Below are 338,058 nucleotides of genomic sequence, written 5' to 3' on the forward strand. Positions count from 1 at the left end.
AGGAGGTGCTCAATACCGACACCGGGCTGTACGGCGGCGGTGACATCCGCAACACGGACCCGCTGAAGCCCGAGGCGGTGGCCTCCCACGGGCGGGCGTCGAGCATCCAGCTGACGCTGCCGCCGCTGGCGACCGTGTGGTTCAGGCCGGTCTGAACCACCCGCCGGGCCCGCGCGCTCGCACCCTCGGGGGCGGAGCCGCGGGCCCGTTCGCGTCCTACCCGGCCAGCCCTTCGGGCAGGTCGCCGGTGTGCACCAGACCCAGCGCCTGGGTGGCCCGGGTCAGCGCGACGTAGAGGTCGTTGGTGCCGCGCGGAGACCCCGAGACGATCGACTGCGGCTCGACGACGATCACCGTGTCGAACTCCAGGCCCTTCGCCTGGCGTGGCGTGATCAGCACGACCTCGCTGGTCAGATCGGGGGCGAGGCCGTGCCCGGCGCCCGGGAGACGGTCCAGCAGCGCGCCGTGCAGCTCGGCCGGCGCGATGACCGCGAGCCTGCCCTGCGCATGCCGCGCCCCGGCGACCGCCTCGGCGACCGCGTGCGGCAGGTCGTCGGTCCGCCGCGACCACGGGTGCACCCCGGTGGAACGGATCGAGCGAGGAGGCTCGAAGGCGGGGTCGCCGGCCTTCGAGCGCGCGGCGCTCAGGAACGCCGCCGCCCGGTCCATGATCTCTTCGGGGGTGCGGTAGTTGATGCCGAGCCGCACGTGCTCGTAGCGGTCCTCGACGTACGGGGCGAGCATCGCGTCCCAGTCGCCGACGCCACCCGGTTCGGCGGTCTGGGCCGGGTCGCCGACCAGCGTCATCGAGCGGGTCGGGGAGCGGCGCATCAGCAGCCGCCACACCATCGGGGAGAGCTCCTGCGCCTCGTCGACGATGATGTGGCCGAAGGCCCAGGTGCGGTCGGCGGCGGCGCGTTCGGCGGCGCTGCGGTAGTCCGCCTCCTCGTGGCGCTCGGCCATCCGCTCGGCGTCGATGATGTCGTGCGCGGCGAGGAGTTCGGACTCCTCGTCCTCGAACTCGTACGACTCCGAGCCCTGCGAGAGGTCGAGCACTCCCTGGGCGAAGGCGACCTGTTCCTGGCGGGCGGCCTCCGCGGCGGCGCGTGCGGCGGAGTCGTCCTCGCCGAGGAGCTCGGCGGCCTCGTCGAGCAGCGGGACATCCGCGGGTGTCCAGTCGCCGCCCTTGCGGCGGATCACTTCCGCGTCGGCGTCCGGCAGGTGCACCGGGTCGGACAGGAAGTCGGCCAGCAGTTCCTTCGGCGTGAGCTGCGGCCACAACTCGTCGATGGCGGCGTGCACTTCGGGGCTGGCGGCGATGGCCTTGCCGAGCTGGGCGAGGTCGTCGGGGCCCAGGAAGTTGGGCCCGCCGTAGGGGTCGGCGCCGAGCCGGTCGGCCAGTTGGGCGGTCAGCTCGTCGATGATCCGGAACGCGAAGCGCGGGCGGGCCAGGTTGTGCGGCAGCCCGGTGGCGCGGGCCGCCTCGCGCGCCACGTCCGCGATCGTCCAGTCGAGCAGCAGGTCGCCGTCGTCGTGGGCGATGGTGCGGGGCTCGCCGGGCTCCGGCGTGCGCTGGAGGTCCTGTACGAACGCGGCCAGCGCTCCGGCCATCTCCGTACGCCCCTTGACTGCGGCTGCCTCCGGGGTGTCCGTACCGGTGGCGGTCACCCCGGGGAAGAGCTCTCCCGGGGTGGCGAGCAGGACGCCCGTCTCGCCGAGCGAGGGCAGCACCTCGCCGATGTAGCCGAGGAAGGCCGGGTTGGGGCCGACGATCAGGACGGCCCGGCGGGCGAGCTGGTCCCGGTGCGCGTACAGCAGATAGGCGGCACGGTGCAGCGCGACCGCGGTCTTGCCGGTGCCGGGGCCGCCCTCGACGACGAGGACGCCGTGGTGCGGGGCGCGGATGATCTCGTCCTGTTCGGCCTGGATGGTCTGCACGATGTCGTGCATCCGGCCGGTGCGCGCGGAGTCCAGCGCCGCGAGCAGCACGGCGTCGGCGTCGGTCCCCTCGTGGCCGGTCCGCTCGGGGTCGGAAAGGTCGAGGATCTCGTCGTGGAGCGCGGTGACGGTGCGCCCCTGCGTGGTGAGGTGACGGCGGCGGCGCAGGCCCATCGGGGAATGCCCGGTCGCGAGATAGAAGGGGCGCGCGGCCCGCGCCCGCCAGTCGATCACCAGCGGGGTGCGTTCGTCGTTCTCGTCGGCCTCCTCGCGGATTCCGATGCGGCCGATGTGATGGCGGGTGCCGTCGGTGAAATCGATCCGCCCGAAGCAGAGCCCGGATTCCACCGAATTCAGCGCACTGAGCAGCCCGGACTGTTCGGCGACCAGCACATCGCGCTCGACGCGCGCCTGGAGCCCCTTGCCCACCTGGGCGAACGAGCCCTGGACGGCGGCTTCGGCACGCTCACGGAGCGCGTCCAGACGCTCGTAGAGCCGTGAGACGAATTGCTGTTCATGCTGCAATTCCTCGGTTGACAATTCAGCTCCTGACGCGGTACGGTGTCTACATAAGACTTCTTCATGGCTTTGTCATGCGCAAAGACATGAAGTGCTCAATATACGCGCCGCAATACCCCGGACGTCAATTCGTCCGGGGTATTTTTTGCGTTTCTGCCGGTCGGAGCGCCGCGGTCAGAGCACGTCGGCCAGTTCCTGGAGCAGCCGCCGCTTCGGCCGGGCGCCGACCATGGACTTCACCGGTTCGCCGTCCCGGAACACCATCAGGGTCGGCATCGAGAGCACCCCGTACCGGACCGTGACCTCCGGGTTCCTGTCCACGTCCAGCTGGACGATCCTGAGGCGGCCCGCCTCCTCCTCGGCGACGGCGCTCAGTACCGGTGCCAGTTGCCGGCACGGGCCGCACCACTCGGCGGTGAACTCCACCAGCACCGGGAGCCCGCCCCGCAGTACCTCCGTGTCGAAGTCGGCGTCCGTCACGACGTCGACACCCTCCGCATGGATCATCATCCCTCGTCCTCCCAGTCACTGCCGTCGGAAAGTTCACAGCGCGGCTCCGGGCCGCCCGGCAACTCCGCCTCGGCGCGCGCCAGTTCGGCCCCCACCTGGGTGCGGACGTCCTGGAGCCTGCCGATCAGCGCGTCCAGCTCGGAGAGCTTGCGCCGGTACACGTCGAGCGAGGCGGGGCACACGTCCCCGGCCGGGTGCCCGGCGCGCAGGCACTCCACGAACGGCCGCGTCTCCTCCAGGTCGAACCCGAAGTCCTGAAGGGTCCGGATCTGCTGGAGCAGACGCAGGTCGTCCTCGTCGTACGTGCGGTAGCCGTTCACCGCCCGGCGGGCGGGCAGCAACTCCCGTGACTCGTAATAACGCAGAGCCCGGGTGGTCATGCCCGCACGCTCCGCCAGCTCGCCGATTCGCATGTCCCCGACGGTAATCCTTGACGTCGGCGTCAAGGCAAGGAGGAGATGTCCCGCACCGCACCCCGCCGGCGCCGGGCCGCCGGCCGGTCGGTCGGCCGGGGCGTGCCGGACCGGGTCACACGGAGGTGCTCACCGGCTCCTCGGCCGGTACCGCCTCGGCCTGGCCCTCGGCCCGGTCCGTACGACGGCCGCGTCCCGGTACCAGGAGCGCCACCAGCACCGTGCCCACGCCGAGGACCACCGCGCCGACCAGACTGGTGTGCGCGACCGCGTCCGAGAAGGCGCCGTCGACCGCCTTCACCAGGGCCTGCGCCTGCTCGGGTCCCGCCTGGGCGCCGACCTTCTGCGCCACGGCGAGCCCGGCGCCCACCGAGTCCTGCGCGGTGCTCAGCGCGGCGGCCGGGAGCTTGCCGCCGACCGCGTCCGCGAGGTGCGAGGAGTACGCGCCGGACAGCACCGAGCCGAGTATCGCGATGCCCAGCGAGCCGCCGAGCTCGATCGAGGTGTCGTTGACCGCGCCGCCGACGCCCAGTTCGGACTCCGGGAACGCACCCATGATCGCGTCGGTGCACGGCGACAGGGCGAGCCCGATGGCCAGGCCGAGCAGGACCAGCGGCAGGACGAAGGCCCCGTACCCCGAAGCCGCGTCGATCCGGGTGAGCAGGGCCAGCGACGCGGTGCCGCCGACCATGCCCGCGGTGACCGTGACGCGCATGCCGAGCCGGGGGGTGAGGAATCCGGTCAGCGCCGAGCCGACGAAGACCGCGCCGGCCAGCGGCAGCATCCGTACGCCGGTCTCGAAGGCGTCGTACCCGAGGACGAACTGAAGGTGCTGGGTGAGGAAGTAGAAGGCCCCGAAGACCGCGAGGAAGAACAGCGCGACGGCGAGGTTGGACCCGGCGAATCCCCGGTCGAGGTAGCGCCGCACGTCCAGCACCGGGCGGGGGTGCCGCAGCTCCCACAGGACGAACGCGACGAACCCGACGCCCGCCACGACCGCGGCGGTGACGGCCTTGGCGCCCCAGCCGAAGTGCGGTCCCTCAATGATCATGTAGACGAGGGCGCCGACCGAGATCACCGAGAGCAGCCCGCCCACGTAGTCGATCCGGTCCTTGTGTCCGGCCTTCGACGGCGGCACGAGGACGAAGGCGCCGATGATCGCGAGCACCGCGATCGGCACGTTGATCAGGAACGTCGAGGCCCAGCCGTGGTGTTGCAGGAGTGCGCCCGCGACGAGCGGTCCGGCCGCGATGGCGAGCCCGGCGGTGGCCGTCCACAGGACGATCGCCTTGGCCCGCTCGGCGCGCGGGAAGCTCGCGGCGAGCAGCGAGAGCGTGGCAGGCATGATCATCGCCGCGCCGATGCCCATGACGGCGCGGGCCGCGATGACGCCGGTCGCACTGGCGACGAGGGATCCGGCGACGGCTCCCCCGCCGAAGACGACGAGCCCCAGGACGAGCGCCCCGCGCCGGCTGTACTTGTCGCCGATCGCACCGAGCAGCAGCATCAGGGCTGCGTACGGAACGGTGTAGCCGTCGATGACCCACTGCAGGTCGGAGCTGCTGAGCCCCAGGTCCTTGGTCATGTCGGGGGCGGCGACCGTCAGAGCGGTGTTCGCCATCACGATGATCAGCAGGCTCAGGCACAGCACCAGCAGCGCCCACCAGCGGCGCCGGTACGGCCCGTCCATCTCCGCGACCGGCTGCCTCACGATCAGATTCACAACGCTCCATCCTCTCCGCGACTTGCACACGATTGTGCAATTACACACTGCTGTGCAATTTAGCGCGCATCCCGGCGCGGTGCAAAATGGGACCCGTGACCTCCGGACGAGCAGACGCCAACCGCCGCCGCATCCTGGATGTGGCGCTCACCGAGCTGCTGCACGACCCGGACGCCTCGATGGACCAGATCGCCCGCGCGGCGGGCGTGGTGCGGCGCACGGTCTACGGGCACTTCCCCAGCCGGGAGGCGCTGATCGCCGCGCTCGTCGACAACGCGACGGCCGCCGTCGTCGAGGCGCACACCACCGGCCGCGCCGGAATCAGCGACCCGGCCGAGGCGCTGGCCCGCGCGATACTCGCGGTCTGGGAGATCGCCGACCGCTACCGGCTGCTGGTCGCGATGGCCCAGCGCAGCGTCACGATGGCGGGCATCACCCAGCGGCTGACCCCGGTCCGCGAGGACTGCGCAGCGCTGCTCCAACGCGGCCTGGACGAGGGGATGTTCACCTCACCGCTGCCTGCGGCGGCTCTCGCATACGTCCACGAGCAGGCGCTGTTCGGCCTGATGGAAGCGGTCAACGACGGCGCCCTCCCGGCGGCGGGCGCGGGGATCGCGGCGGCGTCGACGGCCCTGCTCTCGGCGGGCTTCCCCGCCGACCGCGCCGCCGCACTGCTCGCGGCGATCACGGACACCGTCGGGGCGCGCGGCTGAACACCCGCGCCCGGGGGCGGGAAGCGTTCGGGCTCAGCGCCGCGCCATGTAGAGCCCGAAGGCCTTGTGCAGCACCTTGTTGAGGGGGTAGTCCCACTCCCCGACGTACTCGGCGGCCTGACCGCCGGTGCCGACCTTGAACCGCAGCAGGCCGAGCAGATGGTTCCCCTCGTCGAGGGTGTCGGTGATGCCGCGGAAGTCGTAGACCGTGGAACCGAGTTCGTGCGCGTCGCGGATCATCTGCCACTGGATGGCGTTGTTGGGCTGCACCTCGCGCTTGCGGCTGGTGGAAGCACCGTAGGAGTACCAGGTGTGCCGGCCGACCGTGAGCATGGTGGCCGCGGCCAGCACCTCACCGTCGTGCTCGGCGAGGTAGAGACGCATCCGGTCGGGGTGCTCGGCGGACAGCGCCTGCCACATCCGCTGGAAGTACGCGAGCGGGCGCGGGAGGAACTGGTCGCGGGCGGCGGTCTCCGTGTACAGCTCGTAGAAGGCGGCCAGTTCGTCGTAGCCGCCCCGCATCACCTTCACCCCCGCCTTCTCCGCCTTCTTGACGTTGCGGCGCCACAACTGGTTGAAGCCGCGCTGGATCTCGTCGAGCGAACGGCCGCCGAGCTGCAACTGGAAGACATGGCGTGGCTGCCCGGCGGCGAAGCCCTCCTCGCCGCCCGCCCCGGCCTGCTGCCAGCCCATGCCCCGTAGCCGTACGGCGAGTTCGAGCGCTTCCGGGTTCTGATCGGTGGGCTCGACCTCGCTCAGCCGGTGGGCCCCCGGATCGGCGATGGCGTCCTTGACCACGGACGCGTCCCAGCGGCGGGCGACCACGGGCGGCCCCATCTTCACCGAGAAGGCACCCCGCGTCCGCAGATGAGCGAGCAGCGGGCGGAGCCACTCGTCGAGATCGGCGTCGTGCCAGTCGATGACCGGCCCCTCCGGCAGGTACGCCAGGTACCGCTTGATCCTCGGCAGCGGCCGGTAGAGCACCAGCGCCGCACCCACGATCCGGCCGCTTCCGTCCGTCCACCCCACGCTCTCGGCGCGCCAGTCGGGCTTCACGTCACCCCAGGACGGCACCTGCATATGGCTCGCCGAGGGCAGACCGCTGATGAACGCGAGGTGCTCGTCTCGGCCGATCGTCCTCAGTCGGAGGGTCATGCGGATGCTCCTGATCGATGGAGGTGATCCCCGCGCGGTGCCCCGCGCCCGGTCGTGGGGCAGCGTACGCGCGGACCCGCGCCGATCGGCCGAGGCGGGCGACGCGTCAGGCTGTCGGCACCCGTCCGGGCCCGGTGGGGCGGGCGCGGACGGGTGCCGGGGCCGTGCTTCAGGGCCGTACCTCCGGACCGTGCGTCAGGAACGGACGGCCGGCTCCTTGTCGCTCCCGCCCGGGAGCGGTGCCTCCTCGGCGGCGCTGCCGCCCGGTGCGGCACCGGCGTCCGCCGCGGCACCGGTGTCCGGTCCGGCGTCCTCGGCCGCGCCGTCGTCGATGAGGGTCGCCTCGTCGAACGGGATCCGGCCGGACAGCACCTCCGCCGCCCGTTCCTTGTCGATCTCCTTCGTCCAGGTGCCGACCAGGACCGTGGCCACCGCGTTCCCCGCGAAGTTCGTCATCGCGCGGGCCTCGCTCATGAAGCGGTCGATGCCCACGATCAGCCCGACCCCGTCGACCAGTTCGGGGCGGTGCGACTGGAGTCCGCCGGCCAGCGTGGCCAGCCCCGCACCCGTCACCCCCGCGGCACCCTTGGACGCGACGATCATGAAGAGCAGCAGCGAGATCTGCTCGCCGCCGCTGAGCGGCTTGTCCATCGCGTTGGCGACGAACAGCGAAGCCATCGTCAGATAGATCGCCGTGCCGTCGAGGTTGAAGGAGTAGCCGGTCGGGACCGTGATCCCGGCCACCGGCCTGCTCACCCCCAGGTGTTCCATCTTGGCGATCAGCCGTGCCAGCGCCGACTCCGAGGACGACGTGGAGAGGATCAGCAGGAACTCCCGGCCCAGGTACTTGAGCAGCAGGAAGATGTTCATGCCCGCGATCAGCCGCAGCAGCGTGCCGAGGACCAGGAAGACGAAGAGCGCGCAGGTCAGATAGAAACCGATCATGATCACGGCCAGCGACTTGAGCGCTGCCACGCCCGTCTCGCCGACCACGGCCGCCATCGCGCCGAACGCGCCCACCGGGGCCGCCCACATGATCATGGCGAGGATCCGGAACACCAGCCGCTGGATGTGCTCGATCCCGCGCAGCACCGGCCGGCCCGCCGGGCCGATCGCCTGCAGCGCGAAGCCGGTGAGCAGCGCGATCAACAGCGTCTGCAGCACCTCGCCCTGGGTGAAGGCGGAGATCATCGTGGTCGGGATGATCCCGATCAGGAAGTCCGCCGTCGACTCGCCGGCGCCCTGGGCCTGTGCGGCGCCCGCGTGCCGTACCGACTCGGTGAGGTGCAGCCCCGAACCCGGCTCCAGCAGATTGCCGACGAGCAGACCGATGGCGAGCGCCACCGTCGACATCACCAGGAAGTACCCGAGTGCCAGACCGCCGACGGCGCCGACCTTCGCGGCCTTGCGGACCGAGCCGACGCCCAGCACGATCGTGCAGAAGATGATCGGCGAAATCATCATCTTGATGAGATTGACGAACCCCGTGCCCAGCGGCTTGAGCTCGACGGCCACCCCTGGTGCGGCGAAGCCGACCATGATGCCGAGTACCACCGCGGCAATGACCGCGGCATACAGATAGTGCGTACGGTCCCGCTTCATTGCGGACACGCTGCCTCCTCGTCCACTTCCGATCCACGTCCCTGACCATCCCGGTGAATCTCCGCGACTCTCCACGAGCCTGTGATCCGGGTCACGGTTACGTGCATTTCGTTCACGGATTCAGCGGCGTGCAGACTGTCCGCCATGCACATACGCACCCCCCGGCCCCGCAGCCTCGCCGGCCAGCTCTTCGCGATGCAGGTCGTGCTGGTCTCGGTGATCGTCGCCGGGTGCGTGGTCTTCAGTTACGTCTCCGACCAGCGCCAGGCCCAGGCCGCGGCGCGGCGGCAGGCGACCGCGGCGGCGCGGGCGGTGGCGCTTTCCCCGTCGGTGCGGCGGGCCACCGTCGGCGACGATCCGACGGCGGTCCTCCAGCCGTACGCCGAGCAGGTGCGGCGCGCGACCGGGGTGGCCTTCGTGACGATCATGGACACCGACGGCATCCGCTGGACGCACCCCGACCCGGACCGGATCGGTGAGCACTACCTGGGTCACATCGCGGAGGCGCTGCACGGCCGGACGTACACCGAGACCTACACCGGCACGCTCGGCGCCTCGGTCCGGGTCGTCACCCCGGTCCGTGCGTACGGGGGCGGGGACGGAGGCGCGGCCGGGAACGGGGCCGACCGGCGGATCACCGGGCTGGTCAGCGCGGGCATCACCGTGGAGCGGATCGACGCCCAACTGCGGGACCAGGTGAGCGTGCTGCTCTGGTTCGCGGGGGCGGCGCTCGCGCTCGGCGGCATCGGGACGTACGTCATCAACGCGCGGCTGCGCCGCCACACCCACGGGATGAACCCCGCGGAGCTGAGCCGGATGTACGACTACCACCAGGCCACGCTGCACGCCGTACGGGAAGGGCTGCTGATGCTCGACAGCGGGCGGCGTATCGCGCTCATCAACGACGGCGGCCGGGAACTGCTGGGTCTCGACGCGCACGCGGTCGGCCGCAACGCCGCGGAGCTGGGGCTGCCCGCCCCGCTCACCGGCGCGCTGCTCGCCGACGGGCCGCGGGTCGACGAGGTGCATCTGACCGCCGACCGGGTCGTGGTCCTGAACAGCAGGCCGGTGTCCTCCGGGGAGCACCGCGGGACCGTCGTCACCTTGCGCGATCACACGGAACTCCAGGCACTGTCAGGCGAGTTGGACTCCGAGCGCGGGTTCACCCAGGCGCTGCGCGCACAGGCGCACGAGGCGGCGAACCGGCTCCACACGGTCGTCTCGCTGATCGAGCTGGGGCGCGTCGAGGAGGCCGTCGAGTTCGCCACCGGCGAGCTGGAACTGGCCCAGACCCTCACCGACCGGGTGGTGGGCGCCGTGGACGAGCCGGTGCTCGCCGCGCTGCTGCTCGGCAAGGCCGCGCAGGCCAACGAGCGCGGCGTCGAACTGGTGCTGGCCGACGACAGCGTCATCGACGAGGGGCTGCTGCCCGCCCGCGACCTCGTCACGATCCTCGGCAACCTCGTCGACAACGCGGTCGACGCCGCGCAGGGCAGCGAAGGCGCCCGGGTCACGGTCACGGTGCGCGCGGCCGGCGGTGAGCTGCTGATCCGGGTCCGCGACACCGGTCCGGGCCTCGGCACGGCGGAGGCCGAGGACATCTTCCGGCTCGGCTGGTCGACGAAGAGCGCGGGGCGCGGGCTCGGGCTCGCACTGGTCAGGCAGACGGTGCTGCGCGGTGGGGGTACGGTCACGGTCGCGGGCCCACCACGGGAGAGCGCCGCACCGGGGAGCGCCGCACCGGGCGGCGCCCCGTCACGCGGCGCGGAGTTCGTGGTCCGGCTGCCCGTCCGACAGGAGCTGACCACATGATCAAGGTGCTGGTCGTCGAGGACGACCGGGTGGCCGCGGACGCCCATGAGCTGTACGTGGGCCGCGTCCCCGGCTTCGAGGTGACGGGGAAGGCCCACTCCCGGGCGGAGGCCGTGCGCGTCCTGGACCGCACGCCGGTGGATCTGCTCCTGCTCGATCTGCACCTCCCCGACGGCCACGGCCTCCAGCTGGTCCGCTCGCTGCGCACCGCGCGGCACACCGCCGATGTCATCGCCGTCACCTCGGCGCGCGATCTGGCGGTGGTACGGGAAGGTGTCTCGCTCGGCGTCGTGCAGTACGTACTGAAGCCGTTCACCTTCGCCACCCTCCGCGACCGCCTCGTGCGGTACGCCGACTTCCGCGGCGCGGCGGCCGGTGAGGCGAGCGGCCAGGAGGAGGTCGACCGGGCCCTGGCCACCCTGCGCAGCCCCGAACCCGCCGCGCTCCCGAAGGGGTTGAGCGCCCCGACGCTGGAGGCGGTGACCCGTACCCTGCGGGCGGCGGCCGACGGGATCACCGCCACCGCCGCGGGCGAGGCGGTCGGCATCTCGCGGATCACCGCGCGCCGCTATCTGGAGCATCTGGTGGGCACGGGCCGGGCGTTGCGCCGGCCGCAGTACGGGCAGATCGGGCGCCCGGAGCTGCAGTACCGCTGGCTGAGCCGCCCGTAACGGCGCGTACCGGCCCCGATCCGCTCATGCCGACCGGGGCCGCAACAACGTTGTCATGCACGGGGATTGACCTTGGATTTGGGTCCGTCTTACGTTCGCCGGGCAGCCGCTGACCGCGGTCGCACCTGAGGAGGTCGTGCCCGTGCGCCCCACCGCCCCGCTCATCCTCGCCGCCGCAGCCACCGTCCTGGCGGCAGGCACGCTCACTGCTTGCGGCAGTGGTTCCGGCAGCAGTCCCGACACCGTGCGGATCGCGTACGAGCGGTCCACCAGCAACAAGGTCCGCATCATGGACAACTATCTGGAGTCGGTGAAGAAGGAGTTCGAGAAGGCCAACCCGGGCAAGAAGGTCGAGCTCCTGCCCATCCAGGCCGACGAGAACGCCTACTACACCAAGATCCAGCAGATGATGCGCTCCCCCAGGACCGCGCCCGATCTGGTCTACGAGGACACCTTCCTGATCAACTCGGACATCAAGAGCGGATATCTCGCGCCGATCGACACGTACCTGAAGAACTGGCCGAGTTGGCAGCACTTCGTCCCGACGGCCAAGGCCGCCGCGAAGGCGCAGGACGGGAAGACGTACGGCGTTCCCGACGGCACCGACACCCGCGGGATCTGGTTCAACAAGGACATCTTCCGCAAGGCCGGTCTGCCCACGGACTGGCAGCCGAAGAACTGGGCCGACATCCTCGACGCCGCGCGCACCATCAAGCAGAAGGTCCCCGGCACCGTTCCGCTCAACATCTACACCGGCAAGGGACCGGGCGAGGCCGCGGTCATGCAGGGCTTCGAGATGCTGCTGTACGGGACGGGCGCCGACCCGTTGTACGACGCGAAGCAGGGCAAGTGGGTCGCGGGCAGCAAGGGGTTCACGGACTCGCTGGCCTTCGTGAACACCGTCTTCGCGGAGAAGCTCGGGCTCGACAAGTCCGACGCGCTCGACCCGAACGCCATGACCAACGTACAGACCGACTGGGTGCCCAAGTCCAAGCTGGCCATCGACATCGACGGTTCCTTCGCCGGTCAGCAGTGGCTGCCGTCGGGCGGCAGCCCCTGGCCCGCGTGGTCGACGACGATGGGCCAGGCCGCGATGCCCACCCAGTACGGCCAGGCGCCCGGCAAGGTCTCCATGTCCGGCGGCTGGACCTGGTCCATCCCCGCCAAGTCCAAGAACGCGGACCTGGCCTGGAAGATGATCGAGCAGCTGCAGACCAGGAAGAACGCCGTGAAGTACACCATCGAGGGCGCGCAGATCGCGTGCCGCGACGATGTCGCCCAGGACCCGGCGTACCTGAAGTCCAGTCCGGGCGTGAAGTTCTTCACGAGCCTCGTCGAGTACACCCACTACCGGCCGGCGCTGCCCGCCTATCCGCAGGTCTCGTCCGCGATCGGCGAGGCGATGGAGTCCGTCACGACCGGTGACGCCGGTCCGCAGGCAGCGGCGAAGACCTACGACGAGCAGTTGAAGACGGCTGTCGGCGACGCGATCGTCCACCGGCCATGAGTACGCCGGCCACGGGTCCGCAGGCGACGAGTCCGCCGGTGGCGGTCCCGCAGGCGACGAGTCCGCCAGCAGTGGTCCCGCAGGGGTCGGCCGGCACGCTGCACCGGGGTGGCCCGCTGGGCTGGCTGCCGATCACCCCGGCCGTCGCACTGCTGCTCGTCTTCCTCGCGGGCCCCATCGGTTACTGCGTCTACATCGCTTTCACGAACATGCAGCTGACCGGCTCGTCGTCGACCGACTTCGTCGGTCTGGCGAACTTCCGGCGGGCCTTCGCCGACCCGGAGTTCCGCAACGCCGTCTGGCTGACGCTCGTCTTCACGGTCATCTCCTCGATCATCGGCCAGAACAGTCTCGGGCTGGCGCTGGCCACCCTGATGCGCCGCGCCTCCAGGCCCGTGCGCACCGTGACCGGCATCTTCGTGATCGCCGCCTGGGTGCTTCCGGAGATCGTCGCCGCGTTCCTGCTCTACGCCTTCTTCCGCCGCGAGGGCACCCTGAACGCCATCCTGGACCAGCTGCACCTGCCGTCCCAGAACTGGCTCTACAGCCTGCCCATCCTCGCCGTCTCCTTCGCCAACGTCTGGCGCGGCACCGCGTTCTCGATGCTCATCTACTCGGCGGCGCTCAACGAGATCCCGCAGGACATCACCGAGTCCGCCGAGCTGGACGGCGCGGGCGGGCTGCGCCGCTTCTGGCACATCACCCTGCCGATGATCCGCCGTTCCGTCGCCACCAACCTGATGCTCAACACCCTGCAGACACTGTCGGTGTTCGGGCTGATCTGGGCGATGACCCGCGGCGGCCCCGGCAACCGCAGCGAGACGCTGCCGGTCTTCATGTACGACCAGGCGTTCCTCAAGAGCTTCATCGGCTACGGCACCGCCGTCGCCCTGCTCCTGCTGCTGATCAGCTCGCTCTTCTCGGTCGTCTATCTGCGCCTGCTCAAGACGGAGGTGTGAGGTGTCCATGCGCCGCCGTACCACCGAACGCCTCGCCGTGGACGCCGCCCTGCTGGTGGTCGCCGCGGCCTTCGCCGTACCGCTGCTGTGGCTCGTCCTCTCCTCGGTCGACCCGCACGCCGGGCTGCGCGTCCGCCTCCCCGACAACCCCGGCCTGTCGAACTACTCGGACATCCTCACCGAGGACATCACCTTCCGGCCGATGCTCAACAGCCTGATCCTGTGCGGCGGCGCGACCGCGCTGACCGTCGCCTCGGCCGCGCTCGCCGCGTATCCGCTCTCCCGGTACCGCTCCCGGTTCAACCGGCCGTTCCTGCTGACGGTCCTGTTCACCACGTGTCTGCCGATCACCGCGATCATGGTCCCGGTCTACGCCCTGTTCGTGCAGACGGACCTGATCGACACCGTGTACGGCACCGCGCTCTTCCTCGCCACCTCCCAACTCCCCTTCGCCATCTGGCTGATGAAGAACTTCATGGACGGCGTCCCGATGGTCCTGGAGGAGGCGGCCCGGACGGACGGCGCGAGCGGGATGCAGACACTGCGGCGGATCGTGCTGCCGCTGATGGGGCCCGGCGTCATGGTCGTGACGATCTTCAGCTTCATCATGATGTGGGGGAACTTCTTCGTCCCCTTCATGCTGCTGCTCACCCCGGAGCAGCTGCCCGCCTCGGTCTCCGTCTACAACTTCTTCGGCAACCGCGGCGGCCAGGTGGCGTTCGGGGAGCTGGCCGCCTTCTCGATCGTCTACTCGACCCCGGTGGTCCTGCTGTATGTCCTCATCTCGCGCCGTCTCGGCAGTGGTTTCGCCCTGGGGGGTGCGGTCAAGGGCTGACGCGTAGGTTCCGACGAACCGTGGGACTGTGCGAACACACCGTAGGCGTGAGGGCACACCCGCCCCTATGGTGTGCCCGTGCACCAGACCCCGCCCTTCGACGCCCCCGCCGCACGCCGTCTGCGCGAGGCGCTGGGCATGGCGCCCGGCCATGTCGCCCACGGGCTGCGTGCCCAGTACGGCCTCCTCGTCACCCCGGATGTGGTGGCTGCCTGGGAGCGCGGCCTCCAGCACCCCACCTCGCGTGAACTGACCGCGCTGGCAGGCGTGTTGTGGTGTTCCGTCGGGGATCTGCTGGTCTCGGCGACCACACTGCGTGAGCACCGGCTGGCGCGCGGTACGGCGGCGGAGGACCTGGCGCGGCTGATCGGCATGGACACCTCCGCCTATCTCAAGATGGAGGAGTCGGGCCGGTGGCGCGGCAACGAACGCCAGACGGCCGCGCTCGCGGAGACGCTTGCCCTGACCCCGGCGGCCTTTCTGACCGCGACCGGCCGGGACGAGGAACTGGCCGGGCTGCTGCGGAGCGCGGTGACGACGCGCTGGCAGGCGTACGTACGCCCCACGGCCAAGCTCGTACCGCTGTCCCGGGCGCAGCTGGAGCCGGTGCTCGAACAGCTGCATTCCGACTACCAGGCGCAGATGGTGCGGACGCTCAACTGGGGGGCGGCCGGGTCGGGCGGGGACGAGGGGCGGGACTTCCTCGACTCCATCGTCGGGCGGTTCTGGACGCTGACGCCGGGCTGACCGGCGGTTCGCCCGGAACGACCCGGCGCGGGGCCCGGCTTCGGCCCCGCGCGCGGCGTTCTTCCCGGCGGTGTTCTTCCCGGCGCGGCGTTCTTCCCTGTGCGGGTTCTTCCCGGCGCGGCGGGATCAGTGCGCGGCGGGATCAGTGCGCAATCAATCGACGACAGCGGGATCAGAAGACGGACTCGGCCTCGTACATCCGGCTCGCGTCCACCGTCTTCAGATGCGTCACCGCGTCCGCCAGCGGGACCATCGCGATGTCCGTTCCGCGCAGCGCGGTCATGTTGCCGAAGTCGCCGCGGTGCACGGCCTCCACCGCGTGCCAGCCGAAGCGGGTCGCCAGGACGCGGTCGTACGCGGTGGGGGTGCCGCCGCGCTGGACGTGGCCGAGGATGACCGGCCGGGCCTCCTTGCCGAGGCGGCTCTCCAGCTCGATCGCGAGCCGGGTGCCGATACCGGCGAAGCGCTCGTGGCCGAACTTGTCGATGACGCCCTTCTCGTACGGCATCGAGCCCTCGGCCGGGTGCGCGCCCTCGGCGACACAGATGACCGCGAAGCGCTTCCGGCGGGAGAAGCGCTCCTCGACCATCTTCACCAGGTCGTCCACCTCGAAGCGCCGCTCGGGCAGACAGATGCCGTGTGCGCCGCCCGCCATGCCCGACTCCAGGGCGATCCAGCCCGCGTGCCGGCCCATGACCTCGACGACCATCACCCGCTGGTGCGACTCGGCGGTGGTCTTCAGCCGGTCGATCGCCTCGGTCGCGACACCGACGGCCGTGTCGAATCCGAAGGTGCGGTCGGTGCCGGAGATGTCGTTGTCGATGGTCTTCGGGACCCCGACGACCGGCATTCCGGCGTCGGAGAGCATCCGGGCGGCGGTGAGGGTGCCTTCGCCGCCGATGGGGATCAGGGCGTCGATGCCGTAGCGCCGGGTCAGCTCGGCGCAGTTCTCGGCGGCCTCGCGCAGCCGGTCGCGCTCCAGCCGGGCGGAGCCGAGGATCGTACCGCCGCGGGCGAGAATGCCGCTGACCGCGTTGAGGTCGAGGGGCCGGAAGTGACCGTCGAGCAGGCCCTTGAAGCCGTCCTCGAAGCCGATCACTTCGTCGTTGTGCCCGGCCACGGCGCGGTGCACGACCGACCGGATGACGGCGTTGAGGCCGGGACAGTCGCCGCCTGCGGTGAGGACTCCGATGCGCATCGCGCTGTTTCTCCTGCTCCTAGTGGTACCTGCGAGCCGTTCCGATTCTTCCACGGCCCCTCGCCGCGTCGCGCTGTCGGGCTCCTCGCGGTCACGGCCCCGTAGCTGCCGCGGTCCAGCCGCGGACAGGCGACGTAGCCAGGCCCGAGGGTACTGTCAAGAGGGCGCCCCCGGCCCCCCGGGCGACCCGACGACGTGACCCCGGCCCTGATCCGCCGGGCACGCCCGGGGCGCCGACATCCGAGAAAGAGGACGGAGAGCACGCGTGACGCGCAGCGTGTACGTGACCGGGATCGATCGCGGCGACGGCCGCCAGGTCATCGAGCTGGGGGTCATGGAGCTCCTCACCCGGCAGGTCGACCGGGTGGGTGTTTTCCGGCCACTGGTGCACGAAGGCCCCGACCGCATGTTCGAGCTGCTGCGGGCCCGCTACCGGCTGAGCCAGGACCCGGCGTCCGTGTACGGCATGGACTACCACGAGGCGACCGCCCTCCAGGCCGAGCACGGCACCGACGAACTCGTCTCGCGCCTGGTCGGCCGCTTCCACGAGGTGGCGCGGGCGTACGAGGTGGTGCTCGTCCTCGGTACGGACTTCTCCGGGACCCAGCTCCCCGACGAGCTGGCGCTGAACGCGCGGCTCGCGAACGAGTTCGGCGCCTCGGTGATCCCGGTCGTCGGCGGGAAGGGCCAGCCGGCCGAGTCCGTACGGTCGGAGACGCGCAACGCCTACCGGGCGTACGAGGTGCTCGGCTGCGACGTCATCACCATGGCCGTCAACCGGGTCGCCCCGGGTGACCGGGCGGCGCTCGCGGAGCAGCTGGACGCGCAGCTCCCGGTGCCGTGCCCGGTGCTGCCCGACGAACCGGCGCTGGCCGCGCCGACCGTCGCCCAGATCACCCACGCACTCGGCGGGACCGTGCTGCTCGGCGACGAGGCCGGGATGGCCAGGGACGCGCTGGACTTCGTGTTCGGCGGGGCGATGCTGCCGAACTTCCTGAACGCGCTGACCCCCGGCTGCCTGGTGGTGACCCCCGGCGACCGGGCGGACCTGGTGGTCGGCTCGCTCGCCGCGCACAGTGCGGGCACGCCGCCGATAGCCGGTGTCCTGCTCACCCTGGACGAACGTCCGGGAGCCCCGGTCCTCCGGCTCGCCGACCGGCTGGCGCCGGGCACCCCGGTGATCGCGGTGTCAGGCGGCTCGTTCCCGACCGCGGGCGAACTCTTCGCGCTGGAGGGCCGGATGACCGCGGCGACCCCGCGCAAGGCGGAGACCGCACTGGGCCTCTTCGAGCGCCATGTGGACACCGCGGAGCTGCTGAACCGGCTCTCGGTGTCGCGCAGCGGGCGGGTCACCCCGATGATGTTCGAGCACGAACTGCTGGAGCGGGCGCGCGCGGACCGCCGCCGGGTGGTGCTGCCCGAGGGCACGGAGGAGCGGGTGCTGCGCGCCGCCGACATCCTGCTGCGCCGCGGTGTCTGCGACCTGACGCTGCTCGGCGACCCGGACACGGTCCGCAGGAAGGCCGCCGACCTGGGCATCGATCTGACCCGGGCGGATGTCGTCGACCCGGTGACGTCCGAGCTGCGGGACCGGTTCGCCGAGGTGTACGCGAAGGCGCGCGCCCACAAGGGCGTCACCGTCGAGCTGGCGCACGACGTGGTCGCCGACGCCTCGTACTTCGGCACGCTGATGGTCCAGGAGGGACTGGCCGACGGCATGGTGTCGGGTGCGGTGCACTCGACGGCGGCCACCATCCGGCCCGCCTTCGAGATCATCAAGACGAGGGAGGACGCCTCGATCGTCTCGTCGGTGTTCTTCATGTGCCTGGCCGACAAGGTGCTCGTGTACGGCGACTGCGCGGTCAACCCCGACCCGGACGCCGAGCAGCTCGCGGACATCGCCGTCCAGGCGGCGGCCACCGCGGCCCAGTTCGGGGTGGAGCCGCGGATCGCGATGCTCTCGTACTCGACGGGCACCTCGGGGTCGGGCGCGGACGTCGACAAGGTGCGCCGGGCCACCGAGCTGGTGCGGGCGGCGCGGCCGGATCTGCTGATCGAGGGGCCCATCCAGTACGACGCGGCGGTGGAACCGACGGTCGCCGCCACCAAACTGCCGTGCTCGGCGGTCGCGGGGCAGGCCAGCGTGCTGATCTTCCCGGACCTCAACACCGGCAACAACACCTACAAGGCCGTGCAGCGTTCGGCCGGCGCGGTGGCCGTCGGGCCGGTGCTCCAGGGGCTGCGCAAACCGGTCAACGACCTCTCGCGCGGCGCGCTCGTCGAGGACATCGTCAACACCGTCGCGATCACCGCGATCCAGGCCCAGACCCAGACCCAGGTCCAGGAGGGCCCCGCATGACACCGACCGCCACCCGTGTCCTCGTCCTCAACTCCGGCTCCTCGTCGCTGAAGTACCAGCTGCTCGACATGGCGGACGGCGCCCGGCTGGCCGTGGGCCTGGTCGAGCGGATCGGCGAGCAGACGTCCCGGTTCCGGCACACCCGGCTAGGACAGGACCTGGTGGACGGCGCCGACACCCGTGAGCGGACCGGGCCCGTCCCCGACCACGCGGCGGCGCTGAAAGCCGTCGCGGAGGAGCTGGACGCCGACGGTCTCGGCCTGGACTCGCCCGAACTCGCGGCGATCGGCCACCGGGTGGTGCACGGCGGACTGAAGTTCACCGCGCCGACGGTGGTGGACGACGCGGTGCTCAAGGAGATCGAACGGCTGGTGCCGGTCGCCCCGCTGCACAACCCGGCGAACATCATCGGGATCCGTACGGCCCGGCAACTGCGCCCCGATCTCCCCCAGGTCGCCGTCTTCGACACCGCGTTCCACACGACGATGCCGGAGTACGCGGCCCGCTACGCCATCGACACGGAGACCGCGGACGCCCACCGCATCCGCCGCTACGGCTTCCACGGCACCTCGCACGCCTATGTCTCGCGCAGGACGGCGCAGTTGCTGGGCCGCACGCCGGAGGAGGTCAACGTGATCGTGCTGCACCTCGGCAACGGGGCCTCGGCCTCGGCGGTGGCCGGCGGCATCTGCGTGGACACCTCCATGGGGCTGACGCCGCTGGAGGGGCTGGTGATGGGGACCCGGTCCGGTGACCTCGATCCGGCGGTGATCTTCCATCTGTCGCGGGTCGCCGGAATGTCCGTCGACGAGATCGACGTACTGCTCAACCAGAAGAGCGGTCTGGTCGGGCTCTGCGGCGACAACGACATGCGCGAGATCGTGCGGCGCGTCGGCGAGGGCGACGGACGGGCCCGGCTCGCCTTCGAGATATACGTGCAGCGGCTGAAGAAATACCTGGGCGCGTACACGGCGGTCCTGGGCCGGGTGGACGCCGTCGCCTTCACCGCAGGGGTCGGCGAGAACTCGGCGCCGGTGCGCGAGGCCGCCGTCGCGGGCCTGGAAGGGCTGGGACTCGTGGTCGATCCCGAGCTCAACGCCGTACGTTCCGACGAACCCCGGCTGATCTCCCCGGGCACCTCGCGGGTGGCTGTCGCCGTGGTCCCCACGGACGAAGAACGTGAAATTGCACAACAGGTCTACGCCTTGGTGAACGGCTGACACCTGAGCGCCACACCGCCCATTTGTACTTTCCACCAGACGGAATATTCCGTAGCGAAACAAACCGATAGGATCCGCCTCATGCGCCGTTCCAAAATCGTCTGCACACTGGGCCCAGCCGTCGACTCCTATGAGCAGCTGAAAACGCTCATCGAGGCCGGCATGAATGTGGCCCGTCTGAATATGAGCCACGGGTCCCACGCGGAGCACGAGGAGCGGTACCACCGCGTCCGCAAGGCTTCGGAGGCCACCGGCCGCGCCGTGGGCGTGCTCGCCGACCTCCAGGGCCCCAAGATCCGCCTGGAGACCTTCGCCGAGGGCCCCGTCGAGCTGGTGCGTGGTGACGAGTTCACCATCACCGCCGACGACGTCCCCGGCGACAAGACCATCTGCGGCACGACCTACAAGGGTCTGCCGGGCGATGTCACCAAGGGCGACCCGATCCTGATCAACGACGGGAACGTCGAGCTGAAGGTGACCTCCGTGGAGGGCTCCGAGGTCAGGACCATCGTCATCGAGGGCGGTGTCATCTCCGACCACAAGGGCATCAACCTGCCCGGCGCGGCGGTGAACGTCCCGGCCCTGTCCGAGAAGGACATCGACGACCTGCGCTTCGCGCTGCGGATGGGCTGCGACCTGGTCGCGCTCTCCTTCGTGCGCGACGCCGGTGACGTCAACGACGTCCACAAGATCATGGACGAGGAGGGCCGCCGGGTCCCCGTCATCGCCAAGGTCGAGAAGCCGCAGGCCGTCGCCAACATGGAGGGCGTCGTCGCCGCCTTCGACGGCGTCATGGTGGCCCGTGGCGACCTGGCCGTCGAGTACCCGCTCGAAAAGGTCCCGATGGTGCAGAAGCGGCTCATCGAGCTCTGCCGCCGCAACGCCAAGCCGGTGATCGTCGCGACCCAGATGATGGAGTCGATGATCACCAACTCGCGCCCGACGCGCGCCGAGGCGTCCGACGTCGCCAACGCCATCCTGGACGGCGCCGACGCGGTCATGCTCTCCGCCGAGTCGAGTGTGGGCGCGTACCCGATCGAGACCGTCAAGACGATGTCGAAGATCGTGGTCGCGGCCGAGGAGGAGCTGCTCTCCAAGGGCCTCCAGCCGCTGGTGCCCGGCAAGAAGCCGCGCACCCAGGGCGGCTCGGTGGCCCGCGCGGCCTGTGAGATCGCGGACTTCCTGGACGCGAAGGCGCTGGTCGCCTTCACCCAGTCCGGAGACACCGCCCGCCGTCTCTCCCGCTACCGCACCTGCCAGCCGATCCTCGCCTTCACGACGGACGAGTCGACCCGCAGCCAGCTCGCGCTGAGCTGGGGCGTCGAGGCGCACGTGGTGCCGCACGTGGACAACACCGACGCGATGGTCGACCTGGTCGACGCCGAGGTGCTGAAGCTGAAGCGCTACAACGAGGGCGACCGGATGGTCATGACCGCCGGCTCGCCCCCCGGTGTCCCCGGCACCACGAACATGGTCCGGGTGCACCACCTGGGCGGCGAGGACAACCAGGGCTGACCGGACACCGGTCCGCTGACACGGCTGTGGCCCGTACCCCCCTTACGGCGGGTACGGGCCACAGCCGTGTCCGGGCTCACTCCGGGCCGGACGCACCGGCTCGCCGGTAGTACAGGAGGACGACACCGTTCCCGAAGGTCCGGGACTCCACGAGGTCGAGGCCGGCGGTGGCCCCCGCGTCCGGGAAGAGGCGCGTGCCGCCGCCGACGAGTACCGGGTGGACGTAGATGTGGAACTCGTCGATCAGCCCGTGCGCCATGAAGGACGCGGCGAGACGCGCACCGCCGAGGGACAGGTCGCCGCCGGGCCGGGCCTTGAGCGCCCGTACCTCCTCGGGCACCACCTCCCGGACCACCGTGGTGTTCCAGTCGGCCCGCTCCAGGGTTCTGGAGTACACGGTCTTGGGCATCCCGCGCCAGAGAGCGGCGAACTCCTTCACCGGCTCGGGACTCGCCGGGTCGGCGTCCGCGGTCGGCCAGAATCCGGCCATCAGCTCATGGGTCACCCGGCCGTGCAGGAATCCGCCCATCGTCGCGAGGTACGCGTTGATGTGGCGGTGCACCTCGTCGTCGACCCGGTGCCAGCTGATGTCACGGTCCGGCCCCTCGCTGTACCCGTCCAGGGACATCGACATCGTCAGGACGATCTTCCTCATCGCGGTCCTCGCCGAAAGCGTCGGGGCCGGGCTGCTCCGGCCCGTCATGGCGGGGAGGATACGCGGCCGGCCCCTGCTCCGTACGGATCCGCGGCCCCCGACGCGGCGCGGGCCCGGCGTCCCCTCCCCGGGTGGCACGGCCCGCGCAGAGGCCCAGGACGAGCGCCAGCCCCACGGCGATCAGATGCTCGCGGCCCGCGAGGTTCGGCTTGAGCAGCGACTGGACCACGATCAGTCCGCTGGTCGGCACGGCCAGGACCGGAGCGCGCCGGACCACCGCCAGGTACGCGAAGAGCCCGGCCACCGCGGCGGACGGCCCGGTGTCGAGCACATGCGCGGTCTCGGGCGGCAGCCCCAGCGGACCGTGGCCCAGCGCGATCATCGCCCGAGCGCCCAGCGTGCCCGCGAGGGACGTGACGCAGGCGATCACCAGGGTGCGGGTGCGGCCCAGGACCAGTTCGGCGAGCGCGAACGCGAGGAACAGCTTGGGCAGCCCCGCCCACACCGGCAGACCGGGATCGGCGAGCACCAGCGATCCGGGGGTACGCAGCAGCACCAGCGGGAGGGGCAGATCGGCCCGGACGTCGGCCACCAGCCGCACCAGCACCGCGCCGTCGGGCGTCCGTATCAGCTGGTGGACGACGACGACCGCGACCGTGGCGAGCAGCGCCAGGGAGATCCCGGACACCCCGCGGCGCCGCAGCTCCCGGAACGGCCCGACGGCCACCGCCTGCCACTCGGCCCGCAGCATCCGCCCCGGGTACGGGGTGAACCGCCCTGCCGCGGGGGCCTGTTGTACGCGGGGACCGGTGCGGCCGGCCTCGCCGGTGTCACGGCAGCCGTCGACAGCGCCCACTGCTCACTCCCCCACGCTCCACGCCCACCACCGGATCGTGTCCGGATGTACGGCCCCCGGCGATTCTGCCGCACGGCGGTTCGGAGGTCTCGGCCAGGCGGCGGAACCGTGGCCGGCCGGTGCGGTTCACACGGGCGGTGCGGTTCACGCGGGTGGTGCGCCCTGTCGACAGCTGTGGCCCGCACCCCGGTCGGGGGTGCGGGCCACAGCTGTTTCCGCGGCTCCCGGACGTATCTCCGGCGGCGGGTCAGGCGCCGGTGAAGTAGTTCTGGAGTCCGGGCACATGGAGCGTGCCGCCGAACTGGCCTGCCTGCTTCACGGTGACCTTCGTGAAGAACGCGAAGGGCACATTGATCGGCGGCGGGCTGTCGGGGCTGAACGTGATCGGGATGAGGCCGAAGAGGTTGCCCTTCAGCGACTCCGTGTACATCGTGACCTGGCCGTCACGGATGGTCGACGTCGAGCCCGTTGCCGCCTTGACGTGGCCGGTGGCCCCGTTGGGGGCGACGGTCGTCTGGTGCAGGTCCTTGATGTCCAGCGACGAAGCGGTGAACTTCAGCACCTTCTTGATCTTCCCGCTGCCGGTCCTGACCTCGACGATGCCCTTGTAGTCGAGCCCGTTGAGCGTGAGCATCGAACTGTTCAGCGTCCACGGGTCGTCGGGGAGGGCGGGGATGCCCTGCTCCAGATCGGCCGCGGCGAGCGCCTTGGGATCGGCGGTCGGGCACGGGTAGGACGGCTTGGCGCCGTCTGGGATGGCCGTGTCCTTCTTCGGGTCCAGGCCCTTGGCGTCCGCGGGCAGGTCCTTGACCGGCTTTCCGGCCTCGGCCGCCGCCTCGCGGATCTTCTCGGCGGTCTTGTCGGCCTCGGTCTTCGCGGCTGCCGTGGCCTCGTCGGCCTTCTTGGAGTCGGCGGTCTTCTTCTCGGCCGCCTTCTTGTCAGCGGCCTTCTTCTCGGCTGCCTTCTTCTCCGCCGCGGTCTGCCCGGAGGTCTTGGACGACGCGGAGGACGACGGGTCCGGGGACGGGCTCGCCGTGTCCTTGTCCGGGTTGAACAGCTTCTTGAGCGCGTCCCCCACACCCAGCGGGTCCAGCGGGTTCGTCGACTTCGTCGCGGTCGGCGACGGGCTCGACGAGGCAGCCGCCCGGTCCGAGGCGGCGGACGGTGAATCCGACGTCTTCTTCTCGGACTTCACGGAGTCGGTCGCGTCCGCCGCCGGGGTGGCCGACGGGGACGGCTGGGCCGACACGTCCGCGCTCTTGCCGTCCTTCTTGGCCTTGTCACCGGCCGTGTCGCCCGACGCACTGGCCGAGGGGCTCGGGGAGTCGGACGGCTTCGGGGAGTCCGACGGCTTCGCCGACTCGCTCGGCTCGTCGGAGCGGGAGACGCACGGACCGGCCGCGAACGGGATGTCGCCGTGGTCGTCGGCCATCGCCAGCTTGGGGGTGAGGCCCATCCCGACGAACACCGCGGTCGGCATCGCAGCCAGGGCTATCGCCTTGCTCGCGGGAATGTGCAGCTTCGTCAGCAACGATCTCCTGGGGGCCGCGTGACGGCCGCCTCTGCGCTCTCCGAGGTCATTGCGTTCGGTGGTACCCGGCTGCGCTTCGTCACCCCGCACGGTGCCTCCCACCGTTGGCATCCACTGTCGTGTTCTTGTCAGGTTCAACCGTCTGCTGCTCCGGGACGACGGCCTCCCGGTCGAAAGCGAACTCCCCTGCGGGAGCCGCGACTCCGGGTGCCGCTCCGTACGGCGTCCCGTCCGCGGAGCCGCCCTGGGCGGGCAGCGCCGGGTCGCCCTGCGGCCCCGCGGGAGCCCAGGAGAGCGAGAGGGCCCCACCGATCATCGACAGCAGGAAGCCGATGACGAAGCCGCCGATGTTCGCCACCGGGAGGGAGATCAGCGCCAGCAGGATCGCCGCTATCCCCGCGAACACCCTGACGATCCCGTGGAACCACATCGTCAGGCCGAGGGTGACCAGCAGCACCCCGATGATCAGTGATCCGGCTCCCGCGGTGGTGGACATCGCCAGCGTCATATTGCCGAGGTGCATATTGGCGTACGGGAAGTAGGCGATCGGCAGGCCACCCACCATCGTGAACAGGCCCGCCCAGAAGGGTCGGTTGCCCCGCCACGCGCGGAAGCGAAGCCGCCAGTAGGTGAAGTCGCGGGAACCCGAGGACTCGGCGCTCATGGAAAACAGCTCCCTGGTACCGGTGTTGCTCTGAGAAGTGGAGAGGTTCGGGCAGCCGGGGACCATGCGTCCCCGGCCACCCCGGGTGTGCTTAGTAGCACTCCGCCTTGCCGGACGTCAGGCCCAGCTTCAGGTTGCTGAGCTTGAACGTGCCGGCGGTGGTCGCCCACGCCTCCTGCTTCACGTTGGTCAGCGTCGCGCTCTTGGCGCGCTGCGCGAAGCCGTCCGGATCGACCTTCTTTTCCGTGCCGGGCTGGATGCCCGCTTCCTGCGCGGCCACACCGATGTCGAGGTGGTCGAAGGTCGCGTCGGCCTGGAGGCTCGCGATGTCGAGGTAGAGGTTGGTCGCCTCGACCGGCTTCTTGGGGTTCGTTCCGGCGGTCAGCCGGAGCGTGACGGTGCCGAGGCCGAACGGCAGGTTCGGCGTGACCACCGACTGGCACATGTTGGTGATCGTCGCACTGCTGAAGCCCGACACGGCCACCGCGTGAGCGTCGCCGCCCTTGCCGTCCGGGTTCCTGCCCGTCGCGACACTGCCGTACTGGACGAAGTCATGACCGACCAGACTGTCGGCGTGGACCTTGAACGACTGGCCGGACACGCTGAACGAAGCGGCGAGCGCACCCTGCGCGAGGCCTACGCCCACCGCAGCGGTGGCGACCACGCTCGGGACCATGACGATCGCGAACCGCTTCCATCTGGTTCCGCCACGTACCTGGGAACTCACTTAGTTTCCTCCTTCTCGGACGTACATCTCCGGACCGGGTTCGAAGCCCGTCCTGGGATGGGAGAAGTGCTACGTCCTCGGGAAGGAGAGCGCCCGTTTCACAAACGCGAACCGCGTCCGAAGCACCGGCGATCACCCCCGAGCGACAACCACTGGCCACGCGTTCGCGCAACCGCTGGACAGGCCCCGCCGGGTGGCGGGAACCCCCCTGTCCGCAGCCGGCGCCACTGTCGCCGACCGGCTCGGTGGGGACCCAAGTGGCCACGACGCGACCGGATGCCGCGCTGGTGCGCTATTGGACCGAGCGTGGCCGATCGTGGTGCATTCGCGGCTGTGACACAAGGGGTTCATTACCGGCTAGTAACGGCGGGATAACCGAACCGCGACCGGCCGATATCGCACAGGCACACAGGGTGGAGCCGACCCAGCCGCTACATGGGGCGGTAGACGCCCATAATCGGGCAGAAGGATGCACTGCATTTACTCCGAGTAACAGGCGGCCGCAATTGCCAAGTTTTGGCAAAGTGCGGCCGTCCGTTATCTCCGTGTCGCCAAATCGTCAGCCGGAACTCGCCCGCACCGCGCGCTTAGTGACTGTTCAGAGCAGCGTGGCTGTTCAGAACCGTGTGACCGTTCAAAACCGGGTGACCGTTCAGAACAGCACCCGCGCCAGCGCGGTACGCGCGGCCGTCACCCGCGGGTCGTCGGACCCGATCACCTCGAAGAGCTGGAGCAGATGGACACGCGCGGCCTCCCGGTCGTCACCCACCGTGCACCGCACGGCCGCGACCAACCGCCCGAAGGCGTCCTCGACATGACCGCCCACCAGATCCAGGTCGGCCGCGGCGATCTGCGCCGGCACATCGGCGGGCTTCTCCGCCGCCTCCGCGCGGACCTGCTGCGGGTCGAGCTTCTGCACCCGCGCGAGCAGTTCGGCCTGGGCGAGGCCGAGCGCGGCCTCCTCGTTGCCCGGGTCGTCCGAGAGGACGTTCTTGTACGCCTGGACGGCGCCGCCGAAGTCGTTCGCGTCCAGCGCCTGTACGGCGGCTTCGAGCAGCGCGTCGTAGGGGCCGGCCGGCACCTCCGCCGGTTCGGCGTCGGCCCCGGCGGGCGCGGCGTCGGGGTCGACGACGATCCCGGTGAGCCCGAAGCGCTCCTCGCCGACCTTGATCAACTGGTCGAGGGTCTCCCGGATCTGGGCCTCGGGGGCCGCGCCCTGGAAGAGCGGCAGCGCCTGACCGGCGACCACCGCGAAGACGGCCGGAATCCCCTGGATCCCGAACTGCTGCATCAGCATCTGGTTGGCGTCGACGTCGACCTTGGCGAGCAGGAAGCGGCCGTTGTACGCGACAGCCAGACGTTCGAGCAACGGGCCGAGCTGCTTGCACGGCTCGCACCACTCGGCCCAGAAGTCGATGACGACCGGGACCTCGGAGGAGCGCTGGATGACGTCGCGCTCGAAACCGGCTTCGTCGACGTCGATCACCAGCGAGGCGGGCGACACACCGGCGCTGCCGCCCTGCCTGGCGGTCTCGGCGCGCGCCTGTTCCGCTTTCTGCCGGGCCTCGCCGGCGGCCTTCACTGCGGCGAGGTCGACGACGCCGCTCATGGACATGTTCCTAGGCTGCATGCGTACATCCTCCCCCCTCCGCCGCCCGTTCAGGAAAGCTGTTGGCGTAATCCACCGTCGTACCGGCCGGGCCCGCCCGTACACCCCCCGCCGGATGCGGGGCGTACGGACAGACGCGGCCGTTCGGCCCGAGGAGGGGCCTGGGACAGGCGCAGGGTCCCCACCCTGGCGCCAGTGGCTTGTCACGTGGCTGTCGCTCTTTACGCTACGAGCCGTAGCGTAACTGGTCGGCGGCGATCAACGGGCGGGATTTCGCCGCCAGTTTCTCGTGATCTGACTCACGGCGCCGGAGCTACTGACCGGTATGGTCGCGGTCATGCCGATCAGCAAACCCACCCGAACGGGTCGCCCCCGCAGCACGGAAGCCGATGCCGCGATCCTCGTGGCGACGAGGGCCGCGCTGGTCGACCTCGGCTGGTCGAAGCTGACCATGGGCGATGTGGCCACCCGTGCCGGAGTGGCGAAGACGACGCTGTACCGGCGCTGGGCGAACAAGAACGAACTCGTCGTGGACGCGGTGGCGGTCCTCTTCGACGAGCTCGAACTGCCCGACCGGGGCAGCCTGACGGCCGATATCGAGGGCGTGGTGCTGCAGTTCGCGGCGCTCCTCGCCCGGCCCGAGACCAAGACCGCGCTGATGGCGGTGGTGGCCGAGTCGATCAGCGACGAGGCGCTGCGCGCCCGGATCCGCTCGGCGATCGTCGACCGGCAGAAACGGCTGGTGACGGTCGGCCGCGAGCGCGCCCAGGCGCGCGGTGAACTCCCCTACGAGGCCGACCCCGAGGCCTCGGCCCGGCACACCGACCTGATCTTCGACGTGGTCGCGGGCGCGGTGGTGCACCGGGCGCTGGTCAGCGCGGAGCCGGTGGACGGGGCGTGGGCACGCGAGTTCACCCTGCTGCTGTGCGTCGGGCTGAGCGCGACGCCCACGGCCCCGTAGGGCCCGTTCTGCGTGAGTTCCCCACTCAGACCTGGTAGCGGTCGGCCGCGAAGAGGTGAAGGTGCTCCGCGACCCACTCCGATGTCCGCTTCAGCCCCTCGGTCAGGGAGACTTCGGGCTGCCAGCCCGCCCAGGCGCGGGCGCGGGAGTTGTCCGAGAGCAGCCGCAGGACCTCGCTGCCGGACGGGCGCAGCCGGGCCGGGTCGACGACGACCTCGGCCGGTCGTCCGGAGGCCTCGATCAGGGCGTTCGCCAGGTCGCCGATCGATATCTCCTGCCCCGTACCCAGATTGACGCTCTCCCCCAGCGCGCGGTCGCAGCCGGCCAGTGCGAGGAAGCCTCGCGCCGTGTCCGTGACGTAGGTGAAGTCACGGGTCGGCGCGAGGGAGCCCAGCCTGATCTCACGTGCCCCGGAGTGCAGTTGGGCGAGGATCGTCGGGATCACGGCGCGCGCGGACTGGCGGGGGCCGTAGGTGTTGAAGGGACGCACCACGGTCACCGGGAGCTCGAACGCGTGCCAGTGCGAGAGCGCCATCATGTCCGCTCCGATCTTGGACGCGGAGTACGGGGACTGGGGCTGGAGCGGGTGCTGCTCGCTGATGGGGGCGGTGCGGGCGGTGCCGTACACCTCGCTCGTGGAGGTGTGGACGAGACGGCGCACGGAGTGGCGGCGGCAGGCCTCGGCGATGTTCTCGGTACCGACGACATTGGTCGCGACATACGCGCCAGGGGCGTCGTAGCTGTACGGAATGCCGATCAGCGCGGCCAGATGGAAGACGGTGTCACAGCCCGCGACGGCGTCGTCGACCCGCCCGGCGTCGCGGACGTCACCGGCCACCATCTCCACCTGCGGGGAGCCGAGGTGGTGGGCGAGGTTCCCCTTCTCGCCGTACGGCTTGTAGTGGACGAAGGCACGGACCTTCGCCCCCTGCTCCACCAGGAGATCGACAAGGGCCGAACCGATGAATCCCTCGGCGCCGGTGACGAGGACGGTGCGGTTCTGCCAGTTCACGCCCCCGGCCGGGTGGCTCCGGCTGCTGGGGTTCGTGCCGGTGGGGTTCATGCTGCTGCCGTTCGCGCTGCTGGGGTTCGTGTTCATGCGGGACGCTCCGTGTACGAGAGGACGGTGGCGGCCAGCAGGTCGGCCGCCCGTGCGTGGGTGGAGGGGTCGGCCGCGCCGCTCATCGCGGCGAGCCGGGCCGGGTCGGCGAGGAGCGGGCCCGCCAGCTCCGCGAGCCGTTCGGCGGTCGTCGCCGCGTCGGTGAGCAGCAGTCCGGCCCCGGCGTCGCAGAGGACGCGTGCGTTGTGGGTCTGGTGGTCGCCGGGTGCGTGCGGATACGGGACGAGGATCGCGGGCACCCCGGTGCTGGCCAGTTCGGCGACGGTCGCCGATCCGGCACGGCAGACGACCAGGTCGGCGGCGGCGTACGCGAGGTCCATCCGGTCGAGGTAGGGGACGGCGCGCGCGACCCGGTCGCCGCCCTCGTCGGCCAGCCGCGCCGTGGCGTCCGCCAGGGCGGCGGGCCCGGTCTTGATCAGCAGGTGGACGTCGGTACGGCTCTGCCACCGGGCCGCGAGGCCGACGGCCGCAGCGGTGAGCCGGGCCGCTCCGAGACTGCCGCCGTTCACCAGCAGCAGCCGCGCCCCGGCGGGGACGCCCAGCTCACGCCGGGCCTCGCCCCGCAGGGCCGCGCGGTCGAGGGTGGCGATCGGTGCGGCGATGGGCATGCCGACGGTCAGCGCGTTCTCGCCCCCGGCGAGACGGGCGCGGCTGCGGTCGAAGGCGACGGTGAGGTGCGGGGTGAGGCGGGCGGCGAACTGGTTGGCGCGGCCGGGCACCGCGTTGGACTCGTGGATCACGCTGGGCAGTCCGGCCATCCGCGCGCCGAGGACGACCGGCGCGCTGGGGTAGCCGCCCATCCCGACGGCGACCTGGGCGCGCTGCTCACGCAGGATGGTCCGGCACTGCATGCCGGACCTCAGCAGGGCGGCGGGCAGCAGATAGCGCCTGGCGCCCAGCGCGGGGTCGAACGGGATCATGTCGACGGTGTGGAGCCGGTACCCGGCGCCGGGTATGAGCGAGGTCTCGAGTCCGCGTTCGGTGCCGACGAACGAGATCACCGCGTCGGGTGCGGCGCGGCGCAGGGCGTCGGCCAGGGCGAGCCCGGGGTAGATGTGGCCGCCGGTGCCGCCCGCGCCGATCACGACGGAAGGTGGTGTGCGCATGGGGAGCACACTCGCGCCGCGGGGTAAGAAGGTTCTAAGAGCCGGGTTTGGCAGGCTTTGCTCCATGAACCCGCACCCGCACACGCATTCCGTGAGCACCCAGCAGCGAAAGATCCTGGTCGTCGACGACCAGCCCGAGGTGCGCGCGGCGGTCGAGGACGGCCTCGCGGTCGAGGGGTACGAGGTGCGGGGCGCGGCCGACGGCCTGGCAGCGCTCTCCACCGTCTCTTCCTGGCAGCCGGACGCGATCGTGCTGGACGTGATGATGCCGGTGCTCGACGGGCTCGGGGTCTGCCGTCAGCTGCGGGCCGTGGGCGACCGTACGCCCGTCCTGGTGCTGACCGCGCTGGACTCGGTGAGCGAGCGGGTGGACGGCCTGGAGGCAGGCGCGGACGACTATCTCGTGAAGCCCTTCGCCCTCGACGAACTCGTCGCCCGGGTGCGGGCGCTGCTGCGGCGGGCGGCCCCGGCGGAGGAGGACCGGGCCACGCTGTCGTACGCGGATCTCACCGTCGACCCGCAGACCCGCACCGGCCGCCGCTCCGAGCGCCCGATCGAATTCAGCCGGACCGAATTCGCCCTGCTCGAACTCCTGCTGCGCCACCCGGGGCAGGTCCTCACCCGCGAGCTGATCCTGGAGCGGGTCTGGGGGCAGGACTTCGGCCCGGACTCCAACTCCCTCGCGGTGTACGTCGGTTACCTCCGCCGCAAGCTGGAGGCGGCGGGCGAGCCCCGCCTGGTCCACACCGTGCACGGCGTCGGCTACCGGCTGGATCTGGCGTGAGCGCGCAGGACGCGGAACCGGTGGGAGGGCGCACCCCGCGCACCGCCCCCTCCCACCGGCTCGGCGCCCGCTGGCGCCGCCGCCGGCCGCTGCGCACCCGGCTGGCCCTGACCGCGTCCGCCGCGGTGGCCCTGGTGGCGCTCGGCATGTGTGCGGCGGCCTTCTTCGTGCAGCGGTACGAGCTCTACCACCAGCTGGACCTCAATCTGATCCAGTCGGCGGCCCTGGTCAGCGGCGGGCACACCGGTGGGCCGCCGGGTGTCGTGGCGGGCGAATGCCGCTACCTGGCCTCCCCGGCCTGTTCGCAGATCGTGCCGGCCGATCCGGCCGGTGACCCGTCGAAGCCGTACCTCCTGCCGGTCGCGCGGCCGGTGCGGGAGGTCGCCGCGGGCCGACGCGCTCCGTACTTCAGCAACATCACGCTGCAGGGGCGCCCCACCCGGATGCTCACCACCACCTTCGGCCACCGCGAGGCGGTGCAGGTCGCGCTCCGTTCCGACCCGGTGGAGCGGAGCGTACGGCGGACGGCCTGGCTGCTCGCCGCCGCCGGCGGGGTCGGTGTGCTCTTCGCCGCCGCCCTCGGCTACTGGGTGTCACGCACCGGCCTGGCACCGGTCGCGCGGCTCACCCGGGCCGCCGAGCGGATCGCGGCCACCCGCGATCCGCGCCACCGCATCGAGCTGCCCCCGGGGCCGGTGACACGGGAGGACGAGGTCACCCGGCTGGCCGCCACGTTCAACGCCATGCTGGGTGAGCTGGAACAGTCGGTCACCGCCCAGCGCCGACTGGTGGCGGACGCCTCCCACGAGCTGCGTACCCCGCTCACCGCGCTCCGCACGAACGCCGAACTCCTGTCCCGGGCGGACCGGTTGACCGACGCCCAGCGTGACAGGGCCGCCGCGGCCCTCGGGCGGCAGATCCATGAGGTCACGACGTTGGTGAACGATCTGATCGAGCTGGCCCGCGACGAGGAACCCGTCCCGCTCCTGGAGGCCGTCCGGCTGGCTCCGCTGGTCGAGCACGCCGCCACGGCGGCACGCGGCCACTGGCCCGGGGTCGCCTTCACGGTACGGATCCTGGCCGACCCGGTCGTTCCCGGTGTCCAGGCCCGGCTCTCCCGGCTGTTCGCCAACCTTCTCTCCAACGCGGCCAAGTTCTCCGAGCCGGGGGGCGAGGTCGAGCTGGTGCTCACGGCGGAGGAGCTGACCGTCCGCGATCACGGACCCGGGATCGCGGACGGAGACCTCCCGTACGTCTTCGACCGCTTCTACCGGGCGGAGGCGGCCCGCGCGCTCCCCGGATCGGGCCTGGGGCTGGCGATGGCCCGGCAGATCGCCCGCGCGCACGGGGCCGAACTCACGGCGGAGCGGGCGCCGGGCGGCGGGGCGCTGTTCCGGCTGGTGCTGCCCTGAGGCCGGCGGCCGAGGCGCGAACCCTCCGTGGCCGGTGTCAGGCGCGTCTACGGCGTGGTCACCGGGCGAGCCGCCCCAGCAGTGCCGAGGACACCAGGATGCTCACCAGCGCGGCCCCGGCCAACACGCCGAAGTCGAGACCCAGGTGCGAGGGTGTGCCCAGCAACAGACCTCTCAGGGCGTCGACCTGATAGCTCAGTGGATTGAACTTGCTCACCGCCTGGAGCCAGCCCGGCATGATCGCGACCGGGTAGAGGGCGTTGGAGGCGAAGAACAACGGCATCGTGATGGCCTGTCCGATACCCATCAGCCGGTCACGGGTCAGCACGATCCCGGCGATGGCCACCGACAGACAGGAGAAGAAGGCCGCACCCATGATCACCACGACCGCCACGCCCAGGAGCCGCAGCGGGTTCCAGGTGAGTCCGACGCCGAGCAGCGCGGCGATGACGATCACCACGACCGCCTGGATCAGCGCCTTCACCCCGGCGGCGAACGCCTTACCGGTGGTCAGCGCGGATCTCGGGGTCGGCGTGACCAGGAGTTTGGTGAGAATCCCGGCGTCCCGCTCCCAGATGATCTGAATGCCGTAGAAGATCGCGATGAACATCGCGGACTGGGCGATGATGCCCGGCGCGAGATAGTCGATGTACGGAATGCCGCCGGTCGGAATGGCCTTGATCCGGGTGAAGGTCTCACCGAAGATCAGCAGCCACAGGGCCGGCTGGATGGCCCTGGTGTACAGCTCGGTGCGGTCGTGGCGCAGTTTCTGCAGCTCGACCAGGCACATCGCGGCGACCCTGGCCGGGACCATCCGCCAGCCGGTGCGGGCCTTGGGCGGGACCAGGAGCAGTCCCGGCTCGCCCACCGGGGTGGGGTCAGCCGACCCGGGTGGCGGTGCGGCGCGTGGTGCGGACATCACGGAATTCGCCTCCCTGCTCGTCGAGACCGCTGCCTGCGACGTCCCGGAAGACGTCCTCCAGCGTCGGCGGACGGTCGCTGCCGCCCTCGGCGCGATTGCGCTCGCGAAGGGCGGACCTGAGCTCGTCGGGCGTACCGACGGCCCGTACCCGCCCGAGGTGCATCAGCGCGAGCCGGTCGCAGTACTGGTCGGCCTCGTCCATGTAGTGGGTGGTCACCAGCACGGTCATGCCGGTGGCTTTCCGTACGGCGTCGATGTGCTCCCACACGCTGGTCCTGGCGATCGGGTCGAGACCGATGGTCGGTTCGTCCAGAATCAGCAGCCGGGGAGCGCTGACCAGCGCCTGGGCGAGTTCGAGACGGCGGATCATGCCGCCGGAGTAGGTCTTGGCGAGCCGGTCGGCCGCGTCGGTCAGCCCGACGGCGGCCAGCACCTGCGCGACGCGCTCGGCCCGTTCCTTGCGGGAGACGTCGAAGACCCGGGCGAACAGGGTCACGTTCTCCCGCCCGGTGAGACCGGCGTCGGCGGAGAGCTGCTGCGGTACGTAACCGAGCAGCCGCCGGACCGCCATCCGCTCCTTCGCCGCGTCGCGCCCGAAGACCCGCACGCGGCCCGCCGGGACCGGCAGCAGGGTGGTGATGCAGCGGATCACGGTGGTCTTGCCCGCTCCGTTCGGCCCGAGCAGGCCGAAGACCTCACCGGCCTCGACCGACAGATCCACGTCGTCGACGGCTTTCGCCTCGCCGAAGCTGTACTCCAGACCGTTGCAGGCGACCGCGATGCCGTCGGCTGCCGGGTCGGTGTACTCCGTAGCACTCATGAGCCCTCCACCTCCTCGCGCAGGTTCCGGGTGAGGCTGCGCAGCGCCGGAAGCGCCGCGGCCAGTGCCGCCCGGTCCTCCTCGGACAGCCGGGCCACCTGGGCACGGACCAGTTCGCTGCGCCGCTCCTGCCAGTCACGCAGCCGTTCGCGGGCCGCGGGGGTCAGCAGCAGCCGCACCGAGCGGCGGTCGTCCGGGTCCCTCTCGCGGCGCAGGTACCCGACGTGGGTGAGCTGGTTCACCAGCGTGGAGACCGAATTCCCGGCCAGACACAGCTCCTTGGCCGCGGCCGAGACCCGGATACCGGGGCTGCCGGCGACCAGCCGCAGAAGCTCGGCCTGTGCGCCGCGCAGCGGCGGGGCACGCAGCTCCCGGCGCAACCGCCGCCGGATCAGCCGGTGAACACCGGCCAGGGCGTCGGCGAGCGAGTCGGGGAACTCTCCCGTGGCCATGAGCCCAATTTTAGCTCTGCCTCCGAGGTATTGCCCGGCGCGCCCGGTACCGCGTCCAGGACCCGGGCCCGGCGCCCGGGATCCAGACCGCTCAGAACCCGGGCGGCTCCGTGTACACCCCCCACTCGTCCCGCAGCACCCCGCAGATCTCGCCGAGCGTCGCCTCCACCCGGACCGCGGCCAGCATCGGCTCGATCATGTTCGAGCCGTCCCGGGCCGCTGCCAGCATGGCGTCCAGCGCGGACCGCACGCGGGTCTCGTCCCGGGCCGCCTTGCGGCCTGTCAGGTCCTCGACCTGGTCGCGTTCCACCTCGTGGCTGACCCGCAGGATCTCCAGGTCGCCCGTCACCGAGCCGTGCAGGCAGTTGACGCCGACGACCCGCTTGTCGCCCTTCTCCACCGAGCGCTGGTACTGGAAGGCCGACTCGGCGATCTCCCCGGTGAACCAGCCGTCCTCGATGCCGCGCAGGATCCCCGAGGTGACCGGCCCGATCGGGTGCTGCCCGTCGGGGTGCGCGCGCAGGCCGCGCTCCTTGATCTGCTCGAAGATCTTCTCGGCGTCGGCCTCGATGCGGTCGGTGAGCTGCTCGATGTACCAGGAACCGCCGAGCGGGTCGGCCACATTGGCGACGCCCGTCTCCTCCATCAGCACCTGCTGCGTGCGCAGGGCGATCTCCGCCGCCTGCTCGCTCGGCAGCGCGAGGGTCTCGTCCAGGGCGTTGGTGTGCAGGGAGTTGGTGCCGCCGAGGACCGCGGCCAGCGCCTCGACCGCGGTCCGTACGACGTTGTTGTACGGCTGCTGCGCGGTCAGCGACACACCGGCCGTCTGGGTGTGGAAACGGAGCCACTGCGCCTTGTCGGTCCGGGCGCCGTACACGTCCTTCATCCAGCGCGCCCAGATCCTGCGCGCCGCACGGAACTTGGCGATCTCCTCGAAGAAGTCGACGTGCGCGTCGAAGAAGAAGCTGAGGCCGGGCGCGAAGACGTCCACGTCCATGCCGCGGGAGAGGCCGAGCTCCACGTAGCCGAAGCCGTCGGCCAGGGTGTACGCCAGCTCCTGCGCGGCCGTCGCGCCCGCCTCGCGGATGTGGTAGCCGGAGACCGAGAGCGGCTTGTACGCGGGGATGGAGGCGGCGCAGTGCTCCATCAGGTCACCGATCAGGCGCAGATGCGGCTCGGGCTGGAAGAGCCACTCCTTCTGCGCGATGTACTCCTTGAAGATGTCCGTCTGGAGCGTGCCGTTGAGCACGGCCGGGTCGATGCCCTGGCGCTCGGCGGCGACCAGGTACATGCAGAAGACCGGGACGGCCGGGCCGCTGATCGTCATCGACGTGGTGACGTCGCCGAGCGGGATGTCCTGGAAGAGGACCTCCATGTCGGCGGCCGAGTCGATGGCGACCCCGCAGTGGCCGACCTCGCCGAGCGCCTTCGGCTCGTCGGAGTCTCGGCCCATCAGGGTCGGCATGTCGAAGGCGACCGAGAGGCCGCCGCCGCCGTTGGCGAGGATCGTCTTGTACCGCTCGTTGGTCTGCCGGGCGTTGCCGAAACCGGCGAACTGCCTGATGGTCCAGGTACGGCCGCGGTATCCGGTGGCGTGCAGACCCCGGGTGTAGGGGTACTCGCCCGGCCAGCCGATCCGCTCGAACCCCTCGTACGTGTCCCCGGGCCGGGGTCCGTACACCGGGTCCACCTGGTCACCGGAGAGCGTGGTGAAATCGGCGTCCCGCTTGCGGGCCTTGTCGTACCGGGCCTGCCAGCGGCGGCGGCCTTCTTCAACGGCGTGAGCGTCCATGCACTCGAATTTACTAGGACGTCCAAGTAAATGTCGACGGCAAACCGCCCGCGCATCGCACGGGCGGTGGGGGTTACGCCTTGGCCGCAGCCGGGACCGGCTCCCTGACCTGCGGTTCCAGCTCCTTGGAGATCTTGCGCTCGACAAAGAAAGCCGCGGTCGGAATCGTTCCCGCCAGCAGCACCCAGAGCTGCTTCGTCACCGGCCACTTGGCCTTGGAGCCCAGGTCGAAGGCGAAGACGAGGTACACGACGTACAGCCAGCCGTGCGCGATGCCGACGATGCTGACAAAGCCGGTCGCCCCGTCGATGTCCAGCAGGTACTTGGCGATGACGCCGAGGGTGAGCAGGACCAGCAGCACACCGGTGACATAGGCCATCACGCGGTAGCGGGTCAGCACGCTTCGTTTCATGGAGTCGAGCGTATCCGGACAGGGCGGGCGATCTTCGGCGGGGTTGCCGATCCCCCGACGGCCGCTCCCACCTGCCAGAACACGGCTCAGGAGTCCTCGAAATCCTCCGCGGCCACCCGCAGCGGCCTGAGCATCGCGAAGATCTCCGCGCACTCCTCCGCGTCGTAGGCGCGCAGCCCGAAGTCCATCTTCATCAGATCCGCGCTGGCCTCCTCGACGACCTCGCGGCCCTTGTCGGTGATGGAGGCCAGCGTGCCCCGCCCGTCGTTCGGGTTGGGGCGCTTGTCGACCAGGCCCGACTTCACCAGCCGGTCGACGGTGTTCGTCACCGAGGTGGGATGCACCATCAGCCGCTCACCGATCTTGGACATCGGCAGCTCTCCGGCCTTGGAGAAGGTGAGCAGGACGAGCGCCTCGTAGCGCGCGAAGGTCAGCCCGTACGGCTTGACGACCGCGTCGACCTCCGCGAGCAGGATCTGGTGCGCACGCATGATGGAGGTGATCGCGGCCATCGAGGGCACGGGTCCCCAGCGCTGCTGCCAGAGTTCGTCGGCGCGCGCGATGGGATCGAAGGCAAGACTGAGCGGCTTCGGCACGGCATCGACCCTACCGGCCGGTCATATGCCGGTCAGCCCTGTCTCGCCTTTCGGTCCGATCCGGAGGTAGGGACTAATCGGCGAGATGCCGCTCCACGGTTTCGACCTTGGAGGTCAGACCGTCCGTGACGCCCGGCCGGATGTCGGCCTTCAGTACGAGCGAGACCCGCGGCGCACGCGCCTCGACCGCGGCGACGGCGCGCTTCACGACGTCCATGACCTCGTCCCACTCGCCCTCGATCGAGGTGAACATCGCGTCCGTGCGGTTGGGGAGCCCCGACTCGCGTACGACGCGGACGGCGTCGGCGACGTACTCACCGACGTCCTCGCCCACACCCAGCGGGGAGACCGAGAAGGCGACGATCATGACGCCTCCACCACGCCTTCGCGGCGCGCGCGGGAGGCGATGATCGCGTTCTCGGCCTCGCGGCGCAGCTTGCGCTCGGCGAAGAAGCCGCCGGTCGGCAGCACCGAGAGGACGAAGTAGAGGGCGGCGGTCTTCGCGGGCCACTTGGTGCGGTTCCAGGCGTCCGCCCAGAAGATCACGTAGAGCACGAAGAGGATGCCGTGCACCATGCCCATCACCGGCACCGCGTTGAAGTCCGTCGTCCGCTTGAGCACGGAGCAGACGAGCAGCAGCAGGAAGGAGACGCCTTCGGGGGCGGATACCAGGCGGAGGCGGCGGATTGCGGATGCGGTCTTGATGTCCACGGAGGAAACCTTCAGCAGCGGGCGACGGGGGGCGTGATCACACGTACGCGTGATCTTGTGAAAGCACGCACAAACTCGGAACCATTGTGGCAGCCCCACATATCAGGGCTCTTTCAGGGTGCGTCCACACCCTGGGGACCCTGTTCGCCCTTGCCCCGGGCCGATACCGTCGTTCCTGTGGCTCAGTTCCGACTCCAAGGCAGCAGGATGCTCGCCGTCGACATGACAGGCGACGCCGTCAAAGCGAAGAACGGCTCGATGGTCGCCTACGACGGCCAGATGACCTTCAAGAAGATGACCGGCGGCGGTGAGGGCCTCCGCGGGATGGTGACCCGGCGGCTGACCGGTGAGCAGATGACCGTGATGGAGGTGCGTGGCAAGGGCACGTGCTACTTCGCGGACCGTGCCACCGAGATCAATCTCGTCGCGCTGCACGGCGAGAAGCTCCATGTCGAGGCGAGCAACCTCCTCTGCACGGACGCCGGGCTGCGCACCGGGACGACCTTCACCGGCCTGCGCGGCGCCTCCCAGGGCAACGGTCTGTTCACCACCACCGTCGAGGGGACCGGGCAGGCCGCGATCCTGTCGGACGGTCCGGCGGTCGTGCTGCGGGTGAGCCCCCAGTACCCGCTCCAGGTCGACCCCGGCGCGTACATCGCGCACACCGGCAGTCTCCGGCAGCACTTCCAGACGGGTGTCGGCTTCCGCACGTTCATGGGCGAGGGGTCCGGCGAGTCCTTCCAGATCCGCTTCGAGGGCGAGGGCCTGGTGTACGTGCAGCCCAGCGAGCGTTCCACCATCGGGGGCGACGTCTGATGCCGTTCGGTGAGATCAACTCGAAGATGGTCGAGGCGACGGTGGTCCCCGGCCAGAAGCTGTACTGCCAGCGCGGCGCGATGCTCGCGTACAAGGGCGACGTGACCTTCACCCCGAACATCCAGGGCGGGCAGGGCGGGGTGCTGTCCATGATCGGGCGGCGGGTGGCGAACGAGGCGACCCCGCTGATGACGGTCGAGGGGAACGGCACGGTGATGTTCGGTCACGGCGGCCACCACATCCAGCTGATCACCCTGGCCGGCGACACCCTGTACGTGGAGGCGGACCGGCTGCTGGCGTTCGACGGGTCGCTCAAGCAGGGCACGATGTTCATGGGCTCGCAGGGCGGGGTCATGGGGATGGTGCGCGGCCAGGTGGCCGGCCAGGGGCTCTTCACCACGACGCTGAAGGGCCACGGCGCGGTGGCGGTGATGGCACACGGCGGGGTCGTGGAGCTGCCGATCACGCCGCAGCGGCCGGTGCACGTCGATCCACAGGCGTACGTCGCCCACCACGGGGACGTACGCAACAAGCTCTCCGCGGCGCTCGGCTGGCGGGAGATGGTCGGCCGGGGCTCGGGCGAGGCGTTCCAGCTGGAGCTGTCGGGCAACGGCTCGGTGTACGTACAGGCCTCGGAGGAGAAGCTGTGACGGGACCCGTGGTCCACGACCCGTTGACGTTGCCCGCCAACGACAACGTCAACAACTACACCTTCTGCGTGGAGCTCAAGAGCAGTCAGTGGTTCCTGCAGAAGGGCAAGATGATCGCCTACTACGGGCGCATCGACTACAGCGGATTCGGTAACGGCCGCCTCGACCATCTGCTGCGCAGCAGCTTCCACTCGCCGATCCACGCCGCGGACTGGGTGGTGGCGGAGGGCTCGGGGAAGATGCTGCTCGCCGACCGGGCCTTCGATGTGAATTCGTACGACCTGGAGGACGGCAACCTCACGATCCGCTCGGGGAACCTGCTGGCCTTCGAGCCCTCGCTGGCCCTGAAGCAGTCGATCGTGCCGGGCTTCCTCACGCTGCTCGGCACGGGCACGTTCGTGGCCGCCTCGAACGGTCCCGTCGTCTTCATGGAGCCGCCGATCCGGGTGGACCCGCAGGCGCTGGTCGGCTGGGCGGACTGTCCGTCGCCGTGCCACCACTACGACCACGCCTACATGACAGGGGTGCTGGGCGGGATCAGATCGCTCACCGGTCTCGGCGGTACGTCCGGCGAGGAGCACCAGTTCGAGTTCGTGGGGGCCGGGACCGTGCTGCTCCAGTCGACCGAGGCGCTGCTGCCGGAGCAGCCGACCGGGCCGGTGCCGGACGAGCCCGGAATTCCTGGTGGACAAGGACCGCGTTCCGGCCAAAACAGCGCAGGATCGCGGTTTCCCGGCCAGGTCGGAGATCTTCAGCGCCGCTTCGGGCTGTGAGCGATAGTCTGCGGAGGGTGACGTCGAACACCTGAACCCCGACGCGTGTCATGCGTCACCCCCTCCCAGAATTGTCCAATATTCAACTTCTTAGGTAGAATTCTCATCATGGAGACCGAGACAGCCACCCCTTGGCTGAGCGATGCCGAGCAGTGCGCCTGGCGCACCTACCTGGACGTCAACAGGCTGCTGACGTATCAGCTGGAGAAGGACCTCCAGCCGTTCGGGCTGACCATGAACGACTACGAGATCCTGGTCAATCTCTCGGAGGCGGAGGACAAGCGGATGCGGATGAGCGATCTCGCCGCCGCCACCCTCCAGTCCAAGAGCCGCCTCTCGCACCAGATCACCCGCATGGAGAAGGCCGAACTGGTCCGCAGGGAGCACTGCGAGTCCGACCGGCGCGGGCTGTTCGCCGTCCTCACCGACCTCGGCGGCGAGACCATGCAGAAGGTCGCACCGCACCATGTCGCGTCGGTGCGCAACCACTTCGTCGGCCTGCTGACCCCCGAGGCGCTGGCCGACCTGCGTGAGTCGCTGACGCCGGTCGCGGATCAGCTCCGGGGACTCCGCAAGGCCTGAGCCGTCCGGACCGGGCCTATGCCGACGCGGGGAGCCGCAGCACGAAAGCGGCGCCGTCGCCGACCGTGAGCGTGCCACCGTGCCGGTGGGCCACGTCGCGGGCGATGGCAAGGCCGAGACCGGCACCACCGTCGTCCCGGGTCCGCGCGTCGTCGAGCCGTACGAACCGCTCGAAGATCCGCTCGCGCTCCGCGGCGGGCACCCCCGGGCCGTCGTCGGCCACCTCCGTGACGACATAGCCGGCCTCCGCACGCAGGGACACCGTGACCGCGGTACGGGCGTGCCGCTGCGCGTTGTCCAGCAGATTGCCGATCACCCGCGCCAACTGCCCGCGCGAGCCCGCCACTTCGAGTCCGTCAGGGGCGTGGACCGTCACCGGGACCCGCCCCGTGCGCCGCTGGGACACCTCCTCGCACACCAGCGCCCGCAGGTCGATCCTGCCCTCCCCCGGCCGTTCTCCCGCGTCCAGCCGCGCGAGCAGCAGCAGGTCGGCGGCGAGTTGCTGCAGCCGTACGGTGTCCGCGACCGCGCCGTCCACATCGAGCAACTCCGGGTGCGCGGAGCCGACTTCCAGCTGGGTGCGCAGACTCGCGATCGGGCTGCGCAGTTCGTGCGAGGCGTCCGCGACGAAGCGCCGCTGGCGGTCGACGGACGTCTCCAGTGCGGCGAGGGTCTCGTTGGTCGTACGGGCCAGCCGGGCGATCTCGTCGTGCGAACGGGGCTCGGGCACCCGGCGGGTCAGGTCCTCGGAGGCGGTGACCGCCGCCATCTCGCGCCGGATCCCCTCGACCGGGCGCAGCGCACGGCGGGTGACCAGCCAGGTGACGCCGGCGACGACGAGCAACAGGACCGGCAGGCCGACGAGCATCGCGTCGCGGACCGTGGTGACGGCGCTCTGCTCGGTGGCCAGGGGCGCGCCCGCGTACACCACGAGGGTCTCGTCACTGCCGTTGGTCACCTCCACCGCGGCGAAGCGGTAGTCGGCGGTGTCACCGTCGACGGTCGCCGTGCCGGAGCCGAAGTGCGTCCTGTCGCGGGAGACTTCGCCGCGGGGCGGGTCGTCGCTGCCGTGTCCGCTGTCGTGGTCGTCGTCGTGGTCGCCATCGTCGTCGTCCGCGGACGGCGCCCGCGGCCGTACCTCGGTGGTGGCCGTCCCGGTCACGGCGTCCAGATCGTCGCTGACCGCACGCACCCGGCCGTGCTCGGTCACCACCTGTACCGGGTTCTCGTCGGAGTCGGGCAGGTGGAGCTTGCCGTACGGAACGTCGAGGGCGACCTGCGAGGCGACGCCCTGGGCGGCCACCTCGGCCCGCAGATCGGTCTGTTCGGTGAGGTGGGAGCGCAGGACCAGCAGGACGGACAGCCCGGCGGCGACCAGTGCGACGGCGACGACGGCCGTCGCGCCGAGCGCGGCCTTCGCCCGTACCGAGCCGAAGAGCCGCCGCACCGGGTTGCGGGTCATCGGGGTGCGGGTCACCGGATCGCTGGTCACCGGATCGCGGGTCACCGGGACACCAGCCGGTACCCGGCGCCGCGTACCGTCTCGATGCGCCCGGCACCCAGCTTGCGGCGCAGCGCGCTGACGTACACCTCGACGATGTTCGGGTCGCCCTCGTAGGCGAAGTCCCAGACGTGCTCCAGGATCTCCGGCTTGCCGACCACTTCGCCCGCGCGCACGGCGAGCTGTTCCAGTACGGCGAACTCCTTGGCGGTGAGGGCGACTTCGTCGTCACCGCAGTGCACCCGGCGGGTGGCGGTGTCGATGCTCAGCTCCCCCGCGGTCAGCACGGGCGACGGGCGCCCGGCGGACCGGCGCCGGATCAGGGCCCTGATCCGGGCGACGAGGACGAGGTAGGAGAACGGCTTGGTGAGGTAGTCGTCGGCGCCGGTGTCCAGGCCCTCGGCCTCGTCGTACTCGCCGTCCTTGGCGGTGAGCATCAGGATGGGTACGTCGTTGCCCGCGGCCCGGAGCGCCGCGCAGACCCGGTAGCCGTTCATGCCGGGCAGCATGATGTCGAGAACGACCAGGTCGTACGGGATCTCACCGGCCCGGTACAGCCCTTCGAGCCCGTCGTGCACGACGTCCACGGCGAAGCCCTCGGCGGTGAGTCCCGCGGCCAGGGACCTCGCGAGCCGCTTCTCGTCCTCCACGATCAAAAGGCGCATGGGGACACCCTCGCAAATCCGACCTGAAGACTTCTTCAGGGGGCTTCAGGCTGCGTTCAGCCCCCTCCCGGCAGGTTGGTGACCGTCCGGCACCCGGACCGGGCCCACGTCGAGCACCGGACCGGGCCCACGTCGAGCACCACGTCGAGCACCAGGAGGAACCCTCATGAAGCGCAATATCGTCATCGCCGGAATCGCGGCGGCAGCGCTGGTCGCGGGCGGCACGGCCACGGCGGTCGCTCTGACCGGCGGCAGCGGTGGTTCTCCGGCGGCGGGCGCGGCCCCGTCCGTGACCGCGCCGGCGTCGGGCATCGCGCTGCGGTCCGGGTCCGGTTCCGGTTCCACGGGGCCGGTCTCCGTGGAACAGGTGATCCGGGCGGCACAGGCGCGCACCCCCGGCACGGTGACCTCCGCCGAACTGGACCACGGCCGCTGGGAGGTGGACCTGTACGGCAAGGACGGCACCTGGCACGAACTCCGCCTCGACCCGCGCTCCGGCAAGGTCACCTCCTCGCGCACCGACGACGGCGACCAGGACGACCGCAAGGGCGCCCCCGTCACCGCCGCCCGCGCGGCAGCGGCTGCCCGCGGAGCCGTAGCGGGCACGGTGACCTCCGTCGAGCTCGACAACGGCCGCTGGGAGGCCGAGGTGACGGCCACCGGCGGCGCGCGGCACGAGGTCTACGTCGACCTGGACACCGGCAAGGTCACGGCCGAGCACCTGCACCGGCACGAGCACGACGGCCACGAGGACGACCACCAGGACCGGGACGACGACTGATCCGCGACCGGCTCCACAGGGCCGGCCCGGCGGAGAGCAGTGCGGGGGCCGCCGCGAGCGCGAAGCAGAGCGCGAGCGGCAGCCTTCCGATCAGCATGCCGGCGGCGGCCGTGCCGCCCGAAGAGCCCGCGTTCACCGCGGTGTTGACCCAGGCGCCCGCCCGGGTCCGGGCGTTCGGGGCGGCGGTCTCGTCGGCGATCAGGTACGCGGTGGTCAGCGCGGGGGCGACGAACAGCCCGGCCAGGGCGACGGCCCCGCCCAGTACGTACAGATTCGGCGCCCATCCGGCCCCGGCCAGGGAGAGCCCCAGGGCCGCGGCGATGAGCGGGAGCCGCGTCCCGGCCGGGGACCGCCAGGTGACCGCCCCGTTGACCAGCCCGCCGACGGCGCTGCCCGCGGAGAGCGCGGCCAGCACCCAGGCGACAGCCCCGGGGCGGTCCTGGTGCCCGGCGAAGGCCACCACCAGCAGCTCCAGCCCGCCGAGCCCGAGGCCGACCGCGAGGGCCACCACGACCGGCTGTCCGGGCAGGCCCGCCCGGACGCGTACGGCGGGAGCCGCGTCGTCCGCACGCGGGGCGGGCGGGACGTGTGCGACCGGTGACGAGACGAGTGCGAGGGTCCCCGTCAGCACCAGCACGGCGCTGACGGCCACCCCGGCCGCCGCCGACGCGTACGCCACCAGAACCCCGACGAGCACCGGTCCGGTGACGAAGAGCAGCTCCTCGGCCACGCCGTCCAGGCTGTACGCGCGCTGCAACAGCTCACGTTCGGGAAGGAGTTGACGCCACAGGGTCCGCATCGTCGGTCCGAGCGGCGGCGTACCGGCTCCGGCGGTCGCGGTCAGCGCCACGATCACCGGTGTGGGCGTACCGGGGTGGCGGGTCACCGCGGCGAGTACGAGCAGCAGTGCCGCGTAACCGCAGGCCATGGGGGTGAGGGCACGGCGCGGCCCGTACCGGTCGATGAGGGCTGCGCGGGCGGGCGAGAGGAGGACGCTGGTCGCTCCGAAGAGCGCCATGGCGGTACCGGCGGCGCCGAAGGAGCCGGAGGCGCTCTTCACGGCGAGCAGCAGGGAGAGGGGGGCCGTCCCGTACGAGAGACGGCCGATCAGGGCGGCGCCGAAGGTACGGCGGGCGTGCGGGGCACGCAGGACAGCGGCGTAGGACAGCACGGGAGTTCCTCGGAGAGCGGGCACGACAGGGACCTGGGTCGGGTCGTCGCGGCCTACGCACGGGGGAGGAACATCCGGCCAAGGTAGCAGGGGCCGGGCGGCAACCGCGCGGCCCCGCCCGGGTCCCCGGACCTCAGCGCCCCGCCGTCACGCCCTCCACCAGCGCGTCCGCCGCCGCGTACGGGTCCAGTTCGCCCGCCACGATCCGCTCGGCCAGCGCGTCCAGCCGCCGGTCCCCCCGCAGGTCCCCGATCCGCTCACGGAGCGCCGTGACCGCGATCGTCTCGACCTCGTGCGCCGCCCGCGTACGCCTGCGGTCCTTGAGTACGCCGCGCTCCTCCATCCACGCCCGGTGCTTCTCCAGCGCCTCGACGACCTCGTCGATGCCCTCGCCCCGTGCGGCGACCGTCTTCACGATCGGCGGGCGCCAGTCGCCCGCGCCCCGGGACTCGCCCAGGCCCAGCATGTGGTTGAGCTCCCGGGCCGTGGCGTCCGCGCCGTCCCGGTCCGCCTTGTTGACCACGTACACGTCGCCGATCTCCAGGATCCCGGCCTTCGCCGCCTGGATCCCGTCGCCCATGCCGGGGGCCAGCAGCACCACGGAGGTGTCGGCCTGCGAGGCGATCTCCACCTCGGACTGGCCGACCCCGACCGTCTCCACGAGCACCACGTCGCACCCCGCCGCGTCCAGCACCCGGATCGCCTGCGGGGCCGACCAGGCGAGGCCGCCCAGGTGGCCGCGGGTGGCCATCGAGCGGATGTAGACGCCGGGGTCCGAAGCGTGCTCGGACATCCGGACGCGGTCGCCGAGCAGCGCGCCCCCGGAGAAGGGGGACGACGGGTCGACGGCGAGCACGCCGACCCGCTTGCCGGCCCGCCGGTACGCGGCGACCAGCGCCGACGTCGAAGTCGACTTGCCGACACCGGGCGATCCGGTGAGCCCGACCACGTACGCACCGCCGGTCAGCGGAGCGAGCCGGGCCATCACCTCGCGCAGCTGCGGGGACGCCCCCTCGACGAGGGAGATCAGCCGGGCCACGGCCCGGGGCCTGCCCGCTCGGGCCTGCTCGACCAGGGTGGGGACGTCCACGTCCACGTTCACAGCTCCGCTCAGTCGATTCCGTACCTGCCGCGTCCGGGAACTACTTGCCCGGTACGCGGACGATCAGGGCGTCGCCCTGCCCGCCGCCGCCGCACAGCGCCGCCGCACCGACCCCGCCGCCGCGCCGCTTCAGTTCCAGCGCGAGGTGCAGGACGACCCGGGCCCCGGACATCCCGATCGGGTGACCGAGGGCGATCGCGCCGCCGTTGACATTCACCCTTTCCGGGGAAACACCGAGGTCCTTCATCGACTGCACGGCGACCGCGGCGAACGCCTCGTTGATCTCGATGAGATCGAGGTCGCCGACCGTCAGGCCCTCCTTCTCCAGGGCGTGCTCGATGGCGTGGGACGGCTGGGACTGGAGCGAGTTGTCGGGACCCGCCACATTGCCGTGCGCGCCGATCTCGGCGATCCAGTCGAGACCCAGCTCCTCGGCCTTCGCCCGGCTCATCACCACGACCGCCGCCGCACCGTCGGAGATCTGCGAGGAGGTGCCCGCCGTGATGGTGCCGTCCTTGGTGAAGGCGGGGCGCAGCTTGGCCAGCGACTCCGCCGTGGTCTCCGCCCTGATGCCCTCGTCCTCGGCGAAGAGGACCGGGTCGCCCTTGCGCTGCGGGATCTCGACCGGCGTGATCTCCGCCGCGAAGATGCCGTTCTTCTGCGCGGCGGCGGCCCGCTGGTGGGAGGCCGCGGCGAACTCGTCCTGCGGGGCGCGGGCGATGCCCAGGCGGGTGTTGTGCTTCTCGGTGGACTCGCCCATGGGGATGGACTCGAAGGAGTCGGTGAGGCCGTCGTGGGCCATGGAGTCGAGCATCTCGATCGCACCGTACTTGTGGCCCTCACGGGACTTGGGAAGCAGGTGCGGCGCGTTCGTCATGGACTCCTGGCCGCCCGCCACGACCACGTCGAACTCTCCGGCGCGGATCAGCTGGTCGGCCAGCGCGATGGCGTCGAGCCCGGAGAGGCAGACCTTGTTGACGGTCAGCGCGGGGACGTTCATGGGGATGCCCGCCTTGACGGCGGCCTGGCGTGCCGGGATCTGCCCCGCCCCGGCCTGGAGCACCTGCCCCATGATCACGTACTGCACCTGGTCGCCGCCGATGCCGGCCCGTTCCAGGGCCGCCTTGATGGCGAATGCGCCCAGGTCGGCGCCCGAGAAGGACTTCAGCGAACCCAGGAGCCGGCCCATCGGGGTCCTGGCTCCGGCGACGATCACGGAGGTGTTGCTGTTCGTTCCAGACATGAGGCTCGGCCCCTTGGAAGAGAGAGTGAGGGTGAGTGAACGACGGTTTACTCGAATGTACTGAGCGGTCCCCCGCTCGTCACCGCTCTGCGGATGTGATCGCGCGCACGTTGCGTAACCATGTGTCGGCGCGCTGCACTGGGGGCATGCTGACGCGAATCGACCACATCGGGATCGCCTGTTTCGACCTCGACACGACTGTCGAGTTCTACCGGGCGACATACGGCTTCGAGGTGTTCCACACCGAGGTCAACGAGGAGCAGGGCGTCCGGGAAGCCATGCTCAAGATCAACGGTACGTCGGACGGCGGCGCTTCGTACCTCCAGCTCCTGGAGTCCGTGCGCGAGGACTCCGCGGTGGGCAAGTGGCTGGCGAAGAACGGCGAGGGCGTGCATCACATCGCCTTCGGCACCGCGGACGTGGACGGTGACTCCGAAGCCGTACGCGACAAGGGCGTCCGGGTCCTCTACGACGAGCCGCGGATCGGCTCGATGGGGTCCCGGATCACGTTCCTGCACCCCAAGGACTGTCATGGTGTGCTGACGGAACTGGTCACGTCCGCCGGGGCGGGCGGGCCGGATTCACCAGCTCCGAAGGAGCACTGACCTCCGGATACCCGGGCCGGTAGAGTGGGCGACTCCGGTCCGGGGCCGGATCGGGGCCTGTGACCCATGCCTCGTCGTTGATCTGACACCATTCCCCCGGGGGGCCGTCATGCACGGCGACGCGCTCGCGTACGGAAGAAGTGTTGCGATCAGGAGTGGGGTCTCCCCTGCTCGAACGAAGTTGAGAGCTTGGGGAAGGACGGGACCGCGCAGTGCGGGGCTACGAACGCCAGGAGAGCCACCGGGCTGAAGACGACCATCTCTCGCGGTTCGAGGCCGAGATGGACCGGCTGAAGACCGAGCGGGAGAAGGCCGTCCAGCACGCCGAGGACCTCGGTTACCAGGTCGAGGTCTTGCGCGCCAAGCTCCACGAGGCGCGCCGCAATCTGGCGTCCCGTCCTGCCTACGACCAGGCCGACATCGGTTACCAGGCCGACCAGTTGCTGCGGAACGCGCAGGTGCAGGCCGATCAACTGCGTACCGACGCCGAGCGCGAACTGCGCGACGCCCGCGCCCAGACGCAGCGCATCCTCCAGGAGCACGCCGAGCACCAGGCCAGGCTCCAGGCCGAGCTGCACAGCGAGGCGGTGACCCGCCGCCAGCGCCTCGACCAGGAGCTCGCCGAGCGCCGGCAGACCGTCGAGTCGCACGTCAACGAGAACGTGGCGTGGGCCGAGCAGTTGCGCGCCCGGACCGAGGCGCAGGCCCGCAGGCTCATGGACGAGTCGCGCGCCGAGGCCGAGCAGGCCCTGTCCGCCGCGCGTGCCGAGGCGACCCGGCTGGCCGACGAGGCCCGTCAGCGGCTGGGCTCCGAGGCGGAGTCGGCCCGCAGCGAGGCCGACACGATCCTGCGCCGGGCCCGCGCCGAGGCGGAGCGGCTGCTCAACGCCGCGTCCAGCCAGGCGCAGGAGGCCACCTCCCACGCCGAGCAGCTGCGTACGGCCACGACCGCCGAGTCCGACCAGGCCCGGCAGCAGGCCGCCGAGCTCAGCCGTGGCGCCGAGCAGCAGGTACAGGAGGCGGAGCGCGCGCTGCGCGAGGCGCGGACCGAGGCCGAGAAGGTGCTCACGGAGGCGAAGGAGTCCGCCGCCAAGCAGCTCACCTCCGCCGAATCGGTCAACGAGCAGCGCACCCGTACCGCGAAGGCCGAGATCGCCCGGCTGGTCGGTGAGGCCACCAAGGACGCCGAGGCGCTGAAGGCCGAGGCCGAACAGGCCCTGGAGGACGCCCGCGGCAAGGCCGAGCGGATGGTCGCCGAGGCCGGTGACAAGGCCCGTACGGCCGCCGCCGAGGACACCGCTGCCCAGCTGGCCAAGGCCGCCCGTACCGCCGAGGAGGTCCTCACCAAGGCCTCCGAGGACGCCCGGTCGACCACCAGGGCGGCGGCCGAGGAGGCCGAGCGGATCCGCCACGAGGCGGAGGCGGAGGCCGCGCGGCTCAGCGACGAGGCCGCCGAGTCCGCCGAGCAGCTCAAGGGTGCGGCCAAGGACGACACCAAGGAGTACCGCGCCAAGACCGTCGAGCTCCAGGAGGAGGCGCGCAGGCTGCGCGGCGAGGCCGAACAGCTGCGGTCCGACGCGGTCGCCGAGGGCGAGCGGATCCGCGGCGAGGCCCGCCGGGAGGCCGTCCAGCAGATCGAGGAGGCGGCCAGGACCGCCGAGGAGCTGCTGACCAAGGCGCAGGCCGACGCCGACGAGGTCCGGACCGGAGCCGACACCGAGTCCGAGCGGGTACGGACCGAGGCCGTCGAGCGCGCCACGACCCTGCGCAAGCAGGCCGAGGAGACGCTGGAGCGCGCCCGCGCCGAGGCCGAGCGGATGCGTACGGAGGCCGAGGAGCAGGCCGAGGAGAGCCGCGCCCGGTCCGAGGAGGCCGCCCGCGAACTCCGCGAGGAGAACGAACGCGGCATAGAGGCCCGCAGGGCCGACGCCGCCGATGAGCTGACCCGGCTGCACAGCGAGGCCGAGGAGCGGCTGAGCGGCGCCGGGGAGACGCTGACCGAGGCCCGCGCCGAGGCGGAGCGGCTCCGCAAGGAGACCACCGAGGAGGCCGACCGGCTGCGTACGGAGGCCGCCGAGCGGGTCCGCACGCTCCAGGCCCAGGCCGAGCAGGAGGCCGAGCGGCTGCGGGACGAGGCCGCGGCGGACGCCTCGCAGGCGCGCGCCGAGGGCGAGAACATCGCCGTACGGCTGCGCGGCGAGGCCACCGCGGAGGCCGAGCGCCTCAAGTCCGAGGCGCAGGACAGCGCCGACCGGGTGAGGGCCGAGGCAGCGGCAGCGGCCGAGCGGGTCGCCACCGAGGCGCAGGAGGCGCTCGCCGCCGCCCAGGATGAGGCCAACCGGCGTCGCCGGGAGGCCGACGAGACCCTGTCGAACGCCCGGAGCGAGGCGGAGCAGGAGCGGGTCCAGGCCCGCGGCCAGAGCGAGGAGCTGCTGGCTTCCGCCCGGAAGCGGGTGGAGGAGGCGCAGGCCGAGGCCACCCGGCTGGTCGAGGAGGCGGACCGCAGGGCGAGCGAGCTGGTGTCGGCCGCCGAGCAGACCGCTCAGCAGGTACGGGAGTCCGTCGCCGGGCTCCAGGACCAGGCCGAGCAGGAGATCGCCGGGCTGCGTTCGGCCGCCGAGCACGCGGCGGAGCGTACGCGGACGGAGGCGCAGGAGGAGGCGGACCGGGTCCGTTCCGACGCGTACGCCGAGCGGGAGCGCGCGTCCGAGGACGCCGCCCGGATCCGCGGCGTCGCCCAGGAGGAGTCCGAGGCCGCCAAGTCGCTTGCCGAGCGCACCGTCTCGGATGCGATCGCCGAGTCCGACAAGCTGCGTTCCGACACCGCCGAGTACGCCCAGCGGATGCGCACCGAGGCTTCGGACGCGGTGGCGTCCGCCGAGCAGGACGCGGCCCGTTCCCGTGCCGAGGCGCGCGAGGACGCCAACCGCATCCGCTCGGAAGCCGCGGCCCAGGCGGACCGTCTGATCGGCGAGGCTTCGGGCGAGTCGGAGCGGATGCGGGCCGAGGCGGCCGAGACGGTCGGCTCCGCCCAGCAGACCGCCGAGCGGATCAGGGCCGAGGCCGAGCGGGTCGGGGCCGAGGCTGCGGCAGCGGCCGAACAGCTGCGCGCCGAGGCCCAGTCGGAGTCCGACCGGGTGCTCGACGAGGCCCGCGAGACGGCGTCCAAGCGCCGGGCCGACGCGGCTTCGCAGGCCGACCAGTTGATGGCGAAGGCGCAGGAGGAGGCGCTGCGTACCGCCACCGAGGCCGAGGCCCAGGCCGACACGATGGTGGGTGCGGCCCGCCAGGAGGCCGACCGGATCACCGCCGAGGCGACGATCGAGGGCAACAGCCTGGTGGAGCGGTCCCGTACGGACGCCGATGAACTGCTCGTCGGCGCACGCCGGGACGCGACCGCCATAAGGGAACGTTCCGAGGAGCTGCGCGACCGCGTCACGGCCGAGATCGAGGAGCTGCACGAGCGGGCCCGCCGGGAGACCTCCGAGCAGATGAAGTCCGCGGGCGAGCGCGTCGACAATCTGCTGAAGGCCGCCGCCGATCAGCAGTCCGAGGCCGAGGAGAAGGCCAAGGAGCTGGTCGCGGACGCCGAGTCCGAGGCGGCCAAGGTCCGTATCGCGGCCGTCAAGCGCGCCGAGTCGCTCCTCAAGGAGGCCGAGCAGAAGAAGGCCGGCCTGATACGGGAGGCGGAGCAGATCAAGGCGGACGCCACCGCCGAGTCGGACCAGCTCGTCGAGGAAGCCACCCGCGAGCACGATGTGCTGATGCGCCGTCGGGCGGACATCCAGACGGAGATCTCCCGTGTGCAGGACGTACTCGAAGCGCTGGAGTCCTTCGAGGCGCCGACCGGGGGTGGCAAAGCAGCAGGCAGCGGCACCGGAGCGAGCGGTGTCAAGGCAGGTGCGGCAGCAGGCGGAACTCGTTCCGGTGGCAAGCCTTCTGATGGCTAGCCACTCAAAAGGCTGGACATTCTCCAGATCAAACAGGCATCTGCTCGATGACACGCCGCTCAGGCCCCTAGGATTCCCTCTATCACCTCACCGGTCTCATTCGACAGGAACCCCATGAGCGACACTTCCTCCCCATTCGGCTTCGAGCTCGTGCGGCGTGGTTACGACCGCGGTCAGGTGGATGACCGCATTACCAAGCTCGTCGCCGACCGTGACAGCGCTCTGGCACGGATCACCTCTCTGGAAAAGCGCATCGAGGAACTCCACCTCGAGACGCAGAACGCCCAGGCCCAGGTCAGCGACGCGGAGCCGTCGTACGCCGGTCTCGGCGCCCGCGTCGAGAAGATTCTCCGGCTGGCCGAGGAGGAGGCGAAGGACCTCCGTGAGGAGGCCCGTCGCGCGGCCGAGCAGCACCGCGAGCTCGCCGAGTCGGCCGCCCAGCAGGTGCGCAACGACGCCGAGTCGTTCGCCGCCGAGCGGAAGGCCAAGGCCGAGGACGAGGGCGTCCGGATCGTCGAGAAGGCGAAGAACGACGCCTCCACGCTGCGTTCCGAGGCGCAGAAGGACGCGCAGTCCAAGCGCGAGGAGGCCGACGCGCTCTTCGAGGAGACCCGCGCCAAGGCCGCCCAGGCCGCCGCGGACTTCGAGACGAACCTGGCCAAGCGCCGCGAGCAGTCGGAGCGGGACCTGGCGTCGCGTCAGGCCAAGGCCGAGAAGCGTCTGGCCGAGATCGAGCACCGCGCCGAGCAGCTCCGTCTGGAGGCGGAGAAGCTGCGTACGGACGCCGAGCGCCGCGCCCGTCAGACGGTGGAGACCGCTCAGCGCCAGGCCGAGGACATCGTGGCCGACGCGAACGCCAAGGCCGACCGGATCCGCAGCGAATCGGAGCGCGAGCTGGCGGCGCTCACCAACCGCCGCGACTCGATCAACGCCCAGCTGACCAACGTCCGCGAGATGCTGGCCACGCTGACCGGTGCCGCGGTGGCCGCGGCCGGTACGCCGGCCGACGACGAGCCGATCTCCCGTGGGGTCCCGGCTCAGCAGACCCGCTGACCGCGTCCGTACGTCGCCTCTCCCCCGGGGCTGCGTCCGTGCACGTCTGAGGGAATCCGTACACATGGCAAGCCCCCCGTCATTCCGGTGGCGGGGGGCTTGTCGTGCGCCTAGCGTGACCCTCATGCTGGCCCGGCCGGGGCCGCAGGGGCGGCCGGGGGTGACCTTCCCGACACGACGAGGCGGAACGCAGTGATCGAGCTCTCGGGGCTGACCAAACGCTACGGCGAGAAGACGGCCGTCGACCAACTGTCCTTCACGGTGCGGCCGGGCATCGTCACCGGCTTCCTCGGACCGAACGGCGCGGGCAAGTCCACCACGATGCGGATGGTCCTCGGCCTGGACAACCCGACGGCGGGGGACGTCCGGATCGACGGGAAGCACTACGCGGAGCTCAAGGACCCACTGAAGTACATCGGCGCCTTGCTCGACGCCAAGGCCATGCACGGCGGGCGCACCGCGTACAACCATCTGCTCTGTCTCGCGCAGAGCAACGGCATCCCGACGTCCCGCGTCGGCGAAGTGCTGGAGACCGTCGGCCTCGCCGCGGTGGCGAGGAAGCGCGCCAAGGGCTTCTCGCTCGGCATGGGCCAGCGGCTCGGCATCGCGGGGGCGCTGCTCGGGGATCCCGAGATCCTGATGTTCGACGAGCCGGTGAACGGCCTCGACCCCGAGGGCATCCACTGGATCCGCAATCTGATGAAGTCGCTCGCCGCGCAGGGCCGCACGATCTTCGTCTCCTCCCACCTGATGAGCGAGATGGCCCTCACCGCGGACCATCTGGTCGTCATCGGCCAGGGGCGGCTGATGGCCGACACCTCCATGGCCGACTTCATCGCGGAGAACTCCCGGTCGTACGTACGGCTGCGCTCCCCGCAGCAGGAACGGCTGCTGGACGTCCTGCACGACGCCGGGCACACGGCGGTCACGGCGGGCAACGGCTCCGTGGAAGTGGACGGAGCCACCGCGGCCGAGATCGGTGAACTGGCCGCGCGACACCAGCTCGTCCTGCACGAACTGAGTCCCCAGCAGGCTTCACTCGAAGAGGCGTTCATGCAGCTCACCGCGGAATCGGTGGAGTACCACGCACACGACGGCATGACTCCGGATCAGTCGCAGCAGTCGTCGCAGCAACCACCGGCACCGCAGGGGCCCCAGTGGGGCGACCAGCAGAGGGGGGCCTGACCATGGCAGCCGCCCAGGTGGTGAAGTCGGAGTGGACCAAGATCCGGTCCGTGCAGTCGACGGTGTGGACCCTGGCACTCGCGCTGGTGGTGACCGTCGCGTTCGGGGCGCTGATCAGCCTGGTGTCCAAGAACGAGTTCAGCAAGATGAACCAAGGGGACCAGCTGACCTTCGACCCGACGGCCGTGAGTTTCGTCGGCATCGGGCTGGGACAGCTGGCGCTGATCGTCTTCGGGGTGCTCGTGGTGTCCAACGAGTACAGCACCGGAATGATCAGGACCTCGCTGGCGGCCGTTCCGCAGCGCGGCACCTTCTACTTCAGCAAGCTCGCCGTGGCCACGGCGCTCGCCTTCGTCATCGCTCTGCTGACGAGTTTCGCCTCCTACTTCCTCGGCCAGGCGCTGCTCGGCGATCACCGTTCGCACATCGGTGACCCGGGTGTCCTGCGCGCGGTGATCGGCGCGGCGCTCTACATGACGCTGATCGCGCTCTTCTCGATGGGCGCCGCGTCGATGCTGCGCAGCCCGATGCTGTCGCTCGGCATCCTGATGCCGTTCTTCTTCCTGGTCTCCAACATCCTGGGGAGCGTCTCCGCCACCAAGAAGTACGGTCAGTACCTTCCTGACCAGGCAGGACGCAAGATCACGCAGGTGGTGTTCACCAATAACGACGCCTCGTACGGTCCCTGGGCCGGGCTCGGGATCATGGCCCTGTGGGTGATCGCCGCGGTGATCGGCGGCTACGCGCTGCTCAAGAAGCGGGACGCCTAGACCGGGACGCCTGGACCGTGTTCTGAAAGCCCCGCGGGCGGCTGCGAAAGATCACGCTTGGCCGGAACCGTCAAGGCCTGGATATCCTCCTCACTCATACGGGGGCGTTTGGCCGGAGACGGCCAGGCCCCGACGCCACGAGGACGTCGATGGGGCTGGAGAATGATCGAGGCAGTCGGCCTGACGAAGCGCTACGGTGCCAAGACAGCCGTGTACAACCTTTCCTTCCAGGTACGGCCGGGTACCGTGACGGGCTTCCTGGGGCCCAACGGATCCGGCAAGTCGACGACCATGCGCATGATCCTGGGGCTCGACCAGCCCACCTCCGGCCATGTCACGATCGGCGGCCACCCCTTCCGTGAACTGCCGAACGCCCCCCGGCAGGTCGGTGCGCTGCTCGACGCCAAGGCCGTGCACGGCGGGCGCAGCGCCCGCAGTCATCTGCTCTCGCTGGCGCAGCTCTCCGGGATCCCGGCGAGCCGGGTCGACGAGGTCCTGGGGGTGGTCGGCCTCCAGGATGTGGCCCGAAAGCGCTCCAAGGGCTTCTCGCTCGGCATGGGCCAGCGGCTCGGCATCGCCGCCGCGCTGCTCGGCGACCCGCAGGTGCTGCTCTTCGACGAGCCGGTCAACGGGCTCGACCCCGAGGGCATCCTGTGGGTCCGCAACCTCATGAAGTCCCTTGCGGCAGAGGGCCGTACGGTCTTCGTCTCGTCCCACCTGATGAGCGAGATGGCCCTCACCGCGGACCATCTGATCGTGATCGGCCGGGGGCAGCTGCTCTCGGACATGAGCGTCACGGACTTCATCTCGCACAACTCGGCGGACTTCGCCCGGGTGCGTACGCCCGAGGTCCCGCAGCGCGAGAAGCTGACCGCCGCGCTCACCGAGGCCGGCGGGCAGGTCATGCCGGAGCAGGACGGCGCGCTGCGGGTGACCGGGCTGCCGCTGCCGCGGATCAGCGACCTGGCGCACGACGCGGACGTACGGCTGTGGGAACTCTCCCCGCACCAGGCCTCGCTGGAGGAGGCGTACATGCGGATGACGCAGGGCGCCGTCGACTACCGCTCCACCGCGGACCAGCTCTCCGGTTTCCAGCAGCCCGGACACCCGGCGGCCGGACCGCCGGAGATGCCGCAGCAGGGCTGGTACGCCCCGCCGCCGCCCGGTCAGAACCCGTACGCCGCTCCCCCGGCCCCGGCGGCGCCCGCGGCGCCGCCCACAGCGCCCCCTGCCGCGGCTCCCGCGCCCGCTCCGGCCCCGAAGGACCTCCGATGACGATCCCCGCCCCCGCGCCGTACCAGCAGCCGCAGCAGGCCGGGCACTACGTCTCCCCCATCCCGGTGACCGACGCGCATCTCGGTCATGCCGTCGCGTCCGAGTGGACGAAGATCAGGTCGGTGCGCTCCACGATGTGGACGCTCGGCGTGATGTTCGTGCTGGTCTTCGGCATCGGGCTGCTGGCCGCGGTCGCCGTCCGGTCGAGCAGTGCCCCGATGAACAACACCCCGGTGCTCAGCATGGGCTTCTTCGGAGTCCTGCTCGGCTCCATGTGCGTGATCACGCTCGGGGTCCTGACGGTGGCCTCCGAGTACGGCACCGGAATGATCCGTACGACCCTGACCGCCTGCCCGAGCCGGGGGCGGGTGCTCACCGCGAAGGGCATCGTCTTCTTCCTGCTGTCCTTCGTGATCCTGCTGGTGACGACCACGCTGGTCGCGGTGATCCAGTACGCGCTGCTGAACGGGACGAGCAACTCGGCGCCGAGCGGCGGCGACTGGTTCCGCGCCACCGTGGGCGTCAGCCTCTACGTCGCACTGCTCGGGCTGCTGGCACTCGCTGTCGGCTCGCTGATCCGCCACTCCGCCGGCGCGATCACGGTCATGCTGGGACTGCTGCTGCTCCCGCTGGTACTGGCGCTGTTCATGTTCTCGGATTCCCTGGCGACCCTGCGCGAGAAGCTCTTCGAGTACTCGATCCCCAACCAGCTCAGCGCGTTCTACGACACCTCGGTCGCAAACTCGGGTCCTTCGGGCTGGGAGCCGCTGTGGATCCTGCTCGGGGTGACGGCTGTCGTGTACGGGGCGGCGCTCGCCGTGCTCAACCAGCGCGACGTCTGACCGCGGCCCGGAACGTCCGGCCGCCGGGCCGGTCAGTACCTGGGAGCGTTACGGGACCGCTGCACCCGCGAGGTGCGGCGGTCCTTCGCGTTCCAGCAGGCCTTGTGCCAGTGTCTGCGGTCCTCGACCCCGCCGTACTCGGGCCAGGCCACCACGTGCGGCACCCCGGAGGGGATCTCCTGGTCGCAGCCGGGGCAGCGGTAGCGCTTGCCCTGCGCGCTCGCGCCACTGACCATGCGGACCGACCACTCCTCGCCCTGCCAGGACTCGGTGGACTGCAGCCCGAAGCGGTCGGATCCCCCACCCCCGCTCACGGGCTCGCTCGGCTTCTCGCCCCCACGGGGACGGTTGCGGCGCGGGGACACGTAACACCTCACGGGGCAGACCGGACAGTTTCTCGGTTCTCCAGCCTACGGGCAGCGGAAAGGGACACCGGTCGTCCTCACCGTGAGAACGTGAAACCCCTGGGCCAGTGCTTACCGGAAAATCACAACAACTTTGCGAGCGGCCGTGCCTTTGGCACGTGTCAGGCGTTGTTGCCGGGTAAGGGGAGAGTCGCGTCGGCCGCAAGGAGGCAGAAGGCGATGCGTGTTGGGGCATTTGTACTGGCAGCCCAGTTTCCGGGGCAGGGCCAGGAAGAGGCACTGCACCGCGCGGTGCGATCCGCGGAGGTCGCCGAGGAATCCGGGCTCGATTCGGTCTGGCTGGCCGAACACCACTTCGTGCCGTACGGGGTGTGTCCGTCGGCGGTGACGCTGGCCGCACTGGTCCTCGGCCGCACCCGGCGGATCCGGGTGGGTACGGCGGTGAGCGTGCTGCCGACCACCCATCCCGTCGCACTCGGCGAACAGGCGGCACTGCTGCACGTCGCCTCCGGGGGCCGGTTCAGCCTCGGCGTGGGGCGCGGCGGGCCGTGGGTCGACCTGGAGGTGTTCGGCGCGGGCCTGGAGGCGTACGAGAGCGGCTTCCCGGAGTCGCTGGATCTGCTGCTGCGGTGGCTGCGCGAGGCCCGGGTCTCGGCGGACGGAAGCCGCTTCCGCTTCCGTGAAGTCCCGGTCGTACCAAGGCCGGATGAGCTGAGCTGCGGTGAGGTGCCGGGGCCGGAGGTCATCGTGGCCTGCACCTCACCGGCCAGTGTCCGGCTCGCCGCGGAGCGCGGGCTGCCGATGCTCCTCGGGATGCACTCGGACGACGAGCAGAAGGCCGAAATGATCGCGCTGTGGCGCAGCCACGCACGGGCGGCCGGGCTGTCGCCCGAGGTGATCGCGGACGCCGGACATGTGGCGGCCGGGGTGGCGCAGATCGCGGACCGCCGGGCCGAGGCCACCGAGACGCTGGTCAAGGCGATGCCGGGCTGGCTCAAGCAGGGGCTGGACGCGCATGTGACCGTCGACGGCAGGCACCGGGTCATGCGGGACCCCGTCGCGTACACGGAGATGCTCTGCGGCATCCACCCGGTGGGCCCTCCCCGCCTGGCTGCCGACCGGCTCGCGGCCACTGCGGAGAGGACCGGCATCACACGGTTCGCGATGCTGGTGGAGGGTTCGGGCGATGTCGCGGCCACCGAGGAGAACGTACGGCTCATCGGGGCCGAAGTCCTGCCGCAGCTCTGTTAGTTCGGCCGGCTCGGGGAATCGGGGCGCTGCCCCTCCGCATCCGTGGAACGGTCCGGATGCGGAGCGGCAGCACAAAGGTGTCAGCAGTCCCGAAGCTCGGGAGACTGGTTGAGCAGCTGGCCCCGGACCGAGGTGAAGCGGCTGAGCCGCTCGTCGACCGAGGAATCCAGCGGGAAGACCGCCACGCGATGGCAGTTCTGGAATGCCAGACGCACTCCGAAATGCCGCTGCAGCGACCCTCGAATGGCATCACTTGCGAGTGCGCGCAGCAGTTGGCCGCGTGCCTGCTCATTGGGGGGAGGCGTCTGGTTGTCGGCGAACTCGCCGCCGTCGACCTTCAGCTGGGCCACCAGAGAGCTGATCATCTCCCATGCGTAGGGCAGGGAGGTCCGGACGCAGTCGATGAAGTCGGCTTCATCGACCTCGCCTCGCTCGGCCTGTTCGAGTAGGGCCGGTGAGACGTCGAGCGACATGGGTTCTCCTCTCGCGACCCCGGCGGGCGGGGTCTTACGGGCAGGGAAAGGAGGACGGCGACGCAGAGTACACGCGCGACGACCTCCTGCATCCACGGTATGCGCGCCACCCCGCCCGCACCAGAAGAATGGGCACACAACCGGCCAATAACGAAGGGGGTTGTTCAGGGCGAATCGCGTACAACCACTGATGTCGAGTAGCGTTGCCGACCATGCGTCTCGTCATCGCCCGCTGCTCCGTCGACTACGCGGGCCGCCTCACCGCCCATCTGCCCTCAGCTCCGCGCCTGATCCTGGTCAAGGCCGACGGAAGCGTCTCGATCCATGCGGACGACCGGGCGTACAAGCCCCTCAACTGGATGTCCCCGCCCTGCACGGTGAAGGAGGGTGCGGGGGACGACGCCGGTGTGTGGACGGTCGTGAACAAGGCGGGCGAGAAGCTCATCATCACGATGGAGGAAGTCCTCCACGACTCCTCGCACGAGCTCGGGGTCGACCCCGGGCTCATCAAGGACGGGGTGGAGGCGCACCTCCAGGAACTCCTCGCGGACCGCATCGAAATCCTCGGCGAGGGCTACACGCTGATTCGGCGTGAATACATGACGGCGATCGGCCCCGTGGACATCCTCTGCCGCGACGCGGACGGCGCGACGGTGGCCGTCGAGCTCAAGAGGCGCGGCGACATCGACGGGGTGGAGCAGCTCACCCGTTACCTGGAACTGCTGAACCGGGACCCCCATCTGGCCCCGGTGAAGGGCGTGTTCGCGGCGCAGGAGATCAAGCCGCAGGCACGGGTGCTGGCCACGGACCGCGGGATCGGCTGTGTGGTGCTCGACTACGACGCGATGCGGGGCATCGAGGACGACAAACTCCGGCTGTTCTAGAGGCTGCCGGAGGCCGTCCTCCAGGGGCCGTCGAGAAAGTAGCGCGGTACGGGGAAGGGGCCCCGGTTCCGCAGGACGTCGGAGTCCTGCGGAACCGGGGCCCCTTTTGCTTCTGCTCCTGCTTTTGCTTCTGCTTCTGCTTCTGCTTCTGCTTCTGCTTCTGCTTCCGCTGCGTTCTGCCGCGGTGCGGTCAGCTCGACGCGGAGTCGCCCGGGACCGGACCCGTGGAGGTGGCGGCGAGGTCGGCCACCGGGGCGCTGTTGCTGTTCCCGGCCGTCCCGCCCTGTGACGCACCCGTCGACCCGCCGTCGGACGACGTGCCGCCGGTGTCGGTCGGATCGCCGCTCGGGCTGCCCGAGGTGCCACCGGTGTCGGTCGGGTCGCCGCTCGGGCTGCCGGACGTACCGCCGGTGCTCGTCGGACCGCCGCTCGGTGACGAGGGCTTGCCCCCGCCGGGGGTGGAGGGCTTCCCGCCGCCCGGCGTCGACGGCTTGCCGCCCGGTGTGGACGGCCCGTCCCCGGGTGAGGACGGGGTGTCCCCCGGCGACGACGCGCCGTCGGACGGGGTGGCGCTCGTACTGGGCTGTGCGCTGCCGCTGGCGCTGGGAGAGCCCGGGGCCGAGGGGGTGTCCGTCCCGCCGCCGGATGCCGGGGAGCCGCCCGTGGTGGTGTCCGTGGGCTCGTCGGCGGCCGTTCCGTCCTTGCCGGAGTCCTCGTCGACGGACTGTCCAGGCCGGGTGGTGCCGTTGTCCGGGTCGCTGTGGCCCGTCGCGCCCAGCGTCACCACGGTGCCGAGCACCCCGGCGAGCAGGACGCCCGCCCCGGCCGCGACCAGGTTGCGCCGGGCACCGCGCACGACCGTACGGCGCTTCCCGGGCGGGGTGGCTCCGGCGAGCTTCACCTGCGGGGTGATCAACGTGGCGTTCTCGTCCGCCGGTCCGGACGGCGACACCAGCGTGCCCTCCGCAGGGGTACCGCCGGTCGGCAGGTACGGCCTGGCGTATCCGGCTGCCGGGGTCTCCTCGCCGGCCGGAGCGCCGCCGGGCAGCCCCTGCGCCCCGGACCCACCGGACACTCCGGACACGCCGGGTACGAAGCCGCCGAGCGACGCGGCTCCGGTGCGGTCGGCGATCAGCGCGAGTGCCCTGCGCCCGGCGACCGTGCCCGCCTTGTCGGCCAGCGCACCGCGCATCGCGATGGACGCCTCCAGCTCGGCGCGAGCCCGGTCCACCTGCCCCGTGCAGAGCGCGAGAACGCCCAACTCATGGTGGAAATAGGCCTCTTCGGCGACCTCGCCGGAGAGCCTGGCCGCCTCCTGGCCGGTCCGCAGGGCGCGCTCCCAGGCACTCCAGTGCAGTCCGGCGGCGAACGCGGGCGCGGCGCTGCGGGCCAGCAGCACGGCGGCGCTGGGGTGTCCGGCCTCCGAGCCCGGTACGAGCGCGCTCATCGCCGCGAGTACGGCGTCGGCCTCCGCGACGGCCCGCTCGGGCCCCACCGAAGGGTGTCCGGCCCACCAGGCGTAGTGCTGGGCGACGGTCTGCGCCTGCCCCGCGCTCTCGTCGCCGTACCCCCCGGCCTCCAGCTGCTGTACGACACCGGCGGCCAGCCGGTAGTGCGATCCGGCCGGGGAGAGCAGACCGGACCGGGCCAGCTCGCCCAGGGCCGCGTCGGCGTGGGTGTCGCCCACCAGCGCCGGAAGGTGCGCCTGGTGCGGTACCTCACCGCCGAGCGCCACGGCGAAGCCCAGGGTGACACGCGCCGATTCGCTCAGCCCGTCGGCGAGCAGGGTCGCGGGAGCCGCACCCTCGCCGAGGGTGGGCAGGGGTATCTCCGGGGTGTCGTCCGGCCGGACACCGGCCGGGGCCGTGTCGGACGGCCGCCCCGGGAAGGAGCCGTACCCGTCGAGGGCTTCGAGGCCCTCGGGGTCCGCGCGCAGCAGATCACGCCGGCGCAGCAGCGCCCCCGCCTGTACGAAGCGCAGCGGCAGCCCCTCCGACTCGAACCACAGGTCGCCCGCCCAGTTGGCCTCCTCGTCGGTGAGCGGCCGTCCCACGGCGCGCCCCAGGAGGTCGAGCGAGGCACTGCGGCCGAGGCCGCCGAGGAGGACCTCCTCGACGTGCGACTCGACGAGCGGGCCGGGCACATCGGGGGTCGCCGCGAGCAGGAAGGCGCACTCGGGGGTGGCGTCGAGAAGTTCCTCCAGCGCGGCCCCGCCGAACTCCAGGTCGTCGAGGACGACGATCGCGCCGATCCCCCGGACCAGTGCGAGCAGTTCGGTGCGGTCGGGCCGGTGCAGCGGGGCGTGGTGAACGGCGGCGAAGAGGCTGTAGAGCAGGTCGGCCGGGGTGCGGTGGTAGCCGGAGAGCCGGATCACCCCGTCGGGCGCGAATCCGGTGCACTCGCGGGCGACGGCGTCGAGCAGCGACGTACGGCCCGAACCGGCGGTCCCTGTGAGGCGTACGGAACGTCCGCGGGCCAGCAGCCCTACCAGCTGCTCCTGTTCCTCCTGCCGCTCCAGCAGCGGAAGTTCGGGGCCGGCGGGTCCCGGCGGTACGGGCGGTCCCGCGGCCCGCGCGAGGTCGGCGCACTCCTCGGCGGTGCGCCGTCGCGGAGCGTCGGGGTGCTCCCCCGGCGGGCAGTGTTCGATCTCACTGCCGTCGACGGGGTTCACGGTGACCAGGAAGTCACCGGTGACGAGCTGGACGGTGCGCGCACGGGCAGGCGCCTGCGTGAGGTCCGGGACCGACCCGTCCCGCGGCGGCCGTGCCGCGCCGGGGCCGCCGCCCCGCGTACCGTAACGGTCGGATTCCTGGCCGTACTCTTCCGGTCCCCGGTTCATCGGGTCCATGGTGAAAGCCCCCCAGATGGCGTCGTGCGCGGTTGCCCTCCCGGCCTCGCACGCCACGCTGTCGCTTCTGGTCCGGTGCCTACCGCACGGGTTCGTCAATCAGCAGGCGACCGAACCCTAGACCGTGGGCCAGTATCCCTGACCACTCGGGGTGCCGGGCCGCCCCGGACGTCCCGGCTTCGTGAGGATTGCGCGAGGGAGTCCCCTTCACGCACTCGCCCCACCTTCGTCACACGCGCGGCAGCGATTCCGCGGCGATTCCACCCTCGATGGCCAGAATGCGGTGCAGCCGGGTCGCGACGAGGAGGCGCTGCATCTGCGGAGGCACCCCCCGGAGCACCAGCCGCCTGCCGCATCTGCCGGCCCGCCGGTGGGCGCCCATGATCACGCCCAGTCCGGTGGCGTCCCAGGAATCGAGCTCGGTCAGGTCCAGCACCAGATCGCCGACTCCGTCGTCGACCGCCGCGTGCAGGACCGTACGGGCGTCCGCCGCGCTGCGGACGTCGAGGCGGCCCCCGACGACCAGCTCGGCGTGGTCGCCCCTGATATGCATATGTGCTCCCCGAGAGTTCTCGGACTTCGTCACGTCTTTCACGTCTGTCACTGAACTGACTGCCCCGTCGGCACAGAAGTTGCCGTCCGTAAGCGAACCGATACCGAATTCACCCATGCGGGCGATCACCGAACAGTCTGTGCGGTTCAGTGCTTGTAGAACCCCTGCCCGCTCTTCCGCCCGATGTCACCCGCGTCGACCATTCGGCGCATCAGCTCGGGCGGTGCGAACTTCTCGTCCTGGGATTCCGTGTAGATATTGCTCGTCGCGTGCAGCAGGATGTCGACGCCCGTGAGATCCGCGGTGGCCAGGGGCCCCATGGCGTGCCCGAACCCCAGCTTGCAGGCGACGTCGATGTCCTCGGCGCTGGCCACGCCCGACTCGTACAGTTTGGCAGCCTCGACCACGAGGGCCGAGATGAGCCGGGTGGTGACGAAGCCCGCCACATCGCGGTTGACGACAATACAGGTCTTGCCGACCGACTCGGCGAACTCCCGTGCGGTGGCGAGGGTTTCGTCGCTCGTCTTGTAGCCGCGGACCAGTTCGCACAGCTGCATCATGGGAACCGGCGAGAAGAAGTGCGTACCGACGACCCGCTCCGGACGCTCCGTCACCGCCGCGATCTTGGTGATCGGGATGGCGGAGGTGTTGGAGGCGAGAACGGTGTCCTCCCGTACGAGCTTGTCCAGCGCCCGGAAGATCTCGTGCTTGACTTCGAGCTTCTCGAAGACCGCCTCGACGACGACATCCGCGTCGGCGACCGCGTCCAGATCGGTCGTCGTGGTGATGCGCGCGAGAGCCGCGTCGGCGTCGGCCTCCTCCAGCTTCCCCTTGGCGACGAATCGTGCGTACGAAGCCTTGATGGAATCGGTCCCCCGAGTCACCGCCGCATCGGTGACATCACGCAGAACGACGTCCCAACCCGCCTGGGCCGAGACCTGCGCAATTCCGGAACCCATGAGTCCGGCTCCGACGACAGCGAGCTTCCTGGCCAATTGGCACCCCTTAGACGGCTTCATACGAACGGCTCTGGGGCGGAGGCTATAGGCCCTGGGGCCCCTTGTGGTGGCGAAGAGATGCGCGTCACGTCTCAAATGACGGACATCACACCGCGGCGGCCCATCAGGCCTCACGCACCGCATAGTTGAGCACTTTTTCGCTCAGCAGTTCCTCCATCTCGTCGAGGAGGCCGAGCGCCTCACGTGACACCTCGTCGAGGCTCCGGCCCGCGATCGCCTCACGGCTGATGAAGCCGATCGCGCTGGGGCCGGCCTGGCTGAACGTCCTCTCCCACTTCGTCCCGTTCCGGTACCTCGTCGACGCGGTACGCAGTGCCTACCTCGGTCACTACGCGACAGAGCAGATGCGGTACGGAGTCCTGGTCGCCCTCGGTTTCGCGGCGCTCTCGGTGACAGTCGGCACACGTGTCTTCCGCAGGGCCGGAGCATAACTACGCTGGACCCATGGTCAATCTGACGCGCATCTACACCCGCACCGGCGACAAGGGCAGCACCGCGCTCGGCGACATGAGCCGCACCGCCAAGACCGATCTGCGGATCTCCGCGTACGCCGACGCCAACGAGGCGAACGCGGCCATCGGTACCGCCATCGCGCTCGGGCAGCTGTCCGAGGAGATCGTGAAGGTCCTCGTCCGCGTCCAGAACGATCTGTTCGACGTGGGCGCGGACCTCTGCACGCCGGTGGTCGAGAATCCGGAGTATCCGCCGCTGCGGGTGGAGCAGAGTTACGTCGACAAACTGGAGGCCGACTGCGACCGCTTCCTCGAAGACCTGGAGAAGCTGCGGAGCTTCATCCTCCCGGGCGGTACGCCGGGGGCGGCGCTGCTGCACCAGGCCTGCACCGTGGTGCGCCGGGCGGAGCGGTCCACGTGGGCGGCGCTGGAGGTGCACGGGGAGGTGATGAACCCGCTCACCGCGACCTATCTGAACCGGCTGTCGGATCTGCTCTTCATCCTGGCGCGCAGCGCGAACAAGGAGGTCGGGGACATCCTCTGGGTACCGGGCGGCGAGCGTTAGGGCCTACGGACCGGGAACCCCGGCGGGCGTGTTGGAATCACGCCATGTTGACTCGCCCCCCCGGACTCCGACCGGGGGGACCCCCGACCAACGAGCCTCTTCAATCACGCAACGTTGACTCGTTGACCGGGAGGCGCCGCCTCCAGCCAGGCGAGGAAGCCGGTCAGCGCGTCCTCGCTCATCGCCAGTTCCAGGCGCGTCCCCAGGTGCGAGCAGCGCAGCACGATCGCATCGGAGAGGAGCGCCAGCTCCTCCTCGCCCTCCGGCGTACGCCGGGAGACGACCTCGATGGCCTGGCGCTCCAGGATCCGGCGCGGGCGCGGGGCGTACGAGAACACGCGGAACCACATGATGCGGTCGCCGCTGTAGCGGGCCACCCCGTACACCCAGCCTTTGCCGGAGACATCCGGTTTCTCCGGGAGGTCCCAGCGCACACTGCAGTCGAAGGTGCCCCCGGACCGCTGGATCAGCCGCCGGCGCAGGCCGAAGACGAAGAGTCCCACCGCTACCAGTACGACGACCAGGCCACACACAAGCAGAGCGAGGATCATCTACACCGACCTCCTCGCCTCATGCCGTAACGGAACTGGTTATGCATCGCCTCAGCCGCGACCCGGTCCGGATCACTCCGGACGGGCCGCGGCTGAGGTCACATCTTTGGTGGGAGGCGTCAGTTCCCCGTCACCGCGCGCAGTCGGACGTCGGCGCGCCGCTCAGCGGCGGCGTCCTCCTCCGACTTCGCACTCTCCAGCGCACGCTCGGCGCGCTGGACATCGATTTCGTCCGCCAGCTCAGCGATCTCGGCCAGCAGCGAAAGCTTGTTGTCGGCGAACGAGATGAAACCGCCGTGCACAGCGGCAACGACCGTCCCACCCTCGCTCGTACGGATGGTCACCGGGCCAGATTCCAGCACACCGAGCAGCGGCTGGTGACCGGGCATGACGCCGATGTCGCCGGACGTGGTGCGCGCGACAACCAGTGTCGCCTCGCCGGACCAGACACTACGGTCCGCCGCGACCAGCTCGACGTGCAGCTCAGCAGCCAAGGGTGGCTCCTCGGGTCACCACCCGGCACTGCTGCCGGGTGTTGGGTCAAAGTCTAATGGGCGTGAGGAGAGGGACGGGACATGCCCGCCCCTCTCACACAAGTCGGATGACTCACACGAGTCGGACGACTCAGGAGACGCCGAGCTCCTTGGCGTTGGCCTTCAGGTCCTCGATGCCACCGCACATGAAGAACGCCTGCTCGGGGAAGTGGTCGTAGTCCCCGTCGCAGATCGCGTTGAACGCGGTGATCGACTCGTCGAGCGGAACGTCCGAACCGTCCACGCCGGTGAACTGCTTGGCGACGTGGGTGTTCTGCGACAGGAAGCGCTCGACGCGACGGGCACGGTGGACAACGAGCTTGTCCTCCTCGCCCAGCTCGTCGATACCGAGGATCGCGATGATGTCCTGGAGGTCCTTGTACTTCTGAAGGATTCCCTTGACGCGCATACCGGCGTCGTAGTGGTCCTTCGCGATGTAACGCGGGTCCAGGATCCGGGACGACGAGTCCAGCGGGTCGACCGCCGGGTAGATGCCCTTCTCCGAGATCGGACGCGACAGCACGGTCACCGCGTCCAGGTGGGCGAAGGTGGCCGCCGGCGCCGGGTCGGTGAGGTCGTCCGCGGGGATGTAGATCGCCTGCATCGACGTGATCGAGTGACCACGCGTCGAGGTGATGCGCTCCTGCAGCAGACCCATCTCGTCGGCCAGGTTCGGCTGGTAACCCACCGCGGACGGCATACGGCCGAGCAGCGTGGAGACCTCGGAACCGGCCTGGGTGTAACGGAAGATGTTGTCGATGAAGAAGAGCACGTCCTGCTTCTGCACATCGCGGAAGTACTCCGCCATGGTCAGACCGGCAAGCGCGACGCGGAGACGGGTGCCCGGGGGCTCGTCCATCTGACCGAAGACAAGCGCCGTCTTGTCGATGACGCCGGACTCGGCCATCTCCTCGATGAGGTCGTTGCCCTCACGGGTACGCTCACCGACGCCCGCGAACACCGACACACCGTCGTGGTTGTTGGCCACGCGGTAGATCATTTCCTGGATCAGAACGGTCTTGCCGACACCGGCACCGCCCATCAGGCCGATCTTTCCACCCTTGACGTACGGGGTGAGAAGGTCGATGACCTTGACGCCGGTCTCGAACATCTCGGTCTTCGACTCGAGCTGGTCGAAGGCCGGGGCCTTGCGGTGGATCGCCCAGCGCTCGGTGATCTCCGACTCGGCCTCGGGCTTGTTCAGGATCTCGCCGAGGGTGTTGAACACCTTGCCCTTGGTGACATCGCCGACCGGCACCGTGATGCCGTCGCCGGTGTCGGTGACCGGGGCCTGGCGGACCAGACCGTCGGTGGGCTGCATCGAGATCGCGCGGACCACGCCGTCACCCAGGTGCTGGGCGACTTCGAGGGTCAGCTTCTTGAGCTTGCCGTCCTCGGCCGGGTCAGCGACCTGGACGGTGAGGGCGTTGTAGATCTCCGGCATCGCGTCGACGGGGAATTCCACGTCGACGACCGGGCCGATGACCCGGGAGACACGCCCCGTGGCGGCGGCCGTCGCGGCGCTTTCGGTAGTCGTCGTCATTTACCTGTCACTCCCCGCGGTCGCGTCGGCCAGAGCGCTGGCGCCACCGACGATCTCGCTGATTTCCTGGGTGATTTCGGCCTGGCGGGCCGCGTTGGCAAGCCGGGTGAGGCTCTTGATGAGATCCCCGGCGTTGTCGGTCGCCGACTTCATCGCGCGGCGACGGGCGGCGTGCTCGGAAGCGGCCGACTGAAGCAGTGCGTTGTAGATACGGCTCTCGACGTAGCGCGGCAGCAGGGCGTCGAGGACGTCCTCCGCCGACGGCTCGAAGTCGAACAGCGGAAGGATCTCGTCCTTCGTGCCGCCCGTGGGTGTCTCGCCCTCAGCGGCCTTCTCCAGCGAGAGAGGCAGCATCCGGCTGTCGACCGCGTTCTGCGCGATCATCGACACGAATTCCGTGAAGACGATGTGCAGTTCGTCGACGCCACCCTCGGCCGTTTCCTTCTCGATGGACTCGATCAGGGGGGCCGCAACCCGCTTGGCGTCCGCGTAGGTCGGGCTGTCGGTGAACCCGGTCCACGACTCCGCGACCTTGCGCTCGCGGAAGCCGTAGTACGAGACACCCTTGCGGCCGACGATGTACGCGTCGACCTCCTTGCCCTCGCCGCGCAGCTGCTCGGTGAGCCGCTCCGCCGCCTTGATGGCGTTGGAGGAGTAGCCGCCGGCCAGACCGCGGTCGCTCGTGATGAGCAGAACCGCGGCGCGGACCGGGGACTCGGCCTCGGTGGTGAGCGGGTGCTTGGTCGTCGAGCCGGTCGCGACCGCGGTCACCGCACGGGTGAGCTCGGTCGCGTACGGCATCGATGCCGCCACCTTGCGCTGCGCCTTGACGATGCGCGAGGCGGCGATCATCTCCATCGCCTTGGTGATCTTCTTGGTCGCGGTGACGGATCGGATGCGACGCTTGTAGACCCGGAGCTGCGCTCCCATGAGTCAGGTCCCTTCCGTCGTCACTTGGAGACGTTGACGGCCGGCGCGTCCTCGCCCAGGAGCTTGCCGTCCGAGGTCTCGAACTGGCGCTTGAAGGCGGTGATCGCATCGGCGATCGAGGTCAGCGTGTCGTCCGACATCTTGGCGCCCTCGGCGATCGAGGTGAGGAGTTCCTTGCGCTCGCGGCGCAGGTACTCCAGCAGCTCGGACTCGAAGCGGCGGATGTCCTCGACCGGGACGTCGTCCATCTTGCCGGTGGTACCGGCGTAGATGGAGACGACCTGCTCCTCGACGGGAATCGGCTGGTACTGGCCCTGCTTCAGCAGCTCGACCATGCGCTTACCGCGCTCCAGGGAAGCCTTGGAAGCGGCGTCCAGGTCGGAACCGAAGGCGGCGAACGCCTCCAGCTCGCGGTACTGGGCGAGGTCGACACGGAGTCGGCCGGAGACCTGTCGCATGGCTTTGTGCTGCGCGGAGCCACCGACACGGGAGACCGAGATACCGACGTTCAGCGCGGGCCGCTGGCCGGCGTTGAACAGGTCGGACTCCAGGAAGCACTGACCGTCGGTGATGGAGATGACGTTGGTCGGGATGAACGCCGACACGTCGTTCGCCTTGGTCTCGACGATCGGGAGGCCGGTCATCGAACCCGCACCCATGTCGTCGGAGAGCTTGGCGCAGCGCTCCAGCAGACGCGAGTGGAGGTAGAAGACGTCGCCCGGGTAGGCCTCACGGCCCGGCGGACGGCGCAGCAGCAGCGAAACGGCGCGGTAGGCGTCGGCCTGCTTCGAGAGGTCGTCGAAGATGATCAGGACGTGCTTACCGGCGTACATCCAGTGCTGGCCGATGGCCGAACCGGTGTACGGCGCCAGGTACTTGAAGCCGGCCGGGTCGGAAGCCGGAGCAGCGACGATCGTCGTGTACTCCAGGGCGCCCGCCTCCTCCAGCGCACCGCGCACGGACGCGATGGTGGAGCCCTTCTGGCCGATGGCGACGTAGATGCAGCGGACCTGCTTCGACGGGTCGCCGGTGCGCCAGTTGTCGCGCTGGTTGATGATCGTGTCAACGGCCAGCGCGGTCTTGCCGGTCTGCCGGTCGCCGATGATCAGCTGACGCTGGCCACGGCCGATCGGCACCATCGCGTCGACGGCCTTGTAGCCGGTCTGCATCGGCTCGTGCACCGACTTGCGCACCATGACGCCGGGAGCCTGCAGCTCCAGCGCACGGCGGCCTTCGGTCTCGATGTCGCCGAGGCCGTCGATCGGGTTGCCGAGCGGGTCGACGACGCGGCCGAGGTAGCCCTCGCCGACACCGACCGCGAGCACCTCACCGGTGCGCTGCACCGGCTGGCCCTCCTCGATCCCGCTGAACTCGCCGAGAACGATCGCGCCGATCTCGCGCTCTTCAAGGTTCAGCGCAAGACCGAGCGTGCCGTCCTCGAACTTCAGCAGCTCGTTCGCCATGGCCGAGGGAAGACCCTCGACCTTCGCGATACCGTCGCCGGCCACGCTGACCGTACCGACCTCCTCGCGCGAGGCCGCGTCCGGCTTGTACGACTGGACAAACGTGTCCAGCGCGTCCCGGATCTCCTCCGGCCGGATCGTGAGCTCCGCCATCTGGGTTCCCTGCTCTCCTTGTTGGGCCCGAATCAATTACTTGTCGGCCCAACTCGGGCCGTTATCAATACTGTTGAGTTGGTAGCTGGCGCAGCCGGCTCAGCCGGCCATCCGCCGTGTCGCTTCGTCGAGGCGGTCCGCGATGGAGCCGTTGATGACTTCACCGCCGACCAGCACCTGGATTCCGCCGAGGACCGCGGGGTCCACGTCGAGGTTGAGGTGCATGCTGCGGCCGTACAGCCTGGCCAGTACATCGCCGAGGCGCTGCTTCTGACCGTCGCTGAGCGGCACCGCCGAGGTGATGACGGCGACCATGCGGTCCCTGCGCTCCGCGGCGAGCTGGGAGAGGGACTCCAGTCCCGCTTCCAGGCTACGTCCGCGCGGCTGGGACACCAGGCGCACGACCAGTCGCTCGGTGACCGCGTCGGCCTTGCCCCCGAGCAGGCTGCGGAGCAGCTCGCTCTTGGCGGCGGTGGAGGCCGTACGGTCGGTGAGTGCGGCGCGCAGTCCGGTGTTCGAGGCGACGATCCGGCCGAACCGGAACAGCTCGTCCTCCACACCGTCCAGCGTGCCCGCCCGCTGAGCCGCGGTGAGGTCGGCGGTGGCCGAGAGTTCCTCGACCGTGTCGACCAGGTCACGCGAGGAGGACCAGCGGGAACGGACCAGGCCGGCCACCAGGTCCGCGGTCTCGCCGCCCACCTGACCGCTCAGCAGCCGTCCGGCCAGCTGGGCCTTGGCCTCGGCGGGCTGTGACGGGTCGGTCAGGACCCGGCGCAGCGAGACCTCGCGGTCGAGCAGCGCGGTGACGGCAGCCAGCTCGGCGGCGAGCTTCGCCGCGTCGACGGACGTGTTGTCCGTCAGCGCGTCGAGACGCTCACGTGCTGCGGCCAGCGCCTCGCGGCTCGCGCCGTTCATCGAGCCGCCTCGGCCTTCGAAGCAGCCTCGTCGAGGCCGTCGAGGAACCGGTCGATCGTGCGGCTCTGCCGGGCGTGGTCCTCGAGGGACTCGCCGACGAGCTTGCCGGCCAGGTCGGTGGCGAGCTTGCCCACGTCCTGACGCAGCGACTGCGCGGCCTGCTTGCGGTCGGCCGCGAGCTGGGCGTGACCGGCAGCGATGATGTCCTCACGCTGACGCTGGCCCTCCGCACGCATCTCAACGATGAGTGCGGCACCCTGCTCCTGCGCCTCCTGGCGCAGCCGCGCGGCTTCGTGCCGGGCCTCGGCGAGCTGAGCCTTGTACTGCTCAAGCACGCTCTCGGCTTCGAGCTTGGCGGCATCGGCCTTTTCCATACCGCCTTCGATGGCCTCGCGGCGCTCGTCCAGAACCTTGTTGATGTTCGGGAGGAGCTTCTTGGCGAGGAAACCGAAGACGATGACAAAGGCGATGAAGCCGATGATGAGCTCAGGGATCGGCGGAATGAGCGGGTTTTCCGTCTCCGCCGCGAGCTGAACCAGAGGGTTCACGTCAGTGCCTTCCGTCTAATGGGCTGTTCGTGCCGAGGTCAGGCGCTCGGGTAGACGAACGGCATGACCAGACCGATCAGGGCGAGCGCCTCACAGAAGGCGAAGCCGAGGATCTGGTTCTGGCGGATCAGGCCGGCAGCCTCGGGCTGACGGGCGAGGGCCTGAGTACCGTTACCGAAGATGATGCCGACGCCGACGCCGGGGCCGATGGCTGCAAGGCCGTAACCGATGGAGCCGAGGTTGCCCTTGATTTCGACGCCAGCGGCGAGGGTCTGGAGAACAGACATGCCGGTTCTTCCTTCTCTTTCATGGACCGGTGGGGGATGGCCACCGGATGATTCATGGAGGTGGGGTACTCAGTGCTGCTCGGCAAGAGCGCCCTGGATGTAGCTGCAGGTCAGCAGGACGAACACATAGGCCTGGACAGCTTGGATGAAGAGCTCGAAAGCCGTCATCACGATGGTCATCACGAACGACACGCCTGCGTAGGCGATGCCGATCCCGTTCAGCAGGTACCAGCTGGCAATGGTGAACAGGAGCAGCAGCGTGTGGCCCGCGAACATGTTGGCGAACAGTCGGACCGCGTGCGTGAACGGCCGGACGAGCAGGTTCGAGAACAGCTCGATGGTCATCGACAGCGGCAGAACTCCGCCGAGGCTCTTGTCGTAGCCGGTGAAGTTCTTGAAGGCGCCGACAAATCCGTGCCTCTTGAACGTCAGGCTGACCCACAGCACGTAGACGATCGCGGCGAGCGCGGCCGGGTACGAGATGATCGCCGTCACGGGGAACTGCGCGAGCGGGATGATCGACCAGAGGTTCATCACCCAGACGAAGAAGAACAGCGAGACGATCAGCGGAACGTACTTCTCGCCCTCGCGCTTGCCGATGGTCTCGTACACGATTCCGCGGCGCACGAAGTCGTAGCCCGCCTCGGCCACCATCTGCAGCTTCCCGGGAACCACCTTCGGCTTACGGAAGGCGGCCCAGAAGAAGGCAACGATGACGAGCGTGCCGATCAGCGCCAACAGCATCGTCTTGTTGAAGTACAAGTTGCTGTCCCCGTCGCCCCAGATGGGCTTGAACAGGAACGAGTGCAGGCCGGGAGCCGGGAATCCACAACCGTCAAAGATGTGGCAGTCGGTCTCGAAGGCGAGCACCTGCGTCGGGTCAGCACTCACCGCGGGCTCCTTCAACATGGCGCATAGGTACGGCAACCTCGTTGTGTCGGCGCGGCGCACAGCCGCGGTTCGGCACTGGACTGGTGTTACGGATGTGGGGGCGGCAGGCTGGTTGTGAGCCTCGCGATGGTGCAGGCGTCAGCTCGGATGCCCGCGAGCGCAGTGCCGCAGTTGGAACCGGACGATAGCAGGATCCACAACGCCCGCTTATCCCGCCCCTACCCTTCACTTCGAGGACCCCGTCTTTTCGGGCTTGTGCCCGTCCGTGGAGTCCGGTTCGACGTAGAGGATCTTGGCCTTCATATGCGCGCGCGCCTGGGCAGCGATCCAGACAACGGTGGCGACAACCAGCGTGATGGCAAATGACTTCGGGTTGAACAACGTGGTGTTCTTGAACACCGCGACAAAGATGAAGAGCAGCAACAGCTGTGCGGTGTAGAGCATCAGCCCCATCGCCTGGAACAGATGCGGCAGGGACTTCGCGGTGCGATTCAGGACGACGAGTCCGATCCCCATGAAGAGCATCACGATCACCGTCGCAACGAGCGCACCGATCGCCCCCTTACCGCCCGCGACCACGCCGCTGACGACCGCGGCGATGACGCCGGCGGCAGCGGTGGGTACGGCGGTCTGGAGGAGTGTTCGGGCGTCATTGGACGGCATGGCGGCAGCTCCGCTTCGGGTGGGGGCAGGGTGTCGTCATGGACGAGCGTAGGCCCGGGTCCGAGAGTGGATCTCGGGCCAAAGGACCGTCGCACTACGGCCCTTCGGCTTCGTCGCCGGGTTTCGTGAACGGTATCACAAACTATTTGATGAGGTCTTTACCATGGGAGTGTGCTGCCCGTCACACATGAGAGTGACTCCGCGCGCCTGTGCAACACGATCGCCACTTTGCCTGGTATTGGCGCCTGTTGAGCGAAATGCTCAACGCGCCTCGGCGTCAGGTCCTGGCTTCACTGCGATCGGGAAGATGCACACGGTGGCCAATTGCTGTCGCCCCGTTGACGCCTGCCGGAACGGGCGCACTTCCGACCCCGTCGGCGAATCCGTCGGCATCGTCAATTCCGCCCGAAATGCCCGAATCCTGCGAGAGTTCGGCGTGCGCGGTCTCCGGTTCGGCCGCACCCTGACGCAGCCGTCGTAGCCGGTAACGCGGCGGTACGAAGCGCTGGGCCCACTGCGGAGCGCGCGGCGTGAAGCGGGGCAGCAGGAGCAACACCAGGCCCACCGCGCTCAGTCCCACGATCACCAGCAGGATCCAGGTGGACGCGGAACGCACCGAGTAGGCGACGGCGCCGAAGGCGAACAGGGCCGACCAGAAGTACATGATCAGCACTGCCCTGCTGTGCGAGTGGCCGATCTCCAGGAGCCGGTGGTGCAGGTGACCGCGGTCGGCGGCGAACGGCGACTGGCCGTTCCAGGTACGCCGGACGATCGCCATCACCAGGTCGGCGAACGGCACCGCGATGATCGTCAGGGGCATCAGCAGCGGGATGAAGACCGGGAGCATCGCATGGGTCGCCTCGCGCCCTCCGCCGAGGTTCAGGCTCATCGCGTCCGGGTCGACCTGACCGGTCACCGAGATCGCGCCGGCGGCCAGCACCAGCCCGATCATCATCGAGCCCGAGTCGCCCATGAAGATCCGGGCGGGGTGCATGTTGTGCGGCAGGAAGCCCAGGCACATCCCCATCAGCACGGCGGCGAAGAGGGTCGCCGGGGCGGCGGCCTCGATCCCGTACCCGTACCAGATCCGGTACGTGTACATGAAGAAGGCGGCGGCGGCGATGCAGACCATGCCGGCGGCCAGGCCGTCCAGGCCGTCCACGAAGTTCACCGCGTTGATGGTGATGACCACGAGCGCGACGGTCAGCAGCGTGCCCTGCCAGGAGGTCAGCCCGACCGTTCCGACGCCGGGAATCGGCAGCCACAGGATCGTCAGGCCCTGCATCACCATGACACCCGCGGCGATCATCTGGCCGCCGAGCTTGATCAGGGCGTCGATCTCGAACTTGTCGTCCAGGACGCCGATGAGCCAGATCAGGCCCGCGCCGGAGAGCAGCGCGCGTGGTTCGTTCGACAAGGTGAAGACGCTGCTGAGGTTCGTCAGATGGTCCGCGACGAGCAGACCCGCGCACAGACCGCCGAACATGGCGATGCCGCCGAGCCGCGGCGTCGGTTCCCGGTGCACGTCACGGGCACGGATCTCCGGCATCGCCCCGGCCATGATGGCGAACTTCCGCACCGGCCCGGTCAGGAGATACGTCACCGCGGCCGTGACGCAGAGCGTCAGCAGGTATTCACGCACGGGCTGCCCCACAGATATCGCTAGCCATCTCAGCCCCACACCTTAGCTTCGGCATGCATAGGGTTAAGGACACACGGGTACCAACGATGGTTGCACGGGTGCCTGTCTATCCCGAATTCGACGGAAACCTCCTGGCCAGTTCTCGGACTTCTTCACGGGTTCCCTGCTCTTCGCGCAACGCCTTCATGAACAGCGCCGCGATGTCGGCCATCTCCGGCGCCCCCATGCCCTGCGTGGTGACGGCGGCGGTGCCCAGCCGGATGCCCCGCCCATCACCGTAAGGCAGTGCGCAGGTGTCCAGGACCAGGCCCGCGGCTGCCAGGAGGCTGCGGGCCTGCTGCCCGCCGATGCCGAGCGGGGCCGGATCCGCCGTGATCAGGTGGGTGTCGGTCCCGCCGGTGGTGACCGCGAAGCCCTCCGCCGCGAGTCCGGCCGCGAGCACGCGCGCGTTCGCCACCACCTGGTGGGCGTAGGAGGCGAAGGCCGGCGTCGCTGCCTCGCCGAAGGCCACGGCCTTGGCCGCGATCGTGTGCATCTGCGCGCCGCCCTGGGTGAACGGGAAGACGGCCCGGTCGATCCGGTCGGCCAGGTCCGGGCCGCAGAGGATCATCCCGCCGCGCGGACCGCGCAGCACCTTGTGGGTGGTGGCGCAGACGACATCGGCGTACGGAACGGGACTGGGCGCCGCTCCCCCGGCGATCAGGCCCATCGGGTGGGCCGCGTCCGCGATCAGATAGGCGCCCGCCTCGTCGGCGATGGCGCGGAACGCCGCGTAGTCGGGGTGGCGCGGATACGAGATGGACCCGCAGACGATGGCCCGCGGCCGGTGCTGCTCGGCGAGGGCCCGCACCTGGTCGTAGTCGATCAGTCCGCTCTCGGCGTCCACCCCGTACCCGACGAAGTCGAACCAGCGGCCGGAGAAATTGGCGGGCGAACCGTGCGTGAGGTGCCCGCCGTGCGCCAGACCCATGGCGAGGACCGTGTCACCGGGGCGCAGAAGGGCCGCGTACGCCGCCAGGACGGCCGAGGACCCGGAGTGCGGCTGTACGTTCGCGTGTTCGGCTCCGAAGAGCGCTGTGGCCCGCTCACAGGCGATCCGCTCGGCGATGTCGACCATTTCGCAGCCGCCGTGGTGGCGGGCGCCCGGATAGCCCTCCGCGTACTTGTTGGACAGCGCGGAGCCGAGAGCCGCGAGGACGGCGGGTGAACTGAAGTTCTCCGCGGCGATCAGCTGGAGCGAGCCGGTCTGCCGCTCGGTCTCGCCGCTGATGACGTCGGCCATCTCCGGGTCCTGCGCGCGCAGGGCGTCGAAACCGGCGGAGTGGCGGGCTGTGGCGGTGACCGGCATCTTGGGGCTCCTCGGCGTCCCACCCAATGTAGGCCGGGCCGTACCGGGGCGCCCGCCGGACGGGGTCCGGCTCGTCCGGGCGTGCGCGGGCGGACCCGACGGGCCGCACCGCGGGGTCAGTGGGTCGCGGCCACACCCGTCAGCGCGGTCACCACCGGATCCAGCGCCTGGTTGATCTCGTCACCGATCGACCGGAAGAAGGTGATCGGCGCCCCGTACGGATCGTTGACCTCGTCCGCCTCGACCGTCGGCGCGAGCAGCCACCCGCGCAGCGCCGCGGCGGCCCGCACCAGGGCCCGCGCGCGCTCCACCACGCCCTCGTCGAGCGGGTCCGGCAGCGTCGCCGGGTCTATGGCCCGGACGAGACGGGTGAACTCCTTCAGGGTGAAGGTGCGCAGCCCCGCCGAGTGGCCCATCGAGATGACCTGGGCCCGGTGGTCACGGGTCGCGGTGAGCACCAGGTCGGCGCGGATCACGTGGTCGTCGAGCAGCTCGCGGCCGAGGAAGCCGTCGGCGTCCGCGCCGTAGTCCGACAGGACGGTCGCCGCGTTGGCCTCCATCGGGGCCCCCTCGTGGCCCCAGGTGCCCGCGCTCTCCACGATCAGGCCGCCGGTCAGCCGGGCGCCCAGCCGGTCGGCCAGGGCATGGCGGGTCAGCCGCTCGGTGATCGGCGAGCGGCAGACGTTGCCGGTGCTGACGTGGAGGATCCTGAACGTGCCGCCGGGGGCGACCGCGCCTATGCCACGCCCCTCAGGGGCTGTCAATTGGCCACCTCAAGGTCAGGTACCACCTTGCGGAGCTCCTCGGCGGAGAGTGCGCCCGCGCGCAGCAGGACCGGGATCCTGCCGGTGACGTCGACGATCGACGAGGGGATGTTGCCGGGGGTCGGGCCGCCGTCCAGGTACACGGAGACCGAGTCTCCGAGCATCTCCTGGGCCGCGTCGCAGTCCTCCGGCGCCGGGTGGCCGGTGAGGTTGGCGCTGGAGACGGCCATCGGGCCGACCTCCGTGAGCAGTTCGATGGCGACCGGGTGCAGCGGCATCCGTACGGCCACGGTGCCCCGAGTGTCGCCCAGGTCCCACTGGAGGGACGGCTGGTGCTTGGCGACGAGCGTGAGCGCGCCCGGCCAGAAGGCGTCGACGAGCTCCCAGGCCTGCTCGGAGAAGTCCGTGACGAGCCCGTGCAGGGTGTTCGGGGAGCCGATGAGGACAGGGGTGGGCATGTTGCGCCCGCGCCCCTTGGCGTCCAGCAGGTCCACCACGCCCTCGGAGCTGAAGGCGTCCGCCCCGATGCCGTACACGGTGTCCGTCGGGAGTACGACGAGCTCGCCCCGGCGGACGGCGGACGCTGCTTCACGCAGACCTGTGGTGCGGTCGGTCGCGTCGTTGGTGTCGTATCGCCGTGCCATTTAGCGAGCCTCCTCGTGCAAAGCCTGAAAAATCTGCTGTGGAACTGACCCGGCGGCCGTCACGGCAGGGCCTTGCGGGCTGTCGCGAAACGGGGCCGGTTGTTCAGGTCGGGGTGGTCGGCCGCGTCGGCCCAGCCCCGCTCCTCGGTGAAGATCCACGGGACCTGGCCGCCCTGGGTGTCGGCGTGCTCGATGACGACGACGCCGCCGGGCACGAGGAGACGGTGGGCGGTGCGCTCGATTCCGCGGATCGTGTCGAGGCCGTCCTCGCCGGAGAAGAGAGCCATCTCCGGGTCGTGGTCACGGGCCTCGGGGGCGACGTACTCCCACTCGGTGAGCGGGATGTACGGCGGGTTGGAGATGACCAGGTCCACCTGGCCGTCGAGCTCGGGGAGCGCGCTCAGGGCGTCGCCCTGGTGGACGGTGACCCTGGACCCCTCGGCGTTCTTCCGGGTCCAGTGCAGCGCGTCGTCGGACAGTTCCACGGCGTGCACCCGGGAGCGGGGCACCTCCTGGGCCATGGCCAGCGCGATGGCTCCGGAGCCCGTGCACAGGTCGACGATCAGCGGTTCGACCACGTCCATGGCGCGCACCGCGTCTATGGCCCACCCGACGACCGACTCGGTCTCCGGCCGGGGCACGAAGACACCGGGCCCGACCTGGAGTTCCAGGTAACGGAAGAAGGCGCGGCCGGTGATGTGCTGGAGCGGTTCCCGGGCCTCACGGCGGGCGATGGTCTCCCAGTAGCGGGCGTCGAAGTCCTCGTCCTTGACGTGGTGGAGCTCGCCCCGCTTGACGCCGTGCACGAAGGCGGCGAGCTCCTCGGCGTCGAAGCGCGGGGAGGGCACGCCGGCGTCGGCCAGCCGCTGGGTGGCCTGGGCCACCTCGGCAAGCAGCAGGTTCATGCGGTTCTCCAGTACGGGCCGGCTACTACTGGGCGGCGGCGAGCTTGGCCGCGGAGTCCGCGTCCACGCACGCCTGGATCACTGCGTCCAGGTCGCCGTCGAGCACCTGGTCCAAGTTGTACGCCTTGAAGCCGACACGGTGGTCGGAGATCCGGTTTTCCGGGAAGTTGTACGTCCGGATCTTCTCGGACCTGTCGACGGTGCGGACCTGGCTGCGCCGTACGTCGGAGGCTTCCCGTTCGGCGGCCTCCTGGGCCGCGGCGAGCAGCCTGGAACGCAGGATACGCATCGCCTGCTCCTTGTTCTGGAGCTGGCTCTTCTCGTTCTGGCAGGAGGCGACGACGCCGGTCGGCAGGTGCGTGATGCGGACCGCGGAGTCCGTGGTGTTGACCGACTGTCCGCCGGGCCCTGACGAGCGGTACACGTCGATGCGGAGGTCGTTGGGGTGGACCTCGACCTCGACCTCCTCGGCCTCGGGGGTGACGAGCACCCCGGCCGCCGAGGTGTGGATGCGGCCCTGCGACTCGGTGGAGGGCACCCGCTGCACGCGGTGCACGCCGCCCTCGTACTTCAGCCGCGCCCAGACGCCCTGGCCGGGCTCGGTCGCGCCGTTGCCGCCCTTGGTCTTCACCGCGACCTGGACGTCCTTGTAGCCGCCCAGTTCGGACTCGGTGGCGTCGATGATCTCGGTCTTCCAGCCGGCCCGCTCGGCGTAGCGCAGGTACATCCGCAGCAGGTCACCGGCGAACAGGGCCGACTCGTCGCCGCCCGCGCCCGCCTTGACCTCCAGGAGAACGTCCTTGTCGTCGCTGGGGTCGCGCGGCACCAGGAGCAGCCGGAGCTTCTCGGTGAGCGCCTCGCGCTGCTTGTCCAGCACCTTGACCTCGGCGGCGAACTCCGGGTCGTCGTAGGACAGTTCACGGGCCGTCTCGATGTCGTCCCCGGTCTGCTTCCAGGAACGGTACGTGGCGACGATCGGGGTCAGCTCGGCGTAGCGCTTGTTGAGCCTGCGCGCGTTGGCCTGGTCGGCGTGGACCGACGGGTCGGCGAGCTGTTCCTCAAGACCGGCGTGCTCGCCGATCAGTTCCTCGACCGCCTCGAACATCGGGGGTTTCCTGCTTTCGTACGTCAAAAAGGGCTGCGGCTGCTCCGGACGGCAAAAGCGCCGGTCCGGTCGCTCCGCGAAGGAGCGACCGAGGACCGGCGCAGTGGCTCGCTACTTGGCGTCGGAGCCGGCGGCCTTCTTGCCGAAGCGGGCCTCGAAGCGGGCCACACGGCCACCGGTGTCGAGGATCTTCTGCTTGCCCGTGTAGAACGGGTGGCACTCGGAGCAGACCTCGGCACGGATGGTGCCTTCGGCGAGGGTGCTGTGGGTGGTGAACGAGGCACCGCAGGTGCAGCTGACCTGGGTCTCGTGGTACTCGGGGTGGATGTCGCGCTTCAAGGTGGCTCCTAGTTTCGGGAGGGCGCCGGGTCGTGCGGACGGAATTGTCCGAACGTGAACCGGGGCCGACGTACCAGTCTGCCAGGACTGGCCCGTCCTTCAAAATTCCGGACAGTTGGCCAACCCCGGGCGGGCCGGATCTATTCCGGGGTGGGCCTCTACGAGCTGGTCACGACCTTGCCCGCCTCGCCCTGGTCGCCCGCGGAGCCCTTGGTCGCGGCGGCCGGAATGGGCCGGTCCTGCTTCAGCGCGGTCCACACCTGCTGCGCCTTCGCCTCCAGCGGGATCACCCGGTTGGGATCCGCCGGGTCGTACTCGACGGGCATCGTGACCATCTTCATGTCGCCCGCGCCGATGCCCTTGAGCCCGTTCGCGAAGCTCACCAGACTCTTGACGGAGTTGATGTCGGAGTCGGTGGTGACCGTCTTGGTGGCGGTGTCCGCGAGGTTGTAGAGCTTCGTGGGGCTGGTGAATACCCCGACGTGCTTGATCTGGTTGATCAGCGCCTTGATGAAGGCCTGCTGGAGCTGTATGCGGCCGAGGTCGCTGCCGTCGCCGACGCCGTGCCTGGTGCGTACGAGGCCGAGCGCGTCCTCGCCGTTGAGCGTGTGGGTGCCCGCCGCGAGGTGCAGGTGGCTCTTGTCGTCGTTGATCGCCTTGGTGGTGGTGACGGGCACACCGCCCAGGTCGTCGATGAGCTTCTGGAAGCCGGAGAAGTCGACCTCCAGATAGTGGTCCATCCGGATCCCGGACATCTTCTCGACGGTCTTCACCGCGCAGGCCGGACCCCCGCTCTCGTACGCCGTGTTGAACATGGCGTGCTGCGCGCCCGCGACCGTGCCGCCCTTGGAGTCGGTGCAGTCGGGCCGGTCCACGAGGGTGTCGCGGGGGATCGACACGACACTGGCCTTCTTGTGGCCCTGGTAGACGTGGACGACCATCGCGGTGTCCGAGCGGGCGCCGCCCTCGTCCTTGCCGTACTTGGAGTTCGCCCCCGCGCGGGAGTCGGAGCCGAGCACCAGGATGTCCATGGAGCCGTTGTCGACCTTGGCGGGGCGGTCGGTGCCGAGCTGGGCGTTGATGTCGACGCTCTTGAGGTTGCCGTCGAGCTTGAAGTAGAGGAAGCCCAGTCCGCCGCCGCCGAGTACGACGACTCCGGCGGCCACCCATGCCGTGATGGTCAGCGTCCTGCGCCGGGTGGATGCCCTCCTGCGGCGTTTGCCGCTGCCCCGTATTCGGCCCGCCTTCTGTGACTCGCCCATGTCCCCTCCAGCTTCTCGGTGGTCGCGCTACCCCCTGCCCCGAAGTTCAGGCAACGGTGTGTCATCACTTGGGAGACGACGTATCTCGCGAAAGCGTTGCACAACACCCTGTGACCTCAGCGTGCGCGGAAGTGACAGGGCGTAGTCGGGCAACTGCCGCAAAGCGGCCCTCACCTGGGGTTTTCGGCAGTACGGGGCGAACCCGGGACGACCGGCCCCGGTGCGCGGGCTGTGGCGAACGTCTCGGAGGCCGCCGATGCGGCCCGACGGGGCGGCGGAGCGGTGCCGGAGACGCGGCGGGGGAACGGAAAAGGGGTGTGAAAGCCGGACACCACTCCCACACACAACTGGCCCGCCCCGTCACTTCCGTGACGGGGCGGGCCAGTTGACAATCCGTGACGGAACGTCAGTCGTTGCCGCTCCCGGGCGTGGTCTTCGCGATCTGCATCAGGAACTCGGCGTTCGACTTGGTCTTCTTCATCTTGTCGAGCAGCAGCTCGATCGCCTGCTGCGAGTCGAGCGCGTGGAGCACCCGGCGCAGCTTCCAGACGATGGCGAGCTCCTCCGCGTTCAGGAGGATCTCTTCCTTACGCGTACCGGACGGGTCGACGTCCACCGCGGGGAAGATGCGCTTGTCGGCGAGCTTCCGGTCGAGCTTGAGCTCCATGTTGCCGGTGCCCTTGAACTCCTCGAAGATCACCTCGTCCATGCGCGAGCCGGTCTCGACCAGCGCGGTGGCGAGGATGGTCAGCGAGCCGCCGTCCTCGATGTTCCGCGCGGCACCGAAGAAGCGCTTCGGCGGGTAGAGGGCGGTCGAGTCGACACCACCGGAGAGGATGCGCCCGGAGGCCGGGGCCGCCAGGTTGTACGCACGGCCCAGGCGGGTGATCGAGTCGAGCAGCACGACCACGTCGTGACCCAGCTCCACGAGGCGCTTGGCGCGCTCGATGGCCAGCTCGGCGACGGTGGTGTGGTCCTCGGCCGGACGGTCGAAGGTCGAGGAGATGACCTCGCCCTTCACCGACCGCTGCATGTCGGTGACCTCTTCCGGACGCTCGTCGACGAGGACGACCATCAGGTGGCACTCGGGGTTGTTGACCGTGATCGCGTTGGCGATGGCCTGCATGATCATGGTCTTACCGGTCTTCGGCGGGGCCACGATCAGACCGCGCTGGCCCTTGCCGATCGGCGCGACGAGGTCGATGATCCGGGTCGTCAGCACACCCGGGTCGGTCTCCAGGCGGAGCCGGTCCTGCGGGTACAGCGGAGTCAGCTTCTGGAACTCCGGGCGCCCGCGGCCGGATTCGGCCGCCATGCCGTTCGCCGAGTCGAGGCGGACGAGCGCGTTGAACTTCTCGCGGCGCTCGCCGTCCTTGGGCTGGCGGACGGCGCCGGTGACGTGGTCACCCTTGCGCAGGCCGTTCTTACGGACCTGGGCGAGCGAGACGTACACGTCGTTCGGGCCCGGCAGGTAGCCGGAGGTCCGGATGAACGCGTAGTTGTCCAGGATGTCCAGGATGCCCGCGACGGGGATCAGGACGTCGTCGTCGGCGACCTGGGGCGCGTCACCGAACTCCTGGCGCTCGCCACGACGGCCGCGGCGGTCACGGTAGCGGCCACGGCGACCACGGCGGCCTCCGTCGAAGTCGTCGTCGTTCTCGTCGGCGCGCGGGCCGCTGCTCTGGTTGCCCTGGCGCTGCTGGCGCTGGCTGCCCTGCTGGTCGTCGCCCTTGCCACCGCGGTCGCGGCGGTCGCGCTGGCTGCCGCGCTCACCGCGCTCCTGACGGTCACCGCGGTCGCCGCGCTCCTGTCGGTCCCCGCGGTCCTGGCGGTCGCCGCGCTCCCGGCGGTCACCGCGCTGGCCACGGTCACGACGGCCTTCGGCGCTGTCGGTGGCGGCCTCGGCCGGAGCCTCGGTCTTCACGTCGGTGCCGGCGGAGTGCGTCTCCGCGGTGGCGTCCGTCTTCGGGGCCTTGGCCTCGGCGGCGGACGTCGTGGTCTCGGGGCTGCCCGCCTGGGCGGTGGCCCGACGGCGACGGCGCTCGCCGGCCGGCTGGTCGTCGCTGGCAGGCTGACCGGGGATGTCGATCTGCTGCTGGGCCGCGGACTTCTCGGCCGCCGCGGACTCGTCACCCGTACGGGACTTGGAGGTGGCACGGCGCTTCGGCTTGGTCTCGGCCGTCGACGCGCTGTCCGCGCTCTTGGCGGGCTTGGCGGCCTGGGCGCTCTTGGGCGCGGACGAACCGGCCTGCGCCTCCTTGATGACCTCGATCAGCTGGCTCTTGCGCATCCGTGCGGTGCCTTTGATACCGAGGCCGGACGCGACCTGCTGCAGCTCGGCCAGGACCATGCCGTCGAGGCCGGTGCCGGAGCGGCGGCGCCGTGCGGTGCTGCCGGTAGCAGCACCGGCGGCGGACGCGGCGTCGACATTGTTGTCGGCAGTCACGCCCATCAGATCGGTGGTGTCGCTCACGAAGGGTCCTTCCCTGGAGCGGGCGTCGGCCTGTCTGGCTCGGCGACCGGTTGTGCTGTCCGACTGCGGTTCTGGATCTTGACTGATCGCGAACCGACGCCGGGGCGGTGGTCCGCCGGGGTACGGCGGAGGGCAAGACGTGCTTGGGGTCCGGCAGAGGCCGGTTCCGGAGCGTGCTCGAAACTGCTCAGGCAGGCTGCTCAGGCAGTTGGGGAGGCTCCCGGAGGAAAAGGCGGTCCCTGATGGGGACACTGAGCACCGCGCCACAAAGGCGTCGAGTGCAGACTTGAGGTTAACACTACCGGATCCAACAAATATTCCCCCTCTCGTTCACCGGCAACCGGGCGCTCCTACGTACCCAGCGGTAGAACGCTCGCACCCGAGGCGTCGAGCGGCAGCCGGTTGGCCGCCCACCCTTCGCCCGCCAGCCGTGCGACCTTTTCGGCCGCACCGTTCTCGACCAGCGCGAGCACCGTGGGGCCCGCGCCGGAGATGACCGCGGGGACGCCGTCCGCCCGCAGTCGGTTGACCAGGGCCACGCTCTCGGGCATCGCCGGAGCACGGTACTCCTGGTGCAGTCGGTCCTCGGTCGCCGCGAACAGCAGCTCGGGGCGCCTGGTCAGCGCCTCCACGAGCAGAGCCGCGCGACCCGCGTTGGCAGCCGCGTCCACATGGGGGACGGCCCGCGGGAGGAGGCCCCGCGCGGTCTCGGTGAGCACCGGCCTGCTGGGGACGAAAACCACCGGAACGATGGAATCCGCAGGATCCATCCTGATGGCCCGCGCCGCTCCCCCGTCGGTCCAGGCGAGGGTGAAGCCGCCGAGCAGGCAGGCGGCCACGTTGTCGGGGTGGCCCTCGATCTCGGTGGCCAGTTCGAGCAGGGCCTCGTCGTCGAGCTTCTCGGCCCCGCCTATGGTCACGGCGCGGGCGGCGACGATGCCCGCGCAGATGGCGGCGGACGAGGAGCCGAGGCCGCGGCCGTGCGGGATGCGGTTGGCGCAGACGACCTCCAGGCCGCGCGGCTGCCCGCCGAGCAGGTCGAAGGCCGTACGCAGGGAGCGTACGAGCAGGTGGTTCTCGTCGCGCGGGAGCGTCTCGGCGCCCTCACCCGCGATGTCGACGTGCAGCCCGGTGTCGGCGACCCGGACGACCACGTCGTCGTACAGCCCCAGCGACAGGCCGAAGGCGTCGAAGCCCGGCCCGAGGTTGGCGCTGGTGGCGGGGGTGCGCACCCGGACGGCGGCGGCACGGAACGCGGGACCGGCCATCGCTCTGACGACTCTCCTTGTGAGACCGCGGCTCTGCTGTCGACCGCGAGGTTTTTACGGTGAATTCGGCTGTGTTTCCCGGGAGAACGCTCCCCCGGCGGCCCCTGGCCGGACGACCCTACGAGCACTGCGGGCATCACGACAACAACACCGCGGCACATTGCGGCGGGGTGGGTTGAGTACAGCTTATCGAAGGAAGGTTCTGTCGCGACATAGGGCGCACAGGAGGCGCACGATGCGTGTCGTATGCCTCCTATGCGCTCTCGGTTCCGAAAGGGCCGGAGAGAGACCGGAGATGAGCCTGTGAGAGCCCGGGGCACGAGCCCCGGAGCGCTACGGCACGAGGTCCGGGCACTCCGGGCGCAAGCACCGGAGCGCTACTGGACGAGGCCCAGGCGCTCGGCGGCCACCACGGCGTCCACCGGGACGGTGAACGGCTGCGGGGCTCCCGCGACCGCCCAGTCCGGGTCCTTCAGGCCGTTGCCGGTGACCGTGCAGACGATTTTCTGGCCGGGGTCGACCTTGCCCTCTTCGGCGGCCTTCAGCAGGCCCGCGACCGAGGCGGCCGACGCGGGTTCCACGAAGACGCCTTCCTGGGAGGCCAACAGCCGGTAGGCCGACAGGATCTGACGGTCGGTGACCTCGTCGATGAAACCGCCCGACTCGTCACGGGCGTCGAGGGCGAACTGCCAGGAGGCCGGGTTGCCGATCCGGATCGCCGTGGCGATGGTGGACGGGTCCTTGACGATCTCGCCGCGCACGATGGGCGCGGAGCCGGAGGCCTGGAAACCCCACATCCGGGGGGTGCGGGTGGCCGGCCCGTCCGCCGCGTACTCCCCGTAGCCCTTCCAGTACGCCGTGATGTTGCCGGCGTTGCCGACGGGCAGCACATGGATGTCCGGGGCGTCACCGAGGGCGTCGACGATCTCGAACGCGCCGGTCTTCTGCCCCTCGATACGGGACGGATTGACCGAATTGACCAGCGCCACCGGGTAGTTGTCGGAGAGCGAGCGGGCCAGCGTGAGGCAGTCGTCGAAGTTGCCGTCGACCTGGAGGATCCTGGCGCCGTGGACCAGCGCCTGACCCATCTTGCCGAGGGCGATCTTGCCCTGCGGCACCAGGACCGCACAGACCATTCCGGCCCGTACGGCGTAGGCGGCGGCCGAGGCCGAGGTGTTGCCGGTGGAGGCGCAGATGACGGCCTGCGCGCCCTGCTCCTTGGCGTGGGTGATCGCCATGGTCATACCGCGGTCCTTGAAGGACCCCGTGGGGTTGGCGCCCTCGACCTTGAGGTGCACCTCGCAGCCCGTGCGCTCGGAAAGAACCTGCGCGGGGACGAGCGGCGTACCGCCCTCACGGAGCGTGACGACGGGCGTCGTGCTCGTGACCGGGAGCCGGTCCCGGTACTCCTCGATGATGCCGCGCCACTGGTGGGTGCCCTTGGTGGTCATGGGTCCTTACTCCCCTTCAACACGCATGATGCTGGCGACACCGAGCACGGTGTCGAGCTTGCGCAGCGCCTCGACGGTCCCGGAGAGGGCGGCGTCGGGCGCGCGGTGGGTGACGACGACGAGGGACGCCTCGCCGCCTCCGCCCGCCCGTCGCCCGTCGGTACCCTGCTCGATGGCGACCTCGTCACCGCTGCCTGAATTCCGGCTCTGCTGGCGGACCGTGTCGATCGATACGCCCTGTTCGGCGAAGACCGTGGCGACCTGGGCGAGAACACCCGGTTTGTCGGCCACGTCGAGGCTCATGTGGTACCGCGTGACGACGTCGCCCATGGGGCTGACGGGCAGCCGGGTGTACGCGGATTCGCCGGGCCCGGTGGCCCCGTTGAGCTTGTTCCGGCAGACCGCCACGAGGTCGCCGAGGACCGCTGACGCGGTGGGCGAGCCGCCGGCGCCGGGACCGTAGAACATGAGCTGTCCGGCCGCCTCCGCCTCGACGAAGACCGCGTTGTACGCCTCACGGACGGAGGCCAGCGGGTGGCTGAGCGGGATCATCGCCGGGTGGACTCGGGCCGTGACGGACTTGCCGTCGGCGGCCCGCTCGCAGATGGCGAGGAGCTTGACGGTGCAGCCCATGCGCTTGGCGGACGCGATGTCGGCGGCGGTGACCTCGGTGAGGCCCTCGCGGTGCACGTCGTCCAGGCGCACCCGGGTGTGGAAGGCGATACCGGCGAGGATGGCGGCCTTGGCGGCGGCGTCGAAGCCCTCGACGTCGGCGGTGGGGTCGGCCTCGGCGTACCCGAGGGCCGTGGCCTCGTCGAGCGCCTCGGAGTACCCGGCGCCGGTGCTGTCCATCTTGTCGAGGATGAAGTTCGTGGTGCCGTTGACGATGCCGAGGACCCGGTTCACCTTGTCGCCCGCGAGCGATTCGCGCAGGGGGCGCACCAGCGGGATCGCACCGGCGACGGCGGCCTCGTAGTAGAGGTCCCGGCCGTGCTCCTGGGCCACCGCGTGCAGAGCGGCGCCGTCCTTGGCGAGCAGCGCCTTGTTGGCGGAGACGACGCTCGCGCCGTGCTCGAAGGCGGTGGTGATCAGCGCGCGGGCGGGCTCGATACCGCCGATGACCTCGATGACGACGTCGATGTCGCCCCGTTTGACCAGGGCCATCGCATCGGTGGTGATGAGGGAGGGGTCGACCCCCTCACGGACCTTGGAGGGGCGGCGGACCGCCACACCGGCGAGCTCGACGGGGGCACCGATGCGTGCCGCGAGGTCGTCGGCGTGCGTCGTCATGATGCGCGCCACCTCTGAGCCGACGACTCCACAGCCCAGCAGCGCCACCTTCAGCGGACGCGTACGCATCATCCGACCTCACTTCTCATACTTCTACGGTGTGGACCAGTCTCACTCACCGGACGGGAGTTTCTATCCCCCGTCCGGATCGTGAGACGACTATTTCACTACCCGACATCGAGGCGCAGGAGATCTTCCTCCGTCTCACGCCGGACGATCACCCGGGCCTCGCCGTCCCTGACGGCGACGACGGGCGGGCGCAGCGCGTGGTTGTAGTTGCTCGCCATGGAACGGCAGTACGCCCCGGTGGCGGGAACGGCGAGGAGGTCACCCGGCGCGAGGTCCGCGGGCAGGAACGCGTCCTTGACCAGGATGTCGCCGCTCTCGCAGTGCTTGCCGACCACGCGGACGAGCATCGGCTCGGCGGTCGACGTACGGGAGACGAGGGCGACGCTGTACTCGGCGTCGTAGAGGGCCGTACGGATGTTGTCGGACATGCCGCCGTCGACACTGACGTAGGTACGCAGCCCCTCCAGCGGCTTGATGGTGCCGACCTCGTACAGCGTGAAGGCGGTGGGTCCGACGATGGCGCGTCCCGGCTCGACCGAGATGCGCGGCGTGGTCAGTCCCGCCGACTCGCACTCCCGGGTGACGATCTCGCCGAGCGCCTTGGCGATCTCGTGCGGCTCGCGCGGGTCGTCCTCCGAGGTGTACGCGATGCCGAGGCCGCCGCCGAGGTCGATCTCGGGGAGCTCGACGCCGTGTTCGTCGCGCACCTCGGCGAGGAGCTGCACCACCCGGCGTGCGGAGACCTCGAAGCCCGCCATGTCGAAGATCTGCGACCCGATGTGCGAGTGGATACCGATGAGTTCGAGCCCGTCGAGCTTGAGCGCCCTGCGGACGGCCTCGGCGGCCTGCCCGTCGGCGAGCGCGATCCCGAACTTCTGGTCCTCGTGGGCGGTGGCGATGAACTCGTGGGTGTGCGCCTCGACGCCGACCGTCACCCGGATCTGTACCCGCTGGCGCTTGCCGCGGCTCTGCGCGATGTGCGCGACGCGGACGATCTCCTGGAAGGAGTCGAGCACGATGCGTCCGACGCCGGCGTCGACGGCCCGCTCGATCTCCTCGGTGGTCTTGTTGTTGCCGTGGAAGGCGATCCGCGCGGCGGGCATCCCGGCGGCCAGCGCGGTGGTCAGCTCGCCACCGGAGCAGACGTCGAGGTTCAGCCCCTCTTCCTGGAGCCACTTCACGACGGCGCGCGAGAGGAACGCCTTGCCCGCGTAGAAGACGTCCGCGTCCCGCCCGAAGGCGTCCGCCCAGGCCCGGCACCTGGCGCGGAAGTCGGCCTCGTCGAGGAAGTAGGCGGGGGTGCCGAACTCCTCGGCCAGCCGGGTCACTTCGATCCCGCCGACAGTGACGACGCCGTCCGCGTCGCGGCCGACCGTACGCGACCACACCTTCTCGTCCAGGGAGTTGAGGTCCTCGGCGGGGGCCGAGTAGTGCCCCTCGGTGTAGACGTCGGCGTGCCGGGGCCCGGCGGGGTGTGCGGAACGGCTCATCTCTTCGCTCTTTCAGATGTGTTCGGGTGCGCTGATGCCGAGCAGGGACAGGCCGCCTGCCAGCACCGTCCCGGCGGCTTCGGCGAGAGCGAGCCGGGATCGGTGGGCGGCCGAGGGTTTCTCGTCACCGACGGGCAGCACGCTGATGTGGAACTCCAGGAACGCGTCGGCGACCGTCACCAGATGCCGGGCGAGCCGGTGCGGCGCCCCGGCCTCGACCACGGCGGGGTAATCGGCCAGGGCCCCGAGGAGAGCGGACCGGCCGGGGGGCGGCGCGGTCGCGCACGCGGTTCCGGTCCCCGTCCCGCTGCCCTGTTCGCACGTGGGCGCGGGGCCGCCGTCCTGCGCGTACGCGGGCGCGAAACCGTCCTCCTCGTACGCGGGCTCCTCGTACGCGGGCTCCTCGTACGCGGGCTCCTCGTACGCGGGCGCGAAGCCGAGGTCGCGGGCGTTGCGCAGCAGCGCGCGGCTGCGGGCGTGCGCGTACTGCACCCGGAAGAGGGGGTTGCTCCCGCGCCGGACCAGCAGTCCGTCGCCACCGCCGACCAGGGCGTCCCAGCGGCCGGCGTCGGCCCCGAGGCGGGGGTCTGCGGGCGCGGCGCTCCGGAAGGCGGTGGGCGAGCCGCCGCCGTACCGCAGGCCCTGCTCCCGCACGGTCCGTACGACGGTGTCCGAGGTGTCGGGCGCCAGCGTGAAGTTCAGGAATCCCGGGCCGGTGATCTCGACGCACGCGATCCCGCGCGTACCGGCGATCCGCCCGCGCAGAGCCTCGGCGACCGCCCGGGGCGGCATCCCGGCCGGACCGGCCAGTTGGAGGGCCGCGCTGGTGGCGTAGTCCCCGCGCCCGCCGGGCCGGGGCCGTTCGATCTTGACCCGCTCGGGAACAACCACGCTCAGGGCACCCTCGTCCACCGCGCGGCGCACGGCGTGCGCGACGGTACGGGAGAGCTCTGCGGGAGTCACAGGACAAGCGTATGGGAGAAGGGGGGGCTCTCCGCGAACCGGTTTCGCCATCCGGTCAGCCGAGCGCGCTCCCGGCCCTTCCGGCAGGCCGGGATGCGCCCTGGGGACCGGCGCCGACCGGCCCGCGCGCCGGGGACCCGTCCCGCCGGATCCGCATCAGCTGCCCCACGAGCTGGATCAGCTCGGCGGGCTCGAACGGCTTGGACAGAAAGGCGTCGACCCCGGACGCGAGCCCGTTCTCCACCTCGTGGTTCGTGCACGCGCTGATGATCGCGAGCGGCAGCAGGCTCGTCCGCGGGTCGGAGCGCAGCCGGGCGGCGGTACTCAGCCCGTCCAGGCGCGGCATGACGACGTCCAGGGTGATCACGTCGGGGGCGACCCGGTGCACGATGTCCAGACATTCGACACCATCGGCCGCGGTCACGACCTCGAAGCCCTCCAGCTCGAGGTTGACCCTGATCAACTGGCGGATGACCTTGTTGTCATCGACAACAAGCACCCGGCCGTACGTGCCAGACACACCCCTGAGCGTAGAACCGCCGGCACCACCACGTCCGGGTTTTGCCCACTTCCGCCCGGCACGGGCAACCGGTGGCAGACCGGCGCGAGACCGGCGCGAGACCGGCGGGAGATCAACGGTCGTCCCGCCCGCGGAAATGCTGTTCATGGACACCCCCGCTGAGCTGGTAGGGTTCTACCCGTCGCCGCTCACAGCGGCGGTTCGCCCCCGTAGCTCAGGGGATAGAGCATCGGCCTCCGGAGCCGGGTGCGCAGGTTCGAATCCTGCCGGGGGCACCTTGCAAAAGGTGCCGAACAGGCCCTCTGATCAGGCATTACGCCAGATCGGGGGGTCTGTTGTCATGTGTGCGGCCGGATATCTCCGGAGCACCCCCAGGGACACCCGACAGGCCTCACGGGACAGATCCGGTATCACCTTCACCGAACCGGACCGATCGTCATGTACCGGCAGATATCGCCCCCTTGGGCGACGACACGGCGCCGCACGCACAGGCGTGGAGCTCCACCCGCACGGTATCGACTATCATTTTCAATAAGCGTTGAGGGGTCGACCCCGACCCCGGCACCGCCCATCCCTCCCGTCCCGCCCACCCGTCCGGCCTTCTCCGCACCCCCCGGTACAGGAAGGAACACACCATGCCGCGCGTCCTGTTGAAGATGCGCAAGGGCGCCCACGCGGTGATCCTCGCCCTCTCGAAACCCGCCCCCTGACCACACGGCACTTCTCACGTACGCACCGCAGCCCCATACGGTGGGCACCATCAACTCCCGCGTGCAGAGGAAGTGTTCGTCCCGGTGACACCACGCACAGATCCCGTCCGGCCCCTGCCCGAGCTGCTCCGGGAGCATGCCCGGCTCCGCGGCTCCACGATCGCCTTCCAGGATTCCTGTTCCCGGGTGACCTACGCGGAGTTGGAGCTGCGGACCGGGCGGCTGGCCGGGCATCTGGCCGGGCTCGGTCTGCGGCACGGTGAGCGGGCGGCGGTCCTTCTCGGTAACCGGGTCGAAGCCGTCGAGAGCCTGCTCGCGGTCACCAGGGCCGGCGCGGTGGGTGTACCGATGGACGCGCGGAGCACCGGGGCGGAACTGGCTCATCTGCTGGACGACAGCGGCGCCCGGGTGGTCTTCACCGACCGGGCCGGACTGGGCCTGCTGCGGCTGCTGTTACCTGAGCGCCCGCAGTTGACCATGGTGCTCGTCCAGGACACCGGGACGCCCGGCGGCGTACGGGACGAGGCCGGGGCGGCGGGTGACGGCGGCAGCGCGGCGGACACCGACGGCACGCTCCCGTACGAGTCCATGGCCACCACCGAACCGTCCGTTCCCGCTCCGGACGACCTCGGGCTCGACGAGGTGGCGTGGCTGCTCTACACCTCCGGTTCGACGGGCGCCCCCAAGGGCGTGCTGTCCACCCAGCGCAGCCGCCTGTCGTCGGTGGTGTCCGGCTTCGTCGGCGTCCTCGGCCTGTCCGCCGACGACCGCCTGCTGTGGCCGCTGCCCCTCCACCACGCCATGGGCCAGATCCTGTGCGTCATCGGGGTGACCGCGACCGGGGCCGGCGCTGTGCTCCTGCCGCGGTTCTCCGTGACGGACGTCCTGGGTGAACTGCGCCGGACGGACGCCCCGGTCACGTTGCTGGCCGGTGTGCCGACGACGTACGGAAAGCTCCTGGAAGCCGTACGCGGCGAAGGGCTGAAGGCGCCCGCACTGCGTGGCTGCGTCAGTGGCGGCGTGGCCGCACCGCCCGGTTTCCAGCGGGAGTTCGAGGAGATCTGCCGGGTGCCGTTCCTCGAGCACTACGGGAGCACCGAGGCGGGGCCCGTCACCATGACCGCAGCGGGTGTCGACCGGGCGGCCGGTTCGTGCGGGCAGGTACTGCCGGGCATGCGGGCGCGGATCGGCGACGGCAGCAACGACGGCGGAAGCGGGTTCGGCGGAGACAACGGCGGCGAGGCCCTGGGCGAAGGGGAGTTGTGGGTCAGCGGGCCCGGTGTCATGGCCGGGTACCACGGTCGGCCCGAGGACACCGACGAGGTCCTGCGCGACGGCTGGTACCGCACGGGTGACCTGGCCCGGATCGATGCCCGGGGCGATGTCACCATCACCGGCCGGGTCGACGAGCTGATCATCCGGGCCGGGGAGAACATCCACCCCTCCGAGGTGGAGGCGGTGCTGCTGGCGCAGCCTGGGGTCAAGGACGCCGCCGTGTCCGGCCGCCCGGACGGCGTGCTCGGTGAGGTGCCGGTCGCCCATCTCGTCCCGGAGAGACCCGGCGCGCTCGACAGGAGGGCGGTCCTCGCCGCCTGCCGGGAACACCTGTCGCCGTTCAAGGTCCCGGCCGCCCTGTACGAGGTGGACGTGATCCCGCGCACCGCCTCGGGGAAGGCCAAGCGGTACGCGCTCGCGGACCGGCCCGCGCGGCTCCTGGAGGCCGGGGTCTCCCCGGCGGCGGGGGCCGGTTCGGTGGATCTGGCCGCGCTGGTACGGACCGAGGTCGCCGCTGTACTGGGCTGCGCCGTCGACGAGGTGGAGCCGGGGACCGCGTTCCGCGACCTGGGGCTGGACTCGTTGACGTCGACGCTGCTGCGTGACCGCCTGGCGTCGGCGACCGGGCTCCCCCTGTCCGAGGCCGCCGCCTTCGACTTCCCCACCACGACGGAACTGGCCGCTCACCTCCGGGCACGGCTCTCCGGCGTGCCCGCGGACGCCGCGGCCACCCGCCCGGAGGGCGCGGACCCGGCCGACGACCCGGTGGTGATCGTCGGGATGGCCTGCCGCTTCCCGGGCGGTGTGGAGTCCCCGGAGGATCTGTGGCGGCTGGTCGACGAGGGCGTCGACGCCATCACCCCGTTCCCCGCCGACCGGGGGTGGGACCTGGACGGGCTGTACGACCCGGATCCCGGGCGGACGGGGCGGACATACGTACGCGAGGGCGGCTTCCTGTCCGGCGTGGACCGGTTCGATCCGGCCTTCTTCGGTATCTCGCCCCGCGAGGCCCTGGCGATGGATCCGCAGCACCGGCTGCTGCTCGAAGTCGCCTGGGAGGCCTTCGAGCACGCCGGGATCGATCCCGGCACGGTGCGCGGGACGCCCACCGGTGTGTACGCGGGGCTCATGTACAGCGACTACGCCAGCCGTTTCGTCCGCACACCGGAGCGGGTGGAGGGCTATCTCGCCATCGGCAGCGCGGGCAGCGTCGCGTCCGGCCGTATCGCCTACGCCCTGGGCCTGGAAGGGCCCGCGATGACCGTGGACACGGCGTGCTCGTCGTCGTTGGTGGCCCTGCACCTGGCGGTCCAGGCGCTGCGCAGGGGCGAGTGCTCGCTCGCGCTGGCCGGTGGCGTCACGGTGATGTCGGCGCCGCACTCCTTCGTCGAGTTCAGCAGGCAGCGCGCGCTGGCCCCCGACGGCCGCTGCAAGGCGTTCGGTGCGTCGGCGGACGGCACCGCGTGGGCCGAAGGCGCGGGAATGCTCCTGGTCACCCGGCTGTCGGAGGCGCGGCGGGCGGGCTACCGGGTGCTGGCCGTGGTCCGCGGCTCCGCGGTGAATCAGGACGGAGCGAGCAACGGCCTGACGGCGCCGCACGGACCGGCTCAGCAACGGGTGATCCGCCAGGCCCTGGCCGACGCGCGGCTGGCCCCCGCGGAGATCGACGCGGTGGAGGCGCACGGCACGGGTACCCGGCTCGGTGACGTCATCGAGGCGGAGGCGTTCCTCGCGGCCTACGGGCAGGACACGCGGGAGAACCCCCTGTGGCTGGGGTCGGTCAAGTCCAACTTCGGGCACACGCAGGCCGCGGCGGGGATGGCCGGGGTGATGAAGATGGTCCAGGCGATGGCGCACGGGGTGCTGCCCCGGACGCTGCACGCCGACGAGCCGACACCGCGGGTGGACTGGTCGTCGGGCACGCTGTCGCTGCTGACCCGGCCGATGCCGTGGCCCCGGACGGGCAGGCCACGGCGGGCAGGGGTGTCGTCCTTCGGGATCAGTGGGACCAACGCACACCTGGTACTTGAGCAGGCGCCTGCGGTACCCGACCAGTTCTCTCCGGTACTCGACCAGGCGTCTGCGGTACCTGCGCAGGCCGCGACGGTACGTGAGCGGGCCGCTGCGGCAGATCCGGGTGCCTCCGTTGCCTCGGGTGATCCGGACGCCCCGGACGTCCCGGGCACCCCGGACGTCCCGGACATCGGCTCCCCGGCCGCGCGGGAGGGAGCGGGAACAGCGGTGCCGTTCCCGGTGTCGGCGAGGAGCGCCCCGGGCCTCCTCGCTCAGGCCCGGCGGCTGCGCGCCGATGTGGCCGCGCGCCCCGGGACGAGCCTGCTGGACTTCGGGTTCTCCCTGGCCACGGCCCGCGCCGCCTTCGAGCACCGTGCGGTGGTGGTGGCCGCCGACCGCGACGAACTGCTCGCCTCCCTCGACGCGGTGGCCGAAGGACGGCACCGGCCGGGCGTGAGCACGAGCGGCCCGCGCCCGGCGGGCCAGGTGGTCTTCCTCTTCACCGGCCAGGGCAGTCAGCGCCTCGGCATGGGCCGGGAGCTGTACGGGGCCCATCCCGTCTTCGCCCGCTCCTTCGACGAGACCTGTGCACTGCTGGATCCGCTCCTGCCGAAGCCGCTGCGGGACCTGGTGTTCACCGAGGGAACAAGCAGTTCGGACGGACCGGACGGACCGGACGGACCGGACGGACCGGACGGACCGGAGAGGGGCGGGCTGCTCGATACGACGCTGTTCGCGCAGCCCGCGCTGTTCGCCCTGGAGGTGGCCCTGTTCCGGCTGCTGGAGTCCTGGGGTGTACGCCCCGACCTGGTGGCGGGGCACTCCGTCGGCGAGGTGGCGGCGGCCCACGCCGCCGGGATGCTGTCCCTGGCGGACGCCTGCACCCTGGTGGCGGCCCGCGGCCGTCTGATGGACGCGCTGCCCGCGGGTGGGGCGATGGCCGCGGTACGGGCCGACGAGGGCGAGATCGCCGCGCTCCTGGCGGGCCGGGAGCGGGAGGTGGAGATCGCGGCCGTGAACGGCCGCTCGGTGGTCGTCTCCGGTGACGAGCCGGCGGTACTGGACGTCCTCGCGCACTGGCGCGAACAGGGCCGCGAGACCAGGCGACTTCAGGTGAGCCATGCCTTCCACTCGGCGCGCATGGAGCCCATGCTCGACGCGTTCGCCGCGGTGGCGCGGGACATCACCTACTCGCGGCCGGGGATTCCGCTGGTGACCGCGGTGGCGGACCGGCTCGCCACGGACGGGGAACTGTGCGCGCCCGGCTACTGGGTGGACCACGTACGCCGCCCGGTCCGCTTCGCCGACACGGTGCGGTATCTGCGGGAGAAGGGCGCGACGCACTTCGTCGAACTCGGCCCGGACGGCGTGCTCACGGGCCTGGCACGCGACTGCCTCTCCGATACGCGCACCCCCGCGCACGGCCCCGCGCCCCTGGTCGTCCCGACGCTGCGCGGGTCCCGGCCGGAGGCCGAGGCGCTGCTCGCCACGGTGGCCGCGCTGCACGCGCACGGCGTGGATGTGGACTGGCGCGCGGTCTTCGCCGGACGCGGGGCGCAGCGTACGGCGTTGCCGCTGTACGCGTTCCAGCGCGGGCGCTACTGGCTCGACGCCGACCGGCCGGACGCCGCCACGGCGGAGCCGGAAGCCGCACCTCACCCGTTCCTGCGGTCCGCCACGGCGACGGCGGACGACGACGGGCTGCTGCTGAACGGCCTGCTGTCCCTGCGGGACCAGCCCTGGCTGGCCGACCACACGGTGCTGGACAGCGTGCTCCTGCCGGCAACAGCGTTCGTCGACATGGCGGTTCACGCAGGTGACCGGGTGGGAACCCCGGTGCTGGAGGAACTCACCCTGACGGCACCGCTGTCGCTGCCCGCCGACGAGACGGTCGAACTGCAGGTGAAGGTGGCGCGACCGGACGCGGGCGGGCGACGGGCGGTGGTGTTCCACGCACGGCCGCGCACGACCTCGTACGACGGGACGTGGAGCCGCCACGCCTCCGGGATCCTCGCGTCCGAGGACCCGCAGGAGCTGCCGGAGCCAGTGGCCACGCCGTCCGTGTGGCCGCCTGCGGGCGCCGTCCCGCTGCCGCTCGACGACGGATCCGGGACCGAGTCCAGGACCGGGTCCGGGTCCGGGTCCGGGTCCGAGTCCCGATCCGGGTCCGGGTCGCGGTCCGGCGTCGGACTCTACGACCGGTTCGCGCGCGGCGGGCTGCACTACGGACCGGCTTTCCAGGGCCTGCGGGCCGCCTGGCGGCTGGGCGCCGACATCCTCGCCGAGGTCTCGCTCCCGGAGGAGGAGCACGTCAACGCCGGTCTGTTCACCCTGCATCCGGCCCTGCTGGACGCGGCACTGCACGCCATGACACTCGACGGATCCGCACCGGGCGACGGCGACAGCGGCAGCGGCAGCGGCAGCAGCAGCGGCAGCAGCAGCGACAGCACGGCGGTGTCGCTGCCGTTCGCCTGGAGCGGTGTCCGGCTCCACGCGTCCGGTGCCCGCCGACTGCGGGTACGGGTGTCGCCGGGCGCGGAGAACGGAGCACGGCTGGAGCTGACCGACGGGACCGGTGCGCCCGTGGCCACCGTGCGGTCACTGGTCCTGCGACCGCTCCCCCGCGAACAGATGAGCGGCGTAGGCACGCCTCGTGACTGCCTGTTCCGCCTGGACTGGACGCGCCTGCCGGATTCCCCCGCCCCCGCGCCGGACGGACCGCCCGGGTGGGGTGTTCTGGGCGAGCCCGGCCCGTGGCTGCGCGACGCGTTCCTGCCGGCGGGCGTCCGGCCGACGGCGTACGCGGATCCCGCCTCGGCGGGCGCCGACGCACCGGCTGTCGTCGTCGCCTGTCCGCCGCTCACCGAGGCGGACGGGCAGGACCGGGCGTCGGCCGCGCACCGTACGGCCGGATGGGCGCTGCGGCTCGTGCAGGACTGGCTCGCCGAGGAGCGACTGGCGAACTCCCGTCTGGTGGTGCTCACTTCGGGCGCTCTCCACACAGGAGCGGAGGCAGACAGCGTCAACGGCTGCGCCAGCAGCGGCAGAGGCAGCGGTGCGGAGGATGCTGCTCTCACCTGTGCGCCGGTATGGGGACTGCTCCGCTCGGCGCAGACGGAGAACCCCGGCCGCTTCGCCCTGGTCGACATCGACGACCACCCGGCCTCCTCGGGGGTGTTGGCCCGGGTCCTGGCGAGCCCGGAGCCACAGTTGGCCGTGCGAGCCGGGGTCGCGTACGTACCGAGGCTGGTCCGTGCGTCCGGCATGGCGGAGGCCGACGAAGGTTCACGGCCCAGGCCCCGGCTGAACCCTGCGGGCACCGTCCTGATCACCGGGGGCTCCGGCTCCCTCGGCATGTCGTTCGCCCGCCATCTCGCGGTCGCACACGGCGTGCGTCACCTGCTGCTCGTCGGACGGCGCGGAGCGGATACGCCCGGCACCGGTGAACTTCGCGCGGAGCTGGCCGAGTTGGGTGTCGAGGTGACGGTAGCGGCGTGCGATGTCGCCGACCGCACGGCGCTCGCCGCGCTCCTCGCGGACGTACCGGAGGCGCACCCGCTGACCGGTGTGGTGCACACCGCGGGCGTGCTGGACGACGGGGTGATCCCGGCGCTCACCCCGGAGCGTCTGGACCGGGTGCTGCGGCCGAAGGTGGACGCGGCGCTGGCCCTGCACGAGTTGACCCGGGACAGCGACCTGGCCGTCTTCGCGCTGTTCTCCTCGGTGGCCGGGGTGTTCGGCTCCGGCGGCCAGGGCAACTACGCGGCGGCGAACGCGTACCTGGACGCGCTGGCACAGCACCGCAGGGATCTCGGCCTGCCCGCTGTCTCTCTCGCCTGGGGGCCGTGGCAGCAGAGCGGCGGTATGACCGCTGCCCTGCGCGACGCGGATCTGCGCCGGATGACCCGTTCCGGTTTCGTCCCGCTGCGGACCGAGGAGGGCCTCGCGCTCTTCGACGCCGCCGTCGACGGCCGGGACGCGGTCCTGGTGGCAGCCCGCATGAACCCGGAGGCCTCCGGGTCGGCCGGGGCGCCGCTGCGCGTGCCGGGTCGTGGGCCCGCCCGGCGGATCGCCGCGGCCGGCACGGAGTCCGCGCCCGCCGGAGGTGAATCCCTGCGGCAACGGCTGGCCGCCACGCCTGCGGGCGAACGCGGCGCACTGCTCCTGGCGGAGGTACGCACGGAAGCCGCCACGGCGCTCGGCCACGGCGCGGACCCGTCGGCAGTCGAACCGGACCGCCCGCTGGCCGAGTTGGGGCTCGACTCGCTGGCCGCCGTCGAGCTGCGCAACCGGCTCGCGACGGTGACGGGGCTCGCCCTGCCGGCCACGCTCCTCTTCGACTACCCCACGCCCCGTGAGGTCGCCGCCCACCTGGAGGAGCGCTGGTCCCGGACCACCCCGGAAACACCGGACGCCCCGGACCGGCCGTCCTCCGCCGCCTCCGCCGCCTCCAACACCTCCGCCACCGACTCGCTGTCCGCTCTCTTCCGTACGGCGTGCGCCCGTGGCAAGGCGTGGGAAGGCATCGCGCTGCTGACGATCGCCTCCCGGTTCCGTGCGGTGTTCGACAGCGCCGAAGCCCTCGGCGCGCCGCCCGCCCCCCTCACCGTCGCGACCGGCGGCGTCGGGCCACGTCTGATCTGCTTCCCGGCGCTCAGCGCGCTCTCCGGCCCGCACGAGTACATCCGCTTCGGGCGGGACCTCCAGGGCCTGCGGCCCGTTTCGGTGCTGCCGAATCCGGGGTTCCTGCCGGGTGAGGCGCTGCCCGGCACGCTGGACGCCTTCGTGGCGGTGCAGGCCGCCGCCGTACTCGCCTCCGCGGGCGACGAGCCGTTCGCCCTGCTGGGGCGCTCGGCCGGTGGATGGGTGGCACACGCGGTCGCCGAACGCCTGGAACACGCGGGCGTCCACCCGTCCGCCGTCGTCCTGGTCGACACCTTCCCGGGCGACAACCCCCGTGGCGGCCGGAGCGGCAGCGGCAGCCGTCACGGTGACGGTCCCGCACTCTCCCCGATGACCGTGCACATGCTCGACAAGGCCGCACGGTTCGCCCCGGCGGAGACCGACCGGCTCACCGCGATGGCCGGGTACCTGGACCTCTTCTCCGACTGGGAACCGAAGGCGCTCTCGGCCCCCACCCTCTTCGTCCGGGCCGGGGACGGTCTGCCCGGCGTCGAAGCGGCCGGGGCGTGGCGTCTGCCGCACGCCGAAGTCACGGTGCCCGGCGACCACTTCACCGTACTGGAGGACCACGCCCGTACAACCGCTCTCGCCGTCCACGACTGGCTCTCCGCCCGCCGCTGACCGCGCCGGGGGGCCTGTCACCGCCCGGGGGCCGGCAGCGGGTCAGCCCCGCTGCCACAGGGCCGGTACGTACGGCGGCTCCCAGCCCGGCATCGCCGTGTGGGCCCGGACGCAGCGGTACGTCACCGTGTCGTAGATGACCTGGTCGCCCGCCACGTAGGCAGTACCGGACGTCCAGGTGTCGGTGCCGCCGGGCGGAGGGCTGGTGGGGGGTGTGGTCGGCGGGGTGGTGGAGCCGTCGACGTAGCAGCCCAGCCATTGATGCGGCCCGGCTGGGCTGTCGTGCCGGTCAGGTGCTGCGGTCAGAGACGTCCGCACAACCCTCGGTGATAGCGGAGGTACTTCTGCTCGATGACGTGGTCGGCATGCCGCTTGAGTTGATAGTCGACGGCTCCTGTGGCGTTCCGCCTCACCGCCCAGTCCTCGTCGATGTAGATGGCGAGTCTGTCGAATTCGACGTGGTGATTGGGACAGAGGCACAGCAGGTTGGACAGTTGGTCGGGCCCGTTGTGGGGCCTCCCCAGCCCCCGGATGTGGGCCGCCTCGCTGTAGTGGCTGTACCTGGTCTCCACCCGGGATCCGCATACCTGGCATGCATGCTCGTACATCACCTTGATTTTTTCGACGAGGCGGGAATCCCTGTCGAGCTGCGTCGAGGTGCCCGAGCGACGGCGCACCGTCCCGTCGCCACGTCCTCCGTCAGGGAGTTCACCGCTGGCGCTCGCGTATCCGGCGAGCCCCACCCGCTCCAGCACTTCCTCCCGGTCGACATCACCGAGGTACTTGGAGCAGATCAGACCGACGGCATCGGCACGCGCCAACGAGCGGCGCAGGACCTTGGCCGCGTCCTTGTGGAGGCCGGCGCTCGCACGTGCTGCGGTCAGCTCGGACGGCGTTGGGGTGGCGTTCTGATCCTCCATCCCCTGGACATCCCACAGCCCACTGGAGCGCAGGTGCCAGAACGGGTACTCAGGGGTGACCCTCGACTCCGGGAGGCCGAAGTCACGTAGTAGCGGCCCCACTTCGTCGTGGAACGTCTGCCACTCGACCATGCGGTCCTGCTCCACGGCCAGCCGCCCTATGGCCCACAGCAGAGTGATCGGCTTGTGACGTGAAGGACGCCGGTCCTTGGTATGGGTCTTCAAGCTCGAGAGCGCATGGAACACGTCGTCCCGGCGCAGTGCCGTACCTCTGCCAGGAGACGGGGCGTTCCGCCCCGGACTTACCGGCGCCGACGGGTCGACCAAGTGCAGGAAGCGGGCCCGGTTCTCGGCGCTCACCAGGGTCAGTGAGCGCAGGACATCACCCAGCCCGAGCCCTTCAAAAAGGGGTTGTGCCGGTACGTCGAACTCGACTACATCCCCCAGCGCCATGATGTGTTCCCAGGTGCACTGCTTCTCGTCCACACCCCAAATGGCCTCCGCAAGGGCCTGGTTGTGGAAGAGACCGAGAATCCTCGCCCTGGCGACGAACTTCCGATCCGCGTAGAACAGCACCTCGTCGCCGACCCGGCGCCCGGCCACTGCGGTGGCTTTCTCGCTTTTCTTGGGTGCGGGAGGGGTAGCTCCCCAGAGCCGCGCCGGGCCTGCCGGGAAGAGCTCCTTCAGCGCTCGGGCGTCAGCGCCCAGAAAACGCTCGTAGTCCGTGAGTCGGATGCCTTTGCGTACGGAGTGGTCGAAGTGTTTCGGACCTCGCACGCGAGGCGTGCCTCTCGGCTGAAGCACCCACTGGACTCTTGTCGAGTCGTGGAGGGCGGCATCAGTGATGCCCGCTCCGTTCGATCCTTCGTCACCCGTATCGGAGACTCGCACATCGGTTCCTTTATTCACGACTGCCAGGGTAACCAAGGGGACTGACAACGGGTTTTGCAGAGCCGCTTCGGAGTCGGCCGTGTAGCTCCGGAACGGCCCAGCTCTGCTTCCATGACCTGCGCAGCCCCTCGCTCTGACACTGCCTCAGTCCGGCAACCGCAGTCGCACCCGTCGCTCGTTCCGCACACCCGGCACCGATCAGTTCAGTGCTTGGGACGCAGCCAGGCCTGTTTGCCCTGTGGAATCACCTGTGCCGCGTCCGTGTACCAAAGCCTGTTGTCGCCGTCGAACCTGGCTCTCACCAGGCGCTTCGCCTCGTCCTTCTCCTGGTAGGAAACGTTCAGGTAGAGCCGCCCCCAGACCGTGGCCCCCACCTCGACGCCTTCGGACGCCTCTGGATTGCCCTTCTTCGCATTGCCCGAATCCTGGTGCCGGGGCCCTCCGCCCTCGCCTCTGTATACGGGCCTTTCCCTGCGTGCCTGGTCCATGACACGTCGCGCCTGCGCACATGATTCGGCGTCCTCCAACCGCATCATGAGGTCGGTGGGCCCCAGGTTGCCCAGCAGGTTCAGCGACCCGTGCCAGAGGACGGTCTCGTCCACGATGAACACTTTTTCGTGCATGCGTTCGCGATACTCAACCGTGCAGCCCGCCAACCTGAGTTGATCCACCAGTCCGCGGTGACGCTCAACCACGGACTCCTCCCGCTGTTCCTCGGGCGACCGGGTGTGAATCACCACGCTCACACCGGCGGCCGCCTTCTCCGCCAGGAGCGCAAGCCATTTCTTCACTCGGGGCGCTGCCAGCAGGAACGTATAGATGTCGATGCTCTTCCTGGCACGTTCGATGTCCCAGCGCACCGCGCGATCGACCTGTTCGGCGGGGAAGAACGCAGGCCGGATAAGCTCCTCGTCCGGAAGTGCCGCGAGTTCGGCCGCACTTCTGATGGGGATGAGCTGGTCGACGGAGATGGCCTGAGCTCGCGACTCCAGGTGGTCGAGCATCGTCCGTGCCTCGCTCCGCTGCGGGAGTTTCTTGCGGAGAAATGCCACGTCAGCAAGGACGACGAGATGGTCTTGGGCCCGGCTCAGGGCGACGTTCAGCAAGCGGCACGTCTCGGAGCCCAGGCCGGTTCCCCGGTAGAAATGACCGGGATAGTCACCGGCTCCGGCCACGGTGTCGAGGATCACGACCGGTCGTTGGCTGCCCTGGAACCGGTGCACAGATTCCACCAGGCCGTCGTAGTCGGCGCCGAGCCGCTCGGTCAGGACCCGTTTGAGGCCGTTGACCTGGTCCTTGTACGGAGCGATAACTGCCAGGCGGTCGGTTGCTCGCCCGCCCGGCGGAACGTTCTCCGCCTTCCTCGGCGGCAGTACTTCGTCGTACTGGAGACCGCGCACGAGTTCGTGAACCGCGGCCTGATGGACGGGATTTGTCCTGTGGTTGGGGCCGGGAACGCAGTGCCCCGACGTGTCGATCAGGATGACCGGGGCATTGACGAGCGGGCTGAAGGGGATGCGGCTCGTGTTGTCCCGGCCGGTACGCAAGGGTGCGTCCGGGTAGGCCACGGCGTTGACGAGAGCGCAGATCGGCTCACGCATGCGGTACTGAGTACTGAGAGCGACGAGTCTCGGGTCCTGACGCACGGTTCCAGCGGTGGTGACCAGGCCAGCCGCACGGAAGGCGTCCGTGGCCGACCATCGGCGCGCGTGCGCCTTGTCCTCTTCGCTCGCGCCCCGGTCATCAGCAGCTTTGTTCACGGCCGGCAGCTGTCGGAAGTCGCCTGCCACCACCACGCGCTTCCCCGCCAGACCGGCCACGTACCAGGCCATCGGCAAATTGATCATGCCTGCCTCGTCGATCACCACGACATCTGTGCGTTCCAGCAAGGAGCGGGACTGAGCAGCTTTCGCGACGGTGGCTCCGAGTACCCGGCAGTTCGCTCGCACCGCGTCGGAGATACGCCGCAGTTCCTTCTCCGCCGCGTTGATCTGCTTCTGGAGGTCGTCGGTCCGTTCGGTGAGACCTCGCAGTGGCTCGACACCGTCGAGCTTCGCGGTCTGATCAGTGATGCCTGCTCCGATGCGGGCGATGTCCCGCGCGGCCTTGTCCTGTGCTGTCGTTGCCGCGTCCCTATTCTCACTGGCCTCGGCCGTCATCTGGTTGGCGGTCCGAAGATGAGTGAGTGCCGCATCGAGTTTGGCCTGTTTCTGGTCTGCGAAGAAGCCCGACGGCGTACCGATGCGGCGAATGCGCGACCCCATCGTGTTCGCGATCTCCTGGGCATCTCGCCATGCCTGGTCGGCCTTCTGTCGGGTCGTGCCCGCAGTTCCGTACGCTGTTCGGGCGGTGGCCAGGTCTTCCTGCAGGCTTCGCAGTCGCTCGTGGAGCGCGATGTCCGCACGCACCGTCGTCAAGGTGGAGGTGAGCTGAGTGAGCGTGCTCTGCAGATGGGCGGAGAGCCTGACTGCCACTTGTTCGGGGTCCACGTACGTGCCGTACCGCTCCCGGAGCGACTCGACATCGATGCCGCCCGCCCGCTGCACCAGACCGGTGTCGAAACCCTGCTCGCCGGAGAGCAGGTCGCAGATCCGTTCCAGCGCCTGATCGACAGCGACCTTGGTCGGCGCGAGGAAGAGCACGTTGAGCCCCTGGCGGCTGCACCCTTCCACAATGTGCGCGACCACATCCGTCTTTCCTGTTCCGGGCGGTCCCCACAGGAAGGTGATCTCACTGGCGAGGGCCTGTTCCACCGCCTGGCGCTGCCGCGGGTTGAGACGGAGCGAAGGCCAGTCGGCAACCCAGCGTCCCGGGTCGGCTTCACGCGCCACCTTCGGGCTCCCCTGGCCGGTGATCCATCCGGCGCTCTGCGGCCGTACCGGATGGTCGGCCTCGCCGACAGACGCGAGACGCTCCGCCAGCACCTGCCAGGTCTGGGAATCGTCCGCGCGCAGCTGTACCTGACCCGGCGTATGCCCCAGGTCCGCCTCGGTGACGAAACGAACCTTGTTGTCAGGGAGACGGGTGACCTCGGCCGGTGCCCAGGAACCTTTCGACCGGGAGTGCCGCACCAGCAGGGGCAGACCGTTCAGAGCCTCGGGCCAGCGCTTGAAGCTGAATTCGTACTCGTGCTGCAGCCCGGATACGGACAACCGGCGCCCCTCGCGCAGGGAGGCCTTCGGTTTGTTTCCCCCGTCGCTGCGCAGTTCCGCCGCGATCTCCAGCTGTGCAGCCCTCAGAAGTTCATCCACCGGCTTCGGACGCCCGGACCCTGCCATATCTGCTCCCCCGTACTCTCGCTGTCCCGCCATGGTCACCAAGGCCCGGACGGAGAGCATCATTTCCGGCCCCACCGAGTCCGGCCCCACCGAGTCCGGCTCCTCCGCGACGCAGTGGACCCCTCGTTTTCACTCGCCTCGGGACTCTACGATCGCGAATTACGGGAGGGCAATGAGTTCCCTCACCAGCTCACGGGCACCCGTGGAGAACCCGGTCACCCGCCAGGCAGTAAATGATCTTGATCGATTCCCTCCAGCCACCCCGAACCGATACGATCCAGGGGGAATTTCGACATTCAAATCGAACACGTGTCGGAATGTATGTAAGTCGGTTCGGGAGCAAAGTGGGGACGGCGTATGCGGGAGGGCCGCTGGGAAACGGTCACGGATTCCGAGTTCCCGCATGAGCGTCGTGGCCTCGAAGCCATCCGCACCGAGCTTCCGGACAACGATCCGTGGCGGGCCTGGTCGAACTTCACGTTCACCGCGAACTCCGGTCATGTCCGGGAGGTGGACCTACTGGTGGTCTCTCCCGGCGGCGTCTTCCTGATCGAGCTGAAGGACTGGCACGGTTCCCTGGAGTCCCGCAACGGTACGTGGCTGCAGACGCAGCCCAGGGGGCGGCAGGTCACGCACGGCAACCCTCTGCACCTGGCGAACAAGAAGGCGAAGGAGCTGGCCGGGCTGCTGGAGCCCGAGCTGAACGGTGAGCGGGTGTGGGTCTCGGAGGCGGTCTGTTTCACCGATTCCTCGCTGAAGGTCCGGCTCCCCCACCACGACCAGCACGGCGTCCACACCGTTCACCAGCTCATCGGGGCGCTGAAGGAGCCCCCGCAGTTCGAGCAGCGGCGGATCGACGCCCCACGGTCGCGGCGGATCGCGGCGGCGCTGGGCCGGGTCGGCATCGCGCGCAGTGACGCGGAGTACAAGGTCGGCCCGTATCTGCTGCACCGGAAGTCGTTCGACTCCGGGCCCACCTGGGCGGACTATCTGGCCCGGCACAGCGAGCTGCCCGAGGCTGCCAGGATTCGTGTCTATCTGCGCGAGCGCGGCTCGGATGCCGGGCTGCGGGCCTCCGTGGAGCACGCGGCCCGGCGTGAGGCCGCGGTGTTGCGGCACTTCCGCCACCCCGGTGTGGTGCAGCTCAAGCAGTACGACCCGTCGGGGCATTCCGCCGGCCCCGCGTTGATCTTCGACTACGACCCGAGAACGCTGCGGCTGGACGAGTACGTGGCGCAGTACGGGGAGAAGCTGGACATTCTCGGCCGGATGGCGCTCGTGCGTCAGCTGGCGGAGACGGTGCGTTCGGCGCACGGCAGGCGTATCTACCACCGGACCCTGGCCGCGCGTGCGATTCATCTGATGCCGCGCGGCCGTGGCGGAACAGCGGGTTCGGACAGTGAGGACGCGGGCTGGCTCAGCCCGTACGTGCAGATCTCCGACTGGCAGGTCGCCGTCCAGCGCGGTTCCGAGCACGGTGGCCGGAATGCCGGGGACAGGCTTGCCCCGACGTCGTTCTCGCGGGCCGGTGCGCACATCGCCGAGGGCGCGGACCCGTACCTCGCTCCCGAACTGACCGCGCTCAAGGCCGATCCGGTCGCCCTGGACGTGTACGGCCTCGGTGTACTGACCTACTTGCTGGCCACCGGTAAGGCACCCGCGGCCAGTCAGGCCGAACTGCTGGCCCGGTTCGAGGCGGGCGAGGGGCTGCGGCCGAGCGCGGTGGTCGACGGTCTTTCGGAGTACATCGATGAGCTGGTGCAGGCGGCGACCGCGTACAGCGTCTCCGACCGGCTGTCCTCGGTGGACGACTTCCTGGAAATGCTGGAGGTCGTCGAGGAGGAACTGACCGAACCGGCACCCGCCGAGCCGGCACCGGTGCCCGTCCCCGAGAAGAATCCGCTGGACGCGGTCGCGGGCGATGTCCTGGCAGGCCGCTGGGAGGTGAAGCGCCGGCTGGGTACGGGGTCGACGAGCCGTGCGTACCTGGTACAGGACCTGTCGGCCGGGCCGGAGGTCCGCTTCGCGAAGTCGCTCGCGGTGCTGAAGGTGGCGCTCTCCGGCAGCAGGGACGCGGTGCTGGCCCGCGAGGCCGAGGTCATGGGCCGGCTGCGGCCCGATTCGCGCATCATCCGGCTGGTCGAACCCACGCCGCAGCGCATCGGGGGCCGCACGGTCCTGGTCATGGAGTACGTGGGTGACGAGCGCGCGGCCGACGTCGGGCCCGCGGCCCCTGGTTCGACGAAGAACCGGCGGCGCGAGGAGACCGTGGCCCGTCAACTGCGCGAGTTCGGGCGTCTGTCGGTGGACCAGCTGGAGGCGTACGGGGACTACCTGTTCGGCGCGGTGGACTTCCTGGAGGGCGAGGGTGTCTGGCATCGCGACATCAAGCCGGACAACATCGCGATCCGTATCCGCCCGAACCGCACCCGTGAACTGGTGCTGATCGACTTCTCGCTCGCCGGATACCCGGTGCAGGAGACCGGGGCGGGCACGGACGGCTATCTGGACCCCTTCATCGGTACGCTCACGGACCGTTCGGTGTACGACGGGCACGCCGAGCGGTACGCCGTGGCGGCGACGCTCCATGAGATGGCCTCGCGCGAGTTGCCGGTGTGGGGTGACGGTCGGGTGTCGGCGCGCCAGACCGACCCGGTGCAGGAGCCGTATCCGAAGATCGCGGTGGATGCGTTCGATCCAGCGGTGAAGGACGGTCTGCTCGCCTTCTTCCGCAAGGCCCTGCACCGGGACGCGTCGCAGCGCTTCCGCGATCTCAAGCCGATGCGCGACGCCTGGAAGAAGATCTTCCTGGCGATGGACGAGGCAAAGCCTTCCTCGCGCCGCTCGCGCCACGCGGTCACGGCCGAGGTGGAAGCCGCGGCCCCGGCGGCGGATGCCACGATCGCGGATGCCGAGGAGGAGACCGCCGAACAGCAGCGCGACCGGCAGGCCGCCCAGGCGGACCGCTCGACCCCGGTGTCGGCCTCGGGGCTGAGCCCGGCGGCGGAGTCGTTCGTCTACGGGCTGCGCGTCAATACGGTCGGGGAGCTGCTCGACTACAGCCAGCGCCAGCTCGTGAACGCTCCGGGCCTCGGTGCGAAGACGCGCAAGGAGGTCCTGGGCCGGATCAAGGAGTGGCGCCAGCGGCTCGCCGAGCGCCCGGCCGCACCCCTCACCCCTGAGGGCCGCAAGGAGGCGAAGGCCGAACTCTCCGCCGCCGAGGCCGCGGTGGCGGGCGCGATGGCCGAGGCCGGTGGCGGGGGTTCGCTGCCGGAGCGTGCGCTGCGCAGCGTCAGCCTGGACGCCCTGGCCACCGTCTTCGTACCGGAGCTGAAGAAGGACGGGACGAACCGCAACGAGTGCGAGATGGTCCGGCTGCTGCTGCGCCTGCCCAACGACCACGGCGAGCTGCCCACCGAGGTCGGTGTCTGGCCGAAGCAGAAGGACGTCGCGGACGCGCTGGGCCTGTCGGCGGGCCGGATTCCGCAGATGCTGAAGACGCAGCGCACCCGCTGGAAGAAGCATCCGACGGTACGGGTACTGCGCGCCGAGATCCTGGAGCTGCTGCGCTCCCTGGGCCGCCTCGCGTCGGCCGCGGAGATCGCGGACGCCCTCGCGGTACGCCGCGGCACCCAGCTCCAGGAGCCCGAACAGCGCCGGGCGCTGGCCCTGGCCGCGGTCCGCGCGGTGGTGGAGGTCGAGCAACTCGTTCCGCAGGAGGGCGAATTCCGGCACATGCCGAACCGGGACGCGGCCGACGAGGGTATGAGTGCGGGACTGCTGGCTCTGGAGGTCGGCGAGGACGACGCCCCGCAGACTCCGTCCGCACCGGGTCTGCTGGACTACGCGCAGCGGCTGGGCCGGGTCGCGGACCGGTTGGCGAAGCTGGACACGCTGCCCACCGCGGCCACGGTTCTGACGGAACTCTCAGCGATCCCCACGCCGAGTGCGGTCGTGGAGTGGGACGAGCGCCGACTGGTGGAGGTCGCGGCGGCGGCGGCGCGGAACGCGGCGGCGACACCCCGGCTGGAGATCTACCCCCGGAACCTTCCGCTGGTCCGGGCCCTGCGGCTGACCCAGGCCGGGCTGGTCCGCATGATTCCCGGTGTGGCGGAGGCCGACCAGCCGGGGCTGACGGCCGCCGATGTGCACGAGCGGGTACGGGCCCGCTTCCCCGAACTGCTGAACAAGCAGGGCGGGCATGCGCTCCCGGTCAACGGCCCGCTGACGAAGGCGTTGCAGAAGGCCGGATTCGACCTGATCGAATCCACTCGCCGGCGCCCTCGCATCCTGCGGTACCTGCCGCGGCGGACGAACCTCGCGTCGAGTTTCCTCTCCTCGAACGGCAAACGGCAGGCGACCGGCACGATCGCCGCGCGCCGCTACTCCGACGATCCGCAGCTCGCGGGCGCGGTCGCGGCGGAGGAACGTCTGCTGTCCTCGGCCCGGCGGGACGGATTCCGGGTCCTGACGGTACGGACGGGTCTGGCCCACCATGCGGAACGGGAGTTGACGGGGGACCGCTTCGACGCCGGACCGGTGTCGGTGACCGAACTCTTCCTGGACGCCCTCCATCAGCTGGTCGACGCCCGGCCGAAGCCGACCTGGGAGACGATCCTGCGGGCGGATGTGGCACCAGCGGGCTCCAAGGGCGCGATGAAGTTCGCCGAGTACGCGCGCACGGCGTGGAGTTCGGTGGAACCTCGGGTGGGCAAGCTGCTGTCGGCTCCCGGGCCCCGGGCCCCGGTGCTTCTCACGGACGCCGGGGTGCTGGCCCGCTACGACGCGATGGGCATCCTGGAACGGCTGGCCGAACGGGCAAAGAACGGCGGACGGGGGCTGTGGCTGCTGTGCCCGCAGAGCGACCCGGCGCGCCCACCGCGGTTGGGTGCGACGACTGTGCCGTATCAGGCGGGGCTGGGTGAGTGGGTGGCCCTGCCGGACGCGTGGGCGTCGAACATCCACCGGGCCGACGAACTGGGCCTGGCGGGCGGGCGGAACGTGCTGACGACGATGAATGCGACTAGGGGAGAAAACCAGAAGTGATCGACCGCACGGCGTTGAAGACGGACCTGATCAAGCAGGTCAAGGCGGTCGAGGTGGACCTCGGCAAGCAGGTCGCGGACGGCGAGAAGCTGCTCAAGCCGCTGCGCACCGAGCACGGCAAGGCGAGCAAGGCGGTCCTTCCGCCGGACAAGGCCCCGAAGTGGGGGGCCTGGCTGGAGGACCGGCTGACCGAGCTTTCCGCGGATCGCGCCGACGCTGTTCGGGGGGCGGAGGCGGTCGCGGGCCGGTTGCGGGCGGAGTACGACGAGGCGCGGGGCCTGGGACGTACGGCAGCGACGTGGAACGCCTGGCTGGACGAGCGCGTCACGCAGGTCGCGGTGGCGTGGGTGCTGGGCACGGTGTTCGTCCGGTTCTGCGAGGACAACCGGCTGATCCCCGAGCCGTATCTCACGGGCGCGGAAGCCGAACGGCGCGACCTGGCGGAGGCGCGGTACGCCCAGTACGTGGAGGAGACCGAGGACCCGACGTACCGGGGCTGGCTGCTGCGTGCGTTCGAGGAACTCGGCGCGGGCCAAGCGGGCAAACTGCTGTTCCGCGAGGACCGCAATCCGCTGTACCAGATCCCGCTGTCGCACGACGGGGCTCGGGCGCTGGTGGAGTTCTGGCGGGAGCGGCGGGAGGGTGTTGTTGGCGAGGACGGTGCGGGTGGCGAGGCGGGTACGGACGGTGCAGACCGTACTGGCGGTGCGCCGGTCCTGGTCCACGACTTCACGGATCCGCTGAACGCGGACGGTACGGAGGGGTGGGACACCCGGTTCCTGGGCGACCTGTACCAGGACCTGTCGGAGGCGGCGCGGAAGACGTACGCGCTGCTCCAGACCCCGGAGTTCGTGGAGGAGTTCATCCTCGACCGGACGATGGACCCGGTGGTCCGCGAGATGGGCGGCCGGTTCAGCGAGTTGAAGATGATCGACCCGACGTGCGGGTCGGGGCACTTCGTGCTGGGCGCGTTCAGGAGGCTGGTACGGCTTTCGGCGGAACGCCACCCGGACCGCGACCTGCACGAGCGCGTGCGGGACGCGCTGAACTCGGTGCACGGCGTGGACATCAACCCGTTCGCGGTGGCCATCGCGCGGTTCCGGTTGCTGCTGGCGGCGATGGCTGCGGCGAATGTACGGACGCTGGCGGCGACACGGAGATATGACTGGCCGGTGCATTTGGCTGTGGGCGACTCACTGATTAAGAACCGTCAGCTCGAACTTGAGCTCGCCAAAGAAGATTCCGGGGACCCACTTGTGGAGTTTTCATACGCAACGGAGGACGTGCAGGAATATCCGAGGATTCTCGAACCCGGCCGGTATGACGTAGTGGTCGGAAATCCGCCCTACATCACGATCAAAGACAAAGAACTCAAGAAGGTCTACAAGGAACTCTATAAATCATCCACAAGACAATACCAACTAACCGTACCATTCGCCGAACGCTTCTTCGAGCTATCGAAAACCGGAACGAAAGATGGTCAAGGATACGGCAAAGTAGGACAGATTAGCTCCAATGGATTCATGAAGCGAGAATTCGGGAAGAAGCTAATTGAAGAATTTTTCGCACACAAAGTTGAGCTAGCAGAGATCATTGATACATCTGGTGCTTACATCCCCGGCCATGGGACGCCTACCGTCATCCTGATTGGCCAGAAGAATTCCTACTCCAAGTCGCCCACAGTTCGAACCGTGCTAGGCGTTCGCGGCGAGCCCGGAGTCCCAGAAGACCCCGCCTCAGGGTTCGTCTGGAGAGCGATCGTTGATCAAATTGATCGCCCAGATTCAGAAAGCACATGGGTATCCAGCACCGATACACCGCGAAGCAAACTATCGAAACACCCTTGGAGTATGTCTGGCGGCGGGGCTGCCGAACTTCGCGACCAGATCGAAAACTCAGAGAATTCTCGCCCCCTGAAGAGCGCGATCGCCGACTGGGGCAACATGCTCAACACACGCGAGGATGACGCCTACATCACAAGAGGGGCAGGGCAAAGAGGCGGGTTGCCTCAGCTCCTGACACGCCGCCTAGTCGAGGGATCCGAGATTCGCGACTGGGCCCCACAGAGAACCACCGAAACAATTTTCCCATACAATAATTCGGGAGGTCACCGCGAACTTTCAGAAGAGGAACTCAAGATTCTCTGGCAGTCGAAGAAGCTTCTGGATATCAGGAAGTCACTCTCCGGAACCCAACAGGAACGCGGACTCCCCTGGCACGAGTACTCCTCATTCACTCCAAAGCGCTACACTGCGAAAGAATCAATTGTCTTTACTCTGGTGTCAACCCATCCACATTTCCTGATTCGCCGCTCCAATGAAATTTACTCTCAAGCCGCTACCGTAATAAACCTTGACACTGAAGCAGGAATTAAACCACAGGATCTTCTCGGAGTATTGAATAGCTCCACTGCCTGTTTTTGGCTCAAGATGGTGAGCCACAGCAAGGGAACAGAAGGGCACCAGTCCGGTATCAAGACTGAACTCTGGGAACAGTTCTACGAGTTCACTGGAACCAAGCTTCAGCAGTTTCCCCTTCCCTCGGACTATCCTGCCGCACTTGGTACTGCACTGAACGCGCTTGCTCACGACCTCACACTCGTAAGTCCCTCAGCCCTGACAGCCTCAAGCAATAGCATCCCTGCTGCTGTGCCTCTCCGCGAGGCTCGTACCAAGTGGCACTCCACCCGTGCCCAGATGATCGCCCTTCAAGAGGAGCTGGACTGGCAGGTCTACTCCCTCTACAAGCTGCACGCTGAAGACCTTCTCACCCCCGAATCCGACGTCCCCGAACTTGCTCTCGGCGAGCGGGCCTTCGAGATTGTGCTGGCGCGACGAGTAGAGAAGGGTGAGGCATCCGGCGAGTGGTTCAAGCGGCACGGCTCCACTCCCATCACCGAGATTCCCGACCACTGGTCCGACGCCTACAAGGCCGTCGTCCAGAAGCGCATCGACGTCATCGAGACGTCCCGGGCCATCGGCATGGTGGAGCGCCCCGAGTACAAGCGCCGCTGGGCGACCGAGGGTTGGGACGTGCTCCAGGAGTGCGCCCTCAAGTCCTGGTTGCTCGACCGCATCGAGAACCGTGAGCTCTGGTTCCAGGACGGGCAGCCCACCCTCCTCACACGTACCCAGCTCACCAGCGCCCTCGCGCTCGACGAAGACTTCGCTTCCGTCGCCGATCTCTACGCCCCCCGCAAGGAGCTGGCGGCCGTCGTCGCCGAACTCCTCGCGGGTGAGCACGTGCCGTTCCTCCCCGTCCTCCGTTACAAGCCCACCGGGTTGAAGAAGCGCGCCGACTGGGAGCACGTCTGGGACCTTCAGCGGAAGGAGGACGCCGCTCCGGACGAACCGGCCAAGCGGAAGATCCGGGACGCCATCCCCGTACCGCCGAAGTACACCTCGGCCGACTTCCTCAAGCCGTCCTACTGGCGGGCACGCGGCAAGCTCGACGTGCCGAAGGAGCGGTTCATCTCCTACGCGACCGGCGCGATCTCCGGCGTCCCCGACCTGTTCGGCTGGGCCGGATGGGATCACCGGGAGCAGGCGCAGGCGCTGACCACGTACTTCACCAACGATGACAGCCTGTCCGCCGAGGAATTGGTGCCTCTCCTCGCGGGCCTCCTCGAACTCCAGCCCTGGCTCGGCCAGTGGCACAACGAGTTCGATCCGCTGTACAGCGGTACGCCCGCCGCCTTCTTCGCCGGTTACCGTTCCGCCCAGCAGGGCGAGCACGGGCTCACCGACGACGATCTGCGCGCCTGGCGCCCCGCCCCGGCTTCCCGTCGCGGTCGGCGCCCGGCAGGCGGCTGAGGAACTGGGTCTCCGCACAGACGGCGTGCGGGTCAGGTCAGCATGACCTGCACGTCGTACTGCGGAATCCAGTGGTTCCGGGTGACCAGCACCATCTCTTCGGCCTGTGCCTGCGCTATGAGTATCCGGTCGAAGAAGTCGGTATGGGCTATCTGCAGTCGGCCTGCCCGCACTCCGTGCGCGGCCGTGACGGGCAGGCCCCTGAACCGGAGATCACGCACCTGCTCGGCCAGGTCTCCGGGGCCCTCGAACCTGCCGAGGGACTGCTTGACGATGATCTCCCAGGGTGACACCGCGCTGACGTACACGGCAGGCTCGGTGTCCAGCAAGTCCTTGAGCGATGGGGTGAGTTGAGGCGAGTCGTCGAGCCACAACAGCACCACATGCGTATCGAGGAGAAGCCGCATCAGCGCATCCCGAAAGTGTCAGCCATCGAGATGTGCGGGGCGTCGAAGTCCACGGGGATACGGATGCGCCCCTGGAGCGAACCTCGTCCGGGCCGCTGCACCTTCGGTCGTGTGGACAGCGTCCTCACTACCGGCTCGCCGGCCCTGCTGATCACGACCACTTCACCGCCGACCATCTGCATCAGCGTCCCCAGGAATCGCGGCCCGGTGTGGTGGGCGCAGCGCCGACGGAACCTCTTCCACAGAGCCTTCACGACGGAATCACCGGACCGGCCGTGGGTTGAACCCGCTCCCCCGCGACCGTCGTTGCCCGTACGGTCATCGGCTCCGCAGCGGGCACGCGCAAGGCCGGGCCGCCGCTGTCCAGGACGATGACGACACTGAGCCCTCCCAGCGCATACCGTTCGCTCCGGACCGCGCGGATCGTGTGCCAGGCGCCCCAGGCGCGTACGCGCTGACCGGGCCGGGCATTTACTGCCGCGATCTCCACCACTGCGGGTGCAGGTTCGATACCGGGCGCCAGCAACTCCGCCCATACGGTCTTGCCGATATCGGCCCGGCGTTCGTCGACACCCCAGCGATGGGCCAGGGCCTCGACGAGCAGGAGTCCGCGCCCGCCCTTGTCCAGCTCACCCGGCTGCCGCACCTCCGGCCAGCCGGCCCCCGCGTCACTTACCTCCAGCCGCAGCAGCTCGCCCCTCCCCCTGCACTCGATGCGTACGCCGACCATGCGGTCGCCGGGCACGGGCACCCGTACCGCATTGGTCACCAGCTCCGAGAGCACCAACTCCGCTTCGTCTGCGGCGGCTTGACCGGCCCGCCACTCCCCGAGCTTGGCTCGTAGCACTGCCCGCGCCCTGGGAACGCTGCCGTGGCAGCGAGGAAGCCTGAACTTCGTTTCGTACGGTTCACCCATCTCAGCACCAGCCGATTCCGCGAGCAGACTGCGCCCCAACGTGGGAGTCAGTGCTCGCTCGTCAGTCATCGCACGCATTCCGTGCTTCTGAACGGACGCGACCACTCTCGGTTTTCACGTGAGTGCGGTACGTCACAGAAGCTAAAATGACCTCTCTGCCCGGCATCGTCAAGTCACCTGCCTGTCAATTGACAACGCAGATATCAATTGATCGAAAACAGCTCACTTCAGCCCATGGATGCCAACAACTGAACGGTCTGACCGGCCCGTTCGCAGCTCCAGAGGAAGCCATGTCCGGAAACAGCAGCACCTTGCTCATGTCCCGCGTCACCTTCGGCCGCACCCTGCGTCGCCTCCGTAACGAGGCGGGCCAGCTCACGCTCGCGGAGGTCGCCACGTCGCTCGCTTGCGATCTCTCGTTGATCAGCCGCATCGAGAACGGCAAACGAGTCTGTTCCCAGGCGCACTTCGCGCAGCTCATGGACCTTTACAAGGTGCCTGCCGCTCAGCGAGACGAACTCGCCGAACTGCACGCGGCCACACGAGAGCGGCGTCCGCCCTGGTGGTCCCCGTACAGCGACGCCATCAGCGCGCAGTACGAACGGTTCCTCGGATTCGAGGCAGCGGCATCAACCGTTCACGAATTTCAAGTCGGCATCCTGCCGGGCCTGTTGCAGACAGAGGCCTACGCACAGGCGGTGACCGGCGTGGGCTTCACCTCGCTCGGACCGGATCAGATCGAGGCACTTGTCGAGGTACGTGGTCTACGGCAACGGCACTGCCTGCTGGAAGCGGCGACACCGCTGGAGTGCCGCTATGTCATCACGCAAGCCGCCCTGGACTTCCAGGTAGGGGGCGAGCGCACACATCAGGAGCAGCTGGACTACCTGCTGGAGATCTCCACGCACGAGAACGTCGAACTCCGTGTCGTTCCCTACACGAAGGGCGAAGAGGCCGCTCAGATCGGCGCGTTCAGGATCCTGCAGTTCTCGGACGAGGACGTGCCCGACGTAGCCTTCGGCGAGTCGGTCGCTGGTAGTTTGACGATGGACGATCCCCGAGACCTGCGGCGCCTGCACCGCCTCTTCCGCAGCCTCATGGATGCGGCGCTCTCTCCGGACGAGAGCCGCGACATCATCGCACTCACCAGACACAAGGATGACTGAACTCATGGAGAAGGCAGACCTCTACTCGATCGACCCCTCCACACTCCCCTGGCAGAAGAGCAGCTTCACGGCCAACAACGGCGAATGCTTCGAGCTGGCACCCCTCCCCGGCGGTGGCGTCGCCGTCCGCGACTCGAAGAACCCGTCCGGCCCGCACCTCTGCTTCACCCCCGGCGAATGGCGCGCCTTCAAGTCGGGCATGACCGCCGGAGACTTCGACAACCTGTAGGCAGTGGTCTCTCGCCAGGGGCACCATGAACAGCGCACGCACCAGCACGTCGCTGAACCTCTCGGACCCGAGGCAGTGCACCAGCGCGTGCACGTAGACGCAGGCCAGGGCGAGTGCACCGAGGTGGCCACCGCATCCCCCTCCCTCGCCCCGACCGCCTGACGCACATTGACCGGCGAGCTGGGCTGAGCCGCCCGCGCCAGCAGTCCCGAGGCCGGGCGGGGGCTCGTGGCAGCGGCCTCCGGACAGTCCCTCGTACCATGCATGTCCGAGGGAAAGACGGATGGAACGGAAGCAGCAGACCTCATGGCCCCGAATGTGACCCACGCACCGCTCCTCCGCGACGTCATCGACATCAAGACGTCGATCTCCACCTCCGACTTCGTTCTGAAGCTCGCCGAGGCGGTCACCGAAGAAGGCGCGGCTCTCGCTCTGCGCGACTATGTCGTCACCGAGCGGCTGCTGGAGAACTTCGACGAGGCGCTCGGCCTGATCAAGGCGGCACTCGACGGGCACACCTCGAAGGCCGCGTATCTGCACGGTTCGTTCGGTTCCGGTAAGTCGCACTTCATGGCCGTGCTGCACGCTCTCCTGCGGGGGGACCCGGCGGCACGGAGCCGCAAGGACTTCGACTCCGTGCTCGGCAAGCACGGGTGGCTGGGCGGGGAGCGCAAGCGGTTCCTGCTGGTGCCGTACCACATGCTCGGGGCGAAGTCGCTGGAGCAGCGGGTGCTCGGCGGGTACGTCAGCCATGTCAGGAAACTGCATCCCGAGGCGACGACACCGCAGGTGTACCGGACCGACGCGCTCTTCGAGGACATCCGCTCGCACCGGCAGCGGATGGGCGACGAGAAGTTCATCGAGGGGCTCGCGGGTGCGGACACCGACAGCGTTTCCGCGGGCGACGATGACGACGACTGGGGCGATGCGTTCGCCTGGACGCCGGAGCTGCTGTCCACGGCGCTCGACGCCGAGGAGCTGGACGGCGGCGAGGTCGCGCTGGACCTGGTGAACCCGAGCACACCGGCCGAGCTGCGGGCCAAGCTGGTGCATGACGCGAGCAGCACCTGGTTCCCCGGATTCGCCCGGAACGCGGCCGAGGACGAACACGGTTTCATCTCGCTGGACGCCGGTCTCGCGGTCATCGCCGAACATGCGAAGTCGCTCGGCTACCACGGGCTGATCCTCTTCATGGACGAGCTGATCCTGTGGCTCGCCAACCGTGTGCACGACCAGAAGTTCGTCTCCCGCGAAGCGGACAAGATCACGAATTTCGTCGAGGGGGCCGACTCGCGGCGGGCCGTACCGATCGTGTCGTTCATCGCACGCCAGCGTGACCTGCGCGAACTGGTCGGTGAGGAGATCTCCGGGGCCGCCGAGGCCGCGATCCAGGACAGCCTGCGGCTCGCCTCCGGCCGTTTCGACACGATCACACTGGAGGACCGCAACCTTCCGCAGATCGCCCACGCGCGTCTTCTCAGGCCCAAGGACACCGAGGCCGCCGCGAAGCTGGACGCCGCCTTCACCAAGATCAAGCGGGTCGGGCCGCAGGTGTGGGACGTACTGCTGGGGTCGGACGAGGGGACGACGGGCGCGGACGAGGATTCGTTCCGGCTGACCTATCCGTTCACGCCCGCGTTCATGGACACCCTGGTGCACATTTCCTCTGCGCTCCAGCGTTCCCGGACCGGTCTGAAGCTCATGGGCCAGCTGCTGGCCACCCACCGCGACGACGCGACGCTGGAGAACCTGATCCCTCTCGGCGATCTGTACCCGGTGATCGCGGACGGCGGCGACAAGCCGTTCGTGGACAGCCTGAAGGTGGAGTTCCAGACCGCGGACAAGCTGTACCGCGCCAAACTGCGGCCGCATCTGCTGGCCACGTACGAGATCACCGAAGAGGACATCGAGCGCTACCGGCACCGGCGCGACTCGGTCACCGATCCGCAGCTCGCCGACCGGTGCAAGGGCTTCATCGCTGACGACCGGCTCATGTGCACCCTGTTGCTGTCCGCCCTGGCCCCGAGCGTGCCCGCGCTCCGGGACCTCACGATCCGGCGGCTCGGGGCGCTCAACCACGGTTCGGTGGTATCGCCGATCCCCGGGGCCGAGGTCGGTGTCATCAAGGCGAAGGTCGACGAGTGGGCGACGCGCTTCGCCGAGATCAAGGCGACCGGCACCGGTACCAACGCCGGTGTACGGCTCGAACTGGCCGGTGTGGACGTCGACTCCGTGATCGCCAACGCCGACGTCAACAACAGCGCGTCCAACCGCCGTGCCCTCGCCAAGCGCATGGTCGCCGAGGAGCTGGGGCTGTCGCTCCAGGAGCGGCTGGGCGCGGACGAGCTGCCGTTCGTCTGGCGCGGCTCGAACCGCACGGTGGAGATCGTCTTCGGCAATATCGCCGACACCGACCAGCTGGCCGACCACGAGTTCTCGCCCGGCCAGAACGGGCTGTGGCGGCTGGTCATCGACCTGCCCTACGACGAGGGTGTGCAGGGTCCCGTCGAAGACGCCAACCGGATGCGCGCACTGCGCGCACTGCCCGGTGTACCCCCTCGTACCGTCGCCTGGATTCCGACGCATCTGTCGGCCGCCCGGTTCAAGGACTTCCAGCGGCTGGTCGTCATCGAGTACACGCTCGCCGACCAGCACCGCTTCGACACCCTGTACGCCCGGCATCTCAACGCCGACAACCGGGCCCGCGCCAAGGTGCTCCTAGAAGGGCAGCGCGAGGCGCTCAAGAAGACGGTCAAGGCCGCGTTCAAGCAGGCGTACGGCTGCGCGGAGAAGAAGCCCGCCGATGTCGACGTGTCCTTCGAGGACCACTTCGAGCCGCTGCCCCACGTGAGCGAGGTGCGGGTGTCCGTCGGGATGACCCTGCATGCCGGGATCCGGCACATCGCGGACAAGCTGCTGGCGCACCAGTTCCCCGCCCATCCCGAACTGGACCCGCAGAACACCGGTACCGCCGTCCGCCCGGCCGAGGTCCGGACCGTCTTCGGACACATCAGGGCGGCCGCGGAAGCCGGGGACCGGCAGCCCGAGATCCCGGCCAAGGACCGTGCGGTGATGCAGCGCATCGCGGCTCCGCTCGGGCTCGGCCGGCAGAAGGAGGCGTACTTCAGGCTGTCCAGCCAGTGGGTGGACCACTTCAGGCTCCAGGCCAGCAACGAGGGCGGGCCCGGAGACCTGAGCGTCGTCCAGCTCACCGAGTGGCTGGACCGGCCCGAGCCGATGGGGCTCGATCCCCTCCTGGCCAACCTGGTCATCGCCTCCTACGCGGAGATGGACGACCGGGTGTGGGTGCAGGGCGGGGCGCTGCTGGACCCGGCGCCCGAGCCGTCGGCCGTCAAGCCGCAGTACGCGCTGCGCTCACAGCCGCTGCCGGACGAGGACGTCTGGCAGGAGGCCCTGCGGCGGTACTGGGACATGTTCGCGGAGCCGGCGCCGCCGACGCTCCGCCGTGGACGGATGGTCGGCCTCTTCGCGCGGCTGATCAGCCGCCAGGCCCATGCCCATCAGCCGCTCGTGGGCGCTCTCGTGCAGGAGCTGGAGAAGCGCTCCACCGCACTCGGTCTCGACGGGACGGACGAGAGCGGCAGGCTCGCGATCACCCGGCGCGCACGCGATCTGCTCGACGAACTGGTCGCTCTGGACCGTACGGCCGCGAGTGGTTCGGCCGGTGCCAAGCAGATCATCACGGCGTTCGCGGCGTTCGACCTCGGGGAGGTGTCGGCCACCCGGTACGGCGCCTGCGTCAAGCAGGCCAAGACCGTCACGACGGCGTTGGTCGGAGCGGCCTGGGACATGTTCAAACTCGCCCCGAAGTACGGGGCGCCGGGCCGGGCGGTGCTGGAGACGCTGCGGGGTCACGCACAGGCGGACCAGCACACCAGCAAGCTGGAAGAGGCGCTCCAGGACGCGCGGGACTCCATCGTGGCCGTCATCGACCGGAGCGACACGGAGCACACCCCGTCGCCGACACCGGCCGTCACGCCCGCGGTCGACCCGTTCAGCACGCCCGACGACGTCGACCTGAACACCGATGCGGACCGGCCCCCCGTGCCGACCACTCATCCGGCGTCGGACCGTGCCCCGAAGCGTTCGGGCGGTGGACGCACAACAGCTGCGCGGGCGATCGCCGAGCTCCAGGCGGAACTGGCCGGCCTGTCGGCAGCCGAGCCCGACGCGACGATCGAGATCAGCTGGCGAGTCGTGGAATGAGGCGTGTGAAGTGAGTACGGCGACGAGCGCGACCCCGGCCACGGCCGCCGCTACGAGCGCGGTGCGGCTCAACAGCGCCACGGTGAAGCAGTATCTGGCGTCGCAGTCCGGTCTCCAGTCGGGCAAGCGGCGGGTGGTGCTGCTGCGGGCCGAGCCGGTGTGGCACGGGCCTGCCGAACTGAGCTGGGGTGAGCCCTGGCGTGCGGTCGTCAGGAGCGCGCCGTCCCCGCTGGCCGTGCACGAACTGATCCTGGCGCATCAGAACGGGTCGGCCACGGCCCCCGAGGTGCTGGTGGTGCTGACCGACCGGGAAGAGGCGGAGCTCGGCCCCGATCTGCTGGCCAAGGTGCACAAGCAGCGCGTGAACGCGGTCAACACCTGGGACGTGGTCCGCGAGGCGTTCGGTGCGGTGGACACCGACAGCAGGCTCGACAAGGAGAACTGGGCCGCCGAGTCGCTCCTCGACGCCACACCGCCCGGCGGTTGGCCGCAGCTGTCCGGCGGCATACTGACACGGCGTAAATCCCTCACCGCTCTCGCCCTGCGCAGGCTGGGTATCGGCAGATACGACCCGGACCGCGACGCGCACCTCGCCTCCCCGGATTCCGCGGCCGGACCGGGCGGGGACACGGGCGGCGAGCCGGGGAGCTTCGTCACGGGTCCTGCCGGGAGCGGGGACGGACTCGACGTGCACACACTGCTGCGGTGGTCCATGGCGCCCGGCGGCCCGGACCGGCTGCTCGCCCTGCGTCCGGCCGAGCGGAACGGGCTGACGCGTTTCCTCGGCGAGGAGGACCAGACCGGGCTCGCCGGACAGGCGCTGCTCGCGCTGGTCGGCGCCGAGCACGGGCCCGACGCCGTGGCGTTCGGCCTCGTCTGCGCCGCTCTGTGGGGGCACGCCGATGCGACGGCGGACGCGGAGGACTACCGGGCCAGGGGGCGGGCCGAGCGCTGGTTCGGGGACGAGCCACCCGCGCGGGACAGGGCCCTGGATGCTCTTGCGGCCGCCTTCGGCCGGAGCTGCGAAAGCTTCGTCTCCGGGCTTCTGCTGACCGGGCGGACAGGGCAGGACGAGACGGCCGCAGCCGCGCGCCGGCACAGCGGCGCCGCGCTGGACCGGGCCGCGTCCCTCGTCCGGCAGTTCGGTGCGGAACGGGCAGCCAGGACAAGCCCCGTACTGATGGAGGGACTTGAGGCGAGGTTCGGCGACGTCGGGCGAGCGTTGACCGCGGGGAACGCCGGGGCGACAGCACGGGCCGTGAGCGCGCTCGGCGAGCATGGGCAAGCCGCGGATCCCGATGCCCGGACACGTATCTCGCGGGCGAAAATGGCTCAGCGGCTCAGTCAATGGCTTACGGACGGGCCTGGGGCGGACTGCGAGAACGTCGCGTCGGGCGTCAGCCGTCATGTCACCGAGACCGGCTGGGTCGATCTGGCCCTGGAGCACATCGAGGCGGGGGGCGACCCGGATGCCTCCCTGCGGGCCGCCTACGACACGCTGTGCACCTCGGTACGTGCCGAGCGCCGCGAGATCGACCGGCACTTCGCCCTGGCCCTCGCCACCTGGACGGCGAACGGCACGGATCCCGGCTCGATGCTCACGGTCGAGACCTTCCTGCCCACCGTGGTCGCACCCGTCGTGAAGGCCGGAGGACGGCGCGTCCTGCTGCTCGTCCTGGACGGTATGAGTGCGTCGATCGCCGCCGAACTGGGCGAGGAGCTGCGTGAGCACTGGGTCGAGTACGACCCGGTGCCCAAGGCCAAGGACGCCCCCCGACGCCGCGGCATGGCCGCTGCGTTGCCCACCGTCACCTCGGTGTCCCGGACCTCGCTCTTCGCCGCCCGGCTGATGGCAGGCACGCAGGCGGACGAGAAGCGGCTCTTCCCCGGCCACCGGTTCTGGGGCGGAGAGACCGTGGCGGTGTTCCACAAGGACGATCTGCGCGGCGAGAGCAGCGGCGACACCGTCGGCCCGGAGCTGCACGACGCGCTGGTCGGTGACCGTACGCATGTCGCGGTCGTGCTCAATACCATCGACGACCGTCTCGCCAAGGAGCAGAAGCTCGGGGACGGTGCCTGGAGGCTCGGTGAGATAGGGCGACTGCGTCAGCTGCTCCGCCTCGGCGCCGAACAGGGGCGTGCGGTGATCCTGGTCAGCGATCACGGCCATGTCATCGACCGGCACGGGGTGCGGATCGAGGCGTCGGGTGTGCAGTCGGCCCGGCACCGGAGCGCAGGGGAGGCCACCCTCCAGGAAACGGAGATCACGCTCTCGGGTCCGCGGGTCGTCGCACCGGAGTCCGGTGACAAGATCGTCGCTCTGTGGGACGCCGACTCGCGGTACACCGCTCAGAAGGCCGGGTACCACGGCGGGGCGGCTCTGGCCGAGTTCACCATTCCGGTGCTGGCCTTCCTGCCCTTCGGTGCCGAACCACCGCACGGCTGGCGGGAGCTGGGCAGCCAGCAGCCGCCGTGGTGGTCGCTCACTCCCCGGCAGGCAGAGCCGGTGCGCCCGGCCGCATCCGGCGGCGCCGCACCGAAGAAACCGTCCGGGCGGGCGAAGTCCGACGCCGTATTCGCCCGGAGCGACGAATCGCTCTTCGATGTGGTGCTGACACCCGCTGCCGAGGAACCCCGGGCGGACAGTGCGATGGTCTCCATCGAACTGCGATTGCCGGACGACGCCCTGGTCACCGCGCTGTTCACGTCCGAACTCTTCGAGACGCAGGTGACGGTGCTCGGCCGCAAACCGAATCTGGCACAGGTGGAGAAGGCCGTCCGGGCGCTGCTGGACGCGGGGGGCACACTGCCCGTGACCGCGCTCGCGCAGCGTGCGGGAGTACGCGCGAGTGGTGCGGACGGCTTCGGAGCGGTACTGCGGCAACTACTCAACTACGACAGCGCGCAGGTACTGGAGAACCTGCCTGACGGCCGGACGCTTCGGCTGGACAGGGAACTGCTGCGGGAACAGTTCGAGCTGGGATAGGCGCCGTGGGCCGGACTGCTGCCGTTCGACAGCAGTCCGGCCCACAGGGTGGCCTCAGGTGATCTGGCGCAACAGCCCGACGAATTCGCGCAGTTCACCGGACCGTTTCGCGCCCAGCGGCTCCGCCTCGAAGTGGGCGATGCTGTTGCGGATTTCACGCACCCGGTCGAGCTGGCGCACGAACTGCCCCCGGTCGACGCCCGGCCAGCCGAGCGCTGTCCAGTTGTCGTCCGAGAGGGCACGAAGCGCCGGATTCTGCTGATCACCGTCCAGCAGCTTCACATACCCGTTGAACATGAGATCAGTGATCAGGCCGGTCTTCATCCTTGCCGACGGCCCCTGTACGGCGCGGATGGCATCCTCGTCGAGCTTCGCGCCGAGGCACTTGCGGAGGCGTGACTCGATCTCCCCCACGACGAAGAACGGCCAGGCCGTCGTGCCGAACCGGTCGGTGATGTCGGCGGCTGTCACGATTCCGCACAACGTGCCGTTGTTGGCCCGCACCAGCAGAAAGTCGTCGTCACTGACGCGCGGCAGCAGGGAGAAGAAGTCGTGGCGCACATCGACGACCGGTACGTCGTCGACCATGGCCTCCGCCAGGACGGCGGCGGACGTGGTTTCGTACACCTTCGCCACCGAGCTCCAGGTGACGACGCCGTGCAGGGTCGACCCGCCTTCGATGACCGGGATCTGTGAGTACTTCTTCGTCCGCATGAGCCACGTCACCTCCGTGAGTGGCGTGTCCGGCGTCACGGAGAACAGGCCGCCCACCGCTGAAGGGATGTCCCCGATCCGCAGAGGCCGCGCCGGCAGCCCGCCCGAGGGCAGACCTTCGGCGTCCTCGGCTGTCTCGTCACCGGAGTCCTCGGCCGGCTCCTCGGAAGCGGCTTGCTGATACGGCACTATGTGGACGTCGGCGCCGTTGTTGCAGTTGCCGAAGTACGGCAGCGTGGCGAGGCCGACGTCCTTGAGTGCCTGTTCGACGCGCGGCACCGTCAGCTCGTTGCGCAGGCGCGTGCCGAAGAGCGCGAGCAGCTCAAGGACGGGAATCTGCCGACCCTTGAGCGCGAGGAGCTGCTCTTCCGTGGGATTCTGCGACATGGTCCCGCTCACCACTTCGACTCGTCGCGGAACACGGTCCGCTTGCCCATGGCTGCCCTGACCAGGTCACGGAGCTGCTTCGCCCGGTTCTCGTAGAAACGGACGAAGTCACCCTCCTGCAAAGCGTTCACGTCCACGAGGTGCGTGGCCACGACGTCCTCGAACCATTCGGCCCGCATGCCCGATTCCAGCGACAGCGTCTTGAGATAGGCGCCCGGCGCACCGGACATGCTCTTGCTGGCCCGGAGTGACATCGGGGTCTTGTTGACGATCGAGGTGGCGTACCGGGCCCAGGTGGGCTCGTTCCTGGCGATCCACGCCTTGGGGAAGATCAGCCGTACGTCAACCGCGTGCTCCACCAACTGCGCCGTTGTGAGTGGGCTGTCGGTGAAGTACCAGTCCACGGCACCCTGTTTGATCAGGAGTGCGTAGATCCCCTTGTAGGCGGCGCTGTTACGGGTCGTCAGCGTGTCCAGCCGGTCATCGAGGAAGGCCGCTTCGCTGACGGTGTCGGGCGCCGCTTCGTCCCCATCACCGACCCAGCCGATCAGCTGCTCGACGTCCCTGGTGAACCGGGTCTCCAGTGAACCGCCGTACATCTCACCGAGGACACCGCACCAGTACCACTGAGTGATCCGCTCGTCGGCAACCGGGGTGTCCGTCTCCGGGCCGATGAGCGCGCGCACAGCGGCCAGCGGAACCAACTGCGTGCGATAGGGCAGGTCTCCGGTCCGGACAATGGACTGACGCTCCAGGAACCCGCCCACCCACGCGAACGCGGCCGCGACCCGGGGCGCCAGCCTCCGGAAATCCGCGAGCGGAAGGTTGAGGAGATCCCGGCGCTTGCAGGACACGGACGTCCCCGCTCCTGCCCGCTTGGCTTCCCAGGTGCGGACCAGGGAGACTGCCTGGAGGAAGTCGCTGCTGCTCAGACCGTCCTCCGGACCGTCCTCCGGGCGGCCGAAGACCGGGTAGGCGGAGGTCAGTTCCTTCTTGATCCGCTGCCACTCGTCCGGCAGCCGGTAGTAGTCCCCGTGCTCCTTGACGTGTTCCTGGTTCCCCGCGTAGGTGGCGGTGAGCAGCTCGAAGACGTTCAGCGGCACACCGCCGGTGTTCACCCGCTCGAACACCGCACACACGGCATCGGTGGTCGTGGTGGCCGCGAGTTTGATCATCGGTACGTCGAACGACAGCATGTTGTGCAGGACCTGCGCCTGGAACTCGCCCCACAGTGGCCAGTTCTCGGGCCGGTCCCGCACGAACTCCTGCTGCCACTCGCTCACCCGATGGGTGTCGAAGACGAAATGGAGCGGGAAGTATCCGGCATCGCACTCCCCCTCGACGGTACTCAGGTCCAGCACGACTTTGCGGGCGAAGTCCCGCTTCAGCTTGCGGTCCTCGGGCACGGAGACAATCGCGTCGTCCCGGTCGGCGGGGGCACCGACAGCCTTGGCGATGTCGACGTAGTACCAGCACTTCAGGTCATTGCCGCGGGAATCGACTGTTTCGACGGGAGCATCGTGATGCAGTGCCTGGAAGAGCGAGGTCATCCGCTGCTGTCCGTCGAGCAGCAGCAGGCCCGGCATCTGTCCCTCGGCGGACTCGGCGCCCTTGAGCGTCCGCGATTTGAACTGGGAGGTGCCACCGGTATGCAGTGACATGACCACACCGAGCGGGTACTTCAGCGTCACTGTCGCGATCAGCGCCCTGATGCGCTCGTCGTCCCACTTCCACTCCCGCTGGAAGTCGGGCAATTGGAGGGCGCCGGACGCGACCTCCGTGAGTACGTCCTTCAGATTCGGATTGTCGAGCGCCACGCCGCTTCTTCCCCCACTCTGACCAGAACTGTGCACTGTGCATTTGACCGGCGGGTCGCCCAGGTGTCAATCAACGCCGGCACGACAGGGTCCGTAAGGGCATAATCCGGCCGATCCGCAGGAACTCCCCCTGGATGGGAGACTGAACGGGTGAGTACCGACAGACCCGAACGCATCGGCCCCGTCAGCGCAGCCCGGCGTCGCGATGTGATCGACGCCCTTCGGCGCGGCGCCGTTCCCGAGAGCGGCCTCGATCTGCTCGCGACCGGTCTGGCCCGATTCGAGCCGGCGCTGGACGCCGAACTCGACGCCGTGGCCTCCGGCGCCTCCGTGTTCAAGGCGGTACGGGGCGAGTACGGGTCCGGCAAGACCTTCTTCACCAGGTGGCTCGGCGAGCGCGCCAAGCGGCGCAACTTCGCTGTCGCCGAGATTCAGGTCTCGGAGACGGAGACCCCGCTGCACAAGCTGGAGACCGTCTACAGGCGCCTCACCGAGCGGCTGACCACCTCCGGCTTCCCCCCGAGCGCGCTGCGTCCGGTCGTGGACGCGTGGTTCTACGCGCTGGAGGAGGACTCGCTCGCCGCGGGCGCAGCGGAGGAGGACCTGACGGACGCCGTCGAGCGGCTCATGGCAGCCCGGCTCAGCGATGTGTCCCGGCACGCCCCCTCCTTCGCGACGGCCCTTCGGGGCTACCGGACCGCGCTCGCCTCGGGGGACGAAGCGACCGCCTCGGCGGTGATGGCCTGGCTGGGAGGTCAGCCCCATGTCGCTGCCGCGGCGCGCAGAACCGCCGGGGTCCGGGGCGACCTCGACCACTTCGGCGCGTTCGGCTTCCTTCAGGGGCTGTTGACGGTACTGCGCGACTCCGGACACAAGGGTCTCTTCGTCGTGCTGGACGAGGTGGAGACTCTCCAGCGGGTCCGTTCCGACGCACGCGACAAGGCGCTGAACGCACTGCGGCAGCTCATCGACGAGGTGCACTCAGGGCGCTTCCCCGGCCTGTATCTGCTGATCACAGGCACTCCGGCATTCTACGAAGGCCAGCAGGGTGTCCAGCGTCTCGCTCCCTTGGCGCAGCGTCTCGCCACCGACTTCACTACCGATCCGCGCTTCGACAACCCGCGCGCCGTGCAAGTCCGGCTGCCCGGGTTCACCCAGGACTCATTGGTGGGTCTGGGGATGACGATCCGCGATCTGTACGCGGACGGGGTCCGTGATCCCGGGCGCATCAGGAAGGTGGTGGACGACGCCTACATCGCCGAGTTGGCGGCTGCCGTCGGCGGGGCGCTCGGTGGCCGGGCGGGTGTCGCACCGCGGCTGTTCCTGAAGAAACTCGTCGGCGACGTGCTGGACCGGGTCGACCAGTTCGACGACTTCGATCCGCGTCAGCACTACGCACTCACGGTCAAGGCGGCGGAGATGAGCGAGGTCGAACGCAATGCGGCGGCCATCAGCCCTGACGAGATCGAACTGGACCTTCCATGACCGCGGCCCCCGATCCGGTGGATCTGCTGCACCCGGGGATCGTCCATCACGTCGTGAACACCCTGGGATGGCCAGGACTGCGTCCGCTCCAGGAGGAGGCCGTCACGCCGCTCACCGGCGGCTCGGACGCGCTGCTGCTGGCCCCCACTGCCGGAGGGAAGACCGAGGCCGCGTGCTTCGCCCTGCTCTCACGCATGGCCCACGAGAACTGGACCGGCACCTCTGTCCTCTATGTCTGCCCTCTCAAGGCCCTGCTGAACAACCTGCTGCCGCGGCTGGAGACGTACACCTCATGGCTCGGACGTACGGCAGCGCTGTGGCACGGAGACGTACCGCAGACCCGCCGCAAGCGCATCCTGCGGGAACGCCCGGACGTGCTGCTGACCACTCCGGAGTCGCTGGAGGCCATGCTGGTCAGCGCCAATGTCGACCACAAGGCATTCTTCTCCGGTCTGCGCACCATCGTCGTGGACGAGGTACACGCCTTCGCCGGGGACGACCGGGGATGGCACCTGCTCGCCGTACTGGAACGGCTGGAGCGCGTGGCCGGGCGGCCGGTCCAGCGGGTGGGCCTCTCGGCGACCGTGGGGAACCCGGAGCAGTTGCTCACCTGGCTGCGGGGGGCACGGGGCGGCTCGGCAGAGGGCAACCCGCGCGTGGTCGCTCCGCATCTGCGTACCCAGGCATTGCCGGCACCGCAGTCCCCTCCGCAGTCCTCTCTACAGTCCCCTTTGCAGTCCTCTCCGCAGGGAGACGTGCAGCTCGACTACGTGGGCTCGCTGGCCAATGCGGCCACGGTGGTCGCGGCCCTGCACAGAGGCGAGAAGCGTCTGGTGTTCTGCGAATCGCGCAAGCAGGTCGAAGAGCTCGGTGAGGCGCTACGCGCGAAGGGTGTCACAGCGTTCCTGTCCCACGCGTCGCTCTCGGCGGACGAGCGCCGACGCTCGGAGGAAGCCTTCGCGGAAGCGCGCGACTGCGTGATCGTTTCGACGAGCACCCTGGAACTCGGCATCGACGTGGGCGATCTCGACCGGGTCATCCAGATCGATGCCCCGGGGACCGTGGCTTCGTTCCTCCAGCGTCTCGGACGCACAGGACGGCGTCCGGGGTCGACGCGCAACTGTCTGTTCCTGGCACTTGACGATGCCGGTCTGTTGTCGGCTGCCGCTCTGCTGTTGCTCTGGTCACGCGGCTGGGTCGAGCCGGTCGTCCCGCCGCCCGAACCGCGGCACATCGTCGCTCAGCAGGTACTCGCGCTCTGCCTTCAGGAACACCGTGTCGGGGACCAGATGTGGCAGGACTGGTGGGGCGGGCTCGGACCGTTCGGCCCGTCCGCCGAGCCGCTCGTGCGCCATCTGATCGCGGAGGGCTATCTGAACCGGGACAGCGGGATGCTGTTCATCGGCCCGGAGGCCGAACGGCGTTTCGGTTACCGGCACTTCATGGATCTGACGGCCGTGTTCACCGCAGCCCCCGAGTTCACCGTCCTGTCGGGCCGAACCGAGATCGGTACAACTGATCCCGCACTGCTGACGGAGGAAATCGCCGGGCCACGGCGGCTGCTGCTCGCCGGACGCAGCTGGCAGGTCACCTACATCGACTGGTCGCGGCGACGCTGCTTCGTCGAGCCGGTGGACGGGGGAGGAAAGGCCCGATGGGGCGGGCTGGGACTGTCCCGTTCCGGCTCCCACGCGTTGACACGCGCCGCACGGGAGGTTCTCCTCGGCGAGACTCCTCCGGTCGGCTTCACCCGACGTGCGGACAGCGCCCTCGATCAGATCCGGGAGAAGGGGGCCGAACTGGTGCACCGTGACGCGTCGGTGATCCTTCGTGGTAGACGGGACACCAATGTGCGGTGGTGGACGTGGGCCGGGTACAAGGCCAATGCAACTCTGGCGGCGTCGCTCGGTTCTGTCGCCGATCCTCTGCAGCGCCCCGCGGACGCATACGTCCGACTCCGTGAGGACCTCACGCTTCAGGAGTGGAAGCGGGCCAGGTCCGATGCGGCGGAGCGACTGTGCCTTCCCTCGGTGGACCCCCGCGCACTCCATGGTCTGAAGTTCGGCGCGGCCCTGCCCTCCCGGATCGCCGAGGCAACACTCGCCTCGCGGCTGGCCGACCTCAGCGGTGCGTCCGAGGCGATTCACCACGCTGTCCGTTTCACTTTCGGCGGGCCGGAGTAGAGCGCGGCCCGTTCATCTCCTGGGCTTTGAAGGCCTCATGTCCCTGTGCGGCTGCCTCCCGTCGGCAGGCTGGTGAGGGCGTGCCCTACGCCGTCGGCCGCGCCATGACGATGCGGGTGATCTCCACCCGCGACTTGGCCCCGAGTTTGCGGTACGCGCGGGTGAGCGCCGCCTCCACGGTCTTCACGCTGAGGACGAGTCCGGCGGCGACCTCCCGGTTGGTGGCGCCCTGGGCGACGCGGGCGACCACGCTGCGCTCGGTCGACGTGAGCCGTTCCGTCCAGGCGCCCTCGGGGAGGAGGACCGCGCCGTTCTCCGCCCGGTCGCGCTCGGCGCGGGCCAGTGAGACCCACGCCCTGGCGTCCGCCCTGGTGAAGATCCGCAGGGCTTCCGCGAAGGCGGCGTGCGCTGCCGCGTCGTCTCCGGTACGGCGCAGGACCCGGCCCAGCGCCAGCCGGGTGCGGGCCTCCTCCAGGGGGTAGCGGGCGGCTCGGAGGCGTGCCGCCGCGTCCTCGAATCCGGCGGCGGCCAGGGCGAGTTCGCCGCGCGCCTCGTTGACGGCCGCGGCCGACCTGTCGAGCGTGGCGACGACCCCGGGCCGCCCGAGCCGCACGGCCTGGGCGCGGGCCCGGGTGATGACCGCCGTCGCCTCGTCCGTCGCACCACTGCGCGCCAGGGCTTCCGCGAGGTCGGCGTGCCAGCGCCGGGTCGCCGGGTCCTGCTGCCCCTGCGCCGTCTCCATCTCCCCCGTACGCCGGAGCAGTTCGGCCGCTCGGGCACTCTCGCCGCCGAACAGCAGGATCCGGCCCTCGGCGTGCAGGGCCCGGGGGAGGAAGAGCCGGTCGTCGTCGTCCTCGCTGTGCTGCCGGGCGGTCTCGGCCGCGGCGAGCGCCCGGCCGAGGGTTCCGCCCGCCGTCTCCGCGAGCGACACCGCATACCAGGCGGGCCCCTGGCTCAGCCCGGCCTGTTCGGCGATGCGCAGGCTCTGGCGGGCTACGGTCAGCGCCTGGCGGCAGCGACCGCGTTCGATCTCGACCTGGGCGAGGCCGATCAGGCACTGGCTCAGGCTCTCCGCCGAACCGCGCTGCCGCAGCGTGTACACCAGGGTGCGGAGTTCGGTTCTGGCCTCGTCCAACCGGTCGTGCACCAGGTGGAACCGGTGCTTGAGGTAGATCGGCCCGTTGTGGTGGGCCATGGCGTGCACGTCGTGGGGTGCGGTGAGCGCGGTGGCGAGGGTGGTCTCCGCCTCGGGCAGTCCCAGGAAGAGTTCGAGGGCCGCCTGCTGGGTCAGCGCGAGGAGTTCGGTCCGCCGGTCCCCCGCCTGTCCGGCGAGCCCGGCGGCGCGGACCGCGTAACCGTGCGCGCGGGCCGCCGAACCTCCGACCATCCACTCGCGCCAGCTCATCCGGTAGTGCAGCTGGGCCAGCAGCGCGGGGTCCCGGCCCGCGTCGTGCACCGCCGCGGGGAAGACGTCCGCGATCTCGGCCATCGCCTGACCGCAGGAGTCGACGACCACGTTCCAGGCGCGTACCCGGTCGGCGGGCCGGTCGGCGTCGCCCAGCACCTCGTAGGCGAGCTGCCGGGCGAAGTCGAAGTCCCCTGCCTCCAGCCCGTCCTCCGCGGCGGTGAGCCGCCGGTCGGTGTCGACGTGCGTCTCGTCGGTCGGGGTGCACCGCGCGGCCAGGCGGCCGAGCCGCGCCGCGGTTCCCGGCGCGCCCCGACGGCGCGCGGCGGTGGCGGCGTCGACGAGCCGGGCCGCCACCGCGGAGTCCGGGCCCGCCGTGAGCCGGCCGAGGTGGTGGGCGCGTTCGACCGGGTCGTCGGTCGCTTCGGCGAGGGCCCGGTGGGCGTCCGCCCGGAGTCCGTACGGGGTCTCCGCCTGCAGCACCATCGGTGTCAGCGGGTCCGGGAAGCTGATGAGGCCGTGGTCCGACGCCTGGAGGAGGCCGTGCCGTACGCAGGTGTCGATGTCGGCCGGGGCCTGCCGGCCGCCCGCGCGCATCAGCAGCTCCACGGTGGGGCGGGCGGCGGCGCTCGCGGTGACCAGCGTCTGCCGGGCGCTCGGCGGCAGGGCGGCGATCCGGTCGAGGACCGGTCGGCGCAGGGAGTCGGGGACGGGGAGCGGTTCGGTGGAGTCGGGCAGCGCTCCCCCGGCGAGCCTGACCCGCTCGGTGAGGGCGGAGCTGAGTTCCAGTACCGTACGGGGATTTCCGCCGCCGGCCTGGTGCAGGCGGGTGAGGAGCGGCTTCGGCCAGGGCGGTTCGTCGTGCCCGTCGAGCAGTTCGGCGACCTCGCGGGCGGTCATGGGCGGCATCGGCACCCTGCGCACCGGCTGCGGGCACCACTCCTGCGGGGCGTCGGCCTCGTACCGCTCCGCTGCGTCGTGTGCCGCGTACGCCTGGTACCCCTCGTACGACGGGGGTCCCGTCCGGGGTCCCGTACGCAGCGCGACCAGTACGGCCGGTCCGGGGCCGCCGCGTCCGGCGCCTGCTGCACATCCCGTACGTCCTGCATGTCCTGCACGTCCGGCGAGGAAGCCCAGGGTCTGCGCGGTAGGGGTATCGAGCCACTGTGCGTCGTCGACGGCCAGCAGGAGCGGGCGCTCGCCGCCCAGCAGCGTGAGGAGCTTGCGGACGGCGATGCGCAGGACGAGTGCGTCACGTCCGCTGGTCGGATCGATCCCTTCGGGCGGTGTGCGCCGTAACAGGGCCCCTTCGAGCACGGCCCTTTCGTGACTGCCGAGTTCGGCGAGTGTGCTGTCCGGGACACCGGCCAGCAGATCGATGAGGCCGAGGTAGGGGCTGTCCCGTTCGGACGGGGACGGCGAGCAGCTCAGTACCTGGTACCCGCAGGCGCTCAGCTCCGCCGAGAGCCGGGACACCACCGTCGTCCTGCCGATGCCCGCGGGCCCGGTGAGGAGAACGCCACCGCCACCGGCGAGGTGGGACCGGACGGCGTCGCAGAGGGCGTCCCGCCCGACGGCGGGACGGCGGCGGGGGGCGGTGCGGGGGGCGGTGCGGGGGCCCGCCGGGGCGCTGGGCCATGTGGTGGGTGATGCGGTGGGCGATGCGGTGGTCGGCTCGGTCGTCACAAGCCCCTCCGGACACAGCCTCGTTCACACGTCGACGCGGATCCTGAAGGCGTTCCCGATGGCCGACCGCCTGTCGACCGCCGCCTGCCATCCGTAACGCCGCGCTGAATCTAGGACCGCTCCGGACACAGGTCAATACCTTTGAAAATATTGGGAGTTGGGACCAGATATGCGTACCGGGCCGGTGGCGGGGAGGCCACCGGCCCGGCATCCGGTCATCCGGCGCCCGGTCACCCGGCATCCGGCATCCGGCATCCGGCATCCGGATATCTGCGTCAGCAGGCTCCCTGATCGCTCCAGACGGCCCAGGACCCCGGAGCGCCCGGTTCGGCGCCCGTCGAGTACCACTGCGAGGACCAGGTGTGGCCGTTGTACGAGACCTGGTCGCCAGGCGTGTAGCCGGTGGTCGCGTTCCAGGCGGGCAGGTTGCCGCAGCCGCCCGGCGGGGTGCCGCCGCCGCTGACGGTCCAGGTGAAGGCGGCCGAGCCGGTGGCGTTGTCGGTGTTCTTCGCCGTGACGGTCACGGACGCGGTGCCCGCGGTGGTCGGCGTACCGGTGATGCGGCCGGTGGTGGCGTCGATCGACAGCCCCGCGGGCAGGCCGGTCGCGCTGTAGGTGAGGGTCTCACCGCCGGGGTCGCTCGCCTGGATCTGCAGGGAGGCGGCGGTGCCCACGGTCCCGGTCTGGTTGCCCGGGTTGGTCACCGAGGGCGCGCCCGGCTGGCTGTTGCAGGTGCCGGGGACCGGGTCGGCGCCGGTGACGCTGACCGCGGCCCAGGCAGCGGCGATGGTGTTGTACTCGGTGCAGTGGGCGCCGTAGAGGTCGGCCGCCGCCTTCAGCGAGTCGATGCGGGCCTGGTGGTAGTTCTCGGCGCTGTTGGCGTAGGAGGCCAGCGCCTTGTACCAGATCTTGCCCGCCTTGTCGTTGCCGATGCCGGTGACCGTGGAGTTGTTGCAGGTCGGGCTGTTGCCGTAACCGTGATTGCCACTGCCGACGGCGGCGAGGAAGAACCAGTGGTTGAGCGGACCCATCGAATAGTGCGGGTCGAGGCTGCCGTTGCTGCTGTTCCAGCAGTCGGGCGACGAGCCGTCGAGCGAGGGCTGGTTCATCCAGCGCAGGGGCTGGTTGTCGCCGTTGATGTTGATGAGTTCACCCATGGTGTAATCGGGCGTGTCCACCGGGTTGTTGGCGTAGAACTCGACCAGGGTGCCGAAGATGTCGCTGGTGCCCTCGTTCATGCCGCCGGTCTCGCCGGTCTCGTCCCAGCCGGTGAGCGCGCCGCTCACGCCGTGGCTCATCTCGTGCCCTGCGACGTCGAGTTCGACCAGCGGGCGGGCGTTGCCCTGGCCGTCGCCGTACGTCATCTGGGTGCCGTCCCAGAAGGCGTTCACGTACGCGTTGCCGTAGTGGGTCTGCGAGGGGACGCCCCGGCCGTCACCGAAGATCCCGTTGCGGCCCTGGACGTTCTTGTAGTAGTCGAACGTCTTCGCCGCCCCGTAGTGGGCGTCGGTACCGGCGGAGGCAGGATCGCTGTTGGACCCGTTGCCGAAACTGCCGCTCGCACTGGTGAAGATGGAGCCGGTGCCGCCGGTCGCGTGGTTGAGGTTGGTCGTGTAGCCGTTGCCGTGCGACGGGTCCTGCATCGCGTAGCCGCTGCCGGACTGCGTGAGGTCGAGGGAGACCCGGCCGCTGTAGATCGACTGTCCGGTGCCCGCGACGGCGGGCCCGGCGGCGACCTTCGGAGCGGCGGTGGCCCTGGGGACGGCGGTGGCCGAGCGAACGGAGGCCGCCTCCCCCGGCGCCGCGAAGGTGTCCACCTCGTCACTGCTCCGTACGACCTTGCCGGACCGGGCGTCCACCAGGACGTGCAGCCGGCTCGGTGTCTGGTCCGGGCGGACGCCGCTGACGACGGTCTCCCAGACCAGGGTGGCGGCGCTGCCCTTCATCTGTACGGCGAGGTGCGGTGCGGAGACCGACGCGATACGGCCGTGGAAGGCGGCCTTCGACAGCTCGGCGGCGCGGGGTGCGGCCAGCCGGGGCGTGGTGGACACCGCGCCGGACGTCTGCGATCCGGCTGTCAGCGACTCGTACGTCCCGTCCTTCTTCAGGTGCACGATGACGTCGCCGCCGTAGGCCGGGAGCCCCTTGTACGTCCGGTCGAAACGGACGGCGGCGGAACCGTCGTGGTCGACCATCAGGTTCCGGACGGTGAAGACGTCCCCACCGGCCTTGTGCGCGGCCCCCGCGTGGGCCGTCAGCGCCTTCTTCGCGTCGTCCACGACACGGCTGCGAACGGCGGGCGACGGGTCGGCGGTGTACGGCGCCGCGGCGAAGGCCTTGGGCCCGGCCGACGACGGATGCGGGTGGGACACCGGGGCGGCCGTCGCGGCCGTCGCCGCGGGGAGGGCGATGGCGGAGGCGGACAGACAGGCCAGAGCGGCCGTCAGGAGTCTCGTGGTTCTTCGTATGTACATGGACCTGGGGTTCCTTTCACCTGGTGCAGGGGGCGCCGCTGAATCGCGGGGCGGTGAGGGAGGAGCGGGCACGTGCGGTCGTGCGGTCGACGCCGCTCGTGGGTGGAGCGGCGTCGACGCAGAGCATGGGGAACGGACGGGCACGGCCGGCAGGCACTGGGCGAATGGAGAGGGGTTTCCCTATCCCGGCAACCCGGCATCCCCGTATCCCGGCAACCTCGCATCCCGGCACCCTGGGTGTCCGGGCAACCTCATGTCCCGGCATCCCGGCAACCCTCGCTCCGACGGGCCGCACCGGGGGCTAGCCCTACCTGGAGCTGGGCGGTAGCAGGATCGTCCCGGGTAGCCGTATCCGGACATGCTTGGGCCCGGCGCATACCGCTGATGTCCCAACGATTCCACCGGAGTTCATTCGTGCATGAGCAGACATGGCAGAAGTCCCGTTCTCCCAAGGGGCGGGGCGGTCGGCTCGGAGCTGTGTCAGCCGCGGTGGCGGTGGCCGTCGGCGCCATGACGATGGCCGCCCTGGCGCCACCCGCGGCGGTTGCCGCCGCCCGGCCGGACAGCGTCCAGGTGGGCCTGAACGCGCTGGTGCACTCTGATGACCTGCCGGCCGCGCTGGCCAGTGTCAAGGACCGCGACGGCCGAACCCGTACCTACACCGCAGGGGTCGGCGACCTGGCCACCGGCGCGAAGGTGCCCAGGGACGGTCAGGTGCGGATCGGCAGCAACACCAAGACGTTCACCTCGGTGGTCGTGCTCCAACTGGTCGGTGAAGGGAAGATCCGCCTCGACGCCCCGGTCGACACCTATCTGCCCGGCCTCGTACGCGGGGAGGGGATCGACGGACGCCACATCACCGTCCGTCAGCTCCTGCAGCAGACCAGCGGACTTCCCAACTACTCCAACTACCTCGGGGAGGAGGTCCGTTACTTCGAACCCCGCGAGCTCCTCGACATCGCCCTCCAGCACAAGGCCGACTTCGCCCCCGGGGCGAAATGGGAGTACAGCAACACGAACTACGTGCTGGTCGGCCTGATCATCCAGAAGGTCACCGGCCACCCCCTCGCCGATAAGATGGACCAGCGCGTCATCAAGCGCATCGGGCTGCGCCACACCTACTTCCCGGCCCCCGGTGACGCGACCATCCGAGAGCCCCATCCCAAGGGCTACTACCAGGATTCAGCAGGCGCGCCACTGCTCGACGGCACCGAAATGGACCCCTCCTGGGCCTGGGCGGCCGGCCAGCTGATCTCCACCAACTCCGACCTCAACCGGTTCTTCACCGCGCTCCTGGCCGGCCGCCTCCTCCCGGCGGCCCAGCTCGCCCAGATGCGTACCACCGTCCCCGCCGGATACCCCTTTGCCTCCGGCGCCCGCTACGGGCTGGGGCTCGTGAGCACGCCACTGTCATGCGGCGGTGTCTACTGGGGCCACGGCGGTAGCACCACTGGATACGAGACCCGGGGCGGCGTCACCGGCGACGGCCGCGCCGCCAACGTCGCGGTGACCATCCAACCGACCGACGAGACAGTCATGAAGCGGGTCGAGAGCGTCGTGGACACGGCCCTGTGCCGCTGAACCGCACAACTGGTCGCCGCAGGAAAGTGAGAGGCCACCACCGTCTTTGCCCGGCCCTCCTGCGCCGGGCCGCCTCGGGGCACAGCGCGTGGATCAGACCGACATGACCTCTACGTCGTACTGCCGGATCCGGCGATCACGGGTGACCAGCACCATCCCTTCGGCCTGCGCCTGAGCGATCAGCATCCGGTCGAAGGGATCGGTGTGCACCAACGGCAGCCGCCCCGCCCGCACCCCGTGCTCAGCGGTGAGGGGCAGGCTCCCGAACGGGAGGTCGCGCACCTGCTCGGCCAGATCCACGGGGCCCACCAGACTGCCGAGCAACTGCTTGACGGTGATCTCCCACAGCGACGCGACGCTCACGTACACAGCAGGCTCACTGTCCACCAACTCCACCACTTCGGCGGACAATTCAGGTGAGTCACCCAGCCACCACAGCACCACCCGCGTGTCGAGCAACAGGCGCATCAGCGCATCCCGAGCGCGGCGGTCACCGAGGCGGCCGGCTCGTCGAAATCCGCAGAGATACGGATACACCCCTGCAGCGAGCCACGCCCCGCCCGCCGCACCTTCGGCCCCGGCGGCAGCGTCCGTACCACCGGCTTGCCTCCCTCGCTGATCAGCACCAGTTCGCCGCCGACGATCCGGTAGAGAACACCCGAGAAGTACGGCCGGGTGCGGCGCGGGCAGCGTCGGCGGAACCTCGTCCACAGCGCCTTCACGACGGGGTCACCGCCGCGATCTTCACGCCTACGGACGCGGGGTCGACGCCGGCCGCCAGCAGCTCCGCCCACACGGTCTTCCCGATCCCGGCCGGGCGCTCGTCCACACCCCACCGATGCGCCAGGCTCTCGACGAGCAGCAGCCCCCGCCCGCCCTTGTCCAGCTCACCGGGCTGCCGCACCTCAGGCCGCCCGGCTCCCGCATCGCTGACCTCCAGCCGCAGCAACTCGCCACTCCCCCGGCATTCGATGCGTACGCCGACCATCCGGTCGCCGGGCGCGGGGACGCGCAGGGCGTTGGTCACCAGCTCGGAGAGCACCAACTCGCCGTCCTCAACGGGAGCCTGGCTGGCCCGCCACTCGCCGAGTTTGGCGCGGAGGGCTGCGCGCGCTCGGGGCACGCTCTCGCGGCTGCGATCCAGCCTGTACCTGAATTCACGAACGTAGGAGTGCTCTGCCATGTCGCTCCCTACTGGCTGCCGACTCGATAGCAAGTCCCGGACGTCCACGTGACGTTGGGGAGTCCTTGCATCACTCAGCGTGCACGTACACTTCTCATTCGCGCAACGTTGAATGGATACTCGGCGTTCAATTCACCCGTTCGTGTCTCCTGAGGGCGGCGTCCGTCCGAGGCTGGTAGGGAGTGACGTATGCCATCTGTAAAGCCGTCCACTGTTCTGGGTCGCCAACTCGGCGACGAATTGCGACGCTTCCGCGATCGCGCAGGCCTCTCGACAGCCCAGGCAGCCGAAATCCTGGACTGCACCAAGGGAAAGATCAGCCGTATCGAGAACGGCCACGTCCCCGTCCGGACACCGGACCTGGTCGCCCTCATAGGGGCATACAACGTGGCAGAGCCAGAGGCCCGCGAGCGTCTGGCATCCCTGGCTCGCAGGGCCAACCGCCGCCGCCGTGAGGGCTGGTGGCATCAGTACGGTTCCGTACTCGCGGACACATATCGCGACTACATCGAGATGGAAACGATCTGCGACAGCATCAGGACGTTCCAAGTACAGCTGATCCCTGGACTTCTCCAGACGCCTGAGTACGGAAGAGCCGTGACCGTCGCTTCCCGTGCATGGCAGACGGCAGAGGAAGTCGACCAGTTCGTGAAGGTGCGACTGGCCCGCCAGGAGCGTCTGACCGGTGACGATCGTCTGGAGTTCTGGGCCGTGCTTGCGGAGGGCCTGCTCCACCAGCACGTCGGCGAGGGGACCGTGATGCATGATCAGTTGCAGCACTTGGCCGACGTCGCCGAGCAGCCCAACATCACTGTCCAAGTACTGCCGTTCTCACGTGGGGCGCACCCAGGTATGTTCGGTCCGTACCTACTGCTGAGCTTTCCGCGAGTGTCGGCGCTCGACCTCGTGCTGACCGAGACGCCAACCGGCAACATCTGGATGGAACGGGAGTCCGAAGTCGCCCGCTATCGCGAACTCTTCGACGACGCTCGCACGTCGGCGTTGCCGCCAACGGAGTCACTCAGCCTGATCCGACGCATCGCCAAGGAGCACAGACCATGAATCGGGATCGCCTCCCCCTGCCGGATCTCGCCGGGACTGCGTGGCATGTGAGCAGTTACAGCGGAGGGCAGGGAGAGTGCGTCGAGGTGGGCCACAACACTCCCCACCTCGTCCCGGTCCGCGACAGCAAGCGCCCCACCGGTCCCGTACTCACCTTCAGCCACGACGCCTGGCGCAGCTTCATCCACAGTCAGTCTTCCTGAGCCGACTGCCGCCGGATGCGGCCCCAGCCCTGGTCCCCCCGTCACCGTGGAGACGACGGCCGGGCCGCAGGGCGCCACGCGACCGGCCAGACAACGTCTCGCGCAACGGCCCCTGACACGCCGAGGCTGGCCCGAGCGCGTTCGACGAAGCGGCTCCGCGCATCCCGGAACTCCAGGTACGCCTGGTCCCAGTTCTGCTCCGTCTCCGTGGCAATGTCCCGAGCCAGGCATTCCAACCGCCACACGCAGTGGTCCAGCGTCTTGGACGCGGTGTTGGCCTCCGTGTCACCGAGCAGCCCGAGCGTCTCCGACAGCGCGGACCGGCGCGACTCCAACTCACGCAGTTCCAGCAGCACTTCGGGCGTAGGCTCCAGCGGTATGGGCCCGGACACCAGGCCACGGGCGGCGGCGATCATCTGATAGCGAGCCGCCAGCTCCTTGACGGCGTGAGCGTACTCGGCGTAGGCCGACAGGCGCTGCTCGTCCCACCGCACGGCCTGCTGTCTGCGCCACCTCGTCCGCTCGTTGACGCTGGTCACCAGGAACGACGTAGCAGCTCCCAGGGTGACACCCACTAGCGGAAGTATCTGGCCGGTCAGACTCATCACGGACCCCGATCACGTAGCGCGGAAACTACCCAGTGCCTTCCACGGCAACCGGGCAGCGCACACATGCCAGGGCGCGACCCCTGATGCGGAGTCCGCCGACAAGGAAAAATGGGCGCCGTGAATGACACAGTCGCGGTTGCCCTGATCACGTCCCTGTCCACGCTGAGCGCTGCGGGGCTGGCAGGTGTCGCCTCGGCATGGGTGGCCGGCAGGCAGTTACGGCACCAGAGTGCCCTGGCCCGTGAGGAACGGGCCGAGCGGCGAGCGGTCGACCATCGGGAGATGCGCCGTGACGTGTACGAGAAATTCTTGTCCCAGGCTGATGCGGCCTACCGTGTCCTGGACAACGGATGGTTCGCACTGCCGTTCACGGAGTTGCGCCGCTGGGAAGCGGGATTCGCTGCGCGCAGGGCGCTGGACGAGGCGTACATCCGGGTTCAGCTGGTGGGACCGGACGATGTCGCGGAGCGGGGCGCTGAAGTTCTCCGCAGCATAGGTGACGAGTTCCGGCTTCACGCGCGCATCGTGGACGGCAGCCCGGACGCGGCCGGCAACGCCGCCGACCTCGAACCTTCAGCTCGCTCAGGGGCGCTCCGCGCCCGGGTCGCCAGCAGCACGGAGTTCGTTACCGTGGCCCGGCGGGCGCTGGGAGGCGAGTTGTCGGCCACAAGGACTGAGCCGTCTACCGCCCCGGCTCACACCTCCTCGACCGAGGCCCCGGGGGTGTGGCCGTGAGCAGTTCGATGTCCTTCAGCCCCGCGCTCCGCAGCAGCGCAGCGGCAGATCGCGTGAGAGACCGAGTGACCCGGCTCCACCCGCGACCCGCACACCTCAGCCGTCATCACCAGTGCGGCGGCGCTTCAGCCGCGAGCCGAGGAGAAAGAGGCCTCCACCTGCGGCAAGGACGCCCGCGGCCAGCAGCATCACGTTCTTGGTGTCCTGGCCGGTGTTCGCGGTGGTGCCCCCTACCGTGCCGTTGTCGGACGTCGGTAGAGCTGACGTCCCGGTGGAGGACGTCCCGGTGGAGGACGAGCCGGTTGCGGTACCCGCGCCCGAAGTGCCGGGGGTGGGCGAACCGGGCGCCTTCCCGGTTCCCGTTCCCGACCCGGTTCCCGTTCCCGACCCGGTTCCCGTACCCGACCCGGACCCCGTCCCCGACCCGGACCCCGTCCCCGTACCCGTACCCGTAATCAGGAACGACGCCACGACGGACTGCTGGTGGGCATCGAGTTTGCACGTCGCTTCGACCGGGCCCAGGGGTTCGCCGTTCGCCTTCCGCCCGACGAGTTTCATGGTGAGGTCACCGACGGAGATCTTCACCTTGCCCGGCTTGTGGAACGTGCGGGAGGGGCTGGTGCCCTTCGCCGTGATGGCAAAGGCCCGGTTGGATTCGGGAAGGGAGACCTTGTTGATGCCGAAGTGCACGGGGACCTTGAAGTCGCCGTCCCGCGAGTGCAGTTCCGTCTTCGCGTCCACCGTGCCCTCAATGGACTTCAGGTCCCCGATGGCGAAGTGGATCAGGCGTGTCTCCTCCTTGGTCACCGTCGTCGTCGCGTCGAGGGTGAATACCGGGCTGGGCTTGCCGACCGCGACCGAATCCGGGATATCCGAGTGGATCTTCATCGGAACGGGCTGGTGGATCGGACCGTTCGAACATGTGTAGTCCAGTGTGAGTGAAACCGGGTGCGCGAAAGCGGTTCCGGCTCCGGATACTCCCACGATCCCGGCAACGAATCCCGCCGCCGTCGCTACCCCGAGCACCATCCTCGCTTTTGACCTTGCCGTGTGACGCCTGTGATTCATGAACTGTCCCCCAATCAATTGATCAGCGATGATTCTCATCGGTCAGCGCCTGCCGCATCTCCGTATTCAAGGCGACGCGCTTTCGGTTACCAACGGTTCCCGCTCGGCCGCGATCGGTGAATCCGACCGGCGGGAGGTACGACGCTCCTGGAAAGTGCGAGCCAGGTGGACTTCGAGTTGGGCGTGGCGGAATTGATAGACCGCACCGGCCTTGCGCAACACCCCTCGCTCGTGGGCGTCGTCCAGAAAGGCGACCACCGCCCAGGGCAGCCGCCCGGTCAGTGGCAACCACATGCGCGACAGAGCCACCCACTGCCCCCAAGCCGTGAAACTCAGCCCGTATCCGAGGCCGCCCCCGAACGCACCCTCGATTCCGAAGGTGAGCCCGGCCAGGAGCCCCACCACGGGTCCGGGCGCGAACTCGCCCACGGGCCCGGGCGAGCACCCGATAGCGATCCCGGCCGGAATCCCGAGCACCAGCAACCACACGAGCATGTAGACGAACGCGTTCTTGCGGTTCGTCCTCAACAGGTCCGAAGCGCTGATCGCGGATGACGTGTCTATAGGGGTTTCCAGCCAGGCCATGATCGCAAGCGCGAATCCGGCGCCGAATCCGAGTTCCGCCGGGAAAAGCAACGCACCCCGGAGCCCGCCGCTGAATCCGTCGTCGAACCCCAACGGCCCGATGACGAACCTGTCCAAGAGTTCCAGCACAACCGCAGACGGCACCCCGAACCCGAACCCCAGCACGAACCTGCGGACGATCTCGGAAGTATCCTGCCGGACCCCGCCGAAGAGCTGGATCCGCAGCGTCGACGGCTTGGACGCCGGACCCCTGGGCAGGAACCCGTAAACGAATCCGAAGACCAACCCGGCCACCAGTCCGTGCAGGAGCCAGACCAGGAGCCCCCGCTCGATCGCGAATCCGGGCCGGTGCTTCGTCCCGATCAGGTCCACGGGCAGGTTCCCGATTCCGGTCGATGCTCCCAGAGCCGTTCCGGCCAGGAACCCGACCACGAGCATGCGCGTCGAACGGCGTACAGCGGTGCCCAGTTGCCACCACGCGAGGTCATGGGTCTTGAGTTCAGCCAGGTGCGTGGCGAGGTAGCCGAGCCAGTACTGGGCACGTTCGGGGGTCCAGTGACGACGGCGGTGACGGGTACGCGTACGGCGGGAACCGTCCGCGTCGCTGTCGTCCGTCGGCTCGAGTTGGTAAGCGGCGGGGACGAACGCGGCCAGGAGATGATCCTGCAGGTCTTCGGGCGTTCGGAATTCCAGCAGTTTCCCGGGATCCTGTCCGGGAACGTCGCTGTAGATGGTGCGGGCCAGGGAGACCATCAACGGGGTACGGAGAACCTCGGCCAGGTTCGCCGTGCACGGGGAGGACGGCCGTTCGCGTAATCGCGCCAGGACGGCGTCCCATACGGTGCTGTCCGCGCCGCCTCCCCTGACCGGCCGACTGGCTCGGGTCAGGTAGTCGGCGTAGTCCTCGACGGTGAGACCCTCCAGTTCGACGACTGCGGCGGCGGTCAGCACATCAGACCGTTCGGGGCCGCTGACAGCCCTGTTGTATTCGTCGGGGCGGCTGGTGAGCAGCAGCGGCATGGTGGTGGCCTTGTTGAGCGCTTCGAGCGCCTTGCCGTGCAGGCCGTTGGGGATTTCGTCGAAACCGTCGAGAACGGGAAGGATCCTGTCCGTGTCGACCAGGACGCGGGCCAGGCTGCCTCCGTGCTCAGCCCGAGCCGCGAGGAAGGGGTGGTCGCGGATCAGCTGGGCGCACATCCAACCGCGCAGTGAAGTGACGGCCGGATCCCAGGAACCCAGGCTGAAGATCACCGGCACCCGGTCGCCGGGGGCGCGGGCGTCGAGCCAGTCGACGAGGAAGCGCAGGGTGAGGATCGACTTGCCCGCCCCGGCCTCACCCAGCACCACCAGTCGACAGGACGGAACGGAGAGGTACGCCTCGACGATCTGGTCGAGTTCGCCGTCCAGTGGGAGGGGCTGTGCAACCGCCCCGCGCGGGAGCTTGCGGATGCTGGCCCAGTGATCGAAGACATCCCGGTCTGTGCACCGGAAACGCAGGGGGAGCGGGAACGGGTCGTGCACCCGCCGTTGCTCCTCCTCCCTGCGCCATTGCCTGGACACCTCTCGGGCGAGGGCCTCGGCCGGGTCGTCATCAGCCGGCGGTGCCTGTACGGGTGGCGGTGGGAGCCGCGTGAGGTGGGCGGCACGGGTCGGCAGGCCGATCAGCTCGCTCAGTTCATCGATCTGAGCTCGGCTGAGGCGTCTGTACCAGCGTTGCACCCGGCTTGCCGTGAGCCTGCCCGGACCGTCGGTGGCGTGATGCAGGCTGACCACTCCGATCAGGTACCCGCTGCTCCACACCGCGGCTCCCGACATCCCTTCCCAGGGGGAGCGGCCCTCCGGATCGGACCCCGGAGCGCTTACGGAGATCTCCAGGGTGCCCTTGCGCAGGTCCGCCCACGGGGTGGTACTGCCCAGTGCATGGTGGGAATCCCGGTACTGCGTGATCCTGTTGAGCTCCGACGATCCGATTTCGAGACGGAGTTTGAATTTGGGAAATCCCAGCGATTCGCAATCCACGGGCTGGGTGATTCGGCCGAATCGCACCGGCGGGACCTCGGCGGCGTACAGCTCTCCGCTGCCCACGTCCCTTGCCATCCTGAGCACCGCGATATCGACTTCGGAGTCCTCCCACACCGGATCCGCTTCGGCGGACAACTCCGTCACGTCACCGTCCTCGGTGAGGAATCGCAGCGTGACCGAGACCGCGTCCCGCACGACATGGGCGGCCGTGAGCACCGTATCCCCGCTCACGCGGTAGCCCGATCCGCGCCACCCCTCGCCTCCGCGCCCGACGATGATGACCTGTACCACTCGCCGTACATCGAACCCGTCCGGCTCGTGCGCCCCGGTTGCGCCGCCGCCTGTGGCGCTCATTGCTCGTTCTCGTCGGCGCGGCCGGAGACGAACGGCGGGCTGTGCGACCCGGCGAGGGTGGGCTGCAGCGCCAGTTTGATCAGCTGCGTCGAGGTGCGGCTCGCCGTCGTGTCCGCACCGGATTCCACCACCCAGAACCGCACCTTCGCCTCCGCGTGACCGGCCCGCTCCACAGCGACCGACAATTCCAGCTCGATCGTCCCCAATTCGAAGCGCAGCGCCTCATCTTTCCCGGCGACGACCGCCTGTTCCAACTCCTCCCGCAGATCTCTGATCACACGCGCCAACTCGATCATCCATGCCCCCTACGCCGGTGCGCCGGTCGGTCACTGAAGAAAACTCTAGCCGCGCGGAGAGCCTGAACACATCCCTTCAGAAGGGTGGTTGACGGAAAAGGGATTACCGACCGGCGCGTTTTCCTGCTGTTGTTTCTGCTGTTGCCAGTGAGGCCTACTCGATGATCCGAATGCAGGGGCACATGCATTCGGCAGATGACTGGACTCCACGAGCGTTGCTGGACACCCCCGTCGACGCAGCCATGGATCGACTCAGCGCCGGGACGTGAGAGAGCCGGACCCGTATCGTCGGGTCCGGCTCTCTCACGCCAACTACCGCCGCTCGGACACCCGGTTGCCGGCCATCAGTTTTCCGGCCATCAGTTGGCGGCGATGAACTGCTTGGCAAGCGCCTCGCCGCTGGTCACCGCCGCGCTGTGGCTCTCGATCGGGCTGGCCTTGGAGTTCTTGAACAAGATGTACGTGACGCCCGAGTCGGCGCCGCCCGTCTCCGGGTCGGGGTCGATGCCGAGACCCTTGGCGGCGCTGTACGAGGCCTCGCCGATGATCTTGTTGGGGCCGGTGTCGCCCACGACCGCGTACTCGACCTGGTTGTTGTAGATGACGGCCACGACGCCGCCCCCCCTTGATGCCGTTCGCCGAGTAGTCCCAGATGCTGCTGGAGCTGGGCACGACGACGTACGGAAGCGCCGCCGCGTTCAGCGCCTTGCCGTCGGACTGGTGGAACGCCGTGTCGTCCTGGAACCACGGGTCGGTGTCGGCGCTGCACTGCGAGGTGATCTGGCCGTCGCAGTCGACATCCATGTCGGCCTTCCAGAAGACCGCGCCGTTCTTGCCGCAGACCGGCACGGTCGCGGAAGTCTCCTCATCGGTGCGGTACTTGCCGTTGGATATCTGCGAACAGCTGGTCACCTTGGCCAGCAGATCCGCGGCACTCACCGAACCCTCCTGGAGCTTCGCGGAGGAGGCAGCGGCCGTGTGGGGACTCGCGGCTGCGGGGAGGGCGGCGGCGAGCGGGGCCGCTGCGGTGACGAGGAGCGCGGCGAGAAGACGACGACGCATGGGGGGGGCTCCCTCTGTCAGGAAAGTTTCCTTACTGGGACATGACAAAGGTGCCGACCGCTCAGCGCCCCGTCAACCCCTCGTGCACCAGCAGGGCGCGAGCTCACTCGGGACAGCCCCTAGGCTGCAGGTCATGAACCCGGCCAGGACAAACGGTGTGACCGCCGAGCCGACCATCCTTGATGCCGTCGAGCTGGCTTCCGACCCGGAGCTGGCAGCCCGGTTCGCGGAGTCGGCCCACCGGATCCTGGCTGACCTGGTGCGCGGAGGGGCCGCGCTGGGCTGGGTGGACCCTCCGTCGCCCGCTGAGGTGGCAGAACTTCTCGCCGGTGTCGCCTCCACGGCACAGGTCGGGGACGCGGCTCTGCGCGCTGCTTACCTCGACCGCCGGCTTGTCGGGTTGGGGTACTGGCTCCGCTACGCCCGACCGACCCATCGGCCGCACGCAGATGTGGAGAAGATCGCGGTGGATGCCGCCGCTCATGGTCATGGCATCGGCCGGGCGCTGACCGCCGCCTTGATCTCCGACGCCCGGGAGGCGGGCATCGAGGTCCTCACCCTGGACGCCCGGGGTGACAACGTCCCGGCCCAACGCCTTTACCAGTCACTCGGCTTCACCGAATACGGCCGCCTTCCCGACTTCGTCGCCGTCGGCGAATCCCGCTTCGACAAGGTCTTCTACATGCTGGACTTCCGCCTGCAAGGCTGACGACTCCCAGGGCCCGGCGGCCACTCTTCGAGCCTGCCGTGAAGGTCTCTTCACGGCAGGCCTGCGACAGCGATCAGCCTGCTGACCGGTGACCGTCGAATCGCCGGACAGGTCCTACTGGGCCCCGGGCCGCTCCCCGCCCCGTCCCGCCGAAGTCGCTCCGTGTCCCCGACCAGGCGGGTGAGGCGCTTCGCCGTCCGGGGTGACCGGTTCGCTCAGGCCCAGGCCCGCGCCGCCGGAGACTCCGGCCAGTTCCGAGCCCAGTGACTCGGCCGGGGGCACCCGGTGCTTGCGGCCGACGTGGCCGGTCAGGAGGGAGGAGAGCGCCGCCACCAGGCAGGCCGCCACCGCGAACCAGAACGCGATGACCAGGCCCTGGTGGAACGGCCCGGAGATCAGGTGCGGGAAGAACTCCTTGCTGGTGAGGTGTTTCCCGCCGTCGGGTAGCTTCGTCAGATGGTCGCCGAGCAGCTGCTGGAGCGGGTTGTACCCCAGGAACGCGGCGAACAGCACGGCGATCGGCGGCAGTTGGGAGACCTGCGTGGCCTCGGAGTTGGGCACACCCTGGGACACCAGGCCGTCGTGCATCACGCTCGGCAGGGTGTCCGAGAGGCCCGCGATCATCAGGCTGAAGAAGATGCCGATGGAGAGCACCATGGCGGAGTTCTGGAAGGTCGCCGTCATTCCGGAGCCGACGCCCCGTGACTGCGCCGGGACCGCGTTCATGATCTCGGCCCGGTTGGGCGAGGCGAACAGGCCGGAACCCAGGCCGTTGACCAGGATGAGCAGCGCGAAGATCCAGTAGTGGAAGTCGGTCGGCAGGGTCATCAGGGCCAGGAAGCTCGCAGCGGTCAGCAGTGCGCCGCCGACGGTGAAGGGGCGGGCGCCCAGCCGGTCCGAGAGCCAGCCGGAGAGCGGCGCCGAGAGAAGGAAGCCGACAGTCAGCGGGATCATGTAGATCCCCGCCCACAGGGGGGTCTTCTCGAAGCTGTAGCCGTGCAGGGGCAGCCAGATGCCCTGGAGCCAGATGATCAGCATGAACTGGAGGCCGCCCCGGCCCAGCGCGGTCAGCAGGCTGGCGATGTTGCCGGCGGTGAAGGCCCGTACCCGGAAGAGGGAGAGCCGGAACAGCGGCTCGGCCACCTTCATCTCGATCCAGACGAACGCCCCGAGCACCACCGCGCCGCCGATCAGCGCGGTCAGCACCCAGGGGTTGGACCAGCCCATGGTGCTGGTGCCGTAGGGCTGGATGCCGTACGTGATGCCGACCAGCACCGAGATCAGGCCGAGGGCGAAGGTGATGTTGCCCCACCAGTCCATCCGCGCCCTGGCCCGCACGCCGGTGTCGTGCAGCTTGACGTAGGCCCAGATGGTACCGAAGACGCCGAAGGGCACCGATACGAGGAAGATCATCTTCCAGTTGACCGGGGCCAGCACCCCGCCGAGGATCAGCCCGAGGAACGAACCGGCAATGGCGGCAATGGAGTTGATGCCGAGCGCCGTGCCGCGCTGGTTGGCGGGGAACGCGTCGGTCAGGATCGCCGTCGAGTTGGCGAAGAGCAGTGCGCCGCCGACCCCCTGGGCGATACGCCAGCCGATCAGCCACAGCGCGCCCGCACTGCCCTGCAGCCAGGTCACCGAGAGCATGATCGAGCAGACGGTGAAGACCGCGAAGCCGAGGTTGTACATCCTGACCCGGCCGAACATGTCGCCGAGCCTGCCGAACGCCACCACGAGTACCGCGGTGACCACCATGAAGCCCATGAGCATCCACAGCAGATAGCTGGTGTTCGCGGAGTCGAGCGGGTCCAGATGGATTCCGCGGAAGATGTCCGGCAGCGCGATCAGCACGATCGACTGATTGATCATCACCATCAGTACACCGAGTGTGGTGTTGGACAGTGCGATCCATTTGTAGTGGTCCCCCGGCCCGTCGGAGGGGGGCGTCGTCTTCTCGGTTATTCGGCCGCTCCTGCCCACCATGCACGTTCCCCTCTGCATGCAGCCCGGCCCACTGACGCCGTCGGGCACGGGTCGTTAGTTGACGCAAGCAATCTAACTCTTGTAGGTGGCATCCACATTTCCCGCAGGCAGGATCACCGGCCAAGAGCGGGAGTGACCCGCACCAACGGCCCCTCCCGTCACCGGAGTCTCACGCCGCGGTGCGCCGGGGTCGTCGTGAACGCTCTACCGAAGCCGCACGTCAGGCGGCGCGGCATGTGGCGCGGCCCGAAAGCGGCCGGGGCGCGCGAACGGGGCGTACGAACACTCTGGCCCTAATACACACGTACGGATTGTGACTCACCTCACACGTGAGCGTTACTCCGTACCGCGTCACGCGGAGGCCCGCTTCTTCGCGGGCGTCCGCTTCGCGGCCGATTTCTTCGCGGTCGTCTTCTTCGCGGCCGTCTTCTTGGCCGCGCCACCGCCGCCGGTCGCCCGGCCCGAGGACGCCTTCTTCGCGGCAGGCTTCTTCGCCGCGGCCTTCCTCCCGGCAGCCTTCTTCCCGCCGGCTTTCTTCCTCCCTGCCGACCCCGTCGACCCGGACGACCCCGCCGACCCGGACGACCCCGCCGACCGCAGCTCCGTCACCTGCGCGTCCGCCCCGGAGTCCCCCTCCTCGCCGCGCGAGGACTTCGCCGCCCGCACGCTCTTCTCCAGCGCCGACATCAGATCGAGCACCTTGCCGACACCAGCCTCCGCGGTGGGCTGCGCGGACGCCTCCCCGCCGGACGTCTTCGAGGCGATCAGCTCCTCCACCGCCTCCCGGTAGTCGTCGTGCAGGGACTCCATCTCCACGTCGCCGAGGGTGTCCATCAGGGTGTCCGCCAGGTCGAGTTCGGCGTCCCGCACCGTGACCGACGCCTCCGGGGCGGCCCCTTCGTGCGAACGGATCTCGTCCGGCCAGAGCAGACCGTGCATCGCGATGGCGTCACCGACGACCCGCAGCATCCCCAGCCGCTCCCGCCCGCGCAGCGCGAACTTCGCGAGGGCGACCCGGCGGCTGCGCTTGAGCGCCTCGCGCAGCAGGATGTACGGCTTCGCCGCGGGTACGCCGTTCGCGACCAGGTAGTACGCCGCGTCCATCTGTAGCGGGTCGATCGAGTCCAGCGGCACGAACGCCACGATCTCGATCGTCTTCGCGGTCGGCAGCGGCAGCGCCGCGAGGTCCTCGTCGGTGATCGGGATGATCGAGCCGTCGGCGTCCTCGTACCCCTTGCCGATGTCGGCGGAGGTCAGCTCCTCCTCGTCCAGCTCGCAGACCTTGCGGTAGCGGATCCGGCCCCCGTCAGCCGTGTGGATCTGCCGGAACGAGACCGCGTGGTTCTCGGTGGCGTTCACCAGCTTGATCGGAATGCTGACCAGGCCGAAGGAGATGGCCCCGTTCCATATGGATCGCACGATGTCTCCCATTCGAGCGGTGGAGCAGCGGACCGGCGAGGGATTCGAACGTTTGCACGTTCATGAATCCGTTTTGTCATGCTTTGTGGGACTCTCATCGTATGTCCCCGATCACCGAGGTGGAGGGGCGACGGCTTCCGCTGACCCGCCTCGACAAGGTCCTGTACCCGTCCACGGGCACCACGAAGGGCGAGGTCCTGCACTACTGCGCGAGTACCGCGGGCGCCCTGCTCGCGCATCTGCACAACCGGCCGGTGTCGTTCCTGCGCTACCCGGACGGCCCCGACGGCCAGCTGTTCTTCACCAAGAACGTGCCGCCCGGAACACCCGGCTGGGTGCGGACCGCGGAGGTGCCGCGCTCCCGGTCCAGGGATGCGGAGCAGGTCCTCGTACAGGATCTGTCGAGCCTGATGTGGGCGGCGAATCTGGTGGTGGAATTCCATACCCCGCAGTGGCAGGCCGATTCCCCGGCCCGCGCCGACCGGCTGGTCCTCGATCTGGACCCCGGGCCCCCGGCCACCGCGATCGAGTGCTGCGCGGTGGCGCTGTGGCTGCGCGAGCGGGTGGCGGCCGACGGGCTGTCCCTGTACGCGAAGACCTCGGGCTCCAAGGGCCTGCATCTGCTCGCTCCGCTGGAGCCGACCCCGTCCGACGAGGTCTCGGCGTACGCCAAGGGGCTGGCCGTCGAGGCCGAGGCCGCGCTGCCCGGTCTGGCGCTCCACCGGATGACGCGGGCGCTGCGGCCCGGCAAGGTCTTCGTGGACCACAGTCAGAACGCGGCGGCGAAGACCACGGCGGCCCCCTACACCCTGCGGGCCCGGTCGCGGCCGACCGTCTCCGCTCCGGTGACCTGGGAGGAGGTCGAGGGGGCCGCGGACCCCGCCGACCTGGTCTTCCTGATCGGCGACATCGGCCCCCGGCTCCAGCGGTACGGGGATCTGCTCGGCCCGCTGATCAATCTCAACCGGGCCCGGCCCCTGCCCCGCCCGTAGGGCGTTTCGCCCGGATCGGACCGGGATGCGGCAGGCGCGTCCGGCCACCGGACATCGGGGGCGCCGGAGGGGCGGGAACCCGGCTACGGTGTACCGCAATTACCGACCAGGAGGGGACCAAACATGATCATTTTCGGTACCAGAGGCTATCTCTACCAGTTGGCGATAATGACGCTGGTGTGCGGACAGTGCGGCAATCCGTCGGCCCACACGCTCCGCAGGCGCGTCACCAAGTTCACGCTGTTCTTCGTCCCGCTGTTCCCCATCTCCAGCAAGTTCGCCACCCAGTGCACCTTCTGCGGTGTGGAGAACCGGGTGACCAAGGAGCAGGCCGACCAGCTGCTGGCCCAGACCCAGGGTCAGCCGCAGGGCCCGCAGCAGGGTTACAGCCAGCCCGCGCCGCAGCAGCAGGGGCAGAACCCTTACCAGCAGTGAGCCGAACTCCCCGTCACCGCGGGCGGCCCTGGCGCACCGTCACGCCGGGGCCGTCGGCGCCGCGCCCGCGCGCACGGGGAACCGGGCGCCGTCTGCACACCAGTGCCGGAGTTCACGGCGCCGCGCCCGCGCGCACGAAGAACCGAGACACGGGATGCGCACCGAGGCGCATGAGGTGCGCACCACGGCAGCGGATGCACCGCACCATAAGGCGCACTGTGACATTAGCGGACATAGCGTCAACGGCTTGCTACGTTTCCTGGCATGACCGCATCGACGGTGGACGCTCCCCCGCCGGAACTACGCCTGCCGAAGCGGCGGGGCGTCGAGCTCGTGCTGCTGATCGGCGCCGTCCTGATCTCCGTGTACGGATACATCGCCGTCGGGCTCGCCAAGCACGACGCGGTACCGGCCGATGCCGCGAACTACGGCGCGGGTCTCGGCCTGCTGGCCCTCGTCGCCCACCTCACCGTGCGTTTCCGGGCGCCGTACGCCGACCCGTTGCTGCTGCCGATCGCCGTTCTGCTCAACGGCATCGGCCTGGTCCTGATCTACCGCCTCGACCTGGAGACCCCCGGCGACGCCGCCGCACCCACCCAGCTGATCTGGTCCACGCTCGGGGTGGCGCTCTTCATCGCCTTCGTGTTCTTCCTGCGGGACCACCGGATCCTCCAGCGGTACGCGTACCTGTCGGTGGCCGTCGCGCTGGTGCTGATGATCATCCCGATCCTGTTCCCCGCGGTGAACGGCGCGAAGATCTGGATCCGGGTCGGCGGATTCTCCATCCAGCCGGGCGAGTTCGCGAAGATCCTGCTCGCGGTGTTCTTCGCCGCGTACCTCGCCGCGAACCGCAACGCCCTCTCGTACACCGGACGTAAGATCTGGAAGCTCCAGCTGCCCACCATGCGGGTGTTCGCGCCGATCCTCGCCATCTGGCTGATCAGCGTCGGGGTCCTCGTCCTGGAGCGCGACCTCGGTACCTCGCTGCTCTTCTTCGGGCTGTTCGTGATCATGCTGTACGTGGCGACCGGCCGGGGCAGCTGGATCGCCATCGGCATGGTGCTGGCCGCCTTCGGCGCGTTCGTCGTCGGCAATCTCGAACCCCACATCCGCAGCCGGGTCACCGACTGGCTGCACCCCTTCGCCTCGATCGACGCGGGCCACGGCGCCAATCAGCTCGCCCAGTCGCTGTTCTCCTTCGCGGCCGGCGGCATCCTCGGGACCGGGCTGGGCCTCGGCCACTCCATCCTCATCGGCTTCGCGGTCAAGTCGGACTTCATCCTGGCGACCGCGGGCGAGGAACTCGGCCTGGCCGGGCTCTCCGCGATCTTCCTGCTGTACGCGCTGGTGGTGGCCCGCGGCTACCGGGCGGGCCTCGCCCTGCGCGACACCTTCGGGCGGCTGCTCGCGATCGGTCTCTCCTCGATCCTGGCGATCCAGGTCTTCGTGATCGCGGGCGGGGTGATGGGGCTGATCCCGCTGACCGGTATGGCGATGCCCTTCCTCGCACAGGGCGGTTCGTCGCTGGTCACCAACTGGATCATCGTGGCGCTGCTCATCCGGATCAGCGACTCCGCACGCAGACCGCACCTCGACTACGTGGAGACCGGGCTCATCGCGCCGATCGTGGAGGACGAGTCATGATCCGCTACATCCGGCGGGCAGCCGCCTGCTGTCTGCTGCTCCTGGTGGCCCTGCTGGTCAACGCGGCCCGGGTGCAGGTCTTCCAGGCCGACTCGCTGGACAACAACCCGGCCAACCGCCGCCTGACCATTGCCCGTTACCAACAGCCGCGCGGCAACATCCTGGTCGGCGGCTCGTCCGTCACCGGGTCGAAGGACACCGGCCAGCAGCTGCGGTACGAGCGGACGTACCGGCAGGGCCCGCTGTACGCGCCGGTCACCGGCTACGCCTCGCAGACGTACGGCACGACCCTGATCGAGAACGCCGAGGACGGCATCCTCTCCGGCACCGACTCGATGCTCGCCCCCTTCCCGCTCTGGAACGAACTGACGCGCGCCCAGCAGCCGGGCGGCAACGTGGCCACCACCATCAAGGCCTCGATGCAGGAGGCCGCGTACAACGGGCTCGGCGGCAGGCGGGGTGCGGTCGCCGCCATCGAGCCCTCGACCGGCAAGATCCTGGCACTGGTCAGCAGCCCCTCGTACGATCCGGGGCTGCTGTCCGGCACCGGCCCGGCGGTCGCCGGCACCTGGTCCCGGCTGAACGGCCTCACCTCGCAGCCGATGCTCAACCGGGCCATCCGGCAGACGTATCCGCCCGGTTCGACCTTCAAGATCGTGACGGCCGCCGCGGCGCTCGACTCGGGCGTGGTCAGCGACATGAACGCGGACACCGACACCCCCGACCCGTACACCCTGCCCAACACCACGACGGTCCTCCCCAACGAGGCGAGCGGCTGCGGGAACGCGTCACTCGCGTACGCCATCGAGGTCTCCTGCAACACGGTGATGGCCAACCTCGGGGTGGAGGTCGGGCTGCACGGCATGGACGACGCGGTGGGCAACTTCGGCTTCAACGACAGCGGTGTGAAGATCCCCTCCGGGGTCGCCAGGAGCAACTTCGACACGGACATGAGCCGTGACCAGCTGGCGCTGTCCTCGATCGGGCAGTTCAACACCACGGCGACACCGTTGCAGATGGCGATGGTCTCCGCCGCGGTGGCGAACGGGGGGACCCTGATGTACCCGCACCTGGTGGACGAGACCCGGACCAAGGGCGGCCGGGTGGTCAGCCGTACCGGCCAGAAGTCCTACCGCCAGGCGATGAAGGCGTCCACGGCCGTCCAGTTGCAGCAGATGATGGTCGACGTGGTGACGCAGGGCACCGGATCCAACGCGGCGATCCAGGGCGCGACGGTCGGCGGCAAGACCGGCACCGCGCAGAACGGTGTCAACAACGCCGGTACGCCGTACGCCTGGTTCATCTCCTGGGCGAAGGCGGACGGCGCGAGCCGCCCCGCGGTGGCGGTGGCCGTGGTGGTCGAGGACGCCTCGGCCAATCGCGCGGACATCTCGGGCGGCGGGTTCGCCGCACCGATCGCACGGGCGGTCATGCAGGCGGCGCTGGGGCGTTGAGCGTACGGCGCGCCCCTTTTCGTCACGCGGGAAGCAGGACACAGGAAGCGGGACACGCCCTACGCCCCGGCCTTTTGGCGAAGCCGACATCGGACCGGTCCGCGCAGGCGACGAGGTAGAGCAGGACCAGGAACGGCATGAGCCGCCAGGTCACCGCCTTCATCGTGGTGCGTTCCACGGCGGTCTCCATGGGGCGTTCCTCATGGTTGTGACGATCCTCATTGATCCTGGTCCGCGCCTTGCAGGCACAGGCTGGACCGTATCGTGCTTTGATAGCACCATTAAAGAGCTGGCGGGAATTTCAGAAACGGTCACAGCCCGCCGACCACGGCTACCGCATCGAAGGGTTCACCTCATGGCACCGCAGCTGCGCAGTCGCGCCTGGTTCGGGGACGGCGGGAAGAACGGGTTCATCGCCCGCCACCATCTGCGGGCCATGGGACGCGGCGGCCACAACTTCGACGGCCGGCCGGTCGTCGGCATCTGCAACACCTTCTCCGAGCTGACGCCCTGCAACGGCCACCTCCAGATCATCGCCGACGCGGTGAAGCGCGGGGTGCTCCAGGCCGGCGGCTTCCCGCTGGAGTTCCCGGCGATGTCACTGGGCGAGCCGTTCCTGCGGCCGACGTCGATGCTCTACCGCAATCTCGCCGCGATGGAGATCGAGGAGCAGATCCGGGCCAACCCGCTCGACGCCGTCGTCCTGCTGACCGGCTGCGACAAGACGACCCCGGCCGCCCTCATGGGCGCGGCCAGCGCCGGAGTGCCCGCGATGGTCTTCACCGGCGGCCCGATGCTCAACGGCCGCTTCCAGGGCCGCGATGTCGGCTCGGGCACGGACATCTGGCGGATGACCGAGGAACTGCGGGCGGGGACGATCAGCCAGGAGGAGTTCACCGAGTTCGAGTCCTCGCTGAACCGGTCGGCCGGTCACTGCATGACCATGGGCACCGCCTCCACCATGGCCTGCCTCACCGAGGCCCTCGGCATGATGGTGCCCGGCGGCTCCGGACTGCCCGCGGTCGACGCCCGGCGCGGCACGCTCGCCGAGGAGACCGGCGCCCGCGCCGTGGAGCTGGCCACCAGCGATCTCACACCGCGACGGATCATGACCCGGGAGGCGTTCGAGAACGCCATCCGCATCAACGCGGCCATCGGCGGCTCGACCAACGCCGTGGTCCATCTGCTCGCCGTCGCGGGACGGCTGGGCGTGCCGCTCGCCCTCGACGACTTCGACCGGCTCGGCGCCGAACTGCCCCTGCTGGTCGACCTGATGCCCTCGGGCCGCTTCCTGATGGAGGAGTTCGCGTACGCGGGCGGGCTGCCCGCACTCGTCAACGATCTGCGCGAGTACCTCCACCGCGACACCGTCACCGTCACCGGCCGCTCGCTCCTGGAGAACTGCGCGGGTGTGGCGGTGTACGACCGCGAGGTCATCCGCCCCTTCGACAACCCGGTGCTGCCCGCGGGCAGCGGTACCGCCGTGCTCCGCGGCAACCTGGCTCCCGACGGAGCCGTCATCAAACAGTCCGCGGCAGCACCGCAGTTGCTCAGCCACACCGGGCCCGCGCTGGTCTTCGACTCCCTGGAGGAGTACCTCGCCGTCGCCGAGGACCCGGACCTCGACGTCACCGCCGAGACCGTCCTGGTGGTACGGAACACCGGCCCCCGCGGCTATCCCGGCATGCCCGAGGTGGGCAACCTCGCGCTTCCGAAGAAGCTGCTCGACGCGGGGGTGCGGGACATGGTCCGCATCTCCGACGCGCGGATGTCCGGGACCGCATTCGGTACCTGTGTGCTGCATGTGGCGCCCGAGGCGGCTGTCGGCGGGCCGCTCGCCCTCGTACGGACCGGGGACCAGGTCTGTCTCGACGTCCCCGGCCGTCGCCTGGACGTCCTGGTGGACGATGCCGAGCTGGAGCTGCGCCGGAGCGGCTGGACGGCGCCCGAGCCGCCTGTGGAGCGTGGCTGGACCTACCTGTACACCCAGCACGTGACGCAGGCCGACACCGGCGTCGACCTGGACTTCCTGGTCGGCTCGACCGATTCCACCCCGCCGCGCCAGGCCTTCTGAGGAGTCCGCCATGACCGACGTACCCACGACCGACCGGACCGGGCTGACCGGGCTGACCGGGCTGACCGGCAGGACTTACGCCGACCGCACCGAGACGCTGGTGCGCGGCGTCTCGCCCGTTCTCGAAGTGCCCTTCCACGACAACGGCGATCTCGACCCCGCGGGCTTCACCACCGTCGTCGACCGGGTGCTCGCCACCGGCGTCAGCTCGGTGATGTTCCCCGGATTCGCCGGTGAGTTCCACAAACTCGACGGCGCGGAGCGGGAGTTGCTCACCGGTCTGCTGCTCGACCGCACCCGGGAGCGGTCCGACGTCGCCGCTATCGTGTCGGTGCCCGACCACGCGACCCGGCACGCCGTGGCCCAGGCCCGGTCGGCGGCCGAGCGGGGCGCCGACGTGATCAACGTGCTGCCGCCGCACTTCCTCGGCCCGTCGCGCGACGCCGTACTGGCCCACGTACGGGCGGTGCTCGCCGCTGTCCATCCGCTGCCGGTCGTCGTGCAGTACGCCCCCGCGCAGACCGGTACCGCACTGGACGCCCCGACCCTGCGCCTGCTCGCCGCCGAACACCCCAATCTGCGCTGGGTCAAGGTCGAGTCGTCGCCGCCCGGCCGACTGATCGCCGCCCTCGCGGAGGGCGACCGGCCGCTGCCCGCGCTCGTCGGCCTCGCCGGGCTCCAACTGCCCGACGCCCTGCGGCGCGGCGCGGTCGGGGTCCAGCCGGGGTGTTCCTTCACCGAGCTGTACGTCGAGCTGTGGCGCCGCTGGGAATCGGGGGACGAGGACGGGGCTCTCGCGCTGCACACCCGGATGCTTCCCTACCTGTCGTACTGGATGCAGGGCGTGGAGCTGATCGTCGCCGCGGAGAAGGAGATCTCGGTACGCCGTGGCTGGTTCGGTTCGGCGCACTGCCGTGCGCCCGGTCACCGTCTCGACCACGAGGAACTGCGTCTGATCGACCGGTTCTGCGCCGAATTCACCGATCTGATACCGGAGTTGACGCGATGAACGGCCCGGACTGCCCCGGCGGTGCGGGCGGCCCCGACGGCGTGGGCGGCGTGGGCGGCCCCGCTCTCGTCACCTGTGGCGAGGCCATGTTGCTGATGCTGGCGGAGCCCGGCATTCCGCTGGAGCGGGCCACCGCCTTCCGCCGTTCGATCGCGGGCGCGGAGTCCAATGTCGCGGCGGGTCTCGCCAGGCTGGGACACCCGGTCCGCTGGCTCGGCCGGGTCGGCGACGATCCGGCCGGGCGGGCCGTGCTGGCCCAGCTGCGCGCTGACGGCGTGGACACCTCGTACGCGACGACCGATCCGGCCGCGCCCACCGGACTGCTGCTGCGCGACAGCCATCCGGCCCGAGCGATCGATGTGCAGTACCACCGGACGGGCTCCGCCGCCTCGCTGCTCACGCCGGACGAGCTGACACCGGAGATGCTCGGCGGCGCCGGGACCGTCCACCTCACCGGCATCACCCCGATGCTGTCGGACTCCGCCCACCACGCCACCCTGCGGCTGTTCGAGCTGGCGCACGAGGCGGGGGCCGCGGTCTCCTTCGACCCGAACGTGCGCCTGAAGCTCGGCACTCCCGCCCGGTGGCGCGAGGTCGTCGGCCCGCTCCTGGAACGGGCCGATCTGGTGCTGGCCGGCGAGGACGAGCTGGAGCTGCTCGGTGTGCCGGGTCCACCGCGGCTGCTCGCGGCCGGGGCGCGCACCGTGGTGGTCAAGCACCGGGACAAATCGGCCTCCTGCCATACGCGGGAGGCGAGTTGGCGGCAACCGCCCTTCCGGGTGCCGGTGACCGACCCGGTGGGCGCGGGGGACGCGTTCGCCGCGGGGTTCCTCTCCGGGGTGCTCCGCGCGGAGCCGTACGAGGTCTGTCTGCGCGAGGCGGCGGCCGTCGCCGCACTGGTCGTGCAGTGCGCCACGGACACCGACGGGCTCCCCGACCGGGCGGGGCTGGACCGGGCGCTCGCCGCGTTCACCGGCGGCGCCGAGACCGTCCACCGCTGACCACCCCACCCCGCCCCCTTCCTCCGAGGAGAGCAACGTCATGGACCACATGTACCGCTGGGAGACCGTCCGGGCCGTCACGGCTCAGCGCGTCTTCGGCATCGTCCGCACCCCCGGCCCCGAGAAGGCCGTCGTCGCGGCCGGCGCCGTACTGGACGCCGGGCTGCGGGCCGTGGAGATCGCCCTCACCACCCCGCGCGCACTGCGGGCGGTGGCGCAGCTGACCGAGCAGCGCCCCGGCGCACTGGTCGGAGCGGGCACCGTGCTCGACGGGGCCGCCGCGCGGGCGGCCGTGGAGGCGGGCGCCCGCTTCCTGGTCTCGCCGAGCCTCCACCCGGAGGTGATCCGTACCGGACACCGCTACGGCGTCCCCGTCTTCCCCGGTGTGAGCACCCCGACCGAAATGGTGCGGGCCCTGGAGGAGGGGGCCGACGCGCTGAAGCTCTTCCCCGCGTCGGCCGTGCCGCCGTCCTGGCTGCGCGATGTGCGGGCCGCCCTGCCCCAGGCTCCCGTGATACCCACGGGAGGTGTGACAATCGAGAACGCACCGGAGTGGATCGCGGCCGGCGCCGTCGCCTGCGGCATGGGCTCGGCGCTGACCTCGGGGGGCGCAGAGGCGGCGGGTGAGCGGGTGACCGCCCTGCTGGGCCGCCTCGCCGCAGCCCGCTGACCACGCCGGACCGGACGCATCGGCAGTCGCATCGGCAGACGGGGAACGACGTGGAGCTTCAGGGCCTGCACGGGCAGGTGGTCGACCGGATCGGCCAGTCGCTCGCGGCGGACGAGATCCGTGCGGGTGAGGTGCTGCGCCTGGAGGACGTACAGGAGCGGTACGGCGTCTCCCGCACCGTGGCCCGCGAGGCCGTACGGGTCCTGGAGTCGAAGCGGGTCGTCACCAGCCGCCCCCGCGTCGGCATCACCGTCCGGCCGCTGGCCGACTGGAACCTGTACGACCCCCAGGTCATCCGCTGGCGTCTGGCGTCCCCGCGCCGCGCGACACAACTGCGCGAACTGGCCGAACTGCGGGCCGCGGTGGAGCCCTCGGCTGCCGCGCTGGCCGCAACGGGCGCCGACGACGCGGCCAGGCGGGCCCTGAACGCGCACGCCCAGGCCATGGCGGGCGCGGCCCGCGCCGGGGACAGCCGGGCATTCATCGCCGCCGACGCGGCGTTCCACCGGGAACTGCTCACCGCGTCGGGCAACGGCATGTTCGCCCAGCTCTCCGAGGTCACCGAGGAGTTGCTGGTGGCCCGGCGCGATCTGCTGCTGATGCCCGACCAGGTGGACCTGGCGGCCGTGCGCAGGCACCAGGAAGTGGCCGACGCGATCGCCGAGGGACGCGCCGCCGACGCGGCCCTCGCCGTGGGCACGGTCGTGGACGCCGCCCGCAGCGAGGTCGAGAAGCTCCTGCACGGCAGCTCGGCCTGCGCCCTGGGCGGCTGACGGACGGGACGGGCGGGACGGGCGGGACCGGCGGCCCGGACGGGCCCTACGACCGCACCCGTTTCCTGCGGCTGCGCCCCTTTCTCGTGGCTGCACCTTTCCCGTGCCTGCACCTTTCCTACGACTGCGCGCCCTCCGCGATGGCTGACGTCACCTCCGCCACCCGTTCCGTCTCCTCCTGGGCGAACCGCTCCTGGTCGAGCCGCTCCGCTATCTCCTCGTCCTGGGTCATCAGCAGGTCCAGGTTGGAGTCGCCCATCTCGAAGACGCCCATGTCGAGATACGCCTTCTGCAGGCGCTCGCCCCACAGACCGATGTCCTTGACGCACGGCACTATCCGGCTGAACAGCAGCTGACGGAAGAGGTGCAGGAACTCGGACTGCTCGGAGAGCTCCTCGGCCTCCTTCTTCGGTATGCCGAAGTTCTCCAGGACCTCCACGCCGCGCAGCCGGTCGCGCATCAAGTAGCAGCCCTCGATGACGAATTCCTCGCGTTCGCGCAGCTCGGCGTCGGTCAGCTGCTTGTAGTAGTCGCGCAGGGCCATCCGCCCGAAGGCCACGTGCCGGGCCTCGTCCTGCATGACGTACGCCAGGATCTGCTTGGGCAGCGGCTTGTCCGTGGTGTCGCGGATCATGCCGAACGCGGCGAGCGCGAGGCCCTCGATGAGGACCTGCATGCCCAGGTACGGCATGTCCCAGCGGGAGTCGCGCAGGGTGTCGCCGAGCAGGGCCTGGAGGTTGTCGTTGACCGGGTAGAGCATCCCGAGCTTCTCGTGCAGGAAGCGGCCGTATATCTCGGCGTGCCGGGCCTCGTCCATGGTCTGGGTGGCCGAGTAGAACTTCGCGTCCAGGTCGGGCGCGGACTCCACGATCCGGGCGGCGCACACCATCGCGCCCTGTTCACCGTGCAGGAACTGGCTGAACTGCCAGGACGTGTAGTGCTTGCGCAGCTCGCCCCGGTCGCGGTCGGTCATCTTCGCCCAGTGCGGCGTGCCGTACAGCGTCAGCGCCTCGTCGGGGGTGCCGAGCGGATCGTAGGGGTCCACTTCCAGGGACCAGTCGATCCGCTTCGCGCCGTCCCACTGTTTGTCCTTGCCCTTCTGGTAGAGGGCGAGCAGGCGGTCGCGGCCGTCGTCGTACTCCCAGCTGAAGCGGGCCGAACCGGACGCGGGTATCTGCCAGTTGGGTTCGACGGGGCCGTTGGTGTAGAGCTCATGCGTCGACATACTTGGCAGGCTCACACGTTGGTAGACGCCGGGTCAACAAGTCGCGCACAAGGGATTGACTCACCTTACTGACAAGCCGTCTCATAAGAGATGACCACCGGTAACCCCAAGCGCGAGGTGCCCTCAGAGATGACCACAGCGACCGAACGCGAAGTGCTCCGCGACGCCCTCGGCCTGCTCAGGGACCGTGAACAGGTCGCCGAGCGGCTCCTCGAATCGTCCGCGAAGCACTCCTTCGACCCCGACAAGGAACTGGACTGGGAGGCACCGGTCGAGGACGGCAAGTGGTTCTGGCCGCCGGAGCTGGTCTCGCTCTACGACACCCCGCTCTGGCGCCGGATGTCCGAGGACCAGCGGATGGACCTCGCCCGGCACGAGGCGGCCTCGCTGGCCTCACTAGGCATCTGGTTCGAGATCATCCTGATGCAGCTGCTGGTCCGGCACATCTACGACAAGTCGGTGACCAGCAACCACGTCCGCTACGCGCTCACCGAGATAGCCGACGAGTGCCGGCACTCCATGATGTTCGCCCGGATGATCCAGAAGGGCGGCGCACCCTCGTACCCGGTCCCGCGGATGTACCACAACCTGGCGCGGGTCCTCAAGACCGTGTCCACCACGCCGGGTTCCTTCGCCGCGACCCTGCTGGGCGAGGAGATCCTCGACTACATGCAGCGACTCACCTTCCCCGACGAGCGGGTACAGACCCTGGTGCGCGGCGTGACCCGCATCCATGTGGTCGAGGAGGCGCGCCATGTCCGGTACGCCCGCGAGGAGTTGCGCCGCCAGATGGTCACGGCCCCGCGCTGGGAACAGCACTTCACCCGGGTCAGCTGCGGCGAGGCGGCCCGGGTCTTCTCCACCTGCTTCATCAACCCGCAGGTGTACACGAACGTCGGCCTGGACCGCCGCGAGGCCGTCACCCAGGTCAAGGCCAGCGGCCACCGCGCCGAGGTGATGCAGAGCGGCGCGAAGCGGCTGACCGACTTCCTGGACGACATCGGCGTACTCCAGGGGGTGGGCCGCAGGCTGTGGGTGAGTTCGGGGCTGCTGGCGGGGTAGGGGGCGCTGGGTACCGCTGACGTGAGGTCAATTTTCGGCCAATCTCATCCAGGATCCCACATCTTTTTCACAGGTCCCACACAGGTAATCCCCAGTGTCTGCCCCGGAGTTACGCGTCCTCGGAGATCTATCGGTTCGCTGACGCGTTCGAGTCAGCACCATGGTTGCCTCTTGTAGCACCCCGTTGGCCTGTGTCTATGGTGCGTGCCGCCCCTCGGCGGGGATCGCGACCACACCCCGCCGGTGGCGTTGACCGGACTGGCATGCCCGGGTGCCGCACAGCACCTACCGGCCCGCTGATTGCTCAGCGGGCCGTTCTGCTTCCCTTCGGCGTGCCCTTCGCCTTCAGAAGGGATCCTCCGATGCACCCAAGGCCACGGTTCCGCATGCCCGGATTTCGAAGATCCGGCATCCTGACCCCCGTCATCACGTCCGTGGCCGCCCTGGCCGTTCTCGGCGGGCCGGCCGTCCGGCCCGAGTTGACGGATCTCGGACGGGATGCCGCGTCGGCGAGTGACTCGTACGACTGGTACGAGGACACGGCTGCCGAGCAGTTGCGCCAGGACGAGTGCCTGATGGGCGATGTGCTGCGGCTGGGCGGGCCCTCCATGGCCCAGACCGCGCAGGGTGGCCTCAACCAGCCTGCGGACGCGCTCCATGCTCTGGCCAACCGGGAGTACTGGGAGAAGACCCCGCTTGCGGACGCGTACGCGGCGGACCGGGACGCGGCGAGCAAGGAGATGGACGCTCTCAGCGCTCTCCAGGATGGCTGGCAGAAGCCACTTTCAGGGCTGGAGAATCCGGCCGGCTTCACCAACGCCGACTTCCACTGGCCCCCGGGGTCGCCGGGTGACGGGAAGCAGGACTTCTACGATCAGACCGGTCTGGGCCAGTGGGTCGCCGACCGCTTCTGGAAGGACGAGGACGGCTTCTACGAGGACTCCACCCCTGCGGCTGACGGAAAGACCCTCAAGGCCGTTGACGCCGTGGGCACTCCGCTCTACGGGAAGAACCCCGACCCCACCGGTCTGTCACCGGACGAGTGGAACCGTGCCGTTGCCGAACATGACGCTTTCAAGTGGTTGCACGGATTCACGTCCGAGAACGCGGGTGCGGACAACGCTCGTATCTTTCTTGCGTCCGGCGGCTTCCCGCGCACGGCTCCGCAGCCGGGCACCGCGGAGTACCGGATCGCGGTCGAGGACCTGAAGACCCGGTTCGCCGGGTGCGCGTGGCGTGACCCGATCGATCCGGACAAGGTCCTCGGCGGCATCACGGCCACCGCAGCCACGGAGTGGCAGCAGGAGATCGCCTCCCAGCAGGTGCAGCGCAACCAGATCCTGGACGCGAACACCGGCGCCACAAAGGCTCTTGCTTCCGGGGCGAAGGCGCTGGGCGAGCTGCTGGGACACTCGTGGGCCGCCGACCATCTTGCCCGCTGGCAGGACTACTGGTCGCCGGGAGGTGCCGGTGGATCGGTGACGCGCCGGCAGTGATCGAGGTACACGCGGCCAAGGGCATGTGCCTGGACGTGCAGAGCGCCGCGAAGGCCGATGGCACCCCGGTCCAGGTGTACACGTGCAACGGGTCGGCAGCGCAGGAGTGGCAGGTCTACGGGGACGACCTGGGATTTCACCTGCGGAACGTGAACTCCATGAAGTGCCTCGACGTGAACGGAAACGCCGCGGTCAATGGCACGAAGATCCAGATCTGGGGCTGCCACAGCAATCCGGCGCAGACGTGGGAGTACAACCTTCGGGCCACCACGAGTCTGAAGAACGTGGGCACCGGCAAGTGCCTCGATCTGCACACGTTCGACAAGGGCCTCGACGCGCAGCTGTACACGTGCAACAACACCGCTGCGCAGCAGTTCGACATCAAGCCGTCCGGACACACCGGTGAGGTTCTGCCGAAGGCTCAGTTCGACAAGGCGGCGAAGGGCGTCGCGGACACCCAGGCAGGGGCGAAGAAGCAGCTCGCTCTCCTCAAGGAGCAGGCAGCGGCAGCGAAGAAGGCCGCCACCGACTCGGACGCCGCCGAGCAGGCGGCCTACGCCGTCGCCGACGCCAACGGCGCTCCTCGGGGCCGTGGTCTGCTGGTGGGCCAGCAGAAAGCGCAGGTCACCCAAGGGGCGTCTGCCGCCCTGGACGCGATGGTGAAGGCGGGCGAGACGGCCGAGGCCGCCACCCGCGCATCCGGTGGGGACAGTGAGACCGTCGCGCAGCGCGCGCTGGCTCAGGCCGCGCAGGTGAAGACGGAGTTCCGCAAGGAAGCGGCGCACAGCGCCGAGTTGCAGGCGAAGGCCGCAGCAGATGCGGCGAAGGTCCACCGCGACAACGCGAAGAAGGACAAGGAGGAGGCCGAGGCCAAGCTCGCCGAGTCCCTGAAGGCGGAGAGCGACGCCAAGACGGCTGCCGCTGACGCGCACGCGAAGCGGCTGGCCGCCGAGGCCGAGGAGCAGACGGCCAAGGCGGAGAAGGAGACGGCCGCCGCCAAGCAGGCCGAGGCCGCACAGCACAAGAAGAACGCCGAGGGCGAGGCGACCAAGGCGAAGGACGCCAAGGACAAGGCCGAAGCCTCCGAAGCCACTGCCGTCGCGAAGAAGAACGACGCGGTCGAAGCCCGCGACAATGCCAAGGCCAAGCGTGATGACGCGTGGGAGGCCGAGCAGAAGGCCGACGCGGTCCGCGCGAAGGCGGACGCGAAGGACGCCTACGCCGATTCTCTGGACTCGGGCGAGGCAGCAGATGCTGCCCGCAGTGCTGCCGATGACGCGGACAAGCACGCGGACGACGCCGAAGCAGCCGCAGGAAGGGCTCGTTCCGAGGCCGACGCCGCAACCACGGCAGCTGCGGACGCGGACGCCGCGGCCACCCGCGCCGAGGCGGCAGCCAAGCGTTCCCGCGCCGACGCGGACGGAGCGCAAGCGGCGAAGGTGAAGGCCGACGCCGCGGTCAAGACCGCGACCAGCGCCGCGGCCGACGCGATCGAGGCCGCCAAGCACGCCGCCTCCGAGGCGAAGACGGCAGTCGAACTCGCAGACGCCGCCGAAGCACAGGCCAAGACCGCCAAGTCCCATGCGGACACAGCGAACAAGGAGGCAGGCAAGGCGCTGGCGGCAGCGGCGAAAGCCGCCGGTTTCGCGCATGTCACCGCCCAGGCAGCCGAAGACGCCGGGAACGCAGCCGCGCAGGTCGCCGAACCCGCGAACGATGCCATCCAGCTCGGCTCCCCCTACATCACCACCGACTCGGCGGCAGGCCTGGTCGTACTGACCGGGCAGGCTTCCAAGACGATCGCCGAGCAGCAGAAGGCCGTCGCCGACGCCCACGCCAAGAACGCACAGGAGGCAGCGGCCACCGCCAAGGCCCTCGCCGACCAGGCGCAGGGTGACACCAAGGCCGCCTACCAGTCCGCCGCCAACGCCGCCGGGTATGCCGCTGACGCCCGCACGTATGCGAAGGATGCCCTCGGCTACGCCGCCGACGCCGCCAACGCCGCCGCCAAGGCCAGCGCGTCACTGGCCCGCACGGTCACCTACGACAACCAGGCCACCGCCGACGCAGCAGCGGCCGACAAGGCAGCAGGAGGCGCCGAAGGCTACGCCAAGGACGCCCGCGATTCCGCCGACGCCGCCGAACTCGACGCGTCCGCCGCGCGCTCCGCCGCCGCCCAGGCCGAACAGGATGCCAAGGACGCGCGTGCAGCGGCCGACCGAGCCGACACCGCAGCGACCGAAGCCGAACAGGCCGCGAAGGACGCCGACAAGTACGCCAAGGATGCGCAGGAATCAGCCGACCGGGCCGAAAAGGCCGAGAAGGCCAAGCAGATCGACACGGGCACCATCCCCGATACAGACGGCGGCTCCATCGGTAACACGTTCTACGTCATCGACCACATCGAGAAGGTCGGAGATCCGGAGGTCGTCAAGAAGACAGCCAGCTGCGACAACATTATCGACAAGCTCTTCTACAAGGGCGACTGCACGATCACCGCGAATATCCGGTACAAGGCGATACTCGATCTTTACCTGTGCACCGCACAGGACTTGGACGCGCAGAAGTTCACGTGCCCTTCCGGAGAGACGATCTATCTGGATCAGTTCCCGACCAAGGAACAGTCCCAGACGGTCACGCACACCATCACGATCGCGGAATACCAGGAGAACATCGACCCGGTCGACATCCTCTTCGGCAGCTGGATCAAGTGCGCCCAGCTCTTGCCCGGCGGTGCGAGCGGCAGTTGGAGCGGCTGCGCCTGGGCTTCTCTCGACGTCGCTTCGCTGTTCGCGGGCAAGATCCTCCGGCCCATCGCGGACGCAATCAGGGCGGCCGATGCCGCCGCCAGGACCGGCATCGGCTTCGCCGACGCCTACAACGGGCTACGCGCCCTCGGCCTGCCGAAAGACGCCATCGCAGGCGTCAGCAGGTCGGTGTTCCAGAGGCTGCGTTCCGCCTGTATGAAGGACAGCTTCCCCGCTGGAACGCGTGTGATGCTGGCCGGTGGAGCATCCAAGCCGATCGACATGATCAACCCCGGCGACCGTGTGCTCGCCACGGATCCGAACACCGGCATCACAGGCTCGGCGTCGGTCACGGCGACATTTTCTCATCCGGCAGACCGGCTCCTTCAGATCACGCTTGCCGATGGCGAACAGATCCTGACCACTCCGGGGCACCGGATGTATGTGCCGGGACACAATTGGGTCAAGGCATCCGGCCTGCACGCGGGCGACTTTCTGCGTACTACCTCCGGCGCCGGGGACGAGGTCACCGGAATTCGCCCGATAACCACACCGCAGACTGTGTGGGACTTGAGCGTCGCCGACCTGCATACCTTCTACGTACTCGCGGACAAGACCCCCGTACTCGTTCACAATATCAACTGCACAGATTACGCAAATATAGCGCCGAGCGGATTCGGAATCCTCGCCAGCATCGACGAAGAAGGATACGTATCAATGGCCGTCAACAAGGGGCCAGGCACACCGAGCGGAGGTGAAATGTTCAACGCCGCCCTCGCACATTTCGGCGACAAGGTGAAGGGTTTCAAGGCATACTGGCAGGACGGCGGAGCCCTCAGCGACAACCTGAACTCCTTCAATAAGGCAATTCAGGAGGGTGCATCGCTCGAAGAGGCGGCACTTCGAAATACTTTCTCAGGGAAGATGTGCCAGAAAGCAGGCTTCACCAATGTGGAAATCACTGAACTACGGGGAATGCCGGGTCATTACACCAGCGTAGGCGTGAAATTCCACTAGCGAACCAGCTCGCGCGTACGAGATGGTGTACGCACAGCGGGACAAGACAGACCAGAACGAAAATACAGGTGCGAAATGGACCAGCTAGAGAAAATTTCAGACGAACTGAAGGCAGCTCATGCCGAAGGGAAGAACCCTATAGAACTAGCACTACTTTCCAGAGGCAGGCTGGGTTCAGCGTTCGGCACCATCTCCTTCATTGCCTGCTTCCGGAGGGCTTTCGGCATTCCGCTGCCAGTCCTTCAGCGGGCGCAGGCATGGGAGCGGTTCGGGTGGGGTGAAGTGCACATTACTGACGAAGAATTCTCCGCGCTCCTCTCACCTTGGCTCACCGAACAGTGAGCTTTTTCAACCTTGCCGTACAACGCCCCCAGCGGAAGCGGGAGTCTAAATTCCCAGAATTAGGCTCCCCCTTTTTCGTGACGAGCACGCAAGTCACCTGGTCGGCCCCTTATTATCCCGGCATCGAGATTACGTCGAGGGGATTTTTGGAAAGTGCGCCAAGAAGGCCAGCCGGAGCATTTCCCCGCCCCCTGACATGCCAACAACAGGAAGAGAAGTAAAGGACGCATGACCGAGCACGGATTCGATCTGCCGCCGAAAGCTCCGCCGGATGTCATCGCCCAGCGCAACGCACTGGGCGAAGAAGCGTGCCGCACACTAGCCCAAGCCGGAATTCCTGTTTACCGGGGTGGCCACGAAGACGGGTCCGAAGAAAACGCTGGGGCGACGGTTCATGTGGATCCTTTCGTCACCGGCGGCGTGCTGGTGGAATGGCACACGGATACAGAACTGACAACTGCCGCTGTGAACTTTTTGGCGTGCGGAGTCGATCCTTCAGATCTGCCTTACGCGATTCGCCATTACGAAACCATGCGTGCATGCAGGACGCTCTTCTGGGAATCCTTACTTCGGCTGAATTCCAGGCTGAGAAGGCAGACAGGCACACCTACGGGACTGCGGTTTTCATAAAGAACTCCCGGCCCTGACCCAATTTGTCATGCCTCGCCGCGCGCCGTACTGGTAGCGGCGAGGCATGACGCGGTCACCGCCCGTCCTCCTCGCCCATGTACAGCCCGGCGAACGCCCTGGCGGCGGGCCCGGACTCCAGGAGCCGCCTGAGCCTGGCCCGTGCGGTGCCCGCCCGGAACCTGTCCCCGGACGACGCCCCGTGCAGCACCTCCGAGAGCCACTGTGAGAACTCCTGGTACTGCCAGACGCGCCGCAGGCACGCCTGCGAGTACCCCGCGACCCCGCTGTCACCGCCGCCCTCGCCGCCGCCGCTCCGGTCGCCGTCCCCCTGGTCTCCGCCCTCGCGCCCGCCGCCCCGGCCGTCCGCGATCAGCGCGTCCGCGAGCAGCAGTGCGTCGTGGATCGCGAGGTTCATGCCCTTCGCCGCGATCGGTGCGATCAGGTGCGCCGCATCGCCCGCGAGGTGGAGTCGGCCGTAGGACATCGGCTCCACCACGTAGTTGTGCATGTCCAGAACCACCTTCTCGACGAGCGGTCCCTCGGTGAGCGGCGGAGCCCCGGCCGCGCCGAGCCGGATGCGCAGCTCGTGCCAGACGCGCTCGTGCGGCCAGTCCTCCGGGGTGTCACCGGACGGCACCTGGAGGTAGTAGCGGGTGACTTCGGGGCCGCGGGCCATGTGGGCGCCGAACCCGCGCTCGTGGATGCCGAAGACCACACCGTCCGCCGAGGGCGGCGCCTGGGCCAGCAGTGCCAGCCAGGCGACCCCGTCGTCACGGCGGCTGACCGTGACTCCGCCCTCGGGTATCGCCGCCCGCGCGACCCCCCGCGCACCGTCGCAGCCCGCGACGTGGTCGCACGCGATTCGGTGCCGGGAGCCGGTCAGCGGATCGGTGTACGAGACCACCGGCCGGTCACCGCCGATGCCGTCCAGCCGCACATCACGGACGCCGAAGCGAGCGTCCCCCGCCCCCTTGTCCACGTACGAGGCGAGCAGATCAGTCACCAACTGCGGTTGCGGATAGACGAAATGGCGCCGCCCGGACAGCTCGGCCGTCCGCACGGCGTGCCGCTCCCCGTCGAACCGGAACTCGAACTCGCCCTGGGTAGTGGCATGTTCGAGTACTCGGTCGGCGAGGCCGTGCTCGGCGAGTGCCCGTACCGCCCACTCCTCCATGAACCCGGCGCGCGGACGGCGTTCGATGAACTCCCTGCTCTCCGCTTCCAGGAGCACACAGGCGACACCGCTGTCGCGCAGCCGGTTCGCCACCACGAGCCCGGCGGGCCCGGCTCCGATGACGACGACGGAGGTGTGGGTGAGAGCGGGGGGAGCCGTGGACACGTAGAGGGTTCCGTTCGGGTTCGGGGCGGAAGAGCGCCCGGGGGACACGGGAGGGCACGGGGGCTGAACTGCTGGTGATCATCCGCAGTATGGCGGCGGCCCGGCGGGCGCCGGCGCAGGGGCCCACGTTCGTTCCGCCAGGGAATGAGCCCCGATCGTTCGCGGGGGTCGGCAAGTTGCTCACTTCCCCAGCTGCCGGTCAGTCCCCTGGTGGCCGTGCCGGTGTCCCTGGATGCCACGACCGGAGCGGCGCCTCGGATACCTGAAAACCCCGGATGCTTGAAATGCCTCCTTCGAACTGCGAAGTCGACGGCATGTAAGCCTTTCGAAGCCACGGCATTCCGTTATCACTGGATGTGGGACAGATTCGCTCGTTCGGCAGACCCGTCGCGTCTTCCATCCGGTTGATGTGTGACTTTTTCTGTCTGCCGACCACTTGCTCACCAAGTCGGCGACTGCCTGGGCGCGTGTCCCCAGAAGAGAATGTTGCTGCTCGTGGCGTTGTGCGCTGTCCGGGTGAGCCCACCGTGCTTGTTCCCTGATTTACGTACCCGTGACGCCTAGGTTGTGACGCGGCGGAGTGCCTCAGGCACTCTCCGCCGCTATCCGTTCTCCGTCGCTATCCATTCTCCGTCGCTATTCACTCTCCGTGAAGGAGCGTCTCCGTGTCCAAGCACCCCTGCTGCGGCGTCCTGCGAGGTATCGCGATGCTCTTCACGGCATTCAGCAGCCACACCTTCACCTGACGTTCAAATAACCACCTGGGCGCTTCTCGCGGCCGCCCCCACTCCGTTCTGCGGTCACCCTTCAGGACACGGATTTCTGAACCGGACCCTCACTCGCCGCACCCGGCGCATTCCGACCCGCTTCGCAGAAAGGCATCAACGCGTGAACCTCGCTCCGAGAGAGATCGACAAGCTGCTCGTATACGTCGTCGCCAACCTGGCACACAAGCGCCAGGACCGCGGGCTGAAGCTCAACTACAGCGAAACCGTCGCCATCATCAGTGAAGCGGTGCTGGAGGCGGCGCGTGACGGGAAGACCGTTGCCGACTGCATGGAGCTGAGCAGGCACGTGCTCGGCGAGGACCAGGTCATGGACGGCGTGCGGGAGATGCTGCCGCTGCTGCAGATCGAGGCGACCTTCGATGACGGCAACAAGCTCGTCTCGTGCCACGATCCCGTCGGCGGCTGAGACGATGACGAAGCAGCACACGATCGCTGTCGTCGGTCACGAGAGCGACGACGGGCGCGGTCTGCGCGCGCTCCTCGTGCCGTCCGTGAGCACGGCAACCCCCGGCAGGGAGTTGTACCAGCGCGTCGCCGAGGCGCGCGGGCGCGGCGAGCAGGTGTGCGTGGTCCCCATGACGCTGGGGCGTGACCCCGAACTGGTCGCCGACGCGGCACGTACCTTGCGGTCCCTCTGCCCGGAAGACCGGAAAGCGACCGTTCTCGCCTCGTCCTTCGGTACGACCGGACATCTCATCGGCTGGCTCCGCGCCTCCGCCACGAAGGTGGCAACGGACACGGCACTGCTGGTCGTCGCGCCCACGGGCGACCCCTTCTCGGACGCTGAACTCTTCCGCGTGGCACGCCTCGTACGGCAGTACGCCAGGCACCGCACGGTGGAGGTCGCGCTGATCGGCGGCGATCCCGACCCGCGCGAGGGGCGGGCGCGCTGCGTGGCACTGGGCGCCGACGAGGTCGCGGTTCTCCTCGCCGGCTGGCCGGCCGTGCCCCCGGTCGACGACGCGCTGCCGCTGCTGACCCCCATCGCGCTCGCGGGAGTGCTCGCCAGTCGTGTCCACGAGGCCTGGCACCGTTTCGATCACGGCGACGACGGCGTCGAGCGCGGGCTGGCAGAGGCGCACGGCCACGGCTACGCCCACAGCCACGGCCCGGGTGACGACCACGACCATGGCGCGGGTGACGCCCACAGCCACGGTCCGGGAGAGCCCCATTCCCACGGTGCCGGGGTGTTTCGCTCCCCCAGTGCAGGAGAACCCCACTCCCACGGCGTGAGGCAGGCCCTTACCCACGGGCAGTCCCCCGGCACCGCGTTTCATGCCCATTCCCCGAGCGAGCGAACGAGCGAGTCCGCTCAGGCCCTGGCGCGCTGACTCGCTCGCCGCCTCTCCCTCTCCGGTCCCTCTTCGGGTCGGCGAGTCGCGCCGCTTGCCCCCATCCCAGTTCCCCACACTCCTAGGAGTCTGCGATGCCTCTTCCCGAGCGCTATATGTACGGCGAGGGAAAAATCGAGATCAACGCCGGCCGCCGCACCCTCAAGATGAGGGTGAGCAACACCGGTGACCGTGCCGTCCAGGTCGGTTCCCACTACCACTTCTTCGAGGTGAACTCGGCTCTCGACTTCGACCGGGACGCCACTCTCGGCATGCACCTCAACATCGCGGCCGGCACCTCCGTGCGCTTCGAGCCGGGCGGTACGCACGAGGTGGAGCTGTGCACCTTCGCGGGCACCGGACGCCTCACCGGTTTCAGCGGTCTGCTCAACGGCAGCGTCACCTCACATCCCGCCCGCGTTGCCGCCGTCGCCCGTGCCATGCAGCGCGGCTTCCGCGGAGCCGGCGAGGAATCGGCGAAGTCCAGCAAGAAGGGAAAAAACTGATATGCCCACGCTTTCCCGTAAGCAGTATGCGGAGCTCTTCGGTCCCACGGTCGGAGACCGGTTCCGCCTCGCGGACACCAATCTCGTGGTGGAGGTGGAGAAGGACTTCCGCGAGGGCATGTACGGCGACGAGATCGTCTACGGGGGCGGCAAGACGGCGCGCGACGGCATGGGAGCCAGTGCGCAGGCGACCGCGGCCCAGGGCGCGCTCGACCTCGTCATCACCAACGCCGTCGTGATGGACCCGATCCTCGGTGTGGTCAAGTGCGACATCGGTATCAAGGACGGCTTCATCGCCGGTATCGGCAGGGCGGGCAACCCGCAGACGCAGAAGAACGTGGACCCGCGGCTCGTCGTCGGTGCCGGCACCGAGGTCATCGCCGGCGAGCACCTGATCGCCACGGCCGGGGCGATGGACGCGCACGTCCACCTCATCTCCCCGCAGCAGTGCGAGCAGGCGCTCAGCAACGGCATCACGACCCTCTTCGGTGGCGGGACCGGGCCGACGGACGGCACCAACGGGACCACCTGCACACCGGGGCCCTTCCAGATCGCCCGGTTCCTGGAGGCCGCCGAGGGCCTGCCCGTCAACCTCGGCATCATGGGCAAGGGCAACGGCAGTCTCCCCGACGCTCTCGATGAGCAGATCGTGGCGGGTGCCGCTGCCCTCAAGGTCCACGAGGACTGGGGCGCCACCCCGGCTGTCATCGACAACGCCCTGACCGTCGCCGACCGGCACGACATCCAGGTCGCCATTCACACCGACACGCTCAACGAAGGTGGCTTCTTCGAGGACACCCGCTCCGCGTTCGACGGCCGCACCATCCATACCTTCCACAGTGAGGGCGCGGGTGGCGGCCACGCCCCCGACATCCTCCGGGTCACGGGCGAACCGAACATCCTGCCGTCCTCCACCAACCCGACGCTGCCGTACTGCAAGAACTCGGTGGACGAGTTGCTGGACATGGTCATGGTCTGTCACCACCTCAGCCACGGGATCCCGGAGGACGTCGCGTTCGCCGACAGCCGGGTCAGGGCGGAGACCATCGCGGCGGAGACCTTCCTGCACGACCAGGGCGTCATCAGCATGGTCTCCTCCGACTCCCAGGCGATGGGCCGTGTCGGCGAATCGGTCACCCGGACCTTCCAGATCGCGCACCTGTGCAAGGAGAAGCTGGGCGTTCTGGCCGAGGACACCGAGCGGAACGACAACCAGCGTGTGTTGCGCTATCTGGCCAAGGTCACCATCAACCCGGCCATCGCGTGCGGCATCTCCGACTACGTGGGCTCGCTCGAGACGGGCAAGCTCGCGGACATCGTGCTCTGGCCGATGCACTCCTTCGGAGCCAAGCCGAAGATGGTCATCAAGGGCGGCATCATCTCCTGGAGCCTGATGGGCGATCCCAACGCCTCGCTCCCGACCCCCCAACCGGTGTACTACCGGCCGATGTTCGGCCAGTCCGGGCGTGCCATGCAGTCCACGCACGTCACCTTCATGTCGCAGGCGGGTATCGCCGCCGGCGTCCCGGAGAAGCTCGGTCTGCAGCGACGCGTCCTGCCTGTGAGCAAGACACGCACCATCGGCAAGCACAACATGGTGCGCAACGATGTCGTGCCCGAGATCAAGGTGGATCCGGAAACGTACAAGGTGACCATGAACGGCCGGGTCGCCACCATCGATCCCGCCGAGAAGCTGCCGCTCAACAAGCTGTTCTTCCTGGCCTGATCCCATGTACAGCGAAGAGCAGAGCGCCGAGCAGCACCCCCTCCCGACGATCACCGAACACGCCCCGGACCTCGACCGATTGCTCGTCAGCCTCCAACTGACGGACTCGGCCTTCCCCAGCGGCTTCTACACGCTGTCGCACAGCCTGGAAGGTTTCGCACAGGCCGGACTCGTGACACCGGAGACCGTGGGGGCACTGCTGCACGACCTTCTGCGCAACGGCGTCGGTCCCTCCGACGCCACCGCGCTGGCCCTCGCCCACCGCGCGGCGCGGGCCGGCGCGTGGGAGGAGGTGAGCGCCGTGGACATGCGCCTCCATGCGACGAAACTCAACCGCGAGATGCGGCAGGCAGCGCAGCGCACGGGCCGTCAGCTCCTGGATCTCGCGGCCGAGATCTTCGGGGAACCCGGGATCGCTCAGTACCAGAAGACGGTGAGCGCGCGGCATGCGCCGGGGAACCAGGCCGTGGCGGCGGGAGTGGTGTACGCCTGCATCGGGGTGCCGGTGGGCCAGGCCGTCACCTCCGACCTCTTCGCCTTCTGCGCCAGTTTCGCGGGCGCGGCCCTGCGTCTGCGGCTCACCGACCACCGGCGTGCCCAGGTCCTGCTCCGCGACACGGCCCGCGTCATCCAGGAAGTGACCGAAGAGGCGCTGCGCCGTGAGCTGGCCGACCTCGGGGCGACCACCTTCCTCGCGGACGTCATGTCGGCCCGGCACGAACGCGCCGAGGCCCGTCTGTTCGCCACCTGATCCCTGTATCCGAACACCACCGAAGAGAGACAGCATGAGAGACAACGTTCTGCGCGTCGGTGTCGGAGGCCCGGTCGGCTCGGGCAAGACGGCCCTCATCGAAGCGCTCGTGCCGGTCCTGATTGCGCAGGGCCGGCAGCCGGCCGTGATCACGAACGACATCTACACCCAGGAGGACGCCGAACACGTCCGCCGTACTCTCGCGGGAGTACTGGACGCGGACCGGATCATCGGCGTGGAAACCGGTGCCTGCCCGCACACCGCGGTGCGCGACGACCCGACGATGAACCTTGCCGCCGGTGCGGAACTCCTGGAGCGGTTCCCCGACGTCGACGTCCTGTTCTACGAGAGCGGCGGCGACAACCTGACCCTCACGTTCAGCCCCGTGCTCGTCGACCTCTTCATCTTCGTCCTCGACACCGCCGAGGGCGAGAAGATGCCGCGCAAGCGAGGGCCGGGCATTACGGAGTCCGACCTGCTGGTCATCAACAAGATGGACATCGCCCAGTACGTACGTACCGATCTCACCGTCATGGAGTCGGACGCCCACCGGGTGCGGGGTGAGGGTCCCGTCGTCCTCACCGACTGCCTCACCGGCAAGGGCGTCGACGAGGTCGCGGCCTTCATCGACTCGCGCCGCGTCGCGCTGGTCTGAGATGAGGGCCACCGTGGACAGACTCAGTCCCGCGCACTACGAGCTGCCCAGGCTGCCGATGCCGTACCGAACGCTCTTCTCCGCGCCGGTGACCCTCGGGGCGGGGGCACCGGCGAAGGTCGGCATCCTCGACCTCGCCTTCGCGAGGCGGGGCGAGCGCACGGAGCTGGTACAGCGCTACCAGAAAGCGCCGCTGGAGATCATGCGACCGCTGTACGTGGACCCCGCCCTGCCGGGCATGGCCTTCACGTACGTGATGGCGACAGGCGGCGGGATCGCCCAGGCCGACCGCTACCGCCAGGACTTCCACTGCGGACCGGACACGCAGGCGCACTTCACCACGCAGGCGGCCACGAAGGTCTACCGCATGGAGGACAACTACGCGACGCAGGTCACCCATCTCAGCGCGGCCGACGGGGCGTACGTGGAGTACCTGCCCGACCCGATCATTCCCTTCCGCGGCGCACGCTTCCACCAGACGACGAGGCTGGAGGTGGCCGAACGGGCCACTGTCCTTTTCTCGGAGTCGATGGCGGCCGGCAGGCTCGCCCGGGGCGAGCGACACGCCTATACCGTCCTCTCCAGCGATCTGGAGATCCGGCGGCCGGACGGTACCCTGCTCGCCGTCGACACCCTGCGGCTCACACCGGGGGAAGGGGGCGGCGTCACCGGCCCTGCTGTCTTCAGCGGCCTCGATCACCTCTCGTCCCTCTTCGTGATCAGTGATCGCTGTCCGGCCCAGGAAATCGCCGACGTCCTCGACGCCGCCGTCGCCGGACTGCCCCACGGGGCGAGTGTGCTGCCGGGTGACTGCGGTGCCTGGCTCCGTATGCTCGGCAGCGATCAGCCGGAGATCACCCAGGCACTCCGCGCCGCCTGGGACGCCGTCCGCCGGCTGCTCACCGGGCACCCGGCACCTGACCTCCGCAAACCCTGAATTCCTCGCTGTGCGGAGGAGTCCCGCTCCTCGCTGTGTGGAGGAGTCCCGCCACCACGAGCCCGGCGGGTCCGGCTCCGGGGCACTTCGAAGGGTCGTGTGCGCAGTAGGGGCTACCCGCGTTCGGCGAACACGCTGATCAGCCGTTGAACATGGTGACCACACCGTGGGGTGCGTCGTCGCCGAAGAGCAGCTCGTGGAGGTCGTCGCCGTCGGCGGCGGCCTCGGCGCTGCGGGGGAAGAGGGCCTGCTCGTACGCGGTGAGCGCGGCCTCGACGTCATCGGGGTGCGCGGCGAGGGCCTTGCCGAGTTCGGCGCCGTCGTACATGGCCAGGTTGGCGCCTTCACCGTTCGGGGCCGCGAGGTGGGCGGCGTCGCCGAGCAGGGTCACCCCCGGCACCCGGTCCCACCGGTGGTCGTTGGGCAGGGCGTTGAGGATGCGCAGGACCGGTGCGGTCTCGCCGTCGGTGATCAGCGCGGTGAGCTCCGGCGCCCAGCCGTCGAACTCCTCCGCGATCCGCGCGGCAGCCGCCGCGGAATCAGTGAAATCGATACCGGCGAACCAGTCCTGCGGCCTGGAGAGCGCCACGTAGGTATGGAGGGTCCCACCGCTCTCCCGGTGGGCCTGGATCCCCTTGCCCGGCGCGAGCGCGAGCATCGCCCCGCCGCCGACCGCTTTCGCGGCGGCCGGGTGCCGGGTGTCGCTGTCGAACAGGTAGGTCTCGATGAACGACCTGCCGATGTACTCGGGGGTCGCGCCGGAGAGCAGCGGCCGGACCCGCGACCACGCGCCGTCCGCGCCGACCAGCAGGCTCGTGACGACAGTGGTGCCGTCGGCGAAGGTCACCTCGTGGCGGCTGCCGCCGAGAGCACGGACGCCGCTGACCTTGTGACCCCACCGGACAGTGCCGGCCGGGAGCGATTCGAGCAGGATCCGTCGCAGCTCGCCACGCAGCACCTCGGGGCGCCCACGCTCGCTGTCGTCGTCGAACAGAACCGTCCCGTCCGAGGCGAGGACCCGAGTCGCCTCGCGGCCCTCCAGCACGAGGCCGCGGAACTCGTCCGTCAAGCCTGCCGCCTGCAGAGCCGGCTGGCCGTTGTCCTCGTGGATGTCGAGCATCCCGCCCTGGGAGCGGGCGGTCGGAGAGACCTCCGCCTCGTAGACCGTCGCCGGGATGCCGTGGACGTGCAGGACGCGGGCCAGTACGAGTCCGCCGAGTCCGGCGCCGATGATCGTGACGTCAGTGGTCATGGTGGGTTCCTTGCCTGTCGTACGCCTGCCGGGCGGGCACCCGGCAGGCCCTCTCTGGAATGCCGTTCCAATACCAGCCTGGAACGGCATTCCAGAGATGTCAAGCTGGAACGGGGTTCCAGACATGTGTCAGGATGCGTACATGGCAACGAGGACGCGTCGCACGGAGCGACGGGAGGAACCGCTCTCCCGGGAGCGCATCGTCGAGGCCGCGATCGAGCTGCTCGACACGGCAGGCGAGGGCGGACTCACGTTCCGCGCACTGGCCGAGCGCCTCGCCACCGGCCCCGGTGCGATCTACTGGCACGTCACGGGCAAGACGGAACTCCTCAACGCCGCCACCGACGCCGCCATCGCAGGCACCGCGACCGCCGACACCGCCGACGCGACGCCACAGGAAGCGATCCGCGCCCTCGCGCTCGGCGTGTTCGACGCGATCGACGCCCACCCGTGGATCGGCACGCAGCTCGCCGGCGCCCCGTCGCAGGCACCGATGCTGCGGGTCTTCGAACACCTCGGACGCCAGGTCCAGGCGCTCGGAGTACCTCACACCGCCCAGTTCACCGCCGCGTCCGCGCTGCTGAGCTACATCCTCGGAGTGGGCGGACAGAACGCGGCCAACGCCCGCGGCTGCCCTCCGGACACGAACCGGACCGAGTTCCTCAACACCGTCTCGGCCGCCTGGGCAGACCTCGACCCCGACGAGTACGCGTTCACCCGGAACGTCGCGGACCAACTGCGCGATCACGACGACCGGGCGGAGTTCCTCGCCGGTATCGACCTCATCCTCACCGGAATCATCTCCCACCAGAGGCCGACCGGTCCGGCGCCGTCGTAGCCGGCCTCACGCAGCCTCGCCGGGCCCGCGTGAGGTTGTGATCAGTGTTCGCGTTCTGCCTTCCGGTCTCCCACGCTTGGAACGGCGGCTCGACCTGGCAAGTCGGGTCACAACAGCTTTGCCAAGATCTTTTGAAGTCAGCGTCCGGGCCATGGAACTCGTCCACGTCTTCGGTGTCATGCCGAGCTCAAGTGGGGTGGCCTGTTTCCCGTGCCGCAAAGGGCCGATTCCGTGCGTGTGACACAAGGTGATGAAGGAGATCCCTAGAGTGATCGACTTCGCACAGGGCGGAGTCATGACGAGGGAGTTCTCATGCGTATCGCTTCCACCGCACGACGGTTCCTGCTGGCAGGTGCGGGCGCGGCAGCAGCCCTCGCTCTGACCGCGGCGGCCCCGGCGTCCAGCGCCCCCAAGGAAAGTGGTCCTGACGACTGTTACTCGGGATGGGTGTGCTTCTGGCCGGAGGCCAACTTCGGCGGGCAGATGGAGGCGTACCAGAATCCGCAGATCCACTCCTGCGACAGCGTCCCCTCGGGCACGGTGCGCTCGATCGTGAACAGGGACAACCAGGACTGGACAGTCAGTCAGAGCTGGATCTGCAACGGCTACAGCAAGAAGGTCGCCTCCGGCGAGGTCAACCCCGATCTGGGTGACAGCTACGGCTACTGGAAGTAAGTAGTTCCGTGCCCAGCTCCGGCTGGGCACGGACGCCTGCCGTCCGTAGCTGATGATCTGCCGACTTTGTCGGTGGCGGGTTCGGCATGGTTACGGCAGCGGGATCAGCTCGCGGACGCGTACGCGACGAAATCCGCCCACGCGTCAGAGGCGAAGCCGAGCTGCGGCCCCGGCACGTTCTTGGAGTCGCGGACGTGGACCGCGCCGGGTGCGGAGGCGACCTCGACGCAGTCGTTGCCGTCGCCACTGCTGCTGTAGCTGCTCTTGACCCACATCAGCCCGGAAGCTCTTCCGGCTGAGGGCTTGACACTCATCTCTCTCCCAGCAGTTTCTCGATGAAGACTCGCGACAACCGAGGCGAGAGCGACTGGGCCCGGATCAAGCCGTACCGCATCTCAAGGATCTGGACCTCCTTGGGATCGGTGATCAGCCGACTGGTGAACTGAACCTCGTTGTGTCCCACAGCCGTTCCGTCGTTCAGCTTAAGCACTTGGTGCGAACCGCCCAGCCCCGCATGCTCCTCCGTCTCCGTCGGCATGACCTGGATCTCGACGTGCCGTAACGCGCTCAGTTCCAGCAGGTGTTCGAGCTGGCGCTCCAACACCATCTTGCCTCCGGTCGGACGCCGCAGCGTCGCCTCCTCCTGAACAAATGTCAGCAGAGGGGCCGGCCGTCGCTCGGAGATCGCCTGCCGGGCCATCCGCGCGGCAACCAGGCGTTCAACCTGTTCCTCGGAGAAGGCCGGACGTCGCTCCCCGTACAACGCGCGGGCGTACTCCTCGGTTTGCAGAAGGCCGTGCACAACGATGCCGGCGTACGCGCCCATTTCGGCCGTGTCACGGCCTTGGGGACCAACGGAACAGCCAGCATCGGTGAGATTGATCATGGTCGACCTGTCGTGATCCACTAGCACAAGCGATCCGTTTCGTGCGGGTGTTCGGGGAAAGATCCACGACTGCTCGTGGCCGGGTGGTTACGTCCGCCTCATGCCGGTGGAATTCTTGACTGACGAGCAGGCTGTTATCTGGACCTCTTGCGTTCGATAGGAGGCATGAGCTGGTCTTTTATGTGGCTGACAGTGTCATTCACCTCTCCGTAGAGTTGCAGCGCCACCGGAGCTGATCCAGCTGGCACCGCAGGAAAGGGAGGACCCGCCTACATGACCACCCCGCCGTCCGAGCGCACCCTCATCTACGCCGAAGACCTCAGGCCCGAGGACGTCCGCGCCTTGGAGACGTTCCTCAACGTCCAGTTGGGGCGGGTGTACGAGGAGGTCGGGGAGACCGGTGAGACGTCCTTCGCGATGCGGTCTCTGCTCATCCTGGTCTGCGACTCGGCCGAGCTCCTGTACACGCTCCTCGCGGTGGAGCGGCCACAGATGTGGCAGCGGGCCGCGATCGTGCGGGAGTGGCAGCGGCTACGCAGTACGGCCCATGAGTTCAACCACTGCGAGGGCTACGACCATGACCGTTGGTGGAACCAGGTACAGCACTTCGACGCCTCCGACGAGACCGCCGAACAGGACCGGATCCGCCGGTTCGCCGATGTCGGGCCGTACCCCGAGACCGGACATTAAACGCGTGGAGCGGGGATGCCTCGGCGAAGGTCGCGGAGCTGTCCGAGGGCCACGGCGAGTTCGTTGCGGAGCCGCTCGTTCTCCTCGTTCAGTTTCTGGTTCGCCTCCCGCAGTGCTCGCACCACTGTCTCGTGGGACTTGGTGGTGATGCGCTGGTGGTCGGGCAGGGCCGGTCGTCCCGTGGCGGGCTGCTTGATCGCGAGTTCTCGTAGCTTGGCCAGCAGTGGGGCCTGGGCGTCGTCATAGAGGAAGGTTCGGGAGACCCCGGCCCGTGCGGCGACGCCAGCGACGGTCACCGCTCCGCCGTCGCGTTCCAGGGCCCCCAGGACGGCTTGGACACGCTCGATGCAGTCCAAGCGGCGCTGCTGTGCGGCCTCGGCCAGGTGGGACGAGTTGTCAGCCCGCATCTGCTTCCCCCTTCGTCTCGACTGGGCCGCCGCGAAGGTCGTCTGGCGCCGGGGCGACTCCGTCGTTCTCCTGGTCGGTAATGCGCATGATGAGATGCTCGACTGCGGTGGCCAGCCGTGCGTTGACGTCGGCCGCGCGGGAACGGCCGCTGGCTGCGGCGTCAGCTTGCAGTTCGCGGGTGCGGGCGAGGGTGTCGCGGTGGATGGGCAGGAACTGCCGGTCGCTTTGGAAGTCGTCACAGAAGTAGCAGCCATCAGCTGCGGTCTTGGGGCAGGGGCGGGAGATGTGCCGTCCGCACCAGCCGCCGGCGACCGCGTGGAGGCGGCGGCCGATCTTCTCGGCGAGCCACTCGACGCCGGACAGGTCGCTGTCGCGGTGGATCTTGACGGCCTCGCCCTTGAGGTTGAAGCGGACCTCGTACTTCTCCTCGTACTCGCGGCGAAGCGTGTCGTCCGCGATGCGCGAGTAGTGCTCCTGCATCTGCCAGGAGGTGTGGCCCAGGACCTCGCGGATGGTACGCCCGGACACGCCCGCGTTCGCCATTCTGGTGCCCAGCGTGTGCCGGAACTGATGCCAGCTGACGGTGGCGGCGTCGCCGTTGGAGTCGATGAGGCGGATCCGCTTCAGCCAGGCGTCGAATCGGGTGTCCACGGTGCCGTAGGGCATCGGATATTTGCCGTCCGGGTTGCCGCTGACCTTGGGGAACAGCCACTGACAGGAGCCGCCGAACCGTTCCCGGACCCGGCCGTGCTGTTCCCGGATTGCGTCCACCACGACGCGGGAGGCGGGGATGGCCCGGAAGCTCTTGTCCTTGCTCTTGTAGTGGACCAGGGCCCAGCGGCCGGAGGGGGTCTTCTTCAGGCAGTCGGTCTTCAGGGTGAGTGCTTCGCTGATGCGCAGGCCCTCGTCGCGGCAGATCAGTACGAGTGCGCGTGTCTCGGGGTCGAGCAGGGCCAGGTTCTCCTCGGACTCGATCTGCTCCATCAGGTGCTCGTCGATGAAGTTGGCCTTCAGCCCGCGCGGCCGCGGGTATTCATCCCGGTGGATCCGGGCGTCGGCAGGCAGCGCGGGCTGCCAGTCGTAGCGGCGCCACGTTTCGAGCATGGTGGAAACCGTCGACAGCAAGCGGCTGCGACTGCCCGGGGACACGGGCTGGCCGAAGTACGGCCCCTTCTGCTCCACCGTCCTTCGGCCGACCCAGCCGATATAGGACTCCAGCAGCGGCCGGTCCACCACCGCAGGGTCGTTCTGCCGGTCGGGGCGGGCCTCCGCGATGAACCGGGAGAAGAGGACGAAGTCGTGGAGGTTGCGCGCGGCCGACCGCAGTTCCGTGCGCGCGAGCCGCAGCCGCAGGTAACGCTTGACCGTCTGCCTCAGCCAGGGCTGGGTGATGCCGGTGAAGTCCAGCGGAGCGACGCGCTGCCGCTCCTCGATGCTGTAGCCGAGCCGGTCCGGGCGCCACACGTCTCTGTCCCACTCCTCGGCGGGTCCATCGAGGTCACCGAGGGCCTCCAGCAGGTCGGTGAAGAGCTGCGGGACGGTGGTGTAGTTCAGCGACAGGCAACGCCAGTGTTGGGCCGGACGGTCCCGCACCGAGGAGACGCCTTCGTCGATGACGGTGTTGACCGCGCGGACCCAGGAGCTGAGGACCACCTTGGAGCGTCGCTGGTCGGTGCGGAGCTGGAGCAGGTACTGGAACTCCAGCGCAGCTAAAAGCGGCAGGCCCGCGACGGCGAAGCTGGGGACGTTGCGGAGCATCAACTCAGCGGGCAGCGTGGCCAGCGGAGGCCGCCCGACCTTCGTCCAGCGGTAGTGGTGCCCGTCGCACAAGCCGCTGCGGCTGATCTCGTAACCGCAGTCCGGGAAGCCGCACCTGCCAGCCGCCGGACGGGAGATTTCCGGCGCCGCGGCGGCGTACTCGCGGTCGCTGATCCGCCGACCCCGCGAATGCAGGCCGTTCAAGTCGGCCAGGTGCAGGTCACACAGGCCCGACAGGCCGCCGGAGTACCGGCATTCGCTGACCTGGCACGAGGCCACGTCCAGGCTCAGCCCGGCCGGCCAGTTCGCCGGCTCCGCGATCCACGCCTTTCGCTCGGGACGCCCGGCCTTCCGCCAGGCCGCGTCGTGCGCGGCGCACAACCCGCGCGAGGCGTTCTTCCGCAAGCAGGTGGTGATCACGCACGGGGTCGGGGCCAGGAAGTGCCCGGCGGGCGGCACGAAGTGCTCGACCCGGAACTCCGGCCGCACCACGCAAAGCAGAGCCGCGACCCGAGGATCCCCGGGGAACGGGACGACGGCGGCCAGGCGGCCGTCGGCGCTCACCACGCGCCCCTGAAGCCCACCCGGTCCAGCTCGTCGGCCAGGTCATCCGCGTCCAGGTGCCCGTAGGTGTCCGCCGTGGTGTGTACCGAGCGGTGCGTGAGCAACTCACTCGCCACCTCCAGCCGCACGCCCGCCCGCAGAAGTGCGGTCGCGTGAGTATGCCGGAACAGATGGGGGTGAAAGTCGACACCGGTGCGCCGCCGCAGCCGCTTGACCAGGCTCATCGCCGCCCAGTACCCCATCGGCGTTCCCACGGCGCCGTTCCACAGGTTCACGAACACGTGGTCGCAGTCCAGCTCGCCGTACTCGGCGAACAGGTAGTCCGTGTAGAGGTCGAGCAGTGTCTGCCGGACGGGGATCTCCTTCGGGTCTTGGCTCTTGCCGCGGGCCCGGTTGGCGTTGTCCTCCCGAGGCCGCAGCGTCAGCGTCCGCCGGTCCGTGTTGATGTCCTCGTGCCGCAGGCCCAGCGCCTGCCCGATCCGGCAGCCCGTTTCGAACATCAACGCCATCAGCAGCCGGTCCCTCAGCCGCTCGCACGCGTCGAGGATGCTCTGGACGTCGGTGTCCGTCAGCGTGGCCGGCCGCCGCTTGACCTGCTTCAGCCGCGTCGGCCGACCGGTGACCTGCCGCTCCGCAATACCGGCGAGGAACCCACCGTGGTCGCCGATCGACGTCGCCCGACGATGGGTCAGCTGCGCTCCCATGCCAATGCCACGGCGCGCGAGGAACTCGTAAAGCATGTAGACGCTGTTCAGCGCGCGATTCACCGTTGACGGCTCCCGGGCCGGGCCGTCAGCGTCCGCCGGTCGCAGCCGTCCCGGCTGGACCGGGCGCCGCAGCCACCCGGCGAATTGGTCCACCTGCTCCGGGGTCGCGGCCAGCGGATCGATGTCCAGAAGCCGGAGGAAGACCAGCCACGCCTTCAGGTCGAAGGCACGGGCCCGGAGCGTGTTCGGTGAGTGCTCCCGGTCGGTGCACAGCGCGAGGTAGTCGTCCACCGTCTCGACCACCCGTCCCTCGCCGTCCACGACGGTGTACGTCTCGCGGCGCATCCCGGACCCCACGACCCGTCGCACGTACATCCCGGCCCCTCCCCATCCACGGGCATCACGAATGGAGCAACGAGCGTCACGGACAACGGTCACGACACGGTGTCAGCCACAGGCGCAAGCACCCTGCCGGACGCCACGTCCCGTACGTCGCTGACGCTTCCGGACCGCGTACAGATAAAGGCTGAGGCGTACGGGAAGTTCGCCGAGGAGCCGACGAAGCCCGAGCTGGAACGCTTTTTCTTCCTGGATGACGTGGACCGGGATCTGATTGCGCTGCGGCGTACGCAGCATCACCAGCTCGGGTTCGCGCTGCAGATGTGCACGGTGCGGTACGTGGGCCTGTTCCTGGGCGAGGACCCGCTGGATGTGCCGTGGCCGGTGGTGGAGCACCTGGCCGAGCAGCTGGGGATCGAGGACGCGTCGTGTGTGAAGCGGTACACGGACCGGCGTCAGACGGTGTATGACCACGCGTGGGAGATACGTGAGGCGTACGGCTACCAACTGTACGAGGACCGCGCTCAGGGCCGGAAGTTCCGATCCTTTCTGCACGGGCGGGCGTGGACGGCGCACGCTGAGGGGCCGAAGGCCCTGTTCGATCATTCGGTGGGCTGGCTGCGACGCAACCGGGTGCTGCTGCCTGGGGTGAGCGTGCTGGCCCGGGAGGTCGCCGAGGTCCGCAGACTCGCGGAGGAACGGTTGCACGCCACGGTCGCCAAGGAGGTCCGGCGGGTGGACGCGGCGCTGCCCGGGGACCTGGTGGCCACGCTGAAGACGCCGGAGGGCAAGCGGTATTCGGAGCTGGAGCGGATGCGCCGGCCGCCGACGCGGACCACGGGCACCGCGATGAAGGGCGCGTTGCAGCGGGTCGAGGACATCGCCTCCTTCCAGCTGGGGCGGGTGAAGCTGGACAAGATCCCGCCGAACCGGCTCTCCGCGCTGGCGCGGTACGGACTGGGCACCAAGGCCCCGAAGCTGGAGCGGACCCCGGAGCCCAAGCGCACGGCGATGCTCACCGCGGTGATGCGCTACCTGGAGGCCAAGGCGATCGACGACGCCCTGGACCTGTTCGAGATCCTGATGGCGACGAGGCTGATCAGTACGGCGAAGCGGTCCAGCGAGAAGCAGCGCCTGTCGACCCTGCCGCAGTTGGAGAGTGCATCGCGGCTGGTGGCGAGGGCGGCGGCGGTGTTCATCGAGGAGCTGGAGCTCATCGAGCAGACCGGCTGCGATGTCGACGTGAGCGCGCTGTGGCGGGCCTTGGAGGAGGTCGCACCCCGGGCCGCGCTGTCCAGCGCGGCCACCGTGGTGGTGAGCCTGGTGCCTGAGGACGACAACACGGCGGAGACCGCGCTGCGGAGCGCGCTGGCGCTGCGCTACAACACCGTCAAGCCGTTCCTGTCCTTGCTGGGCGAGTCGAAGGCGATGGACGCTGCGCCCGGCGGCAGGCGGATTCTCACCGGAGTGCAGCGGCTCCCGGCGCTCTCGCGGAGAAAGGTGGTCGAGAAGCCGCTGCTGCCGCGCGAGGTCGACGACAAGCTGGTGCCGTCGCACTGGCGCAAGGCGGTGTACGCGAACGCGGACCTGCCGGAAGGGGCGGTGGACCGCGACGCGTACGTGGTCTGCGTGCTGGAACAGCTCTTCGGAGCCCTCAAGCGCCGCGACATCTTCGCTTCCCCCTCGCACCGCTGGTCCGACCCGCGCGCCCGCCTGCTCCAGGGCAAGGGGTGGGAGGCGGTGCGCGAGGACGTCCTGGCGGGCCTGAGCCTGGACGAGGACGCGGAGCAGCACCTTCGGGAACTGGTCGACGTGCTGGACGCTACGTGGAAGCAGATGGCTGAGCGGCTGGAGGAGGCCGGCGACGACGCGAAAATCAGCATCGAGGTGCAGCCCAACGGGCGGGCGAAGCTGAACGTGGAGAAGCTTCACGCGCTCGGTGAGCCGAAGTCGCTGAAGTGGCTGCGCGAGCGCGTCGAGAAGATGCTCCCGAAGATCGACTTGCCAGACCTGCTCTTTGAGGTGCACGCCTGGACCGGGTTCCTGGACGCCTTCGTGCACCTGGGCGACGGCAAGACCCGCATGAAGGACCTGCCGACCTCGATGGTCGCGCTGCTGGTCTCGGAGGCGTGCAACATCGGCATGACGCCGGTCATCAACCCGGGCTACGAGGCACTGACCCGGTCCCGGCTGGTCCACGTCGACCAGTACTACCTGCGCGCGGACACCATCGCCGCGGCGAACGCCGCCCTGATCGCAGCCCAGGCCTGGGTGCCGATCGTGCAGTTCTGGGGCAAGGGCCTGCTCGCCTCCGTCGACGGCCTGCGCTTCGTCGTCCCCACGCGGAGCATCAACGCCGCGCCCTCGCCGAAGTACTTCGCGAAGAAGAAGGGCATCACCTGGCTGAATGCGATCAATGACCAGGTGATCGGCATCGGGCAGATGGTGGTGCCCGGCACCCCGCGTGACTCCCTATTCATCCTGGACGCCCTGCTGAACCTGGACGGCGGGGTGAAGCCGGAGATGGTCGCCACCGACAACGCTTCTTACAGCGACATGGTGTTCGGCATCTTCAAGATGCTCGGCTACCGCTTCTCCCCGCGCTTCAAGGACCTGGAGGACCAGCGGTTCTGGAAGGCCCAGATGCCCGGCGCCGAGAACGCCGGTGGGTACGGGCCGCTGGAGGCCATCGCCCGCAACAAGGTGAACGTGAAGAAGGTGATCACGCACTGGCCGGACATGCTGCGGGTGGCCGGCTCCCTGGTCACCAACCAGGTGAGGGCCTACGACCTGCTGCGGATGTTCGGCCGCGAGGGCCACCCGGCCCCGCTCGGGCAGGCGTTCGCCGAGTACGGGCGGATCGCCAAGACCCTGCACCTGCTCGCCGTCGTCGACCCCATGGACGACACGTACCGGCGCCAGATGCACAAGCAGCTCACTGTCCAGGAGTCCCGCCACAACCTCGCCCGGAACATCTGCCACGGCAAGAAGGGCACCATCCACCAGGCGTACCGAGACGGGATGGAGGATCAGTTGGGCTCGCTGGGTCTTGTTTTGAACGCCGTGGTGCTCTGGACCACCAGGTACATCGACGCCGCCGTCGCCCAACTCCGCGCCGAGGGGCATGAGATCCGTGACGAGGACGTGGCCCGGCTATCCCCACTCAAGCACCGCAACCTCAACGTCCTGGGCCGCTACAGCTTCACCGCCTCCGTCCCGCGCGACGGGCTGCGGCCGCTGCGCGACCCGGATGCCGTCGATCTCGATGACGATGACGACGGCAACGACGAGTAACCCACGGCCGCCGCGCCTGCCGTGCTCGGCGGCCGTGCCTACAAGCTGGGCGGCGGCTGTCGTTGAGCACGGCATGGCTATGTGCGGTTCGAGGAAATCCACCAGTTATATGACGCACGAGCGGGCGATGGAGGCCCTGCACCTGCTTTCCGTCAGGGGGCAGCTGCACCTGGATGTGGAGCCCGGCCGAGCGACGGCCGGGCTGATCGAGATGTGTGACCTCCTCCACGGGCACCTACGAGGTCTGCGCGGGTCAGCGTGACTTGGGGAAGGCGGCGCGCAGTGCAGAGCCACGGATGATGAACGCGACTTGGATGATGGGCAGCATGCAGACGACCTGCATCACCGCGTACCACGGCGGGCAGACACCCGGGATCAGGTCGACACCGATGATCGCGATCGGCATGATCACGGCGAGGGCGCTCACGCGCTCGAAGGCCCGTCGGGATCCCCGGGAAGCGGAGACGGTCATCCTGTAGATCAGCACAGCGACTACAGGCAGCAGGACTGCCCGGACCCACATGAACGTGTTCACCATATGACCGCTGCTCGACACCACGATGACCGCCAGGAGGGCGACGGCGCTGAGCGCGCCGTAAACCTTGATGCTGCTCTTCGCCGTGTCGAAGGCTCGTCGGGTGTGGGGATGGTCGTGGTGGGCGGCCGAGGGCGGGGTGTGGATGTTGGATTCCATGCTCACCGACGCTACGAAGCGCTCGGTCGACGCGGTATCCGTCTGGACGCACGGGTAGGTGGGGATAGCCCTACTCCCCGGCTGGCCAGGGCGGTAGCGGGCTCCGCGCGGTGCACAGTGGAAGCATCGAACGGAAAGCGAAGGAAGAAACATGAGACAGCTGGGTTCGTGGCTGGCGCGCGCTGGCGTGGGGTTCGTACGGGCGTGCGTCGTGGCGGCCATCAGCATGCTGGTCCCGGCCTTGTGGGCAGCCGCCGTGGCGCTGGGGATCTGGTGGGGGGCGGGAAACCCGTGGTCGTGGGTCGCGCCGGTCGCGTTGGTGTGCGGGGGCACGCTCCCCCTGTCCCGCCCGGTCTGCCGGATGGTCCGCTTCCTCGTCACGAAGTGGACGGCCACCGTCATCCCCGCCGGATACCGGGAGGCCGGGCCGGTGACGCGGATGTCCACCGGGTACTGGTGGAACGGCTTCAGTTACGAGCGCACCCGCCGCGACGCCCTCTTGGATCAGAAGTGGCGGGTCCGGTGGAGGGATCCCGCCAACTGGCGCGATCTGAGGTTCACGGCGATTGCGCCGCTCACTGCGGGCGTGGTCGCGTCCCTTCCGCCGGCCGGGGTGGCCGTGGCGGTCCTCGGGCTCGGCCAGCCGGAGTCCGCCGCGCGCGTCGTCGGGGCGCTCGGCCTGGTTGTGGCCTTCGCTAGTGCCCCGTATGCCTGGCGGTGTGTCGAGCCAGTGGCCGTCCGCTTCCTACGCCCGTCACCCGCTATGGCGTTGGCGGACCGTGTGGACGAACTGAGCGCCCAGCGCGCGGATGCGACGGTCGCTCAGGCCGCCGAGATCCGCCGGATTGAGCGGGACTTGCACGACGGGGCGCAGGCCCGCCTGGTCGGGCTCGGGCTTTCTTTGGCGACTGCGGAGAAGCTGATGGAAACCGACCCTGACCAGGCCAGGACGCTGATGCGGGAAGCGCGGGCTGGTGCCACGGCGTCACTGACCGAGCTGCGCGAACTGGTTCAGGGAATCAACCCGCCCGTGCTGAACGACCGCGGGCTCGTCGATGCCGTTCGCGCTCTTGCCCTGGACAGCCCGCTCGAAGCGGCTGTCAGCGCCGACCTTCAGCTCCGCCTGGACCCACCGATCGAGTCTGCCCTGTACTTCGCCATCGCCGAACTGCTGACCAACGCGGTCAAGCACGCCCGTGCGACCCTGGCCCGGATCTCCATCACCCAGGACGACACCGGCATCGTCATCGATGTCGAAGACGACGGCCGCGGCGGAGTTGGCGTGCGAGCCGACGGCGGACTTGCGGGGCTGCGTCGCCGGCTCGCGGTCTTCGACGGCACCCTGGAGATCACCAGCCCGGCAGGCGGCCCGACCCGGGTGAGGATGATGGTGCCATGCGAATCGTAGTAGCCGAAGACCTCTACCTCCTGCGTGACGGAATGGTCCGCCTTATGGAGGCGTGCGGGCACCAGGTGGTGGCGACGGCAGCGACCGGACCCGAGACGCTTGAGGCACTGCTGACGTGGCGGCCGGACGTTGCCGTCATCGACGTCCGCATGCCGCCGACCCAGTCGGATGAGGGCCTGCGCGCTGCTCTTGCCGCCCGCAGCGAACTGCCCGGACTGCCGGTCCTCATCCTTTCCCAGTACGTCGAGCAGCTGTACGCCCGCGAACTCCTGGCCGACGGCGCCGGTGGCATTGGCTATTTCCTCAAAGAGAGCGTCTTCGACGCCGATCAGTTCATCGATGCCCTGGAACGCGTCGCCGGTGGCGGGACCGCCATGGATCCAGCCGTCATCGCCAAGTTGCTGTCCAGCGGGTCCTCGAACCGGCGACTCGAACGGCTCACCGAACGCGAACACTCCGTGCTCGGCCTCATGGCCGAGGGATTGTCCAATCAGGCCATCGGCCAGCGGCTCTTCCTCAGCGAAAGCGCCATCAGCAAATACACGACCTCCATGTTCGGCAAACTCGGCATCTCCGATGACGACACCAACAACCGCCGCGTCCTCGCCGTCCTCACCTACCTGAATAACCCCTGACGCCCCTCGGCTCCACCGCAGTCGGCGTTTCATAAGTGGTCCCCGTTTCAACACCGGACGCTGACGGCATCGCCGCAGGCCGGTTCGTTTCACGGGTCGTTTCCTTCCTCTTGACCTGTGAAACGTACTCCTGAAACGATCTCGGCGTGATCACCGATCCGTACCGGCTCGTCGAGTCGCACGCCTGCCCGATGTCCACCTGCCAGGCCCCGGCGGGCTCGCCCTGCCGCACCACCGCCGGCAAGGTCGCACTCAAGTACCACACCGCTCGCTTCCAGCTCGTCCCCGCCCTGCGGTCCGAACTGCACGTCGCCACCCCCGCCGTACGCCATCCCGGTTCCATCTGGACGGCCCTGCCGGTGCAGAAGCTCGCGGCGCCGACCGTGCCGATGGAGGTCCGCCTCGCGTACGCGCGGGTTTCCAGCCGGTCGCAGGAGATCCAGTCCCAGATCGACGTCCTCGAAGCCTCCGGCGTGCACCGGCTGTTCCAGGAGCAGATCAGCACTCGGGTCCGGGAGCGTCCCGAGATGAAGGCGGCCCTTGCGGCGGCCCGCGAGTACCGCTCACTGGGCGCGAAGGTCACGCTCGTGGTGCACGAGATGAAGCGGCTGGGCCGCGGAGCCCTGGAACTGCTGAAGGCCGCCGAGGAACTGCGGGACGCCGAGATCGAGCTGGAGTTCCTCACCGGCCCCCTCGCCGGGAGGCACGACCCGGCCGGCCACGGCGCCGCTCTGTTCGCCTTCTTCGCCGCCATGGCAGAGTCCGAGCGCGACTACATCCGCGATAAGACCCTCGAAGGCCAGGAGACCGCCCGCACGAAAGGCAAGGCCATCGGCGGTGTCAAGGTCTCCGACGAGGACATGCTCGCCACCGCTCTACGCCTTCGCGACGAGGAGTTGAGCCTGCGCGAGATCGCTTCCCGGCTGGTGATCCGCACCGGCAAGAAACGCGGGCAGCACCCTGCCCCGGCCACCGTCATGCGCATGCTGCGCGAGCACGACGAGCAGAAGGCCGCCGCCGCGCAGGGCGCGTGACTGGCCCCCCAGCCACCATGATCGTTCTCACCGATACTGACTGTTCTGTTGGTCCCCATGGCCGTGTCAGCCTCCAACTTCGCCAGGTCTCGAACCTTCTTCGGGTAGCGCGCCTCCACCAAGTCCTTCTTCATCGCTGCGAGTTTCCCGCCCGCCCGCAGCACCTCATCGGCCCGGTCCAGGAATTCCGGCTTGGGGATGCGCTTCCCGGCCTCCACCTTGTAGATCTGGTTCTCCCCGTACCCGATTGCTGTCCCCAACTCCGCCGCGCGCAGCCCCGCCGCCTCCCGCCAGAGCCGGATCTGCCGGCCGACTGCCGCGATCACCGCCCCCGATTCGTCCTCCAGGTCGACATCCTGATCGGCCCCGTCCCCCACGCACTCCCTGATGCTGTCCTCAGCCATACGCAACCCGCCTCCACCCGTACCAACGCCACTCGACTCCGTACCGGATGGACAGGCGCAGACAACCGCTGGACAGTCACTATCCGTACACGCGTCATTACTGTTCAGCGTAGACATGAACGGCCACGCTGAGTGACATGACGCAAGAACTCACCCGAACCGAACCCTCCGCTTCCACCCGGCAGTTCACCGTGCTGCTCTCCCCCACCCGCCGGGGCGCGCGGCTCGCGCGGCTGCTCGCCGCCGCGCATCTGGGGGCCTGGGGGCTGCCTTCGGAGTCGGCCGCGCACATCGTTGCCGAGCTGGCCACCAACGCCGCCGTCCATGGCCGAGTGCGGGGCAGGGACTTCCAGTTGAGCCTCGCCGTGCACGGCGACTCGCTGCTGCGGATCGAGCTGACCGACACCCGGGGCGACCGCCTCCCACCCACCGTGCCCGGCAGTACGGCCCGCCCCGCCGACGACGCCGAGTCCGGGCGGGGGCTGCTGATCGTCGAAGCGCTCGCCGACCGCTGGGGTGTGACCCCGGGCCCCGTGCCCCGCAAGGTGATCTGGGCGGAGATCGACCTCGCACGGTGACCGCCGCCACCGCGTCGCGGTCGTCCACGACCCGGTCAACCGCGACGCGGCGACGCGCGACATCAAAGACTCAAAGAAACGGGGAAATTACCTTCCCCACCCTGCCCGTCACCACTCTCACCCGCCGTCACTCACACGGGTGAATTTCGCCAATTCCGCTGGGTTTGGGACCGGTTGGCGGGCATATGCTCGCGGCGACCACCACCCAGACATGCGACGGCCCCCGGCCGGGACTGGCATCCCGAACGAGGGCCTGACCACCGAGGAAGCGGACCTTCCCGATGGATACCCAGCAGATTAGCGCTCCCCCGCGCACCCCGTCCCCCGTTCGCGGGCGTGCCACACCGGCATCCGGTGTCGTGCACATCAACTCCCACCACACCAGCCGCTACACGGTCGTCGGCAACCACCTCGCCCAGCACCGCGAGCTCTCGCTGCTGGCGATCGGGCTGGCCGTACACATCCAGTCGCTGCCCGCCGGAGCCAAGATCGGCATCAAGGCCCTGGCCGACCGCTACCCGGAGAGCGAGACCCGGATCGCCGCCGCGTTACGCGAACTTGAGGCACACGGTTACCTGGAACGCACCCGGGAACGCCTGCCGAGCGGGCGGGTCATCACCCGTACGGTTTCGTACAATCAGCCGGGCGCCGTCGCGCTCCCTCCGGTGGCGCCCAGCACGCGGCCCGCGCCCGGCCGCGCGGCCCGCCCGCAGGCGCCCATGCCCTCCGCCGCGCCGGAACCCGTACCGCCGCCGGAACCCCTGTCGCAGCCGGACCGAACCCCCGTGCCACGCAACCCCGTTCCCGCTCGCCCGTCGCTCCCCCAGCCACAGGCCCACGACCTGGAGCGCCATCGTGCGGCCATCGACCTGCTGGCCGGTCTGCGCCGCCACGACCCACGGCTGTTGCTCTCCGCGCACGACGTGCGCCGCCTCGCCCCGGCCGTCGCGGCCTGGCTGGAACGCGGCGTCGGGTCCGAGACCGTCAGCCATGCCCTCAGCACCGGCCTGCCCGACCCGCTGACCCGCCCAGCCGGACTTCTGGCCCACCGCCTCACCGAGCTTCTCCCACCACCGCTCCCTGCGGCCCCGGACTCCGTACAGCGCCCGGACCCGCTCCAGAACTGCGACCGCTGCGACCGCGCCTTCCGGGCCCCGGAGCCAGGCACGTGCCGCAGCTGTCGAACCGACGTGCGGCAATCCGCCGCATGAACCACGACCACCCGCACACACATGAACGGAACTACATGGTCAGCTCGCCCCATGAGGCAATGCACCGGGTCTTCCAGGAGTACCCGGGCCTCTTCTCCCGTGTCTCGGAGGTGTTAGGAGCCACCTTCCCGCCGCCCGTCTCCGCCACGGTCCTGCCCAACGACCTCACCGAAACCAACCCGCTCGAACGCCGGGTCGACACCCTTCTGCGTATCGAGACGGAGGAGGACGGGCCGTTCCTCCTCGCCGTCGAGGCCCAGGGCAAGAAGGACGTCGACAAGCCCGCCAGCTGGGCGTACTACTTCTCCTACCTGCTCAACAAGTACCGGCTGCCGACCACGCTGCTGGTCGTCTGCCAGGACCGTGCCACCGCCGAATGGGCCGCACGCCCGGTGCCCCTCGGCGCGCCCCAATGGCCCGTGCTCACGCTGCATCCACTCGTCGCGGGACCGCACAACATCCCGGTCATCACCGATGTCGCCGAGGCCCGCAAGGACCTGGCACTCGCTGTCCTCTCCGTCATCACACACGCCGGTGATCCGGACGTCGGTGCCATACTGAAATCGCTCTCCGGCGCGCTGCGGGACACCCCGGAGGCAATCGCCGCCCCCATCGTCGAACTCACCACACAAGGCCTGGGCAACCGTCCGGTCGCACAACAATGGAGGAACCTGGTGGCCGTGGACCTCTCTTTCTACACGTCATCCATCTCGGAAGAAATCCGGGACGAAGGCCGAGTCGAAGGCCGAGTCGAAGGCCTCCTGCTCATCCTGGAGGTGCGCGGCATCGCCGTCACCGACGAGATCCGCGAGAAGATCACCGGCTGCGGCGACCCCGAGCTCCTGCACCAGTGGCTCAACCGGGCCGCTACCGCAGCCACCGCAGAGGAGATCTTCACCGAGGACTAAGGGCTGGCCGGTCCGGTCGGCCGGTCCGCTGAGACCAGCCATGATGTGCTGATCAGTCGGACCGTGCCGTCCGCCGCCTCCTGGGCGCGCAGATGGTCCGTCAGGGCGCGGCGGGCGCGTGATCGCGTAGCCGCGTCGGCCTGCTCCATCAGGTGGCGGCCGGGGCCGGTGCCCAGGAGGAACTCCGCCGCATCCCCGGCGCCGTGTCCCCAAACTCCGTACGCCTGCGCCTGGTTGATGCGCACGTCGGTGAATCCGGCTGCGGCGAGCACCGCCCGGATACGGTCCGGGGCTGCCAGGGAGAACATGCCTGGCAGCCCCGGCCGTCCGAAGTCCCCGGTGGGCAGGATGTCGCGCAGCGACGCCATCGCCGTGACCCAGCCGTTGAGCGCGGCATCGGCCGGGCAGACGAACGTCAGGCGCCCGCCGGGCCGTAGTGCCCGGCCGACATTTCCGAAGGCCGCCTCGGGGTCGGCGAAGAACATCACCCCGTAGCGGCTGACCGCCGCGTCGAACGAGCCCTCCTCGAAGGGGTGCACCTGGGTGTCCCCCTGCACGAAGGATGCGTTCGTGATGCCCTCCAACTCCGCGCGGGCCCGCGCCTCGGCCAGCATCGGACCGGACAGGTCGAGGCCGAGCGCGTGGCCCCGGGGCACTCTGAGCGCCGCCAGGCGCGTGGTCTGCCCGGAGCCGCAGCCGAGGTCGAGGACCCGGTGGTCCCCGGTGATCCCGGCAGCATCGAGCAGCGGCTCGTCGAAGCCCTCGTTCACCGCGTTCCAGCGGTCCTGGTTACGGGCCCAGTGGGAGCCTTCCTGACCGTTCCATGCCTGCGCCTGCTCGGTGTTGACAACGTCCGACACGGGGTTCCCCTGGGGTGAATGACAGATAATGGGCGTGCGCCCAAACAGTATGGGCACATGCCCAAACGAGCAACCTCCTTGGCCAGTGCAGGGGTTGACGCAATCGACGGCAGCGGCATCGGAACGGAAGAGAGACCCCTATGTCCCCACGCGGAGTGACGACCCCGGACGTACGCGAGCGGCTGTTCGCTGCGGCCGAGCGTGTCGTGGAGCGGGACGGGCCAGGCGCACTCACCAGCCGGGCCGTCACCACCGAGGCCGACTGCGCCAAGGGGCTGTTGCATACGCACTTCGCGGGGCTCGACGCGTTCGTGGCCGAGCTCTGCCTCGACCGGTTCGCACGGACAGCCGCGAAGGCGCAAGCACTGTCGCAGCTCGCCGGGCAGGGCACGGTGGCGCGGAACCTCGACACCGTCGTCCTCGCGCTGTTCGACTCCGCCGGCCCGGCTCTCTCCGGCCTGGCCATGAGCCGAACCGTCACCGCGCGGCTGATCCGAGAGGCCCTGAAAGGCGGGGCGCCCGGCCTCACCGCGATCGAGGAGGCCATCACGTCGTATCTCGCGACCGAACAGAAGCTCGGCCGAGTCGCCGGGACCGTCGACCCGAACACCGTGGCCCTCGCCGTCGTCGGCACCGCCCACCATCTCCTGATGACCAGCTGGCCGGGCAGGCCCGACCCGCAGCCCCTCATGACGCGCCTGGTGGCCACGCTGGTGGACGGCCAAGGACTGTCGGGGTGATCCTCGACGGAGCCGCCACCGGACAGCGGCGGGGGCAGCTGCGGGGACGGCGGCGCCAGTATGGACAGCGCCCGCTCGTGGTGCCCGTGCCGGTCCGGGCGGCGATTACGCTGCGGGCATGACCCCCGCAGCGATCCCCGCGTACCGACGTCTCAGCGTCGAGGAGCGCCGAATACAGCTCCTCGACGCGGCCCTCTCGCTGTTCGCGCAGCGCGCGCCGGACGAGGTGTCGCTCGATGACGTGGCCGAGGCGGCCGGGGTCTCCCGGCCGCTGGTCTACCGGTACTTCCCCGGCGGCAAGCAGCAGTTGTACGAGAAGGCGTTGCGCTCCGCGGCGGACGAGCTGGAACTGTGTTTCGCCGAACCGCAGACCGGGCCGCTGACCGTACGGCTGGCCCGGGTGCTCGACCGCTATCTCACCTTCGTCGATCAGCACGATGCCGGGTTCTCCGCGCTGTTGCAGGGCGGGACCGTCGCCGAGACCTCCCGGACCGGGGCGATCGTGGACGAGGTGCGGCGGGCCGCGGCCGAACAGATCCTGGTCCACCTCGGGGTCACGGCGCCCGGTCCGCGGCTGCGCATGATGGTGCGGACCTGGATCGCCGCTGTCGAGGCCGCTTCGCTGATCTGGCTCGACGAGGAGAAACGGCCGCCGCTCGCCGAACTCCGCGGCTGGCTGATCGACCATCTCATCGCGCTGCTCGCCGCGACCGCGGCGACGGACCGCCAGACCGCGGAGGCCGTGCGGACGGCGCTGGCGGCGGAGAGACCCGACGGCGCGGCCGGGGTGCTGGCCCGTCGGCTGCTGCCCGTCGTGGGCGAGACCGCCCATCTGCTGACCGGGCCGACCGGCGGGGAGTCTGCCGCGTCCTGACGGCCCGGTATGCGTCGTCAGTCAGACTGGCCCGGTGAAGAGCGAAGAAACCCTGTTCGTGGGCGGCCCGCTGGACGGGCGCGTACTGCCGATCCTGCTGGGGCCGACCGGTCAGCCGCCGAAGGTGTACGAGGTCCCCGTCCCTGACGCGGCGGGCGGCCCGCCGACCGTGCTGGTCTACGTACGCACTCCGGCCGGGCACACCAAGCGGCTGGGGATCCAGCGCGGCTGGCGGTACGAGTACGCGCCCGAGGGGCGGCCCCGCACGCTGAAGTGGCCTTGGTCGAAACCACAGCCGAAGCCGCAGCCGCAGTCGCAGTCGCAGCAAGAGCCGGAGGCTGGGTCGAAGGGGCCGGCGGGGCCGGAACCGGAGCCCGGCACGAAACCTGACGCATAGCCAGGAACCGCGCCGGGGCTCCCCTGTCCGGGTGACCGTATTGCGCCGGGTCGACCACCTGTGAGGCGACAGCAGCCGCTTCGCCACATGCTCGTTCCGGGGCGGACGGACCGCCCCGGAAGCAGAGGTGATGTGGTGTCAGGCAGGCTGCTCCGATTCATCTGCACGACGGCGCTGGTCACGGTGATCGTCTCCGGGTCGTCGCCCGCGCTCGCCGACCCCGACGTGACCCGCGGCCCGCTGCCCGCGCCCCCGCCCCGGCCCGTAGCGGCCGACCCGGTCGGCACGGCCCGTCCCGCCGCCTCGGCCAGCCCCGACGCCTCCACCGCAGATCCGGCCACGGACCCGGTCGCAGATCCCGCCGCAGACCCCGCCGCAGATCCGGGCGCGCACCCCGCCGCGAACCCCGGTTCCCCCGACGGAGCCCCGCTCGCCCCCGGCGCCCCCGCCGATGCCGTACTGGGGCGGCTTCGCCGTCTCTACCAGCAGTCCGAGGCGGCCGGGCAGAAGTACCGGGCCACCGTGGACGCGCTCAAGCGCCAGCGGTCCGCCACCGTGAACGTCACCGCCGGTCTGGCGAAGGCACGGATCGAGCTCGCGCAGAGCCGCAACGCCGCGGGCCAACTGGCGCGAGAGCAGTACCAGGGCAGGTCCGGGCTCTCCCCGTACCTGAGTCTGCTGCTCGGCAACGACCCCCAGCAGGCACTCGACGAGAGTCACCAGCTGCAGCAGGCGTCCGCCGATCTGCTGGCGAAGGCGAAACGGCTCACGAGCGCCGAACACCACGCGGACACCCTCACCACCGCCTCACGCGCCGCACTGAACCGCCAACAGGCTCTCGCCGCCCGGCAGAAGAAGGAGTACGCCACGGCCGAGGCCCGGCTCCGGCAGGCGGAGGCGCTGCTCGCCACGCTCACCCCGGGCGAGGCCTCCGACGTGAAGGCACTGGACCAGGCGGACACCAGCGCGGCCCAGGACCAGTTGCTCACGTCGGGCGCGCTGAGCGGACCGCAGGCGGCGGCGTCGCAGCGGGGGCTGAAGGCGGTGCGGTACGCGCTCACCCAGGTCGGCAAGCCGTACCTCTGGGGTTCCACGGGCCCGGACTCCTTCGACTGTTCCGGGCTCACCTCGCAGGCCTGGGCCCACGCGGGCCACACCATCCCCCGCACCAGCCAGGAGCAGTGGCGGCAGCTGCGCAAGGTATCGCTGCGGGCCCTGCGCCCCGGCGACCTGATCGTCTACTTCCCGGGGGCCACCCATGTCGCGCTGTACATCGGCCACGGGCAGGTGGTCCAGGCGCCGCGCCCCGGCGCCGAGGTGAAGGTCTCGCCCCTCGCGTCGAATCCGGTACTGGGCGCGGTCCGCCCGGACGCCGGAGGTGATCCGGAGTCCGGGCGGCATGCCGGAACCGACGGTGGAGCCGGTACGGGAAGTGGGGCCGGTGCCGGTGCCGAAGGCCAGGCCGGGACCAGCGATCAGGCCGGGACCGGGAATCAGGCTCCGGAGACCTCGGCCAGGTAGGCGTTCGTCTTCTCCGGCTCGAAGAAGAAGTTCTCGAAGTCCGCGGGGTTGTTGAAGCCGTTCGCGAAGCGGTCGGCCACCGGCTGGAGCTGGCCCGCCGCGCCGATCAGGTTCAGTACGTGCTCCGGGGGGACGCCCAGCATGGCGTTCGTCCACTTGGTGACGTGCTTCGCCGTCTCCCAGTACTGGTCGAAGGTCTGCTGCATCCACGCCTCGTCGAAGGGCTGGTCGCCCCGGTCGACGATGGAGCCCAGGTAGGAAGCAGCGCACTTCGAGGCCGAGTTGGAGCCCTGGCCGGTGATCGGGTCGTTGGCGACGACCACGTCGGCGACGCCCAGGACCAGACCGCCGCCGGGCAGCCGGCCGATCGGGTTGCGGACGGTGGGGGCGTAACGGCCGGAGAGGGTGGCGCCCGCGTCGGTCAGTTCCACGCCGGTGGCGCGCGCGTACTCCCACGGCGTGAACTTCTGCATGAGCTCCAGCGTCAGCGCCAGGTGCTCGGAAGGGTCCTTGATGCCCTGGAAGGCGTCCAGCGGGCCGCCGGGTATGCCCTCCCAGAACAGGATGTCCGCGCGGCCGGAGTTGGTGAGGGTCGGCATCACGAACAGCTCGCCGACGCCCGGGACCAGGTTGCAGCGGACCGCGTCGAAGTCGGGGTGCTCGGGGCGGACGCCCATGCCGTGCACGTACGCCACCGCCAGCGCACGCTGCGGCGCGGTGAACGGCGAACGCGAGGCGTCCCGGCCGAACATCGAGACCAGCTCGCCCTTGCCCGCCGAGACCATCACCAGGTCGTACGTCCGGGCGAAGAAGTCCAGGTCGGAGACTGCCGCACCGTGGATCACCAACTGTCCACCGCGCTGCGCGAACGTCTCCATCCAGCCGGCCATCTTCACCCGCTGGTCGACCGACTGGGCGTAGCCGTCGAGCTTGCCCACCCAGTCGATGGCGCGGGAGGAGTCCGGGGCGGCCACGGAGACGCCGAGCCCTTCGATCTTCGGGGCCTGGGACTCCCAGAAGTTGAGCTGAAGGTCCCGCTCGTGCTGGAGCGCGGTATGGAACATGCACTGCGTGGACATGACCCGGCCGGAGCGGATCTCATCGGCGGTGCGGTTCGACATGAGAGTGACCTCGTAGCCCTGTGACTGAAGTCCGAGGGCCAGCTGGAGTCCGGACTGGCCGGCTCCCACGATGAGTATCTTCCGCATGGCGGGTTGTTCTCCTATTCGGGGGTGGTGTCGAGTGCGTGGCCCACCAGGGCCAGCAGAGACTCGACCACCGTATTCCTCTTCCGTGCGTCCATGATCAGCACGGGCACGTGCCGGGGAATCGTCAGCGCCTCGCGGACGTCCTGGGCCTCGAAGTCCGGTGTGCCCTCGAAGTGGTTGACCGACACGATGTACGGCAGCCCGCAGCTCTCGAAGTAGTCGAGAGCGGGGAAGCAGTCGGCGAGGCGGCGGGTGTCCGCCAGGACTATCGCGCCGATCGCGCCGCGCACCAGGTCGTCCCACATGAACCAGAAGCGCTGCTGGCCCGGGGTGCCGAAGACGTACAGCACGAGGTCGTCGTCGAGGGTCAGCCTGCCGAAGTCCATGGCGACCGTGGTGGTCGTCTTGTCCGGCGTGGCGCTGAGGTCGTCGGTCTCCTCGCTCGCCTGCGTCATCAGGGCTTCGGTCTGGAGCGGAGTGATCTCCGAGACCGCGGTCACGAAGGTCGTCTTGCCGACACCGAAGCCGCCCGCCACCACGATCTTGGTGGAGATGGGCGCCCGGGTGCGGTTGTTCTGCCAGGCCTGGACAGCCTCGTCGGCCTCGGCGGGGATCAGCGTCTCAGAGACGGCGGAGTCCACTCAGCACCCTTTCGAGCAAAGCGCGGTCGGGCTGGCCTTCGCCGTGCCCGGTTCCGTACACACGGATCTTTCCCTGGTCTGCGAGGTCGCTGAGCAGCACGCGCACGACCCCCAGCGGCATCTTCAGCAGTGCGGAGATCTCGGCGACGGTACGCATCCGCCGGCAGATCTCGACAATGGCCCGCATCTCCGGCATCAGACGCAGCGGGCCGTTGGCCAGCTCCGGACGCTCCGGGGGTGCTTCGATCGCGGCGACGAAGGTCTCCACGAAGAGGATGTGGCCGAATTTGGTACGGCCGCCGGTGAGCGAGTACGGGCGTACCCGCGCTGGGCGGCGGTCCGGGTTGCGGACCGGCAGTGCCGGGGTCACTGGGCGCTCTCCATCGATTTGCGCAGCTCGCTGCGGAGTTCGGGGGTGAGGACATGACCGGCGCGGCCGACGAAGAGTGCCATGTGGTAGGCCACGACGCTCATGTCGCAGTCCGGCGTGGCGTGCACTCCGAGGAGTGAGCCGTCGCTGACCGACATCACGAAGACGCTGCCCTCCTCCATGGCGACCATCGTCTGCTTGACGTTCCCGCCGTCCATCAGCTTCGCCGCACCGATGGTGAGGCTGCCGATGCCGGAGACGATGGTGGCGAGGTCGGCGGCGGATCCCTTGGGCCCGCTCTGCGTGACCTGTTCGGCCTTGACCGGGGTCTCCGGGTCCGAGGAGAGCAGGAGCAGTCCGTCGGACGAGACGACGGCGACGGAACGGAGCCCTGGCACCTCCTCGACGAGATTCTTCAACAGCCAGTGCAGGTTCCGGGCTTCACTGCTCAGTCCGAATGTGCTGGGCGCAGTCAACTACGTGCCTCCTCGACACTGTCCCCCGCGGCATCGGTACGTACAACGTCCGATCTCTGTTCCGAGATCTCGGTCTCGACGTCTTTGCGGCCGTTCTTCGCTCCTTGGTGGAAGCCGCCGAGCCTACTGCGCAGCGCTTCCGCGTCCACACCGCCGACACGTGGCCGGGGCGCGGTCGCCGCGGGCTTGGTGATCTTGGGGGTGCGCTTGGGCAGTCCCTTGTCGGTGATGCGTTCGGCGCCCTGCTCCGGGATACGGCCGGTCGCGGCGGGGTCCGGGGCGGGAGCCGGGGCGGGAGCCGGGTCCGGCTGCCGTACGGGCTCGGGCTGTTGTACGGGCGCGGGCTGCTGTACGGGCTCCGGCTCCGGTACGGGGTCGGGGCGCCGCATCGTGAAGGTCGGCTCGTCCACCGCGTCGGCCGTGCGCTCGTGCGCGTCGGCTCCTATGGCGTAACGCGACTTGGCCGGGATCGTGTTGGAGTTGGCCTCGGCGACCGAGCCCGGCTGGTGCAGCGCGGGCGTCGTCCCGGCGTTCGGCACGAACTGCGCCGGTGCGGTGGGAGGTTCGTCGGGCAGCAGCGCGCACGGCAGTACGACGACCGCGGCGACCCCGCCCTGCTTCTGCTCGCGCAGCTCGACCCGGACGCCGTGGCGCGCGGCCAGCAGGGAGGCCACCTGGAGGCCGAGTCCGGACTGCTCGTCGGCGGGCCTGCCGGGGCGCGGCGCGTCGGGGTCGGCGAGGAGCACGTTGAGTTCGTCGCGGCGGCCGGGCGACATGCCGATGCCCTCGTCCTGCACGGTGAGCATCACCTCGCCGTTCTCCAGGAGATAGCCGGAGAGCTGGACATGGGCCTCCGGCGGCGAGAACGCCGTGGCGTTCTCCAGGAGTTCGGCGACGAGGTGGCTGATGTCGTCGGCGGCGAAGCCCGCGACCTGGGAGTGCGGCGGCAGGGACCTGAACTCGACCCGTTCGTACCGCTCGATCTCACTGACCGCGGCGCGCAGCACGTCCACCAGCGGTACGGGACCGCCACCGTGGCCGTGGCTGTGCTCGGTGCCCGCGAGCACCAGCAGGTTCTCGGTGTGCCGGCGCAGCACGGTCGCCATGTGGTCGAGTTTGAAGAGGGTGGCGAGGGCCTCGGGGTCCTGCTCGCGTTCCTCCAGGCTCTCGATGACGGTGAGCTGACGCTCGACGAGTCCGAGGCTGCGCAGCGAGAGGTTGACGAAGGTCGACTGGACGGTGTGCCGCAGCCGGTCGAGCCGGGCGCTCACTTCGGCCGTCCGGGCCTCCAGCACGGCGCGCTCGGACTCGAACCGTTCCTGTCCGCCCAGCAGGTCGCGCTGGTCTCCGACGAGCCGTTCGGCGCGGGCGCCCGCAGTCAGCACCCTGCCGTGCAGGGCGTTGATGGACCGGACGACCTGGGCGAACTCGTCGTTGCGGCCGGTGAACCGGATCGGTTCCTCCGACTCGGGCGCTCCGGCGAGCCGCGCGGCGCCGATCCGCAGCACGGCGAGCGGCCGGGTGAGCGTACGGGCCACGGCGGCGCCGACCCCGATGGCGATCAGCAGGAGCACCCCGGCGAGGGCGATCCGGATCTCCAGTGCGGTCACCGCGTCGTCCCGCAGTGCGGCGAGGCGCTTGGCCTGCCGGTTGCCGAGCGAGGACTCGACGCCGCGCATCTGGTCGATGCGCGCGGTGAGCGCGGCACCGGCCTTGGCCGGATTGGTCTTGAGGTCGGACTCGGAGAGCTGCGGCTGGGCGGTGAGGCGCGTCAGATAGCCCTCGGCGGTGGTGACCTCGGAGCCGGAGACCGTACTGGCGAGCGTGTCGCGGGCGGCCGGGTCGGCGGCCTGGTCGAAGTCGGAGAGCGCGGCGAGTTCCCGGACCCTGGACTGCTGGGCGGCGGCGCTCAGGCCGTTGCGGGTACGGGCCTCTTCGCTGTCGGGAGCCGCGGGCTGCGGTACGTACTGGCCGCTCACCGGGTCGTACCTGGTGGTCCGTTCGCCCTGCGGGACGGCCAGCGCGGCGAGCAGCAGCCCGCGGGTCTGGCTCGCCTGCTCGACGGCGTGGCCGAGTTCGACCGGTGCCCGGGTGGCCGCTGCGGCCTCCGGCGGGGTCTGGTCGGCCAGTTGGTCGGAGATGTCCTGGAGTTTGTCGATCAGGTCGGTGTACGCCTTGTCGGCGTCCAGCGCGCTGCCCTTGCCGTTCAGCACGGTCCGGCGGAGGGAGGGGAGAGTGGCGAGGTCACGCCGGAGCGTGGCGGGGGCCGCCGCGCCGATCTCCTCGATCTCGTTGTCGACGCGGGTGGCCCGGTCGGCAGCGAGCTTGTCCTTCTTGGCCCGGCCGCCCGCGATGTAGACCGTGACGTCGTCGCGCTCGTCCGCCAGGGCGTGCCCCAGGGAGACCGTCTGTTGTTCCAGGTCGGCGAGGGTGACCAGGTGCTGGGCGTCCGTCAGTTCGGTCGACGCGGTGTACACAGCGGGGGCGCCGGCCGCCAGGACGGTGAGGCCGACCACGGCCACGCCCCCGAAAAGACGCCTGCGTACCCGGACCGTGCGCTCGACAGGCACGCCTTTGTTGCCCCGAAGCCGCTTGTTCTGCACCGGTGCTCGCAATCTTGACTCGTCCACGCATGAAGCCGAGGTGACGGCTGATCACCAGCATGCGCTTCCACCACTGGTACGGCTTCTGACCATTCCAGTGGATTTGGGAGGGGAGTGCGCATCGCCGGGTCGGCCACCCGAACGAGTGAACATCACCAGCGAGTTGGCGAACAACTCTGCGAGCGGTACGTACCGGTGGCATACGGAGTGCCGGTTGGAACTTCCGCACGGGCTTTGGCAGGATGCCCGCCCGCAGAGTCGCGGAGCCACACATTCCACCCCAAGCCCCCCGGAGACCCCCGTCCGGCGTGGCGGTCCGGGCCGGGAGGGCCGTCATTGTGCGGCTGTCGTGAAGGGCTCGGGCAGACTGCCGGTATGCGCATCGAACTCACTTCCACCGGGGGAAGCCCCGAACGCCCCAACGAGGACTGGACCGGTGTGGCCCTGCCTGCTTCGGGACAGGGCGGTGCGATCGTCCTGCTGGACGGAGTGACACCACCGGAGGGCGACGACGGATGTGTGCACGGCGTGCCCTGGTTCACGGCCCGGCTCGGCGGCGCACTGGTCGAACTGTCCGGTTCGCGGGGGGATATGAACCTGCGTGAGGTACTGGCGGAGGCGATCGTCCGTACCTCCGACGCCCATCGTCAAACCTGTGATCTTTCTCACGTTCGCACACCTCAGGCGACGGTCGTCCTGGCGCGCTGGTCCGCGGACACCGTGGAGCACCTGGTGCTCTCCGACTCGATCCTGCTGGTGGAGGACGTGAACGGCGCGGTGCGGGCGGTGCTGGACGACCGTCTCGACCGGCTGCCGCGCGAGGTCCTGGCGACCCATGCGACGGCCGACGCGGTACGGAACCAGGAGGGCGGCTTCTTCACCGCGGCGGCCGACCCCGCGGTGGTGGCGCGCGCGGTGACCGGCCGTACGCCGCTGGCGGAGGTACGGGCGCTGGCCGCGCTCAGTGACGGCGCGAGCCGCTGGGTGGAGGTCTTCGGGGAGGGCGACTGGAGCGACTGCTTCGGCGTCCTGCGCAAGGAGGGGCCGCAGGGACTCATCGACCGGGTGCGGGCACTGGAGTCCGCGGACGCCACGGACCGCACCTTCCTGAGGAACGGCAAGACCCATGACGACGCGTCCGCGCTGCTGCTGGAGCTCTGAGCGGCGAACTCCCGGGGAACGGGGGGCGTTCGGGAGATCCCGGCCACCCTCCCGCACCTCGCGGTGGGTACTTCACTCCTCCGAGCGGGCGTTGAAGTGACGGAGCAGCCGGGCCAGTTCGGCGACCTCCGCGCGGTCCCAGCCGTCCAGCTTGCGGACGTATTCGGCCCGGCGGGCGTCCCGGACCTGCCGGAGCCGGTCGCCCCCCTCGTCGGTGAGGCGGACCAGGAACGCCCGCCCGTCGTGGGGATCCTGCTCACGGGTGACCAGGCCCAGGTCTTCCAGGGCCCGGAGTTGACGGCTCATGGTCGCCCGGCCGACGCCGATGTAGGCGGCAAGATCGGTGGCGCGCTGCCCGCCCCATTCGTCCAGGCAGACCAGCAGCCCGTACGCGGCGGCCTCCAGATCGGGGTGGACTTCGCGCGACATCTCGCCGGACGCGGCCCTCGCGCGGCGCAGGAAGACGGTCAACTCCCGTTCCAGGGACAGGAATTCATGGTCCACACCATTCCCGGTGGAGACAGGGCGTTCACTTTCAGTACCGCTGTCGTGCACGTCAGCACCCCTCGCGAGCTTTCCCGTTCCTGAAACTTTCTTTCAGCGCCTGCCATTGCCGCAGCTCGGCCAGTATTTCGCAGGAGTAGACCAACGGCAGCACCCAGGCCCCCTTTCGCCGTGCGGGTCTACGTGCGTAGCGTCGTTGCTGACATGTTCACACCACGGCATGTCGGAAGAGTTCCCAGTTCCCCCCACCGAGCCTTTCGGAGGCACGAACATGCCCGTGCTCAGATCCGGGACGGCCCGACGCGGACGCATCGCCGCAGTCGGGATTCTTCTCACCTTCCTCACCTCGCTCGTCGCGCTGCCCGGTACGGCGTCCGCCGCGGCCATCCCCGCCCGCGGCACCGCCACCATGGGAATGGGTGTCGTCGACCACGACGGCCGGGGCGGCACTCCGCGCGCATCCCTCACCGCCACCCAGACCGAAGGCGTCGACGTCTCCGGGTACCAGGGCAACGTCGACTGGGCGACCCTGTGGAACAGCGGTGTGAGGTGGGCCTATACCAAGGCCACCGAGGGCAACTACTACACGAACCCCTCCTTCACCCAGCAGTACAACGGCTCGTACAACGTGGGGATGATCCGCGGCTCGTACCACTTCGCGACCCCCAACGACTCCAGCGGCGCCAACCAGGCGAACTACTTCGTCAGCCACGGCGGCGGCTGGTCCCGCGACGGCAAGACCCTGCCCGGCGTGCTGGACATCGAGTGGAATCCGTACGGCGACGCCTGCTACGGCCTGAGCGCGGCATCGATGGTCGCCTGGATCCACGACTTCGCCAACACCTACAAGTCGCTCACCGGGCGCGACGCGGTGATCTACACCGCCACCAGCTGGTGGACCCAGTGCACGGGCAACTCCGCGGCCTTCGGGTCCACGAACCCGCTGTGGATCGCCCGCTACGACTCCGCGCCGGGCACCCTGCCGGCGGGCTGGGGCTTCCAGACCATGTGGCAGTACACCTCCACCGGCCCGACGGTCGGTGACCACGACAAGTTCAACGGCGCGCTGGACCGGGTGCAGGCACTCGCCAACGGCTGACGTACGGAACGACGGACCCCCGGCGCGACACGGCGCCGGGGGTTGCGCGGGTCCGCCGCACGGGATTCCCTGCGGTCCCGCCCGTACGGGAGTCCGGACGGTCCGCCGTACGGGAGTTCCTACGCCCCGCCGTACGGGAGTCCCGGGCCCTACGGAAGCACCGAGTCCACGTAACCGCCGTCGACCCTGATCGCGCCGCCGGTGGTGGCCGAGGCGAGGGGTGAGCTGAGGTAGACGGCCATGTGCGCGACCTCCTCCGGCTCGATCAGCCGCTGGATGAGCGACTGCGGACGGTAGGTGCGCATGAACTCGCGCTGCGCCTCGTCCCACGGCAGTTCGGTACCGACCAGGTCGTGGATCAGGTCCTCGACACCACCGGTGTGGGTGGGGCCCACGATCACGGAGTTCACCGTCACGCCGGTGCCCGCCGCCTCCTTGGCGAAACCGCGGGAGACCGCCAGGAGCGCCGTCTTCGACATGCCGTAATGGATCATCTCGGCGGGAATGACGAGGGCGGAGTCGCTCGCGACGTTCAGGATCCGCCCCCAGGAGCGTTCCTTCATACCGGGCAGGTACGCGCGGATCATCCGCACCGCCGAGAGCACGTTCACCTCGAAGTACTCCCGCCATTCGGCGTCGCTGATGTCGAGAGCGGGGCGCGCGCCGAAGACGCCCAGGTTGTTGATGAGGATGTCCGTACGTGGCAGGGCCTCCAGGATCTGCCGGGTGCCCTCGTCCGTGGAGACGTCCCCCGGCGCCGCCATGAAGGCGGCGCCGGGGGCCCGGACGCTCAGCTGGGCCACGGCCTCACCGACCGACTCCCTGGTGCGGCCGTTGACGGCGACCCGCGCCCCGGCCCGTGCGAGCCCGGTCGCGACGGCCGCTCCGATGCCCCGGGTCGAGCCCGTGACCAGGGCGCTCTTCCCCTTGAGGTCAATCAGCACGGTGATCGTCCTTCCTGCGGCGGATCGTCCCGGTGGGGCCCCGGTGGAGGCCCCGGTGGAAGCTCATCCCAGTAGAGCACCGGGGCCGTCAGGCAGCAGCCGGAAGCCTCACCTCGGCCGGGGAGAGGGCGATCTCCAGGACCTGGCGGACATCCGTCACCGGGTGCACGTCCAGCCGGTCGAGCACCTCGGCCGGGACGTCGTCCAGATCCGCCTCGTTCCGCTTGGGGATCACCACGGTCGTGACGCCCGCCCGGTGCGCGGCCAGCAGCTTCTGCTTCAGACCGCCGATGGGCAGCACCCGGCCGGTCAGGGACACCTCGCCGGTCATGGCCACGTCCGTACGGACCTGCCTGCCGGAGAGCAGCGACGCGAGCGCCGTGGTCATCGTGATGCCCGCGCTCGGCCCGTCCTTGGGGACCGCGCCGGCCGGGAAGTGGATGTGCACCCCGCGGTCCTTCAGGTCCGCGACGGGCAGTTCCAGTTCCGCGCCGTGCGAGCGCAGGAAGGAGAGCGCGATCTGCGCCGACTCCTTCATGACGTCGCCGAGCTGACCGGTCAGGGTCAGCCCCGCCGCGCCCGTCTCCGGGTCGGCCAGCGACGCCTCGACGAAGAGCACGTCGCCGCCCGCGCCGGTGACGGCGAGACCGGTGGCCACGCCGGGCACCGCGGTACGCCGCTCGGCCGGGTCCTGGGCGGACTCGGGCACATGGTGCGGGCGTCCGATCAGGCGCCGCAGCTGCGCGTCGGTGACGGTGAGGGGCAGTTCCTGCTCGCCCGTCTCGTGCCGGGCCGCCACCTTCCGCAGCAGCCTCGCCACGGCCCGCTCCAGGTTCCGTACGCCCGCCTCCCGGGTGTACTCCCCCGCCAGCTTGCGCAGCGCCGAGTCGTCGAGGGTGACCTCGCCGGGCTCCAGGCCCGCGCGTTCCAGCTGCCGGGGCAGCAGGTGGTCACGGGCGATGACGACCTTCTCGTCCTCGGTGTACCCGTCCAGCGTGACCAGTTCCATCCGGTCGAGCAGCGCCTCGGGGATGGCCTCCAGGACATTCGCGGTGGCGAGGAAGACCACGTCGGAGAGGTCCAGCTCGACCTCCAGGTAGTGGTCGCGGAAGGTGTGGTTCTGCGCCGGGTCGAGGACTTCGAGCAGCGCCGCCGCCGGATCGCCGCGGAAGTCCGAGCCGACCTTGTCGATCTCGTCGAGCAGGACGACCGGGTTCATCGAACCGGCTTCCTTGATGGCGCGGACGACGCGTCCGGGCAGGGCGCCGACGTACGTACGCCGGTGTCCGCGGATCTCCGCCTCGTCCCGGACACCGCCGAGCGCGACCCGGACGAACTTCCGGCCCATCGCGTGCGCGACGCTCTCGCCGAGCGAGGTCTTCCCGACCCCCGGCGGGCCGACCAGGGCCAGTACCGCGCCACCGCGACGGCCGCCCACGACGCCCAGTCCCCGGTCGGCGCGGCGCTTGCGCACCGCCAGGTACTCGGTGATCCGTTCCTTCACGTCGTCCAGGCCGGAGTGTTCGGCGTCCAGGATCTGCCGGGCGCCGCTGATGTCGTAGGCGTCCTCGGTGCGCTCGTTCCAGGGCAGTTCGAGGACGGTGTCCAGCCAGGTCCGGATCCAGGAACCCTCGGGGCTCTGGTCGGAGGAGCGCTCCAGCTTCTCGACCTCCTTGAGCGCGGCCTCCCTGACGTGGCCGGGGAGGTCGGCGGCCTCGACACGGGTCCGGTAGTCGTCGGACTCGTCCTCGGCGTCGCCGTTCAGCTCGGAGAGCTCCTTGCGTACGGCTTCCAGCTGGCGCCGCAGCAGGAACTCGCGCTGCTGCTTGTCCACGCCCTCCTGGACGTCCTTGGCGATGGACTCGGCGACATCCTGCTCGGCGAGGTGCTCGCCGAGCCAGGTGACAGCGAGCTTCAGGCGGGCCACCGGGTCGGCGGTCTCCAGGAGCTCGATCTTCTGTTCCAGACTGAGGAAGGGTGAGTAGCCGGAGTTGTCGGCGAGGGCCGAGACGCCCTCGATCTGCTGGACCCGGTCCACCACCTGCCAGGCGCCGCGCTTCTTCAGCCAGCTGGTGGCGAGGGCCTTGTACTCCTTGATCAGCTCGGTGGCGGAGCCGGGCAGCGGATCGGGGTCGCTCTCGTCGGTCCGGATCCCCTCGACCCAGAGCGCGGCCCCGGGGCCGGTCGTCCCCGCACCGATCTGCACCCGGTCCCGGCCGCGGACCAGGGCGCCGGGGTCTCCGTCGGAGAGCCTGCCCACCTGTTCGACGGTGCCGAGGACGCCGGTGCTCGCGTACGTACCTTCGATCCGCGGAACGAGAAGGACCAGCGGCTTGTTGCCACCGGAGCGGGCGGGCGAAGCCTGTGCGGCTTCCACCGCGGCGCGTACGTCGGGGTCGGAAAGATCCAGCGGCACAACCATTCCGGGCAGCACGACCTCGTCGTCGAGCGGCAGCACGGGCAGGGTGAGCGGTGCGTACGTGGACTCAGTAGCCATGATCTCCCCTTAGGCAGTGAAGTTGAGCTATGCAGACTCAATGCCGTGGAGGGCGCTGGTGTTCCCCAGCGGCTGTTCGCTCTCAGCGATCGGGCCGGCGGGGCCGGGTGAACCAGCAGATGCGGCAGGGGTGCCGGGAGTGCCGGCAGACGCGACAGGGGTGCTGGGAGTGCCGGGTGGCGCCGTCCCGGCAGCCTCCGCGCCGGACACCTCTGTTCCGGCCGACCCGGCCCCGGCCGCCCTGATCCTGGCCGCCCGCCAGCGGCGCACCAGGGGCCAGGAGGCCACCCCGAAACAGAGCGCGAGCGGGTGGCCCCACGCGGTCAGCGGGTCGACGAAGGCCAGCAGCGCCTGGCCGAGCGTGAAGGCGACCACCGTCAGCAGGGACCAGCGCACCGCGGGGGCGAGCAGCCCGGCCAGCGCCCCCACGCTGGCCATCAGGCCGAAGCTGATGCCGTAGTCGAACCGGTGCAGCGAGGTGGCGGGCAGATGCCCGGCGGCCACCGATATGCCCACCGGGAGTTCCGTGGCCAGCGTGGTCAGGACGTGACCCGCCAGGAAGACGGCACCGGTACGCAGCGGGCCGATGCGGCGCTCCAGGGCCGTGAGCACGAAGAGGAAGCCGATCGCGGAGGTCGACAGCACCCCGCCGGCCACCCACAGCGCGCTGGTCACCAGGGAGAGCAGCGGGGTCCTGGCCAGATGTGCCATGTCGGTGCTGGAGCCGCGCAGCAGGGCGTCGACCGTGGCCGGGGGCGCGTACGCGGCGAAGAGCGAGGTGGCGAGCAGGACCAGGACGTAGCCGAAGGTGAACGGCGTCCCGGTGGGGGTGGGCAGCAGGCGCAGCAGACCGCGGGCCGTGACACCGGCCGTCGGTTCTGCCTGCCGTGTGTGGTGCACTGCTGTCTGTCCTGTCGGCCGTCGGTCCGTCCGTTCGCGCCCACTTGTCCCAACGCTGGGTCCCGGGAACAGTCTCCGGTCCCGGCTATGACCTGCGCCACACGAAGCAACCCCGGCACCACCCGCGGCGTCGGGGGCCCGACCCAGGAGGGGATCACCATCGAAGACGTACGCACTCTTGACCGGCGCGAGGGCCCGTACGGCGAAGTCGTCCTGCGGGAACGCGGTGAGCACTTCGAGATCATCGCCAACGGCTGTTTCCTGATGGACACCTCGGACGGCCGCTCGGAGCGGCTGCTGATCGATGCGGCACTGGATGCCCTGCCCGCCGGCCGCGCCAACCCCGCGCTGCTCATCGGCGGTCTCGGCGTGGGTTTCTCGCTCGCCCATGCCGCGGCCGACCCCCGGTGGGGACCGATCACCGTCGTCGAGCGCGAACAGGCCATCATCGACTGGCACGACCGTCATCTCGAAGGCCCCCTCACCCGGATCTCCGGCGCCGCACTGGCCGATCCGCGCACTGTGATCCTGCCCACCGATCTGGTCGCCCACATGCGCGAATCCGCGGCGGCATATGACGCCTTGTGTCTGGACATCGACAATGGCCCGGACTGGACGGTCACCGAGGACAACGAGGGGCTGTACACACCGAGCGGACTCGCGGCCTGCATGAACCGGCTCAAACCAGAAGGAATCCTTGCGGTCTGGTCCGCCCAGCCCTCGGCGAAATTCGAGGATGCCTTGTGGAATGCCGGATTCAGTGGGGTAAGAACCGAAGAGATCGCAGTTGCCCGGGGCGTGCCTGACGTGGTCCATCTCGCTGTTCGCCCTGCGTAGCCGGGATGGCGTCCGTGCATCTAGTCTGCTCACCGACACAGAGATGTGGACGCCGTATCTAAGAACGCCGTATCAGAACGCCGTATCAGAACGCAGACCAAGAGCGCACTTCCAGGGGCGGGCGATGGAGCAGACACACACCACCCACAACGGCGTCGCGGCTACCCCCGGCGCCCAGCGCCGGGTGCTGGTCGTCGAGGACGACCCGACAATCGTCGACGCCATTGCCGCCCGGCTGCGAGCCGAGGGTTTCCAGGTGCAGACGGCCACGGACGGCCCGGCCGCCGTGGACGCGGCACAGGGCTGGCAGCCGGATCTGATGGTCCTCGACGTGATGCTGCCGGGCTTCGACGGCCTTGAGGTCTGCCGTCGCGTCCAGGCGCAGCGGCCGGTGCCCGTACTGATGCTGACCGCGCGGGACGACGAGACCGACATGCTGGTCGGCCTCGGTGTCGGCGCCGACGACTACATGACCAAGCCGTTCTCGATGCGTGAGCTGGCGGCGCGGGTGCACGTCCTGCTGCGCCGGGTCGAGCGGGCGACGATCGCCGCCTCGACGCCGCGCAGCGGGATCCTCCGCCTCGGCGAGCTGGAGATCGACCACGCCCAGCGCCGGGTGCGGGTGCGCAACGACGACGTGCACCTGACGCCCACCGAGTTCGACCTGCTGGTCTGCCTGGCGAACACACCGCGCGCGGTCCTCTCCCGGGAGCAGCTGCTCGCCGAGGTGTGGGACTGGGCCGACGCGTCGGGCACCCGTACCGTCGACAGCCACATCAAGGCGCTGCGCCGGAAGATCGGCGCGGAGCGCATCCGTACGGTCCACGGCGTCGGCTACGCGCTGGAGACCCCGGCGCCATGAGCCGGACGCGGTTCCGCTGGGCCTGGAACCGGCAGCGGCCCCTCCCCGTATCGATCAAGGCCAAGCTCGGCACGCTCGTGGTGGTCTCGGTCTTCATCACCACCGGGCTGCTGCTGGTGGCCCTGCGCACCAAGACCGAGCTGCGTTTCATCACCGTCTTCTCGGTGATCGCCTCGATGCTGATCACCCAGTTCGTGGCGCACAGCCTGACCTCGCCGCTGGACGAGATGAACACGGTCGCGCGGTCGATCTCGCACGGCGACTACACGCGGCGGGTCAGCGGCGCGGACCGCAGGGACGAGCTGGGTGACCTGGCGTCGACCATCAACCGCATGGCCGAGGACCTGGAGGCCGTGGACCGGCACCGCAAGGAGCTGGTGGCGAATGTCTCCCATGAGCTGCGGACGCCGATCGCGGCGCTGCGGGCCGTGCTGGAGAACGTCGTGGACGGGGTCTCGGCCGCGGATCCCGAGACGATGCGTACCGCACTGAAACAGACCGAGCGGCTGGGCCGCCTCGTGGAGACGCTGCTCGACCTGTCCCGCCTGGACAACGGTGTCGTACCGCTGAAGGCGAGCCGCTTCGAGGTGTGGCCGTACCTCTCGGGCGTACTGAAGGAGGCGAACCTCGCCTCCGCGCACCGCAGGGGCACCTCGGGCTCCGGGGGCCAGCACAGCCGTACGGACGTCCATCTCCACCTGGACGTCTCGCCGCCCGAGCTGACCGCGCACGCGGACGCGGAGCGGCTGCACCAGGTGGTCGCCAACCTGATCGACAACGCGGTGAAGCACTCCCCGCCGCACGGCCGGGTCACGGTCCGCGCACGGCGCGGCCGGCAGCCGGAGTCGCTGGACCTGGAGGTCGTGGACGAGGGTCCCGGCATCCCCGAGCAGGAGCGGCACCGGGTGTTCGAGCGCTTCAACCGGGGTCGGGCGCCGTCCCCGCACGGTCCCGGCAGCGACGGCGGCACCGGACTGGGCCTGGCCATCGCGCGGTGGGCGGTGGATCTTCACGGCGGGCGGATCGGGGTGGCCGAATCATCCCGTGGTTGCCGAATTCGCGTCACTCTTCCGGGCGTATCCCGGACATCAGCTTGACGTAAGGTTCGAAGCGGAAGCGCGCGTTCTGTGAAGAAGCCGCGCGTGAGCAGGTCAGGGACTGCTGCCCAAGGGGCAGTGGCCGTGGAGCGTCGTACCCGAATGGCGCGGAACCACGCATGTTTCCCGCCAATTCCCTCCCCGAAACCAGCTTTCGAGTGTGACTTACGCGACGATGGCCCGCCCGGCCTGCACCTCCAGGCCAGGGAGGCGTAGCCTTTATTTCCGCTGTCCATCACCTTGTGAAGCGGAAGAGGGCGGTTGCCGCCGTGTCGTCTCAGTCCCCCAGTAACTCGAGCATCTCGACCGACCAAGAGGGGCAGGGTAAGAGCCCTGCTGACGCTTTTGGTCCCAATGAGTGGCTTGTCGACGAGATCTACCAGCAGTACCTCCAGGATCCGAATTCGGTTGACCGAGCCTGGTGGGACTTCTTCGCCGACTACAAGCCCGGCTCTGCCGGTGCTCCCACCGCGGGTGCGGAGCCGGTGAGCGCGAGCGCTCCCCATCAGTCCAGTGCGAACGGCCAGAGCGTCGCGCAGGGTGGCGCAGCCGCGGGGGCTGCGGCCACCAACGCCGCACCGGCCCCTGCCGCCGTCCAGGCGCCCGCCGCACAGCCCGTGGCTCCGGCCGCTCCGGCCGCTCAGCCCGCGCCTGTCGTCGCGAAGCCCGCAGCCACCGCTGCCGCGCCCGCCGTCCCGGCGGCGAAGCCCGCAGCCGCGAAGGCTCCCGCCGAGGCCGAGCCGGCCGTCGAGGCCCCCGCGGGCCCCGAGCTGGTGACGCTGCGTGGCCCGTCGGCCGCCGTGGCGAAGAACATGAACGCCTCGCTGGAGCTGCCGACGGCCACGTCCGTCCGCGCCGTCCCGGTGAAGCTGCTGTTCGACAACCGCATCGTCATCAACAACCACCTGAAGCGCGCGCGGGGCGGGAAGATCTCCTTCACCCACCTCATCGGCTTCGCGATGGTGCAGGCCCTCAAGGCCATGCCGTCGATGAACCACTCCTTCGCGGTGAAGGACGGCAAGCCGACGCTGGTCAAGCCGGCGCACGTGAACCTCGGCCTCGCCATCGACCTGGTGAAGCCGAACGGTGACCGCCAGCTCGTCGTCGCGGCGATCAAGAAGGCCGAGACCCTCGACTTCTTCGAGTTCTGGCAGGCGTACGAGGACATCGTCCGCCGCGCCCGCGCGAACAAGCTGACGATGGACGACTTCACCGGCGTCACCGCGTCGCTGACGAACCCCGGCGGCATCGGCACCGTCCACTCGGTGCCCCGCCTGATGCCCGGACAGGGCCTCATCATGGGCGTCGGCGCGATGGACTACCCGGCCGAGTTCCAGGGCACCTCGCAGGACACCCTGAACAAGCTGGGCATCTCGAAGGTCATGACGCTGACCTCGACGTACGACCACCGGGTCATCCAGGGCGCCGCCTCCGGTGAGTTCCTGCGGATCCTCGCCAACCTGCTGCTCGGCGAGAACGGCTTCTACGACGACCTCTTCGAGGCGCTGCGCATCCCGTACGAGCCGGTCCGCTGGCTCAAGGACATCGACGTCTCGCACGACAACGACGTCACGAAGGCCGCCCGTGTCTTCGAGCTGATCCACGCCTACCGGGTCCGCGGCCACGTCATGGCCGACACCGACCCGCTGGAGTACAAGCAGCGCAAGCACCCCGACCTCGACATCATCGAGCACGGCCTGACGCTCTGGGACCTGGAGCGGGAGTTCGCCGTCGGCGGGTTCGCGGGCAAGTCGATGATGAAGCTGCGCGACATCCTCGGTGTGCTGCGCGACTCGTACTGCCGCACCACGGGCGTCGAGTTCATGCACATCCAGGACCCGAAGCAGCGCAAGTGGATCCAGGACCGCATCGAGCGCGGCGCGCACGCCAAGCCCGAGCGCGAGGAGCAGCTGCGCATCCTGCGCCGGCTGAACTCCGCCGAGGCGTTCGAGACCTTCCTGCAGACCAAGTACGTCGGCCAGAAGCGCTTCTCGCTCGAAGGCGGCGAGTCCGTCATCCCGCTGCTCGACGCGGTCATCGACTCGGCTGCCGAGTCGCGCCTGGACGAGGTCGTCATCGGGATGGCCCACCGCGGCCGTCTCAACGTGCTGGCCAACATCGTCGGCAAGTCGTACGCGCAGATCTTCCGCGAGTTCGAGGGCAACCTCGACCCGAAGTCGATGCACGGCTCCGGCGACGTGAAGTACCACCTCGGTTCCGAGGGCACCTTCACCGGGCTCGACGGCGAGCAGATCAAGGTCTCGCTGGCCGCCAACCCCTCGCACCTGGAGACCGTCGACCCGGTCGTCGAGGGCATCGCGCGCGCCAAGCAGGACATCATCAACAAGGGCGGCACGGACTTCACCGTGCTGCCGGTGGCGCTGCACGGCGACGCGGCCTTCGCGGGCCAGGGCGTCGTCGCCGAGACGCTCAACATGTCGCAGCTGCGCGGCTACCGCACCGGCGGCACCGTGCACATCGTGATCAACAACCAGGTCGGCTTCACCGCCGCCCCGGAGTCGTCCCGCTCGTCGATGTACGCCACCGACGTGGCCCGCATGATCGAGGCGCCGATCTTCCACGTGAACGGCGACGACCCGGAGGCCGTGGTGCGCGTCGCGCGCCTCGCCTTCGAGTTCCGTCAGGCGTTCAACAAGGACGTCGTCATCGACCTCATCTGCTACCGCCGCCGCGGTCACAACGAGGCCGACAACCCCTCGTTCACGCAGCCGCTGATGTACGACCTGATCGACAAGAAGCGCTCGGTGCGCAAGCTCTACACCGAGTCCCTCATCGGTCGCGGCGACATCACGCTGGAAGAGGCCGAGCAGGCGCTGCAGGACTTCCAGGGCCAGCTGGAGAAGGTCTTCGCGGAGGTCCGCGAGGCCACCTCCGAGCCCGCCGAGGTCTCGGTTCCCGTCCCGCAGGCCGAGTTCCCGGTCGCCGTGGACACCGCGATCTCCCAGGAGGTCGTGAAGCGGATCGCCGAGTCCCAGGTCAACATCCCGGACCGGATCACCGTGCACCCGCGGCTGCTGCCGCAGGTGCAGCGCCGGGCCGCGATGATCGACGACGGAACGATCGACTGGGCGATGGGCGAGACCCTCGCCATCGGCTCGCTGCTCCTGGAGGGCACGCCGGTCCGGCTCTCCGGCCAGGACTCGCGCCGTGGCACCTTCGGCCAGCGGCACGCGGTCCTCATCGACCGCAAGACCGGCGAGGACTTCACCCCGCTGCTCTACCTCTCCGACGACCAGGCGCGTTACAACGTCTACGACTCGCTGCTCAGCGAGTACGCGGTGATGGGCTTCGAGTACGGCTACTCGCTGGCCCGCCCGGAGTCGCTGGTCATGTGGGAAGCGCAGTTCGGTGACTTCGTCAACGGCGCGCAGACGGTGGTGGACGAGTACATCTCGGCCGCCGAGCAGAAGTGGGGCCAGACGTCCGGCGTCACCCTGCTCCTCCCGCACGGCTACGAGGGCCAGGGCCCGGACCACTCGTCCGCCCGCCCGGAGCGCTTCCTCCAGCTGTGCGCGCAGAACAACATGACGGTCGCCATGCCGACGCTCCCGTCGAACTACTTCCACCTCCTGCGGTGGCAGGTGCACAACCCGCACCACAAGCCGCTGGTCGTCTTCACCCCGAAGTCGATGCTCCGCCTCAAGGCGGCGGCGTCGAAGGCGGAGGAGTTCACCACGGGCGGCTTCCGTCCGGTCATCGGGGACGACAGCGTCGACCCGAGCGCCGTGCGCAAGGTCGTCTTCACGGCCGGCAAGGTCTACTACGACCTGGACGCCGAGCGCACCAAGCGCGGCGTCACGGACACCGCGATCATCCGGCTGGAGCGCCTGTACCCGCTGCCGGGTGCCGAACTCCAGGCGGAGATCGCCAAGTTCCCGAACGCCGAGAAGTACCTCTGGGCGCAGGAGGAGCCGGCGAACCAGGGTGCGTGGCCGTTCATCGCGCTCAACCTGATCGACCACCTGGACCTGGCGGTCGGCGCCGACGTCCCGCACGGTGAGCGCCTGCGTCGCATCTCGCGACCGCACGGCTCGTCCCCCGCGGTCGGCTCCGCCAAGCGCCACCAGGCGGAGCAGGCCCAGCTGGTCGCCGAGGTCTTCGAGGCGTAGTCAGCAGGGACAGCGCAGTACGGAGGGCCCGGCCGCAGATGATGCGGCCGGGCCCTCCGGCGTTTCCTGCTCCGGGGCAGCCGCCCCGCGTGGTCAGAGCAGCTGGGGCTCGAAGTCCCAGTAGCGCTGCATCCCGTGCCGGATGCTCCGTACGTGCTGGTGGTCGCGGCCCAGCAGCGCGGTGATCCGCACCAGCGCGTCCGCCTGGAGCGCGTCGGCGCGCGCCTCGTCGCCGGTGGCCCGCAGATCCTGGGCCAGCGCCGCCGCGATCGTGCTGGTCAGCGGGTGCTGGGCGCCGAGCGTGCGGGTGGACCGCCGGAGCAGGTCCTCACCGAGCCGTACGGCGCCCTCGTCGTCCCCGATCCGGTGCCTGGCCGTCGCGGTGTTGAAGGCGACGCCCAGGGTCCACGGGTGGTCGGCGCCCACGGCCTCGGTCATGCGCTGGAGGGTCTGCTCGGCGAGCGCACCGGCCCCCTCGTGCTCGCCCGCGTCGCTGAGCAGCAGCACCAGATTGGCCCGGGTGCCCACCGCGTAGGGGTGGTCCTCCCCCAGCTGCACCGCGTACAGCGCGGCGGTGTCGTCGGCGAGGTCGTAGGCCGCGCGGATGTCACCGGTCTCGCGCAGCAGCATCGCGTAGTCCGCGCCCGCCCGCAGGGTGTCCGGGTGGCGGCGGCCCCGGCGGGCCGTCCGGCGTTTGCGGACGCTGAGCATCAGCTGCCTGGCCTGGAGGAGCTTGCCCTCGCGGCGCAGGCACAGGGCGAGGTTGTGGTCCGCGTTGAGGGTCTGGCCGTGGTTGCGGTCCAACTCCTGCCCGTGCAGCAGCGAGTTGTGCTCCTGGATCTCCAGGGCCTCCCGGTAGCGGCCGAGCAGCCGGAGCGTCCAGGCGGTGCGCAGCGCGGAGTGCAGGGTGAGCGGATTGCGTCCGCCGAGGAGCTCGACCCGGGCTGCCAGGATCTCCCGGTGCAGGTGCAGGGACTCCTCGTAGTGCCCCTGGAGCCCCATCACCTCGGCGAGGTTGTTCCGTACGGAGAGGGTGCGCGGCACCCAGGCGCTGCCCAGTGCCGTGGTGGCCTCGGCCGCGGCCTGTTCGAGGAGGGCGCGGGCCTCGTCGTAGCGGCCGAGTGCCATCAGCGTGCCGCCGAGGCCGTCCCTGGCCCGGATCACCTCGATCGGCTCGGCGTCCCCGTTGTCGGCGAGGCGGTCGAGCACCGCGCGTCCCACCGACTCGGCTTCGGTGTAACGCCCCAGCCTGCGCAGCATGTTGGCCTTCTGGTGGACGGCGACCAGGACGGACCTGCTGGTGGGTCCGGAGACCGGCTGCCAGTGCGCTATCGCCTCGTGGCTGAGGGAACGCCCGTCCTCGTACTCGCCGCGCATCCGCAGGTACTCGATGCAGTTGAGGACGAGGGTGCGGACGTCCTCGTCGGCGGATTCCAGGGCGCCGGATATCCGCAGGTGCGGGATCAGTTCGGCGTACCGGGCCCAGTTGCGGGACGACGTGGGGTCGCGCGGGTCGGCGGACACCAGGACCCGCAGGGCCGCTGCCGACAGCTCCGCGCGCTCGTCGGGGCCCTGGGTGTGCCGTACGAAGGAGTGGAAGAGCCGGTGCATCCGCAGGGTACCGACGGTGACGGCGTCCATCCGGGGCGACGAGTCGTACTCCAGCCGCATGGAGGTGACTTCGGAGAGCCGGCGCAGTGCCGAGTTCCAGCTGCTGGGTTCCGGGACGACGCGGTCCAGCGGCTTGGGCAGGTCGGCCGCGCGGGCCGCCTGCAGCAGCCGTACGGGCACGACGCCCGGGGAGAAGCAGGCGAGCAGGTTGAGCAGCTTCCACGCGCCGACGTCCTGGTCGTGCAGGCTGTTCAGGGTCTTGGCCCAGGCGACCTGGAAGGACTCGGGGTATTCCTTGGACGCCAGCAGGCCGAAGCGGTCGGGGTCGCCCTTCTTCAACTCCCGGATGTACTCCAGGACATCGACGGTCGGGTTGATGCCGAGCCAGGCCGCGGTCTGGTCGAGCAGCAGCGGCAGATCCTCCACGGCTTCGGCGAGCAGCCCGGCCTCGGACTCGGACAGCCGCCCGGAGCGGCGGCCCGCGAAGGTGATCGACTCCTCGCGCTCAAAGCGGTTCACCTGGACCAGTTCGGCCTCGGCGGACCATTCCTGTTGGCTGGTGGTGACCAGGACATGGCCGGGACCGTCCGGCAGCAGTGCCTGCACTTTGGCCGGATCTCCCGCACCGTCGAGCACGATCAGCCAGCTGTCGGCGGTGGCGCGGAGCCGTTCGACGGCTGCCGCGATGGACCGGTCGAGGTTGGCGCCGGTGGGGACCCCGAGGGCGTCGGCGAGTGCGCCGAACTGTTCGCGGGCGGTGCCCCGGCCGGTCGCGTCCACCCACCAGACGATGTCGTACTCGCCCTTGAACCGGTGGACGTACTCCAGCGCGATCTGGGTCTTGCCGATGCCGCCGGGTCCGCACAGGGCGAGGACGCCGCCCTCGGTCCGGCTCGCGGCGAGGTGGTCGTGCACCCGGTCGAGGATTTCGCCCCGGCCGGTGAAGCGGCGGTTGCGGCGCGGCACGTTCTGCACGCGCGGCGGGTTGTCGGGGAAGCGCGGCGGGCGGTCCAGGCTGACGGCCTGCGGGGCGACCGCGGTGATGCCCGCCGCCTCCAGGACCCGCCGCCGGGCGGCCTCGGCGCGGAGTCCGCGCAGCGCCACCGGGCCCAGGGCGATCAGGGCGTCGGGCAGCGGCCGGGTCGTGACACTGACCGCGGCGATGCGGTCGGGGTGGCGGCCGTGCACCTGACGGAGCGCGTCGCCCCAGGCCTCGTACCGCACCTCGGCGAACTTCTCGAACCAGTCGTCGATGACGAGCAGTATCCGGCCGGGGGCTTCCAGCAGCCCGGTGAGCGCGTCCTGCGACGGGCCCTGCCGGGCGGGGCTCCAGCGCACCGGGGCGGCGGCGCAGCCCGCTGCGTTGATCTGTCCCACGATCCAGTTGGCCCAGGGCTCGCTCTGCCCTGCGAAGACCACCGTGACGTGGGGAATGTGCTCCGCCATCGCCGTCCTCTCAGCCGATTGCGTCACTGCCGCGACACGTCCCACTCAAGTGTGGTCCGAAGTCGCCGTGTTGACGGCCAGTTGGCGCCACGATACGTCACGTGACGACATGTCTCAGCCGGTGGCCGATATGCCGGATGAGTCGTTCCAGATCGGGACAGTAGACACTGGGATGACGGAACCCGCTCCCGTCGGCGTACCGGTGGATGTAATTCCCGCCACCGCAGACCCGGAGCACCGGACAGCTCAGACAGTCCGCGGCCAGCGCGCCCGCGCCGAGTTGCCGGGCCACGATGCCCGGGTGGTCGAGGGCCGCGTCGAGGGGGTGGCTGAAGACGTCGAGACCGGTCGCGGGGGCGCCCTCGTAGGCGGACTTGAGCGCGTCGACCTGTTCGATCGCCCCGTCGGTGTCGATGACGACGACCGCCAGCGGGGCGAGCCCGACGGCCTCGGCGGCGGCGGGTTCGCCGAGCAGCAGGGCGATGATCGTGTGGAAGAGCCGGATGCGCGGCTGGCCGGGGCCGCCGTCCCACCAGCGGTCGAAGGCGGTGGCGAGCCAGTCGCCGTACGGGGTCGGCCCCGGCCGGTGCCGACCTGGGACGGCGGCCTGCTTCCCCGGCGCCTGCCTTCCCGGCGTCTGCGCGCCCGGCGTCTGCCTTCCCTGCGCCTGCGTACCCGGCGTCTGCTTGCCCGGTGGCGGCGCCGACCAATTGCCGTGCGGCAGCAGCAGATCGAGCCCCGGGGGCCGCAGCGCGCGCAGACTGTCGTAGACGGCCACCGGGTCGGCCGTGACATCGATGGTGCAGAGGATCCCGGCGTACGTGCCGGGGTGCGGGCACGCGGCGAGCAGCCGGGCCGCCCGGTGCGCGGCGGGCCAGGAGGGGCGGCCCGCGTGGTCGGCGCGGCGGGCGTTCTGTGCGGCGGTGCCGCCGTCCAGGGAGAGACCGACGCGGATCCGGGCGGCGGCCAGCGTGTTCAGGACGTCCGCGGTGAGCAGGGTGCCGTTCGTCTGGACGGTGGCGGTGACCTCGCAGTCGGCGGGCACCGCGTTCCGTACCGCGTCGGCGTACGCGACGACCGGTCCGGGGCCCGCGAGCAGGGGCTCACCGCCGTGCAGTTCGATCCGGATGTGCTTCAGGCCGTGCGTGCGGACGTGTTCGCCGATGCGGTCGGCGGTCCGCCGCACGGTGGCGTCGGCGGCGCGCTGCGGGCGCTCGCGCCAACTGCTGTCCTGGCCGCGGTAGATGTAGCAGTACGTGCAGGCGAGGTTGCACCGGCTGTGCACCTTGAGGACGAACTGCCGGAAGGGCACGGCCCGGTGGCCGGCGCCGCGGTCCCGGACGGCGCCGGTCGTGGCACATCCGGTCATGGCGCGTCCTCGTAGTAGGCGATCAGCGGCTCGTGCGGGTCGCGGCCCGCGATCTCGGCGAGTACGGCGGCCAGCACCGGATGGGCGCAGTCCGGTGGAACGGTCAGCGAGGGCAGTGGCGCCTCGGTGTCGGTGTCCCCGGTCACTGATCGCCCACCTCGGCCCACAGCCGGTCGACGGCGTCCCGGGCCCTGACCCAGAGCTCCCGGGCGGCAGTGTCGCCCGCGATCTCCGACGGCTCGGCCGCGTCCATCACATGGAGGGCGGTCTCGTACTCGCGGAGTGCCTCCACGGGACCGGCGAGTTCCTCCAGTACCGAGGCCCGCGCCAGCCGCGCCGCACCGGCCAGCGGCACGTCGTCCACCTCGGCGGCGTGCGCGTAGTGGTTGGCGGCCTGCTGGAGGTGGTCGGCGGTCCCGGTGTGCCGGGCGAGCTCGGCGGCGATGTCCCCCCGGTGCCGCCAGGCGCGGGAGGCGACGAGCGGATCGGTGGCGCCGCGGGCCGCCGCTCCGTAGGCCCATTCCGCTTCGTAGAGGTCGGCGAGCCGCCCCGACCTGGCATAGCGCGCCCCGTACGCCGAGCCGAGCAGCATCCGTCGGGCCGGCAGTTCCGCGTCGCCGTCGGGCGTCTCGTCGGCGGCCTCGCGGAGCCGGCGTACCGCGTCGTCGAAGTCGGCCGCCGCGCCGTCCCGTTCGGCCCGCTGCAACAGGGCTCTGCCGAGGCGGGTGAGCAGGGTGGCCGGTTCCGCCGGGCGCCCGACGGTCAGGGCGTCCCGCCAGTTCTCGATGGCGCCGTCCAGATGCCCCGGCTGCCCGGTGTCCGTGAAGCTCCGCCAGTACCGGTCGCCGAGGCGGCGGTGGCAGTCGTACCGGGTGGCGTCGTCGTCGGCCGCCCACAGGGCCGCGGTCAGCGCGTCGAGCACGGTCCGCCGCGGCACACCGTCTCCTTCCCGCTGCGCCTGCGGTCCTGTCCCCGCGGTCAGCTCGGCGAGTTCCAGTGCTCCGGCGGTCTTCAGCAGGATGTCGACGAGTTGGGCCCGGTCGTGGGCCGCCAGCTCCGCTCGCTGTAGGACCTGGCGGGCCCGTTCGGCGTGGTCGCGCACCGCGTCGTCGCCCTCGACGTGCCGGGCGAGGTCCAGCTCCAGGGTGCCGTGCAGCAGCCAGGTCTCGACGCCGGGCTCCGCCGCGGCCAGCCGTTCGGCGACCACCGCGGCCTCCCGCAGCAGGCCGGTCTCCACGGCCGTCGGGGTACGGGAGAGGCGGCGCAGCACCTCGATGTAGAGCCGGGCGACTGACGACCGGTCCCGCTGCGGGCCCTGTTCGGTGAGCCGCTGGAGGTGACGGCCCGCCAGGGACAGCAGCGCTCTCTCCGCCGTCCGGGCGTCGAAGTCCCGGGGGCCCTGCTCCGGGACCCGCTCCGGGTCCTCGCCCAGTACCTCCCGTGCCAGTGCGGGGTCCAGGGTGCCTTCGGCGGCGGCGAGTGCCATCGCGTACAGCACCGTGGGGAGCGCCAGCGCATCGGAGAACTCCACGGCCTGCCACGCGCTGCTGAGGTCCTCGTCCATCCGGCGCAGCTGCCAGCGGGCCAGGTACGCCGTCGCCTGTTCCTCCCGCAGCCCCCGCAGCCGGTCCGGGCGTCCCTCGCCGTGCACGGCCTCGGCCAGCAGCTCGATCGCGGCGTCCAGCTTGCGCCCGTCGCCGCCCGATGTGTACTGGCTCAGCAACTCCGTTGCCTGTCCTGCCAGTTGGTCCACGCCGGCGTGGGCGTCGAGCAACGGCGACCGGATCCCGGCGCTGCGGCGCCGCACGGTGTCGGCGGCGACCTCCGCGAAGACCCGCAGTCCCACCGGGATCTGCCCGCCGCCGACCGGCAGGGCCGCGCCCTCGCCGAGGGCGGCGGCGGCCACCGCGGGGAAGTTGCGGGCGCTGCGGCCGAAGCGCCGCTCGACGTAGCGCGAACTGTGCCGCAGCACCAGGCGCTCCTCGCCCCGGTCCAGGCGGGCCGCGAGCTCCACCCGTACCCCGTCGAAGAATTCGTAGTACGGCTCGTCCGACAGCTCGATGTCGGCCCGTTCGGCCCGGCGGACGATCCCGCCGAGCAGGACCTCGGCCAGCGCTTCGGGGCCGGTGCCCGCCAGCATGGTGTGCTGCACGAGCCGCATCACCGGCAGGACCAGGGGTACCGCCGTCAGATATTCGGCCAGCCGCTGGGCGTGCGGCGAGGCGGTGCGCCGGAAGGCCCTGACCCGTTCCTCGCCGCTGAGCCGGGCCGCCGCGCGTACCGGCGCCGCGGAGGGGCTGTGGTCACGGCGCACCCAGCCGGCCGCCGTCAGCAGGGAATGGCCCGTCGCGCCCGACGCCAGCCGGGCCCAGCCCTCCACCGAGTTTCGCCGCAGCGCGAGCACCGGTACCGGGCGCCCCGCACGGGCCGTGGCGGCAGCCGGTCCGCTGCTGAACTCCAGCCGCCCGAGCGGCCCTTCGTGCCGCTTCAGCACCCCGCCGTACGCGGGCAGATGGGTCCGGCGCCACAACCGCTGCGGCAGCGGCTGGACGACCGCCACCGGGGTGGACGCCGACCAGCGGTAGAGCAGGCGCTGGATGGCGCCGGAGCGCCACATGGGGCCCGCGCAGTCCGAGAGCAGCAGGATGATCCGGCGCCCGGTGGGGTCGCCGAGCTGGGCGGCGGCGCGCAGCGGGCCGCCGGGGTCGGGTCCTGCCGCGTAGCCGGTGCTGCCGTCGGGGCCCTGGTGCAGGTAGCGGACCTGGACGTCCTGGAACACCCCCGCGCCGGCGCAGGTCACGTTCAGCTCCTCCAGAGCGGTCTGCCAGGCGACGGTGGAGGTGGACACGTCCATCAGGAGCAGCAGCCGGGCCTTCTGCCGCCGGGCCGCGCGCAGCACCGGGATGATCAGGCCGGTGTCGGCGGCCCGGCCCGCGGTGGCCTCCTCGTCCAGCTGCCGCCGGGGCGGGCGGCCCGGCGACCGGTAGCGGCGCAGCGGGCGCAACGCCCGCTGGAGGGACTGCGGGTCGGGCAGCGCGGGCGCGGCGGGCGCCAGGACCGGCGTGGTCTCCAGGGTGGCGGGCGCGCCCTCCGGGTCCGGCATGGTCAGCAGCGTGGGCGGCGGCGCATCGGCGTACCGCGCCTCCAGGGGACCGGGGACGACAGGGTCCGGTCCGCGGACCGGGGTCTTCCGCGCGGGCTCCGGTGGCCGGGGCTGCTCCACGGGGGCGGGTCGGCCGGTGCGGGCCGCGAGCCAGAGGGCGTCGGCGAGTTCACGGGCGTCGCAGTCGAGACCGGTTGCCCGCAGCCCGGCGATCAGTGCGCCGAGCCGTGCGGTCCGGCCGTTCTCGTCTCCCCCCGCGGACACCACTGCTCACCTGGGCCCGTTGTCGAGAGGGCGCATCAGGAGGTCGGCGACGGACTCCTGGCCGGTGGTCTGCCGGACGAGATAGATCGCGTTGAGCAACTGGTCGGTGGGGCGCACCCCGCCGTCCGCCTCGGTTCTGACGAACTGGTCGACCAGGGCGATGTGTTCGTCGTACGCCCCGGCGCCGAAGTGTGCCTGCACCATGGCGGCGAGCCGCTCGTCCCGGGGTGCCTCCAGGTCGAGGTGGATACAGCGGCGCAGCAGCGGTGCGGGGAAGTCCCGTTCGCGGTTGCTGGTCATGACGACGACGGGAAAGGCCCGGCAGCGCACCCGGCCGCCGGTGACCGGCACGCGCAGCCCGTCGTCGGTCAGCACCTGGACGGTCTCCTGCCCGGGGCGGTCGGCGACCCGCTCCAGCTCGGGCAGGGTGAACTCGCCCTCCTCCAGCACGTTGAGCAGGTCGTTGGGGAGGTCGATGTCGCTCTTGTCCAGCTCGTCGATGAGCAGCACGCGGGGCCGGTCGGCGGCGAGCAGCGCGGTGCCGAGCGGGCCGAGCCGGAGGTAGCGGCCGATGTCTCCGGTCCCGGCAGCGCTTCCGTCCCCGCTTTCCCGGCCTTCGTGGCCTCCGAGGCTTTCCGGCCGGGCGATGCGGGACAGCTGGGCGTCCTGGAGGCGGCCGATCGCGTCGTAGGAGTAGAGGCCGTCGCGGAGTTCGGTACGGCTGACGACCGGCCACTGGAGGACCCGGCCGAGCCCGAGTTCGAACGCGAGGTCGTGGGCGAGCGTGCTCTTGCCCGAGCCGGGCTCGCCCGTGATCAGCAGCGGACGGCGCAGGTAGAGCGCGGCGTTGATGAGCCGCAGCGCCTCACTGCCCGGTACGGCGAGCGGCACGACCCGGTGGCCCAGCCGCCGCTGCGTCGCGGAGTCGGCCGGCGGTACGGCGTACGGGACGGGCGGGGCGTCGAAGGCCCGCCACGGCGGCGGCTCCGGCCGCCGGTCGATACGGGTCGGATCGGGGGCCCCTGTGCCGCGGTAGATGAACCAATCGCTCATCGGTGGTTCGCTCCTCATCGGCGACAGGCGTTCCGGAATATGTACCCGCCCGGCGGGCAATCAACTTCATTTTCCGGCCATTGGCAGGTCTTGATTCGGCAGGTCTTCATGGCGAGTCCAGGGTTTCCTCGTCGTCGGCGGGCAGCGAGCGCCCGGGATCGTCGTACAGCAGCACCAGCGATTCGGGCCAGTGGGTCTCCGGCCTCCGGGGGTCGATGTCCTCCCTCAGATGACGTATCCGGTCCGGGAGTTCGCAGGCCCGGTCCGTACGGTCGAGGAGCCCCTGCACCCGGCCGCGCAGTTCGGTGCAGCGTTCTTCGCAGCCGCGTCCGGTGTGCCCGTCGATGTCCCAGAGGGCGATGCCGTGACCGGCCCGCAGTGTCAGTTCCATCGCGGTGGCCCCCACCCCCCGGCTCGCGGGGCGGCAGAGCACCGGCACCGCGCCGGGGGTCAACCCCTCGTAGTATGCGGCTCGTTGGGTGGTGCCGGGTTCCGGGATCCGGGCCACCGTCAGGCGCTCCGCCCCGGCCACGGCCTGCCAGCGGATGTCCCGTTCGGCCTCCTCGCTCCACCGGCCGCGGCGCCCGAGGTCGCGCAGCACGAGGCGGCGCTGGGCGCCGAGGTGCGCGAGCTTGTTCAGACGGGCGGCGTCTTCGAGCTGCCAGCGGTGCACCGGGGTGTCGAAGCCGCCGAGCGGCAGGGCGATCTCCACGGGCAGCGGGTGGTCCGGATCGGGGTCGTGGGCGTGCAGCACCTCGTGGAGCGTGCGCCGGAGTGACTGGTGGTTGTGCCAGGCGGCGTCGACTCCCGGCGCCGCCTCCTCGTAGGCGCCGATCTGTTCGCTGCCGCCGTCCCCGGTGAAGAGGTGGATCGTCCAGTCGACGAGGGAGGCGTCGTCGTGCAGCGGGTCCATGACGACGGTGATGACCGGCCCTTCGCCGGGGCCCGGGTACGGCAGGACGGTGCGGCCCGGCTGTCCGGCGTCGGGCCACAGCTGCTCGGGCAGCCGCACCTCGGTGACCAGTTCGTGCTGGAACGGGTGGGCCACCTCCTCCAGCCTGTCGGTGATCCACTCGGACAGCTGTCCCGACTTGCCGCCGTACGCGTGCACGTACCGGGCCACGAGCTGGAGGTAGCGCAGGAAGACCAGGGCGCCGAGCGGCTCGTCGCCGTCGTAGAGCAGGCCGTAGCCGTCGCGCCAGCTCAGCAGCGCGTTCTTGGCCGGGGCCAGTTCGTTGCGGGCGGCCTTGTGGGCGACGGCGGCGATGGGGGCGCCGGTGGCGGGGGCGGGCAGCTCGGCGAGCAGGCCCAGCGCCTTGCGCCGGTCCCGCGGGGTCCAGCTCCCGGGCCCGAAGCCGGTCCCGGTGTCCCGCCGCCCGGTGCTCTCGCCGGACGACCACTGCCGGGAGATCCAGGTCTGGTGCCCCTTCCGGGCCGCGTGCCAGCTGTCGTGTCCGGCCATCACCTGCTGGTAGAGGCCGCCGAAGCCGCGCAGCGCGGCGGCGGCGATGGCGAGCCCGCCCTCCCGGTCCTTCCGGCGGGACTTGATCACCCCGACGACCTCGTTGGTGAGCGGATCGACCAGTGGCCCTCCGGAGACGCCCTTGGGGTACTCGGCTCCGGGGGCGATCACCAGTCCGTAGCCGCCGTCGTGCACGTTGATCTCGCCCTTGGCCTGGAAGGAGACGGCCCTGGTCCCGGTCCCGTCCGGGTCGCCCGGCCGGTAGCCGTGGACCAGGACGGTGCGCATCACCCGGGTGGCACGGTCGGTGAACCAGACGCATTCGTGCTCGATGTCCGGGTCGAGCAGCCGGACCAGCGCGAGGTCCCGCTCGACGGGGATCACCCGCCCCTCCCGCTCCATGAGCCGCCAGTCCGCGAGCTCCGCGTGGACGGAGATCCCGTCGTTGAAGCCGTCACCGCGGACATCCAGCTGCCCGCCGGGGCCTGCGGGCAGGTGACTGCGGACCACATGGGCGCAGGTCACCACCCAGCCGGGCGCGACGAAGAAGCCGCTGCCCCAGAAGTCCTTGCTCTCGCCGCCCACGGGCAGCAGCTGGACGGTCGCCGCCGCGGCGAGAGAGCTCACCACATGATCGGGGTCACTCATCGGCGGGATCCGCCGGGGGCTGGCCGTTCCGGGTCGTACCGCCCGGGGTCACGCCGCTCGGGGCCGTACCAGTCGGGTTCGCAGTGCTCTGCTCGGCCAGCTTCCAGGTGAGGGAGACCTGGAGCGACGCCTTCGCCTCCGCCCCCGCGAGGACCGAGATGACCTTGCCCTCCTTGACGCTGAACTCCAGGCCGAAGGTGACGGTGGCCTCGTCGGGCCGGGCGGCCCGCGCCGCGGCCAGCACCGAGTCACCGACTCCGCCGATCACCCGCTGGAGGTCGTCCACCCGGTTCTGCAGGATCTCCGCGACCCCGACGTCCTCGTACCCGTCGTCGTGCGCGCCGGACGGCGTCAGACGGGCGTGCACGACCGCACCTCCCGGAAGCACGATCTCCTGCACCTCGGCTGCCACAGCTCCCCCGTATCCCGGTGTACCCGCATCCCCGTGTACCCGTATCACCGTTCAAGTCGCCCTTGGACCGGGCCACTTGGATCACGACGAGGTTAATGGTCCGTACGGTTGCAGGCGACCCCGCGACCCGCCGCGAACCGGCCCGCGCGACTGCACATAATCTGGACACAGGACACCCGGCACCCCATCAGGAGCACCCCATGTACTTCACCGACCGCGGCATCGAGGAACTGGAGAAGCGGCGCGGCGAGGAGGAAGTCACCTTCGAGTGGCTGGCCGAGCAGCTGCGTACGTTCGTCGACCTCAACCCCGACTTCGAGGTGCCGGTCGAGCGGCTGGCGACCTGGCTGGCCCGGCTGGACGACGAGGACGACGAGGACGACGAGGACGCGTAGCGACGCGTAGCCCTGGACCGGCCGGTTCTTCCCCGGCCGGTACCGACCGCAGGCCCACATCCAAGGCTTCGGCCGGTGTCAGCCGCAGGCCCGTATCCGGGGCTTCGCCCCGTGTCAGCCGCGGGCCCGCATCCGGTCGTACGCGAGGCCCAGCGCGCCGTGCGCGAGCAGCAGCGCAGCCGCCGCCGTCCAGCCGCCGCTGCGGCGGCCGAGGCCCCACAGCGCCAGCGGGACACCCGCCGCGAGCTGGGCGGCACCGAGCGCGCGGGCCCTCGGGCCGCGGAGCCAGGGGCCGAGGGAACTCTCCTCGAAGACATCCAGTTCGGCCCGTACGGCGTCGCGCCAGCCCGACGACTCGATCGGCTCGGTGGCCGGGTGGATCCGGGCCACCGAACGCAGCCGGTCCACCGGGTCGCCGGGGGTGAGCCCGGTGGGCAGCACCAGCCCGGCCCGGCCCAGGACCGCCGTCAGACCGAGCAGTCGGGAGCGGGAGTCCGCCACCGCGTCCGGGAGAGTCAGTTCGGTCAGCGCCTGGAGGTCCAGTACGGGGTCGAGCCCGAGCCGTGCGCCGAACGTGCGCATCGCGTCGCTCTCACCCCCCGGCGTGCCGTCCGTGAGCCATACGTATCCGACGGGCCGCCGGAACCCGGACGCCAGGGTGAAGCCCGCCCGGTCGCCGTCCCACCACAGGGCGAGCACCGGCCAGCTGGAGGCGACCGCCAGTGCGGTGGCCCAGCCACCGGCCACCCGGTCGACGGGTTCCTGCCCGTGCAGCCAGGGCTTCCCCTCGGGGACGAGCACGCTCCACACCTCGCCCGCGGGGGCGAGGAGCAGGCGCTCGCGCAGCAGATGAGCCGCGGGACGTACGGCGGCGGGGTCGGCGCGGCAGAGCAGCAGGGCACCTGTGGCGTTCTCTGACATGGCCCCACGCTAGGACAGATCCACACGTTCCACCCGCGCGCTTGACTTCGAGAATCCGCGATATATCGTGTCTAGCAGAAGACGCGATATGTTGCGTCGTAGCCGACCCGGGAGGTCAGTTCCATGTCCGAGAGGTCAGTGGCAGAGCCGCAGAAGCTCACCTTCGACAGTCCCGTGACGGCACTGAACGTGCGCATCGTCAGTGGAACGGTCAACGTGGTGGGCACCGACGAGGCCGTACTGAACGAGCAGGGCGGTGCCCGCCTCGAAGTGTCCGAGATCGACGGCCCGCCGCTGATCGTGACGCAGGAGAACGGCACGCTGACCGTGGCCTACGAGGACCTGCCCTGGAAGAACTTCCTCAAGTGGCTCGACCGCAGAGGCTGGCACCGCAGCGCCGTCGTCTCGCTCACCGTCCCGTCGACGGCGAAGGTGGAGGTGGGCGTGGTCGGCGCGGGCGCCGTGGTCTCCGGGATCCAGGGGCGTACGGAAATCCGGGGCGTCACCGGCGACACCACCCTCGTCGGCCTCTCCGGCGCTGTCCGGGCCGAGACCGTCTCGGGGAACCTCGAAGCCCAGTCCGTCAGCGGCGAGCTGCGTTTCCACTCGGTCTCGGGGGACCTCACGGTGGTCGAGGGGACGGGTTCCTCCGTACGGGCGGACTCGGTCAGCGGGGACATGGTCATCGACCTCGACACGACCGGCAGGCCGACGGACATCAGCCTCAACACGGTCTCGGGCGAGGTCGCCGTCCGGCTGACCCACCCGACGGACGCGCAGGTCGACGCGAACACCACCAGTGGCGCCGTGTCGAGCGCCTTCGAAGACCTGCGGGTGAGCGGCCAGTGGGGCGCCAAGAAGATCACCGGCACTCTGGGCCGGGGAACCGGCAGACTCAGGGCGACCACGGTTTCCGGTGCCATCGCACTGCTGCGCAAGCCCGCCCCGGACGACGTCAACGAGAAGGTGCTCTGACATGGCCCCCGTCTTCGCCCACGGCCGACTCCGCCTCTACCTGCTGAAACTGCTGGACGAGGCGCCGCGCCACGGCTACGAGGTGATCCGGCTGCTGGAGGAACGGTTCCAGGGGCTGTACGCACCGAGCGCGGGCACCGTGTACCCGCGGCTCGCCAAGCTGGAGGCCGAGGGCCTGGTGACCCATGCCTCGGAGGGCGGCCGGAAGGTGTACTCGATCACCGACGCCGGCCGCGCCGAACTGGCGGGCCGCAGCGGTGAACTGGCCGACCTGGAGCTGGAGATCCGCGAGTCGGTCGCCGAACTCGCCGCGGAGATCCGCGCCGACGTCAGCGGCTCGGCGAGCGATCTGCGGCGGGAGATCCGGCAGGCCGCGCAGGAGGCGCGCGGGACGTCCGGCAAGGGCGGCGCGAAGGCCGGAGCCGGTGGCGGAGCCGGAGCCCGGCCCGGTAAGGCGTTCCCCGGCTTCCCCGAGGCGTCCGACTTCTTCGACGGCACCTGGGGCGACAAGGACGGCTGGCGCCAGGCCAAGGAGGAGTTCAAGCGCGCCAAGCAGGACTGGAAGGACCAGGCACGCCGGGCGAAGGACGAGTCCCGGCGCGCCCGCGAGGACGCCCAGCAGGCACGGCGCCAGGCCACGGAGGCCCAGGAGAAGGCGCGCGACCAGATGCAGCGGGTCGCCCAGCAGGTGCAGGAGCACTTCGCGCGGGGCGACTGGCCCGCCGGGGTCCGCGAGGGGCTCGCCGAGTTCACCAGGGAGATGAGCCGTTTCGGGCGGGGCGCCGAAGCGGGTACGGGCCCCGCGGACGAGCCGTCGGACGTCACCGTCGAGCGCGTGGACCTCGGCAAGGAGGACGCCGCGACGCCGCCCGAGCCCGAGTGGGCCCACGAGGAGCCTTCCGGAAATCCGGCCCGCGACCTGGACAGGCTGCTGGACCGCTTCCGCGACGACATCCGGGACGCGGCGCGCGATCACGGAGTGACGGACGATCAACTACGGGACGCACGAAGGCACTTGTCGTCGGCGGCGGCCCGCATCGGGGCGACCCTGCGAGCCCCGGAGAAGTAGGGCGACCCGCCGAAATCGAGCCCGGCCGGCGCTTGAGGCCACCGCGACACCAAGCACCGCACCACCCTGACGGGGCACTCACGCGGAGGCCGGTTCAAGCCCGGCCGGCGCTTGAGGTCACCCCCTGGCGCCGGGAGGGACCGCTCACCCCGTGACGGCCACCCCTCGGCGCCGGGAGGGACCGCTCACCCCGCAGTCGGGAGGGGCCGCTCACCCCGAGGGCACCTCCCCCAGCACCCGCTCCACCGCCCCGTACGACACCCCGCACCCGGCCAGCGCCTCCGCGACCGCCCCGCGCCGCCCCGTCAGCGCCAGTAGCAGGTGCTCGTCACCGAGCCGCCGGTCCCCGCGCCCCGCCGCGATCCGCAGGGCCGACCGCAGCACCTCGCGCGCCCCGGGTTCGAGCGGGCGGCGCAACGGCCTGGTCCGAGTGGCCCCGGCCGCCAACGCGCCCTCGCCGTGAGCCTCTTCGACACGTGCGACGATCGCGTCCACATCGACACCGAGCCCGGCCAGCGCCTCCAGATCGGCCTGCGACACCCCACCCCGCCGCCGGGTCTCCGCCAGTGCGCCCGACAGCTCGTCACGCCACCCCGCGGCGCCGAGGGACGTCAGCACGAAGGACCCCTTCGTGCCGCGCGCGTCGAGCAGCGCCATCAGCAGGTGCTCCTCGGTGATGGCGGACTCGCCCGCGCCGTCCGCGTACCCCACCGCACCGGTGACCACGTCCCGGGCGCCCTGCGTGAAGCGTTCGAACATCACTGCCTCCCGTGCTTCTTGTGGACCGCCTGCCTGCTGACACCCAGCTCGGTGGCAATCTCCTGCCACGACCAGCCCTGATTGCGGGCGCTGCGCACCTGAACGGATTCGAGCCGCTCCAGCAGCCGCCGCAGCGCGGCCACCGCCCGCAGCCCGACCCTCGGATCACTGTCGCTCGCCCGCTCGGCGAGATCCGTTGCATCGGTCATGGTGTCAACATAGGTTGACACCGGGAATCTGTCAACCATCGTTGACACGGCGCGTAGGAACACAGGGCTGCCCCGTCGCCACGCACAGGTCGGCACGGTCTTCCGAAGTGCTTCCGAGGCGGGCTCCGAGCCGCCTCTAGGATTGCGCGGTGAACGTCAACAGCATGCCGACCGCCGAGGTGCAGATCTCCCCGCGACTCGTGCGTCAGCTGCTGGCCGACCAGCACCCCGATCTCGCCGGGCACGACATCGAGGTGCTGGCCAACGGCTGGGACAACACGGTCTGCCGGCTCGGCGACGCCTACCTGGTGCGCCTCCCCCGGCGCGCGGCGTCCGCCGGACTCGCCCTGAACGAACAGCGCTGGCTGCCGGACCTGGCCGGGCACCTGCCGCTTCCCGTTCCCGCACCGGTACACATCGGGGTGCCGGGCCGCGGATATCCGTGGGCCTGGAGCGTAGTGCCGTTCCTGCCCGGGGAAGTCGCGGCCCGTACGCAGCCGGCCGATCCGGGGGCAGCGGCAGTCGCTCTGGGTGAATTCCTGGCGGCCCTGCACCTGCCGGCACCGGCGGATGCCCCCACCAACCCTTCGCGCGGGATCCCGCTCGCCGGCCGTACAGCCGGAGTGATGTCCCAACTGCCGCACCTGGACGACCCGTCGGAACGAGCCACCGCGATGCGCGTATGGGAGAGCGCCACCGCCACGCCCGCGTGGGGCGGCCCCCCGGTGTGGCTGCACGGCGACCTGCACCCCGCGAACATCCTGGTCGACCGCGGCCGGGTCGGGGCCGTGATCGACTTCGGCGACGTCACTGCGGGGGACCCCGCCACCGACCTGGCCGTGGCCTGGATGCTGCTGCCCACGCCGCAGCGCGCGGAGTTCCGGCGGGTGTACGGACGTGCCGACGACGGCACTTGGGCGCGGGCACGGGGGTGGGCGCTGGCCCTGGCCCTGGTCTTCCTGACCCACTCCGCCGACAACCCGCTGATGGCCGGAATCGGCCGCCGAGCCTTGGACGCGGTACTGGAAGAGGGCCGGGTATCACGGTGAGGCGTTGAGAGTTCCCAGTCCTCCCGGACGGCCCCAGGGCCTGCGCATCGTGAACGACCCGGTCCAGTACGAGGGAAGGGGACCAGCTCATCGTGGGCCGGGACGCGATGGCCGGACGCGGGTCGCCAGAGCGAGAACCGGACCTCCAAGTCGACCCGGGAACTAGGCTCTGGGCCATGTCCGAGCCATCCCCTGACCCTCGCCTTCGTGCCTTGGCCGACCAGCTTCAGCCAGGCCCCGTGAGGACGGTGGAAGTCGTCGGGTTCGACGGAGCGGATGTCCTGGTGAGCCTCACGGCCCCCGAAGGGGCGAACTCCGAGATCGGACGGATCCCCTCGCACGAGGTGTCGCTGCGCCGAGTGGAACACCCGTCAGCGATCTTCCAGGTGGGCCAGGAGATCGACGCCGAAGAGATCGGGCGTTGGGGCGGGGGCCAGCTCCTTCTCTCCGCCAGGGCATGCGAGATCCCGGCCTTGCGCTCCTTTCTGCTCTCGATCGAAGGGGGCCAGGTAGTCACCGGGACTGTTGCAGGGGTCCACAACTTCGGGGTCTTCGTACACGTCGATGGTGAGCCTGACGGGTTGTGCACCGGCTTCATCCGCCTGCCGGAGCTGACCTGGTCCCGGATCGACCACCCCTCGGAGGCCGTCGGGACAGGCCAACGGATCACCGCCGAGGTGATCATGCCTGAGACACGCTCAGGACAGGTCACGCTGTCACTGAAGGCCCTGCAGGAGGACCCGCTCGTTCGGCTTGCCGATCACGTCGGCCGACTCGTCACGGGGCCGATCACCAAGATCGTTTCCTTCGGTGTGTTCGTGGAACTTGCTCCAGACGTCGAGGGTTTCCTTCACCTCTCAGAACTCACCAATGAGCCGGTGGAGACGCCTGCCCACGTTGTCGGCGAAGGCGAACTGATCACGGTCGAGATCGCCGAGGTCGACCTTCGGCGTCACCGCGTGCGGCTGTGCGCCGCTGAAGGCCGGGGAACGTAGCCGCCTCCGGCGCCAGGACGAGGGCAGGCCGTCATCCCGCTGACGGCGCGCGGTGCGGCCCGCGGGATCGCGTTCGACCGCGACAGCAAGGGCCTGCCCAGCTGCTCCTCCCTACCAGCGCTCCATGGACTTTCACTGGTCCCGGTCGAACGGCGGCATCTCGATCCGCGCGATCGGCAACCCCAACTCCTCGAGCCGCTCAACGGCCCATGCCACGGCCTCCTCCAGATGAGACGCGGGCACCACGCACGGGAACCGAACGCCGCGCCGGTCCTCCTCCCAGCCGACCTGGCCACCGGCAAGGGCCTCCGCATGGTCGAAACGGTCGGACTGCTCTTGCGTCGGCACCTCCTGGGGATACAGAACGAACGGCCACTCACGCACAGTTGCTGTGCCGACTGGTGAATTCATTGATCTTCTTGCCCTCCGTGCCTGCATTCGCAGGTGTGCTCCACACCTTGGTACTGGCAGAGCACGGACAGCAGAGTACGTATCCCCACCGGTGCCCATTCTGGTCGCGCCTGACCTTCAGGCCAGCCTTCTCCGCCCGCCGCAACGCCGCTTCAACATCCGGCTTCGGATGCCGATCGCCCTTCATACGGTCATCACCACCATGGCTTCGCAACGAACGACAGGGCGATCGGACACGAACGCGAGGAGCAGTTATCGCAGAGCAGGCGATCTTCGAGGACTTATGCGCCTCTGGGCAGGGTCGGTGCATCGGCCAGGAGAGGCGTTGGATGACAAGCGAGATTGTGATCGCGCAGACCACCATCGACAACGAGAACCAGGCAAAGGCACTGGCCCGCAGCGCGGTTGAGCGCCGACTGGCGGCCTGCGCCCTTTCTCGCAGCGAGGCAGCCAGGCGGTGATCGGCGCCATGGGGCACAGCCCCGCAAGGGCCACTCGCTCCCCACTCACCGAGAACAAGCCGGTCCGCCCCCGCGTCACGGGCAGGTCAGCACGATCTTGCCGAACTGCTCGCCGGACGCCAGCTTCTCGAAGCCCTCGCGGGCCCGGTCCAGCGGCAGCACCTCGTCGATGACGGGCCGTACGCCGGTGGCCGCGCAGAAGGCGAGCAGGTCCTCCAACTCGTCCTTGGAGCCCATCGTCGAACCGACGACCCTGAGCTCCAGGAAGAAGATCCGGGTCAGTTCGGCGGAGGCCGGGTCCGAGCCGCTGGTGGCGCCCGAGATCACCAGGGTTCCGCCCGGTTTGAGCGACTTGACGGAGTGGGACCAGGTCGCGGCGCCGACCGTCTCGATGACGGCGTCCACCCGCTCCGGCAGCCGGGCACCGGGCTCGAAAGCGTCCACCGCGCCCAGTTCCACGGCCCGTTCGCGCCTGGCCGCGTCCCGGCTGGTGGCGTACACCCGCAGGCCCGCGGCCTTCCCGAGGACGACGGCCGCGGTCGCCACGCCACCGCCCGCTCCCTGCACGAGTACGGAGTCGCCGGGCCGCACCCCGGCGTTGGTGAAGAGCATGCGGTACGCCGTGAGCCAGGCGGTGGGCAGGCAGGCGGCCTGTTCGAAGGTCAGCTCCTTCGGCTTGCGGAGCACGTTCCACTCAGGGACGGTGACCTGTTCGGCGAAGGTCCCCTGGTACTTCTCGGTCAGGATGGACCGCTTCTCACCGGCTCCCACCCCGTACCCCGTCTGCCCCACGACGGAGTGCAGCACGACCTCGTTGCCGTCCTGGTCGATCCCGGCGGCGTCGCAGCCGAGGATCATCGGCAGCTTGTCCTCGGCGAGTCCCACCCCGCGCAGCGACCAGAGGTCGTGGTGGTTCAGGGAGGCGGCCCGGACGTCGACCGTCGTCCAGCCGGGGCGGGCCACGGGGGCCGGACGCTCCCCCAGCTCCAGGCCGTTGAGCGGGTGGGCACGGTCGATGCGGGCTGCGTAGGCGGCGAACATGGACCCGACCTTAGGGTCCGCCCGACCCCGGCGGAACCGGCCACGCGTGTGACCCGCGCCGCGTCCGACGGAGAAACGGCCCCCGCCCTGGGGCGGGAGGGCGGCGGGTGCGACGTGCGCCGCACCCGCCGGAGAGACCGGGGCCCGCGAACGGGCCCCGGATCCGTCAGCGCCTCGCCACACCCTCCGCGCGCGCCGCCGCGGCCACCGCGGCGGTGACCGCCGGGGCGACCCGCTCGTCGAACGGCGACGGAATCACGCACTCCGGGGTCAGCTCGTCGGCCACCACGGCGGCCAGCGCCTCGGCCGCGGCGAGCTTCATGCCCTCCGTGATCCGGGAGGCCCGCACCTGCAGCGCCCCGGCGAAGATGCCGGGGAACGCCAGCACGTTGTTGATCTGGTTCGGGAAGTCACTGCGCCCGGTGGCGACGACCGCCGCGTACTTGCTCGCGACCGTGGGATGGATCTCCGGGTTCGGGTTGGCCATCGCGAAGATGAACGCACCCTCGGCCATCGAGGCGACGGCCGGCTCGGGGACCGTACCGCCCGAGACCCCGATGAACACGTCCGCACCGGACATCGCCGTCTCCAGCGGGCCCGCCAGACCGGCCTTGTTCGTGAAGCCCGCGACCTCACGCTTGATGTCGGTCAGGTCCTCGCGGTCCGCCGAGACGATGCCTCTGCGGTCGCACACCGCGACATCGCCGATGCCCGCCTCGACGAGGATCCTCGCGATCGCGACACCCGCCGCGCCCGCGCCCGAGATGACCGCGCGCAGCTGGCCCAGCGAACGCCCGGTGAGCGTCGCCGCGTTGCGCAGGGCGGCCAGGGTGACGACGGCGGTGCCGTGCTGGTCGTCGTGGAAGACCGGAATGTCCAGCTGTTCCTGGAGCCTGCGTTCGATCTCGAAGCAGCGCGGCGCGGAGATGTCCTCCAGGTTGACGCCCCCGAAGGAGGGCGCGAGGCGCACCACGGTCTCGATGATCTCGTCGGTGTCGGTGGTCGCCAGCGCGATCGGAACGGCGTCGACACCGCCGAACTGCTTGAACAGGATGGCCTTCCCCTCCATCACGGGAAGGGACGCCTCCGGGCCGATGTCGCCGAGCCCCAGCACCGCGGTGCCGTCCGTCACGACCGCCACGACCTGCGACTTCCAGGTGTACTCGTGGACGAGTTCCGGGTTCTCGGCGATGGCGCTGCACACCTTCGCCACGCCGGGCGTGTACGCGAGGGACAGGTCGTCCCGGTCGCGCACCGGCACCGTGGCCTGAACGGCCATCTTGCCGCCGCGATGCAGCGCGAAGGCCGGATCGAAGGGCTCCTCGTCGTGCGAGGAAGAGGTGTAGCTGTCGCTGCGAGGATTGATGATCTCCGCTGCCATTGGTTGTGACCCCTTAAGTCTTCATCAGTTGAGGGTGGCCACTCCTGGTTGAGGAGGGGTGGGCGGGCACCGCGTACGTGCCCCGCGCCGGCCGGTTGGCCCGCCGGGCGGGGGGAGGTACATACGCGCGGGCGCGCCGCACACGCGCCCTGAGCCCCGGATGAGGGGTGTAACCGTCTGTTCTACCGGATGGACCGCACCACGGACGAGTCCAAATCGACTCGGTGACGTGACTCATAGCGGGATATTCGGGCCCGTCGTCCGGGTGCCACGAACGGGGTCCACGCGTCGGCGCGGCCGGAGATTCTCCGGCGGAAGGTGCGCGTTCCAGCAGATGGTCCGGTGCTGTCGTACCGGCCAATGAGGGAACGGGGGTGACCCGTTACCCGATTTTGACATGCCCAGCCACCTGAACGGACCAGTTGGGCTGGCAAGATGCCGTAACCACATGGTCGCGACTCCCCGTCAACGTGGGGTCGCGGCTCCTGCATCGGTATCCACGATCCGCCGGAGGACCCTCGCCATGACCGCACGCTCCACGCGCCGCACGACCGCAATGAAGTCCCGGACGGCCGCGGTCGGCGCCATCGCGGTCGCCGGCGCCCTGCTGCTGACCGGCTGCGGCGACCAGACCAAGAACGACGCGCCCAAGGGCTCGGAGACGGTCAAGGGCGGCGGCGCGCCGCTCGGCCAGCTGCTGCCGCAGGACATCAAGGCGAAGGGCGTCGTCAAGGTCGGCTCCGACATCGCTTACGCACCCGTCGAGTTCAAGGACAGCTCGGGCAAGGTCGCGGGCATCGACCCGGACCTGGGCGCGGCGCTCGGCAAGCAGCTCGGGGTGAAGTTCGAGTTCGAGAACGGCACGTTCGACACGCTGGTGACCGGTCTGCGCGCCAAGCGCTACGACGTCGCGATGTCCGCGATGACCGACACCAAGGACCGGCAGAACGGCATCTCGGACGGCAAGAAGGTCGGTGAGGGCGTCGACTTCGTCGACTACTACTCCGCCGGTGTCTCGATCTACACGCAGAAGGGCAAGGACGAGGGCATCAAGTCCTGGGCGGACCTCTGCGGCAAGACGATCGTCATGGAGCGCGGCACGGTCTCCCACGATCTCGCCAAGGCCCAGGCGAAGAAGTGTCCGGCCGGCAAGAAGCTGACCATCCAGCCGTTCGACGACGACCAGCAGGCCCAGACCCGGCTGCGCTCGGGCGGCGCCGACGCCGGTTCCGCCGACTCCCCCATCGCCGCGTACGCGGTGAAGACCTCGGGCGGCGGCAAGGACTTCCAGATCGTCGGCCCCACGGTCCAGGCCGCTCCGTACGGCATCGCCGTCGCCAAGGGCAACGACCAGCTCACCAAGGCGATCCAGCAGGCGATGGACGCCATCATCAAGAGCGGTGAGTACGACAAGATCCTGGCCAAGTGGGGTGCCGAGCAGGGCGCGGTCACCTCTGCCAAGATCAACGGCGGATCCTGACCGGACACCGGCGCTGAGAGGTATCACCCATGACTGCTGACATGGAAAAGGTGGGCCCCGTCGACGCGCGGCCCGCCGGACCCCCGGAGGCCATCAGGGCCATCCCGGTCCGGCACTACGGGAGGTACGTCGCCGCGGTCGTCGCCATCGCCGTGCTCGTGGCGATCGTCTACGCGTTCTCCCAGGGAAAGATCAACTGGTCGGCGATCCCCGACTTCTTCTTCGACCACCGGATCATCCACGGTGTCGGCCAGACCCTGCTGCTCACCGTGCTCTCCATGGCGATCGGCATCGTCGGCGGCATCGTGCTGGCCGTGATGCGGCTGTCCAAGAACCCGGTGACCTCGTCGATCTCGTGGTTCTACATCTGGTTCTTCCGGGGCACCCCGGTCCTCGTCCAGCTGATGGTCTGGTTCAACCTGGGCCTGGTCTTCGAGTACATCAACCTCGGCCCGATCTACAAGGACTACTGGTCGAGCTTCATGACGCCGCTGCTGACGGCGCTGCTCGGGCTGGGGCTGAACGAGGCCGCGTACATGGCGGAGATCTGCCGGGCGGGCCTGCTCGCGGTCGACGAGGGCCAGACCGAGGCGGCGCACGCACTCGGCATGAGCCACGCCAGGACGCTGCGCCGGATCGTCGTCCCGCAGGCGATGCGCGTCATCGTGCCGCCGACGGGCAACGAGGTCATCAACATGCTGAAGACCACCTCGCTGGTCGCGGCGGTGCAGTTCTACGAACTGCTGCGCACCGCCCAGGACATCGGGCAGACGTCCGGGGCCGCGGTCGAGATGCTGTTCCTGGCCGCCGCCTGGTACCTGGTGCTGACGACGGTGTTCTCCATCGGTCAGTTCTATCTGGAGCGGTACTACGCACGCGGCTCCAGCCGCAGCCTGCCACTGACCCCGTTGCAGCGGATCAAGGCGAATCTGGGGTCGTTCAGCAACCGCTCGGGGGTGTCCGCATGACGGCGATGGTGAAGGCCGAAGGCGTCCACAAGTCCTTCGGAGCCGCGCACATCCTCAAGGGGATCGACCTGGAGGTCGCCCCGCGGGAGGTCTTCTGTCTGATCGGCCCGTCCGGTTCGGGGAAGTCGACGTTCCTGCGGTGCATCAACCACCTGGAGAAGGTCAACGCCGGGCGGCTGTACGTCGACGGGGACCTGGTGGGCTACCGCCAGAAGGGCGGGAAACTCTACGAGTTGAAGGACAGCGAGGTCGCCCTGAAGCGCCGGGACATCGGCATGGTCTTCCAGCGCTTCAACCTCTTCCCGCACATGACGGCCATCGAGAACGTCATGGAGGCACCGGTCCAGGTGCGCGGTGAGGCGAAGGCGGTGGCGCGGGCCCGTGCGGAGCGGCTGCTCGACCGGGTCGGGCTGTCCGACAAGGCGGCGAGCTATCCGACCCAGCTCTCCGGCGGCCAGCAGCAGCGGGTGGCGATCGCCCGCGCGCTGGCGATGGAGCCGAAGCTGATGCTCTTCGACGAGCCGACGTCGGCGCTCGACCCGGAGCTGGTGGGTGACGTCCTGGACGTCATGCGCGGACTGGCCGAGGACGGCATGACGATGATCGTCGTGACGCACGAGATGGGCTTCGCCCGCGAGGTGGGTGACGCGCTGGTCTTCATGGACGACGGCGTGGTCGTCGAGTCGGGCCACCCACGGGACGTCCTGACCAACCCCCAGCACGACCGGACGAAGTCGTTCCTGTCGAAGGTGCTGTAGCCGCGGTCACGGGGAGGGGCGGTACGGCCCGTACCGCCCCTCCCCGTGCCGCCCGGCTACTCCGGCGCGAGCTCCTTCCGCGCGAGCTCCTTCCGCAGGAGCTACTTCCGCGCGAGCTATTTCAGCGCGAGCAGCAGCGTGTCCGAGGGCGAGGCCCAGACGGGCCGCGCCTCGCCGAACCCGGCCTCGCGCAGGGTCCGCGCGTGCCACCGCGCCGACGGCTGGTCGCCGTCCGCGTGCTCGCCGTAGATCTCGAACCGTTCCGCGGTCGGCCCGGCGAGGGCCGGGTCCTCGGCCGCGAGCGCCCACCAGGCGGCCCAGTCGACCGCGCCGGACGCCTTGGCACGTTCCATGGCCACATGGCGCCGGGACCGTTCGGCCTCGTTGATCCGCGGGGTCTCGTCGTCGATCATGTGGTCGGCGTTCATGAAGACCCCGCCGTCCCTGACCAGGCCGCCGAGCTGCCCGTACAGCGCGGCGAGCGGCTCGCTGTGCAGCCAGTGCAGCGCGGTGGCCGTCAGCACCGCGTCGTAACTCCGGTGCGGCAGCCGGTCCACCCAGCCGGGGTCCTTCAGATCGGCGGTGACGAACGTGACGCGCGCGTCACCGGCGAAGTACCCCTCGGCGATCGTGAGCAGGGCCGGGTCGAGATCGACGCCGGTACTGGTCGCTCCCGGGAACCGCTTGAGCAGCCGGTCCGTGATACTTCCCGTACCGCATGCCAGATCGAGTACGCGCGGTTCGGGGCCCACCAGGGCCTCGACCATGTCCAGCATGACCCTGAACCGTTCCTCGCGGTCCGGCATGTACCACTCCTGCTGACGGTCCCAGCTCGCCTGCCAGGACCGCCAGTCCGTACCCGTCACGTCCGTCGTCATGTCCGTCACCGTCTCCGTCACTCTCCCCGGCATCGTCATCGCCGTCGTTTCCGCCGTCGTTTCCGCCAGCGCCTTCCACCTGGTCCGCGCCAGAGGGAAAGCACCCGTACGTAATACCCTCGAAGTCGTAGCAGTCATTACGTCAGCTGCGCTCGACCTTAGACCGCCCCCGTAAGGACTACAAGTGGAACTGGCCTATTACTCGGACTACGCCGTGCGCCTGGTCAACAGCGAGGAGCCGGCCCGGAACAAGGACTCCCTCACCACGGTCGACGCGGTGCGCGAGCTGTTCGGCGCGAACGGGTCGGCGGCCCGCCGCGCCACGGACGCCGACGTCACACGCTTCCGCTCGGTACGCGGCCGACTGCGCGCCGTGTTCGAGGCGGCGGACGCCGGGGACGAGACCCTGGCCGTGGACCTCCTCAACTCACTGCTGATGGAGTTCCCGGTCTCCCCGCAGGTCTCCGGCCACGACCACCGCGACGAGGACGGCAGGCCGCTCTGGCACATGCACCTCGCCGACCACCCCTCCAACGCGACGTCCGGCTACGCGGCCATCGCCTCGATGGGGCTCGCCTTCCACCTCACCGAGTACGGCGTGGACCGACTCGGCCTGTGCGAGGCAGCGCCGTGCCGCAACGCCTACCTCGACACCTCGACCAACCGCTCACGCCGCTACTGCTCGGACCGCTGCGCGACCCGCGCCAATGTGGCCGCCTACCGCGCGCGCAAGCGCCTGGAGACGTCCCGGTCGGCCGCTACCGGCCGCACCGCCGACAGCAGCCAGGAGAGCAGCACCCCGGCCGAGCGCTGACGGCCCGGCATGAGCGGCCGGTACCTGGCCCGCACCCGCCCCAGCAGCAGCTCGTCGGGGACCGTGCCGAACGCCCGGCTGTCCATCGCCTCGGCCGCCGAACTGTCCCCGAGCACCCACCACCCGCCCTCACGGCGCTCGATCAGCCGCTTCACGATCAGCAGATCCTGCTGCAACGGGTGGCAGAGCACGGCCACATCACCCGCCCGCAGCACCGCGCCGTAATGCACCAACAGCTGGTCCCCCTGCAGCAGAGTGGGCACCATGGACGGGCCCGTCACCTCGGCCACACCCAATGGGCGCCGCTTGTCCCGCCCCTGATCCGTCATCCGACATCTCCCGGTCCGATCGTCCACCAGTCCCATACTGGCCCTGGACTTTTGTCCTAAGCCCCTGGGGGCACTCGCGAATTCGGGCCTCTCACGGAGTAATGTCCCACCAGAGAAGACGATCACGAGGAAGGACAGCTCCATGCTTTCCCGCCTGTTTGCCCCCAAGGTGAAGGTCAGCGCCCACTGCGACCTCCCCTGCGGTGTGTACGACCCGGCCCAGGCCCGCATCGAGGCCGAGTCGGTCAAGGCCGTTCAGGAGAAGTACCAGGCCAACGAGGACCCGCACTTCCGGGCCCGCGCCACGGTCATCAAGGAAGAGCGGGCCGAGCTCGCCAAGCACCACGTCTCGGTGCTCTGGAGCGACTACTTCAAGCCCCCGCACTTCGAGAAGTACCCCGAGCTGCACCAGCTCGTCAACGACGCCCTGAAGGCGCTGTCGGCGGCGAAGGGCTCGACGGACCCGGCCACGGGCCAGAAGGCGCTGGACTACATCGCCCAGATCGACAAGATCTTCTGGGAGACCAAGAAGGCTTGATGTCATGCCGTTCGGTTTCCGACCGGACAGCAGGTCAGAGCGCCAACGAGAAGGACCCGACTGCTCGAAGCGGTCGGGTCCTTCTCCGCTCTCCCGCCGGTCCGCAGCCCCCCGGCGCGGCCCTTCGGGGTGCTCACAGAACCGCACGAGACCTCGCAGCACGAGCACATCGCTTGCGTGCTCGACGCGCAGCAAGGCGCGCGATCAGGCGTCGTCACCTTCGTAGGCCGTCAGCGCGGCCTGGCGCATCTCGAACAGGCGGCGGAGGCATTCTTGATCCGGCTGCTCCTGCGTCAACGCCACCGTGGCCTCGCCCTCCAGGGCGGCCCACGCCTTTCGAGCGCGTTTGTGGCCTATTCGTCTCGTGTCGCTGCGCAGGAACCCCGCCCCTGCCGACAGCCCCGCAGATGCCAGTGCCAGCAGCGCCGCAGGGGTGCGTGCATCCGGCGTGGTCAGCCCCGTCGCGCCGGACACCGCGGCGAGAAGTGCGGCAGGGAAGCCCAGGGAGATATCGGCGACCGCCCAGAACGAGGCTCGCCGGTCGGCGAGCTTCGTCTTCTGCCGTGCTTCTTTGCGCAACCGCTCGACCTCGGCGAGCAGACGAACCGTCGGGTCACGAGAAAGATCGCTCGCCGAAGCTACCCCGGTCCCCTCATAAGCATCGTTCATGGTCCAGAGTCCACCACAAGTCGGCCTCATTCCACCTGACTTGGGCCTGCACCAGCTTCAACGACTTCGAAAGGGGCGCATGGTCGGGGACTCCCGAAGAGCCCGCTGCTCGTGAGATCAGGCCGTCGTCCGGCCGGGCGGGGATTCGCCGTCGGCAGCCGCATACCCGTCCAGGCGGTGGGCCAGCGCGCGTACGAGATCGCGCAGGGCCACCGGGTGCTCGATGACGAACGGGCGGTCCAGGGCGGCGAGTACGGGCGGAATCCAGTCCAGCCGCTCGGCCCGGATCCGGACGCGGACCCATCCGGTACTTTCGTCGGCCGTCCCGGAGGCACCCGAACTGCCGGGACGTACCCTGCCGGTGTCGGTCCCGTCCGCTTCGGCCGGTGCGGCCCGTACAGCCGGTGCGGCCTCATCGGTCGGTGCGGCCGAGATCGGGGACAGAGTGGCGATCCCGGCCGGGAGGTGGCCGCGGATGTGCGGGGCGTCGGCGCGGATCCGCAGCGACACCTCGTGGGTCCAGGGCGCGTCCGCGAGGCCGCTCAGCACGGTGGCTGCCGGGTCGAATCCGGCCGGGACGTCGAACGAGCCGGGCTGCACGGCCAGGGCGCCGATCCGCTCCAGCCGGAGGGTGCGTATCCCCCCGTCGGCCGGATCGACACCCGTCAGGTACCACCGCCCGGAATGTGCCACGAGTCCGTAGGGCAGGACGGTGCGGTCGGTGCTGCGGCCCTTCCGGTCGGTGTACGTGATCGCCACCGGCCGCCGATCGCGTGCGGCCTCGGCGAGTTCGAGCAGCACCTCTGTTTCCGGTGGGGTGGCGGGACCCGGCCGGGTGGTGAAGTCGGCCGTCTCCAGCAGCGCGTCCAGCCGTCGGCTCAGGGCCCTGGGCAGGACCCGCAGCAGCTTCGCCGTGGCACTGCCGCTCGCTGTGGCGGACGCCGTGACCGGACCGGATCTCCGGCCCGCCAGGAGACCGAGCAGAACGGCCAGCGCCTCGTCGTCGGTGAGCATCAGCGGGGGCATCCGGTAGCCGGGGGCGAGCCGGTAGCCGCCGTACCGACCGCGCACCGAGTCGACGGGCACGCCGAGTTCCAGCAGGTGGCCGACGTAGCGGCGGACGGTGCGTTCGTCGACGCCGAGGCGCACGGCCAGGTCCGGGACCGTGCGGATGCCGCCGCCCTGAAGGATCTCCAGCAGAGCGAGCACCCGGGCGGTCGACGATGTGGTCACCCCGGAAAGTCTGCCGCACATACCGGGCGGATTCTGTCCGGTATCGGTTCTAGCGTTCGGGACGCCACTTCATCCCTTCGTCCGAGACCACTCCTGGCAGGAAGCCGCTCATGAACTTCGTCAACTTCGTCTCGATCCGCGTGATCACCCACGATGTCGCTCGACTCGTCGGGTTCTACGAACAGGTCACCGGCATCCCGGCCACGTGGTCGACCCCCGAGTTCGCCGAACTCGTCACGCCGTCCTGCACGCTGGCCGTCGCGGGCAGCCGCACCGTGGCACTGTTCGGCGCCGACTCTGCCCGACCGGCCGCCAACCACACGGTGATCACCGAATTCCGCGTCGCCGACGTCGACGCGGAGTACCGGCGCCTGGCGCCCCTCGGCTTCGAGTGCGTCCAGCAGCCGACGACGATGCCGTGGGGCAACCGCTCCCTCCTCTTCCGGGACCCCGACGGCAATCTGATCAACTTCTTCACGCCCGTCACCCCCGAGGCCCGGCACAGGCAGGACCGTTGAGAGGCGTCCGCGAGGCGGGGCCCGCACCGGGGACGGTCCGTTGCCCGCGTGGCCCGGGTCAGGCACCTGAGGCCCGGCCCGCCGTTCGTGACACGCCTTCTCTCCGCCGCCCGGCATAGCGGGAGGCACCCGCACGCGTCAGTACGGGCAGGGAAGGGCGATCGGCCCGTCGCGAAGAGAACGGCAAGAGAAGGTGACGATGGATGCCACAGATCAGGAGAGCTTCCGGAAGTTCGTGGCGAACAGATCGACCGCGCTGCTGAGGACCGCCGTGCTGCTCAGTGGCGGCGACCGCCACGCGGGCGAGGATCTGCTGCAGAACGCGCTGGTCAAGGCGGCGGGCCGCTGGCACCGGATCGACGAGCCCGAGGCGTACGTCCGGCAGATCCTCTACCGGCAGCAGGTAAGCCGCTGGCGGTTGAAGGGGCGGCGCAAGGAGCTCACCGTCGCCGAACCCCCGGACCGCGACGGCAGCGCCGACGCTGCCGGAGCCGCCGAACTGCGGCTCGTGATGCGCGACGCGCTCGCCCGGCTGACCGCCCGTCAGCGCACCGTCCTGGTGCTGCGGTACTTCGAGGACCTGCCCGAGGCGGACGTGGCGCGCCTCCTCGGGTGCACCGTCGGCACGGTCCGCTCCACCGCCCACCGTTCGCTCGCCAAGCTGCGCACGCTCGCGCCCGAACTCTCGGCGCTCGGCAGTCCCGAAGCCGTACAGCCGCGCTCCCGCGACTTCGCACCCGTGGAGGTACGACCGTGAACACCGAGGAACTCGTCCGTGCTTCCCTGCGGGAGCAGGCCGCCGCCACACCGGCCGCGCCTTCCGGTCTCGCCGACCGGGTCCTCGCCGTCCGACGCCGCCGCAGGGGCCGGGGGGTGGCCGGGGCCGCAGCCGCGACCGTGCTGGTGCTGGCCGCCGCAGTGGGCGTGCCCGCCCTGCTCGGCTCCTCCGACTCCGACTCCGACCAGGGCCAGGGCCCCCGGCTGGCCAGTTCGGTCGGGCACGGCGACATCCTCCGCCATGCCGACCAGTCCCCGCCGCGCGAGCTGATCGCGGTCGGTGACCAGGCCGTCGCCGCGTACTACACGTCCAAGAAGGCCGAGCAGCCGAACCACGACGAGATCACCACCCGTACCTACTCCGTACTGGACCAGAAGACCGGCCGGTACGTGGTGGACGCGCGCTGGTCGTATCTGGCCGCCGCCCCCGGGATGCGCACCGCCGCTGTCCTGGAGCGCGAACTGCCCGCGCGGCGGATCGGGTTGCTCGATCTGCTCACCGGCCGGGTGACCCGCTGGATCCCGGTTCCGCAGGGCGTCGGCGCGGTCTCCTTCTCGCCCGACGGAAGCAAGCTGGTCGCCACCACGTTCGCCAAGAACCCGGACCGCTCGTACTGGTCCCTGAAGATCCCGGTCAACAACACGGAGCAGCCGCAACCTACGCCCTGCCGCACCGGGTTCGCCGTCGTCGACCTCGCGAAGAACACCGTCGACTGGCACGCCCTGCCCTCCTTCACCGGTCCGGGTGGCAGGAACTTCGGCTCGGGCGAGGACCTGCTGTTCAACACCGACGGCACCCTGCTGTACGAGCCCGTCAACATGGAACCGGGCGTCTACTACCGGGATCTGCGCGGCAGGAAGGTGGACGTACCCGCGCGGGAGAAGGCGATCGACCTCTTCTCCGCGCCGGCGGGTCTCTCCCCGGACGGCAGGCTCGTCGCGGGCGGCTTCGCGGGGGGCGTCAGGAGCACCGCGACCCAGGTGCTGGACCCGCGCACGGGGAAGCGAACCGCCAAGCTGCGCGGGCAGGAACTCCTCGCCTGGGCCGACAGCAAGCGGCTGATCGCCTGGGACATCGTGCCCGGCGGCGGCGAGTACGACACCCGGCTCGTCCTGGTCACCCTCGGCAGCGACAAGGAAGTCGTCCTCAGCGGTGCCCGCACGCCGAAGGACTTCTCGGGGGGGCGCTGGGAGCCGGTCTTCGCGAGGCGCTGAGCCCACTCGCAGAGGGAACAGAAGCCGAAGAAGAAGCAGGAGAAGCAGGAGAGTTCTTCCGGAAGAACTCTCCTGCTTCTATGGTGTGCCGACGGCCGAACGCCGCTCCACGACCGCCGGGCAGGACTTCCGGGACGGCCTGCGCTACCTGCGGGCCGACCGGCATCTCATCCGGCTGGTGCTTGTCATCGGGCTCGGTGAGATGTGCTTCAGCGGGCCCGTCGGCACCGGGCTGCTGCTGCTCACGGACGAGCACGGCTGGGGCGCGGGTGCGCTGGGCTGGATCCTGGCCGCGTTCTCCGTCGGCGGCGCGGTGTCCGGTCTGCTGCTGGCCGCCGTGAAGCGGGTCCCGTACGCCCGTGGTGTCCTGTCCGGCGCCCTGCTGCTCACCACGGTCCTGGTCGTCGCCCTGGGCCGGGCGCCGGGGCCGGGTACCGCCGTCGCGCTGGGCGCGTTCCTCGGTGCGGCGAGCGGCGCGGCCGTGGTGGTGAGCAACGGGCTGCTCCAGGAGCGCGCCGAGATCCGTTACCTGGGGCGTGTCACAGCGGTGACGAGCCTGTGCACGGTGGGGCTCAGCCCGCTGCTCTACCCGCTGGCCGGGCTGATCACCGCCGCCTGGGGCACCGGGGTGTTCTTCATGGGGTGCGGCGCGGTCTGTCTGCTCGCAACGGGCATCAGTCTCTCGGTACGGCCGTCGGGTTCCGGCGCCTCCGCCTGATCTCGGTAATCTCTGCCGAAGGGGGGCGATTTCAGGAAAGCCGCTCCGAGACGTTCGCTCTGTGGAGAGCCAGTTGTGTGGGGAGCCAGTTCATGAACGACCTTGCGGTGGCGAACAGTTCGGCGGAGAGACCCGATGAGGAGAACGGCTTGGCCGGGAACAGCCCCGTACGGCCGGACCAGTTGATCGGTGCGGGCCGGACGGCGGACGTGTTCGCCATCGACGAGGAGTGGGTGCTGCGCCGCTACCGGCACCAGGGTGCGGACACCGCCGAAGAGGCCGCCGTGATGGCCCACTTGGCGCGGTGGGGATACCCGGTACCCGAGATACGGCCGGACTCGAAGGGTCCGGACCTGGTGATGCGGCGGCTGGACGGTCCCACGCTGGTGGAGGCCGCGTTGGCCGGCCAGGTCACCGCGGTGCAGGCCGGTGCGATGCTGGCGGGGCTGCTCGACCGACTGCACGAGGCCCCGGCGCGGCTCGCGGCCGACCCCGGGGACCGGATCCTGCATCTCGATCTGCACCCGGAGAACGTGATGGTGACGGCCGCGGGGCCGATGGTCATCGACTGGTCGAACACCGTGGAGGGCCCACCGGAGCTGGACTGGGCGATGTCGGCGCTGATCCTGGCGCAGGTCGCTCTCGACGCGCCTGCGGAGCTGGTGCAGCCGGTCCGCTCGCTGCTGTCCGCGCTGCTCCACGGCCGTGCCGACGTGGCCTCCTGGCCGCTGGAGCGGGCCGGGGACATGCGCGCCGCCAACCCGACGATGAGCCCGCACGAGATCGGGCTCATCGGCGAGGCCGTCGCTCTGGTGAGGGCGTCGGCGGAGCGCTGAACCCCGGCCGGTAGCGCGCCCGGTGACGGGCGCCGATACGGCCAGGAGTCCATGTCAGGCGCGGGCGGCCGGGCTCACCGGTCGGTCTTCTTCTCCTCGGTGAGCAGCCCGTTCTCGGCGAACACCTTCTTCGCGACGGCGGTGGCGTTGAGCGCCTTCGGCATCCCGCAGTAGACCGCGGAGTGCATCAGCGCCTCGACGATCTCCTCGGTGCTGAGACCGACGTTGAGTGCCGCGTTGATGTGGACGTCGAGTTGCGGCTCGCAGCCGCCCAGCGCGGTGAGCATGCCGAGCGTCACCAACTGGCGGTCCCTGAGCGCGAGTCCGGGACGGCTGTATATGTCGCCGAAGGCCCAGGCGACGATGTGGTGGCCCAGGTCGGGCGAGATGTCGGCCAGCGACTCGATGACCTGCCGGCCACCCTCGCCGACGACCTGGTCGAGCATGACCATGCCCCGTTGTAAACGGTCCTGCCGGGTCTCGGCGACGGCGTCCGAGGTGAGATCCGGTGCGGTGCGCGGGAGGGCAGGATCGGTCGGGGTGTTCATAGCTGCTCCGTTCCGGGCTCCTCGTCAGGAGGTCGAGGAGCCGTGCAAGACGGTTGAACGTTCGCCTGTTGTAGGGAGAAGTAGATGTGCGGCCTTGTGCCAGGTCAAGGGGGTGACAGCGGTCCGTCCTGCCCGCATCAGCCGCCCAGTACCTTCGCCTCGGTCTCCGGGTCCGGGCCGACCGCGGGGAGGTCCCGCCGGAGCGGGCCCCGGCCACCGCGCGGACGGGCCGTGCGGAAGCCTCGCACGCCCTCGGTGTGAACTGCGTAGGCTGCGCGGAATGAGCAGACGGTGGTGGGCGTCCGGGGCCGCGGTACTGACCGTCGTCGCAGGTCTCGGAGTACGCGCCTGGTCGGACGGCGCGTTCGCCAAGTGCGCGGGTGACAGCCTCTACACGGTCCTGGTGTACCTGGTGGTGGTGCTGCTCGCGCCCCGGCTGCGCGCGGTGACCACGGCCGGGATCGCACTCGCTTTCAGCTGGGCCGTCGAGTTCCTCCAGATCGCCGGGATCCCGTCCGTGCTAAGGCCGTTGCTCGGCTCCACCTTCCACCCGCCGGACCTGCTCTGGTACACCGTCGGCGCCGCTCTCTGCTGGGCGGTGGCGGCGGTGGCGGGGCACACGGCCGAGGGTCGCAGGGAGCCGGAAGGCCCGCCCGGCACGGCGCACGGCTCCGGCGGACGCCCCGGCGGACTCACCGGAACGGGCGACCCCGTTCACTGATCAACTCCCCCTCGATCGGGTATTTTCGGCGCCATGGACGCGCCGTACACCCGCCTGCTGGTCGACCGCTTCGCGGAGACCTTCCGCTTCTACCGGGACGTGCTCCCCGGACTCACCGGGGCCGTGCTGGCGGGTGGCGACGAGTCGGCCGGGTATGCCAGCTGGGACCAGGACGGCCGTACGGTCTTCGCCCTCTTCGAGAGGCGCTTCATGTCCGGCGCGCTGGGCACCGACGGGCTCCCGCAGGGGGAGAAGGCGCAGGATCTCTTCTCCCTCGTCGTGCACCTGGCCGACCGGGACGCGCTGGACGCGGCGGTCACCCGGTGCACGGAAGCGGGCGCCGTGGTGGTGGCCGCGGCGCAGGACCGTCCGCAGTGGGGTCCGGCCCTGCGGGCAGCGCATCTGCGGGACCCCGACGGGCATCTGCTGGAGCTCCAGACCTACTGAGCCGGGTGGGCACCCGGGCACGGTGCGGCCGGGCAACCGGCTTACTCCCGTGGCCTGTTACGGGCCCCTCACCTCAGAGCGCGTCGCGGACCAGCGTCAGCACCTCCTCGTCGGAGAGGCCCAGCTCCCGGGCCTCCACAGCGAGTTCCCGTACCCGCGCCAGCAGCCGCGCCCGCCCCTGCGCGGCGCCGCCCACCACGACCGCGCCGCGGCCCCGGCGCAGTTCGATCAGGCCCTCCTCGCGCAGCCGCTGGTAACCGCGGAGCACGGTATGGACGTTGACCCCCAGGGAGTCGGCGAGCATGCGCGCGGCCGGGAGCCGTTCGCCCGCGGCCACCGCGCCGTCGGCGACCGCGCCGCGGACACAGGCCGCGATCTGGTCCCCCAGCGGGACCGCGGAGGACGGATCGATCCGGAAGAGCATCAGCGGCTGCCCTGCCGGTCGGCCAAGGTGTTGAGCAGGGCCGCGGCATCGGCGGAGCCGTCGACGGTGACCGCGAAGTCGCGGCCGTTCGTGCGTCGGATCACGATGGCCTCGCCGGAGCGGAGGATGAGGCCGGAACGGCCCGCCCGAACGCGGTAACCCCAGCCTCCGAACTCCTTCAGGGCGTCGACCTCACGGCTCGTGGCCCGCTCGACCTCGTTCAGCGGCACCCGGAGACGCGGCCAGGGCAGCCATCCGGTGGAGACGGTCAGGCCCCGGCGGTCCACGGTGACGCAGGGCCGGGCGAAGAGCAGGAGTACCAGGCCCAGCAGCAGGGGCGGTACGGCAGGCTGCCATCCGGCGGTGAGCAGGACGACGAGCGCGGTGCCGATCGCGGCCAGCAGCAGGATCCACATCAGCTGGGTGCCCGCGTACCGGGCCCAGCCCAGGGTCTCGCCGTCCGCGTGGTCGAGCCGCTCGACGGGTCCGTCCTCCGCCGGGGGGAGCTCGGACCGGAGGGACCGGCTCAGCCCCCGGCCGACGGCTGCCGACACCGCGGCCACACCGGCGGCCACCGCGATCTGCCAGAGCGGGAGTTCGGGAGAGGTGCGCAGGTTGGCGTACAGGGTCGCCGCCATCAGATAGCAGCAGAACCCGGCGACCGCCCAGCCGGTCACTATCAGGCCCCGTACTCCCCGCGACACGAGGACCCAGACCAGGCCCAGGCCGAGCGTGAGCGCCGTGAGGACGATGAAGAAGTTCAGCTGCCCGGAGGTGCCGTTGGCCTGACCGGTGCCGGTGAAGTGAGTGGCCAGCCGGTGTGGCAGCCGGTCCCGCAGCCGGACGAAGAGTACGAGGTCGACGACGTAGGCGAGCAGGAAGGGCAGCCCCGTGACTGCCACACGTCGGATGCGGTCAGGCCCCATGGAAACCTCCATTGTTTGCATCCAAGTAGAACAATGAAGGGAGGGGTCGTCAAGCGAACCCACCCAGCTGCACCCGTACAGATGAACGCAGCGGTCCCGCACCGGAGTACCGGTGCGGGACCGCTGACTGGATCTGTCCGCTGGGGAGGGGGCGTCGGCTACACGGCGGCGGTGAAGGGTGCCTGGAGTGTGGCACCGGGCGGGAGTTGCTCCTGGATGAGGGCGAGCGCCGCCCCGAAGTCCCCCTGGTCGTTGCCCGAGACATAGCTCGTGCCGCCGTAGTGCAGCGTGACGCCGAGGTCGGTGGCCGGACGCCGCAGGGCCAGCAGGCAGCTGAGCGTGGCCTGCTGGGCCGTGCTGTCCTCGGCGACCACCGGGAGCGGCATGTCCCACTCCAGCACGCAGTCGCTCAGTGGCCCGCCACCCTCCGGCCGCGCACCGTCGACCGGTGCGAACGAGTCGAACGAAGTACCCGCATAGTCGACTCCCCTGATCCGGGTGCGGAGTTGACGCTCTACGGCGCTGATCACAAGGGCATCTGATCCATGGCTGTCCCGGTACCAGCCGGCCCATGACTGTGGTGTCATGAGCGCGACTGTAGCGGTGTGACCAGCCCGGCGTCACCAAGAGTGATCAAGTCCGGACTTACCGGTGCGTGGTGGGGTTTTGCGGCGGGCGTCCCGTTTCCGGGGGCGGCGGACGGTACCTCAGCCCCGGGGCTCGCGCCACATCGGCCACATCTGCGGGCCGTCCGGCAACTGAACGGCAGTGCCCATGAATGCGAATCCCAGCCGCTCGTACAGCGCGCGGCTGCGCGTGCTGCTCGCCTCCAGATAGGCGGCGACGCCCTCACGGTCGCAGCGCTCCAGTACGGGCGCCATCAGCGCGGTGCCCAGCCCCTCGCCCTGGCGCTCCGGGGCCACCCCGATCATCAGCAGGTAAGCGTGTGCCCGGTCGTGCGGGTGGACCTCGCCCGTCAGCCGGCCCACCAGCTCGCAGCGTTCGTTGTCCGGGTCCGCGATCTCCCGCATCCGGGCCGGGGTGTCGTCCTCCTCCGGGACGCCCGCGGGGACATCGAGCCACAGGGCCATCGCCGAGCCGTCCTCCGCGAGGTCGACGCGGCCCTCCGCGAGGGTGACGTCGATGAAGACACCCAGGAACTTTCCGTGCACCGCCCTTCGGTGTGCTTCGTCGGGGAAGACCCAACTGCTCACCGGGTCGTGCATGAAGGACTCGTTCAGCAGCCGCACGAGCGTCTCCCGGTCGGCCTCGCCCGCCTGTCGTATCGCCACGCCCATGGTCCGGTTCCTCACATCTCTCGCCGTTCGCATCGTCCTGCACCGCGCCGCAGCCGGCCGAAGCCCACCGCAGCGCACCGCAACTGACCACAACTCACTGACGAGATCTTAGAGTTGACCCGGACCACGGGCGCCACGACTCAGCGGCTGCGCCGCGTCACGTACTCGGCGAGGGAGAGCAGACCGCCCGCCGCCGCGAGGTCGGGGACGGCCCGGGAGAGATGGCCGACGGCCCTGGCCATCCGGTCGGCGGCCTCCGTCTGCGCCCAGTCCCGCCCGCCGGCCCGGTCGACCGCGTCGGCCGCCCGCCGGATGCCGTCCGCGTCCAGAGGACCGCGGTACAGCTCCGCGAGCTCCGCCGCCGCCTCGGTGCCCGAGCCCAGGGCAGCCACCACCGGCAGTGACTTCTTGTGGGCGGCGAGATCGGCCCCGGCCGGTTTTCCGGTGTGGTCAGGCTCCCCCCAGATGCCGATCAGATCGTCGATCAGCTGGAAGGCGAGCCCGGCCTCCCGGCCGAACGCGTCCATGGCCGCCGCCACTTCGGGCCCGGCGCCCGCGTACAGCGCGCCCATCGCACAGGCACAGCCGAGCAGCGCGCCGGTCTTGGCCTCGGCCATGACCAGGCACTCGTCCAGCGACACATCGGCACGGGACTCGAAGGCGCAGTCCGCCTGCTGGCCCGCGCAGAGCTCGATCACACAGGTCGCCAGCCGCCCCGCCGCCGGTTTGGCCGCGGGGTGGGGATCATCGGTGAGGAGCCGAAGGGCGAGCGCCTGCATCGCGTCCCCGGTGATGATCGCGTCGGGTATGCCGAACACGGTCCAGGCGGTCGCCCGATGTCTGCGGGTCACGTCCCGGTCGATGACGTCGTCGTGCAGCAGCGTGAAGTTGTGCACCAGCTCCACCGCGGTGGCCGCCCGTACGGCCTGGCGGACCTCCCCGTTCAGCGCCTGGACCGCGGCGAGGACGAGCGCGGGTCTGATCGCCTTCCCCGTCTGTCCCGCGGCCGGGGATCCGTCGGAGTGCTCCCAGCCGAAGTGGTACATCCCGATCCGGCGCATCGCACCGGGAAGGGTTTCCAGCGTGGAGCGGAGCTCCGGGTCCACAGCGGCGCGGGTGCGTTCCAGGAGCGCTGCGGCCTCATGTCCTGTGGGCGCGGCGTCCGTTCGGGTCGTGGTCACGGTCTCTTCCTCTCCAGCCGGAGTACGGCACGGTCGGCCCGGACGCACCGGGCCCGGCAGCACTGCCGGGCCGGTCCGGGCCGGTCCCTCGGGACCGTCACCTTCACTGCCGGCGGCTGACTTCGACGTTCTCCAGAACGCCGAGGGCGTCCGGCACCAGCACGGCCGCCGAGTAGTACGCCGTCACCAGGTACGAGATGATCGCCTTCTCGTCGATGCCCATGAACCGCACGGAGAGACTCGGCTCGATCTCGTCGGGGATGCCGCTCTGCTGGAGTCCGACGACGCCCTGGTCGTCCTCGCCGGTCCTCATGCAGATGATCGACGTGGTGCGGGCGTCACTGACCTGGATCTTGTTGGACGGGAAGATCGGCACCCCGCGCCAGGCGGGCACATGGTGGCCGCCGACCTCCACGCTCTCCGGGACCAGCCCGCGCTTGTTGCACTCGCGGCCGAACGCGGCGATGGCCTTGGGGTGGGCGAGGAAGAGCTTGGACCCACGTCGGCGGGACAGCAGTTCGTCCATGTCGTCGGGGCTCGGGACGCCGTCGTGCGGCTGGATCCGCTGCCCGTAGTCGCAGTTGTGGAGCAGGCCGAACTCGCGGTTGTTGATCAGCTCGTGCTCCTGGCGCTCACGCAGCGCCTCGACCGTGAGCCGCAACTGGTGCTCGGTCTGGTTCATCGGCTGGTTGTACAGGTCGGCGACCCGGCTGTGGACCTTCAGCACGGTCTGCGCGACGCTCAGTTCGTACTCACGGGGCGCGCCCTCGTAGTCGACGAACGTGTTCGGGACGAGCGCCTCACCGGTGTGGCCGGCCGAGAGGTCGATGGCCGCTTCGCCGTAGTGGTTCGTGCGCTGCGCCGGCAGGGCCAGCAGGCCTGCGAGATGGTCGCGCAACGACTCCGCGCGCTCCGCCAGGTTCAGCACGTCCGCCCTGGTCAGCTCCAGTGCGACACACGCGGTGTCGGCGCGGGCCGTGTACTCCCAGGTGGCGCCCTCCTCGATCAGGGCCTGGTCGCCGAAGTACGACCCGTCGGCGAACGAGCCGAGCACCGTGGCGTCCCCGTAGGGGCCCGTACCGATCTTCTGGACCCGCCCGTGCGCCAGCAGGAACACCCGGTCCGCGGGGTCGCCCTCCGAGGCGAGCACCTCGCCCGGCCCGAACTCCCGCTGTGTGCACCGCTGGGCCAGCTCGGCCAGCGCCGCCTCGTCCTCGTAGTCCCGCAGTGCGGGCAGTTCGCCGAGCTCGGCGGGAATGACCTGGACACGCTCACCGGTCTGTACGAATGTCACGCGACCGTCTCCGACCGCATAGGTCAGCCGGCGGTTCACCCGGTACGTACCACCCTGTACCTGGACCCACGGCAGCATCTTCAGCAGCCACCGTGAGGTGATCTCCTGCATCTGCGGCGCGGACTTGGTGGTCGTTGCGAGGTTCCGCGCAGCCGCCGTGCCCAGACTCTGCTGCGGCGCTTCCTGCGTGTCGCGAACCTCTTCACCAACGGACATCTGAACGGTCCTCTCGATCTTGGACTGGCCTGCTGCAGAAGCCTTTCAGCGGAGGGGGGCGCGCGCTATTACACAAAAGAGTGCGACTAACAGTGCTTCGAGCTGGGCACGGTGTCCGCCGATGATCAGAAGGTTCTTAAGTTGCATCTCCTTGCAACTTATTCAGCCCGCTGCGTACCGCCAACCGGCCGCGCACCGCTCCGCACCCTCGGGCGACAATGGACGCATGCCTCCTGGAGCTCCCGGCCCCGACCGGCTGCACCCGGCGCTCCCGTCCCCGCTGCAGCCGGTCGACGACGACCGCTTCGCCCGCCACGGCGTCCAGCTGCTGCTCAAGCGCGACGACCTGATCCACCCGGAGCTGCCGGGCAACAAGTGGCGCAAGCTCGCCCCCAATCTGACGGCCGCCGCGGGCCGTACCGTGCTGACCTTCGGCGGCGCGTACTCCAACCACCTGCGGGCCACCGCGGCCGCGGGCCGGCTGCTGGGCTTCGCCACGATCGGTGTCGTACGCGGCGACGAGCTGGCCCACCGCCCGCTCAACCCCTCGCTGGCGCGGTGCGCGGCGGACGGCATGCGGCTGCACTTCGTGGACCGTACGGCCTACCGCGCCAAGACCGTCCCCGCCGGGATCACGGCCGGCGCCGACCAGCTGTACGTCGTCCCCGAGGGCGGCAGCAACACCCCGGCCGTGCACGGCTGCGCCGCACTCGGCCGGGAGCTGCGCGGCCTCGCCGACACCGTCGCGATGGCCGTCGGCACCGGTGGCACACTCGCCGGTCTGGCCGCCGGTCTGGCACCCGGCGAGCGGGCCCTCGGCTTCCCCGTACTGAAGGGCGGCTTCCTCGGCGCCGAGGTCGCGCGGCTCCAGCAGGCCGCCTTCGGCTCCCCGGCCGGTGACTGGCGGCTCGACGACCGCTTCCACTGCGGGGGCTACGCCCGCACCACCCCGGAACTCGACGCCTTCGCCGACGACTTCGAGGACCGGCACGGGCTGCCCGTGGAACGGATCTACGTCGCCAAGATGCTGTACGGGCTGACGGCCCTGGCCGCGGAGGGCGCCTTCCCGGCGGGGACCCGGATCGCCGCCGTCGTCACCGGTCAGCCCGTCTCCTCGCGGTAGGCCGCGGCCTCCTCCAGGTCCAGCCGCCGCAGCAGCGTCCTGAGCAGTTCGTCGTCGATCCGCCGCCGGTCGCGCAGCTCCACGAAGACCGCACGCTCGGCCTCGATCATCTCCCGGGCGAGACGGCGGTACGTGTCGTCGGCGGTCTCCCCGGTCTTCTCGTTGACCGTACCGAGGCGTTCCCAGACCGCGTTGCGGCGCCGTTCCAGCACCGTGCGCAGCCGGTCGGTGAGTGGCGGCGGCAGCTCGTTTTCCTCGTCGGTGAGCAGCCTGTCGAGCAGTTCCTCAGCGGCCCGCGACGCCTCGCTCTGCGCCTGGGCCTCGGCGAGCGTCTCGGCGTGCGCGTCACGGCCGGGGATCTTCAGCAGCCTGATCAGTGACGGCAGGGAGAGCCCCTGGACGACCAGGGTCGCGATGACCGTCGTGAAGGCCAGGAAGAGCACCAGATTCCGCGCGGGAAAACCGGCGCCGTGCGCGGTCAGCGGAATCGAGAAGGCAATGGCGAGCGAGACCACCCCACGCATTCCCGCCCAGCCGACGACGACCGGCGACGTCCAGTCCGTATCGGGTTCGCGTTCCCGGACGCGGCGGGACAGCATGCGTGGCAGAAAGGTGGCGGGGAACACCCAGACGAATCGCACCGCCACGACCACGACGAACACCACCAGCGCGTACCAGGCGGCCTCCCACCCGCCGTACGCGCCAAGGCCCCGGAGCACAAAGGGCAATTGCAGTCCGATCAGTGCGAACACCGTGGATTCGAGAATGAAGGAGACCATTCTCCAGACCGCCCCCTCCTGGAGCCGGGTCGCGAAATCGACCTGCCAGGAACGGTGTCCCAGATAGAGCGCGACGACCACCACGGCGAGCACCCCCGAGGCGTGCACCCGCTCGGCCGCCGCGTACGCGACGAACGGGATCAGCAGCGAGAGGGTGTTCTGCAGCAGTGCCTCCTTGAGGTGCGTGCGCAGCCAGTGCAGCGGCACCATCAGGAGCAGACCGACCCCGATTCCACCCACCGACGCCAGTGCGAATTCCGCGAGCCCACCGGCCCACGAGATCCCGGCGCCGACGGCGGCGGCCAGCGCCACCTTGTAGGCGGTGATCGCGGTCGCGTCGTTGAACAGCGACTCGCCCTGGAGGACCGTGGTCATCCGGGAGGGCAGCCCCAGCCGCCGGGCGATGGCGGTGGCGGCCACCGCGTCCGGCGGCGCGATCACCGCGCCGAGCACCAGCGCGGAGGTCAGCGGCAGATCCGGCACGATCAGATACGCCAGCCAGCCCACCACCAGCGTCGCGAACAGCACGTACCCGACGGAGAGCAGCGCCACGGGCCGCAGATTCGCCCGCAGGTCGAGGTACGAGGAGTCCACCGCGGCCGTGTAGAGCAGCGGCGGCAGCACCAGCGGGAGGACGACCCCCGGGTCCAGGGTGTAGTCCGGCACTCCGGGTACGTACGCCGCGACCAGCCCGACCGCGACCAGCAGCAGCGGCGCGGCCACCGGCGTCCGGCGCGCGACGCCCGCGACCGCCGCGCTGCCCGCCACCAGTGCCACCAGGGGCAATGCGTCCATCGGTCTGCCCACCCTCGTTCCAGGTCCGCCGTGAGGTCGTAACCTGGCAATCATGAGCGAGTGCCCGCACCTTGCAGAACTGCCGCGCCCCGAGCCGGCCCCGCTGAGCGACACCTGCCCGGAGTGCCTGGCCATCGGCAGCCATCCCGTACAACTGCGCCTCTGTCTGGAATGCGGGCACGTGGGCTGCTGCGACTCCTCCCCGTACCGGCACGCGAACGGGCACTTCGAAGCGACCGGACACCCGCTGATGCGGAGCTTCGAGCCCGGGGAGAGCTGGCGGTGGTGTTTTGTCGACGGTTCGATCGTCTGATCACTGGGTACGTCAACCGTCCGCTGTGTCTTTCCAGTTGGCCGCGCCGTCCGGTGGGACGGCGGGACGGGCGGAAATCCACAGCCCCGCAATTGAGCGTGCACACCCCCACCCACGATACGTACGCATGGAGTTACCATGAGTGACGGATCCGGATGGGGGTCCTGGCGACAGGGGGCCTTGGATCGCGATAGCGTCACGGCGTCAGGAAGCGACCATGTCACGCACGGTTGCGGGAGCAGTATTTCCCCGACCATGAACGAGCTTGTGCCACCTTGGAGGTGAGGGTGTCCCAGATCGCAGGCGAGCCCGGGACCCAGGACTTCGTGGAAGTCCGGCTGCCCGCTGCGGGTGCCTACCTGTCCGTGCTGCGTACGGCCACGGCCGGCCTCGCAGCACGCTTGGACTTCACTCTCGACGAGATCGAGGATCTCCGCATCGCGGTCGACGAGGCCTGCGCGATCCTGCTCCAGCAGGCCGTGCCCGGCTCCGTACTGAGCTGCGTGTTCCGGCTCATCGAGGACTCCCTCGAAGTGACGGTGTCGGCGCCCACCACGGACGGCCGCGCACCGGAGCGCGACACCTTCGCCTGGACGGTGCTCTCCGCACTCGCCGGCAAGGTCGAATCGACGGTCGCCGACGACCGTACGGTCAGCATCAGCCTGTACAAACAGCGCGGCGCGGGACCTGGACCGGCGTGAACGGGGACGGACCGGTGCGGGACGACGAGCGCAGCGCGCGGGCGCTGAGCACGGGGAACATCCCGGAGCAGCAGGCCCGGCCGCATCCGGTGGAAGGCCTTTTGGAGTCGGCGGAGCAGGCGGGCCTCATGAGCGAGCAGGACGAGCACCACCAGGAGCACAACCCCCGCGACCGCAGCGGGGCGAGGGCTCTCTTCATCGAGTTGCGCGAGCTCCCGGACGGCTCGCCCGAGAAGGCCGAACTGCGCAACAGGCTGGTGCGCATGCACCTGCCGCTGGTCGAGCATCTGGCCCGCCGCTTCCGCAATCGCGGGGAGCCGCTGGACGATCTGACCCAGGTCGCCACGATCGGCCTGATCAAGTCGGTCGACCGGTTCGACCCGGACCGCGGCGTGGAGTTCTCCACCTACGCGACACCCACGGTGGTCGGCGAGATCAAGCGGCACTTCCGTGACAAGGGCTGGGCGGTCCGGGTGCCGCGCCGCCTGCAGGAGCTGCGGCTGTCGCTGACGACGGCCACGGCCGAGCTGTCCCAGCAGCACGGCCGTGCCCCCACGGTCCATGAGCTGGCGGAGCGGCTCGGCATCTCGGAGGAAGAGGTCCTGGAGGGCCTGGAATCCGCGAACGCCTACTCGACGCTCTCGCTGGACGTCCCCGACACGGACGACGAGTCCCCCGCGGTCGCGGACACCCTGGGTTCGGAGGACGAGGCGCTGGAGGGCGTCGAGTACCGGGAGTCGCTCAAGCCGCTCCTGGAGGATCTGCCGCCCCGGGAGAAGCGGATCCTGCTGCTGCGGTTCTTCGGGAACATGACGCAGTCGCAGATCGCGCAGGAGGTGGGCATCTCACAGATGCATGTCTCACGGCTGCTGGCCCGGACGCTGGCGCAGCTGCGTGAGCGGCTGCTGGTGGAGGAGTAGACGGGACGCGCGGGGAAGAAGGCCCGTACCGGCCTCCGTCACGCTGCCGGAGCCCCTACGCCCCGCGCGGGCCCCTGATCCCCAGCGCCTCGGCCGTCGTCGGGTTCACCAGCAGGACCAGCGCGGCCACCGCCACCACGGCCAGGACGGCTCCCGCCGCGATCAGCCCTCCCGACGCCGACAGCAGCGTCCAGGCCACCGGCAGGGCGAGGATCTGGGTGATGACCGCCGGGCCGCGGCTCCAGCTGCGCCGCAGCAGCAGACCGCGCGCCGCGAGGAGCGGGATGAGGGCCAGCACGATCAGCATCAGCCCGGCCATCACCGGCTGACCGGGGCTGCCGCTGCCGAGAATCCCCCTGCCGATCGCGTACAGACCTCCGACGGCCAGCGCCGCACCTTCCAGCGCGGACAGTGCCGCGGCGGCGGTCAGACGGGCGGGGCGGGGGTCGCCGGACGGCTCTGCGGTCTGCTCGGTACTCACCCCTGCAGGGTAGCGGTCGGCCCCGGGGCCCGATCGAGGCCGGGGCTCGGCCAGGTACCAAGCGGTAGGTAATCTTCTGCCCATGCGCGCACTCCTCGTGGTCAATCCGGCAGCAACCACCACCAGTGCCCGCACCCGCGACGTACTCATCCACGCACTGGCCAGCGAGATGAAGCTGGAGGCCGTCACCACCGAGTACCGCGGTCATGCGCGTGACCTCGGCAGGCGGGCCGCGGAGAGCAACGACATCGATCTGGTGGTCGCGCTCGGCGGCGACGGCACGGTCAACGAGGTCGTCAACGGTCTGCTGCACCACGGCCCGGACCCCGACGGCCTGCCCGGCCTCGCGGTCGTCCCCGGCGGCTCCACCAATGTGTTCGCCCGCGCGCTCGGTCTGCCGAACGACGCCGTGGAGGCGACCGGCGCGATCCTGGACGCGCTGCGTGAGCGCCGGGAGCGCACCGTGGGGCTCGGACTGGCGGCCGGCACGCCCGGCACGGCGGACGAGGGCGTTCCGTCGCGCTGGTTCACGTTCTGTGCGGGGCTCGGATTCGACGCGGGAGTGGTCGGCCGGGTCGAACAGCAGCGGGAGCGCGGGAAGCGGTCGACGCACGCGCTCTACGTGCGCCAGGTGGTCCGCCAGTTCCTCGACGAGCCCAACCGCCGGCAGCGCGCGATCACCCTGGAGCAGCCCGGTGAGGACCCCGTCGAGGATCTCGTGCTGGCCATAGTGTGCAACACGTCTCCCTATACCTACCTGGGCAATCGCCCGATGTACGCCTCTCCGGCGGCCTCCTTCGACACCGCACTGGACGTGCTCGGACTGTCGAAATTGTCACCCGCTCATGTGGCACGTTTCGCTACTCAATTGCTCACTTCGACGCCCGAACGGGGTCCGCACGGAAAGCACGCGGTATCGCTCCACGACCTGACGGACTTCTCCTTGCATTCCAAGGTTCGACTGCCCTTCCAGATGGACGGTGACCACCTGGGACTGCGTACGAGCGTGACGTTCACAGGCGTACGCCGTGCACTGCGTGTGATTGTGTGAGTGGAAGGGCCCAAAGTCCTTTAACTCGAACGTTTGGGCTGGGATCCACCCCATGGAAGTACGGCTGTGACCTAGCCGACACCGAGGAATCAAAAAAAACTTTCCAGAAGGGGTTGTATCCGCAGCCGAGGTTTGCGAATCTCTACATGGCGCTCGGGACGGCCCGCAAGACCGGCCTCCCTGAAAGCCAGAACCCCTCCTCACATCAGGACCACAACCAGTTCGCCTGGAAGTCGGCCCTTCACCTGTGGGGGGATTCGTGAAAGCGTTCACATTCACAAGCAACCTGCACGTAACACCTAAGAGAGGTAGCAGCCATGGACTGGCGTCACAACGCCGTTTGTCGTGAGGAAGACCCGGAGCTGTTCTTCCCCATCGGCAACACCGGTCCCGCGCTGCTGCAGATCGAGGAAGCCAAGGCCGTCTGCCGCCGCTGCCCCGTCATGGAGCAGTGCCTGCAGTGGGCGCTCGAGTCCGGCCAGGACTCCGGCGTCTGGGGTGGCCTCAGCGAGGACGAGCGCCGCGCAATGAAGCGCCGTGCCGCTCGCAACCGGGCGCGTAACGCGACCGCCTGATCACCCCTGGTACGAGCTTGAGCCCGGCGGCGCGCGTACAGCGAGTACGCACCACCGTCGCCCCCGAAACGCAGCGCGCAGTACCCCCGATGCGCACGCAGTACTGATCGGCCGGAGAGGAATTGCTCTCCCCGACGCACAGCACAGCAGTGAGCCCCGGACCGAATCACCTTTTCGGTCCGGGGCTCACTGCTGTGCCCGTTCGGTTACGTGTCCCACCGGCCCGCTACTTGTCGGCGGGCACCGGAATGTCGAGCACCACCTGGGTGCCGCGCTCCGGGGCCGGGACCATGTCGAAGGAGCCGCCCAACTCGCCTTCGACCAGCGTCCGGACGATTTGCAGGCCCAGATTTCCCGCGGTCTTCGCGTCGAATCCCTCGGGCAGTCCGCGCCCGTCGTCCTGGACCGTGATCAGCAGCCGGGCGTCGTCGCGCATTCCGCCGCGGACCGCGGAGACCTCGACCGTTCCCAGATCGCCCGGGGCGAAGGCGTGTTCAAGAGCGTTCTGCAGGACCTCGGTCAGCACCATCGAGAGCGGGGTCGCGACCTCGGCGTCGAGAATGCCGAAGCGGCCCGTGCGACGGCAGTTCACCTTGCCGGGAGAAATCTCGGCGACCATCGCGATGACGCGGTCGGCGATCTCGTCGAACTCGACGCGCTCGTCCAGATTCTGCGAAAGCGTCTCGTGGACGATCGCGATGGAACCGACGCGCCGCACCGCCTCGTTGAGCGCTTCCTTGCCCTGGTCCGAATCCATCCTCCGCGCCTGGAGACGCAACAGGGCCGCCACCGTCTGGAGGTTGTTCTTCACCCGGTGGTGGATCTCCCGGATGGTGGCGTCCTTGGTGATCAACTCACGTTCACGGCGGCGCAGTTCCGTGACGTCCCGGAGCAGGACGAGCGAGCCGATCCGGGTGCCCTTCGGGGAGAGCGGAATCGCCCGGAGCTGGATCACCCCGTCGTTGCCCTCGACCTCGGTCTCACGCGGTGCGTAACCGCTGGCCAGTTTGACCATGGCCTCGTCGACCGGTCCCCTGGCCGGGGCGAGGTCGGTGGTGAGTTGGCCCAGGTGCTGGCCCACCAGGTCGGACGCCAGGCCGAGTCGGTGGTAGGCGGAGAGCGCGTTCGGGCTGGCGTACTGGACCACGCCGTCCGCGTCGAGGCGGATCATCCCGTCGCCCACGCGGGGGGACGCGTCCATGTCGACCTGCTGGCCGGGGAACGGGAAGGACCCGGCGGCGATCATCTGGGCCAGGTCGGAGGCCGACTGGAGGTAGGTGAGTTCGAGGCGGGAGGGGGTGCGGACCGTGAGCAAGTTCGTGTTGCGGGCGATCACGCCCAGCACCCGCCCCTCGCGGCGTACCGGGATGGACTCGACCCGCACCGGCACCTCCTCGCGCCACTCCGGGTCGCCCTCGCGGACGATCCGGCCCTCGTCGAGGGCGGCGTCGAGCAACGGGCGCCGGCCACGTGGAACGAGATGGCCGACCATGTCGTCCTGGTAGGAGGTGGGGCCGGTGTTCGGCCGCATCTGCGCCACCGAGACGTAGCGGGTGCCGTCGCGGGTGGGAACCCACAGCACGAGGTCGGCGAAGGACAGGTCGGAGAGCAGCTGCCACTCCGAGACCAGCAGGTGGAGCCACTCGAGGTCGGTATCGCTCAGAGCGGTGTGCTGGCGGACGAGGTCGTTCATGGAGGGCACGGGTGCGAGCGTACCCGCCGCGTCCACGTTCACATTCTCCTCGTCGTACGCATGGACATCCGAGAATGGTCTAGTCCACAATGTGCAGGCAGAGACTTCCGCTCTCCCCGCACAGGAGAGCGGGGACGAGGTACGCGGCGCTCTCTGCCCTGACTGCGCCAAGTCCTCTTCACGGTCGCCGGGAACCGCACACCCGACGGCCGAGGCAGCTGAGGGCTGCGGTGCCGGACGGACGGGCCGAGGGTCCCGACCGGCCTGGCGCCGCGGCCCGCAGTCAGCCGTGCTCGCCCCGCCCGGTGCCGGGCGGATCTCCGTCATCGTGGCCGGTGCCCGTGGCGCGTCCGGGTCCTCGAACCCCGCGCCTCCAGCCGGCGTACCCGCTGGAGCGCCCGGGAGCCTCCGTACCGCCGTTCCGTGTGCGTACCGGCTGTGCCCCGTCGACCATGGGAGTGAGGGGGGACGGAACCGCCGGACGGAGCAGGCAGCTCTGCTAGATTGGTCTATACCACATGTTTGCACTCTCCAGATCGGCAGGCCCAGCGTGGAAGTTGTCATCGTCCCGGACGCCAAGGCAGGCGGCGAAGTCATCGCGGAGGCCATGGCCGGCCTGCTGCGCCGCAAGCCCGACGCTCTGCTCGGTGTCGCCACCGGCTCGACCCCGCTGCCCGTCTACGAAGCGCTGGCCGCCAAGGTGAAGGCCAAGGCCGTCGACGCCGCGCGGGCCCGCATCTGCCAGCTCGACGAGTACGTCGGCCTGCCGGCCGGGCACCCCGAGTCGTACCGCTCCGTGGTGCTGCGCGAGGTCGTCGAACCGCTCGGTCTGACCGAGTCCTCCTTCATGGGCCCCGACGGCTCCGCCGACGACATCCCGGCGGCCTGCGCCGCGTACGACCGGGCGCTCGCCGAGGCCGGGGGCGTCGATCTCCAGCTCCTGGGCATCGGCACCGACGGGCACATAGGCTTCAACGAGCCCTGCTCCTCGCTCGCTTCGCGCACCCGTATCAAGACCCTCACCGAGCAGACCCGGATCGACAACGCCCGGTTCTTCGACGGTGACATCGACCAGGTACCGCACCACGTCGTGACCCAGGGCATCGGCACCATCCTGGAGGCCCGCCACGTGGTGCTGCTCGCCACCGGTGAGGGCAAGGCGGAGGCCGTGGCACAGACCGTCGAGGGCCCGGTGGCCGCGCTGGTGCCCGCCTCGGCGCTCCAGTTGCACCCGCACGCCACGGTGGTCGTCGACGAGGCCGCGGCGTCGAAGCTGAAGCTGGCCGACTACTTCCGCGCGACGTTCGCGTCGAAGCCGGAGTGGCAGGGCCTGTAGCCACACGGGCGTACGAGAAGGGCCGGGCACCCCGTGCGGGGTGCCCGGCCCTTCTCCGTGCCCGGTTGGGCCCGGTGTCCGGTTACCGCGGAGCCGTGCCCGCGACGACCTCCGCCGCCGCGCGCCCGCAGACCCGGGCGGCCCCGTGGGTGGCGATGTGGAGCGCCCCGCGCGGCTCGGCCCGCGGGACGCCCATCTCGACCACGACCGTGTCGGCACGCACCGCCAGCAGGCCGTCGAGCGCGGCGGCCATCCAGGGGTGCCGGTGGACGTCACGGACGACCGCGACGATCCGGCGCTCCCCGGCGGCGGCCAGCACCGCGTCGACCGACGCGGTCGCGTCGTACGTCCCCGTCCCGGTGCCCGGCAGCAGCGCCGCCAGTTCCGCGGCGATGCCCCACGGGGTCTCGTCGCCGACCGCGATGTTGGCCACCGGCGTGAAGGCCGCGACGTACGGGGCCGAGGTCAGCGGCCGGTATTCGGCGCCCGGGGTGACCTTCAGCGCCCGGCGGGCCGCCGTGAGTCCGATGCCGGTGCCGGGCGCGGTCCCCTCCTGTGCAGCCGCGCCCGGCTCCGAAGCCCCCCTGGCCTGGCGGGTCCACGCCGCGAGCGCACGTACGCGCGCGGCTGCGTCCGCCAGCCGTTCCTCGGGCAGATCTCCTGCCCGTACCGCCGCCACCAGCGCGTCGCGCAGGCGCAGCACGGTCTGCTCGTCACAGAGGCCGCCGCCCACGCAGATGGCGTCGGCTCCCGCCGCGACGGCGAGGACGCTGCCGCGTTCGATGCCGTACGTCGACGCGATGGCCTGCATCTCCATGCCGTCGGTGACGATCAGCCCCTCGTACCCGAGCTCCTGACGCAGCAGCCCGGTGAGGATCTGCGGGCTCAGCGTCGCGGGGCGCTCGCGGTCGAGTGCGGGAAGCAGGATATGCGCACTCATGACGGATTTGGAACCCGCGGCGATCGCGGCCCGGAACGGCACCAGTTCGCGGGCGTGCAGCGTCTCCAGGTCCACGTCGATGCGGGGCAGCGCGTGGTGCGAGTCGACGGCGGTGTCGCCGTGGCCGGGGAAGTGCTTGGTGCAGGCCGCGACACCGGCGGCCTGGAGGCCCTCGATGTACGCGGCGGTGTGCCGGGCGACGAGTGCGGTGTCGGCACCGAAGGACCGTACACCTATGACTGGATTGTCCGGGTTCGAGTTGACGTCGGCGGACGGCGCCCAGTTGAGGTTGACGCCGCACTCGGCGAGACGCCGGCCCAGTTCGTGGGCGACGGCCCTGGTCAGCTCCGGGTCGTCGACCGCGCCGAGCGCGAGATTGCCGGGGAAGGAGGACCCGCTGCGCACTTCGAGGCGGGTGACGTCGCCGCCCTCCTCGTCGATCGCGACGAGGATGTCGTCGCGCTCCTCCCGCAACCGGGCGGTGAGCGCGGCGAGTTGCGGGGCCGAGGCGATGTTCCGGCCGAACAGGCCGACGGACGCCAGTCCTTCGCCGATCCTGCGCAGCAGCCAGTCGGGCGGCGTGGTGCCGGTGAAGCCGGGCTGGAGGACGGCGAGCGCGTCGCGGGTGAGTGTGTCCGTACCCGTGGTGATGGTGGTCATGGAACGGCGTTATCCCTTCACTGCACCGGAGGTGAGACCACTGACCGCCTTGCGCTGGAGATAGACGAAGAGGATCAGGATCGGGATGGCGAAGATGGACGAGGCCGCCATGGTCGCACCCCAGTCGTCACCGAACAGGCTCTGGAACTGGGAGAGCCAGAGCGGAAGCGTCTTCGCGCCGGGCTCCTTGTTCAGGATGAGAACCAGCGGGAATTCGTTCCACGCGGTGATGAAACCGAAGAGCGAGGTGGCCATCAGCCCGGGGGCGAGCAGCGGCAGGATCACCTTGACGAAGGCCTGCGGGCGGCTGCAGCCGTCGACCATGGCGGACTCCTCCAGCTCCTTCGGCACGGCGGCGACGTAGCCGCGCAGCGTCAGGACGGTGAAGGGCAGCACCATGATCATGTAGAAGAGGGTCAGCGGGACCAGGCTGTTGAGCATGTCCGCGTCGCGGACCAGCATGTAGACCGCGATGACCATGACCTCCCAGGGGGCCATCTGCGCGAGCATGAAGATCACGATCATGCCCTTGCGGCCCTTGAACCGCATGCGGGCGAGCGCGAAGGACGCGAAGAGCGCGATCAGCAGCGACAGCAGGACCGAGACCACGGTGACGGTCAGCGAGTTGCCGACCATGCGCCAGAAGTTCGGGGCGTCGACAGCGGTCTTGAAGTGGTCCAGCGTGACGTTCGTCGGGAACCACACCGGGGTCTCGCTGATGATGTCCCCGGTCGGCTTGAACGCCGTGCTGAACATCCAGTAGACGGGGAAGATCAGCCCGAGGAAGAGGATGATCGCCGTCGCGTTGGGCCAGATGCGGCCGAGCAGTGAGCGCTTCACAGCTCGTCCTCCCCTTGCTTGAGAACGATGCGGAGGTAGTACGAGGTGAGGCCCAGCATGATCAGGATGGTGAGCAGCGAGATCGCCGCGCCCATGCCGTAGTGCTGGTTGCCGACGCCTTCGACGAAGGCGTACACGGGCAGGGTCTCGGTGAGCCGGTTCGGCCCGCCCTCGTTCAGCGTGAAGAGCTGCGCGAAGGACTTGAAGACCCAGATCACCTCGAGGAAGGTCGTGGCGTACAGGAAGGGCCGCATGAACGGGAAGGTCACCGAGGTGAAGCTCTTCCAGACGCCGGCGCCGTCGAGCGAGGCGGCTTCGTACAGCTCCTTGGGGATGGTCGTCGTCGCGGCGTAGAGGTTGATCGCCACGAACGGTATCGACTGCCAGACGATCAGCAGGGTGACCACGAAGAAGGTGGAGAGCTGCGACCCGGTCCAGGCGTAGTCGGCCATCGAGTGCCAGCCGAGCTTGTCGAGCACGTAGTTGACGACGCCGAAGCGCTGCGCGAACAGCCACTGGTAGACGGTGGAGGCCGCGACGACCGGCATCGCCCAGGCGAGCACCAGGCCGAGCATCAGCGTCAGGCGCATCTTCTTGCCGAGCCGGGCGAGCAGCAGTCCGATCAGGGTGCCGATCACCATGATCAGGACGACGTTGGCGGCCGTGAAGACGATCGTGCGGAGGGTGACCCGCCAGAAGTCCTCGCCGCCGAGGACGTCCTTGTAGTTCTGGATGCCGTTCCACTCGGTCACATGCTGGATCAGCTGCCCCATGTTGAGGTTCTGGAACGACAGCATGGCGTTCTTCACCAGCGGCCAGCCGAGGAACAACGCGGTCACCGCGAGAGCCGGGAGCATCAACAGGTAGGGGGCCGCGCCCAGGCGTCTGGTCCGCCTGCGCTCCTGCCCCCCGTCCGCCTGCCCGCGGGGTCCGGCCCCCTGGTGCACATCCGCCGGATTGGTCTGCACTGCCATGCTCGCCATCACTTCCAACAAAGCCGTACAAGGACGAAGCGCGACGCCGGGGCGGCGGGCTGGTGGGCCCGCCGCCCCGCCCCGTCACGCGCTGCTACTACGGGTGCCTACTGCTGCTGGCTGAGACGCTTGTCGAGGTCCGCCTCGACCGACTTGGCAGCCTCCGCAGGGGACTTCCCCTGCAGAACCAGCGTCATGTAGGTCTTGATCGGGTTCGGCGGGTTCTCGACCGGTGCCCACTCGGGGATCAGCGGCGTGGTGCCACCGGACTTGGCCGAAGCCGGACCGGCAGCCTCCGCGGCGGGCTGGCCCACGGTGTACTTCTGCTGGTCGGCGCCCTTCGGCGACCAGCCGGCCTCCTTGATGAGCGCGCCGTCGTTCTTCTCGGAGAGCGCGATCTTCAGGAACTCCTTGGCGAGATCCTGCTTCTTGCTGCCCGCGGCAACGGCGAAGTTGGACCCGCCGAGGAAGACGCCCTCGGGCTTGTCGGCGGTCTCACCGGGGATGGTGAAGAAGCCGATGTCGTCCTTGAGCTTCGGGTTGGCCTTGAGGGCGGTACCGGCCTCGTAGCCCATCGCGATGATCGCGCCGGTCTTGCCCTTGGCGAAGACCTCGGCCTGCTGCGGGGTGGCCTCGTCCTTGTCCTTGGGGGCCTTGGAGTAGGACTGGTACTGCTTGTACACGTCCATGGCTTCGGCGACCTTCGGGTCGGCGAGGTTGGAGACGTACTTGTCGCCTTCCTTCTTCACCGGCTCGACGCCCTTGCCGACGAGCAGACCGTCGAAGAAGTACCAGTTCTGGCCGGGCAGGTAGATGGGCTCGGCCTTGCCCTGCTTCTTGATGGCGTCGAAGTCCTTGAAGAGCTCGGCGCGCGTCTTCGGGGTCGTGGTGATGCCCGCGTCCTTGAAGATCTTCTTGTTGTACATCACGACGCGGTTGCCGATGTACCACGGCAGCGCGTACTGCTTGCCCTCGTAGATGGAGGGCTTGTTGACCGCGTCGGCCCAGGAGCCGCCGATCTCGCTCTTCAGATCGCCCAGGTCGGCCAGGCCGCCGGTCTTCGCGTACGCCGGGGTCTGCGTGTTGCCGATCTCCAGGACGTCCGGCGGGTTCGACTCCGAGAGGGACGTGGTGATCTTCTGCTGGATCCCGTTCCAGTCCTGGACCTGGATGTTCAGCTTGGCCTGGGTCTTCTTCTCGAACTCGGCCTGGACCGTCTTCGTCCACCCGGGAGGGTTCGACCCCGACATGGTCCAGACGGTCAGGGTCTGCCCCTTGTAACCGTCGGCCCCCGCCTTCTTGCTGCTGTCCTTATCGTTGTCAGAGCCACAGGCCGCAACACTGGCCAGCATTGCCGCTACACCGATCGCCGCGATGAGTCCGCGCTTCACGACACCCTCCTCAGGGATGCAAGAACTTCCCCCCACCACCCGAGAACGCCGTTCGCCACAACAAGTGCGACAGGTACTGCCCGTGGGGCTGGGACCTGGTCTTTAATGGTTTAGACCAGTACTCGGAGCTTGGCCTAGACCTATGGGGGTGTCAAGGGTGTATAAGAAGGCTGTCGTGTCCGTTATCGGACCGACACCTGAGGGAGGGCGACGACCCGTGACCGGACCGTGCCACCATGTGAGCCGCGACAGACGGAGGAGCCGGTGACGGCAGCAGCGCAGCACTCGGGAAGGCTGGCGATGAGTACCGACGGGGGAAGCAGCGGGACCGAGGCCGCAGCGCCGGGACGTACCGCACGGGTGCCCAAGTACTACCGCCTCAAGCGGCATTTGCTCGACATGACGGAGACCCTGCCGCCCGGTACCCCGGTACCGCCGGAGCGGACCCTGGCCGCCGAGTTCGACACCTCGCGCACGACCGTGCGCCAGGCGCTCCAGGAGCTGGTCGTGGAGGGCCGCCTGGAACGGATCCAGGGCAAGGGCACCTTCGTCGCCAAGCCCAAGGTCTCGCAGGCCCTCCAACTCACCTCGTACACCGAGGACATGCGGGCCCAGGGACTCGAACCCACCTCCCAGCTGCTCGACATCGGCTATGTCACCGCCGACGGCTCGCTGGCCGGGCTGCTGGACATCACAGCGGGCGGGCGGGTGCTGCGGATCGAGCGGCTGCGGCTGGCGAGCGGTGAGCCGATGGCCATCGAGACGACCCACCTGTCGGCGAAGCGCTTCCCCGCGCTGCGCCGTTCACTGGTGAAGTACACCTCGCTCTACACCGCGCTGTCGGAGGTGTACGACGTCCGGCTGGCCGAGGCCGAGGAGACGATCGAGACCTCCCTGGCCACCCCGCGCGAGGCCGGGCTGCTCGGTACGGACGTCGGCCTGCCGATGCTGATGCTCTCGCGCCACTCGATCGACGAGCGGGGCGAGCCGGTGGAGTGGGTGCGCTCCGTGTACCGGGGCGACCGGTACAAGTTCCTCGCGCGACTGCAGCGGCCGAACGGCTGAGACCGGCCGCTGTTCGCAGAGGTGTGGCGCGAGCCCCCGTCCTGTCCTAACGTCCTTGCGTCAGCACAGGAAGGAACGGGTCCGCCGGTGGCCGACCACCGTTGAATTCCCCTGAATTCAACGGTGTTGTCGTTCCGGTATGCGGACGGGGGTTCCGCTGCCGGAATCCCTCCCCCTAGATTTCCTGCGCATTGCACGACGAGGTGCTCAGCGAGGGGACGGACCGCACCATGCCCACCATGCCTGCCACGCCCGAGAAACGAGCGGTGATCACGCCGGTGCGCGTGATCATCGCGGTATGCCTGATCGCACCCTTTGTCGCCATGCTGTGGGTCGGTTCGTACGCGAAGGTGGACCCGGCGTTCATCGGCATCCCGTTCTTCTACTGGTACCAGATGCTCTGGGTCCTCATCTCGACCGCGCTGACGATGATCGCGTACAAGCTGTGGCAGCGTGACCAGCGCGCCCGCAAGGGAGGTGCGTCCGCATGAAGGACGGTGTGAACGGAGTCGCGCTCGGCGTCTTCATCTTCTTCTTCGTGGCCGTCACGGTCGTCGGCTTCCTGGCCGCGCGCTGGCGCCGCGCCGAGAACGCCGCCACCCTGGACGAATGGGGCCTGGGCGGACGGTCGTTCGGCACCTGGGTCACCTGGTTCCTGCTCGGCGGTGACCTCTACACGGCGTACACCTTCGTCGCCGTCCCGGCCGCCGTCTACGCGGCGGGCGCGGCGGGCTTCTTCGCCGTGCCGTACACGATCCTGGTCTACCCGCTGATCTTCACCTTCCTGCCGCGTCTGTGGTCCGTCTCGCACAAGCACGGCTACGTGACGACATCGGACTTCGTCCGCGGCCGGTTCGGCTCCAAGGGGCTCTCGCTGGCGGTCGCGGTCACCGGCATCCTCGCGACCATGCCGTACATCGCCCTGCAACTCGTCGGCATCCAGGCCGTGCTGGACGTGATGGGCGTCGGCGGCGAGGGCAGCAACTGGTTCGTCAAGGACCTCCCGCTGCTGCTCGCCTTCGCGGTGCTGGCGGCGTACACCTACTCCTCCGGGCTGCGCGCCCCCGCGCTGATCGCCTTCGTCAAGGACGGGCTGATCTACCTGGTCATCCTGGTGGCGATCATCTACATCCCGATGAAGCTGGGCGGCTTCCATGACATCTTCGCCAAGGCCGGTGACGCGTTCGCGCAGACCAACCCGGCGACGGGCAAGCCACGCGGCGCGCTGGCGCCGGGCGCCGCGGGTCAGTGGGGGTACGCGACGCTCGCGCTCGGCTCGGCGCTCGCGCTGTTCATGTATCCGCACTCGATCACCGCGACGCTCTCCTCGCGCAGCCGCAATGTGATCCGGCGCAACACCGCGATCCTGCCGCTGTACTCGCTGATGCTGGGGCTGCTCGCGCTGCTCGGCTTCATGGCGATCGCCGCCGGGGTCAAGGTGAAGAACGGACAGCTGGCGATCCCGCAGCTCTTCGAGAACATGTTCCCCGACTGGTTCGCGGGGGTGGCCTTCGCCGCCATCGGCATCGGCGCGCTGGTTCCCGCGGCGATCATGTCCATCGCGGCGGCGAACCTCTTCACCCGCAACATCTACAAGGACTTCATCAAACCGGAGGCGACACCCGCCCAGGAGGCCAAGGTCTCCAAGCTGGTCTCGCTCGTGGTGAAGGTCGGCGCGCTGCTCTTCGTCCTCGCCATGGACCCGACCGTCGCGATCAACTTCCAGCTCCTCGGCGGCATCTGGATCCTCCAGACGATGCCGGCACTGGTCGGCGGGCTGTTCACCCGGTGGTTCCACCGCTGGGCGCTGCTCGCGGGCTGGGCGGTCGGCATGGCGTACGGGACGCTGGCCGCGTACGGCGTGGCGAGCCCGACGCAGGCGCACTTCGGCGGCTCCTCCAAGGAGATCCCGGGCATCGGCCAGATCGGCTACATCGGGCTGACCGCGTTCGTGCTGAACGTGGTGGTGACGCTGGTGCTGACGGTCGTGCTCAACGCGGTCAAGGCCCCGGCCGGCATCGACGAGACCTCGCCGGAGGACTACACGGCGGACGCCGGCGACGAGGACGTACAGGTCGACCTCCCGCCGGCCACCGTCGGCGCCCCCGGCGGTCACTGAGACCGACCGGCAGGCCGCATGAGGGCCGCCGCGCCTCTCCCCCGGGGAGGCGCGGCGGCCCTTCCGCTGTATCCCCGGGCCCGCGCGCGGCGAAGGCCTCCGAGGGGGTCTCAGGGCTCGTTCCGCCGACCCGGCGGCCATGGGTGGGGGCTCACCGGATTCCCGTGCGACCGGGCTTCGTACGGACTCCTGAGAGGCCCCTGAGAGCCGATCCCAGGCGCTCTCCGGTCCCGTACGTCCGGGGGTCCTGAACGGACACGACACAACATATGGGGGGTGCGATATCGAGCGGCCCCCACATGTATGCTCATCCTCGCTGTCGTCGCAGGGGAATCCGGTGCGAATCCGGAACTGTCCCGCAACGGTGTGATCAGTGCGCTTTTGCGCACCGTGGAGTCCGAGGACCTGCCGACCGCGCATCCGGCTCGACCGATCCGGATGAGACACGTCCGGGCCTCGCGGTTGGGCCTGCGGATGCTGTGCGGTGTGCTGCTCTTCGCTGTGCCCGTACGCACCCGTGCCTCCCGCCGGCCCCCAGCCGAGCGAGGGAGAGCGCACCGTGACCATCGCGCCCACCGCACCTGCCGCAGAACAGGTGACGGACGCCCCGGGAACCGTACTGCTGCGGACCCTGACCGACCTCACCGCCGACCTCACCGACACCGACCCCGGCAAGGTCGCCGCCGCCGCGCTGCGCGGGCGCAACGCCACGTCGGACGAGGCCGAGCTGCGTGAGCTGGCCACCGAGGCGGCAGCCGGTCTGATCTCCGAGGACCCCGCGTACTCGCGGCTCGCCGCCCGGCTGCTCACCCGGTCCATCGCGGACGAGGCGGCCGGGCAGGGCGCGGTGTCCTTCTCCGCCTCGGTCGGCGTCGGGCACCGGGAGGGCCTGATCGGGGATCGCACGGCCGGCTTCGTCACCCTGCACGCCGCCCGGCTCGACGCCCTGATCGACACCGCGGCCGACGACCGCTTCGGCTACTTCGGGCTGCGCACCCTGTACAGCCGCTACCTGCTGCGTCACCCGCTGACCCGCCAGGTCATCGAGACGCCCCAGCACTTCATGCTGCGGGTCGCCTGCGGTCTGGCCGAGGACGACTCGGTACGCGCCCTGGACGAGGTCGCCGCGCTGTACGGGCTGATGAGCCGCCTCGACTACCTGCCCTCCTCCCCCACGCTCTTCAACTCGGGCACCCGGCACCCGCAGATGTCCTCCTGCTACCTGCTGGACTCGCCGCTGGACGAGCTGGACTCGATCTACGGCCGCTACCACGAGGTCGCGCGCCTCTCGAAGCACGCGGGCGGCATCGGCCTCTCGTACTCCCGCATCCGCTCCCGCGGTTCGCTCATCCGCGGCACCAACGGGCACTCCAACGGGATCGTCCCCTTCCTCAAGACGCTGGACGCCTCGGTCGCCGCGGTGAACCAGGGCGGCCGGCGCAAGGGCGCCGCGGCCGTCTACCTGGAGACCTGGCACTCCGACATCGAGGAGTTCCTGGAGCTGCGCGACAACACGGGTGAGGACGCCCGGCGTACGCACAACCTCAACCTGGCGCACTGGGTGCCGGACGAGTTCATGCGCCGGGTCGACGCGGACGGCACCTGGTCGCTGTTCTCCCCCGCCGACGTGCCCGACCTCGTCGACCTGTGGGGGGACGCGTTCGACGCGGCGTACCGCAAGGCCGAGGCCGACGGGCTGGCGCAGAAGACCATCCAGGCCCGGGAGCTGTACGGCCGCATGATGCGGACCCTCGCGCAGACCGGCCAGGGCTGGATGACCTTCAAGGACGCGTCGAACCGTACGGCCAACCAGACCGCGGAGCCCGGCTCGGTCGTCCACTCGTCGAACCTCTGCACCGAGATCCTGGAGGTGACGAACGACGGTGAGACCGCCGTCTGCAACCTCGGCTCGGTGAACGTCGCCGCGTTCGTCTCCGGTGACTCCATGGACTGGGAGCGCCTCGACGAGACCGTCCGCACCGCGGTCACCTTCCTCGACCGGGTCGTGGACATCAACTTCTACCCGACCGACCAGGCGGGCCGCTCCAACGCCAAGTGGCGTCCGGTGGGCCTGGGTCTGATGGGTCTCCAGGACGTCTTCTTCAAGCTGCGGATGCCCTTCGACTCCCCGCAGGCGAGGGCGCTCTCCACCCGGATCTCCGAGCGGATCATGCTCGCCGCCTACGAGGCGTCCTGCGACCTCGCGGAGCGCAGTGGCCCGCTCCCCGCTTGGGAGAAGACGCGTTCGGCTCAGGGTGTGCTGCACCCCGACCACTTCGACACCGAGCCTGCCTGGCCCGCGCGCTGGGACGCGCTGCGCGCCCGGATCGCGAAGACCGGCATGCGCAACTCGCTGCTCCTCGCCATCGCGCCGACCGCGACGATCGCGTCGATCGCCGGGGTGTACGAGTGCGTCGAGCCGCAGGTCTCCAACCTCTTCAAGCGCGAGACGCTCTCGGGTGAATTCCTCCAGGTCAACGCGTACCTGGTGAACGAGCTGAAGGAACTGGGCGTCTGGGACGCGCAGTCCCGCGAGGCGCTGCGCGAAGCCAGCGGCTCGGTGCAGGGGTTCAGCTGGATCCCCGCGGAGGTGCGGGCGCTGTACCGCACCGCGTGGGAGATCCCGCAGCGCGGCCTGATCGACATGGCGGCGGCCCGTACGCCGTACCTCGACCAGAGCCAGTCGCTGAACCTCTTCCTGGAGACGCCGACCATCGGGAAGCTCTCCTCGATGTACGCGTACGCCTGGAAGCAGGGGCTGAAGACGACGTACTACCTGCGCTCGCGCCCGGCGACCCGGATCGCGCGCGCCGCCGCCGCCCCCATTCCCGCACAGCAGGCTCCCGCCGCCCCGGTCGCCGACGCGGACGCGATCGCCTGCTCCCTTGAGAACCCCGAGTCCTGCGAGGCCTGCCAGTAATGAGCACCGATTCCGCCAACTCCCAGAAGAACCTGCTCGATCCGGGCTTCGAACTGACGCTGCGCCCGATGCGTTACCCGGACTTCTACGAGCGCTACCGCGACGCGATCAAGAACACCTGGACGGTGGAGGAGGTCGACCTCCACTCGGACGTGGCGGACCTCGCGAAGCTCAGCCCGGGTGAGCAGCACATGATCGGCCGGCTGGTCGCGTTCTTCGCGACGGGCGACTCGATCGTCTCCAACAACCTGGTGCTCACCCTCTACAAGCACATCAACTCCCCCGAGGCGCGGCTGTATCTGTCGCGGCAGCTGTTCGAGGAGGCCGTGCACGTCCAGTTCTATCTGACGCTGCTCGACACCTACCTTCCCGACCCGGACGACCGCGCCGCGGCCTTCGACGCGGTCGAGGAGATCCCCTCCATCCGCGAGAAGGCGCAGTTCTGCTTCAAGTGGATGGACTCGGTCGAGAAGATCGACCGGCTGGAGACGCAGGCGGACCGCCGCCGTTTCCTGCTGAACCTGATCTGCTTCGCCGCGTGCATCGAGGGGCTGTTCTTCTACGGCGCCTTCGCGTACGTGTACTGGTTCCGCTCGCGGGGTCTGCTGCACGGTCTGGCGACGGGGACCAACTGGGTCTTCCGCGACGAGACCATGCACATGAACTTCGCGTTCGAGGTCGTGGACACGGTCCGCAAGGAGGAGCCGGAACTCTTCGACGAAGCGCTCCAGCAGCAGGTCACCGACATGATGCGGGAAGCCGTCGAGGCGGAGCTGCAGTTCGGCCGGGACCTGTGCGGTGACGGCCTGCCGGGCATGAACACCGAGTCGATGCGGGAGTACCTGCAGTGCGTCGCCGACCAGCGGCTGGCCCGGCTGGGCTTCCCGACGGTGTACGGCTCGGAGAACCCGTTCTCCTTCATGGAGCTCCAGGGCGTCCAGGAACTGACGAACTTCTTCGAGCGCCGGCCGTCGGCCTACCAGGTCGCGGTCGAGGGGTCGGTCTCCTTCGACGACGATTTCTAGTATCTGATTCCGGCCGGAGGGGGAGGCGCGCCCGCATCACCAGCGGGCGCGCCCGGACAGGTACTAACGCAGTTTCACCGTGTCACCGGCAGAGGTGATCGCCATCGTCGTGTGCGTACCGGAGAAATTCCAGCGCCAGGTGCCCGAGGCTGTCGCCGTGACCGTGGTGCTCAGGGTGCCCGTGGAGCTGGTCTTCACCGTCTTGACCGTGGCGTACGAGGACGCCCCGGTCTTCTTGAACTGAAGCTTCACGTCCTGCCTCGTGTAGCCGTGGTACTTGAGATCGTTCCAATTGGCCCGCGCGAGCTTGCCCTTGACGGTGAGCTTGCCGCCCTTGGTGACGGGCTCGGGAGTGGCGTCCGTGGTGAGAGTCGACGCGCGCTTGAAGTCGAAGTGCGCGAGGCTGTCATGGATCCAGTAGTCGCCGTCCTTCGCCTGGACAGTGGCGTTGACCTGCCAGGTACCGGCGAGGTCGTTGGGGTCGATGTCCACGGACGACTTGAACCAGGACGGGTGCGCCTGGAAGGTCGCGGTGCAGACGGATGTCGTGCTGTTCGACTTGTGACAGCTGTTCGCGGTCAGGTCCACGGGGCCATAGCCGTTCTTCGTGTTGAAGACGCTGGCGTGGCTGAGGCCCTTCACCCCGGATTTGTCCTTGACCGTGAAGGCGATCGGGAAGGTCTTGACGTCATGCACCCCCACGATGACGTTGCCTCCGTTGTTCACCACGGTTCTGGTGACCCTGATGTCACCCTTGCCCTCGGCGTGAGCCGCCGTGGTCCCCAGTACCCCTAGAACCACGGCACCGGATGCCGCGGTCAACAGCGCAGTTCTGCGCATGTCCCCTCCTTGATACTTCCTCTGGCGAGCTCAGGGTAGGTGCACTCGGAGATGCCGGAGGACGGTCCCCGTCCGCCCGCACCGGACCCGGACCGGACCGCCAACCATCCGACGTCACACGTCAGTTCTGTCCAACCGTGTGGGACTCCCGTCCATGGACACCCCGCTCGTCCGCCGCGAAGGTCGGGGCACCAGCCTACGGAAGGACGTGGACGATCATGCGGATGGCAAGAAGAGGCACGGTGGCGGTGGCCGCGGTGGCCGCTCTGTGTGCCGCGGTGCTGCCTGTGCAGAGCGCGGCAGCCCGGAGCGCCGCCGACGCGGCGCCGCCCGAGGTGCTGCCCGCGCTGAGCGAATGGCACGGCGAGGCGGGCCAGTTCACGCTGGCCGACCGCGCGCGCATCGTGCTGGAGGGGACGGACCACCGTACGGACACCGACGCCGCCCGCTTCGGCGGCGAACTCACCGGACACCACCCGGTCACCCACGGCAGGGCCAGGAACGGCGATGTCGTCCTGGCCGAGAAGCCGTCCCTCAAGGACCAGTTGGGGAACGAGGGCTACCGCATCTCGGTGGGTGACCGGGTCACCGTCACCGCCGCCACCTCGACCGGTGTCTTCTACGGGACCCGGACCGTGCTCCAGCTCCTGAACGACGACAGGCAGGCGGCCCGTGGCTCCGCCACCGACATCCCCGCCTACCGCGAGCGCGGCGCCGGCGTCTGCGCCTGCTACATCCACGTGTCAATCCCGTGGTTCGAGCGGCTGATGAAGGACATGGCCTCGCAGAAGCTCAACCAGCTCTGGATCGAGGCCAAGGTCAAGAGCGACGTCGACCCGAAGTCCGCGTTCTGGGGCTACTACACCAAGGCGGAGGTCAAACAGCTGGCCGCGCTGGCCGCGAAATACCACATCGAGCTGGTCCCCGAGATCAACTCCCCGGGCCACATCGACCCGTACCTGCAGAACCACCCCGAGCTCCAGCTCAAGGACAAGAACGGGGTGCCGTCCCCGACCCGGCTGGACATCTCCAAGCCCGAGGCGCTGACGTACTACACCTCGCTCGTCGACGAGGCGCTGAAGGCCTGGGGGGCCAAGCAGTGGCACATGGGCGGGGACGAGTACATGATCGGCTCCGCGTACCCCGACTACCCGCAGCTGCAGACCGAGGCGGTGAAGCGGTTGGGCGCCGGCGCCACCCCGGACGACCTCTTCACCGACTTCATCAACCAGGTCAACGCCCATGTGAAGGCGGGCGGACACCCGCTGCGCATCTGGAACGACGGGCTGACCGGCAAGAACTCGGTCGTCCCGCTGGACCGTGACATCACCGTCGAGCACTGGATCAGCGGCGGCACCATCGAGAAGCCGTCCCAGCTCATCGCCGAGGGCCGGCCCGTGATGAACTCCGCGTACGCGCTCTACCTCGTGCGCGGCGGCTACACGACACAGACCCAGCAGCTGTACGACAGCAACTGGACGCCCCTGGAGTTCGACGGCGAGACCCTGGCGTCGAAGTCCGCGAACCTGACCGGCGCGAAGATCTCGCTCTGGCCGGACAGCGCCGCGGCCGAGACCGAGAACGAGGTCGAGGCGAAGACCTTCATGCCGCTGCGGTTCATCGCGCAGGCGACCTGGGGCGGGCCGAAGCCGAGCCCGACGTACGCCGGTTTCGAGGCGCTGGCGAAGAAGATCGGGCACGCTCCGGGCTGGGCGAACACCGACCGTACGCCGGTCGCCGACGGCACGTACGAGCTGACCGCCAAGGGCCACAAGACCCTTGCCCCGGGGGCCGGTTCGGGCGTCGTGTTCGGCAGTGACGCCACCGCGGCCTGGACGCTGAAGGCCACCGCCGACGGCTACTACACGCTGACGTCGGCCACCACCGGCCAGTGCCTGGAGGACAACCGGGGCGAGCTGCACACCGGGGCACCGCTGGAGGTCGGCTCCGAGCTGTCCGTGGCCACCTGCTCGGCCGCCTCACGCACCCAGCGCTGGCAGCTGGAGAGTTCGGCCGGCGGGCTGACCGTCCGCAACGCCATCTCCCAGCTCGCCATCGGCGAGCGGGCCTCCGACGGCGCCGCGGTGCAGTCGCTGCAGGGTCAGAGGTTCTCGACGGTCTCGTAGCGCGGAGTGCCCTCTTCCATCTGTCGGAGCGCGTCCTTGCGGTCGCGCTTCGACAGGCGGTCGATGTACAGGTAGCCGTACAGGTGGTCGGTCTCGTGCTGGAGGCAGCGGGCGAAGTAGCCGGTGCCGCGCACCTTGATCGGGTTGCCCTCGGCGTCCTGGCCGGAGACCTCGGCGTAGTCGGGGCGGGCCAGCGAGGCGTACGCCGTGGGGACGGAGAGGCAGCCCTCGTTGGAGTCGTCGAGGCGGCGGCGGTCGGCCGGGAGCTCGACGAGCACCGGGTTGCAGACGACGCCGGTGTGGCGGTTGCCGTCGTCGTCCGGGCAGTCGTAGACGAAGACCTTGAGGTCGACACCGATCTGGTTCGCGGCCAGGCCCACGCCCTCGGCGGCCTTCTGGCTGGCGAACATGTCGTCGATCAGCTGGGCCAGCTCACCGTCGAAGGACGTGACGTCCTGGCACTCCCGGTGGAGCATGGGGTGGCCCACGACGGTGACGGGACGGGCGGTGCCGCGTGCGCGGTGGGCCGCCTCGCGCTCCTCGCAGTCCTCGGTGTCCACGACGAAACCGTCATTGATCTGCTGGTCCGTCTGCTGCTGCGACATGTCCGCCGTACGCCTTCCTCAAAAACCCGGATCGGTCCGTACAGCCTAACGGCCCCGCCCGCGCGAGGGAGCGGATCGGCGGGCGGCACAGGCGCAGAGGCTCAGCAGACCTCTTCGAGGTCCCGCCATTCACGGCTGTCCGGGCTGTCGGCCACCCAGCCGTCGAGCAGCCCGCGCACCAGCGCCGCCGGGGCCGCGATGCCGCACTCCCGCTCGGCGACCCAGAGCTCACCGGCCGTGCGGTGGCCGAGCGGGCCGGGGTGGCCGGGCTCGCTGTGGTCGTGCGGGTCCAGGTGCTGCGCCCCGTCGCCCTCGTCGCTCTCCATCTGCGACTCCGAACAGGCCCGGCAGAGCAACCGTACGGAGGAGGACCAGTCCTCGGCGGCGAATCCGGCGTCGGCCGCGAGCTGCTCCAGGGCGTCGCGGTCCGCCTCACCGGCCGCCTCCACCAGGACCACCCAGGTCGGTACGGGCGACGGCGCCCAGAGCTCGATCTCGTCGAAGACCGGGTAGGAGGGGCCCGCCGCGGTGACCCGCTCGCCGTGCGGGACGCCGTCGTGCAGGACGACCTCGCCCCAGCGCCTGCCGGACGAGGGGAGCGGCACGGACAGCACTTCGATCCGGGCGGGGTCGAGCCTGCGGCCCCAGACCACCTCGGCCTCGCCCTCGGGCGACAGCCGTACCGCGGCGGACCCGAGGTCCATGCCGAGCGGCTCGCCGTTGGACGCGGCCTCGCCGGGCACCTTGAGCCCGTACGCCTGCCAGGCCCGGCGGGCCAGCGGCCAGTCCTGGAGTGCGGTGGCCGCGATCCCGACGTTCCACCAGTCGGGGGCTCCGGTCTGCCGGTCGAGGAGCGCCACGGCGCGCAGCCCGGCGGTGCGTGCCCGGTCCCAGTCGTGCCGGAACTTGTGCAGCAGGGCCAGGTTGAACCAGGACTCGGACAGCCACGGTTCGAGATCGGCCGCGCGCGTGAGCAGCGCCCCCGCGTCCTCGTACCGACCGTCGCCGATCAGCGTGAACGCGCGGTCGGTGGCCTGCCGCCACGAGGCGGAGGGCCGATGCCGTACCTTCCCGAAGATCCTCACGATTCCCGCCTGCCGGTCGCTGAAAAATCTCTGCTTCCCGGGATCCGATTCCCCCGGATGCCCTCTCTTCGCATCCAACCATGCCCGGTCGGAGCACCGCTCATTACCCACTGGTTACCCGGTCCAGGAGCGGCCTCCGCGGGCGGGACGCCCCTAGGGGACACCGCCCCGGGACAGCACACGCGCCAGGGATTCCACGACTTCCGGCTGGTAGTCGTGGCCGGTGCCCAGGCGCAGGCGCTCCAGTGCGCTGAGCGGACCGCCCGCACCTCTTTCTCCTCCATTTTCCCCGGCCAGGTCCTCGTACGCATTGACAGCCCGGACAATGCGGGCAGTGAGCGGCTGGTCGCGGTACGGATCCGCCTGCCGCTCCACGATCACGGCGACCTCGGCGTCCACCCCGGTCTGGCGGACCACCGCCCCGCCGAGCAGGGCGATCCGGCGCTGTTCGGCCGGCTCCAGCCGTGCGGTGGCGCCGTCGGGGACCGGGTCGACGAGGGACAGCTGCCCGATGTCGTGCATCAGCGCCGCGTACTCCAGCACGGTCAACGCCGGTTCGGAGAGGCCCAGTTCGCGGCCGACGGCCCGGCTGAGAGTGGCGACCCGGCGGGCGTGGCCGTGCGGGGTGTATCCGGCGATCTCGGTGGAGCGGGCGAGCGAGGTGATGGTCTGGCGGTAGGTGGTCCGTACCAGTGCGTAGCGGCGGAGCGAGAGCTGGGTGAGCAGCAGCGGTACGGAGAAGACGGGCAGCGCCCACAGCCCGGCGACCGCGACACCCAGCGCCATCACGACTCCGGTGGCACAGACGGCCGAGCCGATGCCCAGCAGCGCGCGCAGCTCGTCGCGCAGGAGCGGGCCGTACGGATAGCTGGTGCGGGCGTGCGTCATCGCCGCGGCCAGCACGGCGTCGCACAGGGCGGTGAGGCCGAGCAGGAGCAGCAGCACGACGGCGTAGGCGGGGCCGCGCACCGCCCACGCCTCGATCCGGCCGGAGCCGCACAGGGGCTGGAAGCAGACGGCCGCGAAGGCGACGGTGAGGACCCGGCGGGCCATGTGGTCGGCGCCCGGCCCCCGGCCGTGTGCGACATGGGGCACGGCCCCGGCCAGCGCGCCCGCGACGACGACGGCGACGACCTGGGGGACGCCGTGCCCGGTGGGGTGGCCGCCGTTCTGGCCGAGCAGGGCGTAGGCCAGGGCCCCCGCCGCCCCGAGCGGCGCGGGTTCGCGTTCGCTGCCCGGACCGGTGCGGCGGGTGAGTTCCCCCGCGGCGACGAGCGTCCCGAAGGCGAGGGCGGTGTCCGCGTCGTCGATGCCGTACCAGAGGGTCCAGCCGAGGCAGACGCCGGTGACGAGGAGGGCGGCGCCACGGACGAGGCCGACGACGGCCGGGGTTCGGGCGCTCATGCGGGGCTGTCCCGGTCGGTGGCCGTGGCCGCCGTCGCGGTCCCGTCCGTCCCGGCGCGGGCGGGCGGCAGCGGTCCGTGCCGGTGGGCGTCGGGGCCGTCGGCGGTGACGGCCGGGTGCCAGCCGTGCCGCGTCAGCGCCCTGACGAACGCCCGGACGAACTCCGGGTCGAACTGCGTGCCCGCGCACCGCAGCAGTTCCCGCAGCGCCGCGTCGACGGGTCTGGCCCGGCGGTAGGAGCGGGTCGACGTCATCGCGTCGAAGGCGTCGGCGATGGCCACGACGCGGGCGAACTCGGGGATCTGGTCCCCGGAGAGGCCGTACGGATAGCCGGAGCCGTCGAGCCGTTCGTGGTGGTGCAGGATCGCCGCCCGTGCCTCTCCGAGGAAGCCGATGCCGCGGACCATCTCGTGCCCGTACTCGGGGTGCAGCTCGATGACCCGGCGCTCCTCGGGCGTGAGCGGCCCGTCCTTCCTGAGCAGCCTGGTGGGCACCCCGAGCTTCCCCACGTCGTGCAGGATCCCGGCGAAGCGGAGCGCTTCCAGCCGGTCGCCGTCCATGCCCAGTTCACCGGCGATCATCGCCGATGCCTGGCCGACGCGTTCGCTGTGCCCGCGGGTGTACCGGTCCTTGATGTCGACGGCCTGCACCAGCGCCCGGATGGTGGCCTGGTGGGCGGCGCGCTCGCGGTGGTACTGCGCGAAGACCCAGCTGGAGATGTACATGGGCAGCAGCACGAACAGGGCGGCGGGCGGCCCGAAGGGGCTGCGCCACAGCACCGCCATCATCACCCCGGCGAGCCCGTGCACGGCGTACGGGGCAGGCGAGCGCGGCAGCCCCCGCACACCGCCCGCCGTCCGCACGGGCAGCCGCTCGGCGGCCACCCGCACGAGGGCGTCCAGGACGGTCAGCACCAGGCAGAGGACCAGCGCCGCGACGACGGCGGGCAGCAGGACGCCCGGGAATTCGGGCCTGCGGTCCAGCCCGCCGAGCAGCGCGGGAACCTCCGCCGCGGCCCGCACGGCGAGGGCGAGCTGCGCGGCGTGCCAGATACGGCGGACGGTGTACGGGGGGTCCTCGACCCTGCCGAGCAGCGCCCCCGGTACGGCGACGAGCGCGGCGGCGGCGGGCGGCAGCAGCAGGGCGGCGGCGATGAGGACGGGGAAGAACGAGCCGCCACCGGGTGACCGGCGCCCCAGCAGCTCGCATCCGGCGTACACCGCGGCGAGCAGGGCGACGGCGCGCCAGGGCGTCGCCGGGTCGGTGACGGCGGGCAGCGCGCAGCCGAGCGCACCCAGCACCGCGCACAGGACACAGGCGCGCGCCGACGGCGGCAGTGCCCGCATGGCGGCCCTCCCTCTCCTGGATCCGTACGGATCCGTACGGCGTCGGAGTCCGTACAGGTTTGGGGAGGATAGGCGCGCGGGGGCGGCCCGGGGGCCGCATCAGGGGATCAGGGGCACCTTCGGGTGACAATCCGGCGGGCAAACCCGGGGGTGGCCGTGCCACCGGACCGGGGCCGTGGAAGTGCGGTGGAACAGCGAGACCGCAGCGTCTCCGCTGCGGTCTCCTGGAATCTCAACCACCCTGCCGGGCAAGGCCGTTCGTACGGCCGGTCAGTCCTGAGCTGCTGCCGAACGGTCGTCGACCGTCACGTCCTGCTCGGGCACGGCCTCGCCCGAGCGGATCAGATCGATGCGTCCCATCACCTTCGACCGCAGGTCGGCCGGTACGTCGTCGCTGCCGCAGCAGCGCTTCACCAGCTTCTTGACGGCCTGTTCGAGGCCGTACTTCTCCAGGCACGGAGAGCACTCCTCGAAGTGCACCTCGAACTTGGTGCAGTCGTTGTCGGGCATCTCGTGGTCGAGGAACTCGTAGAGATGGTCCAGGACCTCGGAGCAGTCCGTTTCGTGCGGCTCTCCGCAACTCATGAGCCCGAACCTTTCGCTTCGTTCGACTCTCCGGCACCCGCGGGGACCAGCCCGCGGTCGCGTGCGTAGTCCTCCAGCATGCCGCGCAGCTGTCGGCGGCCCCGGTGCAGCCGGGACATGACCGTCCCGATGGGTGTTCCCATGATGTCCGCGATCTCCTTGTACGCAAAGCCCTCTACGTCGGCGAGATACACGGCGATACGGAACTCTTCGGGGATCGCCTGGAGCGCGGACTTCACGTCCGAGTCGGGCAGGTGGTCCAGCGCCTGCGACTCGGCGGAACGCAGACCGGTGGACATGTGCGACTCGGCGCGCGCGAGCTGCCAGTCCTCGATCTCCTCGGCGGCACTGCGCTGGGGTTCGCGCTGCTTCTTGCGGTACGAGTTGATGAACGTGTTCGTGAGGATGCGGTACATCCACGCCTTGAGGTTGGTCCCCTCACGGAACTGGTGGAACGAGCCGTACGCCTTCGCGTACGTCTCCTGCACCAGGTCCTCGGCATCGGCCGGATTGCGCGTCATGCGCAGCGCGGCCGAGTACATCTGGTCGAGGTAGCCGAGGGCGTCCCGCTCGAAGCGCGCGTTGCGCTCGGCAGCCGTCTCTTCCGCGTGGCCGTCTTCGGTCCCTGTGTCGGTCCCAGTGACCGGACCCACCTCCTCCAACGCCGTGGCGGATCCGAATGCGGACCCACTCGAATCGGAGGATAGACGACGATCCGGTCCGTCCGCCGCCCGGGAAGACGGGGTCCTGGCCGCTGAAAGCACCGTCCACTCCAGGTCAGACGTTTGCGGGCGGCGCGGGCAGATGGTCGAACCCATGCGACGGACTCCCTCTCCACGTACAAGTTTCTGTGTACCGACGTCCCGCACAACAGTGGCCTGCGGCTCAGCATTCCCCGAGGCGTACCGCCCACCCGGCCACGGAGTCGGTGATGACCTTCAGCGCCTGTTCCTGACCGGTTTCCGCGCGTTTGGCGACGGCGAAGCCGTGGTCGGCGTCCGGGACCTCCACCAGTTCGAGATTCCCCCGGGGGAACTCACCCGGCGCGGGGAACTCGGCGGGCTTCCCGAAGGGGTCCTTGCCGCCCTGGACGACGAGAGTGCTGACCCCGGCCCCGATCAGTTCCTTCTTCCGGGACTTCTCCGGTTTGCCCGGGGGGTGGAGCGGAAAGCTCAGCGCGAGTACGCCCCGGGCGCCCAGCTCCCCCGCCGTCCGGCAGGCCACCCGCGCCCCGGCACTGCGCCCGCCCGCGACGACGGGCAGGCCGGGCTTGCGCAGCGCCGGCCAGACCGCGCGCCACCCGGCGTCCAGGGTCTTCGGCGCGGGGGCGACCTTCTTCCCCGCGACCCGCCAGGGCTGCTCGACCAGCGCGACGCCCACCCCGATCTGCGGCAGCGCGACGGCCAGGGCCTGCAGGTCACGGGCGTCGATGCCACCGCCCGCGCCGTGGCCCAGCGCGATGACGAGGTGCGGGCGGGCGGCGGGATGCCAGGTGATGCGGGCCTCGCCCGCCGGGGTGTCGACACTCTCCACGATCATGCTCTGAGTCACATCAGAAGAGTGTGCCCTCCTCGGGGGCCTCAAGGGCTGTCAGCAGCTCCGGCCCGTTGTTACGAACATTGCTGACCGCGGTCGACACCGGGTACGCCCGGACCAGTCCGGCGGGCGGCGGCGTCAGCAGGCCGGTCAGCTCGCCCGGCTCCGTACGCGCGGGATCCAGCCAGTCGTCCCAGCGGTCCGCGGTGAGCATCAGCGGCATCCGGGGATGGATCTCGGCCAGCGACCCCGGCCCGGCCGCCCCGTCCTCGTGGCCCGCGAGCGGGGTGGTCTCGGCCTCGGTCGTGACGATGGTGCAGGTCGCCCACCACGCCTTGGGGTGGTCGCCGGGCAGTGACGGGTCCCGCCAGAACTCGTACAGTCCGGCGAACGCCATGACCGAACCGTCGGCGGGCGTCACGAAGTAGGGCTGCTTGCGGGGTCGCTTCTTCCTGCCCTCGACCTCCAGCTGCCGCTCGTCGGCCGCGGTCACCCACTCGTAATAGCCGTCGGCGGGGACGATGCAGCGCCGTGCGGCGAAGGCCCGGCGGAACGACGGCTTCTCGTGGACCGTCTCCGCGCGCGCGTTGATCATCCGGGCGGCGCCCTCGGGTGACTTCGCCCACGACGGCACGAGCCCCCAGGTGAGATTGCGCAGCTGGCGAACCGGACGCCTGGTCCCGGCGTCTTTCAGTGGGCGCTCCAGAACGACCTGGACCGTCTTGGTCGGTGCCACGTTCCAGTCCGGGACCACCGGCTCGGTCACCGTCTCCACGGGGTCCCACTTCTCCGCGCCGAAGAGCCCTGCGAGATCCTCGGGGCCACGACTCGCTGCAAACCGTCCGCACATGCCCGCCAGACTGCCATGACCGTCATCTCCCCGAGGAGCCCTCGCCCCCATGGACCGCATCTTCGGCACCCAGGCAGACCCCGACCAGTGGCTGGTGATCGTCACCGGCGCAGTCGCGCTGCTCGCGGTCGTTCCGCACCGCATATGGCGGCTCACCCGCAACGCGGTCACCATCGCCCACGAGGGCGGCCACGGGCTGATCGCCCTGCTCACCGGGCGCCGCCTCGACGGCATCCAGCTGCACTCGGACACCAGCGGCCTGACCGTCAGCCGCGGCAAGCCCTCCGGCCCGGGGATGGTCCTCACCGCCGCCGCGGGCTACACCGCGCCGCCGCTGCTGGGCCTCGGGGGCGCCTGGCTGCTCTCGGCCGGGCACATCACGCTGTTCCTGTGGGTGGCGTGTGTCCTGCTCCTGGCCATGCTGGTGATGATCCGCAACGCGTACGGGGTGCTCACCGTGGTCGTCACGGGCGCCGCGTTCGTCCTGATCTCCTGGCTGACCAGTGCGGAGGTCCAGGCGGCCTTCGCGTACACCGCGGTCTGGTTCCTGCTGATCGGCGGCGTGCGCCCGGCCTTCGAGCTCCAGCGCAAGCGGCCACGCGGCCACGCGGGGGATTCGGACGCCGACCAGCTCGGCCGGCTGACCCATGTCCCGCCCACCGTGTGGCTGCTGTTCTTCCATGTCGTCTCGCTCTGCTCGCTCACCGGCGGCGGGCGCTGGCTGCTCGGCCGGTAGCTTCGCCGGTCCTGGTCCGGGCGGTCCCCCGCGCACCAGGTCGTAAAGTGAGCGTCATGACCGAGAGCTCCGTGCACACCGCCCACTGGCCCGCCCCGCACGCGTCGGGACCTGTCGACGCGACGGTCACCGTGCCCGGATCGAAGTCGGTCACCAATCGCGGTCTCGTCCTGGCCGCCCTCGCCGCGGAGCCCGGCTGGCTGCGCCGCCCGCTGCGTTCCCGGGACACCCTGCTGATGGCCGACGCGCTGCGGGCGCTCGGCGTCCGTATCGAGGAGACCGTCTCCTCCAGCTCCTCCGCCGCGGGCACCCCCGACGGCACCGGCGAGGCCTGGCGGGTGATCCCGGCCGGACTGCACGGCCCGGCCACTCTCGACGTCGGCAACGCCGGTACGGTCATGCGCTTCCTGCCGCCGGTCGCCGCGCTCGCCGACGGTCCGGTCCGGTTCGACGGCGATCCCCGTTCGCACGAGCGTCCGCTGCACGGCGTCATCGACGCGCTGCGCGCGCTCGGTACCCGTATCGACGACGAGGGGCGCGGCGCGCTGCCGCTCACGGTGCACGGCGTCGGGGCCCTCGACGGGGGTGCGGTCGAGATCGACGCGTCCTCCTCGTCCCAGTTCATCTCGGCACTGCTGCTCTCGGCGCCGCGTTTCAACCAGGGCATCGAGGTACGGCACACCGGCGCCACCCTGCCGTCCCTGCCGCACATCCGGATGACCGTGGACATGCTGCGCCGGGTCGGCGCGCAGGTGGACGAGCCGGAGACCGGCGGGGAGCCGAACGTCTGGCGGGTCTCCCCCAGCGCCCTGCTCGGCCGTGACCTGACCATCGAGCCCGACCTCTCCAACGCCCAGCCCTTCCTGGCTGCCGCGCTGGTGACCGGCGGCCGGGTGGTCGTCCCCGACTGGCCGGAGCACACCACCCAGCCGGGCGACGCGCTGCGCGAGATCTTCACCGAGATGGGCGGCGGCTGCACCCTGACCGAGCAGGGGCTGGTGTTCACCGGCTCCGGCCGTATCCACGGCATCGACGTGGACCTGAGCGAGGTCGGCGAACTCACCCCGGGCATCGCGGCCGTTGCCGCCCTCGCGGACTCGCCCTCCACTCTGCGCGGTGTGGCGCACCTGCGGCTGCACGAGACCGACCGGCTGGCCGCGCTCACCGAGGAGATCAACGCCCTCGGCGGCGATGTCAGCGAGACCGCCGACGGCCTGCGGATCCGCCCGCGCCCGCTGCACGGCGGGGTCTTCCACACGTACGACGACCACCGCATGGCCACGGCAGGATCGATCATCGGCCTCGCCGTCGACGGCGTACAGATCGAGAATGTGGCCACGACCGCCAAAACACTTCCCGACTTCACTGAGATGTGGACCGAAATGCTCAAGGCCTGACGCGATGCGCCGATATGGCAAGAACCCCGACGAGGACGACATCCGCGTCCGCCCCAACCCCAAGGGCAACCGCCCCCGTACGAACATCCGCCCCAAGCACGAGGAAGCCGCCGAGGGCATGGTCCTCACGGTCGACCGGGGCCGGCTCACCTGTCTCGTCGAGGGCCGCGCCGTCACCGCGATGAAGGCCCGAGAACTGGGCCGCAAGGCCGCCGTGGTGGGCGACCAGGTCATGATCGTCGGGGATCTCTCCGGCGCCAAGGACACCCTGGCCCGCATCGTGCGCATCCAGCCGCGGACATCGGTGCTGCGCCGTACGGCCGACGACGACGACCCGTTCGAGCGGGTGGTCGTCGCCAACGCCGACCAGCTGGCGATCGTCACCGCCCTGGCCGACCCCGAACCGCGCCCGCGCATGATCGACCGCTGTCTGGTGGCCGCGTACGACGGCGGGCTGTCCCCGCTGCTCGTCCTCACCAAGTCCGACCTGGCCTCGCCGGACGAACTGCTCGCCTCGTACGGAGCGCTCGACATCCCGTACGTCGTCACCAGCCGCGAGGAGCTGGCGAAGGGTGAGGCGGCGGACCGGGTCAGGGACTTCCTGAACGACAAGGTCACCGCGTTCGTCGGCCACTCGGGCGTCGGCAAGACGACCCTGGTCAACGCGCTGGTGCCGGAGGACAGGCGGCGCAGCACCGGCCATGTCAACGCGGTCACCGGCCGGGGCAGGCACACCACGACCTCGGCCCTGGCGCTGCCCCTTCCCGACGAACGCGGCTGGGTGGTCGACACCCCGGGCGTGCGGTCGTTCGGGCTGCACCATGTGGATCCGTCGCGCGTGATCCTGGCCTTCCCGGATCTCGTACCGGGCACCGAGGAGTGCCCGCGCGGCTGCAGCCACGACGAGCCGGAGTGCGCGCTGGACGCCTGGGTGGCCGACGGGCACGCCGATCCGGCCCGGCTGGACTCGCTGCGCAGGCTGCTGGCGACGCGGGAGCGGCGCGAGGGCGACTGACCGTCCCCGTCGGCCCCCGGCCGACGGGACTCCATGCATAATCGCTCCGAGTGATGACGGAGCAGTCACCGATGTGGAGGCACTGAATGGCGTGGCTGCTGGTCGTGGTCGCGGGTGTCCTGGAGACCGGCTTCGCCGTGTGTCTCAAGCTCTCGCACGGTTTCACCAGGCTCTGGCCCACGATCGCCTTCGCCGCGTTCGCCCTCGGCAGCTTCGGCCTGCTGACGCTCTCCCTGCGGAAGTTGGACGTCGGGCCCGCCTACGCCGTCTGGACCGGCATCGGCGCGGCGGGCACCGCCATCTACGGGATGGTCTTCCTCGGGGACGTCGTCTCCACCCTCAAGCTCGTCTCGATCTCCCTGGTGATCGTGGGTGTGATCGGCCTGCAGATCTCGGGGTCGTCGCACTGACGGCAGGGCGCCCCCTGCCTCGGAGGCCGTCGGGTGACCTCAGACCACCTCACGCACCCGCGGGAAGTGACAGGCCGCCACGTGGTCGTCGCCGTGTTCCTGATCCACCGGCACCTCGCTCGCGCAGCGCGCCTGTTCCTCGGCGCCGAGGTCCGCGTACACCGGGCAGCGCCCCCGGAAGCGGCAGCCCTCGTACCGGCGGGTGGGGCTGGGCGGGTCGCCCGGCAGCAGGATCCGGGTGCGCTGCCGCTCCCGCTCGCGTACCGGATCGGGCAGCGGGACGGCGGACAACAGGGCCTGGGTGTACGGATGCCGTGGCCGCTCGAAGACCTCGTCGACCGCCCCTGCCTCGACGGTGCGCCCGAGGTAGACGACGCTCACCCGGTCCGCGATGTGGCGGACCACCGACAGGTCGTGCGAGACGAAGAGGTACGCCAGGCCCAGTTCCGCCTTGAGCCGTTGCAGCAGGTTGAGGACGCCGGCCTGGACGGAGACGTCCAGCGCGGAGACCGGTTCGTCGAGCACCAGCAGCTGCGGTCCGACCGACAGGGCGCGGGCGATGCCGATGCGCTGGCGCTGGCCGCCGGAGAACTCGTGCGGGAAGCGGGTGGCGTGCGCCGGGTCCAGGCCGACCTGTTCCAGCAGCCCCGGTATCCGGCCGCCCGCCGTCCGGCGGTCCACCCCCTGCGCGTGCAGCGGTTCGGCGATGATGTCGCCGACCGTCATCCGGGGGTCGAGGCTGGCCATCGGGTCCTGGAAGACGATCTGCACCTGCCCGCGCAGCGCCCGCCTGGCCGCCTTGCCGAGCCCGTCCAGCGACTGCCCGAAGAGTTCGATCTCACCGCCCTCGGGCCGGACCAGATTGAGCAGTTCGAAGAGGGTGGTGGACTTCCCGGACCCCGACTCGCCGACCAGGGCGAGGGTCTCGCCCCGCCTGATCCGCAGGTCGACGCCGTCGACGGCGTGCACGGACCCCACCCGGCGCTTGAAGGCGGTGCCCTTCAGCACGGGGAAGGTCTTGACGAGTCCGCGCACGTCCAACACGGTCTCGGCGGGCGGCTGTTCGGAGGCCGCCGCCGCGCCGGACGTCTGCCGGCTGCCGGACGCCTGCGCACCGTCGGACGGCTGCTCACCATCGGACGGCTGCTCACCATCGGACGCCTGCTCACCATCGGACGGCTGCTCACCGCCCGGGACCTCGGGGACCTCGGGGGCCTCGGGGACCTCGGGCACCCGCGCACCGCGGGCCGCCGGGATCGTCGGCACCGGGAACACGTCGAGCGGCCCGAGCCCCTGCGCGACGATCTCGTCGGCGCGTACACAGGCGGCCAGGTGCTCACCGTCCACGGCCCGCAGCTCCGGCTCCTCCCCCCGGCAGGCGTCCTCGGCCAGCGGGCACCGGGGCGCGAACGGGCAGCCGGGCGCGAGGCTGCCCGCACCGGGCGGCGACCCGGGGATCGGCACCAGCACCTCACCGGCGACGTCGAGCCTCGGCACCGCGCCGATCAGCCCGAGCGTGTACGGCATCCGGGGCCGGGCGAAGAGGTCCTCGGCGGACGCGGTCTCCACGATCCGGCCCGCGTACATCACGGCCACCCGGTCCGCCGCTCCGGCGATCACGCCGAGGTCGTGGCTGACCAGCACCAGCGCGGCGCCGGTCTCCCGCTGCGCGGTGCGCAGCACGTCCAGTACCTGCGCCTGGATGGTGACGTCCAGCGCGGTGGTCGGCTCGTCGGCCAGGATCACGTCCGGGTCGTTGGCCATGGCCATGGCGATCATGGCGCGCTGGCGCATGCCGCCGGAGAACTCGTGCGGGTACGACCCCGCCCGGACGTGCGGCTCGGGAATCCCGACCAGGTCCAGCAGTTCCACCGCGCGCGCCCTGGCCCGCTCGCGCGGGATGTCCTGGTGGGCGCGGACCGCCTCGGCGATCTGGTCACCGATCCGGTAGACGGGGGTGAAGGCGGAGAGCGGGTCCTGGAAGACCATGCTGATCCGGCTGCCGCGCACCTTGGACAGGGCCCGGTCGGAGGCACCGACGAGTTCGGTGCCGTCGAGCCTCACCGACCCGCGGACGACCGCGTTCCCCGGCAGCAGCCCGAGCACGGCGAGCGCGGTCGCGGACTTGCCGGAGCCCGACTCGCCCACCAGTCCGAGCACTTCACCCCGCTGGAGCGCGAAGTCCACGCCACGGACCGCGGGGGTCCCGTCGAAGTCGACCTCCAGGCCGCTCACTTCGAGTACCGAGGTCATCGCCCTGCTCCCTTGCGCTTACGGCTACGGCTGCGGCGCGAGGTCGGGTCCAGCGCGTCGCGCAGCCCGTCGCCCACAAGATTCACTGCGAGTACGAAGACGATCAGGAGCCCCGCGGCGAAGAAGAACATCCACGGATAGGTCACGGCCGCCCCGGTCGTCGAGGCGATGAGCGTGCCGAGCGAGACGTCGGGCGACTGGACGCCGAACCCGAAGTACGACAGCGCGGTCTCGCTCATCACCGCCCCGCCCACCGCGATCGTCGCGTCGATGATCAGGAAGGAGGCGATGTTGGGCACCACATGGCGCCAGATGATCCGGAACGGGCCGACCCCCATGTACTGGGCGGCACGCACGAATTCGCGCTCCTTCAGCGACAGGGTCATCGATCTGACCACCCGGGCGGTGATCATCCAGCCGAAGACGGCGAGCAGGCCGACGAACGCGAACCAGCCGCCGTCCCGGAGCCGTGGCGAGATGATCGCGATGATCAGGAAGGACGGGAAGACGAGCAGGAGATCGACGAAGAACATCAGCACCCGGTCGGTCCACCCGCCGAAGTACCCGGCGCAGGCGCCGACCAGGGAGGCGAGCACGGTGGAGAACAGCGCGACCAGCAGGCCGATCAGCAGGGACTTCTGGAGTCCGCGGATGGTCTGGGCGAAGACGTCCTGCCCGATGCGGTTGGTGCCCCACCAGTGCCGGGCGCTCGGCGCGTCCCGCAGTGCGGTGTAGTCGATGTGGCTGTAGTCCCAGCGGCTGATCAGCGGGCCCGCGAACGCGAGCAGGAAGAGCAGGAGCAGGACGACGGCTCCGGTGAGCGCGCCCGGATTGCGTACGAAGCGGCGCATCACCACCCCGGCGCGTCCTGCGGGGCGTATCGGTTCCGCACCCTGGCCGGCCGCGTCGGCGGCGGCGGTCTCTACGACGGCAGTCATGGTGTCCGTACTCCTCAGGCGTTCCGGATACGCGGGTCGAGCGCGGCGTGCAGGACATCCGCGAGGAAGCCGGACAGCAGGACCATCACGGCGGCGAACACATTGACGGCGACGACGGAGTTGACGTCGTTCTTGCCGATGGAGGAGACGAACCACTCGCCCATGCCGTGCCAGCCGAAGATCGTCTCGGTGAAGGTGGCGCCGGTGAAGAGGGCCAGGAATCCGTAACTGAAGTACGTCGACATGGGGATGAGCGCGGTCCGCAGCCCGTGTTTGAGGAGCGCGGTGCGCCGGGTGAGTCCCTTGGCCTGCGCGGTGCGCAGGTAGTCCGAGCCGAGCACGTCGAGCATGGTGGAGCGCTGGTAGCGGCTGTAACTGGCGATGGTGCCCAGCGCGATGGAGATGGTCGGCAGCAACAGGTGCACCGAGCGGTCCTTCAGCACGGCCAGGAATCCGGAGTCGACCCCGGGGCTCCGCTCACCGGTGAACTTGATGACGTCGGTGCCGGTCTTCTGGTTGAACCAGATCGCGCCGATCTTGAGCAGCACGGCGAGCAGGAACACCGGTGTGGACAGCAGCACGAAGGAGATCAGCGTCGTTACCCGGTCGGAGAACCGGTACTGGCGCACGGCGGTCCAGGCACCGGCGAGAACGCCGACGACCGTGCCGAGGACGGTCCCCAGGAGCAGCAGCCGCAGACTGACCCCGATCCGGCGGCCGAACTCCGCGCCCACGGAGGTCCCGTCGATGGTCTGCCCGAGATCGCCGCGCACGGCGTGCCCGGCCCATCGGGCGAAGCGGCCGACGAGCGACTGGTGGTCGTTGACACCGAGCGCGGTGAGGTGGTGGTCGACGGCGCTGGGCGAGAGGGGCGGTTGCCTGCCCGCGTAGTACGCACGCGGATCGAGCGCGAGCGAGGCCAGCAGGTAGGACAGGCAGATGGCGACAAGCAACAGGACGGCGTAGTAGCCGAGTCGCTTGGCCAGGAAGGCGGCCACGGGTGTTGGTTCCTCCGCTTGAGATCACTTGGGATCACTTGAGATCAAAGCCGCGACATCTTTTATCGCTTCGTTGATGGTTTGAGTCGTCTCATAGATCCAGTTTGACCACTATGTGTTGCGTGCATGCAAAGAATGGATTACAGGATCACCGGAGCCCTCCCGTTGTGCAAGGAGATGGACTTACGGTCTCGTGAGCCTGTGGCCTCGATCAGGCCGCCTTGAACCGGAGGAAGAAACCCGATGCGCAGAACCACCGTTGTCGCCATCGCCGCAGCACTGTCGGCCACCCTGGCGGTGGCGGGCTGCAGTTCCTCCGACGGCGACGGCAAGGCGGCGAAGAAACAGGCCGCTCCGCAGGTGGACGGCCAGAGCATGAACACGCACCCGCTGAGCGATCTGAAGCAGGGCGGATCACTGCGGTTCGGGATCGACCAGTGGATCGCGCAGTACAACATCAACCAGGTCGACGGCCAGCAGAGTGACGGCGCGGACCTCGACGCGGCGATCCTGCCCGACCTGTTCGACCTGGACGCCAAGGGGGTCGGCCACCCCAACCCGAACTTCGTGGTCTCGGCGAAGGTCACGTCCACCAGCCCCCAGGTGGTGACCTACGAGCTGAACCCGAAGGCCAAGTGGTCCGACGGGAAGCCGCTGAGCTGGAAGGACTTCCAGGCCCAGTGGAAGGCGCTGAACGGCACCGACAAGGCGTACGAGGCGGCCGACACCACGGGGTACAACCAGATATCCAAGGTCGAGCAGGGCGCCGACACACATGGCGTGAAGATCACCTTCAGTACGCCCTACGCCGACTGGCAGCGCCTCTTCGACCCGCTGTACCCGGCCGCGTACATCGACACCCCGAAGAAGTTCAACACGGGCTGGATACAGAAGGCCCCGGTCACCAGCGCCGCTTTCAAGGTCGGCACCTACGACAAGACCGGACAGACCATCACCCTGGTGCCTGACCCCAACTGGTGGGGAAACAAGCCCAAGCTCGCCTCGATCGTCTATCGCGTCCTCGACCAGAGCGCGCGGACGGAGTCCTACCTCAACAAGGAGGTGGACGATGCCCCCGCGCTGCTGCCCGAGGACTACAAGCGGCTGGCCAAGGACCCGGACACCGACATCCGGCGCGGGGCGCGCTGGGACGAGGTGCACATCACGCTCAACGGCGGCCGCGGCCCGCTGACGGACGTCAAGGTGCGCAACGCCCTCCAGGCGGCGACCGACCGCAAGGGCATCAACGCGAGCTTCGCCAAGGACCTCTCCTTCGAACTGAAGCCGCTGGACAACCACTTCTACATGCCCAATCAGCAGGGCTACCAGGACAACAGCAGCGAGTTCGACAGGTTCGACCCCGAGAAGGCGAAGAAGCTGCTGGACGAGGCGGGCTGGAAGAGCGCAGGCGAGGGCAAGCCGCGTACCAAGGACGGCAAGAAGCTCACCCTCGACTACGTCCTGAGCGCGGGCGGCAACTCGTCGGCGACGGACCAGGCCGAACTGGTGCAGCAGATGTACGCCGCAGTAGGCGTCCGGGTCGAGATCAAGAAGGTCCCGGCCAACGACTACTTCACCAAGTTCGTGGACACCGGCAACTTCGACCTCGTCAGCTTCCGCAATGTCGACGAGGTCTACACGAGCAGGATCTACCCGGTCTTCCAGCAGCCGAAGGGTAAGAACCTCTTCCAGAACTTCGGCTCGGTCGGCTCACCGAAGATCGACGAACTGATGCTGAAGGCCGGCCAGGCCACCGACCACGCTGAAGCGATCAAGCTCTACAACGAGGCCGACGTGGAGATCTGGAAGCTCGGCCACTCCATCGAGCTCTACCAGCGCCCGCAGATCATCGCGGTCCGCAAGGGCCTCGCCAACTACGGTGCACCGGGCCTCGCGGACATCGACTACAGCAAGGTCGGCTGGCTCAAGTAACTCAAGGAAGCAGTCCTCACCCGGCCCGTCCCACCGCCTCGCGCACCAGGTGACCGACCTTCCGGTCGCCCGGTGCGACGACGTGGGAGAGCGCGAGACGTACCGCCACCTCGCAGCGGTACCTGAGGTCCACGGCCTCCTCCCCCTCGTCGGCCCGCCCCCGTGACAGCGCGAGAGCCGCCCGGTGCAGGACCGCGGCGATCAGCTCGCCGGGGGCGGGCGGTCCCGCGTCGGCGCGGCGCTGGGCCGGGAGGCGGGACCGGCCGGGTGCCGGGTCCGGGGCGGGCAGACGGCCGGTCCAGCAGCCCGTCAGCAACGCCCGTACCAGCGGACGGGAACGGGCCGCCGACACCGTCCACTCGGCGACCAGGACCAGCGGTTCACCGCCGACGGACGCTCCCGGCGCGGCGAGCACCCGGTCGACGCCCTGGAGGTACCGGTCCGCCTCGCGCCGGACGAGGGCGCGGGCGAGGCCTTCCTTGGAGCCGAACTCGTTGTAGAGCGTCTGCCGGGAGACCCCGGCGGCGGACGCCACGTCGGTCATGCGCACGGCGGACCAGGGGCGGCCGTCGGCGGTGGACACCGCGGAGAGGGCGGAGTCGAGCAGGGATTCGCGCGCTGCAGGCATCGTTGCCTCCTGGGCGGAAGGGCTCTGCGCTCAGAGTTGACGGACGCCGTGGCACTGTCAATACCCCGCGCGGGCAAGCCCCTGTGGCCCGATCGGAGCCCGGTCGATACTGTGACGACCATGCCCGACTACCACGATGATCTGCGCCTTGCCCACGTCCTGGCAGATGCTGCCGACGCGGCGACGATGGCCCGTTTCAAGGCCCTCGACCTGAAGGTCGAGACGAAGCCGGACATGACGCCGGTCAGCGAGGCCGACAAGGGCGCCGAGGAGCTGATCCGCGGACAGCTCCAGCGGGCCAGGCCGCGCGACGCGATCCTCGGCGAGGAGTACGGCCTCTCGGGCACCGGCCCCCGGCGCTGGGTCGTCGACCCGATCGACGGGACCAAGAACTACGTCCGCGGTGTCCCGGTCTGGGCGACCCTCATCTCGCTGACGGTGGCGGGCGAGGACGGTCACGAACCGGTGGTCGGCGTGGTCTCCGCACCCGCGCTGGGCCGCCGCTGGTGGGCGGCGAAGGGCGCGGGCGCGTACAGCGGTCGGAGCCTCACCTCGGCCACCCGGCTGCATGTCTCCAAGGTCTCCAAGATCGCGGACTCCTCCTTCGCCTATGCCTCGTTGGCCGGCTGGGAGGCGCAGGGACGGCTCGACGGGTTCCTCGACCTGACCCGCGACTGCTGGCGTACCCGTGGGTACGGCGACTTCTGGCCGTACATGATGGTCGCCGAGGGGTCGGTGGACATCTGCGCCGAACCCGAGCTGTCCCTCTGGGACATGGCGGCGAACGCCATCATCGTCCAGGAGGCGGGCGGCGAGTTCACCAGTCTGGACGGGGTGCGCGGGGTGGAGGGCGGCAACGCCGCGGCGTCCAACGGACTGCTGCACCAGGACATGCTGGGATACCTCAACCAGCGCTACTGACCGGGCTGTCGGGGCACGGGGGGCGTCTGTCACATCTACGCGCGCCTCCCGGACTCGCCCCCTCCACCCCCTTGCCGCGCTCCTGAGCTGATGCCACTCTGAGAGCTCCCCCACTTGTGAACTTGTGAATTCCCGTGCAAGCTGGATTCACCGAGGAGGTGGCACCCTCCATGTTCGTCCGAGACGCCATGAGCACGGTCGTGCTCACGATCGGCCCCGCCCACACACTCCGCCAGTCCGCAGGACTGATGTCCGCGCGCCGCGTCGGCGCGGCCGTGGTCTTCGACCCCGACACCTGCGGGCTCGGCATTCTCACCGAGCGCGACATCCTCGACGCCGTCGGCAGAGGCCTGGACCCCGACCGGGAGACCGCGGGCGCCCACACCACCACCGACGTGGTCTTCGCCGCACCCACCTGGACCCTGGAGGAAGCGGCGCGGGCGATGTCGAACGGCGGCTTCCGGCATCTGATCGTGCTCGACGACGTGGGCCCGGTCGGGGTGGTGTCGGTGCGCGACATCATCCGCTGCTGGGCCCCGGGCCGGAGCGAAGCGGCTGCGCTGGTCTGACGTACGGCCAAGGGCCCCGTACGCAGCAGTACAGCTGTGTACGGAGCCCTCGGCGCGCAGGCATGGGCAGTCGGATCAGGCGGCGCACAGTGCCTGGACCGCGACGGTCAGGCGCGCAGTGCCTGGACCGCGGCCTCCAGCCGCTTGCCGAAGTCGCCGTCGGCCTGGCGGAAGTTGTTCACCGCACGCTCGGCGATGTCGTCGCGCGAGACCTGCGCGATGAACCCGGCGAGGTTCTCGACGAGCCGCCCCTTCTCGTCCTCCGACATCTGGCGGTACAGGTTGCCCGCCTGGACGAAGTCGCTGTCCTCGGCGTGGCTCGGGGCGGCGTGGTTGCCCGTTTCGCCGCTCACCTGCGCCGAGCGCCAGAGCGGCTGCTCGGTCTGGAAGGGTCCGCCGAAGCTGTTCGGCTCGTAGTTCTTGGCACCCTTGTGACGGCCGTCGTACAGCCCGCCGTCCCGGTAGTTGGTGTTCGCCTCGACGGCGTGCGGACGGTTCACCGGCAGGTGGTCGCCGTTGATGCCGACGCGGTAGCGGTGGGCGTCGCCGTACGCGAAGAGACGGCCCTGGAGCATCTTGTCCGGCGAGGGACCGATGCCCGGTACGAAGCTGGCCGGCGAGAAGGCGGACTGCTCGACCTCGGCGAAGATGTTCTCCGGGTTGCGGTTGAGCTCCAGCTTGCCGATCTCGATCGGCGGGTAGTCCGCGTGCGGCCAGACCTTGGTCAGGTCGAACGGGTTGAAGCGGTACGTCGCCGCGTCGGCCGCGGGCATGATCTGGACCTGCACGGTCCAGGACGGGAAGTCACCGCGCTCGATCGACTCACGCAGGTCGCGCTGGTGGCTGTCCGGGTCCTCACCGGCGAGCTTGGCCGCCTCGGCCGAGGTCAGGTTCTTGATCCCCTGGTCGGTCTTGAAGTGGTACTTGACCCAGAAGACCTCGCCGTCCGCGTTGTTCCACTGGAACGTGTGCGAGCCGTAGCCGTTCATGTGGCGGAGCGTCGCCGGGATGCCGCGGTCACCGAAGAGCCAGGTCACCTGGTGGGTCGACTCGGGGCTGAGGCCCCAGAAGTCCCACACGTTGTCGGCTTCCTGCGAGCCGGTGTACGGGTCGCGCTTCTGGGTGTGGATGAAGTCGGGGAACTTGATGGCGTCCTTGATGAAGAAGACGGGCGTGTTGTTCCCGACGAGGTCGTAGTTCCCCTCCTCCGTGTAGAACTTCAGCGCGAACCCGCGGGGGTCACGCACCGCGTCCGCCGAGCCGAGGTTGCCCGCGACGGTGGAGAAGCGCAGGAAGGTCTCGGTCTCCTTGCCGACCTCGGAGAGGAACTTCGCGCGGGTCCACTGCGAGACGTCGCGGGTCAGCGTGAAGGTGCCGTACGCCCCGGCGCCGCGGGCGTGCACGATGCGCTCCGGGATGCGCTCCCGGTTGAAGTGGGCGAGCTTCTCCAGCAGGTACTGGTCCTGCACCAGAACCGGACCGCCGGCGCCCGCGGTCTCGCTGTTCTGGTTGTCCGCCACCGGAGCACCGGTCTCCGTGGTGAGTGGTCCTTGCGTCACGAGCGCCTCCTGCGTCATTACTGCGGTCCTGTCCCTTGGCCTTTGCCGTTCCCGATCCTACGATGGACTTTGTCTAAGTCAAGCAATCGTCCAAATTCACATCCGTTCGGGACTTGACCCCTACCCTGTTAGGCTGGATCTCATGAGTGACCTGTTGGAACGCCTGCGCGACCGCGGCTGGCGGATGACCGCCCAGCGTCGCGTCGTGGCCGAGGTCCTCGACGGGGACCACGTTCATCTGACCGCCGACGAGGTGCACGCGCGCGCCGTGGCGAAGCTGCCGGAGATCTCCCGGGCGACGGTGTACAACACCCTGGGCGAGATGGTCGTCCTGGGTGAAGTGATCGAGGTCTCGACGGACCGCCGCGCCAAGCGGTACGACCCGAACGCGCACCGCCCCCACCAGCACCTGGTCTGCGCGCAGTGCGGTTCGATCCGCGACGTCCACCCGGCGGGCAACCCGCTGTCGGACCTCCCGGACACCGAGCGCTTCGGCTTCACGATCTCCGACGTGGAAGTGACGTACCGGGGCATCTGCCCGGCCTGCGCCACCGCCTGATCCACCCCACGCCTCCGGCCCCCGGGCCGCCGCACCCCGATCCCGGGTCCGTGCGGCGACCGGGGGCTTCTCGCTGCCCCGTACCGACGGCCGGTACCGGGCGGCGGCTGCGGCACCGGCCGCGGCACCACCTGCGGCACCGGCTGCGGCACCGGCCGCCAACGGTCAGGGCCGCCACCCCCGCCCCCGCCCCCGCCCCCGCCCCCGCCCCCGCCCCCGTCACACCTCTTCCAGAATCTGACGGACCGTCATATCCTCTGCGGCGATCACCCGTCCACCATCCTCCGCAAGGAGACCCCGTGGGAGACCCGCACCCGCCCCCACCGCCGCACCCTTCCGCCCCCAAACTCCACGCCGCATCCGTCACCCGTACGTTCGGCCGCGGCCGAACCGCCCTGAACGCCCTCGGCCCGGTCGATCTGGACATCGCCCCCGGCGAGTTCACCTGCATCGTCGGCCCGTCGGGCTGCGGAAAGTCGACCCTGCTGCGGATCGCCGCAGGTCTGCTGCGCCCCAGCACGGGCGAACTGTCCATCCGCACCGCATCCACCCGCCCGGCCGCGATGATCTTCCAGGACTACGGCATCTACGACTGGAAGGACGTCCTGGCCAACGTCCGGTTCGGCCTCGACATCCAGCGCATACCGCGCAAGGAGGCGGACCGCCGCGCCCGCGACTGGCTGGCCCGGATGGGTCTCGCCGACTTCGCCGACGCCTACCCGGGGGCCCTCTCCGGCGGTATGCGCCAGCGTGTCGCCATCGCCCGCGCGCTTGCCGTGGAGCCCGAGATCCTGCTGATGGACGAGCCGTTCGCGGCGCTCGACGCCCAGCTGCGCACCATCCTCCAGGACGAACTGCTCGACCTCACCCAGACCACCCGCACCACCACCCTCTTCATCACCCACAGCCTCGAAGAGGCGATCGTGCTGGGCGACCGCGTCCTGGTGATGTCGGCGCGACCCGGCCGGATCATCGCCGAACGCCGTCCGCCGTTCCCCCGGCCACGCACCGGCGACCTGCGCTCGACGCCCGAATTCAGCGCGCTGAAGGCCGAGTTGTGGGAGCTTCTGCGCGGCGAGGTCAGCAGAGAGGCGGTTCCGGCATGAGTACGGCGGTCAAGGTGCCCGAGGAGAGCGTACTGGTCAGGAGGCCGGGCCCGCAGGAACTCCACCCCGTACGCACCCACCGCAGGCGGCGCACCCTGGAACTGACGCTCGCCGTCGCCGTACCGGTCGTCCTGGTCCTGCTGTGGCAGCTGGCCGCCACGCAGTCCTGGATCGACGACCGCGTCTACCCCGCGCCGTCCACGATCCTCTCCGACGGCTGGGACCGCGCGGCCCGGGGCGAGCTGTGGCCCGATGTGTGGGCCACGCTCAAGCGGGTGCTCGGCGGGTACGCGATCGGTACGGTCGCGGGCTATGTCCTGGGCCTGCTGATGGGGTCGCTCGCCCTGGTACGCGCGGCACTTGAGCCCCTGCTCGACGCGCTGTACGTGGTGCCGAAGCTCGCGCTGCTGCCGGTCTTCCTCAATATGTTCGGGCTGGGCGAGGGCCCGCAGATCGCCCTGGTCGCGGCCACCGTCTTCTTCTTCGTCTGGATCTCGACGATGGCGGCGGTCCTCGCCGTCCCGGCCGGACACCGCGACGCCGGGCAGGTGTTCGGCGCCTCGCCGTGGCAGATGTTCCGGCACGTCCTGCTGCCCGCCTCGCTCCCCGCGGTGCTCGTCGGCGCGCGGATCGCGGCGGGGGTGGCCGTCCTCGTCATCGTCGCTTCCGAACAGATCGCCGCGTCGAACGGCCTGGGGCATCTGATCTTCGACTCCCGTGCGCTCTTCCAGAACGACGTGATGTTCGTCGGCATCGTCTGTGTGGCCGTCCTCGGGGTCCTCTTCTCCGAACTGGTGCGGATCGCCGGGCGGTTGCTCACCCCCTGGGCCCCGCGCGACCGGGGCCGCAGCCAGTCCTGACACGGGCCGCCACCGGACCCGGCCGACTCTCTTTTTCCGTACGTACGGAGGCTCCATGCGTATCAGCACCCTGGGCACGACCCTGTTCGTGGCCGGTTCCCTGCTCGTCTCCGCGGGCTGCGCCAAGCACGACGACCCCGGCCCGGCCACGGCCGCGAAACCCCGCACGATCACGGCGGTCGCGGGGTGCGCGAAGGGCTGGACCGACCCGGCCGACCTGGTACCGGACCGCGCCCCGGCCCGGTGCGACAAGGGCGCCCCGGCGCCCCGGCCGCTCGCCAGGAAGCGCAAGCTGGTCCTCGCCACCGGCACCCTGGCCGCCGAATACGTCGCCCCGCTCGAAGTCGCCGTGCAGAAGGGCGAGTTCAAGAAGGAGGGGCTGGACGTCCAGCTGAAGGTGCTGCCGACACCCGACGCGCTCCCGTTGCTGGCCAAGGGAGACATCGACGCCCAGTGGGCGGCGCCCGAGGCGGCCGTGATGAACGGCATCAACGGCGGCTTCGACATCAAATGGGTGGCCGGCAACTTCTCCCCCGACCCCGCCTCGAAGAGCGGCCTCTGGGCGCGGCTCAAGGACGGTGAGACCCCCGCTTCGGTCTCGATGAAGGGCCGGAAGATGGGCACGATGATCGGCAAGGGCTCGGTCGTCACCTACGCGATGGAGAAGGCCCTCGAACAGCACGGCGGCGGCCTGAACTCGATCAGCTTCCAGCAGCTGGGCTCGGCGGACGTCCTCACCGCGCTGCAGAACGGCGGGGTGGACTCGGCCTGGCTGCTCGACCCGGTGTGGCGCAAGGTGGACGGGGACGCGAAGTACGCGTTCCTCGGCGGACAGCCGCTCGGCGAGCCGCTCGGCGGTGTGCTCTTCGGCCCGAACCTGCTGACCAAGGACCCGGATGCGGGCGTCGCGTTCCTGCGCGCGTACATCCGGACCGTGAACACCTACTTCGTAGGCGACTACAAGGCCGACAAGGGGTTCACCGCCTCGCTCGCGAAGCTGCTGAAGACCGACGAGTCGGTCCTGACCGCGACCCCGTCGCTGCGGATGGACTGGGAGATCCGCAAGGGGACGACGGACCGGCTGCAGAAGGCCTACCGCGAGGCGGGGGTCTCGAACGGTGCCGTGCTGCCGGAGGACAAGGTGGTGAACCGCTCGCTGTACGCGGAGGCGGTGGGCCACACGCCCTGAGCCCGTTGAATGACGGAAGGCCCGGAGAATGACGGAAGGCCCGGAGAATGACGGAAGGCCCGGACTCTTTCGAGTCCGGGCCTTCGTCTTCAGTAGCGGGGACAGGATTTGAACCTGCGACCTCTGGGTTATGAGCCCAGCGAGCTACCGAGCTGCTCCACCCCGCGCCGTTGTGTTCGTAACTGTACGTGGGGGGCGCCGCCCGGCGCAAATCCATTGCCGGGCGGCACCCCCGTACCGGACGGTGGGCCCCGTACCGGACAGGTCCTACGCGCTCAGTTCCTGCCGGAGCGCCTCGCACAGCCGCGCGGCCCGCTCGGCGACCTCGGCGGGGCCCAGTTCGACGGCCTGCGCGCACCACTTCTGTCCCTCGGCCAGCTCGCCGCGGCGGATGGCGAGCAGCGCCAGGCGCAGCGCGGCCCGGCCGTGCCCGGCGTTCGCCGCCCTGGCCCACCAGAGACCGGCCTCCCGCTCGTTGCCCTCGCGGGCCAGCAGCAGGCCGAGGTTGAAGGCGCCGTTGCGGCTGCCCGCCTCGGCGGCCTCGCGGTACCAGCGCGCGGCCCCCTCGACGTCGTTGCGCGAGGCGGCGAGCATGCCGACCCGTACCTGGGCACGGCGGTGTCCCTGCTCGGCGGCGCGCTCGTACCACTCCTCGCACTCGCTCTTCTCCGACACCGGCTCGCCGAGCACGGGCGGTCCGGGCGGCGGCATCCTGGCGTCCAGGAGGGCGCCGAGCCGGAAGGCCGCCTCGGTGCTGCCGCCACCGGCCGCGCAGCGCAGATGACGCTCCGCGGTGTGCTCCTCACCGTCCCTGAGCAGAGCTATGCCGACCTGGAGGGCCGCCTCGGTGTGGCCCGCCGCCGCTGCCCGCTCGTACCAGACGAAGGCCTCCCGGTCGTCGTCACGGCCCGCGTACAGGATGCCGAGGTTGAACGCGGCGTCCACGCTGCCCGCCTCGGCGGCCTTGGAGAACCAGGGCTCGGCGCCGGCCGGGTCCCCGTTCTGGAGCAGCAGGACGGCGAGCGCGTTCGCGGCTTCGCGGTGCCCGGCGTAGGCCGCGCGGCGGTACCACTGCTCGGCCTGGGCCGTCCGCTCCTGGGCGGCGCAGAGGAGCGCCAGGTTGTACGCGCCGTTGACGTCGCCCGCGTCCATGGCGGCGCGGTACCAGCGCTCGGCGGACTGCTGCTCACCACGGGCCGCGTGCAGCGCGCCCAGGGCGTTGGCGGCGTTCCCGTCGCCCTCCTGGGCGGCGCGCAGCCACCACACGGCGGCGCTCTCCTCGTCGCCCGCGTCCCGCAGCAGGAAGCCGAGGGCGCAGGCCGCGCGGGCCTCGCCGTCCTTCGCGGACGTCAGGTACCAGCGGCCGGCCTCCTTGAGGTCGCCGCGGTTCTCCAGGATCACGCCGAGGTGCAGGGCGGCGCGCCGGTGGCCGCGGGCCGCTGCCTGCCGGTACCACTGCTCGGCCTCGGCCGCCGGGGCCTTGCCCGTGGCGGCCCGGTCCAGCGCACGCGCCAGCCGGTAGGCCGCCTCGCGGTGGCCCCGCTCGGCGGCAGCGCGCAGCCAGCGCTCCGCGCCGACGTCGCTGCGGTGCTCCAGCAGGTCGGCGAGGGCGTAGGCGCCCAGCGCGTGGCCGGTCTCCGCGGACTGGCGCAGCCAGTACTCGGCGGCCGGCTCGTCGCCGCGCTCGCGGTAGTGGCGGCCCAGCGCGTGGGCGGCGGCGGCGGAACCCGCGACGGCGGCGATCCGCCACCAGCCGGCCGCCTCGTCCGCGTATCCCCGCTGGTGGAGCAGCACGCCCAGATTGTTGGCCGCCGCCCGGTCGCCCTCCGCGGTGGCCGCGCGCAGCCACCGCTCGGCGGCGTCGAGATCCCCGCGGCGCAGCAGCAGCGCGCCCAGGACGCTCATCGATGCGACTTCGCCGCTCTCGGCGCCGCGCCGGTGCCGCGCCTCGGTCTCGGCGTCGGCCGTCTCCTCCGCGTCGACGGCGTCTCCGCCGTACTCGGCGTGCGTATGCACAAACCGCCCTGTCTCCAACAGAGTTGCCCTGTCCCCCATAAACACCATCGTCCCACCACCCGCAAGCCGGGTACACCTGGTATATCGCAGCCCACTAGGTCACTACAGCGTTTTGTCGACATGCCCACAGACAGGTAAGTGAAACATGAACCAGCCCCAACTTCCGGTAGGAGGCGGCTTCTTCACAGGAGTCGCACGCAGGAGTCGCACCGGCGGACACATGACGAAGGCCCGGATCTCTTCCGAGATCCGGGCCTTCACCTTCAGTAGCGGGGACAGGATTTGAACCTGCGACCTCTGGGTTATGAGCCCAGCGAGCTACCGAGCTGCTCCACCCCGCGCCGTTGTGTTCGTAACCGTACCACGGTGCGGGGTGCGGCATTTCCAGCCCGCGATCCCGCCTGATCAGGGCTTTTCAGCCCTGATCAGGCTTGCGATCAACTGCTCTTGCCACCCGGCTTCGCGGTGGCCCCGGCATCGGCGGCCCGCTGGATGGCGTCCTGCAGGTCCTTCTGCGCCTTGCCGTACGCCGCCCAGTCCTGCGGCTTCTTGTTCAACGCGGCCTGACCCTCGTCGTACGCCTTCTGCGCGTCCGCGATGGCCTTCTTCACCGTGTCGTTCCCGGTCGCCGGCGGCTTGGTGGTGTTGCCGGTCGGCGGCGGTTCGGTCTGCTGACCGTCCACGCCGAAGACCTTGTTCAGCGCCAGGCCGAGATTGTTCTCGAACGCCGTGGTGTCGCCGTCCGAGGAATCGGCGTCCGCGTACGAGACGGCCACCTTCTTCAGCAGCGGATAGTGCGAGTTGCGGCCCTGCGCGTACACCGGTTCCACGTACAGGAACCCGCCGTCGAGCGGGACCGTGAGCAGGTTGCCGTACTCGATGTCCGAGTCGGCGCCCTTCATGTCCCGGACGAAGTTGGCCACGTCCGACAGGCTGTTGAGCTTGTTCTGCACCTGTTCGGGACCGGGCACCTCGGACGTCACTCTGAGGAGTCTTATCGTGCCGTAGTCCGGGCTGGCCGCGTCCGCGTCCACCGCCATGAACCCGCCGAGGTTGGGACGTCCGCTCGGTGTGAACGTGGTAGTGAGGGAGAACTGCTGGTCCGTGCCCTTCTGGCCCGGCATCTTCAGCGACAGGTAGTAGGGCGGAACAGCCCTGTTGTCCCTGGTGGTCGGGTCGTTCGGCACCTGCCAGGCGTCACTGCCGCTGTAGAACTGCTTGGGGTCCTCCACGTGGTAGAGGGAGAGCAGCTCGCGCTGGACCTTGAACATGTCCTGCGGGTAACGCAGGTGCGCCGTCAGATCCTTGGGAATGGCCGACTTCGGTTGCACCGTGTGGGGGAATGCCTTCTCCCAGGTCTTGAGGACCGGGTCCTTGGTGTCCCACTCGTACAGCTTGACCTCGCCGGTGTACGCGTCGACGGTGGCCTTCACCGAGTTCCGGATGTAGTTGACCCGGTTCTGCTGGGCGACCACCGCGCGCTGGTTGCTGGTCAGCGAGTCGGCCGTGCTGTCCCCCAGCGTCGTACGCGAGGCGTACGGGTAGCCGTTGGACGTGGTGTAGGCGTCGACGATCCACTGGATCTTTCCGTCGACGACCGCCGGGTAGGAGTCGCCGTCGATGGTCAGCCAGGGGGCGACCGCCTCCACGCGCTGCTTCGGGGTGCGGTTGTAGAGGATCTTCGAACCCTCGCCGATGGCCCCCGAGTAGAGGATCTGCGGCTCGCTGAAGGCCACCGCGTACGCGGCACGGTTCAGCGGGTTGGAGATGTCCACCCCGCTCTTGCCCTGGTAACTGGTGGTCTTCTCACCGTTGTTCTCGTAGTCGAGTTCCTTCTGCGGACCTCCGACGATCGAGTACTGGGTGGTCTTCTCGCCGTAGTAGATCCGCTGCTGGTAGTCGCCGAACGTGCCGCTGGTCGGCAGACCAGACTCGGTGAAGACCGGAGCACCGTTGGTGTCGGTGGCCGTGCCCTTGGCCGCGATCGCGCCGTAGCCGTGGGTGTACGTGAAGTGGTCGTTGATCCAGTTGTGCTTCTGGATGCCCGCGATGTTCAGCTCGCGCAGGCCGATCACCGTGTCCTGGCCGTTGTAGCGGTCCACGTTGAGCGTGGCGGGGAAGCCGTAGTACTTCCGCTTCTGCTCCAGCTGCTGGAACGTGGGCGACACCACATTCGGGTCGATCAGCCGATAGCTGGCCGCCGAGTCGGCGTCGTCCCGCTGCTTGGCCGTGTCCTTGGTCCTGCTCTTGCCCGAGTAGTCGTCGACGTCCGTGCCGGCGATGTTGTACGCCTTGCGCGTGGCTTCGATGTTCTTGTGGATGTACGGCGCTTCCTTGGCCTGCTCGTTCGGCTCGACCGTGAACTTCTGCACGATCGCCGGGTAGAGCCCGCCGATGAGGATCGCCGAGAGCACCATCAGACCGAACCCGATCACCGGCAGCTGCCAGGTACGGCGCCAGAGCGTCGCGAAGAACAGCAGGGCGCAGATGACCGCGATGCAGAACAGGATCGTTTTAGCCGGGAGATAGGCGTTGGCGTCGACGTAGCGCAGGCCCGTCCAGTTGCCCGTGGCCTTGAAGTCGCTGGACTTCACCGCGAGTCCGTACCGGTCCAGCCAGTACGCCACGGCCTTGAGCGCCACGAACAGGCCGAGCAGCACCGACAGATGACCGGTGGCCGCCCCGGTGGCGCGTGCCCCGGGGCTGGTGACCCGCAGCCCGCCGTACAGGTAGTGCACCAGCGCCGCCGCGATCAGCGAGAGGACCACGGCCGCGAAGCCGAAGCCCAGCAGGAAGCGGTACCAGGGCAGATCGAACGCGTAGAAGGACACATCCAGATGGAACTGCGGGTCCTTCTGCCCGAACGGCACGCCGTTCACGTACATCAGCCAGGTACGCCACTGCCCGGAGGAGGAGGCACCCGCGATCAGGCCGACGATCGCCGTGATCCCGAGCAGCAGCCACTTCTTGTACGGCGCGATACCCATCCGGTAACGATCGAGGTTCTGCTGCTCCAGCGACATCGCACTCAGCGGCGGCCGGAGCCGGTACGCCAGCCAGATGTTGACCCCGACGGCAGCCGCCATGAGCACACCGAAGACGAGGAAGAGCCCGATCTTCGTCCACAGGGTGGTGGTGAAAACGGATGAGTAATGGACGGAGCGGTACCAGAGCAAGTCGGTCCAGAACCCTGCGAACATGAGGAACGCCATGGCCAGCACGGCCAGGACGCCCAGTGTCATCAGCAGGGTCCGGGCGCGGCGGGACGGCCGTCCCACTCTGATCCGTGGCCCGGTCGGGCCTCCACCGCGGTCCGGCATCTGGAAAGCCAACGTGCGCACCTCAAAAATTGCGGTCGTGTGGAACAGGCCCCGCGATCGTAGAGCCCACACATGCAACTTACGGACGCTTTACCCAGTTCCCGTTACCGGGGTCGAAGAGGGCAGGATATTGGTCATGCCCAACCTCTCTTCGCCCTCAGGGCCCCCGATGGCCGCCAGTCCGCTCACCGTGGCGGTGCTCGAAATCGACGAGTACGCGTCCGGCCTCGGCTGGGACCAGCCCGCCCGCCTCTTCGCACTCGTGGACACCGCGAAGCTCCGTACCCAGGAGCCCGGCCTCGCCGCCCAGCTCGGCCTGGACAGCGCCGAGCCCACCGCTTCGCTGACCCCCGTGGAGCAGGACGAGATCCCGTCCACCACTCCGCTCGACGAGTTCCTCGCCACGATCGCCTGGCCCGACGCGGTGGCGGGCTGCGCGATGACGGTCGAGCGGCTGATGCTGCCGCCGTCCGCCGAGGCGTCCGTGCCGGAGGGGATGTCCGAGTCGCAGCTGACGGACTGGGTCGCCGGGCACCCGGACCGTCAGGAGGTACGGATGACGGTGGCGGTGCTGCGGGACGGCACCCGTGAGTCGGCGCTGCGGCTGCGCGCGAAGGACTCGCCCAACGAGGTACTCACCGGGTCCGAGCTGGTTCCGGGCCTCGCCGACGCGCTCTCGGTGACCTTCGAGGCGTAGGGCCTCCCGCGCGCCGCCCGGCTGCCCGGTTCGTCCAGGGACGCCCGGTAACGTCCTACTTGGCCGAGCAGCTGGGCAGTGCGGCGGTGTCGCCCGTGCGGATCTCGTCCAGCGACTTCTTCGCGTCCTGGATGGTCTTCACCCGCACCAGGGTGAGACCGGCCGGGGTGTCGGCGGCTGCGGCCGAGCAGTTCTCGGTGGGCGTCAGGAAGTACCGCGCGCCCGCGTTCCGCGCGCCGATGAGCTTCATGTCGACGCCGCCGATCGGGCCGACCACGCCCTTGTCGTCGATCGTGCCGGTGCCCGCGACGAACTTGCCGCCGGTCAGGTCGCCCGGTGTCAGCTTGTCCACGAGGCCGAGGGAGAACATCAGCCCCGCGCTCGGACCACCCACGTCGGCGAGCTTGATGTCGATCTTGAAGGGGAACGTGTGGTCGGTAGCGGCTGTGATGCCCACGATCGCCCGGTCCTCGTCCGGAGCCGGTGCCTTCGTCGTGGTGATCGTGACGTTCTCGGTCTGCTGCGGCTCGGTGTGCGCCTTCTCCGCCGCTGCCGCCGCCTTGACCGGGACGACGGTGAAGACGACGCGCCGGCCGGGCTTGTGCTTGGTGACCAGCTTCGACACGTCGCCGGGTTCCTTGACCGCCGTACCGTCCACGCTCCTGATGACGTCTCCCGCGTGCAGCTTCCCCTCGGCGGGGCTGCCCTTGACGACTGTGGAGACGACGGTGCGGGACTTGACCGGGATGCCGAGCTCGGTGAGGGCCGCGACCTTGGCGCTCTCCTGGGACTGGCTGAATTCCTCGGCGTTCTGCTGGGTGGACTGCTGCTCCGTCGTGCCGCTCGGATAGAGGGTGTCGTGCGGGACGACCACGCTGTCGTGCGCGAGCCAGCCGTAGACCGCCTCGACCAGGTTCATGTGGTAGTCCGCGGTCGTGACCCGGACCGTCACCATGTTGAGGTGACCGCTGGCCGGGTAGGTCTGGTGACCGGAGATCTGGAGCACCGGCTCGCCGCTCTCCTTGCCGAGCGTGTTCACCGTCGGCCCGGGACTCATCTCCGCGTACGGCACGGAGAGGAACACTCCGCCGCAGAGCAGCGCGATCAGCACCAGCGTGGAGGTGAGCAGCGTCAGAGTGCGGCGTGGCATGGAACGACAGTACGGGACGGGTCCTTCGGTCCACCCCTGGGGCCGGGCCGTACGGGGCGCCGCGGCCCTCGCGGTTCCGTACCGCTGCTCGACGCCTGCTCGACGCGCACTCGACACGTACCGCTCGCGCCCCGCGGTCAGAGAACGTCGGATCCGGCCCCGGCCCTGTCCATGGCCTCACGGTCCATCGCCTCGCGGAAACGCGTGTACCCGGCCAGCTCGGCGCCGTCACCGGACCTGCGCTGCCGGCCGGCCCATCTGCTCCACAGAGCAGCTCCGACCGCGGCGAAGAGTGGTATCAACAACCAGGCGAGTGCGCCCATCCCGACCTCCCGACCCCCGTGAGCAGTCGCGAACCGACTGATCAGCAGATTAGCCACCTGCGGATCCCACGCTCGCGCCAGGGTCACGGTTACGCAAATCGGGCATCGGGTCGAGCGACACGCCGTACGCGGGGCAGCGCGTCAGCGCCTTCGGCCGTCAGACGCCGACCCACTCCTGCGTGCCGTCCGAGAACGTCTGGTGTTTCCATATCGGCACCTCGTGCTTGAGGTCGTCGATGAGCTTGCGGCAGGCGTCGAACGCCTCGCCGCGGTGCGGGCAGGAGACCGCGACGACGACGGCGAGATCACCCACGGCTAGATCACCCACCCGGTGGACGGCGGCCAGCGCCCGCACCGGGAAGTCCGCGACGACCTTCTCCGCGATCCGGCGCATCTCGGCCTCGGCCGAGGGGTGGCACGAGTAGCCGAGCGCGTCGACGTCGGTGCCGCCGTCGTGGTTGCGCACCGTGCCGACGAACAGCGCGGTGCCGCCCGCGGCGTCGTCACCGACCGCCCGGAAGACCTCGTCGATGCTCAGCGGGGTGTCGCGGACCGCCAGCAGCCGGATCGGGTCCTGTGCCGCGTACTCGCCCGGGTGGTCGTGGATGGGTGCCATGGCGCCCATGGTGCCGTACCCGGCCGACAGCGCGGAATAGCGCTTTCGCCCGGTACGCGCGGGTGCGGCTTGGAGCGTCCTACAGGGCGCCCGCCGCGAAGTCCCGGCCACCGGCGGTGGCCGACCCGGCCCGGCCCGGCCTCCGTGCGGTCCCGTCAGATGCGTCCGCGCCTGGCCTTGCGGGCGCGCCGCACCAGCGCGGCGGTGCCGAGCAGCGCGACCGTGGCACCGGCGGCGCCCGCGGCCGTGGCGTCCTTGCGGCCGAGCCGACGGCCGGCGACGGTGTGCCGGCCGGCGACCTCTTCGAGCAGTCCGGCGAGGACTTCCTCGTTGGTCCATCGGGGTCGCCAGCCCGCGTCGTGGAGCCTGCCGACGCTGACCACCCAGGGGTGCATCGTGTACGCCAGGTCCCCGGCCGGTGAGGGGGTGAGCCCGATGCGGTGCAGCCGTGCGGCGGCTCCGAGAGCGACCGCGGACGGCAGCTCCATCCGGCGGATGCCGCTGAGTTCCTCGACCTCGCCCTGTTCCAGCCAGCCGTCGCAGCCGACCGCGAACTCCCCGTCGACCTTTTCGAGCGCCGCGTACTCCAGCGCGCTGACCAGGTCGTCCACGTGGCAGAACTGCCAGGTGGGACGGGTTCCCGCGACCACGAGCAGCCGAGGCGACTCGAAGTAACGGGTGAGCGCGGTGTCCGTGCCGCCCACCAGGACCGCGGGCCTGACCACGGTGACGTTCAGCCCCGGGTGCGCGCGCGGCGCACGGCGGCCCAGCCGCTCGATCTCCAGGAGGTCACCGACGCCGGTGGCTTCCGCGGTGGCCCGCAGCTCGGCGTCCTCGGAGAGCGGAATGTCGTTGTCGGGCAGTGCGCCGTAGACCATCGCTGACGTGCACAGGACGACCCGGTGGACCCCGGCGGCGGCTGCCGCCGTGAGGACGGTCTGGGTTCCGCGCACGTTGTACGCCGTACGGGCCGCGGCGTCGGTCTCCAGATCGAGGTCGAGTGCCAGATGCACCACGACGTCTGCGCCGCGCAGCTTCTCGGCGATCGCCGGGTCGCGCACGTCCAGGACGTGCCAGTGTGCCTCGGGCACGTCACCGCGCCGCTCGTCCATGGCCACGACCCGCTTGACCTCGTCGGACTCGGCCAGGCGCCGGGTGAGCAGGGCCCCGATGCCGGAAGCGGCCCCGGTGACCGCGACGACGGGTCCTCGGGTGGACTTGGTTGAGAGGTTTCGCGCTGCGCGAACCTGCGGATCTGGGGAACTCACCAGGCGTCTCCAGCGGTTGTCTTCAGTACGTACACGAACTGACACGTACGGACCAGGTGGCGTCCATCCTGCCGCAGCCCAGGCGTGAGGAAAGCACTGAGCCCTCATCCGGACCGGGTGTCTGTGGAGAGCCGCCCGGTCGGACCCGGCCTGACCGGGCGGCCACCCCCTACCCTGGGTGGTGTTGTCGGGCAATCGCTGTCGGCCTCTCGGTCGACGGCCCTACGAGCCGAGGAAACCCGTGAGTGACACTCCATTCGGATTCGGCCTTCCGCCGGAGGAGCCGGAGGACGGCGACGAGGGCAAGAGCAAGGACAGCCGTGGCGGCGGGAACTCCCCGCAGAACCCCCTCGGGTTCGGCCCCGGTACCGGCGGCGACAACCCGTTCGCGGCGATGTTCGGTTCGATGAACCCGAACGACCTGGGCGCGGCCTTCCAGCAGCTCGGCCAGATGCTGAGCTACGAGGGGGGTCCCGTGAACTGGGACATGGCCAAGGACCTCGCACGTCAGACGGTCGCCCAGGGCACCGCGGACGGCACCAAGGACAGCAGCGTGGGCCCGGCCGAGCGGTCCGCGGTCGAGGAGGCGCTGCGTCTCGCCGACATCTGGCTGGACGGCGCGACGTCGCTGCCCTCCGGTGCGGGCACCGCGGTCGCCTGGAGCCGCGCCGAGTGGGTCGAGGCGACCCTGCCGGTGTGGAAGGAACTCGTCGACCCGGTCGCGGAGCGCGTCGGAGCCGCGATGGGCGGCGTACTGCCCGAGGAGATGCAGGCCATGGCCGGCCCGCTTCTCGGCATGATGCGGTCCATGGGCGGAGCCATGTTCGGCCAGCAGATCGGGCAGGCCGTCGGCGTACTGGCGGGCGAGGTCGTCGGTTCGACCGACATCGGACTCCCGCTCGGACCGGCGGGCAAGGCCGCGCTGCTTCCGCTGAACATCGAGGCCTTCGGCAAGGACCTGGGCGTCGACAAGAACGAGGTACGGCTGTACCTGGCCCTGCGTGAGGCCGCCCACCAGCGGCTCTTCGCCCATGTGCCGTGGCTGCGCTCGCACCTGTTCGGCGCGGTCGAGGGGTACGCCCGCGGGATCAAGGTCGACACCTCGAAGCTGGAGGACGTCGTCGGCCAGCTCGACCCGTCGCACCCCGAGCAGCTGCAGGAAGCACTCCAGCAGGGCATGTTCCAGCCGGAGGACACCCCGGAGCAGAAGGCCGCGCTGGCCCGGCTGGAGACCGCGCTCGCCCTCGTCGAGGGCTGGGTGGACGCGGTGGTCCACGAGGCCGCGAAGTCCCGTCTGACCTCGGCCGAGCGGCTGCGCGAGACACTGCGCCGGCGCCGGGCCTCCGGCGGTCCCGCCGAGCAGACCTTCGCCACGCTGATCGGCCTGGAGCTGCGTCCGCGGCGGCTGCGCGACGCCTCGCGGCTGTGGGCCTCGCTCACGGACGCCCGTGGTGTCGACGGACGCGACGCGCTCTGGGAGCACCCGGACATGCTGCCGAACGCGTCCGACCTGGACGACCCGGACGGTTTCGTCCACCACGAGCACCTGGACTTCTCCGAGCTGGACAAGATGCTCGGCGAGGCGGCGGGCGGCGGAAAGCCCGACCTCACCAAGGGCGGCGCGAGCGACAGCCCCCGGGCGGCCGACTCCCCCGACAGCGGCTCCCCGTCCCCGGACAGTGGCTCCCCGGACGACAGCGCCAAGGGCGGATCCGGCGACGAAGAGGGCGACACCGACAAGTGAGCCTGTACGACGACGCGGTCCTCGTACTGAAGAACTACGAGGACCAGGAAGAGCTGCGGCAGCGGTATCTGGACCACCTGGCGGCTCACCCCGACGGCATGTGGAAGGCCTGCGGGGCCGGGCACGTCACGGCGAGCGCCCTGGTGGTGGATCCGCAGCGCGGGCGCGTGCTGCTCACCCTGCACAAGAAGCTGCGGATGTGGCTCCAGATGGGCGGGCACTGCGAGCCGGGTGATGCGACGCTCGCGGCGGCGGCGCTGCGCGAGGCGACGGAGGAATCCGGCATCGAGGCGCTGACGCTGCTGCCCGGCGGTCCCCTCCGGCTGGACCGGCACAGCATTCCGGCCCCCTGCAACTGGCATCTCGACGTGCAGTACGCGGCGCTGGCACCGCCCGGCGCGGTGGAACTGATCAGCGACGAGTCACTGGACCTGCGCTGGTTCGACTACGACGAGGTGGCTTCGGTGGCCGACACATCGGTCCGGCAGCTGATGAGCGCCGCACGCGCGGCACTCTGACGACCGTCCGCCGCCGCGGGGAGCGGGTATGCGGCGGTAGGCGGTGAGGGGCAGGTCTCCCAGGAGACCTGCCCCTCACCGCTGTCCCTTACCTGCCTCTTGCCGCTGTCCCGGAGGCGTCAGTTCCAGGCGTTGTCCCGGTTCTGACCGTGCGCCCCCTGGTGCCCCAGACCGAACTGCGCGAGCGCCCCGTCCCCGATGTTCGCGTTCTGCGGCGGCATCACCTCGCTGGGCTGGACGAGCGCGAAGCCCTGCCCGAGGAAGCTGAGCTCCCAGCCCTCACCGCTGCTGCCCCGGCGCCGCCGTACACCCGACGAGTGCGTCTGGGCCTGCATCTGCACCCGCAGGCCCGACGACCAGGCGACGATCGCATCGGCGTCGGCGTTGACGTACTTGTCCGGCGTGACCTGCATCATCAACGGCTGGCCAGAGGTCATCAGCGCGACCTTGCCCTGCCCGGTGATGTTGAGCTGGTACTTGCCGGATCCGGAGATTCCGTACTGACTGTCCACCGCGACGACCGTGTGGTTCAGGCTGGAGTCCATCGCCAGGACATACGCGCTGTCGACCGTCAGGCCCTCGTGGTCGACGTCCACCACATGCACGTGCTGCGCGAGGTTGGCGAAGTACACGGTGCCCTGTCCGTGGCAGCGCATCAGATCGAGGCCCTCCCCGGTGTACGCGCGCGCCCGCTGCTCCTGGTGCGACTGGTACTCGGCGTCGAATTCGATCAGTCCCTGGTACGCGACCATGGCGCCCTTGCGGGCGAGGATGTCGTCGTACCCGGCCAGTGTGACCCGCAGCAACTGCGGGTTCTGCACCGTGTACCGGTCCTGGGTCTGCTGCTCCGTATAGCTGAAAAGCGGGCTCTGCATGGTGTTCTGGCTCCCCTCAGTTCCGGATCCGCAGGCGGTCGGTGCTGTCCTCGCTGGGCTGCACGACGACGATGCCCTGGCCGGAGAAGGCCATCTGGTACGCCTCCCCGCTGCCCCGCCCGATCAGCGAACCGGCCTTGAAGCTGCGCTTGCCCTTCACCTTCAGGTTCGGCGACCAGGCGACGAGGGCGTCCGGATCGACGTACGTCTCGTCCTCGCCACTGCCGCAGTCGACGACGATCGGTGTGCCGCGCGAGGTGATGGCGACCCAGCCGCAGCCCGAGACCTGGATGTTCCACAACCCCTGGCCGGCGAACTTGGCCATGCCCTTGACCCGCTCCACACCCCAGGTCAGGCTCGCGTCGAGGGCCAGCAGATTGCTGCCGTTGACCGACAGCGCCTCGTTGTCGAGATTGATCACCACGACGTCGGCGCCGTAGTCGGCGAGGTAGAGCAGGCCGTCGCCGGAGCACTTCATGAGTGGAGCGCCCTCGCCGGTGATCCAGTCACGGGCGATCTGACGGACGGCGGGCGGGTTCGGCTCGTACTGCACGAAACCCTCGTACGCGACCATCGAACCGGTGCGTGCGAAGAGGTCCTGGCCGGTCTGCATGGCGACCTTCAGCATCTTGCTGCCGTGGTTCTCCATGCGGGCCGAGACAGGGGTCGGGGCGTAGCCCGCGAGCTGCTGATTCATGACGGGCTCCCTCAGACCTCGTACGGCTGGACGATGATGAAGTTCCCGGGCGCACCCCGGAATTGGAGGTTGACACTCTCCCCGCTGCTGCCCGCGTAGGCGTTGTGCCGCAGCCTGACCTGGCTGGAGACGATCACCTGCGAGGCCGACGACCAGGCCACCACCGCGTTGCAGTCGGCGAAGGTGGTGGGCGTGACCGGCAGGACCACCGGTGAGCCGTGCGTCTTCACGATGATCGTGCCGGTGCCCTGGAACAGCATGGTGAACAGCGCGCCGCCGGGGATGCCGTGGCCCTCGATCCTGCGGACCTCGTACTGGAGCGTCTCGTCGAAGGCGAGCACATTCTGCGCGGAGACGCAGATGCCGTCGCCCTGGAGCTCGATGGGGTGCAGATGGGTGCTGTTCTCCGCGAAGAAGACCTGGCCACGGCCCGTGCAGCGCATCAGCTGCATGTCCTGGCCGGTCGCATGGCCCACGACCCGCCCCGCGAACCCGGCTCCCTTGTAGCTGAAGTCGACCTTGCCCTGGTACATCACCATGCTGCCCTGCCGGGCGAGGACAGGGGTGTCACCGACGGTCAGATCGGCCCGCATCAGGTACTTGTTCTGCGGGGTCCAGCGCTGGCCGGTATCGGTCTCGCGGTACTTCTGGAACGCGGCGTGCAGACCGGGACCAGCGGCCTGCGGCGGTGCCTGGCCGTACGGGGCGGGCTGTCCGGGCGCAGCCGCCTGACCAAAGGGCGCCGGCGGAGCCATGGGGGTGCCGTACGGCGCCGGAGCACCGGGTGGCCGGGTCCCGTCGGGCACCTGTCCCGCGGGCGGTTGACCGAACTGCGGCTGCTGGGGCAGTTGGGGCGGCTGTGCGTACGGAGCGGGCGCGGGCGGAGGTACGGCGCCCTGCGGGTGCATCGGGGCCACGATCGTCGGCGCCGCGTGCACCGACGGCGGGACGGGCGCCGGGGGCTGGGGCACCGCCGCCGGGCCACCGAACGGCGGGGCGGGCTGCGGGACCTGGGGCGGCCGAGCCTGCTCGGGAGGTGCGGGCGGGGCACCGAACGACGGGGCCGGTGCGGGCTCCGCCGCGGGGGCGGCGAAGGCGGGCACGCCGAAAGCGGGAGGCGCTCCCTGCGGCTGCGGGTCCGGTTCCTCCTCGGCGACCTCCCCGCCGAAGTTCCGCAGGAGCGCGTCGAGCCCTCCGTCGAAACCCTGGCCGACCGCGGCGAAACGCCAGACGTCCTTCAGGTAGAAGTCGCCCAGCATGACCGCGCGCTCGGTGGTGAACTCCGCACCGGTGAAGGCGTATCTGGCGACCTCGTCACCGCCCGCGACGATACGGATGTAGCCGGGCCCGACCTGTGACATCTGGCCGGCGCCGTCGATCGTCGCGGTGAACGAGAGCTTCTGGATCTCCGCGGGGACACGGTCGAGCGTGACACGGAACGACTCGGTGTCACCGGCCTGCGCACCGAGGAGCTGAATCGACTCCTCGGGCGACTTCGGCTGATTGAAGAAGACGAAATACCGGTCGTCCGAAAGCTGTTCGTCGGCGTCGAGTCCGAAGCAGCTGATGTCGAAGGTCAGCCCGGCTCCGGCGATCTGTACACCTACATACAGATCCGTGCCCGCTGTGAGGTCGCTGATCTTGGCCTTGTGGCCCCGCTGGAATTCCCTGGCCATACGTAACGACCGTCCCCCGTCCCGAAATGCAATCCGTCGCGCCAGGCTAACGGCAAAGACCGACATCCGGCCAAGCCGGTGCCCACCCGGTACGCAGCCGGTACAGAATCACTCAGCGTCACTCGTCGCGCGCGGCGGGCAGATGGGGCAGCCGGGCGGCGGCCACCACTCCTTCGAGATAGCCGCGGGCCCGCTCGGTACGCGGATACGCCTCCAGGAGCCGCCAGAAACGCGGACCGTGACCGGGCACCAGCAGATGCGCCAGCTCATGGAGCAGCACGTAGTCGACGACGTACTCGGGCATGCCCTGCAGCCGGTGCGAGAGGCGGATACTGCCTTCGGCGGGGGTGCACGAGCCCCAGCGGGTGTTCTGGTTGGTCACCCAGCGCACCGAATCGGGGCGCGCCCGGCCCCCGAAATACTGGTCGGACAGCCTCTCCGCCCGTTCCGCGAGCTCGGTGTCACCGAGGACGCGCTTGCTCTCCTGGGCCTCCAGTTTGTCGAGCATGACCGTCACCCAACGCCGCTCCTCCGCCTCCGACATACGGGCGGGGATGAGCACGATGGTGCGGTCGCCCTCGCGGTACGCCGAAACCGTTCTGCTGCGCCGGGCGCTTCTTCGGACCTCGACCGCGCTCGTCGCGGAACCGCGGGGCGGCTGGCTCTTCGCGCTGCGCGGTGGACTTCCGGCGGTGTGCAGAGGGTCGACGGGCACGCCACGACGTTACCCGCTGTCAGTGCGTGAAGTCCCGCGTGCGGGACGGTCGGAGCTTGATCCATTCCGCAGTGTGCAGCATTTGAAGTACTAATCCCGAACCCTGTGGATAACTTTCGGCACTCTCCGCGAGCACCGGGCATTCTGGCAACACATCCACGGGGGCTCCCGACGGGGCGACGACCACGCCGATGCACACGGCGGGAAACGGGGTATGCGATGCATCCGATGATGAAGCCCGCGCTGCGGCGCGCATGGCGGGACCGGCAGGCCGTCCAATTCGGAGTGACCCCTGCGCAGGCGGTGGTGCTCGACCCGGTCGACCCCGCGACGGGCTGCCTCCTCGACCTCCTGGACGGTACGCGCGGACTGGAGCTGCTGCGCAAGGAGGCACACGCGATGCGGCTGCCCGACGGCCAAGTGGACAAGCTGATCGCCCGGTTGACGCGGGCGGGCCTCCTCGACGATGCGACGGCCGATGCCGCGGCGGCCGGTGCGTCCCGGAATCGGAACGGCACGCCGGAGCGGCTCCGGCCGGATCTGGCCTCGCTCTCCCTCGTCCATCCCGAGCCGGGCGGCGGGACGGTACGGCTGGCCGCGCGACGCGCTGTCCGGGTGCAGGTGCGGGGCGCGGGCCGGGTCGGAGCCACCGTCGCGGCCCTGCTCTCGGCCTCCGGAGTGGGACAGGTCGAGGTGCTCGACGGCGGCTGCGTCGAACCGTGGGACATCGCCCCGGGCGGCCTCCCCGCCAAGGCTGTCGGGGAGCGAAGAGCTTCGGCGGCCGGTCAGCTGGTCCGGCGTGTCGCCCCCGCCCCGCCACCGCGAGCGTCGGCGGCCACACCACGCAGCGCCGACGGCGGTCCCGGCCTGTCACTGGTCGTCGTCGCCCCGCGGGACGGACTCGATGCCTATGTCCCCGACTCGGCACGCGCGGCGGACTGGATCGCGACGGGGACACCCCACCTCTATGCGGGCGTCCTGGAAGGGACGGGCATGGTCGGGCCGCTGGTCCTGCCGGGAGGTACGGCCTGCCCGGGGTGTCTGGAGCTGCGCCGGGCGGAGCGCGATCCCGGGTGGCCACGCATGGTCGCGCAGTGGCGCTCCGGCCGGCGCGGACCCGTGCCTGCCTGCGATCTCGGGCTGGCAACGACCGTCGCGGGGCTGGCCGCGGCACACGCGCTGACGTTCCTCGACGGCGAACTCCCGGCCAGTACCGGCGCCCGGTGGGAGACGTCCCTGCCCCTGCTCGACTGGCGCTCGGCCCGTATCGCACCCCACCCCGACTGCCCCTGCGGTGCGGGTGGGCACACTGAAGGGGAGTACGCCTCGGGGGCCGGGGCTCCGCACGACACAATGGCCGGGTAACCGTACGCTCCACGGCAGTCTGGGATTTGGAGGGGCGCATGTCTGATCTTCCCCGGAAAGCGGTCACACGTACCGCCAAGCTGGCGGCACTCCCACTCGGCTTCGCCGGCCGGGCCACCTGGGGCCTGGGCAAGCGGATCGGCGGAAGATCAGCTGAGATCGTGGCGCGCGAGGTGCAACAGCGCACCGCGGAGCAGCTCTTCAAGGTTCTGGGCGAGCTCAAGGGCGGCGCCATGAAGTTCGGGCAGGCCCTCTCCGTCTTCGAATCCGCGCTGCCCGAGGAGGTCGCCGGGCCCTACCGGGCGGCGCTGACCAAACTCCAGGAATCCGCTCCGCCCATGCCGGTGCGCACGGTCCACGCCGTGCTGGAGGAGCAGTTGGGTGCGGAGTGGCGCGAGCTCTTCATGGAGTTCGAGGACAAACCGTCCGCTGCCGCCTCCATCGGCCAGGTACACAGAGCCGTGTGGCACGACGGGCGCAGAGTCGCCGTCAAGGTGCAGTACCCGGGAGCGGGCGAGGCCCTTCTGTCGGACCTCACCCAGCTGAGCCGCTTCGCCCGGTTGCTCGGGCCGCTCATCCCCGGCATGGACATCAAGCCGCTCATCACCGAGCTGCGCGACCGGGTGTCCGAGGAGCTGGACTACGGACTGGAAGCACAGGCACAGCGCGAGCACGCGGCGGAGTTCGCGGGTGACCCCGATGTGATGGTGCCCGACGTGGTGCACGAGAGCGATCAGGTGCTCGTGACCGAGTGGATGGGTGGGATCCCGCTCGCCGACGTGATCACCGACGGCACGGCCGAACAGCGCGACAGAGCAGGTCAGTTGCTCGCCCGCTTCCTTTTCTCCGGCCCCGCCCGCACCGGACTCCTGCACGCCGACCCGCACCCGGGCAACTTCCGGCTGCTGCCCCCCGAGGGCATGCACGACACGCAAAGCCCACAGGGCATGCCAGACATACAGGACGTATACGGTGCGGGCTCGGCCGGCCCGGAAGGGGTGGCGGAGGCGGGAAGCGCCGCGCGATGGCGACTGGGCGTGCTGGATTTCGGGACCGTGGACCGGCTGCCCGGCGGGCTGCCGAGCACGATCGGCTACTCACTGCGGATGGCCATCGACGGCGAGGCCGCAGCAGTCTACGAACTGCTCTGCGAGGAGGGCTTCGTCAAGGAGTCCATCGACCTCGACCCGGAAGCGGTACTGGATTACCTACTGCCGATCATCGAGCCGTTGCAGGTCGACGAGTTCACCTTCAGCCGGGGCTGGATGCGGGCGCAGGCCGCCAGGATCGCCGATCCCCGGTCCCCCGCCCATCAGCTGGGCAAGCAGCTCAATCTCCCACCGTCCTACCTGCTGATTCACCGGGTAACGCTGAGCACCATCGGGGTCCTCTGCCAACTGGGCGCCACCGTGCGGCTTCGGGACGAACTCGAAGCGTGGATGCCGGGCTTCCTGCCGGAGGCCGAGGAGGAGGAACTGCCTCCCGCCGAGGCACACGCCTGAACACACCGCGGGGGCCGGTCCAAGTCGACCGGCCCCCGCTGCCCTCTTCGGAGCGCCGCCTGCTCCAGCGGCACGGCCCTGGCTGTCACAGCCCGACCGCTACTCCTGCTATTTCTGCGTTCCTTACTGCATGACAGCCATGGCAAGCGCACGGCGGGCGCGCAACGACGCGCGCTCGGCGCGGCGTTGCATCCTCCGGGCGGCGGCCAGGCGCAGCGCTTGGCGCTCCATCTCGACCTCCCTATGGCGCTGATGCATATGAGCACGAGCCAAGGCTTCTGGGATGAGTTGCATCTCGCGGGTCCTGTTCTGACGCGACGCGGTCGCGGCGATGGTGGTGACGACTGGGGTTGCGGAGCCGGACGGCTCACTGGTGGAGGAGATCATCGGGTCCTGCTTCTGGGGATCGTGCGTGTGGGGGCGGTCAATCGTTCCGGGGCCGATGAGTTTCATGCCGCGACCGGGTTCTTGCGCGGACGGCCACGCGGGCGCTTGCGGGCAACGACGACACCCTGGACGAAGAGCTCGCCACCCCAGACGCCCCACGGCTCACGACGGTCCTTGGCACCGGCGAGGCAGGCCTCCACCAGCGGGCAGGTGCGGCAGAGCGACTTGGCGTACTCGACATCGGCCGGGGTCTCCGCGAAGAAGACCTCCGGGTCGTAGGCACGGCACGGCACGGGCAGATCGAGGTTCTCGATGGCGCCGTCGAGCTCGGTCAGGGCAGTGAGCGGGAACACGGTGGGGTCCTCCGGGGCATCAGGGGGCGGGAGTGTCTGCGAGGGCGGTACGGACGGGGCGTGCGCTTCGATTTGCACGGTGATTTCATTCCTCGTCTGGTCGTTCCGGTCTGTTTGACCGAAGGTCGTCTGGTGGCCCAGTACAAACAAAAGGGCCGCGGATCCCGGGTGGGGTTCCGCGGCCCTGAAGGCGCCTGCCTGATGCTGAATCAGACTGGATCACTCCAGGGTTCGAGCCCACGGAAGGCCCACATCGTGTGATGCTGCGTTGCCTGCTGTCCGAATCCGGCACCGGTTGCCGCAAACGCATAGGACTTGATCCCCGCGATTGCTACTGCTGCTTCCGGTGCCTGGGTCGGTCGCTCATTGAGATCCCGAATGGGGAGGCTCGCCAGGGAGGCAGGGCTGGCGGCAGACATGCCGGACAGACCGGTCCCACGGAGCGAGGAGCCGAGCAGGCAGGTGGCGACGACCGAGCGGTCGGTCATTTTGGTGAAGTTCGTCATGCTTGCCACTGGTCTCGCCTCCTCTCGGCGTCTCGGGGACTCAAGGCCCGGGGGCCTCGTCCCATTCGTATATGGGGTCAAGTACAGCACGGAGTCAGGGCTTCAGAGAAGTCGCTGTTCCCGTGGTTAAGAACCTAAGGGGGTTCCAGGGGCGGGCGCAAACTATTTTTTCAACGAGTTTCGGTCAGTCTTCCACGTCGTCGCCCGCAAGCTCCTGGCCTGCACAGATCGTCAGCACATCGGACCCGAACCGCGCGATTTTCCGGGCACCGACACCGGCGATGCCCGTCAGCTCGCCCTCGGTGGACGGAACAGCCTCCGCGATGGCCATCAGCGTCTTGTCGGTGAACACGCAAAACGCGGGCTGGCCGGTCACCTTCGCCTGGACCGCACGCCACGCGTGCAGCCGCTCGTACAGCGCCTCGTCCATGTCCGACGGGCAGTCCTCGCAGCGCATCAGCTTCATCTCACCGCCGTCGGTCAGCGTCTTGCCGCACACCCGGCACTGAACGGGCCCGCGCCGTTTGCGGCGGACGGCACCGCCCCGCTCGATCCCGCCCGTACCACCGGCTCCGAGACGCGGACCCGTGGCGGCCGAGCCCGGCCGCAGGCCGTTCAGGAAGCGGCTGGGCCGTCGGGAAGCCCGGCCGCCGGGCGACCGGGACACCGCCCAGGAGAGCGAGAGATGCAGCCGGGCCCGCGTGACTCCCACGTACAGCAGGCGGCGCTCCTCCTCGACCTGTTCGTCGGTCTTGGCATAAGTGATCGGCATCATGCCCTCGGTCAGCCCGACCAGGAACACCGCGTCCCACTCCAGCCCCTTCGCCGAATGCAGCGAGGCGAGCGTGACCCCCTCGATGGTCGGGGCGTGCTGCGCCGCCGCCCGCTCGTCCAGCTCCGCGACCAGGTCAGAGAGGGTGGCCCCCTCCCGGGCCCTGACGAAGTCCTCGGCCAGACGCACCAGTGCGGCCAGCGACTCCCAGCGGTCCCTGACCGCTCCGGACCCCGCCGGGGCTTCGGCCCGCCAGCCCTTGGTGCCGAGCACCGCCCGCACCTGGGACGGCAGGTCCACGGCGTCGTCGAGCAGCGAGTCGTTGCCACCGGCCCGCGCGGCCCCGCGCAGGGCGACACCGGCCTCCCGTACCTCGGGGCGCTCGAAGAACCGCTCCGCGCCGCGCAGCTGATAGGGCACCCCGGCATCGGCAAGCGCCTGCTCGTAGACCTCCGACTGGGCGTTGATCCGGTACAGGACGGCGATCTCCGACGCGGGGACGCCCGCCGCGATGAGGTCGCGGATCCGGCGGGCGGTGCTCTCGGCCTCGGTGGGCTCGTCCCCGTACTCCGTGTAGGTGGGCTCGGGGCCCGGACCGCGCTGGGAGATCAGCTCCAGCCGGTGCTCGGCCGCCCGGCCGGAGGCCTGGGCCAGCAGGCCGTTCGCCAGGTGGACGACCTGGGGGGTGGACCGGTAGTCGCGGACCAGCTTCACCACTGTCGCCTCCGGGTGGCGGACGCGGAAGTTCAGCAGGTGGTCCGGGGTGGCGCCGGTGAAGGAGTAGATCGTCTGACTGGCGTCGCCCACCACGCACAGGTCGTCCCGGTCGCCGAGCCACAGATCCAGCAGCCGCTGCTGGAGCGGGCTGACGTCCTGGTACTCGTCCACCACGAAGTGCTGGTACTGGCTGCGGATCCGGTCGGCGATGTCGTGCCGGTCCTGGAGGATGCCCACGGTCAGCAGCAGCACGTCCTCGAAATCGATCACTCCCCGGTCACGCTTCAGCTGCTCGTACATCGCGTAGACCTGGGAGATCTCGGCCGGGTTGCGAGGGGCGTCGCGGGCGGACTTCGCGATCGCCGCCGGGTAGTCGGCCGGCACGGTCTGGGTGACCTTGGACCACTCGATCTCGCCCGTCACGTCCCGCAGCTCATTGCGGTCGAGCCGGACACCGCAACGTGCCGCGGCCTCCGCGACCAGCTGGATCTTGCGCTCGACGAGCCGGGGCACCTCGCCACCGACCGCCTTCGGCCAGAAGAACTGGAGCTGACGGAGGGCCGCCGAGTGGAACGTCCGCGCCTGGACACCGCCCGCGCCGAGCTGGCGCAGCCGGCCGCGCATCTCGCCCGCCGCACGGTTGGTGAAGGTGACGGCGAGCACGGTGGAAGGCTGCAGTATCCCCGCACGCACCCCGTAGGCGATGCGGTGCGTGATGGCGCGGGTCTTGCCCGTACCGGCCCCTGCCAGTACGCACACCGGCCCGTGCAGGGCCGTGGCGACCGCGCGCTGCTCGGGGTCGAGCCCGTCGAGCACCGCGTCGGCAGAGTCCGGGACCTGTGGGAAGAGGGAGGAGTGCGTTGCTGCTGTCACCCCGCCATGCTGCCAGGTCTCACGAGACGGCCGGGTCAGTTGTCCACAGGGGACGAGCGGCAGTCGTACTAATGCGGGCAGTCGCCCGTCCACGGGAATGGTGGCCAGGTCACGTACGTTCTAGCCGGTGCGACGTCCCGGGGCCTGACCCCGGGATCTCCACATACCGAGACATAGCGAGCCGTGGGGCGACGAGAGCCGCAGGCGAAGCAGCAGAGGAGCGCGAGAAATGCCGGGCACTGTGACGATGTACAGCACCACGTGGTGCGGCTACTGCCGTCGGCTGAAGGGCCAGATGGACCGCGAGGGCATTGCCTACACCGAGGTCAACATCGAGCACGACGCCGACTCCGCGGCCTTCGTCGAGAAGGCGAACGGTGGCAACCAGACCGTGCCGACGGTTCTGGTAGTTCCCGCCCAGGGGGGCTCCGAGGTCGTCATGACGAACCCGAGCCTTGCCCAGGTCAAGCAGGCGCTCGGCGTCTGACTCTCTCGAGACGCAACCCCCGGCCGGCCTGACGCCGCTCGGGGGTTTTGTGTGCCCCGGGGGCTCCAGCAGCAGGACGAGGAAGCCCGTCCTCGGCACACCCGGTATCGGCTACCGCCGTGGTCCGAACTCGACCATGGATGGGTTGCGACTGGCGGTGGCCAGGGGCAGCCATATGCCATGCCGGCATGTGACCGTAGCCGCCGCACACCGACTCTCCACCGTTCCCGCCGTGGACCGCAGTGGCGTCGCTCGTCAGCTCCGTACGGTAGGTGTCGTAGGCGATGCGTAGACCGAAGGCGCCCAGCTGGTTCTGCGGGCCCGCGCGGCCCCCGTAGGGGATGCGGTTGCGACCCTCGACCAGTGGCGGTCCTTCGAACTGCCGAGTGCGAGACCTCTCGACCGGCCGGGCGGTAGAGTCCGCACGTGCGTTGATCTTCCGGGCGGCGGCCAAGCGCCGCCGCAGACGGTACGGGCGACCCCGATGTGTTCGAGGCCGCCCGGTTGGCATACCCGTCATCACAACGCCGGAGATCACGCAATGAATGCTCAGCAACCCCTCACCTACGACGCGTTCGTCGAACTCGCCGCCGCTGATCCAACTGTCGTCGGCCTTGTCCTCAAAGGCTCCCGGGCCCACGAGGGCATGACCACCGAGCATTCCGACCACGACCTGTACGTCGTCCTCGCCGATGGCGCCACGACGGCCCTCGCCCGGTTCACGGGGCACCGCACCCCGGAACTCGACCTCGTCATCCTGTCCCTCGACGAGTTCCGCGCCGCCGGAATGCCCGGCTTTGAGCGGTACGCCCTGGCCCGCGCCCGGATTGTGCTCGACCGGCTCGACGGAGGCATCGCCCAGATCTTGGCCGGCAAGGCACGGCTCGACGCCGATGAAGCCTTCCGGAAGGCGGGCGAGTGGCTCGATGCCTACGCCAACTCCGTCTACCGCTCGGTCAAGAACGACCGCGACGGGCATGCACTCGCGGCCCGCCTCGACGCCGCCGACAGCATCCGGTTTCTGCTGGAGTTGCTCTTGACTGTCGACCGTCGCCCCCGCCCCTACAACAAGTACCTGCAATGGGAGCTCGCCCGATTCCCACTACCCGGCTGGGACACCGGCATGCTGCTCGACACTGCGGACCGCATCTCAGGAATGGGCGACGTGTCCACACAGCGTCGTCTCTTCGCACAGGTCGAGGCAGTGGCCCGGCGGGCCGGGCACAGCGCGGTACTGGACGCATGGGGCGAGGACTTGGACCTGATGCGACCGCAGTAGGAGCGCGCCGCGGGAGCTCCCGCACCGCCACTTTGGCCGTCTGAGGCATTCGCAACGGGCCCTACGTGCCCCCGACAGGGGATCGACACCAGGTACCGACGAGGTCAGAGGAGCCTGGCCTTCGCCGGCTCGAAGTGCTCGTCGGTCAAGCTCTCCACCCTGGCTCGGAGGCGTAGGCCAGGGCGCGCGCGAGTGGAGTGTCCGGGGCCGGCGGCTCAGCGGCCGTCTCGAACCCGGTGGCCTGGAGAGCGAACGCAAGGTCGTGATCAGGGGCGCTGTCCGGATGACTCATCGCGCCGGCGTAGCGAGGATGGGCCCCGTGTGCGGGCTCGAAGACGAGGCGGCCCTCCCTGGCCGCCACAAGCAGGAGGGAAGCGTGAGGACCGTGCCGACCGTTCTCTTCCCCGACGGGTCGACGCTGACCAACCCCTCGCTGGCGCAGGTCAAGCAGAAGATCGGCGCGTAACCCCGCCGCCAGGAAGCCGGGGAAGCCCAGGAAGCCAAGAACGCCGCGGAAGCCCGGAAAGCAGGCCCCGCTCGCGTCCGCTCACGCGGCCGGGCTTCCGCAGACGCCCGGCAGTCGGTCCGCCACCGGCAGCCGGGTGCGTTCCTGTTCCAGCTGGCCCAGCAGCGCGTTCTGGGAGGCCTTGCCGGGGGAGCTGAGGAATTTCAGCACCGCGTGCTGGAAGGCGTCGCGCAGCGTGGGCGGCATGGTGTCGGAAGCGTCGAAGCACAGGTGCCGGGTGGGTGATGCGCTCGTGCCGCCGGTGAGCAGGGTCGCGACCTTGCCGCCGATCCGGTCCTGGGGCCGCGGGTCCGAGGCGCTGGGGAAGAGCGGCTTCAGCTGCGGTTCGGCCTGTGCCATCCAGGTCTCCCGGCCTTCGGGCCCCGACAGCTGGCTCAGCAGTTTCATGGCTGCCGGGCTGTCGCGGAACACCGCCGCCATGTCGGCCGACACCTCGAACGAGTCCTTGTGTCCGCTCAGCGCCGGTACCGCGTCGGCGGTCGGCTCGAAAGCGATGTCCTGGCCGTAGAGGTAGCGGATGAAGGAGCTCTCGTGCTCCTCCGTGCAGTCTCCGGAGTTGAGCAGGCCCTTGCCCCCCGCCCCTTCGTACGGGGTCTCCAGCGCGCTCCTCGCGTCCTGCCCGTGGATCAGCGTGGCCCAGGTGCTCCAGGCGTCCCGCATCGCGCGGCTGGTCCACGGCAGGTCGCCGACCGCCCACTGCTCGTACACGTCCGGACCCGCCTGGTGCAGCAGGATGTCCTCGATCCAGTCGGTGCCCGGCCAGCCGGTGGTGGCCTGCGCGCTCATCCCCAGGCACCAGGTGTGCGGCTCGACCGGCTGTGACGGTCTGGTCCACACCAGGCTCTTCACATCCACCTTCAGCGGCACCCAGTAGGTGTGTCTGCTGCCGTTGACGACCAGTTCGGGTGCCCACGGCGCGTACGCCTTGCTCCCCAGGTCCCCGGTCAGCGGGGTCAGTACGCCCTCGTGCGCGTACTCGGCCAGCTCGCCCTGGCTGTTGAGGACGGCCACGTCCGGCGGGGCTCCCGCCTCCAGCTGCGCGACCAGGGTCTCCCGCAGCGAGCTGGTGCCCTGGTAGGTGTACGTGTACGGGGTGTGGTCGTCCAGCAGGTCCAGCGTCCTGGTGAACGCCGCCGCCTCGGGCCCCGTCCAGGGCCCGAGGACGACCACGGTCTGCTTGCCGCCCGCGGAACAGCCGCCGCTCAGCGCGGCGAGGGCGAGCAGCGTGCCGGAGAGCAGCAGGCGCAGCCCTGCCCGGGAGCGCGTCGAGTACGTTCGGATCACCGGAAGGCCTCCCGTCGCGGAACGCGGACGTAGTCGCGCCGGTAGGCGAGGAGCGCCCAGCCGGTGGTTGCGGCGCTCAGCACGCCGACCGGCAGGATGAAGCCGGTCACCGACGCCCAGTCCGCGCTGTGCGCCCCGCTCATGGCGTGCTCGGTCCGCTGTTGCAGGGTGTCGATGGGGTTGGGGACGGCCGAGGTGTCGCTCACCGTGGAGACCTCGGCGAGGTCCACGTCGGCGATCTGCCGCACGGCGGCCTGCCCTTGGTGCACCCGCACGGTCCCCAGCACCAGCACCGGCAGGGCGAGCAGCGGCAGTACGGCCGCGGCCAGCGGAAGGCTCAGCAGCCGGAACCGCACCCGGAGGAAGCCGAGCGTGCGCACCAGGCCCACCGCGAGCAGGACGAAGGCGGCGCAGGAGACCGCGGCGAGGACCACCGGCCGGGTCCCCCATCCGGCCTCGGCGTCCAGGTCGGTGCGCAGGCTCCGCTCCAGCTGGTCGATGCGGTCCTGGATGGTGGTCGCCTCGTAGCCGTGCACGGCCCGGTCGGTGCAGCGTGCCGGGGTGCCGGTGGATCGGGTCGTCTCGCAGAGCATGCTGAGCGCGTACGAGAGGTAGGCCTTGCTGAGGGTGGGGTCGTTCCTGTTGCGGTCGGCCGTGCCGACGTAGCCGTTGTAGGCGACGACGAGGCCCGACACCACCTGGAGGCCCTGGCGTTGCGAGGCGCTCAGCGCCGGGGACTGGGCGACCTGGTTGAGGTTCTGGGTGGCGCGGGTGATCAGGGTCGGGTAGGTCTGGCCGAGGCCGACGATCTCCGGTCCGGTGAGCGCCGATTCGGCTTCCCGCTGTGCCTGCGCCAGGGAGACCTCGGCGCGGGTCAGCTCCACCAGGGCGGGGCTGGTGTGCCGGGCCACCCGGGCCGAGTCGTCGTGCACCCCGCCGTACGCCAGGGACAGCGTGCCGAACGCGATCAGGGTGAGCAGCGGCAGGGCGATCACCCGGTCGCGGAGGAAAGCGGGGCTCTGCCCGTCGGGCACGGGGGCCAGGCAGAGGTACCGGCGGAGCCCGTGGAGCATCCGCGCGGGCTGCCGGGGACCGGGGCGCCGGGGCGGTCGGTCGCCGCTCACCGGGGAGTCACCGTGTGGCTGACGCGGATCCGGGCGGACTCGATGTCGAACGGTCTGATCCTGGAGAGGAGCCGGACGCTGCCGTCCTCCCCCGGTTCGATCAGCTTCCGCAGGTGTTTCTGCATGGCCTCGTCGCCCACGTCGACGGCGAGTTGCCAGGCGCGGCCGAAGGCCCGGCAGGCGGTCCCGGCGTCCGGTACGCGCAGCGCGGCGCAGCCTTCCTCGAAGACCCGGACCAGCTCTTCCTGGTGCAGGTAGTGGCCGACGTCCGGGTGCATCCGGCTGTACAGGCCGTGGTCGCCCGACCAGCGGACCAGGACGGGCACGGAGGGCGGCAGGGTGACGGGGATGCGGTCGCCGTCGGCGCGCACGAGTTCGACCTCGGCGAGCATCACCTCCGAGCCCACTTCGTCCCCGGCGTGCAGGGCGGTGAGCGAGAGGAGGTACGAGCGGGTCTCGTCGCCCCAGGGCTGGGTGGCGAACTCCGTCACGTACGGGGTCGGCGTCGGTTCGGGCGCCGGTACGGGTGTCAGCTCCCGCCGGGTGGGATGGACCTGGCCGAAGGAGCGCAGTTCGGCCCGTTCGCTGCGGTAGAGCCGTACGCGCAGTCCGGCGAGGTGGCGGTCCGCGGCTTCGCGGGTGAGGTCGCGGAGCCGCTCGGTGAGCCCGTCCAGGTCCTCGACGGCGTACGCGACACCGTGCAGGGTGCCGGTGATCAGCAGCAGTTCGTGGGATCTCCAGTCGTCGCCGATGCCGACCGCGTCGCAGGTGAACTCGTCGGCGCAGGCCTCGACCTGTTCGGTGAGCCGGTCGCCCGACTCGTACGCGGGCTCGTTCCTGCCGTCGGTGAGCAGCAGTACGTGGCATACGAATCCCTCCCCGTTTCCCGGGAGTTGACGGAAGAGTTCGCGTGCGCGGGTCAGCCAGCCGCCGATCGCGGTGCCGCCGCCCGGGGAACCGGCGCGCAGGGCGTCCTCGGCGGCCCGGCGGGTCGCGTCGTCGGCGGCGACGGGCGCGCCGGGCGTCCCGGGCTGCGGCGCCGGGTAGACGAGGGTGGGCCGTTCGCTGCCCGCGACGACCGCGAAGTAGGTGCCGTCGGGCACGGCGTGCACGGCGGCGGCTGCGGCGTCCCACGCGGCGGCCATCCGGGTGGGCGGGTGCACCATCGACGACGAGTGGTCGATGAGGAACACGACGGCGTGGTGCGGTGCGTGGGCCGGCCCGGGGCCGGTCCGGGGCGTGCGGGGAGGCGGGCGCCGGACGGTGACCGTGACGAGCGCGTACATCCGCGCCTCGTGCCCCTCGTCGGGTACCGGGAGTTCGGCGACCTGGCTCACTTCGAGGCGGACAGCGGGTTCAGCAGGTCCCTGATCCGCTGCCGGTGTGTCTGCCCCAGCCATGGATATCTCCTGTCGTGACGGAAGCCCAGCGGGCGGACCTCGTTGGCCCGGTCGATGAGCGCTTCCGCGATCTCGGTGCTGTCCGGCAGGTCGGAGCGTCTGGCCTGGTCGGCGAGGCCGCGGTAGAGCTGCGCGAGCAGTTCTTTCAGCTGCTGTCTGTTCACGGGTGCGGTGAGCCGGT

General features: G+C 69.9%; 289 protein-coding genes, 3 tRNA genes, 9 pseudogenes and 1 riboswitch (1 of these 302 running past the window's edge). Of the genes and pseudogenes, 135 read left to right on the top strand and 166 right to left on the bottom strand.

Features of this window, described 5'->3' with window-relative positions; translation table 11 throughout:
* Positions 1-155 carry the end of a 1,4-alpha-glucan branching enzyme gene (gene glgB / locus NBY69_RS01485; protein ID WP_250298011.1) on the top strand. It extends 2,062 nt beyond the left edge of the window, so only the last 155 of its 2,217 coding nucleotides appear in the window; the start codon falls outside the window, past its left edge; its stop codon occupies positions 153-155.
* Between the two features lie 61 nt (positions 156-216).
* Here glgB and NBY69_RS01490 read toward each other — a convergent pair whose 3' ends face one another.
* From NBY69_RS01490 to NBY69_RS01505, 4 genes are all read right to left on the bottom strand, one after another.
* On the bottom strand, positions 217-2,478 hold the full coding sequence (locus NBY69_RS01490) for a UvrD-helicase domain-containing protein (RefSeq protein WP_250297742.1): 2,262 nt from the start codon (positions 2,476-2,478) through the stop codon (positions 217-219).
* Between the two features lie 153 nt (positions 2,479-2,631).
* The gene (gene trxA, locus NBY69_RS01495) at positions 2,632-2,964 is read right to left on the bottom strand and encodes a thioredoxin (RefSeq protein WP_250298012.1); all 333 of its coding nucleotides are present in this window, start codon (positions 2,962-2,964) and stop codon (positions 2,632-2,634) included.
* Positions 2,964-3,380, bottom strand: coding sequence for a MerR family transcriptional regulator (locus tag NBY69_RS01500; protein WP_250297743.1), 417 nt, complete (start codon positions 3,378-3,380; stop codon positions 2,964-2,966). The genes trxA and NBY69_RS01500 overlap by 1 nt, the downstream gene beginning before the upstream one ends.
* A 115-nt stretch (positions 3,381-3,495) precedes the next feature.
* The gene (locus NBY69_RS01505) at positions 3,496-5,070 is read right to left on the bottom strand and encodes an MFS transporter (RefSeq protein ID WP_250298013.1); all 1,575 of its coding nucleotides are present in this window, start codon (positions 5,068-5,070) and stop codon (positions 3,496-3,498) included.
* Positions 5,071-5,189: 119 nt separating this feature from the next.
* Between NBY69_RS01505 and NBY69_RS01510 the strand changes: the two genes are divergently transcribed.
* On the top strand, positions 5,190-5,816 hold the full coding sequence (locus NBY69_RS01510) for a TetR/AcrR family transcriptional regulator (protein ID WP_250297744.1): 627 nt from the start codon (positions 5,190-5,192) through the stop codon (positions 5,814-5,816).
* A 33-nt stretch (positions 5,817-5,849) separates the two neighbouring features.
* Here NBY69_RS01510 and NBY69_RS01515 read toward each other — a convergent pair whose 3' ends face one another.
* Positions 5,850-6,971 carry a peptidoglycan bridge formation glycyltransferase FemA/FemB family protein gene (locus NBY69_RS01515; protein ID WP_250297745.1) on the bottom strand — a complete coding sequence of 374 codons (1,122 nt, stop codon included), beginning with the start codon at positions 6,969-6,971 and terminating at the stop codon, positions 5,850-5,852.
* A gap of 195 nt (positions 6,972-7,166) precedes the next feature.
* Positions 7,167-8,573, bottom strand: coding sequence for a cation:dicarboxylate symporter family transporter (locus NBY69_RS01520; RefSeq protein ID WP_250298014.1), 1,407 nt, complete (start codon positions 8,571-8,573; stop codon positions 7,167-7,169).
* A gap of 144 nt (positions 8,574-8,717) precedes the next feature.
* Here NBY69_RS01520 and NBY69_RS01525 point away from each other — a divergent pair, with 144 nt between their 5' ends.
* From NBY69_RS01525 to NBY69_RS01550, 6 genes are all read left to right on the top strand, one after another.
* Entirely contained in the window at positions 8,718-10,385 is a 1,668-nt protein-coding gene (locus NBY69_RS01525; protein ID WP_250297746.1) for a sensor histidine kinase, read from the top strand.
* Positions 10,382-11,056 carry a response regulator gene (locus NBY69_RS01530; protein ID WP_250297747.1) on the top strand — a complete coding sequence of 225 codons (675 nt, stop codon included), beginning with the start codon at positions 10,382-10,384 and terminating at the stop codon, positions 11,054-11,056. The genes NBY69_RS01525 and NBY69_RS01530 overlap by 4 nt, the downstream gene beginning before the upstream one ends.
* 142 nt (positions 11,057-11,198) lie before the next feature.
* Positions 11,199-12,563, top strand: a complete 1,365-nt coding sequence (locus NBY69_RS01535; RefSeq protein WP_250297748.1) for an extracellular solute-binding protein — start codon at positions 11,199-11,201, stop codon at positions 12,561-12,563.
* Complete coding sequence (locus tag NBY69_RS01540; RefSeq protein WP_250297749.1) at positions 12,560-13,522, top strand: carbohydrate ABC transporter permease; 963 nt, start codon at positions 12,560-12,562, stop codon at positions 13,520-13,522. The genes NBY69_RS01535 and NBY69_RS01540 overlap by 4 nt, the downstream gene beginning before the upstream one ends.
* A gap of 7 nt (positions 13,523-13,529) precedes the next feature.
* Positions 13,530-14,357 (top strand): carbohydrate ABC transporter permease, encoded by an 828-nt coding sequence (locus tag NBY69_RS01545; RefSeq protein WP_250297750.1) that lies wholly within the window; start codon positions 13,530-13,532, stop codon positions 14,355-14,357.
* 78 nt (positions 14,358-14,435) lie between these two features.
* Positions 14,436-15,104: a helix-turn-helix transcriptional regulator gene (locus NBY69_RS01550; protein WP_250297751.1), complete on the top strand. Its 669-nt coding sequence runs from the start codon at positions 14,436-14,438 to the stop codon at positions 15,102-15,104.
* Between the two features lie 172 nt (positions 15,105-15,276).
* Here NBY69_RS01550 and NBY69_RS01555 read toward each other — a convergent pair whose 3' ends face one another.
* Positions 15,277-16,302, bottom strand: coding sequence for an ATP-dependent 6-phosphofructokinase (locus NBY69_RS01555; RefSeq protein WP_250297752.1), 1,026 nt, complete (start codon positions 16,300-16,302; stop codon positions 15,277-15,279).
* 265 nt (positions 16,303-16,567) lie between these two features.
* Between NBY69_RS01555 and pta the strand changes: the two genes are divergently transcribed.
* The 3 genes from pta (at position 16,568) to pyk (ending at position 21,396) form a co-directional block, all read left to right on the top strand.
* Positions 16,568-18,661, top strand: a complete 2,094-nt coding sequence (pta, locus tag NBY69_RS01560) for a phosphate acetyltransferase (RefSeq protein WP_250297753.1) — start codon at positions 16,568-16,570, stop codon at positions 18,659-18,661.
* Positions 18,658-19,881 carry an acetate kinase gene (locus NBY69_RS01565; protein WP_250297754.1) on the top strand — a complete coding sequence of 408 codons (1,224 nt, stop codon included), beginning with the start codon at positions 18,658-18,660 and terminating at the stop codon, positions 19,879-19,881. The genes pta and NBY69_RS01565 overlap by 4 nt, the downstream gene beginning before the upstream one ends.
* A gap of 81 nt (positions 19,882-19,962) precedes the next feature.
* Positions 19,963-21,396 (top strand): pyruvate kinase, encoded by a 1,434-nt coding sequence (pyk, locus tag NBY69_RS01570; RefSeq protein ID WP_250297755.1) that lies wholly within the window; start codon positions 19,963-19,965, stop codon positions 21,394-21,396.
* Positions 21,397-21,472: 76 nt separating this feature from the next.
* Here pyk and NBY69_RS01575 read toward each other — a convergent pair whose 3' ends face one another.
* The 6 genes from NBY69_RS01575 to NBY69_RS01600 form a co-directional block, all read right to left on the bottom strand.
* Entirely contained in the window at positions 21,473-22,051 is a 579-nt protein-coding gene (locus NBY69_RS01575) for a dihydrofolate reductase family protein (RefSeq protein ID WP_250297756.1), read from the bottom strand.
* Positions 21,987-22,907, bottom strand: coding sequence for a hypothetical protein (locus NBY69_RS01580; RefSeq protein WP_250297757.1), 921 nt, complete (start codon positions 22,905-22,907; stop codon positions 21,987-21,989). Before NBY69_RS01580 ends, NBY69_RS01575 begins: the two co-directional genes overlap by 65 nt.
* 247 nt (positions 22,908-23,154) lie before the next feature.
* The gene (locus NBY69_RS01585) at positions 23,155-24,528 is read right to left on the bottom strand and encodes a hypothetical protein (protein ID WP_250297758.1); all 1,374 of its coding nucleotides are present in this window, start codon (positions 24,526-24,528) and stop codon (positions 23,155-23,157) included.
* Complete coding sequence (locus NBY69_RS01590) at positions 24,518-25,102, bottom strand: DUF6114 domain-containing protein (protein ID WP_250297759.1); 585 nt, start codon at positions 25,100-25,102, stop codon at positions 24,518-24,520. Before NBY69_RS01590 ends, NBY69_RS01585 begins: the two co-directional genes overlap by 11 nt.
* A gap of 91 nt (positions 25,103-25,193) precedes the next feature.
* Positions 25,194-25,829, bottom strand: a complete 636-nt coding sequence (locus tag NBY69_RS01595) for a DUF6230 family protein (RefSeq protein WP_250297760.1) — start codon at positions 25,827-25,829, stop codon at positions 25,194-25,196.
* A 652-nt stretch (positions 25,830-26,481) separates the two neighbouring features.
* Positions 26,482-27,459, bottom strand: coding sequence for a tetratricopeptide repeat protein (locus NBY69_RS01600; RefSeq protein WP_250297761.1), 978 nt, complete (start codon positions 27,457-27,459; stop codon positions 26,482-26,484).
* A gap of 316 nt (positions 27,460-27,775) precedes the next feature.
* Between NBY69_RS01600 and NBY69_RS01605 the strand changes: the two genes are divergently transcribed.
* Entirely contained in the window at positions 27,776-28,399 is a 624-nt protein-coding gene (locus NBY69_RS01605; RefSeq protein ID WP_250297762.1) for a TetR/AcrR family transcriptional regulator, read from the top strand.
* 25 nt (positions 28,400-28,424) lie between these two features.
* On the opposite strand, the gene NBY69_RS01610 is transcribed toward NBY69_RS01605, so the two are convergent.
* Positions 28,425-29,462: an SDR family NAD(P)-dependent oxidoreductase gene (locus tag NBY69_RS01610; protein WP_250298015.1), complete on the bottom strand. Its 1,038-nt coding sequence runs from the start codon at positions 29,460-29,462 to the stop codon at positions 28,425-28,427.
* Positions 29,463-29,494: 32 nt separating this feature from the next.
* On the bottom strand, positions 29,495-30,625 hold the full coding sequence (locus tag NBY69_RS01615; RefSeq protein ID WP_250297763.1) for a glycosyltransferase: 1,131 nt from the start codon (positions 30,623-30,625) through the stop codon (positions 29,495-29,497).
* A gap of 64 nt (positions 30,626-30,689) precedes the next feature.
* Between NBY69_RS01615 and NBY69_RS01620 the strand changes: the two genes are divergently transcribed.
* Positions 30,690-31,409 carry a response regulator transcription factor gene (locus NBY69_RS01620; RefSeq protein ID WP_374211184.1) on the top strand — a complete coding sequence of 240 codons (720 nt, stop codon included), beginning with the start codon at positions 30,690-30,692 and terminating at the stop codon, positions 31,407-31,409.
* Positions 31,406-32,821, top strand: coding sequence for a cell wall metabolism sensor histidine kinase WalK (locus tag NBY69_RS01625; RefSeq protein ID WP_250297765.1), 1,416 nt, complete (start codon positions 31,406-31,408; stop codon positions 32,819-32,821). The genes NBY69_RS01620 and NBY69_RS01625 overlap by 4 nt, the downstream gene beginning before the upstream one ends.
* A gap of 58 nt (positions 32,822-32,879) precedes the next feature.
* Here NBY69_RS01625 and NBY69_RS01630 read toward each other — a convergent pair whose 3' ends face one another.
* From NBY69_RS01630 to NBY69_RS01665, 8 genes are all read right to left on the bottom strand, one after another.
* Positions 32,880-33,740 carry an ABC transporter permease gene (locus NBY69_RS01630; protein WP_250297766.1) on the bottom strand — a complete coding sequence of 287 codons (861 nt, stop codon included), beginning with the start codon at positions 33,738-33,740 and terminating at the stop codon, positions 32,880-32,882.
* The gene (locus NBY69_RS01635) at positions 33,700-34,563 is read right to left on the bottom strand and encodes an ABC transporter ATP-binding protein (protein ID WP_250297767.1); all 864 of its coding nucleotides are present in this window, start codon (positions 34,561-34,563) and stop codon (positions 33,700-33,702) included. Before NBY69_RS01635 ends, NBY69_RS01630 begins: the two co-directional genes overlap by 41 nt.
* Positions 34,560-35,015 (bottom strand): MarR family winged helix-turn-helix transcriptional regulator, encoded by a 456-nt coding sequence (locus NBY69_RS01640; RefSeq protein WP_250297768.1) that lies wholly within the window; start codon positions 35,013-35,015, stop codon positions 34,560-34,562. The genes NBY69_RS01635 and NBY69_RS01640 overlap by 4 nt, the downstream gene beginning before the upstream one ends.
* Before the next feature lie 91 nt (positions 35,016-35,106).
* Positions 35,107-36,807 (bottom strand): methylmalonyl-CoA mutase, encoded by a 1,701-nt coding sequence (locus tag NBY69_RS01645; protein WP_250297769.1) that lies wholly within the window; start codon positions 36,805-36,807, stop codon positions 35,107-35,109.
* A 73-nt stretch (positions 36,808-36,880) separates the two neighbouring features.
* Entirely contained in the window at positions 36,881-37,219 is a 339-nt protein-coding gene (locus tag NBY69_RS01650) for a DUF3817 domain-containing protein (RefSeq protein WP_250297770.1), read from the bottom strand.
* Between the two features lie 86 nt (positions 37,220-37,305).
* Positions 37,306-37,815 carry a MarR family winged helix-turn-helix transcriptional regulator gene (locus NBY69_RS01655; protein ID WP_250297771.1) on the bottom strand — a complete coding sequence of 170 codons (510 nt, stop codon included), beginning with the start codon at positions 37,813-37,815 and terminating at the stop codon, positions 37,306-37,308.
* Between the two features lie 73 nt (positions 37,816-37,888).
* Positions 37,889-38,182 (bottom strand): MTH1187 family thiamine-binding protein, encoded by a 294-nt coding sequence (locus NBY69_RS01660; protein WP_250297772.1) that lies wholly within the window; start codon positions 38,180-38,182, stop codon positions 37,889-37,891.
* Entirely contained in the window at positions 38,179-38,526 is a 348-nt protein-coding gene (locus NBY69_RS01665; RefSeq protein WP_250297773.1) for a DUF3817 domain-containing protein, read from the bottom strand. Before NBY69_RS01665 ends, NBY69_RS01660 begins: the two co-directional genes overlap by 4 nt.
* Before the next feature lie 177 nt (positions 38,527-38,703).
* Between NBY69_RS01665 and NBY69_RS01670 the strand changes: the two genes are divergently transcribed.
* From NBY69_RS01670 to NBY69_RS01685, 4 genes are all read left to right on the top strand, one after another.
* Entirely contained in the window at positions 38,704-39,342 is a 639-nt protein-coding gene (locus NBY69_RS01670) for an AIM24 family protein (protein WP_250297774.1), read from the top strand.
* Complete coding sequence (locus tag NBY69_RS01675; protein ID WP_250297775.1) at positions 39,342-39,992, top strand: AIM24 family protein; 651 nt, start codon at positions 39,342-39,344, stop codon at positions 39,990-39,992. Before NBY69_RS01670 ends, NBY69_RS01675 begins: the two co-directional genes overlap by 1 nt.
* Positions 39,989-40,765 (top strand): AIM24 family protein, encoded by a 777-nt coding sequence (locus NBY69_RS01680; RefSeq protein ID WP_250297776.1) that lies wholly within the window; start codon positions 39,989-39,991, stop codon positions 40,763-40,765. Before NBY69_RS01675 ends, NBY69_RS01680 begins: the two co-directional genes overlap by 4 nt.
* Positions 40,766-40,873: 108 nt before the next feature.
* Positions 40,874-41,347, top strand: coding sequence for a MarR family winged helix-turn-helix transcriptional regulator (locus NBY69_RS01685; RefSeq protein WP_250297777.1), 474 nt, complete (start codon positions 40,874-40,876; stop codon positions 41,345-41,347).
* Positions 41,348-41,363: 16 nt separating this feature from the next.
* On the opposite strand, the gene NBY69_RS01690 is transcribed toward NBY69_RS01685, so the two are convergent.
* Positions 41,364-42,809 (bottom strand): cell wall metabolism sensor histidine kinase WalK, encoded by a 1,446-nt coding sequence (locus tag NBY69_RS01690; RefSeq protein ID WP_250298016.1) that lies wholly within the window; start codon positions 42,807-42,809, stop codon positions 41,364-41,366.
* A 41-nt stretch (positions 42,810-42,850) separates the two neighbouring features.
* Positions 42,851-43,513, bottom strand: coding sequence for a response regulator transcription factor (locus tag NBY69_RS01695; protein WP_250297778.1), 663 nt, complete (start codon positions 43,511-43,513; stop codon positions 42,851-42,853).
* Between the two features lie 166 nt (positions 43,514-43,679).
* Here NBY69_RS01695 and NBY69_RS01700 point away from each other — a divergent pair, with 166 nt between their 5' ends.
* Positions 43,680-44,294 carry a PepSY domain-containing protein gene (locus tag NBY69_RS01700; RefSeq protein WP_250297779.1) on the top strand — a complete coding sequence of 205 codons (615 nt, stop codon included), beginning with the start codon at positions 43,680-43,682 and terminating at the stop codon, positions 44,292-44,294.
* On the opposite strand, the gene NBY69_RS01705 is transcribed toward NBY69_RS01700, so the two are convergent.
* The 3 genes from NBY69_RS01705 to NBY69_RS01715 form a co-directional block, all read right to left on the bottom strand.
* Complete coding sequence (locus tag NBY69_RS01705) at positions 44,221-45,465, bottom strand: MFS transporter (RefSeq protein WP_250297780.1); 1,245 nt, start codon at positions 45,463-45,465, stop codon at positions 44,221-44,223. The genes NBY69_RS01700 and NBY69_RS01705 overlap by 74 nt on opposite strands.
* A 133-nt stretch (positions 45,466-45,598) precedes the next feature.
* Complete coding sequence (gene meaB, locus NBY69_RS01710) at positions 45,599-46,567, bottom strand: methylmalonyl Co-A mutase-associated GTPase MeaB (protein WP_250297781.1); 969 nt, start codon at positions 46,565-46,567, stop codon at positions 45,599-45,601.
* A 40-nt stretch (positions 46,568-46,607) separates the two neighbouring features.
* Complete coding sequence (locus NBY69_RS01715; protein ID WP_250297782.1) at positions 46,608-47,810, bottom strand: acetyl-CoA C-acetyltransferase; 1,203 nt, start codon at positions 47,808-47,810, stop codon at positions 46,608-46,610.
* 146 nt (positions 47,811-47,956) lie between these two features.
* Between NBY69_RS01715 and mce the strand changes: the two genes are divergently transcribed.
* From mce to NBY69_RS01750, 7 genes are all read left to right on the top strand, one after another.
* Positions 47,957-48,415 (top strand): methylmalonyl-CoA epimerase, encoded by a 459-nt coding sequence (gene mce / locus NBY69_RS01720; protein ID WP_250297783.1) that lies wholly within the window; start codon positions 47,957-47,959, stop codon positions 48,413-48,415.
* Positions 48,416-48,627: 212 nt separating this feature from the next.
* Entirely contained in the window at positions 48,628-52,365 is a 3,738-nt protein-coding gene (scy, locus tag NBY69_RS01725) for a polarized growth protein Scy (protein WP_250297784.1), read from the top strand.
* 114 nt (positions 52,366-52,479) lie between these two features.
* A complete protein-coding gene (locus NBY69_RS01730; protein WP_250297785.1) occupies positions 52,480-53,418 on the top strand; it encodes a cellulose-binding protein in 939 nt (312 codons plus the stop codon).
* Between the two features lie 192 nt (positions 53,419-53,610).
* The gene (locus NBY69_RS01735; RefSeq protein WP_250297786.1) at positions 53,611-54,603 is read left to right on the top strand and encodes an ABC transporter ATP-binding protein; all 993 of its coding nucleotides are present in this window, start codon (positions 53,611-53,613) and stop codon (positions 54,601-54,603) included.
* A 2-nt stretch (positions 54,604-54,605) separates the two neighbouring features.
* Positions 54,606-55,373 (top strand): ABC transporter permease, encoded by a 768-nt coding sequence (locus NBY69_RS01740; protein WP_250297787.1) that lies wholly within the window; start codon positions 54,606-54,608, stop codon positions 55,371-55,373.
* 162 nt (positions 55,374-55,535) lie between these two features.
* Positions 55,536-56,648, top strand: a complete 1,113-nt coding sequence (locus NBY69_RS01745) for an ATP-binding cassette domain-containing protein (protein ID WP_250297788.1) — start codon at positions 55,536-55,538, stop codon at positions 56,646-56,648.
* Positions 56,645-57,490, top strand: coding sequence for an ABC transporter permease subunit (locus NBY69_RS01750; RefSeq protein ID WP_250297789.1), 846 nt, complete (start codon positions 56,645-56,647; stop codon positions 57,488-57,490). The genes NBY69_RS01745 and NBY69_RS01750 overlap by 4 nt, the downstream gene beginning before the upstream one ends.
* Before the next feature lie 32 nt (positions 57,491-57,522).
* On the opposite strand, the gene NBY69_RS01755 is transcribed toward NBY69_RS01750, so the two are convergent.
* Positions 57,523-57,855 (bottom strand): ATP/GTP-binding protein, encoded by a 333-nt coding sequence (locus NBY69_RS01755; protein WP_250297791.1) that lies wholly within the window; start codon positions 57,853-57,855, stop codon positions 57,523-57,525.
* A 219-nt stretch (positions 57,856-58,074) separates the two neighbouring features.
* On the opposite strand from NBY69_RS01755, the gene NBY69_RS01760 reads away from it, so the two are divergent.
* Positions 58,075-59,106, top strand: a complete 1,032-nt coding sequence (locus NBY69_RS01760) for an LLM class flavin-dependent oxidoreductase (protein ID WP_250297792.1) — start codon at positions 58,075-58,077, stop codon at positions 59,104-59,106.
* An 80-nt stretch (positions 59,107-59,186) separates the two neighbouring features.
* On the opposite strand, the gene NBY69_RS01765 is transcribed toward NBY69_RS01760, so the two are convergent.
* A complete protein-coding gene (locus NBY69_RS01765) occupies positions 59,187-59,579 on the bottom strand; it encodes an SCO5389 family protein (RefSeq protein WP_250297793.1) in 393 nt (130 codons plus the stop codon).
* A 212-nt stretch (positions 59,580-59,791) separates the two neighbouring features.
* On the opposite strand from NBY69_RS01765, the gene nucS reads away from it, so the two are divergent.
* Positions 59,792-60,463 (top strand): endonuclease NucS, encoded by a 672-nt coding sequence (gene nucS, locus NBY69_RS01770; protein ID WP_250297794.1) that lies wholly within the window; start codon positions 59,792-59,794, stop codon positions 60,461-60,463.
* Between the two features lie 190 nt (positions 60,464-60,653).
* On the opposite strand, the gene NBY69_RS01775 is transcribed toward nucS, so the two are convergent.
* The 4 genes and pseudogenes from NBY69_RS01775 to NBY69_RS01790 form a co-directional block, all read right to left on the bottom strand.
* Positions 60,654-63,311, bottom strand: a complete 2,658-nt coding sequence (locus NBY69_RS01775; RefSeq protein ID WP_250297795.1) for an ATP-binding protein — start codon at positions 63,309-63,311, stop codon at positions 60,654-60,656.
* Between the two features lie 229 nt (positions 63,312-63,540).
* Positions 63,541-63,864: an STAS domain-containing protein gene (locus NBY69_RS01780; RefSeq protein ID WP_225014396.1), complete on the bottom strand. Its 324-nt coding sequence runs from the start codon at positions 63,862-63,864 to the stop codon at positions 63,541-63,543.
* A gap of 146 nt (positions 63,865-64,010) precedes the next feature.
* Positions 64,011-64,859, bottom strand: coding sequence for a 3-hydroxyacyl-CoA dehydrogenase family protein (locus tag NBY69_RS01785; protein ID WP_250297796.1), 849 nt, complete (start codon positions 64,857-64,859; stop codon positions 64,011-64,013).
* 127 nt (positions 64,860-64,986) lie between these two features.
* Positions 64,987-65,112, bottom strand: a pseudogene (locus NBY69_RS01790) (TetR/AcrR family transcriptional regulator); the annotation flags it as partial.
* Here NBY69_RS01790 and NBY69_RS01795 point away from each other — a divergent pair.
* Both NBY69_RS01795 and NBY69_RS01800 read left to right on the top strand, forming a co-directional pair.
* Positions 65,102-65,314, top strand: a pseudogene (locus tag NBY69_RS01795) (ABC transporter permease); the annotation flags it as partial. The pseudogenes NBY69_RS01790 and NBY69_RS01795 sit on opposite strands and share 11 nt — an antisense overlap.
* Positions 65,315-65,327: 13 nt before the next feature.
* On the top strand, positions 65,328-65,900 hold the full coding sequence (locus NBY69_RS01800) for a cob(I)yrinic acid a,c-diamide adenosyltransferase (protein ID WP_250297797.1): 573 nt from the start codon (positions 65,328-65,330) through the stop codon (positions 65,898-65,900).
* 104 nt (positions 65,901-66,004) lie between these two features.
* On the opposite strand, the gene NBY69_RS01805 is transcribed toward NBY69_RS01800, so the two are convergent.
* From NBY69_RS01805 to NBY69_RS01925, 25 genes are all read right to left on the bottom strand, one after another.
* Positions 66,005-66,451: a DUF2550 domain-containing protein gene (locus NBY69_RS01805; RefSeq protein WP_250297798.1), complete on the bottom strand. Its 447-nt coding sequence runs from the start codon at positions 66,449-66,451 to the stop codon at positions 66,005-66,007.
* A gap of 119 nt (positions 66,452-66,570) precedes the next feature.
* Positions 66,571-66,945: a F0F1 ATP synthase subunit epsilon gene (locus tag NBY69_RS01810; protein WP_250297799.1), complete on the bottom strand. Its 375-nt coding sequence runs from the start codon at positions 66,943-66,945 to the stop codon at positions 66,571-66,573.
* 130 nt (positions 66,946-67,075) lie between these two features.
* A complete protein-coding gene (gene atpD, locus NBY69_RS01815) occupies positions 67,076-68,527 on the bottom strand; it encodes a F0F1 ATP synthase subunit beta (RefSeq protein ID WP_250297800.1) in 1,452 nt (483 codons plus the stop codon).
* Positions 68,528-69,457: a F0F1 ATP synthase subunit gamma gene (locus NBY69_RS01820; RefSeq protein ID WP_250297801.1), complete on the bottom strand. Its 930-nt coding sequence runs from the start codon at positions 69,455-69,457 to the stop codon at positions 68,528-68,530.
* Positions 69,458-69,477: 20 nt separating this feature from the next.
* Positions 69,478-71,073 carry a F0F1 ATP synthase subunit alpha gene (gene atpA / locus NBY69_RS01825; protein WP_250297802.1) on the bottom strand — a complete coding sequence of 532 codons (1,596 nt, stop codon included), beginning with the start codon at positions 71,071-71,073 and terminating at the stop codon, positions 69,478-69,480.
* A 99-nt stretch (positions 71,074-71,172) separates the two neighbouring features.
* Positions 71,173-71,988 carry a F0F1 ATP synthase subunit delta gene (locus NBY69_RS01830; RefSeq protein ID WP_250297803.1) on the bottom strand — a complete coding sequence of 272 codons (816 nt, stop codon included), beginning with the start codon at positions 71,986-71,988 and terminating at the stop codon, positions 71,173-71,175.
* Positions 71,985-72,536 carry a F0F1 ATP synthase subunit B gene (locus tag NBY69_RS01835; RefSeq protein ID WP_250297804.1) on the bottom strand — a complete coding sequence of 184 codons (552 nt, stop codon included), beginning with the start codon at positions 72,534-72,536 and terminating at the stop codon, positions 71,985-71,987. The genes NBY69_RS01830 and NBY69_RS01835 overlap by 4 nt, the downstream gene beginning before the upstream one ends.
* Positions 72,537-72,574: 38 nt before the next feature.
* The gene (locus tag NBY69_RS01840) at positions 72,575-72,823 is read right to left on the bottom strand and encodes a F0F1 ATP synthase subunit C (RefSeq protein ID WP_250297805.1); all 249 of its coding nucleotides are present in this window, start codon (positions 72,821-72,823) and stop codon (positions 72,575-72,577) included.
* A 69-nt stretch (positions 72,824-72,892) separates the two neighbouring features.
* Positions 72,893-73,732, bottom strand: coding sequence for a F0F1 ATP synthase subunit A (atpB, locus tag NBY69_RS01845; RefSeq protein WP_250297806.1), 840 nt, complete (start codon positions 73,730-73,732; stop codon positions 72,893-72,895).
* Positions 73,733-73,939: 207 nt separating this feature from the next.
* The gene (locus NBY69_RS01850; protein WP_250297807.1) at positions 73,940-74,377 is read right to left on the bottom strand and encodes a hypothetical protein; all 438 of its coding nucleotides are present in this window, start codon (positions 74,375-74,377) and stop codon (positions 73,940-73,942) included.
* A 277-nt stretch (positions 74,378-74,654) separates the two neighbouring features.
* Complete coding sequence (locus NBY69_RS01855) at positions 74,655-76,031, bottom strand: MraY family glycosyltransferase (RefSeq protein ID WP_250297808.1); 1,377 nt, start codon at positions 76,029-76,031, stop codon at positions 74,655-74,657.
* A gap of 94 nt (positions 76,032-76,125) precedes the next feature.
* Positions 76,126-77,367 (bottom strand): serine hydroxymethyltransferase, encoded by a 1,242-nt coding sequence (gene glyA / locus NBY69_RS01860; protein WP_250297809.1) that lies wholly within the window; start codon positions 77,365-77,367, stop codon positions 76,126-76,128.
* 116 nt (positions 77,368-77,483) lie between these two features.
* A complete protein-coding gene (locus NBY69_RS01865) occupies positions 77,484-78,131 on the bottom strand; it encodes a protein-tyrosine-phosphatase (RefSeq protein WP_250297810.1) in 648 nt (215 codons plus the stop codon).
* Positions 78,128-78,775, bottom strand: coding sequence for an L-threonylcarbamoyladenylate synthase (locus tag NBY69_RS01870; protein WP_250297811.1), 648 nt, complete (start codon positions 78,773-78,775; stop codon positions 78,128-78,130). The genes NBY69_RS01865 and NBY69_RS01870 overlap by 4 nt, the downstream gene beginning before the upstream one ends.
* 59 nt (positions 78,776-78,834) lie before the next feature.
* Positions 78,835-79,680, bottom strand: coding sequence for a peptide chain release factor N(5)-glutamine methyltransferase (gene prmC / locus NBY69_RS01875; RefSeq protein ID WP_250297812.1), 846 nt, complete (start codon positions 79,678-79,680; stop codon positions 78,835-78,837).
* A gap of 25 nt (positions 79,681-79,705) precedes the next feature.
* Complete coding sequence (prfA, locus tag NBY69_RS01880) at positions 79,706-80,785, bottom strand: peptide chain release factor 1 (protein ID WP_250297813.1); 1,080 nt, start codon at positions 80,783-80,785, stop codon at positions 79,706-79,708.
* 111 nt (positions 80,786-80,896) lie between these two features.
* Entirely contained in the window at positions 80,897-81,124 is a 228-nt protein-coding gene (gene rpmE, locus NBY69_RS01885) for a 50S ribosomal protein L31 (protein WP_250297814.1), read from the bottom strand.
* Positions 81,125-81,282: 158 nt separating this feature from the next.
* Positions 81,283-82,386 (bottom strand): LCP family protein, encoded by a 1,104-nt coding sequence (locus NBY69_RS01890; protein WP_250297815.1) that lies wholly within the window; start codon positions 82,384-82,386, stop codon positions 81,283-81,285.
* Between the two features lie 406 nt (positions 82,387-82,792).
* Entirely contained in the window at positions 82,793-84,859 is a 2,067-nt protein-coding gene (rho, locus tag NBY69_RS01895) for a transcription termination factor Rho (protein ID WP_250297816.1), read from the bottom strand.
* Positions 84,860-85,209: 350 nt separating this feature from the next.
* A complete protein-coding gene (gene thrB / locus NBY69_RS01900) occupies positions 85,210-86,127 on the bottom strand; it encodes a homoserine kinase (protein ID WP_250297817.1) in 918 nt (305 codons plus the stop codon).
* A gap of 377 nt (positions 86,128-86,504) precedes the next feature.
* On the bottom strand, positions 86,505-87,578 hold the full coding sequence (thrC, locus tag NBY69_RS01905; RefSeq protein WP_250297818.1) for a threonine synthase: 1,074 nt from the start codon (positions 87,576-87,578) through the stop codon (positions 86,505-86,507).
* 6 nt (positions 87,579-87,584) lie between these two features.
* Complete coding sequence (locus NBY69_RS01910) at positions 87,585-88,940, bottom strand: homoserine dehydrogenase (RefSeq protein ID WP_250297819.1); 1,356 nt, start codon at positions 88,938-88,940, stop codon at positions 87,585-87,587.
* 95 nt (positions 88,941-89,035) lie between these two features.
* Positions 89,036-90,427, bottom strand: coding sequence for a diaminopimelate decarboxylase (gene lysA, locus NBY69_RS01915; RefSeq protein WP_250297820.1), 1,392 nt, complete (start codon positions 90,425-90,427; stop codon positions 89,036-89,038).
* Positions 90,428-90,439: 12 nt separating this feature from the next.
* On the bottom strand, positions 90,440-91,390 hold the full coding sequence (nrtL, locus tag NBY69_RS01920; protein ID WP_250297821.1) for an ArgS-related anticodon-binding protein NrtL: 951 nt from the start codon (positions 91,388-91,390) through the stop codon (positions 90,440-90,442).
* A 55-nt stretch (positions 91,391-91,445) separates the two neighbouring features.
* The gene (locus tag NBY69_RS01925) at positions 91,446-91,910 is read right to left on the bottom strand and encodes a PleD family two-component system response regulator (protein WP_250297822.1); all 465 of its coding nucleotides are present in this window, start codon (positions 91,908-91,910) and stop codon (positions 91,446-91,448) included.
* A 203-nt stretch (positions 91,911-92,113) separates the two neighbouring features.
* On the opposite strand from NBY69_RS01925, the gene NBY69_RS01930 reads away from it, so the two are divergent.
* Positions 92,114-92,185, top strand: a tRNA-Arg gene (locus tag NBY69_RS01930).
* A 519-nt stretch (positions 92,186-92,704) separates the two neighbouring features.
* Positions 92,705-101,212: a type I polyketide synthase gene (locus NBY69_RS01935; RefSeq protein ID WP_250297823.1), complete on the top strand. Its 8,508-nt coding sequence runs from the start codon at positions 92,705-92,707 to the stop codon at positions 101,210-101,212.
* 42 nt (positions 101,213-101,254) lie between these two features.
* Here the strand turns inward: NBY69_RS01935 and NBY69_RS01940 are convergent.
* The 3 genes and pseudogenes from NBY69_RS01940 to NBY69_RS01950 all read right to left on the bottom strand — a co-directional run.
* Positions 101,255-101,449 (bottom strand): annotated as a pseudogene (locus NBY69_RS01940) (carbohydrate-binding protein); the annotation flags it as partial.
* 65 nt (positions 101,450-101,514) lie between these two features.
* Positions 101,515-102,909 carry an HNH endonuclease gene (locus tag NBY69_RS01945; RefSeq protein WP_250297825.1) on the bottom strand — a complete coding sequence of 465 codons (1,395 nt, stop codon included), beginning with the start codon at positions 102,907-102,909 and terminating at the stop codon, positions 101,515-101,517.
* Between the two features lie 317 nt (positions 102,910-103,226).
* Positions 103,227-106,301, bottom strand: coding sequence for an AAA domain-containing protein (locus NBY69_RS01950; protein ID WP_250297826.1), 3,075 nt, complete (start codon positions 106,299-106,301; stop codon positions 103,227-103,229).
* A gap of 357 nt (positions 106,302-106,658) precedes the next feature.
* Between NBY69_RS01950 and pglW the strand changes: the two genes are divergently transcribed.
* Positions 106,659-111,347, top strand: a complete 4,689-nt coding sequence (pglW, locus tag NBY69_RS01955) for a BREX system serine/threonine kinase PglW (RefSeq protein WP_250297828.1) — start codon at positions 106,659-106,661, stop codon at positions 111,345-111,347.
* The gene (pglX, locus tag NBY69_RS01960; protein WP_250297829.1) at positions 111,344-115,159 is read left to right on the top strand and encodes a BREX-2 system adenine-specific DNA-methyltransferase PglX; all 3,816 of its coding nucleotides are present in this window, start codon (positions 111,344-111,346) and stop codon (positions 115,157-115,159) included. Before pglW ends, pglX begins: the two co-directional genes overlap by 4 nt.
* A gap of 32 nt (positions 115,160-115,191) precedes the next feature.
* On the opposite strand, the gene NBY69_RS01965 is transcribed toward pglX, so the two are convergent.
* The 3 genes from NBY69_RS01965 to NBY69_RS01975 are packed head-to-tail and all read right to left on the bottom strand — an operon-like array spanning position 115,192 to position 116,482.
* A complete protein-coding gene (locus NBY69_RS01965) occupies positions 115,192-115,566 on the bottom strand; it encodes a type II toxin-antitoxin system VapC family toxin (RefSeq protein ID WP_250297830.1) in 375 nt (124 codons plus the stop codon).
* On the bottom strand, positions 115,566-115,820 hold the full coding sequence (locus tag NBY69_RS01970) for a type II toxin-antitoxin system Phd/YefM family antitoxin (RefSeq protein ID WP_250297831.1): 255 nt from the start codon (positions 115,818-115,820) through the stop codon (positions 115,566-115,568). Before NBY69_RS01970 ends, NBY69_RS01965 begins: the two co-directional genes overlap by 1 nt.
* A complete protein-coding gene (locus NBY69_RS01975) occupies positions 115,817-116,482 on the bottom strand; it encodes an ATP-binding protein (RefSeq protein WP_284347827.1) in 666 nt (221 codons plus the stop codon). The genes NBY69_RS01970 and NBY69_RS01975 overlap by 4 nt, the downstream gene beginning before the upstream one ends.
* A gap of 146 nt (positions 116,483-116,628) precedes the next feature.
* Between NBY69_RS01975 and NBY69_RS01980 the strand changes: the two genes are divergently transcribed.
* The 4 genes from NBY69_RS01980 to pglZ all read left to right on the top strand — a co-directional run bounded on the left by NBY69_RS01980 (position 116,629) and on the right by pglZ (position 125,090).
* A complete protein-coding gene (locus tag NBY69_RS01980) occupies positions 116,629-117,648 on the top strand; it encodes a helix-turn-helix transcriptional regulator (RefSeq protein ID WP_250297833.1) in 1,020 nt (339 codons plus the stop codon).
* A gap of 4 nt (positions 117,649-117,652) precedes the next feature.
* The gene (locus NBY69_RS01985; RefSeq protein WP_250297834.1) at positions 117,653-117,877 is read left to right on the top strand and encodes a DUF397 domain-containing protein; all 225 of its coding nucleotides are present in this window, start codon (positions 117,653-117,655) and stop codon (positions 117,875-117,877) included.
* Positions 117,878-118,183: 306 nt separating this feature from the next.
* Entirely contained in the window at positions 118,184-122,104 is a 3,921-nt protein-coding gene (locus tag NBY69_RS01990; RefSeq protein ID WP_250297835.1) for a phage resistance protein, read from the top strand.
* A 10-nt stretch (positions 122,105-122,114) separates the two neighbouring features.
* Positions 122,115-125,090 (top strand): BREX-2 system phosphatase PglZ, encoded by a 2,976-nt coding sequence (gene pglZ / locus NBY69_RS01995; RefSeq protein WP_250297836.1) that lies wholly within the window; start codon positions 122,115-122,117, stop codon positions 125,088-125,090.
* 54 nt (positions 125,091-125,144) lie between these two features.
* Here the strand turns inward: pglZ and NBY69_RS02000 are convergent, their stop codons facing one another.
* Together NBY69_RS02000 and NBY69_RS02005 are read right to left on the bottom strand one after the other, a co-directional pair.
* Positions 125,145-126,191 (bottom strand): CBS domain-containing protein, encoded by a 1,047-nt coding sequence (locus tag NBY69_RS02000; protein ID WP_250297837.1) that lies wholly within the window; start codon positions 126,189-126,191, stop codon positions 125,145-125,147.
* An 8-nt stretch (positions 126,192-126,199) separates the two neighbouring features.
* On the bottom strand, positions 126,200-128,008 hold the full coding sequence (locus tag NBY69_RS02005; RefSeq protein ID WP_250297838.1) for a DUF262 domain-containing protein: 1,809 nt from the start codon (positions 128,006-128,008) through the stop codon (positions 126,200-126,202).
* 150 nt (positions 128,009-128,158) lie between these two features.
* On the opposite strand from NBY69_RS02005, the gene brxD reads away from it, so the two are divergent.
* Positions 128,159-129,493: a BREX system ATP-binding protein BrxD gene (gene brxD, locus NBY69_RS02010; RefSeq protein WP_250297839.1), complete on the top strand. Its 1,335-nt coding sequence runs from the start codon at positions 128,159-128,161 to the stop codon at positions 129,491-129,493.
* Positions 129,490-131,676 carry a DEAD/DEAH box helicase gene (locus tag NBY69_RS02015; protein WP_250297840.1) on the top strand — a complete coding sequence of 729 codons (2,187 nt, stop codon included), beginning with the start codon at positions 129,490-129,492 and terminating at the stop codon, positions 131,674-131,676. Before brxD ends, NBY69_RS02015 begins: the two co-directional genes overlap by 4 nt.
* A gap of 85 nt (positions 131,677-131,761) precedes the next feature.
* Here NBY69_RS02015 and NBY69_RS02020 read toward each other — a convergent pair whose 3' ends face one another.
* Both NBY69_RS02020 and NBY69_RS02025 read right to left on the bottom strand, forming a co-directional pair.
* On the bottom strand, positions 131,762-134,767 hold the full coding sequence (locus NBY69_RS02020; protein WP_250297841.1) for an AAA family ATPase: 3,006 nt from the start codon (positions 134,765-134,767) through the stop codon (positions 131,762-131,764).
* Positions 134,768-135,042: 275 nt separating this feature from the next.
* Positions 135,043-137,241, bottom strand: a complete 2,199-nt coding sequence (locus NBY69_RS02025) for a M4 family metallopeptidase (RefSeq protein WP_250297842.1) — start codon at positions 137,239-137,241, stop codon at positions 135,043-135,045.
* Positions 137,242-137,655: 414 nt separating this feature from the next.
* Between NBY69_RS02025 and NBY69_RS02030 the strand changes: the two genes are divergently transcribed.
* Positions 137,656-138,822: a serine hydrolase domain-containing protein gene (locus NBY69_RS02030; protein WP_374211186.1), complete on the top strand. Its 1,167-nt coding sequence runs from the start codon at positions 137,656-137,658 to the stop codon at positions 138,820-138,822.
* Between the two features lie 93 nt (positions 138,823-138,915).
* Here the strand turns inward: NBY69_RS02030 and NBY69_RS02035 are convergent, their stop codons facing one another.
* The 3 genes from NBY69_RS02035 to NBY69_RS02045 are packed head-to-tail and all read right to left on the bottom strand — an operon-like array spanning position 138,916 to position 139,945.
* Positions 138,916-139,290, bottom strand: a complete 375-nt coding sequence (locus NBY69_RS02035) for a type II toxin-antitoxin system VapC family toxin (RefSeq protein ID WP_250297843.1) — start codon at positions 139,288-139,290, stop codon at positions 138,916-138,918.
* A complete protein-coding gene (locus tag NBY69_RS02040; RefSeq protein WP_250297844.1) occupies positions 139,290-139,544 on the bottom strand; it encodes a type II toxin-antitoxin system Phd/YefM family antitoxin in 255 nt (84 codons plus the stop codon). The genes NBY69_RS02035 and NBY69_RS02040 overlap by 1 nt, the downstream gene beginning before the upstream one ends.
* The gene (locus NBY69_RS02045) at positions 139,541-139,945 is read right to left on the bottom strand and encodes an ATP-binding protein (RefSeq protein ID WP_250297845.1); all 405 of its coding nucleotides are present in this window, start codon (positions 139,943-139,945) and stop codon (positions 139,541-139,543) included. Before NBY69_RS02045 ends, NBY69_RS02040 begins: the two co-directional genes overlap by 4 nt.
* 249 nt (positions 139,946-140,194) lie before the next feature.
* Here NBY69_RS02045 and NBY69_RS02050 point away from each other — a divergent pair, with 249 nt between their 5' ends.
* A complete protein-coding gene (locus NBY69_RS02050) occupies positions 140,195-141,067 on the top strand; it encodes a helix-turn-helix transcriptional regulator (RefSeq protein ID WP_250297846.1) in 873 nt (290 codons plus the stop codon).
* Positions 141,064-141,270, top strand: coding sequence for a DUF397 domain-containing protein (locus tag NBY69_RS02055; RefSeq protein WP_250297847.1), 207 nt, complete (start codon positions 141,064-141,066; stop codon positions 141,268-141,270). Before NBY69_RS02050 ends, NBY69_RS02055 begins: the two co-directional genes overlap by 4 nt.
* Positions 141,271-141,311: 41 nt before the next feature.
* Here NBY69_RS02055 and NBY69_RS02060 read toward each other — a convergent pair whose 3' ends face one another.
* Complete coding sequence (locus NBY69_RS02060) at positions 141,312-141,845, bottom strand: hypothetical protein (protein WP_250297848.1); 534 nt, start codon at positions 141,843-141,845, stop codon at positions 141,312-141,314.
* Positions 141,846-141,995: 150 nt separating this feature from the next.
* Between NBY69_RS02060 and NBY69_RS02065 the strand changes: the two genes are divergently transcribed.
* Positions 141,996-142,613 carry a hypothetical protein gene (locus tag NBY69_RS02065; RefSeq protein ID WP_250297849.1) on the top strand — a complete coding sequence of 206 codons (618 nt, stop codon included), beginning with the start codon at positions 141,996-141,998 and terminating at the stop codon, positions 142,611-142,613.
* Positions 142,614-142,709: 96 nt separating this feature from the next.
* Here NBY69_RS02065 and NBY69_RS02070 read toward each other — a convergent pair whose 3' ends face one another.
* The 4 genes and pseudogenes from NBY69_RS02070 to NBY69_RS02085 form a co-directional block, all read right to left on the bottom strand.
* Positions 142,710-143,720, bottom strand: coding sequence for a DUF6801 domain-containing protein (locus tag NBY69_RS02070; protein ID WP_308409455.1), 1,011 nt, complete (start codon positions 143,718-143,720; stop codon positions 142,710-142,712).
* Between the two features lie 27 nt (positions 143,721-143,747).
* Entirely contained in the window at positions 143,748-146,642 is a 2,895-nt protein-coding gene (locus NBY69_RS02075; protein ID WP_250297851.1) for an NACHT domain-containing protein, read from the bottom strand.
* On the bottom strand, positions 146,639-146,938 hold the full coding sequence (locus tag NBY69_RS02080) for a trypco2 family protein (RefSeq protein ID WP_250297852.1): 300 nt from the start codon (positions 146,936-146,938) through the stop codon (positions 146,639-146,641). Before NBY69_RS02080 ends, NBY69_RS02075 begins: the two co-directional genes overlap by 4 nt.
* Before the next feature lie 359 nt (positions 146,939-147,297).
* Positions 147,298-148,000, bottom strand: a pseudogene (locus NBY69_RS02085) (glycoside hydrolase family 75 protein).
* A 133-nt stretch (positions 148,001-148,133) separates the two neighbouring features.
* Here NBY69_RS02085 and NBY69_RS02090 point away from each other — a divergent pair.
* Positions 148,134-148,709, top strand: coding sequence for a GNAT family N-acetyltransferase (locus NBY69_RS02090; protein ID WP_250297853.1), 576 nt, complete (start codon positions 148,134-148,136; stop codon positions 148,707-148,709).
* A gap of 114 nt (positions 148,710-148,823) precedes the next feature.
* Here the strand turns inward: NBY69_RS02090 and NBY69_RS02095 are convergent, their stop codons facing one another.
* Complete coding sequence (locus NBY69_RS02095) at positions 148,824-150,692, bottom strand: MFS transporter (protein WP_329167720.1); 1,869 nt, start codon at positions 150,690-150,692, stop codon at positions 148,824-148,826.
* 351 nt (positions 150,693-151,043) lie between these two features.
* Complete coding sequence (locus tag NBY69_RS02100) at positions 151,044-152,111, bottom strand: Ku protein (protein WP_250297854.1); 1,068 nt, start codon at positions 152,109-152,111, stop codon at positions 151,044-151,046.
* Between the two features lie 101 nt (positions 152,112-152,212).
* Between NBY69_RS02100 and ligD the strand changes: the two genes are divergently transcribed.
* The 4 genes from ligD to NBY69_RS02120 all read left to right on the top strand — a co-directional run bounded on the left by ligD (position 152,213) and on the right by NBY69_RS02120 (position 156,636).
* Positions 152,213-153,103: a non-homologous end-joining DNA ligase gene (ligD, locus tag NBY69_RS02105; protein WP_250297855.1), complete on the top strand. Its 891-nt coding sequence runs from the start codon at positions 152,213-152,215 to the stop codon at positions 153,101-153,103.
* A gap of 123 nt (positions 153,104-153,226) precedes the next feature.
* On the top strand, positions 153,227-153,538 hold the full coding sequence (locus NBY69_RS02110; protein ID WP_250297856.1) for a zinc-ribbon domain-containing protein: 312 nt from the start codon (positions 153,227-153,229) through the stop codon (positions 153,536-153,538).
* 264 nt (positions 153,539-153,802) lie between these two features.
* Complete coding sequence (locus NBY69_RS02115) at positions 153,803-155,182, top strand: FtsW/RodA/SpoVE family cell cycle protein (protein WP_250297857.1); 1,380 nt, start codon at positions 153,803-153,805, stop codon at positions 155,180-155,182.
* Positions 155,179-156,636: a penicillin-binding transpeptidase domain-containing protein gene (locus NBY69_RS02120; protein ID WP_250297858.1), complete on the top strand. Its 1,458-nt coding sequence runs from the start codon at positions 155,179-155,181 to the stop codon at positions 156,634-156,636. Before NBY69_RS02115 ends, NBY69_RS02120 begins: the two co-directional genes overlap by 4 nt.
* Positions 156,637-156,658: 22 nt before the next feature.
* Here NBY69_RS02120 and NBY69_RS02125 read toward each other — a convergent pair whose 3' ends face one another.
* A complete protein-coding gene (locus NBY69_RS02125; RefSeq protein ID WP_250297859.1) occupies positions 156,659-156,826 on the bottom strand; it encodes a hypothetical protein in 168 nt (55 codons plus the stop codon).
* A 165-nt stretch (positions 156,827-156,991) separates the two neighbouring features.
* Here NBY69_RS02125 and NBY69_RS02130 point away from each other — a divergent pair, with 165 nt between their 5' ends.
* The 5 genes from NBY69_RS02130 (at position 156,992) to NBY69_RS02150 (ending at position 162,163) form a co-directional block, all read left to right on the top strand.
* Positions 156,992-158,710, top strand: coding sequence for an IlvD/Edd family dehydratase (locus tag NBY69_RS02130; protein ID WP_250297860.1), 1,719 nt, complete (start codon positions 156,992-156,994; stop codon positions 158,708-158,710).
* Between the two features lie 10 nt (positions 158,711-158,720).
* A complete protein-coding gene (locus tag NBY69_RS02135; RefSeq protein WP_250297861.1) occupies positions 158,721-159,719 on the top strand; it encodes a dihydrodipicolinate synthase family protein in 999 nt (332 codons plus the stop codon).
* An 86-nt stretch (positions 159,720-159,805) separates the two neighbouring features.
* Entirely contained in the window at positions 159,806-160,720 is a 915-nt protein-coding gene (locus NBY69_RS02140) for a sugar kinase (protein ID WP_250298019.1), read from the top strand.
* Positions 160,721-160,769: 49 nt separating this feature from the next.
* Complete coding sequence (locus tag NBY69_RS02145) at positions 160,770-161,390, top strand: bifunctional 4-hydroxy-2-oxoglutarate aldolase/2-dehydro-3-deoxy-phosphogluconate aldolase (protein ID WP_250298020.1); 621 nt, start codon at positions 160,770-160,772, stop codon at positions 161,388-161,390.
* 50 nt (positions 161,391-161,440) lie between these two features.
* Positions 161,441-162,163 (top strand): FadR/GntR family transcriptional regulator, encoded by a 723-nt coding sequence (locus NBY69_RS02150; RefSeq protein WP_250297862.1) that lies wholly within the window; start codon positions 161,441-161,443, stop codon positions 162,161-162,163.
* 118 nt (positions 162,164-162,281) lie between these two features.
* On the opposite strand, the gene NBY69_RS02155 is transcribed toward NBY69_RS02150, so the two are convergent.
* Positions 162,282-163,388: a ferritin-like domain-containing protein gene (locus NBY69_RS02155; protein WP_250297863.1), complete on the bottom strand. Its 1,107-nt coding sequence runs from the start codon at positions 163,386-163,388 to the stop codon at positions 162,282-162,284.
* Positions 163,389-163,517: 129 nt separating this feature from the next.
* Here NBY69_RS02155 and NBY69_RS02160 point away from each other — a divergent pair, with 129 nt between their 5' ends.
* From NBY69_RS02160 to NBY69_RS02175, 4 genes and pseudogenes are all read left to right on the top strand, one after another.
* A complete protein-coding gene (locus NBY69_RS02160; protein WP_250297864.1) occupies positions 163,518-164,450 on the top strand; it encodes a diiron oxygenase in 933 nt (310 codons plus the stop codon).
* A gap of 362 nt (positions 164,451-164,812) precedes the next feature.
* Positions 164,813-169,710, top strand: a pseudogene (locus tag NBY69_RS02165) (ricin-type beta-trefoil lectin domain protein).
* A gap of 75 nt (positions 169,711-169,785) precedes the next feature.
* Positions 169,786-170,052, top strand: a complete 267-nt coding sequence (locus NBY69_RS02170) for a hypothetical protein (protein WP_250297865.1) — start codon at positions 169,786-169,788, stop codon at positions 170,050-170,052.
* Between the two features lie 228 nt (positions 170,053-170,280).
* Positions 170,281-170,682 (top strand): hypothetical protein, encoded by a 402-nt coding sequence (locus NBY69_RS02175; RefSeq protein ID WP_250297866.1) that lies wholly within the window; start codon positions 170,281-170,283, stop codon positions 170,680-170,682.
* Between the two features lie 73 nt (positions 170,683-170,755).
* Here NBY69_RS02175 and NBY69_RS02180 read toward each other — a convergent pair whose 3' ends face one another.
* On the bottom strand, positions 170,756-172,021 hold the full coding sequence (locus tag NBY69_RS02180; RefSeq protein ID WP_250297867.1) for a 4-hydroxybenzoate 3-monooxygenase: 1,266 nt from the start codon (positions 172,019-172,021) through the stop codon (positions 170,756-170,758).
* A gap of 888 nt (positions 172,022-172,909) precedes the next feature.
* On the opposite strand from NBY69_RS02180, the gene NBY69_RS02185 reads away from it, so the two are divergent.
* The 7 genes from NBY69_RS02185 (at position 172,910) to NBY69_RS02215 (ending at position 178,715) form a co-directional block, all read left to right on the top strand.
* Entirely contained in the window at positions 172,910-173,215 is a 306-nt protein-coding gene (locus NBY69_RS02185; RefSeq protein ID WP_250297868.1) for an urease subunit gamma, read from the top strand.
* Positions 173,216-173,219: 4 nt separating this feature from the next.
* The gene (locus NBY69_RS02190; RefSeq protein WP_250297869.1) at positions 173,220-174,140 is read left to right on the top strand and encodes a sirohydrochlorin chelatase; all 921 of its coding nucleotides are present in this window, start codon (positions 173,220-173,222) and stop codon (positions 174,138-174,140) included.
* 95 nt (positions 174,141-174,235) lie between these two features.
* Positions 174,236-174,646 carry an urease subunit beta gene (locus NBY69_RS02195; RefSeq protein ID WP_250297870.1) on the top strand — a complete coding sequence of 137 codons (411 nt, stop codon included), beginning with the start codon at positions 174,236-174,238 and terminating at the stop codon, positions 174,644-174,646.
* Between the two features lies 1 nt (position 174,647).
* Positions 174,648-176,372 carry an urease subunit alpha gene (gene ureC, locus NBY69_RS02200; RefSeq protein WP_250297871.1) on the top strand — a complete coding sequence of 575 codons (1,725 nt, stop codon included), beginning with the start codon at positions 174,648-174,650 and terminating at the stop codon, positions 176,370-176,372.
* Positions 176,373-176,376: 4 nt separating this feature from the next.
* Positions 176,377-177,123 carry an urease accessory protein UreF gene (locus tag NBY69_RS02205; protein WP_250297872.1) on the top strand — a complete coding sequence of 249 codons (747 nt, stop codon included), beginning with the start codon at positions 176,377-176,379 and terminating at the stop codon, positions 177,121-177,123.
* A 34-nt stretch (positions 177,124-177,157) separates the two neighbouring features.
* Positions 177,158-177,778 carry an urease accessory protein UreG gene (gene ureG, locus NBY69_RS02210; protein WP_250297873.1) on the top strand — a complete coding sequence of 207 codons (621 nt, stop codon included), beginning with the start codon at positions 177,158-177,160 and terminating at the stop codon, positions 177,776-177,778.
* Position 177,779: 1 nt separating this feature from the next.
* Positions 177,780-178,715, top strand: coding sequence for an urease accessory protein UreD (locus NBY69_RS02215; protein ID WP_374211187.1), 936 nt, complete (start codon positions 177,780-177,782; stop codon positions 178,713-178,715).
* A gap of 139 nt (positions 178,716-178,854) precedes the next feature.
* Here the strand turns inward: NBY69_RS02215 and NBY69_RS02220 are convergent, their stop codons facing one another.
* Positions 178,855-179,967: an NAD(P)/FAD-dependent oxidoreductase gene (locus NBY69_RS02220; protein WP_250297874.1), complete on the bottom strand. Its 1,113-nt coding sequence runs from the start codon at positions 179,965-179,967 to the stop codon at positions 178,855-178,857.
* Between the two features lie 142 nt (positions 179,968-180,109).
* Between NBY69_RS02220 and NBY69_RS02225 the strand changes: the two genes are divergently transcribed.
* Together NBY69_RS02225 and NBY69_RS02230 are read left to right on the top strand one after the other, a co-directional pair.
* Positions 180,110-180,805, top strand: a complete 696-nt coding sequence (locus NBY69_RS02225; RefSeq protein ID WP_250297875.1) for a TetR/AcrR family transcriptional regulator — start codon at positions 180,110-180,112, stop codon at positions 180,803-180,805.
* 312 nt (positions 180,806-181,117) lie between these two features.
* Entirely contained in the window at positions 181,118-181,480 is a 363-nt protein-coding gene (locus NBY69_RS02230) for a peptidase inhibitor family I36 protein (RefSeq protein WP_250297876.1), read from the top strand.
* Positions 181,481-181,584: 104 nt separating this feature from the next.
* Here NBY69_RS02230 and NBY69_RS02235 read toward each other — a convergent pair whose 3' ends face one another.
* Both NBY69_RS02235 and NBY69_RS02240 read right to left on the bottom strand, forming a co-directional pair.
* The gene (locus tag NBY69_RS02235; RefSeq protein WP_250297877.1) at positions 181,585-181,794 is read right to left on the bottom strand and encodes a DUF397 domain-containing protein; all 210 of its coding nucleotides are present in this window, start codon (positions 181,792-181,794) and stop codon (positions 181,585-181,587) included.
* Positions 181,791-182,318 (bottom strand): annotated as a pseudogene (locus tag NBY69_RS02240) (DUF5753 domain-containing protein); the annotation flags it as partial. The gene NBY69_RS02235 and the pseudogene NBY69_RS02240, both read right to left, overlap by 4 nt.
* 321 nt (positions 182,319-182,639) lie before the next feature.
* Here NBY69_RS02240 and NBY69_RS02245 point away from each other — a divergent pair.
* Positions 182,640-183,056 carry a hypothetical protein gene (locus NBY69_RS02245; RefSeq protein ID WP_250297878.1) on the top strand — a complete coding sequence of 139 codons (417 nt, stop codon included), beginning with the start codon at positions 182,640-182,642 and terminating at the stop codon, positions 183,054-183,056.
* On the opposite strand, the gene NBY69_RS02250 is transcribed toward NBY69_RS02245, so the two are convergent.
* From NBY69_RS02250 to NBY69_RS02260, 3 genes are read right to left on the bottom strand one after another with little or no spacing between them, the layout of a single operon-like run.
* Positions 183,053-183,463, bottom strand: a complete 411-nt coding sequence (locus tag NBY69_RS02250) for a DUF6262 family protein (protein ID WP_250297879.1) — start codon at positions 183,461-183,463, stop codon at positions 183,053-183,055. The genes NBY69_RS02245 and NBY69_RS02250 overlap by 4 nt on opposite strands.
* Positions 183,453-185,786: a tyrosine-type recombinase/integrase gene (locus NBY69_RS02255; RefSeq protein WP_250297880.1), complete on the bottom strand. Its 2,334-nt coding sequence runs from the start codon at positions 185,784-185,786 to the stop codon at positions 183,453-183,455. Before NBY69_RS02255 ends, NBY69_RS02250 begins: the two co-directional genes overlap by 11 nt.
* Positions 185,783-186,868, bottom strand: coding sequence for a tyrosine-type recombinase/integrase (locus NBY69_RS02260; protein WP_250297881.1), 1,086 nt, complete (start codon positions 186,866-186,868; stop codon positions 185,783-185,785). Before NBY69_RS02260 ends, NBY69_RS02255 begins: the two co-directional genes overlap by 4 nt.
* Positions 186,869-186,988: 120 nt before the next feature.
* Between NBY69_RS02260 and NBY69_RS02265 the strand changes: the two genes are divergently transcribed.
* On the top strand, positions 186,989-190,126 hold the full coding sequence (locus NBY69_RS02265) for a Tn3 family transposase (protein WP_250298022.1): 3,138 nt from the start codon (positions 186,989-186,991) through the stop codon (positions 190,124-190,126).
* A 253-nt stretch (positions 190,127-190,379) separates the two neighbouring features.
* Here the strand turns inward: NBY69_RS02265 and NBY69_RS02270 are convergent, their stop codons facing one another.
* Positions 190,380-190,820 (bottom strand): hypothetical protein, encoded by a 441-nt coding sequence (locus NBY69_RS02270; RefSeq protein WP_161692443.1) that lies wholly within the window; start codon positions 190,818-190,820, stop codon positions 190,380-190,382.
* A 151-nt stretch (positions 190,821-190,971) separates the two neighbouring features.
* Here NBY69_RS02270 and NBY69_RS02275 point away from each other — a divergent pair, with 151 nt between their 5' ends.
* From NBY69_RS02275 to NBY69_RS02285, 3 genes are all read left to right on the top strand, one after another.
* Positions 190,972-192,228, top strand: a complete 1,257-nt coding sequence (locus NBY69_RS02275) for a sensor histidine kinase (RefSeq protein ID WP_250297882.1) — start codon at positions 190,972-190,974, stop codon at positions 192,226-192,228.
* Positions 192,216-192,863: a response regulator transcription factor gene (locus NBY69_RS02280; RefSeq protein WP_250297883.1), complete on the top strand. Its 648-nt coding sequence runs from the start codon at positions 192,216-192,218 to the stop codon at positions 192,861-192,863. The genes NBY69_RS02275 and NBY69_RS02280 overlap by 13 nt, the downstream gene beginning before the upstream one ends.
* Positions 192,864-193,009: 146 nt before the next feature.
* Positions 193,010-193,897, top strand: a complete 888-nt coding sequence (locus NBY69_RS02285; RefSeq protein ID WP_250297884.1) for a recombinase family protein — start codon at positions 193,010-193,012, stop codon at positions 193,895-193,897.
* A 68-nt stretch (positions 193,898-193,965) separates the two neighbouring features.
* On the opposite strand, the pseudogene NBY69_RS02290 reads toward NBY69_RS02285, so the two are convergent.
* Positions 193,966-194,301: pseudogene (locus NBY69_RS02290) on the bottom strand (helix-turn-helix domain-containing protein); the annotation flags it as partial.
* A 137-nt stretch (positions 194,302-194,438) separates the two neighbouring features.
* On the opposite strand from NBY69_RS02290, the gene NBY69_RS02295 reads away from it, so the two are divergent.
* From NBY69_RS02295 to NBY69_RS02305, 3 genes are all read left to right on the top strand, one after another.
* Complete coding sequence (locus tag NBY69_RS02295; protein ID WP_250297885.1) at positions 194,439-194,879, top strand: ATP-binding protein; 441 nt, start codon at positions 194,439-194,441, stop codon at positions 194,877-194,879.
* Positions 194,880-195,160: 281 nt separating this feature from the next.
* Complete coding sequence (locus NBY69_RS02300) at positions 195,161-196,090, top strand: helix-turn-helix domain-containing protein (RefSeq protein ID WP_250297886.1); 930 nt, start codon at positions 195,161-195,163, stop codon at positions 196,088-196,090.
* A gap of 35 nt (positions 196,091-196,125) precedes the next feature.
* Positions 196,126-196,998, top strand: a complete 873-nt coding sequence (locus NBY69_RS02305; RefSeq protein ID WP_250298023.1) for a hypothetical protein — start codon at positions 196,126-196,128, stop codon at positions 196,996-196,998.
* Here the strand turns inward: NBY69_RS02305 and NBY69_RS02310 are convergent.
* A complete protein-coding gene (locus NBY69_RS02310) occupies positions 196,995-197,858 on the bottom strand; it encodes a class I SAM-dependent methyltransferase (RefSeq protein WP_250297887.1) in 864 nt (287 codons plus the stop codon). The genes NBY69_RS02305 and NBY69_RS02310 overlap by 4 nt on opposite strands.
* Positions 197,859-197,998: 140 nt before the next feature.
* Here NBY69_RS02310 and NBY69_RS02315 point away from each other — a divergent pair, with 140 nt between their 5' ends.
* The 4 genes from NBY69_RS02315 (at position 197,999) to NBY69_RS02330 (ending at position 201,390) form a co-directional block, all read left to right on the top strand.
* Complete coding sequence (locus NBY69_RS02315; RefSeq protein ID WP_250297888.1) at positions 197,999-198,598, top strand: TetR/AcrR family transcriptional regulator; 600 nt, start codon at positions 197,999-198,001, stop codon at positions 198,596-198,598.
* A gap of 118 nt (positions 198,599-198,716) precedes the next feature.
* Positions 198,717-199,472, top strand: coding sequence for a TetR/AcrR family transcriptional regulator (locus NBY69_RS02320; protein ID WP_250297889.1), 756 nt, complete (start codon positions 198,717-198,719; stop codon positions 199,470-199,472).
* Between the two features lie 34 nt (positions 199,473-199,506).
* The gene (locus NBY69_RS02325) at positions 199,507-199,869 is read left to right on the top strand and encodes a hypothetical protein (protein WP_250297890.1); all 363 of its coding nucleotides are present in this window, start codon (positions 199,507-199,509) and stop codon (positions 199,867-199,869) included.
* Positions 199,870-200,004: 135 nt separating this feature from the next.
* Entirely contained in the window at positions 200,005-201,390 is a 1,386-nt protein-coding gene (locus NBY69_RS02330; protein WP_250297891.1) for a C40 family peptidase, read from the top strand.
* On the opposite strand, the gene NBY69_RS02335 is transcribed toward NBY69_RS02330, so the two are convergent.
* From NBY69_RS02335 to NBY69_RS02355, 5 genes are read right to left on the bottom strand one after another with little or no spacing between them, the layout of a single operon-like run.
* Positions 201,363-202,598 carry a styrene monooxygenase/indole monooxygenase family protein gene (locus NBY69_RS02335; RefSeq protein WP_250297892.1) on the bottom strand — a complete coding sequence of 412 codons (1,236 nt, stop codon included), beginning with the start codon at positions 202,596-202,598 and terminating at the stop codon, positions 201,363-201,365. The genes NBY69_RS02330 and NBY69_RS02335 overlap by 28 nt on opposite strands.
* Positions 202,599-202,612: 14 nt before the next feature.
* Positions 202,613-203,239 (bottom strand): ATP/GTP-binding protein, encoded by a 627-nt coding sequence (locus tag NBY69_RS02340; RefSeq protein ID WP_250297893.1) that lies wholly within the window; start codon positions 203,237-203,239, stop codon positions 202,613-202,615.
* Positions 203,220-203,609 carry a DUF742 domain-containing protein gene (locus NBY69_RS02345; RefSeq protein ID WP_308409458.1) on the bottom strand — a complete coding sequence of 130 codons (390 nt, stop codon included), beginning with the start codon at positions 203,607-203,609 and terminating at the stop codon, positions 203,220-203,222. The genes NBY69_RS02340 and NBY69_RS02345 overlap by 20 nt, the downstream gene beginning before the upstream one ends.
* Positions 203,606-204,085, bottom strand: coding sequence for a roadblock/LC7 domain-containing protein (locus NBY69_RS02350; RefSeq protein ID WP_250297894.1), 480 nt, complete (start codon positions 204,083-204,085; stop codon positions 203,606-203,608). The genes NBY69_RS02345 and NBY69_RS02350 overlap by 4 nt, the downstream gene beginning before the upstream one ends.
* The gene (locus NBY69_RS02355; RefSeq protein WP_250298025.1) at positions 204,082-206,688 is read right to left on the bottom strand and encodes a nitrate- and nitrite sensing domain-containing protein; all 2,607 of its coding nucleotides are present in this window, start codon (positions 206,686-206,688) and stop codon (positions 204,082-204,084) included. The genes NBY69_RS02350 and NBY69_RS02355 overlap by 4 nt, the downstream gene beginning before the upstream one ends.
* A 375-nt stretch (positions 206,689-207,063) precedes the next feature.
* On the opposite strand from NBY69_RS02355, the gene NBY69_RS02360 reads away from it, so the two are divergent.
* Positions 207,064-207,849: a protein phosphatase 2C domain-containing protein gene (locus NBY69_RS02360; protein WP_250297895.1), complete on the top strand. Its 786-nt coding sequence runs from the start codon at positions 207,064-207,066 to the stop codon at positions 207,847-207,849.
* 72 nt (positions 207,850-207,921) lie between these two features.
* On the opposite strand, the gene NBY69_RS02365 is transcribed toward NBY69_RS02360, so the two are convergent.
* Complete coding sequence (locus tag NBY69_RS02365) at positions 207,922-208,404, bottom strand: MarR family transcriptional regulator (RefSeq protein WP_250297896.1); 483 nt, start codon at positions 208,402-208,404, stop codon at positions 207,922-207,924.
* 220 nt (positions 208,405-208,624) lie between these two features.
* Between NBY69_RS02365 and NBY69_RS02370 the strand changes: the two genes are divergently transcribed.
* Positions 208,625-209,452: a lysozyme gene (locus NBY69_RS02370; protein WP_250297897.1), complete on the top strand. Its 828-nt coding sequence runs from the start codon at positions 208,625-208,627 to the stop codon at positions 209,450-209,452.
* A 149-nt stretch (positions 209,453-209,601) separates the two neighbouring features.
* Here the strand turns inward: NBY69_RS02370 and NBY69_RS02375 are convergent, their stop codons facing one another.
* From NBY69_RS02375 to NBY69_RS02385, 3 genes are all read right to left on the bottom strand, one after another.
* Positions 209,602-210,396, bottom strand: coding sequence for an SDR family NAD(P)-dependent oxidoreductase (locus NBY69_RS02375; RefSeq protein WP_250297898.1), 795 nt, complete (start codon positions 210,394-210,396; stop codon positions 209,602-209,604).
* Positions 210,397-210,484: 88 nt separating this feature from the next.
* Complete coding sequence (lon, locus tag NBY69_RS02380) at positions 210,485-212,893, bottom strand: endopeptidase La (protein ID WP_250297899.1); 2,409 nt, start codon at positions 212,891-212,893, stop codon at positions 210,485-210,487.
* A 27-nt stretch (positions 212,894-212,920) separates the two neighbouring features.
* Positions 212,921-213,793, bottom strand: a complete 873-nt coding sequence (locus NBY69_RS02385; RefSeq protein WP_308409460.1) for a rhomboid-like protein — start codon at positions 213,791-213,793, stop codon at positions 212,921-212,923.
* A gap of 87 nt (positions 213,794-213,880) precedes the next feature.
* On the opposite strand from NBY69_RS02385, the gene NBY69_RS02390 reads away from it, so the two are divergent.
* The 4 genes from NBY69_RS02390 (at position 213,881) to NBY69_RS02405 (ending at position 220,719) form a co-directional block, all read left to right on the top strand.
* Complete coding sequence (locus NBY69_RS02390; RefSeq protein WP_250297900.1) at positions 213,881-214,630, top strand: spermidine synthase; 750 nt, start codon at positions 213,881-213,883, stop codon at positions 214,628-214,630.
* A gap of 124 nt (positions 214,631-214,754) precedes the next feature.
* On the top strand, positions 214,755-215,492 hold the full coding sequence (locus tag NBY69_RS02395; RefSeq protein ID WP_164266008.1) for a response regulator transcription factor: 738 nt from the start codon (positions 214,755-214,757) through the stop codon (positions 215,490-215,492).
* A complete protein-coding gene (locus NBY69_RS02400; protein ID WP_250297901.1) occupies positions 215,489-216,589 on the top strand; it encodes a HAMP domain-containing sensor histidine kinase in 1,101 nt (366 codons plus the stop codon). Before NBY69_RS02395 ends, NBY69_RS02400 begins: the two co-directional genes overlap by 4 nt.
* Positions 216,590-216,858: 269 nt before the next feature.
* Complete coding sequence (locus NBY69_RS02405) at positions 216,859-220,719, top strand: multifunctional oxoglutarate decarboxylase/oxoglutarate dehydrogenase thiamine pyrophosphate-binding subunit/dihydrolipoyllysine-residue succinyltransferase subunit (protein ID WP_250297902.1); 3,861 nt, start codon at positions 216,859-216,861, stop codon at positions 220,717-220,719.
* A gap of 93 nt (positions 220,720-220,812) precedes the next feature.
* On the opposite strand, the gene fxsT is transcribed toward NBY69_RS02405, so the two are convergent.
* The 7 genes from fxsT to NBY69_RS02440 form a co-directional block, all read right to left on the bottom strand.
* Positions 220,813-223,776, bottom strand: coding sequence for an FxSxx-COOH system tetratricopeptide repeat protein (fxsT, locus tag NBY69_RS02410; RefSeq protein ID WP_250297903.1), 2,964 nt, complete (start codon positions 223,774-223,776; stop codon positions 220,813-220,815).
* A 97-nt stretch (positions 223,777-223,873) separates the two neighbouring features.
* Positions 223,874-225,145, bottom strand: coding sequence for a radical SAM protein (locus tag NBY69_RS02415; protein WP_250297904.1), 1,272 nt, complete (start codon positions 225,143-225,145; stop codon positions 223,874-223,876).
* Positions 225,142-225,291 (bottom strand): hypothetical protein, encoded by a 150-nt coding sequence (locus NBY69_RS02420; protein ID WP_250297905.1) that lies wholly within the window; start codon positions 225,289-225,291, stop codon positions 225,142-225,144. The genes NBY69_RS02415 and NBY69_RS02420 overlap by 4 nt, the downstream gene beginning before the upstream one ends.
* Positions 225,288-228,512 carry an SAV_2336 N-terminal domain-related protein gene (locus tag NBY69_RS02425; RefSeq protein WP_250297906.1) on the bottom strand — a complete coding sequence of 1,075 codons (3,225 nt, stop codon included), beginning with the start codon at positions 228,510-228,512 and terminating at the stop codon, positions 225,288-225,290. Before NBY69_RS02425 ends, NBY69_RS02420 begins: the two co-directional genes overlap by 4 nt.
* A gap of 6 nt (positions 228,513-228,518) precedes the next feature.
* Positions 228,519-229,565: a MoxR family ATPase gene (locus NBY69_RS02430; RefSeq protein WP_250297907.1), complete on the bottom strand. Its 1,047-nt coding sequence runs from the start codon at positions 229,563-229,565 to the stop codon at positions 228,519-228,521.
* Between the two features lie 106 nt (positions 229,566-229,671).
* Entirely contained in the window at positions 229,672-231,675 is a 2,004-nt protein-coding gene (locus NBY69_RS02435; RefSeq protein WP_250297908.1) for a trypsin-like peptidase domain-containing protein, read from the bottom strand.
* Positions 231,668-232,087, bottom strand: a complete 420-nt coding sequence (locus NBY69_RS02440) for a CU044_2847 family protein (protein WP_250297909.1) — start codon at positions 232,085-232,087, stop codon at positions 231,668-231,670. The genes NBY69_RS02435 and NBY69_RS02440 overlap by 8 nt, the downstream gene beginning before the upstream one ends.
* A 200-nt stretch (positions 232,088-232,287) precedes the next feature.
* On the opposite strand from NBY69_RS02440, the gene NBY69_RS02445 reads away from it, so the two are divergent.
* A complete protein-coding gene (locus tag NBY69_RS02445; protein WP_175515220.1) occupies positions 232,288-232,482 on the top strand; it encodes a DUF6104 family protein in 195 nt (64 codons plus the stop codon).
* Between the two features lie 114 nt (positions 232,483-232,596).
* Here the strand turns inward: NBY69_RS02445 and NBY69_RS02450 are convergent, their stop codons facing one another.
* Complete coding sequence (locus NBY69_RS02450; protein ID WP_250297910.1) at positions 232,597-233,403, bottom strand: hypothetical protein; 807 nt, start codon at positions 233,401-233,403, stop codon at positions 232,597-232,599.
* Between the two features lie 123 nt (positions 233,404-233,526).
* On the opposite strand from NBY69_RS02450, the gene NBY69_RS02455 reads away from it, so the two are divergent.
* Both NBY69_RS02455 and NBY69_RS02460 read left to right on the top strand, forming a co-directional pair.
* Entirely contained in the window at positions 233,527-234,378 is an 852-nt protein-coding gene (locus tag NBY69_RS02455; protein WP_250297911.1) for a DUF4097 family beta strand repeat-containing protein, read from the top strand.
* A 1-nt stretch (position 234,379) separates the two neighbouring features.
* A complete protein-coding gene (locus NBY69_RS02460) occupies positions 234,380-235,447 on the top strand; it encodes a PadR family transcriptional regulator (protein WP_250297912.1) in 1,068 nt (355 codons plus the stop codon).
* Positions 235,448-235,657: 210 nt separating this feature from the next.
* On the opposite strand, the gene NBY69_RS02465 is transcribed toward NBY69_RS02460, so the two are convergent.
* A complete protein-coding gene (locus NBY69_RS02465) occupies positions 235,658-236,206 on the bottom strand; it encodes a Clp protease N-terminal domain-containing protein (protein ID WP_250297913.1) in 549 nt (182 codons plus the stop codon).
* Positions 236,206-236,415, bottom strand: coding sequence for a helix-turn-helix domain-containing protein (locus tag NBY69_RS02470; RefSeq protein WP_250297914.1), 210 nt, complete (start codon positions 236,413-236,415; stop codon positions 236,206-236,208). The genes NBY69_RS02465 and NBY69_RS02470 overlap by 1 nt, the downstream gene beginning before the upstream one ends.
* A 149-nt stretch (positions 236,416-236,564) precedes the next feature.
* Here NBY69_RS02470 and NBY69_RS02475 point away from each other — a divergent pair, with 149 nt between their 5' ends.
* Positions 236,565-237,464 carry an aminoglycoside phosphotransferase family protein gene (locus NBY69_RS02475; RefSeq protein ID WP_250297915.1) on the top strand — a complete coding sequence of 300 codons (900 nt, stop codon included), beginning with the start codon at positions 236,565-236,567 and terminating at the stop codon, positions 237,462-237,464.
* 212 nt (positions 237,465-237,676) lie between these two features.
* The gene (locus tag NBY69_RS02480) at positions 237,677-238,459 is read left to right on the top strand and encodes a S1 RNA-binding domain-containing protein (RefSeq protein WP_250297916.1); all 783 of its coding nucleotides are present in this window, start codon (positions 237,677-237,679) and stop codon (positions 238,457-238,459) included.
* Between the two features lie 132 nt (positions 238,460-238,591).
* Here the strand turns inward: NBY69_RS02480 and NBY69_RS02485 are convergent, their stop codons facing one another.
* Complete coding sequence (locus NBY69_RS02485) at positions 238,592-238,807, bottom strand: hypothetical protein (protein ID WP_250297917.1); 216 nt, start codon at positions 238,805-238,807, stop codon at positions 238,592-238,594.
* A 392-nt stretch (positions 238,808-239,199) separates the two neighbouring features.
* On the opposite strand from NBY69_RS02485, the gene cutA reads away from it, so the two are divergent.
* Complete coding sequence (gene cutA / locus NBY69_RS02495) at positions 239,200-239,331, top strand: divalent cation tolerance protein CutA (protein WP_374211190.1); 132 nt, start codon at positions 239,200-239,202, stop codon at positions 239,329-239,331.
* Positions 239,332-239,406: 75 nt separating this feature from the next.
* On the opposite strand, the gene NBY69_RS02500 is transcribed toward cutA, so the two are convergent.
* Both NBY69_RS02500 and NBY69_RS02505 read right to left on the bottom strand, forming a co-directional pair.
* On the bottom strand, positions 239,407-240,372 hold the full coding sequence (locus NBY69_RS02500; protein WP_250297919.1) for a zinc-binding dehydrogenase: 966 nt from the start codon (positions 240,370-240,372) through the stop codon (positions 239,407-239,409).
* A 166-nt stretch (positions 240,373-240,538) separates the two neighbouring features.
* Positions 240,539-241,753 (bottom strand): NADP-dependent malic enzyme, encoded by a 1,215-nt coding sequence (locus NBY69_RS02505; RefSeq protein ID WP_250297920.1) that lies wholly within the window; start codon positions 241,751-241,753, stop codon positions 240,539-240,541.
* A 523-nt stretch (positions 241,754-242,276) separates the two neighbouring features.
* On the opposite strand from NBY69_RS02505, the gene NBY69_RS02510 reads away from it, so the two are divergent.
* The 3 genes from NBY69_RS02510 to NBY69_RS02520 are packed head-to-tail and all read left to right on the top strand — an operon-like array spanning position 242,277 to position 244,959.
* Positions 242,277-243,233, top strand: coding sequence for an ABC transporter substrate-binding protein (locus tag NBY69_RS02510; protein WP_250297921.1), 957 nt, complete (start codon positions 242,277-242,279; stop codon positions 243,231-243,233).
* Between the two features lie 29 nt (positions 243,234-243,262).
* Positions 243,263-244,201: an amino acid ABC transporter permease gene (locus NBY69_RS02515; protein WP_250297922.1), complete on the top strand. Its 939-nt coding sequence runs from the start codon at positions 243,263-243,265 to the stop codon at positions 244,199-244,201.
* 5 nt (positions 244,202-244,206) lie between these two features.
* Positions 244,207-244,959 carry an amino acid ABC transporter ATP-binding protein gene (locus tag NBY69_RS02520; RefSeq protein ID WP_250298026.1) on the top strand — a complete coding sequence of 251 codons (753 nt, stop codon included), beginning with the start codon at positions 244,207-244,209 and terminating at the stop codon, positions 244,957-244,959.
* A 116-nt stretch (positions 244,960-245,075) separates the two neighbouring features.
* Here NBY69_RS02520 and NBY69_RS02525 read toward each other — a convergent pair whose 3' ends face one another.
* Positions 245,076-245,837, bottom strand: coding sequence for a class I SAM-dependent methyltransferase (locus NBY69_RS02525; protein WP_250297923.1), 762 nt, complete (start codon positions 245,835-245,837; stop codon positions 245,076-245,078).
* Between the two features lie 184 nt (positions 245,838-246,021).
* On the opposite strand from NBY69_RS02525, the gene NBY69_RS02530 reads away from it, so the two are divergent.
* Positions 246,022-246,651 carry an ABATE domain-containing protein gene (locus tag NBY69_RS02530; RefSeq protein WP_250297924.1) on the top strand — a complete coding sequence of 210 codons (630 nt, stop codon included), beginning with the start codon at positions 246,022-246,024 and terminating at the stop codon, positions 246,649-246,651.
* On the opposite strand, the gene sodX is transcribed toward NBY69_RS02530, so the two are convergent.
* The gene (gene sodX / locus NBY69_RS02535; RefSeq protein WP_250297925.1) at positions 246,555-246,980 is read right to left on the bottom strand and encodes a nickel-type superoxide dismutase maturation protease; all 426 of its coding nucleotides are present in this window, start codon (positions 246,978-246,980) and stop codon (positions 246,555-246,557) included. The two genes, NBY69_RS02530 and sodX, sit on opposite strands and share 97 nt — an antisense overlap.
* A 142-nt stretch (positions 246,981-247,122) precedes the next feature.
* On the opposite strand from sodX, the gene sodN reads away from it, so the two are divergent.
* Positions 247,123-247,518, top strand: coding sequence for a superoxide dismutase, Ni (gene sodN / locus NBY69_RS02540; RefSeq protein ID WP_164266635.1), 396 nt, complete (start codon positions 247,123-247,125; stop codon positions 247,516-247,518).
* A 204-nt stretch (positions 247,519-247,722) separates the two neighbouring features.
* Here the strand turns inward: sodN and NBY69_RS02545 are convergent, their stop codons facing one another.
* Together NBY69_RS02545 and NBY69_RS02550 are read right to left on the bottom strand one after the other, a co-directional pair.
* A complete protein-coding gene (locus NBY69_RS02545) occupies positions 247,723-248,187 on the bottom strand; it encodes a hypothetical protein (protein ID WP_250297926.1) in 465 nt (154 codons plus the stop codon).
* Positions 248,188-248,304: 117 nt separating this feature from the next.
* Entirely contained in the window at positions 248,305-249,420 is a 1,116-nt protein-coding gene (locus NBY69_RS02550) for a YafY family protein (protein ID WP_250297927.1), read from the bottom strand.
* Positions 249,421-249,530: 110 nt separating this feature from the next.
* Between NBY69_RS02550 and NBY69_RS02555 the strand changes: the two genes are divergently transcribed.
* The 5 genes from NBY69_RS02555 to NBY69_RS02575 all read left to right on the top strand — a co-directional run bounded on the left by NBY69_RS02555 (position 249,531) and on the right by NBY69_RS02575 (position 253,484).
* Complete coding sequence (locus NBY69_RS02555) at positions 249,531-249,938, top strand: VOC family protein (protein WP_250297928.1); 408 nt, start codon at positions 249,531-249,533, stop codon at positions 249,936-249,938.
* Positions 249,939-250,137: 199 nt separating this feature from the next.
* On the top strand, positions 250,138-250,695 hold the full coding sequence (locus tag NBY69_RS02560) for a SigE family RNA polymerase sigma factor (protein ID WP_250297929.1): 558 nt from the start codon (positions 250,138-250,140) through the stop codon (positions 250,693-250,695).
* Positions 250,692-251,930 (top strand): hypothetical protein, encoded by a 1,239-nt coding sequence (locus tag NBY69_RS02565; protein ID WP_250297930.1) that lies wholly within the window; start codon positions 250,692-250,694, stop codon positions 251,928-251,930. Before NBY69_RS02560 ends, NBY69_RS02565 begins: the two co-directional genes overlap by 4 nt.
* Positions 251,931-252,015: 85 nt before the next feature.
* Positions 252,016-252,648: an MFS transporter gene (locus NBY69_RS02570; RefSeq protein ID WP_250297931.1), complete on the top strand. Its 633-nt coding sequence runs from the start codon at positions 252,016-252,018 to the stop codon at positions 252,646-252,648.
* A gap of 92 nt (positions 252,649-252,740) precedes the next feature.
* Positions 252,741-253,484, top strand: a complete 744-nt coding sequence (locus NBY69_RS02575) for a phosphotransferase (protein WP_250297932.1) — start codon at positions 252,741-252,743, stop codon at positions 253,482-253,484.
* Positions 253,485-253,558: 74 nt separating this feature from the next.
* On the opposite strand, the gene NBY69_RS02580 is transcribed toward NBY69_RS02575, so the two are convergent.
* The gene (locus NBY69_RS02580; protein ID WP_250298027.1) at positions 253,559-253,936 is read right to left on the bottom strand and encodes a carboxymuconolactone decarboxylase family protein; all 378 of its coding nucleotides are present in this window, start codon (positions 253,934-253,936) and stop codon (positions 253,559-253,561) included.
* Positions 253,937-254,312: 376 nt separating this feature from the next.
* On the opposite strand from NBY69_RS02580, the gene NBY69_RS02585 reads away from it, so the two are divergent.
* Positions 254,313-254,753 (top strand): DUF2809 domain-containing protein, encoded by a 441-nt coding sequence (locus NBY69_RS02585; protein WP_250297933.1) that lies wholly within the window; start codon positions 254,313-254,315, stop codon positions 254,751-254,753.
* 33 nt (positions 254,754-254,786) lie between these two features.
* The gene (locus tag NBY69_RS02590) at positions 254,787-255,200 is read left to right on the top strand and encodes a VOC family protein (RefSeq protein ID WP_250297934.1); all 414 of its coding nucleotides are present in this window, start codon (positions 254,787-254,789) and stop codon (positions 255,198-255,200) included.
* Positions 255,201-255,273: 73 nt separating this feature from the next.
* On the opposite strand, the gene NBY69_RS02595 is transcribed toward NBY69_RS02590, so the two are convergent.
* The 6 genes from NBY69_RS02595 to NBY69_RS02620 all read right to left on the bottom strand — a co-directional run bounded on the left by NBY69_RS02595 (position 255,274) and on the right by NBY69_RS02620 (position 260,539).
* Positions 255,274-255,624: a GntR family transcriptional regulator gene (locus tag NBY69_RS02595; protein WP_250297935.1), complete on the bottom strand. Its 351-nt coding sequence runs from the start codon at positions 255,622-255,624 to the stop codon at positions 255,274-255,276.
* Complete coding sequence (locus NBY69_RS02600) at positions 255,624-256,550, bottom strand: DUF1648 domain-containing protein (RefSeq protein ID WP_250297936.1); 927 nt, start codon at positions 256,548-256,550, stop codon at positions 255,624-255,626. Before NBY69_RS02600 ends, NBY69_RS02595 begins: the two co-directional genes overlap by 1 nt.
* 158 nt (positions 256,551-256,708) lie before the next feature.
* Positions 256,709-257,137, bottom strand: coding sequence for a DUF6304 family protein (locus NBY69_RS02605; protein WP_250297937.1), 429 nt, complete (start codon positions 257,135-257,137; stop codon positions 256,709-256,711).
* A gap of 120 nt (positions 257,138-257,257) precedes the next feature.
* Positions 257,258-257,848, bottom strand: a complete 591-nt coding sequence (locus NBY69_RS02610; protein ID WP_250297938.1) for a GNAT family N-acetyltransferase — start codon at positions 257,846-257,848, stop codon at positions 257,258-257,260.
* A gap of 140 nt (positions 257,849-257,988) precedes the next feature.
* Entirely contained in the window at positions 257,989-259,029 is a 1,041-nt protein-coding gene (locus NBY69_RS02615) for a family 2 encapsulin nanocompartment cargo protein polyprenyl transferase (RefSeq protein ID WP_250297939.1), read from the bottom strand.
* A gap of 103 nt (positions 259,030-259,132) precedes the next feature.
* A complete protein-coding gene (locus NBY69_RS02620) occupies positions 259,133-260,539 on the bottom strand; it encodes a family 2B encapsulin nanocompartment shell protein (protein ID WP_250297940.1) in 1,407 nt (468 codons plus the stop codon).
* A 226-nt stretch (positions 260,540-260,765) separates the two neighbouring features.
* Here NBY69_RS02620 and NBY69_RS02625 point away from each other — a divergent pair, with 226 nt between their 5' ends.
* A complete protein-coding gene (locus NBY69_RS02625; RefSeq protein ID WP_250297941.1) occupies positions 260,766-261,662 on the top strand; it encodes a 1-aminocyclopropane-1-carboxylate deaminase/D-cysteine desulfhydrase in 897 nt (298 codons plus the stop codon).
* Here the strand turns inward: NBY69_RS02625 and NBY69_RS02630 are convergent.
* On the bottom strand, positions 261,641-263,236 hold the full coding sequence (locus NBY69_RS02630; protein ID WP_250297942.1) for a Na+/H+ antiporter: 1,596 nt from the start codon (positions 263,234-263,236) through the stop codon (positions 261,641-261,643). The genes NBY69_RS02625 and NBY69_RS02630 overlap by 22 nt on opposite strands.
* Before the next feature lie 52 nt (positions 263,237-263,288).
* On the opposite strand from NBY69_RS02630, the gene NBY69_RS02635 reads away from it, so the two are divergent.
* The 3 genes from NBY69_RS02635 (at position 263,289) to NBY69_RS02645 (ending at position 265,170) form a co-directional block, all read left to right on the top strand.
* On the top strand, positions 263,289-263,549 hold the full coding sequence (locus NBY69_RS02635; protein ID WP_250297943.1) for a UBP-type zinc finger domain-containing protein: 261 nt from the start codon (positions 263,289-263,291) through the stop codon (positions 263,547-263,549).
* Positions 263,550-263,836: 287 nt separating this feature from the next.
* Positions 263,837-264,250 (top strand): anti-sigma regulatory factor, encoded by a 414-nt coding sequence (locus NBY69_RS02640; protein WP_164265750.1) that lies wholly within the window; start codon positions 263,837-263,839, stop codon positions 264,248-264,250.
* Entirely contained in the window at positions 264,247-265,170 is a 924-nt protein-coding gene (locus NBY69_RS02645; RefSeq protein WP_374211191.1) for an RNA polymerase sigma factor SigF, read from the top strand. Before NBY69_RS02640 ends, NBY69_RS02645 begins: the two co-directional genes overlap by 4 nt.
* Positions 265,171-265,225: 55 nt before the next feature.
* On the opposite strand, the gene NBY69_RS02650 is transcribed toward NBY69_RS02645, so the two are convergent.
* On the bottom strand, positions 265,226-265,651 hold the full coding sequence (locus NBY69_RS02650) for a hypothetical protein (protein ID WP_374211192.1): 426 nt from the start codon (positions 265,649-265,651) through the stop codon (positions 265,226-265,228).
* Positions 265,652-265,733: 82 nt separating this feature from the next.
* On the opposite strand from NBY69_RS02650, the gene NBY69_RS02655 reads away from it, so the two are divergent.
* Both NBY69_RS02655 and NBY69_RS02660 read left to right on the top strand, forming a co-directional pair.
* Positions 265,734-266,702, top strand: a complete 969-nt coding sequence (locus tag NBY69_RS02655; RefSeq protein WP_250297945.1) for a diacylglycerol kinase family protein — start codon at positions 265,734-265,736, stop codon at positions 266,700-266,702.
* 317 nt (positions 266,703-267,019) lie between these two features.
* On the top strand, positions 267,020-267,277 hold the full coding sequence (locus NBY69_RS02660; RefSeq protein WP_004937597.1) for a WhiB family transcriptional regulator: 258 nt from the start codon (positions 267,020-267,022) through the stop codon (positions 267,275-267,277).
* 226 nt (positions 267,278-267,503) lie between these two features.
* Here NBY69_RS02660 and NBY69_RS02665 read toward each other — a convergent pair whose 3' ends face one another.
* A complete protein-coding gene (locus NBY69_RS02665) occupies positions 267,504-268,970 on the bottom strand; it encodes a sensor histidine kinase (protein ID WP_250298029.1) in 1,467 nt (488 codons plus the stop codon).
* A gap of 550 nt (positions 268,971-269,520) precedes the next feature.
* Here NBY69_RS02665 and nagB point away from each other — a divergent pair.
* Positions 269,521-270,306, top strand: a complete 786-nt coding sequence (nagB, locus tag NBY69_RS02670; protein WP_250297946.1) for a glucosamine-6-phosphate deaminase — start codon at positions 269,521-269,523, stop codon at positions 270,304-270,306.
* Between the two features lie 82 nt (positions 270,307-270,388).
* Here the strand turns inward: nagB and NBY69_RS02675 are convergent, their stop codons facing one another.
* The 4 genes from NBY69_RS02675 to NBY69_RS02690 form a co-directional block, all read right to left on the bottom strand.
* On the bottom strand, positions 270,389-271,906 hold the full coding sequence (locus NBY69_RS02675) for a glycoside hydrolase family 3 protein (RefSeq protein ID WP_250297947.1): 1,518 nt from the start codon (positions 271,904-271,906) through the stop codon (positions 270,389-270,391).
* A gap of 9 nt (positions 271,907-271,915) precedes the next feature.
* Entirely contained in the window at positions 271,916-272,746 is an 831-nt protein-coding gene (locus NBY69_RS02680) for a carbohydrate ABC transporter permease (protein ID WP_250297948.1), read from the bottom strand.
* Positions 272,743-273,720, bottom strand: a complete 978-nt coding sequence (locus NBY69_RS02685; protein WP_250298030.1) for a carbohydrate ABC transporter permease — start codon at positions 273,718-273,720, stop codon at positions 272,743-272,745. The genes NBY69_RS02680 and NBY69_RS02685 overlap by 4 nt, the downstream gene beginning before the upstream one ends.
* 107 nt (positions 273,721-273,827) lie before the next feature.
* Positions 273,828-275,111: an extracellular solute-binding protein gene (locus NBY69_RS02690; protein ID WP_250297949.1), complete on the bottom strand. Its 1,284-nt coding sequence runs from the start codon at positions 275,109-275,111 to the stop codon at positions 273,828-273,830.
* A 300-nt stretch (positions 275,112-275,411) separates the two neighbouring features.
* On the opposite strand from NBY69_RS02690, the gene NBY69_RS02695 reads away from it, so the two are divergent.
* The 5 genes from NBY69_RS02695 (at position 275,412) to NBY69_RS02715 (ending at position 282,240) form a co-directional block, all read left to right on the top strand.
* Positions 275,412-276,176, top strand: a complete 765-nt coding sequence (locus NBY69_RS02695) for a GntR family transcriptional regulator (protein WP_250298031.1) — start codon at positions 275,412-275,414, stop codon at positions 276,174-276,176.
* Positions 276,177-276,415: 239 nt separating this feature from the next.
* Positions 276,416-276,667, top strand: a complete 252-nt coding sequence (locus NBY69_RS02700; protein ID WP_250297950.1) for a DUF3311 domain-containing protein — start codon at positions 276,416-276,418, stop codon at positions 276,665-276,667.
* Positions 276,664-278,295 carry a monocarboxylate uptake permease MctP gene (mctP, locus tag NBY69_RS02705; protein WP_250297951.1) on the top strand — a complete coding sequence of 544 codons (1,632 nt, stop codon included), beginning with the start codon at positions 276,664-276,666 and terminating at the stop codon, positions 278,293-278,295. Before NBY69_RS02700 ends, mctP begins: the two co-directional genes overlap by 4 nt.
* A gap of 303 nt (positions 278,296-278,598) precedes the next feature.
* A riboswitch (cobalamin riboswitch) is annotated at positions 278,599-278,723 on the top strand.
* 131 nt (positions 278,724-278,854) lie between these two features.
* Positions 278,855-281,215 carry a ribonucleoside-diphosphate reductase subunit alpha gene (locus tag NBY69_RS02710; RefSeq protein WP_250297952.1) on the top strand — a complete coding sequence of 787 codons (2,361 nt, stop codon included), beginning with the start codon at positions 278,855-278,857 and terminating at the stop codon, positions 281,213-281,215.
* Entirely contained in the window at positions 281,215-282,240 is a 1,026-nt protein-coding gene (locus NBY69_RS02715; RefSeq protein WP_250297953.1) for a ribonucleotide-diphosphate reductase subunit beta, read from the top strand. The genes NBY69_RS02710 and NBY69_RS02715 overlap by 1 nt, the downstream gene beginning before the upstream one ends.
* Positions 282,241-282,303: 63 nt before the next feature.
* On the opposite strand, the gene NBY69_RS02720 is transcribed toward NBY69_RS02715, so the two are convergent.
* Positions 282,304-283,080 (bottom strand): hypothetical protein, encoded by a 777-nt coding sequence (locus tag NBY69_RS02720; protein WP_250297954.1) that lies wholly within the window; start codon positions 283,078-283,080, stop codon positions 282,304-282,306.
* A 224-nt stretch (positions 283,081-283,304) separates the two neighbouring features.
* Between NBY69_RS02720 and NBY69_RS02725 the strand changes: the two genes are divergently transcribed.
* On the top strand, positions 283,305-285,206 hold the full coding sequence (locus tag NBY69_RS02725; RefSeq protein WP_250297955.1) for a family 20 glycosylhydrolase: 1,902 nt from the start codon (positions 283,305-283,307) through the stop codon (positions 285,204-285,206).
* Here the strand turns inward: NBY69_RS02725 and def are convergent.
* From def to NBY69_RS02765, 8 genes are all read right to left on the bottom strand, one after another.
* Positions 285,182-285,811: a peptide deformylase gene (def, locus tag NBY69_RS02730; protein WP_250297956.1), complete on the bottom strand. Its 630-nt coding sequence runs from the start codon at positions 285,809-285,811 to the stop codon at positions 285,182-285,184. The genes NBY69_RS02725 and def overlap by 25 nt on opposite strands.
* Before the next feature lie 101 nt (positions 285,812-285,912).
* Entirely contained in the window at positions 285,913-286,896 is a 984-nt protein-coding gene (locus NBY69_RS02735) for a hypothetical protein (RefSeq protein ID WP_250297957.1), read from the bottom strand.
* A gap of 153 nt (positions 286,897-287,049) precedes the next feature.
* Positions 287,050-288,300, bottom strand: coding sequence for an HD-GYP domain-containing protein (locus tag NBY69_RS02740; RefSeq protein ID WP_250297958.1), 1,251 nt, complete (start codon positions 288,298-288,300; stop codon positions 287,050-287,052).
* Complete coding sequence (locus tag NBY69_RS02745; protein WP_250297959.1) at positions 288,297-289,646, bottom strand: HD-GYP domain-containing protein; 1,350 nt, start codon at positions 289,644-289,646, stop codon at positions 288,297-288,299. Before NBY69_RS02745 ends, NBY69_RS02740 begins: the two co-directional genes overlap by 4 nt.
* Before the next feature lie 270 nt (positions 289,647-289,916).
* On the bottom strand, positions 289,917-290,231 hold the full coding sequence (rsrA, locus tag NBY69_RS02750; protein WP_250297960.1) for a mycothiol system anti-sigma-R factor: 315 nt from the start codon (positions 290,229-290,231) through the stop codon (positions 289,917-289,919).
* Entirely contained in the window at positions 290,228-290,884 is a 657-nt protein-coding gene (locus NBY69_RS02755) for a sigma-70 family RNA polymerase sigma factor (protein ID WP_250297961.1), read from the bottom strand. The genes rsrA and NBY69_RS02755 overlap by 4 nt, the downstream gene beginning before the upstream one ends.
* A gap of 232 nt (positions 290,885-291,116) precedes the next feature.
* On the bottom strand, positions 291,117-291,770 hold the full coding sequence (locus tag NBY69_RS02760) for an alpha/beta family hydrolase (RefSeq protein WP_250298032.1): 654 nt from the start codon (positions 291,768-291,770) through the stop codon (positions 291,117-291,119).
* A gap of 13 nt (positions 291,771-291,783) precedes the next feature.
* Entirely contained in the window at positions 291,784-292,617 is an 834-nt protein-coding gene (locus tag NBY69_RS02765) for an SOS response-associated peptidase (protein ID WP_250297962.1), read from the bottom strand.
* 49 nt (positions 292,618-292,666) lie between these two features.
* Between NBY69_RS02765 and NBY69_RS02770 the strand changes: the two genes are divergently transcribed.
* The 4 genes from NBY69_RS02770 (at position 292,667) to NBY69_RS02785 (ending at position 296,175) form a co-directional block, all read left to right on the top strand.
* The gene (locus NBY69_RS02770; protein ID WP_250297963.1) at positions 292,667-293,353 is read left to right on the top strand and encodes a M50 family metallopeptidase; all 687 of its coding nucleotides are present in this window, start codon (positions 292,667-292,669) and stop codon (positions 293,351-293,353) included.
* A 56-nt stretch (positions 293,354-293,409) separates the two neighbouring features.
* The gene (gene aroA, locus NBY69_RS02775; protein ID WP_250297964.1) at positions 293,410-294,750 is read left to right on the top strand and encodes a 3-phosphoshikimate 1-carboxyvinyltransferase; all 1,341 of its coding nucleotides are present in this window, start codon (positions 293,410-293,412) and stop codon (positions 294,748-294,750) included.
* A 4-nt stretch (positions 294,751-294,754) separates the two neighbouring features.
* Positions 294,755-295,765, top strand: a complete 1,011-nt coding sequence (gene rsgA / locus NBY69_RS02780) for a ribosome small subunit-dependent GTPase A (protein ID WP_250297965.1) — start codon at positions 294,755-294,757, stop codon at positions 295,763-295,765.
* An 86-nt stretch (positions 295,766-295,851) separates the two neighbouring features.
* Entirely contained in the window at positions 295,852-296,175 is a 324-nt protein-coding gene (locus NBY69_RS02785; RefSeq protein ID WP_250297966.1) for a multidrug efflux SMR transporter, read from the top strand.
* Positions 296,176-296,214: 39 nt separating this feature from the next.
* On the opposite strand, the gene NBY69_RS02790 is transcribed toward NBY69_RS02785, so the two are convergent.
* From NBY69_RS02790 to NBY69_RS02800, 3 genes are read right to left on the bottom strand one after another with little or no spacing between them, the layout of a single operon-like run.
* On the bottom strand, positions 296,215-298,428 hold the full coding sequence (locus NBY69_RS02790) for a dipeptide ABC transporter ATP-binding protein (RefSeq protein ID WP_250297967.1): 2,214 nt from the start codon (positions 298,426-298,428) through the stop codon (positions 296,215-296,217).
* Positions 298,425-299,366, bottom strand: coding sequence for an ABC transporter permease (locus tag NBY69_RS02795; RefSeq protein ID WP_374211193.1), 942 nt, complete (start codon positions 299,364-299,366; stop codon positions 298,425-298,427). Before NBY69_RS02795 ends, NBY69_RS02790 begins: the two co-directional genes overlap by 4 nt.
* A gap of 14 nt (positions 299,367-299,380) precedes the next feature.
* The gene (locus tag NBY69_RS02800; protein ID WP_250297968.1) at positions 299,381-300,364 is read right to left on the bottom strand and encodes an ABC transporter permease; all 984 of its coding nucleotides are present in this window, start codon (positions 300,362-300,364) and stop codon (positions 299,381-299,383) included.
* A gap of 243 nt (positions 300,365-300,607) precedes the next feature.
* Here NBY69_RS02800 and NBY69_RS02805 point away from each other — a divergent pair, with 243 nt between their 5' ends.
* Positions 300,608-302,296: an ABC transporter family substrate-binding protein gene (locus NBY69_RS02805; RefSeq protein WP_250297969.1), complete on the top strand. Its 1,689-nt coding sequence runs from the start codon at positions 300,608-300,610 to the stop codon at positions 302,294-302,296.
* A 16-nt stretch (positions 302,297-302,312) separates the two neighbouring features.
* On the opposite strand, the gene NBY69_RS02810 is transcribed toward NBY69_RS02805, so the two are convergent.
* Complete coding sequence (locus NBY69_RS02810; RefSeq protein ID WP_250297970.1) at positions 302,313-302,924, bottom strand: TetR/AcrR family transcriptional regulator; 612 nt, start codon at positions 302,922-302,924, stop codon at positions 302,313-302,315.
* A gap of 120 nt (positions 302,925-303,044) precedes the next feature.
* Here NBY69_RS02810 and hisN point away from each other — a divergent pair, with 120 nt between their 5' ends.
* Together hisN and NBY69_RS02820 are read left to right on the top strand one after the other, a co-directional pair.
* Complete coding sequence (hisN, locus tag NBY69_RS02815) at positions 303,045-303,845, top strand: histidinol-phosphatase (protein WP_250297971.1); 801 nt, start codon at positions 303,045-303,047, stop codon at positions 303,843-303,845.
* A gap of 170 nt (positions 303,846-304,015) precedes the next feature.
* Positions 304,016-304,414, top strand: coding sequence for a cyclic nucleotide-binding/CBS domain-containing protein (locus tag NBY69_RS02820; protein ID WP_250297972.1), 399 nt, complete (start codon positions 304,016-304,018; stop codon positions 304,412-304,414).
* A gap of 107 nt (positions 304,415-304,521) precedes the next feature.
* Here the strand turns inward: NBY69_RS02820 and NBY69_RS02825 are convergent, their stop codons facing one another.
* Positions 304,522-305,991, bottom strand: coding sequence for a catalase (locus NBY69_RS02825; RefSeq protein WP_250297973.1), 1,470 nt, complete (start codon positions 305,989-305,991; stop codon positions 304,522-304,524).
* Between the two features lie 124 nt (positions 305,992-306,115).
* Between NBY69_RS02825 and NBY69_RS02830 the strand changes: the two genes are divergently transcribed.
* The 4 genes from NBY69_RS02830 (at position 306,116) to NBY69_RS02845 (ending at position 309,687) form a co-directional block, all read left to right on the top strand.
* On the top strand, positions 306,116-306,532 hold the full coding sequence (locus tag NBY69_RS02830; protein WP_250297974.1) for a Fur family transcriptional regulator: 417 nt from the start codon (positions 306,116-306,118) through the stop codon (positions 306,530-306,532).
* Between the two features lie 299 nt (positions 306,533-306,831).
* Complete coding sequence (locus tag NBY69_RS02835; protein WP_250297975.1) at positions 306,832-307,638, top strand: ABC transporter ATP-binding protein; 807 nt, start codon at positions 306,832-306,834, stop codon at positions 307,636-307,638.
* Positions 307,635-308,498 (top strand): ABC transporter permease, encoded by an 864-nt coding sequence (locus NBY69_RS02840; protein ID WP_250297976.1) that lies wholly within the window; start codon positions 307,635-307,637, stop codon positions 308,496-308,498. Before NBY69_RS02835 ends, NBY69_RS02840 begins: the two co-directional genes overlap by 4 nt.
* A gap of 55 nt (positions 308,499-308,553) precedes the next feature.
* Positions 308,554-309,687, top strand: a complete 1,134-nt coding sequence (locus tag NBY69_RS02845; protein ID WP_250297977.1) for an ABC transporter substrate-binding protein — start codon at positions 308,554-308,556, stop codon at positions 309,685-309,687.
* Between the two features lie 93 nt (positions 309,688-309,780).
* On the opposite strand, the gene NBY69_RS02850 is transcribed toward NBY69_RS02845, so the two are convergent.
* From NBY69_RS02850 to NBY69_RS02865, 4 genes are all read right to left on the bottom strand, one after another.
* Positions 309,781-309,854 (bottom strand) — tRNA-Met (locus tag NBY69_RS02850).
* A 100-nt stretch (positions 309,855-309,954) separates the two neighbouring features.
* Positions 309,955-311,751: a tetratricopeptide repeat protein gene (locus NBY69_RS02855; RefSeq protein ID WP_250297978.1), complete on the bottom strand. Its 1,797-nt coding sequence runs from the start codon at positions 311,749-311,751 to the stop codon at positions 309,955-309,957.
* A 219-nt stretch (positions 311,752-311,970) separates the two neighbouring features.
* A tRNA-Met gene (locus tag NBY69_RS02860) sits at positions 311,971-312,044 on the bottom strand.
* 96 nt (positions 312,045-312,140) lie between these two features.
* On the bottom strand, positions 312,141-315,023 hold the full coding sequence (locus tag NBY69_RS02865; protein ID WP_250298034.1) for a UPF0182 family protein: 2,883 nt from the start codon (positions 315,021-315,023) through the stop codon (positions 312,141-312,143).
* Between the two features lie 136 nt (positions 315,024-315,159).
* On the opposite strand from NBY69_RS02865, the gene NBY69_RS02870 reads away from it, so the two are divergent.
* Positions 315,160-315,720, top strand: coding sequence for a PPA1309 family protein (locus NBY69_RS02870; RefSeq protein ID WP_250297979.1), 561 nt, complete (start codon positions 315,160-315,162; stop codon positions 315,718-315,720).
* Between the two features lie 55 nt (positions 315,721-315,775).
* On the opposite strand, the gene NBY69_RS02875 is transcribed toward NBY69_RS02870, so the two are convergent.
* The 4 genes from NBY69_RS02875 to NBY69_RS02890 all read right to left on the bottom strand — a co-directional run bounded on the left by NBY69_RS02875 (position 315,776) and on the right by NBY69_RS02890 (position 319,077).
* On the bottom strand, positions 315,776-316,870 hold the full coding sequence (locus tag NBY69_RS02875; protein ID WP_250297980.1) for a PDZ domain-containing protein: 1,095 nt from the start codon (positions 316,868-316,870) through the stop codon (positions 315,776-315,778).
* Between the two features lie 137 nt (positions 316,871-317,007).
* Positions 317,008-317,193, bottom strand: a complete 186-nt coding sequence (locus tag NBY69_RS02880) for a hypothetical protein (protein WP_308409461.1) — start codon at positions 317,191-317,193, stop codon at positions 317,008-317,010.
* Between the two features lie 157 nt (positions 317,194-317,350).
* Positions 317,351-317,809, bottom strand: coding sequence for a molybdenum cofactor biosynthesis protein MoaE (locus tag NBY69_RS02885; RefSeq protein ID WP_250297982.1), 459 nt, complete (start codon positions 317,807-317,809; stop codon positions 317,351-317,353).
* Between the two features lie 155 nt (positions 317,810-317,964).
* A complete protein-coding gene (locus tag NBY69_RS02890; RefSeq protein WP_250297983.1) occupies positions 317,965-319,077 on the bottom strand; it encodes an SDR family oxidoreductase in 1,113 nt (370 codons plus the stop codon).
* Positions 319,078-319,318: 241 nt separating this feature from the next.
* Between NBY69_RS02890 and NBY69_RS02895 the strand changes: the two genes are divergently transcribed.
* Positions 319,319-320,821 (top strand): zinc-dependent metalloprotease, encoded by a 1,503-nt coding sequence (locus NBY69_RS02895; RefSeq protein WP_250297984.1) that lies wholly within the window; start codon positions 319,319-319,321, stop codon positions 320,819-320,821.
* Entirely contained in the window at positions 320,818-321,339 is a 522-nt protein-coding gene (locus NBY69_RS02900; protein ID WP_250297985.1) for an NUDIX hydrolase, read from the top strand. The genes NBY69_RS02895 and NBY69_RS02900 overlap by 4 nt, the downstream gene beginning before the upstream one ends.
* 119 nt (positions 321,340-321,458) lie before the next feature.
* Here the strand turns inward: NBY69_RS02900 and NBY69_RS02905 are convergent, their stop codons facing one another.
* The 4 genes from NBY69_RS02905 to NBY69_RS02920 form a co-directional block, all read right to left on the bottom strand.
* Positions 321,459-322,214: an AIM24 family protein gene (locus NBY69_RS02905; RefSeq protein ID WP_250297986.1), complete on the bottom strand. Its 756-nt coding sequence runs from the start codon at positions 322,212-322,214 to the stop codon at positions 321,459-321,461.
* A gap of 16 nt (positions 322,215-322,230) precedes the next feature.
* Complete coding sequence (locus NBY69_RS02910; protein ID WP_250297987.1) at positions 322,231-322,911, bottom strand: AIM24 family protein; 681 nt, start codon at positions 322,909-322,911, stop codon at positions 322,231-322,233.
* Positions 322,912-322,922: 11 nt separating this feature from the next.
* Positions 322,923-324,587, bottom strand: a complete 1,665-nt coding sequence (locus NBY69_RS02915; protein WP_250297988.1) for a TerD family protein — start codon at positions 324,585-324,587, stop codon at positions 322,923-322,925.
* A 118-nt stretch (positions 324,588-324,705) separates the two neighbouring features.
* Entirely contained in the window at positions 324,706-325,302 is a 597-nt protein-coding gene (locus NBY69_RS02920; RefSeq protein WP_250297989.1) for a M48 family metallopeptidase, read from the bottom strand.
* Positions 325,303-325,521: 219 nt separating this feature from the next.
* Between NBY69_RS02920 and NBY69_RS02925 the strand changes: the two genes are divergently transcribed.
* Together NBY69_RS02925 and NBY69_RS02930 are read left to right on the top strand one after the other, a co-directional pair.
* On the top strand, positions 325,522-326,667 hold the full coding sequence (locus tag NBY69_RS02925; protein WP_250297990.1) for a TOMM precursor leader peptide-binding protein: 1,146 nt from the start codon (positions 325,522-325,524) through the stop codon (positions 326,665-326,667).
* A gap of 38 nt (positions 326,668-326,705) precedes the next feature.
* Entirely contained in the window at positions 326,706-328,169 is a 1,464-nt protein-coding gene (locus NBY69_RS02930; RefSeq protein WP_250297991.1) for an AarF/ABC1/UbiB kinase family protein, read from the top strand.
* Positions 328,170-328,292: 123 nt separating this feature from the next.
* On the opposite strand, the gene NBY69_RS02935 is transcribed toward NBY69_RS02930, so the two are convergent.
* From NBY69_RS02935 to NBY69_RS02950, 4 genes are all read right to left on the bottom strand, one after another.
* Positions 328,293-328,622, bottom strand: a complete 330-nt coding sequence (locus NBY69_RS02935; RefSeq protein ID WP_250297992.1) for a hypothetical protein — start codon at positions 328,620-328,622, stop codon at positions 328,293-328,295.
* The gene (locus tag NBY69_RS02940) at positions 328,619-328,987 is read right to left on the bottom strand and encodes a WhiB family transcriptional regulator (protein ID WP_250297993.1); all 369 of its coding nucleotides are present in this window, start codon (positions 328,985-328,987) and stop codon (positions 328,619-328,621) included. The genes NBY69_RS02935 and NBY69_RS02940 overlap by 4 nt, the downstream gene beginning before the upstream one ends.
* Positions 328,988-329,118: 131 nt before the next feature.
* Entirely contained in the window at positions 329,119-329,415 is a 297-nt protein-coding gene (locus NBY69_RS02945) for a hypothetical protein (protein WP_250297994.1), read from the bottom strand.
* 184 nt (positions 329,416-329,599) lie between these two features.
* Entirely contained in the window at positions 329,600-331,777 is a 2,178-nt protein-coding gene (locus NBY69_RS02950; protein ID WP_250297995.1) for an ATP-dependent DNA helicase UvrD2, read from the bottom strand.
* Between the two features lie 229 nt (positions 331,778-332,006).
* On the opposite strand from NBY69_RS02950, the gene NBY69_RS02955 reads away from it, so the two are divergent.
* Positions 332,007-332,264, top strand: a complete 258-nt coding sequence (locus NBY69_RS02955) for a glutaredoxin domain-containing protein (RefSeq protein ID WP_250297996.1) — start codon at positions 332,007-332,009, stop codon at positions 332,262-332,264.
* 111 nt (positions 332,265-332,375) lie between these two features.
* On the opposite strand, the pseudogene NBY69_RS02960 reads toward NBY69_RS02955, so the two are convergent.
* Positions 332,376-332,613, bottom strand: a pseudogene (locus NBY69_RS02960) (hypothetical protein); the annotation flags it as partial.
* Positions 332,614-332,805: 192 nt separating this feature from the next.
* Here NBY69_RS02960 and NBY69_RS02965 point away from each other — a divergent pair.
* On the top strand, positions 332,806-333,543 hold the full coding sequence (locus NBY69_RS02965) for a hypothetical protein (protein WP_250297997.1): 738 nt from the start codon (positions 332,806-332,808) through the stop codon (positions 333,541-333,543).
* Positions 333,544-333,919: 376 nt separating this feature from the next.
* Positions 333,920-334,009: pseudogene (locus NBY69_RS02970) on the top strand (NrdH-redoxin); the annotation flags it as partial.
* Between the two features lie 81 nt (positions 334,010-334,090).
* Here NBY69_RS02970 and NBY69_RS02975 read toward each other — a convergent pair.
* From NBY69_RS02975 to NBY69_RS02990, 4 genes are all read right to left on the bottom strand, one after another.
* Complete coding sequence (locus NBY69_RS02975) at positions 334,091-335,353, bottom strand: extracellular solute-binding protein (protein ID WP_250297998.1); 1,263 nt, start codon at positions 335,351-335,353, stop codon at positions 334,091-334,093.
* Positions 335,350-336,477: a hypothetical protein gene (locus NBY69_RS02980; protein WP_250297999.1), complete on the bottom strand. Its 1,128-nt coding sequence runs from the start codon at positions 336,475-336,477 to the stop codon at positions 335,350-335,352. The genes NBY69_RS02975 and NBY69_RS02980 overlap by 4 nt, the downstream gene beginning before the upstream one ends.
* The gene (locus tag NBY69_RS02985; protein WP_250298000.1) at positions 336,474-337,877 is read right to left on the bottom strand and encodes a vWA domain-containing protein; all 1,404 of its coding nucleotides are present in this window, start codon (positions 337,875-337,877) and stop codon (positions 336,474-336,476) included. The genes NBY69_RS02980 and NBY69_RS02985 overlap by 4 nt, the downstream gene beginning before the upstream one ends.
* Positions 337,811-338,058, bottom strand: a 248-nt coding sequence (locus tag NBY69_RS02990) for a hypothetical protein (RefSeq protein WP_250298001.1), incomplete at its 5' end; no start/stop codon positions are given. The genes NBY69_RS02990 and NBY69_RS02985, both read right to left, overlap by 67 nt.

Source organism: Streptomyces sp. A 4/2, from assembly GCF_940670765.1.
Taxonomy (GTDB): Bacteria; Actinomycetota; Actinomycetes; order Streptomycetales; family Streptomycetaceae; genus Streptomyces.

Coding starts and splice junctions, on each gene's coding strand:
- trxA (WP_250298012.1), bottom strand. CDS start 2,964: ATGATCCATGCGGAGGGTGTCGACGTCGTGACGGACGCCGACTTCGAC.
- NBY69_RS01500 (WP_250297743.1), bottom strand. CDS start 3,380: ATGCGAATCGGCGAGCTGGCGGAGCGTGCGGGCATGACCACCCGGGCT.
- NBY69_RS01505 (WP_250298013.1), bottom strand. CDS start 5,070: ATGGACGGGCCGTACCGGCGCCGCTGGTGGGCGCTGCTGGTGCTGTGC.
- NBY69_RS01510 (WP_250297744.1), top strand. CDS start 5,190: ATGGGACCCGTGACCTCCGGACGAGCAGACGCCAACCGCCGCCGCATC.
- NBY69_RS01515 (WP_250297745.1), bottom strand. CDS start 6,971: ATGACCCTCCGACTGAGGACGATCGGCCGAGACGAGCACCTCGCGTTC.
- NBY69_RS01520 (WP_250298014.1), bottom strand. CDS start 8,573: ATGAAGCGGGACCGTACGCACTATCTGTATGCCGCGGTCATTGCCGCG.
- NBY69_RS01525 (WP_250297746.1), top strand. CDS start 8,718: ATGCACATACGCACCCCCCGGCCCCGCAGCCTCGCCGGCCAGCTCTTC.
- NBY69_RS01530 (WP_250297747.1), top strand. CDS start 10,382: ATGATCAAGGTGCTGGTCGTCGAGGACGACCGGGTGGCCGCGGACGCC.
- NBY69_RS01540 (WP_250297749.1), top strand. CDS start 12,560: ATGAGTACGCCGGCCACGGGTCCGCAGGCGACGAGTCCGCCGGTGGCG.
- NBY69_RS01545 (WP_250297750.1), top strand. CDS start 13,530: ATGCGCCGCCGTACCACCGAACGCCTCGCCGTGGACGCCGCCCTGCTG.
- NBY69_RS01555 (WP_250297752.1), bottom strand. CDS start 16,302: ATGCGCATCGGAGTCCTCACCGCAGGCGGCGACTGTCCCGGCCTCAAC.
- NBY69_RS01565 (WP_250297754.1), top strand. CDS start 18,658: ATGACACCGACCGCCACCCGTGTCCTCGTCCTCAACTCCGGCTCCTCG.
- pyk (WP_250297755.1), top strand. CDS start 19,963: ATGCGCCGTTCCAAAATCGTCTGCACACTGGGCCCAGCCGTCGACTCC.
- NBY69_RS01575 (WP_250297756.1), bottom strand. CDS start 22,051: ATGAGGAAGATCGTCCTGACGATGTCGATGTCCCTGGACGGGTACAGC.
- NBY69_RS01590 (WP_250297759.1), bottom strand. CDS start 25,102: ATGAGCGCCGAGTCCTCGGGTTCCCGCGACTTCACCTACTGGCGGCTT.
- NBY69_RS01600 (WP_250297761.1), bottom strand. CDS start 27,459: ATGCAGCCTAGGAACATGTCCATGAGCGGCGTCGTCGACCTCGCCGCA.
- NBY69_RS01605 (WP_250297762.1), top strand. CDS start 27,776: ATGCCGATCAGCAAACCCACCCGAACGGGTCGCCCCCGCAGCACGGAA.
- NBY69_RS01610 (WP_250298015.1), bottom strand. CDS start 29,462: ATGAACCCCACCGGCACGAACCCCAGCAGCCGGAGCCACCCGGCCGGG.
- NBY69_RS01615 (WP_250297763.1), bottom strand. CDS start 30,625: ATGCGCACACCACCTTCCGTCGTGATCGGCGCGGGCGGCACCGGCGGC.
- NBY69_RS01620 (WP_374211184.1), top strand. CDS start 30,690: ATGAACCCGCACCCGCACACGCATTCCGTGAGCACCCAGCAGCGAAAG.
- NBY69_RS01630 (WP_250297766.1), bottom strand. CDS start 33,740: ATGTCCGCACCACGCGCCGCACCGCCACCCGGGTCGGCTGACCCCACC.
- NBY69_RS01635 (WP_250297767.1), bottom strand. CDS start 34,563: ATGAGTGCTACGGAGTACACCGACCCGGCAGCCGACGGCATCGCGGTC.
- NBY69_RS01640 (WP_250297768.1), bottom strand. CDS start 35,015: ATGGCCACGGGAGAGTTCCCCGACTCGCTCGCCGACGCCCTGGCCGGT.
- NBY69_RS01645 (WP_250297769.1), bottom strand. CDS start 36,807: ATGGACGCTCACGCCGTTGAAGAAGGCCGCCGCCGCTGGCAGGCCCGG.
- NBY69_RS01650 (WP_250297770.1), bottom strand. CDS start 37,219: ATGAAACGAAGCGTGCTGACCCGCTACCGCGTGATGGCCTATGTCACC.
- NBY69_RS01660 (WP_250297772.1), bottom strand. CDS start 38,182: ATGATCGTCGCCTTCTCGGTCTCCCCGCTGGGTGTGGGCGAGGACGTC.
- NBY69_RS01675 (WP_250297775.1), top strand. CDS start 39,342: ATGCCGTTCGGTGAGATCAACTCGAAGATGGTCGAGGCGACGGTGGTC.
- NBY69_RS01685 (WP_250297777.1), top strand. CDS start 40,874: ATGGAGACCGAGACAGCCACCCCTTGGCTGAGCGATGCCGAGCAGTGC.
- NBY69_RS01690 (WP_250298016.1), bottom strand. CDS start 42,809: ATGACCCGCAACCCGGTGCGGCGGCTCTTCGGCTCGGTACGGGCGAAG.
- NBY69_RS01695 (WP_250297778.1), bottom strand. CDS start 43,513: ATGCGCCTTTTGATCGTGGAGGACGAGAAGCGGCTCGCGAGGTCCCTG.
- NBY69_RS01700 (WP_250297779.1), top strand. CDS start 43,680: ATGAAGCGCAATATCGTCATCGCCGGAATCGCGGCGGCAGCGCTGGTC.
- NBY69_RS01715 (WP_250297782.1), bottom strand. CDS start 47,810: ATGTCTGGAACGAACAGCAACACCTCCGTGATCGTCGCCGGAGCCAGG.
- mce (WP_250297783.1), top strand. CDS start 47,957: ATGCTGACGCGAATCGACCACATCGGGATCGCCTGTTTCGACCTCGAC.
- NBY69_RS01730 (WP_250297785.1), top strand. CDS start 52,480: ATGAGCGACACTTCCTCCCCATTCGGCTTCGAGCTCGTGCGGCGTGGT.
- NBY69_RS01740 (WP_250297787.1), top strand. CDS start 54,606: ATGGCAGCCGCCCAGGTGGTGAAGTCGGAGTGGACCAAGATCCGGTCC.
- NBY69_RS01745 (WP_250297788.1), top strand. CDS start 55,536: ATGATCGAGGCAGTCGGCCTGACGAAGCGCTACGGTGCCAAGACAGCC.
- NBY69_RS01750 (WP_250297789.1), top strand. CDS start 56,645: ATGACGATCCCCGCCCCCGCGCCGTACCAGCAGCCGCAGCAGGCCGGG.
- NBY69_RS01760 (WP_250297792.1), top strand. CDS start 58,075: ATGCGTGTTGGGGCATTTGTACTGGCAGCCCAGTTTCCGGGGCAGGGC.
- NBY69_RS01765 (WP_250297793.1), bottom strand. CDS start 59,579: ATGTCGCTCGACGTCTCACCGGCCCTACTCGAACAGGCCGAGCGAGGC.
- nucS (WP_250297794.1), top strand. CDS start 59,792: ATGCGTCTCGTCATCGCCCGCTGCTCCGTCGACTACGCGGGCCGCCTC.
- NBY69_RS01775 (WP_250297795.1), bottom strand. CDS start 63,311: ATGGACCCGATGAACCGGGGACCGGAAGAGTACGGCCAGGAATCCGAC.
- NBY69_RS01780 (WP_225014396.1), bottom strand. CDS start 63,864: ATGCATATCAGGGGCGACCACGCCGAGCTGGTCGTCGGGGGCCGCCTC.
- NBY69_RS01800 (WP_250297797.1), top strand. CDS start 65,328: ATGGTCAATCTGACGCGCATCTACACCCGCACCGGCGACAAGGGCAGC.
- NBY69_RS01805 (WP_250297798.1), bottom strand. CDS start 66,451: ATGATCCTCGCTCTGCTTGTGTGTGGCCTGGTCGTCGTACTGGTAGCG.
- atpD (WP_250297800.1), bottom strand. CDS start 68,527: ATGACGACGACTACCGAAAGCGCCGCGACGGCCGCCGCCACGGGGCGT.
- NBY69_RS01820 (WP_250297801.1), bottom strand. CDS start 69,457: ATGGGAGCGCAGCTCCGGGTCTACAAGCGTCGCATCCGATCCGTCACC.
- atpA (WP_250297802.1), bottom strand. CDS start 71,073: ATGGCGGAGCTCACGATCCGGCCGGAGGAGATCCGGGACGCGCTGGAC.
- NBY69_RS01830 (WP_250297803.1), bottom strand. CDS start 71,988: ATGAACGGCGCGAGCCGCGAGGCGCTGGCCGCAGCACGTGAGCGTCTC.
- NBY69_RS01840 (WP_250297805.1), bottom strand. CDS start 72,823: ATGTCTGTTCTCCAGACCCTCGCCGCTGGCGTCGAAATCAAGGGCAAC.
- atpB (WP_250297806.1), bottom strand. CDS start 73,732: ATGTTGAAGGAGCCCGCGGTGAGTGCTGACCCGACGCAGGTGCTCGCC.
- NBY69_RS01850 (WP_250297807.1), bottom strand. CDS start 74,377: ATGCCGTCCAATGACGCCCGAACACTCCTCCAGACCGCCGTACCCACC.
- glyA (WP_250297809.1), bottom strand. CDS start 77,367: ATGCCGGTCACCGCCACAGCCCGCCACTCCGCCGGTTTCGACGCCCTG.
- NBY69_RS01870 (WP_250297811.1), bottom strand. CDS start 78,775: ATGGCACGGCGATACGACACCAACGACGCGACCGACCGCACCACAGGT.
- prmC (WP_250297812.1), bottom strand. CDS start 79,680: ATGAACCTGCTGCTTGCCGAGGTGGCCCAGGCCACCCAGCGGCTGGCC.
- prfA (WP_250297813.1), bottom strand. CDS start 80,785: ATGTTCGAGGCGGTCGAGGAACTGATCGGCGAGCACGCCGGTCTTGAG.
- NBY69_RS01890 (WP_250297815.1), bottom strand. CDS start 82,386: ATGGGCGAGTCACAGAAGGCGGGCCGAATACGGGGCAGCGGCAAACGC.
- thrB (WP_250297817.1), bottom strand. CDS start 86,127: ATGGCCGGTCCCGCGTTCCGTGCCGCCGCCGTCCGGGTGCGCACCCCC.
- thrC (WP_250297818.1), bottom strand. CDS start 87,578: ATGACCACCAAGGGCACCCACCAGTGGCGCGGCATCATCGAGGAGTAC.
- NBY69_RS01910 (WP_250297819.1), bottom strand. CDS start 88,940: ATGATGCGTACGCGTCCGCTGAAGGTGGCGCTGCTGGGCTGTGGAGTC.
- lysA (WP_250297820.1), bottom strand. CDS start 90,427: ATGAGCCGTTCCGCACACCCCGCCGGGCCCCGGCACGCCGACGTCTAC.
- NBY69_RS01950 (WP_250297826.1), bottom strand. CDS start 106,301: ATGGCAGGGTCCGGGCGTCCGAAGCCGGTGGATGAACTTCTGAGGGCT.
- pglW (WP_250297828.1), top strand. CDS start 106,659: ATGCGGGAGGGCCGCTGGGAAACGGTCACGGATTCCGAGTTCCCGCAT.
- NBY69_RS01965 (WP_250297830.1), bottom strand. CDS start 115,566: ATGCGGCTTCTCCTCGATACGCATGTGGTGCTGTTGTGGCTCGACGAC.
- NBY69_RS01975 (WP_284347827.1), bottom strand. CDS start 116,482: ATGGGTGAACCGTACGAAACGAAGTTCAGGCTTCCTCGCTGCCACGGC.
- NBY69_RS01980 (WP_250297833.1), top strand. CDS start 116,629: ATGACCTCTCTGCCCGGCATCGTCAAGTCACCTGCCTGTCAATTGACA.
- NBY69_RS01985 (WP_250297834.1), top strand. CDS start 117,653: ATGGAGAAGGCAGACCTCTACTCGATCGACCCCTCCACACTCCCCTGG.
- NBY69_RS01990 (WP_250297835.1), top strand. CDS start 118,184: ATGGCCCCGAATGTGACCCACGCACCGCTCCTCCGCGACGTCATCGAC.
- NBY69_RS02000 (WP_250297837.1), bottom strand. CDS start 126,191: ATGTCGCAGAATCCCACGGAAGAGCAGCTCCTCGCGCTCAAGGGTCGG.
- NBY69_RS02015 (WP_250297840.1), top strand. CDS start 129,490: ATGACCGCGGCCCCCGATCCGGTGGATCTGCTGCACCCGGGGATCGTC.
- NBY69_RS02025 (WP_250297842.1), bottom strand. CDS start 137,241: ATGTACATACGAAGAACCACGAGACTCCTGACGGCCGCTCTGGCCTGT.
- NBY69_RS02035 (WP_250297843.1), bottom strand. CDS start 139,290: ATGCGCCTGTTGCTCGACACGCGGGTGGTGCTGTGGTGGCTGGGTGAC.
- NBY69_RS02050 (WP_250297846.1), top strand. CDS start 140,195: ATGCCATCTGTAAAGCCGTCCACTGTTCTGGGTCGCCAACTCGGCGAC.
- NBY69_RS02055 (WP_250297847.1), top strand. CDS start 141,064: ATGAATCGGGATCGCCTCCCCCTGCCGGATCTCGCCGGGACTGCGTGG.
- NBY69_RS02070 (WP_308409455.1), bottom strand. CDS start 143,720: ATGAGAATCATCGCTGATCAATTGATTGGGGGACAGTTCATGAATCAC.
- NBY69_RS02075 (WP_250297851.1), bottom strand. CDS start 146,642: ATGAGCGCCACAGGCGGCGGCGCAACCGGGGCGCACGAGCCGGACGGG.
- NBY69_RS02080 (WP_250297852.1), bottom strand. CDS start 146,938: ATGATCGAGTTGGCGCGTGTGATCAGAGATCTGCGGGAGGAGTTGGAA.
- NBY69_RS02090 (WP_250297853.1), top strand. CDS start 148,134: ATGAACCCGGCCAGGACAAACGGTGTGACCGCCGAGCCGACCATCCTT.
- NBY69_RS02095 (WP_329167720.1), bottom strand. CDS start 150,692: ATGGTGGGCAGGAGCGGCCGAATAACCGAGAAGACGACGCCCCCCTCC.
- ligD (WP_250297855.1), top strand. CDS start 152,213: ATGTCCCCGATCACCGAGGTGGAGGGGCGACGGCTTCCGCTGACCCGC.
- NBY69_RS02110 (WP_250297856.1), top strand. CDS start 153,227: ATGATCATTTTCGGTACCAGAGGCTATCTCTACCAGTTGGCGATAATG.
- NBY69_RS02115 (WP_250297857.1), top strand. CDS start 153,803: ATGACCGCATCGACGGTGGACGCTCCCCCGCCGGAACTACGCCTGCCG.
- NBY69_RS02120 (WP_250297858.1), top strand. CDS start 155,179: ATGATCCGCTACATCCGGCGGGCAGCCGCCTGCTGTCTGCTGCTCCTG.
- NBY69_RS02125 (WP_250297859.1), bottom strand. CDS start 156,826: ATGGAGACCGCCGTGGAACGCACCACGATGAAGGCGGTGACCTGGCGG.
- NBY69_RS02130 (WP_250297860.1), top strand. CDS start 156,992: ATGGCACCGCAGCTGCGCAGTCGCGCCTGGTTCGGGGACGGCGGGAAG.
- NBY69_RS02135 (WP_250297861.1), top strand. CDS start 158,721: ATGACCGACGTACCCACGACCGACCGGACCGGGCTGACCGGGCTGACC.
- NBY69_RS02140 (WP_250298019.1), top strand. CDS start 159,806: ATGTTGCTGATGCTGGCGGAGCCCGGCATTCCGCTGGAGCGGGCCACC.
- NBY69_RS02145 (WP_250298020.1), top strand. CDS start 160,770: ATGTACCGCTGGGAGACCGTCCGGGCCGTCACGGCTCAGCGCGTCTTC.
- NBY69_RS02155 (WP_250297863.1), bottom strand. CDS start 163,388: ATGTCGACGCATGAGCTCTACACCAACGGCCCCGTCGAACCCAACTGG.
- NBY69_RS02160 (WP_250297864.1), top strand. CDS start 163,518: ATGACCACAGCGACCGAACGCGAAGTGCTCCGCGACGCCCTCGGCCTG.
- NBY69_RS02170 (WP_250297865.1), top strand. CDS start 169,786: ATGGACCAGCTAGAGAAAATTTCAGACGAACTGAAGGCAGCTCATGCC.
- NBY69_RS02175 (WP_250297866.1), top strand. CDS start 170,281: ATGACCGAGCACGGATTCGATCTGCCGCCGAAAGCTCCGCCGGATGTC.
- NBY69_RS02190 (WP_250297869.1), top strand. CDS start 173,220: ATGACGAAGCAGCACACGATCGCTGTCGTCGGTCACGAGAGCGACGAC.
- NBY69_RS02195 (WP_250297870.1), top strand. CDS start 174,236: ATGCCTCTTCCCGAGCGCTATATGTACGGCGAGGGAAAAATCGAGATC.
- ureC (WP_250297871.1), top strand. CDS start 174,648: ATGCCCACGCTTTCCCGTAAGCAGTATGCGGAGCTCTTCGGTCCCACG.
- NBY69_RS02205 (WP_250297872.1), top strand. CDS start 176,377: ATGTACAGCGAAGAGCAGAGCGCCGAGCAGCACCCCCTCCCGACGATC.
- ureG (WP_250297873.1), top strand. CDS start 177,158: ATGAGAGACAACGTTCTGCGCGTCGGTGTCGGAGGCCCGGTCGGCTCG.
- NBY69_RS02215 (WP_374211187.1), top strand. CDS start 177,780: ATGAGGGCCACCGTGGACAGACTCAGTCCCGCGCACTACGAGCTGCCC.
- NBY69_RS02220 (WP_250297874.1), bottom strand. CDS start 179,967: ATGACCACTGACGTCACGATCATCGGCGCCGGACTCGGCGGACTCGTA.
- NBY69_RS02225 (WP_250297875.1), top strand. CDS start 180,110: ATGGCAACGAGGACGCGTCGCACGGAGCGACGGGAGGAACCGCTCTCC.
- NBY69_RS02230 (WP_250297876.1), top strand. CDS start 181,118: ATGCGTATCGCTTCCACCGCACGACGGTTCCTGCTGGCAGGTGCGGGC.
- NBY69_RS02235 (WP_250297877.1), bottom strand. CDS start 181,794: ATGAGTGTCAAGCCCTCAGCCGGAAGAGCTTCCGGGCTGATGTGGGTC.
- NBY69_RS02245 (WP_250297878.1), top strand. CDS start 182,640: ATGACCACCCCGCCGTCCGAGCGCACCCTCATCTACGCCGAAGACCTC.
- NBY69_RS02250 (WP_250297879.1), bottom strand. CDS start 183,463: ATGCGGGCTGACAACTCGTCCCACCTGGCCGAGGCCGCACAGCAGCGC.
- NBY69_RS02260 (WP_250297881.1), bottom strand. CDS start 186,868: ATGTACGTGCGACGGGTCGTGGGGTCCGGGATGCGCCGCGAGACGTAC.
- NBY69_RS02270 (WP_161692443.1), bottom strand. CDS start 190,820: ATGGAATCCAACATCCACACCCCGCCCTCGGCCGCCCACCACGACCAT.
- NBY69_RS02275 (WP_250297882.1), top strand. CDS start 190,972: ATGAGACAGCTGGGTTCGTGGCTGGCGCGCGCTGGCGTGGGGTTCGTA.
- NBY69_RS02280 (WP_250297883.1), top strand. CDS start 192,216: ATGCGAATCGTAGTAGCCGAAGACCTCTACCTCCTGCGTGACGGAATG.
- NBY69_RS02295 (WP_250297885.1), top strand. CDS start 194,439: ATGACGCAAGAACTCACCCGAACCGAACCCTCCGCTTCCACCCGGCAG.
- NBY69_RS02300 (WP_250297886.1), top strand. CDS start 195,161: ATGGATACCCAGCAGATTAGCGCTCCCCCGCGCACCCCGTCCCCCGTT.
- NBY69_RS02305 (WP_250298023.1), top strand. CDS start 196,126: ATGGTCAGCTCGCCCCATGAGGCAATGCACCGGGTCTTCCAGGAGTAC.
- NBY69_RS02315 (WP_250297888.1), top strand. CDS start 197,999: ATGTCCCCACGCGGAGTGACGACCCCGGACGTACGCGAGCGGCTGTTC.
- NBY69_RS02320 (WP_250297889.1), top strand. CDS start 198,717: ATGACCCCCGCAGCGATCCCCGCGTACCGACGTCTCAGCGTCGAGGAG.
- NBY69_RS02335 (WP_250297892.1), bottom strand. CDS start 202,598: ATGCGGAAGATACTCATCGTGGGAGCCGGCCAGTCCGGACTCCAGCTG.
- NBY69_RS02360 (WP_250297895.1), top strand. CDS start 207,064: ATGCGCATCGAACTCACTTCCACCGGGGGAAGCCCCGAACGCCCCAAC.
- NBY69_RS02370 (WP_250297897.1), top strand. CDS start 208,625: ATGCCCGTGCTCAGATCCGGGACGGCCCGACGCGGACGCATCGCCGCA.
- lon (WP_250297899.1), bottom strand. CDS start 212,893: ATGGCTACTGAGTCCACGTACGCACCGCTCACCCTGCCCGTGCTGCCG.
- NBY69_RS02390 (WP_250297900.1), top strand. CDS start 213,881: ATGACCTGCGCCACACGAAGCAACCCCGGCACCACCCGCGGCGTCGGG.
- NBY69_RS02395 (WP_164266008.1), top strand. CDS start 214,755: ATGGAGCAGACACACACCACCCACAACGGCGTCGCGGCTACCCCCGGC.
- NBY69_RS02400 (WP_250297901.1), top strand. CDS start 215,489: ATGAGCCGGACGCGGTTCCGCTGGGCCTGGAACCGGCAGCGGCCCCTC.
- fxsT (WP_250297903.1), bottom strand. CDS start 223,776: ATGGCGGAGCACATTCCCCACGTCACGGTGGTCTTCGCAGGGCAGAGC.
- NBY69_RS02415 (WP_250297904.1), bottom strand. CDS start 225,145: ATGACCGGATGTGCCACGACCGGCGCCGTCCGGGACCGCGGCGCCGGC.
- NBY69_RS02430 (WP_250297907.1), bottom strand. CDS start 229,565: ATGAGCGATTGGTTCATCTACCGCGGCACAGGGGCCCCCGATCCGACC.
- NBY69_RS02435 (WP_250297908.1), bottom strand. CDS start 231,675: ATGAGTGACCCCGATCATGTGGTGAGCTCTCTCGCCGCGGCGGCGACC.
- NBY69_RS02445 (WP_175515220.1), top strand. CDS start 232,288: ATGTACTTCACCGACCGCGGCATCGAGGAACTGGAGAAGCGGCGCGGC.
- NBY69_RS02450 (WP_250297910.1), bottom strand. CDS start 233,403: ATGTCAGAGAACGCCACAGGTGCCCTGCTGCTCTGCCGCGCCGACCCC.
- NBY69_RS02455 (WP_250297911.1), top strand. CDS start 233,527: ATGTCCGAGAGGTCAGTGGCAGAGCCGCAGAAGCTCACCTTCGACAGT.
- NBY69_RS02460 (WP_250297912.1), top strand. CDS start 234,380: ATGGCCCCCGTCTTCGCCCACGGCCGACTCCGCCTCTACCTGCTGAAA.
- NBY69_RS02465 (WP_250297913.1), bottom strand. CDS start 236,206: ATGTTCGAACGCTTCACGCAGGGCGCCCGGGACGTGGTCACCGGTGCG.
- NBY69_RS02470 (WP_250297914.1), bottom strand. CDS start 236,415: ATGACCGATGCAACGGATCTCGCCGAGCGGGCGAGCGACAGTGATCCG.
- cutA (WP_374211190.1), top strand. CDS start 239,200: ATGACAAGCGAGATTGTGATCGCGCAGACCACCATCGACAACGAGAAC.
- NBY69_RS02500 (WP_250297919.1), bottom strand. CDS start 240,372: ATGTTCGCCGCCTACGCAGCCCGCATCGACCGTGCCCACCCGCTCAAC.
- NBY69_RS02505 (WP_250297920.1), bottom strand. CDS start 241,753: ATGGCAGCGGAGATCATCAATCCTCGCAGCGACAGCTACACCTCTTCC.
- NBY69_RS02510 (WP_250297921.1), top strand. CDS start 242,277: ATGACCGCACGCTCCACGCGCCGCACGACCGCAATGAAGTCCCGGACG.
- NBY69_RS02515 (WP_250297922.1), top strand. CDS start 243,263: ATGACTGCTGACATGGAAAAGGTGGGCCCCGTCGACGCGCGGCCCGCC.
- NBY69_RS02520 (WP_250298026.1), top strand. CDS start 244,207: ATGGTGAAGGCCGAAGGCGTCCACAAGTCCTTCGGAGCCGCGCACATC.
- NBY69_RS02525 (WP_250297923.1), bottom strand. CDS start 245,837: ATGACGACGGACGTGACGGGTACGGACTGGCGGTCCTGGCAGGCGAGC.
- sodX (WP_250297925.1), bottom strand. CDS start 246,980: ATGACGGATCAGGGGCGGGACAAGCGGCGCCCATTGGGTGTGGCCGAG.
- sodN (WP_164266635.1), top strand. CDS start 247,123: ATGCTTTCCCGCCTGTTTGCCCCCAAGGTGAAGGTCAGCGCCCACTGC.
- NBY69_RS02545 (WP_250297926.1), bottom strand. CDS start 248,187: ATGAACGATGCTTATGAGGGGACCGGGGTAGCTTCGGCGAGCGATCTT.
- NBY69_RS02555 (WP_250297928.1), top strand. CDS start 249,531: ATGAACTTCGTCAACTTCGTCTCGATCCGCGTGATCACCCACGATGTC.
- NBY69_RS02560 (WP_250297929.1), top strand. CDS start 250,138: ATGGATGCCACAGATCAGGAGAGCTTCCGGAAGTTCGTGGCGAACAGA.
- NBY69_RS02575 (WP_250297932.1), top strand. CDS start 252,741: ATGAACGACCTTGCGGTGGCGAACAGTTCGGCGGAGAGACCCGATGAG.
- NBY69_RS02580 (WP_250298027.1), bottom strand. CDS start 253,936: ATGGTCATGCTCGACCAGGTCGTCGGCGAGGGTGGCCGGCAGGTCATC.
- NBY69_RS02585 (WP_250297933.1), top strand. CDS start 254,313: ATGAGCAGACGGTGGTGGGCGTCCGGGGCCGCGGTACTGACCGTCGTC.
- NBY69_RS02590 (WP_250297934.1), top strand. CDS start 254,787: ATGGACGCGCCGTACACCCGCCTGCTGGTCGACCGCTTCGCGGAGACC.
- NBY69_RS02595 (WP_250297935.1), bottom strand. CDS start 255,624: ATGCTCTTCCGGATCGATCCGTCCTCCGCGGTCCCGCTGGGGGACCAG.
- NBY69_RS02600 (WP_250297936.1), bottom strand. CDS start 256,550: ATGGGGCCTGACCGCATCCGACGTGTGGCAGTCACGGGGCTGCCCTTC.
- NBY69_RS02605 (WP_250297937.1), bottom strand. CDS start 257,137: ATGACACCACAGTCATGGGCCGGCTGGTACCGGGACAGCCATGGATCA.
- NBY69_RS02610 (WP_250297938.1), bottom strand. CDS start 257,848: ATGGGCGTGGCGATACGACAGGCGGGCGAGGCCGACCGGGAGACGCTC.
- NBY69_RS02620 (WP_250297940.1), bottom strand. CDS start 260,539: ATGTCCGTTGGTGAAGAGGTTCGCGACACGCAGGAAGCGCCGCAGCAG.
- NBY69_RS02625 (WP_250297941.1), top strand. CDS start 260,766: ATGCCTCCTGGAGCTCCCGGCCCCGACCGGCTGCACCCGGCGCTCCCG.
- NBY69_RS02630 (WP_250297942.1), bottom strand. CDS start 263,236: ATGGACGCATTGCCCCTGGTGGCACTGGTGGCGGGCAGCGCGGCGGTC.
- NBY69_RS02635 (WP_250297943.1), top strand. CDS start 263,289: ATGAGCGAGTGCCCGCACCTTGCAGAACTGCCGCGCCCCGAGCCGGCC.
- NBY69_RS02655 (WP_250297945.1), top strand. CDS start 265,734: ATGCGCGCACTCCTCGTGGTCAATCCGGCAGCAACCACCACCAGTGCC.
- NBY69_RS02660 (WP_004937597.1), top strand. CDS start 267,020: ATGGACTGGCGTCACAACGCCGTTTGTCGTGAGGAAGACCCGGAGCTG.
- NBY69_RS02665 (WP_250298029.1), bottom strand. CDS start 268,970: ATGAACGACCTCGTCCGCCAGCACACCGCTCTGAGCGATACCGACCTC.
- NBY69_RS02675 (WP_250297947.1), bottom strand. CDS start 271,906: ATGACCACCATCACCACGGGTACGGACACACTCACCCGCGACGCGCTC.
- NBY69_RS02685 (WP_250298030.1), bottom strand. CDS start 273,720: ATGGCAGTGCAGACCAATCCGGCGGATGTGCACCAGGGGGCCGGACCC.
- NBY69_RS02695 (WP_250298031.1), top strand. CDS start 275,412: ATGAGTACCGACGGGGGAAGCAGCGGGACCGAGGCCGCAGCGCCGGGA.
- NBY69_RS02700 (WP_250297950.1), top strand. CDS start 276,416: ATGCCTGCCACGCCCGAGAAACGAGCGGTGATCACGCCGGTGCGCGTG.
- mctP (WP_250297951.1), top strand. CDS start 276,664: ATGAAGGACGGTGTGAACGGAGTCGCGCTCGGCGTCTTCATCTTCTTC.
- NBY69_RS02715 (WP_250297953.1), top strand. CDS start 281,215: ATGAGCACCGATTCCGCCAACTCCCAGAAGAACCTGCTCGATCCGGGC.
- NBY69_RS02720 (WP_250297954.1), bottom strand. CDS start 283,080: ATGCGCAGAACTGCGCTGTTGACCGCGGCATCCGGTGCCGTGGTTCTA.
- NBY69_RS02725 (WP_250297955.1), top strand. CDS start 283,305: ATGGCAAGAAGAGGCACGGTGGCGGTGGCCGCGGTGGCCGCTCTGTGT.
- def (WP_250297956.1), bottom strand. CDS start 285,811: ATGTCGCAGCAGCAGACGGACCAGCAGATCAATGACGGTTTCGTCGTG.
- NBY69_RS02740 (WP_250297958.1), bottom strand. CDS start 288,300: ATGAGCGCCCGAACCCCGGCCGTCGTCGGCCTCGTCCGTGGCGCCGCC.
- NBY69_RS02745 (WP_250297959.1), bottom strand. CDS start 289,646: ATGCGGGCACTGCCGCCGTCGGCGCGCGCCTGTGTCCTGTGCGCGGTG.
- rsrA (WP_250297960.1), bottom strand. CDS start 290,231: ATGAGTTGCGGAGAGCCGCACGAAACGGACTGCTCCGAGGTCCTGGAC.
- NBY69_RS02760 (WP_250298032.1), bottom strand. CDS start 291,770: ATGATCGTGGAGAGTGTCGACACCCCGGCGGGCGAGGCCCGCATCACC.
- NBY69_RS02765 (WP_250297962.1), bottom strand. CDS start 292,617: ATGTGCGGACGGTTTGCAGCGAGTCGTGGCCCCGAGGATCTCGCAGGG.
- NBY69_RS02770 (WP_250297963.1), top strand. CDS start 292,667: ATGGACCGCATCTTCGGCACCCAGGCAGACCCCGACCAGTGGCTGGTG.
- aroA (WP_250297964.1), top strand. CDS start 293,410: ATGACCGAGAGCTCCGTGCACACCGCCCACTGGCCCGCCCCGCACGCG.
- rsgA (WP_250297965.1), top strand. CDS start 294,755: ATGCGCCGATATGGCAAGAACCCCGACGAGGACGACATCCGCGTCCGC.
- NBY69_RS02785 (WP_250297966.1), top strand. CDS start 295,852: ATGGCGTGGCTGCTGGTCGTGGTCGCGGGTGTCCTGGAGACCGGCTTC.
- NBY69_RS02790 (WP_250297967.1), bottom strand. CDS start 298,428: ATGACCTCGGTACTCGAAGTGAGCGGCCTGGAGGTCGACTTCGACGGG.
- NBY69_RS02795 (WP_374211193.1), bottom strand. CDS start 299,366: ATGACTGCCGTCGTAGAGACCGCCGCCGCCGACGCGGCCGGCCAGGGT.
- NBY69_RS02805 (WP_250297969.1), top strand. CDS start 300,608: ATGCGCAGAACCACCGTTGTCGCCATCGCCGCAGCACTGTCGGCCACC.
- NBY69_RS02810 (WP_250297970.1), bottom strand. CDS start 302,924: ATGCCTGCAGCGCGCGAATCCCTGCTCGACTCCGCCCTCTCCGCGGTG.
- hisN (WP_250297971.1), top strand. CDS start 303,045: ATGCCCGACTACCACGATGATCTGCGCCTTGCCCACGTCCTGGCAGAT.
- NBY69_RS02820 (WP_250297972.1), top strand. CDS start 304,016: ATGTTCGTCCGAGACGCCATGAGCACGGTCGTGCTCACGATCGGCCCC.
- NBY69_RS02825 (WP_250297973.1), bottom strand. CDS start 305,991: ATGACGCAGGAGGCGCTCGTGACGCAAGGACCACTCACCACGGAGACC.
- NBY69_RS02830 (WP_250297974.1), top strand. CDS start 306,116: ATGAGTGACCTGTTGGAACGCCTGCGCGACCGCGGCTGGCGGATGACC.
- NBY69_RS02840 (WP_250297976.1), top strand. CDS start 307,635: ATGAGTACGGCGGTCAAGGTGCCCGAGGAGAGCGTACTGGTCAGGAGG.
- NBY69_RS02845 (WP_250297977.1), top strand. CDS start 308,554: ATGCGTATCAGCACCCTGGGCACGACCCTGTTCGTGGCCGGTTCCCTG.
- NBY69_RS02855 (WP_250297978.1), bottom strand. CDS start 311,751: ATGGTGTTTATGGGGGACAGGGCAACTCTGTTGGAGACAGGGCGGTTT.
- NBY69_RS02865 (WP_250298034.1), bottom strand. CDS start 315,023: ATGCCGGACCGCGGTGGAGGCCCGACCGGGCCACGGATCAGAGTGGGA.
- NBY69_RS02870 (WP_250297979.1), top strand. CDS start 315,160: ATGCCCAACCTCTCTTCGCCCTCAGGGCCCCCGATGGCCGCCAGTCCG.
- NBY69_RS02875 (WP_250297980.1), bottom strand. CDS start 316,870: ATGCCACGCCGCACTCTGACGCTGCTCACCTCCACGCTGGTGCTGATC.
- NBY69_RS02880 (WP_308409461.1), bottom strand. CDS start 317,193: ATGGGCGCACTCGCCTGGTTGTTGATACCACTCTTCGCCGCGGTCGGA.
- NBY69_RS02885 (WP_250297982.1), bottom strand. CDS start 317,809: ATGGCACCCATCCACGACCACCCGGGCGAGTACGCGGCACAGGACCCG.
- NBY69_RS02905 (WP_250297986.1), bottom strand. CDS start 322,214: ATGCAGAGCCCGCTTTTCAGCTATACGGAGCAGCAGACCCAGGACCGG.
- NBY69_RS02910 (WP_250297987.1), bottom strand. CDS start 322,911: ATGAATCAGCAGCTCGCGGGCTACGCCCCGACCCCTGTCTCGGCCCGC.
- NBY69_RS02915 (WP_250297988.1), bottom strand. CDS start 324,587: ATGGCCAGGGAATTCCAGCGGGGCCACAAGGCCAAGATCAGCGACCTC.
- NBY69_RS02925 (WP_250297990.1), top strand. CDS start 325,522: ATGCATCCGATGATGAAGCCCGCGCTGCGGCGCGCATGGCGGGACCGG.
- NBY69_RS02930 (WP_250297991.1), top strand. CDS start 326,706: ATGTCTGATCTTCCCCGGAAAGCGGTCACACGTACCGCCAAGCTGGCG.
- NBY69_RS02935 (WP_250297992.1), bottom strand. CDS start 328,622: ATGAAACTCATCGGCCCCGGAACGATTGACCGCCCCCACACGCACGAT.
- NBY69_RS02945 (WP_250297994.1), bottom strand. CDS start 329,415: ATGACGAACTTCACCAAAATGACCGACCGCTCGGTCGTCGCCACCTGC.
- NBY69_RS02955 (WP_250297996.1), top strand. CDS start 332,007: ATGCCGGGCACTGTGACGATGTACAGCACCACGTGGTGCGGCTACTGC.
- NBY69_RS02965 (WP_250297997.1), top strand. CDS start 332,806: ATGAATGCTCAGCAACCCCTCACCTACGACGCGTTCGTCGAACTCGCC.
- NBY69_RS02985 (WP_250298000.1), bottom strand. CDS start 337,877: ATGGCTGGGGCAGACACACCGGCAGCGGATCAGGGACCTGCTGAACCC.